General features: G+C 60.0%; 380 protein-coding genes and 34 pseudogenes (2 of these 414 running past the window's edge). 203 read left to right on the top strand and 211 right to left on the bottom strand.

Annotation, left to right across the window (positions count from 1 at the left end):
• The 6 genes from ABVK50_RS33085 to ABVK50_RS33060 form a co-directional block, all read left to right on the top strand.
• Positions 1–1,995 carry the 3' portion of an ATP-dependent helicase gene (locus tag ABVK50_RS33085; RefSeq protein WP_353646920.1) on the top strand. 84 nt of this gene lie to the left of the window's left edge, so the window shows 1,995 of its 2,079 coding nt (coding positions 85–2,079); the start codon falls outside the window, past its left edge; its stop codon occupies positions 1,993–1,995.
• Between the two features lie 28 nt (positions 1,996–2,023).
• Positions 2,024–2,737, top strand: coding sequence for a DUF2161 family putative PD-(D/E)XK-type phosphodiesterase (locus ABVK50_RS33080; protein ID WP_353646518.1), 714 nt, complete (start codon positions 2,024–2,026; stop codon positions 2,735–2,737).
• Entirely contained in the window at positions 2,662–3,162 is a 501-nt protein-coding gene (locus ABVK50_RS33075) for a KTSC domain-containing protein (RefSeq protein WP_353646517.1), read from the top strand. The genes ABVK50_RS33080 and ABVK50_RS33075 overlap by 76 nt, the downstream gene beginning before the upstream one ends.
• 494 nt (positions 3,163–3,656) lie before the next feature.
• Positions 3,657–4,085 carry a MerR family transcriptional regulator gene (locus ABVK50_RS33070; protein WP_353646516.1) on the top strand — a complete coding sequence of 143 codons (429 nt, stop codon included), beginning with the start codon at positions 3,657–3,659 and terminating at the stop codon, positions 4,083–4,085.
• A complete protein-coding gene (locus ABVK50_RS33065; protein ID WP_353646515.1) occupies positions 4,021–4,440 on the top strand; it encodes a carboxymuconolactone decarboxylase family protein in 420 nt (139 codons plus the stop codon). The genes ABVK50_RS33070 and ABVK50_RS33065 overlap by 65 nt, the downstream gene beginning before the upstream one ends.
• Complete coding sequence (locus tag ABVK50_RS33060) at positions 4,437–5,267, top strand: NHL repeat-containing protein (protein ID WP_353646514.1); 831 nt, start codon at positions 4,437–4,439, stop codon at positions 5,265–5,267. Before ABVK50_RS33065 ends, ABVK50_RS33060 begins: the two co-directional genes overlap by 4 nt.
• 366 nt (positions 5,268–5,633) lie before the next feature.
• Here ABVK50_RS33060 and ABVK50_RS33055 read toward each other — a convergent pair whose 3' ends face one another.
• The 5 genes and pseudogenes from ABVK50_RS33055 to ftsH all read right to left on the bottom strand — a co-directional run bounded on the left by ABVK50_RS33055 (position 5,634) and on the right by ftsH (position 11,430).
• Complete coding sequence (locus tag ABVK50_RS33055; RefSeq protein WP_353646513.1) at positions 5,634–6,239, bottom strand: recombinase family protein; 606 nt, start codon at positions 6,237–6,239, stop codon at positions 5,634–5,636.
• A gap of 237 nt (positions 6,240–6,476) precedes the next feature.
• Entirely contained in the window at positions 6,477–7,625 is a 1,149-nt protein-coding gene (locus tag ABVK50_RS33050; protein WP_353646512.1) for a metallophosphoesterase, read from the bottom strand.
• A gap of 82 nt (positions 7,626–7,707) precedes the next feature.
• Positions 7,708–8,094, bottom strand: a complete 387-nt coding sequence (locus ABVK50_RS33045) for a DUF1232 domain-containing protein (protein WP_353646511.1) — start codon at positions 8,092–8,094, stop codon at positions 7,708–7,710.
• Between the two features lie 206 nt (positions 8,095–8,300).
• Positions 8,301–9,481, bottom strand: a pseudogene (locus ABVK50_RS33040) (Nramp family divalent metal transporter).
• A gap of 95 nt (positions 9,482–9,576) precedes the next feature.
• Complete coding sequence (ftsH, locus tag ABVK50_RS33035) at positions 9,577–11,430, bottom strand: ATP-dependent zinc metalloprotease FtsH (RefSeq protein ID WP_353646510.1); 1,854 nt, start codon at positions 11,428–11,430, stop codon at positions 9,577–9,579.
• Positions 11,431–11,771: 341 nt separating this feature from the next.
• Here ftsH and ABVK50_RS33030 point away from each other — a divergent pair, with 341 nt between their 5' ends.
• Positions 11,772–13,586 carry a YfdX family protein gene (locus tag ABVK50_RS33030; protein ID WP_353646509.1) on the top strand — a complete coding sequence of 605 codons (1,815 nt, stop codon included), beginning with the start codon at positions 11,772–11,774 and terminating at the stop codon, positions 13,584–13,586.
• Between the two features lie 445 nt (positions 13,587–14,031).
• Here ABVK50_RS33030 and ABVK50_RS33025 read toward each other — a convergent pair whose 3' ends face one another.
• A complete protein-coding gene (locus ABVK50_RS33025; RefSeq protein WP_353646508.1) occupies positions 14,032–15,918 on the bottom strand; it encodes a KUP/HAK/KT family potassium transporter in 1,887 nt (628 codons plus the stop codon).
• Positions 15,919–15,976: 58 nt separating this feature from the next.
• Positions 15,977–17,272, bottom strand: a complete 1,296-nt coding sequence (locus tag ABVK50_RS33020; protein ID WP_353646507.1) for an MFS transporter — start codon at positions 17,270–17,272, stop codon at positions 15,977–15,979.
• Between the two features lie 340 nt (positions 17,273–17,612).
• On the opposite strand from ABVK50_RS33020, the gene ABVK50_RS33015 reads away from it, so the two are divergent.
• The 4 genes from ABVK50_RS33015 to mprF all read left to right on the top strand — a co-directional run bounded on the left by ABVK50_RS33015 (position 17,613) and on the right by mprF (position 23,316).
• Positions 17,613–19,007 carry a sigma-54 dependent transcriptional regulator gene (locus ABVK50_RS33015; protein WP_353646506.1) on the top strand — a complete coding sequence of 465 codons (1,395 nt, stop codon included), beginning with the start codon at positions 17,613–17,615 and terminating at the stop codon, positions 19,005–19,007.
• 212 nt (positions 19,008–19,219) lie between these two features.
• Complete coding sequence (locus ABVK50_RS33010) at positions 19,220–19,738, top strand: hypothetical protein (RefSeq protein ID WP_353646505.1); 519 nt, start codon at positions 19,220–19,222, stop codon at positions 19,736–19,738.
• Positions 19,739–19,878: 140 nt separating this feature from the next.
• On the top strand, positions 19,879–20,631 hold the full coding sequence (locus tag ABVK50_RS33005) for a carbonic anhydrase (RefSeq protein WP_353646504.1): 753 nt from the start codon (positions 19,879–19,881) through the stop codon (positions 20,629–20,631).
• 78 nt (positions 20,632–20,709) lie between these two features.
• Positions 20,710–23,316: a bifunctional lysylphosphatidylglycerol flippase/synthetase MprF gene (gene mprF / locus ABVK50_RS33000; RefSeq protein WP_353646503.1), complete on the top strand. Its 2,607-nt coding sequence runs from the start codon at positions 20,710–20,712 to the stop codon at positions 23,314–23,316.
• Between the two features lie 409 nt (positions 23,317–23,725).
• On the opposite strand, the gene ABVK50_RS32995 is transcribed toward mprF, so the two are convergent.
• A complete protein-coding gene (locus tag ABVK50_RS32995) occupies positions 23,726–24,064 on the bottom strand; it encodes a DUF2380 domain-containing protein (RefSeq protein ID WP_353646919.1) in 339 nt (112 codons plus the stop codon).
• On the opposite strand from ABVK50_RS32995, the pseudogene ABVK50_RS32990 reads away from it, so the two are divergent.
• Both ABVK50_RS32990 and ABVK50_RS32985 read left to right on the top strand, forming a co-directional pair.
• Positions 24,056–24,352, top strand: a pseudogene (locus ABVK50_RS32990) (transposase); the annotation flags it as partial. The gene ABVK50_RS32995 and the pseudogene ABVK50_RS32990 sit on opposite strands and share 9 nt — an antisense overlap.
• 1,276 nt (positions 24,353–25,628) lie before the next feature.
• Positions 25,629–26,066 (top strand): MucR family transcriptional regulator, encoded by a 438-nt coding sequence (locus ABVK50_RS32985; RefSeq protein ID WP_353646502.1) that lies wholly within the window; start codon positions 25,629–25,631, stop codon positions 26,064–26,066.
• A gap of 455 nt (positions 26,067–26,521) precedes the next feature.
• On the opposite strand, the gene ABVK50_RS32980 is transcribed toward ABVK50_RS32985, so the two are convergent.
• The 3 genes from ABVK50_RS32980 to ABVK50_RS32970 all read right to left on the bottom strand — a co-directional run bounded on the left by ABVK50_RS32980 (position 26,522) and on the right by ABVK50_RS32970 (position 28,046).
• Complete coding sequence (locus ABVK50_RS32980; protein ID WP_353646501.1) at positions 26,522–26,866, bottom strand: hypothetical protein; 345 nt, start codon at positions 26,864–26,866, stop codon at positions 26,522–26,524.
• A 547-nt stretch (positions 26,867–27,413) separates the two neighbouring features.
• Positions 27,414–27,593 carry a hypothetical protein gene (locus ABVK50_RS32975; RefSeq protein ID WP_353646500.1) on the bottom strand — a complete coding sequence of 60 codons (180 nt, stop codon included), beginning with the start codon at positions 27,591–27,593 and terminating at the stop codon, positions 27,414–27,416.
• Positions 27,594–27,683: 90 nt separating this feature from the next.
• Entirely contained in the window at positions 27,684–28,046 is a 363-nt protein-coding gene (locus ABVK50_RS32970) for a hypothetical protein (protein ID WP_353646499.1), read from the bottom strand.
• Between the two features lie 158 nt (positions 28,047–28,204).
• Here ABVK50_RS32970 and ABVK50_RS32965 point away from each other — a divergent pair, with 158 nt between their 5' ends.
• The 4 genes from ABVK50_RS32965 to dinB are packed head-to-tail and all read left to right on the top strand — an operon-like array spanning position 28,205 to position 34,908.
• Positions 28,205–28,960, top strand: a complete 756-nt coding sequence (locus ABVK50_RS32965; protein WP_353646498.1) for an ImuA family protein — start codon at positions 28,205–28,207, stop codon at positions 28,958–28,960.
• On the top strand, positions 28,875–30,398 hold the full coding sequence (locus ABVK50_RS32960; RefSeq protein ID WP_353646497.1) for a DNA polymerase Y family protein: 1,524 nt from the start codon (positions 28,875–28,877) through the stop codon (positions 30,396–30,398). The genes ABVK50_RS32965 and ABVK50_RS32960 overlap by 86 nt, the downstream gene beginning before the upstream one ends.
• Positions 30,398–33,655, top strand: a complete 3,258-nt coding sequence (locus tag ABVK50_RS32955) for an error-prone DNA polymerase (RefSeq protein ID WP_353646917.1) — start codon at positions 30,398–30,400, stop codon at positions 33,653–33,655. Before ABVK50_RS32960 ends, ABVK50_RS32955 begins: the two co-directional genes overlap by 1 nt.
• A 5-nt stretch (positions 33,656–33,660) precedes the next feature.
• Positions 33,661–34,908, top strand: a complete 1,248-nt coding sequence (dinB, locus tag ABVK50_RS32950) for a DNA polymerase IV (protein ID WP_353646496.1) — start codon at positions 33,661–33,663, stop codon at positions 34,906–34,908.
• Positions 34,909–35,893: 985 nt separating this feature from the next.
• Here dinB and ABVK50_RS32945 read toward each other — a convergent pair.
• Positions 35,894–36,145, bottom strand: coding sequence for a hypothetical protein (locus tag ABVK50_RS32945; RefSeq protein ID WP_353646495.1), 252 nt, complete (start codon positions 36,143–36,145; stop codon positions 35,894–35,896).
• Positions 36,146–36,463: 318 nt separating this feature from the next.
• Between ABVK50_RS32945 and ABVK50_RS32940 the strand changes: the two are divergent.
• Positions 36,464–36,589, top strand: a pseudogene (locus ABVK50_RS32940) (transposase); the annotation flags it as partial.
• Between the two features lie 444 nt (positions 36,590–37,033).
• Here ABVK50_RS32940 and ABVK50_RS32935 read toward each other — a convergent pair.
• A complete protein-coding gene (locus tag ABVK50_RS32935; protein ID WP_353646494.1) occupies positions 37,034–37,477 on the bottom strand; it encodes a hypothetical protein in 444 nt (147 codons plus the stop codon).
• A gap of 162 nt (positions 37,478–37,639) precedes the next feature.
• Between ABVK50_RS32935 and ABVK50_RS32930 the strand changes: the two genes are divergently transcribed.
• Positions 37,640–37,975: a hypothetical protein gene (locus ABVK50_RS32930; protein WP_353646493.1), complete on the top strand. Its 336-nt coding sequence runs from the start codon at positions 37,640–37,642 to the stop codon at positions 37,973–37,975.
• A gap of 625 nt (positions 37,976–38,600) precedes the next feature.
• Here the strand turns inward: ABVK50_RS32930 and ABVK50_RS32925 are convergent.
• Both ABVK50_RS32925 and ABVK50_RS32920 read right to left on the bottom strand, forming a co-directional pair.
• Positions 38,601–39,194: an SOS response-associated peptidase family protein gene (locus ABVK50_RS32925; protein WP_353646916.1), complete on the bottom strand. Its 594-nt coding sequence runs from the start codon at positions 39,192–39,194 to the stop codon at positions 38,601–38,603.
• Positions 39,195–39,433: 239 nt separating this feature from the next.
• Positions 39,434–41,815 carry a transketolase gene (locus ABVK50_RS32920; protein ID WP_353646492.1) on the bottom strand — a complete coding sequence of 794 codons (2,382 nt, stop codon included), beginning with the start codon at positions 41,813–41,815 and terminating at the stop codon, positions 39,434–39,436.
• Between the two features lie 117 nt (positions 41,816–41,932).
• Between ABVK50_RS32920 and ABVK50_RS32915 the strand changes: the two genes are divergently transcribed.
• The 4 genes and pseudogenes from ABVK50_RS32915 to ABVK50_RS32900 all read left to right on the top strand — a co-directional run bounded on the left by ABVK50_RS32915 (position 41,933) and on the right by ABVK50_RS32900 (position 45,799).
• Positions 41,933–42,403 carry an Lrp/AsnC family transcriptional regulator gene (locus ABVK50_RS32915; protein WP_353646915.1) on the top strand — a complete coding sequence of 157 codons (471 nt, stop codon included), beginning with the start codon at positions 41,933–41,935 and terminating at the stop codon, positions 42,401–42,403.
• Positions 42,404–42,503: 100 nt separating this feature from the next.
• A pseudogene (locus ABVK50_RS32910) lies at positions 42,504–42,691 on the top strand (transposase); the annotation flags it as partial.
• A 487-nt stretch (positions 42,692–43,178) separates the two neighbouring features.
• Entirely contained in the window at positions 43,179–43,370 is a 192-nt protein-coding gene (locus tag ABVK50_RS32905; protein ID WP_353646491.1) for a hypothetical protein, read from the top strand.
• Between the two features lie 779 nt (positions 43,371–44,149).
• Complete coding sequence (locus tag ABVK50_RS32900) at positions 44,150–45,799, top strand: IS1634 family transposase (RefSeq protein WP_353641105.1); 1,650 nt, start codon at positions 44,150–44,152, stop codon at positions 45,797–45,799.
• A gap of 1,004 nt (positions 45,800–46,803) precedes the next feature.
• On the opposite strand, the gene ABVK50_RS32895 is transcribed toward ABVK50_RS32900, so the two are convergent.
• Positions 46,804–47,244 (bottom strand): MucR family transcriptional regulator, encoded by a 441-nt coding sequence (locus ABVK50_RS32895; RefSeq protein WP_353646914.1) that lies wholly within the window; start codon positions 47,242–47,244, stop codon positions 46,804–46,806.
• An 832-nt stretch (positions 47,245–48,076) separates the two neighbouring features.
• Between ABVK50_RS32895 and ABVK50_RS32890 the strand changes: the two genes are divergently transcribed.
• The 3 genes from ABVK50_RS32890 (at position 48,077) to ABVK50_RS32880 (ending at position 52,176) form a co-directional block, all read left to right on the top strand.
• Positions 48,077–48,556: a hypothetical protein gene (locus tag ABVK50_RS32890; RefSeq protein ID WP_353646490.1), complete on the top strand. Its 480-nt coding sequence runs from the start codon at positions 48,077–48,079 to the stop codon at positions 48,554–48,556.
• A gap of 561 nt (positions 48,557–49,117) precedes the next feature.
• Positions 49,118–49,948: a LuxR C-terminal-related transcriptional regulator gene (locus ABVK50_RS32885; RefSeq protein WP_353646489.1), complete on the top strand. Its 831-nt coding sequence runs from the start codon at positions 49,118–49,120 to the stop codon at positions 49,946–49,948.
• A gap of 1,571 nt (positions 49,949–51,519) precedes the next feature.
• Positions 51,520–52,176: a redoxin domain-containing protein gene (locus ABVK50_RS32880; RefSeq protein ID WP_353646488.1), complete on the top strand. Its 657-nt coding sequence runs from the start codon at positions 51,520–51,522 to the stop codon at positions 52,174–52,176.
• Between the two features lie 462 nt (positions 52,177–52,638).
• Here ABVK50_RS32880 and ABVK50_RS32875 read toward each other — a convergent pair whose 3' ends face one another.
• The 4 genes from ABVK50_RS32875 to ABVK50_RS32860 form a co-directional block, all read right to left on the bottom strand.
• Positions 52,639–53,970, bottom strand: a complete 1,332-nt coding sequence (locus tag ABVK50_RS32875) for a polysaccharide biosynthesis/export family protein (RefSeq protein ID WP_353646487.1) — start codon at positions 53,968–53,970, stop codon at positions 52,639–52,641.
• The gene (locus ABVK50_RS32870; protein ID WP_353646486.1) at positions 53,967–54,206 is read right to left on the bottom strand and encodes a hypothetical protein; all 240 of its coding nucleotides are present in this window, start codon (positions 54,204–54,206) and stop codon (positions 53,967–53,969) included. Before ABVK50_RS32870 ends, ABVK50_RS32875 begins: the two co-directional genes overlap by 4 nt.
• Before the next feature lie 251 nt (positions 54,207–54,457).
• On the bottom strand, positions 54,458–55,249 hold the full coding sequence (locus tag ABVK50_RS32865; protein ID WP_353646485.1) for a GGDEF domain-containing protein: 792 nt from the start codon (positions 55,247–55,249) through the stop codon (positions 54,458–54,460).
• A gap of 883 nt (positions 55,250–56,132) precedes the next feature.
• Positions 56,133–56,279, bottom strand: a complete 147-nt coding sequence (locus ABVK50_RS32860; RefSeq protein WP_353646484.1) for a hypothetical protein — start codon at positions 56,277–56,279, stop codon at positions 56,133–56,135.
• Between the two features lie 1,272 nt (positions 56,280–57,551).
• On the opposite strand from ABVK50_RS32860, the pseudogene ABVK50_RS32855 reads away from it, so the two are divergent.
• A pseudogene (locus tag ABVK50_RS32855) lies at positions 57,552–58,397 on the top strand (integrase core domain-containing protein).
• Between the two features lie 160 nt (positions 58,398–58,557).
• Positions 58,558–60,060: an oligosaccharide flippase family protein gene (locus ABVK50_RS32850; RefSeq protein WP_353646483.1), complete on the top strand. Its 1,503-nt coding sequence runs from the start codon at positions 58,558–58,560 to the stop codon at positions 60,058–60,060.
• Positions 60,061–60,077: 17 nt separating this feature from the next.
• On the opposite strand, the gene ABVK50_RS32845 is transcribed toward ABVK50_RS32850, so the two are convergent.
• The 9 genes from ABVK50_RS32845 to ABVK50_RS32805 form a co-directional block, all read right to left on the bottom strand.
• A complete protein-coding gene (locus tag ABVK50_RS32845) occupies positions 60,078–60,515 on the bottom strand; it encodes a hypothetical protein (RefSeq protein WP_353646482.1) in 438 nt (145 codons plus the stop codon).
• 1 nt (position 60,516) lies between these two features.
• Positions 60,517–61,965 carry a GMC family oxidoreductase gene (locus tag ABVK50_RS32840; RefSeq protein WP_353646481.1) on the bottom strand — a complete coding sequence of 483 codons (1,449 nt, stop codon included), beginning with the start codon at positions 61,963–61,965 and terminating at the stop codon, positions 60,517–60,519.
• Between the two features lie 9 nt (positions 61,966–61,974).
• Complete coding sequence (locus ABVK50_RS32835) at positions 61,975–62,919, bottom strand: glycosyltransferase family 2 protein (RefSeq protein ID WP_353647074.1); 945 nt, start codon at positions 62,917–62,919, stop codon at positions 61,975–61,977.
• Between the two features lie 128 nt (positions 62,920–63,047).
• Complete coding sequence (locus tag ABVK50_RS32830; RefSeq protein WP_353646479.1) at positions 63,048–64,385, bottom strand: Gfo/Idh/MocA family oxidoreductase; 1,338 nt, start codon at positions 64,383–64,385, stop codon at positions 63,048–63,050.
• A gap of 47 nt (positions 64,386–64,432) precedes the next feature.
• Positions 64,433–64,966 (bottom strand): dTDP-4-dehydrorhamnose 3,5-epimerase, encoded by a 534-nt coding sequence (gene rfbC / locus ABVK50_RS32825; protein ID WP_353646478.1) that lies wholly within the window; start codon positions 64,964–64,966, stop codon positions 64,433–64,435.
• A gap of 16 nt (positions 64,967–64,982) precedes the next feature.
• A complete protein-coding gene (locus ABVK50_RS32820; protein WP_353647073.1) occupies positions 64,983–65,870 on the bottom strand; it encodes a GHMP kinase in 888 nt (295 codons plus the stop codon).
• A gap of 223 nt (positions 65,871–66,093) precedes the next feature.
• Positions 66,094–67,149 (bottom strand): SDR family oxidoreductase, encoded by a 1,056-nt coding sequence (locus ABVK50_RS32815; RefSeq protein WP_353646476.1) that lies wholly within the window; start codon positions 67,147–67,149, stop codon positions 66,094–66,096.
• Positions 67,146–68,420, bottom strand: a complete 1,275-nt coding sequence (locus tag ABVK50_RS32810; protein ID WP_353646475.1) for an HAD-IIIA family hydrolase — start codon at positions 68,418–68,420, stop codon at positions 67,146–67,148. The genes ABVK50_RS32815 and ABVK50_RS32810 overlap by 4 nt, the downstream gene beginning before the upstream one ends.
• Complete coding sequence (locus tag ABVK50_RS32805; RefSeq protein WP_353646474.1) at positions 68,417–69,025, bottom strand: SIS domain-containing protein; 609 nt, start codon at positions 69,023–69,025, stop codon at positions 68,417–68,419. The genes ABVK50_RS32810 and ABVK50_RS32805 overlap by 4 nt, the downstream gene beginning before the upstream one ends.
• A gap of 579 nt (positions 69,026–69,604) precedes the next feature.
• On the opposite strand from ABVK50_RS32805, the gene ABVK50_RS32800 reads away from it, so the two are divergent.
• Positions 69,605–69,913 (top strand): polysaccharide biosynthesis/export family protein, encoded by a 309-nt coding sequence (locus ABVK50_RS32800; protein WP_353646473.1) that lies wholly within the window; start codon positions 69,605–69,607, stop codon positions 69,911–69,913.
• On the opposite strand, the gene ABVK50_RS32795 is transcribed toward ABVK50_RS32800, so the two are convergent.
• The 6 genes and pseudogenes from ABVK50_RS32795 to ABVK50_RS32770 all read right to left on the bottom strand — a co-directional run.
• Positions 69,855–70,310, bottom strand: a complete 456-nt coding sequence (locus ABVK50_RS32795) for a hypothetical protein (protein WP_353646941.1) — start codon at positions 70,308–70,310, stop codon at positions 69,855–69,857. The genes ABVK50_RS32800 and ABVK50_RS32795 overlap by 59 nt on opposite strands.
• 1,214 nt (positions 70,311–71,524) lie before the next feature.
• Positions 71,525–73,519, bottom strand: coding sequence for a GGDEF and EAL domain-containing protein (locus tag ABVK50_RS32790; RefSeq protein ID WP_353646472.1), 1,995 nt, complete (start codon positions 73,517–73,519; stop codon positions 71,525–71,527).
• A gap of 310 nt (positions 73,520–73,829) precedes the next feature.
• Positions 73,830–74,870 carry a class I SAM-dependent methyltransferase gene (locus ABVK50_RS32785; protein WP_353646471.1) on the bottom strand — a complete coding sequence of 347 codons (1,041 nt, stop codon included), beginning with the start codon at positions 74,868–74,870 and terminating at the stop codon, positions 73,830–73,832.
• Positions 74,871–75,063: 193 nt separating this feature from the next.
• Positions 75,064–75,909: pseudogene (locus ABVK50_RS32780) on the bottom strand (integrase core domain-containing protein).
• A gap of 68 nt (positions 75,910–75,977) precedes the next feature.
• Positions 75,978–77,882, bottom strand: a complete 1,905-nt coding sequence (locus ABVK50_RS32775) for a glycoside hydrolase family 140 protein (RefSeq protein ID WP_353646470.1) — start codon at positions 77,880–77,882, stop codon at positions 75,978–75,980.
• Between the two features lie 586 nt (positions 77,883–78,468).
• Positions 78,469–78,688 (bottom strand): annotated as a pseudogene (locus ABVK50_RS32770) (DUF892 family protein); the annotation flags it as partial.
• A gap of 368 nt (positions 78,689–79,056) precedes the next feature.
• Here ABVK50_RS32770 and ABVK50_RS32765 point away from each other — a divergent pair.
• Both ABVK50_RS32765 and ABVK50_RS32760 read left to right on the top strand, forming a co-directional pair.
• A complete protein-coding gene (locus tag ABVK50_RS32765; RefSeq protein WP_353646469.1) occupies positions 79,057–79,629 on the top strand; it encodes a hypothetical protein in 573 nt (190 codons plus the stop codon).
• A 17-nt stretch (positions 79,630–79,646) separates the two neighbouring features.
• Positions 79,647–80,390, top strand: coding sequence for a methyltransferase domain-containing protein (locus ABVK50_RS32760; RefSeq protein ID WP_353646468.1), 744 nt, complete (start codon positions 79,647–79,649; stop codon positions 80,388–80,390).
• A gap of 276 nt (positions 80,391–80,666) precedes the next feature.
• On the opposite strand, the gene ABVK50_RS32755 is transcribed toward ABVK50_RS32760, so the two are convergent.
• Positions 80,667–81,452 (bottom strand): phosphatidylcholine/phosphatidylserine synthase, encoded by a 786-nt coding sequence (locus tag ABVK50_RS32755; protein ID WP_353646467.1) that lies wholly within the window; start codon positions 81,450–81,452, stop codon positions 80,667–80,669.
• A 258-nt stretch (positions 81,453–81,710) separates the two neighbouring features.
• Positions 81,711–83,453, bottom strand: coding sequence for a sulfatase-like hydrolase/transferase (locus ABVK50_RS32750; RefSeq protein WP_353646466.1), 1,743 nt, complete (start codon positions 83,451–83,453; stop codon positions 81,711–81,713).
• Between the two features lie 666 nt (positions 83,454–84,119).
• Between ABVK50_RS32750 and ABVK50_RS32745 the strand changes: the two genes are divergently transcribed.
• The 4 genes from ABVK50_RS32745 (at position 84,120) to ABVK50_RS32730 (ending at position 90,162) form a co-directional block, all read left to right on the top strand.
• Positions 84,120–85,097 (top strand): TIM barrel protein, encoded by a 978-nt coding sequence (locus ABVK50_RS32745; RefSeq protein ID WP_353646465.1) that lies wholly within the window; start codon positions 84,120–84,122, stop codon positions 85,095–85,097.
• A 425-nt stretch (positions 85,098–85,522) separates the two neighbouring features.
• Positions 85,523–86,662 carry a glycosyltransferase gene (locus tag ABVK50_RS32740; protein WP_353646464.1) on the top strand — a complete coding sequence of 380 codons (1,140 nt, stop codon included), beginning with the start codon at positions 85,523–85,525 and terminating at the stop codon, positions 86,660–86,662.
• A 343-nt stretch (positions 86,663–87,005) separates the two neighbouring features.
• Positions 87,006–88,454, top strand: coding sequence for a DUF4214 domain-containing protein (locus ABVK50_RS32735; protein ID WP_353646463.1), 1,449 nt, complete (start codon positions 87,006–87,008; stop codon positions 88,452–88,454).
• Between the two features lie 220 nt (positions 88,455–88,674).
• The gene (locus ABVK50_RS32730) at positions 88,675–90,162 is read left to right on the top strand and encodes a hypothetical protein (RefSeq protein ID WP_353646462.1); all 1,488 of its coding nucleotides are present in this window, start codon (positions 88,675–88,677) and stop codon (positions 90,160–90,162) included.
• Positions 90,163–90,198: 36 nt separating this feature from the next.
• Here the strand turns inward: ABVK50_RS32730 and ABVK50_RS32725 are convergent, their stop codons facing one another.
• Together ABVK50_RS32725 and ABVK50_RS32720 are read right to left on the bottom strand one after the other, a co-directional pair.
• Positions 90,199–90,555 carry a VanZ family protein gene (locus ABVK50_RS32725; protein ID WP_353646461.1) on the bottom strand — a complete coding sequence of 119 codons (357 nt, stop codon included), beginning with the start codon at positions 90,553–90,555 and terminating at the stop codon, positions 90,199–90,201.
• A gap of 370 nt (positions 90,556–90,925) precedes the next feature.
• On the bottom strand, positions 90,926–91,135 hold the full coding sequence (locus ABVK50_RS32720) for a hypothetical protein (protein ID WP_353646460.1): 210 nt from the start codon (positions 91,133–91,135) through the stop codon (positions 90,926–90,928).
• An 866-nt stretch (positions 91,136–92,001) separates the two neighbouring features.
• Here ABVK50_RS32720 and ABVK50_RS32715 point away from each other — a divergent pair.
• The 3 genes from ABVK50_RS32715 (at position 92,002) to ABVK50_RS32705 (ending at position 95,689) form a co-directional block, all read left to right on the top strand.
• Complete coding sequence (locus tag ABVK50_RS32715) at positions 92,002–93,402, top strand: TolC family outer membrane protein (protein ID WP_353646459.1); 1,401 nt, start codon at positions 92,002–92,004, stop codon at positions 93,400–93,402.
• A 99-nt stretch (positions 93,403–93,501) separates the two neighbouring features.
• Positions 93,502–93,717, top strand: coding sequence for a hypothetical protein (locus ABVK50_RS32710; RefSeq protein ID WP_353646458.1), 216 nt, complete (start codon positions 93,502–93,504; stop codon positions 93,715–93,717).
• A 64-nt stretch (positions 93,718–93,781) separates the two neighbouring features.
• On the top strand, positions 93,782–95,689 hold the full coding sequence (locus ABVK50_RS32705; RefSeq protein ID WP_353646457.1) for an EAL domain-containing protein: 1,908 nt from the start codon (positions 93,782–93,784) through the stop codon (positions 95,687–95,689).
• Positions 95,690–96,137: 448 nt separating this feature from the next.
• Here the strand turns inward: ABVK50_RS32705 and ABVK50_RS32700 are convergent, their stop codons facing one another.
• A complete protein-coding gene (locus tag ABVK50_RS32700) occupies positions 96,138–96,776 on the bottom strand; it encodes a 5'-3' exonuclease H3TH domain-containing protein (RefSeq protein WP_353646913.1) in 639 nt (212 codons plus the stop codon).
• Between the two features lie 388 nt (positions 96,777–97,164).
• Between ABVK50_RS32700 and ABVK50_RS32695 the strand changes: the two genes are divergently transcribed.
• On the top strand, positions 97,165–97,806 hold the full coding sequence (locus ABVK50_RS32695) for a hypothetical protein (RefSeq protein ID WP_353647072.1): 642 nt from the start codon (positions 97,165–97,167) through the stop codon (positions 97,804–97,806).
• An 83-nt stretch (positions 97,807–97,889) separates the two neighbouring features.
• On the opposite strand, the gene ABVK50_RS32690 is transcribed toward ABVK50_RS32695, so the two are convergent.
• From ABVK50_RS32690 to ABVK50_RS32675, 4 genes are all read right to left on the bottom strand, one after another.
• A complete protein-coding gene (locus tag ABVK50_RS32690) occupies positions 97,890–99,020 on the bottom strand; it encodes a porin (protein WP_353646455.1) in 1,131 nt (376 codons plus the stop codon).
• Positions 99,021–99,940: 920 nt separating this feature from the next.
• A complete protein-coding gene (locus ABVK50_RS32685; protein ID WP_353646454.1) occupies positions 99,941–100,969 on the bottom strand; it encodes a LysM peptidoglycan-binding domain-containing protein in 1,029 nt (342 codons plus the stop codon).
• 476 nt (positions 100,970–101,445) lie between these two features.
• Positions 101,446–101,928 (bottom strand): hypothetical protein, encoded by a 483-nt coding sequence (locus tag ABVK50_RS32680; protein WP_353646453.1) that lies wholly within the window; start codon positions 101,926–101,928, stop codon positions 101,446–101,448.
• 7 nt (positions 101,929–101,935) lie between these two features.
• Complete coding sequence (locus ABVK50_RS32675; RefSeq protein WP_353646452.1) at positions 101,936–102,724, bottom strand: LuxR C-terminal-related transcriptional regulator; 789 nt, start codon at positions 102,722–102,724, stop codon at positions 101,936–101,938.
• A 782-nt stretch (positions 102,725–103,506) separates the two neighbouring features.
• Here ABVK50_RS32675 and ABVK50_RS32670 point away from each other — a divergent pair.
• From ABVK50_RS32670 to ABVK50_RS32655, 4 genes are all read left to right on the top strand, one after another.
• On the top strand, positions 103,507–105,369 hold the full coding sequence (locus ABVK50_RS32670) for a hypothetical protein (RefSeq protein WP_353646451.1): 1,863 nt from the start codon (positions 103,507–103,509) through the stop codon (positions 105,367–105,369).
• Positions 105,370–105,503: 134 nt separating this feature from the next.
• On the top strand, positions 105,504–107,495 hold the full coding sequence (locus tag ABVK50_RS32665; protein ID WP_353647071.1) for a type I secretion protein: 1,992 nt from the start codon (positions 105,504–105,506) through the stop codon (positions 107,493–107,495).
• 132 nt (positions 107,496–107,627) lie between these two features.
• Positions 107,628–110,231, top strand: a complete 2,604-nt coding sequence (locus tag ABVK50_RS32660; protein ID WP_353646912.1) for a type I secretion system permease/ATPase — start codon at positions 107,628–107,630, stop codon at positions 110,229–110,231.
• Between the two features lie 17 nt (positions 110,232–110,248).
• Entirely contained in the window at positions 110,249–111,586 is a 1,338-nt protein-coding gene (locus tag ABVK50_RS32655) for an HlyD family type I secretion periplasmic adaptor subunit (RefSeq protein ID WP_353646449.1), read from the top strand.
• Between the two features lie 476 nt (positions 111,587–112,062).
• Here the strand turns inward: ABVK50_RS32655 and ABVK50_RS32650 are convergent.
• Both ABVK50_RS32650 and ABVK50_RS32645 read right to left on the bottom strand, forming a co-directional pair.
• Positions 112,063–112,244 (bottom strand): annotated as a pseudogene (locus ABVK50_RS32650) (IS21 family transposase); the annotation flags it as partial.
• A 291-nt stretch (positions 112,245–112,535) separates the two neighbouring features.
• A complete protein-coding gene (locus ABVK50_RS32645) occupies positions 112,536–113,810 on the bottom strand; it encodes a polysaccharide biosynthesis/export family protein (protein ID WP_353646448.1) in 1,275 nt (424 codons plus the stop codon).
• Between the two features lie 239 nt (positions 113,811–114,049).
• On the opposite strand from ABVK50_RS32645, the pseudogene ABVK50_RS32640 reads away from it, so the two are divergent.
• Both ABVK50_RS32640 and ABVK50_RS32635 read left to right on the top strand, forming a co-directional pair.
• Positions 114,050–114,210, top strand: a pseudogene (locus ABVK50_RS32640) (transposase); the annotation flags it as partial.
• A gap of 513 nt (positions 114,211–114,723) precedes the next feature.
• On the top strand, positions 114,724–116,604 hold the full coding sequence (locus ABVK50_RS32635) for a P-loop NTPase (RefSeq protein ID WP_353646447.1): 1,881 nt from the start codon (positions 114,724–114,726) through the stop codon (positions 116,602–116,604).
• A 139-nt stretch (positions 116,605–116,743) separates the two neighbouring features.
• On the opposite strand, the gene ABVK50_RS32630 is transcribed toward ABVK50_RS32635, so the two are convergent.
• The 3 genes from ABVK50_RS32630 to ABVK50_RS32620 all read right to left on the bottom strand — a co-directional run bounded on the left by ABVK50_RS32630 (position 116,744) and on the right by ABVK50_RS32620 (position 118,991).
• Entirely contained in the window at positions 116,744–117,265 is a 522-nt protein-coding gene (locus tag ABVK50_RS32630; RefSeq protein WP_353646911.1) for an IS5 family transposase, read from the bottom strand.
• On the bottom strand, positions 117,199–117,495 hold the full coding sequence (locus ABVK50_RS32625; RefSeq protein ID WP_353646446.1) for a transposase: 297 nt from the start codon (positions 117,493–117,495) through the stop codon (positions 117,199–117,201). Before ABVK50_RS32625 ends, ABVK50_RS32630 begins: the two co-directional genes overlap by 67 nt.
• 209 nt (positions 117,496–117,704) lie before the next feature.
• On the bottom strand, positions 117,705–118,991 hold the full coding sequence (locus tag ABVK50_RS32620) for an exopolysaccharide biosynthesis polyprenyl glycosylphosphotransferase (RefSeq protein ID WP_353646445.1): 1,287 nt from the start codon (positions 118,989–118,991) through the stop codon (positions 117,705–117,707).
• A 478-nt stretch (positions 118,992–119,469) separates the two neighbouring features.
• On the opposite strand from ABVK50_RS32620, the gene ABVK50_RS32615 reads away from it, so the two are divergent.
• Positions 119,470–120,213, top strand: a complete 744-nt coding sequence (locus ABVK50_RS32615; protein WP_353646444.1) for a Crp/Fnr family transcriptional regulator — start codon at positions 119,470–119,472, stop codon at positions 120,211–120,213.
• A gap of 643 nt (positions 120,214–120,856) precedes the next feature.
• Here ABVK50_RS32615 and cysQ read toward each other — a convergent pair.
• Genes cysQ through cysD form a run of 3 tightly spaced genes read right to left on the bottom strand, consistent with a single transcriptional unit; the run spans position 120,857 to position 124,501 of the window.
• Positions 120,857–121,708, bottom strand: coding sequence for a 3'(2'),5'-bisphosphate nucleotidase CysQ (gene cysQ, locus ABVK50_RS32610; protein ID WP_353646443.1), 852 nt, complete (start codon positions 121,706–121,708; stop codon positions 120,857–120,859).
• A complete protein-coding gene (cysN, locus tag ABVK50_RS32605; RefSeq protein WP_353646442.1) occupies positions 121,656–123,593 on the bottom strand; it encodes a sulfate adenylyltransferase subunit CysN in 1,938 nt (645 codons plus the stop codon). The genes cysQ and cysN overlap by 53 nt, the downstream gene beginning before the upstream one ends.
• A gap of 2 nt (positions 123,594–123,595) precedes the next feature.
• Positions 123,596–124,501, bottom strand: a complete 906-nt coding sequence (cysD, locus tag ABVK50_RS32600) for a sulfate adenylyltransferase subunit CysD (RefSeq protein ID WP_353646441.1) — start codon at positions 124,499–124,501, stop codon at positions 123,596–123,598.
• A 287-nt stretch (positions 124,502–124,788) separates the two neighbouring features.
• Here cysD and ABVK50_RS32595 point away from each other — a divergent pair, with 287 nt between their 5' ends.
• Positions 124,789–125,763, top strand: coding sequence for a UDP-glucuronic acid decarboxylase family protein (locus ABVK50_RS32595; protein WP_353646440.1), 975 nt, complete (start codon positions 124,789–124,791; stop codon positions 125,761–125,763).
• Positions 125,760–126,734, top strand: coding sequence for a UDP-glucose 4-epimerase GalE (galE, locus tag ABVK50_RS32590; protein ID WP_353646439.1), 975 nt, complete (start codon positions 125,760–125,762; stop codon positions 126,732–126,734). The genes ABVK50_RS32595 and galE overlap by 4 nt, the downstream gene beginning before the upstream one ends.
• Positions 126,735–126,858: 124 nt before the next feature.
• On the opposite strand, the pseudogene ABVK50_RS32585 reads toward galE, so the two are convergent.
• The 7 genes and pseudogenes from ABVK50_RS32585 to ABVK50_RS32555 form a co-directional block, all read right to left on the bottom strand.
• Positions 126,859–127,825 (bottom strand): annotated as a pseudogene (locus ABVK50_RS32585) (IS481 family transposase); the annotation flags it as partial.
• A gap of 875 nt (positions 127,826–128,700) precedes the next feature.
• Entirely contained in the window at positions 128,701–129,699 is a 999-nt protein-coding gene (locus ABVK50_RS32580; protein WP_353646438.1) for a glycosyltransferase family A protein, read from the bottom strand.
• 544 nt (positions 129,700–130,243) lie between these two features.
• Complete coding sequence (locus ABVK50_RS32575; protein ID WP_353646437.1) at positions 130,244–131,347, bottom strand: glycosyltransferase; 1,104 nt, start codon at positions 131,345–131,347, stop codon at positions 130,244–130,246.
• 34 nt (positions 131,348–131,381) lie between these two features.
• A complete protein-coding gene (locus ABVK50_RS32570; RefSeq protein ID WP_353646436.1) occupies positions 131,382–132,365 on the bottom strand; it encodes a glycosyltransferase family 2 protein in 984 nt (327 codons plus the stop codon).
• On the bottom strand, positions 132,362–133,642 hold the full coding sequence (locus ABVK50_RS32565) for an O-antigen ligase family protein (protein ID WP_353646435.1): 1,281 nt from the start codon (positions 133,640–133,642) through the stop codon (positions 132,362–132,364). Before ABVK50_RS32565 ends, ABVK50_RS32570 begins: the two co-directional genes overlap by 4 nt.
• A 240-nt stretch (positions 133,643–133,882) precedes the next feature.
• Positions 133,883–134,563 carry a methyltransferase domain-containing protein gene (locus ABVK50_RS32560; RefSeq protein ID WP_353646434.1) on the bottom strand — a complete coding sequence of 227 codons (681 nt, stop codon included), beginning with the start codon at positions 134,561–134,563 and terminating at the stop codon, positions 133,883–133,885.
• Between the two features lie 106 nt (positions 134,564–134,669).
• A complete protein-coding gene (locus ABVK50_RS32555; RefSeq protein WP_353646433.1) occupies positions 134,670–136,730 on the bottom strand; it encodes a hypothetical protein in 2,061 nt (686 codons plus the stop codon).
• A gap of 685 nt (positions 136,731–137,415) precedes the next feature.
• Here ABVK50_RS32555 and ABVK50_RS32550 point away from each other — a divergent pair.
• From ABVK50_RS32550 to ABVK50_RS32540, 3 genes are all read left to right on the top strand, one after another.
• Complete coding sequence (locus tag ABVK50_RS32550) at positions 137,416–138,207, top strand: hypothetical protein (protein WP_353646432.1); 792 nt, start codon at positions 137,416–137,418, stop codon at positions 138,205–138,207.
• A 66-nt stretch (positions 138,208–138,273) separates the two neighbouring features.
• Entirely contained in the window at positions 138,274–138,954 is a 681-nt protein-coding gene (locus ABVK50_RS32545) for a hypothetical protein (RefSeq protein WP_353646431.1), read from the top strand.
• Positions 138,955–139,017: 63 nt separating this feature from the next.
• Complete coding sequence (locus tag ABVK50_RS32540; protein ID WP_353646430.1) at positions 139,018–139,827, top strand: sulfotransferase family 2 domain-containing protein; 810 nt, start codon at positions 139,018–139,020, stop codon at positions 139,825–139,827.
• 606 nt (positions 139,828–140,433) lie between these two features.
• Here ABVK50_RS32540 and ABVK50_RS32535 read toward each other — a convergent pair.
• From ABVK50_RS32535 to ABVK50_RS32520, 4 genes are all read right to left on the bottom strand, one after another.
• Positions 140,434–141,714 (bottom strand): polysaccharide pyruvyl transferase family protein, encoded by a 1,281-nt coding sequence (locus tag ABVK50_RS32535; protein WP_353646910.1) that lies wholly within the window; start codon positions 141,712–141,714, stop codon positions 140,434–140,436.
• Entirely contained in the window at positions 141,711–143,237 is a 1,527-nt protein-coding gene (locus ABVK50_RS32530) for a lipopolysaccharide biosynthesis protein (protein WP_353646429.1), read from the bottom strand. Before ABVK50_RS32530 ends, ABVK50_RS32535 begins: the two co-directional genes overlap by 4 nt.
• 304 nt (positions 143,238–143,541) lie before the next feature.
• On the bottom strand, positions 143,542–144,885 hold the full coding sequence (locus ABVK50_RS32525) for a glycosyltransferase (protein ID WP_353646428.1): 1,344 nt from the start codon (positions 144,883–144,885) through the stop codon (positions 143,542–143,544).
• Between the two features lie 44 nt (positions 144,886–144,929).
• Entirely contained in the window at positions 144,930–146,117 is a 1,188-nt protein-coding gene (locus ABVK50_RS32520) for a glycosyltransferase (RefSeq protein ID WP_353646909.1), read from the bottom strand.
• Between ABVK50_RS32520 and ABVK50_RS32515 the strand changes: the two genes are divergently transcribed.
• The 5 genes from ABVK50_RS32515 (at position 146,022) to ABVK50_RS32495 (ending at position 151,693) form a co-directional block, all read left to right on the top strand.
• A complete protein-coding gene (locus ABVK50_RS32515) occupies positions 146,022–146,282 on the top strand; it encodes a hypothetical protein (protein WP_353646940.1) in 261 nt (86 codons plus the stop codon). The genes ABVK50_RS32520 and ABVK50_RS32515 overlap by 96 nt on opposite strands.
• A 429-nt stretch (positions 146,283–146,711) precedes the next feature.
• Positions 146,712–147,668 carry a glycosyltransferase family 2 protein gene (locus ABVK50_RS32510; RefSeq protein WP_353646427.1) on the top strand — a complete coding sequence of 319 codons (957 nt, stop codon included), beginning with the start codon at positions 146,712–146,714 and terminating at the stop codon, positions 147,666–147,668.
• Between the two features lie 37 nt (positions 147,669–147,705).
• Positions 147,706–148,614: a glycosyltransferase gene (locus ABVK50_RS32505; RefSeq protein WP_353646426.1), complete on the top strand. Its 909-nt coding sequence runs from the start codon at positions 147,706–147,708 to the stop codon at positions 148,612–148,614.
• 191 nt (positions 148,615–148,805) lie between these two features.
• The gene (locus ABVK50_RS32500; RefSeq protein ID WP_353646425.1) at positions 148,806–149,918 is read left to right on the top strand and encodes a glycosyltransferase family 2 protein; all 1,113 of its coding nucleotides are present in this window, start codon (positions 148,806–148,808) and stop codon (positions 149,916–149,918) included.
• Positions 149,915–151,693, top strand: coding sequence for an ABC transporter ATP-binding protein (locus tag ABVK50_RS32495; RefSeq protein ID WP_353646424.1), 1,779 nt, complete (start codon positions 149,915–149,917; stop codon positions 151,691–151,693). The genes ABVK50_RS32500 and ABVK50_RS32495 overlap by 4 nt, the downstream gene beginning before the upstream one ends.
• 261 nt (positions 151,694–151,954) lie before the next feature.
• Here ABVK50_RS32495 and ABVK50_RS32490 read toward each other — a convergent pair whose 3' ends face one another.
• From ABVK50_RS32490 to ABVK50_RS32480, 3 genes are all read right to left on the bottom strand, one after another.
• Positions 151,955–152,830, bottom strand: coding sequence for a polysaccharide deacetylase family protein (locus ABVK50_RS32490; protein ID WP_353646423.1), 876 nt, complete (start codon positions 152,828–152,830; stop codon positions 151,955–151,957).
• A gap of 92 nt (positions 152,831–152,922) precedes the next feature.
• Positions 152,923–154,497 carry a glycosyltransferase gene (locus ABVK50_RS32485; protein ID WP_353646422.1) on the bottom strand — a complete coding sequence of 525 codons (1,575 nt, stop codon included), beginning with the start codon at positions 154,495–154,497 and terminating at the stop codon, positions 152,923–152,925.
• The gene (locus tag ABVK50_RS32480) at positions 154,494–154,778 is read right to left on the bottom strand and encodes a hypothetical protein (RefSeq protein ID WP_353646421.1); all 285 of its coding nucleotides are present in this window, start codon (positions 154,776–154,778) and stop codon (positions 154,494–154,496) included. Before ABVK50_RS32480 ends, ABVK50_RS32485 begins: the two co-directional genes overlap by 4 nt.
• 159 nt (positions 154,779–154,937) lie before the next feature.
• On the opposite strand from ABVK50_RS32480, the gene istA reads away from it, so the two are divergent.
• On the top strand, positions 154,938–156,224 hold the full coding sequence (istA, locus tag ABVK50_RS32475) for an IS21 family transposase (RefSeq protein WP_353646420.1): 1,287 nt from the start codon (positions 154,938–154,940) through the stop codon (positions 156,222–156,224).
• Complete coding sequence (istB, locus tag ABVK50_RS32470; protein WP_353646419.1) at positions 156,224–157,024, top strand: IS21-like element helper ATPase IstB; 801 nt, start codon at positions 156,224–156,226, stop codon at positions 157,022–157,024. Before istA ends, istB begins: the two co-directional genes overlap by 1 nt.
• 292 nt (positions 157,025–157,316) lie before the next feature.
• Here istB and ABVK50_RS32465 read toward each other — a convergent pair whose 3' ends face one another.
• Positions 157,317–157,469, bottom strand: a complete 153-nt coding sequence (locus tag ABVK50_RS32465) for a helix-turn-helix domain-containing protein (RefSeq protein WP_353646418.1) — start codon at positions 157,467–157,469, stop codon at positions 157,317–157,319.
• A gap of 326 nt (positions 157,470–157,795) precedes the next feature.
• Here ABVK50_RS32465 and ABVK50_RS32460 point away from each other — a divergent pair, with 326 nt between their 5' ends.
• The 3 genes from ABVK50_RS32460 (at position 157,796) to ABVK50_RS32450 (ending at position 160,453) form a co-directional block, all read left to right on the top strand.
• Complete coding sequence (locus ABVK50_RS32460; RefSeq protein ID WP_353646417.1) at positions 157,796–157,969, top strand: hypothetical protein; 174 nt, start codon at positions 157,796–157,798, stop codon at positions 157,967–157,969.
• Positions 157,936–158,319, top strand: a complete 384-nt coding sequence (locus ABVK50_RS32455) for a hypothetical protein (RefSeq protein ID WP_353646416.1) — start codon at positions 157,936–157,938, stop codon at positions 158,317–158,319. Before ABVK50_RS32460 ends, ABVK50_RS32455 begins: the two co-directional genes overlap by 34 nt.
• An 802-nt stretch (positions 158,320–159,121) precedes the next feature.
• Positions 159,122–160,453 (top strand): UDP-glucose/GDP-mannose dehydrogenase family protein, encoded by a 1,332-nt coding sequence (locus tag ABVK50_RS32450; RefSeq protein ID WP_353646415.1) that lies wholly within the window; start codon positions 159,122–159,124, stop codon positions 160,451–160,453.
• Positions 160,454–160,919: 466 nt separating this feature from the next.
• Here ABVK50_RS32450 and tagH (ABVK50_RS32445) read toward each other — a convergent pair whose 3' ends face one another.
• Positions 160,920–162,023, bottom strand: a complete 1,104-nt coding sequence (tagH, locus tag ABVK50_RS32445) for a type VI secretion system-associated FHA domain protein TagH (RefSeq protein WP_353647070.1) — start codon at positions 162,021–162,023, stop codon at positions 160,920–160,922.
• 242 nt (positions 162,024–162,265) lie between these two features.
• Here tagH (ABVK50_RS32445) and ABVK50_RS32440 point away from each other — a divergent pair, with 242 nt between their 5' ends.
• On the top strand, positions 162,266–162,787 hold the full coding sequence (locus ABVK50_RS32440; RefSeq protein ID WP_353646413.1) for an OmpA family protein: 522 nt from the start codon (positions 162,266–162,268) through the stop codon (positions 162,785–162,787).
• 63 nt (positions 162,788–162,850) lie between these two features.
• On the opposite strand, the gene ABVK50_RS32435 is transcribed toward ABVK50_RS32440, so the two are convergent.
• Complete coding sequence (locus ABVK50_RS32435; protein WP_353646412.1) at positions 162,851–165,163, bottom strand: M23 family metallopeptidase; 2,313 nt, start codon at positions 165,161–165,163, stop codon at positions 162,851–162,853.
• A complete protein-coding gene (locus ABVK50_RS32430) occupies positions 165,160–165,612 on the bottom strand; it encodes a DUF1036 domain-containing protein (protein ID WP_353646908.1) in 453 nt (150 codons plus the stop codon). The genes ABVK50_RS32435 and ABVK50_RS32430 overlap by 4 nt, the downstream gene beginning before the upstream one ends.
• A gap of 221 nt (positions 165,613–165,833) precedes the next feature.
• Between ABVK50_RS32430 and ABVK50_RS32425 the strand changes: the two genes are divergently transcribed.
• Genes ABVK50_RS32425 through ABVK50_RS32405 form a run of 5 tightly spaced genes read left to right on the top strand, consistent with a single transcriptional unit; the run spans position 165,834 to position 169,392 of the window.
• Positions 165,834–166,262 (top strand): hypothetical protein, encoded by a 429-nt coding sequence (locus tag ABVK50_RS32425; RefSeq protein WP_353646411.1) that lies wholly within the window; start codon positions 165,834–165,836, stop codon positions 166,260–166,262.
• Positions 166,263–166,272: 10 nt separating this feature from the next.
• Positions 166,273–166,971, top strand: coding sequence for a MotA/TolQ/ExbB proton channel family protein (locus tag ABVK50_RS32420; RefSeq protein ID WP_353646410.1), 699 nt, complete (start codon positions 166,273–166,275; stop codon positions 166,969–166,971).
• 17 nt (positions 166,972–166,988) lie between these two features.
• On the top strand, positions 166,989–167,417 hold the full coding sequence (locus ABVK50_RS32415) for a biopolymer transporter ExbD (protein WP_353646409.1): 429 nt from the start codon (positions 166,989–166,991) through the stop codon (positions 167,415–167,417).
• On the top strand, positions 167,414–167,833 hold the full coding sequence (locus ABVK50_RS32410; RefSeq protein ID WP_353646408.1) for a biopolymer transporter ExbD: 420 nt from the start codon (positions 167,414–167,416) through the stop codon (positions 167,831–167,833). The genes ABVK50_RS32415 and ABVK50_RS32410 overlap by 4 nt, the downstream gene beginning before the upstream one ends.
• Positions 167,830–169,392, top strand: a complete 1,563-nt coding sequence (locus ABVK50_RS32405; protein WP_353646407.1) for a hypothetical protein — start codon at positions 167,830–167,832, stop codon at positions 169,390–169,392. The genes ABVK50_RS32410 and ABVK50_RS32405 overlap by 4 nt, the downstream gene beginning before the upstream one ends.
• Positions 169,393–169,474: 82 nt before the next feature.
• On the opposite strand, the gene ABVK50_RS32400 is transcribed toward ABVK50_RS32405, so the two are convergent.
• The 5 genes from ABVK50_RS32400 to ABVK50_RS32380 all read right to left on the bottom strand — a co-directional run bounded on the left by ABVK50_RS32400 (position 169,475) and on the right by ABVK50_RS32380 (position 179,173).
• Positions 169,475–171,631 (bottom strand): protein kinase, encoded by a 2,157-nt coding sequence (locus ABVK50_RS32400; protein WP_353646406.1) that lies wholly within the window; start codon positions 171,629–171,631, stop codon positions 169,475–169,477.
• Positions 171,632–171,638: 7 nt separating this feature from the next.
• Positions 171,639–172,406, bottom strand: coding sequence for a PP2C family serine/threonine-protein phosphatase (locus ABVK50_RS32395; protein WP_353646405.1), 768 nt, complete (start codon positions 172,404–172,406; stop codon positions 171,639–171,641).
• Positions 172,407–172,479: 73 nt separating this feature from the next.
• Positions 172,480–175,923, bottom strand: a complete 3,444-nt coding sequence (gene tssM, locus ABVK50_RS32390; protein ID WP_353646404.1) for a type VI secretion system membrane subunit TssM — start codon at positions 175,921–175,923, stop codon at positions 172,480–172,482.
• A gap of 40 nt (positions 175,924–175,963) precedes the next feature.
• Positions 175,964–177,220, bottom strand: a complete 1,257-nt coding sequence (tssL, locus tag ABVK50_RS32385; protein WP_353646403.1) for a type VI secretion system protein TssL, long form — start codon at positions 177,218–177,220, stop codon at positions 175,964–175,966.
• 516 nt (positions 177,221–177,736) lie between these two features.
• Positions 177,737–179,173 carry a caspase family protein gene (locus ABVK50_RS32380; protein ID WP_353646907.1) on the bottom strand — a complete coding sequence of 479 codons (1,437 nt, stop codon included), beginning with the start codon at positions 179,171–179,173 and terminating at the stop codon, positions 177,737–177,739.
• A gap of 536 nt (positions 179,174–179,709) precedes the next feature.
• Between ABVK50_RS32380 and ABVK50_RS32375 the strand changes: the two genes are divergently transcribed.
• The 4 genes from ABVK50_RS32375 (at position 179,710) to ABVK50_RS32360 (ending at position 186,156) form a co-directional block, all read left to right on the top strand.
• Entirely contained in the window at positions 179,710–182,910 is a 3,201-nt protein-coding gene (locus ABVK50_RS32375; RefSeq protein ID WP_353647069.1) for an autotransporter outer membrane beta-barrel domain-containing protein, read from the top strand.
• A 140-nt stretch (positions 182,911–183,050) separates the two neighbouring features.
• On the top strand, positions 183,051–185,381 hold the full coding sequence (locus tag ABVK50_RS32370) for a type VI secretion system tip protein VgrG (RefSeq protein ID WP_353646401.1): 2,331 nt from the start codon (positions 183,051–183,053) through the stop codon (positions 185,379–185,381).
• A gap of 8 nt (positions 185,382–185,389) precedes the next feature.
• Complete coding sequence (locus ABVK50_RS32365; protein WP_353646400.1) at positions 185,390–185,815, top strand: DUF6484 domain-containing protein; 426 nt, start codon at positions 185,390–185,392, stop codon at positions 185,813–185,815.
• On the top strand, positions 185,812–186,156 hold the full coding sequence (locus tag ABVK50_RS32360) for a hypothetical protein (protein ID WP_353646399.1): 345 nt from the start codon (positions 185,812–185,814) through the stop codon (positions 186,154–186,156). The genes ABVK50_RS32365 and ABVK50_RS32360 overlap by 4 nt, the downstream gene beginning before the upstream one ends.
• A 9-nt stretch (positions 186,157–186,165) precedes the next feature.
• On the opposite strand, the gene ABVK50_RS32355 is transcribed toward ABVK50_RS32360, so the two are convergent.
• Genes ABVK50_RS32355 through tssA form a run of 17 tightly spaced genes read right to left on the bottom strand, consistent with a single transcriptional unit; the run spans position 186,166 to position 206,168 of the window.
• A complete protein-coding gene (locus ABVK50_RS32355; protein WP_353646398.1) occupies positions 186,166–187,071 on the bottom strand; it encodes a hypothetical protein in 906 nt (301 codons plus the stop codon).
• A 14-nt stretch (positions 187,072–187,085) separates the two neighbouring features.
• On the bottom strand, positions 187,086–188,201 hold the full coding sequence (locus ABVK50_RS32350; RefSeq protein WP_353646397.1) for a DUF4150 domain-containing protein: 1,116 nt from the start codon (positions 188,199–188,201) through the stop codon (positions 187,086–187,088).
• A complete protein-coding gene (locus ABVK50_RS32345; RefSeq protein WP_353646396.1) occupies positions 188,198–189,211 on the bottom strand; it encodes a 3-oxoacyl-ACP synthase in 1,014 nt (337 codons plus the stop codon). The genes ABVK50_RS32350 and ABVK50_RS32345 overlap by 4 nt, the downstream gene beginning before the upstream one ends.
• Positions 189,208–190,317 carry a DUF2169 domain-containing protein gene (locus tag ABVK50_RS32340; protein WP_353646395.1) on the bottom strand — a complete coding sequence of 370 codons (1,110 nt, stop codon included), beginning with the start codon at positions 190,315–190,317 and terminating at the stop codon, positions 189,208–189,210. The genes ABVK50_RS32345 and ABVK50_RS32340 overlap by 4 nt, the downstream gene beginning before the upstream one ends.
• Positions 190,317–190,859, bottom strand: coding sequence for a type VI secretion system-associated protein TagF (gene tagF / locus ABVK50_RS32335; protein ID WP_353646394.1), 543 nt, complete (start codon positions 190,857–190,859; stop codon positions 190,317–190,319). Before tagF ends, ABVK50_RS32340 begins: the two co-directional genes overlap by 1 nt.
• The gene (gene tssM, locus ABVK50_RS32330) at positions 190,841–194,377 is read right to left on the bottom strand and encodes a type VI secretion system membrane subunit TssM (protein WP_353646393.1); all 3,537 of its coding nucleotides are present in this window, start codon (positions 194,375–194,377) and stop codon (positions 190,841–190,843) included. Before tssM (ABVK50_RS32330) ends, tagF begins: the two co-directional genes overlap by 19 nt.
• A 1-nt stretch (position 194,378) precedes the next feature.
• The gene (gene icmH, locus ABVK50_RS32325; RefSeq protein WP_353646392.1) at positions 194,379–195,707 is read right to left on the bottom strand and encodes a type IVB secretion system protein IcmH/DotU; all 1,329 of its coding nucleotides are present in this window, start codon (positions 195,705–195,707) and stop codon (positions 194,379–194,381) included.
• Positions 195,708–195,711: 4 nt separating this feature from the next.
• On the bottom strand, positions 195,712–197,046 hold the full coding sequence (tssK, locus tag ABVK50_RS32320; protein ID WP_353646391.1) for a type VI secretion system baseplate subunit TssK: 1,335 nt from the start codon (positions 197,044–197,046) through the stop codon (positions 195,712–195,714).
• A gap of 13 nt (positions 197,047–197,059) precedes the next feature.
• On the bottom strand, positions 197,060–197,518 hold the full coding sequence (gene tssJ / locus ABVK50_RS32315; protein ID WP_353646390.1) for a type VI secretion system lipoprotein TssJ: 459 nt from the start codon (positions 197,516–197,518) through the stop codon (positions 197,060–197,062).
• Between the two features lie 3 nt (positions 197,519–197,521).
• Entirely contained in the window at positions 197,522–198,805 is a 1,284-nt protein-coding gene (tagH, locus tag ABVK50_RS32310) for a type VI secretion system-associated FHA domain protein TagH (RefSeq protein ID WP_353646389.1), read from the bottom strand.
• Entirely contained in the window at positions 198,802–199,863 is a 1,062-nt protein-coding gene (tssG, locus tag ABVK50_RS32305; protein WP_353646388.1) for a type VI secretion system baseplate subunit TssG, read from the bottom strand. The genes tagH (ABVK50_RS32310) and tssG overlap by 4 nt, the downstream gene beginning before the upstream one ends.
• Entirely contained in the window at positions 199,827–201,701 is a 1,875-nt protein-coding gene (gene tssF / locus ABVK50_RS32300) for a type VI secretion system baseplate subunit TssF (protein WP_353646387.1), read from the bottom strand. The genes tssG and tssF overlap by 37 nt, the downstream gene beginning before the upstream one ends.
• A gap of 3 nt (positions 201,702–201,704) precedes the next feature.
• Positions 201,705–202,457: a type VI secretion system baseplate subunit TssE gene (tssE, locus tag ABVK50_RS32295; RefSeq protein WP_353646386.1), complete on the bottom strand. Its 753-nt coding sequence runs from the start codon at positions 202,455–202,457 to the stop codon at positions 201,705–201,707.
• Entirely contained in the window at positions 202,444–202,917 is a 474-nt protein-coding gene (gene tssD, locus ABVK50_RS32290) for a type VI secretion system tube protein TssD (RefSeq protein WP_353646385.1), read from the bottom strand. Before tssD ends, tssE begins: the two co-directional genes overlap by 14 nt.
• A 26-nt stretch (positions 202,918–202,943) precedes the next feature.
• Positions 202,944–204,446, bottom strand: coding sequence for a type VI secretion system contractile sheath large subunit (gene tssC, locus ABVK50_RS32285; protein ID WP_353646384.1), 1,503 nt, complete (start codon positions 204,444–204,446; stop codon positions 202,944–202,946).
• A gap of 3 nt (positions 204,447–204,449) precedes the next feature.
• Positions 204,450–204,992: a type VI secretion system contractile sheath small subunit gene (gene tssB / locus ABVK50_RS32280; RefSeq protein ID WP_353646383.1), complete on the bottom strand. Its 543-nt coding sequence runs from the start codon at positions 204,990–204,992 to the stop codon at positions 204,450–204,452.
• Between the two features lie 6 nt (positions 204,993–204,998).
• Entirely contained in the window at positions 204,999–206,168 is a 1,170-nt protein-coding gene (gene tssA / locus ABVK50_RS32275) for a type VI secretion system protein TssA (RefSeq protein ID WP_353646382.1), read from the bottom strand.
• Between the two features lie 296 nt (positions 206,169–206,464).
• Between tssA and tssH the strand changes: the two genes are divergently transcribed.
• The 3 genes from tssH to ABVK50_RS32260 all read left to right on the top strand — a co-directional run bounded on the left by tssH (position 206,465) and on the right by ABVK50_RS32260 (position 212,688).
• Complete coding sequence (gene tssH / locus ABVK50_RS32270) at positions 206,465–209,233, top strand: type VI secretion system ATPase TssH (RefSeq protein ID WP_353646906.1); 2,769 nt, start codon at positions 206,465–206,467, stop codon at positions 209,231–209,233.
• Between the two features lie 811 nt (positions 209,234–210,044).
• Positions 210,045–212,210 (top strand): caspase family protein, encoded by a 2,166-nt coding sequence (locus ABVK50_RS32265; RefSeq protein ID WP_353646381.1) that lies wholly within the window; start codon positions 210,045–210,047, stop codon positions 212,208–212,210.
• A gap of 40 nt (positions 212,211–212,250) precedes the next feature.
• A complete protein-coding gene (locus ABVK50_RS32260; RefSeq protein WP_353646380.1) occupies positions 212,251–212,688 on the top strand; it encodes a hypothetical protein in 438 nt (145 codons plus the stop codon).
• A 30-nt stretch (positions 212,689–212,718) separates the two neighbouring features.
• Here ABVK50_RS32260 and ABVK50_RS32255 read toward each other — a convergent pair whose 3' ends face one another.
• From ABVK50_RS32255 to ABVK50_RS32245, 3 genes are all read right to left on the bottom strand, one after another.
• On the bottom strand, positions 212,719–214,818 hold the full coding sequence (locus ABVK50_RS32255) for a glycosyltransferase (RefSeq protein WP_353646379.1): 2,100 nt from the start codon (positions 214,816–214,818) through the stop codon (positions 212,719–212,721).
• An 839-nt stretch (positions 214,819–215,657) separates the two neighbouring features.
• Positions 215,658–217,913, bottom strand: a complete 2,256-nt coding sequence (locus ABVK50_RS32250; RefSeq protein WP_353646378.1) for a mannose-1-phosphate guanylyltransferase/mannose-6-phosphate isomerase — start codon at positions 217,911–217,913, stop codon at positions 215,658–215,660.
• A gap of 20 nt (positions 217,914–217,933) precedes the next feature.
• Complete coding sequence (locus ABVK50_RS32245) at positions 217,934–219,454, bottom strand: phosphomannomutase/phosphoglucomutase (protein WP_353646377.1); 1,521 nt, start codon at positions 219,452–219,454, stop codon at positions 217,934–217,936.
• 258 nt (positions 219,455–219,712) lie between these two features.
• Here ABVK50_RS32245 and ABVK50_RS32240 point away from each other — a divergent pair, with 258 nt between their 5' ends.
• The 3 genes from ABVK50_RS32240 (at position 219,713) to ABVK50_RS32230 (ending at position 223,072) form a co-directional block, all read left to right on the top strand.
• Positions 219,713–220,141 carry a hypothetical protein gene (locus ABVK50_RS32240; protein ID WP_353646376.1) on the top strand — a complete coding sequence of 143 codons (429 nt, stop codon included), beginning with the start codon at positions 219,713–219,715 and terminating at the stop codon, positions 220,139–220,141.
• Between the two features lie 129 nt (positions 220,142–220,270).
• Positions 220,271–222,091 carry a GNVR domain-containing protein gene (locus ABVK50_RS32235; protein WP_353646375.1) on the top strand — a complete coding sequence of 607 codons (1,821 nt, stop codon included), beginning with the start codon at positions 220,271–220,273 and terminating at the stop codon, positions 222,089–222,091.
• Positions 222,092–222,238: 147 nt separating this feature from the next.
• Complete coding sequence (locus ABVK50_RS32230; protein ID WP_353646374.1) at positions 222,239–223,072, top strand: sugar transferase; 834 nt, start codon at positions 222,239–222,241, stop codon at positions 223,070–223,072.
• 10 nt (positions 223,073–223,082) lie between these two features.
• On the opposite strand, the gene ABVK50_RS32225 is transcribed toward ABVK50_RS32230, so the two are convergent.
• The 3 genes from ABVK50_RS32225 to ABVK50_RS32215 form a co-directional block, all read right to left on the bottom strand.
• A complete protein-coding gene (locus tag ABVK50_RS32225) occupies positions 223,083–223,328 on the bottom strand; it encodes a hypothetical protein (protein WP_353646373.1) in 246 nt (81 codons plus the stop codon).
• 185 nt (positions 223,329–223,513) lie between these two features.
• Positions 223,514–224,896, bottom strand: coding sequence for a polysaccharide biosynthesis/export family protein (locus ABVK50_RS32220; protein WP_353646372.1), 1,383 nt, complete (start codon positions 224,894–224,896; stop codon positions 223,514–223,516).
• Positions 224,897–224,908: 12 nt separating this feature from the next.
• A complete protein-coding gene (locus ABVK50_RS32215; protein WP_353646371.1) occupies positions 224,909–225,781 on the bottom strand; it encodes a glycosyltransferase in 873 nt (290 codons plus the stop codon).
• 281 nt (positions 225,782–226,062) lie between these two features.
• Between ABVK50_RS32215 and ABVK50_RS32210 the strand changes: the two genes are divergently transcribed.
• Positions 226,063–227,271, top strand: coding sequence for a glycosyltransferase (locus tag ABVK50_RS32210; protein WP_353646370.1), 1,209 nt, complete (start codon positions 226,063–226,065; stop codon positions 227,269–227,271).
• Here ABVK50_RS32210 and ABVK50_RS32205 read toward each other — a convergent pair.
• Positions 227,264–228,388, bottom strand: a complete 1,125-nt coding sequence (locus ABVK50_RS32205; protein WP_353646369.1) for a glycosyltransferase family 1 protein — start codon at positions 228,386–228,388, stop codon at positions 227,264–227,266. The two genes, ABVK50_RS32210 and ABVK50_RS32205, sit on opposite strands and share 8 nt — an antisense overlap.
• 337 nt (positions 228,389–228,725) lie before the next feature.
• Here ABVK50_RS32205 and ABVK50_RS32200 point away from each other — a divergent pair, with 337 nt between their 5' ends.
• On the top strand, positions 228,726–229,871 hold the full coding sequence (locus ABVK50_RS32200; protein WP_353646368.1) for a glycosyltransferase family 1 protein: 1,146 nt from the start codon (positions 228,726–228,728) through the stop codon (positions 229,869–229,871).
• Positions 229,872–229,976: 105 nt separating this feature from the next.
• On the opposite strand, the gene ABVK50_RS32195 is transcribed toward ABVK50_RS32200, so the two are convergent.
• The 11 genes and pseudogenes from ABVK50_RS32195 to ABVK50_RS32145 form a co-directional block, all read right to left on the bottom strand.
• Positions 229,977–230,414 (bottom strand): MarR family transcriptional regulator, encoded by a 438-nt coding sequence (locus ABVK50_RS32195; RefSeq protein ID WP_353646367.1) that lies wholly within the window; start codon positions 230,412–230,414, stop codon positions 229,977–229,979.
• A gap of 271 nt (positions 230,415–230,685) precedes the next feature.
• Positions 230,686–230,820: a hypothetical protein gene (locus ABVK50_RS32190; protein ID WP_353646366.1), complete on the bottom strand. Its 135-nt coding sequence runs from the start codon at positions 230,818–230,820 to the stop codon at positions 230,686–230,688.
• A gap of 774 nt (positions 230,821–231,594) precedes the next feature.
• A complete protein-coding gene (locus ABVK50_RS32185; protein WP_353646365.1) occupies positions 231,595–231,879 on the bottom strand; it encodes a hypothetical protein in 285 nt (94 codons plus the stop codon).
• A 294-nt stretch (positions 231,880–232,173) separates the two neighbouring features.
• Positions 232,174–232,462: pseudogene (locus tag ABVK50_RS32180) on the bottom strand (PIG-L family deacetylase); the annotation flags it as partial.
• 265 nt (positions 232,463–232,727) lie between these two features.
• Entirely contained in the window at positions 232,728–233,327 is a 600-nt protein-coding gene (locus tag ABVK50_RS32175) for a hypothetical protein (protein WP_353646364.1), read from the bottom strand.
• 48 nt (positions 233,328–233,375) lie between these two features.
• Positions 233,376–234,158: a response regulator transcription factor gene (locus tag ABVK50_RS32170; RefSeq protein WP_353646905.1), complete on the bottom strand. Its 783-nt coding sequence runs from the start codon at positions 234,156–234,158 to the stop codon at positions 233,376–233,378.
• Between the two features lie 300 nt (positions 234,159–234,458).
• On the bottom strand, positions 234,459–235,175 hold the full coding sequence (locus tag ABVK50_RS32165) for a Crp/Fnr family transcriptional regulator (RefSeq protein WP_353646363.1): 717 nt from the start codon (positions 235,173–235,175) through the stop codon (positions 234,459–234,461).
• Between the two features lie 703 nt (positions 235,176–235,878).
• Positions 235,879–236,118: a hypothetical protein gene (locus ABVK50_RS32160; protein ID WP_353646362.1), complete on the bottom strand. Its 240-nt coding sequence runs from the start codon at positions 236,116–236,118 to the stop codon at positions 235,879–235,881.
• Positions 236,119–236,327: 209 nt separating this feature from the next.
• A complete protein-coding gene (locus tag ABVK50_RS32155; RefSeq protein ID WP_353646361.1) occupies positions 236,328–236,546 on the bottom strand; it encodes a hypothetical protein in 219 nt (72 codons plus the stop codon).
• Between the two features lie 358 nt (positions 236,547–236,904).
• Positions 236,905–237,555 carry a hypothetical protein gene (locus ABVK50_RS32150; RefSeq protein WP_353646360.1) on the bottom strand — a complete coding sequence of 217 codons (651 nt, stop codon included), beginning with the start codon at positions 237,553–237,555 and terminating at the stop codon, positions 236,905–236,907.
• Positions 237,556–237,762: 207 nt separating this feature from the next.
• Complete coding sequence (locus ABVK50_RS32145) at positions 237,763–238,089, bottom strand: hypothetical protein (RefSeq protein ID WP_353646359.1); 327 nt, start codon at positions 238,087–238,089, stop codon at positions 237,763–237,765.
• Positions 238,090–238,571: 482 nt separating this feature from the next.
• On the opposite strand from ABVK50_RS32145, the gene ABVK50_RS32140 reads away from it, so the two are divergent.
• Complete coding sequence (locus ABVK50_RS32140; protein ID WP_353646904.1) at positions 238,572–239,126, top strand: transglutaminase-like cysteine peptidase; 555 nt, start codon at positions 238,572–238,574, stop codon at positions 239,124–239,126.
• Positions 239,127–239,889: 763 nt separating this feature from the next.
• Positions 239,890–241,002 carry an NAD(P)/FAD-dependent oxidoreductase gene (locus ABVK50_RS32135; protein ID WP_353646358.1) on the top strand — a complete coding sequence of 371 codons (1,113 nt, stop codon included), beginning with the start codon at positions 239,890–239,892 and terminating at the stop codon, positions 241,000–241,002.
• A gap of 700 nt (positions 241,003–241,702) precedes the next feature.
• Here the strand turns inward: ABVK50_RS32135 and ABVK50_RS32130 are convergent.
• Positions 241,703–242,651: pseudogene (locus ABVK50_RS32130) on the bottom strand (IS630 family transposase).
• A 1,052-nt stretch (positions 242,652–243,703) separates the two neighbouring features.
• On the opposite strand from ABVK50_RS32130, the gene ABVK50_RS32125 reads away from it, so the two are divergent.
• The 5 genes from ABVK50_RS32125 to ABVK50_RS32105 all read left to right on the top strand — a co-directional run bounded on the left by ABVK50_RS32125 (position 243,704) and on the right by ABVK50_RS32105 (position 249,887).
• On the top strand, positions 243,704–244,729 hold the full coding sequence (locus ABVK50_RS32125) for a class I SAM-dependent methyltransferase (RefSeq protein ID WP_353646357.1): 1,026 nt from the start codon (positions 243,704–243,706) through the stop codon (positions 244,727–244,729).
• Positions 244,730–244,827: 98 nt separating this feature from the next.
• Positions 244,828–246,975 (top strand): hypothetical protein, encoded by a 2,148-nt coding sequence (locus ABVK50_RS32120; RefSeq protein WP_353646356.1) that lies wholly within the window; start codon positions 244,828–244,830, stop codon positions 246,973–246,975.
• 373 nt (positions 246,976–247,348) lie between these two features.
• A complete protein-coding gene (locus tag ABVK50_RS32115) occupies positions 247,349–248,068 on the top strand; it encodes a hypothetical protein (protein ID WP_353646355.1) in 720 nt (239 codons plus the stop codon).
• Between the two features lie 9 nt (positions 248,069–248,077).
• Positions 248,078–249,151 (top strand): Gfo/Idh/MocA family oxidoreductase, encoded by a 1,074-nt coding sequence (locus ABVK50_RS32110; RefSeq protein ID WP_353646354.1) that lies wholly within the window; start codon positions 248,078–248,080, stop codon positions 249,149–249,151.
• Positions 249,152–249,527: 376 nt separating this feature from the next.
• On the top strand, positions 249,528–249,887 hold the full coding sequence (locus ABVK50_RS32105) for an FAD-dependent oxidoreductase (RefSeq protein ID WP_353646353.1): 360 nt from the start codon (positions 249,528–249,530) through the stop codon (positions 249,885–249,887).
• 36 nt (positions 249,888–249,923) lie between these two features.
• Here ABVK50_RS32105 and ABVK50_RS32100 read toward each other — a convergent pair.
• From ABVK50_RS32100 to ABVK50_RS32085, 4 genes and pseudogenes are all read right to left on the bottom strand, one after another.
• Positions 249,924–250,850, bottom strand: a pseudogene (locus ABVK50_RS32100) (IS630 family transposase).
• 235 nt (positions 250,851–251,085) lie between these two features.
• Positions 251,086–251,850 carry a hypothetical protein gene (locus ABVK50_RS32095; protein ID WP_353646352.1) on the bottom strand — a complete coding sequence of 255 codons (765 nt, stop codon included), beginning with the start codon at positions 251,848–251,850 and terminating at the stop codon, positions 251,086–251,088.
• A 531-nt stretch (positions 251,851–252,381) separates the two neighbouring features.
• A complete protein-coding gene (locus ABVK50_RS32090; RefSeq protein WP_353646351.1) occupies positions 252,382–253,611 on the bottom strand; it encodes an O-antigen ligase family protein in 1,230 nt (409 codons plus the stop codon).
• Between the two features lie 13 nt (positions 253,612–253,624).
• Positions 253,625–254,011 carry a hypothetical protein gene (locus tag ABVK50_RS32085; RefSeq protein WP_353646350.1) on the bottom strand — a complete coding sequence of 129 codons (387 nt, stop codon included), beginning with the start codon at positions 254,009–254,011 and terminating at the stop codon, positions 253,625–253,627.
• Positions 254,012–254,494: 483 nt separating this feature from the next.
• Here ABVK50_RS32085 and pseB point away from each other — a divergent pair, with 483 nt between their 5' ends.
• The 10 genes from pseB to ABVK50_RS32035 all read left to right on the top strand — a co-directional run bounded on the left by pseB (position 254,495) and on the right by ABVK50_RS32035 (position 267,142).
• Positions 254,495–255,493, top strand: a complete 999-nt coding sequence (gene pseB, locus ABVK50_RS32080; protein ID WP_353646349.1) for a UDP-N-acetylglucosamine 4,6-dehydratase (inverting) — start codon at positions 254,495–254,497, stop codon at positions 255,491–255,493.
• Positions 255,490–256,653, top strand: coding sequence for a UDP-4-amino-4,6-dideoxy-N-acetyl-beta-L-altrosamine transaminase (gene pseC, locus ABVK50_RS32075; RefSeq protein ID WP_353646348.1), 1,164 nt, complete (start codon positions 255,490–255,492; stop codon positions 256,651–256,653). Before pseB ends, pseC begins: the two co-directional genes overlap by 4 nt.
• A complete protein-coding gene (gene pseF / locus ABVK50_RS32070; protein ID WP_353646347.1) occupies positions 256,654–257,343 on the top strand; it encodes a pseudaminic acid cytidylyltransferase in 690 nt (229 codons plus the stop codon).
• Positions 257,343–258,905, top strand: coding sequence for a UDP-2,4-diacetamido-2,4,6-trideoxy-beta-L-altropyranose hydrolase (gene pseG / locus ABVK50_RS32065; RefSeq protein ID WP_353646346.1), 1,563 nt, complete (start codon positions 257,343–257,345; stop codon positions 258,903–258,905). The genes pseF and pseG overlap by 1 nt, the downstream gene beginning before the upstream one ends.
• 8 nt (positions 258,906–258,913) lie before the next feature.
• Positions 258,914–259,960 carry a pseudaminic acid synthase gene (pseI, locus tag ABVK50_RS32060; RefSeq protein ID WP_353646345.1) on the top strand — a complete coding sequence of 349 codons (1,047 nt, stop codon included), beginning with the start codon at positions 258,914–258,916 and terminating at the stop codon, positions 259,958–259,960.
• A gap of 349 nt (positions 259,961–260,309) precedes the next feature.
• Positions 260,310–261,095, top strand: coding sequence for an ABC transporter (locus tag ABVK50_RS32055; RefSeq protein ID WP_353646344.1), 786 nt, complete (start codon positions 260,310–260,312; stop codon positions 261,093–261,095).
• A 2-nt stretch (positions 261,096–261,097) separates the two neighbouring features.
• Positions 261,098–261,880, top strand: coding sequence for an ATP-binding cassette domain-containing protein (locus ABVK50_RS32050; RefSeq protein WP_353646343.1), 783 nt, complete (start codon positions 261,098–261,100; stop codon positions 261,878–261,880).
• Positions 261,792–262,802 (top strand): glycosyltransferase family A protein, encoded by a 1,011-nt coding sequence (locus ABVK50_RS32045; protein WP_353646342.1) that lies wholly within the window; start codon positions 261,792–261,794, stop codon positions 262,800–262,802. Before ABVK50_RS32050 ends, ABVK50_RS32045 begins: the two co-directional genes overlap by 89 nt.
• Before the next feature lie 39 nt (positions 262,803–262,841).
• The gene (locus ABVK50_RS32040; RefSeq protein WP_353646341.1) at positions 262,842–265,907 is read left to right on the top strand and encodes a hypothetical protein; all 3,066 of its coding nucleotides are present in this window, start codon (positions 262,842–262,844) and stop codon (positions 265,905–265,907) included.
• Between the two features lie 8 nt (positions 265,908–265,915).
• Positions 265,916–267,142, top strand: a complete 1,227-nt coding sequence (locus ABVK50_RS32035; protein ID WP_353646340.1) for a glycosyltransferase — start codon at positions 265,916–265,918, stop codon at positions 267,140–267,142.
• A 247-nt stretch (positions 267,143–267,389) separates the two neighbouring features.
• Here ABVK50_RS32035 and ABVK50_RS32030 read toward each other — a convergent pair whose 3' ends face one another.
• A complete protein-coding gene (locus tag ABVK50_RS32030) occupies positions 267,390–268,295 on the bottom strand; it encodes an NAD-dependent epimerase/dehydratase family protein (protein WP_353646903.1) in 906 nt (301 codons plus the stop codon).
• 403 nt (positions 268,296–268,698) lie between these two features.
• Between ABVK50_RS32030 and ABVK50_RS32025 the strand changes: the two are divergent.
• Together ABVK50_RS32025 and ABVK50_RS32020 are read left to right on the top strand one after the other, a co-directional pair.
• Positions 268,699–268,836, top strand: a pseudogene (locus tag ABVK50_RS32025) (IS5/IS1182 family transposase); the annotation flags it as partial.
• 145 nt (positions 268,837–268,981) lie between these two features.
• Positions 268,982–269,163: pseudogene (locus ABVK50_RS32020) on the top strand (IS110 family transposase); the annotation flags it as partial.
• A 116-nt stretch (positions 269,164–269,279) separates the two neighbouring features.
• Here the strand turns inward: ABVK50_RS32020 and ABVK50_RS32015 are convergent.
• Together ABVK50_RS32015 and ABVK50_RS32010 are read right to left on the bottom strand one after the other, a co-directional pair.
• Positions 269,280–270,206 (bottom strand): nucleotidyltransferase and HEPN domain-containing protein, encoded by a 927-nt coding sequence (locus ABVK50_RS32015; protein ID WP_353646339.1) that lies wholly within the window; start codon positions 270,204–270,206, stop codon positions 269,280–269,282.
• 253 nt (positions 270,207–270,459) lie between these two features.
• The gene (locus ABVK50_RS32010; RefSeq protein ID WP_353646338.1) at positions 270,460–270,618 is read right to left on the bottom strand and encodes a hypothetical protein; all 159 of its coding nucleotides are present in this window, start codon (positions 270,616–270,618) and stop codon (positions 270,460–270,462) included.
• 946 nt (positions 270,619–271,564) lie between these two features.
• On the opposite strand from ABVK50_RS32010, the gene ABVK50_RS32005 reads away from it, so the two are divergent.
• The 4 genes and pseudogenes from ABVK50_RS32005 to ABVK50_RS31990 all read left to right on the top strand — a co-directional run bounded on the left by ABVK50_RS32005 (position 271,565) and on the right by ABVK50_RS31990 (position 274,473).
• The gene (locus ABVK50_RS32005; protein ID WP_353646337.1) at positions 271,565–271,753 is read left to right on the top strand and encodes a hypothetical protein; all 189 of its coding nucleotides are present in this window, start codon (positions 271,565–271,567) and stop codon (positions 271,751–271,753) included.
• A gap of 157 nt (positions 271,754–271,910) precedes the next feature.
• Positions 271,911–272,138: a hypothetical protein gene (locus ABVK50_RS32000; RefSeq protein ID WP_353646336.1), complete on the top strand. Its 228-nt coding sequence runs from the start codon at positions 271,911–271,913 to the stop codon at positions 272,136–272,138.
• An 843-nt stretch (positions 272,139–272,981) separates the two neighbouring features.
• Positions 272,982–273,182, top strand: a complete 201-nt coding sequence (locus ABVK50_RS31995) for a hypothetical protein (protein WP_353647068.1) — start codon at positions 272,982–272,984, stop codon at positions 273,180–273,182.
• A 343-nt stretch (positions 273,183–273,525) separates the two neighbouring features.
• Positions 273,526–274,473 (top strand): annotated as a pseudogene (locus ABVK50_RS31990) (IS630 family transposase).
• Between the two features lie 225 nt (positions 274,474–274,698).
• Here ABVK50_RS31990 and ABVK50_RS31985 read toward each other — a convergent pair.
• Positions 274,699–274,839, bottom strand: a pseudogene (locus ABVK50_RS31985) (GMC oxidoreductase); the annotation flags it as partial.
• An 11-nt stretch (positions 274,840–274,850) separates the two neighbouring features.
• On the opposite strand from ABVK50_RS31985, the pseudogene ABVK50_RS31980 reads away from it, so the two are divergent.
• Positions 274,851–274,934 (top strand): annotated as a pseudogene (locus tag ABVK50_RS31980) (hypothetical protein); the annotation flags it as partial.
• 570 nt (positions 274,935–275,504) lie between these two features.
• Positions 275,505–277,082 carry a hypothetical protein gene (locus ABVK50_RS31975; protein ID WP_353646902.1) on the top strand — a complete coding sequence of 526 codons (1,578 nt, stop codon included), beginning with the start codon at positions 275,505–275,507 and terminating at the stop codon, positions 277,080–277,082.
• A gap of 118 nt (positions 277,083–277,200) precedes the next feature.
• On the opposite strand, the gene ABVK50_RS31970 is transcribed toward ABVK50_RS31975, so the two are convergent.
• Positions 277,201–278,805, bottom strand: a complete 1,605-nt coding sequence (locus tag ABVK50_RS31970) for a heme peroxidase family protein (RefSeq protein WP_353646334.1) — start codon at positions 278,803–278,805, stop codon at positions 277,201–277,203.
• Between the two features lie 1,384 nt (positions 278,806–280,189).
• Between ABVK50_RS31970 and ABVK50_RS31965 the strand changes: the two genes are divergently transcribed.
• The 10 genes and pseudogenes from ABVK50_RS31965 to ABVK50_RS31920 all read left to right on the top strand — a co-directional run bounded on the left by ABVK50_RS31965 (position 280,190) and on the right by ABVK50_RS31920 (position 290,027).
• Positions 280,190–280,846: a phytochelatin synthase family protein gene (locus tag ABVK50_RS31965; protein ID WP_353646333.1), complete on the top strand. Its 657-nt coding sequence runs from the start codon at positions 280,190–280,192 to the stop codon at positions 280,844–280,846.
• Between the two features lie 99 nt (positions 280,847–280,945).
• Positions 280,946–281,755 (top strand): methyltransferase domain-containing protein, encoded by an 810-nt coding sequence (locus ABVK50_RS31960; protein WP_353646332.1) that lies wholly within the window; start codon positions 280,946–280,948, stop codon positions 281,753–281,755.
• Between the two features lie 230 nt (positions 281,756–281,985).
• Positions 281,986–282,480 (top strand): annotated as a pseudogene (locus tag ABVK50_RS31955) (transglutaminase family protein); the annotation flags it as partial.
• Between the two features lie 384 nt (positions 282,481–282,864).
• Positions 282,865–283,173, top strand: coding sequence for a hypothetical protein (locus ABVK50_RS31950; protein ID WP_353646331.1), 309 nt, complete (start codon positions 282,865–282,867; stop codon positions 283,171–283,173).
• Between the two features lie 108 nt (positions 283,174–283,281).
• Complete coding sequence (locus tag ABVK50_RS31945; RefSeq protein WP_353646330.1) at positions 283,282–283,701, top strand: class I SAM-dependent methyltransferase; 420 nt, start codon at positions 283,282–283,284, stop codon at positions 283,699–283,701.
• Between the two features lie 90 nt (positions 283,702–283,791).
• Positions 283,792–284,058: a hypothetical protein gene (locus tag ABVK50_RS31940; RefSeq protein ID WP_353646329.1), complete on the top strand. Its 267-nt coding sequence runs from the start codon at positions 283,792–283,794 to the stop codon at positions 284,056–284,058.
• A 472-nt stretch (positions 284,059–284,530) separates the two neighbouring features.
• Positions 284,531–285,289, top strand: coding sequence for a DUF3365 domain-containing protein (locus ABVK50_RS31935; protein ID WP_353646328.1), 759 nt, complete (start codon positions 284,531–284,533; stop codon positions 285,287–285,289).
• Positions 285,286–288,048, top strand: coding sequence for a response regulator (locus ABVK50_RS31930; RefSeq protein WP_353646327.1), 2,763 nt, complete (start codon positions 285,286–285,288; stop codon positions 288,046–288,048). The genes ABVK50_RS31935 and ABVK50_RS31930 overlap by 4 nt, the downstream gene beginning before the upstream one ends.
• Positions 288,049–288,073: 25 nt before the next feature.
• Complete coding sequence (locus tag ABVK50_RS31925; RefSeq protein WP_353646326.1) at positions 288,074–288,445, top strand: response regulator; 372 nt, start codon at positions 288,074–288,076, stop codon at positions 288,443–288,445.
• A gap of 25 nt (positions 288,446–288,470) precedes the next feature.
• Entirely contained in the window at positions 288,471–290,027 is a 1,557-nt protein-coding gene (locus ABVK50_RS31920) for an adenylate/guanylate cyclase domain-containing protein (protein WP_353646325.1), read from the top strand.
• Positions 290,028–290,062: 35 nt separating this feature from the next.
• Here the strand turns inward: ABVK50_RS31920 and ABVK50_RS31915 are convergent.
• Positions 290,063–290,256 (bottom strand): annotated as a pseudogene (locus ABVK50_RS31915) (transposase); the annotation flags it as partial.
• A gap of 301 nt (positions 290,257–290,557) precedes the next feature.
• Here ABVK50_RS31915 and ABVK50_RS31910 point away from each other — a divergent pair.
• The 3 genes from ABVK50_RS31910 (at position 290,558) to ABVK50_RS31900 (ending at position 291,687) form a co-directional block, all read left to right on the top strand.
• The gene (locus ABVK50_RS31910) at positions 290,558–290,902 is read left to right on the top strand and encodes an adenylate/guanylate cyclase domain-containing protein (protein WP_353646324.1); all 345 of its coding nucleotides are present in this window, start codon (positions 290,558–290,560) and stop codon (positions 290,900–290,902) included.
• 286 nt (positions 290,903–291,188) lie between these two features.
• Positions 291,189–291,389 (top strand): hypothetical protein, encoded by a 201-nt coding sequence (locus ABVK50_RS31905; protein ID WP_353646323.1) that lies wholly within the window; start codon positions 291,189–291,191, stop codon positions 291,387–291,389.
• 187 nt (positions 291,390–291,576) lie between these two features.
• Complete coding sequence (locus ABVK50_RS31900) at positions 291,577–291,687, top strand: excalibur calcium-binding domain-containing protein (RefSeq protein ID WP_353646322.1); 111 nt, start codon at positions 291,577–291,579, stop codon at positions 291,685–291,687.
• A 1,113-nt stretch (positions 291,688–292,800) separates the two neighbouring features.
• Here the strand turns inward: ABVK50_RS31900 and ABVK50_RS31895 are convergent.
• From ABVK50_RS31895 to ABVK50_RS31875, 5 genes and pseudogenes are all read right to left on the bottom strand, one after another.
• The gene (locus tag ABVK50_RS31895; RefSeq protein WP_353646321.1) at positions 292,801–293,115 is read right to left on the bottom strand and encodes a hypothetical protein; all 315 of its coding nucleotides are present in this window, start codon (positions 293,113–293,115) and stop codon (positions 292,801–292,803) included.
• A 278-nt stretch (positions 293,116–293,393) separates the two neighbouring features.
• Positions 293,394–293,558, bottom strand: a pseudogene (locus tag ABVK50_RS31890) (transposase); the annotation flags it as partial.
• Between the two features lie 1,223 nt (positions 293,559–294,781).
• Positions 294,782–295,279 (bottom strand): RES family NAD+ phosphorylase, encoded by a 498-nt coding sequence (locus ABVK50_RS31885; RefSeq protein ID WP_353646901.1) that lies wholly within the window; start codon positions 295,277–295,279, stop codon positions 294,782–294,784.
• Between the two features lie 8 nt (positions 295,280–295,287).
• A pseudogene (locus ABVK50_RS31880) lies at positions 295,288–295,518 on the bottom strand (MbcA/ParS/Xre antitoxin family protein); the annotation flags it as partial.
• A 25-nt stretch (positions 295,519–295,543) separates the two neighbouring features.
• Entirely contained in the window at positions 295,544–295,750 is a 207-nt protein-coding gene (locus ABVK50_RS31875; protein ID WP_353646939.1) for a hypothetical protein, read from the bottom strand.
• Between the two features lie 549 nt (positions 295,751–296,299).
• Between ABVK50_RS31875 and ABVK50_RS31870 the strand changes: the two genes are divergently transcribed.
• Positions 296,300–296,749 carry a MucR family transcriptional regulator gene (locus tag ABVK50_RS31870; RefSeq protein WP_353646320.1) on the top strand — a complete coding sequence of 150 codons (450 nt, stop codon included), beginning with the start codon at positions 296,300–296,302 and terminating at the stop codon, positions 296,747–296,749.
• A 389-nt stretch (positions 296,750–297,138) separates the two neighbouring features.
• On the opposite strand, the pseudogene ABVK50_RS31865 reads toward ABVK50_RS31870, so the two are convergent.
• The 5 genes and pseudogenes from ABVK50_RS31865 to ABVK50_RS31845 all read right to left on the bottom strand — a co-directional run.
• Positions 297,139–297,810 (bottom strand): annotated as a pseudogene (locus ABVK50_RS31865) (OsmC family protein); the annotation flags it as partial.
• An 18-nt stretch (positions 297,811–297,828) separates the two neighbouring features.
• Positions 297,829–298,002, bottom strand: a complete 174-nt coding sequence (locus ABVK50_RS31860; protein ID WP_353646319.1) for a hypothetical protein — start codon at positions 298,000–298,002, stop codon at positions 297,829–297,831.
• A gap of 267 nt (positions 298,003–298,269) precedes the next feature.
• On the bottom strand, positions 298,270–298,455 hold the full coding sequence (locus tag ABVK50_RS31855; protein WP_353646318.1) for a DUF3606 domain-containing protein: 186 nt from the start codon (positions 298,453–298,455) through the stop codon (positions 298,270–298,272).
• Between the two features lie 95 nt (positions 298,456–298,550).
• A complete protein-coding gene (locus ABVK50_RS31850) occupies positions 298,551–298,757 on the bottom strand; it encodes a hypothetical protein (protein ID WP_353645113.1) in 207 nt (68 codons plus the stop codon).
• A 50-nt stretch (positions 298,758–298,807) separates the two neighbouring features.
• The gene (locus ABVK50_RS31845; RefSeq protein ID WP_353645114.1) at positions 298,808–299,137 is read right to left on the bottom strand and encodes a low affinity iron permease family protein; all 330 of its coding nucleotides are present in this window, start codon (positions 299,135–299,137) and stop codon (positions 298,808–298,810) included.
• Between the two features lie 1,771 nt (positions 299,138–300,908).
• On the opposite strand from ABVK50_RS31845, the gene ABVK50_RS31840 reads away from it, so the two are divergent.
• The 3 genes and pseudogenes from ABVK50_RS31840 to ABVK50_RS31830 all read left to right on the top strand — a co-directional run.
• Positions 300,909–301,394, top strand: coding sequence for a DUF982 domain-containing protein (locus tag ABVK50_RS31840; protein WP_353646317.1), 486 nt, complete (start codon positions 300,909–300,911; stop codon positions 301,392–301,394).
• Between the two features lie 197 nt (positions 301,395–301,591).
• Positions 301,592–301,843, top strand: coding sequence for a DUF2285 domain-containing protein (locus ABVK50_RS31835; RefSeq protein ID WP_353646316.1), 252 nt, complete (start codon positions 301,592–301,594; stop codon positions 301,841–301,843).
• 86 nt (positions 301,844–301,929) lie between these two features.
• Positions 301,930–302,382 (top strand): annotated as a pseudogene (locus tag ABVK50_RS31830) (YihY/virulence factor BrkB family protein); the annotation flags it as partial.
• Between the two features lie 438 nt (positions 302,383–302,820).
• On the opposite strand, the gene ABVK50_RS31825 reads toward ABVK50_RS31830, so the two are convergent.
• The 3 genes and pseudogenes from ABVK50_RS31825 to ABVK50_RS31815 all read right to left on the bottom strand — a co-directional run.
• Positions 302,821–303,252 (bottom strand): DUF202 domain-containing protein, encoded by a 432-nt coding sequence (locus ABVK50_RS31825; RefSeq protein WP_353646315.1) that lies wholly within the window; start codon positions 303,250–303,252, stop codon positions 302,821–302,823.
• Between the two features lies 1 nt (position 303,253).
• Positions 303,254–303,745, bottom strand: a complete 492-nt coding sequence (locus ABVK50_RS31820; protein WP_353646314.1) for a YetF domain-containing protein — start codon at positions 303,743–303,745, stop codon at positions 303,254–303,256.
• A gap of 608 nt (positions 303,746–304,353) precedes the next feature.
• Positions 304,354–304,737 (bottom strand): annotated as a pseudogene (locus ABVK50_RS31815) (alpha/beta fold hydrolase); the annotation flags it as partial.
• A gap of 27 nt (positions 304,738–304,764) precedes the next feature.
• Between ABVK50_RS31815 and ABVK50_RS31810 the strand changes: the two are divergent.
• Both ABVK50_RS31810 and ABVK50_RS31805 read left to right on the top strand, forming a co-directional pair.
• On the top strand, positions 304,765–305,082 hold the full coding sequence (locus tag ABVK50_RS31810) for a hypothetical protein (protein WP_353647067.1): 318 nt from the start codon (positions 304,765–304,767) through the stop codon (positions 305,080–305,082).
• Positions 305,083–305,286 carry a hypothetical protein gene (locus ABVK50_RS31805; protein WP_353646312.1) on the top strand — a complete coding sequence of 68 codons (204 nt, stop codon included), beginning with the start codon at positions 305,083–305,085 and terminating at the stop codon, positions 305,284–305,286. It begins immediately after the preceding gene.
• A gap of 131 nt (positions 305,287–305,417) precedes the next feature.
• Here the strand turns inward: ABVK50_RS31805 and ABVK50_RS31800 are convergent, their stop codons facing one another.
• Both ABVK50_RS31800 and ABVK50_RS31795 read right to left on the bottom strand, forming a co-directional pair.
• Positions 305,418–306,044: a LysE family translocator gene (locus tag ABVK50_RS31800; protein ID WP_353646311.1), complete on the bottom strand. Its 627-nt coding sequence runs from the start codon at positions 306,042–306,044 to the stop codon at positions 305,418–305,420.
• 801 nt (positions 306,045–306,845) lie between these two features.
• On the bottom strand, positions 306,846–307,043 hold the full coding sequence (locus tag ABVK50_RS31795; RefSeq protein WP_353646310.1) for a hypothetical protein: 198 nt from the start codon (positions 307,041–307,043) through the stop codon (positions 306,846–306,848).
• A 60-nt stretch (positions 307,044–307,103) separates the two neighbouring features.
• On the opposite strand from ABVK50_RS31795, the gene ABVK50_RS31790 reads away from it, so the two are divergent.
• Entirely contained in the window at positions 307,104–307,544 is a 441-nt protein-coding gene (locus ABVK50_RS31790) for a diacylglycerol kinase (RefSeq protein ID WP_353646309.1), read from the top strand.
• Positions 307,545–308,208: 664 nt separating this feature from the next.
• Here ABVK50_RS31790 and ABVK50_RS31785 read toward each other — a convergent pair.
• Together ABVK50_RS31785 and ABVK50_RS31780 are read right to left on the bottom strand one after the other, a co-directional pair.
• Positions 308,209–309,018 carry a transglutaminase family protein gene (locus ABVK50_RS31785; RefSeq protein ID WP_353646900.1) on the bottom strand — a complete coding sequence of 270 codons (810 nt, stop codon included), beginning with the start codon at positions 309,016–309,018 and terminating at the stop codon, positions 308,209–308,211.
• A 74-nt stretch (positions 309,019–309,092) separates the two neighbouring features.
• Positions 309,093–309,989 carry a transglutaminase family protein gene (locus ABVK50_RS31780; RefSeq protein ID WP_353646308.1) on the bottom strand — a complete coding sequence of 299 codons (897 nt, stop codon included), beginning with the start codon at positions 309,987–309,989 and terminating at the stop codon, positions 309,093–309,095.
• A gap of 36 nt (positions 309,990–310,025) precedes the next feature.
• Here ABVK50_RS31780 and ABVK50_RS31775 point away from each other — a divergent pair.
• Positions 310,026–310,367 (top strand): annotated as a pseudogene (locus ABVK50_RS31775) (hypothetical protein); the annotation flags it as partial.
• Positions 310,368–310,378: 11 nt separating this feature from the next.
• Here the strand turns inward: ABVK50_RS31775 and rpiB are convergent.
• The 7 genes and pseudogenes from rpiB to ABVK50_RS31740 all read right to left on the bottom strand — a co-directional run bounded on the left by rpiB (position 310,379) and on the right by ABVK50_RS31740 (position 316,403).
• Positions 310,379–310,825: a ribose 5-phosphate isomerase B gene (gene rpiB, locus ABVK50_RS31770; RefSeq protein WP_353646307.1), complete on the bottom strand. Its 447-nt coding sequence runs from the start codon at positions 310,823–310,825 to the stop codon at positions 310,379–310,381.
• A 30-nt stretch (positions 310,826–310,855) separates the two neighbouring features.
• Positions 310,856–312,130 carry a TRAP transporter large permease gene (locus ABVK50_RS31765; protein ID WP_353646306.1) on the bottom strand — a complete coding sequence of 425 codons (1,275 nt, stop codon included), beginning with the start codon at positions 312,128–312,130 and terminating at the stop codon, positions 310,856–310,858.
• 9 nt (positions 312,131–312,139) lie between these two features.
• A complete protein-coding gene (locus tag ABVK50_RS31760; protein ID WP_353646305.1) occupies positions 312,140–312,607 on the bottom strand; it encodes a TRAP transporter small permease in 468 nt (155 codons plus the stop codon).
• Between the two features lie 62 nt (positions 312,608–312,669).
• Positions 312,670–313,659: a TRAP transporter substrate-binding protein gene (locus ABVK50_RS31755; protein ID WP_353646304.1), complete on the bottom strand. Its 990-nt coding sequence runs from the start codon at positions 313,657–313,659 to the stop codon at positions 312,670–312,672.
• Entirely contained in the window at positions 313,656–314,435 is a 780-nt protein-coding gene (locus ABVK50_RS31750; protein WP_353646899.1) for a FadR/GntR family transcriptional regulator, read from the bottom strand. The genes ABVK50_RS31755 and ABVK50_RS31750 overlap by 4 nt, the downstream gene beginning before the upstream one ends.
• A 259-nt stretch (positions 314,436–314,694) precedes the next feature.
• Positions 314,695–315,520 (bottom strand): annotated as a pseudogene (locus tag ABVK50_RS31745) (phytanoyl-CoA dioxygenase family protein).
• A gap of 163 nt (positions 315,521–315,683) precedes the next feature.
• Positions 315,684–316,403, bottom strand: coding sequence for a GntR family transcriptional regulator (locus ABVK50_RS31740; RefSeq protein WP_353646303.1), 720 nt, complete (start codon positions 316,401–316,403; stop codon positions 315,684–315,686).
• A 170-nt stretch (positions 316,404–316,573) separates the two neighbouring features.
• Between ABVK50_RS31740 and ABVK50_RS31735 the strand changes: the two genes are divergently transcribed.
• From ABVK50_RS31735 to ABVK50_RS31720, 4 genes are read left to right on the top strand one after another with little or no spacing between them, the layout of a single operon-like run.
• Positions 316,574–317,602: a TRAP transporter substrate-binding protein gene (locus ABVK50_RS31735; RefSeq protein ID WP_353646302.1), complete on the top strand. Its 1,029-nt coding sequence runs from the start codon at positions 316,574–316,576 to the stop codon at positions 317,600–317,602.
• Positions 317,603–317,642: 40 nt separating this feature from the next.
• Positions 317,643–319,487, top strand: a complete 1,845-nt coding sequence (locus tag ABVK50_RS31730) for a TRAP transporter large permease subunit (RefSeq protein ID WP_353646301.1) — start codon at positions 317,643–317,645, stop codon at positions 319,485–319,487.
• 39 nt (positions 319,488–319,526) lie between these two features.
• On the top strand, positions 319,527–320,555 hold the full coding sequence (locus ABVK50_RS31725) for a Gfo/Idh/MocA family oxidoreductase (protein WP_353646300.1): 1,029 nt from the start codon (positions 319,527–319,529) through the stop codon (positions 320,553–320,555).
• On the top strand, positions 320,552–321,580 hold the full coding sequence (locus ABVK50_RS31720) for a Gfo/Idh/MocA family oxidoreductase (RefSeq protein ID WP_353646299.1): 1,029 nt from the start codon (positions 320,552–320,554) through the stop codon (positions 321,578–321,580). Before ABVK50_RS31725 ends, ABVK50_RS31720 begins: the two co-directional genes overlap by 4 nt.
• Before the next feature lie 319 nt (positions 321,581–321,899).
• Here the strand turns inward: ABVK50_RS31720 and ABVK50_RS31715 are convergent, their stop codons facing one another.
• The 8 genes from ABVK50_RS31715 to ABVK50_RS31680 form a co-directional block, all read right to left on the bottom strand.
• Positions 321,900–323,075: an adenylate/guanylate cyclase domain-containing protein gene (locus ABVK50_RS31715; protein WP_353646298.1), complete on the bottom strand. Its 1,176-nt coding sequence runs from the start codon at positions 323,073–323,075 to the stop codon at positions 321,900–321,902.
• A 627-nt stretch (positions 323,076–323,702) separates the two neighbouring features.
• Entirely contained in the window at positions 323,703–324,020 is a 318-nt protein-coding gene (locus tag ABVK50_RS31710; RefSeq protein ID WP_353646297.1) for an alpha/beta hydrolase, read from the bottom strand.
• Between the two features lie 595 nt (positions 324,021–324,615).
• Positions 324,616–324,840 carry a hypothetical protein gene (locus tag ABVK50_RS31705; protein ID WP_353646296.1) on the bottom strand — a complete coding sequence of 75 codons (225 nt, stop codon included), beginning with the start codon at positions 324,838–324,840 and terminating at the stop codon, positions 324,616–324,618.
• Between the two features lie 1,054 nt (positions 324,841–325,894).
• Positions 325,895–326,815 carry an ABC transporter permease gene (locus ABVK50_RS31700; RefSeq protein ID WP_353646295.1) on the bottom strand — a complete coding sequence of 307 codons (921 nt, stop codon included), beginning with the start codon at positions 326,813–326,815 and terminating at the stop codon, positions 325,895–325,897.
• On the bottom strand, positions 326,815–327,882 hold the full coding sequence (locus ABVK50_RS31695) for an ABC transporter permease (RefSeq protein ID WP_353646294.1): 1,068 nt from the start codon (positions 327,880–327,882) through the stop codon (positions 326,815–326,817). The genes ABVK50_RS31700 and ABVK50_RS31695 overlap by 1 nt, the downstream gene beginning before the upstream one ends.
• On the bottom strand, positions 327,866–329,413 hold the full coding sequence (locus tag ABVK50_RS31690; protein WP_353646887.1) for an ABC transporter ATP-binding protein: 1,548 nt from the start codon (positions 329,411–329,413) through the stop codon (positions 327,866–327,868). Before ABVK50_RS31690 ends, ABVK50_RS31695 begins: the two co-directional genes overlap by 17 nt.
• A 98-nt stretch (positions 329,414–329,511) precedes the next feature.
• Positions 329,512–330,606 (bottom strand): BMP family ABC transporter substrate-binding protein, encoded by a 1,095-nt coding sequence (locus ABVK50_RS31685; RefSeq protein ID WP_353646886.1) that lies wholly within the window; start codon positions 330,604–330,606, stop codon positions 329,512–329,514.
• A gap of 38 nt (positions 330,607–330,644) precedes the next feature.
• Complete coding sequence (locus ABVK50_RS31680; protein ID WP_353646885.1) at positions 330,645–331,436, bottom strand: GntR family transcriptional regulator; 792 nt, start codon at positions 331,434–331,436, stop codon at positions 330,645–330,647.
• Positions 331,437–331,685: 249 nt separating this feature from the next.
• Here ABVK50_RS31680 and ABVK50_RS31675 point away from each other — a divergent pair, with 249 nt between their 5' ends.
• From ABVK50_RS31675 to ABVK50_RS31660, 4 genes are read left to right on the top strand one after another with little or no spacing between them, the layout of a single operon-like run.
• Positions 331,686–332,546, top strand: coding sequence for an aromatic ring-hydroxylating dioxygenase subunit alpha (locus ABVK50_RS31675; RefSeq protein WP_353646898.1), 861 nt, complete (start codon positions 331,686–331,688; stop codon positions 332,544–332,546).
• Between the two features lie 18 nt (positions 332,547–332,564).
• Complete coding sequence (locus tag ABVK50_RS31670) at positions 332,565–333,470, top strand: aromatic ring-hydroxylating dioxygenase subunit alpha (RefSeq protein ID WP_353646884.1); 906 nt, start codon at positions 332,565–332,567, stop codon at positions 333,468–333,470.
• 23 nt (positions 333,471–333,493) lie between these two features.
• Entirely contained in the window at positions 333,494–335,260 is a 1,767-nt protein-coding gene (locus tag ABVK50_RS31665; RefSeq protein WP_353646883.1) for a Rieske 2Fe-2S domain-containing protein, read from the top strand.
• A gap of 8 nt (positions 335,261–335,268) precedes the next feature.
• A complete protein-coding gene (locus tag ABVK50_RS31660) occupies positions 335,269–335,952 on the top strand; it encodes a glutathione S-transferase (RefSeq protein ID WP_353646882.1) in 684 nt (227 codons plus the stop codon).
• A 79-nt stretch (positions 335,953–336,031) separates the two neighbouring features.
• On the opposite strand, the gene ABVK50_RS31655 is transcribed toward ABVK50_RS31660, so the two are convergent.
• Together ABVK50_RS31655 and ABVK50_RS31650 are read right to left on the bottom strand one after the other, a co-directional pair.
• A complete protein-coding gene (locus ABVK50_RS31655; RefSeq protein ID WP_353646881.1) occupies positions 336,032–337,429 on the bottom strand; it encodes a DUF2235 domain-containing protein in 1,398 nt (465 codons plus the stop codon).
• Positions 337,430–337,737: 308 nt separating this feature from the next.
• Entirely contained in the window at positions 337,738–337,908 is a 171-nt protein-coding gene (locus tag ABVK50_RS31650; RefSeq protein WP_353646880.1) for a hypothetical protein, read from the bottom strand.
• A 216-nt stretch (positions 337,909–338,124) separates the two neighbouring features.
• Here ABVK50_RS31650 and ABVK50_RS31645 point away from each other — a divergent pair, with 216 nt between their 5' ends.
• From ABVK50_RS31645 to ABVK50_RS31625, 5 genes are all read left to right on the top strand, one after another.
• A complete protein-coding gene (locus ABVK50_RS31645; protein WP_353647066.1) occupies positions 338,125–341,244 on the top strand; it encodes an adenylate/guanylate cyclase domain-containing protein in 3,120 nt (1,039 codons plus the stop codon).
• Positions 341,241–342,455 (top strand): YcaO-like family protein, encoded by a 1,215-nt coding sequence (locus ABVK50_RS31640; RefSeq protein ID WP_353646878.1) that lies wholly within the window; start codon positions 341,241–341,243, stop codon positions 342,453–342,455. Before ABVK50_RS31645 ends, ABVK50_RS31640 begins: the two co-directional genes overlap by 4 nt.
• Before the next feature lies 1 nt (position 342,456).
• The gene (locus ABVK50_RS31635) at positions 342,457–343,245 is read left to right on the top strand and encodes a TfuA-like protein (protein ID WP_353646877.1); all 789 of its coding nucleotides are present in this window, start codon (positions 342,457–342,459) and stop codon (positions 343,243–343,245) included.
• Between the two features lie 215 nt (positions 343,246–343,460).
• Positions 343,461–344,486 (top strand): hypothetical protein, encoded by a 1,026-nt coding sequence (locus ABVK50_RS31630; protein ID WP_353646876.1) that lies wholly within the window; start codon positions 343,461–343,463, stop codon positions 344,484–344,486.
• Between the two features lie 109 nt (positions 344,487–344,595).
• The gene (locus ABVK50_RS31625; protein WP_353646875.1) at positions 344,596–345,087 is read left to right on the top strand and encodes a hypothetical protein; all 492 of its coding nucleotides are present in this window, start codon (positions 344,596–344,598) and stop codon (positions 345,085–345,087) included.
• A gap of 31 nt (positions 345,088–345,118) precedes the next feature.
• Here ABVK50_RS31625 and ABVK50_RS31620 read toward each other — a convergent pair whose 3' ends face one another.
• On the bottom strand, positions 345,119–345,436 hold the full coding sequence (locus ABVK50_RS31620) for a hypothetical protein (protein WP_353646874.1): 318 nt from the start codon (positions 345,434–345,436) through the stop codon (positions 345,119–345,121).
• 383 nt (positions 345,437–345,819) lie between these two features.
• On the bottom strand, positions 345,820–345,996 hold the full coding sequence (locus ABVK50_RS31615; RefSeq protein WP_353646873.1) for a hypothetical protein: 177 nt from the start codon (positions 345,994–345,996) through the stop codon (positions 345,820–345,822).
• Between the two features lie 158 nt (positions 345,997–346,154).
• Between ABVK50_RS31615 and ABVK50_RS31610 the strand changes: the two genes are divergently transcribed.
• The 9 genes and pseudogenes from ABVK50_RS31610 (at position 346,155) to ABVK50_RS31570 (ending at position 355,114) form a co-directional block, all read left to right on the top strand.
• Positions 346,155–346,679, top strand: coding sequence for a hypothetical protein (locus tag ABVK50_RS31610; RefSeq protein ID WP_353646872.1), 525 nt, complete (start codon positions 346,155–346,157; stop codon positions 346,677–346,679).
• An 80-nt stretch (positions 346,680–346,759) separates the two neighbouring features.
• Positions 346,760–346,837, top strand: a pseudogene (locus tag ABVK50_RS31605) (RidA family protein); the annotation flags it as partial.
• 223 nt (positions 346,838–347,060) lie between these two features.
• Positions 347,061–347,975, top strand: a complete 915-nt coding sequence (locus ABVK50_RS31600; RefSeq protein ID WP_353646871.1) for a LysR substrate-binding domain-containing protein — start codon at positions 347,061–347,063, stop codon at positions 347,973–347,975.
• Between the two features lie 101 nt (positions 347,976–348,076).
• Positions 348,077–349,669 carry an FAD-dependent oxidoreductase gene (locus tag ABVK50_RS31595; protein WP_353646870.1) on the top strand — a complete coding sequence of 531 codons (1,593 nt, stop codon included), beginning with the start codon at positions 348,077–348,079 and terminating at the stop codon, positions 349,667–349,669.
• A complete protein-coding gene (locus ABVK50_RS31590) occupies positions 349,666–350,526 on the top strand; it encodes a transporter substrate-binding domain-containing protein (protein WP_353646869.1) in 861 nt (286 codons plus the stop codon). The genes ABVK50_RS31595 and ABVK50_RS31590 overlap by 4 nt, the downstream gene beginning before the upstream one ends.
• A gap of 47 nt (positions 350,527–350,573) precedes the next feature.
• The gene (locus tag ABVK50_RS31585) at positions 350,574–351,320 is read left to right on the top strand and encodes an amino acid ABC transporter permease (RefSeq protein ID WP_353646868.1); all 747 of its coding nucleotides are present in this window, start codon (positions 350,574–350,576) and stop codon (positions 351,318–351,320) included.
• Positions 351,317–352,156 carry an amino acid ABC transporter permease gene (locus ABVK50_RS31580; protein ID WP_353646867.1) on the top strand — a complete coding sequence of 280 codons (840 nt, stop codon included), beginning with the start codon at positions 351,317–351,319 and terminating at the stop codon, positions 352,154–352,156. Before ABVK50_RS31585 ends, ABVK50_RS31580 begins: the two co-directional genes overlap by 4 nt.
• A 46-nt stretch (positions 352,157–352,202) precedes the next feature.
• Complete coding sequence (locus ABVK50_RS31575) at positions 352,203–352,931, top strand: amino acid ABC transporter ATP-binding protein (RefSeq protein ID WP_353646866.1); 729 nt, start codon at positions 352,203–352,205, stop codon at positions 352,929–352,931.
• 137 nt (positions 352,932–353,068) lie between these two features.
• Positions 353,069–355,114, top strand: a complete 2,046-nt coding sequence (locus ABVK50_RS31570) for an NAD(P)-binding protein (protein ID WP_353646865.1) — start codon at positions 353,069–353,071, stop codon at positions 355,112–355,114.
• Between the two features lie 20 nt (positions 355,115–355,134).
• Here ABVK50_RS31570 and ABVK50_RS31565 read toward each other — a convergent pair whose 3' ends face one another.
• Positions 355,135–356,424 carry an FAD-binding oxidoreductase gene (locus ABVK50_RS31565; protein ID WP_353646864.1) on the bottom strand — a complete coding sequence of 430 codons (1,290 nt, stop codon included), beginning with the start codon at positions 356,422–356,424 and terminating at the stop codon, positions 355,135–355,137.
• 31 nt (positions 356,425–356,455) lie between these two features.
• Positions 356,456–357,154 carry an HAD-IA family hydrolase gene (locus ABVK50_RS31560; protein WP_353646863.1) on the bottom strand — a complete coding sequence of 233 codons (699 nt, stop codon included), beginning with the start codon at positions 357,152–357,154 and terminating at the stop codon, positions 356,456–356,458.
• 122 nt (positions 357,155–357,276) lie between these two features.
• On the opposite strand from ABVK50_RS31560, the gene ABVK50_RS31555 reads away from it, so the two are divergent.
• A complete protein-coding gene (locus ABVK50_RS31555) occupies positions 357,277–358,248 on the top strand; it encodes a LysR family transcriptional regulator (protein ID WP_353646862.1) in 972 nt (323 codons plus the stop codon).
• 433 nt (positions 358,249–358,681) lie between these two features.
• On the opposite strand, the gene ABVK50_RS31550 is transcribed toward ABVK50_RS31555, so the two are convergent.
• The 3 genes from ABVK50_RS31550 to ABVK50_RS31540 form a co-directional block, all read right to left on the bottom strand.
• Positions 358,682–359,383 (bottom strand): response regulator transcription factor, encoded by a 702-nt coding sequence (locus ABVK50_RS31550; RefSeq protein ID WP_353646861.1) that lies wholly within the window; start codon positions 359,381–359,383, stop codon positions 358,682–358,684.
• A gap of 107 nt (positions 359,384–359,490) precedes the next feature.
• The gene (locus tag ABVK50_RS31545; protein ID WP_353646860.1) at positions 359,491–360,660 is read right to left on the bottom strand and encodes an aminopeptidase P family protein; all 1,170 of its coding nucleotides are present in this window, start codon (positions 360,658–360,660) and stop codon (positions 359,491–359,493) included.
• A 43-nt stretch (positions 360,661–360,703) separates the two neighbouring features.
• On the bottom strand, positions 360,704–361,486 hold the full coding sequence (locus tag ABVK50_RS31540; RefSeq protein ID WP_353646859.1) for a GntR family transcriptional regulator: 783 nt from the start codon (positions 361,484–361,486) through the stop codon (positions 360,704–360,706).
• 197 nt (positions 361,487–361,683) lie between these two features.
• Here ABVK50_RS31540 and ehuB point away from each other — a divergent pair, with 197 nt between their 5' ends.
• The 6 genes from ehuB to ABVK50_RS31510 all read left to right on the top strand — a co-directional run bounded on the left by ehuB (position 361,684) and on the right by ABVK50_RS31510 (position 367,166).
• Entirely contained in the window at positions 361,684–362,577 is an 894-nt protein-coding gene (ehuB, locus tag ABVK50_RS31535; protein ID WP_353646858.1) for an ectoine/hydroxyectoine ABC transporter substrate-binding protein EhuB, read from the top strand.
• 240 nt (positions 362,578–362,817) lie between these two features.
• Positions 362,818–363,477, top strand: coding sequence for an amino acid ABC transporter permease (locus ABVK50_RS31530; protein ID WP_353646857.1), 660 nt, complete (start codon positions 362,818–362,820; stop codon positions 363,475–363,477).
• Positions 363,467–364,126, top strand: a complete 660-nt coding sequence (locus ABVK50_RS31525) for an ABC transporter permease subunit (RefSeq protein ID WP_353646856.1) — start codon at positions 363,467–363,469, stop codon at positions 364,124–364,126. Before ABVK50_RS31530 ends, ABVK50_RS31525 begins: the two co-directional genes overlap by 11 nt.
• 19 nt (positions 364,127–364,145) lie before the next feature.
• Entirely contained in the window at positions 364,146–364,943 is a 798-nt protein-coding gene (locus ABVK50_RS31520; protein WP_353646855.1) for an amino acid ABC transporter ATP-binding protein, read from the top strand.
• A gap of 17 nt (positions 364,944–364,960) precedes the next feature.
• Positions 364,961–365,995, top strand: coding sequence for a succinylglutamate desuccinylase/aspartoacylase family protein (locus ABVK50_RS31515; protein WP_353646854.1), 1,035 nt, complete (start codon positions 364,961–364,963; stop codon positions 365,993–365,995).
• Positions 365,988–367,166 carry a pyridoxal-phosphate dependent enzyme gene (locus ABVK50_RS31510; protein ID WP_353646853.1) on the top strand — a complete coding sequence of 393 codons (1,179 nt, stop codon included), beginning with the start codon at positions 365,988–365,990 and terminating at the stop codon, positions 367,164–367,166. The genes ABVK50_RS31515 and ABVK50_RS31510 overlap by 8 nt, the downstream gene beginning before the upstream one ends.
• A gap of 28 nt (positions 367,167–367,194) precedes the next feature.
• Here the strand turns inward: ABVK50_RS31510 and ABVK50_RS31505 are convergent, their stop codons facing one another.
• The 6 genes from ABVK50_RS31505 to ABVK50_RS31480 all read right to left on the bottom strand — a co-directional run bounded on the left by ABVK50_RS31505 (position 367,195) and on the right by ABVK50_RS31480 (position 372,389).
• Positions 367,195–368,535: an MmgE/PrpD family protein gene (locus tag ABVK50_RS31505; RefSeq protein WP_353646852.1), complete on the bottom strand. Its 1,341-nt coding sequence runs from the start codon at positions 368,533–368,535 to the stop codon at positions 367,195–367,197.
• Between the two features lie 79 nt (positions 368,536–368,614).
• Entirely contained in the window at positions 368,615–369,181 is a 567-nt protein-coding gene (locus ABVK50_RS31500) for a GNAT family N-acetyltransferase (RefSeq protein WP_353646851.1), read from the bottom strand.
• 29 nt (positions 369,182–369,210) lie between these two features.
• Positions 369,211–369,897 carry a hypothetical protein gene (locus tag ABVK50_RS31495; RefSeq protein WP_353646850.1) on the bottom strand — a complete coding sequence of 229 codons (687 nt, stop codon included), beginning with the start codon at positions 369,895–369,897 and terminating at the stop codon, positions 369,211–369,213.
• A gap of 171 nt (positions 369,898–370,068) precedes the next feature.
• Positions 370,069–370,413 (bottom strand): MFS transporter, encoded by a 345-nt coding sequence (locus ABVK50_RS31490; RefSeq protein ID WP_353646849.1) that lies wholly within the window; start codon positions 370,411–370,413, stop codon positions 370,069–370,071.
• A 258-nt stretch (positions 370,414–370,671) separates the two neighbouring features.
• On the bottom strand, positions 370,672–371,772 hold the full coding sequence (locus ABVK50_RS31485) for a cysteine synthase family protein (RefSeq protein ID WP_353646848.1): 1,101 nt from the start codon (positions 371,770–371,772) through the stop codon (positions 370,672–370,674).
• 23 nt (positions 371,773–371,795) lie between these two features.
• Positions 371,796–372,389, bottom strand: a complete 594-nt coding sequence (locus ABVK50_RS31480; RefSeq protein WP_353646847.1) for a hypothetical protein — start codon at positions 372,387–372,389, stop codon at positions 371,796–371,798.
• A gap of 751 nt (positions 372,390–373,140) precedes the next feature.
• Here ABVK50_RS31480 and ABVK50_RS31475 point away from each other — a divergent pair.
• On the top strand, positions 373,141–374,049 hold the full coding sequence (locus tag ABVK50_RS31475) for a nucleotidyltransferase and HEPN domain-containing protein (protein WP_353646846.1): 909 nt from the start codon (positions 373,141–373,143) through the stop codon (positions 374,047–374,049).
• Between the two features lie 312 nt (positions 374,050–374,361).
• Here ABVK50_RS31475 and ABVK50_RS31470 read toward each other — a convergent pair whose 3' ends face one another.
• Complete coding sequence (locus ABVK50_RS31470) at positions 374,362–375,384, bottom strand: IS110 family transposase (RefSeq protein ID WP_353646110.1); 1,023 nt, start codon at positions 375,382–375,384, stop codon at positions 374,362–374,364.
• Positions 375,385–375,977: 593 nt separating this feature from the next.
• Between ABVK50_RS31470 and ABVK50_RS31465 the strand changes: the two genes are divergently transcribed.
• Both ABVK50_RS31465 and ABVK50_RS31460 read left to right on the top strand, forming a co-directional pair.
• The gene (locus ABVK50_RS31465; RefSeq protein ID WP_353646845.1) at positions 375,978–376,655 is read left to right on the top strand and encodes a Type 1 glutamine amidotransferase-like domain-containing protein; all 678 of its coding nucleotides are present in this window, start codon (positions 375,978–375,980) and stop codon (positions 376,653–376,655) included.
• A gap of 230 nt (positions 376,656–376,885) precedes the next feature.
• A pseudogene (locus tag ABVK50_RS31460) lies at positions 376,886–377,005 on the top strand (segregation and condensation protein B); the annotation flags it as partial.
• A gap of 160 nt (positions 377,006–377,165) precedes the next feature.
• Here the strand turns inward: ABVK50_RS31460 and ABVK50_RS31455 are convergent.
• The 5 genes from ABVK50_RS31455 to ABVK50_RS31435 form a co-directional block, all read right to left on the bottom strand.
• Positions 377,166–378,452: an adenylate/guanylate cyclase domain-containing protein gene (locus ABVK50_RS31455; RefSeq protein WP_353646844.1), complete on the bottom strand. Its 1,287-nt coding sequence runs from the start codon at positions 378,450–378,452 to the stop codon at positions 377,166–377,168.
• A gap of 231 nt (positions 378,453–378,683) precedes the next feature.
• Entirely contained in the window at positions 378,684–379,472 is a 789-nt protein-coding gene (locus tag ABVK50_RS31450; protein WP_353646843.1) for a phytanoyl-CoA dioxygenase family protein, read from the bottom strand.
• A 152-nt stretch (positions 379,473–379,624) separates the two neighbouring features.
• A complete protein-coding gene (locus tag ABVK50_RS31445) occupies positions 379,625–380,035 on the bottom strand; it encodes a VOC family protein (protein ID WP_353646842.1) in 411 nt (136 codons plus the stop codon).
• Positions 380,036–380,178: 143 nt separating this feature from the next.
• Positions 380,179–381,402, bottom strand: a complete 1,224-nt coding sequence (locus ABVK50_RS31440) for an FAD-dependent oxidoreductase (protein WP_353646841.1) — start codon at positions 381,400–381,402, stop codon at positions 380,179–380,181.
• A 145-nt stretch (positions 381,403–381,547) separates the two neighbouring features.
• Positions 381,548–382,003 carry a hypothetical protein gene (locus tag ABVK50_RS31435; RefSeq protein ID WP_353646840.1) on the bottom strand — a complete coding sequence of 152 codons (456 nt, stop codon included), beginning with the start codon at positions 382,001–382,003 and terminating at the stop codon, positions 381,548–381,550.
• Between the two features lie 244 nt (positions 382,004–382,247).
• Between ABVK50_RS31435 and ABVK50_RS31430 the strand changes: the two genes are divergently transcribed.
• The gene (locus ABVK50_RS31430; protein ID WP_353646839.1) at positions 382,248–383,234 is read left to right on the top strand and encodes a GlxA family transcriptional regulator; all 987 of its coding nucleotides are present in this window, start codon (positions 382,248–382,250) and stop codon (positions 383,232–383,234) included.
• A gap of 17 nt (positions 383,235–383,251) precedes the next feature.
• Here ABVK50_RS31430 and ABVK50_RS31425 read toward each other — a convergent pair.
• The 4 genes and pseudogenes from ABVK50_RS31425 to ABVK50_RS31410 form a co-directional block, all read right to left on the bottom strand.
• A pseudogene (locus tag ABVK50_RS31425) lies at positions 383,252–383,398 on the bottom strand (DUF3363 domain-containing protein); the annotation flags it as partial.
• Positions 383,399–383,460: 62 nt separating this feature from the next.
• Positions 383,461–383,760 carry an ion transporter gene (locus ABVK50_RS31420; protein WP_353646838.1) on the bottom strand — a complete coding sequence of 100 codons (300 nt, stop codon included), beginning with the start codon at positions 383,758–383,760 and terminating at the stop codon, positions 383,461–383,463.
• A 240-nt stretch (positions 383,761–384,000) separates the two neighbouring features.
• Positions 384,001–384,402 carry an ester cyclase gene (locus ABVK50_RS31415; protein WP_353646837.1) on the bottom strand — a complete coding sequence of 134 codons (402 nt, stop codon included), beginning with the start codon at positions 384,400–384,402 and terminating at the stop codon, positions 384,001–384,003.
• Between the two features lie 284 nt (positions 384,403–384,686).
• On the bottom strand, positions 384,687–385,133 hold the full coding sequence (locus ABVK50_RS31410) for a VOC family protein (protein ID WP_353646836.1): 447 nt from the start codon (positions 385,131–385,133) through the stop codon (positions 384,687–384,689).
• 284 nt (positions 385,134–385,417) lie between these two features.
• Here ABVK50_RS31410 and ABVK50_RS31405 point away from each other — a divergent pair, with 284 nt between their 5' ends.
• The 5 genes from ABVK50_RS31405 (at position 385,418) to ABVK50_RS31385 (ending at position 388,478) form a co-directional block, all read left to right on the top strand.
• Positions 385,418–385,903, top strand: coding sequence for a MarR family winged helix-turn-helix transcriptional regulator (locus tag ABVK50_RS31405; RefSeq protein ID WP_353646834.1), 486 nt, complete (start codon positions 385,418–385,420; stop codon positions 385,901–385,903).
• A gap of 35 nt (positions 385,904–385,938) precedes the next feature.
• Entirely contained in the window at positions 385,939–386,760 is an 822-nt protein-coding gene (locus ABVK50_RS31400; protein WP_353647082.1) for an AraC family transcriptional regulator, read from the top strand.
• Between the two features lie 117 nt (positions 386,761–386,877).
• Positions 386,878–387,453, top strand: a complete 576-nt coding sequence (locus ABVK50_RS31395) for a dihydrofolate reductase family protein (protein WP_353646832.1) — start codon at positions 386,878–386,880, stop codon at positions 387,451–387,453.
• Positions 387,454–387,705: 252 nt separating this feature from the next.
• On the top strand, positions 387,706–387,936 hold the full coding sequence (locus ABVK50_RS31390; RefSeq protein ID WP_353646831.1) for a hypothetical protein: 231 nt from the start codon (positions 387,706–387,708) through the stop codon (positions 387,934–387,936).
• A gap of 56 nt (positions 387,937–387,992) precedes the next feature.
• Entirely contained in the window at positions 387,993–388,478 is a 486-nt protein-coding gene (locus tag ABVK50_RS31385) for a hypothetical protein (RefSeq protein ID WP_353646830.1), read from the top strand.
• Positions 388,479–388,708: 230 nt separating this feature from the next.
• Here the strand turns inward: ABVK50_RS31385 and ABVK50_RS31380 are convergent, their stop codons facing one another.
• From ABVK50_RS31380 to ABVK50_RS31340, 9 genes are all read right to left on the bottom strand, one after another.
• Positions 388,709–389,794, bottom strand: a complete 1,086-nt coding sequence (locus ABVK50_RS31380) for an ABC transporter ATP-binding protein (protein WP_353646829.1) — start codon at positions 389,792–389,794, stop codon at positions 388,709–388,711.
• Complete coding sequence (locus ABVK50_RS31375) at positions 389,791–390,582, bottom strand: ABC transporter permease (protein ID WP_353646828.1); 792 nt, start codon at positions 390,580–390,582, stop codon at positions 389,791–389,793. Before ABVK50_RS31375 ends, ABVK50_RS31380 begins: the two co-directional genes overlap by 4 nt.
• On the bottom strand, positions 390,579–391,565 hold the full coding sequence (locus ABVK50_RS31370; protein ID WP_353646827.1) for an ABC transporter permease: 987 nt from the start codon (positions 391,563–391,565) through the stop codon (positions 390,579–390,581). The genes ABVK50_RS31375 and ABVK50_RS31370 overlap by 4 nt, the downstream gene beginning before the upstream one ends.
• Before the next feature lie 129 nt (positions 391,566–391,694).
• Positions 391,695–392,804: an extracellular solute-binding protein gene (locus ABVK50_RS31365; protein ID WP_353646826.1), complete on the bottom strand. Its 1,110-nt coding sequence runs from the start codon at positions 392,802–392,804 to the stop codon at positions 391,695–391,697.
• Positions 392,805–392,828: 24 nt separating this feature from the next.
• Positions 392,829–393,968 carry an NAD/NADP octopine/nopaline dehydrogenase family protein gene (locus ABVK50_RS31360; RefSeq protein ID WP_353646825.1) on the bottom strand — a complete coding sequence of 380 codons (1,140 nt, stop codon included), beginning with the start codon at positions 393,966–393,968 and terminating at the stop codon, positions 392,829–392,831.
• Complete coding sequence (locus ABVK50_RS31355) at positions 393,969–394,571, bottom strand: peroxidase-related enzyme (protein WP_353646824.1); 603 nt, start codon at positions 394,569–394,571, stop codon at positions 393,969–393,971. It abuts the gene before it with no gap.
• The gene (locus tag ABVK50_RS31350) at positions 394,568–395,041 is read right to left on the bottom strand and encodes a hypothetical protein (protein ID WP_353646823.1); all 474 of its coding nucleotides are present in this window, start codon (positions 395,039–395,041) and stop codon (positions 394,568–394,570) included. The genes ABVK50_RS31355 and ABVK50_RS31350 overlap by 4 nt, the downstream gene beginning before the upstream one ends.
• A 34-nt stretch (positions 395,042–395,075) precedes the next feature.
• Positions 395,076–396,572 (bottom strand): NAD(P)/FAD-dependent oxidoreductase, encoded by a 1,497-nt coding sequence (locus tag ABVK50_RS31345; protein ID WP_353646822.1) that lies wholly within the window; start codon positions 396,570–396,572, stop codon positions 395,076–395,078.
• Positions 396,572–397,546: a LysR family transcriptional regulator gene (locus ABVK50_RS31340; protein ID WP_353646821.1), complete on the bottom strand. Its 975-nt coding sequence runs from the start codon at positions 397,544–397,546 to the stop codon at positions 396,572–396,574. The genes ABVK50_RS31345 and ABVK50_RS31340 overlap by 1 nt, the downstream gene beginning before the upstream one ends.
• A gap of 121 nt (positions 397,547–397,667) precedes the next feature.
• On the opposite strand from ABVK50_RS31340, the pseudogene ABVK50_RS31335 reads away from it, so the two are divergent.
• The 3 genes and pseudogenes from ABVK50_RS31335 (at position 397,668) to ABVK50_RS31325 (ending at position 400,545) form a co-directional block, all read left to right on the top strand.
• Positions 397,668–397,957, top strand: a pseudogene (locus ABVK50_RS31335) (metal/formaldehyde-sensitive transcriptional repressor).
• Complete coding sequence (gene dmeF / locus ABVK50_RS31330; RefSeq protein WP_353646820.1) at positions 397,954–398,904, top strand: CDF family Co(II)/Ni(II) efflux transporter DmeF; 951 nt, start codon at positions 397,954–397,956, stop codon at positions 398,902–398,904. The pseudogene ABVK50_RS31335 and the gene dmeF overlap by 4 nt, the downstream one beginning before the upstream one ends.
• A 219-nt stretch (positions 398,905–399,123) precedes the next feature.
• Positions 399,124–400,545, top strand: a complete 1,422-nt coding sequence (locus tag ABVK50_RS31325) for an amidase family protein (RefSeq protein ID WP_353646819.1) — start codon at positions 399,124–399,126, stop codon at positions 400,543–400,545.
• Between the two features lie 670 nt (positions 400,546–401,215).
• On the opposite strand, the gene ABVK50_RS31320 is transcribed toward ABVK50_RS31325, so the two are convergent.
• Both ABVK50_RS31320 and ABVK50_RS31315 read right to left on the bottom strand, forming a co-directional pair.
• Positions 401,216–402,598 carry an adenylate/guanylate cyclase domain-containing protein gene (locus ABVK50_RS31320; RefSeq protein ID WP_353646818.1) on the bottom strand — a complete coding sequence of 461 codons (1,383 nt, stop codon included), beginning with the start codon at positions 402,596–402,598 and terminating at the stop codon, positions 401,216–401,218.
• A 100-nt stretch (positions 402,599–402,698) separates the two neighbouring features.
• On the bottom strand, positions 402,699–403,121 hold the full coding sequence (locus ABVK50_RS31315) for a hypothetical protein (RefSeq protein WP_353646817.1): 423 nt from the start codon (positions 403,119–403,121) through the stop codon (positions 402,699–402,701).
• 446 nt (positions 403,122–403,567) lie between these two features.
• On the opposite strand from ABVK50_RS31315, the gene ABVK50_RS31310 reads away from it, so the two are divergent.
• From ABVK50_RS31310 to ABVK50_RS31295, 4 genes are all read left to right on the top strand, one after another.
• The gene (locus ABVK50_RS31310) at positions 403,568–403,837 is read left to right on the top strand and encodes a hypothetical protein (protein ID WP_353646816.1); all 270 of its coding nucleotides are present in this window, start codon (positions 403,568–403,570) and stop codon (positions 403,835–403,837) included.
• An 82-nt stretch (positions 403,838–403,919) separates the two neighbouring features.
• Positions 403,920–404,660: an SDR family oxidoreductase gene (locus tag ABVK50_RS31305; protein WP_353646815.1), complete on the top strand. Its 741-nt coding sequence runs from the start codon at positions 403,920–403,922 to the stop codon at positions 404,658–404,660.
• A 585-nt stretch (positions 404,661–405,245) separates the two neighbouring features.
• Entirely contained in the window at positions 405,246–408,926 is a 3,681-nt protein-coding gene (locus ABVK50_RS31300) for a PAS-domain containing protein (protein WP_353646814.1), read from the top strand.
• Positions 408,927–408,984: 58 nt separating this feature from the next.
• Positions 408,985–409,707, top strand: coding sequence for a response regulator transcription factor (locus tag ABVK50_RS31295; protein ID WP_353646813.1), 723 nt, complete (start codon positions 408,985–408,987; stop codon positions 409,705–409,707).
• A 272-nt stretch (positions 409,708–409,979) separates the two neighbouring features.
• On the opposite strand, the gene ABVK50_RS31290 is transcribed toward ABVK50_RS31295, so the two are convergent.
• Positions 409,980–411,686, bottom strand: coding sequence for a tetratricopeptide repeat protein (locus ABVK50_RS31290; protein WP_353646812.1), 1,707 nt, complete (start codon positions 411,684–411,686; stop codon positions 409,980–409,982).
• Between the two features lie 4 nt (positions 411,687–411,690).
• Positions 411,691–411,858 carry a DUF1127 domain-containing protein gene (locus ABVK50_RS31285; protein WP_353646897.1) on the bottom strand — a complete coding sequence of 56 codons (168 nt, stop codon included), beginning with the start codon at positions 411,856–411,858 and terminating at the stop codon, positions 411,691–411,693.
• Positions 411,859–412,335: 477 nt separating this feature from the next.
• Here ABVK50_RS31285 and ABVK50_RS31280 point away from each other — a divergent pair, with 477 nt between their 5' ends.
• The 5 genes and pseudogenes from ABVK50_RS31280 to ABVK50_RS31260 all read left to right on the top strand — a co-directional run.
• Complete coding sequence (locus ABVK50_RS31280) at positions 412,336–413,712, top strand: FAD-binding protein (protein WP_353646811.1); 1,377 nt, start codon at positions 412,336–412,338, stop codon at positions 413,710–413,712.
• A 232-nt stretch (positions 413,713–413,944) separates the two neighbouring features.
• A complete protein-coding gene (locus ABVK50_RS31275; RefSeq protein ID WP_353646810.1) occupies positions 413,945–414,775 on the top strand; it encodes an alpha/beta hydrolase in 831 nt (276 codons plus the stop codon).
• 34 nt (positions 414,776–414,809) lie between these two features.
• Positions 414,810–415,076, top strand: a complete 267-nt coding sequence (locus ABVK50_RS31270) for a hypothetical protein (RefSeq protein ID WP_353646809.1) — start codon at positions 414,810–414,812, stop codon at positions 415,074–415,076.
• A 217-nt stretch (positions 415,077–415,293) separates the two neighbouring features.
• Complete coding sequence (locus ABVK50_RS31265; protein WP_353646808.1) at positions 415,294–417,024, top strand: hypothetical protein; 1,731 nt, start codon at positions 415,294–415,296, stop codon at positions 417,022–417,024.
• Positions 417,025–417,264: 240 nt separating this feature from the next.
• Positions 417,265–417,482 (top strand): annotated as a pseudogene (locus tag ABVK50_RS31260) (IS91 family transposase); the annotation flags it as partial.
• Between the two features lie 23 nt (positions 417,483–417,505).
• Here ABVK50_RS31260 and ABVK50_RS31255 read toward each other — a convergent pair.
• Both ABVK50_RS31255 and ABVK50_RS31250 read right to left on the bottom strand, forming a co-directional pair.
• Entirely contained in the window at positions 417,506–419,119 is a 1,614-nt protein-coding gene (locus ABVK50_RS31255; RefSeq protein WP_353646807.1) for an NAD(P)/FAD-dependent oxidoreductase, read from the bottom strand.
• Between the two features lie 60 nt (positions 419,120–419,179).
• On the bottom strand, positions 419,180–419,650 hold the full coding sequence (locus ABVK50_RS31250) for a cupin domain-containing protein (RefSeq protein WP_353646806.1): 471 nt from the start codon (positions 419,648–419,650) through the stop codon (positions 419,180–419,182).
• A gap of 136 nt (positions 419,651–419,786) precedes the next feature.
• Between ABVK50_RS31250 and ABVK50_RS31245 the strand changes: the two genes are divergently transcribed.
• From ABVK50_RS31245 to ABVK50_RS31235, 3 genes and pseudogenes are all read left to right on the top strand, one after another.
• Positions 419,787–420,356: a TetR family transcriptional regulator gene (locus tag ABVK50_RS31245; RefSeq protein ID WP_353646805.1), complete on the top strand. Its 570-nt coding sequence runs from the start codon at positions 419,787–419,789 to the stop codon at positions 420,354–420,356.
• 475 nt (positions 420,357–420,831) lie between these two features.
• Positions 420,832–420,924: pseudogene (locus tag ABVK50_RS31240) on the top strand (DNA-3-methyladenine glycosylase I); the annotation flags it as partial.
• A 489-nt stretch (positions 420,925–421,413) separates the two neighbouring features.
• Entirely contained in the window at positions 421,414–422,274 is an 861-nt protein-coding gene (locus ABVK50_RS31235) for an alpha/beta hydrolase (RefSeq protein WP_353646804.1), read from the top strand.
• Positions 422,275–422,643: 369 nt separating this feature from the next.
• On the opposite strand, the gene ABVK50_RS31230 is transcribed toward ABVK50_RS31235, so the two are convergent.
• A complete protein-coding gene (locus ABVK50_RS31230) occupies positions 422,644–423,831 on the bottom strand; it encodes an MFS transporter (RefSeq protein ID WP_353646803.1) in 1,188 nt (395 codons plus the stop codon).
• A 39-nt stretch (positions 423,832–423,870) separates the two neighbouring features.
• Here ABVK50_RS31230 and ABVK50_RS31225 point away from each other — a divergent pair, with 39 nt between their 5' ends.
• A complete protein-coding gene (locus ABVK50_RS31225; protein WP_353646802.1) occupies positions 423,871–424,074 on the top strand; it encodes a hypothetical protein in 204 nt (67 codons plus the stop codon).
• Here the strand turns inward: ABVK50_RS31225 and ABVK50_RS31220 are convergent.
• From ABVK50_RS31220 to ABVK50_RS31200, 5 genes are read right to left on the bottom strand one after another with little or no spacing between them, the layout of a single operon-like run.
• On the bottom strand, positions 424,064–425,347 hold the full coding sequence (locus tag ABVK50_RS31220; protein WP_353646801.1) for a TRAP transporter large permease: 1,284 nt from the start codon (positions 425,345–425,347) through the stop codon (positions 424,064–424,066). The genes ABVK50_RS31225 and ABVK50_RS31220 overlap by 11 nt on opposite strands.
• Positions 425,348–425,355: 8 nt before the next feature.
• Positions 425,356–425,847, bottom strand: a complete 492-nt coding sequence (locus ABVK50_RS31215) for a TRAP transporter small permease subunit (protein WP_353646800.1) — start codon at positions 425,845–425,847, stop codon at positions 425,356–425,358.
• A 60-nt stretch (positions 425,848–425,907) separates the two neighbouring features.
• A complete protein-coding gene (locus ABVK50_RS31210) occupies positions 425,908–426,885 on the bottom strand; it encodes a C4-dicarboxylate TRAP transporter substrate-binding protein (RefSeq protein ID WP_353646896.1) in 978 nt (325 codons plus the stop codon).
• A 5-nt stretch (positions 426,886–426,890) separates the two neighbouring features.
• The gene (locus tag ABVK50_RS31205; protein ID WP_353646799.1) at positions 426,891–427,982 is read right to left on the bottom strand and encodes an Ldh family oxidoreductase; all 1,092 of its coding nucleotides are present in this window, start codon (positions 427,980–427,982) and stop codon (positions 426,891–426,893) included.
• Positions 427,983–428,026: 44 nt separating this feature from the next.
• Positions 428,027–428,770: an SDR family oxidoreductase gene (locus ABVK50_RS31200; protein WP_353646798.1), complete on the bottom strand. Its 744-nt coding sequence runs from the start codon at positions 428,768–428,770 to the stop codon at positions 428,027–428,029.
• Between the two features lie 166 nt (positions 428,771–428,936).
• Here ABVK50_RS31200 and ABVK50_RS31195 point away from each other — a divergent pair, with 166 nt between their 5' ends.
• The 5 genes from ABVK50_RS31195 (at position 428,937) to ABVK50_RS31175 (ending at position 434,084) form a co-directional block, all read left to right on the top strand.
• A complete protein-coding gene (locus tag ABVK50_RS31195; RefSeq protein ID WP_353646797.1) occupies positions 428,937–430,022 on the top strand; it encodes a GntR family transcriptional regulator in 1,086 nt (361 codons plus the stop codon).
• Between the two features lie 640 nt (positions 430,023–430,662).
• Complete coding sequence (locus ABVK50_RS31190) at positions 430,663–430,899, top strand: hypothetical protein (protein ID WP_353646796.1); 237 nt, start codon at positions 430,663–430,665, stop codon at positions 430,897–430,899.
• An 879-nt stretch (positions 430,900–431,778) separates the two neighbouring features.
• Positions 431,779–432,474, top strand: coding sequence for a LuxR family transcriptional regulator (locus ABVK50_RS31185; RefSeq protein ID WP_353646795.1), 696 nt, complete (start codon positions 431,779–431,781; stop codon positions 432,472–432,474).
• A 110-nt stretch (positions 432,475–432,584) separates the two neighbouring features.
• Positions 432,585–433,316, top strand: a complete 732-nt coding sequence (locus ABVK50_RS31180; protein ID WP_353646895.1) for an acyl-homoserine-lactone synthase — start codon at positions 432,585–432,587, stop codon at positions 433,314–433,316.
• Between the two features lie 9 nt (positions 433,317–433,325).
• Positions 433,326–434,084, top strand: a complete 759-nt coding sequence (locus tag ABVK50_RS31175; protein WP_353646794.1) for a response regulator transcription factor — start codon at positions 433,326–433,328, stop codon at positions 434,082–434,084.
• 496 nt (positions 434,085–434,580) lie between these two features.
• On the opposite strand, the gene ABVK50_RS31170 is transcribed toward ABVK50_RS31175, so the two are convergent.
• From ABVK50_RS31170 to ABVK50_RS31155, 4 genes are all read right to left on the bottom strand, one after another.
• Complete coding sequence (locus tag ABVK50_RS31170) at positions 434,581–434,994, bottom strand: hypothetical protein (RefSeq protein WP_353646793.1); 414 nt, start codon at positions 434,992–434,994, stop codon at positions 434,581–434,583.
• Positions 434,995–435,504: 510 nt separating this feature from the next.
• A complete protein-coding gene (locus ABVK50_RS31165) occupies positions 435,505–436,206 on the bottom strand; it encodes a thermonuclease family protein (RefSeq protein WP_353646792.1) in 702 nt (233 codons plus the stop codon).
• Positions 436,203–436,733 carry a thermonuclease family protein gene (locus tag ABVK50_RS31160; RefSeq protein ID WP_353646791.1) on the bottom strand — a complete coding sequence of 177 codons (531 nt, stop codon included), beginning with the start codon at positions 436,731–436,733 and terminating at the stop codon, positions 436,203–436,205. Before ABVK50_RS31160 ends, ABVK50_RS31165 begins: the two co-directional genes overlap by 4 nt.
• Entirely contained in the window at positions 436,730–437,332 is a 603-nt protein-coding gene (locus ABVK50_RS31155; protein WP_353646790.1) for a hypothetical protein, read from the bottom strand. The genes ABVK50_RS31160 and ABVK50_RS31155 overlap by 4 nt, the downstream gene beginning before the upstream one ends.
• Positions 437,333–437,476: 144 nt before the next feature.
• Here ABVK50_RS31155 and ABVK50_RS31150 point away from each other — a divergent pair, with 144 nt between their 5' ends.
• Genes ABVK50_RS31150 through ABVK50_RS31090 form a run of 13 tightly spaced genes read left to right on the top strand, consistent with a single transcriptional unit; the run spans position 437,477 to position 450,412 of the window.
• Positions 437,477–438,382 carry a lytic transglycosylase domain-containing protein gene (locus ABVK50_RS31150; protein ID WP_353646789.1) on the top strand — a complete coding sequence of 302 codons (906 nt, stop codon included), beginning with the start codon at positions 437,477–437,479 and terminating at the stop codon, positions 438,380–438,382.
• A 12-nt stretch (positions 438,383–438,394) separates the two neighbouring features.
• A complete protein-coding gene (locus tag ABVK50_RS31145; RefSeq protein WP_353646788.1) occupies positions 438,395–438,730 on the top strand; it encodes a TrbC/VirB2 family protein in 336 nt (111 codons plus the stop codon).
• 3 nt (positions 438,731–438,733) lie between these two features.
• Positions 438,734–439,033 carry a VirB3 family type IV secretion system protein gene (locus ABVK50_RS31140; protein ID WP_353646787.1) on the top strand — a complete coding sequence of 100 codons (300 nt, stop codon included), beginning with the start codon at positions 438,734–438,736 and terminating at the stop codon, positions 439,031–439,033.
• A 2-nt stretch (positions 439,034–439,035) separates the two neighbouring features.
• On the top strand, positions 439,036–441,450 hold the full coding sequence (locus ABVK50_RS31135) for a VirB4 family type IV secretion system protein (RefSeq protein WP_353646786.1): 2,415 nt from the start codon (positions 439,036–439,038) through the stop codon (positions 441,448–441,450).
• Positions 441,447–442,511 (top strand): lytic transglycosylase domain-containing protein, encoded by a 1,065-nt coding sequence (locus ABVK50_RS31130; protein ID WP_353646785.1) that lies wholly within the window; start codon positions 441,447–441,449, stop codon positions 442,509–442,511. The genes ABVK50_RS31135 and ABVK50_RS31130 overlap by 4 nt, the downstream gene beginning before the upstream one ends.
• An 11-nt stretch (positions 442,512–442,522) precedes the next feature.
• A complete protein-coding gene (locus ABVK50_RS31125; RefSeq protein ID WP_353646784.1) occupies positions 442,523–443,221 on the top strand; it encodes a type IV secretion system protein in 699 nt (232 codons plus the stop codon).
• Between the two features lie 29 nt (positions 443,222–443,250).
• Complete coding sequence (locus tag ABVK50_RS31120) at positions 443,251–443,442, top strand: hypothetical protein (RefSeq protein WP_353646783.1); 192 nt, start codon at positions 443,251–443,253, stop codon at positions 443,440–443,442.
• A gap of 9 nt (positions 443,443–443,451) precedes the next feature.
• On the top strand, positions 443,452–444,459 hold the full coding sequence (locus tag ABVK50_RS31115) for a type IV secretion system protein (RefSeq protein WP_353646782.1): 1,008 nt from the start codon (positions 443,452–443,454) through the stop codon (positions 444,457–444,459).
• A 45-nt stretch (positions 444,460–444,504) separates the two neighbouring features.
• Complete coding sequence (locus ABVK50_RS31110) at positions 444,505–445,200, top strand: type IV secretion system protein (RefSeq protein WP_353646781.1); 696 nt, start codon at positions 444,505–444,507, stop codon at positions 445,198–445,200.
• Positions 445,197–446,012: a TrbG/VirB9 family P-type conjugative transfer protein gene (locus tag ABVK50_RS31105; RefSeq protein ID WP_353646780.1), complete on the top strand. Its 816-nt coding sequence runs from the start codon at positions 445,197–445,199 to the stop codon at positions 446,010–446,012. The genes ABVK50_RS31110 and ABVK50_RS31105 overlap by 4 nt, the downstream gene beginning before the upstream one ends.
• The gene (gene virB10, locus ABVK50_RS31100) at positions 446,012–447,235 is read left to right on the top strand and encodes a type IV secretion system protein VirB10 (protein ID WP_353646779.1); all 1,224 of its coding nucleotides are present in this window, start codon (positions 446,012–446,014) and stop codon (positions 447,233–447,235) included. The genes ABVK50_RS31105 and virB10 overlap by 1 nt, the downstream gene beginning before the upstream one ends.
• Positions 447,216–448,247, top strand: a complete 1,032-nt coding sequence (gene virB11, locus ABVK50_RS31095; protein ID WP_353646778.1) for a P-type DNA transfer ATPase VirB11 — start codon at positions 447,216–447,218, stop codon at positions 448,245–448,247. The genes virB10 and virB11 overlap by 20 nt, the downstream gene beginning before the upstream one ends.
• Positions 448,244–450,412 carry a type IV secretory system conjugative DNA transfer family protein gene (locus ABVK50_RS31090; RefSeq protein WP_353646777.1) on the top strand — a complete coding sequence of 723 codons (2,169 nt, stop codon included), beginning with the start codon at positions 448,244–448,246 and terminating at the stop codon, positions 450,410–450,412. Before virB11 ends, ABVK50_RS31090 begins: the two co-directional genes overlap by 4 nt.
• A 293-nt stretch (positions 450,413–450,705) precedes the next feature.
• Here ABVK50_RS31090 and ABVK50_RS31085 read toward each other — a convergent pair whose 3' ends face one another.
• From ABVK50_RS31085 to ABVK50_RS31070, 4 genes and pseudogenes are all read right to left on the bottom strand, one after another.
• Positions 450,706–451,122 carry a curlin gene (locus ABVK50_RS31085; RefSeq protein ID WP_353646776.1) on the bottom strand — a complete coding sequence of 139 codons (417 nt, stop codon included), beginning with the start codon at positions 451,120–451,122 and terminating at the stop codon, positions 450,706–450,708.
• Between the two features lie 294 nt (positions 451,123–451,416).
• On the bottom strand, positions 451,417–451,815 hold the full coding sequence (gene csgH / locus ABVK50_RS31080) for a curli-like amyloid fiber formation chaperone CsgH (protein WP_353646775.1): 399 nt from the start codon (positions 451,813–451,815) through the stop codon (positions 451,417–451,419).
• Positions 451,816–451,887: 72 nt separating this feature from the next.
• A complete protein-coding gene (locus ABVK50_RS31075) occupies positions 451,888–452,322 on the bottom strand; it encodes a curlin (protein WP_353646774.1) in 435 nt (144 codons plus the stop codon).
• Between the two features lie 880 nt (positions 452,323–453,202).
• Positions 453,203–454,106 (bottom strand): annotated as a pseudogene (locus ABVK50_RS31070) (ISNCY family transposase); the annotation flags it as partial.
• Positions 454,107–454,464: 358 nt separating this feature from the next.
• Between ABVK50_RS31070 and ABVK50_RS31065 the strand changes: the two are divergent.
• Together ABVK50_RS31065 and ABVK50_RS31060 are read left to right on the top strand one after the other, a co-directional pair.
• Positions 454,465–454,941, top strand: coding sequence for an antitoxin Xre/MbcA/ParS toxin-binding domain-containing protein (locus tag ABVK50_RS31065; protein WP_353646773.1), 477 nt, complete (start codon positions 454,465–454,467; stop codon positions 454,939–454,941).
• Entirely contained in the window at positions 454,941–455,450 is a 510-nt protein-coding gene (locus tag ABVK50_RS31060; RefSeq protein ID WP_353646772.1) for an RES domain-containing protein, read from the top strand. The genes ABVK50_RS31065 and ABVK50_RS31060 overlap by 1 nt, the downstream gene beginning before the upstream one ends.
• A gap of 189 nt (positions 455,451–455,639) precedes the next feature.
• Here the strand turns inward: ABVK50_RS31060 and ABVK50_RS31055 are convergent, their stop codons facing one another.
• Complete coding sequence (locus ABVK50_RS31055) at positions 455,640–457,973, bottom strand: hypothetical protein (protein WP_353646771.1); 2,334 nt, start codon at positions 457,971–457,973, stop codon at positions 455,640–455,642.
• On the bottom strand, positions 457,973–458,326 hold the full coding sequence (locus ABVK50_RS31050) for a plasmid mobilization relaxosome protein MobC (RefSeq protein WP_353646770.1): 354 nt from the start codon (positions 458,324–458,326) through the stop codon (positions 457,973–457,975). Before ABVK50_RS31050 ends, ABVK50_RS31055 begins: the two co-directional genes overlap by 1 nt.
• A gap of 314 nt (positions 458,327–458,640) precedes the next feature.
• On the opposite strand from ABVK50_RS31050, the gene ABVK50_RS31045 reads away from it, so the two are divergent.
• The 4 genes from ABVK50_RS31045 (at position 458,641) to ABVK50_RS31030 (ending at position 460,880) form a co-directional block, all read left to right on the top strand.
• Entirely contained in the window at positions 458,641–459,342 is a 702-nt protein-coding gene (locus ABVK50_RS31045) for a ParA family protein (protein WP_353646769.1), read from the top strand.
• Entirely contained in the window at positions 459,339–459,695 is a 357-nt protein-coding gene (locus ABVK50_RS31040) for a hypothetical protein (protein ID WP_353646768.1), read from the top strand. The genes ABVK50_RS31045 and ABVK50_RS31040 overlap by 4 nt, the downstream gene beginning before the upstream one ends.
• A 172-nt stretch (positions 459,696–459,867) precedes the next feature.
• Positions 459,868–460,371: a helix-turn-helix transcriptional regulator gene (locus ABVK50_RS31035; protein ID WP_353646767.1), complete on the top strand. Its 504-nt coding sequence runs from the start codon at positions 459,868–459,870 to the stop codon at positions 460,369–460,371.
• A 257-nt stretch (positions 460,372–460,628) separates the two neighbouring features.
• Positions 460,629–460,880: a WGR domain-containing protein gene (locus ABVK50_RS31030; RefSeq protein ID WP_353647081.1), complete on the top strand. Its 252-nt coding sequence runs from the start codon at positions 460,629–460,631 to the stop codon at positions 460,878–460,880.
• Here the strand turns inward: ABVK50_RS31030 and ABVK50_RS31025 are convergent.
• Complete coding sequence (locus tag ABVK50_RS31025) at positions 460,852–461,280, bottom strand: hypothetical protein (RefSeq protein ID WP_353646765.1); 429 nt, start codon at positions 461,278–461,280, stop codon at positions 460,852–460,854. The two genes, ABVK50_RS31030 and ABVK50_RS31025, sit on opposite strands and share 29 nt — an antisense overlap.
• A 54-nt stretch (positions 461,281–461,334) precedes the next feature.
• Positions 461,335–461,373 carry the 3' portion of a DUF1398 family protein gene (locus tag ABVK50_RS31020; protein WP_353646764.1) on the bottom strand. 438 nt of this gene lie beyond the right edge of the window, so 39 of the gene's 477 nt are visible here — the last part of the coding sequence; its start codon lies off the right edge, out of view — the gene reads right to left on this strand; its stop codon occupies positions 461,335–461,337.

Raw genomic sequence — 461,373 nt, 5'->3', positions numbered from 1 at the left:
GGCGGCGGCGCCATCGCCGGGCCTCTGCTGATCATTGCCGGCGCCGGATCAGGCAAGACCAACACGCTTGCGCATCGTGTTGCGCATCTCATCGTCAATGGCGCCGATCCGCGGCGCATTCTGCTGATGACCTTTTCGCGGCGCGCTGCGGCGGAGATGACGCGCAGGGTGGAGAGGATCGCCGCCGAGGTGCTGGGCGACAAGGCGTTGATTGTCTCCGACGGACTGAACTGGGCTGGCACGTTCCATGCGATCGGCGCGAGATTGCTGAGAGACTATGCGCCGGATATCGGCCTGGATCCGGCCTTCACGATCCACGACCGGGAGGATTCGGCCGACCTGATGAACCTCGTTCGGCACGAGCTTGGCCTCTCCAGGACAGAAAGCCGCTTCCCGGCCAAGGGCACGTGCCTTGCCATCTATTCGCGCGTGGTGAATTCGCAGGAGCCGCTGGACGAGGTCCTGCGCAGGAGCTTTCCCTGGTGCCGGAACTGGACCGCGGAGCTGAAGCAGCTGTTTGCCGGCTATGTCGAGGCCAAGCAGGCCGAAAGCGTGCTGGATTTCGATGACCTCCTGCTCTACTGGGCCGAGATGGCCAAGGAGGGGGCAATCGCGGAGCATCTCGGCGCGCACTTCGATCACATCCTGGTCGATGAGTACCAGGATACGAACCGGCTTCAGGCATCGATCCTACTTGCCCTCAAGCCGGATGGCGCCGGTCTGACCGTAGTTGGCGATGATGCCCAATCGATCTATTCGTTCAGGGCCGCGGAGGTCCGCAACATCCTGGAATTCCCGCGCCAGTTTGCCCGTCCGGCAGAAGTTGTGACGCTTGACCAGAATTATCGGTCGACCGACGCGATCCTTGCGGCGGCGAACGCTGTCATCGGCGAGGCCGCCGAGCGCTTCACCAAGAATCTGTGGACCGAGCGCAGGTCGGCGGAAAAGCCAAGGGTCGTCACGGTGCGAGACGAAGCCGATCAGGCAAATTTTGTCTGTGAGACGGTGCTGGCCGAGCGGGAAGCTGGAACCGCACTCAAGGCGCAGGCGGTTCTGTTCCGGGCGTCGCATCACAGCGGTCCGGTTGAAGTCGAGCTTGCCAGGCGAAACATCCCGTTCGTGAAATTCGGCGGCCTCAAATTCCTGGATTCTGCGCACGTCAAGGACATGCTGGCTGTGCTCCGTTTCGCGGAAAATCCGCGTGATCGCGTGGCCGGCTTTCGCGTTCTCCAGCTTTTGCCGGGCGTGGGACCATCAACGGCTGGCAACATCATCGAAACCTTGGGGCAGTCGCTGGATGCCGTGATCGGTCTCTCGGCCGCCCGCATCCCGCAACGAGCCGAAGCGGACTGGCCGGATTTCGTCGAGCTTTTCACCGGTTTGCGGACAGGATCATCCTGGCCTGCCGAACTTGAGCGCGTTCGCCTGTGGTATGAGCCGCATCTCCAGCGCATTCATGAGGACGCGACAGCGCGTCGTGCGGACCTCCTGCAGCTCGAGCAGATCGCTGCGGGCTATCCTTCGCGCGAACGCTTCCTGACCGATCTCACGCTCGATCCACCCGACGCGACGAGCGACCAGGCCGGTCCCCCGCATCTCGACGAGGATTATCTGATCCTCTCGACCATCCATTCGGCGAAGGGCCAGGAATGGAAAAGCGTGTTCGTCCTGAATGCGGTGGATGGGTGCATTCCCATCGACCTCGCGACTGGCGAGGAGGCTGATATAGAAGAGGAGCGCCGGCTTCTTTACGTGGCAATGACTAGGGCAAAGGACAGCCTGCATCTCATCACGCCGCAGCGCTTCTATACACATGGCCAGGCATCGCGTGGCGATCGCCACGTCTATGCGTCGCGCACCCGCTTCATCCCCACTTCGATCCTGCCGAGTTTCCAGCAGGTGGCGTGGACGGATCGCCGCGAAAGCAGGCCCGGAGCGGCAAGACCTGACATCCGTGTCGATCTCGGGGCCCGGATGCGCAGTCGCTGGAAGTAGAGGGACCGAAGATGCCATCGACTGACCCATGTTTGAGACTTCGCTCTACGCACCGGTGAAACAATTTCTCGAACGCCTCGGTTTTACCGTGAAGGGGGAAATCGGCGGATGCGATCTGTTGGCGGTGAGCGGAGACTCCCCGCCCGTTGTGGTCGTGTGCGAACTCAAGCTTCAGTTCAATCTGGAACTCGTGCTGCAGGGCGTCGACCGAATGGCCGCCGCCGATGAAGTCTGGTTGGTGGCAAGGATGTCGGCTCGCGGAAAAGGCCGAGAGAGTGATGTCCGGTTTCGAAATCTGTGCCGCCGCCTCGGAATAGGCCTGCTCGGCGTCACTGCGTCTGACGATGTGGAGGTATTGCTCAGCCCGGCTGCTCCTTTGCCGCGTCGCGATCCTAAACGGCGTTCCCGGCTGGTCGACGAGCATAAGCGCCGCCAGGGGGATCCGGTCGCCGGCGGCGGCTCGCGAAACCCGATCATGACGGCCTATCGGCAGGAGGCCTTGGCGTGCGCGGCAGCTCTGGCCGATGGCCCGAGGCGGCCACGAGACCTGCGGCCTGATCTGCCGAATGCCTACAAGATCCCGCGCCGGAACGTCTATGGTTGGTTCGTCAGCATCGAGCGCGGCGTTTACCAGCTCACTCCGGCAGGCCATCAGGCGCTGCTCAGATGGCCGCCGTCGTTGCAAGTCGAGAAGCAAGGAGAGGCGCCCGAGGCACATGCGGCATCTTCCGTCGAGGCCTGACCAGCCCCGACCTCCATTTGCAGAAGCGCGATGGCTCAAGAGGCCGTCGCCCGGGAACTTCGGTGGGCAGCGAGGGTTGGTGTGTGAAGCCCTTCGCGAACTATGACATGCCCTCGACTTCAATACGCAAGGCTGAATATGACCCGGTTACGCGGACGCTGGCGGTCTGGTTCGTCGCCAGCGGCAAGCGATACTATTACGTGAATGTGCCGCCAGAAATTTACACTGCCTTCCGGCAATCCTTCGCAAGGGGCAAGTATTCAACAAGGAGATCAGAAACAGGTTTCCGTACCGCGAGGCGAGGAAAGCACAGTTCCCTGGCGAAAGCAGCGCTGGTTAGCGGGAGGGCAGGCACTGCCAACTGCATCAGCGACGACCAGAGTGGAAGCAGCTTGGCTCCACCAATCACACCCTTACCTACCTGACTTTCAATGTTCTTTTATGACAAGCCGTTCTCTTTCCCACTGGAGCGCACCTATAGCTCCGCTGAAGGTCCGCTTCTGGAATTCGCCAACTTTGACCTGCCGGTCTGGTTACGGCCCGGTCTTTCGTCCGGCGAGCACTGAACGAACGGCAGGTTCCGGCGGCGGAAGCGGCCCGAACGGCAAAGATGGGGTCGATTCCTGCCGGGCTACTTGGAATGATCGCTTCTTCGGCGCGAAATGACCGGGAGGGGTGTGGAGAGCGGTCTGGCCGGTTTTATGCCGGGTGAAGGAAAGCTGACACAAGGCGCTGTTCTTAGATGTCGCAAAAGTCTCGCGCGACTTCGATTTTTTGCGCTGACTTCTGCGACAGGGTGCCCCGAAATCAGCGCTTCCGAGTTTTGTCGCGAATCTTAGGATTTCCGCGGCACCACCTCTTGACTTAGAGTGCACTCTAACTTGTAGCTTTCCGTGCGTCGTGACGAAAGAAGGCGTTCATGAAGATTGGCGAACTGGCGAAGCGTTCGGGACTGTCGGCCCATACTATCCGTTACTATGAGCGGATCGGGCTGCTTCCCCATGCCGACAGGGACCGATCGGGCCAACGTGACTACGACGCATCAATCCTGATCTGGATAGAATTTCTCGACCGTCTGAAAACGACCGCCATGCCTATCCGGGAAATGCTGCAATACGCGGCCTTGCGGGAGCGCGGCGTCGGCACGGAAGCGGAGCGCAGCGCGTTGCTCGAACAGCATCGCGAGCGTGTCCGCGCGCAGGTGGCCGAACTGCAAGCCTGCCTTCTCGTCCTCGACACCAAGATTGCCGGATATGCCGGCAAGGATCAGAGGATGAAAGACTATGACGCACCAATCCCCCAACGTCGGCGAAAGCCGGCTGGAGCGCGGCAAGCGAGCGCTCGCTGAAATCGACGGCGAAGCCGGCAACAATGTCATTGCCGCTCTGGCGGATATCGCCCCCGACTTCGCGCGCTACGTGTTCGAATTTCCATTTGGCGACATTTACAGCCGTCCTGGCCTCGATCTGCGCGCCCGCGAAATCGCCACCATCGCGGCTCTAACCGCGATGGGAACCGCAACCCCGCAACTAAAGGTCCATATAGAGGCGGGCCTGAATGTCGGACTGACGAAGGACGAAATCACTGAAATCGTCATGCAAATGGCGATCTATGCGGGCTTTCCTGCGGCACTCAACGGGCTGTTTGCGGCGAAGGAAGTATTCGCCGCCCGGTTTCCCGTCCAGCAGGGGGAAGCGGCATGATGAACCTTCTTCGCTCCTTGACTGCTGCCGGCGCTCTCGCAATCGTCGCGATTTCCGGCTCCCCGATTGCAGCTCCGACTGCCGCAAACGCAAACCCGGCCACGCCTGAAAAGCTCTGGGACGGCTTCAGCTCGCCGGTCGGCATGGCCTTCGACGCTGCGGGGAACCTATTCGTGGCGGAATGGGGCGCCGGCCGCGTCTCACGCATCGACCCTGCCGGGAATCGCACCACCTTCGCGGACGTGCTTTCCGGTCCTTCCGGCCTGACGATCGGCCCCGATGGCACGATCTACGTTGCATCCTATTCGCGCGATGAGGTCTATCGTTTCACGCCGGCAGGAGAACGCAGCGTGCATGTGAGCGGCCTTGCGACGCCCGCCGGGCTTAGTTTCGACAGGTCAGGCCGGCTGCTGATCGCCAACCGCCGCACCAACCAGATCCTCACCGTGACCGGGAATGGCGATCTGGAACCCGTCATCGACGGCTTGCAAACGCCGGTCGGGGTGGTCCAGACGCCAGACAATGGCTATGTCGTGTCCAACATCGGCGGCGGGGTTACGATCCTGCGCCCGGATGACACGCGCATCGACGCCGGCGAGGCGTTCGGCACGCCCGGCCCTGGCGTAGCAATGACGAAAGACGGCCGCGTGTTCGTGGTAGATTATGGCGGAACGACCGTGCGGGAAATTCTGCCGAATGGACAATCCCGTGCCGTCGCGGACGGGCTGCGAAGCCCGGTCGGCTTGGTAATCGCTCCTGACGGGGCCTCTTTGCTCACCGCCGCTTGGGGCGATGGAACGATCTATCGGATTCCGATCTCAAACTAGGTTGGGTGGTCGCAAGAAATTCCCAAAACGTGCGACAATTCTGCGCCTTTTCTACGATAAGTGTGATCCATGCTGCCACCAGCCGCCCGCAACGCCTGCTTTCAGAGCGGTCGCTCCGAGTGATCAACGACCGCAACGGGGCCGTCAGCTGAACGGCGGCCTGCCCAATTCCTCGGCCAGAACCGGACGGGCAGCAAACGGCCCCGAACGCGTCATCCGGTGGTCCATTCAGCAACGACGGTTCATGGCGTTCCTTGCTCGTTCGAGGACCTTCGCGATCGGGTCGCTCCCCACCCTTGGCGGCCATATTCTCCCGAGTGATCGGTAGATCTTCGGCCCATGGCGGAAGAGCCAACCCTCCCGTGCTTATTCCTCGCGAACCGGTGAACCCATCATGTTGGCCGCTTTCGCTTTCATCCGTGCCTGTGGGAAGTAGTCGTAGAAGGTCACACGGCTGATGCCCAACCGACGCGCGATTTCTGCCACCGAGATGTCACCGGCAGCCAGCATCGCCCTGGCGGCTTTTTTGTCATCCTCGGTGAGCTTGGGCTTGCGGCCACCTTTCCGGCCGCGCGCCAGAGCGGCCTTGGGGCCTTCCATGGTGCGCTCTCGATTGAGGTCCAGGAAATACTCGGCCATGGCACCGTGGATCTGCAAAAAGAAGCGCCCTTGGGCGCTCTCGCTGTCCAGCTCCTCGGTCAGGCTTTGGAACTTGATGCCATCGGCGCGCAGCTTATCGATCGTGCGCATCATTTCCACCCAGGAACGGCCTAGGCGGTCGAGCTTCCAAACGACCAGGATATCCTCTGGCCTGAGATAAGCGAGGGCCGCTTCCAGCTCTGGACGCTTGCTTCCCGCCTTGCCGGACTTCCTTTCTTCGAAAATCTTCTTACAGCCGGCGCGCTTGAGCGCGTCCCGTTGCATGTCGAGATTCTGATCGGCGGTAGAGACCCGGGCGTATCCAATCTTCATGTAAGGATATTTCTCGGGTACCGTTTTCCTGGCAATAGATTTGCTAACATATTTTCCTTACATGTTTGCCGCTCTCCGGGGCCTCGATGGGAGAGGCCTAACAATGTGTAAGGAAAACGGTCAATTGTCGCGTATGGGGCCTGTTGCGCAATTTGATTGCGCGGCGTTTTCGCAGAGCCTGTTTGCTGCGCGGCCCGCGTTGAGTTTTTCAAGGGGCTGTCACCGCACCGCGGCGCCTCAGCTACCTGAGCGGCTATTGAAGGCGTTGGTAAACTTGACCTCGCCATCGCCGCCAACTGCTTCGGCGAATGCGACGTCCAAATAGTCGTCCGCGACATGCACCACGGCGAAGCCGCCCATGAACGCGGCTTTGGGCTTAAACAGATCCAATGTGCCGCGTCGATAGATCATGGCCGTCTCATGCTGATGGCCGTGGAAAATGCCTATGACATTGTATTGCGCGATAACCGAATAGAGTGCTTGGCGCTCTGCATCGCTCCACCAATGCGGCGGGCCGGACCCATCCTCGTCAAAAGTCCGCCTGACCGGATCCCATCGTTCCGTCGAGAATTGGTCCCAGCCGTAATGCTGGAACAGCACGACTGGCCTGCGGTCGGCAGCGTAGGTGGCGAGGTCGTTCTTGAGCCAGGGCAGGCCGCTGAGTGCGCCTTTCGTGGTGTCACCCGCGAAGCGGTGCGCCTGGATCAGATGGAGTCCGCCCCAGTCCCACGAGTAACTGTCGGACGCAACGTCGTAATTTGACACCGGCACCGGCGGCTTGAAAAATACCGTCGGGCGGTGATTGAGTTCGACATAGTCCCGCAGTTCTCGTCGATACCAGTCGACCTGAGGTTTTGGGCCGTCTTGATCCAGGTCGTGGTTGCCAAGACCGGTGTAAACCGGAAAATGGATACGGTCGGGACCGACACCCTGCTGGTAGCGCTGGCTGAACTGGCGAAGCTGCGAGCCCTCGCCGGGTATCGCGACCTGACCGCCGCCGTCGTCGGTCATGTCGCCCCCGATGATCACGCCGAGCGGCTCGGCGATCTTGCGCCCCGCACCCATAAGCCGCGTCGCGGCCCCGTCAAGTTGCTCCGGCCAACTCTCCTTTGAAATGCGATTGATCGCCGCAATGTGGCGAAGGAGGTTTGCGTCCGTCTTGCCCTCATTCGCGCAATTAGGGCTCAGGCCGCTGGCCATGCGGCAAGCGTGCACGTCGGCGGCAAAGACGAATGTTGCGTCGGTTCGGGGCCGTTGTGATTCATGTGATGCACCCTGACCCCAGGAGACTTGCGGGAACATGGCCGCCGCTCCAAGGCCGCCAAGCAATTGCGTCACTACCGCACGTCTGGATGGAGGGGAATGTCCGCCGCCGCGTTCGTTCATCGTTTTCCCTCCTATGTATGCATTCAATTGCAGGGGTTGGAGCAAAGCGACGTGATTTTGGGTAGTGGGTCAATTTGAAATTTCAGCCCGCCCGATTAGGCCAGAATAGCAAAACCAGCCATGCCGCGACGGACAACCAGATTGCGAGGATCACGGCCAAGCCGCTGACGCTTTTCGGGCGGTCTTCGCGGCGGATAGCATCTTGTCGAAATTCATCCATCAGCGGTGCGGGAATGAGATTTACCACCAGCAGGATGCCGAGCGGAAGCATGATCACTTCATCCAAGTAGCCAAGCACCGGTATGAAGTCGGGTATCAGGTCAATTGGACTGAGCGCATAGGCGGCAACCGCGCCAGCCGCCAGTTTCGCATACCAGGGCACGCGCGGATCACGCGCGGCTATCCAAAGCGCCACCACGTCCCGTTTAACGCTTCGCGCCCACGCCTTGATAGACGCAAGAACGGTCACGCCGCCGACCGCTTGGTGTAAGGCTCACGCTTCATTGGCGTTTTCGCCTCCTTCGCTTCTGGAGTGCTTGTCGGTCACGGTCTAAACATGGCATGCGAAAAAAAGCCTATTGTGATCGGGCTGAGATTTCAAACTGACCAATTACCGATTTTTGCGACACCTTGTCGGACTGGGCTGCGGCGGATCAGCCGTGCAATCAGTTCTGGTCATAAGATGGTCGCCAGCAGAACGATGTTCATGGCGACGATGACAACAACGACGACCCACCCGAGAAGGATGGTTGCTCGTCGGTTCACCAGATCGCCCATGATAGACGGCCGGCTCGTGAAAAGGACAAGCGGTATCAGCGCCAATGCGATGCCGAAGCTGAGGATCACCTGGCTCAGCACGAGAACCCGCGTCACGTCGAAGCCAAGCAGGATGACTACGAAGGATGGAGCCATGGTAACCGCGCGTCGGACGAAGAGAGGAATCCGGAAGCCGACGAAACCTTGCATCACTTCCTGGCCGGCAAGCGTGCCAACAACGGTCGAGGCCAACCCAGCGACGATCAACGAAAGACCGAAAATGTGCGCCGCGAATGGGCCGAGCAGCGGCTCCAGCGTCTTGTAGGCGGTCTCGATCTCCACGATGTTGGAGTGGGCGGGATGGAAGACCGTCGCGGCCATTGCGAGCATGGCGAGATTGACGAAACTTGCGACTGTCATGGCAATGCCGATGTCCCAGCGACTCCACCACCAGAGGCTGCGGCGTGAGGTGGCGGTGAAGCTCCGCGCATCCGAGCGGCTCAACGCGGAGTGCAGGTAGATCACGTGTGGCATCACCGTGGCGCCCAAGATGCCAGCTGCCAGGTAGATGCTTTTTTCCCCTGCCAGTTCCGGGACGACCGCGCCCCTGATGATCGCCATAGGCGCGGGATGGCTCAGGATCAGTTCGAGAACGTAGACTGCGGCAACCATCGCCAGCATGGAGCCGATCACCAGTTCGAGCGGCTTCAGCCCCGCAGCTCGATCGAGAGAATGGCCCAGCTGATGATTCCCGTCAGAATGGCTCCCTGGAGGAGGGTGACGCCGAACAGCAACTCGAAGCCGAGCGCGGCTCCCACGAATTCGGCGAGATCGGTAGCGACAGCGAGAATCTCTGCCTGGATCCAGTAGGCCCAGTTGGCCCAGGGTGGCAGGTGCGCATGCAATACCTCCGCAAGACTCGATCCCGTGGCCAAACCGAGCTTGGACGATAACAGCTGGACGAGCACGGCGATCAGATTGGCCCAGACGATGACCCAGAGCAGCATGTCGCCATGTTCGGCGCCGGCCTGGATGTTCGTGGCGTAGTTGCCGGGATCGATGTAGCCGATGGCGGCAACGAAGGCCGCGCCAAGAAACAGCCGCCTTGGGGAGGCGCTGCGTGCGCGTCGCGGCGAGCCGGATGCCGCCGCCGCTCCGGAAGGGCCAACGGTAAGCTGCCGTTCGCCTGCGCCAATCATGCGGCGGCCGCCTTCGGGTCTTGGGCTACTTCGGCCGGCGGCGTCCTGCCGGCGATCGGCGGGAAATCCGCAGCGGTTATGGTTTCTTGTTCGAGCAGCAAGGCTGCGCCGCGATCGAGATCGGACCGTCGTTCGACAAGGATCGCTTCGGCCTGCTCGAACGCACGATCGACAAGCTGGCGCACGGCAAGGTCGATCTCGCGCGCGGTCGCCTCCGAATAGTCCTTCCGCTTCGCGACCTCAAGTCCTTGGCCGAGGAAGGCGGGCCGATCCTCCTCGTAGACCACCTGGCCGATGTGGTCGGCCATGCCGAACCGGGTCACCATGCGTCGGGCGATATCCGTCACCTTGCCGAGGTCGTCCGCGGCCCCGGTGGATATCTCGCCGAACACGAGGTGCTCGGCTGCGCGCCCGCCCATCAGCACCGCCATGCGGTCCTGGAGATGCCGGGTCGTCTGCAGGAAGCGGTCCTCGGTCGGCCGCTGAATCGTGTAGCCGAGCGCGCCGACGCCGCGCGGGATGATCGACACCTTGTGGACAGGGTCCATGCCGGGCAGGGTGGCAGCGACGAGTGCATGACCCATCTCGTGGAAGGCGACCATCCGGCGTTCGTGCTGGTTGAGCAGACGGCTCTTTTTCTCGAGTCCGGCCACGATGCGCTCGATGGCGCTGGTGAAATCGGATATCGATACCTCGGCTGCCCCGCGCCGGGTTGCGAGCAGGGCCGCCTCGTTGACGAGGTTGGCAAGGTCGGCGCCGGTGAAGCCGGGGGTAAGCGCGGCAATCTGGTCAAGCTTCGTGTCTTTGGCCAGGCTGCGGATCTTCTGGATATGGACCTCGAGGATCGCGCGCCGGCCGGGCCGGTCGGGCCGGTCCACCAGCACGTGGCGGTCGAAGCGGCCGGCGCGCAGGAGCGCTGGATCGAGCACCTCGGGGCGGTTGGTCGCGCCCAGGAGGACGATACCCTCCGAGGGGTCGAAGCCGTCGAGTTCGGTCAGGAGCTGGTTGAGGGTCTGCTCTTTCTCGTCAAAGCCTCCGGACATGCCCCCCGGTGCGCGGGCGCGACCGAGGGCGTCAAGCTCGTCGATGAAAATAATGCACGGCTTGGCCTTGCGTGCTTGTTCGAACAGATCGCGCACGCGCGCCGCCCCGACGCCGACGAACATCTCGACAAACTCCGAACCCGAAATCGAGAAGAACGGCACGCCCGCCTCGCCGGCCACCGCGCGTGCGAGCAGCGTCTTGCCGGTGCCGGGTGGACCTACCAGGAGAATGCCTTTCGGGACATGCGCGCCGAGCCGGCCATAAGTGGCGGGATCACGCAGGAAGGCGACGATCTCCTTGAGTTCGTCCTTCGCCTCCTCGACGCCGGCGACATCGGCGAAGCTGACCTTCGTGTCGCGCTCCACATAGACCTTGGCTTTGGATTTGCCGACCGTCATCAATCCACCGATCCCCTGCTTCTCGGCAAAGCGGCGGACGTAGAAAGCCCAAAGTGCAAAGAAGAAGACTACGGGAAGGCCCCATGAGAGAAGGTCGCCCAAGAACGAGTTTTGCACCGTGCCAGCGAACTTCACACCATGTTTCGTGAGTTCGTTGGCGATCGCCGGATCGACCCGATTGGTGGTGAAGTACTGGCGACCGTCCTGCAGCGGCTGCTTGAGTTGGCCGGCGAGTTGCTGGTCACTCACCTCGACATCGGCGATCTTACCGTCGCTCAGATACTGCTGGAATTCCGAATAGGGCATCGGTTCGACAGTCTTCCAGCTCGCATACCAGCCCTGAAACAGGAACAGCAGGCTGAGGGCGATTGCGAGGTACCAGAAATTGATCTGATGCTTCTTGTCCATGTTGCTTCTCTTGGCTCGGCGTCTGCTTGAAGGCGTCCTGCGTTTCAGTTGGCCAGCCAGTCGAGTTCACCGTCCGGCAACCTGCGTGTCGGATGTCCTGGAGCAAGTCCGATGCCATGATGCAAAGGGTTGAGACGAAAGCGTTTCGGGTACGCCTCGACTTGCGTCCGGTGGATTTGCACTTGGAGCACGGTGGATTTGAACCAACGGTACGCCGATCTTCGATCGCGGTTCGACTATGCCTTTGAGAGATCACGGTTTTTCCTTTGGCGTGTGGCTTGCTCCTTCTGCATTCGGGTCCGCATGGGATCCGTCATCAGCCGCAATCGAGGAGAAGTACAATGCAACGTAATACGCTGAAGTCAGCCGCAGCCTCTTCATCCGTTTTCGCTCTGGCTGTCCTAATGGGCACGACGGCATTGGTCGGTCCGGCAGCGGCAGCGCCCTTTCGAGAAAATACGGCCGCGGTTGCGGATTCGCCCAACCAACCGGGGGGTCAAGCCGCCGTTTCGTTAGCGGCCGCGCAAGCCTTGCGCCATATCACCTCGGCAAGGCGACACGTCGAAGACAGGAACTTCGCCGCGGCCGACCAGGAGCTCGGCAAGGCTCTTGGCCTGCTGGACCTGGTCCAATCTTCGCTTCCCTCAGTAGCTGTGAAGGATCAAATCCGGGTTGCGAGGAGGCACCTGGAATATGAGAGCACCGAGGAGGTCATGCCCGATCTTGTGCCGATCTACAGCAGTCTAGAGCGGCTGGTCAGCGACGTGGCGGTCGAGGAGGCGCGACAGCACATCGATCGGGCCAAGGCAAATCTCGAAAAGAACGATAAGAACGGCGCTATGGCCGAATTCTTGGCGGCCGGCGAGACCCTTGTCTACAAGGAGGTGGATCTTCCGCTGGGCGCCACCCGACGCCTCGTTACCGAAGCGCGGCAGGAGCTTCAGCGCAAGGATATCCTCGCAGTCGATGCCGCGCTGAAGGCAGCGGAGGACGATGTTGTCTACCTTTCCGCCGTGGCGCATGAGCCGCTGGCTCAAGCGCATCAATCGCTGTGGCAGGCCGCGCAGAAATATGCGGCCGGCGCCTTCGATGCAGCGAAGGCCGAGCTTGATACGGCGATCGGCGATCTCGATCAACTGACCCAGGACGCAGACGAAGAGACACGTAGGGCCGCACAAGCAATGCTGACGAAGGCCCGGTCCCTGAGAACAGATATCGAGGCGAACGTGGAGGACGTGCCCTCGCGGCTGGACGAGCTTTGGAAGAGGGCTAAGGCCGTTTCGGAGCGGAGCGCGGAATATATCGCAGCGGGATTGCAGCGCGCCGGCACGAAATCCGATCTGAAAGCGGATCTGATCGAGGCCAAATTGCATCTCTCCTATGCCGAGATCGCCCGGTTCACGACGCACGATGTCGATCAGGCCGCGGAGGAACTGGGATTATCGTTAAACTACATGGATCAAGCGGTTGATCGCGTGTCGAAAACTGAGGCCGCCGCAATCCTGGCGATACACAACAGTGTCGAAGATCTGGCCACAGAACCCGCTTCCGACCAGCAACAATCCCGGTTTGTCGAACTCGAGGGCGAGATCAGCCGCATGATAGAGGCACGGGCAGACACGAAGGACGACACCGTCAGTGGCGGCGTCGCCGCCTTGACGGCGGGTGACTATGACGCAGCGCTGAAGATCCTCACGCCGCTGGCCGAAGATAACAATCCGCAGGCCGCCTTCTGGCTGGGCGACATGTATGAGTACGGCCTGGGCGTGCCGAAGAAGATAGACACGGCTCTGAAGTGGTACCGCAAGTCTGCTGAAGCAGGCTGGACTGCCGCGGAATTCCAGCTGGGCGAAATCTACTTCAACGGAACTGAGACGCTGCAGGATTTCGCGAAAGCGCACAAATGGCTTGAGCAGGCTGCTCATGGCGGCAATTCCAAGGCGCAGCAGGATCTTGGACAGCTCTACGCCCATGGCTGGGGCGTCGAGAAGGATCCGATCTGGGCCTATGTTTGGTACGAAATCGCCGCCAGGGAAGGCAATTACGAGGCGCAACGTTTGCGCGACGAATTGATCAAGACCATGGGCAACGGAGATATCACCGAGGCGCAGAAGCTGACGGCGCAGATCGCTCCCGATGTGCTCGGCCAAGGCTAGCCACACCGAGGCCCCCGCGATCAAGACGAGCAGTGCGAAACCCAGCGCCAGGAGCAACGCCGGATGCAACCGGGCCGGGAATGGCGGTCTCTGCATCACGACCGAAACGCCTGCTTGTTTGCTCCAGCCATGTACTCAACGTTTCTTTCGCCCGCGCGATCGCAGACCTGCCGAGGCAGGGGCACATGAGAAAGAGGTGGCTCCAACATGCGATGCCCGAGAGCAAAATGTTTCATCGGATAGCTCCATTGCCTGTTCCACGAGACGCGGCTCGTTTGCGTCGACACCACGGCACTGCCTGAGCGCTGCTGATTGCGAGGAACAAGTCGCTATAAAAACCAAGACTATCAACCGTAGGCGCTCAGCTCCACTCGATCCCTTGCACAAGAAGCGTCGGCCCGAGAAGTGCAGAGAAAGACATGCCGCGCGGTGCGACGCTGGTTCGTCATGTCGCTTCCTTCAGGACAAGACTGCGCCCAATGATGATGGTGCGGCTCTGCGGCAAAGCGAAGCGATCAGCGTCGCGTTCGCAATTTCGGGCCAGAAACGCTGAGATGTGGGTAAGCACGTCGCGAAAGCTGCGCACGCGCTCGGTAGGAATCATTCGCTCCATTCCGACAAGGTAAATTGCATCCTCAGCGTCGATCCCCGCATCGTGCAGGACAGGCCCCAGCATGGCCGGCAGCCGGACGTCCTGCATATATCCTACGCGGAAGGAGACCTGGGTCAGTTTCCTGCCGATACGGGAGCAAGTGGTCCGCTCGGCGGACGGTACGCGGGGCCGTTGCGAGACCTCCACCGTCACGATCACCACCGACGCGAATCTCACCCCTACCAGGTCGCGGAGGAGGATGAGCGCCAAGGGCGCCATGCCCTCCGAACGGGCCAGGAAAATCGCCGTCTTGCCCACGACACGTGTCGCGGCTGGCCCGGCCACGAAAGCAGACAGCGGCATCGCATACCGCCCCTGCCGTGCGGCAAGCTGGTCGAGACCGCGGCGCCAACTCAACATGACCAATAGGACGAAAGCAGCGATACCGAGCGGGAGCCAGCCGCGATCGGCAACCTTTGAGAGGTTCGCCGCGAGCAGCCCGAGATCAATGGCCAGAAGCAATATCGCCAGGCCGCCGAGCCACCTAGGTGCCCAGTCGCTGAAGCGATCGAGCCCGGAAACAAAGAGCACCGCAGTCGCCACCATAGTGATCGATACGGCAATGCCGTAGGCCGATGCCAGGCTTGCGGAGGAACCGAAGACGACGGCCACCGAGACGGTGAGGACCATGAGAAGCGCGTTGGTCTCACCGATATAAACGTCCCGCTCGTTCCGGCGCGAAGTGTGCCGCACGCGCATGGGCGGAAGGTAGCCAAGCTGGATCGCCTGTTTCGTCAGGCTGAAGGCGCCCGTGATGATGGCCTGCGAGGCGATGATAGTGGCCAGCGTGGCCAAGATGAGCATCGGGATGCCGAAGGCTGTGGGCACAAGCGCGAAGAACGGGTTTTCGAGGGCTTGCGGCATCGTCAGCAGCAACGCCCCTTGTCCGAAATAGTTGAGCAGCAAGGCGGGCAGCACAACACAGAACCAGGCGCGCTGGATCACCGGTCTGCCTAACTGGCCGAGATCAGCATAAAGCGCCTCGGCGCCGGTGACGGCCAGGAAAACGGCGCCGAGGATTACAAGTGCCGACCGCGGCTCCGCAACGAGCAGTTGGAGACCGGGGCGCGGGTCGACCGCCGCAAGGATGCGCGGCTCGTGCGCAATGCCGAGGAGTCCCAGCAGGCCGATGGCCAGGAACCATACCAGCATCACGGGTCCAAGGAAGCGGGCGATCGACTCGGTGCCGATGCGTTGCACGAGAAAAAGCGCGACGAGGATGAAAGCTGCGATCGGCATCGCCAGCTTGCTCAGAGACGGTATGAAAACCTGCAGACCCTCGACGGCGGACAGCACCGAGATTGCCGGGGTCAGAACGCCGTCGCCGAGCAGAGTTGCTGCTCCAAGCAGACCAAGAAAAAGCATGAGCCGTCCCGTGTGGGTGTCCCGGCGTGGTTTCAGCAAGGTGACAAGGGCCAGGATGCCGCCCTCTCCATCGTGATCCGCACGAAGGAGGATCAGGACATATTTAAGCGTCACCACGATGGTCAGACACCAGAAAAGCAACGATAGAGCGCCGAGTACCTCCGCTTGGCCGGCTCCACCACCAGCTTGCGCTGCCGCGACACCCTGGCGCAATGCGTAAAGCGGGCTTGTGCCGATGTCGCCGAAGACGACCCCGAGCGCTGCTAGCTCGGCGCCGCCTCGGACGCGGGGTGATGTGAGCGGGACTTCGACCATAGCTCTACTTGTCCATCCTGCGACCGCGGAAGCACCGCGATCACGCCGATGGCTCCAGCTACCGGATCTTCAGATGGGTGGCGTCGTCAGGCGGCGACATCACTGACCGCAGGGGGTTCGAGGGCGTGATTTCGCCCTGCTTCCCGAATGCGATCCCCTTCGCCTCGACGCCAAAGCCGGACAAAAGCGCGACGCAGACGGCGACAACCCCGACGACGAGGGCGAGCGCGAAAGCATAGTCGTTGCCGAAATGCTCCGCGAGTCCGGCCTGCATGGTGGCATTGGCGGCCGCGATCAGGTTGCCAAGCTGGTAGGCCAGGCCGGGAAAGGTGCCGCGCAGTTCGTCCGGCGAAAGCTCGTTGAGATGAGCGGGAATGATTCCCCAGGCGCCCTGGACAGCGAACTGCATCAGAAATGCGCCGCATGCCAGCGGCACGGGGCCGGATGAATAGACCCATAGAGGGATGATGGGCAGGGCCAGCAGGGCCGCGATCACGATGCCGCGCCGCCGCCCGATCCGTTCGGACAGCATGCCGAAGGTTATGCCGCCCAGGATCGCGCCGATATTGTAGATGACGGCGATGGCTCCGACGGTGGTCGTCGAAAGCTTCTGCTGCACTTCCAGGAAGGTCGGATAAAGATCCTGTGTGCCATGACTGAAGAAGTTGAAGGCCGTCATCAGCAGGACTGCATAGACGAACAGGCCGGCATGCCGCTTCAGCGTTGACCAAATCTTGACGCGCTGCATCCTGTGCTGGCGCTCGACGAAGACAGGGGACTCCTCCACCTTCGAGCGGATGTAGAAGACGACAAGCGCGGGCAGGGCGCCCAGCATGAACATACCGCGCCAGCCGACCAGCGGGAAGAGCAGGAAGAAGACGAGCGAGGCGATGAGATACCCCGCCGGGTATCCGGCCTGCAGCAATCCGGAGACCAGGCCGCGCATCTTCGGCGGAATGGTTTCCATGGTGAGCGAGGCGCCGACGCCCCACTCGCCGCCCATGGCGATGCCGTAGATCGCGCGAAGAACGATCAGAGCCGTCAGCGACGGCGCAAAGCCCGACGCGAATTCGAGGGCCGAGTAAAGCAGGATGTTGACCATTAGGGTCGGTCGCCGCCCAAACCGGTCCGCGAAGTAGCCGAAGAAGAGCGCGCCTACGGGCCGCATCGCGAGCGTCAGCGTGATCGCGAGAGTGACACTCGCGATATCCGTCCCGAACTCGTCGGCGACATATTTCAGTACGAAGACGAGAATGAAGAAGTCCAAGGCGTCGAGCGTCCAGCCGAGGAAGCTGGCGACGACGGCGTTGCGCTGCTGGGATGTCAGCGAGCGCAGGTCTGACAGGGCTGACATTGTTGGCTCTCCTCGTTTCCTGACGGTTTGATGAGGAGAGCGAGCCCGAATTCCTTCCTGCTCGCCGGTCCTCCACGCAGTTACGGAGGCTCCCATTCAAGAAACAGGCCAGAAGGGCGGCCTTCGTCCGGGGCCTGCTCATCCAAAATTGAGCGTTGCAAACAACCTCTTAACTGCGCTACCGCCAACAAGAGGGTACAGGCGGCGCGTGCGGGCTATCGCCGCGCTGTGTCGGCAGATCAACCATTGTGGTGGACTTCAACCACTGCTCCATCGATATAACTCTTGACTAAGCTAACCGGCGGTGCGGCCGCCGCTCTTGAATGGAGCAACCGATCGAATGGGTGAGGAACTGCTGATCATCGAGGACGACACCATGTTCGGGATCGACCTCAAGCGGCATTTCGAGCGGGGAGGACGCACGATAAGGCTTGTTCGCAGCCTGCGCGAGGCCGAGCCCTTCGTCTATGGCACGGGCTATGAGGGGCTCGTCGTGCTTTCCGATCTGCACCTGCCGGATGGCAATGCGCTTGATCTTCTGGAGCGCGCACGCGAGGAGGGCGACAAGCGCGAATGGATTTTTCTTACCGGTCTTGGCGAGGCACCCGACGCCGAACGGGCCAAGCAGCTCGGGGCGTTCGACTTTCTGGCCAAGCCGATGGATCGCGATCGGCTCGACCGTATCGTCGGCGCTGCATTTCGCGGCGCCCGCGCCCAGCGGAGGATTGCGGACGAAACATTCCAGCAGCGAGGCCGCTATAGCCCGGCCGCCTTCATCGGCCGCAGCGAGGCGGCCGCTCGGATGCGCGATACGCTCGCTCGTCTGTGTCAAGCGCCACTGAGCGGCATTGTGATCGTGGGGGAGACCGGCACCGGCAAGGGCCTCGCGGCGCGCATCCTGCATCACAGCGGCAGGCGCGCCGGCGGACCGCTCATTGAGGTGAACTGCGCGGCGCTGCCGCGCGAGCTCCTTGAATCGGAGCTTTTCGGACACGAGGCCGGCGCTTTCACGGGAGCCAAAGGCAGCCATCGCGGCCTGATGGAGCAGGCAAGCGACGGCACGCTGTTGCTTGACGAGATCGGCGAGCTGCATCTCGATCTGCAGGCGAAGCTTCTCAAGGCGCTCGAAGACAAGGCCATCCGCCGGCTCGGCGGCGAGCGGATGATTCCCGTCGACGTGCAGATCATCGCGGCCACCAACCGCAATCTCCGTGAACTCGTGGCCGAAAAGGCGTTCAGAGAGGATCTCTATCATCGTCTCGGCGTCTTCCAACTCGAACTGCCCCCATTGCGTGCCCGCAAGGAAGATCTGGACGAGTTGATCGAGGAATTGATCCGTGAGTTCAACGCCGTCTCCGGCAAACGGGTGCGGCGCATCCCCGAATCGGCGCGCAAGCTGCTCGCCGCCTATGACTGGCCCGGCAATGTGCGTGAACTGCGCAACGTCATGGAGCGTTCCGTGCTCCTGTCTACAGGCGAGGATTTGCCGACCGAATGGCTGCAGATCAGGCCAGGCGATACCGTTGCCCCGGTGGAGTCCGGGGACTTCGTTCGACTGCCGCTGGACGGCTCCATTAACTTCGACGCCATGGAAAAGCTGATCATCGAGGCGGCCCTGCAGCAAGACCACTATAATGTGATGGCGACTGCACGGCGGCTCGGAATGACGCGCGAAACGCTGCGCTACCGCATGGCGCGGCATGGGCTGCAGAGGAGGAACGCCCCGCAGCAATAGTGATCCGGGGCTAACGGATACGGCTGAGTTCGCCACCACCACCGGTGCATATCCCCCATTTCGGATTCGCAAATGCGCCGGCATGGGATGAAAGTCCTGTTGTTTTTCAGCGCGGTAGCTGTCTGGCCCGTGTCTTGCTCGGGTTCGGGTGAGCAGTTCGTGGCGGGTGGCCGTGCGAACTGACGAAGCAGAGCAGAGAAGGAGAACAAGCCATGTCAAACGACAATGCCGTCATCGCCGTCTTCAACAGCCATGAGAGGGCGGAAGAGATCGTCAAGGACCTTCAGCGATCGGGCTTCGACATGAAGAAGCTTTCGATCGTCGGCAAGGGATATCACAGCGAGGAGCAACCCGTCGGCTTTTACACGACTGGCGAGCGCGTGAAGTTCTGGGGTGGCACGGGCGCTCTTTGGGGCGGTCTGTGGGGCCTGCTCATAAGTGCGGCTTTCTTTTGGGTGCCCGGGATCGGCCCGCTGGCGGTCGGCGGCCCGCTTGTGGCTGCTCTGGTCGGCGCTCTCGAGGGCGCGGTGGTGGTCGGAGGCCTCTCGGCCCTGGGCGCCGCGCTCTACAGCCTCGGTGTGCCGAAGGAAAGCATCATCCAATACGAGATGGCCGTTAAGGCCGACAAATTCCTCGTCATCGCGCACGGAGACGCCGCGGAAGTCGAGCGTGCCCGTAGCATCATGGAGCGGCTCAACGCTACGTCGGCGGAAGTCTTGAAGGCCGCGTAAAAAAGGCCCTCCGCGGCCAGGCCCCCACAATCCTCCCCTGTGGGGCCTGGCCGATTGCCGGTCGCGGCATTGCCGGCCGCCGGCATCGTTCCGACCGAAAATGGAAAAAACATGGGTTCGCATCAAGGAGCGAAAGCAATATGCATCGACGTAACCTGATCAAAGGGTTCATTGCATTGGGCGCATGCCCGATCTGCGCTGAGGCCGCGCGGGCGGCAAGCGTCCATTGGGGCTATGAAGGCCGCGAAGGGCCAGAGCATTGGGCCGATCTGGACCCGAATAATTTCGTTTGTTCGAGCGGCACCCGGCAGTCGCCGATCGACATCGCCGGCGCCGTTAGGGCAGATATTCCGCGCTTAGCAATCGGCTGGCACAAGAGCCGTGGTACGATCATGAACAACGGCCATACGATCCAGATCAACATGCCGGAAGGCAGCACACTGCGGCTTGGCGACCGCGTCTACGAACTGCTGCAGTTCCACTTCCATGCGCCGAGCGAGCACCATGTGGATGGCAGGACATTTCCAATGGAAGCGCATTTTGTGCACGCGGACGCTCGAACCGATGAGCTCGGCGTGCTCGGCGTGTTCCTGACACCCGGTAGGGCCAATGCAAACTTCGCCGGCCTTGCCGCCGCTTTCCCCGCGCAAACAGGGGAGGAGGTGTCGGTCGACGATGTCGATCCCAACGGACTCCTGCCGGCGTCGCCCGGCTACTGGACTTATAAGGGATCCCTAACGACACCGCCCTGCTCAGAGGGCGTCGACTGGATGGTGGCAATGGAGCCGGTCGAGGTGGATCAGGCAGATATCGAGCGCTTCACAGCACTTTATCCGATGAATGCCCGCCCGGTCCGTTCGCCCAACCGACGCTTCATCCTGGGCTTGAACTAAAGCGTCGCGCAGGCGCGGTCACGCCGCGCCTGCGCGTTGCCACAGCTTTCATCGCTTCGCATCTTCGGGAACTGTTCCATGAGCGAACGCATCAAACTGGAAAGCCCGTCAGGCCCTGACGTTCGGTTGCTCGTACGGTTCATGGAGCCCCGCGTGCTTGGGCCGATCATCGGGGCTGCAGTGGTGTTCACGGCCGCCCTGGTTGTCCATCGCATTTCGGGCGAGATACACCTGAACGACATCCGAAGAGCGGTGTCGGCGACCACATGGCCGTCCACAATTCGGGCGCTCGGCTTCACCGTCGTTAGCTTCGTGGCGATGGGGCTCTACGATGTGCTTGCGGTCCGCAAGATTGCGCCGGACCGTGTTCCCGTCCGTCTCGCCGCCTTCGCAGGCTTGGTCGGCTATGCGATATCGAACGCCATCGGCTTTCATGTTCTGGTTGGCGGCCCGGTGCGCTACCGCATCTACGCGGCCTCGGGACTTGATGCGGCCGATGTCGGACGGATCATCGGGAGTTCCGCTCTCACCTTCTCGCTGGGTCTTGCCGCGGTAGTGGGCGCTGCCCTCGTGGCCGATCCTGTAGGCTTGCCTTTCCTCGACAGGGTCTCGCCCACGGCCGACCGCGCCGTCGGCGCGGCATTGCTCCTCGGCCTTTCGACCGTCATCTTTTGGCTCTCAACAGGCGTGCGCGAGTTTTCTATCCTGGGCTGGCGATTTCCGTTCCCCGGCGGCTGGAGCGCTTCAGTGCAGATACTGGTCGGGGCGGTGGACATTGCCGCCGCCGCTGCTGCGCTTTATGTCTTGCTGCCCGCCGATGTCACGCCGGGGTTTGCCGTCTTTGCCCTGCTGTTCGTGATCGCTATTGTCGCGGGCACGGCCAGTCATTCGCCGGGAGGGCTCGGCGTTCTCGAGGCCACCATGCTTATAGGGCTCGGTGCGGGTACCCGGGCCGACGTCATCGCCGCTCTCATCGTTTTCAGGGTGATTTACTATCTGTTGCCGCTTGGGCTGGCTGGAACCGCGCTTCTGGTTTTCGAGACCTACCGTTCGCGCGACGCAGTCGCCGCCGCATCGGGCCGGACGCTCGCAATGACCCGCAAGATCATTGCTCCGCTTACCGCTTTCCTGGTCTTCCTGGGCGGCACGGTCCTGCTGCTCTCCGGCGACCTACCGGCCGAAGGCGACCGCATGAGCGTCCTGCGCGACGTTCTTCCGCTCCCGTTCGCGGAAGCCTCTCACATGCTGGCCAGCGTGACAGGCCTGCTGCTCATCGTGCTCGCACGCGGTCTTTACCGGCGCATTGCCCTCGCCAGAACCGCGGCAATCCTGCTCCTGCTATCAGGGGCGGTGTTCTCGCTGGCGAAGGGCCTCGACTGGGAAGAAGCCGGCGTCCTGGTCATCATCGCAACGGTGCTCGCCTTCTATCGGAACGTCTTTTATCGAAAGGGCGATTGGCGCTCCTTCAGGCCGACGCCGACGTGGCTGGCGCTTGTTGCGATCACGCTGATCTCACTCAACTTTGTTGGGCTTCTGGCGTACCGGCATGTCGAATTCAGCAGGACGCTTTGGTGGGATTTCGCCTGGCATGGCGATGCCCCCCGTTTCCTGCGCGCCACGCTTGCCCTTGCCATTTTTGCAGGCGTAGGCGCCGCCGACGCTTTGATAAACCGTCCGGTGCAGCGCCGCATCGGCCAAGTGCGCATTCCCGACGTGGTGCGGAAACTTCTCGAGCAATGCCCGTCGACCCAGGCCAATGTCGCGCTCCTCCGCGACAAGAGGTTTCTCATCTCTGACGACGAGCAGGCATTCCTGATGTATGGCGTTTCGGGTCGAAGCTGGATCACGATGGGCGATCCCGTCGGCGATACCGAAGCTGGACGGGAGCTTGTTTGGCGTTTTGCCGAACAGGTGGACAAGGCAGGGGCGAGGGCGGCCTTCTACGGCGTTGGACCCGATATGCTGACAACCTACCTCGATCTCGGCCTCGCGATCTTGAAGATCGGTGAGGTCGCCCGCGTCGATCTTGCCGATTTCACGCTGGACGGACCGTCCCGGCAGAACTTTCGCTATGCCGACCGCAGGGCAAGTCGCGAAGGCCTGGAGTTCGCGATCATCCCCAAACAAGACGTGCGCCCCGCACTCCCACAGATGAAAAGTGTCTCCGACGCTTGGCTTACGACCAAGGTGGGCAAGGAAAAGGGGTTCTCTCTCGGCCGTTTCGACGAGGATTATCTCTGCGAATTCGACTGCGCCGTGATGCGCAAGGAGGGCGAGATCGTCGCTTTCGCCAATGTGTGGCGTGGCGCCGGCCTTCACGAACTCTCGGTCGACCTGATGCGCTATCGCCCCGGTGTTTCGAAAGTCATGATGGACGCCCTGTTCGCCCGCTTGCTGATCTATGGCAAGGAGGCAGGGTACCGCTGGTTCAACCTCGGTGCGGCGCCGCTGGCCGGCCTTGCCGAGCACCCTCTCGCCTCGACCTGGAACCATCTTGGAACCTTCATCTACCGGCGCGGCGACGAGATCTACAATTTCGAGGGCTTGCGGGCTTTCAAGGAGAAATTCGGTCCCGTCTGGACGCCGCAATACCTTGCCTGCCCGGGCGGGCTGGCAATGCCCCACATCCTGGTGGACGTGGCCAACCTGATTTCCGGCGGTCCGATAAGGATGCTGAAACGATGAGGCCCGATTTGATTGCTTTGCGGTTTCCGAGCTCGCCTCTGTCGCGCAATCGGTCGATGCGCAACCCGACCGCAGCGAACGCTGCGAAGCCCGCGGCTGCGCCATCCGACCAGGCGACGAGCTGCAACGCCACCGCCAGGACGATCGGCAGAGCGACATAGATGTACCGCGTGGCGCGACACTTCTTCGAGCGCAAGCTCGGGTGCCAGTGCGATGAGCAGCGGCTTCTCGGCGCGATACATGCCGGGAAGCGTCTTGTCGATCATGAACGGAAACTCTTCGCTCCCGAGATAGAAGTCGTTCAGCGCTAGCGTCTTTTGGAACATGGTGTCGTTGGGCACTACGGAGAGCGTCAGCACCGCCTGGCTGCGGCTGCTGTCAGGTTTGCCTCCTCACGCAGTGGCCCGGACTATTTCGCACCCGTCTTCACCATCTCACGCCCGATATAGCGACCTGTGCGGCTCCAAGACTCGTCCGTGTCGCCGCGAAAGGTGATCCAGCGCGTGAACAAAAGCTTTGCCGTATCGGCATCCACAACCTTAACCTTCGCCCACAGGACCAGCGAACTCGTCTTCTGAACAGCGCCGAAAATCACATAGCCGTAACCCCCGCGGGCGGTCCCCAGGGCTTCGTCCCCGTTGCAGGATGCATCGTCGCAAGCGAGAGCACCGAATTCAAACCTCCCGCTGTCCTCAAGCTGTTTCGTGAGCGCGGAAACAAGTTCCTCGAGGCGACGCCGATGCCGCAGGGCGCCATGCTGCTCGCCGACAAGGGCTATGATGCAAACGCCTTGCGCAATGCCGTCACCGAGCGAAAGGCATGGGCCAACATCCCGCCTAAGGCCAACCGCAAGGATCCGATCTGCTTCAGCCCCTTCCTCTACAAGGCGCGCAACCTCGTCGAGCGCTTCTTCAACAAGGCCAAGCAGTTCCGTCGCATAGCAACTCGATACGACAAGCTGGCTGAGAACTACCTTGCCGCCCTCAAACTCGTCGCAATCCGCATCTGGCTACGCGGTAATGAGTCTACGGCCTAGTGTCGTTTGCTCGGGGCTTGAGAGGCTTCGGTCAGTTGCCTGTATGGGCACATGGTTCCTTGTTCAGGGCGCGCCTAGCAACAAACGCTCGATACGGTCGTCTCCGCTCTTTGAGCCCGTAATGCTCCCCTCACCAAACTTCGTGGCCCTCGCGAGCGCCCTCACCAGCAATGCCGCTGCGGGGCGGCACGGCGAAGATCTCTCCTTCATGGAAATCGCGATAAAACCGCTCCAGAAATCAGAAAGGGATCGGGTCGATCGAGTGAGTTGAAGCGAAATCCACTTCGAACACACTGTGCCCAGTGCTCCTCCCCCCGTATGCCTTCGCTGGCTCTGCCTTTAGGGAAACGTTAAGCATGTCACAGCATCTTATTCCGAGCGGCAAGTTTGATCCGCCGCCCGGAAATGTAACTGGAGTACCGGGCTTAGTATTGGCCTAGCTAGGAGAGCCCGGCAGGAACCCCGCCCTCTTGCCGGGCTTTCTCGTAACTGGTTGGCTCGACTCACGAAAGGAAATACCACAAGGCTAGCCCCGCCAGCACACCGACAGCGTGTCCATTGGCGAAGCGCTTTGTGGCACCACGACAAGGATCGCAAGATGATAGTGATGTCAGAATTGGCAGCAAAGCCCATTCCGGCAGCTCACTACTGTCCCACCGCCATCAAATAGGCGACGAACGCCGAAGTCGACATGCCGCATAACGGGTATGAAGAAAGCCCGCCGCGATATCGGGGGCATCAGCGGCGGGCTTCTTCCCAAGGACGCGGCGAAGGAGGGGACATTGGAAGTGGCCACAATAGCCAGTCGGCCGCGTAGGCTCCATCCGCAAAAAGGCCCACTGCTACGGGCGCGTATTAGCAATTTGAACTGCTTGCCGTTCCAGCTCCGTCCCAAGATTGAGATGAGGGGGCTAATCGGGCGGGGACCAGTTCATGTGGATTCAGCTTACCGACTGCCATTGGCAGGCAGTCTCCTTGAACCCAACGTCAGTTGATTATGAGCCTAGCCGCTTAAGAGGCTCAAGGTTTCAGCGGGCCGTCGATGAGCGCATTTCGGGTCGTGACACCAGACCGTTGCGGTCGTGCCGTCGCTCAGCCAGTCCTTCGGATTGGTGTAATGCAGCTCGTCCCGTCGCCCTTGATCTCCTTAAGTACGAATTTGGCAACGCATGCCTACGGTGGTGGTCAAAGCTGGCGAGGGAAAATTTCTTCGGATAAAGTCGGACCCACATTTAGGCTGGGGTGCAGCCCAAAAAGCAGCCTCAGATGATGATTGATGGCCGTTACCCGCCGGGCGCCCGTAGAACTTACAACTGACATCGTTTCGGCTTATGTATCGAACAATCCTGTTCCGGCCGCGGCGCTCCCCGATCTCATTGCTATTGTAGCGACGTCACTTGCCGATCTCATCAGTGCGGAAACTCCCGACGAGGTTGAAAAGCAGAAGCCCGCTGTGCCGATCAAGAAGTCGGTGACGCCTGATTACATCATCTCGTTAGAGGACGGCCGGAAGTTCAAATCACTCAAGCGCCACCTAATGGCCAACTATGGCATGACGCCCGACGAATACCGCGCGAAATGGAATTTGCCGAGCGACTATCCGATGGTGGCGCCGAATTACGCAACTGCCCGATCCACCCTGGCCAAGAAATTGGGCTTGGGGCGAAGGACGGGCAAAAGGCCGAAGAGCCGCGGCCGCAAAGAATCTGAATAGGACAATGAGCCGCCACCCAACGATGTGTGGACGCTTCACTCGTTACCTGCCCTGGTCCGAAGTCGTGCTTCGTCACGGATACGGGCACCGCACTGTGCAGTTTTCGCGACGATCGGAAAGGGTCGAGAGGAGCGCTTGCACGAATAGGCACCTGAGGATCCGCTATCATACTGACCCCTCATTCGGAACGACGTAATACGCGTTCAAATCACTTGCAGTATGATTTTGTGTCTCGGCGTGATTTCGCCCTTTCCCGCAAATGACCCCTATCAGGTGGACAAGCCGACAACCTTCTTGCGGTAGAGGTAGCTCTATCGGCGGCCCCTTCCAAAAGGGCCCTCGATCCGGGCCGTTGCTGTCGTCTATAGCAGAAAATGGCCCGCGCGCTGGTAAGGCACCTGGGACCACGGCTGCAAGCGCGCCCTGCTTGGCAGGGCCCGGCTTCCTCCGGTCACTTAGGCTTGGTCGTTGTCGGCCTTTCCGTCGAACTCGGCCTGATAGCTGAGCTCAAGCTTGGCGAGGAATGGAAGCGAGAAGGCGACGGAGATCTTCAGCTGGCCCTTGTGGGACAGTTTGGCGATTTGCCGGTTGATGTACAAAGGCGGCGGCCGGTCTTCTGGCAGAAGGTTACGAGCGTTTTCATGAGGTAGATCCTCCAAAGTGGTTGTGTGCAGTCGCGAAGCTCGAATATGGCTGGAAATGCCAAGTGCACCGCACAGCGGTCGCAACGCAGCGATGCGGAGAGGAGAACCCTTTAGGGTTGCGCGCCCGGGCAGGGGCTGCCGTATCGTGCGCAGCATGGATTGCGTACTGCCACTTTGGATTTGCCGGAAAACGCGGCCTTCGTAGCCCGGCCGCCTTTCAGTTCCTGGCCCGTTCGATGCGGGCCTGGAGCGGCCCGGCTGTGAAAAGCGGGGAAAAGGCGCTATATTCGGTTCCGGAGTAGGGACGAGCCTTTCGGCTCGCCCCCTTTTCCGAGAGCCAGAATTGGACTCGGATACTCGCTAGCCAGGTGGTCCGAGTCCTGTCACGTCTAGGGTGATGCTAAGTGGTAGGAACCATATGCAATCACCTCCGGTTCGAGAGCGAGGCCGTCGCCTCGGTCGGTACGATATTTGAAAAGCGGCATTGTCCGTTCGTTGCTGAGTACGGCCCGCTCGGTCTGGAACGTGCAGCCGTCCCAATCCTCCCACGCCTCCCAGCCTTGCGCGTCCGTAGCAGACGCGCACCTTGACCGTGTTGGCGGGCAGTTCCCCGATAATCGAGACGGTGAAGCTCCGCCAAGCTGCGACGGCGTGTCGTATACGGTGACATGGCGGCGGACAGGGCGCCCGAAAGGCGTCGCACTCATGCGGCACCTTCGGCGCTGATCGCCTTCATCACCCGTTTGGCGGCCCATCTCCCGGCCTCGTTCAAGTGTCGCTGCCACGCGCCTTGCGAGGGCGACCAGCGGAAGCCATTGGCCTTGAGCGCCCGCCGCGTCGCCTCGTCGAGCTTGCCGGGAAAAATCATCTGAATGCGCGCCATGTCCGCATTTCTCCTTGATCTCGACGGCTCCGGCCTGTGTCTCGACCTCTTGGCTTTGCGTTCCGTGCTGATGCATCCGAGTCAGGGATTTCAGCCGTCCTTGTAGGCGGCGGATTCTGCACGGTTGCCCGCCGTGTCGAATCCGCGTTTCCATTGCCAGGCGGCCAGCACGACGCTGCGCGCCGCCACATCTACCGAAAGGCCAGTCCGGGGGACGATCGCCGCAACCATGTCTGCGTCGTCGGCGCCGTCCTTCTCCATGGGCCGGATAATGGAGTTCGCGGCCTTCATCTTGTCGATCGACAAGGCCAGGTCCTCAATCTTCGCCATGGTCCGTTGCAACGCTGAAGGATCGCCCGAGCGGATCGGCTCGTCGCCGTGGGGAAAGGCTTTCCGCTTCACCCCTTTCTTAGGTTCGCCGGACGCGGCGAAAGGCCGGTTCAGCATCAGCACCCGATGTCGCCAGGAGGGTTCCGACCCTACCCCGCTTGAATACAGCCGTCCCCTCCCGTTGGGCGCTGGGTAAGGTTGCAATGTTGCACCGTATTGACTCCTGCTTCCGTCATGAACAAAAAGGGAACATTAGGGCAAGCTGATGAGTTTCCATTGCGATGCGATCTGCCGCGAACATGTCTGTCGAGCAGCTCCAGGAGCGGATTAGCGTCCTGGGGGGCGGGAAGGGCCGAAGCCGCGCGGTGCTTGCCTTCGGAGTGCCGGAACTCGACAGCCGCCTTCCGCAAGGCGGACTGGCGCTCGGGGCTCTGCATGAGGTCGCAGGTGGTGGAAATGACGCTGTTGATGGCGCGGCCGCGGCACTCTTCGCAGCGGGAATTGCCGCGCGCGCGACGGGCAAGGTGCTGTGGTGTGTTACCCGACCCGACCTGTTCGCGCCGGCGATCGAACAGGCCGGCCTTGCCCCGGGAAGGGTAATCTATGTTGAAGCCGGCGACGAAAAAGCTGTTCTCGCCTGTTTCGAAGAGGGGCTTCGTGGGGGTTTTGGCGCTGTCGTTGCCGAGATTGCCCGGCTTTCAATGACGGCCTCACGGCGGCTTCAGCTTGCGGCCGAAAGCTCGGGCGCCATCGGCATCGCCATTCGCCGCTGGCGACGTCAGACGGAGGCAACCGATTTCGGCCAGCCAACCGCCTCCGAGACACGCTGGCGCGTCTCGGTCCTGCCGTCGACGCCCTTGCCGGTGCAGGGCGTCGGACGGGCCCGCTGGCATGTCGAGCTGATCCGATGCCGAGCCGGAGAGAGCGCTGATTTCACAGTGGAGGCATGTGATGCCAAGGGTCGTATCGCTCTTCCTTCCGATGTGGCCGACAGACCGCTTCAGAAGGAAATCGGGCGACGCCGCGCCTCGGCCTGAGACGCCGCTCGTCCTAATCGGCCGTAACGGTCGTCGCCGCGTCGTACTCGCCGCCGACGCGGCAGCGAACGCGGCCGGCTTGCGTATTGGTATGCCGGCGAGCAAGGCGCAGGCGATTGTTCCGGGCCTGATCGTGCATGATGCGGAGCCTGAGGCGGATGTCGACTCGCTCGGACGGTTGGCGCTGTGGGCACGTCGCCGCTATGCGCCGGTCGTAGCCACGGATCCACCGAATGGCATCGTGATCGACACGACCGGCGCCGATCATCTGCATGGCGGCGAGAGGGCAATGCTAACGGAAATAGTGCAGCGGCTTGCAGCATCCCGCATTATGGCTCGGGCGGCGGTCGCCGACAGCTGGGGAGCTGCCCATGCGCTGGCGCGCTTCGGCGGGGGGACGACCATGGTCGTTTCATCCGGCGAGACTGCGCAGGCAATCCTGCCTTTGCCGATCGCGGCGCTTCGCCTGCCCGCAGCAACGCTAGAGGGCCTGAGGCGGCTCGGATTCGAGGCAATCGCCGACCTCGCCGGCACGCCGCGCGCAGCGCTCGCCTTGCGTTTCGGGCCGGAGCCCGGCCGCCGCCTCGACCAGGCATTTGGGCGCGTGAGAGAGCCCATCGAGCCGATCCAGCCGGACGAGATCATCGATGTGCGTCGCAGTTTTGCAGAACCGATCGGCGCGCCGGAGACGATCGCCCGCTACGCGGGCAAGCTGGTGGCCGAACTTTGCACCGAACTTGAGACGCGAGGGCAGGGCGCGCGACGGCTGGATCTTCTTTGCTTCCGTGTCGACAACCGCCTCGAGGCGGTCCGTGTCGGCACAGCAATGCCGGTGCGCGATGTAAAGCGCCTGACCCGTCTACTCACCGATAGAATCGAGACCATCGATCCCGGTTTTGGCATCGAGCTGATGCGGCTTGCCGCGACCGTCGCCGAGCCGCTACGGGCGAAACAGACAATTTCCTCGCTTGCCGAGGCGCCGGAACCTGACGTCTCGGATGTGATCGACATCCTCGCCAACCGTGTCGGCGAGGACCGGCTCTATCGCTTCGCCCCGGTGCAGAGCGACGTTCCCGAACGCTCGGTTCAACGCATTGCGCCGATGGCGCCGGATACCGGCGAGGGCTGGCCCGGCCATTGGCCTCGACCGTCGCGGCTGCTGCCGCGGCCCGAGCCGATCGAGACGGTCGCGCTTCTCCCCGACCATCCGCCCGTGACTTTCACCTGGCGTGGCGTTCGGCGCCGCGTGAAACGGGCTGACGGACCGGAACGCGTTTTCGGGGAATGGTGGAAGCGCGACGCCGAACTCGCGGCGGTGAGGGATTACTTCCAGGTCGAGGACGAGAACGGCGAGCGTTACTGGGTCTACCGCGCCGGCGATGGTGAAGATGCGGCGACCGGTTCGCATCAATGGTTCATGCACGGAATCTTCGGATGATGGCCGAAACCCGATATGCCGAGTTGCAGGTAACCTCGCATTTCTCGTTCCTGCGTGGAGCATCGTCATGCGAGGAACTGTTTGCGCAAGCGGCGCTGCTCGGCATTGAAGCGCTGGCTGTCGTCGATCGCAATACACTTGCCGGCATCGTGCGCGCCCATGAGGCGGCCAAGACGACCGGCGTCCGGCTGATCGTCGGCTGCCGTCTTGATCTCGCCGACGGCATGTCGATCCTGGTCTATCCGAGCGACCGTCCGGCCTATTCGCGTCTCTGCCGGCTGCTGTCGCTCGGCAAGGGCAGGGCCGGCAAGGCGAAATGCCATCTCGAATGGGATGATGTCGTCGCCTATGGCGAGGGACTGATCGCGGTCCTCGTGCCGGACCAAGCCGACGATCTTTGCGCCGTTCGTCTGCGGCGGCTGCGCGACGCCTTCGCCGATCGAGCCTATATGGCGCTCACCTTGCGCCGACGCCCCAATGACCAGCTCCGGCCTTACGAGCTGGCAAACCTGGGGGCCAAGATGCGTGTGCCCAGCGTCGTCACCAATGATGTGCTGTTCCACGAGCCGGCGCACCGCATGATGCAGGATGTCGTCACCTGCATTCGTCATAACGTCACCATCGACGACGCCGGCTTCCGGCGCGAACGGCATGCGGATCGCTATCTCAAGCCAGCCGCGGAAATGGAGCGGCTGTTCAGCCGCTATCCCTATGCCCTTGCGCGAACCATCGAAATCGCCGACCGCTGCCGGTTTTCGCTCGACGAACTGGCCTATCAATATCCCGAGGAAAAGACGATGCCGGGTCTCACAGCGCAGCAGGCGCTGGAAAAGCTCACCTGGGAAGGCGCTGCCCGCCGCTATCCCGAGGGCGTGCCCGACAAGGTGGTCAAAATCCTGAAACACGAGCTGCGGCTGATCGAGACGCTCGAATACGCGCCATACTTCTTGACGGTCAATTCGATCGTTCGTTTTGCCCGCAGCCAGGACATTCTTTGCCAGGGCCGCGGCTCGGCCGCCAATTCAGCTGTCTGTTATGTGCTGGGCATTACCTCGATTGATCCCGAACGCAACAACCTTCTGTTTGAGAGGTTCATTTCTCAAGAGCGGCGCGAGCCGCCGGACATCGACGTCGATTTCGAACACGAACGGCGCGAGATCGTCATGCAGTGGGTCTATGAAACCTACGGCCGCGACCATGCTGCGCTGTGTTCCACAGTCATTCGGTATCGCACCAAAGGCGCGGTTCGTGATGTCGGCAAGGCGCTCGGCCTACCCGAGGACATGACAAGACTTCTGTCCTCGCAAGTCTGGGGCCATGGCGAGGCGGTCGATGAGCAGCGCGCCCGCGAGCTCAACCTCAATCTCGGCGACCGGCGGCTGCGCCTGACCCTTGAGCTGGCGGCGCAACTTGCCGGCACACCGCGGCATCTCTCTCAGCATCCGGGCGGCTTTGTGCTGACTCACGATCGCCTCGACGATCTCGTGCCGATCGAGCCGGCGGCGATGAAGGATCGCCAGGTCGTGGAATGGGATAAGGACGATATCGACGCTCTCAAATTCATGAAGGTGGATGTCCTGGCCCTGGGCATGCTCACCTGCATGAAACGGTCATTCGATCTCCTGTCCGAGCACAAGGGCATCGCTCTCGACCTGGCGACGATCCCGGCCGAGGATCCGCGCACCTACGCGATGATCAGGAAGGCCGACACGCTCGGCGTCTTCCAGATCGAATCCCGTGCGCAGATGTCGATGCTGCCGCGTATCAAGCCGCGAACTTTCTACGACCTGGTCATCGAGGTCGCGATCGTCCGGCCGGGCCCTATTCAGGGCGACATGGTCCATCCCTATCTTCGCCGGCGCGACGGAAAGGAGGAGGTGACGTTTCCGACACCCGAGCTCGAGCGCGTGCTCGGCAAGACGCTCGGCGTGCCGCTGTTTCAAGAGCAGGCGATGCAGGTTTCCATGGTTTGCGCCGGTTTTTCCGCGGGCGAAGCCGATCAGCTGCGGCGCGCCATGGCCACCTTCAAGCATACCGGCGGTGTCTCAAAGTTCCGCGACAAGCTGATCAACGGCATGATCGCCAACGGCTACACCCCGGAGTTTGCCGAAAAGACCTTCTCCCAACTCGAAGGGTTCGGCAGCTACGGCTTCCCCGAAAGCCATGCCGCCTCCTTCGCCCTGATCGCTTACGCCTCGTCCTGGATAAAATGCTGGCACCCGGACGTCTTCTGCGCGGCGCTGTTGAATTCGCAGCCGATGGGCTTTTATCTGCCGGCCCAGATCGTGCGTGATGCACGCGATCATGGCGTCGAGGTGCGCCCGGCCTGCATCAATGCCAGTCGCTGGGATTGCACGTTGGAGCCCACCGATGCTGAAGATCGTTTCGCTGTCCGGATCGGCCTGCGTATGGTGAAAGGTCTCGCCAATGATGACGCGGCCGCGATCGTCGCAGCGCGGGCCGACGAGCCCTTCACCTCGGTCGACGATCTCTGGCGCCGCGCCGGTGTGCCGGCGGCTTCGCTTGTCCAGCTTGCCGAGGCCGATTCCTTTTTGCCGGATCTGAACCTTGCCCGCCGCGATGCGCTCTGGGCGATCAAGGCGCTGCGCGACGAACCACTGCCCCTGTTTGCGGCCGCTGCTTCCCGTGAAGAGAAGACCGTCGCGGAGATCACAGAGCCTGTCATCACTCTCAGGCCGATGACGGCCGGCCGCGAGGTCGTCGAGGATTATGGCCATGTCGGGCTGACCTTGCGCAGCCATCCGGTGTCGTTTCTGCGGGCCGATCTTCACCGGCGCCGCATCGTGACCTGCCAGGAGGCCATGCAGGCGCGAGACAAACGATGGCTTGAGGCCGCCGGCCTGGTGCTGGTCCGGCAACGGCCGGGCTCGGCCAAAGGCGTCATGTTCCTGACCATGGAGGATGAGACGGGCGCCGCAAACGTTGTCATCTGGGTCAAGGTATTCGAGAAATTCCGGCGGGTGCTTCTTTCGTCCGCCATGCTCGGCGTGCGCGGCCGCGTCCAGCGGGAAGGGGAGGTGGTGCATCTCGTCGCGCATCAGCTGACCGACCTTTCGGCCGAGCTGGCGAGCGTCGGGAATCGCGAGACGCCGTTTCCTTTGCCACATGGGCGCGGCGATGAGACGCGTCATGGCGGATCGGGGATCGACCCCCGCGGCATGCCGAAAGCGCGCGATATCGTCGATCCCTACGAGCACATCGACCGCATCAAGGTCAAGACGCGGGATTTCCGGTAGCAGGGATGGATACCACTGCCACAATTCTCCACGCGGATCTCGACGCATTCTACGCGTCGGTAGAGCAACTGCTTAACCCGTCGCTGCGCGGCAAGCCGATCGCCGTCGGCGGCGGTGTCGTGCTTGCGGCGTCCTACGAGGCAAAGGCCTTCGGCGTTCGCGGCGGCATGCCGGGACGGCGGGCGCGCGAGCTCTGTCCCCACCTGATTTTCGTCGGCGGCAACTTCAAGGATTATCAGCGGCTCGGCGACGCCGCTATCCGGGTGCTTGGCGATTTTACCCCCTTGGTTGAACGTATTTCGATCGACGAGGCCTTCGCCGATGTCGCAGGCTGCACGCATCTGTTCGGCTCGCCAGCCGAGATCGCGACTGCCGTCCGCTGGCGGGTGCAGGAGGAACTCGGTCTTCCAATCTCCGTCGGCGTCGCCCGCACCAAGCATCTGGCGAAAATCGCATCCCAGGTCGCCAAACCGGACGGCTTGGTCGTGGTCGATCCCGAACGCGAGCTCGAATTCCTCCACGATCTGCCTGTCCAACTGATGTGGGGCGTCGGCCCGGTGACCAAAGCGAAACTGACCGAAGAGGGCATTCTCACCATCGGCCAGTTGGCAAACACATCGGGACGCTCGCTCGAGCGGCTTATTGGCCCGGCCGCCGGCGAGAAGCTCACGGCCCTTGCCTGGAATCGAGACCCCCGCCAACTCCGAACCCACAATCGTGCGCGCTCCGCCGGCGCACAGTTGGCACTGGGAAGAAAACCGGCTGTCGAACGTGTCATCAAACCAACGCTGCTGCACCTTGCCGATAGAGTCGGCACACGCCTGCGCGCAAAGTCGCTTGCCGGCAGCACGATCACAGTGCGCGTGCGGTTCGCCGACCTGCGCGCCGTCACGCGATCCGTGACGCTCGATGTGCCGATTTCGGCCACGGTGATGCTGGCTGAGATCGGCGAGGAGCTGGTTCGCGCCGCGCTTACCGATCACCCGGAGGAGCGAACGATCACGCTGCTAGCGATCTCGGTCTCACATCTCAGGTCGGAGCCCGAAATCCAGCTCGATCTCCCGCTCGGCCTTCCGGATGAACGGCGCAGACCTGGCGCCGGCGGAGGCATCGCCCGCTGGACCGCCGATCGCGCTGTCGACGCCATTCGCGAGCGTTTCGGATGGGCGGCCGTGGGCTACGGCTCCGCTGCTTTGGAGATCACCCGGTCGGTTCCCGACGTGTTCAGGGAGCTTGTTGAGAAGGATTTATGACCGTGATCCGTCTCCGACCGGCGACCACATTTCACATCGTCACCTACCGGAATAGAAGGTTTCCCGCTGGCGAGGGAGAGGACGACCGCGCCAGGAAGTGCGTTTCTAAAGCTGGCGCAGTCTTTCGGAGCAAGCGCCTACGCTGCCTCACGCGACTACCTTTTGCACGTTGAACCTCTACGCGAACACTCCTGCCGCGGAATCGTAAAAATGATCTAGCGCGCAACGTTTGGCGGTCCTGCATGCCGAAGCACTCTTGGCGATCCGTCACGCCGTTCGTATAGCCTGCCATCACATCGCGAGCGATCATCTCGCCGTCCTTTGGGTCAAGTCTCTCGGTTGAGAAGTGTAAGGCCTCCCGCACGACCGCACCAAGGAATGACAGTTCCACGGGCGTGCAAACGCCGGCAGAAGGCGTGCAAACGCTCTTTGTCCATGTAAAATCCTCCCGCCGCCGCGAACGCGGGCCCTGTGCGGGGTAGCATCGGGCCCGATCACCTTCCCGACGGACTTCTATGGGAAGTGAGTTCAGGCAGTGGCGGAAGTTGCGTCGGCACCAAGTAGGACCGCGGTCCAGTATCTCGATTGCAGAACCAAACTTCTAAAAGGGCAACCCTTCACGATGTGCCCCTAAGCCGTGGACGGCGTTTTATTGCGAGCGGTCGGGATTTAAGGCCGGCGAACGATGATGAGCAGCTGCGGCTAACCGCCGCCGCCAGCTTTCAGAACCAGAAGTGGCCGATAGCAAGTCCTGAAATTAACAACAACAGAGGAAGGAGCAGGTCCATCGATATACCATAGCGTAACGCGCCTTGCTTTTCAGCAGGACGGTCAAACTCAAAGTTCTGTCTCGATAGCTTTGTCATGGGGGCACCGGACCTACAAGCAACTGCCGTAGGATCACATGCTGCGTTTAATGCTTTCCGCTGTGAATCCGTAAAACATTAGCGAATTGCACATACCACCACGAAGCCGGTTAAGGCGACTACCTCGGCAGGGTATATCGGATGGTGAGAGAGGCGCCCTTGCCCTTCGGTGGCTGACTTATTGTCCTGTCGCTGGCTCGCATCTCGGCATACATCACACTGCAGCAGACTGGCATGTGATGACGAGTGCTTGGATAGCCGCCGACAGTTCGGTGCATTTCACCAGAGTTGATGTCGATTGATGCCGCGCCCTGCGCCTCGGCGACCTTCAGTCGTTTCTGTAGCTCTGCCTTGAAGATGACAGTTTTCATTTGAACCCCCTCTTGATCGAAGGGTTCTTTTGAAGAGGATATTGTCCACCGCGTCTATGTTAGAAATGCGCGCCGCTTACGATTGTAGTAACCGTTGTTGCGAAGGAGCAACGTTTTTAACCTACTGGTAGGCGGTAGGGGGCCGGAACGATCAACTAACGCTTGTGCAAGATTAATGAATCAGCCGCTTGCCCGCCTTGTGGACGCGGTCACCGTCGCCGATGAGGTTGCCCCGCTTCCTCAACGACCAGGCGGAACACCAGGCTGGCATCCTCGGCTAGGGCCTTATATCTTCCAAGGCGGCCAGCCGCCCTCGGCTATGGCGAGAAGAACCCGCTGCGCACGGCTCAGCGCAGCGGCTACCGCGACAGAGACTGGGAGACGCGGGCCGGCACCGTCGAGCTGCGCATCCCCAAGCTCAGGAGGGGCTCCTACTTCCCGAGCTGCCGGGCCTTTAGGCAGAACGAATGTAGTGGCGCTCCCAGAGAGCCGCCATTCAAAATGACAAATCGGGGATCACCGTATGAATCCAGACAGAATCGAATCGGACGGTTACGGAGTGGGCTTCGCTCGATCAGTTCGGCAAACAAAGAGGCCGCCTAGCGGGGCGCTAGGCGGCTCAACCGCTATCTCCGGGGTGGGGTATTGGGTTAGATAACGGATAACGAAATGTATCAGATTGAAACACCTTAGGCGACGGCCAACAGGTTGTAATTGGATCTACCTAGCGAGGAATACGCACTTCTCTCGCATCTCACGAATCGCCGCTGGAGTCATGAATAGTTTCTTGCCGATTTACTCGTACTGGAGCTTGCGAGGCGCAACAAAAGCGACCTAACCCCTCGGGTCTAGCCGCAACCCAAGCCCGCCTACGTTCGCCTTGCGGGCTTAGTTATTTACCGCCTCGTCGCCGAGTGTCGCAGAAAACCCTTGGAAATCAATCGGGAGCGCCTGGCGGGCCCCGCAGATCAGGCGGTGATGCACACCGCCCGCGCTGCCGAGGGCATCAGCTTCCCGCCGCGTCGCCTTAATAGCCACCGCCCCCTTGTCGCCACTCATGCCGCCACTGTTCCCGTTCGATGTGGAAGCGGCTGGCGGTGCGGGTGGAGACTCGCCGCGTGGTGCTGTCATGCAGGCATTCAAAGCAATACCGAAAGCAGGATGAGCAGGCGCATACCGATAACCTTTCACATTGCCCTCGATAAACGTCTTAGCCGCAGTCAATATTCCATGAGTTTGATCACAGATTGCGCCCGCCACGGTTCGCCCTGGCGGGGTTTTCCTAGTCGGACTCACGTTTGATGTTTGCGAGCCTTCCAAGCGTGATTTCATCAACGCCGTGCCTTGTGGCAATCTGCCCGGTGAGGGAGGAATCCAATGTCGATCCATCTCACCGAAATCATTCTCGCCGCCTCAATCCTGGGCTTCGCGGTCGCTTACTCAATATTGTGAGCCGCCGCAGATCGGGCCGCACCGATTTGAAGGCAATGACAAATGACCGCTATTCGCGGGTCCGTGATTGCATCAATTCTCGTCGCCGCAGGCGGCTTGTTCATTGACACGGCGCGCGGTCACCAAGCCATGCCGACAGATGCGCAACCGTCTGGATGGGCCTATCCGCCCTCGTGCTGCGGCGGCGATGATTGTCAGGCTGTTCCGGATAAGGCAATCGGCGAAGGGCCGCGCGGTTACATCATCCGCGCCACTGGCGAAGTGATTGGCTATGCCGATACGCGCATCAAGGTTAGTCCGGACGGCGTGACGCATTGGTGCGCAGGTGCCCACACCAAACGAACGATTTGTTTGTTCATTCCGCCCAAAGGTTTTTGAGGCGACCCTTTTTGCCCCTCCCGCGCTCGACGCTTGCCGCGTCCATGTCGCACGGATTTTGCCGATGGTCGCAGGAAGCCCGTGGAAATCCATGAGAGGGCGCGCGCCCGTTTTCGCGCAATTGGAAGTGGAAGCGCCTGCCTTAGGATTCTCGCAAACATTGCGCATCATCGGCGGGGCTCCAAACTGGCAGACGAATCCTCGGAAATGTGGCTGCGTGCGAGATCAAGCAGGATTGGTTGCTTGGGGCCCAACGAATTCTTGACTGCCTCAGTGAAATCGGTGTTTCGGCCTGTCAACATTTCTCGAGGTGGAAAAGTGGGGAACAAAAAAATTGTTGTTGTAATTCCACTTGTTACATTTGGAAGGTGGCGGAGGACGAGGCAGACAGCATCGCGGCGCGCTTGGCGGCTGGGGAAACCGCTACCGGCGTTGTTTTGCGATAAGTGCCGTCCAGAGACGAGTGAGCGGTAATTAAACGTCTGGAGGGCTACCGGGTGGAGGCGGTCAAGACGGCTGGCGGCTGATGATCCGTGGTGTCATCATTGAAGGACGGGCAGCGGCCGACTCGTCCAATTCTGCGGCGCCCCCACTGCCAACAATCTCGGCGTTTTCAGCCATGCCGTCAGTCGCTCCCCTTGCGTATGGTTTCAACTTCAAGCGAACCTGGCGGAAGCGGTTTGAGCAATTCGGACTCGGGTTTTGTCAAATAAATCCAGGACGCCCAATCCTTCGGCCAAAGCACTACGACCTGCCGGTTATGGTAGGGCTCGACATCAGATCCCGGTTCGGTGGTGAGCATCGTAAAAGCCGGCGGTTGATTACCCTGGCCGCCGCGCCAGAGGCCGGCTATGGCCATAAATGGCGCGTTGACAAGCGTGAACCGGTGCTTCGCCTTCGGATATTTATTGCCGGTGAATTCGAAAAACGCGCTAGCCGGTATGAGGCAGCGATTGCTGCTTCCGAAGCTTCGTCCCTCCGATCGGAAGTTGAACACCGGTCCACCCCTGTGGCCTGACGGTGGGAAACTGAAATTCATCGAGGCCAGCTCGATGCTATTGCCAACAGCGCACATGACCGGCGCCATGTCGTTGATCCGGACGTTATCGCTTTGCGGAAGGTCGAGTTCGGACTGCTGCGTGGGTATGCCAAGTTCGAGCGCCTGCATCATCATGCAGTATTCCGCCCACTTCACATGCTGTTCGTACGCGTTGCACATTCCGATCAATGTAGCTCGCAACTCGCGTGAGGACGAGGGTGAGAGTTACGATCCTACGTCATACCGACTCCATGTAGTTCGGCTTCATGAGATGATCCTCCGACTGCAAAGAAATCAACGTCTTTGGTGCCGATCGGCGCTGGAACCTCAGTCCGCTTCACAACGGCCGTTTCTCTCTGTCCATCGGTCGCCAACTCTCGGCAGCGGGTTAAGTCCCAGCAGGAATCTGTTGCCAGAGTTCACGAGTATCTGACGGGGCGGCCAGGCGCTATCGCGGCGGCCGCGGCGACGATTCCCCGAGTGTCGATTTCAAAATGCCGGTAGAGATCTGCGATCGTGCCCGTTTGCCCGAAGCGGTCGACGCCGAGCGATCTTGTCTTGTGACCCGACACTGAACCGAGCCAGCCGAGCGCTGCGGGGTGGCCGTCGATGACGGTGACCAGGCCCGCGGCGGCGGGAGCGGCCGCAAGAAGCCGCTCGACGTGGCTCACCGCGTGATGAAAACCCGCCTGTCGAGCCTGCCCAGCGGCCGTCCACCCCGCATAGAGACGGTCGGCCGATGTGACTGCAAGCAACGCCGTATCCGGACGGTCCTCAGCAAGAAGGCCGACTGCTTCGATCGCTTCTGGGGCGACTACGCCAGTATAAGCGATAACAACCTGCGTGTTATGAGCAGGAGGTCGCATCCAGTAGCCGCCGTCGATAACCGCGCTCAGCATCTCCTCGTCGAGCGAGCGCCGCGGCTGTGCTATCGCCCTAGTCGAAAGACGCAAGTAGACAGCGCCTCCGGTTTCCTTGCCGGGCCAAGCCTCGTTGCCTGCTGGGTCCCTGCTTGAGCGCTGAATATATTCGAAGGCGAAGCGGGTGATTGCGGCGAGTTCATCGACGAACGCCGGCTCGTAGCTTGCAAGCCCGTCTTTGGCCATACCGATCAGCGGGGTCGCAATGGACTGGTGAGCGCCTCCCTCGGGCGCGAGCGATACGCCTGACGGCGTGGCAGCGAGAATGAAGCGGGCGTCCTGGTAGCAAGCGTAGTTGAGGGCGTCGAGGCCACGTTCGATGAACGGGTCATAAAGGGTCCCAACCGGCAAAAGGCGCTCGCCGAATATTTCATGCGAGAGTCCGAGCGCGGAAAGCAGCGTGAAAAGATTCATTTCGGCAATGCCGAGCTCGAAATGCTGTCCGCGGCTAGACCAACTCCAGTTGTAGGTGGAGGCGATACGTTCGGTTTTGAACAGGTCCGCCGAGGCTTCCCGCGAGAACAGTCCCCGCCGATTCACCCAGGCGCCAAGATTTGTGGAAACCGTCACATCCGGTGAAGCGGTGACAATGCGACTGGCGAAGTCCGACTCCGATTTGGCAATCTCGTGTAGGATCAGTCCGAAGCCCTGCTGGGTGGACATTGTCGGCTGTGTTGTAATCGATAGGCTTTCGGGAACCGCCACCCTTTTTGCTTCAAGGCGCCGTGGGCCTCCTTGAATGAACGGGGCGGCCGCAAGAACGGTTTGCAATTTTGCTTGCGGAACGCCCAGTCCTTCAAAGCGCTCCCATTCACGACCTTCGCCGATATTCATCTTCTTGCGCAAGAGTTCGATCTGGCCGCCCGTCATCAGTCCGGCATGGTTGTCCTTGTGTCCGGCGAGCGGCAGTCCGTAGCCCTTGATGGTGTAGGCGATGAAACACGTCGGCCGGTCATGTTTTCGTGCCGCATTGAATGCCGAAATGAGGGTCGGCAGGTCATGGCCACCCAAGTTCGTCATCAACCTGGCGAGGCTTGCATCATCGTGCTGATCGAGCAGTTGTGAAATCGGTGCCTGATCGCCGAAATCATCGACTAGTCGTTTTCGCCATGCGGCCGCGCCTTGGAATGTCAGCGCTGAAAAGAGCTGGTTGGGGCATCCGTCTATCCATTCCCGCAGTTGTTCTCCGCCGGGCTGTCCGAAAACCTTCTGCTGGAGCGATCCGTGTTTGAGGATGACGACGTCCCATCCAAAATTGCGGAAAATTGCGTCAAAGCGCGCCCAAAGTCCTTCGCGAACGACGGCGTCGAGGCTTTGGCGATTGTAGTCGACGATCCACCAGGTGTTTCTGAGGCCGTGCTTCCAGCCCTCCAGAAGGGCTTCGAAGATGTTTCCTTCGTCCATCTCGGCATCGCCTGCAAGAGCGATCATCCGGCCCTGGCCGCGGGCGGTTCCCCATGCTTTGGCGCCGACGTAGTCCTGAACCAGGGACGCGAACAGCGTCTGAGCGACGCCAAGCCCCACGGAACCTGTCGAGAAGTCTACATCGTCGCCGTCCTTGGTCCGCGATGGATAGGACTGGGCGCCGCCGAATCCCCGGAAATTGCGCAGCTTTTCGAGGTCCTGGTTGCCGAAGAGATACTGGATGGCATGGAATACCGGACTTGCGTGCGGCTTGACGGCTACTCGGTCTTCTGGCCGCAGCACCGAGAAATAGAGCGCCGTCATGATGGTGGCGAGCGAAGCGGATGACGCTTGATGGCCGCCCACCTTCAAATCAGATGTCTCGCGCAGATGATTGGCGTTGTGAATCATCCACGTTGCCAGCCAAAGCACCTTCTTTTCGAGCGCTGCAAGCGCCTCCAGCCTTCCATGGTCCATTTCGTCACCTCCGCCCGCAACATAGAGGTAGAGACAAACGGCGTGTGACCAATCCAAGCTTGAACCCGCTGCAATCTTGGTGAAGATTGCCTTCAACCCAGCACGCAATAGGGATTTCTGCCAATGCGCAACATCGACGCGATCGATCGAAAAATCATCGGTGCGCTGCAGGAGGACGGCAAGATGACGGTTCAGGAGGTTTCCGAGCGGGTAGGGCTTTCTCAATCTCCCTGCGCGAGGCGCATCCGTATCCTGGAAGAAGCAGGAATCATCAAAGGCTACGCGGCGATCGTCGATCAAAAAAAGGTCGGTCTGCCGATCAGCGCCTTCGCATCGATAAAGCTCGAGCGTCAAACAGAGGACAATCTCGAGCGATTTACCCAGGCCGTGGCGAGATGGCCAGAGGTTGCGGATTGCTATCTCATGACTGGCCAGCGCGACTACCTGCTGCGGATCGTCGTGCGAGATCTCGAGGCATATGAAGATTTCCTGAAGGATAAGCTTACCCGTCTGGAAGGCGTGGCCTCGATCGAGACAAGTTTCGCACTTGGCCAGATCAAGCGATCCGAGAAGTTCCCACTCGGATAAGTTCGCTCGCATGAGCTGGCGCTAGCATTTCGATAGATGATTGGCTGAGAGAGGGTACGACGGCAACGATCTGGCGCCACGACCCGAACTGCGGTCGTCGCGGAAGGTGGATTTCCGCGAGGCGATCGATGCGGTGCGCTACCTCGTCCGGTCGGGCGTCGGCTGGCGGATGCTGCCTATCCACTTCGGCCCTGATAGACGGTCTACGGCTGGTTGCGGGGGTTGGCGCCCCGCTTCTTGTTCCAGACGATCCACGACATGTTGCTGGTGGCGGACCGTGGCCGAAGCAACTCAGGATGGGCCGGACGAGGTGTGGCCGGAAATGCTGCACGAGGTGTCGCCCTCGATTGGCGAAATCCTGGCCGACCTGATGCACGTGCGCGTCGTGCGTCGGATTGACGGAAGCATACGCTCACTTCGATCGAATTTGATCCGTCCACCACGGCTCCCACAATTTCCGTTCCGGCGAACAGCCGCATCACTGTCGGCGGTCGCATCCAGAAGCGCGCGTTCGTGGCTCATGCCGAGCTTCTGGCGGGCGCTCGCGAACTGTTGTCGTTCCGATGTCGGGAGTTCACATTACCGATGACGTAGTGGCATCCATAGTCACGAGCACGGCGCTGTTCGTCGCTGATTGCTACGTCTCGAGCGACAACAACGCCGCCATCGAAATTCAGAATAACACCGGCTCCACCGTGGCGGCCGGCAATGTGGATGTTACGACTTTCACCCGCGCCGGCTGGCTATTCCGTCGCATAAGAAGAGTGAGAACGACATGACGAATTCAACGACTGCTCAAGCTATTGCCGTTGGTGAAGTCATCCGGCTGTTGAAGCTCGGCCCGGATGAGTTGCCCGATCGGGTGCGGCAGGCGGAGGAAAGCGACCGCATCAAGGTCCATAACGATAGTGTCACTCTGCGCGGCCTCGCAGGCGACCAGAACTTGAAGCCAGAGATTTTCTGGTGATGGACAGCGGACAGCTTGCGAGCGTGTCGCGGGGTGTTTGGGATATGCTGCCCAAGGGGTAGATGGCGGGGGCATGGGCGGCTCGGGGTCTACAAGACCGTCGAGCGAACAGTTCTTCCTGTGACGTGGTTCCCTGAACCGGCTTTCGCGCCCGGCGAACCTATTGCATAGGTCTTGATGAGAAAAAGGCCGGCGTCCGTGTAAGGGACTGGAGGAGTTAGGCGGGCGCCGGCTTTAAACCATAACGGGGGATATGGTGAGATCGGAGTATACGGCCCGCCAGTCGCTCATTGCACCTTGTCCAATCGGAGAGGGTCACTCCTTCGGAGGGGCGCTGGCCTCGCTGGCCGGCCTGCACTGACGGTGAGATATGTATCCAAGGAAAAGTTGCTGGACGTGAAGCTAAAGACAATTTTCGGCCCGGTAATTAGCTTTTCTCTCAAGGGCTGAGGGCACAGACCTCCCTCAGTTCGACTGAGGCCCGACCGTTACGTCCCTTCCGGTCGGGCCTTCTTGTGTTCAGGACTAAATCACTCGGGGTGAACCGGCGGGCCGGATATCGCCAAGGAAGCCCGCCGATCCAAGCTGGCAACGCCCTATAAGAGGGGACCCTTAAGCCCGACTTGAACAGTTGCCGGCAGATTCCGGCGCATTTTCTGCGTTATCTCGTTGTTTTTGTTGAGGTGGAGCTAGGCGCGGTTTTTAGGCGTAATGCTAAATAATGTCCTGCTTTGAAGCGCGGAGCTTGACGAATCACCGTTTTTGGTAATGCTGATTGCATGTTCGTGCGCGAGAAGAACATCCGCGGCTACACCTACCTCTACCTCGTCGAGAGCGTGCGCGAGGAAGGGCGGATGAAGCAGCGGATCATCCGCAATCTCGGGCGCAAGGAGGCGGTCCTGGCCTCGGGTGATCTCGATCGGCTCGCCTCTTCAGTTGGCCGCTACGCTGAGCGGGCCATGGTCTTGCAGGCCATCGAGCAAAGTTCGACAAGCCTGCACACCCGCCGCATTGGCGCACCGCTGCTGTTCGGCCGGTTGTGGGAGGACACCGGTTGCCGGGCGGTCATCGAAGGGCTGCTGACGGAGCGGAAGTTCGAGTTTGCCGTCGAACGGGCCGTGTTTGCTGCCGTGCTTCACCGCATCATGGCCTCCGGCTCCGACAGGGCCTGCGAGAAGTGGCTCGTCGACTACGACATCCCCGGCGCCGACGATCTTGCCTTGCATCACTTCTACCGGGCCATGGCCTGGCTCGGCGAGGAACTGCCCGAGGCGCGCCAAGCCAATGCGACGCCATTCTCGCCGCGCACTGTGAAGGACGAGATCGAGGAAGCGCTGTTCGCCAGGCGCAAGGATCTCTTCACCGACCTCAGTGTCGTGTTTATGGATACCACCTCGCTCTCCTTCGAAGGCGCCGGCGGCGCCACGCTCGGCGCCCATGGCCATTCCAAGGACCATCGGCCCGATCTCAACCAGATGATCGTCGGCGTGGTGATCGACGGCGAGGGCCGACCCGTCTGCTCGGAGATGTGGCCGGGCAACACCGCCGATGTCAGCGTGCTGATCCCGGTCATCGACCGGCTGCGTCATCGTTTCGGCATCGGCCGGGTCTGCGTCGTCGCCGACCGCGGCATGATTTCCGCTGCCACGATGGCCGCGCTCGAGGAGCGCGGGCTGGAATACGTGCTCGGCGTGCGCGAGAGGACGGACGTCCTGGTGCGCCGTGTCGTGCTCGAGGACGACAAGCGCTTCACGCCTTTGCTGATCGAACGCGCCACCGGCGAGACGCAGCTCTTCGTCAAGGAGGTGACCGTCGAAGGACGGCGCTACATTGTCGCCCGCAATGAAGCCGAGGCGGACAAGGACCGTGCCGATCGTGCCGCGATCGTCGAGGGCCTCGACCGCCAGCTGAAGAAGGGCGACAAGGCGCTTGTCGGCAACTCGGCCTACCGCCGCTATCTGCGCAGCACGAGCCCCGGCGCTTTCGAGATCGATGCCGGCAAGATCGCTGACGAGGCAAGGTATGACGGCATCTTCGTGCTGCGCACCAATGCCAGGATCACGCCGCTGCAGGCCGTCCTGCGATATCGCGACCTCCTCCAGGTGGAGGAGCTGTTCCGCACAGCAAAGGCGCTGATGCGCACCCGGCCGATCTATCATTCCTCCGACGAGGCCATCCGCGGCCATGTGTTCTGTTCGTTTATCGCCCTCGTATTGCGCAAGGAATTGCACAAGCGCTGCGAAGCGGCCGCCATCAAGCCCGAATGGGCCGACGTCCTGCGGGAACTCGACCGCCTACAGACCGGCGTCATCGAGAAGGACGGCAAGGTGATCACCGTTCGCACGCCGGCAACTGGATCTATCGGCAACGTCTTCCGCGCGGCCGGCGTCGCCTTGCCGCCGAACGTGGCCGAAGCACAGGCTGCCTGAGCCGGCTTCGGAACCCTCCCTCGAGCGCTTCGTAGTGCTAACAACCCTGCGCACGCCCTCAACACATTGAAACACCAGCGCTTTCCAATTCGCGGTGTTTAAGTTGGGTTAAGCGTTACCGCTGGCAATGAAACGGTGAAGGGCAACCGCTTGTTCCTGCGGTCAACGCGATTAGTGTTCGGTACTGCGAACGCCCGCACAAACCCACCTGTCCAGCTTCGCAAAAATCCCGGCGTCGCATAGAGGGGTGTGGCGCGCGACGCCGGGGCAGCCCTCCACGGAGGGAGGGACAAACCGTATATTACCACAAGCTAATAAGCGCTACACGGGATATTCGCTGTTTAGGCTGCTTTGTCACGAGGGGCGGCGTTTTGCGTGCACCGCCTCTGCCTTATCGATTTCCGTTAGCGACTTTGCCGAGGCCTGAGGCGATCGTCTAGCGCAACCGGACACCTCGGCCCGCCCTCAGCGCATTGTCCGCCAAAAAGGAATAAGCTTTCCGGGCCGCTTCTTCTCTTAGATACTGAATTAATTCTCGTATGCCGATTTGCATGTATTACTAAAGTAAATATGCACCACCGGTATGGGTAAGGTTGGTTATAAATTCTTCGGATACCTCTTTACAATCCGCAGACTCATGCAAAAGTGTCTCGCGTTTTGATTTATAAACGCCGGAGGGGGCAATAACAAGATTGAGGTACTTACGGATACGCGGTCAGCGGCCAACAAGGGGGTGTCGCGCAGCGAGCCCAAGGCACCAATCGCAGCATGGTACAATGCCGAAGGCATCTGGTGCGTCTGCCGGCAACGGGCCGGCAAGGTCTGGATAGAGCAATATCAGGTGGTCATTTACGAATGAGGCCCAGCAGTCGCTTCTTTACGATGCCAATGAAGGAAGGGCCCGACCGGCAGGGCGGGGGACGAAATAGGCCGGTCGGGCGGGCCTCTACAGGCCAATAATTCTTCATTGGCTAAGAAAGCGGCGTAGTTGAGGCGTAGGCCCGCTATGAAGCCTTCGTCCGCCCGCGCTTCTTGGGCTTCTCGGCCGGCTTCCGGCCAAGGCCCAGTTCCTTCGCCATGGCCGAGCGGATGGCGGCATAGTTCGGCGCGACCATGGGATAGTCGCTCGGCAGGTTCCATTTGGCCCGGTATTCGTCAGGCGTCATGCCATAGCTGGCCTGAAGGTGGCGCTTCAGCGACTTGAACTTCCGCCCGTCTTCTAGCGAGATGATGTAATCAGGTCTCACCGACTTTTTGATCGGCACAGCGGGCTTCTGCGGTTCAACAGTCTCTGCTGCATGAGCAGCGCCATTGACCTGGCCAAGTGCTGCATAGACGTCGGCGATCAGTTTAGGCAATTCGCCAACTGGAATTGGATTGTTGCTCACGTACGCGGCCACGACGTCGGCAGTTAGCTCGATTTGCAGTTCGTTCTTATCGGTCATTGGATTTCCCCTCTCAATTCGCGGGGTGTACTTAGCCGCGTTGTGAAGGGAGCGCAATTGGGCCGGCGTGGAGTAATCAAGCTCCGAAGCGCCGCCCGCCAGCATTCAAGGAAAGCCCGGCTTCGGCCGGGCATTTCACGCGCAAAAAAGACCCGTCCGGCGTTGGGGCTGGGGAGCTGGGGACGCCGGACGAGTCGATGCGGGCACACAAGTTCCGCCGCGAGGCGGAAAGTGGCACGGCTTCACGAGTCGGGCAACTGCTTGCCCGATCCGCGCTGGACTGGCGTGATGCCGGTCCGGACAATACATCGATGCTGCCCGAAATTGCGGATGGCGTTCATCAAAAACAGGGAAGGGGCATGCCGCAAATAATCCAGCCGCGCGGGCTTAGGCGCCCGACCGCGGCCGCGCATCTTGGTATCTCTCCGTCGCTTTTGACCGCGAGCGGGCGGCGGGAAACATTCCAGCTCCCAAGATCATGTTCGGCGTGGCACCGTATGACCGCCGCGATTTAGATTCTTTGTTCGACGGCAAAGTCGCAGTGGTCGGAATACGAGCCGACAACGACAACGCTTCAGACTGGTGGGACCGCGAATGCGCCACAGAAAACCGAAGTACATAAATGAATACCTGGACCGGCATGGCAGAGCGCGCATCTATCTGAGGCGCCCCGGCTCGCCGCAGGTTGCATTGCCGACGCCGCTCTATTCGCCCGAGTTCTGGACGGCTTACACGCCGCCATGCAGGACACCCCTGTCAAGGCCAGCCGCATGCCCCCGGTTCGGTCGCTGCGGCGGTGCATGGCTACTAGGGCAGCATCGAGTTCAAGTCGTTGGCAGGAACGACACAGGCCGTTTACCGCGGCGTGCTCGACCGCTTTATAGCGACCAAGTATGGATCTGGGCCGATTGCGGGAATGCAGGCGAAGCATGTCAACACCATTATTGATGAGATGGCGTCCACCCCCACCGCCGCTTCGAACTTCCACAAGCGGCTCTGTGCGGTCAGGGACTATGCCGTTTCGGCTGGAATGCGCGCTGACAACTCGGTCGCCACATCGAAGCGCGTCAACCATTCATCGGACGGACACCGGACATGGACCGAGGAAGACATCGCCGCTTTCCGCAAGCATTGGAAAGTCGGGACGCCGCAGCGGCTCGCAATGGAAATCTTGTTGCACACCGGCCTCCGCCGGTCCGATGCGGCGCAACTCGGCTGGCGGCATGCCGTCGGCGGTGCCTTTGTCATCACGGCACAGAAACAGGCGCGCCGCTTCACATTCCAATTACAGCCGAGCTTGACCGATTCTTGAAAAGCTGCCCGGTCGAATATCTGGCGGACGTGTACTGCTGCCTGGATGGATGGCGGCTTATCGCCGCGTGCAGCGCCGCCGCGCGAATTGCTGTCGCTTCTGCCGAATGACCCGCCTTCGCCGACATTGCGGTGCGACAGACCAAAGAGAATCGCACCAAGATTGAATACCCCCGGTTGTAATCCGAGCTGAGATCGGTATTCTTTCCCCACTGCCGGGTTTCTTTGGACATGAGGACGAGGCGCGGATGGGCGCTGGGTGGGAGATGGTCGCAGCTTTCACACCCGGAGACCGGATTTGAGGCACGTCGCAGTCGAAGACAAGCTGATCGACGCGATCTACGCCACCATATTTGGCGAGGGATCCTGGCAGGATTTTCTCGATCGTCTGAGCCTCAACCTGCCTGACGGCAAGTCCGCATTGTTCTATCACGACATTACGAAGGGCAAGGGTGCTTGGGACCTTACCAGAGGTATGGACCACTCCCTCGTTGCCCAATACGGAAATTATTATTGCAGTCTGAACCCCTGGATGCCGGCTGCGGCGGTCAGGAAAGTTGGGGTGGGGGTCGTAGCCGAGCAGATGTATAGGCGCGACAAGCTGGTAAAGACGGAGTTTTACAACGACTTCCTTAAGAAGGTTGGCGGCGAGTCTGCCGTCGGTGTGACCATTGTAAGGGAGGAAGGACGCTCGTTCCTCCTGTCCACGCTGACCTCTTCGACCGATCCCGAAGCCAACCGGCCCGCAGCAGAGGTCCTGACAAAGCTGGCTCCCCACCTGCGACGGGCTTTCCGGCATTTCAGGGGGACCACGGGCGCAAAGTCCATTTCCGACATCGGCGCCACCTTGTTTGACGCCGTCAATATCGGGATGGCTGTCATCGGTGACCGAGGCTTGGTCAAATCGGTGTCTACAGAGGCGATGAGGGTCGTCGATGCCGGGAAGTGCGCCAGGATCAACATGCTTGGCAAACTCAAATTCTGCACCGAAGAAGCAGACGACATCCTTACCCAGATGCTTGACAGGTCCTATGAGGGACCAAGGTCGGTAAGCTGCGTCGTCGACACGGTAAAGCTGACCTTCATCCAAGTCATGAAAGACCGCTTGTCTTTCTACTTCGAGGGTCCGACGATCGTCGTCCTGATGGAACGGGGCGCAGGGCGTCAGAACGGCGGCTTCGACATTGTGCATTTCTCGAATGTTCACAAACTGACAGCTGCCGAAACCAGGGCCTTCGCCGGGATCATGGCTGGCAAGAACGTCGACGAGATCGCACGCGAGGCCGATCTTTCCAGGGAGACAATCAGGTCGCAGCTGAAGGGCCTCTACGCGAAAACCGGGACCGGCGGACAGATCGACCTCCTCCGTATGGTCGGCAAAATCATCCACTGAACGCAGCCCGCTTGGTTTCACCCTCGCGGGTGAAGATCGCTTTTTGAACTTGTGCGACAAGGCGTACGATGACGCTGTGCGTCAACGGGTTCGGCTTTCCTAACTATAGCCGAGGCTCGGCGGGGACGTTCAATAGCCCCAGCGTCCCCGCCTTTTTCTCCTGTCCTTCGTCGAACCCAATTGCTGACCTTGTGTCCGGATGGCGCACTCGACGCGGCACCTCCCCACCGACTGCCAGGCATCCAAGATGTTTCCGGCGGCAAACTCCGCTTTCCGAAAGGGTCGAAGTTAAAAACTGCAAGCCGCCTCGCAGTTGCCAAAGCGAATGCTCGCTTCCTAGGAGATCAGGGTGTCAGGGAGACTGGAGGCATCGCCGACTATGATGGTCAGGGTTTCGCATTGAGATTGCGCGAAGCCCATGCGGCCAGCTTGTCTTCGTCGTCGTTAGGAGGGCGGAACAAGCGTGCCTATTAGAGCGTGGCCCAGACGGCGGAATGCTCTGCTATTCAGGTGTGGTGAGCGTCTGGCTGGGGTGCAGCAAATCTGTCGCGGGCGGGCCTACGAGGAACGACAACTCGCGCGCCAAGTCTGATGACGGTAAGCAGCAGCAAACCTGGCCAGACGAGGCCGGATATGATCCACCCCAGGAACCCGGCAAACAGGGTCCATACCATATGCGCGCGCGCGTTCCAGCTTATGGCCTGTGTTCCACCTTTGAGCAGGCCTCCGCTTCCTGCCGCACCAACTTGATGATCATCTCCAACAGCAGGACGCAGGCCTCGACTGGCCACAGTTCCGCTGCACCGACGTGGTCATCGCATAGCTCGATTGGTCCCTGCAACCAAGACCGAGGGGTGCTACCAGATTACGCGCTAGGTTCTGGTGGCGGTTGCTACCAGATGGTGCATTTTTATGGTTGCGGCGCCATGGCGAGGGCCGCCTGAAGCAGACTGAATGGAACCGCTAGCCGGAATCAACTGGCCCTTGGCGGTTCCCATCTGTGTGCCAGCATCCGCATCTCGTTGCGCAACGTCTCTTCGATGTCGGATCGAGTGGCGTCCGCCTCCGGGTGATCTCTCAGCAGTTGGTCAGTCTTCGCCTTAAGATCCAGCGACGAATTTCGCCGTTGAGCGTCTGAAACGGTGTCTGCTATTTCCATGGCCAATGGAAGCTTTGACATCAGGTTCTCCTTCGGAGCAGCCGCCCTGTCGTTACTTTAGACGGTCGAAAAATTGGGGCGATGTCATGGAACGCTGAGATCGCGGCGAATTGCAGGCGTTTTGGAAGATCGCGTGCTATTTTAATGAAGAGCAAAACGGCAATTGCCGATGCTGAGGGGCTGTTCAGCCTGGCCGGAGGGTGGCGGCGTGAGAAGCAACCTTGAGATCGTGTTTTTGTGACCGGTAATCAGGTAAAATTCGCTCGCATGGTCCCTTTATACCTTCCGTGGGGTGGATCGTGCGGGGCTGGCGCTTTTGGGGCCACTGAAAAGCGCCAGCCGCCCGATTTGGGTATTCGCCGATCGGCGCTGCTGGATGTTGGTGCTTTGCTGCTTAGGAGGAGTCATTCCCGTGAACATCACCCAGATTTCCCACCCTGTTTCGCCAGGCAAGCCCGCTCCGGATTTTGTTCTACCCGCAGTGGACGGAAGCGGGACGGTATCTTTGGCCGACTATCGGGGAAGGACCCCATTCTTTCTTGCACTGTTCATTGGCCTGTGGTGTCCGTTCTGCCGCCGCGCAATCGCCCAAATCGCCGCATCGGAGCCTGCGCTTAAGTCTGCAGGAGTTGAAACGCTCGGAGTTGTGGCTACACCGCCCGATAACGCCCAGCTTTATTTCAAATATCGGCCCACACGCCTGCGTCTGGCGGCGGATCCCGAACTCTCGACGCATCAAGCATATGGCGTTCCAAAACCCACACTGACGCCGGAGTTCCTGAGGGCGTTGGAAACCACCCTGATCAACCCAGACGGGGTTTTGGCAGAACCGCTGCCGATCTCGCAGGCGGCCGAGGCCGTCGGGAGGCTAGACGGTTACAAGGAGAACGAGACGGACCAAGCCGATATGGAGCGACAGTGGCCGCAGCTCAAGGGCCAATTTTTGATCGATCGGGACGGCGTCGTCCGCTGGGCCAATATCGAGTGCGCGGCGGAGGGGCTAGCCGGAGTAGGCAAATTTCCTTCCGCCACTGATATCCTGGCCGCAGCGCGGACGCTGTCTAACTGAACCGGAAGGACTTCATGGCTTGAATGACCGTCCGCTACCACGCTGCCCAGACGGTCCAGCCAGCCAGCTCGTTCCAGTAGGATATTGGATTTAAGTGGAGTTGGGCGGGAAGCGCTCCTTCAGGTCGCGGGATCGCGGTCAGGGGAACATGTCCGGCCTAGCGCCTTAGTCGGTCTCGCGGCGAACGGCCGCGATCGCAATCATCGGTGCGACAAGCGCGGGATCGGGCGCGCTTCAGGGCCGGGCGGCGATCGGCCGCAGCGTCGCCGCCGGTTCACGCAACACTTTGCGATCACGCACGATGCCGCGCGATGCCGAGCGCCTGCGCGACGATCGGACGAATGTTTGAGGCATCCGGCCCCGGCATGAAACTGGCGGTCAGCATGGCGGCTCACCCGGTTCTGGACGGAACGGACGCGCCAACGCTACGAGTACATGGCGAACCGTTGTGCATCCTGTTTCTCAGCCCTCCGGCTGCGTCATCTGCTTTTGCTGAGGTTGGTCTACGATTGGGGTTTTCATATCCGCTTCGGCAAAGGTGACTCGGACAATATCTCCCCGTTCCAGCTTCGTAACTTCGTCGACAAGGCGGGAGGTGTATTCGCCATTCACCAGTCGTATGAGACGGTATTGAGGAGCACGGCCCAAGGCATTCTGAACGGCATTGCGAGCGGTATCAAATTGAGCAAATTTGGCCTTCGCCGAGGCAAGTGCTATTTCGTTTTGATAATATGCCAGTTCGACATCGCGCAACTTCTCAACATTCGCTTCGTCAATGCGGGTCTCCGTTTCGGCGAGAGCCTGATCGACCGCAATCCGGTTTTGCCTGGCGCGGAACAGTGCGGTTCGGAACTCGAGCGCTTCGCGTCGCGTCACCGCGAGCTGGCGCTGGGCATCTCGTCGTGCAGAATGCGCCGCTAGTCCTCTTTCCGCGAGACCTTCCTGAACGCTGAGCTGTTCTTCCAGAAGACGCACCTCCTCGTCGTGCAGCACGATGCTCTTTTCAATCGAGGATATCTCTTGATCGTAGCCTTCTCTCTGAGCGTCATAGGTGCGCCGCCGTGATTCTCTCGCGCGCTGACGCACGGCAAAAATAGCAGATTCGGCTGACATGATACTTGCTGCGTCTACAGGCGACGCGTCTACAGGCGACGCCTCCACGGGCGCGCCGGCGCCGAAATCGGAGCCTTCGATTTCAGCCAGAAGGCGTGCCTTCTGCACCCTGAGCGAATAGTTGTTCAACTCGAGCGAAGACAGCTCCTGCATCAGCGAGAGTCTGGCGCTTTCAGATGCTTCCGTTTGCAAAATGCCCCCCGCTTGAAGGACCAGTTGAAAAACCGTCATGTCCGGCTGGAATTGGAACGGCCCTGTTCTCACCACGTCCCCCACCAGGAACACCGGCGCGAATTCGGCGACCGATACTGTAGGAGAGCTTATTCGCACCTGTGTCGACAGCGAGTTTTGCAACAGCTCCGCAATCTTGACAGGGCTCAACCCGGCCACGGTCAGCTTTCCGAGCAATGGATAATAAATTGACCCGTCCGGTTCGACGCGGAAACGACCGGACAGCACCGTCGAAGTATTCTCGTCCCCATAGATAACGACCTGAAGCTCATCGCCTGCTTCGACCGGATATGCCCGGGCCTCCACCGCAGAAGCGAGGTCAATCTGTGATGTGGCGAGGCTGGCGACTACAACCGTTGCGACTAGACGCCGGTACGATACAGCACAAAAGCGGCTCCATCTGGTTCGCGACATTTTCCTCCCAATAGGACGTTCGCGATGTATGATCATTCGAACTGCCCGATCACTTTTGCGATTATGCTGCCGCCGCCCTGGTCGAAGGCGGCGCGGAGGCTCTGCAGGGCTGCCGCGTCATCCATGGTATCAACCCAACTGCCGACGATTCCCAAGAGGTCGTCAGGCGCGTTGAGAATTTCGAGGACTGTATAGAGTTCCCGCATGGCGGCGACCCGGACTGAATGTCTGTCCCGGCCGGTTTCTGGTACAATGATCTCTGCTTCCGCCATCGAATTCTCAGCCGGCTAGGTAGGTTGCACGTCGCCTCCGTAGGAGCGAGTGGGCGCAGCCTCCCAAAGCGCTGCCAGTACATCCGTGGTCAACGCCCGAGAGACCATATGATTGTAATCGGCTCGCTCACGACTGGCAGCTTGTGCAAACGGATGGCGTCTACCTCTTCTGGTTCGGATATTCCGTTGCCGCCGCCACAGAAGGATGAATTCATGGGCCTGCTTGCACGCTCGCTGCGCTGACGGACAATTCAGTGGAGCGCAGGCCGGGACGGCGAAGGGCCGCGCCGCAATTGCGTGTATTCGATACGGTTGCGTCCTCCTTTTTTGGCAACCTGCATTTGTTCGCCGGCCGCCCGAAGCAGATCGTCCAGTTCAATCTCTGCCTCGAATAAAACAACCCCCACACTGACGCTGAGCGGCCAATCCGAGCCGCCCGCCTCGAAACGCACTTCGGCTGCGGAATGTCGTATTCGTTCCGCGACTTTCTCGGCATCCTCTCGGCTGGCGCCAGGCAGAAAGACTGCAAATTCGTCGCCTCCGATGCGGCCGACCAAATCGCCCTTTCTCACCGAAGCGCGAATTAACCCGGCAAGGACTCGCAGCGCCTGATCCCCCGCGCGATGCCCAATGCGCTCGTTCAGCCGGCTCAAATGGTCGACGTCCACTACAAGAAGTGATCCGGATTGCCGTCCCGATCTCGAACCCGTCAGGGTGGGGTAGGCGTCGACCATAGCCGAGAAAAGCGGTCCGTTAAGGCATGAGGTGAGGCTATCTTGGGCGCGTTCTTGCGCGTATTGCTGCTTGAGCGCCGAAAGCTCGATTGTCTTCAACACAAGCAGAAAAAGCAGCGGTGTGCTGATTGCGAGTGGAAGAACGAACGCGATCAGCAAGGTCTGCTGAAATGTGGCGGCATCTTCACCGCCGAACAGCAGGAATTGCAGGAAAAGGGAGACAGCCAGGCAACCGATAGTGCCGGCTGCCGTCAACAGCAGAGCTCGAACCCATTTACGCTCCGCCAGTTCATTCAGCCTGATCTGCACTCGCCTCTCCAGCTCCCGCTGACCCGGCAGCTATCGTACAAATCTGAATGTTAAGTTTCCCCAGTGGGTTGCATTTTTGTTAAGGGCGAGAGGTCTCCAGTGCAGCGGCCGTCAATCGTGCACATATCTCTGCCAATGGGGCGCAGATCACGGCCGTCAGCCGCATGGCGCAGGCGCTTTCACAACTTGTCCACCATGAACCAGTTCAACTCCATTGCCCCGCAACTTCGGGCTGCGATGATCCCCAGCACCAATTCATCCCGATCTGTTAAGCCTACATAGCTCCTGAGACGATCCCAATGATAGGTGGCGCTGGTCCGCCAGACGGGCTGGACTTGAAATATTGTCCCCTGGTACACGAAGAAGAGTAGCTCGTTGCTCCGCACGATTTTCGATAAGACATCGCGATTCTAGCCCATTGGAGAGACATTCGCGATCAGTATGACGCACCCGGCTTTGTGGACGGAAAGCAATGGAGGGTCTCGATCCTGAAGAAACCCGGCCACCTCAAAGCCAATCTCGGCAAGCGCAATCCCTGCCTGGCTTTCCCAACTGGGCCTCGGTGATGTCATTTTTACGGGTAAATCCGGTCGCGACCTTGACGGCAAGCGTAAGCACAAGGGCGGTGGCTAGACAGATTTCGACTAGAGTCACTTTACGCATCGCGTGCTGCCCGAGTTCCCCACCATCCCGATCATGGCAGCCGAGCTTAGGCCACCGGCCAGGACGGTGCCTGCGGGTCTATGGACAAGGTCGAAATGGGCGCGGAACATGCCCGTGACGCTCATGCGGGCGATGTTGATCGCCACAACCGCGGATACAGCCAAAAAACAGTACCGCAGTCTGATCTTTTCGGATCGATTCGGGATTTCTGCAGCCAACACTAAGTCAGGAACTCAAGCGAGATGTTGGCGATTGACGAGCACGCCGGCGCGATCCAGTAGTAGCCCCAGCCGTCGCCGAATGCGATGGAATTGCCGAAGCGTGGTGCGCCGGTAACCTGGGCGACCAAGCCGGCGTTGAGACGCAAAAAGACATCACCAAAAAGAGACAGTGCGAGTCTATTCCAAAACTTTGGCACCGTCAGTGCAAGCAGGATGACTCCCCCGCCTGTGCAGCGACCCAGGTGCGGAACTGGCCACAACGTGAATTGCCAAGATGGTTAGCCCGATCCAGCTGAGCGGAGCGGCCGGTATCAGGAGTAGCAGACACACGGCCAAGGCCACGCTTGTGTCGCGCAGGGAGAGGTCTCGGGCCCGGAGGCGCCCACAAGAAGGCGGTCGCGCATGCGATTGCTGCCCAGACGATGACGCTGATGCCAAATGTCCCGAGTACCGCGCCACTCGCACCTTCAAGCATCGCGGCTAGAACGCGATGGGCCGATCCGTTGAGGAATCCAATTACGGCTAATCCGGCAAAGGCCACATTCCAGGTCCGGTTCAAGGCGATCTTCGGATCGAGCCCCCAGTGACGGTATAACGACACTCGAACCGTCCGCACAACCCGGAGATTTCGCGCCGGGAAAGCTCACATCAATCGCACCGGCGGCGATCTATAGATGAGAGCCGCCGGCGCCAAAGATCCCCAGCCACGAGAGACCAGCACCCGCGATCGGCGCGGGCGTCTATACGCTGCCATCCCGGTCGGGGTTCTTCGGAATAACGCCCAAAGCTTTTGAAGCCAAGACCGAAATCGCGACTGCTCCGATTAGAGTGCAAACATTATTCCTATTCGACATTGCCTCTGCTCTCGATTCCACAACCTGGGCAATTCAGGAGCCGGAGTGTGCAACCAGCTCTCTGATAGATCGTTGTCCGCCCTCCAAAAGGATTAGGCCGGGTCGGCGTCGAAATCCCCGCAATTTCGGGCGGGCCGCTCATAGATCGAGCGTGTCACCTTGCGCGCCGGCGAGTTCGCACAGCAACGAAGGCTTCAGCGCGCATAGGCGTTGCGGGCCAGCTTGCTGGCGCGGCAGCGCATCATGCTGTCCTCGTCGACGCGAGGCGCTGCCTGAACTTCCTTCCGCCCCGGCAGCGGTAGTCTCCATGTAGCAATCAACCCCGATGTTCCACTGGAATTGGTGGCTAGGAGCTCACTCCTGCCTCAACTCCGCAAGCACCGTTTGGGCGAGCCTCACGGCCACATTGCGAGAGACAGTCGTAAAACCTGCCGCGTAGACGAAGGCAGCGGCTCCCGGGCGACCAGCCTGCCGCCCCTATGCCATTCCACCTCTCACAGAGGTGGTGCCGGTTCTTGAGACAGGAGCATAAGGTGGATCGCCCGATGAAAAGGACGATCCAGCATGAAGACACGCAGACGGTTCACGGCCGAGTTCAAGGCCAAGGTCGCGCTTGAGGCGATCCGCGGCGAGCGGACGATTTCGGAGCTGGCCACGAAGCACCAGCTTCACCCCAACCAGATCACGCAGTGGAAACGGCAGGCCATCGAGAACCTGGCCAAGGCTTTCGACGACAAGGCGGCGGATGCGCAGGTCGGCCGGGAAGCCGAGGTGACGAAGCTGCATGCCAAGATCGGCCAACTCGTCGTCGAGCGGGATTTTTTGGCCAAAGCCTTCGATCGCTGAGCCTGGATCGGAGGAGAACGATGATTGATCCCGATCACAACCGGCTCTCGATCCGCCGCCAGTGCGAACTGGTCTCGATCTCGCGGGCGTCGTTCTATCGACAGCCGGCGGGTGAGACGCCCGAGAACCTCGAACTGATGCGTGTCATCGACGAAGCGTTCATGGAGACGCCGTGGTATGGCTCGCGCCAGATGGCGCGGCATCTGCGTCGCAGCTCTCGAAGACGCGATCGCCCGCTATGGCAAGCCCGACATCTTCAATACCGATCAGGGCTCGCAGTTCACCAGCTTCGCCTTCACGACGACACTGAAGGACGCCGGTATCGGCATCTCCATGGACGGGCGCGGCCGCTGGATGGACAATGTCTTCATCGAGCGACTGTGGCGCAGCCTCAAATACGAGTGCGTCTTCCTCAATGCCTTCGAGACGGGAAGCGAAGCCCGCAATGGCATAGGTTCCTGGATCGACTATTACAACCGGCGACGCCCACACTCGACCTTCGGCGGCAGGACACCCGACGAGGTCTATGCTACGGCGCAAATGACGGAGCGATTGGCGGCATAGAAACGAACCAGATCCACCTTAGCCAAGCCGCCAAACGGTCTCACCAGGCGGGTCCACCTCTATACCGCAAAGGTAGGAATATGAATCTTAGTGTCACCCGACATTATAGGCAGTCGGGGCCTAATCCGCCCGCGGGTTTCAGTTTGGTGAGGACATCCACGTGCACAAGGGGGAAAGCGCCAGCCGATCCGGCTTGGTCGCTAAGGCAAGCATCTGGGTTGTCGCGGGCAAGCTGACCGCCCGCGCAATCGACCTTTGCTCGCTTTTGATCCTTGCGCATCTGCTTTCCCCGTCGGAATTCGGGCTCATTGCCTTGGCGATGGCGACTATTTTGATCGTTGAAGTCGTGGTTGAACTCCCCCTCGCGCAGGCGATGGTGCGAATTCCTGATCTCACTGAGCCTATCCTTGCTACCGCCTTCACGCTCGGGCTGCTGCGGGGAATTCTCCTGGCACTGCTGTTGGGTCTGCTTGCCTTACCCTTATCGCTCTTCTACCAAGAGCCACGCCTTTTGGTCCTGGTATGGGCGCTTACGTCTGCTCCTATCCTGCGCGGCCTGGTCAGCCCGTGGATGGTCGTGTTCGTAAGAAGATTTGACTTTCGCCGAGAGTTCGCGCTGGACGTAATCGGAAAGAGTTCCGCGCTCATTGTGGCGACCGCAATCGCTCTTAAGACGGGGAGCTACTGGGCGATCGCCGGCGGCATTATCACCACTCCGTTTGTCGCCGTGGTGATGTCCTACGTGTTTGCACCGATGCGGCCTCGGCTGACGCTATCGCAATGGCCCGTATTTTCCGACATGGTCAGCTGGAACACCGCTTCCCAGCTGGTCTCGGCTGTCAATTGGCAGATGGACAAGTTGCTATTGGGCCGGCTCATCGATCTGCCGTCCTTCGGGCGCTACTCTGTCGCCGATAACCTCGCTGGTATCCCCCAACAGGCGCTTGTGCAGCCGCTTACTCGCCCTTTGATGGCCGGTTTTGCGACCATCAACTCTCCTGCAGAGTATGCACCGGCATATTGCAAGGCAATGAATGCCCTCGTTGCGACGACAGCGCCGATCCTCGTTTGCGTGGCTATGCTTTCCGATCCACTCGTTCGGCTGGTCCTGGGCGAAAGATGGATCGGAGCCGCCGTCATGCTGCAATGGCTTGCGTCGTCCTATCTTCTTTCCGTACCGACCGAGGCTCTGCCCCCGCTCGCTATGGCAATAAACAGGACACGTTTTGTTGCTGTTCGAATGATCGCAGAGCTCGTTGTCAAGCTCCCCGCCCTGATCATTGGGCTGGCTTTGTTCGGCCTCACCGGTGCTCTCGCGGCGCGCTGTATCGCAACTGCCGCCGTGCTGATCTCGGTTGGGTTCATCGCCAGATCTCTGATCGGAGTCTCGCTTAAGCAGCAAGGCCTGGCGCTATGGCGACCAGCGGTCTCCTGCGCAGCCATGGCCGTATTCCTACATTTCGTCGCGCCATTCGTCATCAGTCAGCAATCGACGTGGTTCTTGATGCTTGCTACCGCTGCCGCGGGATTGGCCGCCGTCGGCGTATACGGGGTGGCGCTCCTCGTCTTGTGGATCGCAAGTAACCGTCCAGCTGGCATCGAGGCTGTCGTCATGCACAACGCATCACGACTGTTCACCTTCATGCGATCTAGGACGGCGTGAGCCGTCAGGGCGAGAGATCACGCTTCGGCCGGCGGCTCAAGATTTGCGAATGGATTGGCGCACGCCGTGCCTGGCGGCCGGCTCGAATAAACGATTTTTACGGCGTGGGGATCTGAGGCATGGAAGAAATTCGAGTCCGTCAGATACATCGTGAGGGCCCTGCGGGCGGCGAGCTCAAACCGTTCACTCATGTCCCCCATGGTCTCGACGCCGAACGTTCGCCACGCAACCGAGACGGCACGCCTTTCCTTCCACGACCACCGGCCAAGGAATTCATCGATGCACACCAGCGCCGTCTCTTCGTCGATCGCCACACCGGGGAGCGCGCGCTTAAAGTAAGCGAGCAGGGCCTGCTTGTGATCAGCCAAAGCGAGCCAGCCTGCACCAGTCGCTCCCATAACGGCGACGGCTCCACCTCCGATCAACACTTCGCGCCGCGATAGGTTGAACTTCATGTCAGCCTCCGATGAGCTCTGCGGCGCGCAGCGACAGTGCGGCCGCTGTCAGGCTGGGGTTCGCCGTCCCGCAACTGGGCCATACACTCGTTCCAAGGACCAGCAGGTTGCGCACATCGTGATGAACGAGGCTGCCATCCACGATCGAGGCAGCCGGATCGTCGCCCATCCGACAGGTCCCTTGGATATGAAAGCCGGTCGGCAGATCCGGGCGGCGAATGATGCGCTCCACGGGCAGCGGCGCCAGGAGCTTCGACAAGTTCGCAGTCACGTGATCCACCCCGTTCTGGCAATAGGAAGAGCGGGCGGGATGGCTCACGACGGGCAGCTCCCCGCCGTTGTTCGTGACCTGATTCGTGTCGAGCGGCAGGTCCTCGACGAATATTTCGATCGGAAGCGTCTGCCGCCATCTGCCCCATTCGGTCCGTAAGCCGTCACGGTAATAGTGATTGATGAAGAAAACGAGAGCCGCTCCGCCTTGCCGCCGATGCTCGCCGTCCACCATGAGCGTGTTGAGTCCCGAGGTGGGAATGCCTCCGTCAAAATGATCGACACCGTCGAGCAGGATTTCGAACTGCAGCACATGCTTCTCGTGCAAGTATTTCCCGAGTGCGGGATGGACCATGCCGCTTCGCATCAGGATGAATGGCGTATGGATCGCGTTGCACCCGATTGCTACGAGGTCTCCCTTCGCCACCGCCTCGCGCCCGTCGACCGAGTAACGCAGGCCCTTCGCAACACCGCCCTCGAGGTCGACGGCGAGGACGCGGGCGTTCGGCAGGACGTGGACGTTCGGCGAGTCCACGTGCTCACCGAATTTATTGAGCGCGGTAAACTTGGCATCGACGGGGCAGAGGTTGCACTGGACGCTGTCACAGCAGGGGCCGCGGTCTCCGACCGCCGTCCTCAGGCGAGCCGTCGGTACGGCAAAGTGATGGTCGGGCATCGCCGACTTCATGATCTTGTCGACGCTCGATAGATTGTGCGCCGGCTGAGGATAGGGGGCTGAGCGAGGATAGCGAGTGCCCAGGTCATTCGGCCCGGCCACCAGCATTGTCTGCTCCGCAGCAACGTAGTAGGGCTCGAGGTCATCATAGCTGATTGGCCAATCCTCGCCGACGCCATACTTCGTCTTAAGACGAAAGTCATTGGGCGACAGGCGCGGCGTGTTGGCCCACCAGCAGTTCGTTCCGCCGCCGAAGCCCAATGTGAAGAACCAAGGCTTTTCCTTCGGGTCCTGCACAAACGTCTGGCCCGCATCGGTGCCGCTGTTGCGCTGGTTCTCGATCTGCCAGTCGCGATCATGAAAACCGCCCCATTCAATCAAGAGCACACGCGCCCGCGGAAATCGCCGGCGAAAGCCATGCAGAAAAAACATTGAGCCGAAGCCGGTCCCGCCAATGACGAGGTCGTAATGGTCTTCTACGGATTCGGGTCTAATGACCGGCATAAGGGCGCCTCATGAAGCCTCATTGCTGGAGGAGGTCGCCCGGTGCCAGAGGGCGCCGAACCGGCGTTCCCTCGCTTCCAGGACGACTTGGCCGATGCGCCGAATGCCGTCACCTCGACGCAAGACATAGCCGAGCGGAGGGATGAGAAGCATGCTTGCGCGTCGGGTCACGGCCATGCGCGCCAGTTCCCAACCGCCCCTGTAGCTGCTGCGCATGAGATGGGCCAGCGCGGCCCAGTAAGCGCGCTCGGCGAGTGCTCTTTGCACCTGCGCGCGGAGATGCGAGACATCCCTGCCTTGGGCGATTTCCTTCTCGAAGAACGTCTCGAAGGACAGCTCCACAGCTTCGAGCTCGGGCGCGAGCCGCTCGCGTGTGTGAGCCGAAGCATTATTCGGGTGCACGCGCACAAAGCCTTGGACCGCGCTCGTGTACGCGACATCCCCCAGGCGAGCCAGCCGCAGCCACATTTCCAGATCAGGGGCGAACGATAGTCGGTCGTCATAATGGCCGGCTGCTTTTTGAGCACTGGTTCGGACGACGACGCTGCAGCACGCTACCGTGTTGTGTGCGGTTCTACATCTTTGTGCGATGAAACTTTCCCCCGTTTCGATCCGCCATTTCGCCGCAACAGCGGCAGTCCGGATTTCCTCACCGCATTTCACGGTCTCTCCACAGGTCATCGCAACGTTCGGATCGCGGTCAAGGCACTCCGTCGCCCGTTTCAGTGCGCCGGGCGCGGACATATCGTCGGCATGCAGGATGATCAGGTAGTCCGCGGAAGCCCAGTCGATCCCTTCATTGAAGGATGCGTGAAGCCCCTTGTTCACTTTGCGCGCGACGATCTCGATACGAGGGTCCTCTGCCGCAAGCGATCGTGCGATTTCGACGCTGTCGTCGCTCGATGCATTGTCGATGATGAGAAGGCGCATGTTCTCGACGGTCTGCGCCTGCACGCTCCGCACGCATTCCCGCAAGTATCGCCCATAATTGTAGTTCGGTATGACAACGTCGATCGAACTCACGGCGGATCGTCCTTTGTGCCTCTGGTCAGAGCGCTTGCTGGTCCCGATACCCTATGTTGTCAGGCCACCGCCTTTTCGGCGCCCGGCGATTCGGCCACGGCCGAGCCGAAGAAATGGATATCTTGCTCATAGCGCAATTGGTCACAAAGCCGGCCGCGCGGGAGTTCGACGTCGTCATAGGTGAGCACTGCATCTTTGGCGACGTCGCGCTTCAACCGACAGCCCTCGGCCAAGCCCAACGGCAGCAGGCGCTCGAGTCGGGTCGTGTCGGTGTTTTCGGCGAGCCCGTAAGTCATGTAATGACCGATCCCGTCGATGACGGCGCCTGATTTGAGGTCCGTTTTGGCGGCCGCCACGACTTCTACCCTGGGCTCGCCGAGGGGAGCAATGGCGGCATCCTTGAACAGGGCCGCCCGCGCGACCGTATTCGGCACCTCGAAGTGGCAGAGATGATAGGGCCAGTAGAAGCAATAAAGCGGCCCTTTTCCTAGTTTGTACAGTTCCAGGTAGTGCCGCTCGACGCCGTCTCCTGTCGTGCCCAGCACAAAAATCCCGGGATTGGGCATCGCGCCGACGACGTAGTCGACGATCCCAAGCCCGTTCATCATGTCGTCGAGGGGGAACCAGTCGACAGCCCCCTGGATCGGCGTGCCCGCCTCTACCGTCGGACCATGCATACCCCGTTTGGCAACGCGCATGCCTGTCGCATTGGCGACGATCGCGTTTTCGAATGAAATCTTGGAGCCGTCCGCGAAGGAGGTGACCATAGGCGCCTTCATGCCCCAACGCTTGGCAAACCCTTCCTGGGTCGTCGGGTTGCGATAGGGATCGTGCAGGCCCTTAATGTTTCCGCATAGAACTGGGCGTATACCGAGGCCCTTGACCCAACGGTACAGGTTCATGATCACGCCCGGCTGGTCGCCCTCCACGTTGGTGATGACGACGCCGGCCCGATCGCTGTAGACCTTCAGGATGGGCCCGATGGTGCCATCAAGTTCGGCATTCATCATGACCACGTGTTTACCGTGCCCGACTGCGCGCATCACGACGTGGGCGGCAAACTCGATCGCGCCAGTGGCCTCTACGACGACGTCTATACATCCGGCTTCGCAGATATGCATCGGATCGGCTGTGACCGCGCAGCCGCCGCGGCCGACAATATCCTCCAGCGCGGCGACACTGGAGGCTTCGGTAACGTCTTCCCGGCCCGCCGCTTCGTAAGCGTCCCTTGCGCGTTCCACGTGCCTGTTGGAGATGGCCACGAGTTCCATGCCGGGAACGTATCGAAGCATTTGCAATGCTATGCCTCGGGCCATGAAACCGGCTCCGACAATTCCCACGCGGATCGGACGGCCCTCTGCCTGAAGCCTTTCCAACTCCTTGTCTACAATGAACATTTAGTGCCCCTAGGTTCAGTCGATGCCATCGGTGAGGTTTTGGCTGATTATTCAAGGAAGTCCGGCCAACTCCGGTCTTTTTCAGAGATCACCGCCGGCGCAGGCACCGGCCACTTGACTGCGAAGGTCGGATCATCCCAGCGCACGCCGCGTTCGGCTGCCGGTGTGTAGAACTGGGACACGAGGTAGGTGGCCTCGGTTTCATCTTCCATCGTGAGAAACGCGTTAGCGCAGCCCTTTGGTATCACCAGCATCCGCCCGTTTGCCGCTGAAAGTTCCACAGTGAGATACCGCTTGTAGGCGGGCGATTCGGGCCGCAGATCGATCAGAACATCGAAGATGCTTCCTCGGATGCACCGGAGGAGCTTGTCCTCGCCAAATGGAGCAAGCTGGTAGTGGAAGCCTCGCAGCGTGTGTTTACGAAGGTTGTAGGAGATATTCATCTGCACAATCTGGTGTGGAAATCCCTGCTCGGCGAATTCGCGCGCGCACCAACCCCGTGCGAAGAAGCCCCGGTCATCCTCGAATTTTTGCAGGTCCACCAGCGCCGCGCCGGGAATATCGGTCGTCGTGAAGAGCATCGCAGGTGCACCCACGCTAGACTTGGACGGAGTGCAGCAAGTGCGAACCGTGCACTTCGTAGCCGATAGGCACATAGGCTAGATGCGAAAGTGCACGCTTCACTCTCTCCCGTCGTTCCGGCTTGACTGCGAACATCAAAAATCCACCGCCGCCGGCGCCGCATAGCTTGCCGCCCTCCGCCCCCGCCTGCATGGCAAGGTCGTAATGGCGGTTGATTTCCTCATTACTTACACGGGACGCCAACCGCCGTTTCAGTTCCCACCCGCTGTGGAGAATGGCGCCGAAACGTTCAATATCGATGACGGCTTCCGAAAAGACCTCCTGAAGCAGGAAGGCGTCGTCGCGCATGCGCCGCAGCGTATCGAGATTGCTTGACGTTTTCGCCTTCTGCTCGACCAGCACGGAACTCGCGGGCCGCTGATGCGATGTCCAAAACATCATCAGCTTGTCGAACAGATGCTCGACGGCTCCGTTGCGCACGCGCTGCGGCTCGACCGTCACGGCACCTCCCGGCTGGAAGCGGAACAGGTTAAGGCCACCAAACGCGGCGGCATACTGGTCCTGCTTGCCGATGGGTTCCTTCAGGATGTCCATCTCGATGTAACAGGCCTCGTCGGCCAGCTGACCAGGTGTGACACGCTCCCCTCGAAAAGCGTGCAAGGCATTGAGTAGCCCGACGGTGAACGAGCTCGAGCCGCCCATACCTGTGGAAGCCGGCATATCGCCTACAGTAGAAATGTAAATCGGCGGTTCGATCTCCATGAAACGCAGGCACTCACGTGCGATATTGTTCTGGATTTCGTCTATCGTGGTTACCTGCTCCGTTTGGGAGTAATTCAGGCGGATGGGTTCGTTGAAGATCTCGCTGTGGCGCTTCACCGTCACGTAGATATACTTGTCCACAGCGGCGCTGAACACCGCACCACAGTCGAGGTTGAAGAAATCCGGAAGGTCGGTGCCGCCTCCTGCAAAACTGACACGGAGGGGGTACGGGTCATGACGAGTGACGGCAAACGCCGTTCCTTTCGACCCATGATGGCCGGACTGGCCAGTTCCGTATCACGGTCGGGCCTTGTTGGAGCGTCGAGGAGCTGTTCCATGTTGTTTACCCTGCCATGCTTACGGATCAAGCCACGTGTCGCTGTTCGATTTGCCAACGCAGGCCGTTGTCGAGTGCGCCCGTCTCGAGGAGATGATTGAGCCACCGCAGACGCGTGAAGCGCTTGTCTGTGAAGTTCTCGTGCGTCAACGCTATCGAGCAGAAGGTATCGTAGAGTTCTTGCGCTCCCTTTTGTGCCGTCCACTGGAACTCAAAATTGGGAAAAGTTCGGGAGAACTTGCTGAAATCGGCCCGGTACGTCCGCTGGTCAGCGCCGGGCTGCGGCATCATCAAAAGTTGCGCGCCGGGCACTGTCTCCGCAGCGATCTCTGCTATCTCGCGAACTCGAAGGTTGAGGCTGTCAACACCCATGTTGAATGCCTCATTGTGCACGTCCACGAGCGGCGCCTCCAGCATCAACCTGAAATATCGAGCAACGTCCTGGACGTGGACCACGGGGCGCCAGGGTGTGCCGTCGCTGTGAACTTCAACGCGCCCAGTGGTGAAGGCGCTCCCCATGAAGGTGTTCAAAACGGTGTCGAAGCGCATGCGCGGCGAAAACCCGTAGACGGTCCCGTTGCGGCAGTAGACCGGCGAAAATCGGTCGTCGGCCAGTGCGCGAAGCGCTTCTTCGGCGACAACCTTCGACCTGGCGTACTCAGTCTGTGGGGCGAGTGGAGCGGTTTCGTCGACGACTGCTGCTTCCGACATCCCGTACATGATGCAGGATGAGGAGAACAGAAACCGCCGCACGCCGGCCGCCTTGGCCATCTCCGCCAGGCGAAGCGTGCCTTCAGCATTGATCTCTCTCGTCCAATTCGGGTTCAGATTGCCAATTGGGTCGTTAGACAAGGCGGCCAGATGAATTACGGCTTCGAAGCCTGCGAGGTCCGACGGTTCTAACGCGCGTAGGTCGTTGGAAATCTCGGGCACACTGGTGGTGTGCGTTCCAAGGGTGCACGCCCTGAAGTATCCCGTATCCAGCCCGACAACGTCGTAGCCCGCGCATCGCAGCACAGGTACCATCACGGAACCGAGGTAACCATTGTGCCCGGTGACGAGAATGCGTGCTGATTCAGTCATGTCTGCCGATGCCCTTGTTTTAGGAGTTGACGGGTAAGGTCGAGAAGCGAGCACTGATCGCTCACGTACGCGTAGAGGCAGTCGGCTGCGTCGGCCGCCTGGTGATCACGTTCATCATCACCAATGAAGAGTGTGCGTGTCAGATCGAGATCGAAGTCCCGCTGCGCCTCATACAGCATCCCCGGTTTGGGTTTTCGGCAGGCGCATCCGTCGTCCCATCCATGCGGGCAATGATAGATGGCTGTGATCTTGCCGCCGGCGGCGCCCGCTTCGGCGCACATACGCTGATGAATGGATTCGAGGTCCGCCGCGGTCACTGCACCGCGCGCGATTCCCGCTTGATTCGAGATCACGATCACGCGGTAGCCGGCCTTGTTCAGCATGGCCAAGGCTTCCTTTGCACCTTCGAGCCATTCCCATTGGTCCCACGAACACACATATTGCGCCCGCGGCGGCTTGCGGTTCAGAACCCCGTCCCGATCCACCAGGATCGTCTTCTCGCGTTTCATGAAGCGTTCGGTCGCGGGAAGACGTTGTATCGAGCCCACGCTGTAGTAGCGGTGCTCGCTGACATAGGCTGCCAGCCGGCGTTGCATGGTTAGCGGTGTATATATAGCCTCCTCAAACAGAGTCTCGCTGTCCGGCAGGAGTTCAAGCGCAAGATCGGTCAAGATGGCGTAGCTGATTTCGACCCCCTCAAGCCCAGGTGTAGTGCGTAGCCGGTCGAAAACGGCGACATTGTCATTGGCATCGAGGATCACGTTGCCGCGAGAGTAGCGATCCTTGTTGGCGTAGACAGTTATCATTCCCGGCTTGCCGGCCGCGCGGAACCGCTGCCAAAGGCGGTGCATCCGCATCGGCCAGTAATTATCGCAATAGAGCAGCAGGAAGCACGGCTCAATGAGATGGCGCGCATTTGAAACCCGGCTGCTGGTAAGATCGTCGGGTCCGGTAACTGCATACTCGATCTTGATGCCGAACCTGCTTCCTTCGCCGAAGTGGTTCATAACCACATCGGGCAGATAGCCGAGAAGCAGCAGAACCTTTTCAAAGCCCTCCTGCCGCAGCTGCTCGATCTGGTATTCCAGAAAGGGTCGGCCGAGCACGGGTACCATCGGTTTAGGGCGGTCAAGAGTGACGGGCCGCATGCGCGTGCCGCGTCCCCCGGCCAAAATAACCGCCTGGCGCGGCCGGCGATACGTCCGCCCTTCGATAACGGCCAACGGCAGTTCTTCCGCCGCGGGCGCAGACGGCGCCAGCCGTATGTTCATTGGCTGTGCTCCGGTCGATCGGCCACGAGGCATCGGGTGATGGCATGGCAGATTGCGGAGTGGACATCCTCGACCAGCTCGTACGCGCCCTTTTCCGACCGAACCCATACCGGCTGGTCGACGAGTTCTTTCAGGACGCCGCCGTCAAAGCCGAGCAGCCCGATGCTGGCGACCTTCCGGTCTCGGGCGAGGTCGACTGCCCGCACAAGATTGAGGGAGTTCCCGCTGGCCGAGATCACGATCAGCAGGTCGCCCGGCTTGGCGAAATTCTCCATCTGCCCGGCAAAGATGCGCTCATAGCCCTCGTCATTGCCCAGCGCAGTCAACCAGGAAACGTTATCGGTCAGGCTCATTACACGGATCGGGTGCCTGCCGGAACGTTTGGTGGCTTTGCCAAGATCATTGACCCAGTGAGACGCGGTTGCAGCGCTGCCGCCATTGCCGGCGATGAAGATTGTGGCGCCCGCGTCGCGGGCCCCACGCAGCATCTGCGTGGCCTGCTGGACGGCGTCGGTGTCGACCCGCGCCAGTGCCGCGCCGACGGCCGCGAGATACTCCTTTGTAAGCTCCTTGGGGAGCACGTAGGCCATATTACCCGCAAGCATTGCGATACCTCAGCCAGATTTCATTTCTCTCGTTGGTGAGATTCCAGGTCCCACGCGACAGAGGTGAAGACCGCCGTGCGCGATCCAAACCCGAATTCAACAGAACGAGCAGATTTCCTTCATCAACAGTTTCATGCGAGGCCAAGCGAAAATAGATGACCATGTGGATAAGTAGCCGATGCCGGCAGGTGGGCCTCCTACCGAAAACTAGTCGCCATTGCCCCTTGGGCTTACCCCAAAGCAGTATGCCCATCGGCCGTTGACCCGACTTGCGGCAACGGCTCAATCCGGTAACGTCGCGGCAAACTTTGTGCCCAGCCCTTGTTCAGAATCGTATATCCATGGCGTTCGCAGGCTGCGCGACAACCTTCTTGCTGTCACGTACCCGCCTGATGGGTCCGGATCGAGCCGAGTACATCCTGAAATTTAACGGCTGACAGCTCCAAAGGACTGTCACTCGCAAATTGCTGATAGAGTGGTTTATCAAGGCCTCGCTCTGGCCGCCGGGGTCCCGGTGGCATCATCCGCCGGGGAATATCTGCTCGGACGCAAGAGAAGCTGCGCCTCAAATATTTACGAGTGGCGGGTTTCCGCGACGTCAACTTCGAATGGACAGCGCTCAACCAGGAGTTCATTGTCGGTGCGGAAGGTTCGCTCTCCCAGCCATTCGTCGGTGACTTCCGGGCGACGGGGGTGACGTCTCAGGACCTTGCAAGACAAATCGGCAACCGCTTGATGGAACAGATGGGCCTCCGACGGCAGCCGGACGTCATCGTGGAGATCTTGCAGTTCCCCTACATTGCGGAGTGCCGCGCTGGTCCCAATTGCGTCATAGACGTCCTCTTTCGAGCAAGCAGGTGGCTACCTCACGTCGACGGCGGATGTTAAGCCTTGCCATTGTTTCATTCCAGAGCGAGGCTGCTTCGGGGGTGTCCTCGTTCCAGGCCCGCACAATGACAGCGCCCCCCAATTTGGTCGCCTCCCGCCTTCCGCCAAGCGCTCTGTAATGGTTGACGAAATCGTAGGGATCAAAGCCGCCTATGAGGACACACGCCCTATTGGCGTGGATTTCTTCGATCGGCCGATAGGCTGCTGAGTTTCTAATTGCCCGGGCCTTGGAGATGATAGCCCGCATCCTGGCAAGTTCGAGCGGGATCGGCTGCCTTGCAGACGCCAGTTGGTAAAGTTCGGTATCGAGGTCTTTTTGGGTCCGCCAGAGCTTGTAGCCGTCGGTGTGGCGGCTGTTGGCAATCCTTTGCGCTATCCGGTCAACCTCAACTGTCATGACGAGGTCCTGAGAACCTTCGAAGCACGAGCCCGCACCTATATCAGCACATCATAATATGCCTTTGATCAAGGTGTAAAAGAATGCTTATTTCGGGAAGCGCGTGCGCTGGTGGCCGGCCCTGGGCCAGGCCTATAGTGAAGCTCCGGCCGGTAGCGTGGCGCGATGAACTCCCGGAGCGCTGATGCGAGCTTTTGTCAAGGGAGTCAAGAGATCCACGACTATTCCCTTTGCCAGCTTGGATCCAAGGGGCCTTAACGTTACAGACGGCTTATGAGATGATAACCATGCCAATTCGTCTGTGAGATTTCGCACATTTGAAGATATTGGCGAAAATCAACCCCCGGTGCCGGCCCTCCCAAGGTGAGTGTAAAGCCAGGCGAAGTACACTTGATTAACAAGAGACCTACGGTCGTGACAGCCCATTCGGCCTTTCTGTCGAGATGCGTGATGCGGTCCTTGCCACGCCGGCCAAGCGATGGGATGAACGGTGCCCTCGGCACAACGGGCTGATCATCGCTCACGGTGATCGTGGTCGCGATGTCTTCTTCCTGCTGCAAGGGCGCCGCGCGTCACATTGTGTCGCCGGACGGCAGAGAGATTGCGTATCACGACATCGCAGCCGGGTAACATTTTTGCTGAATTTGCCGGCATCGACGGAAAGGCTCGCTCGGCCAGCGTCGTAGCGCTTGCCGCAACGCGCGGCGCGACGCCCCTGGGCAACGTTCCGGGACATCTTGATCACCGTCCGACTTTTCGCCTGGCTGCTTCTCGAGCATTCGTCGGCTGGACTACGGCGCATGGCCGGCAAGGTCTACGAATTCAGCACTCTGGTGGCGAGCAAACGGCTGATCGTTGAACTTCTGCACCGGGTGGAGGACATCGCGCGAGGTTCTCGTAAGCCCGGCCGCGACGCGCTCCGAGCTGGCGGCGACGATCACACGCACAGAGAGGCGGTCTCGCGCCAAATGAGCGCTTGGCCAAGAGGAAAAGCGCGGCAGCAGACTTATGCTACACGACCTTGCGGCGCTCCAAAGCGCTCGTAGACAAGAAAGAATAATCGGGGACACCCGGCCGAAAGAAATGGTCCTCCTCGATGTCGGCTGAATCCGGATGGTCTCATAACCCGCCCGAGTTGTTCAACCTATTGAAAGGCTCCACAGCTCGCAAGTTGTGACGGTCTTCATCCTGGCCAACTGCACTCGGCGCCGCTATCACGCTAATTTCAGGACAGCAATTTTGCTTTTATGAATGGCCGGTTTCGTCCGGAAACTCCCGGCGGAAGCAGGGCGACCGACATAAAAACCTTGGACTTTGTCTATGCCGAATTCTCGCATAAGCGCCATCTGCTCGCCGGTTTCCACGCCTTCGACCAAGATTTTGTGGCCGCGATTTCGGACCAGGGCAATAATGTCCTGGAGCATCGCCTTGCCCCGGGCGGAGCCACAATCGTGAAGAAAAGAGCGGTCGATCTTCACCGTATCGAAATCGATTAGACGAAGCCATGAAAGACCCGCGAAGCCCGTTCCGAAGTCGTCAAGCCAAATCCTGATCCCTAGTAGCTTTAGGTCGCTGATGCAGCGAAGAATGTCCGAATGCATCTCCATCTCGAGACCTTCGGTGATTTCGAAGGCCAGCCTGCTGCCGGCTACGCCAGTCTCGCCCAAGATGGCCGCAACGGACGTTGCAAAGCCGGGTGTCTTAAGCTGAATTGGAGAGACGTTGACGCTGACGACACCGACGTGGTCGTCTGCCAAGAGCTCACCGCACACGGTCCTTATCGCCCAGCGCCCGAGTTCCAGGATCGCGCCAGTTCGTTCCGCGACGGGGATGAATAGGCTGGGCGGCACCGATGTGCCGTCCAGCATTCTGAGGCGCATCAGAGCCTCGACAGCTTCGACTTGGTCCGACGCGACATTCTGGATAGGCTGATAAACCAGTGAAACGAGATGCTGGCCAATCGCGATCTTCAGCAAAGCCGCAATATTCTCACTCTCGTCGCTGCTCTGGGGATCGTCCGGATCGAACAGCCGAGCACAATTTCGACCACCTGCTTTTGCTAGATAAAGCGCGCGATCAGCCTCGTGGATGATCTTCTCCAGCTTGGCTCCAGTCTGCGTTCTGGTGAATGCGGCGCCAACGCTCACTGTCACAATCGAGATACCGTCTCTCCGCTGCTCGTGGGTAAGTGCGAGGTTCTCCACCGTGCGGCGAATGGCTTCCGCAAACTCCGCCACCTGTTCTCTTTTTTCCATGCGAGCCAGGACAATGAATTCCTCACCGCCGTAGCGGCCGATTGAGCCGTTATACTGCTTAATCATGTCGCCAAGGGCATTGGCGACAAGGATCAGGCAACGGTCGCCTTCTTGATGGCCGTAACAGTCATTGAACTTTTTGAAGAAATCCACGTCGATGAGGATCGCCACGAAACTTTTGCCGGACCTTTGCCAGTCACTCCAGAAATCCCGCAGCTTCTCGTCAATGGCGCGCCGATTCTGCAGACCTGTGAGCGGATCGGTTCTCGACAGACTCAACAAGGCCTGCCCACGCTCAGTGGCCTCCTTGTGCTGGATTTTGGCTTCGAGGGCATTCAGGAAGACGTTGTAGCGCTCCTCGTTCAACCTCCAGTTCACGTAGGAGGTAAACGTGAAACACGAAACGTAAAATGTCCCAAGGGCGATTTGGTAAGACCCGTTCGCCGGAAACAAATACAAAGCGACGAAGAAAGCGGCGAGGATTATACCAGATGATATGACCGAAAGGAGAAACTGGAATCGAAAGAACAGATTTGCGCCCATCATGAAAATGGAACCGAAAATCATGAAGTAGGAGAAGTTCTGGACGTAGTCTGTCATAATTGCCGGAACCAACCAGACCACGTAGCCTGAGACCAGTGCGGCCGCGCAGGTAAGATCGAGCCATTCCGTTTTGAAACCCATGCGAAACTGGATTTCGAGGGTGGTGAGCGCGATTGCGCTGACCGCAAAGCGCGCGGCGATCGTGTAAGCCGCGACATCCGGAATCAGCACTACATCGATGATGGAAAACAGCAGATAGACCGCTACCGCGAGCCAAAGCCCCTGCCGGGCAGCCTTTCTGCGGGCGCCCTCGCCCTCTTTTAGATAGAGCGTGCGCAGTTCTCCCGAGAGTGGCTCTTGCCGTCCCTGAAGGACATCTTCCGTTACCAGATCGGCCAACGTTTGGGTCATGCACTGATCCTGGCGTTGCCCCCGGCTGAATGGGAATTCGACGCCCCGTTTCACTGATGGCGCTGGCGTTCGGCATCACGTGCGCCAGGCCCGCAAAAAACGAGTATATAAGGATGCTCTTACGGAATATTGCGCGAGACAGACGGCTTTTTCTTAAAATTGGCGATTAACTGCTAAAGCGCACCGTTCCGGCCCAATTGCTCATTGCTCGATATCATCCAAAAAATCGCGCCCCCCTTCCAAGAAAACTAAAACGTGACGTACGCTTAAGCGTTGGTCATCCGCTGCAAATTCTTAACTGCCCGCCGTCTTAAGAAGCTCGCTTTAGGACCTTGCCGTAAACGATATTTCGGTTCGATCCATAAAATACTTGGGCTTCCACGCCGTTCATATCGACTGCGGCTTTGATGATGTCCCACATATCGTCAGCCGAACGCAGGATGAGCGGCCAATCCATGAACGTCTCCATGTAGCCATCAGTCGTAATCTCATCGCTGAAATTGGCAAAGAGGAATTCGCCACCAGGCTTGACCAGTTCCATGGCTCTCTGAAGCAGCCGGATTCCGATGGCACGCGGCAGGTAGTCGTAAAGACCCGACGCGTAGACGAGATCAAATGTGCCAAGGGTATAGGCGCGGCGAAGAATGCCCCGCACGGAGCCGTCAACAGCCTCCACTGCGGTGCCGGCCAGATCTCGATTCACAATGCCGACGCTAACCGGATCCTGGTCCAGGCCGACCCAGCGCTTCAATTTCCCAGTAGCGAGGGCCTCGGAGAGCTCTGCTTCGCGTAGGTGACCGCACGCAATCGCAAGCACCTCCGCATTCTCTAGCCGGCGGGCTGTTTCGTCCACGGTCCTGGCCAGAATGTTCCGTCGCTCCCGTCCGGCTGCAGAGCTGGCAGCCTCGCTGGTATAGCCGTAGATCTCCCGGCCAAGCGGGGATGACGAAGCCACCAACTCGTCGGCACTGCTGTGCTTGTAGTAAATGTCCAAAAGCCTTGCGTCGCCCGAATACCCGCGCGGCTTTTCGAAAGACCAGCGCGTGAACGGATCTTCCATCAAATAGTCCGCGACAGGATGTTTCTGGGCTGATGGAATGAGGCGCTGCCAGACCGCGGGAGCAGTCTGCCTCCGAAGCTCGTGGAGTCGGCCCGCCAAACGGTCGACTATCGACGCTGCCGGATCCTTCCTCACAAAAGCTTGGTGAGCGAGTTGCAGTACAAGTGCGAGTTGTCCCGTCCGCTCCTTAAGCTCGTCGGCGTCGATGCTGTCGCTCGATGCTGCGCTATGCCTCCTAACCAAACCAGACGTTATCAGGCTGTGCTCGTCGAGCTTCACGTTTCGCGCCATGCGGCATCCCCTTCGCTCCACACGCCAATAACTATAGGCACACCACATGCCATCCCAAAGACTTTCATAAAAGTTTAGTTAATTGGTTTGCGTTCTGTCCTGCCGTCACCGCCCTCTTTGCCCTGGTTGGTGAGAGGTGGACCCGCCTGGTGAGACCGTTTGGCGGCTTGGCTAAGGTGGATCTGGTTCGTTTCTATGCCGCCAATCGCTCCGTCATTTGCGCCGTAGCATAGACCTCGTCGGGTGTCCTGCCGCCGAAGGTCGAGTGTGGGCGTCGCCGGTTGTAATAGTCGATCCAGGAACCTATGCCATTGCGGGCTTCGCTTCCCGTCTCGAAGGCATTGAGGAAGACGCACTCGTATTTGAGGCTGCGCCACAGTCGCTCGATGAAGACATTGTCCATCCAGCGGCCGCGCCCGTCCATGGAGATGCCGATACCGGCGTCCTTCAGTGTCGTCGTGAAGGCGAAGCTGGTGAACTGCGAGCCCTGATCGGTATTGAAGATGTCGGGCTTGCCATAGCGGGCGATCGCGTCTTCGAGAGCTGCGACGCAGATGCCGCGCCATCTGGCGCGAGCCATACCACGGCGTCTCCATGAACGCTTCGTCGATGACACGCATCAGTTCGAGGTTCTCGGGCGTCTCACCCGCCGGCTGTCGATAGAACGACGCCCGCGAGATCGAGACCAGTTCGCACTGGCGGCGGATCGAGAGCCGGTTGTGATCGGGATCAATCATCGTTCTCCTCCGATCCAGGCTCAGCGATCGAAGGCTTTGGCCAAAAAATCCCGCTCGACGACGAGTTGGCCGATCTTGGCATGCAGCTTCGTCACCTCGGCTTCCCGGCCGACCTGCGCATCCGCCGCCTTGTCGTCGAAAGCCTTGGCCAGGTTCTCGATGGCCTGCCGTTTCCACTGCGTGATCTGGTTGGGGTGAAGCTGGTGCTTCGTGGCCAGCTCCGAAATCGTCCGCTCGCCGCGGATCGCCTCAAGCGCGACCTTGGCCTTGAACTCGGCCGTGAACCGTCTGCGTGTCTTCATGCTGGATCGTCCTTTTCATCGGGCGATCCACCTTATGCTCCTGTCTCAAGAACCGGCACCACCTCTTATCACCTAACCGCCCTTCCAGCTTTGCAGGGTTGAGGCGCCTCCCAAATTCGTCGCCATCTGCATTGGGCAGGGCGTTTTTGTTCTTGACGGAAATCGGCAGATTTGAATGGAACAGGGTAGCCGAAGCGCTTTTTTTGCAGTCTGGAGATCGCGATAATCAACACCGACGGTACGCACATGTCTGTCTCCCGTGCAGACGCGTCCGCGACGGGGATTTCAAGTCTGAGACCGACGACCCCGTCAAAATTCATCCGACGCACTCGCGGTCGTGCGAGCGGCCCCGCGATGGTCGTTGACCGATATCTGCTTGTCATTCGCTCTTGGCTGTCTCGCGCTGGGATTTTCGGCGGCGTGTACAACCGCTGTAACCACATTCGCAGGGTGTTCTGTGTCTCGCCTCGTTTCTTAGGGGCGAGCGCCACTCCAGGCGCCGGAAAGTCCATGTCTTTGCTGTCCAGCACCAGCACCCAGTCGTTTCCTCGTTTCGGATCCCCCGGTGGATCGAACTGCTGCACGTCGCTGTTTGGGAACTCACCAATTCGGTTCGCAGCACCGGTCCTCGGATTGAACCACCAAGCCACCAAGGTGCTGCCCGCAATCCTCCCCAGATCGACTCTGAACGTCTTCCCAGTTGCAGCATAGATGAATGCATACCCCTCTCCGCGTGTGGCACGAATATGATCGCCGCCCGAATACGCATTCTCGACGATCGACTGGTCTGGGACACTGCTGAGCATCGGCCGGGAAAGCATAAGGTCACGCAGGTGCTTCATGTGCCAGGCTCCCGGCAGGTCCATCGCGTGGTACCAGTAGTAACGGACGGGGTCAGAAGGTTCCCTGCCTGGCTCGTACATTTGCCAGACGCCACGGTTCCCGTAGGTATACCCGTGACCGCCTGCGAACAGCCCCCAATACGCAGCTTGGCGGACGTCATAGTCGTCGTACCAGCCTTTCTGGGGCTCGTCCCAATGGTCGTATGGCAGCTGATCCTCGTAGGCACTTTCAGCGTCCATGGTGGGCTTCACTGGGATCCGATTGTAGTCTGCAGTTATTAGTTTGTGCCGGGGAAGGTCATAGGTCTCATGGCCGGACTGAAGCATGTTGAAGTCGAGCCATGGCTCGTCGTGAAACCACTGTGAGGAGCTAAGCCCCGTGCGGGGGTGAAAGGTCATGAGATGAGGACGGCTCTCGGTTTCTTTGATGCCAGCTGCCAACTCGCGGAATGTTTCAGCCTCGACGGCGTGAATGGCGTACTCGCCTCGGAGAAGCCGCCGGATGCTCCTCATGATGTCGAGGCCCCGCTCGTAGACGGTCCGCTCCGGACTGCTAATGCTGGTGTCACCTCCGAGTACCCAGATGATATTGCGCCGCCCCCCGTAACGCTCACCTAGGAAGCGCCCATAGACCCGGGCGTTCGACCTGTTCACCAAACCGGCACGATAGTGATCCCACCAGGCGGGAAGCAATGCGACAAACATGCCTTTGGATTCTGCCAAACTCACGAGGTAATCCACGTGGTCCCAATAATCGTACTGGGTCGCGTCATTTGGATCGGAACCCGGAGTTGCAGCTGGACGGGTCACGTCCTTGTCGATGAACGGGAGATCCCCGTAGGGATTGGGAACGCCCAGGGGATCTTTGTAATGGATTGCATCAAGAATCCCGGTGACCGGCCCGGAGATGACCGTAAACCCCTGCTGGCGCCGCTTCTCGAGTAGCCGCTCGGCGTCCTCCCGTCTGGCGCGGTGAAAAAAATTCCAGTTTGTGTCGCTCAGGTAGAAAAACGGTGTGCCGTCAGCGTGAACTAGATACCGCTTATTGCCCGACACCCTGAGCTCGCTATGGGTGTAATCCAACACAGGACCGCCACGCGGCGTCTCCTGTGCTGCCGCGGTCAGTGTCAACAGTGAGGCACTAAGCACGGCTGCACCAAATGTTCTACTCGGCATCGGTCGCTTGCCCCGATTAGACACATCTGTGAAGGATTGAGCCCAATTGCGCTGTTGCTTCCGATAGGAGACCCTAGGCGTGCCCCACGGGCAAGCTCGTCCTTTGAGGTAGGGCGAGCACACAGGCGTGAGTCGGTGACCGGGCTCAGGAAGCGGCGAAACCGGCTTGGTTGGATGGCCGTTGCAAAACTGCGATCAATCTGAATACCCCTTTGATACCAACCGCGCCAAGAATCGCCGCACCTGCTTCCCGCATGGCTTCCTCGACGGCCCGCCCGGCTTCCGTGATCTTGGCCTTATCTGGCTGCGCGGAAACGCGCCTGCCGCTCCGCTGTAGTCATTGCAATTTCTGAAATCCCCTTCTGGTATGCCGTGCGCGTTTGTCTAGCACCTTCGGAGGCTAAGCCATACGATCTCCAGCCGCCGCGACCGGTCCTCGAGCCGCTTCAGGGCGCCGGCGAGCAGGGCACGGGCAAACTGGGAGGAGTTCGTTTGCAATGTATGAAGGACGGTCCCGGGACCGTCCTTCCGCCCAAGGCGGTTATGCGGCTTGTTGCAATGCGCGTTCGTTCACACCGGCCTCTCCAAGAGCGGAGAGCGCTTCGTCTGTTGCCGTTTCTTCCCTCGAGCGTGGCGTTCAAAAGTTCCACCGCTTCGGGTTTTCGGAGCTGTTCCGCCCACGCGATGAGGGTGCCGTAATGGGCGATCTCGTAATGTTTGACCGCCTGCGCCGCTGCCACCAGGCCAGCGTCCAGGGCCGGGACGCGCCCTTAGGTGGAGCGCCCATGCTTCAATACGGGCATTGGCGCGCTCGCCGTGAGCCAAAAGGCGTAGACGCCTACCAGCCATTCTCCATTTTCGTCGGTTTTCTCCCAGCCCGGCTTCATCTACTGTCGGCACCAACGAAAATCCAGAATGATCGAACTTGGCGCGGGTTCTTCGAACGGAAGTGAATGCGCCGTCATCAATCGGCAGGGACTGCCGCATTGAACGCAGCCCTTCGAAAGATTGTGTTCAGACCCCTCTCTCAAAAACGCAGGGGAATGTTGATGCACCAGCATGTTCTGTCGGCCTTGCCGAAGGCTCGCCGTCCTATGTGGTTCGGGTCAGAGAGTGGCTACGGCCAGTGATGCTCGCGGCGCTCGCGTACCCCGTCATCGGTATCGTCCTCGGTAACCAGTGGAGCGAGGCTGCCCCGCTGGTGCAGGCCATCGCCGTCGCGTCACTTTTCACCTTCAGCTTGGTCGCAATGGGGTCGATCTGGGACATGTTCATGCGCTCCTTGATCGTCATCCTCGTTTCTGTACCCGTAATTACAGCCTCCCTATTCCTCGGCGGCCTACAGGACGCCGCCCCCAGCACTCTGCTCATCGTTCCGTTCCAGGCGCTGGTGACGTTAGCGTTGCGTCGCAGGCGTCTTGGTAGGAAATGGTCCGAACTGACGGCCGCGGTCCGGCGAAGCGGCCGCGTCGCCGCATCGTCGCCGTCCGGTCTTCTTGCCGTCGCGCCGGCCGCCCGGTTCACCTTCGAGCGCTCGCTGGGGCAGGCGGCCGATGCGGGCCTCGGCGCGGCGTCCGGCCAGCTGGCTGGCCTTTTGGCGACCTGCCCTCCGCTGGGTGATGAGGTTGCCAGGATCACCTCAGCGCTCAATCCGTCAATAGCTCCACGCGTCAGAATGGCTACTGGCGTGCCCGAGCACTGAGGCCGAGGAAGCTTGCGATGGCCGACGCCGATTTCAACACTTACCGCAGCTGGAAATCCTGGAGCCAGGACAACTTCTACTGCCTTCCGGAGGAAGACCGTGTGTATTTCACAAAAGAACTGGAATGCTGCGGAATTGACAACACCAAGCGCCTATCAGTGTTCGAGATCGGCTTCGGAAACGCAAATTTCGCGAAGTATTGCCATGAGTGCGGCTTTGTATACGCGGGGAACGAACTCGACACAGAATTGGTCAGGCGCGCGCGCAGCTCGAAAATTGAAGCCTTCAGTTCCGGCGAGGGGATTAGCAAAGTTGCAGGCGGCCGCCGGTTCGATCTCGTCGTGGCATTCGATGTGTTCGAGCACATCGAAGCGGACGAGCTGATTGAGATGCTGAAGGACGCCAGAAAGACCCTCTCGGAGGGAGGGCGGATCGTCGCGCGCTTTCCCAGCGGGGACAGCCCGTTCTCCGCGCCGATTTTCAATGGCGACATGACGCACCGGACCCTGATAGGCCTCGGAAAGCTGGACCAAATTTGCAGGAGTTCTGGCCTGAGGATAGTCCGCATGCATGCCCAATCGGTCACGGTGCTCGGCCTTGGGATCGCCAACGCAATCAGAAAAATCCCGATAGTCGCGGGAAGACGTCTTACGGCAGCCATTCTGACCAAACTGTATTTTGGCAAGCAAAAACTTGTCCTTGACCCCAATATGGTGGCGGTGCTGGAATCGAATTCGACTCGCGTGGAGTCGCGGAGTTAGGGTACGGCTTGGCCGGATCTCCACCCGTTGTCCCGGATGCTTTGCGGAGGTTGCAGGAAGCTTGTCGTTGTCACCCGACTGCAGGATGGAAAGAACAGGTCGAGCGGTACTTGCCCATCTAGCTAGGAAGGCGAAGACGGCCACCGGACGAGGTCATCGTCTCGGCGCTTGCCCCTTCCGAGCTGGCTGCGCAGGATCAGTCGGTCAATGGCGAACTGGCTAAGGAAGCCCCAGCGAAACCTCTGCGTGACTAATCGCCGACGCCCCCTCCCGGTTTCAGATCCAACGCTTCCGCGCATCGACCGGAACACCGTCATGGATCCTTTGATCGTGCCGGAAACTAATCCAGCTGATCGGGATGGAGGACAGGTACAGAACAGTGAAGATCACCAGGAGCTCGCGCGGATAAAGGACTACGATCGCCAACAGCACGGCGACTGTTCCGAAAAGGCCAGCCATCACCGATCTGGACGACCCGATGGCCCACTTCTTCCCCGAGAAGGTCGGGACCTTTGACACCATCAACAGTGCAATCAGCAGGGTGTAGAGGCCGATCCATTGCGCGGAGCTTGGTGGCGGCATCGCCACGGAAACCGGCAACAAGACCGCCAGGGCCGCGCTGGGTGTAGGCATGCCGGTAAAATAGGCCTTCCGCCAAGTCGCCTCTCGGGGTCCCGACTGTGCATTGAAGCGAGCAAGACGCGTGGCCGAGCCAAGGGCGAATGCCATCAGGCACAAGCTTGTCGGCCCCGTCATCGCATCCTCGGTCCAGAAGAACAGAAGCACGATCGGCGCTAGGCCGAAACTGAGGAAGTCGGCCAGGCTGTCGAACTCTGCTCCAAACCGTGACGCGACGCGAAGCAACCGGGCGAGTCTGCCGTCGAGGCCGTCGAGGACGGCCGCCACTACGATCGCGGCCAGCGCATAATCGAATTCCTTCTCGATCGAAAAACGAATCGAGATGAGGCCCGAGCAGAGCGCCAACGCCGTGATCGCGTTAGGCAACAGCTGAGCAGTTCGGGATGAACTTTTCTGCCCATCCACACGGTGCCAATCGACCATTGATGCCTCTCGCCCGAGAATAACCCTTTGCCACACGTTCCCGATAGACAGCCTGCCCGCTGGCTTTGAGACCGACAGCTTATCAGAGGACATCAGGCCCACGCGGTCAATTTAGCAAGTGGGCTACGGTATCGGCGAAGAGAGGTAGGGCCTTTGTCAATTCCGGGTATCTGTGGAGCATAGCCCGAGCAGCCTTGAAGGACCGAAAGGAACGAGCGCACCCCTCGCGCCTCTGACCGAGGCTCGGGGTCCGCGCTTTCAGTGCAGGATAGTACCGTTGCAGGGAACGCTGCCCTTACAGAAGCTGAGGGATGTTCCCGTGTGCGCGCTATAGAAGTCGTCCAGCGAGCGATACCTCTTCTGCAGCATTGGGTCGACCACGTGCCATGTCGGCCGTATCGAGAACAATCCGAGGATGTCATCGGATACGAATTGAGGCTTCCAGGAAAGGTCTCGAAGCAGCGAGCCTTCGTACCGCTTTGCGATGTCAGATGGCTTATACCCCATCAGCTCGAGCAGCGTTGGCGCAATCGCGAAATGGGTAGCGTGGCCAGGGTATCGTGCGGCAACCGCCTCGAAGCGGCGTTGAAGGCTGGCGTCCCCAGACGCGACCATCAATGGAACGATGGCCTCGTTCGGATCGACATTCGGGGAGGTGGTGCAATGCGTCAGCCGACCAGGGCTGAAGTTCTGTCCGTGATCCGACGTGTAGATCACGGTCGCGTCGCTCCAGGCCGCCTCGCGGATCAGGCGAGACATCGTCCGGTCGGTCGACCAGCGCACTGCCTTCGCATATGTCTGGAGTTCCGCGGCGAAGCTGTCCGCATCTGCTTCGACGGCCTCTGTCTCGTCGGGCAGCAGCCCTTCCGGCGATCCGTCGCTGTATGGGAAATGAGCGCCATTTTTGTTTGCATAGATGAAAACGCGATCCCCGGCGCTCATCTCCTCGAGCACGATTCGGACGAGTTCGTCGTCTAGGGCGTACGACGCAAATGTGCTGTCGATTTTGTAGAATCGATCGATCAATATCGCTTCGGCGGGGCTCATGTAGTTTTGAAGCTTGCCATAGACGCCGATGAAGCTGGGCTGCGCGTCGATATATACGGTGCGAAAACCGGCCTTCTTTGCGTATTGCCAACCCGTCGGGCTCGTGTGGACAGAGCGGACGAGGTCGCGGCGATCGGCCATAAACCGAAGCATCGCGTTCGACAGGTGGGAGCAATTGCCGCTGGATACTGCCGGACTGAAGTCGATCCAATGCTCCCGCAGGTTGGCCAGCTCCGGAGTGACCGAATTTCCAGGCTCAAGGCTCACGAAATCTGAGCGAATGCTCTCGTCGACAACCACCACCACGGCGCGCGCGAGCGGTTTTCCGGGCGTCATCGAGACGGCATGTCGCTTCACGAACGAGCCGGTGTTGACCTTGTAAGCTGCGACCGCAGCCAGCGAGAGCGGGGCGAACTGTTTGGGCAGCGCTTGCGAGCCCTTGCCGTCCCTGACAACGACGACGCCTGCTATGAGGAGAACCGGCACCATGGGAAGCCAAGGCGACCAGTACCGAATCTTGCGTGCCACCCCTAACGAAACGACAGGGGGCATCGCAATTGCCACGATGCCCAACATGAAGACGGCGAGCGAGGACCAGACCGCATCCGAATAGAACTCCGACGCTCTTTGCACCTCATGGCGAGCTACCCAAAAATTCAGAACGTCGAAGATGAAGAATTCCGAACCTTGCACCCGATAGTAGCCATAGGCTACCGCACCCGAAATCGCCAACGGGGCGGCCCAGACAAGTCGAACGACCATGCTGGGCTGGAAGGCAGCAGCCAACACGGCGGTCAGCGAAACGACCCAAATCAAGCTGAAGACTGTAAAGGTTAGCAGACGCTGTTCGAGCAACAGCACCCGCAGGCGTTCCTCCAAACCGCCATTGGTGAGGATGATCAATGTGAGCAGCAGCCCACATTTCAGGATAAGAAGAGTGCGGCTCTTCACCATTAATGCCTCCCAGGGTCTTCCCCTGGGCAAAGACCTAGGCCCCGAGCCATTCAACCGCTGGCTTTTTCTGGAAAATCTACGAGCTTTCACCCCCAGGCGAAGGTCATCAATTCTATTGCCGACTTCGCATTCATAAAGTCATCACAATGGGCTGTTATTCAACTAAAGGAGTGCATGCTCGCTAACTCGGCTAAACTATTGAGGGATGGGGAGCCACGCTCGTAGAACCAGATTCTCATGAGTACGCGCCCTGGAACGCGCCCTCAGAGATTCAAGCTGTAATGCACGAGGCAACCTCGCAGCCAATCCGCGTCAAAAAAATATCTCACCGTTGGACGCGGCGATCAGCGTTTTGGTGTCAACGCCCGCAATAAGGGCACCTTGCGGTTACCTGGCCCGCGACCGACGCACCGTGGGCGTAGGCAGGTTTAATGGACCGTGCCAAGCGAAGTATCGCTACCCATCCCAATGAATGACAGGGCTGGCGAAAAGGGGAACTCGCGCGTGCGGCGCAATCCTGTGAGGTTGCCGATCGCCGTGAATACGGCCAGTCCAAGTCCACACCAATTCCGCTCACCAAAGGGACTTACTGTGCCCTCTGAGGGGCGGAAAAAGCAAATCAACCCTGAAGCAGCGTTACCACAAATGGCTCACCTCAGACCTACGATGACAGTTGATCGACGCTTCATCCTGCGAGGTGCGCTTGGGACAATCGGAGCGGCAGTGTCTGGCTGTACGAACGACACAGCGGAGCATTTCTCTGAAGGGTCCTCCTCCTATTCCAGTGCTCCCGAAGCTGCGGGAAAGCTCAGCCCCAGCGCGTTCAAGATGAAATTCGCACCTCACTTCGGCATGTTCGCCAATCTTGCAGGGCCGGACTACATCGACCAAATAACGTTCGCGGCCGACGAGGGATTTCGCGCTTGGGAGGACAACATACTTCACTGGCGATCGGAAGCCCAACAAGATAAGATTGCTGAAGCGTTGCACCGGAACACGATGGAACTCGGGGTCTTCATAGCGTCGGACCTGACGCTCAAGCCATCCCTTTACTTGACCGCAGGAGATCCAGAGGCGCTGGAGTACTTCCTGAGCTCTATAAAGGAAACATTGCCGGTGGCCCGTCGCTTCGATTCTAAATGGGTTACGATCTTGCTTGGGGATCGCCACCCATCCCTGCCGCACCAGTATCAGATGGCGAACATCATCGACGCGCTGCGGCGCGCCGCTGACATCGTGGAGCCCGAAGGGCTGACAATGGCGATCGAGCCCGTGAATTCATTAGTGCAGCGCCCGACGATTTTTCTCAGCAGTGTACGCGACGCTTTTCTGCTATGCCGGGCAGTAAATCGGCCCTCGTGCAAGATCTTGTTCGACATCTACCATCATCAGATAATGGACGGGAACATCTTGGGAGACATCGACCATACTTGGGAAGAAATTACTTATTTCCAGGTCGCCGACTATCCTGGGCGGAACGAGCCGACAACGGGCGAGATCAATTACGTTAATGTGTTCCAGCACCTTCACGAGAAGGGCTACCGCGGAATTATCGGCATGGAGCACGGCGTCAACGGCACAGGCCCAGAGGGCGAGCGCGCCATGATCAATGCCTATCGCCACTGCGACAGCTTTCTGCGGTAAACAACAGAAGCCTTGCACGCACTCACCCGTGCGGCGGGAGCCAGCCCGGACCGCCCCTCAGTCTCCGGCTCGAAGCACCGGCGCAGATTTGATCGGTCGACGGCGGTGCGGCCAGGTCGGGCGAACCCGCATCCAGTCATGGTCTGCCTTTCGGGAACAACCCACAGGAGTTGGGACCTGTTTGCCGAGCGCAGTGCGCGTTCGCGACGATAGACACTCCGGCATCGTACGTATGGCCCATTTGGGCCATCCGGCCTGAAACCGCCTACTCCCAAGTGCGAAGTTTTCCATCGACCCCGGCGTGCTACCTTCCAGCGGTCGCATCTCGGATCGGAGACATGGACAGCTCAAGCATCAAAGCCGAAGGGGCGGAATCTCTGCGAACCGAGAACGGGCGCGCAGCCCCATTTCCGCATGAACACAGGTTGGAAGACGCCGAGGCCGTGGCCCGTACCGGGGCGGCGTCCGCTTTGCTGATCGACAACTCGCTCTCGATATTGAATAGAACCGGGGCCTACCATATCGCCAAGGATCTTTGCCGCGAGTTCGTGCCGAAACACGCGCGAGCCCGATACTGGCGGCTGGGATCCATTGCCCCAGAAGGTCTCGCCCGCAAGGTGGTGGCCCGGTTGATGATGCTTGAAATCAGCTGGTTCAGGGACAGCAGGTTCTGCCTGATCAACGACAAAGCAGGCGAAGGCGGCGTCCGGCTTTTTCTCGATCCGCTCTATGTCCTGAGGTCTGAGCTCGCAGAAAAAGACATCGTCCTTTGCCACGATGTCGGCCCCTTGACGCACAGCGCCCTCTACGACCCCAGGACCACAGAGAGCTATCGCATCGCCTACGAGAAAATCCGCCGGCAGAAGCCGGGCGTCGTTTTCGTCAGCGACTGGTCGAAGGGCAACTTCACATCGCTGTTTGGATCGGACTTTCGGTTCCTGGAGACAATTCCGCTCTATGTTCGCACCGAACTGTTCGACGGCCCATCGGAGCCAGTCCCGGCCGTAGACGGCCGGTTTTTCCTGACGGTGGGCGCGTTCGAAACGCGCAAGAATCAGATCGCCGCTCTTGAAGCCTATCGGAAGGGCGGGTTCCATGCGCAGGGAGTGAAATATGTCCTGTGCGGCCCGCGAGGCGACGGCCACGAACAGATCATGGAGTTCGTCAAAGCGGTGCCGGGTGTTGTGATGCCCGGCTATGTACCGGACAGGCAGCTGCGCTGGCTTTACGCGAATGCCGAGGCATTCATCTTGCCAAGCCTTCTGGAGGGGTTCGGCATGCCCGCTTTGGAGGCGGCCTATATGGGACTGCTGCCGATCGTGTCCGAAGACAGCGCGTTGGTCGAGGCGGTGGGCGGCATCTGCGCGCAGGTCCCGCCAAAAAACCCTGAGGCGATCAGCTCGGCGATGCGGCGCGTGCTGCTCCGGAATCTGGAAGAAAAAGCGGAGACCGGACGCGTGCTGCAGGAGGTGGCCTCGGGCGCCACCAAAGAGCGGTTCCTGCTTCGGTGGAGGGATTTGCTTCTGATTCCTCCGGAAGTCCCTATTCCTATTGCCTATCCATGACCCGGACACTGCCGCTGATGTAGGCCATACGAGGTTTGCCGGGCGCAGTCGGAAGCGCTTGCGGACTTACGGGAGACCTCCAAATGGCCGTTCGGGAAGGATCGACCCGTCAGTCCTTCCTCCAAAAGGGGAGCCCAATGCGGTTGGCTATCCCCAATCGGCGAAGTTCCATGTCGATCCTATGGGAGCTAGCTTTTGAAATCCGTCGCTCGCAGCCGCGCCGTAATAGGCTAGGGAGATAATCCTTCGAAAGCGGTGGCAAAACCGGTGCTCCCCAGGATGGGCGGGTTGTTGGTGTTGGCTCGGCCCATATTATCCCTCGCAAACAGCAAAAGGGGTCCATATGTCCATTCGCTTGACAATCGGAGCAGCGTGTCTCCTGGCCACCACCGCCACCGCTTGTGCCGACATCCTCTGGGGTGTCAACGGCCATCCGATCGCCTCCTATCCCGGTGTCCCGATCGAGTGGCAGCTCGATTACATTGAGGATCTCGGGATGAAGTCCTATCGCGTCGACGTTCCCGATGCGGACGCAGACACGATTGAATTGCTATCCACCCTTGTCAGAGGAGGCAAGGAGCGCGGCATCGAAATCTTGCCCGTCATCGTGGGCGGCTTCGACCTGGATAAGGCCAGCGCCGAGGTCCTGTACCGCAAGGCGCACGAACTGGCCGTTGAGCTCGGCTCCCGTTTCAAGGATGACATCCGCGTCTGGGAGCTGGGAAACGAGATGGAGAACTACGCCCTCATCAAGCCCTGCGAGACGCGCGACGACGGAACTCAGTACCCCTGCGAGTGGGGGATCGCGGGCGGGCCATCTCCGTTGGACTATTATGGCCCCCGCTGGGCCAAGGTGAGCGCGGTCCTGAAGGGGCTGTCGGACGGGATGACGGGGGTGGACCCCACGATCCGAAAGGCGATGGGGACGGCGGGGTGGGGACACACGGGCGCATTCGAACGCATGCAGCAGGACGGCATTGAGTGGGACATTTCCGTCTGGCATATGTACGGCGGAGATCCCGAGCCTGCCTTCGAGAAACTCGCGAGTTACGGAAAGCCAATTTGGGTCACAGAGTTCAACAATCCATACGGCAGCCAGCGGGGCGAAAGCCAGCAGGCCGAAGGACTGGTGCATACCATGAAGCGGCTGCTTGAATTGCAGGACGCGTACAAGGTGGAGGCCGCCCACATCTACGAACTATTGGACGAAAGCTATTGGGCACCCGACTTCGAAGCCTACATGGGACTGGTCAGACTTGTCGGCTCCGTCGAACGCGGCTGGACCGCGGGAGGACCCAAACCCGCCTACTTCGCCGCAAAAGACTTGATCCGCGGGCCGCAGCCGCCTGCGGTCCCACGGCGGGATTGCGATCTCGCGGACGGCGACACGTACGGGACCCTCGCGGCGCGGCAGGCGGCTTTCGCCCATTGCCTGATACTGGGCCGCAAGGCGGGCGCGGAAGAAATCGATCAATGGTCCGCGAACTTGGAAAACGGCTCAGTCAACGTTCCCAACATGATGCTCGACCTTATGCGTTCCCGGGAATTCATGAAACGATACTCTCCGATTGGTCTGAGCGACCGCGACTATGTGAATTTCCTGTATCGCCTATTGGCGGACCGCGATGGGGACGGGTACGGACTTGACACATACGCCAGCCAGCTGCGGGACGGGACGATGACACGGGAGGCGATCGCCTTCGGGATGATAACGTCGAGCGAATTCAACTCAAAACATTCCGTGCATCTCGCTGCGGACCCCGCGGCAACCGGCACAGTTGCGGCCGATTAATTCATCGGCAGATGGGGGAGGGGCCTACTTACGGCTAATAAGTAATGGGGCACTGTGCCTACGCCCCAAAATACCGTCCTACGCCCAATGGCTTTCTTGCCGTCCGAATGCGGATTTCGGATAAGCAGTAGTAAGAAAGGCAAGTGCCGGAAAATGCGCGCCTGCGAGTCCGTTATGTCGGCGGAAACACGGACTTTGGAGGAAACGTGAACCAGCTGCCATGCAGATTTCGTTCGTCGGCCTCTTAGTTTGTGTGGGCATACTTGTGGCGGGGCACTACGCCCGCGCCACGCTGATCGTCGGACTCCTTGCCTCGTGGGCGTTCGGCTCGACGGCGCTGATGACGCTGAGCTCGCTCGGAGGTTCGTCTCCGCTGATCTACACCTCCTTCGCAGCCCTGCTCGTGATGGCAGTCGCCGCTAGGCGGCGTATTTGGCGTGACCTCGGTGAGGTGTTCGGCAACGTCCGTCCGGTATGGGTGCTCTGCGGTCTGATGCTCTATGCCCTTGCCGGCTCGTGGCTCTTCCCGCGTCTCTTCGCGGACCAGACAAGCGTCTTCGTCCAATCGCCGACGCGCGCGGGCGTCGTCGAAGCCTCGCTTGGGCCGGTCTCGGGAAACATCACGCAGACCGGATATTTCATCTTGGGTGGCCTGACGTGCATCGCCCTTAGCGTGCTGCTCCTACACAAGGACCGCATAGACCAGGTCAGGCGCGGATTCTTCGTGTGGTGCTGCCTCCAGGCCGGGATGGGGGGGCTCGATCTCGCGGGCAAGCTCGCGGGGCTGGGGGATGTCCTCCTGCCGATCAGGACGGCCAGTTACTCGATGCTCACGGAAGTAAATGAAGGCGGCTTCTGGCGCATTGCCGGAGCCTATTCCGAAGCGTCGGCCTTCGGCGGCTATTCGCTCGCCTGCCTTTCGTTCTGCTACGTCTACTGGCGGAAGACGAAATCGCGGCTCGCCTTCTGGCTGTCGGCGGCCCTGCTCATCCTCACGGTCTTGTCAACGTCGTCCACGGCCTACGTCGCATTAACCGTACTCGGTATTCCTGTTGCCTTTTCGGTCATGCGGTCGCTGCTCTCTGGACGTCTCGGGACTGCCGATATGGCCATTATCGCTATCTTGGCTGCCGGGCTCCTCGCAGCACTGACAATCAGCCTCTATGACCAAGGTTTTTTCGACCCCTTTATCGGCATGATCGACGCCATGGTCATCAACAAAGCCAATTCCACTTCCGGACAGGAGCGCGCCTACTGGAACTTAAAGAGCCTCCAGGCCTTCGTCGACACGAGCAGCCTGGGCATCGGCTTCGGCAGCTCCCGCGCGTCGAGCTGGCCGATCGCCGTGATTTCGCAACTTGGTCTGGTCGGCAGTCTAATGATGGCTACGCTGCTGGCGGTGGTGGCCCGCGGAATGGGGCGGCTGAAGCCGTATGTCGACCGCGAGACGAATGCTGTAGTGTCGAGCGTGCAGGCATCTGCCCTGGCCGGCGTCGTCGCGGCTTCGTTTGCTAGCGGTACCGCCGACCCGGGGATGATTTTCTTTATCGCTCTCGCTGTCATCTCTGCAAGCAGGGTTCGCGCCCGCCGGAACAGGCGTGGCGCCATGGTCGAGCTGCACCGCACCTGGTCCATGTTCGGGCCGGGAACTCACGATTCGGCTTTGGCACAACAACCGATGCGTCTCTCCGGATCGGTCAGCCGTTAGCGGCCCGCGCGGCAGAACGGCCGCTCGCCGAGGCCATCAAAGAAGGCCGCGATTGATGACTAATCGCCCGGCAAAGGCTCCGATGGCGCTTCCGGATGCCTTGAGCAGTGCGTCCAGCAGCGTTGCATGGCGATCCGGCGTTAGCAGCTGCAATGTTTCGATGGCAAAGGCTCCGACTGTCAGCACGCAAAGAACGAGCATCCAATTCCGGAAATACCCGACGCCGAATAGGAAACCGAGCGCAAGAAACGCAATGGCCCGCTCAACGCCCGGTGCGAGACCGGAGAGCGGGCGGAATACCATCGGCAATACTGATGCCGCCACGATCGCGCCGAGTAGCAGCCATCCTGCTGTCCGGCATTGTGTCCGTATCTTCCGCGCAAGTTGGCTCAAATTCCCCATCCTTCGGGCCAGTGGAGGGATAACAGGATTCAGGGACTGGGATTTAGTCGATCCCGTGGCCGCTTCAGTCGACCTACAACCTTGATGAAGTACAGCGCAAAACCGGTCCGGCCGGGGTCCGTGAGCACGCGATGACGGAGCCCCTCTTCGCATAGCGGTGTGGAGATGCGCGACAAGACCTCGCCGACGGGGACGACTGCGACATCCATCGTCTGTCTCCAGTTCGGCCAAAATATGCTCCCCCGAAACGCGCCTGGTTGTCTCAACGCCGCGCCATGAAATCCCGCTGGGTTCGTCCCAAAAGGGGCGATCGAGCGCCTTGCGCCCGCAACGGCCGGAAAACGAGGCGTGATGGACACCGCTAAGCCGCGTCGACCCAATTGCAACCGTGCTGGACAGCACACGGAATGACAGATTGGGCTTGATGTGGTGGTTTATCGGCGATGCGCGCCGAGACATTATGCAACAGATGACGAATATCTTCGGGGGCGACCCCGTCCCGAGCCATGACAAGTCTGACAATCGGATCCACTAAAAGATCTTCCAGTGACAACTCGCGCTGGAGCGTCATCCAAGCCTCCTCATTCAGATGAATTCTTGCCTCATACTATCAGTTCGTAACAAGAAGATGTCGAGGTGGAACTTGTTTTGTTACGGTTACGGCTGAAGCGCATGGGCATCACTGGAACAAGGGCCACCGCGGATTTGGCTTACGCGTAAGGAGACGCGACGCAAACATTTAGCTCAGAATGGGGCTGACGTTGAAATCGCAAGGGGGATTTTGACGTAGCTCGGGCTCCTGAAAGCGGCGGGATGTTCTCGCTGGGATCTAGGCGCCGGAAGCTGGATAGCTCCTGTCCGAGTTGAACTGGAGCATCACGACCAAGCCCTATGCCCGAGAACGCTATTTCGAAACCGAGGCCGCTTGATGAAGGAGGCTCGGAAGGGGCGGCATCGCCCGAAGGCTGGCGGGGCTGAGGCGCGTCTCGACCTCGCGTGTGACACCGTTTATCCAAAGGAGAACTCGGACAGGCGGCGCGCAGATTTATCATGCTGGGCCGTGGATTTTGCTCGCTTTGCGACGGCGACGCATCGGTCCATGACGTCATCGAATATTTCGGCCTCCTCGAGGATCAGCCCTTCTTCCACCATTAGTACATAGTTCTCGGCCAGGGCCTCAGATGGTCTGTCGCCGTGGCCAAATGCCTACGTCAGACGGCTTGATTGACTTCTTAACCTTCCTCAAGCAAATTGCTAAACGCGTAATGATTGCTGATTCGGGGGGCGTTGCTAATCGGTGCTTTATCTTAGTCGTCACCTGCAGTGTAGATGCGTGTCATCCGTCCTGGCGGACTCCACTCGGCTGGCATCAGGAAGCGATTCACACCCGGCCTGTCCACGACCTTGCCGCCCTCGGTCGCGCAAGGGGCTCTGAGAGTGGCACCTGTACGCCAGGGTATTCTTGCCGCGATCTTCTTTTCAACGACGGCGCTTTTTCCACTGACCGCATCCGCCGAAACAATCTTCGGCGCGCTCACCAAGGCATACCAGCTCAATTCGGAGCTGAATTCGGCCCGCGCCGGCGTGCGGGTGACCGATGAAGGCGTGGCGATAGCCAAGTCCGGCTACCGGCCGACGATAAACGGCGTGGCGAGCATCGACTATTCCTCGCAAATGGGCACCAGGCTCACCACCGGATCGTTCGGCGTCCAGATCAACCAGATGCTGTTCGACGGATTCCAGACCAAGAACAATGTCGCGGCCGCCGAATCGCGGGTGTTCGCCTCCAATGAAAGCCTGCGCAACACCGAGCAGAACATCCTGTTCAACGCGGCCAGCGCCTATATGGACGTGATTCGCGACCGGCAGGTGGCGGTGCTGCTGGAGCGCAATCTTGAGTTCCTGTCGGAGCAGGCGCGCGCCGCCCGCTCGCGCTTCGAAGTCGGAGAAGGCACCCGCACCGACGTGGCCCAGGCCGACGCCAGCCGTTCGGCCGCCGTCGCGCGGGTCGCTGCGGCGCGGGCGCAGGCGCAGTCGAGCGCCGCAATCTACCGCCAGATCGTCGGTGAGGAGCCGGGCCGGCTGGAGGCGGCGGCGCCGCTCGCCAAGCTCCTCCCGAACAGTCTCGACCAGGCGATCGGCATCGCCTCGAGCCGGCATCCCGCCATTATGGCGACGGAGCATCTGGTCGACGCGGCCGGCTTTACGGTGAAGTCGGCCGAGGGCCAGTTGCTGCCGCAGGTTTCGGCCAGCGCAAGCGTCGCGCGGAGTTTCACCGAACGGCATGCGGTGGGTCAGGGACTGCCCGGTGTTGGTGGTGGCGGTCCTACCGTCACCGAAGAATCCGGAAACAGCGCCAGCATCGGCGCGACACTGATAGTGCCGATCTACCAGGGCGGCAGGACATCGGCGCAGGTGCGTCAGTCCAAGGAATCGCTCGGCCAGGCGCGCATTGAGGTCGACGTGCAGCGCGATCAGGTGCGCGCCGCGGTCACGTCGGCCTGGACGCAATACTTCGCCGCGCAGCAAACGCTCGCCGCCACGCGCGAAGCCGTAACGGCGGCGCAACTCGCGCTCAGCGGCGTCATCGAAGAGCGAAATGTCGGACAGCGCACCACGCTTGACGTGCTCGACGCGCAGGCCGATGTCATCGACGCCCAGATTGCCGTCGCTAATTCGCAGCGCGACCTGGTGGTGGCGAGCTATGCCATTCTGTCGGGCGCGGGCGACCTTTCCATCCGCCGGCTCGGGCTCAATGTTGCCGAATACAAACCCGAAGAGCATTACAAGGCCGTCAAGGACAAGTGGTTCGGCCTGAGAACGCCGGACGGCCGCTAAGCCTTTCTTTGAGAGCACTTACCGCGGGTTCGCTGGGCTGGCGCGCACCCCGATTTGACCGAACAGGCAGCATAGCCGATTAGGCACAGGCGTACGCCTATGATCATGACGATGACTTCCGATACGTTCTCCCATACGCCGCGTGTTGAAGTGATCACCTCGGTGCAGCGCCAGCGGCTGTCGGGCGGGCTGCCGGTGCTGCCTGTCAGTGCCGGAGAATTCGGGCATTCCACGACCATTTCCCGTTACCAAGCCACGGCATTGATTTCCTTGGCCGAGCGCGACCAGAAGTCTGACACTCCGCTGAATAGTTAACCCGTCCTTCAGTGGGATCGCATAGGCTTCCTTGCGAAGAGGCATGGGAACGAGCTGACTGTCTATGGCCGTTAAGGAAGAAGACGCTCTGGAGGCCAGTATTCGTCAGGATCAGCTTTCTGATCTGCGCGCTGGTCTCTTAGTGTCTATGCCCATAAGTTTTGTCCTATCAGGCCTAATATTGACGGTGCAGGTCCTTTCTGGCGGCGGCTTTGCCGCCGTGATCTGGTTTTTGGTTGTCAATGCCGTAAACGCCGCCCGCCTTGCACTAGCCCGCTATCAGCTAAAACTTAGGGAGCACGAGGACGATCGCACAGGGGTTTTGCAGCGGCTTCACTGGTTTGGCACCCTTGCTCTTCTGTCAGGGATTGTGTGGTCCTTTCTTGCTGTCCTCACGGCTGGATACACGACCCCTCAAGCACCGCTGCATCTAATCATTCTGGCGGGTATTTCAGCTGGCGCGGTTACATACGGCAGTTCATATGCCGCGGCAGCGACCAACTTCATCACACCCCCGCTCCTGGTCACCGCGGCGTGCCTCTCGGCGAAGGGCAACTTTGAAGATTACGTTCTGGCTTTTGCCGTTCTGCTTTTCATGGGCGGCTTAATTCGAAGTTCGCTTGTAGGGCAAGCCCGCTTCCGCGAAACTAGCCGCCTGCGACATGAGGCGGAGCGGCTTGCGGCGGAAATGGAGCGCAATTCCAGGGAAGACCCCCTGACGGGCCTTCTGAACAGACGGGGCCTCGAACACGCGATCGATCAGCTTGAGAACACAGACGGTCCCTTCGTGGCAATGCTGATTGATTTGGACGGCTTCAAATCAGTCAACGATACCTACGGTCACAGGACCGGCGATCAACTGCTCGCCATGATCGCCCGCCGGATAAAGGAGGAAGCGCCGGCATGCTCAACGCTTGCCCGCATCGGCGGCGATGAGTTCGTGCTGTTTTTTCCCTCGCTCGGGGATTTGCGTGCTCCCAACAACCTCGCATCCGATATCATAGCCAAAGTTGCCAGCCCTTATCCTAAGGTCGCGTCCGTCCGGATCGGTTCATCGATAGGAATATACCTGGCTGAGAGGCCGGGACTGACGGAAATGTTGCTGCGGGCGGACGTAGCCCTTTACACGGCTAAGCGTCGCGGCAGGAACGAATTTTGCTTGTTCGATGCTGAACTTGACAGGGAACTACAGCGCCGCCAGTCCATCGAACGCGACCTTCATTCAGCGATAGAGACAAGAAGCTTGGGCCCATGCTTCCAGTCAATCGTGAGACTCGACACCGAGGTCTTGGTCGGTTTTGAAGCCTTGCTAAGGGGGTGCCATCCGATTCATGGTGCCATCCCTCCACCCGAAATCATCACAGCCGCACGCGAAACCGGAATGCTTCAGTTGCTAACTCAAACGGTATTCGCCGACTGTTGCGCACTGATGGAGGGTTTGGTGAAAGCTGACCGTCGTGATGTTCGTGTGGCGATGAACGTCTCACCGCGCGAACTGGAAGCCGGCGATATCGACGACATGGTTCTGAACGGTCTGGCGGCAAAAGACCTCCCTGCAACGATGTTCGAAATCGAGATCACCGAAGAATCCCCCGTCGACCCGGATAGAGTGGATGAAAAGCTCGGACGCCTTTCACATGCCGGCATTTCCATCGCGCTTGACGACTTCGGGACGGGCTTTTCTACGTTGGCATCGCTCAAGGACGGTCGGATAAGCAAGGTGAAAATAGACCAGGGCTTCATTCGTGGCCTAGCCAAGTCCCCGGAGGACCTGCTGCTTGTCAAAGCGGTGATTGATCTTGGTGGGACGCTTGGAATCGAGGTTATGGCCGAGGGTGTCGAAACAGAGGCAGATCGGCAGGCTCTGCAAAAGCTTGGCTGCAAAACCGCTCAGGGCTTCCTGTTCTCCAAGGCGGTGCCTCTGAGCCAAGCGCTTGACTTGGCCTTAAACGAGCCCGCGAAGACGTTGTGACCGCACCCGCCATAGCTCACTGCAGACGCAAAGCATTGCACCGCCTGGTGACCAACATCCCGCCTGCAATTGGCTGGTGACGAGGGCGAATGGGTTCGGTCGCCGATGCCCGCGTTCTGCTCCGGCTTGGCTTTCGTGATTGGGCGGACTTCACGCTCCTTCGCAGCAGGTTTTCAGTACCTGGGACCAGCAGCAGTTCGAGGCGCCAGCAGCAGATAAGGCTGCTGCTGTGTCAGGTGCCTGATGCCGCCATCCGCGCCAGTCGCCCGGCCACGTCATTCAGCTCCCATTCCCTCGCAAGCGCCGCGGCGACGCTCCAGGTCGGTGGGCGATCGGTGATCCGTGGGAGTGGCGCAGTCGGATCCATCGTGGCTATGCGGCGGTATAGCCGCAGCTCTTCTGCCTGTTTCGGGAAGCGGCGGTTGGCGATCATCTATTCGAGGTTTGTTTAACGTGGCAAAAGTCTTGCTGCGGTCTGGGCTCCTATGCCGCGGGCGCCCGGGATCTTGTCGGAGGGGTCCCCGCGAAGCGCAATGAAATCGGGAACCTGGTGGGGTTCGACTCCATAGCGCTCCCGCACCTCCGAAGGTCCGATCCGGGCGATCTCACCTGCTTTCACAGGGAAGAGGATCGTGGTGAGCTCCGATGCGAGCTGAAAAGTGTCCCGATCGCCGCTCGCAACCAGAGTTGTCCAGCCTCGCTTTTCTCCAGCGGCCACCGCGGCAGCAAGAAAGTCATCGGCCTCGTATCCGGCGGCCTTGCCGACCGCGAAACCACACGCGTGAACGAATACCGGCAGCACGTCGAGCTGTTCCAGAAGCTCGTCGTCAAAATGGCGCCCGCCCTGATACGCAGGGAATTCCAGGATGCGCCAATTCGGCGCCTCAAGAGTGTCCCACCCCACAACGACTGACCTCGGCCGTTCAGCCTCATAGAACCGTAGAAGGTAACTGGCGAAGCCCACGATGGCGCCGGCGCCCTTGCCCCCAGCCCGCCGAATTGTCTTCGGCAGCCCGTGGTAGGCGCGATGGGCGAAAGAGTCGCCGTCGATGACGAGGAGCGGCCGGTCGGTCTTATTGCTCTCCATCGAGTGCAATTCGCACAGGCGTACGCAAAGTGCCAGCTCAGAGGCGCTGACTCTTCAGCCATCTTGCGAATGACATCGGTGGGCGATTTCTGGACGTTGATTTTCGCTCCGATGCGAAAACTTGCCGGGCCGTAATAACCTCCCGATCAACCAGGGCGGTGTCTGACCGGTCCACACACATTGGGAAAGTGGATGCCATCGGACCGCTCGGAGATTTCAGCGCGTCGGTGGATGGCGCAACGTTCATTGGATAGAATGCCGCTGACCGACTGGCTGGGATATCCTCGATGGTTCGCGAGACTCAGCCGCTGACTTTGCTAGCGCCTATATCTGAGGGAGATCGATCCAAATGGGAGACCGGACGGAGCCAACGCTTACGACGGAAAATTTGGCAAGCTTCGTGGCAACCGCTGTTGAGAGCGCGTTGGTCGAGTATGACCCCGGCCTTAGAAAACCAGCGATCGAGTCTGTTGGGCTTGTTGCTGGCATCGTCGCGGCTGCGGTGTCCCAGCTAGCTTTGGATCAGCAGATCCACCTGGCGACTCGGGCCACTGAAATTGAAAGCGCGGTCGCTGAGCTAGTGACGCGATTGACCGCAGACCTACCCGTCCGGTCCCATAAAAGAGCCGCCGCATCGCCGACAGCCAAGCTGTCGCCTGTCCGCAGGAGCGGGATAGATGAGTTATCTGGCCAGGTTACCACGAATTGGGCCGGCCCTGTTGCGGGCCCGACATTTCTTGAGCGGACCTTCGGCATATCACGGTCCTCACTCAATCGCTGGCAGCGTCGAAACTATGTCGTGTCGCTCCGCAGCGGCGGACGCAAGCATGTCTTCCCGCTAGCCCAATTCGTCGACGGACGTCCAGCGGCCGGTATTGTCGACGTGCTCAGTCAATTTTCAAATCAGCGCGCTGCGTGGCTTTGGCTCATCCGCCCCAATAGCGAACTCAATGGGCAAATTCCGATAGAATTGTTGAAGCAAGATCGTCGCGACGCGGTAATCGAGGCCGCGCGGGCACAGAACGACTGACACCTCAGTTCAAACCATCTTTGAAAAGCAAAAACCCGGCGGTTGTGCCCGCCGGGTTTTCTCAGATCGACTGAATAAGCCGATTAGAACGTGCGCTGGAAGCGGAGGAAGCCGCCGATCTCGTCGTCGTCATCGTCAACGATGTCGTCGTCGAAGTTGTCGACATAGACGATTTCAGGCGTGATCACGAGGCCCGGAACGAGCTCGTAGTTCACGTTCGCCACGGCAGCGAAGTTCTCCAGCTCGTCATAGGACAACTGTACGTTGATCTTGGCCTTTTCCGAAACGGTGAAGGTACCACCGCCCCAGACAGCCCACTCGCCGCCCCAATTGCCGTAGTAGTTGAACAGCTCATCAGCCGACTCGTCGTCTGTGGACGAATAACCGGCCATGATGAAGAGCGAGAGCTGTTCGGTCGCGTTCACGTCCAAGCGAACCTTGGCGGCCCACTCTTCGAACACAGCGTCATAACCGGCAACAGCCGAAACGCCGCCCCAGCCCTGCGTCCAGGCCACGCCGCCGACCACGTGCGGGACGTAATCGTCGAGTGCATATGTATCGTCGCCTTCTTCGAGTGCAATCGCGGCCGAGAAGCCGTTACCGCCGGTGAAGGTGTAGGCGATCTGGTGGGTGCCGAAGGGGCCGTAGCCGATCAGATCGTCCTGGATCACGCCGCCGGCATAGCCGGTGAAGGTCGAGAACAGCGAGTCGGTCTTGCCGATGCGGAAGCCGCCGAGCTCGATATAGGCGTGCTCGATGCCGAGTTCGTCTGCGGTGTCAGTGGTGACGCCGTCGAAGTCGCCGTCGCCATCGACGTCGACACCTACCTCGTTCGTGTCGTACTGGAAGTTGATCGCAGCGTAGACGCGAAGCGTGCCGAGCTCGGTTTCCGAGCGAGCGTCGGTGCGCAGCTGGAAGCGGGCGCGCTTGTAGTAGGTGTCGTTGAATTCAATGTCACCATCTTCAAATTCGCTCTTGTCGATTGCATCCTGGATGCCGAGGGCGCCGATGCCGATGTCGTAACGCATGTAGCCGCCGATGCGCAGGCAGGTCTCGGTGCCGGGGATGTAGAAGAAGCCCGTGCCGTACACGTCGCAGACGCGCACATATTCCATGGGCTCCGGTTCGGCGATCACGACCGCATCGGCCGCGCGTGCGCCGGAAACTGCGACGAGAGCCGCAGCTGAGCCGAGAAGAAGGCTCTTGATGTTCATTTTCTGACCTCCGTCAATATTATCAAATGGGATGGGCTTTAGAAAGGAACGTCCCCGCCCAGCCCGGCTTCGAAAAAGCTGCGATGAATCGCCCCTCTCTCTGACGTGACATTACGCATCGGCTTTCGGCGCACAATCGGAATTAGGCAGAGAAAAGGCTTCGGTCCGCCTCTTGTGGCCGCCGTGTGGCAAATATGGCACAAAGCCGACAACTGCATAAACTTCTCATTAACAAAAAGGATCAGATCCCGATCTGGAATCCCAACAACAACGTGGTAAGGTCGATCATCGACCTCCAGTCGATATGCGGCTCCGTTTTGTTCCCATTCCCTGGGGTCGATGCGGGGCCGCAACTGCAATTGGCCGATGTCAGCCCAGATTTGCAGCCTATTTAATCGCAATCCGCGACGCAGCGGGAATTCTGTGGTCGTAAAGATGGATCTGCATAAACGGCTACTCCAGATTGGTTTCTCGTGAAGAGGCGCCCGGGGGCGTTCATGACACTGCCAGTGCGGCGACAGCGCAGCTGAGCCGGATGATGGGAGTGTCTGTCCGCTGTCCTTAGCGAAAGTCGGCCAATGGGATGGACCGGCCGCTTCCGCGGCGGGTTCTGAAAGAACCGTGCCGACAAAGAAAAATGAAGCAGCCCCTGCAGCCCAACCGGTGAGCGAAGCACCGACCCTGATTGTGATCGGACATCGGCAAAGATGTCTTCCACGTGGTTGGCTTTTGCAGACGGAAAGATCGGCTTCCGCCGGAAGATCAAGCGTTATGGCGCTGACCGACACGTCAAGGACATTGCGGCGGTGCTCAAGGGCGGCGATGGCTGCGTGAGGGCCGAAGACTTGAACGCGCGATGGGCACGAATACAGCTGAACATGGGACAGCGAGCTCGACGTCGAGGCCGGACCGCCCGATTTTCATTCCACGGCGGTTGTCGTGGCAACCGCTTCCATATCGGCAGGATCGCCCTCGCGCGTCCTTTCGGGCACTCGGAAAACCTGCCCAGGCCAGATGCGGTCAGGATCCTCGATCTGGTTCTGGTTGGCGAGATAGATCGTCGAGAAGCGCACACCCTGGCCGTACACGCGGCGCGAGATCCGCCATAGCGTGTCGCCGCGTCTGATGATGACAGCCCCGTATCCATTCGCGGCTTGGGTCCGGGTCGTTTCGGTCGCGCGCGCTGTGCTGGTTGCCTGGGCGCTTGAAATTGCGGAGGCCGCAGTGCCGATGGCGTCACCGCCTTCATTTGTGAAGGGAACGGCAACCCGGGCAAGAACTTCAGCCCCGTCCTCCCCAACCGTGTCGACCCGTATTGTATGGTCACCCAATGCCAGGTCGCGTTCCGTCTCTATCAGGAAACGTCCGGCTGGCGAAGCGACTGCTTCACCAATTACAATGTTGTCGGCGTAAGCAAGAACTCTGCGGCCGGGATCGGCTGCTCCAGCAACGAAGAGGCTGCTCCCCTCGATTTCGACCGCTTCTACCGAGAGTGACGCCCCGCGGTCGGAGGCCGAGGAAGCCGCAGTTGCTGGGCCGCGCGCCAAAGTCAGCGCGCCCGGATCACTTGATGTTGAATCAGGCACTGCGATGAGCCGGGTCGCTTCGCCTGCCATCTCGACAAGCACCAGCACCTGCCCATCCTCCGTTTCTGGAATCGATATGATGGCGGCCTGCCGCGACAGTTGAATTTTGTCAGCAAGGATCTGACGAAGCAGGATCTGGTAATCGCCGGGCTCGAGCGGTTCGTCGATGACGATGGCAAAATCTCCGTTCGATCGAGCCGTAGTAGCGCCAATATTCCTCATTTCTGTGCCGGCCTCCACCCTGGCGTTCGGCGCTGCCCTTCCGGCGATCACAATCGAACCGTCGCCTTGTACGCTAACCAGGTCAAATGTGGGCAACGTTCGCTCAGCGCCGGACGCGTTCGCTGGCTGGTCCTCGACCATGCCATTTTGTCCCGGCAGCCGGGCAGCCTTTGCGTCCGCGCCTGACGACGCGGGCTCTGGCAGCAACGCTGCTGAAAGCACTTTTTCGAACGGGATGAATACTTCCGAAACATAGGCTGTTGCGGCGGCTGCGGTACAGCCGGCGGCAAGAAACAGCAGCGCTTTGAGCGGATTGATGGCCATTTGCTTCGCCTCGATCCGGGAGCCACGCTCTCCCACAAGCATCGACAATCAAAGCACTGACAGCCTCGGGTTGTTATCCCCTCGAATGGCTGTATCGCCGGCGTCAAAAGGTGTAGTTGGTGGATGCATTGATTTGGCTGCTCGCGCCCCCTCTTGGCCGGCGTCTGATGCATTCTGGGCACGGCATTGCGACGCGTATGCGTCCAATTTGCCAACCGAGAGAAAAGTCGCGAGGGCCAACGGCATTCAGCGCCATTGGTTGCGGAGGCGAGACCGACCTACACGTGCAAAAATCAGCACGGATAGGAGTATTGCCTCACCAGCCTCCAGATGGTCTCATTTATCTCCTTGATATCGCCGATATAGCTTTTGATTTTTTCGATTTCCGCGTCGTCGAGGTCTTCCATCTTGCCGTATCTGATTTCGTCCTTTGCATCAAATACCCTCATCAGTTGCGTTTTTGCCGAAGAGCCGGACTCGTCGAAGGAATAAATACAATGGCTGTATTTGTTTCTCAGCTTTGCTTTCCGGGTCAGTTGCTCGGTCACCGCGAGTATCGCGTGCCGGCGATCCGGCGGTGTCTTCTGGAGTTTGGTAAGCCGTTCGACAAGCTCGATGCGTGCGCGCGTCGTGTTCAGCGTCAGGAAAATGACGATCGCGGTTTCCTTGTCGACTTCGGCGAGCCCGGCGATGAGATAGATCAACAGGCTTTCCGTATTGGTCCAGGTGTAGTTGAGCTGGCCCAGAACGAGCAATATTTCCTGGAAGCGAGGCATGGTATGCTCACTGACCGACATGGGTGGCCAAGCTGCTGTTGCGCGTACCGGCCTCTGCCGCCCGAGCCAGGAAGATTGCGGCCGCCGCGGTCCGGTTCTGAGCGCCGAGCTTTTTTATAATGTTGTGGATGTGCACTTTCACAGTGTGCTCGGAAAGGCTGAACTTTGCCGCAATCATTTTATTCTGGAACCCGTGGGACACCATCTCCAGAACCTGATGCTCACGTTCCGTGAGATAGTCCAAGCTGCGAGAGTGGGGAGCCACGATCGGGCCGGTTTCATTGCTCTCGCTTGAATGGGATTGCACGGCCACATCCTTGTTCGGCTCCGACTGGTGCTTGTGGTGCATGAAGGAAATCGGAAAATACTCTCCCCCACGCAGTAATAGTCGTACAACTGAAAGCCACAGATCCAATCTCAGGTTCATCGGCAATGCGCTGCGGACGGTGCGCGACGACTTGATATCCTCAAATGTACTTCCTTGATCAGTGTGGTCGCCATACATGACTGCCGTGATCGAAGAGGGGTGGTGCCTGGCGATCGCGTCGGCAAAGATATCCACCTCCCCGAGGAACTCAGGTTCTATCAAGATAAGAGAGACGGGGTGCTCGAATTTCACGCATGCCGCCTCGACGTTTTCCACTTGTTCAATCAAAATCCAGGGAAACTCGCGTTCCAGAGCGTGAAGAAGACATTCCGAAACGCTTCCCGGAACGGCGACAAGGACCAGGATCCTCTTGAACGGCGCGACGGTGCTGCCTGCAAGTCGAACGCTGGTATTCATGGCCTCGACCATTGTCACATTCTCAAAATGCGCGGCTTCCCCTAGCAAGGGGCGGGCTACTGATGGCATGTTCGTAATCAAAACAGATTATATACCCGCTTGCCGGGATACGAAGTAGCTCGAAAGGGTTACACCAGGCCTGTGGTTCCTCCATTCGGATAAGCAATTCCAAGTTGCGCCCCTGGATTGTTTGTCGAGATATGGCTTGCCTTTCGGTGGCACCTATTTGGCGCGAGCGGCCGAAACACAATCGCGGCGCGGTAGCCTGGACTGCTGTTTGGGCGTGAAATCCGGTGGCGCCTCGAGGCGTCGCCGCAACCGGCCTCTGCAACCGGACGGCGACCTTTTGCTTACCGGCCGGCGGATTGCTTCCTCGCATAGCCCGAAAGGCAAGTGCTCCCGCAGCCGAAAGCCGTAACGTCACCAGCAAGAGCGGGGCCCAAAGGACTTAGAACAAGTAGCTCGAATTGGCAGCTATTCTTTTAGGGCGGTGAGGCACACAGTTTTGGCCTTGGGCGCGGGCTGAGCTGCTCCGGGGGATAGCGGTACTGCTTACACCGCGTGTGGCTCAGACGGAGGCGTTCGGCGCCGTGTGTCAATGTGTGGAATGGGACCGCACGCCTCCGTTCGCGCTCAAAGTTGGGATCCGGCTGCCTCAGGTACCGGGACCCAACGGCATAACCAGGATCGAACTAACATAGCAGTCAATCTCAACTGTCCGTTGGCAGCTCGAAAAACCTCCGTAACAGATGAATGGTGGTTAGCTGGCTGCGGCGTCAACCGAGGAAACGAAAATGCCTAATAAGAATAACGGTACTCAGCAGCTCGGCGTTCAGCTGTTCGGGGATGACCAGTACAATATTGCGTTTGACGACATCATTTATGATCCGGGCGATCAGAGCCAAAACCAGGATCAGGGTCAGGGTCAGGGTCAGGGCCAAGGACAGGGTCAGGGCCAAGGACAGGGTCAGGGCCAAGGACAGGGACAGGGACAGGGTCAGGACCAGGGTCAGGACCAGGGCCAGGGCCAGAACCAGCACCAGAAAAGCGAGTCGTATAACGACAACGCGAATGGAAACGCCAATGGCAATGGCAACCTGAACCTCAACGGCAACGGCAATCTGAACCTGAATGGCAACGCAAATTCCAACGCCAATTCCAACACCAACACCAACACGTCCACGACGACTGTAGACGTGAGTGTGGGCCTGAACTTGGAAGGCTGGCAGCCATCTGACGACGATTTCGCCGACATCGACATTTCCGACAATTCGTCAGTCGGCAATCTGTTCGTCAATCGTGACGGTGAGATCCACTACAATCCCGGCGATGACATCAGCTTTGATGACATCCTGAACGGCGCCCTGAATGGAGCCGGAAACGACAGCGCGTTCATCCAGAATCAGGTCGCCGACCTCGAGGACAACGACAAGGTCGAAAACGCCTATGTCCAAAACAACGCCAACTTCAATCAGAATGGCAATGCCAATGGCGGCCAAGCCCATTCTGACAAGGGCATTAACGCAGGCGGCGGCGGCGGCGGCGGCGGCGGCTACGCCAAGGCAAACGGCGGCGACGGCGCAGCCGGCGGCTACGCCACAGGCGGCGCAGCCGCAGCTACTGGCGGGACCGGCGGCGCGGCCACCAGCGTAGCGCTCGGGATCTCTGCCGGCGGGACGTCGGCGGGCGGCGCGGGCACTGGCGGCGCCGGCACTGGCGGCGCGGGCACTGGCGGCAACGGCGGCACCGGCGGTGCCGGAACCGGTACCGGCGTCGGGCTCGGCGCTCTTGGCGTTGGCGTTGGCGTCGGTGGTGACGGCGGAACGACCGGAGCTGGCGGCAACGGCGGCAACGGCGGCAATGGCGGCGCTGGCGGCTCGGCCAATGCCAATACCAACGACAGCGGCGGCGGCGGCGGTAGCGGCGGCGAAGGCGATGCAGAGGGCGGCGATGCCGGCGCGATCGCGGCTGCAGTTGCCGTTCCGATCATCCCGATCCTGTCGCTCACCGGTGCTGTGGCGGTTGCCGGCGCAGCCGGTGGCGATGGCGGAACGGGCACCGGCGGCGCTGGCGGCGCCGACGATGGCGACCAGACCAGCACGGCCACTGGCGGCGCAGGCGGCGCTGGCGGCGCCGGCGGCGCTGGCGGATCGAGCGGCTCGGCTGACGGCGGCCTCGGCGCCGGTCTCGGTCTCGCTGAAGGCACGGGCATTGGGCTCGGCCTTGGCGTAGGCGGCGACGCCAACGGCGGAGCCGGCACGGGCGGCGCAGGCACGGGCGGCGCAGGCACTGGCGGCGCGTCCTCGGCTGACGGCGGCGACGTTAGCGACACTATTGCCGCAGCAATCGGCGGCGATGGTGGCGATGCGGGCGCGATCGGCGGCTTCGCCTTCGGCGGTGACGGCGGCAATGGCGGCAATGGCGGCATTGCGACGACTGGTTTCGGCGGCGCCGGCGGCGGTGGCGGACAGTGGGGGTCCGGAAACGGCGATGACGGCATCGTCAACGGCATCTCGGAAGCCCATGCCGAAGCTGCGATCGACCTGACCGCCTTCAACCAGAGCATCGTGATGGGCGCCAACCTGCAGGGCAACACGATCGACATGACCGTGGTGGGTGGCAATCTCACCAGCACCTTCACGGGCGAAGACGTCTAAGCACAGTTCTCCGCTTCCGCGGAGTTCATCAGGATCTGCGCGGGGACCCATCCCCGCGCAGATTTCCGAAGGGGCCAAAAAGCTGACCAGGCCTGGGCAGGTCTGAAGCCAAGAAGGAGGCGATCCCCGTGCTTATGGATAAGATCACCGAAACCATTGCCCATTTCATCGGACTATTTGGAATTGCCATTGAGGAAGCGCGTTTGCGCAAGGACTATAACGAGTTTCAGGCGCAGCGCGCTTTGGAGAGCGAGCAGCCTGATCTCATCAACGTCACGGTCGAGGGCCGCGCTCCCTACGATCTGAATGGCATGGATCCGGGCCTGCTCTATCAGCCGCTCGTGCCCGGTCTGGTCAAGGAGACACCATGGTCCCACGTGGACTATAGGCCTCCCCAGATTCCTGAATCGACGGCGGCATTTTCCGGCAATCCGGCTGCACTTGTTCCGGCAACGGGCTTTCCCGGTGGCGCCTCATCAGCCCACCCTGGACTGCAGACCCAGCCGCCGGGCTCGATCGCCGTTCGCATCAATCAGGAGGTCAGGCTTTCGGACAACGACTATGTAGGCGCAGGCGGACATGGATTGAAATTCAGTCCGACCGCCGACCACGGCGCCGAGATGGGGGCCCTTCTGCAAGCTGCGGCGCGGCATGCGCCATTCGCCAACCTTGATGCGCCGGGCTCTATCGAGGAGATCGAAGACTTCCTCCTCGAAGCCGGGCCGGCCCTGACGACCTTCGCGCAAGGGTATAGCGAGGCCGATGACGGCGCTTTCGTTGTGTCGCAGGAGGTGATCGAAGGTTCCTTCGTCAACGGAGCGCCTGCAACGGAACTGCCCAAGCTGACAGATCACCTTCCCGAAAAGGAAGAAGCAAAGGCGAATGAGCCCGATCCCGTCGATTCGGTGAGTGGAACCGGAACCGTGGAAACGGAAGCGTCCGTCGATCTGGTGGCTGGCTCCAACACGATGGTCAATTCCGCGGTCCTTACCAACAACTGGCTGGGCGGTGGTGTCATGGCGGCCGTCGGGGACTGTGTGGAGATCAACGCAATCGTGCAGGTCAATGCCTGGAGCGATAGTGACGCCATCGGCTTGTGTGTGAGCGGCTGGAAATTCGATCCTGCCGAAGCAACCAAAGCATTCAACATTGCGGCGTTCGCGCGGGTTGATCCCGCTGCGGGAAAAGAGGCGCCAGGGGACGCATCAGCTGATTTCCCCAAGCATTGGGCCGTCACCAAGATAGACGGCGACTTGATCTCGATGAACTGGATCGAACAGTTCAGTTTCGTGACCGACAACGACACTCACGTCCTGTCCTCTTCAGGCGTCACCACCATGGTAACGACCGGCGGCAACACGACGCTCAACGACGTGTCGCTCGCAGAGCTGGGGTTTTATTACGACCTTATCATCGTTGGCGGCAACATTTACGACGCCAACTTCATCCATCAGATGAACGTGCTTCTCGACAATGACCTGGTCGGCGGTGTCAAAGGTTTCGGAACGACGGGTGAGGCATCGCTGTCGACCGGCGGGAACCTGCTTTGGAATCAGGCCGAGATCGTCACTGTCGGCGGCACGGGTGGGTTCGAAGCCTTACCGGCGCATTACAAGAAAGCGGCGGAAAATTTCGAGGCCGGCCGCAATGACCTGCCTGGTGATGTTCTGCACGATTCAGCCTTTGAAGGTCTGGCGGGTGTCAGGGTCCTCTATGTCTCGGGAAACATGTTCGATCTGCAATTCGTAAAGCAGACGAACATCCTGGGCGATTCCGACCAGGTCGCGATGGCGCTCAACGGCATTGACGACAGCTTCCCCGATGCCGACTGGACCATATCGACCGGCTCCAACGCGTTGATCAATGTCGCGCAAATTGTCGACGTCGATTTGACCGGAAAGACTTATGTCGGGGGCAACCACTACTCCGACGACATCCTGATCCAGGCGGAATTCGTCTCCCCAAATCCGGATCTGGGCGGCAAGGATCCCGATGTTCTGGTCAATGAGGCGATCGCCTTCCTTGATGACGACATAGCGGGTCCCAGCGACAACCATACTGCCTCAGTGCTTCAACCCGGTCACGATGCTTCGCACCCGGATCTCATGCAGACGATGCTGGCGTAAGCGCAAAACCAGCGAGGGAAAATAGATATGAAGATTGATCCCGCTAGCGCCTGGCGACCTTTCGTTGATCAAAGCGGTGAGTGCGGCTTCACCAGATTGGGAGAAATAGATCCGGTGAGCGCGCTTGCGCAGATGCTTTACGAACAAGACAAAGCCGTCGACCGCGCCGCAGCCGAACTGGAAAAAGTAATCAGGCAGCTGCACGAAGACGCCGGCGCCGGTTCTGGCGACCCGACGTCCTCCGCGGGCGAAGCGTCGCCCGAGGTGAAGGGTGACGGGGATGGCCACTCCAGCAACCCCTGGCTGGAGCAGCCGATCGTCTCCGAGGCGACCCCCGAGTTGGCTCCTCAAGGCAAAAATCCCGGCGAACTGGAGAATCCTGAAACCGAGAACGCACAGACGGGGGAAGAGGCAGGAACGATCGAGCCTGCTGGAGTGGGGCAGGCCGAGCCATTTGAACGCGCTGAGGAGCTGTTGGAAGCCGCTTTGCAAGCGATCGAAGCTAGCATTGCTGAAGCCGTCTGGAGCGAAGCCGCCAAAGTAGACGGCGCGGTGGAGCAAGCGCAGTCGCCGGCGAGGGAGCACTTGCGTCTCGAAGGCCAGGCGCTTGAACAACAGGTGGCTGTCGAGGCGTCCGCCCGACCCGGCATGGTGACGTCGGGCGAAATCAGTGAGGCGGCGACCGGCGAGGCGACAGCGCCGGACGCGCTGGCTTCAGTGACGGCGCCGGCGCTGCCACTGGCCGAGATGGCGAGCCTGCCGCCCACCCAACCATCCCTGCCTGGCGAAAGGGCGCAACCTGCCGCTTCTGCCCCGGTCACCGATCGCGTGGAGCCTCGCCAGCCGCAAGCTCCGGAAGCGAAAACCGCCCCCGCCGCGCAAGGCACATTGACGATCGAGGGCGATCGCGAGCCGATCAAGGTGGAAAACCGCCCACCCGATGGTGGCGGTGTGAACAACGCGAACAATGGTGGTGGCGGAGGAGGTGGAAGCGGCGGACACTTCCACCGGCGGCTAGGCCCGATCAACTTCGCCCAGAACCTCCAGGCGGGACTTCGCGCGGTCAAGTCGAACCTGCTCGTGGTGATGATCTTCACCGTCGCCTCCAATATCCTGGTTCTGGCGATCCCTATCTATCTCTTCCAGATTTCCGACCGCGTGCTGACCAGCCGATCGCTCGACACGTTGATCATGCTTACTGTCGTGATCGTAGGGGCGGTCCTGCTCCAGGCGATGCTCGACGCCATTCGCCGATTTATTCTTATGCGAACGGCCGTCGAGGTCGCCGCCCAGCTTGGCACCCCGATCCTGAGCGCGGCGGCTCGAGCCGCGCTTCACAGCAACGGCCGCGAATACCAGACTCTCGGCGATCTTCAGCAGCTTCGTTCGTTCCTGGTTTCCGGGACATTGCTGTCGGTTCTCGACGCGCCAATGGCGCCGTTTTTCATCCTGGCGGTGTTTCTAGTGCATCCGCATCTGGGCTTCATTGTTGTCGGCTCGGCGCTCGCCCTGCTGGTGATCGCCAGGATCAACCAGGCAGCGACGGCCGCCCCCTTCGGCGAGGCCAATGTCCATCAAAGCAAGGCGAACCTTCACCTTGATTCAATGTCGCGCAACTCGCAAATCATCAATGCGCTGGCAATGATTCCGGAGGCTGTGAAGATTTGGGGCAGGGATACCGCCGGCTCGCTCAAGTCACAGGTCGTCGCCCAGGATCGCAACATCCTATCGGCCGCCACCTCGAAGGCCGCACGGCTTTTGACCCAGGTGGCCATGCTGGGCTGGGGCGCTTATCTGGCAATCGAAGGCGAAATCACCGGCGGCATGGTGATTGCCGCCTCGATCATCGCCGGCCGCGCGCTTGCTCCCATCGAAGGTGCGATTGAAGGATGGAACCAGGTCGTGCAGTCACGGGCCGCTTACGGGCGGATCGCGACGCTGCTTCAGTCCTCGCCGCTCAATTTCGAACGCCTGAACCTGCCGCGCCCGGAAGGCAGGCTCGATGTCGAGCGATTGCTGTTTGTGCCGCAGGGGACCAAGCGGGTGGTGCTGAACGGGATCACCTTCTCGCTCTCGCCCGGCGATTCCTTAGCGGTCATCGGCAATTCGGGCGCGGGCAAGACGACGCTGGGAAAGATGCTCGTCGGCTCGATCCTGCCGACCTCGGGAAACGTGCGGCTCGACCTGATGGACCTGCGCAACTGGGATCAGCGGCAGTTCGGCGAAAACATAGGTTACCTCCCCCAGGACGTGCAGCTGTTCCCGGCAACCATCAAGGCCAATATTGCGCGGATGCGCGATGACGCGAGCGACGCCGACATTTACCAGGCGGCGATGCTTGCCGATGTCCATGAGATGATCGCCACGTTCCCGCAAGGTTATGAAACTTTCGTTGCGGCCGATGGCGCTCCCCTGTCAGGCGGCCAGAAGCAGCGCATCGCGCTTGCCCGCGCATTCTTCGGCAATCCGCGGATGGTCATTCTAGACGAGCCGAACTCCAATCTGGACAGCGCCGGCGACGCCGCGCTCGCCCGCGCCCTGGCTCACGCCAAGCGCGAAAAAATAACCGTCATTACGATTACCCAGAGACCCGCGCTCTTGCGGAGCGTCGACAAGATCCTCCTGCTTACCAATGGAACCGTATCCATGTTCGGCCAACGTCAGGAGGTCCTGCAGGCGCTGGCGGCGCGGGGCATGGCGCCGCCCGGGGCCAGTGGCCCCCTGTCCATGCAATGAAACCGAACGGGTGAAAGATGAGCGCAGTCGCCACACATCATGATGCCGAATGGTATGCGGAGGTCCCCCGCTCCATCCTGAAGCAAACGGTTGCCGGACTTGTCCTGCTCGGGCTGAGTTTCGGCGGGTTCGGGGTGTGGGCCATGACGGCTCCGCTGGCCGCGGCGGTGATAACCCAAGGCAGCTTCGTGGCGACCGGCCAGAACAAGATCGTGCAGCATCTAGAAGGCGGCCTGATCACGGAGCTGCTGGTCAGCGAGGGCGACTATGTGGAGCTCAACCAACCTCTGGTCAAGCTTGACGAGACCGCGGCGCGGGTCAACGAACGCCAGTTCTTCCTGCGCCGCGTCCGGCTGGAGGGCATCGTCGCGCGTTTGTCCGCGGAAGCGGCGGGCCTGACCGACATCACGTTTCCCGAAATTATCCTCAACAACCGGAACGACGACGACGTGGCCGCGATAATGGCCAGCCAGGAACTCAATTTCCAGGCGTCGCGGAGCAAGCTCGAACGTGAAATCGGACTGCTGACGCAAAACGTCAAGGCGCTCGAGTTCCGGGCGAGCGGCTATCAGCATGAATTGGAGTCCATGGGACGCCAGCTCGCCTTTCTTCAGGAAGAATACGAAGGAAAGAAAATCCTTCAGGAAAAGGGGCTTCTGCGCAAGACGGAAATCAAGGCCATACAGCGGGCCATGGCCGATGCGGAGGGGCAGATGGGTAAGCTCACTGCGGAAGTGTCCGAAACCGGCGCCCAGATCGACAAACACCACGAGCAAATCGAGCAGACCGTCGCCGCCTACAAGCAAGCCGCGCTCGACGAATTGCAAAGCGTGGAGGCCGAACTCGACAGCGTCAGGCAACAGTCGCGGGAGGCGGAAAACGTGCTTGGTAGAACCACTCTTCACGCCCCGGTTTCGGGCACCGTCGTGCGTATGTATTACCATACCTCTGGCGGCGTGATCGAAAGCGGAAAGAGCATTATGGAAATACTCCCCGCCGATGTGCCGCTCATCATCGAGACGCAGGTTCCGCGGAACGAGATCGACACTGTTAGGATCGGGCAAAAAGCCACAGTCCGGCTGACAGCGCTCAATATGCGCACGACACCGGTGCTGGATGGCGAAGTCTACTACGTTTCCGCGGACGCTCTGCCTGATCCCACTGGCGATGCGAAGCGGGAAGTCTATCTCGCCCGCGTCAATCTTCCGGTCAGCGAATTGTCCCGGGTGCCCGGATTTGCGCCGACGCCAGGCATGCCGGTCGAAATCATGATCCAGACCGCGGAACGCACCTTCTTCTCCTATCTCGCCAAGCCGATCACAGACAGCATGTCGCGCGCTTTCCTTGAGCAGTAGCGTGGCCCAGCCTGGGCTGGGCGTTTTCGACAGTATCGAAATCGAGGCGTCGCAAAGGCTCTCGCTGACAAAAAGCTCACGCCAACGCTTTTGGCGTAGAGGATCTTGCGATCGCCGCTAGCCACTTCCGGAGCAAAAACGGATTGAAGCTCCCACGTGCAGCGCAGGAATGGCGGAATGGCTGACGGCCAGGAATTTGAACCATTTCAGACTAGGTCCCCCTGCTAAAGGTACTCACAATCTGCAGTGCGCCCGCGCACGTTGCGACCGCTTGGTCGCGCTGCCTATCATTTCTTCTCAGAAGGGGCGTGCTCGCCGACCATCTTGCGCAAACCTGCTCCGCGAGGGAATAGCTGCCGACCTTCAGTCCGTTCCGGCGAAGCCAGTCACGCACAACTTGCGCCAGCAAACTCACTGCTTGAACAACCAGCTACGCTGAGGCGGGCGAACGTGGCGTCAGATGTGCTTGCCGCGGATGGCTGCCAAAGGCGACGTCGCGCATCTTGGACGTTCTTCTCGACCTGGCCTGCCGCCGGATTGAAGAACTCGGCTTCGAAGAGATCGTGCTTGGCCAGAATCGCGCATTGACCTGCCGCTCCTTGCCGCGGCCGACCTTGGCGACGGCGGTGCGCACATTGTCATAGATGCCTCGCCGCGGTTGCTGCTGATGCTAACGATCGTCTTTCCAGGTCCGCGCAAAGGCTGCCACCCGCAAAACCCGACTCCCGGACGAACTATATTGCGCGCATTTATTTCTTGTCACTGATCATCGGCCAGCACCGCCTCAGCTTCGAGCACATCACGTTTTGGGACGTTGCCTGTAGATTTTGAATTCCCTGGTGCATAGTGCAAAGGGGGCATGCAAGGGCTACACGGCCCAATGTCAGACTATCAGTTGGCGGCGCGGTACGAAGGGGCGCTTAGCCGCGCTGGCCAAAGTGGCATTAGCTTAGTTAGCCGCCGCTGTTCCCGATGGGACCTGCAGCTTGACGGTGACAGTATCCCCTGGAGCGAGCAGCATATCTTCGGTAGCCGCGGTCGTCGTCGTTTTTCCACTACTGGAACGGGTCACGCTGATCGCAAGCTGACGCCCCTGTTGAGTCAGAAGATCGCTTCGCAACAATCCAACATAAGAGATTTGTTTCGTCAGCCCATCCATTTCAGCCTGCATTTGGGATAATGCTGCGGTTTCGGTCTGTAGTTCGGCCAGCAAATCAATTCGCGATTGGTCCCCCAGTTTCTCAAGATCTCGCTGGAGTGTTCCTTGTTCGCGTTCAAGTTGAGCAATCGCGGAACTAGTTTGCAGGGCGCGCGTAGCCGACAGCAGCACAGCGCGTTGGGCAGCGTTCAACGTTGTTATCTGAACCAGCCCTTTGTCGAAGAGGCCCTTCACACGAGCGACTTCTTTATCATCTGCATCGGCGCCTTTCTGATCAGTCTTCTGTTGCTCGAGCAGATATTCCATGCGTTTGGCTGCCTTAGCTATCGCGAGCTCGATAGAAGCCCGTTCCTTCCCTTGATCCAAATTCAGAGCGTCGAGGCGGTTCTGTTCTTGCTGCAGTGCTTCCGTGCGGCGAGGGATGAGCGCAGGATCAGTCTCCTCCGCCGCCGTGAATTCCTTGTCCCCACTGAGTTGCGCCCGGATGCGAGCAACTTTGATTTCACTTTCTTGGTACTTAGCTCGCAGAACATTCAAGCGACCGTTAAGGTCCGCTAAAACTAATTCTGGATTAGTTACCGTACCGATTTGATAGCCGCCGGCGGACGCCACAGCCTGTCGGATGGTCATCCCTGGCCTGAAGGTCAGGGACCCCGGCGAGGCAATGTCTCCGTCAACGTAGATGGGTCGGTATTCTTCGATGTCGACGACAATCTGATCAGGGTAGAAGCCAGCCCAGTTTTCACTGACGCCGTCGCTGGACCGCTGCGGGAGAGCTTTCGGTTTCAGACCGTCAATTACCTGCTTGCGAACGTCTCCTATTGTTTTTTGGAGAACGTTTAGAGGCCCGAGAACTGGCAGCACGACAATGCCGCTCTGGTCGACGACAGCTCGCTTCTGCATGTCCGGGTTGCCTATGACAGAAAAGCCGATCACGTCGCCAGGTTGCAAGCGGTACTCGTGGGCACCAAGTCCCTCAGCTAGCGCAAAGCCACTCCACAAGCAGATATATGCGGAGAAAATGCAACTGCTAGTCCGCTTTCGACTCATGGATTGATTCAGCATTCCCGATTCCCCCACGATGCTTAAGTCTGAAGCCGATAAAAACCTTCCTTTGAGGCAAATTTGCGCCGCGATGCGATAGCAACATAGCCGACGATTGGGCGTGCTCTGCACCGTGGTGTACCTGAATGGGCTCGCTGCTTCTTCCGCCTTGGGCCGGAAGAAGCAGTGTGCGATGGGTGGCAGTCAACATCCTCGAAGAGTTCGTTCCGGCCTCGTCGCGTCGCTGGCGTCGATGGTGGGCGCTACAGGCGTTGCGTGGTGTCGATCTGAACGCAGCGACCTTCGTCACCGGATCGGTGACGTCCCGCGGCTCGAGAACCAGCCTCAGTTCATAGGTTATCTCGCCCTCGTTCCCGGTGAGCATTCGACCTGCGATACAGTCCGGCGCGGGGGGATCACCGCTTAACCCGCTACCGCGGGCGGACCTGAGATGGCTGGCTCATGGCGATGCACTAGACGGGGGGAAACGCCTGGCTCGCAAGCTCAAGCCGTTGGGGCCCTGGAGGGCTGACGGTTCATGCAAGCGCCGCGGACCAATCAGCACGAGTGGGCCGCCGCCGTCCTGCGTGGGCACTGCGGCTATCATGGCCGGCCCACAAAAGGCGGCGGCACGGGCTCGCCGGAGCTCGAGGCCTTGCCGGCACGCATCCGCCTATCCACTCCACACATCACGCGTACATCGGGGTTAGGCGGAGAATATGACAGTGGTTACTCGCGGGAAGAGCGAGGTGCAGGAAGCCGCCCGTCCGGATCTGTGGGGGCGATGGCCGGGCATGAGCCGCAAAAGAGCCCATGCACTCCGCTCGCTGCCCCGGCGTCGATTCTGAATTTCCAGAGGTTTTAATTTAATAACGTGATATGGTGATTTTGCCACTACCTGTGCGTGGCCAGTCTCATTCCACGGGGTCTGAATATGCTCCGCAAAGCTGATAACTGGCATCCGGATTCTACCGTCATAATCGGTGAGCCTCAGTCGGAAACGATTGATTTCGAAACACTACTCGCAGCGGCACGCCGGCAGCTGAGGTTTGTCTTTACCTGCGCAATGGGAGGACTTTTGCTGGGGCTCGCCTATCTTCAGGCCGAGGTGCCCTTATACCGGTCAACTACGAGAATTCTGATCGACAAGAACCAGCCACCCGTCGTGATGCAGCTAATGGAGAACGGCACGTCCACGCAGCTCAACCCGATGATGGTAAGCCAGGTTGAACTGTTGCGCTCTGACCGCATCGGGCTAAAGGTCGTCGATAGCCTGGGTCTCGCCGCCGATCAGTCCTTCCTGTCCGCACCCTATTCATTGCTCGTTGGTCTCAAAAGATCGGTCATTGAGCTCGTGCAATCATCGATCAGCAGTTCCGAAGAAACCGCACCGTCGGTCAAATCGGCTGGGCCGGGTGGACCCGATCGTCGACGGCAGGCATTCGGCATTCTCGCTGAGAATCTCGTGGTAAACCGGGTAGGAGATTCTTACATCCTGCAGATCGATTTTTGGTCCCCCAACCCCGAGATGGCGCAAAAAATTGCCGGCAAGTATGCCGACATTTACCTTTCTGACCAGCTCGTAGCCAAAAATGAGGCGATCACCCGAGCCCGCAGTGCGCTGATGGAAGAGCTCGAAGACGTTCGCAAGCGATCGGTCGAAGCCGAACTTGCAGTTCACAAATTCCGCTCAGACAATGCGTTGACCAACGTCAGACTGGTTACTACCCTGCGCCAACTCGAACTTGACGCTTCCTCTCTCAAGTCACAATACCAGCAGCTTTTGGAGCACTACCAAGCGACCCTGCAGAACCAGTCGCTCGCGTTGACGGAGGCGCGGGTTATCTCGCAGGCACCACTCCCCGGTACACCGAGCTTCCCAAGCAACAGCCTCACCTTGGCAATTTGCGTGGCGCTCGGCGGTTTGGTTGGTACGGGCTTGGCCGGAGTTCGAGAGTACCGGGAGCGCTTTTTCCGTACAAGCAGCCAAGTGCGCAACGAACTTGGATTAGAGACACTTGGCATGATCCCATTGCTCGAGGGGAAACCGGTTCGCCGAGAGAAGCGAGATGGCACGGCCGGAAACCCATCATTCATTGAGGTGGCGAACAGTGCCTACAACTGGGTTGAGCAAAATCGGCGCTCCGAATTCGCCGAGGCGATGCGAACCGTGAAAGTCGCCGTTGATGTCGAGCTGCAGGGCAAGACCACGAAGACGATCGGCGTCGTCTCGTGCCTCCCGGGGGAAGGGAAATCGCTGGTCTCCTCCAATTTGGCGATAATGCTTGCAATGCAGCGCCACACGACAATGTTGATCGATGCGGATATACACAATCCGGGCCTATCACCTATGTTGGCCAGCGGCTGGGAACGCGGCTTTGCTGAGATGTTGGCTGGAGACTTTAATCCTGGCGATTTGCTGGTCCATCAGTCATTGCCTCTGGTCTTCCTGCCTGGTGCGAACCGCAACCAACAAACGTTGCCAAGGCCGGTGCAGTCTATCGAAAGTACGGCCGAGTTTCTGTTCGATGTAGGTGCGAAGTTCAACTACGTTGTTGTTGATTTGCCTCCTATAGCTCCCGTCGCAGACGCGAGATCGCTTGCCCAGCACCTTGACGCCGTTGTTCTGGTTATCGAGTGGGGCAGCACCGCTCGCCAATTCGTACGCGAAAGCGTCGACAACAATTTGTTTCTGAGAGACAAATGTATCGGCGTCTTGCTTAACAAGGTCGATATGAAAAAAATCAAGCGATACCAAAAATTCGGAAGTGCCGAATTCTACAGTAGCCGCTATAGCCAATATTATCAGGGCTAGACGGTTGTCTTGTCTTATGACTTTTCTGCCGGTTGTGGGCATTAGGAGATGCCCGATCCGTGTGGCCATCCCGGATCGGGCGGAAGGAGTTGGATCGAAGTTGTCTCGGTCGTGGAGGACCGTCGATTAGGGCCAAGACTCATAACCAGTAGCTGACGGTTGCGGCGATGCAGACGGCGGCGAGGAAGTTCCGGGCGAGCCGATCGTAGCGGGTTGCGATGCGGCGGAAGTCCTTGATGCGACAGAACATGCGCTCAAACGCATTGCGGTCTCTGTAGAGGAAGGGCGAGAAGCAGTTCTTCCATTTCCGGTTCGCCTTGGGCGGGATATTGGCGAACGCGCCGCGTCCGCGAACCTGCTCCCGGATGGCATTGCTGTCATAGCCTTTGTCGGCATGCAGGATTGGCGCCGCCGGCATCTGCTCGATCAGCAGCGCCCCGGCAGTGCAGTCGGCGACCTGGCCGCCGGTCAGGAGAAGGCAACCGGCCGGCACAATCCATCCGTCAGAGCATGGATTTTGGTGGTCCGCCTCTCGAACGACCGATGGCCTGATTTTGCTCCCCCCTTTGCCGCCGGCCGCACAGCGATGCGCCCTTACCGCCGATGAGCCGATGAGAAGCTCGGCCGGAGGCCCGCCTGCGTTGGCGAGAGCATGGAAAATGGCGCTCCAACGCCCTTGGCCGACCAGCGCTGGAACCGGTTGTAGAGGGTCTTGCGCGGTCCACAGACCGACGGAGCGTCGACCCAGCGTCCGCCGCTCTTCACCACATGGATGATGCCGCTGATCACGCGGCGATCCTCGACGCGCGGCTTGCCTCGGGTGTCGGTCGGCAGATGCGGTTCAAGCAGCCCAAACTGCTCATCGCTGAGCCAGAAATAGTCGCGATTCATGACGGGTCCCCCTCAGAGACCCTGAATCACAATCCCGCCGTCAGAGGAACCCCTTTTATGGGTCCGGAGCCTAGTGTGATCACCCCCTTCTTTTCCACCAGACCTGGACGGAAAAGGCGCGTGGAGATAGCAGCTCGAAGGTGTAACAGCCTGGCCGGGATGACTCACTGGCGTTCCGGTGTGCGCCGCCGGCCCTGAGCTGCTGAACATCAATAGGCATTACGATCCGAAAACAGCAGTAAAGCACTTTTCCAAATTATTTTAAGATCGAGACGCATGCTCCAGGACTTTATGTACCAGAGGTCATGCTCAACGCGTTTTTCCATCCTCCAGAGCTCCTTGGTTTCCCCTCGAAAGCCATTAATCTGAGCCCAGCCTGTTAAACCGGGTTTTACATGACAGCGATAAGCATAGCTAGCAATGAGTAGACTATAGGTGTCGTCATGAGCGACAGCGTGAGGCCGCGGCCCAACGAGGGACATCTCCCCCCGAAGCACATTGAATAACTGCGGCAGCTCGTCGATGTTTGCTCGGCGCAAGATTCGGCCAAGCCGGGTAACCCGCGCGTCACCACGCTGAACCTGGCGAATCTCCGTACCGTTCTCCTGCACGGTCATCGATCGGAACTTGTAGATATTGAACGGCTTACCACCAAATCCCCGCCGCGTCTGCCGGAACAGCACAGGGCGACCGTTCTCGAGTGCTATGGCAACTGCGACCAGGGCCATCAACGGAAACAGGAACAGCAGTAGCAGTGATGCAAGAGCAATATCGAATAGCCGCTTGAGCAGGCGTTCGGCAGGCCTCAAAGGCGCGCGCTGGACTTCGAAGGCTTGCTGCCAGCCAGTGCGCAGCGGGGAACCGGCCAGAATCTTATCAATGTAGGCATCGGCGAAAAGATAGATCGGCAGCGGGAGGCGGGACATTTCCTCCAAGATGCGTTCGATCAACTTCCGCTCGTCCCAAGAGCAAAAGAGATAAACTGCCCCATACGGGCTTCTGCGGAACGCGGCCTGAGCAGCTTTGACGGCGGCATGCGCCGATCGTGCTGCGAGCGTGCCATCACGGTTCTCGATGTTGGAAACGCCGCATACCGCGATGCCCTGTTGCCGGAGCTTGCCGATTATCCCCTGTTCCATTCCAGGAACGCCAGAGTAAAACAGATAAACTGTGCGCAAGACGAGCTTCTCAGCTGCCAGGAGCCGTTTCAGCACACGCGTTAGAACCGCGTGGCCAGGCAGCAGAGTTAGGAATCCGACCGCAAACGCCAGCGTCAAGGAGCCGCGCGAGAACGTCGACGAAGTCTTCGTGAGAAAGACGAGCCAGAGAATTGAAAAGAAGACAAACAGCCATCCGGTCAAGAGGGTTTTGAGCCCGAGGTGATCGTTCAGGATGCCGCTAACTGTGTAGGCGCCCTTGGCAGCCATGAATGCGACAAGCAATAGGCCGGCGGTAACACTTAGATAGATCGTCTCCCAAATATTTGGCGGACTCACTCCGAGGAGCCTATGATAGACCTCACTTGACGTAAGAATTATTGTCTGCCCGAGGAGGAAATCAGCAGTAGCGAGAAACACGCAAACTGCTCCCAAAGGAAGCCGTAACGGTTCTGCGCTCTGCTTCCAGACCGCATGCGACGCCTCGGTGGGTGCATGCCTCATAAAAATGAATCCCGACTTGTACCCCATCTCCTTCCTCGAGTCATGGAACACGACGTTCCATAAGGAGGGGGGGTTATCCCAACGGCTTACTTCCAATCGTTCAGATTTGATTTAGATTTAAACGTCTCAGGGACATGTCGGCTGTTACCACGGGCACACTGGAGTGATTATTTCGTGGTATCCTGATGTGCTAATACATTCATGCCTCAGCGCGATTGCGTGAGACGGGACCGGAAACGGACCCGTTCAAAGAGGCAGTCAAGGCAACGCTTTTAGGGACCGGGGCGCTTTACCCTATCAAGGGGACAGTACCATGGCAGATAGTGATGTTGACGTCCGTGTAAAGCAGCTTCAAAAAATATCCTTCTTTCGGCATTTTGGGCAAGATGTTCTGAATGAATTGGCGAAAGTAGCCATCCAACGAAGGATTGCAAAGAACAGAAGCTTAATTCACCTTGGCGACAGATCGCTTTATATTTACTGCTTACTTCGCGGCAAAGTTCGTCTTAGTGTTCCCCTCTCAGATGGTCGAGAGTTTATCTTTGCGGATCTTGGTCCTGGCGACACTTTCGACGTCGCTAGATTGTTCACCGCGCGACGCAGTATCATGAACGCTGCTTCAGTTGCGGAGAGCGACGTGTTGCAGATCAAAGTAGCGTTCCTGACTAGCGTCTTCGACAAACACCCCGATCTCGCACTAAAGGCGATCCCGTTCTTGTGCCAAGCCATGCACGACGCGCAAGAGCGAGTGATCCATAGTGCGGCCAGTGCGCTCTCCATTCGATTGGCGAGCACACTCTTGAGATTGACTGAGAGACGGCACAGCACGGCTACCGTAGATAGAGCTCTGAGCATCCACGTTTCCCAGACCGACCTAGCGGCAATGGTCCCGGCGTCTCGAGCGAAAGTGAATCGCTGCCTGAGAGAATGGGAACGGCGGTATCTGACCCAATACGACCACGGCTCGTTGAAGATCCTCAATCACGACGCGTTAAAGTCTGTTGCTCTTGGCGAGATTGCCTTTGATCGTTCAACGACGCATATCCCGCGTGCCTGAATAGTTTGCGCACGCCTGAGGTTGTCTCAGCCAGTCGTCCCATTCGCGGCGCAGCCGATCGGTGGACTTGGCCCCGCCAAGTTTCTGCGTTCGCCGGGATCCGCCACAAGATCACGTTGGCCAGATCCGCGCTGAGCTCCACGCCGATCCGGCAGGGCCGCACGACTGAGGGCGATACGGTACCTGTTCGACCGAACCCGGGACGAGAACAATCCCTCAAAACACTCCGATGCTCTGCTCGGAGGGTGCGCCGGCGCACGAAACGACCTTCGCCACCATCATGGGCCTGGCCGGTCTAGAGATCTGGCCCAAGAGCCGATTGAGCAGCACAATGATCATTGGCCCCATTCTTGCAATGTGTTACATTGTTTGTCATGGCAGAAGCGACGATCATACCGTTCCACGAAGCCGTCGAGGGGGCCATCCGGCGCGAGTTCGAGCTGGCAAAGGCCCGATTCGGAAATGACTGGCAGTTGCTGTGCATAGAGGAAAACTGGGGCGACACGCTGGATGACCGGCATACGCTGAGAATGCTTCGATCCTTGAACCGGAACGGATCCTGCTACAGCAGGATGTTTTGCCGGAGAGATTAGCGTCAGTTCTGTTCTGCTGGAAACGCATGGATGCTCAGTCAGCGTAAACGCTAATCGGCCGTAGCCGGTGACGTGTCTGCTATGAACCAGGGATTTGCGAAATCCTTCTCGTCGCGTTGACCGCGTTTGCCATAGCGAAGCAGCCGGCCGTCAATGAGTGTGGTTCGCCCGCCAGCCGCTCGGAGCACGGCATCACCGGCCGCGGTATCCCATTCCATGGTGCGGCCGAAACGCGGATACAGATCGGCCTCTCCGCTCGCCAGCAGGCAGAATTTCAACGACGAGCCCACCGATATGATCTCCGGACCCTCGAACCTGGCGATGAATTCGTCGGTCTCGGGCGTGCGGTGGGACCGGCTTGCGACGATCGTCAGCGGCTTGGTCGCGTTGCGAGCCGATATCTTGCGGCGGGCCGCCGGCAAAAAATCCGGCGAAATTGAAACTTCGGTCGCTTCGCCGGGACGGCCGGAGTACAACACACCCCTTGCCGGAGCATAGACCACGCCGATTTCCGGAACGCCGCGGCGCACGAGCGCGATGTTGACGGTGAAATCGCTGTTGCGGTTGATGAATTCCTTCGTCCCGTCGAGCGGGTCGATCAGCAGGATTGCATCGCCTTCCAGCACCGGCACCACACCGGCGGCGATTTCCTCTTCCGCCACGCAGGCGATGCCGGCCAGCGTCTCGCGCAGCCCTTCAAGGATCACCCGCTCGGCGGCGCGGTCCGCCTCGGTCACCGGCGAGGCGTCAGCTTTCGTCTCAAAGACGATTGCGGCATCGAAAATCGCCATGATGGCGCGACCAGCCGAAAGCGCCAAGCCTTCGAAAAGGGCCAGGACTGCCGCGTCGTCAGATGGATCCACCTTCGTCGTCAACAGGTCGTTGGACAATATTGCGGTCATGGAGCCATCTTTCGAGCGCATCTACCATCTCTTCCGGCGTTTTGCCGATCGTTTCTAGTCGCACGTCGGCATTTTCCGGCCGTTCGTAAGGCGAATCCAGGCCGGTGAAGTTCTTTATCTCGCCGCTGAGCGCTTTCGCATAGAGCCCTTTCGGGTCGCGTGCGGCGCATTCCTCGAACGGCGTGTCGACGAACACCTCGACGAACTCGCCCTCGGCCACGATCTCGCGCGCCATGCGGCGCTCGGCGCGGAACGGCGAGATGAAGGAGACGAGCACGATCAGGCCGGCATCGACCATCAGGCGCGCCACTTCGGCGACGCGGCGGATGTTTTCGACGCGGTCTTCGTCGGTGAAGCCGAGATCGCGGTTAAGACCGTGGCGGACATTATCGCCGTCGAGAATGTAGGTGTGGCGACCGCTCGCATGCAGCTTCTTCTCGAGCAGATTGGCGATGGTCGACTTGCCCGAGCCCGAAAGCCCGGTGAACCAGAGAACCGCCGGCTTCTGGTGCTTTATATCCGCACGGGCCGATTTGGCGACGTCGAGCGCCTGCCAATGCACATTCGATGCGCGGCGCAGCGGGTGCAGGATCATGCCGGCCCCGACGGTCGCATTGGTGATGCGATCGATCAGGATGAACGCGCCGGTGGTGCGGTTTTCGGCGAAGCTGTCGAAGGCGATCGGCGACTGCGTCGAGATGTTGACGACGCCGACCTCGTTCATCGCCAGCGATTTCGCCGCTTCCCGCGCGAAGTCATTGACATTGAGGCGGTATTTCAATTCCGAAATGGTCGCGCTCGCCTGGTCGGTCTCGGTGCGCAATATGTAGGAGCGGCCGGGCAAAAGCGCCTGCTCGTCGAACCAGACGAGGTTGGCTGCGAACTGGTCGGCGACCTGCGGCCGTGCTTCGGGCGCAACCAGAAGATTGCCGCGCGAGACCTCGACCTCGTCCTCCAGGACGATGGTGACCGCCTGCCCCTCCACCGCCCGTTCGAGATCGCCGTCCTGTGCAACGATGCGCTTGATGCGCGACTTCTTGCCGGATTTTGCAACGACGATCTCTTCGCCCGCTCCGATGGAGCCCGACGCGACCGTTCCCGCAAAACCGCGGAAATCGAGATTCGGCCGGTTTACATACTGCACGGGAAACCGGAACGGCTGTTCGCTCGCGGGATCGACCACCACCGTTTCGAGATGGTCGATCAAGGTCGGGCCGCCATACCAGCCGGTCTTTTCCGAGCGCCGCGAGACGTTGTCGCCGAAGCGGGCCGACATCGGGATCGGCACGATCGACGAGAAGCCGAGATCCTTGGCGAATTCCGTGTAGTCGGCGACGATCCTGGCGAACACGTCGCGGTCGAAGCCGACCAGATCGATCTTATTGACCGCAAGCACCACGTGGCGGATGCCGAGCAGCGAGGCGATGATCGAATGGCGGCGGGTCTGGCGCAGCACACCCTGCCTGGCGTCGACCAGCACGATGGCGAGATCGGCGGTCGAGGCGCCCGTCGCCATGTTGCGCGTATATTGTTCATGGCCGGGCGTGTCGGCCACGATGAATTTGCGCTTGGGCGTGGCGAAGAAACGGTAGGCGACGTCGATGGTGATGCCCTGCTCGCGCTCGGCCTCCAGCCCATCCACCAGCAACGCGAAATCAATGTCGTCGCCGGTCGTGCCGTGCTTCTTGGAATCGCGCTCCAGCGTGGCCAGCTGGTCCTCGAATATCTGCTTGGTGTCGGACAGCAGCCGGCCGATCAGCGTCGACTTGCCGTCGTCGACCGAACCGCAGGTCAGGAAGCGCAGCAGCGACTTCTGTTCCTGGTCGGCGAGAAATCCATCGATATCGACGACCCCAGCGGCCGTTGTCGACGACGTACGGCGCATTCTCAGAAATATCCTTCGCGCTTCTTCTTTTCCATCGAGCCGGCCTCGTCCCGGTCGATCAGCCGGCCCTGGCGTTCCGAGGTTCGGGCAATCAGCATCTCATTGACGATGCCTTCGAGATCGTCGGCGTCGGAATCGATCGCCCCGGTCAGCGGATAGCAGCCGAGCGTCCTGAAACGGACCAGGCGGTTCTCGATGACTTCGCCGGGCCTAAGCTTCATGCGCTCGTCATCGCGCATGATCAGCATGCCGTCGCGGTTCACCACCGGCCGCTTTTTGGCGAAATAAAGCGGCACGATCGGGATGTCCTCGCGCAAGATGTATTGCCAAATGTCGAGCTCGGTCCAGTTGGACAGCGGGAAGACGCGGATCGATTCACCCGGCGAAATCCGGGTGTTGTAGATCTTCCACATTTCCGGGCGCTGGTTCTTGGGGTCCCAGACGTGCTGCGCATTGCGGAACGAGAAGATGCGCTCTTTCGCGCGCGACTTTTCCTCGTCGCGGCGGGCGCCGCCAAAGGCCGCGTCGAAACCGTATTTGTCGAGCGCCTGGCGCAGGCCCACCGTCTTCATGACATGAGTGTGGGTGTTGGAGCCGTGATCGAACGGATTGATGCCGTCGCGCACGCCGTCCTCGTTGACGTGCACAAGAAGGTCGAAGCCCAGCTTCTTGGCCATCTGATCGCGAAACTCGATCATCTCGCGGAATTTCCAGGTCGTGTCGACGTGCAAGAACGGAAATGGCGGCTTGGCCGGATAAAATGCCTTCATCGCCAGATGCAGCAGCACCGACGAATCCTTGCCAACCGAATAGAGCATCACCGGCTTGGCAAACGCCGCCGCCACCTCGCGAAAAATATGGATGGCCTCGAACTCTAGGCGTTGCAGATGCGTCAAAGGGACATTCATGTCGGCACTTTCTGAACCAGCCTTTTGACGGGGCGTAAAACACCGCCCCTGCAGAACTATATCCATGATTTGACCGCTTCAAGGCGGGTTGCATCTGGCGCTCGCGCGGCGCGCTGAATGAGCCGGGGTCTTTCCCCGATATTTCCTCAGCGCAACACTGGGCGGTTGGCGGTGACGTTATCGACAACAATTTGTTGTCGGTAACGTAAAGTGAAAGCAGGCCCTAGTAAATCACCCTGAACTCAGGCTATCTTATTTGGCTCGGCCAAATGGCTCGGAGACTCCAAATGCAGCAGGTAAAACGAATCCTGGTGACTGGGGGTGCAGGTTTCCTTGGATCGTTCTTGTGTGAGCGGCTGCTTGGCGACGGTCATGAGGTGGCATGCCTCGACAATTTCTTCACCGGAAGTCGAAGGAACGTGGCGCATCTGCTCGACAACAGATTCTTCGAGATCATTCGCCACGACGTGACGTTTCCGCTCTACGTAGAAGTCGATGAAATTTACAACCTTGCCTGCCCGGCAAGCCCCGTTCACTATCAGTTCGATCCGGTCCAGACGACCAAGACCAGTGTCCATGGGGCGATCAACATGCTCGGCTTGGCCAAGCGAGTTCGCGGGAAGATCCTTCAGGCGTCCACTTCCGAAGTTTATGGCGACCCTGAAGTTCATCCGCAGACCGAGGACTATTGGGGCAGGGTAAATCCGATAGGGCCCCGTTCCTGTTACGACGAAGGCAAGCGCTGTGCAGAAACCCTGTTCTTCGACCATTGGCGACAGCACAGGCTGCGGATCAAGGTAGCGCGCATCTTCAACACGTACGGTCCGAGGATGCGTCCGGACGACGGCCGCGTCATTTCCAACTTCATCGTGCAGGCACTGCAAAACGAGCCGATAACGGTGTATGGCACCGGCCACCAAACCCGTTCATTTTGCTACGTCGACGATCTCATCGACGGTCTGGTTCGCCTGATGCAAACGGCTGACGATGTTACCGGTCCGATCAATCTCGGCAATCCGGTCGAATTCACGATGCTGGAACTCGCCAATCTTGTGATCGAACTTACCGGAAGCCGCTCCAAGATCAGGTTTTTGCCCTTGCCCGTCGACGACCCAAGGCAGCGACAGCCTGATATCGGGTGTGCTTTGCGCGAGCTCAACTGGAAGCCAAGAACCGTATTGCGCGATGGTCTTGCCAAGACCATCGCCTATTTCGACGACTTGGTTTCAGCGGGGCATGTCCGGCCCGCCGCTGCCGAATGAAGACAGTCTTGGTCACGGGCGGGGCCGGCTATGTAGGGTCCCACTGTTGCAAGGCGTTCGCCGAATCCGGTTGGTCGGTCATTGCGTATGACAACCTCTCGCGTGGCTGGCGCGATGCGGTCAAATGGGGACCGATCGTCGAGGGCGACATTTCCGACGCCGCCGCCGTGGCGGCAGCGCTACACCAGTATCGGCCGGATGTGGTGGCGCATTTCGCCGCCTATGCCTATGTTGGTGAGTCCGTCGAGCACCCGGAACTCTATTACCGAAACAACAGCTTTGGGTCGTTGGTTTTGCTTGAGGAAATGCTCAAGGTCGGCGTCGACAAGCTTATCTTTTCGAGCACCTGCGCATCTTACGGTGTTCCAATCCGGTCTCCAATTGACGAAACGCATCCGCAATCGCCGATCAATCCCTACGGGTGGTCGAAATTCATCATAGAACGGATGGTGGACGACCTCTCGGTTGCCCATGGCCTCAACGCGGTCGTGCTTCGGTATTTCAACGCGGCTGGATGCGATCCCGACGGCGAGATCGGGGAGCGGCATGAACCGGAAACACATGTCATTCCGCTGGCTATCGAGGCGGCAGTCAAGCCGGGCCGGATTTTTACCATCAACGGTGCGGACCTCGATACCCGCGATGGAACCGCTGAGCGGGACTACATCCACGTCACCGATCTCGCACGTGCCCACGTTCTGGCGGCGGAGAAGCTTCTCCGCGACGCGGGAGTCCACGTCTACAATCTCGGCACCGGAACCGGGACTACGGTGAAGGAACTGGTCGATGCGGTGAGCCGAGTTTCGGGAACGCGCCTATCGGTGGTTTATGGTCCGCGCAGAGCAGGTGACCCGCCGGCGCTTGTGGCCGCGGCCGGCAAGGCTGAGCAGGAGCTGGGCTGGGTTTCGAACCAATCCGGAATCGACAGGATCGTCGAAACGGCGCTGGCCTGGTACTGTAGCCGGCTATGACCGGCATTTCGCGGAAGTGGCCTACGGCACGACAAATCGAGAGCGCGGCAGCCACTGCCGCGAGTGACAAGTTTTCCTCTATCCGCTTTCGCACCGCCTGACCTAGATGTTTAGTCCCGGCATTATGGGTTGGATCAGATGTGAAGCGACTGGGCTGTTGCGTCCAGATTTTGCAGACGTATTCGTAGGGGGTAAGGCCCTTTAGGGTCTTCGGTCTCCGGCCGAAATTGTATGCTGAGACGAAGTCGGCGAGATGCTGGCGGAGTTGGTCATGGGTTTCGTAGTAGAAGCGCCTGACCGTCGCGTCTTTGATCGTTCGGTTCATGCGTTCGACCTGGCCATTGGTCCAGGGGTGTTTTGGCTTGGTCGTCCGGTGATCGATATCAGCCCTTGCACATGCGTGCTCGAAGGCGTGCGCCCAGATGATCTCTCCCGCGGCCATGGCTTCCTTGATCAACGGGACGGCCGAGCCCCCGGCGCCAGGTGTCGTGAATTGGATGCCGTTGTCGGTGAGCACTGTGTGGACCTTGTAGGGGACTGCCTCGAGAAGGTGACGCAGAAAGTCGGCCGAGATCGCTGTCGTGGCTCTCTCGTGCAATTCGACGAAGGCGAACTTCGATGTTCGGTCGATGGCGACGAACATGTGGAGCTTGCCCTGCTCGGTCCGGACCTCGGCGATATCGATGTGGAAGTAGCCGATCGGATAGGCCTTGAACTTCTTCTTCGCCGGCTTGTCGCCCTCGACGTCCGGAAGCCGGCCGATGCCGTGACGCTGTAGGCAGCGATGAAGCGACGAGCGCGTCAGATGCGGGATCGTCGGCTGCAGCGCATAGAGGCAATCGTCGAGCGGCAGCAGCGTATAGCGCCGGAAAGCGACGATGACAGCCTCCTCCTCAGGAGAGAGCACAGTCGACCTCGGTTCTCTGGGACCTGTCGGAAGATCGGCGACCGAGGCTCGCTTGCGCCTTGGCGACTGTCTTCTGATTGATACCGTAGCGTTTGGCGAGCGCCCTCAAGCTCTCTTGACTATGTTGTATCGCTCGACGGATCGCCTCTGTCGTCGTGGCGCTCCTGTGAAGAACTTGGCCCATAGCGCATCCTTTGATTCGGACGACAAGAATGCGCCATCAAAGCCTGGGATCAAACATCTAGACGTCGCGACAGATGCAGGTGGACCTCGCCCAATGTGGCTGGTGCTTGCCCAATTCGGGATCGAGATCGAGATCGACGGTGACGATAGCTGCGTTCGGGTAAAGAATACCCGCCAATCTAGTGCGATCACGGGCCAATTTTCCAAAATCCGCCCAGTTCCATCGATTCCTGTGGGAGCAACGCGATGAATGGCTCGCATCTTTTGACGGCAAAACAGACCGTCGGTCAGGCCGTTGGGAAAAGGGTTTCGGGAAAGAAACTGACCAAGCGGCGACTTGCGGAGGAACGATCGTATTTGCCCGCGAGGCCATAGATTCTACCCATAATTGCGTGTTGCAGTAATTCGCGGACAGCGGTTCCGCTAAATCCCGGATAGTTTTTCGGGAGCGGATTTGGCGGTCGGTTCTCGGCTGCGCCGTTCTAGCAGTTTGGCCTCTCACGATGACATTGAGCCGGGCCATGCTGAGACGGAAGCAAGCGAGACGATTCCGCAACGCTGAACCGAAAGTCTGGACCGCGCAGCCTGCCGGCCGCGCGCGCGAGGGGCTTTAGTTGATAGAAGAACCACCAGCGAACCATGGCGCGTTGTCCTGCGCGGAGCTCTTCGTCACTCCGACGACTTTTCATAAACAGGATGAGCCCGGCGCCCTTCCAGAACCGCCGCAGCCAACCCGAGCCCACGACCGTTGGTCCGCCCCATGCCGGTGCAGCTGCCGGGCGGAACAGCCGCCGCAATCCGCCGAAGAGGCGCGCGCTCATCTTAACCAGAAAATCTCTTCATAAAGAGGCGGAAACTCGGCGTTTCGTTTCCGTTTTACTCGAACTTTGATCCAGCGAAAATCTCTCCATAAAGAGGCCGGACCTCCTCGTTTCGCATCCGTTTTACTCGAACTTTGATCCAGCGAGGAACCAACCCACGGCAGTAGACGTCGACCGTGTGAGGCAGACGCGAAATCGCCGTGCGCGGATCCAGGAAGAAGAGCTTCTTCGACAGGTACCAGGCTGCGGAAGGCCGCCCGCCAACCAAAGCTCTCACGGCAAGCGTATTGATCATGTCAAGCAGATGGGCATCGAGATCGCTTCCGAATTGCGGATATTTTTCGCGAAACTCGGCAAGGACAATTTCATACGAACGAAACATCTGCATGACATTGCTCGACATGCTCCCGATCGTCCTTCGGTAACCCACAAGGTGTTGGGGCACGACACGAAACTCGTAATTCTCCGCTATTCTGAGGCACAATAGGAAGTCCTCGCAGCCTTCTGCGTCCCTGGCCCTCAAGGACGGATCGAATTGTCCCGCCCGCTCGAATGCGGAGTGACGCACAAGCATCGAACTTCCGTTACCGACAAAATTGTTTCTGCACATGCGTTGGAGCACGCGACCTTCGGCATCGGGCTGGTTGAATGAAAATATCCGACCGTCCTCATCGATATCCGCAAACCAGCAATATGCCAGGCCTGCTAACGAGCCACCTTCCTTCAGGACACGCAGTTGCAGCGCGATTTTGGAGGAGGCCCAAAGATCATCCGCGTCAACAAACGCCAGAAACGCTGCGTCGGTGGAAGCGGCACCGCTGTTGCGGGCATGCGCAACACCCGCGTTTGACTGCCTGAGAAGGCGTATACGCCGATCTTGCTCGGCGTAGGCGGCCACGATTGATACGGACCGGTCCGTCGACCCATCATCCACCACAATAATGTCCAGTGCCTGATGGCTCTGCCGACAGATGCTGGTCAGCGTCGCACCAATGGTTCGCTCGGCATTGAACATCGGCACCACGACGCCTACCGTGACTTTGTCCTGGGTCATTGGAGCCCTCGTTTTCTCCGAGCTGGAAAAACAAGTGATGCAATCATGAAAAACGTACTGCTCCTCAACGATCGGGGCTGAGGCAGATCAGGTCGGTCCTTCCTGTGGGCCGGGCCTGACGAGGTGACGGATTGCGCTCGCGACGAAACACCGTCGAATCCGAAAAGCAGGTACAAGGATCAGTCGCATTTCATACTGTGCTCCATGGCAATCCGAAGGTCAATCCGCAGCCGGAGAGCTATTGGGGAAGCGTGAATCCATCGGCCCAGAATCCTGCTACGACGAAGGAAAATCCGCCCGCCTGGATCTGTGAGGGCAAAAGCCGAATAGCTGAGCTACTCGACCACCATCGCTATAACGCGATAGGCGATGTTGCGATGTTGCCGCTGGTAGCAGGAACAGACCGGCTGTCATTCTGCGCGGACTCAAGCGCGTTCAGCTGCCCAGAACGGCATTTTTGGGTGCAGGCAGTTTCCTTCGAGACGCCGAGCTGTCAGAATTAAGATCGGCCCGGCGATCTTGGTCGCCAGCCCCTTGCCGATCCTTACATTCCGCCCCCCAACACCACTGTCGCGCGGGCACGCAGAGCATCCTGCGAATAGGCCTGGAGCATGTCCTGTCGTGCCTGTCTTCCGATCTTCTTGCGGAGCGTTTCATCGGCCGCGAGCGCTAATGCTTGCGTCACCACCATCTCCGCGGAGGGCACAGTAAGCTTCAGCATGTTCTCCCCATCCTTGCCGTAATCCCGGATACCGCCGATGTCGGTCGCGATCACCGGAAGGCCGGCAAGCATCGCCTCCGCGACGACGATGCAGAACCCTTCCGTATCGGACAGATTGATGAACATGTCACGATCACAAGCCAACTCGAACCAGCGTGCGACATATCCATGGAAATGCACGCGATCTCGAATGCCGAGCTCATCCGCCTTGCGAGAAAGGGCCTGCCGTTCCGGCCCCTCGCCATAAAGATCGAGGCTTGCCGAAACACCCCGGTCTTGGAGCATTCGGATGGCCTCAATCAGGCGGTCAAAATTCTTTCGCGCCATAAGGCGTCCGGCTCCAGCAAGGCGCAAGGGTGTGTTGAGCGAGTAATCGCGCTTATGGGAGGAAGCCTCATCGGCAAGAAACAGAGGCACCACATACGACTGGCGCCTGCGGGGCAGGAAGTATGCTTGCGTCTCCCGCAGCGTATTTTCGCAATCAGCCCAGATTTCGTCGACACGCCAGGACAGTGCCTTGAGCACAGGGCCATAAACGCCTTCGGCACGCCGGGAGCGGTAACGGGCGATGTGCTCGAATGAAACGCAGCGAAGCCGAGGAGCGAACATCGCAGCGAATCGTCCTAGGAGATTGGCCTGCTTGAGCGACAACGCAACCATATCCGGCCGCCACTCCCGGATAAGGCGCAACATCACAAAGAACGTGCTCACGAAGGTGCGCAAGGAAGGCTCTTCGCGCTGCGACGTCAGAATAAGATTGTGCTCTCCGATGTTTGCGGCGATTTCATCGGCAAGAGCTCCGCGACCACGGCAACAGGCGAGAATCTTCAGCTCATGCCCGCTGAAAAATCCTGCTTGCAGCAACGTCAGCAGCCCGTGCTCGGCACCACCGGGATCGAAGCCGTTGATGAAGTAAAGAATTCGCATGTGATACGGAAGCGTTCCCGATGACCTTGTGCCTCTAGCGTTGAGCGCCCCGATATTCGTCAATGCCGCTCCCTTTGCGCAGGGCGCGGTAGAACAACAGCTTGGCTGCGCGGCGCACCTGCGGCTCCACGCCCCTCGGCAGGACGCAAAGAAGGATGTAAACATAGACGCGCCAGGACAATGGATCGTGCCGCATTGCGCGAACTAGAAGGCGCGCTCCGCGTTGCTTTTCGCCTTGAGCCACGCAATCATTGCCGGCTTTCGCGTAAAAACGCGCGTTGCGCCGGCGCGCGAGGTGCGCAAGCTCCGGCCATCGCATGACGCATTCTCGCGTGACGCGTTCGGCTGTCGGCAGAAGCGCGTCGAGTCTGCGGGTTGCGTTCGAGCCATGGCGCCGTTTGTAGACGAGTGCTCCGGCAACATGTTGAAATGTCCAGCGCTCGGCTATGCGCAAACAAAACTCTGTATCCTCTCCAACCCTGAACGTCTCGTTGAATAATCCGACATTTTCGACAATCTCCCGCCGCATAATAATGTTGGAAGGAACAATCGGCCCATCACGCAGAAAATATGTCGGCAACGTGTCGCTTTGGTCCGCGTGATAGCGGCGTACCGGGACGTGTTGTGCATCGGAAAGATCCGGAGCAGAAAAATCGACAAAATCACCATAGACAAGGCCCGCCTTGCAGCCATTGCCGAAGACGGCCAATTGACGCTCAAGCTTGTCCTCGGCCCAGAAGTCATCACCGTCAAGGATTGCAATAAAATCGCCAGTAGAATGTCTGATGGCAAGGTTCCTCGCCGATGGAAGGCCGATACCGGCCGCCGTCAGGACATGTATGCGCGGCTCCCTGCGAGCCAGCGCGGCGATGACTTCCGCCGAGCCGTCGGTCGAGGCGTCATTCACAATGATGATCTCTTTGATGCGGCTCGACGCGGTCTGATTGATCACGCTTTCCACCGCCTGCACAATGAAGCGTTCCTCATTGTGGCATGTCAGGATAACCGAAACACTCATCTCGTGCTTCCTTGCAAAGGACGCCCGAGCAATCGAGAATGCCTCATAGTTTTGGGGTGGCTCCTCCGCGCCCTGTGCAATGATAGCCAAAGCCCGTGCCGCGTCAATTCCGGCAGGAGCGAGACAACGATCAGCGTGACGAAAGCTCGTGTGCCGGAGGCTTCTGTTCCAACGTAAAAGGCGCAGGGAATAAGGAGCACGAGGGGCAGAAGCCGTGCCTGGGCCGCTCCGATCAATCCGTGGAAAAGTGCCCAGCTTAGAGCGCGGCTTAACCGAAACCATGCGGCGAGCCAAATGAAAATATAGAGGCTGAGCCCAATGATGCCGTTCTCGGTGAGGATGCGTTGAAACTCGCCATGTATCCCCAGCCGCAGCTCTTCAGGAAGATTGCTGAACTCCGTATCGATAATATTCTTGAACTGGTTCGTGCCGATACCTACCAGAGGATGCTCCGCAAAAAGCTTCCTCGACAGGTCGAAGGCAAAGGCGCGCTGAACATTGCTCGGCGTGTCGCCCTGAGCATACTCGCCTGTTACCAGCAGGTGGTTATACTGCCCCATGCTCGCAGGATTTAGCAGCGTCTGCAGCTGGCGCGCGAGATACGGATTGTCCACGACGCTCGATAAGGCAAGCAGTGCGAGCAATCCTGCGCCTACGGCCGGCACGGTCGTGGCGAGTCGACCGCGCATGAGAAGGGCGGCCGTCAGGAAGATATAGATCAAGAGTGCCTTGCGCTCTCCCGAAAGCAGAAGCAGGGGAAACAAGCCAGACCAGGCAAGCCAAAGGATACGGCGCTCCGTCCTTCCGGCAAAGACGAGCAGGCCCGCAAGCATAACCGGCAAGAAAGTAAAGACCAACTTCGGATCGACCAATTGTTTCCATCCAACCCAATCGCCATTGGCCAGATGCCAGGCGATGATATAAACTAGGATCAGCCCCATGCCGAAGAACAGGACGCGGGCCGCCTTTGCGATACTTATACGTCCGGCTTCCTGTGCCAAAGCAAAGGCGAGCGCTGTTACGGCCGAGATTTGCAGCAGCTCGCGCAGGCCGTTCTGCGCGCCATTCGAAAAGGCCGATGCCACATGCCAGCAGAAGAACGGCAGGAGCAGCAAGAAGCCCGCGGGAAGCGACACATGCCGCCAGCGTCCCGTCAGGAAGCCGGCAATCATCACGAGCAGCGTGAGCATCTCGAAGGGACGCAGTAGGACAAGTTCCGTCTTGAGCCTTATCGGCACAAACAAGCTCAGGATCGCGAATGTCAGAAGGTAACGCATGAGCGCCCCGCACGACGTTACTTTCCTCTAGCACGTTGCCGGGATTGAGCATAGGTACCGTACCCGGCAGGAAGCGTTACGAGGAGAGCCTTGCCCAGATTGTGATGGTTGCATGTCCGGCGCTGACATCAAGGGGAAATCGGCCGCTGCAGGACTCAACGGGCAGAAGGCCTTTGAAATCAGCAAGGGACAACGTCCGTGGCGGTTGTTCAATCTCACCTCAGATGCGATCGCTCGTACTCATCGCCGGAAGCACATAAAAGCCTGAGAGTTTAGGACCGGGCTCAAGCCCGGAAATGGAGAATATCCGATCGAGATCGGGGCGAAGCGGCGGGCGAGCCTCTGGCGTAGTACCCTGTAGTCAAACCCCTTGTGATCGAGATAGGCGCCGGACTTGCTCCGTGGGACCTGTTGCCAGAGAATCGCCGCACGGAATAGCTCCCAGGCGCTGTATCGCCATCGCGACTTGTTTATGAAAACGGCGTTGGGGTACTTGAGCAGGAGAATAGGCCCAACCATGATGGGCACGGAGATGATCAGAACTCCGCCAGCCCGAAGAGAGCGCTCACAGAACGAGATGAACTCCTCTAATACGTGGTCGTCGACATGCTCGAGGGTTTCAAAGGCCAGCACCGCGTCTAGTACCTCATCAGGTATCTCTCCCAGGCTCCCTACCGGCGTGAACGATGGGGCTGTTGGCGTCACATAGGGATCATAGCCGTAAAGCGGTCCTGACCAGCCCCTGCCGGCCAGCGTGTTAAGAAAGTCGCCCGTGTTGGATCCGAAGTCGAGGATAGCGCTGCTGGGAGAGAGATGTTGCTTCACAAGTCGGATACCCCTTTCATGCCGGCTTCTCTGCGCAAGCCGTGCAGCCGGGTTGGGGCTATTCACCGTCAAGCGGTCATAGACGGACGGACTCATATGTTTCTCCCGGGCCGAAAAGGAACTAAGAGGAGACCCTGCCGCCTGTCCTTTTTGCTCGGGCAGATGATGCCATATTTAAGCCGCGAAAGCTCATTTTGCACGATTACCTCTCTACGACGTCCGCTTCGGCGGTCCAGGCTTCCGGCTGATCAAGCAAAGAGAGCGCACGCACTTGGCACCGGATCCTGTGCCCAGCATCCCTTGCATTGATCTTGTATGTTGCAGCAGTCTCGCCGACAATGGGAACTCCGTCACGATACCAAAAGTACTCCAGATGCGAGGCTGGCACATTCGGCTGTACGCTCAGCGTGCTTCCGATTGAGGCAGAGCTGGAAAGCTCTGGCAATCGCGCGAAGCCCGCAGGCACCTCCGCAAGATCCGACTCCTTCTGGCGGACCCGAATATAGTCTATGGCCATGTCGTAAGTTTCGGATGGATCCGGCAAGACTCCGCCCTTGCCGGATCGAAAGCCCAAATCGACCATGATGTATTTTTGCGCGGCAAGCTCCGGCGTCGTCGGGCAACGCGCCACTTCATAGCCATCAATCACGAAGTAGGTGAAATTATCTTCGATCTGGGCGTACCACGTATGAAACTCGCCGTCATATATGTCTATCGCGTTGGGAAAGCCGTTTGATTGGTTGATCGGGTAGCCGGCGATCTTCCTGCGCACGTCAGCGGCGGCGATTTGGGGATCCACATAGGCAAGCGCCGGCTTATGTACGTGCTGGCTGATATTGATCCACGTTCCGTCCTCCGCCCCGTATTCCCAAAAGTCAGTTTCCAGACGATTCCGCGTCCGCCAAAACAGGTGCTCCTTGCCATAGGCCCAGAAGGCAGGAAAGAAGCCCGGGCGCGGCGCGGAAAGCTTCGGGAACTTGGCGCGGATCTCGAATATTCCTTTTCCCCACCACCGACCTTGGCCGTTGTTGTTGACCGAAGAAAACGCTCCGGTCTTCCAAACCTTGTTGTGGACGAGACGGAGCGACAGCGTGTGGCTCTCGGCATCGTGAATGTATGAAGACGGCGTCCCGGAAATCCGCTGTGCCTTCGCATCCCCGCCGATATTGGTGAGGTGCGTCGGCGCGAACCAGCCGCTGCTCTGTGCGCCTGTCAGATCGTCGACAATGGTGTTGGTCTCGAAATCGTCGAAGAACACCGTCGTATAGCCGCTGATATTGGGCGCCGCCTGACCTCGATGGGCTTGGTTCGTCCTTGTATCAACCGCCGCCCAACTTGCCCAGCCCTGCGAATCGAAGGCATACCGCGCGGGATTGTCGCTGGCATCCACCGCCAAAGGCGGGCTCTTTTTATAGGGATGATTGTCGGGCAGGTCGGCTTGCCGGCCGGCGCGCCACATGGCCCAACCCACGAGCTTCTCGATCTGCGCATCATTGAGTTCGCTTTGCCCAATGATGACGCAATCGATCGCGACATCGACCCTCATCGGCTTGTTCACATCGCCCATGAAGCTCTGCGATTTCATCAGGTTGGGTTTCAATGCATGAATCGCTTGGCCGGCCGTTCTAACCCCATTCACCACGGCCTGCGTCACCATCCCGCGGCGGTACCCGACCATGACATTCCAGTCCCCAAAATCCGTCGAGCACCTCCCTTCCTCGCTCTTAGTTTTGCCGTCATTGAGTTGCGAGACGAACATGGCGGACGAGGGCCTGAAAGAGATACGCGGCTGGCGATGCACCGAGCCACCCTCCGTGCCGTTGACGCAAAGAACGGAAACGTTATCCGCACCGGTGTTGTTCACAGAATCGCACCGCGCGATCACGAGCCACCACCGGTGGAGATAGGGGGCATCCTTATCGACAGGCCAGGTCAACGCCTGTTTCGTACCCTTCTTGAAGAGGACGCCGCCGTCATTCGGAAGCTTTATTGGGCGCAGGGAGGGCTCGGCTTGAACCGCAGCCACCGGCTTCACGCCGCCGGATTGCCACGAGGAGATTTCGCCTTCGCCCAGATCCTCCTGATACCAAGATTTGACAATCATTTCCGCTAACAGACCAGGATGCCAGGAGTGAGCTTCCGGGAGCGAGCCTTGCGCCGGGCCGGCGGCCCGAGCATCCCGTCCTGAGCGACCGGAGGCCGTCAGCAAAAGGGCGGCGCATGCGGCCCGTGCCAAATCCCGGCGAGAAATGCGGTTGGTCATTATCGAGTGCCCTGCTTATCTCACGTGGCGCGATAATCGCTGGCTCGAGCTAAGGCTGCACAAGGAGGCCCCTTACGGATTTTTAACTCCTCCTCGCAAAAGCAATTCTCCCGCGAGAACGGTCAAGCTCAAGGGGGATAACATCACATTTTAGTTTGGCTTTTCAATGACGCCCCGCGGCGCGCGGAAGGGCAGCAGAATCCTTGGAAACGAGTGGTCCGCGAGCATCTAGTACTAAAGAGCCGTCATCCTCATTCGTTTGGTCGAGGGCGCTCGAACATACTAGTCAAGATGATGCTGCCTCTTGATCGGAAGGAGCGCGCCGGAACCAATTTGGGTGAGGTTCGTCTCCCGCGAGTTCAATGTGATGAGCCCAGTCCGTCCTAGTACCTACTGTCAAAAAAGCTGATCGGATTTCCCAGGCGTTTGGTTCAGCGATTTTTGATTCAGGTACGAGTAGTGCTTGCGGTGCTGTCTGCCAGGCGGCGATGTAGCCGGCGTGCTCCGGACTTTACGACGCGAGGGTGAGGAAATACTATGGCCCAATACGCTCAGTCAGTCCTATAGCGGGCTGAACCGTGAATCCTTGGACCCGAGAATGGATCGAGCCATTGTCATAAACTCCTTTGGCCGCGGTGGGTCGAATATTCTGGCGAACATGATCGGCTCTTCGCCCGGCGTCGTCATGACCGTCGATGAGTTTTGGCAATTCTACTACAACGGCTCGAATATTCCTCCAAAGGTCTATCGCCGTCTGGGAGTCCGCGCGGGCAAGCTGGCGTCGAGGTCAGTGTTCTGCGCGAAGCGATTTCAGAAGCGCCTGGAAAGAAGCATCCAAGTGTCGATCGCCGCTGACTACCAGCTGTGGAAGGAAAGGCGGCTCGATCTCGCGCTCGCGCGCCACGTCCTCTTCAAGGCGACCGAGTACGACATCTTCCTGAACTCTGAGATCGAGAAGCAGTTCGAAGAGACGATCTTCATCGGGCTGGTGAGGAACGGCTACGGCCTTTGCGATTCTTGGAAGCGCCGAGGGGTCCCGGCCAGGATGGCGGGACGGGTCTACAGCCACATTGCCGGCAAGATGCTTGCCGAACAGGCTGCCAGAAACAACTACCTGCTTGTCAGGTTCGAGGATATGGTTGCCAATCCTCTCCGCTTTTTGGATCACCTGTACGGGCGACTGGCGCTGCCGCGGCCGCGGGAGGGCGCCTATATTCACAACCCAAAGGGCTATGGGCCAGGCCAGGAGGCCGCCGCATCTGCAAGTCGCACCATGCGCATAGTGGACAAAAGCTATTGGACGTCACTCCTGGCCAAGAACATCAACGCTGCTGCGATCGAGCGACTGACGAGCGAGGACCTGAAGGACTTCAACAGGTACGCCTCCGGCGTTATGGAGACCATGTACGAGGTTCGGTGGAGCAGCCTGACCCCTGAACTCGCAGAGGGTGGGGCGACCGAACGAGGCGAACGGTGATAACGATGCGAGCCTTTGGCGACCGGCCCTCGCACACTGCAACTAGCGTATGGGGAATGCTCGCCGATGCGTCCGAATGAAGCCAAGCACGTTCAGACGCTTCTGGGTTCGCTTCCGAGCGAAGCAATGAATCCCTGCCTGAATATCGGCTCCTCAACCGCCCACTTCCGGACGGTGGAACAGCCCCACGTCGACCTGCACGTGTTTCGGCCGCTTCGCGAGCGCGGGGTACGCATCCTCAATATTGACATGAAGGAAGACGAAGGAGTCGACTTGGTTGGAGATGTGCTGGATCTGGCTTTCCAGGAGCAACTGAGGGCGCTCCATCCCAGGCTCGTCATGTGCAGCAACCTACTCGAGCATCTGATTGATCCGGGCGCATTTGCCGATGCCTGCGCCAGGATCGTGGAGCCTGAGGGTTTCCTGCTGGTCACCGGTCCGTACAGCTATCCCTATCACCTTGACCCCATTGATACGCTCTACCGGCCAGCCCCCGATGAAATCCGTCGCCTGTTTCCTGATTTCACCTGCCTGCAAGAGGCCGTCGTTTCGGACAGCACCTATCTGGACGATCTTCGGAACCAGAATACATCACGAGAGTTGATCCGGCTGCTAACACGGCATGTTCTAAGTTTTCCGTATCTTCTTCTTGCTGACTTTGAGCGTTTCAAGGCTCGCTATCATAGATACTTCTGGCTTTTTCGACCCTATTCGTCGACCGTGGTGCTACTCCGGCGACCAGTTTAAGGTTGATCAGTAGGTAATTGGATTATCTCCTAGAAGGCTCTTCGATCTAAAGGACAACGGTCCATGTTCAATAAACAACGCGCTGAACCTGGGATGACTATATCCGCAAAGTACTCTCACGAGAATCCCCTACGGAAGAGCGTTTATCTCACGCGCAATTCAGATCCCTGGCGAACCAGAGCGCAACTCGCTTACATTGCAGCAAGACGAGTATTGTTTTCACTACAGAACCGACCTTCGCCCACTCTCGAAACAGACGTACTCACTTCTCTTCGCCATGAGGCAATCATCGTAACAATCCCCAAATCCGGCAGCAGATCGCTTTTGGCAGCGTTTCTCGACCGTTGGTCCGACCAGGAAGGCGTGTGGTCTGAGACAACTTCACTCCAGGCTCTCTTGCGGAAGGACCTGAACAGAAGAGAATATCGGGTACTGGCAGTCGTTCGAAATCCCTGGGACCGGGTCTACAGCTGCTATCGGGATAAGATTGTACGACTGGACCGGGGACGTCGCCGGGCGCACTTAATCGCACGTTACGAAGGCCTGCGTCCATTCATGCCTTTCGATGCCTTTGTTAGCTGGCTCGGCTCCGAAGAGGGAACGGATGAACGCGCCGACCGCCATTGGGCTTCTCAGAGTGCTTTCTTGCGCGTAGAAAACGAGTACAGATGTGACCACGTCTTCAAACTTGAGCAGATTTCAGACGAGGTCGATCGACTGCGTGACATCCTCGGTGAACCAGATTTCCAGATCCCGCGAACGAACATATTCGGGAACACTCTTGCTCGTCACGACGTGTACAATAGCTACACGCGGGCAATAGTCGAGAAGCGATACGCGGAAGACATAGACCGCTTCAGATATGCCTTCTAACTTGGCTTTTCCTGTAACACAGGATTGGAAAAGACCCGCAACGCTTTAGACAGAACGCTAGATCGTGTGGACAAATGGGATTGAGCGAAGCCGCTGACGCGGATCTGGTGCGCTGGTTTTGCGGGTGAGGCTTCCGTTTTGGAGGATTGCGCTGTTGAAGTGTTGATGCGCAATCTCGAAAACAGGAGAATGAGATGGCCGACTTGAGCGCGCATAATCGCGTAATCGAGGACATGACGATCCGCAATATGTCGCCGGCGGTCACGCAGCGATCCTACGTGCATGCGGTGGCGAAGTTTCCCGCCACTTTGCCCGCTCTCCGGACCGCCGGACCGGCCCGGTTTGGAGGAAGTTCGCCCCCTTCGGGTGCATCTTGTCATCGCGGCTGGAGGTCGTTGAGACCGGGCGGCGGTGCGGCGGTCGCCAGTGGTCGATTGAAGAGGAGCTGCAGATCGCTAACTGCCTGGGCTACCGAGAACTCGAGCAACAAGCTCTCGGCTGACACCAGGTCCGATGAACTTCAAGTCGCGGGCGCCATGGGTCAAAAGACCGCTTACTTCGGTCTCCTCGCGATGGGCGCCCGCCAACAGGTGTCCACGCGCCAACTTATGCTAGCGTAAACAATGGTGCGTACGCCACTTCTATCCTTCTCAGCTGTTCCGAAATTGCGTTTGTACCAGCCGACGAAATAAAAGATCGCTCCTCGGATAGACACAGTCCTAGCTTGGCAAGCACCCGATCCGACCAACCAGCCTGCTGCAATCTTTCAGTTTCGAGCGGATAATCCAATTGGCGAAAGATCGCTGAAAGTTTGAACACCGACGGCTCGATGCTAACGACCGGCACACCCTCGCAAAGCGCCAGAATCGAAGCATGCAGGCGGCTGCTGATGACGGCATCGCATTGTCGGTATATGGACCGAAGCTGCTGATATCGAGGCTGATAGTCGATGACCGCGGACTTATCAATCATTCGATTCAAGCGTCTGGCGAAAGCCAAATCGCGATGGATTGCATTCGATACAAGAACGACCGGGCGACCGGTCTTATTCAGGCCTTCTGCCAGACGCGCCCATTCATCAACGCCCTGCATAGCCCCCAAGCCATTCACTGCAAGCCCGATCGCCCTGCGGGGAATGGCGCTTGCAGTCTCCGGCACCGATATCTGTGAGGCCAGAAATACCATGTCAGGTGCCTCATGGATGATCGATTTGCGCACGCCAAGTTTTATAGCAACCTCAGCCGATCTTGCGTCGCGCACGCTCAAATAGCACAGATTCTTGTATACGTGAGCAATCAAGGTGCCGAGAGCTTTATTTCCGATCTCAAGGCTGTGGTTGATTGCGACGGTCTTCCTTCCGCTTAACTGAGCGATGCGAAGCAACAGAAGCAACCGCATCACTTGATGGGGATCACCGGTCGGGCAAATTTCCCCTGCGGGATTCCAAACGACTAAATCAGAGGTACAACAAGCTGTTACAGCTGTTACAGGAACGGATCTCTCGATTAATCCCAAGGCAGCCAATTTCCTACGCATGGCCAGCTTACGCTTGACTCTTCGTAAGGGACCACGAAGCTCTTTTCCCGTCTCGTCAAGCTTGACCAAATTCAACTCAGCTTTCGCTGGCAGAGGCGCGTCCTCTCTGCGAAAGCGCAATGTCAGCGCGTGAGCTAGCGCATCGAATTCTTTGATCGAACCTCCGCCGATGCCCCTCAAATCAAATTGTTCGAAAAAGCGTGGGTAACGATCAATAGCTCGAACATCCGCGGCAGGAAAACGGGATAAGGCGTACCGGATGAACTCTGTAGAGAGTGCCTCATTACCCGCATTTTGGGTGTGAAGACGCGTTATGAGGAGAACACGAGGTCTCATATTGGTCCCGATCACATAGAGCAACTAGCCAACCGGCGAAAGGCAAACTTTAGCGACGGCAGCGTTCGATGTCCTTCTGCATCCAATCGCCCCAACACTCTCTCTGGCACGAAGTAGAGTAGCGCGAGTACAGAGCTCACAACAGCAAGAGCGCCAAGTGCGACAATAACGATGCTCGACTGGCCAACAAGCATAGCCCTTGTGCCTATGCCGATTGCAACAACCACCAAGGCAAGCGACATTGGTATAACGTGAGCCCTAAAAATAGCGCCGATGCTCATTTCAATAACTCTGGAGACAAGTCGGACGGTCATCACAAAAGCAGAGCCGAAAGCCAGCGGCACCACCGTGCAAACGGTGGCGAGGCCATGATCGTAGGTCGTCAGAATGCCGAGGGCGAGTATGGCAACGACAGCACAGTGAATCTTGATGACGCGATAGGGCTGCCCCAGCGCCTGAAGGACTGCGTAGCTAAGTTTGTTACCAAGCCGAAAATATAGGCTGGTGGCAAGAAGGGCAAAGGGTAAGACTGCCTCGTCCCATTTCGGACCAAGAATGATGTCGACAAGCTCTTGCGCGAAAACGATAGAAAACGCACTGGTCGGCATGGTTGCCATCGCCGTTAGAGATAGGCCCTTCAAGAATCCGCTGCGCAGGCGCTCTCGGTCAGTCTGAAGCTGAGCCATCGCAGGAAATGCAACAATACGGGCGATGTTGTTGAAGAGGTTCCCTGCATTATCGCTAAGGAAAGCTGCGCGCGTGAAAAGACCGAGCGCCTCGGCGCCCATGAGCCGTGCGATAAGAAACTTGGCGGTATTATTCACCAGGTACCCGAAGGGCCGCGTAAGCGAGAACCCAAGGCTCATCGGCCACAATTCGCGAAACGCTCGAGCCGAAAAGCCGGGCAGCACGAGAAGCTTGCGAGCAGCAAATCCGAAGGCAAGGGCACCAATAGACACTTCTGCAATCTGCATGGCGACGAGCGACCAATAGCCGAATCCGGCGAATGCCATGGGTACAGCAACGACGCAAACCGCTACGGAGAAGCTGAAAAGCAGGCAGAGAGAGACCGCCCTGAACCCCATGTTGCGCGCAAGGAGCGCCTCGCAGATCAAGTTGAAGGCGCCCAGCGGAGTCGCGAATGCGAGCAGCCTCACGACATCGGTTAGAGCTTCGATACGCATCAATGTTGCGACAAAGGGCGCTGCGAGCCACAAGGCGGCACCGATCACGCACGACAAAGCAAGAGAGACACCGAGCGCAGTTGCTATGTGATCTCGCTCGACGACCTTGCGCTGGATCAGCGCCGGGGCCAAGCCCAAACCACAGAGCATCGCAGCAAGCTCGACGGCGATGAATGCGCCGCCGACGACGCCGTAATCACGCGGCGAAAGCAGCCGCGCCAATATCGCAACGGATATGAATTTCAGCCCCAGGAGCAGGATTGAGGTTAAGCCTGACCAAGCAACGCCCTTCAGCATGCGCTCTGTCAGTTTGCGCGGTCCATTTGTCGAGTTATTGTCCTCAGTGCTTACCATGCACGATGCGCCTTTTGGGTCACCGGTGGCGTCCCCGCGGCGTTCGCGGATTCAGCCATGAACATAATCCTGTCGGCGCCAATTTATGACCGCGCCAGCCCAGCTTTATGAAGGTTGTCGCCGATACGTCCCCCTTTCCGTGCGAAGAGACTCTGCTTGACTGCATTACTGGCGGAGCCGCTTCGACCAGCTCGCCCGGCAAAATTCATGCGACGCGCCGCACTAGGACGGAGTACACCGCCCATTCTGCTTTTTACTGGAGGAGCCTCTGTGCATTAGAACCTCGCTTGGCAAAAGCGGCATTTTACCGGACGAATCTCCTCGTTGTACCAAGCATGTCGCTCTCAGAAGTCACCTGCTGCCGCATAAGTGTGCGGTATAGCTCCATCTGCCGCAGGGCGACGCTTTCCATGCTGAATCGCGCAGCGACAGTTTGTACTGCGTGGCGCGCCATCTCATCGCGCTCGGCTTCCGATAAGTTGAGCGCGCGAAGAAACAGTCCGCAATACTCCGCATGCGAGCGAGCCAAAAAGCCGCTGCGCTCGTGCTCTACAATGTCGGATGCACCGCTTACATCGGTGATGATCGGGACCACCCCGCAGCTCATGGCCTCAAGCAGGGCGTTTGACATGCCTTCCGACGCCGAGGTGGAAAGATAGAAATCAGCCCGCCACAGAAAGGGAAACACATCTTCGACCGCGCCGGCGAAAGTGACCCTGCCGGAAAGGCCCAACCGGATCGCCTGTTCCTCGAGAGTGACACGGCAATGACCATCGCCCACTATGGTGAGATGCGCCTTTGCCTCGGCGGGAAGTGCCGCGAACGCATCGATCATGTGCTCAAGGCACTTTTCCGGATCGAGGCGGCCAAGGCAGATAAAGCGTCGGCTGCCATCGGCGCTCGGCTCGCGGCGCGGCTTGCGGGGCAGATCGATCCCATTCGGAATCAAATGAATGCGATCGGCGTCAATGCCATGTCTCTTCAGATCTCCGGCGATTTGGCAGCTATTGGCGATGAAGGCCGTGACGTGACGTTTAATTAGGACCGACGCCCAGCGACCGATGATTTTCTTCTCGCGCACAACGTCGAGATCAAAATACCGTCCGCCCCGGCCCAATTTTGCGAGAACCGGTTTGCGCAGGAGGGCTCCTGCCAATGCCGCCGGAACGGCGTGAAGTCGCGCATGTATAATATGCACGACATCGAATTCGTCGCGACGGCGCAGCATCCAGATCACAACCTGGACGCACCACGACAGGAACGACAGCATATGCCGCCCGCCTAAATTCGGTGCCGCGCGCAAACGAAGGCGCTGGATCGGCACCCCGTCCATGGCGGACCGTTTCGGCGTCGAGTGCGACAGTCTGGGCGCCATAATGGTTACGGAAACGCCCCTTTCAACCAGCACCCGAGCAAATCGCCGCGTCTGTTGCTCGGCGCCGCCATATGACTCAGGAAAATAGGTTGCAAGCACGAGGAGAATTCGAATGCTGGGAAGAGCTTCGGCCCGCGGGGTCTTCATCGGATGAGCAGACGTAATTTCTGTTATAATCATATCAATCCGCCGAATAGCGTCCGTGGAGCCAATGGCGGCCACTAAGATTACAACCCCGTCCCATGTGCAAAAAAAAATCGGCAGAGCAGGCACCGAAAACCTTCCCGATCACTGTCAAGCGCATAGGTCACACCCGTTCATCGCGGAAGCGCCATATTTCGGACAGCAGGCCTTGTTGACACTCCCTTGCTTGCCCGATGTCGGTCAAGAGCCTCGCGATAAATGGCATCGATCCGCTTGCCCATCAGCCTGGCGTCCCAGTTCGAAAGATCCGTCGCCGCGGCACCTTGCGCGAGGAATGCCAGTCTTGCACGATCCTCTAGGAGGGCGGCAATGGCGTCAGCCATGGCTGCCAAATCGTTGGCGGGTGTAATCACACCGTTGATGTCAGGGCGGAGCACTTCGTGAAGACCTGGCAGATCGCAAACGACACAAGGCTTGCCGCCGGCGAGATATTGCATGACCACACGGGGCAATCCCTCCCGCATGGAACAGAGCAGGCAAAGGTCCGCGAGTGCGATCAGCCGCTCGGGGTCATCCCGATAACCGGTAAAGACCACTTGGCGCTCGAGCCCAAGCCGCTTAGCCCGCGATTCGACGACCGAGTGAAGCGGCCCGTCGCCCGCCAGCACAAGCACCGCGTCGGGTAAGCGGTCGGCGAGTTTCTTGAAAACCTCCAGAAATTCCATGTGTCGCTTGCGTGGCTCGAAAGCCGCGATCATCAAGAGCACAGGCGGGCGCTGCGCGTCCGGTGTCAAGCGTAGCAAATCGCGCCAATCGTCGGGCGGGCAGGCGTTGCGAAAACGATCAAGTTCGAATCCGGAATGGACGACATAATGTTTGTCTGGGAGTCCCACTCCTGCGCTCAAGCATAAGTCACGGATGCCCTCGCTCACACTGATGAACGCACTGGTGACTGGTGCTGCCAGCTTTTCCAAGGCGAGATAGGCAAAACGCTCGGCGACACCGACATTGACAAACGGCACGATATGCACGCCATGAACGATCGCTGGAACTCCCGCCGCCCATGCCGCGAAACGCCCGAGAATGCCTGCCTTGCTGGTGTGCGTATGTACGATGTCGGCATGCCAGGCGCGGAATCTCCGGGTAAGCGTCAACAATGCCTTCACGTCGGAGACAGGTGAAATAGATCGGGTCAAGCCCGGGACGGTAACGAGTTCCACCCGCGGGTCCACTTTAGCTACAATTTCCGGGTGGACGGCCTCGCCATGCAGCAGGACAACATCATGTCCTCTTTGCGCGGCCCAATTGCAGGAATGGACGGTATTCTCATCAGCACCGCCATTGATGAGACGGGTAATCACATGAGCGATACGCAGTCGATGCCCCCGGTCAATCTTGCCTTCCGCATCGTTTGCTTTCATATCGCCGCGCCGATCGCGCCGAATCCATCCAATGGCTGCGTTCCCACGCGCAGCCGCGCTTTCGGTCTTATCCGTCCCGATATCGGCGCTACTGCATTGGGGTGACATGCCACACCTCGGTGGGTGCCGTATGGAGACGAACCCCTAAACCTTTGCCCTTTGGTCGCGGCACGTGCCGTCCATAGGAGGGGTTATCCCAACGGCTTCCAGTCGATCAGATTTGATTCAGATTTAAGCGTCTCGGAGACATGTCGCTGTTACCCCGGGCACAGCGGAGCGATTATTCTGTGATATTCTTATGTGTTGATACTTCTGCGTTTGCGCGGATCGGACTGGGTCCAAAGAACAAGTCAAGGCAACGCTTAAGGCACCCCGGACGCCGCTTGGATGGGCGGTCGAGCTCCGCCTGGGCAAAATAAGGGGAAGCCTTGCGCAGGATCTCATTGGCATGCCGCAAATCGCGGTTCTCCCGCTCAAGCCATACTACCCCGCATCGGGGCATCGGACCCTCCCCAGAATTGAGGCACTTCAGAAATGTCGAGCATAACGCCACTTGCCAAACGGGAACGGACGTACTTGGTGGCATCGCATCGTCCCCTGGTTTCGATCATAACCCCGTTTCTAAACGCAGGTTCCTTCTTACAGGAGGCAGTCGAGAGCGTGTTGGATCAAACTTACACAAATTGGGAGTTAGCGCTTATTGACGACGGTTCTACAGATGAGAGCACAGACGTTGCCAAACGTTACGCGGAGCAGTCGTCGGGCAAAATTCGATACTTAACGCATTTCGGGCATCGAAATCTGGGGGCGAGTTCATCGCGCAATCTAGGGCGCAAACATTCGTCGGGCGAGTACATTGCATACTTGGATGCCGATGACGTTTGGCTTCCAGATCGACTGGAGCAACAGTTATCAATTTTTGAAATGATACCAGAAGCCGGTATGGTGGTTGGGTCCACGGTATATTGGCATCGGTGGACGGGTCGCGCTGAAGACAAACACAAAGATAAGTTTGTGCTCGTCGGTGCACCTCAGAACAGCTTGGCGCGGCCTCCTGCTTTGCTCTCAGCGTTGTACCCTTTGGGCGAAGGCGCGTCGCCGTCGATGAATTCTGTGCTGGTGAGATCGGATGTTGTCGACCGAATTGGGGGTTGGAACGATGAATTCAAACGGGTATTCACAGACCAAGTGTTCCTGGCGAAGGTATACACCTCGACGCCTGTTTACGTTTCCAGCGCCTGCTGCGACTATTACCGACAGAGGACTACGTCGAGCAGCCAAATCGTACACCAAGAAGGTGAGTTTCATAAGTACCGGCACCAGTTTCTCGTTTGGTTGGAAGGTCATATGATATCTGTTGGGATGGAGCAATCAAACGAGTGGAGAAAACTTCAGCGCGCACTCTGGCGGTATCGGCACCCAGTAATGAGTCGAGTCGCGAGAAGGTTGGCCCGAGCGTACATTAGTCTGACGAGCTCGAGCGCGCCGTGAATACGAGGTGCGTCCAGCGATAGAGAGGAAGCTTACCGTGGGCGAGCGGGATCCACTCGTTAGTATCGTAATCACATGCTTCAACCACGGCACCTTTTTGCAAGATGCCTTTCACAGTGCGCGACGGCAAACCTATCGAAATACCGAGATACTGGTGGTTGATGATGGGTCGACTGACAACTCGCTTGAGGTGGCGAACAAGTTAGAACATGCCATTGTTCTTCACCAGAGGAACACCGGATTGCCGTCAGCGCGCAACGCCGGGTTGCTTAAGTCGACTGGTGCCTACGTGACGTTTTTAGACGCCGATGATATTCTGTTGCCCAATGCAGTCGAGCTGGGCGTGGCGGCACTCATCACGCGGGCTGGATACGCGTTTGTATGTGGTGGGCACCGTGGGGTGTCGCTGGATAGAGTTGCCCTGTGGGAGCGGTCACCCGCATACGAAGGCGATCCTTATAAAGAATTTCTTAGAGGCAACTTTATCGCGATGCACGGTACAGTACTCTACGATCGCTCTATCCTGGTTCGGGAGGGAGGTTTCGATCCGCGATTGGAAGCCTGCGAAGATTATGACGTTTACCTGCGCCTTGCTCGAAAGTACCCGATCGAAGTGTACAGCGAAATAGTTGCCGAGTACCGCCAGCACGACTATAACATGTCACGTAATTACCAGAAGATGCTGCGGAGCGCATTGTTGGTTTTAAGGCGCCAAAAGATACACACCTGCAGCGACCGATCATATAAAGCAGCTTATAGAGACGGCATAGGCTTTTGGAAAAGATTGTACGGCAGGCAAATGATCAAGGCAGCTGTGCGGGATCTAAACAGAAGCGGGAAATTCAAGAGCGCAATTCTGAGCCTTGCGTGGGCTGGCCAGCATGCGCCGGCTGCTTACATCGATCTGATAGCATCATCGCTAGGTTATCCCCGGGGCCCCCATTGACGTGCTGAGCAGGTGGCGTCAGGTGCCGCGGCTCTCGCGGGCGACGGATTTGGCAGGTCAGAGCTGGTAAACCAATACCAAGGCAGGGAAGCAGGTGAATTGTAGAGTGGTTTTGGATTTGAAGTTCCTGAACGCTGGGTCACCAAAATGGCAGCAAACTATCCACCACCAGATTCAGGTGCGGTTTATCCATGGCCAATCTGAGTGATGAATCCGCCACGCTAGTATCCGTGGTGATACCGGTCCATAATGGCTGTGGGTTCGTAGAAAACGCTGTTCGATGCGCAGCGGAGCAGACATGGCCCTCAATTGAGATCATCGTGGTTGATGATGGGTCGACGGACGCCACCGCCAGCGTCGTGCGTGAGTGTGCTGCTCGCGACAAGCGAGTGCGATTGATACATCAGGCGAATGGAGGCGTCGCTGTCGCCCGGAATGCGGGGATCGCGTCTGCGCAAGGCGATTACGTTGCTTTCCTCGACGCGGATGACCTCTGGCACCGTGAAAAGATTTCTAAGCAGATGGAGGTCATGCAGCGCGGGGGCGCCGACACTGGTATAGTCTACTGCAGGTACCGAGAGGTCGATTCCGAAGGAGCGATTATAAAAAGCCCTCACTTCCCACCCTATGAGGGGTACGTTTACCCATTGCTCGTTTTGTTCAATTTCATGGGCGGGGGCAGCGCGGTATTGGTAAGGCGGAAATGTCTGCTGGAGATAGGAGGATTTGATCCCAGTCTTCGGGCCAGGGGAGCACAAGGGGCAGAGGACACAAGGGCGTTTCTCGCCATCTCGGAACGATATGCGGTACGAATAGCCGATTCCTATCTCATGGGGTACCGCCTCTCGGATGGCAATATGTCTAGCAATATCTTCAAAATGTTTAAATCGCGGCAGATTGTCCTGCGCGAAGTGCGCAATCGGCACCCCGAACTCCCGGCCTTTCTCTTCCGCTGGGCGGCGGGCGAGAACGCTAGCTGGCTAGCGGAGCGGTCGCTGCGTGAAGGGAAGTTTCCTCAAGGCCTGGCGCTTCTAGCGAGAACGATATTGATCGATCCTCCATCCGCATTAAATTTGAGAATAGCGCGATCGTTGACGCGAGGGATCTTGCGCCGACTGAAAGATTGGTTCGGCTGGACGTCTTCAGATCACCCCGTCAAAAGCGAGAGACAGCATATCCGCCATTTTCATGAAATATCGCCGGAGGAGGGATTGCAGACTGAACCGCGTATTCCGGATAGGCACGACCGACGCCGGGCGGTAGCCGCACGATTGGCCGTTGCTGGCGTGGTACCGACATCGTGAACCGCGCCTACCTATATTTCCTAAGAGCCTTTCTGAGACCACACCTGTGGGCATTCCCAACACTGGTCATGCTCGGCGTAGCTTCTGCTGCAGTTGAGGGCATTGGGGTTGCGATACTTGTTCCCCTTATATCCTACTTGTTTCGATCGCCCGATGTGGCTGTAGTATTCCCCTTACTTGGTCGCGCTAACGATATCTGGCCGACCGCTAATCACACAACCGTTCTACTATCATTTCTATTTGGAATATTGCTCCTGTTTGCAAGCAAGGCTGTTATCCAATACTTATATTCCTTTGTTGCGTTAATTATCAGCAAAAAGATTGTTTTAGATCTGCGTGCGTCACTATTTGATAGATTGCTTCGCGCCGATTATCAGTTTGTAAGCAGTAGTAGTTCTGGCCGAATGTTCAACATCGTTCAGGGAGAGACGTGGCTCGCAGGTGAGTTTGTTGTTGCAGTGGCGAAAGGAATAGTTAGTCTGTTCTCCATTACGGCATTCTGCGTAATTCTTTTTCTTCTGTCTCCGCGACTGACTGTGGTCTCCCTAGCCGGTTTAACGCTAATTGGTGTTGTTACTATCGTTCTTACTAGGAGAGTGAGGCGTCGAGCCGCTGTCGCAAAAGAAACCAGCGCAGAGCTCTCATCGAGGCTGATCGAATCGTTGGAGGCTCTAAAGGTAATTAGACTATTTTCTCGAGAGAAGCGGGAGTATAGAAGTTTTGTTAATATAGCAGCGCGTGATCGTGTGGCGTCAGTTGACGTGGAAAAAGCTGCCGCGATAATAGGCCCGATTACGGAAGTTCTTTTTGCGCCGCTCCTTTTGGTTATCGTAGCTTATTCCTGGAGCATGGGTATCCCCGCGGGCACGCTAGTGGCCTTTCTCGTCCTTCTGTACCGACTGCAGCCTCACGTTCGAATGCTGAATCATGTGCGAGTCGAATTGTCCAGAGCTTTGCCGACGCTGGATCATATCAGGGACGTGCTTCAAAAGCCGGAGGAACCAAGCGGATCACGGGCATTCAATGGGCTGGCCAGGAGCATTCGATTTGAGAACGTGAGCTTCACCTACGTGGGTAGCGACACGGCAGCTATTTGTGACGCAAGTTTTGAAATAGTGAAGGACCGTCTGACTGCATTCGTCGGCTCTTCTGGATCTGGGAAAAGTACTGTGGCAGCTCTGTTGTGCCGATTTTTTGACCCCACCCGGGGTACGATGTCGGTCGATGAGGTAGATGTTCGTTCCATTAGGTTAACAGACTGGAGAGAGCGGATCGCATTTGCCGGGCAGGACGCTGAACTTCTTGGGGACACTATTTTAGACGTGATAAGCTATGGAGCAGAAGATTGGGATCGCGACAGCGTGCAAGATGCCGCGCGGGCGGCGCAGGTTCACGAGTTTGTTGCCCACCTTCCGGATGGACTTGATACTCCAGTCCGTAGGCGAGGTCACCGTTTTTCAGTAGGTCAGCGACAGAGAATCGCTATTGCCCGAGCATTGAGAAAAAACTCAGAAATCTTGATCCTGGATGAGGCGACAAGCGCCTTAGACGCTGCTTTGCAAACAGCTATAGAGGCTAGCATAAACGAGCTAAGGGGAAAAAGGACGATCGTTGTTATCGCACACCGCCTCAGCACGATACAGTCTGCCGATCACGTTATTGTTCTGCATCAGGGCCGAGTTATTGAACAGGGGTCTCCTAGAGAATTGCTCAGCGACAAAGACAGCTCGTTCTACCACATGTGGAAGTTGGAGCATGCCGGCGCTTCGCGCTAACAGGTATTGGGAGTTCTTACGTCGTTGCGGCTGACACCTACAGAAATAGTACCTGGAAGAGCTAATGATTAAGGAGCCGACTTAGGGCGCCATTGCCACAGGACGGTGCAGTACCCGTGAGGCAATCAGGAAATGGTCGGCGACGATGAGCTTCCAATCCGTCAGTATCTACGCCATTACGCGCTGTCGATCGCCTCGCCGAGCAAATCTTCACCCTCGAGCACCACGATGGTGGCCGATACGAGCGACGGGACGGCAGCATCAGCCATGGGTCAGCACTTCCCCTTGGAAATTCGCCTCGTCCCAATCGGCAGCGAGCAGCCGGGGAATGGCCAGCGGATCGTCGCCGCGCCGGGCCGCGCGACTTACGGTGGTGCAGGCGTGAGTGAAGCCGGCCGCCCGGACCGCCGCGGTCGAGGCGACATCATGGTCCCCGAACGGATAGGCAAAGCCCGTCACGGCCCGCCCCGTCATCGCTTCGCAGTCGCGTCGGCTCGCGACTACCTCACGCTCAATATCGCCGGTGGACAGCAGAGGCATGCTAGGATGGCTCACCGTGTGGGCACCTATCTCGATTAGCTCCGCGGACGAGAGCGTTGCGAGCTCATCCGGCGACATGGCGAGGTCGCCCTCGCGCCACTCGCGCTCGGCTCCGGCCCATTCCGCAAGCCGATCGAGCGCCTCTTGTCGGGCCTCAGCCCCCGCCGGTTTAAGGAGCGCATGCAACCGCCCATGCAGAGTATCGCGATCCGGCGTTCCCCGACCATCGGCGAGCCGGAACGTGTGCACAGTTCCGGCTAGAGGTAGCGTGAGTGCGTCGGGCAGGGAAGGCGTCTCGTACACGATACGGGACAGCTGATCCCACCAGAACCCCACCCGGCTGCCGATCGCCCCGGTGGTGACGAAGACCGTGGCCGGGCACTGCTCGGCCTCGAGGATCGGAAGAGCGTTGCGGAAGACGTCGCCGTAGCCGTCATCAAATGTCAGTGCGGCGGCTCGGGCGGGAAGCCGACCCGCAGTCAGCTCCCGGGCGAGCCAGGACAGTGGCACCACCCGCCTGCGACGGCGGAGCAGGGCGATCTGCCGGGCGAAGTTGCGTGGCGTGACCGCCAGCTGCCAAGGGTCTACGGCAAGCATGTCGACACGGTGGTACAATAGTACGATCGGTCGCTCGGACCCGATGATTTGCCGGCCTGCACGCGACAGCCTCCGAAGCACCGGCCGAAGGCTCATACGGGGCTCCCGGCCTTGACGGCTCGACCCGCCACGATCACCGGGCAATGCGGATCATGGACTTCGAAATCGGACGGTCGCAACTCGTGCTCGGCCAAGCCGTACAGGAAAGCGGTCGCGACTTTCACGTTGCCGTAGGCCGTGACCGCCTGGCAATCAGGGCCAAATGCTTCCTGCAAGAGACGTTGAAGTCCGTTCGGGGATATCGACCAGAACCAGTCGGCGCCCCATTCGCCACGATCGATAGGGCTTGCCCAGGGGACCGTGACCAGAAGCACGCCGCCTGGTTTCAGGACCCGGTGGAGCGTTGCAACCGCCGACCGCAGGTCGAACAGGAGGTGCAGCGTTTGCGTCAGGACGAAGCAGTCGAACGCGTCCGAGGGCAGCCCCGCCCCGTCCGTCAGGTCGCCTACGAATGTGGTGGTCGGATGGCCAGGATACCTGTTCAGTACGTTGCTGACCTCAACACGGTCGCCGCCGAAGCGCATAGTGTATTGGTTGTCGCCGATTTCCAGGACGCGACCGCCGATGTCGGCCGAGTGTTTCGCAAGGAACTGCTCGACGTAATGGCGGTCGACCGGCTTGCCGCGGTCATAGCCGAAGCTCCGGCTGATCGGGGTGGTCCGATCGAGACTGCCGAACCGGACCCGCGCGGCATTGAGGTATGGACGTATCCTGCTCTTTACGGCCGAGACGGTTCGGGACGCCACCGCATCCGGCGACAGCGCCACCATGCGCGCCGTCCGCACCGCCGCAGGCCCGATCTCGGACATGTTCCGTAATGCGTGCCGCATCTGCACGAGTTGCTTGCCGCTATAATCGCTCTTCCAGTCCGCGACACCCTTTCTATAGGCGGCAAGCCAATCCGGACGGCTCGCGGCTGCATCCTTGTGACGGCCCAGCACCGCGAGCACCCGCTCCAGCATATAGGGCAGGTCGTTCGAAATGTTGGTGCCGTGGCGGCGATACTCCGCCAGAGATTCCCTCGTGGCCGCGACGGGGTGGCCGCGGGACGACAGCCGGAGGAAGACGTCGTAGTCCTCGGCTGTCTGCAGAGACGGGTCGAACCCGCCTGCGGCCTGCAACCATTCGCGCCGATAGAGAACGGTCCCGTGCATCCCGATAAGGTTGCCGGCCAGGAAGTCAGCATAGGCGTCCTGACTTGGCAGACGTACGGGAACCGTACTTGTGGGGGCGCCCTGTTCATTGATGTAATCGTAGGCCCCATAGACCAGCGCGCATTCGGGATGCCGCTGGAACTGGCCTAGGTTCAATTCGATCATGCGCGGGCGGAGCCGATCATCGGCGTCGAGGAAAGCGATGTAACGGCCGCTCGCTGCGGCCAGTCCGGTATTGCGTGCCGCCGCCAGCCCGCCGTTTTCCTGCCGGATTAGCCGGGTGCCTGGGTATTGAGCCACCACGGCTGCAGGATCGTCCGCCGATCCGTCATCGACGACGATGATCTCGTCCGCGTGAACAGTCTGCGCCAGTGCGCTTTCAATCGCCTCCCCCAGGAAGTTCACGCGATTGCACGTGGTGATGACGATGGTCGTCTCGTTGCAATCGGTCATCCGTGGCTCGTCTCTTGGGAACCAAGGCGCGCCGCGGCCATGGGATATCCGGCGAATTCCAGCCAGGAGACCGAATGTCGGCAGGCGGTCTCAAGCGAGACGACCGGCGCGTAGCCGAGATGGCTAGCCACCTTGTCGTAGGGCAGCTTCACGCTGCAGGTGTGCAGGTCCACCTTGGGATTGGTTGGCGCAGTGTTGCGCGAAGACGCCGTCGATGACAACTGCGCCGTTCGCTGGGTCCCTCTCACCAGCATCGTCTCTGGGTCGCGGTCAGAAGCCATCAACGTCGATCACCGCTTGAGCAAAGGCCTGTGGCGCTTCTTGCGGCAAATTATGACCAATATTGCCTGCGATCAACCGGTATCGGTGTCGGGCGAAGTGAGAAATTGACCCCCGCACGAAACGAAGAACTGACCCCTCTCTTTTGAGAGGAAGGATAGATGACAGTTGAAGTTTCGTCGAAGCTTGCATTGTCGGGAACAATGCGGGTCGAGGAGATGCGGTCGGGGGAAGAGGTTGCAGCGATGGTTCGACTGCATGAAGTTGGTTGGGGAGCGAAACGGATCGCGCAGGAGTTTGGATGCGCGCGCAATACCGTTCGTCGTTACCTTCGTGAAGGCGGGGTGATCGCGTATCGCCAACCCGTCCGCCGAACGGCATTTGACGGTTTGGACGATTGGCTTCGGGAGCGGTTTTTCCGCCACGACGGCAACGCGGACGTCATCCGCCAGGAGTTGAAGAGCGAGCATGGGATTGTAATCGGGCTTCGCTCGGTAGAGCTGAGGGTGAAGTGCTGGCGACGGGAATTGAAGGCGCAGAAGCGGGCGACGGTCCGCTTTGAGACGGCGCCCGGCCATCAGATGCAGATCGACTTCGGCGACACGAAGGTGTGGATCGGCGGCGAGCGTGTGCGGATCCATGTGTTTGTCGCCACGCTTGGCTATTCCCGCCGGATGCATATCCGCGCCTCACTTCGAGAGCGCCAAACCGACTGGTTTGAGGGGATGGAAGGCGCATTCCTGCGGTTCGGCGGCGTCCCGGCGGAAGTCTTGATCGACAATGCGAAGGCGCTGGTCGAACACCACGACGCGGTGACGCGCGAGGTGAGGTTCAACACGCGGCTGCATGCCTTCGCCCGGTACTGGGGCTTTACGCCGCGGGCCTGTGCTCCCTACCGGGCCCGCACGAAAGGGAAAGACGAACGCGGGGTCGGCTACGTCAAGAAGAACGCAATCGCCGGACGCCGGTTCGAGAGCTGGGCGGCGTTCGAGACGCATCTGGACCGGTGGACACGCGAGGTCGCCGACCAGCGTGAACACGGCACCACCGGCGTTGCGCCGGTGGAACGCTTTGGCGATGAAGCTCGTGCGCTTCGCCCCTTGGCTGGCCGTGCCCCGTTTGGTCAGTTGAGGGATCTGGTCCGCAAGGTTCAGGCCGACTGCGCGATCGATCTCGACACGAACAGTTACTCCGTCCCCTGGCGACTAATCGGAGAGAGCGTCCAGGTCGTGGTTCTGGCCGGCCGCGTGATCATTCGTCATGCGGGCCAGGTCGTCGCAGACCATGCCTTTTGCCGGGGGCGCCGACAACGGATCGTGGACCGCGCTCATTTTGTCGGTGTAGCCGGCTTTGAAGGGCCGGTGCGTGCAGTTCCCATTGAGGTCGCTCCAGCCGCCTTGCTGCGACCGCTCGCTGAATACGAGGCGGTCGTCGGAGGGGGCTGGTGATGACGACCGTTGATCATGACATGCTCATCGCAACGCTCGATCGGCTGAAGCTGACGGCGATCCGCGACCAGCTCGACACGTTGCTGGATGAGGCTGCCCGCTCGAAGATGAACTTACGCGAAGCCCTCGGCTTCCTGGTGTCGCGCGAGATCGCCCGCCGTGACGAGCGGCGCATCTCCATGTCGAGCAAACTTGCTCAGTTCCCGTTCGTGCGCGAACTGGACGGCTTCGACTACGAGGCGCAGCCCTCGCTGGATCAGGAGCAGATCAGGGAACTGGCAACCTGCCGTTGGATCGCCCACGGCGACACGGTCCTGTTCCTTGGGCCGCCCGGAACAGGCAAGACCCATTTGGCTGTCAGCTTGGGCCGCGAGGCGATCCGCCAGAATTACAACGTGCAGTTCGTCACGGCGGCGACGCTGGTGGCGATGCTGGCCAAGGCGCACGCCGACGGCTTACTCGACAAACACTTGACGACTTTGTCGCGGCCGAAGCTGCTGATCATCGACGAGCTGGGCTATCTGCCCTTCGAGGCCAATGCCGCCCACCTGTTCTTCCAGCTGGTGTCGCGACGCTACGAGAAGGGATCGATTCTGATCACTTCCAATCGCTCCGTGGGAGAATGGGGAAGCGTTTTTGGAGACGCCGTCGTCGCCACGGCCATCCTGGATCGTCTGCTTCATCACTCGACGGTGATCACCATCCGGGGCGACAGCTACCGGCTCCGCGAAAAGCGCCGGTCTGGCCTTCTGCAGAAGGTCGGACCGGCGCTCGAAACCAACGAAACAGCAAACCAGTGAAGGGGGTCAGTTCTTCACTTCGCCAAAGGGGTCAAATCCTCGCTTCGCTTGACAATCGGGGAGTTTCAGGCTGAGTGTGGTTGTGCTGTCGATCTGACGGCTCAGTGCCAGGATGCGGTTCTTGGAACGCATGGAACATCGACGCCTCTTCAATGTGCTTGCCAAGCACCTGCGCCAGGGATGCTATCCGGAGGCGAGCCTCGATGTGGCGCCCGTCGAACCGGTAGAGATTTGGCGTGCGTTTGTTCGGTCGGATGACGTGAAGCCAACCCTTCTCGACGAGGTCTGCGATTCAGGCGCGCACGATGCGCACCTTCGTTCCGGTCTGATCTGCCAGGCGTTCCTGAGAGGGGAAAATCGCTCCGCCCTCGCTGTTGGCATGCTGGACCAGCCGGTAGGCGACGCGGAACTCAGCAGCCTTGACCGAGGATCCATTGAAATGCAATCGAGGATTTCGAGCTTAGCGCTGGTGAACGCTTTTTTTGGTGATCCGTGTCTGCTCTCCGCGCCGGCAGGGGCAATGGCTCCCTCGCTCGGATCAGACGGCTTTCCTGGATCGCCTGGCACACCTCGACAGTCGTCAGGCCGAACATCTCCCGCATGGCCGGCACGAGAGGCTTCGGGCGCTCGCGTGGCGGTACCGAGGTGAGATAGCGGGTCGCCTCGTCGACGGCCGCGCTGTGCTCATGGGAGCTGCCTGTGGTGCTACCAACGGGAGGCTCTTCAGCCATTGCGGCCGCCTCCCGTCGTTCGGACAGGATCGCTTAACCCATGCGCGCGGTTTACCGCTTCCCGCACTGGCTCGAGCTTGTGGATGGCATCGTTCAGGGTGTTCGTGATGGCATCGAGCAACGTGTCGTCAAGCGCCGCGGATGCAACGCCATCCCCGCGCAGCGCAGCAAATCCAGGCCGTGGTCCATCTGGTCGATGGCAGTGATTTTTTGATGTTTCGATTGACAGGGTGCTCATGCTGCACCACCTTTGCGGGTTCCGTTCTGATGTCAGTCCGCAAGCGCAGGTGGACCAATGCGAAGGGCGAGGAGAAAATCGCCTGGGTGGCCGATTATATCGACGGCAAAGGCATCCGATGGCTGAAGACCTTCGCGAACAAGAAGGACGCCGACGGCTTCGCTGCCACTGCGCATGTTCAGGGCCGCCTGGGGACACACGTCGCCGGCAGCGCCAGGCCACAGGCGCAGTCGCAGGCAAGCTTTGGATCGCGAGTGCCGAAGCAGCCGGGCTCGAGCGTACAACGATCGACAGTTACCGCTCACACCTCAATTTGCACGTCGTGACGTTCATCGGCCGCGTGAAGCCGTCGGCCCTCAACATTCCGGCCGTCCGCGCTTTCGAGGACCAGTTGCGCGAAGCCGGCCGGTCGGCAGCAATATTGCGGAAGGTGATGGTGTGCCTCGGCTCGATGCTTGCCGATGCGCAGGACAGGGGCCTTTCAGCTCGCAACGTCGTGCGCAACATTCGCGGCCGTCGCAAGGGGGAGAGGCGGCAGGAGAAGCGCCAGAAAGGCCGTGTCAAGGTCGCCGTAGGCATCCACCCGCGAGGAGGCGAAGGCGCCTGTAGGAGCTCTGGAAGGCCGCTGCCGGCTCTATTGCTGACGGCAATCGTCACAGGACATCGGGCCTCCGAATTGCGGGGGGCGACGTCGACCTCGATGGCCGAGAGATCCACGTCCATTGGCGTGCGGATCGGTTCAACTCGATCGGCAAGCCTAAGTAGATATCAGGCGAGAGGTCGACGTGAGGCAAGCCGGACCTTGCGGCGAAATATCCCGGACTGCACGCCCTCCGCCATTTCTCTTCTTCGTGGTGCATAAACCGGCAGACAGACGAGGGCCTCGGGCTGCCTACGAAAGTCGTCCGGGAACGGCTTGGGTATGGCAGCATCGTGATGACGATGGACGTTTACGGGCACCTATCCCGATCGAGGATATCATCATCATCATCATCATCAAGACCGCACTGCCCCGGCAGCATCTGATTCAACCTTCGGACGCCTTCACACGTCGGTCTTCGGCAAGCAGATTTGAGCGGATCGGATTCAAGAGTGATCGATGATTCCTTTGCATAGGAAACAACTGAGATGAATGTGACGGTTTTTGGAATTGGCTATGTCGGTCTCGTGCAGGCGGCGGTGCTGGCTGAGGTTGGGCATAATGTGTTGTGCGTCGACATTGACGTCGGGAAGGTGGAGCGGCTGGACCAGGGGCTCATCCCGATTTACGAGCCAAGTCTTGAAAGTCTTGTCAGGGAAAATCATGCGGCGGGCCGCCTCGCGTTCACGACGGTTGCTGCGGCAGCCGTGAAGCATGGCCAAATTCTAATGAGTGCCGTCGGCACGCCGCCCGGCGAGGACGGATCGGCCGATCTCAAATACGTGCTCGCCGTTGCAGAGGTTATCGGACGCGAAATGGACGAGCCGAAGATCGTCGTCAGCAAGTCGACCGTGCCGGTGGGCACGTGCGACAGGATAAGGTCCAGGATCGCGGAGAGGCTCGAGGCGAGAGGGCGCGAAGACCTTGTGTTCGACGTCGTCTCCAATCCGGAGTTCCTCAAGGAAGGCTCCGCGGTGGCGGACTGCATGAGGCCCGACCGAATTATTGTTGGGACCAGCAGCCAGGAAACCGAAAAGATGATGCGGGAGCTCTACGCCCCGTTCAGCCGAAACCACGAGAAAATGATTGTTATGGATGTACGCAGCGCCGAATTTACGAAATATGCGGCCAACTGCATGCTTGCGACCAAAATCAGCTTCATGAACGAGATGTCCAGTCTGGCCGAGCAGCTCGGCGCCGACATCGAGGAAGTCCGCAAGGGCATCGGCAGCGATCCGCGCATCGGCTACGACTTCATCTATCCGGGATTGGGCTATGGCGGTTCATGCTTTCCAAAGGACGTTCGCGCCCTGATCAAGACTGCGGAAGCCATCAGTTTCGACGCCAAGATGCTGAAGGCGGTGGAGGAGCGCAATAACGAGCAGAAATCAGTCCTCTTCGACAAGGTGCACCGCTATTTCAAAGGCAATCTCAAGGCGAAGGTATTCGCGCTCTGGGGCCTAGCCTTCAAACCGAACACCGACGATATGCGTGAAGCCCCATCCCGTGTCCTGATGGAGGCGCTGTGGCAGGCCGGAGCGACCGTGCATGCCTTCGATCCCGAGGCGATGCAGGAATGTCAGAGCATTTACGGCCAGCGCAACGACCTACTTCTTTGCGGAACCAAGGAAGCGGCGCTGCGGGGCGCGGATGCTCTGCTTATCGCGACCGAATGGAACAGCTTTCGCGCGCCATCCTTTGATTTGGTGAGGGATGCATTGACGACGCCGGTCATCTTCGACGGGCGAAACCTCTATGACCCAAAGGTCGTCGCCCGCCATGGACTCGAATATCACAGCATTGGCAGAAGGGCGGTGTAGGGCCATGCACGAGGGCGGCAGCGCGGAACCGGCTTTGGGGCGGACCGAAATGTCGGCATCACGGCAATATCCGAAGGCCAGATCATCCCGATTCCGAGCAGGACGCCGAACAACGGAATCGAAGTAATTGCATAAGTGACTGAAAAACATGGACAATTTTTTCAAAACGGGCGTTGGGGCCAGAGGCGGAATCGAGTGTGCAACCTATGTAACTGTTCCCGAACGCATTTTTTCGTTGGCCAGGGGCCGACGATACCAACAAAGATACCAACAACATTTTCCTGTGGATTGGTGCGATTCCAAAATACTTATGCGTGAAGAATCTATGCGCAGTGTGCAGGATGAGGGTACTAGTACCACAGCGCTGCGCAAGTCAGGCGCCCGACGCGCATCGCGATCATCTTCTTGTGCATCTGCTCCCATACAGCATACTTGTTTCGCCTCGACGACGATACTCCGGGCGCACCTAGCTCTTGCTGGTGGCTTCGTCGTAGGCATCTGCAAAATGTGCCAGAAACGGGTCCAGCATGCCGTTCTCGCCTGCATTCTGCTCCTCCCATCGCTCGACGAAAAGGTCCCAGGCCCGCGCCTTTTTCGGGACGAAGGGCGATCCCTTCACCGCCAACTCTATGGTTTCGGGGGCAAGTTGGTCGAGCAGCTTCGCCAGCGCCTTCTGCATAGCCGCGTATGTCGCCTGTTCGTGCGTCTGGAGATCTTTAAATGCTTCTTCAAGGCTGCGCCGCGCGTTGAGATAGCCAACCCGCTTGCGAGTGAACATCGACTCGATCGCTTCGGCGCTCGCTGGCACGTGTTTCAGGGGGTTGTTGTCGGTCGAGCCGATGACAGTCCGGCTCGAACTTTTGATTATCGCCTTGGCTGAAGCGCGCGACCTCAGCATTTGGCTAAGGTTCTCGACGGTCAGTTTCACAAATTCGCCGAGCTCGTAGGCAAGTTCTGTCTGGTCACGCGACGCGAACAGATCCGAAGGAACGCCTGCGCCCGCGCAAAATGCTTCGAGAAACGATCCAGGCTGGAGGGCAGGTTGGGTCCCGCTCACCGGCATCGACCGCTGGGAGACTTCATTCACTCCTCCCGCCTTGGCGGCAGTGCTCGCGCTAATCGCACCGGGCCGGTCGAACGCTGGTGCTGTTGGCTCCCCCTGCACAGTGGGCGGTATCTGGAGACCTCCGTCATCGCCAGCGATCATGACGTCGATGACATACGGCCCAATTTGCAAACGATCGCCATTGTTAAGCCGGTGCACGCCCCGCATCCGTTCAGTTGATCCGTTCACGAACACTCCGTTGGTTGAACGGTCATACAGCCAGTAGGCCCCGCTTTCGAATCGAACTTCGCAGTGCCGGCTTGAGATTTGACGTGAAGGGTCCTGCAGGGTCCAGTCGAGATTGGGATCTCGTCCGACCTGGAACGAGCGGTTCGCCGTCTGGAAGAACGCCGGCGCCCCGCTCGGCAGAAGATCGACATTGACGATAGTCAGAGTGATTGTCATCGCGCTTTCTCCGAAACGCTTCTGTTCCTGCTCCTGGCCGAATGCCGAAGGTGCGTTCATCCTCGCTGGACGGGTCTGCTTCAGCGGTCCAATCATCCGTCTCAGCAGCATGGGGCCAAGCCGAGCTACGGGCAAGTGCGCCGGAAACGCAGCATACCTCGTCAACTTTTAAGAACATGAACCGTGCCGAACCCCCAACGGTTTTGCAGGCAGCCCTAAACTGGTTGACAGTAGGCGGGGACGAATTTACTTTGGATGAGTTACTTTTCTTGTACGCACTGAGCTCAAACTGGAGATAACCAATGCGGGCTACTTCGGCATTGGCGCTGGTCGCAGCACTAATTTCAGCAGACGCGTACGCTCAACCTGTGCAGTCTTCGGAAGATATTGTGAAGTTTTTCGCAACCGCAGTCGATCTGGGCGCGTCCCGCGGCATCTGCGTTGGCACGGAGGAGGAGTGCGCGAGCAAGGCGGACAAGCCGGTCCGCACCGGCCTGGACATGTTGATCAATTTTGATCTCGACTCTGCGGATCTGACGCCCGAGGCGCGTGAGAAGCTGGGGGAATTTGCCACGGCGCTCAAGGACAATCGGCTGAAGTCCCATAGTTTCATCGTTGAGGGCTATACGGATGCATCGGGGCCCGAACACTATAATATTGGACTTTCGCAGCGGCGCGCGCAGGCAGTCAGCGCTTTTCTCTTGTCTAACGGCATCGAGCCGTCTCGCATGAGTGCGACCGGCAAGGGCGAACGCAATCCGCGCGTCAGCGATCCCTATGACCCCGTCAACAGACGGGTCGAGATGCGGATCAACCTGCAATAGCAGATTCACTGCACCGTCGGGCATTGTACTTGTTTGAATTCCGCGTCAACTTGGTTGGCTCCGCTACAGAGCTTGCTGCTCCGGCTTCATGAGTTCGGCGATCGCGGCTTTATACTTTTCGAACTCCGGCGACACCTGAGTGATTTGCGTAGTTACAATAACCGGCTGCGCGACGGGTCTTCGTCCACGGCTGGTCATCTTTCTCTCGGCCCAACTCAGCACATAGCCCACATCCTTGCCGGTCAGGAATGGATTGGCGCGTATCACGCCTGCCCCGAGAGCATCGATCAGTGCCATGCTGCTGGGGGACGCCAACACCTTGTGCGCGCCTTCCATGCCAAGAAAATGGCAGAGATAAAGACGCCCGGCGGTTATCTTGTGCCCGCGCGCACGCAGATAGGCCTCACCTTCACGCGCGAGATTGCTCACCATCTCCCGCGAGATGGTCACATCGAAGCGTAGGGCCAGCTGCTCGGCGCGTGACAGCGAGCGCGCCAGATCCGGCCGGTAGGTGTTCATCATCCTGATCCAGGTGGAGTCGATGAACTGACCAAGCCCTGTGGCCGAGGATAGGGGGTTCTTGGCTCGGGCATTGCCACCACTTTCGACTTGAATGATGCGGTCGGTGAGGATTTCGACGGCCGAACCATCCGACACCGAAACGGATGCGAGGGTCGGGGATGCCAAGGGATCGATCGCCTCGCCACCCAGGTAAAGCTCGAAATGCAGATGCGGACCGGTCGACAGGCCGGTGGTTCCGACGTAGCCGATTACATCGCCAGCCTTTACCACAGCGCCGCTTTCCCGTTCGAAACGCTGCAGATGTGCGTATCTCGTCTCGCGGCCGCCTTCGTGAGCGACCCGCACGAGCTTGCCGTAGCCGCCGCCATCCCCCTGGAACACGATCTCGCCGTCATAGGCCGCTACGATCGGTGTGCCGACTGGGGCTGCCCAGTCGACTCCCTTGTGGATCCGCACGGTTTTTAGGATCGGGTGCTTTCGCGGCCCAAAGGTGGAGGTCATGACACCGTTGACGGGCGTCGCCATGCCGTTTGTTACGGTCAGGGAATGGACCCTTTCGTCGCCCGATACGCAGGCGTGCTCTCCATCGCTCTGCTCATAGACGTAACATTCGAGCGGCTTTTCGCCGCCGAGCACGCCGACGTAGAGAACGCGGCCTCCCGCACCGCCTTCACCACGTGCCGCGCCGCCATAGATCAGCACCAGGCGGTCGCTATGCGTCGCGAAGGTGTTCAGATCCTGGCCGCGCGACAGATACATGATCGCCTCGCCGATCACGGCGGTGGGAACGTTGTTGCGCGCAGCGGTCGAGTAAATGGCATCCAAAAGGCGGTACTGACGTTTCAAGCCGACGTCCTTCGGCTCGCCTGAATAGTTGAACAAATCATCGCGTACCCAGGGGTCGACGCTGGAGACGAACTCTCCGGCCGCATTACGCGCGAGCGTTCCCAGAAAAGTGTCGCCGGCATAGATCGAGACCTGCATCAGCGAGAACACCGTGACGTCGCGCTTTGCACGGAATCCACGCAGCGCCACGACATCGCCAGGTTGCAACCCGTCGCGGGCGAACACTGCCTTGAGGGCTTGTCCGGCCAGCTTCGCGTCATTGGAAGAAAAACCCTCTTCGAGAGCGATGCTGTCGAGGCTGCGGCTCACCAGCACCTTGATGAAAAAATCCCTGGTCGCTTCGACCCGCTCCGGTTCAGGAGTGACGTTCGCCACGGTCGTGTTGTTCTCGATTTCGGTTTTCTGGAAATGAGGTAGCTCAGCTTTGCCAGCACTGATCGTCTCGTCCCACCCGGCCGCCTCCGAGCCGGGACCATCCGGCCCGGACGCCAGGGGGTCGACCAAACCTTCAAGATCCGCCGCGCCCGTCGCGGGCATCGCCGAAACCGTCCGCTGCGCCTGGAAGAACGCAAAGTCCTCCTGCGTTGAGGGGATGGTTGTCATGAAACGCTCGCTGGAACTCAGCATTGCATCCGAGAGCAACTGAATCTCGGGCGAGACTCCGAACTGGTCCAGCGCTGCTGGCCGAGCGAGGGTGCTTACCCGGTTGGCGCTGGCACTCTCCTTCGAGAGGCTGATCCACATGGGATCGCCGGGAAGATCCACGATGGCTGGAACGTATACGGGCGCTTCGGCTGGAAGATCCCCGGCATCCTCGGCAAACCTGAGATCCTCGTCATAGTCCTCGCCGAAGTACCAATGGTCGGCTGTGTAATAGAGGGCGGCTGCCAGGGCGAGCGTGACCAGCATACCGAGCACGACGAATGCCTTGCGCAGCCGGGCGCGTGCCCGCCTTTCTGCGAGGGCCTGCTTCTTGAGGCGGAAACTCGCGTCGATGCTGTGTGTCATGGACCGCGCCCGGAGAGGAACAGGGTCCATCGGGCCTGCTCACGCGTGTCCACTTCATAGAAGGCGGCGGCGATGTGTCCGCGTTGCCAGCACTCGCCGATTCCACGGATGGTGAAGCGCCGCCGCTCGACGCACATGTCGGTCGAACCGCTGAGGATCGGATGCCCGAACACGTCGGTAGCGTAGACATAGATGTACCGGTTGCCAAGTTCCTCGCGAATGACGTTGACGCACTGATTGGCGCCGACCGTCCACCACCCTTCGGTCTGGAACGCGCTTTCGATCTGCTGTCCTACGGCCAGATTGACGACGTCCAGCGTCTGATTGCAGACCGTGAATTCGGCTCTTGCAGCCGTTGGCGCGAAGATGGCGAGAACCAGAGCGATAGCTCCGGCGGTCGAGCCTCCTTGGTAGCCCAACCAGGCAGGCAACCATCGCGACGGTTCCATCATTGCGAAGCCCTTGCTGCAGGCAGAATCCCGCCCGCAATAGACGAACGTATTATTAATGAGCATCGCCAATAAGCAAAGCCTTGATGAAGTAGAACAATCATCGCAAACTGCCCGACGGTGGTTCTGGCGTGCGTGAACATTCTTGCCATGCTGCCAAAATCGTCGAGCAGACCAGAGCTTGCGTTTCTGCAAGCGCGGCGTTGCGAGGAGATGCACATATGGCCTTTCGCAACTTGCTATGCGGCATGATGGCAGCGTCGAGCCTTTGCACGACGCCGGCTAGTGCGGTTGCTCAGGAAAAGGCGCTTTCTATTGAGCTCAACGAAGCGGTTGATCTGAAGGGCGGGTGCAGGCTTTCTTTCGTCGCCCTGAATGTAACCGGGGTGCTCCTCGACAAGGCGTCCTTCGACGTCTTCACCTTTGATGGGCAAGGCAAGGTCGCAGAGGCGCTGGTGTTCGAATTCGGCCGACTTCCGGCTGGCAAGACCAAAGTCGTTCAATTCGACCTCGCAGACCAGGCCTGCAACGCGATCTCGCGGCTCCTGATCAACGATGTCACCGAATGTGTGGCTGATGGCAAAAATGCCACGATCTGCATTGACGCCTTGAAAACGACGACGCGTACCTCGATTAACTTTGGGCTGTAGCGGGGCCGCCATGATTGACGTTCTGATCAGTCAATTGGGTTCAGCCGGCGGGCCGGTCCTTATCGCGCTGTTTGCGGTCTCAATCGCGGCAACAGCTGTTGCTATTTTCAAGGTCGTCCAGTTTGCCCGCATCGGCGTCGGCCGCTCGCGCGCCGCGCGGAGCGCGATTTTGATATGGTCGTCGGGAGACCGGGCTCGCGCGCTGAACGAGGCCAAGAAGGAGACGTCGCCCACCTCTGCAACCGTCTCAAGTGCGATACAGTCCCTGCTGCTCCATCCCGGGGACCGGCAACGGGCGCAAGAAATCGCCGGACACACAGCGCTTGACCAAATCGCAGCAATGACCCGCTACCTTCGTATCCTGGAATCGGTGGTTCAGGCCGCGCCTATGATGGGACTGCTCGGCACGGTCATCGGGATGATCTCGGCCTTCGGTGAATTGTCGAGGAGCGCAGGTGCGGTCGATCCCTCAGCGCTGGCGACCGGCATCTGGGCGGCATTGCTGACTACGGCGGCCGGCTTGGGGATCGCAATTCCCTTCTACTTTGTCTGGGTGTGGCTCGAAGCGCGCGTGGAGAACGAGCGCGCCACGATGGAAACGGCCATCGGTGCGGTACTATTCGACGAGCAGGGGTCACTTACCTGCGAGGGCGGCACGGCGGGAAGCCAGTTTGATCTCAGCGCCGCCACGCAGCCTGATGCGGCCTGATCGCCGGGGATTCGACGTTGGGCCAAGCCCTGAAACATAGGCAAGCCGGAAAGATCCGCCCGACGTTTGTGCTGACATCCCTGATCGATGTCATGTTCTTGCTGCTGATGTTTTTCATGCTGTCGTCGCAGATGGCGCCATACTCCCTGCTTCCAATGGGAAATCTTGCCGGCCTCTCCGACGAAAGGCCCTCGACCGGCGCAGTGACGCCCTATGTTCTTGCGATCCGCGTCTCCCGAGGCTTCGTAACTATCGGTGGTCAACGGATTGCTGCCGACGATGTGACTTCACAAGTCGCAGGGCTGGTCTCGCATGGGGTTCAAAGTTTCCTGGTAATCTGCACCGGTCGGGCGACAGTTCAGGATATCGTTGCCACGCTTGAGGCTCTCAAAGTGGCTGAGGCGGACAATGTGGCACTGGTGAACGCCAGTGGGAGCGCCCGGTGAACTATATTCCTTCCCGCCCGAAGCGGCGGCGGCCCGACTTCTCGCTGGCTGTCATCAATATCGTATTTCTTCTCCTGCTGTTTTATCTGGCAACCGGACGCCTGATAACCCAAGGCGAACTGATGACCGACGTGCCTCTGACGCAGCACTTGCCGCTGGATCATCTCCCCCGGCCTCTGCTGCTTGTGACCGCGGACGGGTCGCTATTTCTCGATGGTGCCCCTGTGTCGATGGACGCGTTGCCCGGTGCAGCCAGGAAAGCTGCGGACAATAGCCAGTTCCTCAATATTCTCGCCGAACGCACGGTGCAGGCGGACAAGTTTGTGGACATCCTTGCGCGCATCAACACCGCCAATGTTCCCGTCCGTATCGTGACACTGCATGCGCAGGGCCGAAGCGCTGGGAAAGCCCCGTGAGGCAGAGATCGGAAATAGCTCTCTGGGGCATCGCTATTTGCGCTTCGCTGGCGATCCATGCCGCCCTTGTCGCATCCCTGATGGCGATCCCACAAACCGATAGCAAACCGGCAGCAAAGACCCTTATTACGGTTCAGTCGACGCCGCGCTCATTGGCGAAAAAAGCATCTGTTATGCCGAAATCCTGGCAGACGGCATCCTCGCGAAAGGCGGCTCCGACAGCGGAGAAGAAGCCGCTCAAGGCTGTCCAAGCGACGCCCGAGCACGTCGAGGATACCGGCCGGGTGCGCAAACAACTCACAGCAGTTGCGGTCAGCGCCGTCGCGCAGCAAGCGCCGCCCACTGCTGGCCGCGTGCAGCCCGAGGCACAAAGCCACGCGAAGCGTGTGCCGACCCAAGCACAACGATTGGCCGCGGTGGCAGCAACTGACGCGGCCAGGCCAGCACCGCCGAGTTTTCGCGCGGCACCTGCATCCAGGCGCCGGGCTGCCGCTCAAACCGTCCAGCCGTCCCAGCCAGCGCGCGCCGTATCGGCAGCGTCGCCAGAGCGCGCTTCTGATCCTCGGCAGCTGCCAATCGCCCAACAGCGGCAGCACGTCGTCGCCGAGCCCTCCGCGCCAAGCGTGCCTGCGTTGCGTCCAAACAGCACCGCGAATGCGGTCCGGCCGCAGTCCCCACCTCCTGCTGTGCGCGCGCAGCCGCAGGCAATTGCGTCAGCCCAGGTCGTACAGCGCCATCCGGTAGCAACGGCGCCCCGGGCAAGTCGTGCGAGACTGCGCAGGCATCAGAACCGGGCGCATGTGAATGCAGCCGGTCGCCAAATCGCCGTCAAATCCGCTCCTCGCATCAAGCTCGACGCGGCCACGCCTACCGATCCTGAGCAGACCGTTGCGCTTCTCCGGCCTAGCCCTCCAGACCCCCTTCCGCCCACGGAAACGCCGAGGCAGAGCTACGCCAAGCTGCTGGATTTTCTGTCTTCCGAGCCCCGTCAGTGCTTCCTGGCTCTGGCTTCAGCGCGTGGCAATGTGATCGAGGTGAACGGATATGCCGCCACTGTTGAGCGGACCGTTGAACTTGGTCGCCGCATCAGTCAATTGATCGAGACGCCCGCCGCAGTTCGTGGTCATCTCGTCGCCGATGCGCAGTGTGCAGCGCTTACCTTCGCCAGTGATCTCGCTGCTTATCCTGAACAGCCTCTCCCCGTACAAACTGCCAGGCCGGAAGTCAGGAGCGGTGAGATGCTAACGGGCCGTATCCACAATTTCCGCCGTAGGTGGCTCTACCTGATCATCATCGATGACGATGGCAAGGTACAGGAATTGCAGGATCTCATGCCCGAGGCCGGAAATACAGTATCATTCCGGGCTCCACTCACCCTGACCGACGGCCCGGTAGGGACTGTCCAACTGCTTCTTGCGATCGCCAGCGATCATCCGTTGCTCACTTTTGCAGTCCATGAGGGCACGCAGGCACAGCCGTATTTCGAACAGTTGCGCAAGGAAATACTGAAGCAGGGCAACCAGGTGGATTTCGGGGTCGCATCGTTCATCGTCCGCTGACCTGAGCAGCAAGGCCAAGCCGAGCTGCCGTGAGGCTGCGTGGGCCAGAACGCGGGAAGCGGCCGGGAGCGTGCCGGTTTTGTTAACCGCCGAGCCGGAAATATTTGGCGGTGGCTCCGCTTACAAGCTTCCTGGCCTGAATTTCAGAAAGAATGCCTGGAAACACCTCGGCGGCCGGTCTCGGCTTGGAGATTTCGGCGGCGTCGATGCCGTCCGGGGAGGTAACCGCGACAATAACCTGCGGAACAGCCTGGCCCGCAGCGGCGTCTGTCGCGCTGAGACCGATTGGGATGCTGAACGAGGCCTTGTTAGGCGCCCCGATCAAGCGGCTGTCGAGATTGAACACCATGCCCCTGTGATCGATCAGCAAGAGGTTCGAACTGCGGCCCTCCGGCATTTCCAGTTCCCCGCTGACCGCAGAACCGCTCGGCACCGACGTCCGGTCGAGAGTAAGTTGAGGCGCCTCGGCAGCACCGCCGAGGCCACGCATGAAATCCGTAATGACGCATTGCGCCGGCTCGATGAGCCGCACACCTATCTCAGGTTCGAAGCCGAACTTCGCCTGAAAGTCGGTGAGCATTTCCATGAAAGGCTCAACAGTGGTTCCGAACCCCTCGATCTCGATCGCAGTGTCGGCGGCCGAAGTCGCGATGGCATAGAAACAGTCGCCGCCAGGATAGTTGCGAAGCCACGAAATCCGTTCTGCGACGCCATCTAGCGCCTCGGCAGCGGGAGCCTGCCTGGCCGGATCCAGGACTGCAACATCCTCATCCGGACCTGGAACCTCCTCCTCTGGGACTGCAGCTTTCTGCTCAGCTGGCTGTTCGACAATCTCTTTTTCTGTCTGCAGCTGCTCTGGCGGCGGAGGGCCAGTATCGGCGGACGGTTTGTCTGCTGCTTCTCGTCCACTGACGGGAGCTTGGGCAGAATCGGCTTGCGACAGCACGTCCGTCTCCTCAGGCGCCTCGGCGACAGGCGGTTCTGCTGGAGCAGGATCAGAAATGTCAGGGGGCGGAGTCGGGTCGAAAAGGCCACCGAAATAGCCACCGGCTCCGGCAATTAGGGCGATAGCGGCCAGTCCGGCAATAATCAGGACACGAGTGGACTTCGAACGCGTGCGATCGATGGGTGCACCATTCGCCGTGGCTGGCGGCGGCTGGCCGCGGAGCGCTGGCGGTGCGTGCGGCACGAAATTTCTCGGGCTTGCTCTCGCCGGGTCCCAAGGTTCTGGGCTCCCGGCCGACCTTGATTGCGGTGACGGCGAAGGCATGCCCGGCAGCCGGCTTTCGATCGATGGCTGGTGAGAGACGGGTATTTGATGCAGTTGCCTCGTGTCCGCCTCGCCGCCCCACAGGGCCGGACTGGGAGTTTGGCTCCCGCTAAGGCCGATCCGCGCAATCTCGACGATCTCCGCCATACTGGCTGGCCGGTTTTTCGGGTCCGGTTGCAGCATGGAAACCAGAAGCGGTCGCAATGACTCATCGATCCCAGAGAGGTCCGGCAGCATGCGGCGCTTGTCGACCACTTCCGATTGCGACCCGGCCATGTCGATAGGTGCTCCCCGGAGCGCCGCCGCAAGCACCAATCCAAGACTGTATATGTCGGACTGCTCGCTGACTTCGCCGCCATAAAGGCCCAACTGCTCGGGCGAAACGTAATTGTATTTTCCGGCGAAGCGTCCCCCGATCAGGGTTCCGTCTCCGATCTTGGCCGACCGGGCGATGCCGAAGTCGATGATCTTGGCGCGCTCGACGCGCCCGCTCGGCAAGATGATGTTGTCCGGCGAGAGGTCGCGATGGAAAGTATTGGCTCCGTGAACCGCGCTCAGTCCGTCGGCAAGGCGCAGGCACAGCCTGCGAACTTGTTCGGTCGGCATCGGCCCCCGCCGGATCACATCGTGGAGACTCTCGCCGTTTACGAATTCCATGGCCAGGTAGGGTCGGCCAATGCCCGGGTCGATTGTGAAGACGTGGTAACGCACCACAGCATCGTGCGACAGGTGGTTGAGAACGGAGGCTTCCTTGCGAAACAGAGACAGAATGGTCTGGTCGCGGGAAAATTCGGGCAGCACGATCTTGATCGCAACCAGGTCGCCGGTTTGAATGTTGTGGCCGCGATACACTTCTCCCATGCCGCCCGACGCGAGGTGCTCGTCGAGTTCGTAAATCCCGCTGAGTTGGGTGCCAATTGTCACCCGGCCCGCTTCGGGCAGGAATCTGGTCTTGTCGTCGGAACTCATAGTGCTGTCACGATCCGTTGCCGGCAGCGCGGGTGGAAGGTGCCTGTTCAGCTCCTGTGAAGCGCACCACCACAATGGTCACATTATCCGTGCCGCCCCGCGAAAGCACGGTATCCAGGAGATGTCCGCAGGCATCCTCGGGTGCCGCCGATGTCACCGCAGCCTCGATTTCCGCATCTGCTACATGCGAGGTCAATCCATCCGTGCCAAGCACAAAAATGTCGCCCGGCAATGTTTCGCCCTGTTGGAAATCGATGACGATCTCCTCGGTGACGCCGACGGCGCGCGTGATGACGTTGCGCCGCGGCCAGGTTCGTGCTTCCGCCGGACTTAGGACGCCTCGATCAAGGAGTTCTTGAACCTCGGTGTGATCGCGCGAAAGCTGGGTTATCGCCCCTTCGCGCACCAGATAGACGCGGCTGTCGCCCGACCACAGGCAGGCGAAGCGGCCCTCCATTGCCAAAAGGGCGGCGATGGTGGAGCCGATCGTCGCGCCGCGCGCTTGCGACAGCTTGCGGATTTCGTCATGGGCGCGGCTCAACCGATCTTCAAACCGCGCGCGCAGATCCGGCGCAGAGCTTGCCACCCCAATCGTAGCGAGGTGCTCGACGATGCTGGACGAGGCGACCTCGCCGGCAGCGTGTCCACCCATGCCGTCGGCGACCAGCCAAAGCCCGCTCTGTGGCTCGATCAGGAACCTGTCTTCATTGACGAGGCGTACGCAGCCCTTGTGACTGACGCCGTAGCTTTCGATTTGGAGGGCGACCTCGCTCAACTTGCTTCCAAGCCTCTCCCGTTCAGCCAAGAACAGATTTCGCAATCTGCCACAGCTTCGGGCGGGGAGTAAGTCATAAGCCGTCCGGGCAGGTGAATTCCCGAAGAGATTCGAGAAGAAAGGGGTTTTGCCTTGCGCCGACCTCAATAGTATAAGCGACATCACGCCCGCCTATGACAAAACGCGCCTGCAGTTTGTCGCCGTCGCGGCTGATCGTACCAGTGTCGAGCAGGCGCATCAGCGCCCAGGGCCCTTTGAACTCTACCTCGAAGTCGCGGCCTGGGATTTCTGGCGATAGGCTGAGATTGACCGCGTTCGAATGGCCTTCCTCCGGCCAGTTGAAGCTCGCCGGCGCACTGCCGCCCTGGTAGCTCTGCACGATATGTCCATTGATGTTGAGCAAGGCCATGTCGGCGTCGCTGTGCAGCGAGAACGGCGTGAAGGTGAGGGCGATCGCCGGAAAAGCCTCTCCTTGCGGAAAGAAAGCATCGCGGATCGCTGCCGCATGCTGGAAGGATCTCAGCGTCGACATGGACAGGTTGCGGCCGAGGCGGCTGTCCTCTCTCCACTGCCAGTCGGGGTTGCCGATGTCGGCGAGCGGCGCCAGGTGCTGGGCGAAAAAGCGGTCGAACTCGCCGTTCGGCGCGAACAGCCTCGAAAAATCGGGAATAGATATGTCGCGGGGGCTTGTGCGCGTGAACGGATAGGTGTCGGTTACGACCTCCTGGCAAGGCCCGGTGACCGCCTCGGCAAGCGCATTGCTCAACTGCGTTAGCGAGCTCCTTGCCACATCGCCCTCGAGATCGTCCGCCACCGCACTGATCATTCTGGCCAGTTGCTTTGGCAGGCGCGAGGCGTTTGCTCTCAAATTCAGAACCTGGAGCTGCAGGTTGGCGGTCGCGCGCTCTGCTTGAGCCGGGCTGTTGGCCACCAGCACCAAGCTCTGGTAGATTTCATAGAAATTCTGGACGAGAGCATCGATGGGCCGCCGCCCGCTACCGCCTTCGACCAGCCTCCGGAATGGCAGAAACTGGATTTCGATACCGGCCCCTGGCGCCTGCGACATGGTTTTGGCGAATGCGCCACCCGCGCGCGCTTGAGACTTGCCCTGCGAAATATCGAGGCCTATGCGCGCCAGGCCTTCAATCATGGCAGTGCGCTTTTTGGCCGTTTCGTCAGATTCGGCCGCGCCTTCGTCTACTCGTGTCACGCCGGTCTCCCGGGAAATGGCTTCGACGAGCAGCCGGATCGGCGATGTCACCGAGGATGCCGCCGCCAGCGAGACGTATTGCGGGCTGTCCTCGGCCATCGGCTTCAGCTTCAAATCGTCCAGCATGTCGGCCCATGCTGCGATAAAATCCTTGCTATAGCGATCGAGCAGCAGCGGGCCGAGCCGTTTCAACTGTTGCTCGACGCCGACCTGCTCGCCGCCGGCCCCCATTACCCATTGATCCTCGACCACCCGTGTGGCAACCGCCGCAAGCTGCGGCAGGAGAAAGTCGTTAAAGCCGGAATAGGTGTAGATGCCCGGCACCTTCAGAGCCGCCAGCCCGCGACCGTCCACTGTCTCCAAGACCTGTGCAGCTTGCGGACCTGCGTTGGCGACAAGCGAAAAGTCTTGAAGCTGCGCCGAATGGATGGCGGACTTGATCTGAACCCAGGCGAACTCCTGCACGTCCATTCGCGACAATGATCTTTGCGCTGCCTCGATCAGAGGGCGATCGATCAGGAAGGAATACTCCTGGCCATCGTCAAGCTCGAGCATGGCGCGCAGATGCGTCTCGAGTTCCTCCCGGCCTTCACGGTTGGCTGAGCCTGGATACCGGTTCTGCTCCCAATCGCGCTTGAACCAGGCGATGACCAGTTCGTCGTCGACCCGCGGTGCTTGGCCGCCAAGCATGAGGTATATTTTGAGCGGCTCGTAAAGCATCCCCGGATCGCCAATGCTGGCTTGTATTGTCTGCTCGGTCTGCAATATGAGGCGTGAACGCAATAGCCGTTCAGCCGCCTGCCGGTAGGCAGTTTCGGCAGCCGAAAGAAGCTTGCCGCGCTGGCTGAGGCCGAACGTTTCCTCGATCGGCGTGGGCATTTCGCGAGTTGCGTAACCGGCCGGAGCGTCACGCAGCATGGCCAGCACACCGACAATGTTCTCAAGGTCCACGTCGCTGACCGCGGCATTCCTGAGTTGCTCCTCCGCCCCGACCGTTTCGGCCACGGTTGTGGTGGCTTCGATCAGCGACCGGTTTTTGCTGAAGCTGACGGCCCATGCGCCCAGCAACGCGGCGCTCACCAGCGCCACCGCGGCCAGGCTGGCAAAGCGCAGAAAGGCTGCGTGACGCCCGCCAGCAGTCCGCAAATGCCGGCTGGAATCAGCTGGAATGATTTTTCCCAGGAGGTCGCGAAGGAAATAGCCGCATTCGCCGTGTGGCCCATACTTCGCCCTGTCGTGAAGTGCGGAGGAAAAGAAGAACCCGCGCAGATTTGCAACCGGCTGATCCTTCCCGGAAGTCAGCATGTTCAGCAACTCAACCACTTGTTGTTTCAACGCCGCGAACTGCTGGGGAAAATCGAAAATGGCCACGCGCGCGGCAGTATCGGGCTCCTCGTGCAGCCGGTCCGTCACCTCTTCCGAAAGGCGCGCGGCCAGCGCGTCGAATTCGACCTGCGCCTGCGTGCTGGTGGCGCCGTTCAGATCGTGCGGAGCGAAGGTGGCGCCCCAGACTTTGGTCTTTCGTGCCGTATCGAAGGCACCAAAGAACTCCCAAAAACCCGGGATGAAGTCGGCCTTGGTGAAAAGAACGTAGACTGGGAGCGCGACTTGGAGTTCCTCGCGCATCTCCAGTAGCCGCTTGCGCAGCGCGGCGGCCTGCTCGCCCCGCTGGGGCTGGCCGAGCGTCAGCATGTCGCCGACGCTGAATACAAGGATAATGCCATCAACCGCCCGGCGGCCGCGACTTTTTTTGAGCCAGGACAGCAGGGCCAGCCAGTTGTTGCGGTCGACAGCCGACCCGTTCTGCATGGCCAGAGGGCCAGCGGTGTCGACGAACATCGCCTCGCCGGCCAAAAACAATTCACAATCGCGGGTCGGGGCCACAGCAACGGGTGCGTTGAGCGGGAGTTCGCTGCCATGGGCGATGGCAGTGGATTTTCCGGACCCAGCTGGGCCGATCACAACGTACCAGGGCAGGTCGATGATGCCGCTGCGTCTGCCGCTGGACCGTTCCAGCCGCTTGAGCGCATCGGACATTCGCTTTGAAAGGCCTTCGGGGTCGATGCCTTTGCGCTCTTTTCCGGCGGCGGCCGTGAGGCTCCGCTTGCCGCCAGCAAACCCACGCGTGAGGCGAAACGCAAAATAGGCCGCTGCCAAAAGGAGAAGGGCGACGATCACCATGCGGGCCAGGCCGGATTGCAGAGGCCGCGCGTCGCCGAAGCCGATTTGCGGGCCTGCGATCCATACAGCGGCGGCGATACAGATCAGAACGGGGACGGCGACAACCGCAAGCAGCCAGGATTTCATGAACGCGCCAGAACGCTTGGTGATTCGAGAGCGCCATGCCTCACGGCGTTTTCTCCACCGGAAGCATCAATTCCACGCGCCGGTTCTGTGCCCGGCCTTCCGGCGTCGAATTGTCGGCGATGGGCTCGCCATCGCCCCTGCCTTCGACGCTCAGGCGTGAAGAGTCTCCGATCGTGGCGGCGATCATCTTCTGTACGGCCGTGGCGCGGGCAACGGAGAGGTCGAGGTTCGACTTGAACCTGCTTGAACTGCGCGGCTTCACATTGTCGGTGTGCCCGACGATTGTGACAGGTCCCGGTTCCTGCCGCAACGCTGCAGTGATGCGTTCTGCAACGGGCCTGAACTCCGGTTTGAGGTCGGCCATCCCGGGTTCGAACAGAAGCTGATTGTTGATCTCAACGACGATGAAATCGTTTTTTACGTGCACCGCTACTCCTTTGCTCGCGAGGTGGGCTCCAAGCGCAGCACGAACCCGTTTGATCTGCGTGAGGCTCGGCAGTTCGTCGGGGACCGCGGCCGGTGACGGGGCGGCGGTGCGTTGGATCGCTATGGGCGTGGAAGGGTTCAGCGCCAGCATTGTTTCGGCCGCCGCATCGGCCTCGTTTTCAATCATGATCCGCAAGATGAGGTAAATACCGGCAAGCAGCACGATTACCCCCGTCAGGATCGCCCAAAGCGGCAATCGGTTCGAACTGCCCTTTGGGGATGCGGAGATCGCGCGAGGGGCAATCTCGTCGTCCGCGCGCGGCTTGAGGTAGCGCAGCGTTTCGTAGACATCGGTCCGCACGCGGGCAAGGCCGCTTTCGCCTGCCGGTATTCCACGATATTGACCTTTGAAACCGAGGCTCAGGCAGACCTGCATCAATTCCAGCAGGTTGTAGTGCGGAGCCGGGTTCGCGAGGATCTTGTTCAGCGCCTCAAAAAAACCCACGCCCGAGGTTCGCGCTTCGAAAAATCGCGCCAGCATGCCGCTCTCCGTCCAGGCTTTCCTGTCGCAGCCAGGCAGGCTCTGGGCGATATCGTCCACTGTTTCGCAAAGCACGTAAGTTGCGATCCTGGACTCGTCGGAAGGACTGCCCGCGTGCGCCAACCTGCGCTCGAATTCCGAGACGGCTTCGGCGGCATGGTCGATCAATGGTGACGCCTGAGCTTCGACGGAAACGAGGCGAAGGCGGCCAAGCAGAAGCAGAAGCGGGGCCGCGGCGGCGATGAGTGGGTTTCTGCTTGGATACTGAGCGCCAGCGCGTGCGTCCAGAATCGCTTCGAGGTTCGTCTTTTGCGATTGGCTGTTCGGCATCGGCGGCCCTGCGCCCGGTTGCACGATGACCGTCGGCTCAGCGTTGTCTTGTGTCCCTGCACCCCTCGAATACGCCGGGCCTGTCGAAATAACTGTGGCCTCGGATGTACCTTCCCCTATTTCGGGCGAGCGGGATGCAATGATGGTCGGCTGGGAAATCGCTGCCGAATGCTCCGAGGGGGCAACAAACGGCACTGACCGATTGGCAGGCTCCCGTTCCTGCTTCGGTCCAGCGGGACGGATCACCGTACTGTCCTTCGACGCGAAGGGATCATCCTTGCTGGTCACGGCCGCTCATCCACAGAGCTGAAATCGCGGTGGCCTTTGCTCCGCCGTAGCATGCTGCCGCGCATAGGCAGGCAACGCCGCATCCGTTTCTTCGACATCGTTGGGCAGAAGCCTCCTGTCCAAACAGCTTTGCTTGCCGAGAAAGATATCTATCCTTCATGGTACTGCAAAGATTGGTGAATTGGAACTGAAGGCATGACCCGGGTGCGAGACCAAGATAAACGCGGCCTAGAAGATCCCTCCTATGCCGATGCCGCTGCTGATGTCCGGTGGGGGCGCTGCCGGGGCGCGGGCTGGGGCCGCCGAGGCCCTGCTCTTACGGTTGCGCTTCAGTCCGGGGGTTGCCTTACGACCATCGTCCGACGCCACATTGGTTTGCCGGGGCTTCTTGACGACCACCGGCTGCTTGCAAATACGGCCGGAACGCAAGAATAGATCCCCCAGCAATTCGACCGTGGGCTCAGCCGTCGCCGCAACCTGTTTGGTGTTGACGTAAAAATTATTGAGGGCGCGTACTGAACCTTTGCCCCAGTCTCCATCCACCGCCATGCGGTAACACCCCAGCCGGCGCAGTTCTGTCTGAACGCTGCGCGCAAGTTCCGCAGTCTGCGCCTCGACGCCGTCCTTTGTCGAAGCGCCCACAATCAGCGTGCCAAGATCCGAGACCACGCTTCGCCGTGCGCCTTCAATGCTGCGCGATGCGTCGAGGCTCGCAACCTGTATGCCAGGCGCCCCGGGAAGTTCGGCGACGGTCTGAACAGCGGACGGAGAGACCGAGCGGAGCGCTTGCCCGACGATGAGCACTGCAGTCTGCAAGTCGTTTGACGCCAGTTCGATTTGGAGCTTTTCCTTTGCCACCGGATCGGAAAGGATTCGAGAAAGACTGGCGCTCAGTTGCGCCGGGTCGATTACCTGCTGCTCCGTGAAATAGAACTGTTCGCGCAAGTTCGACTGATCCCAGGGGACTTGCCTTCCGAGCGTAAGGGCTTCGGTTTCGTTGCGAACGCGGATCATCATGTCGGAAACACTGAGGCCGGGGATTTCGATGTTCTTGAGCAGAGCGGTCGTGAACGGACTGTTTTCACCGGCGCCGTCCACGGTGGCGTTTCCCGGTTGGGTAGCAAAGGCAATGAACGTGTTTTCGCCGACCTCTACTTGGGCGAGACCGTCATTGCCGCCCTCTTGGCCCATCGGGTTGTTGCGGCAGGCGTCAAGGAAAACGAATGTCTGACGGTCGCGGCTTGCGAAGCGCGCGACAACATCGTTCAACTTGATGGCGCGTTCTGTCAGCTTGTCGACGCTATCGGGATCGGGCGTGTCGACCGGAAGCAGATAATTCTCTCCCTTGATCTGAATCCCGTGACCCGCATAGAAGATCAGTACCGCGCTCGCCGCCGGCAGCTTCCTCTCCGCTTCGACCAGGAGACGGTTGAACGCCTCCGACTTCACATTGGTCGTGGTCAGGACATCGAAGTTCAGCCTCTTCAAGGTCTCCGAAAGCCTGGTCGCATCGTTTACGGCATTTGGCAGATGCTCGAGCCGCTTGCTCTCATAGGCCGAATTGCCCACCACAATAGCAAGCCGCCTCGGCAGATCGGATGGTTGAGCGCCCAGCGCGGTCGCGCCGGCGCAAACTGCCGAAACTGACAGCAACACAGCCGACATGATTGTCCGGAGAATAATTGCAAAGATCGACATGACTGCGCCCGTTCTGCAATCCGGCCAAAGTGACGTACAACCTCTATCCAGGCGTCGCGACCGCTGGGTCGCTCCCGGCCAAAAGAACCTGCCAAAACCTTCCTCTTTTTATAGCAACAACTAGTGCAAAGCTAGGGCATAGATCATTACCATCGCGGCCTGACCCTGCCGCGAGATAACAATGAAACCTGCAGCAGTTCTTGGTGTCGGACATTAACCGCTGGATTCATTGGGCAATCTTCTCCCTCTAATGCTTGAAACCTCGATCACATGAATATTGTCGGCGAAAGACGTTGCTTCTGGTCATCAATGAAATCGTCCGCCCTGTGTGGTATTATTGCAATTGCGCTTGCCGTGCATCCAGTGTCATAGTCCAGCATCCTTGTGCCGACGTCCAGTTCTTGCGCAAGATCGCTGACGGCGTCGAAAAACGATGCGGGGGCATGTTCATGGTCGGACCGGAACTACCCGGCAGGAGGGCTTGCGCTTCACCAAGCAAATTGTTGCGGTTGAAGCCGAGGCGGCTGAGCAATCTCGCCGGCGCTTCGGGTCTGGCCATCGCGGCCGCCGTCGTGTTTACGCCCTCCCAGACGCTGGCCTGCACAGCGACACCGGTTCTCGTCGGAGGGATTGTCCAGAACGTCATCGTAGACTGCAATTCAGAGGATACGGCCGAAGCTTTCGCTACGAGTTTTGACGCCAGCCTCGACGATGGATCCGAATCCGGTATTTCTGTCGAATATGATGGCAATGGCGCCGACGCCATAAACATATCGGGCGGGGAGATCGTCCAGGGTGAAAGCGCCGGAGAATCTGTCAACCCGCCAGCTATCGCAGGTGCGACCGAAGCGGATTACCTCGACGAACGGGGCAATGTGATCGAGACACTGGGCGGCGAGGACGTCTTCACCATGAACGGTGGTGTGATTGGTGCTGTCGAGGCGCCGGTCTCGGTATTTCTCGGAACAGGCAATGACCGCTTCTCGATCGACGGCGGCACCATCTACGGTTCCGTTTTTGGTGAGGAGGGCAACGATACTTTCGATGTTGGCGGGATGGGCACGATTGACGAGTCGATCTATGGCGGTGCGGGCAACGACATTGTCACGCTCTCGGAAGATGGAGCCGTCATTGGCTCGACCGCTGAGCCCGATGCCATTGGACTTGAGGGCGGCGCCGACCGCTTCACCATGACGGGTGGAACTGTCGGTGCTGCAGTCAGCGGCGGCGATGGCGACGATACACTGAGCGTGGCCGGCGGCACGATCTCGGGCTTCCTCGCGGGTAACTCGGGTGACGACATCATAGGGATTTCCGGCGGCACCATCACAGGTTTCGTGCTTGGAGAAGACGGCATCGATACCATCACGGTAGAAGGTGGCACACTGACGGCTGGTGCCAGGGGTGGCCTGGGCAATGATGTCTTCAATTTCTCCGGGGGAACTGCCGCCGCAATTTTTGGCGACGGCGACGATGATACCGTCACCATCAGCGGCGGGGATATCGGCCGTATCAGCGGCGGCGATGGGAACGACGCGGTGACGCTTTCGGACACAGGGTCGGTCCGAAATGAGGTATTGCTCGACGAGGACGAGGACCAGGGCGACGATCGGTTCACGATGACTGGCGGCTCGGTCGCCGCAAGCGTGTTCGGTGCCGCCGGCGAGGATGCTTTCCGTGTCAGCAGCGGTACGGTGGGTTTGGATCTGGACGCCGGCGCCGGCAACGATGTTTTCGACGTCACCGGCGGCACTGTCGAGGGCGGGCTGCTCGGCGGGGGAGACGACGATCAGATTGCGGTCAGCGGGGGCGGTGTTGGCCTTGTAGGCGGCGGCGGCGGAAACGACGCGGTCACGATTTCAGGCACGGCGTCGATCCAAGGCGATGTCACGCTCGACGCTGGCGACGACAGCTTCGCCATGACAGGCGGGACGATTGGCGGCGATGTGACGGGAGGCGAGGGCACCGACACTGTCACAATCCTGGATGGAACGATCGACGGCGGCATCAATGCAGAGACAGTCAACCTCCGTGGCGGGTCAATCGGCGGCGATATTGGCGGCCTTTCCGGCAACACTCTAACGATCGAAGATCTTGCGCCCTTGGACTTGCGAGACGGCGTGATATTCAGCGGCGTAGGCGCGGCAGGCACGATCAGCGGGGTCGATCTCGCCGGCGGTGGCGAAAGCCAGAATTTCACCGGCTTCTCCTCGCTTGCTTTGGGGGCATCGACGCTGCGCTTCATCGGCGGCACGCAAGTGATCGACGCCCTCACATTGCGGGACGCATCGACGCTGTTTTCCACCGGCGCCACGAGGCTCGGCTCCCAGGACGGCGGATTCGGAAACATGTCAGTGATCGGTTCCACCCTCACCATGATCGACGGCGATCCGACCGATACGCTCACGCTCGGCGGACTGACGCTGGACCGCGCGACAATCGGAATTGATGTCGACCAAGTCGGTTCGCGAGCCGACCGCATCGCGGCAAACGGCGCCGCCACCGCCATAGGCAACAACATCATCCTGGTGAACCTGGTCGGTCCCCCCGAACTGGTGCAAACGACGCAGATTCCGATCCTGACCGCAGCCGGCGCACCGATCGGCGGCATGTTCGACGTCGCTGGCATAACCGGAACGCCTGCCGCCCTGTTCAACTACCAAGTCGTGGAAGGTCCAGGCGGATTATTCCTGCTCGCCACACCGAACGACGAGGTGGTGGGGGCGGTGGCCGCAGTCGATGCGGCCGCAGCCGCACAGACAGTCGATACGTTTCTCGACGCGGTGTTTGATATCACGGGAGACGCAGCCGAATACGGGCTTGGTTTGGCGGGCGGCGCACCGGTGGCCGCAGCGCCGACCTTCGGCATCTTTGCCTCGGGCCAGTTCGCACAGGTGGACCACCACGGCTTCACCATTTCGAGCGGAGCGGCGAACATCGCCGGACCTTCCTTCAGCAGCGAGGATTTCTCGGCCGCTCTCAGCCTCGACTTCAATGCAGCCAAGCATTTTGGCTTCGACGCTGAATATGGACTGAATATCGGTGTTTTCGGTGGCTACACGTCGACGGATGTGGGCCTCAATCCCTTTGGCGGCTTCGACTTCACTGGCGAGGCGCAAAACGAAAGTGGCATGGCGGGAGCCTACGCCCTGTTCCGGCGGGAAGTGAACTACGTCCTGGTGTCAGGCACGGCGCTGTTCGGAAGCACGGATGTCCAGAATGGTATTCTCGGTGGCGCGGCCGGCGAATACGATACGGTCGGCTATGCGGTTACGGCGTCGGCTGGCCGCATCTTTGCGCTTTCCGACCGGCTGCGGTTCGATCTGCGCGGCGGGATTCTCGGCGTAAGTTTCACCGGCGATTCCTACACCGACAATCTGGGCGTCGCACATGGTGAAACGGAGGTTTCGTTTGGTGCGATGAAATTCGAACCTGGAGTGTACGGCGATTTTCAGTGGCAGAACGGGATGGTGTTCAGTCCTTATCTTCGAGGTGAACTACAGCAGCGCTTCGCCTACGAGAACACGGCTATCGCCGATGGCAGGAGCTTCGATTTCGATGATTCCGATTTTTCCGCCGCTGTTTCTGCAGGGTTCAACCTGAAAGTAATGCAATCCGCGACAGTCAGCGCGGAAGTGCGAGGCAAGGCTTCTTCCGACAGCACGACGCTGGCCGGCAAGGTCGGTCTGAAAGTCGCGTTTTGAGAATTCTATCGTTCATTTTTGCGGAAATCCGGCAGTTGCATGCGGTACCGCACATTCGCTGGCGCACACAGATGCTATTTTGCAGCAAGACCCTGTGCTAGGATCGATTGGGGATCAGTACATGATGAGGCGCGACGCGTATGGCAAGTAATCGTGCCGCAATCGTCAAGACACCGGTCGGTCCTACGACACTGACCTTCACTCATCTCCTGGGCCGTGATGAAATCAGCCGCTGCTTTGCCTTCACGGTAGGTTTCGTAAGCACCGATCCGGATATCAACCCGCTCAAAATGCTCGGCGGAACGGTCTCGATCGAAGGCGAGTCAGCAGACCCGAAACGCTGGTTCAGCGGCCTCATCTCGGAGTTCCGTCTGACCCGCATCGAAGATAGGCTCGCATATTACGAAGCAGTCGTCCGACCCTGGTTATGGTTCCTTGGAAATACGACCGACTGCCGCATTTTTCAGGCCATGAGCGTCATTGAAATTGTGGAGGAGATTTTTTCAAAGCACGGCTCGCCCAAGATGGAAAAGAGGCTGCAAGGATCCTACCAACCCCGGGAATACTGCGTGCAGTATGACGAGACCGATCTGGATTTTGTGCAACGCTTGCTCGAACATGAAGGCATCATGTATTTCTTCGAGTATGCCGACGGGGAGCACACGCTGATCCTGGTTGACGCGATGAGCAAGCTCAAGCCGGCGCCAGGCTATGGAACGGTGCCGTATCACTTCGAGGGGCAGGGCGCGCGGCGTGACGTCGAATACATCACCGATTGGGTGCCGGGAAGTTCCGTGAGGCCTGGAGCCTATGCTCACACCGACTATGACTTCAAGAAGCCAGGCGCAGACCTGAAGGCGCAATCGGTCCAGACGCTCAGTCACAAGCTGGATTCCGGCGAGAATTATCGCCAACCCGGCGCGCATCTGGATGTCGGCCGCGGCGACAAGATTGCTGCGATCAGGCGCGAGGAAATTCAGGCTCCGCACCAGCGCATTGCAGCTGCGGGGACGGTTCGTGGCCTGTTTTCGGGGTGTACCTTCAAGCTGGAGGGCTTCCCGCGCGAGGACCAGAACCAGGAATATCTGGTGCTCAGCGCCGAATACAAACTGTTCGATCCGGGATATCGAAGCGGCGTCGAGACAGAGGGAGAGAACTTCCAGGTGGTTTTGGGTGTGGCGCCGACCACTTTGCCCTATCGTCCACCGCGGATTACGCCAAGACCGATCATGCGCGGGCCGCAAACTGCTACGGTTGTCGGGCCGTCCGGAGAGGAGATTTTCACCGACGAATATGCGCGGGTGAAAGTCCAGTTCCACTGGGATCGTAAAGGCAAGAAGGACCAGAACAGTTCCTGCTTTGTGCGCGTATCGCAAAGCTGGGCCGGCAGCGGCTGGGGCTTCATCCAGATACCGCGCATTGGCCAGGAGGTAATCGTTGACTTCATCGAGGGCGATCCAGACTTGCCGATCATCACCGGACGAGTCTACAACGCAGCGCAGATGCCGCCCTACGGACTGCCGGGCAGCGCCACGCAATCCGGCTGGAAGTCGAACTCCTCGCTCGGCGGCGGCGGCTATAACGAGCTGATGTTCGAGGACAAGGCCGGCTCCGAACTGGTCAACTTCCAGGCGCAGAAGGACCACAACCTTCTGATCAAGAACGACCGGACCAAGCTCGTCCAGCACGACCAGTCCGACCGCATCGACCACGACGCCAAGCACTCGGTCGGCCACAACCTCGACGAGGACGTCGGCAACAACAAGACCGTCAAGGTCGGCGTCGACCAGACGACGAACATCGGCTCGAACGACGCCGAAACGGTGGGCAAGAACCGCTCGCTGACGGTGGGATCGAGTGAGACGATCAGCATCGGCTCGAGTTCGACAGAGACGATCGGCATGAATCACACCCAGACGGTGGCGCTGCTTCAAACAATCACGGTGGGCGCGGCGCGCATCGACTCCGTCGGCGCGGCGGAGCAACGCAGCGTAGGCGGACTCCAATCGAATGATATCGGCGCGACTCGGTCCGTCAGTGTCGGCTTGAGCCAAAGTCACAGCGTCGGCACCAGCGACAGTTGGGAGGTAGGCGCAGGACAAAGTATCGAGATTGGTGCCGACCAAGGCATCAAGGTTGGGGGAGATCAAGCTTCTCAGATTGCTGGCGGTAGGGTCGCTAAGGTCGGAAAAGATGCCGCAACTGATATTGGCGGTGCCTATGCGCTGAACATTGCGAAGGCAAGCGGCGTAACCGTCGGCGAGGACAGTTCTCAGAAAGTCGGGAAGAATCTGCTTATAGATGCTGGCGATCAAATTACTATCAAGTGCGGCAGGTCTTCAATTATAATGAAGAAAGACGGTTCCGTGGAGATCAGCGGCAAGGACATCACTGTTAAGGCGAGTGGCAAAATCAACGCCAAGGCGTCCAGCGACATAGTGATGAAGGGGTCAGCGATTAAGCAAAACTGAGAGATGTTATGATCGACAATTTATCACGAATCGACGGTGTGGTAATCGGGGTCCTTATTGGGTTTGGCGAAAATGGGCCGCTTGTGGTCTACGCCGGAAATCCAAGTCCGATGGCCCAGACGGCGCGAAGTCTTTCTGCTTTGACTTTAACGATGGTCGGCACCGAAGTGGCGCTTTTGTTCGAAGAAGGTGACCCGGAAAGACCATTGATCATCGGCCCCGTTGTCGATCCTCATGTATCGAATGCGGCGCCGATGGTCTCTCGCGATGGCGAGACTGTGCGCATCGCCGCCGACAAACGCATAGAACTGCGCTGCGGCAAGGCGGTTATAATCATGGAGAGCGATGGGAGGATTGTAGTCAGGGGAACCCACCTTACTAGCCACGCCAGCGCGACGAACCGAATTCGCGGCGGAACAGTGAATCTTAATTGATGGCGGCGCCTGCGCTATATGAAATTGTGCGCCAGCATGCGGAGATGGCAGCATTCTTGTGGTCTTTGTACGATTACAATCTGCTGCATCCCGGCGAGAACCCCGAAATGGACGAGGAACGCATGTCGCGCGTTGTCGATCGGCTGGAAGCACATCTCGATGGCCTGCGAGTCGCAGGCAAAGATGGATTGAAGATTGCAGTTGAGATGTACGTACAGTTTCCTGAGCGGGGCGAACTCTTTGTCGTTAGGATGCTGAATTATGCATCGGACACCAGGATAAAGGAATTGAATCTAGACAAGGTCAGATCTTATCTTGATAGACACGTTCAAGACGCATAGGCGTCGCCATTACCCGTTGGATGGAATCTTGAGCCGGCGCCAGTTACGACCGTCGAAGCAAAGTATTGAATCCTGCCCGAAAGACCAAAGCTCTGTGGTTGACGCGCTGAGTTTGTAAGTGCCAGGCATAAAACCCATATCAAAATCAACTTGTTGAATGCTCTCGCGCTTAGTGTTGTATTCAAAGATCCCATCGAAGCTCGATAGAAACAGCTTGCCCTGGAATTTATCGACATCCCAGAACGTGACGTTGGTTCCAGTGTCCGCAATGCTCCAGGACCCGCTTGAACCGACAGCCAACAGGCCTCTGTCACCGCAGACCAAGAATTCTCCTCTACGGACTTCGACCAAATTTTCGAAACTGCAGTTAGTTGGAATCTCCACCTTTGTCCATTCCCCGCCGCCAAACTCAGCGATCATGCCAAACAGGCCGACCGTGACGAGCATCTCGTCTCGCGACCGTCCAGCAATACCCCTAAGGTGCGGTGAGATTGAGCTGACCTTTGGGGTGTAGAGTCCATCGTCGAATGGCTGCCAATGCCCGTGGGTGCGTCGGTAGATCTGACCATTGAGGCCGCACGCGAATTGCTCATCTGCATTTGCGTGCAAACTGATCAATTTGGAGGCGCCCGATCGGCCCATCGGTTCCGGCGTACCAAGCTCGGGAAACACTGGCAAAACGACCCCCGATTTTGCCAGCCCTATAACGGTTCCTGTTCCATCAGGAACCTGAACCACTGAGATGATGTTCTCGGGCACGTCGATGTAGCTCACGACATCGTCAGCCACATGCAAAATACGCGTCGTGCGATCAATCGTATCCTTGAGTCCCCAAACAGCAGATATGACCACCGCGCCACCTCCGGTTAGCGCAGCTCCGTCCAGATACGTCACCGGAAGGTCTGATGGGGTCATCGTCCGATATGTCGTCACGGTACTATGCCCATTGGTGTGCCGGGCGCAGGCTGTGTGGCGGGGTTCCGGGAATTCTCGATGCCCGACCGAAGGCGTGTCTCTGGGGGAATGCCCATGTTCCCATAATGATCAGTGATCTGCTTCTTGATGTCTTCCGGATCGCAACCGTGCATCCTACAGCATAGGTCTGCCGCCACATCCGCGCTTTGGTCAAGTGTTATCGTGTTCTCCGGGGTATTACCCGCACCAATTGCACCGACGATGTTGTCGTACTGCTCGTGGAACCGACCGTGTTCGCCCAAAGTCATATCGTAGGGCGACGCTCCGGCCCAGCCAGGAAACATCGACGCAGTGCGGCCCGTGTTTTGGCGAGTCGCATTCATAAACGCCTGGTTCTGCCGACGGTCACCCATTCCGCTGACGCGCATCTGCGATCCCCCCGCAGTGCGATTCGGATCAAGCCCCAAACCCTCGATCTCTGAGTCAGGAATAGTAGAAGTCTTCACCATGCCCTGCAGACAAATGCAAAGTCCGCTGGCATGGGTCAAATTCTGGCAACCGTTGTAATATGGCGCACCGTCGCCAGGCGGCTTGAACTGAGCGTCACCAATCAAGTGGTGTGGGGTTTCGCCTTCGGGACAATCGTTCGGATTGTATGTGGTTAGCTGGCACTTGTTATGCGGCGGCGGCGGCGGTGGCCCGGGAGTACCGACGATCACCATGGTAGGTGTGTCGCCCGTATTGCTTGCATGATTGCTGGTGGCCATGTCACCCAACCGCGCGACGCCCTTGCTCTCGACTTTCACGTCCGCCGACCAGGCTTGGGCGTAAATTTTCCCCCGGTTTTGTGAAGTGATCAGCCCCTTCTTGGCTGCCGCTCCGGCCTCATCGCCGGTGCATTTCTTGTAGTGGCTGCTATTTTCCTGGCTGATCGGCTTGTTCCCGATCTTAACACTTCCGCTACCTGAGGTGAGATCGGAATCGACCCCAAAATCAGGATATGGGACGGGTACACCCGGGGGCGTTGCAGGATTTTCGGGCGGGGTGAAGCATGTGTCGGGAAATGCGGCAATGACCTTGCATCCTTGGGCTTCCGCCGAAATTTCTCGCCCGTTTGCGAAGACCGTCATTTTGCCTCCACCACGGCAGCGCCGCATGCGCCATCGTCGCCCGATGCCTCGATCAAGATTGGCCCCGATGGCGCATAATTGCGCTGTATCGCCGACATCGCCCAGCCCAGCATGACTGGGACAGCGGCCGCCCCGATGTTCCCCAAGCTCCCGCCCAGTGCCCAGATGGGCTGCACCTTCGAGCGCTCCCGCTGTGTGCGCAGCATGGCTAGGGCACACTGCTGGAACCAATAGGTTTCGCCGACGAGGTCTCCCATCTTGAGAGCCACATCTGAATGGAGACATCCTGCCCCGGCAAACGCTTCCCTATAGGCCGTTGTCATCCCTTCTGCTCGGAAGGGGAGATCCATCTCATTATAGATGCGGGCTTGTTCCCGTGCGAGGCCTAGACCCCTGAGGTGCGCAATTCCGCCACCGGCGGCGCAGAGAATCGCGGCAGCAGCTTCGCCCGGGATGAAGCCATTCGAGTTCTGTGTTGTAAGCAATCGCTGCCGAGCGAGATAATGGCTGATGCTCTGCGAGGTTAGATAGCTATCCACCCCTACAATCATCACAAAGGAAGTGGCGCGGGAGGCGAGCAGACGGCGGGCTGAGTCGAGAGCGACGTGTCCGGACGGGCGGCCATGGGCGACGACACGGGATCGGGTGGGGCAAGCGACCTCGGCTATTTGCTCGATTTGAGTGAGTAGGTGTTCGCTGTCAGGCGCGAGGCGCCCGGGGCGGTTCTCCTCGGCGAGGCAGAGGATGAGAGCGGTCTGGCCACGAGCCTCAGGTACCGCTTCGAACGCTTCAATGATGGCTGCGGCGGCCATGTGAGCAAGGCGCTTTGCGCCCATCCAGTTGCGCGGGAGCGGGACCGGCGCGCCGATCAACCAGTCGCCGCCGGGTCCGACAAATCGCGTCTCCTGAAATCCGTCGAGCCCTGCCCGCATCGCTGCGCAACTTGAGGGCGCATCAAGCCCGACAGCCGTAACCATGCCCGCCGAAATCATGTCGAGGCTGGGTTTCATGCGGCTTCGGCCCCCTCGTTGTCGCGCAGAGGCAAGTCGAACCCACGCAGGTAACGCTTACCTGTGAGCTTGGCCCGTAGCATGCCGCGCGTTGGCGGGCCGATCCAGCACTCGCTGAAATCCAGGATTGTTCGTTGCAGCCGTTGCGACACGCGCCATACCAGCGAGAAGTTTCGGTTCTCCGGGTCGAACAGGATCGTGTCGGCTAGCACCGGCGCATCAAAGGACCTCGCCCGTCCCCTGAAAAGTGTCATCGGCAGCGCTGTGTCCGGCAGACGAAAACTCTCGCGGCCCTGCGGTGTCAAATTAACCAACTGCACTTCTTCACCGCCGCGAGGCGGATCGATCTGCTGGTCAGGCGCAGCCATTTGAAAGTATCGCTCATCAAAATCGGACGGCAGGAACGGAAAGACATTATCTATCCAGTTTTGATCGTAGGTGCCGCCATATTCGATGCGGCCGGGCCAGCCGCGCCCAATCGGCCCAAAACTCATCGGCTTGTAGTCGCCGAAGGGCGCACGGATCTCCTCACCAATCGCTTGCGTATTTGGAAGGCGCAGGCCGGGAATGAAGCGCTGGTTCTTCGTACGCGACCAACCAGTGCCAACCGGATTGTGCTTGAAGCTCGCTGGAAGCTTGTCTTCGGGGTCGAGTTTGTCGACGCCGCCCCAGGCATTGTCGTAGCTGATCGGCATCTTGATGAAGGGCTGCGGCGTTGTGGCTGTGAACAGGGGGCCTATGGGGCGCCATTCGCGGTAACCCACAACCTCGAAGGTTTTCGACCAGCTGCCCACCTTGATGCCGACCGTGACTCGCTCGACCGGCCGCCCGTTGGGCGCATAGGCGCATCCATTCGCGATCACGTCGCAGCGTGGCTTGCGGAAGGCGAAATCGGTTTCCCAAAGCGTTGCCGAATAACCCGGCTCGCCGGTCTGTGTGTCCGCGTAAATCAACGCCGCTTGTTCAGCGGATTTGCGCACCGGACCTCCAGGCGTGTCGGGAAAATCGAAGGTGCCCTTGACAACCACGAGGATGTATTCGTGGCCAGCCTTGTCCATGCCCATCGTGAACTCGTGGGGGTACCCCATCTGGTTCCAGATTTGCATCAGCCAACCTCCGCCCACGCAGCTAGCAGCCGCTCCAGAACCGCTTGCGGCGCATCAGGATCGATGTCGAAAATGTCGGAACGCGCGGTCCACATCACCATGCCGTCGACGAAGTCCTCGCCTGCCTGGGCTGTTGGAGCGGGTAGGTGGACCAGCGCGGCTTCGAGTTCGTCGGGCGTGAGTTCGCCGAGCTGGGCGCCGACGCCGGCATCCTCGATTTCGGCAAACCAGGCATCGGCGCGTGCCATCGCCATCGAGGCCGCGGGGAGCGGTGTGACGATACTCAAGGGAAAACGCCTGCCGGCCTTGTCGGTGCTCTGTAGGATTATGCCGGTCGCCGGCCCGAAACAGCCAGGACCGGCAAGAAAGCGCAATGCCAGGGGCCAAGGCCAGAACTGGGCGCCGACCAACGGGGCAAGGTGTTGCGCCAACCATCGATCCCACCGGCGGACAAAGTCGCGCGGTAGCCCTCGACCGACAAAATCCCCCGCGGCCGGCACCTTGCCATAGAACCCTGGCACGCTCAGATCTTCTCGGGGCATGTAAATCTCGCGAACATCTTGAGGTTGTAAGGGTTCTCGACGCTTGAGGCGCGCAACTCGAAATCCGCATGGTAGTTGCGCGCGCCCAAGCGCAGCTTGTAAACCTCCGGCAGGTCCCCATTGGTGAACTGGCCGCCGCGCAGCATGCGCAGCCAGGCCCAACTGCCTGTCTCGCTCACGATGACCTCGGGCGAGCCGTCAACCGGCTGGAAGGCAAGCGTGATCACTCCGGTGCCGTCCTTGCCGGGCCAGGTCATCGGCTGGGGGCGAGTGGCATTGTTGAAATAGACTAGGTTCTGTCCGTCGAGGTTGAGCGTTATCCGCGCCACGCTTGGAGACAGGTCCTTCGGCTCGAGCGTAAAGCTCATCGTCGGGCCGCTGCCGCCGGCGAACAGGTCGTCGCGGATGAGGCGCGCCTGTTCGAAAGCCGCAAGCACAGTCGGATCCAACCCGAAATCGGCCCGCCATTTCCATGGCTTGGATGCAGTGTCGACATAGCTGATCAAATGGTCGTTGATGAAGCTGTCGATCATGCCCCCCGGGCCGAAGAGGCGCTGGAAGTCGCGAATGTTGACATCGATGGCGCTGTTTGGATCGAACGGATAGCGGTTGGCGAGCGCGGCCTGGCAGAATGGCAGGATGTCGGCGCGCCAGATCGCATTGAGCTGCGAGGTGACGGCCCGCTCCGTCAGCCCGGTGGCGTCGCCTGCAAGGCCGCCAAGCCAGTCGTCGATAGGATCGGGCAGCGCCTGGGCCGTCGCCGCCACCGCTCCGATCAATTCGCCAAGCCCGCCCTGCCGCTTGATCGCGTCCTGCGGGTCCGGGCTGGCCGACAAGGTCTGCAGAACATTCGACAATGCGGTGAGCGCGGCCACCGTCGCGTCCAGCGATGGTGGCTGCCCGTCCACTTCGGCGATAGCGCCCTTGAGGGGCTTGAAATGGTCGGCGACAAGCGAACCGGTCAGGTCGACCTCGGCCGTTGCGCCGGTCCGGGGAAGGAGTTTGATGCCTTTCTTGGCCAGCTTCCCGATCTTGCCGAACTTCGAAAGCACCTTGGACGCTGCCTTGGGCGGCCCCTTGTCATCTGCGGCTTCCTCGTCCGCGCGGGTGAGCTCGGTCTCGCGCACGACCGCGGTAACCAGGCGCTTCAGCGCGGAATCGGCACTGGAAAGGTCCTTCAAATTCTCGCTGGCAGTGGCGAGATTCGTGAGCGGCGCGAGCCTGACGTCACGCAGGAAGCCGTCCCACTTGGCGATGAAATCCTCGTAATACAGCTTGAGGATGTCGGCTGAAAGCGCAGGAATGGAGGTCTCCGCATTTTCAGAGCAGCCGCCGGCGAAGACCGTCCGGTCGAGTGCGGCCTGGGCCGCGACCTCGTCCAAGCGGTCGAGCACAACATCCTGGAACCCTGAATAGGTGAAGGCGCCCGGTATACCTATGCGCAAGGTCTTGCCGGAACGCCGGGTGAGGACCTTAGATCCGTTGGGGCCCGCGAAATTCGCGGGAACCCATTCCTTCAGTTCCGCGACGGCGGGATCGGCGAGCAAGGCCTTATATGCGCGCACAGGCAGAGAGATCGAGCAGATGCTTTTCAGGGCCTGGCCGATCAATGCTTCGTCGGGTGCGACATAGCTTTCCTCGACCGCCATGCGCGCAATCGCCGCCACCTGATGGTCAGCGGCTTCCTGGCTCGGAAATGGCTGTGTTGGTGCGAATTCAGGAAGCTCGTTCAGCCACCACTGCTGGACGAATTCCGGATCCATCTGCGACAGACCCGTCATCATCCGGTAGGTCTTGAGCGCGCCGAGCAGATATTCGGGATCGCGAATTTGCCGCCACATGGTGGCTTCGAGCAGCGCCACCATGCGCGGCTCGAGTATGTTGCGGAGGGTATTTTCGTATGCGTCGGTCTGCGCACGTACCAACTCGGCCCGAGCCGACGGGCCAAGCAGGTTGCGCACCCCGCCGGGCGGCTCGGTGCGGGCGCTCGCCACCTGGTCGACCGCCGCCAGGGCGATGTCGATATCGAGCGGATCGACCGGCGCATTGCTCTCGGCGATCGGCGTCAATGGCGCCCGCAGCGCTTCGAACTGGGCCGCCTGCGCGGCCACCGCGGACCGGTTGTCGAGGTAGGAGAGCGTGCTCAGCAGCCCCAGCAGCAATACAGCTGCGGTAGCTGCCGCAGCGGCGCCGCGCCAGATCCAGAGACGGCGGCGCTGAGCAAGCGGATCGAATGTGCCGAGACCGGCTTCACGGAAGACGACATCGGTGAGCAGGTTTTTAAGAAAGAAGCTGCGCTTGTCGATCCGGCGCGCCGGCCTGGCGTGTTGCTGCGGCAAGCCGAAGGAAGAGGCGAGGGCGGCCGTCAGCCGATCGATCGGGGCGCCTTCCTGGGTCGCCGAGGTCAGATAAATGCCACGCAGCCAGGGGCTTTCCTCGTAGCGGCTCTCGCCGAATATAGCCTCGAACAAGGTCTGGATCGGCTGCGACAGGCTCTCGACCTGACCGGGAAAGCGGAAGATCTCGGCGCGCGCGGCAAGCGTCTCCTCACGCTCGAGCAGCGGCACCAATCGCTTTTCGAGCTCGGCCGCAAGCGTAGAGACTTCGCCGGCCACAACGCCGGCATCCGGTTGCGCGTCGGTGGCGAAGGTCGTGCCCCAGACCTGCTCCCGGGCAGCCGTCGACAGTCCATCGAAGAACGGCTCGAACCCCTTGATCAGGTCGGCCTTGGTCAGCATCAGATAGACCGGAAGGCGAATTTCCAGCCGCTCCCGCAATTCCAGAAGGCGTTTGCGGATTTTGCGCCCGTGCGTGCGGATGGCCTCGTCACCTTCCGACAGAGCGTCGATCGAAAGCGCGACGATAACGCCGTTGAGGGCCCGTCGCCCGCGATGCTTCTTCAACAGGTCAAGAAAGCCTAGCCATTCCGCCGCGTCGACGTCCGGCTGGCTTTCCTGCTGGACATAACGGCCGGCCGTGTCGATCAGCACCGCATGCTCGGAGAAAAACCAGTCGCAGTTGCGGGTGCCGCCAACCCCCTGCAGATCGTCGGTGAGGTCGACGGGAAAGTTCAGCCCTGCCTGCCGAAGCGCGGTGGTCTTGCCCGTGGCGGGCGGGCCGACGATCACATACCAGGGCATTTCGCGCAGGAACTTGCGACCACCGAGCTTTCGGCGCTTCAGTTCGCCCATCACCTCCTGGAACTTGGCGCCCACCGCCGCCACGCTTTCCTCGCCAGGGCTGGGCGCCGCTTTCTCCACTGGAGCCGCGATCTCGGCGACAAACATGCGGTTGGCAAGGATCGCGCGGCGCTGCACGACGATCAGCCGGATCAGCCAGAGGACGACCAGCGCTGCGATGACTATGATGCGCGCAATCTCCGAAGAGAGCGGCGCATAGTTTCCTACGCTGACGAGTGGGCCGAAGAACCAGATGATGGCCGACAGCAGGATCAGGCCAATTAACGTCCACAGCCAGCGCGACGTCAGGACGGACCAGATGAAGCGCAGAATAAACATCTCAGAGCCTCTTTTCGACCAGCACTTCGACGCGGCGGTTCAAGGCACGTCCCTCGCGGGTGCTGTCATCGGCCACCGGATCGGTAGCGGCCCGGCCCTCGGCGCGCACGCGATCGCGCGGCACGCCGTTCTGGACCAGAATGTCCGCAATCGTCGCCGCGCGCGCCTCCGACAGCCGCTGGTTGGTCGAAAGCGGGTTGGTCCGCTGCAGCGGGATGCTGTCGGTATGGCCGATCACCGTGATGTTGCCGATTAGTTCCTCGTTTTCCAGGATGACCTTGGCGATAGATGCGATTAGCGGTTCAAAGCCTTCGGTCAGTTTGTCGCGCGAAGACTGGAACACTTCAGGGTTCGTATCCTGGATGACGAGCCTCGCCAGCGAGACACTTTCGCGTCCCTTCAGGGCCTCCAAGGTTGCGGCAGGGGCAGCGGCCCTGAATTCGGGCAGCAGCTCGAATTCGACCGGCGTGACCGGCTGCGGCGACTGCGGCTCGGCCGGCTGGGCGCGCTCGACCTCCGCCCGATCGAGCGGTGGAATGGCCCGGACCAGCGTGGCGAGTTCGGTTGCCTGGCTGCTCAGCTGGATCGAAAACCCGACATGGATCGCCAGGGCCAGAACAGCCGCCATCAAACCCATCACCCAAATCGGCAAGGTGAAGCGCTGCGGCTCGTCGGATGCATCCACTCCCTTCCAATGCGGCGACAGCGGCGCGTCTTCGGCGTCGGCGTTACGTAGAAAGCGTGCGGCGGCGGCGCGAACCGCGTTGAGCGAGCGGTCCCCCGACCGGCCGGGCACGCGATACTTGCCGCGGAAGCCAAGCGCCAGGCAATAATACTGAAGCTCCAGCAGATCGCGATCCCGGTTTGGATGCCGCTCCAGTTCCTCAAGGCGGGCAAAAAACTGGGCGCCGGCGTCGACATCGCCTTGCATCATCACGACCAGTGGCTGACGTGGCCAGGCGCTGGCGCCCCCCCAGGGAGTATTGAGCGCGAGGTCGTCGAGCAAGGCTCCTACAACCCAGGCGGCCATGTCTGCCCTTGCCAGCGATGCGCCGGTGGCGACCACGGCGTCGCGCGCCCGGATGAGTTCCTCAAGCAGCCGGGTACGCAATGCTTCCGGGTTATCAGGCGCAAGCGCGCTTTCGAGTTCCGGCGCAAATTCCAGCAGGGGAGCGAAGGCGTTGATAAGCGGATTTGGATGTGTCCGCGTGCGTTTCAACGCCGCCCTCGGCGGCAATGGCGGAACCTCCCGCCGCATCGGTGCGCCGACCAGGCGGATGCGTGTCCGTTCGCGATCCTCCGACATGCCGAAAGGATCGTCCCTGCTCATCGCGTCACCTATTTACCGAATAGCAGTCAACCTGCGGCTCGCTGGGAAGCACGCCGGAAACTCCGATGACGAAGCCAGGCGCGTCGAGCAGCGAGGCCCAGTGCTCACTCTTCTGATCGAGTTCAAGGCACAGCCGGTCGCCGTCATAGGGAATTTCGCGTGGCTGGGAGTGCAAAGGCTTCAGCGGAATTCCAGGCAGCCGCGATTTCCACAGCCCCTCAAACTCACCGGCCGATCCTACTGTCGCCTGGTTGACGAATATCTTGCGCAGCGCATCGTCCGAAAGGTCCGAGCCGATACGAACCACAATGCGGCTCTGTAGCAGAAGCTTCGGATTGTCGATCCGCACCTTCCAGACATTGGTGGAGTGCTGCATGACCGGCAGGGCACGCGACTTGGGCTCGACGTATCGCAGGCTGAGGATCAGCGAACGCAAGGTATCGGCCAGCATCGCGAAAGCAGGGCCGGGCGCCATATGATTGTATATGGGCAGTTCACTGAGCCGCCGCGAACTGGAGCCATAAGTCGCCATTGATCCGGCCAACCCTGCAAGTTCTTTGTAGAGTTCGGCCGGGTGATAGACGTCTTGCTCCAATATGTGGGCAAGACGCGGCCGGGCCGCGTTGGCCAGGTTGAGCATCAACAGATCCTCGACGCTGCGTCCTGGACCGCCCAGCACCAGCTTGACATGCGCTTCGGCGATCCGGTCAAGCCCGGTGATCACCTCCTGCAGGAGCTGCGCGTACCAGGGTACCGAGCCGGTCGCGAGGGATGGCGGAAGGAAGGTTTCCTCAAGCGCCACGCCGCCATCGGCGCGCAGTCCCTTTATGTCTGCAATCGGCAGCGCGGTGTACCCGCTGAGCGTCTTGCCAGGCGCAAGCAGCAAGGCCTGTGGCCTCGCAATCTCGATCTCCTCGGGATCGGCCCCGCCTTGGATCGCGTCGCGTACCGCCTGGATGCGGCCTCGATACCGCGCCCCGGTCGGTTCGGCATGGGCGGGGTCGAAACTGACGCCGCCAGGCGGCTCAAGCGGCAATGCCAGCTGTACGAAACCTTCGCCCATCGCGCTGGTAATGGCCAGCGGCAATGGCGCGTCCATCAATTCTGGTATCGCAAACGGTGTGCCGTCGGGAAAGATGCCGCGCGCCGACGTTATCGAAACCTGGCCTGCCTCGAGCAGAGCTGGATCCAGCGTTAGCGATCGGAACCCGAAGGTGTGCAATTGTCCTGCCTGCAGAGCGCCGCGCACGGTGGCTTCCAGGAAGCGATCCTGTTGCTGGAAGTGCTGGGTCCGAAGGAACATTCCCTCGGACCACAGCACCCTGTTGGCGTCGCTCATCGGAACGTTTCCTTCATCCGCGCCCAAGCGATATGCCGCCGCCGGCAAGCGTGACGTTGACGATCGTGCTCGTTCCGGCCGGGATGGCCGTTGACGTACGCCAGGTGCGCCCGCCGGGCTCACGAACCAGCGCCACCACGCCAAGTGAGGTGGCTTCGGGTTCGAAGCCGATCGTCTTGCTGGCGCTGCCGCCGGGTGCAACAGTGACCTGGTCGATGCCGACAAGATCGCCGCCCAATACGCCGGCCGGCCCGGACTGCAGGGCGAAATAATCGGCCGAATTGAGTGCGCCCGTTCCCTTAAGCCGCAGCAACTGAACTGTGACAGGACGGTCGCCACCGCCCGGACCCGGGTTCATGCCTTCCTGACCGCGCAGGTTGACGGTGACCGTCGTCGGCTTCGGCGAGCTCTGGCAACTGGCCAGAAGGCCAGCCGCTCCCAGTGTGATGATGAAACCGCGCCTGTGGATCATGCTTTATTCCCCTTCATAGGCGTTGCGGAAATCAGCGCCGATCTCGCCCATGAAGCGGGATTCCGCGCTGAGGGCTAGTTCGCGATGGCGCTTCTGGTAGAGCTCCCAAAGCTTGGCGCTGCGTCCCCCCGCCAAAAGGGTTTCCATGGCGGAGCTGGATTTCAGCTCCTCTTCGACCAAGGCCGGATCGAAACGGTCGATCATCTTGCGAAGGGCACCTTGCACGCCTCTCCATGCACGGACATGATGCTGGGCAAGGTCCCGGACCGCGTCCGCAATAGCCGGCTCGCTGGCGAGGAAGCCCGGGCTGCGGTCCGCAAGCATGGTGCCAAGAACGTCGTCCACTGTCGGCAGAAATTTAAGCGGATTGACGTCCGATGCCCCTACCACCGTCTGCGCAACGCGGGCATTGCCTTTCTCGTCTGCGCGTTTGCGCAGAAGCTGCATCAGGCCCTCCATCATCATGCGGTATTCGCGGCCGAACCTCTCCATTTCGGCAATTAAGTCTCGACTCGGGTATTCCGCTGAGTCAAGGCCCATTCCGCGCAGGAAGGCGGCCCGCAGCGCGGCATCGGAGGCAGGTGCGGGCGCCTTCGCAGCATCCTCGGGCGTTTGCGCTCGGCGGGGCTCGGCTTGCGGCGCCCGCGCGGCATCGGTCCAGCCGCCCGACGAGGCTATGCTGTCACGGGCGCCTCCATTGAACCTGGCGGCGTGAGGTGAGGGCGGCGTCGCCACCGGATCGAGGCTGAACGGGTCGTCGAAAGCTGGCGAATTGTGCCGGGCCGCTTCGCGTTCGGCGGCGGCAAACGCGCCGGGCTCGGGATGGTCGAATGGATCGGGAAGGTCGGCCGGCCGCGGCGCCTTGGGCTCATCGTCAACCTTCAGCGAGAAGAAATCGTCGCCCCCCAGATTGACGGGTCCTGGCGAAGCGGGCTGCGGCGGAGTCTGGAAAGCCGCCGGCGCCGCCGCCTCTGCCTGGAGGTCAACCCATACAACATATTCGCCGAGCCTCAGCCGCATGCCGTTGCGCAGCCTGGCCGAATTGCCTGCTCCCAGCGGCTCGGCCGAGCCGTCTATGAACAGGCCGCTGCTGGAGGTGTCAGTGACGAAATAGCCGTCCTCGTCTGCGGTGATCGTGCAATGGGCGCGTGACACGAACATGTCGGGATCCTGGATCTGCCAGTCCGCCTCAGGACTGCGCCCGATCACCAGTTTGCCCGTGTCCAGCCGGGTCTCTCGTACCAGCTGGTTCCGTGGTCCTTGCTCGAGCGTGAGAAGCAAACTCATGCCGCTGCTCCCGCCATTTCCGGCCGCCATCCCACAATCGTGCGCAGGCGCATGTCTTCAGCATCGCCCCTTTCGACGGGCGGCGCAAGCCAGGCTGTCCGCGCAAGCTGAGCGGTCCCGATCCGGGCCGCAGGCACTTCCTCACGCGCAAGCACGATTCGCAAATCGATATCGAGCAACTCTCCCATCAGATCCCGTATGGACTTTTTCAACACCGCCAGCCGCTCCCCGCCGGGCAGGAACGCCCTGAAATCCTCGTAGCGCAGAGGGCCGATGCGAAGTTCGACCCGGCTTTGGCGGCTGAAACTTCTTGGCCCGACCGTCGCGCTGCGGCCGAGCGCAGCATGAACCTTGCCCAGCCGAGTTTGCAGCGCCGCAGGTATCGTCATCCATGCGGCGACAAACTCCTTGAGCTCGACAGGCACTTTGAAGGCCTCTGCAACAAACAGGGTCAGGCGTTCGGGTCCATCCACCTGACTGGCCAGCGCTGCTGCCTGACGAAGCTTGACCGCATCGATATCAGAGTGCGCGGTATTGTGTGTCCCTGGAAGCCCAATACCCGCCATTGCCTCGAGCATGGCGCGAACACGGCCGCCCACCGCCCGTTCGACCTGCACTCCTGGATGTGCGTCCGCCCAGGCGCGATAGAACAGGGTGATCATGCGGTGTTGGAGAATGTTGACGAAGTCGATGAAGGTGGTGTCGCTGGTCTGCTGTGCGTCGGCGCCGGCAAACCAGCGCTGCGACAAGCGATCGAGCACCCAGCGGGTCATGTGCAGGGGCAGGGGACCTTCCGGTCCCATCAATCCGAGATTGGCCACGGTCACCCGTGCGGGACGATTGCCGGCGGCTTCGCGGAATTCGACCACGTCCTGTATGGCAAATCCAAGGCGCACGTGTTGCCCAAGTCGCGCCGGTTCGCGTTCCGGCCGGCCGGAATGGCCAAACAGATCGCTTCCACGCTCAAGCTGGCGAAGGAGCTCGAAAAAGTCGAACGTTTCGGAAAGGGGTCCGGGCCTGTTTATATCAGGTGGCGATTGCCGGGCGTCATCGGCCATGGCACATCCTCCTGGCTCTGGAGCAGCCGCGTGCGGGTCCGAACGAAGCCGTTTATCCCAGCGTGGCGGGCAAACAGCCGGGCAAGCAAGGCGGAAAGCAGCAGCGAACTTTGTCCGGCGAGCACAGATTGGTCGACATGCAACGTGACCTCGATACCCCGGCCGAAACACATGGGCCCTTCGATCGCCAGCCGTTCGATTACCGGACGCGCATCAATGCGAGCGATCGCGCGAACGTGGCGGGCGACCCCCGGGTCTCCCCGGTCGGCGTAAAGGTCGAGGAGCGCATGAAGCGGCTCAACTCCCTTTCCTTCCTTGGCAAGGCTGAGGAAATTGAGCGAAAGCTGCGCCACAAGGCGCCATGCCAGGTCGTCCGCCCGCGATTCGCCTTCCGCGCCAGCGGGCAAGCTCGCCGGGATGGCTGGCTGTGGTGTCCTCAACGCGCCCAGGAGCCTGGTTGAGTCGATCGGATCGCCGCTTTCGGGCGACAAAGTTGGCGTATCGTCGAGAATTGGCAGATCACGGTTCGTGCAAAGCGCCACGATGTCGACGCGCTTGAGCGGGCGGTTCGCGGTGGAGTCGGCTGGACGCGAGACGGCAAGAAAAACGTCATCCCCCGCATATGAAGTGCGCGTCATGCCCTGACGACGTTCATCCTCGGTCGCGCGGCGAGGGCGACGTTCCGTCGAGTAGACCCAGCCGGAGCCGCGGTTTTGTCCCAGACTGAAGAGCGCCGGTATCACCGCGTCCGCTCCCTCAGCGTCGGCGTCCTCGGCACGCAGAACTCGGTAGATCTCGAAGTCGCGCGGCCGGGTTCGGTCAGCATAAAGCGCCTGCCGGGTCTTGCGGGGATCGAGTTCGACGACGTCACACTCACGTTCGAAGAGATTGATGATGGGCGTGGCAAACAGTTCGAAATCCGCTACGGTTACGTCCGAAAGCTCGGGTACCGGGCGCCGGAACAGAAAGATGATTTCCAAACCGGCATCGCATTGGCGCACGACCGGCTGCAGCCCGCGAAGCCGCGCGTAGTAGAAGCGGTCAGGCATGATGAAATATTCCCGCAGAAGACGATAGCCTTCGAATGTCTGGCGGGTGCGCGGCATCAGCGCCTCGTCATCGCTGATGCCCGCCATCTCTGGTGGCGGCAAGGCCATCAATCGGTTGGCTTTGCCTTCCGCCCGTGCGCCCAGCGCCGAGCAGGAGCCGAAAACCGCGTCGAAAAGAACCGGCGCCTTCGTGCGTCCGGCAAAATATAAGTCGAGCCGGTCAATCGCCAATTCGCCAAGCTTGCCTTTGCCGTTTCGGGCGAGCGTAAGTCGAAGCGCCGCTTCGCCACCAACACCGTTGACCGGAGTTATGCCAGCGGCGGCGAGGGCGCTGCGGTCCTGGAAATAGCTGACCGAGGCCACCTCTATCGGCCAAAGCGTCACCTCCTGGGCCGTGGTGAACGTACAGCGCGTCGACAAGCCAGGCTTCAGGCTGGACACGAGGCGCGTGTTGCGTGGCACGACATGCCCGCCGATCATCGTCTGGACCTGCTGACCGGGTTTCAGCACCGCCAATGCGGTTGCCGGCGTCGGTGCGACAAGATCGGGATAGAGGACATCAAGCACGCTGCGCGAAAAACGCGAGCGCTCCGCGTCCACCTTCAGGCGCGTACGCGCCGCAAGAAATGCGACACCGTCAAGCAGGCGCTCGACATACGGGTCCGGGCAGGGGACCGTATCGAGCGAGAGATTGCGGGCCACTGCCGGATGCATCTCCGCAAATTCTGACGCGAGCGCGCGGATGTGGGTCAGTTCCTCCTCATAATACTCCAGGAAGACCCGGTCCATTTCTCAGGAGTCCTTAAAATCGGTCCGCGCCAGGCCGTTGTCGAGGTTGATCAAAGTGCGCAGTCGCAACCGTTCGGGCGTGGGTGTCATGATCAACACTGCGTCGATTTCAATCTTCAAACCCATGCTTTTGTCACCGAGGGTCACTGTGACTTTCGTCGCGCTCTCCTTGAGACGGGGCTCGAAACTGGCGAGTACGGACCGGATTTCGCGGGCCAGGGCATCGCGGTCGAAATCACGGGAGGAACGGCCGGAGAACGAAGGCACGCCGTAATTGACCACGCTTCGGCGCACTTCGGGGAAGTCCTCCAGCGATGGCGGGCTGCCGGCGGCGTGTTCGGCTTCGAGGTCGGAAAGAAGCGGGCTGGCTTCGAAGCGCTCGGTATTGAAAAGCGCCTCGATATCGCGTCGAACCGCTTCGCGCAGCACCGGGGCGGAGACCACCACGCTACGGCTTTCAAGCTCAGCGCGGTGCCGGTTCTGAAACGCCAGACGATGCAATCTCCGCTTCTGGTCGGGTGTTATGTCAGCATCGGAATCGATGAGCTGCGTGCGTTCCATAAAAACGTCGACACGCTCAGCGCCCAGTTCTTCCTGCAGCGTCCGCCTTAGCCCCTCGATCTCCGAGGTCAAGCCTGGCAGGTCGTTTACGAGACGGTCCCAAAGAGAGGGCTGGACCGCCTCGCGTTTAGCCCGCGGACCGCCATTGGTCCTTTCGGCGCTGGCGCGCCGTATCCGGGCTTCACTTGCCGACATGAACATCCATTTCGATTTCGTGCTCATCATCGTAGTTGAAGATGATCGTCTTGTAGGCGAAGCTTACACGGTCTTCGAGGACATCGGGCTCGTCCGGGCTCGGCCTCATCTCGTATTTCACCACCGACGCATCCTTCAACGTGACGACAAGATAGTCGCTCGTCTCGCCTTCAATCGTGCGCCGTGCGGAGAACTTAACCTCATCCATAAGTGTGTTGTCGAAGAGCGCCTTCTTCAGATAGGGGGAGGACATGTCATAGTGCTTGGTAAACTCCGCCATGCCCAAGGCCACCCGGCCGCGACGGGAAAGAGAGTTCGCATCGTGTGGAGCCACCATGGTGTATTCTACGCCATAGACCTCTATCTCTTCGTCATGGCCATCGCGGACGCTCGGTCCCTTAATGTCAGGGACTTTCAAAAAACCATCTATTTTCGTTCTTGGTTCGACTGCTGCTGGCATTGTCGCTCTCCATTGCGTTCAACAGATCAAGACTTCACAGACGGCAACTCCGATACCAGTCGGAGCGACGCGTTTATTCCTTCCAGTTGGTAGTGCGGACGTAAATAGAAGCGTGCGTTATAGTAGCCTGGTCTGCCCTCGACACTGTCGACCTGAACCTCAGCAGCAGCAAGCGGACGCTTTGCTCGCGCCTTGTCGTCGGCGAAAGCGGGGTTGGCCAGAACGTAGCGGTTGATCCACTCCGTCAGCCAAACCTGCATGTCGGAGCGCTCTTTGAACGAGCCGATCTTGTCGCGTGCGATCGCCTTCAGGTAATGCGCGAACCGCGAAACTGGGAAGAGGTAGGGCAGGTTTGCGCTCAGACGTTCGTTCGCCTGGGCATCCGGATCGACCAGCCGTCCCGCGCGCGTTTCGTCGTCCTGGAGGGAATGCGCGCCGATGAAAGCGGCAAGGTCGGTGTTCTTCCGGTGCAGTATGGGCATCAGACCCAATTTGGCCAGTTCCGCTTCGCGGCGGTCGTCGATCGCCACCTCGGTCGGACATTTCATAGCCACCGATCCGTCGTCCGTGGGGAAGCTATGCACCGGCAGGTTGATGACCGTGCCGCCGTTCTCGACTCCGCGGATCTGTGTGCCCCAGCCATAGAGTTTATGGCTGCGGTTTATGTTTACGCCCATCGGGAAGGCAGCATTCATCCAGACATATTTGTTGTGGTCGCCGTGGACTTCTTCTTCGAAGGCGAAGCCTTTGACCGGAACGGTGTCCGCGCCATACGGCAACCGGGCCAGAACGCGAGGCATGGTCAGCCCGATGTAGCGCGCGTCTTCGCTCTCGCGCAGCGACTGCCACGAGGCATAGGCCGGGTTCGAGACGATTTGCTGCAGGTCTTGCGGGTTCGGAAGTTCCTGCCAGCTATCCATACGGAAAAGGCGAGGCGATGCAGCGGCGATGAACGGCGTGTGCGCGGAAGCGCAGATGCCCGACAGGTTGCGCAAAAGGCCCACATCGCGCGGATGATTGGAGAACTCGTAGGCGCCGATCAGGCAACCGAACGGCTCACCGCCGAACATCGAATATTCGTCCGTATAGACCTTCTTGAAGACAGGGCTCTGGTCCCACATTTGACCTTCATAGTCTTCAAGCGTGTCGGCCAGTTGCTCCTTGGAGATGTTGAGCACCCGTATCTTCAACTTCTGATCGGTCTCGGTGTTGTTCACCAGATACCACAGGCCTCGCCATGTGCCCTCCATCTCGCGCACCTCTGGCGAGTGCAGGATCTCATTGATCTGCGTTGTCAGCATCTTGTCGATTCCCGCGATGAGCGACTTGATCGACTTGATTGCGTTCGAGGAAATCGTCGTTGTCTCGGACCGCGACTGCGCCGCAAGCGCGAGGTTGCGAACCAACTGCTGAAGCTTTTCGCTGTCGTCCTTCTTGACCTTGAAGTCCTTCTCGAGAAGTTCGCCAAATTCGCCGAGGTCGACAGCCTCGGCCTCGGCCATGGTTGCGATCTTTTGCTGTTCGGCCATTGTTTATTCCTCGACCTTCTTGTCGCCTTCGGTCAGCGCCTGGTTCGCGATCTGACCAAGAAGCGGCTCGTTGTTTAGCAGTTGGGCAATTCGCTTTTCGGCGTCTACGCGTCCATCCATGAACCCGAGCAGTTCTTCGAGCTGGCGACGCATTTTGAGAATCTCGGCCAATTGCGGGACCTGTTCGGCGATCTTGTCCGGGGCGAAATCACCCATTTTGGAGAAGGTAAGATCCAGCACGAGTTCCTCTTCGCGCTCGGCGCCGTCTGCCTGCGGCAGGGTATTCTTGACGCGAGCTTTGACACGCGGCCCCAGCGCTTCCATGAACTTGGAAAACCTGTTGGCGTCGACGTCGACGTAGGAACGGTCCAGCACCGATTTCTGTGCTTCCTTGGTCTGCGACGCGCCCGAAAGGTCGGCCATCACGCCCATGACAAAGGGAAGTTCTATGGTCGTGGGGCTGCCATAGGTTTCGACATCATAGGCAATCTGTACGCGGGGGGCGCGATTTCGCTCGATGACCTTTGCTTTGCTTTCCGCTGCCATGATTTTTTACCTTTCGTCCTTCTGAGCCGTTTTCTTGGTGTCGGGGACCCCAGCCAGAAGCCGGAACTCCTTGAGCCCCGACGGCGCGAGATCTTCCATGAGTTCAACGAAGTCCATGTGCACCATCCGGCGAACACGGCGGGCAAGGTGTGGAATCGGGCTCGAGGGCTCGGTGCGGTCGTAGAATGCGACGACAAGGTCGAGGCATTTCACCACATCTTCGCGCGAGGAAATCCGATCGGGGAGACTCATACTCGATCCTCCGGAGCCAGCGCTGGCTGCAACGACGAAATCATGACCGTTCCCGACGGGTGCGTCAGTCGCCGAGGCTGCCTCGAACGATTTGGGCGTGCCGTTGAGCGGACTGCCCATAGGCTCCCGCTCAAGCGCCACCAGCAAGCGCTCCAGAAATCTCTTCAGGTCCGGAATGGTGGCGCTGCCGCCTTCAAGACGGGACGCCAGCGCCGTCTCGACTGATTCCAGCGATGCGGCGCAGGAGCGCACATCGGCAATGAGAGCCGTCATTGTCTCATTGGCCTGATCCGCCGCCGCAGCACAGCCACTTCGGACGCGGGCCAGCAGCTGCTCGTGGGCGCTGGCCAGCGCGGCCTTTTCGGCGGCGTTCAGTCCGGAAGCGGCCTCCTGCAGCATGACACGCTCGTCGAGCGCGGCCTGCTCCAGATCGCGGCCACTGATCGGCCCCACCCCGCGTGGAGCGAAAAAAACCATTTTCCGCATATCCGCCAGCAGGCCTTCCTGGCCGTTTTGGAGATCAAGCAGCGCGTTGATCCGGCGCAGCGCGGCTTCGCGTGGCGTCGCGCCGGCGCGTAGCGCCGGGTGCATCGTGTCCCAATAGGCGCCGAAGGTTCGCGCGATCAGATTCAGCCCGTCCGTCAGCCCGGCCAGGCCATGCTCATTGGCCAGGGCGCGCGTAACAATGATCAGGAGGCGAAGATCGCGCCCATGCGAACGCAATTCCTCAGCCTTGCTGAGGACGGCTGGCCAGTCGACCGGAATGTCCACCTGCGAGGAAGGCTTGTTGCGCTCGTCGTGGACGACTTTGATCTGTGGCTTTGTGAGGCGCTCCAGCTCATGAAAGCGGGGATCATTGCGCAAATCTTCCCCAGACGGATTCTCACCGTCTAATGGATTCAGCCAGAGTGCGAGATCAATCACACAACCCCCCGGCGTACAGCTTCGCGGCCACACGCGGCCTGATATTTACCACATGGAATATCTTTATCACAACTTTGGCAGCGATGGTAAGGCATGTGTTTCGATCTTGTCGACCACGTTTTTACGATTGTTGTCGCCAGATGCCTGGCCCGGTTGCTGGCTCATGTATGTGACGCGTTTCACTAAAGCGGCGATTTTGTCCGTTTTCCGCTCCCCCACTTTGTAAGTTGCTTGTTGTGTGGCAGGTTATGCATGGGTAATCCCACCACAGGAGCAGTCCGATGGGACCAAGCAGCATGCAGCAGCGCAGGTCGTCGCAGAGCTTCAAACGCAAGGAACTGGTAGCCAAGCTCAACCCCGTCTGTCTGCGCGCCTTCAAGGCGGCTGCCGACGCGGCGAAATTCCGCGGCAATCCCTATGTCGAACTTGTGCATTGGATCGAGCAGTTGGCGCTCTCCGATCGCTCAGATTTCCAATTAATACTTTCTGACGCTGGTGTGGACGCCGGTCGGCTTGCGGCGGACATGGCCCGGGCGGTCGACAAACTGCCCTACGGCGCTACGTCGATTGAAGAATTCTCAGATCACATATTTCATGCGATCCAGGAGGCCTGGAGCCTGGCAACGCTGCAGTTCGGTGTCGAGGAGGTTCGCAGCGCGCATGTGCTTCTGGGCTGCCTGAAGGTTTCGGTGCTCGAGGGGCTTATCTCCAAGATAAGTCCGGAATTCGACAAGGTCGATGCGGACGGTGTCTTATCCCGGATCGACGAGGTGCTCGAGGGCTCGATCGAGGCTGGCGGCAAGATCGGGGCGGCGCCCGATACCGAAGCCGTGCGCCGGATGCCGGGAGGCGAGTCGGCGCTGGCGAAATATGCGACCGATCTGACGCAGCGGGCGCGCGACGGCAAGATTGATCCCGTCGTGGGCCGCGATCCCGAAATAAGGCAGATCATCGACATATTGATGCGCAGGCGGCAAAACAACCCAATTCTGACGGGCGAGGCCGGCGTCGGCAAGACTGCGGTGGTCGAGGGCTTCGCGCTGCGCATTGCCGAGGGCGACGTGCCGCCAATCCTCCAGAACGTCAGCGTGCGCATGCTCGATGTCGGGCTGATGCAGGCTGGTGCGAGCGTGAAAGGCGAGTTCGAAAAGCGGCTGAAGGCTGTCATCGATGAAGTTCAGTCGTCCGACAGCCCTGTCATACTCTTTATCGACGAGGCCCATACGCTGATCGGCGCAGGCGGTGCCGCAGGAACAGGCGACGCAGCCAATCTCCTGAAGCCGGCGCTGGCGCGGGGCGAACTGCGCACGATTGCGGCGACCACCTGGACCGAATACAAGCAGCATATCGAAAAGGACCCCGCGCTTACCCGCCGCTTCCAGGTGGTCAAGGTCGAGGAGCCGACCGAGACCGCCGCTGTGCTTATGTTGCGCGGTGTGGCTGGTGTTCTGGAGCGGCATCACCAGGTCCAGATACTCGATGAGGCCATCGAAGCTGCCGTCGCATTGTCGCATCGCTACATCCCGGCGCGGCAGTTGCCGGACAAGGCCGTGAGCCTGCTCGACACCGCCTGCGCCCGTGTGGCGATCTCGCAGCATGCGACGCCGGCAGAGGTTGAGGATATACGTCGCCGGCGCCAGGCGCTGGAGGTCGAGAAGGGCATCATTGGCCGCGAGGCGGCGATCGGCATCGAGGTGGCCGAGCGTCGCGCGCGTGTCGATGCGGGGCTGGCAGAGACGGAGAGCGCGCTTGCTGCCTCCCAGGAACGCTGGGATCGTGAAAAGGCCTTGGTCGCACAAATTCTCGACCTGCGCGCCCGACTTCGGGGCGATGGCATGCCATTGGATACGGCAGCGCAAACCGAGGAGGCGTCTGCTGAGGCCGTGCAAACCGAGACGTCGGGAATGGCGGGCGTGGCCGGCAGCACTGAAGTGACGGATGCTGCGCCGGCCGATCCTGCAGGTGCAGCGCCTGATCCGGCGGCCGACCTTGCGACGTTGCGAGAACTCATGGCCGAACTTGCCAAGGCGCAAGGGGAGACGCCACTTATCCTGCCATCCGTCGACCGCAACGCGGTGGCGGCGGTGGTGCAGGACTGGACAGGCATTCCGACCGGAAGGATGCTGTCCAGCCAGACCGAAAAGGCGCTGCGCCTGGCCAGTGTGCTTTCTGAGCGCGTCGTTGGTCAGGACCATGCCATGGAAATGATCGCCAAGCGCGTGCAAACCAGCCGCGCCGGGCTGGGCGCGCCCGAAAAGCCGGTGGGGGTGTTTTTGCTTTGCGGCCCCTCGGGTGTGGGCAAGACCGAGACCGCCCTGGCGCTGGCCGATACGCTCTATGGCGGGGAGCAAAACCTCATCTCGATCAACATGTCGGAGTTCCAGGAGGCCCATACCGTGTCGACGCTGAAGGGCGCGCCGCCCGGCTATGTCGGATACGGCAAGGGCGGCATTCTCACCGAGGCGGTTCGCCGAAAGCCCTATTCGGTGATCCTGCTCGACGAAGTCGAGAAGGCGCACCCGGACGTGCATGAGATATTCTTTCAAGTCTTCGACAAGGGGATGATGGACGACAGCGAGGGCCGCAGGATCGATTTCAAGAACACTCTGATACTGCTTACGTCAAATGTCGGTTCGGAGGTCATTATGGATCGGACCGAAAGCGGCCGAACGCGGGCAGGGCTCGACGAGCTGGATGCCGCACTGCGCGGGCCGCTCTTGAAAGTATTCCCGGCTGCTTTTCTCGGCCGTGTGGTGACCATTCCCTATTATCCCCTGTCGGACTCCATGATCGAGGCGATCACCCGCCACCAGTTCGCAAAGATTGCGCGCCGCCTTCGGGCAAGTCACGATGCCGAGCTGGTGATCGCAGACGGCGTGATGGATCTGGTCAAGAACCGTTGCACCGAGATCGAATCGGGTGGTCGGATGATCGACGCGATTATGACCAATACGCTTTTGCCGGCCTTGAGCCAGGGCGTATTGAACCGATCAATCGAGGGACAGCCGATGAGGCGCGTCACGGTCGGCGCCTCTGACGACGGCTTCACCTATTCGTTCGAATGATCAGGCACTCGATTGTGAAACGCATTTCTGACAAGCCGCTTTATCTGGTGGCGGATTAGGAAGACTGTAATTTGGGGGGGAAGGTGAGATTGCCCAGGTCGTCGGACTGCTTCGCCAGGGACAGCGGCGATGTCAGAGCTGAACATGATTGGTTACTGGCGCAAGCGGACGCTTTCTCTTGCGCCGGTCTGCTTTTGGTCCTGTCACCTCTGCCGGCTTGGCGGCCGAAGTCGGCCGCCGCGCGGCGTTTGTCATCGGCAATTCCGCCTACGAAAAACTGGCGAAGCTACCCAATATCATCAAACGATGCGTCGCGGATGGGCGAAGTCCTTCGCCATTCCAATTTTGAGGTTACGGTCGAAGGAAGCGCCGACCAGCATGAATTCAGGCGTTTCGCGAGAGCGCCGATCGCGGCGACGCGTGGAGCGTCTTTCATGCGGCCGAGATGATGAGCGCGGAGGGGTCGCTGATGCGAGCCGTGGGAAAATATCCACCTCTAACCGTTTGCGCTCCACCTGGAAGGCGGAACGCCGTCAGAACGGGGGTTGCGAAAGATTGGCCGGCAGCGATCCCGCGGAACTCAATAGAGAAATCCAGAAGGCCCTGATACGGCTCGGGGCCGAGGGCATCGAGGCGGGCGGGGTGCTGGGGGTCGAAAACGCGAAATGCCGCGCGGGCAATTCTCGGTGGGAACGTCCCGGAAGCGGAGGGCGACTACCGAGGCACAGAAGCCGATTGGAATCGGTGGCTGTTTGGATTATCCTGAAGTTTACTTCACGGTGGAACAGAAGTTTACTTCGCGGCGGAACAAATGGGTACTAAGGGCGACCTCCTCAACCAGCTCGACGTTCCCGTGAACAGATTTCTCTTTTTTTTGCTTACGCTTTTGGCGGCGTTCGCCCTGCTCTCTACGAGTAACGCTCAAGCCGAAAGACGTGCGGCGATCGTCGTCGGCAATGGCGGTTATAGCTTCGCTCCTCTGACAAATCCTCGAAATGACGCGAAGCTCATCGCCAATAGCCTGACCGAGCTCGATTTCGACGTTCTGCTTTTCTACGATGTAAAAAAGGCAGCCGTTAAGGATTTGAAGGAAGCGATCCGCGCGCATCTTGTCGGCGCGGAGATGGCCGTCTTTTACTATGCGGGCCATGCCCTGCAGTTCGATCGTCAGAACCTGCTGCTGCCTGTCGACACAACCACCTCCTCAGCAAAGGAGATCGTTGCCGATGCGATACGTCTTAACGATCTCATCGATATTGTGAAGGACGACCCAGTCGGCGTGAAACTCTTTATCCTCGACGCCTGTCGCGACAACCCGGTGGCAAAAGCCAAAGGCCTAGATGAAGGTCTCGCCTATACCGAAGCCGGAAGCGGTCAAGTTCTCATCGCGTTTGCCACGAGCGCCGGAGAGGTTGCCTATGATGGCACCGGGATAAACAGTCCGTATTCCTCCGCGCTGGCCAACGCGTTGCAGACGCCCAATCTGGACATCTATGATACGTTCCGCACAGTACGCGGCGACGTCCGCCAGGCAACGGGTGGATTTCAGATTCCCTGGATCACCGGCTCGATCGAAACGAAGTTCGTGTTCAGGAAAGGCGGCACGGGGGGCGACGTCGCTGGGTCGGAACAGCCGGCAGAGGCAGGAAACGGTCTAACGATCGATGAAGTGCTGTGGTCATTCATCAAGGACAGTCCGAATCCGGAAGATTTCGGCCGTTTTGCAAAGGTCTTTCCGAAAAGCCGGTTCGCCAAGGAGGCGACCGAAAAGAGCCAGGTTCAAATGGCAGCGCTTTCCGAGCGCGGTGTCTTTGTCAGCGGACCCCTGAAATCCACTCCGATTGCCACCGACATTCTTGTGGTCGGGGAAAGCAGGGCCGCGAGCGAGGAATTCGTTTTCCAGCAGGCCGGCGAACGCGCCGTCAGCGAGACGTTTCGCGTGTGGCCATCGGAGCTGCCTGACACCCAGCGGGGCATGAAAGCGCTGGTCACTGACTGTGACCTCTACGCCGCCGATCCCAACGACCCGCAGCGTTCCGTCCCTGGGGTCACCAATGGACTCGTTAACGTTCGCGACGCGCTGCGGGCTTGCGGCTTTGATCTCGCTGCCGACATCAACAATCCGCGCCTGCAATTCCAGTTCGGTCGCGTTCTCGAAATTGCCGGACGTTTCGATTGGGCCGAGCATTATTATGAACTGGCGGGCAAGCAGCAGTACAGCGCTGCACTTGTGAACCTCGGTTACATGGCGCGCGTCGGCATGGGCCGGGAGGTCGATTTCAATCGCGCGTTCGACTTTTACATGCAGGCTGCCGCCCTTGGTAACCTCAGGGCACGCACGAATATTGGCACCGCCTATGTGCGTGGTCAGGGCGTACCGGAGCTGCCCGAGGAAGGCATCCTGTGGTACAAGCTCGCCGCTTCCAGCGGGTGGGCGAATGCAATGGCGGCGCTCGGCGATGCCTACAGCAAGGGCATCGGCGTTCAAAAAGACATGGTTGAGGCTGCGAAGCTCTACACTGCCGCGGCAGATATGGGCCAGATCGACGCCATGAGCAATCTCGGGCGCGCCTATATCGCCGGCTCGGGGGTGGAGAAGGACGTCAAGCGCGGCCTCGAATTGCTGCTGAGGGCTACCGACATGGGAAACCAGTATGCGCCGCGATTTGCAGGCCAGCTCTTCCTCAAGGGCGGTGGCGGGGTAGGCCGCGATGCGAAGCGTGCGCTCCGCCTGTTCGAACTTTCCGCGCGGCGCGGCTTCGAAGACAGCTACCTCGATCTTGCCAACGGCTACCGGGACGGCTCCTTTGGCAAGGCCGACTTGCCGCAGGCTTATTTCAACGCCACCCTTGCGGAACGTTTCAAGGTCAACAAGGCCGGGAAACTAAAGGAGCAGATAGGCCAAAAGCTGAAGCCTGACGTCCGCCGGAAAATTGAAGCCGATGCGGAACTGTTTATAGAGCAGAACGGCAGATGAGTTTTGTACGTCCTCTTGGTAGAGGCGAGCATTGCGTCGCGTGATCGATAGCCTCAAGGCGCGGTTTATCGGTGTTTCGTCCGCCCCCATAGCCGACAGCGTCGTGGACGACCCCGCAGCACAGCTTGTTTACGTTCTGGCGGATCCGGTAGACGAGGCCAAACCAAGGAGCCTCATCAGCTACCTCGGGGAACCGCCGGAAAGCATCGGCGAAATCCTGAACTCGGTCGCAGTTGCTTGCCGGCTTCGTGACGAATATCCGGTCGTGGTCATGTCGGAGCTCAGGCCCGATCTGATCGCAGTCAACGTCGTCCCCATAGAGTTTATACCTACCCGTCGTCATTTGCCCTTCGCAGCAAGCGAATATGAGCGCTACATTCGTCGTCGCTGGTCGCTTATTCTGATGAAGTGGAACTTCTCGAAGCAGATCGAACTTGGGAAGAGTTTCGATGATTTCGTCATCGATCAGCTTAGATAACCATAGGGCTCACCCGAAGCGGCGGACTAGCTACGTTCTCGCCAGTGACTCGTGAAGCGGGCGGTTAGCTCTAACCGAGAAGACGAGCTGTTCGATAGCACGTGCCGCTTCAACCGCCCCATTGACGAAGTCCAGCCGTGCCGACCGGCGGCGCATTTCCTGACGAAAGTCGTTTGACATAGCTGTGTCGACAACCGTCTTTACCCTTGAGAGCTCCGAAGCGCGAATTCGCAAGCCAAGGCCTGTCGCATGCGCATAGGTCGCTCTGAGGTGCTGGTCATCCATCTCAGGCGACTCGTTGGGGACAAAGATAGCCGGTATCCCGCCATAGACGCACTCGTGAAAGGAATTGTAGCTGGCGTTCGTGATCATTAGGTCGACCGCACCGAGATACTCGGAGACCGGATACACACGTCGGCGTATGACACCGGGAAGCTCGGAAACCGGGGGACGGGACAGCGGATTGTCGATCTGAACAAGCTGAACGTGCCGGTCGAGGAGTTCCTTCGTCAGGAGTTCCGGCAAGGTCTCGTAATCGAAATTGCGTTGCGAACCGAGCTGGATGGCCGCTGTGAACTTTTCCGGGTCCATGCCAAGCCGCTTGGCGGCATCGCTTCTGGAGAGAAAACAGCCAGGCTCCTTGAGAAGGATCGGGCCGACGACCGTGATGGGACCTGGCATGGATCGGGTCGGGCCGTAGTCTTCATCATGCGCGAGTTCGCCGGGCTCTATGATCATGTCGAAACAGGACTGAAGCTCGCTTTTTAAACTGTGATCGGTACGCCACATGGCGCGACGTACCCAAATCCACGCGATGTCCGGCCGCACGCCAGCGACATCGACGAGACCGGGAAACGGGTAGGTACCGTCGAATACAACCGCGGCAATGTCAAAGGATTCGATCGCGACGAGCAGTTCCTGTGAATACACTTGGTTCCAACTGTTGTCGGTCACACCGATCTTTACAGGCCAGGGTATATAGTCGGTTGCGTGCCCCCGTTGGCTGATCAGCGACGACCCCGCCGAACGAGTGATGAAGATCGGCTCGATATCCGGTGACATCCGCTCGGCAATGGCCATCAGGCGGGTGATGTGGCCGAGGCCTATCCCGTTAGTCGCTACAAAAAGCACGCGCCGCGATACGCCTATCCGGCACGGGCTCGCGGAGCGTCGACTGGTCTGCAGCCCACCGTGGCTTGCATGTTTCCGGCTTGCCCGCGACGATTTTGCGGCTTTCAACGCCGGGATCGGAGGCAGTTCGAGCGCCTCGTAGAGCACAGCCATGCGTTTTGGATAGATTGCCAGCGAGAATTTGGCCTCGACCAGCTTTCGCGCCGCAGCAGATTGCTTGAGATACGCATCGGGTGAGGATAGCAGACAGTCGATGACCGTTTCGACACCGTTGGCCTCCGTATAGACCGCGCCATCCCCATACAGCGCCTCGTATGAGGGGTCCAGTATCGTCACGACGCCACTCGCCATCGCCTCGGCGATACCGATGCCGAACGCCTCAACCCATAGTCGGCTGTGAAAGTAGACGTAGAAATCGAGGCTTTTGAGGAATTCAGCAGTACCATCCTCGGAAAACGGCAGAAGCTGCCAGTTCGAGCCGAGCCATGGCTGAATTTCAGAGGGAACGCCCCCAAGCGCCTTCACCGTCAGGTGACGCTTGTCGGGATAAGCGGCGAGTAGTTCCTCGCGGCTGTCCGGCCATTTGAGGCGCGCCGGCCGCGAGTGCCGGCCAAGTATGGCCGACCCCTGGGGAGGCGGCCGTATGCGGCAGCTCCACTCCGAGATGTCAATCATATTGAAGAGATCGCGCGGCAGAAGCTTCGGCTTCCAGCCGACCAGAATTTCGAACTGAGCCCGGACCTTGGGACCTACGGGTGCGAATGTCACCGGCGCTCCGAACAAGCGTTCAAGATTGCGCTCGACGGCGCCAAGATCGTATTGCGGAATCCAGGCGCCATCGAATAGCGGATGTTGGACGACGCAGACAACGTGACGAGGCCGGATTCTAACCGGTCGATCCGGCATCCGTTCAAACACCTGAGGATGGTTTGCAAAAAGGACGTCGCACGTCACGGCATCATCGCCTGTCAACCAAGGGATATCGAGTTCCTCGATCACCCGGGCAGTGCGCGATTGGAAGGGTCCAATCAATGGATCGCTTCTGCCTATGAAGGGAAGGAATGCAGTACACAGCCCAAAATGCCGAGCGGCCTTCAGTTCGGCTCGCAGTGCGGAGGAAGTCCCGCCATGATATCTCGGATTAGCGGCGTGAACTATGTGGAAATGCATCGATCAGATCTATGAATCTTTTACACGCCTTCCGCTAATTATCCTGCAAAGAGGCGAATTAAGCAAACTTAATAGGCTCTGCTTCTGCTGCGGGTCGTATTCGTGGACCTTGGAACGTTGCGCACGATTGTCGGTTTCTTGGTAACGGCGGTGCTGAGTTTTTTGGTAGCCATCGGAACATAGCAGCTACGCGGGTAGTCGTTTATGAACCTGCGATAAGACTTGTCGGTATTGACCCTCTGCGCCGAACGCCATGCCATGGCTTCGGCCCCTGTGGGTACCTTGTTGTAGCAGCTTGCGGCATTGGTCGGTGCTAGGCCGGAACCTTGGAAGGGCACGCATGCCGCAAGCAGAAACGATCCAAGAATGGAAAGGCGTCTCAACATCATCGACCCCCTATCCTCATATTTCCATGTAAGCTGTTCGTAGCCCTGGAGTCAATCAGTTCTGCAGTCTTGGCGAAACTGTGCGTCGAGTTAATTTTGGGAAAGAAGTATTCTTCCACTTCTGTAAGATCACGCGATAAAGCAATACTAGGATATCGACCTTATGCCAACCTGCGGTTGCTGGGTCGAGGGTAGACCTTGGCTGCCCTGTCGGATTGCTCAGGCGGTGGCTGTCTGTTGGTGATACAATCGCCAGCCTCCGGTGCGCCCACACGTGCTCGTCTAAGCATGAGCGACGGCCGCCTGACCCTCCGTGGCGTCGAGGTACTGCGTAAGAGCGCAGACGAGATGATAAAAGATGCTGGCGGGAACGTCGCTGGCCTGTGACCGGCCGCGTTCGTCGATCTGGTCGATCCACAGGCCGAGCGGCGCCGGGTCGATATGCCAGCGGAACAATCGGCCGACACGCGCCTCGATTTCCGGCTTGAGGTCGGGACCGCCGCCCGCGCCATCCAGCGCGATGGCCGCCTTGATCGCCTCGCTTTGCGGCCAGCTGCGCGACACCCGGTCGAGTGGCAAGCCCTGCCGCGACACCGCGCCATAGGCAAGACCCGTCGCCCGATTGAGTCCGTTGGCGATCGCCGAGGCGTAGAGCTTGCGCGCATAGGCGGTGAGGTCCTTCTGCCCGCTCTTGTTTGCGAAATCGACGAGCAGTGAAGCCCACTCGAAATGATGCCCTGGCTCGGTCCAGGCTCCCTGGTCTCCGGTTGCTGGCCGCCAGTCGTCGTCGAAATATTCGCCTAGCGTCCAGCTCTCGGCGTCGAAGAAATGGCTGCGGAAGAGATCGATGATGCGCGCGGCGCGGCGCAGGTGCGCCCGGTCGCCAGTCGCCGTATGCCAGGCGAGAAACGCTTCCAAGAGGTGCATATGCGGATTGGATCGCCGCAGCCCCACACCCGCCGAGGTTTCGAGAAATCCGGTCATGCGTTGGTCCTCGAGATGCGCGTCGAGAAAGGCGAAGGTTTCTTCGCCGAGCCGCAGCGCGTCGGGGTTGCCGCATCTATGGGCGTGGGCGAGCGCCAGAAGCACGCATGCGTGATCGTAGGCGTCCTCGGCGGCATCCGCGACGCTGCCGTCGACGTTGAGGGCGCGCACCCAGCCGCCGCGGTCGGTGCGGCCTTTGCCGGCCATGAAATCCAGTCCATGGGCGATCAGCCGGTCAGCCGGTCCGTCCCAGCCATGGGCCTTGGCTACCGCAAACGCATAGATCTGACGCGCCATGGTGCGCATACGCTTCGGTTTCATCAGCGGCGCCGCATCGAAGCCCAGCCTCTCAAAGAAGCCGCCATGCGCCTCGTCGATACCAGCGGTCGACCAGAGCGGCAGCGTCTCCTCGAAAAGCCAATGGCGGACGCGCTGCCGCCAGGCCCCGCTAACCAGCACCCGGTCGTGCGCCGGGGTGAATTTGGTTTCGAGCCGGCCGCTCCTTTCGAGCTGTTCAACGACTTTTTTGACGTTCTGGCTGTGGCTGACAGGTGCCACGAAGGTGGCGTCGACCGTCGCCACGATGGCGATGTCCTTGAGGCCGATGGCCGAAAGCAGCCGCCCCTGACTGCGGATATAGGAGTTTTCGCAATCGATCGCGACGACATCGCCGACGATGACGTTGCCGGCCTTGTCGGATGGGCTGACGTCAAGCAGCGACTGCCATGAACCCAGATCGCTCCAGCGAAATTCCGCCGGCACCATCGCAATCTCCTTGGCCCGCTCCATGACGGCGTAGTCGATCGATATTGAGGGGATCGCGGCGTACAGGTCGGGCGGCATGTAGCGGCCGGTCAGGTCGCTCCTTGCAGCTTTCCAGGCTGCTTCGGCTCCTTGCCAGACATCTGGCTGGAATTTGCAAAAGGCGTTGCGCATTGCGCTGGCGCGAAACAGGAAGATGCCGGTGTTCCAATAGAAATTTCCGGCTTCGATATAACCTTTGGCCGTCGCCAGATCCGGCTTCTCGACGAAGCGCGAGACATCGAGCACGCCGTCTTTCTTGCCTGAGACTTCAATATAGCCGTAGCCGGTTTCGGGCTGGACCGGCGTGATGCCGAAAACCACCAGGCGGCCGGCCTCCGCGGCGGGAACGCCGCGCGAAACCGTTTCCCAGAATTGGCGGTCAGTCGAAATCTCGTGGTCGGAAGGGACGACGAGGACGATAGCGTCGCCATATGCCGTGATCGTCTGCAGCGTCGCGATCGCCACCGCCGCCGCCGTATTGCGCCCGAGGGGTTCGAAGATAGCGCCGCCGCCGGCCAGGTCGATGCCGGCTACGTCGGAGCGCACACGCTCGGCATGCCGCTCCGACGCAATCAGATAGATTGGGGTCTGGCCTTCCGACCGCGCCTTGAGACGGCGCAGGGTCTTGACCAACATCGAACCGTCGCCTGAGAAGTCGTGGAACTGCTTCGGATTGTCCTCGCGCGAAAGCGGCCATAGCCGCGAGCCGACGCCACCGCTCATAACGAAACTGACGATGCGTTCTGTCATGCCCCTGCTGCCGGTTTGCGTTAGAATGTCTGGTTGTAGGCGCCGACCTCGCTGCTGCGGCGCAACACGGCATCGACCGCTTCGAACATTTCCCGGCGTCTTGCCGCCGAAATCGGGCTCTCGACGACGACGACGATTTCCGGCTTGTTGGACGAGGCCCTGACCAGGCCCCAAGTTCCATCCGCCGCCACCGCGCGCACTCCGTTCACCTTAATGAGGTCTGCGATTGGCTGCCCGGCGAAACTTTCGCCGCGCTCCGCCATGGCTTGGAAATCCGCGACCACGCGCTCCACGACGCCATATTTAACCTCGTCGCCGCAATGAGCCGACATTGTCGGCGTGCCGAAGGTCACCGGCAGCTCGCGGTGAAGATCCGCCATTGTCTTGTGCGGATTGCGGTCGAGCATCTGGCAGACGGCGATCGCCGTTACCAATCCGTCGTCATAGCCGCGGCCGATCGGTGGATTGAAAAAGAAATGTCCCGATTTTTCGAAGCCGGCGATGGCGCCGAGTTCGGCCACGCGCCGCTTGATGTGGGAATGTCCGGTTTTCCAGTAGTCTGTGATTGCGTCATTCGCTTTGAGAGCCTCGTCGGTCGCAAAAAGGCCCGTCGACTTCACGTCGACGACGAAGGTGGATCCTGGATGCAGCAACGAAATGTCCCGCGCCAGCATAACGCCAACCTTGTCGGCGAAAATTTCATTGCCTTCATTGTCGACGACGCCGCAGCGGTCGCCGTCGCCGTCAAAGCCAAGCCCGACATCGGCGCCAGCCTCCAGCACCTTGTCGCGGATCGCGTGCAGCATCTTCATGTCTTCGGGATTGGGATTGTAGCGCGGAAATCTGTGGTCGAGTTCCACGTCCAGCGGGATGACTTCGCAGCCGATCCGCTCAAGCGCCTGGGGAGCGAAGGCTCCGGCAGTGCCGTTGCCGCAGGCGGCCACCACCTTCAGCCTGCGGCCGATGGTTTTGCCGCCAGTCAGATCCTCGATATAGGTTTCGCGAAACCCCGGTATGAATTTGTAGGCGCCGGCGCTGTTGAGGTCGAAGTCGCCGTTGAGGACAATCTCCTTCAGTCTGCTCATCTCCTCCGGCCCGAAAGTAAGCGGCCGCTGCGCTCCCATTTTGACGCCGGTCCAGCCATTTTCATTGTGCGAGGCGGTAATCATCGCCACCGACTGCGCGTCCAGTGCGAACTGCGCGAAATAGGCCATGGGCGACAGCGCCAAACCTATGTCCTTGACGCGCGCGCCCGCCGCCATCAGACCCGAGACCAACGCCAGTTTGATCGCCATCGAATAGCTTCTGAAGTCATGCCCGGTGACGATCTCCGGACCGGCTCCCATGCGCAGGATCAATGTGCCGAGCCCCATGCCCAGCGCTTGCACACCGATAAGGTTCAATTCTGGATCTGTTGCTGAATCGGGATGCCCGAACCACCAGCGCGCATCGTACTCGCGGAACCCGGTCGGCTTGACGAGGGCGCTGGTTTCAAAGGCGAAGGTGTTGGGCTTGGCTTCGCCAACGAGCGTCGGTGTCACGGGCTTTAGAGGCTCCACATTGCGTTATCCAGTCCTACCACGCCTCTGTCGCCGGACAACATCATGATTTCGGCTGCATCGCCCTGCTTCGGGAGCACGCCTCTACGCCTCTTAATCACATCGGAGCAAGCCGGCCCATAGCCAAAGGGATGGCTCGTCGATGGCTGCGGCTCCTGTATTCTGCGGTTTGCGCCGCGCGTGGTGCGAATCAGGACTGCCTCGAAAGGCGTTTTTGATGTTTACCAGCCTAGCCGGACAATGTCGCTGATCACTGCAATAGGCCATTTATTTCGTCGGGAAGCGGAGAACGCTCAATTCGAGCGCTTGGATCACCTGCTAGTCAAGCTGGGCCGCGATCTTGACCGTGAATTGGAAGCGCTTGCGGGTGCGAATGAAAGAATAGCCGCCTGTGCGGCTTTTGCTTTCGAGGCCCTCGAAAATGGCGAGGATCAGGAGCAGATATCGGCGCGGCTCGATGCGCTGACAGAGGCGATGGAACACCGTCGCGAGCGATTTGCATTGGCGAAGCTGAAGCGCAAATTTGTAAACAGAACCAGAAGGGAATTGGCGCGGCTGCGCCAGCGCGACGATCGGGCGGATCGAGCAAGAAACAAGCGATCAGAGACGCTTGCGGGCGCAAGCCCATACGCCGTTTGGCGGCGTTTACCTCACGACGCACAGGCGTAAAGTTTGGCAGCTGGGAGACAGGGCCTTGCCAAAGATGCGCAGTTTTGCCGATCGCCAGGAGCAGATTGTCCGGCCCCCGAGGGGGAGCTGCAGGCTAAGTTGCGTGCAAGAGCCGAGCGCGGAGGAATGATGGACCGTGTGCTCGACAGCCAATGGTCGCCTGCCGGCGACCAGCAAAACTCCGCCGTTCAGGAGTTTATCGGGCTTTCCGACATCACGGAGTTTCTGAGGCGTTATTTGCGCTTAATCGCGGGGTGTGTCGCCGTCGCGCTAGGGCTGGCCTGGTTCTACAACGCCACCACCTATCGGGTCTTCACAGCAACGACGCAGATCCTGATTGAGCCGAAACTGCCTTACCTCCTGCAGCAGCAGGCGGCTGAGGTGAACCTGTCGCTCGATACGGCGCAGGTGGAAAGCCAGATCGCCGTGATGAAGTCGGAAAAGATCGCGGCGATGGTCATCGACCAGCTCGATCTCGTCAACGACCCGAGCTTCAACCGACCTCATACACCCACGATCGGCGATCGGTTTCGCAAATTGGAGGCGATCGTTTTCGAGACGCTCGGGCTGGATGGGGCGTGGGTTTCTGGGATCGGAGCTCTTGTGCCCGAAAGCGCATCGTCCACGCCCCCAACACCATTGAGTGAATTCGAACGCAAGCGGCGCACAATGGAGATTTTCCGGAAGGGTCTCGACGTGTGGCGGGTCGGGGTGTCGTACGCGATTAATATATCATTTTTTTCGCTCGATCCTGAGGCCGCCGCAAAGATTGCAAACGCCACCTCCGAGGCCTTCGTTCGTGAACAGATCGAGACCAAGGCCGAGGCTGCCAAGCAGGGCGGCGCCTGGCTTGAAAAGCGTCTGCAGGAGCTGCGCGCCCAGATGAACGCAGCAACCCAGGAAGCGCAGGAATTCCGCTCGAGGCACGACTACAGTGTTAGCGCGCGCGATGATTTGCCACCCGAGGGCGAGGAACAAGCGCCCACGCTGGAGGAACTGGAAGTGACGGCCGACACCTACAGCAAGATGTATGAGAGCTTCCTGAATGCCTACACCAATTCCGTCAGCCAGCAGTCCTATCCGGTCGCCGACGCGCGCGTGATCACGGCGGCGGCGCCCCCGCTCTACCCGAGCGCGCCGCGGCCGAAGCTCGTGCTTGCGTTCGGCGCGCTCGCAGGCATCATGGCAGGTATCGGATTGGCGTTCCTGCGCCACACATTCGACTGGACCGTAAGATCGCCGCGACAGATACGCGAACAGCTGGGCCTCGATTGCATCGGCGAGCTGCCGCCGACCGGCAGGAGGCAATTGCCGCGCCGCCCCGACGAGGTGGCAAGCGCGCCGCAGTCGCGCTTCAGCCACGCGATGAGACGAGTCAAGACCGCCATCAGCCTTTCCGACACTGTCCATCCGATAAGGTGCCTGGGCGTTACCGCCGCCACGCCTGGCGATATGAAAAGCGCATTTGCGAGCAATCTGGCGACGCTTTACGCGGCGTCGGGCCTGCGCACGCTGGTCATCGACGCTGACCTCCACTGCCCTGAACTGACGGCGCGATTGCTCGGCCGGGAAAGCTTCGACGAGCATCGTCCAAAATGCATGGACCCCATCAGCGTCAACATTATCACCGCGCCTGGGCGCACGTTCGACATCTTGCCAGTCTGGGTGGTGAAAGCAAAGAACCTTCTGGCCCCACGCACACTGCAAGCGCTTCTTGCCGATCTCCACGCCTATGACATCGTCATTGTCGATCTTCCGACCCTGGCCAATGGTTCCGACGGCCTGGCCGCCGGGTCCGCGCTGGACGGCGTCGTCATGGCGGCCGAGTGGGGCAGGACCCACATCGATACGCTTCGCGAACTCGCCAGCACCGTCAAGGCAAGCAGGACCACAATCCTCGGCGTGCTGCTCACCAATGTCCGCGCCGCGCCGGCCAAGCGCCGCGCCTAGGCGGCTTCGGCAATGCGGGTAGAGGGCTAATGCCTTGGGATTAGGGCGTAGGCTTGCAATGGTAGCGCTACAACCTTTGCCCTTCTTGCCGACTAGAGGCATAGCTTGGGATGGTGTGCGTAAAGGCGCAACGTGGACAGCAATGCCATGACCATGGATGCTTTTGACAATCGGCCCCGGCATCTCGTTTCATGGCTCGGTGCGCCGTCCCCCGTGGCTATGCAGCACCAGAGCCCCCCCTCCTTGGACGGATCCATGCCCTTGCATCAAGGATTTTCGACCGTTTCCCAGATGGCCATGGCCGAGGTCGCCTCGGACCCTGATAGACCGTCGCCAGCCGGAAACGCGGGAGCGTACTTGCAACGACCCCTTGGTGGTTGGTCCAAGCGGGTGGCCGATGTGCTCATCGCCGCCACCGCTTTGGTCCTTGCCGCTCCCGTGATGCTTTTGGTGGCGCTCCTGATCAAAATGACGCTCGGCCGACCGACGGTGTTTTCCCACACGCGCGTGGGCTTGGGCGGAAAGCCGTTCAACTGCTACAAATTCCGTTCCATGGTCGCTAATTCCGCAGAAGTGCTGAACCAGCACCTGGCCAAGAACCCGGATGCCGCCAGGGAATGGGAGGAATTCAGGAAGCTCAGGAATGATCCTCGCGTAACGCCGCTTGGGCAGATGCTCAGGAAATCGAGCCTGGACGAGCTGCCGCAACTGTTCAATGTGCTTCGCGGCGAGATGAGCTGCGTTGGACCACGACCGATTGTCCAGGACGAGCTCGGTCGCTACGGATCTCATGTGGGCGAGTACCTTCAAGCCAGGCCCGGCCTGACCGGACTGTGGCAGGTGTCGGGACGCAGCAGCACCGACTATGCCGAGCGCGTATCGCTCGATAGCCACTATGTGCGCAACTGGTCGCTGTGGTTGGACCTTGTCATCATGTTGCGAACGGTGATTGCGGTCATGCGTTTCGACCGAGCCTCATAGTTCGGGCCGGTCACCTCCCGTTTTCGGCATGGCGGCGCCAGGCGATCGCCAGCCAGACCCCGATGACGTATCCGGACTGAAGCGCAAGCACCAAAATCACCAGGGAAGAGAAGGCCACGGAGGGGGACAGGCCCAAGCCGTTCCAGGCCAGGATCGCCAGGACCATCACCGTGGTCACGGCGATGAGGGCTGGCGCCTTATAGCGCAGGCCCAACAGGACTCCTGTGGCCGCCACGGCCAATACGCTCATCAGCACTGGACTCTCCAGACGTCCCACGGACGCCCCCTACAATCCCCTCGCGACTACTAGAGGGATTCGCATGAGAATTTAACTGGAAATCGTGCGCGGCGACGATCTGTCAACAGGCGCCGCGTGGAAAATGGGATGGAGAGGCGCGCTTGTACGCGGAAAGGCGCGTTTGGCGAACTGAGAGGGCCTGGTCAGTTGGTGCCCGCAGCGTCCAGCGCCGCGGCCGGGCTGGTCACGGGCCGCGTCAAATCAGGCGCAGCTGGGTGAGCGGCGGAAATGGCGGACTGCGGCAACGGAATTTCGATCTTGACGGAGTCGCCCGGTTCGATCGGGGTTGTTTCGTCGGCAATGAATTCGGTCGGCCCGGTTCCTGTGGTGCGAACGATCTTGTAGACGGGCTGGACCCTTTCCGAGCGGGTCCTCATGGCCAGCAGTGCCGGGGCAGTGATCTCCGACTCGTGGAGCAACTGCACGGCCGTATCGGCCCTCCTGGTGATCTCGTTCAGCTGCGTTTGCGTTTCGCGCAGCGTTTCAGCCACCTCATTGGCCCGCCGGTTGCGAAGATCGACTATCGCAATGTCGGTTCTGCTGATCTCCTGGCGCGCGCGCAGGAGCGAGGTTTGCGCCGTCAGCCTGTCGCTCTGGATCTGGGCAAGGGTGCGTTCCAGCGCCAGCTCCCTTGGCGCGGCGGCGAGGCCCTTTTGGACCAGCGAGGAAACGCCGGACAATTCCTGCTGGATCAGTGCGACCTGCTTGTCATGAAAGGTAAGCTGGGTTTCCAGCGACGCCAATTCCTTCTCGAGAAATTCCCTCAATTCGCTGAGCGAACGCAGCTGCGTTCTCAGCCCGTCGGTGCGGGCATCGAAGATCATACGTTCCTGTTGCATCAACAGTGCGACCGAGCCTTCGGTGCTGCGTTGCGTCAGCGCGGCGGGAAAGCTGATCTGCTTGCTGTCTGCAAGCTCTGCCTCCAATCTGGCCTTGCGGGCCAGAAGGCTGATGTGGGTGAGTTCAAGAAGACCAACGTCGCCGCGCGCCGCAATCACTTCGCGCTCCAGCCGGGAAATGTTTTCCTCGCGGGTCCGCAGCCCACCCGCTATGCCGATCGCCTGCAGGACCGTCAGGCCTGGCCGGTAGGGGAATTCGCCAGGTTGTGTGACGTGGCCGACTATGTAGAAGGGCCTGAACTGAACGATCTCGACGGCAACGTCGGGTCTGCGTCCGAGACCCATCTGCTGCATCAGGCGGTCAGAAATCGCGCCGGCGAGCTCGCTGGTGGCGGTTCCTTGCGCCTCGACCTGGCCGGCGAAGGGAAGGAAGAGCGTCCCGTCCGCGCCAACGACGAATTCGTCATTCAGCGCGGTCCATTCAAAGATCACGTCGCGCGATGGCCGCCACTCGTAGATCTTGAGCCGAACCTTGTCTTGTGGGCCTAGAAGATATTCGCCCGCGGGCAGCGGTTGCGGGTGCGCCGCCACTACGATAGAAACGGCACTGGCGAGGGCAAGCCGCTTTAGCACTGAGAAACGAAACTGGGTGGGACGTGCGGCTATTGCAGATAATTTCGGAATCATCACATGCACCCGCTAGATCTTGAGGATGTATTCGGGCTCGATGCGCCCGCTGAGCACGTGCGCTATGGCCAGTAGATTGCCGCGCAGCCGGCCGCGGCGATCGACATATGTTTCGGGCCAGAGGCTGCGGGCCAGGTTGGCGATGACGTTGCGGCCCATCAGGGGCAGCGCGAAGCTCGCCGGGACGGATCCCTTCAGAACGAGGTAGATCGGATTGGCGACCTGCGAATAGCCGAACCGCTTGCCGCTGACGCGCCCGGCCTTAAGACCCAGATGGACGCCTCTTATGGCATTGACGCAGACCACGCGCCCGCGCGACCGCAACTGGCTCGTGAAGTCGATATCCTCCTGCCAACCATACAGCACAAGGCGTTCGTCGAAGCGCAGATCTCCGACGAGACGGGCGCGGATTGACATGTTGCAGCCGTACGCCCCGACATGGTCGACCACTGGCGCCCTGACGGGCTTGTCCTCGTGTGAGGCGCCGAGCGCAGCGGCCGCATCGTCCCAGGTCAGACCGGCGTTGCTGGCTCCATCCCTGACCACCCGTCCCATGATCACCGCCCAGCCATGATGGTCGGTAAAGGACCTTTCGACCAGCTCGAGATAGTCGTCGGCAGGCACAAAGTCGTCGTCGAAGAAGGTGATGATGTCGAAGCGGCCGAGCGCCGGCGCCATCGCGGCGTTCCGTTGCACCGCAAGACCGCGGCTGCCAAGGGCAAGCGAGACGGGAAAGGGTGAGGTTTCGGGTATATCGACGTGCGACGAGTCCGGCGCCGACACGATGACTTCATCCGGCAGCCTGGACTGGCGCGCCAGATGCGCGAGCAGGCGCAGCACCTGCCGGGGGCGGCCGAGTGTCGGAATTATCAATGCGAGCTTCATGCTGGCTCCGTCCTGCAGCAAGGAGCCTAGCCCTGCGCGCCGCGCCGGACAGCCTGCAAAAAAGGAGGCAGGGGGCGTTGCCCATCGCCCTTGGCACCGGCTTTGGGAGTAACCGCTGCCTCGCGCGGGCGTAGCGGCACAGCCTTAGGGATGAGCCCTTTGCGCAGGTGCGGCCGCTCCTAGCCGATCGGACAGCTTGTTGGTCCATGGGCCCGATCCGAAACTGGCGCAAGTGCTTGGGGCGTCAAGGGACCCGACCAGGCGCGACGAGGACATTCGCCATGCGCCATGAACGGATCGACGCCAGACCGACGATTTTTTCGACCAAATTGCCGGAAATTGCGGCCGGCCGCGAGGCGGCGATCGCAGTTGTGCATGACTGGTGCCCGACCTTTCGGGGCGGCGAACGCGTGCTCGCGCAAATCTGCAAGCAGTTCCCGAAGGCGGAAATCTTCACGCTTTTCGACTTCCTGCCCGCCGAGATAAAGGAGCAGTATTTCAAAGATGTGGAATTCCATGCGTCTGCGGCCAACCGGATCCCGATGGTGCAGAAATTCTACCGGTCGCTTTTTTTCTTCTGCCCCTTCCTGATCGAACAGTTCGACGTGACGGGCTATGACGCGGTCATCTCGTCCTCGGCCGCCTTCTCGCGCGGCGTGATCACCAGGCCGGATCAGCCACATCTTTGTTATGTGCACAGTCCTGTCCGCTACGCCTGGGACGAGCAGTTTTCCTATCTTCAACAGGGGAGACTGGGCTTTGGCCCGAAGGGAATGCTTTATCGGTACATGCTGCATCGCCTGAGGACGTGGGACACCAGGACCGCTCACGGTCCGGACCTGATGCTGGCGAACTCGAATTATGTCCGCTCCCGTATTCAGCACATTTACGGGCGCGACGCCCGCGTCGTTTACCCGCCGGTCGCCTTGGACGAGTTGCCGTGCGTGGAGGACAAGGACGACTATTATGTTTCTGCGTCCTTCCTCGCGCCTTACAAGCGCACCGATCTTGTCATCCAGGCATTCAACGAAATGCCGTCGCGGCGGCTGATCGTCGTTGGCGAAGGCCAGCAATCAGCCAATCTGCGGGCGCTGGCCGGACCGAACGTCACCTTTTCGGGTTTCCTGCCCCGCAAGGAGTATGTGGACATGCTGGCGCGGGCAAAGGCGATGGTCTTTGCAGGCTGCGAGGATTTCGGCATAGCGCTGGCTGAGGCGCAAGCGTGCGGGACGCCGCTGATCGCATTTGGCCGCGGCGGCGCGGCAGATATCGTGCAGCGCCTGGGATCGTCTGCCAGCCCCACGGGGGTGCTGTTTAAGGCGCAAACGGTCGATCACATCAAGGAGGCGGTGGACCGTTTCGAGGAAAGCGGCGAGATGATAACACCCCGCGCCTGCGCCCAGAACGCGAGGCGGTTTTCCGAGGAGAATTTTGATCGGGCGATCCTGGAGTCCTTCGAGGAAGTCCAGGCCCTCCACGCCGTCACGTGAGTTCCAATTCCAGTCCAGCTTGGACGTGAACGCCATCCGCGATGGCCATCGCCTCCAGATAGCGCGAGGCGGTGCGCCTCCAGCTGAACCTGGAAGCTATTGCCCGGCCTTTTCCGATCATCTGCAAGCGCAGGCCGGGCGAGGCGCGCAGCCGCATGAAGCTGTCGAACCATGCATCGGCATTATCGGGCGGGGCGAAGAGCGCCGCGCAGCCGCAGATTTCGGGCAGGCTCGCGCGGTCGGAAACGACAACCGGGCAGCCAATCGCCATCGCCTCCAGCGCGGGCAGACCAAAACCTTCGGTCAGGGAAGGAAAGGCAAGGCACATCGAATCCTTCAGCAGAGCCGCCAGCTGGTGGTCTGGAATGCGTCCGAGCCAATGGACGTTTGTCGCTTCGGCTCGCGATTGGCCGGACCTGAAAACGCGCGGATCCGACATGCCAACGATGGCGATCCTCAGTCCTGCGCGGCCGAGGCGATCGGCCATGTCCAATATGAACCCCGCATTCTTGTGAGGCGCTACGCTGCCGATCATCACGATGGTGTCGCGCGACGCCGCCAGCCGCGTCTCGGCCGAGTGCTCGGGCTTCCACCGCAACGCATGCTCATGACCGTTCGGGGCCAGGAAAAGCTTGCCTGCCGGGGCGATTGCGTGGCGGATGATCTCCTCCAGAGAATAGGCCGATACCGTGGAGACGCTCCAGGCCGCGTGTCCAAGAGCAGGCAGCAGCACGCGATAGAGGGCGCGAAACGCCAGGGAGTAGCTCTGCGGGGCGTTCCAAACGTTGGCGTCATGGATGCATAGGATCTGCTTGCTCGCGGCGACCGGCCCGGTGTTGCACAGGCTGAGCAGGCCGATTCCCTTGGAACTGGCGGCAAGCGCCGCCTGTTCCCAGACGTGGCCGTGGAGGCCGCCGACCTGCCGGATTTCGATGGCTTTAAGCTCAAGGCTTTCAGCTCCAGGCGGGACCAACAGTTCCACCTCCAGGCCGCGCGCGAGCGGCGTCTGCTCGGCGATCCAGGAATCGAGCGCCCGCACGATTTCGCCCGCATAGCGCTGGACGCCGGTCGTCGGCTGAGAAAGAAACCGCCCGTTGATCGCCCAGCGCCGTGGCATGACCGCCCCTCGAGGTTAATGCGTGATTTGCACAAAGCTCAGTGTGAATGCGAAAGCCTTGATGGTCATCACGGCCATTCGGTCAGGACTGGCCGTGCGCATCATCCGGCACGGCGAGAAAGGGTAGGGTGCTACCTCAAACGTCTGAAGGTCGCGCATTGGACGCTGATGCTAATCTTTGTCGGGAGCTTAGAGCTGACGGAAAGCAGAAAGCATGGACGAGGTCGGGCCAGAGAGAGGGGCGGCAAAACCGGTAGCCATCAATGGGTTCGCGCCCGTTCTTTTGGCGCACCCGCTCCAGACAGCTTTGTTGGACGGTCCTGAGGTAACCCAAAATATGCCCGAGCGGGCGCCGGTCCTCCCCGCAGCCCGGGAACGGCGATGGACCCTCAATGGCGACTTCGTCGGGCTGCGGCCGACGGGGGTCGCGCGCTACGCCAGTGAGGTGACCTTGGCGCTGGATGCGCTGGTGGCGCAAGGCCACCCTCTGGCCCGTGATTTGCGCCTCGACGTCGTCGCTCCTCGCCATCTCCCAGAGACGCTTCGCCTCAAGGCCCTGCCGGTTCGCGTCGTCCCCGAATTCCGCCGGCCGAGACTTCCCCAATTCTGGGTCCAGGCCCAATTGCCGCGGCACGTCCCAGGGGGGCTGGTCAGCTTCTGCAATCTTGCCCCCGTGTTGCTCAGGCGGCAAATAGCCTGCATTCACGACATGCACACGAGGCTGATGCCCGAAAGCTATACAAGAGGCTTTCGCTGGGCGCATCGCTTGATCCTTCCGTTGCTCGGCAGCCGCGCCGCCCGCATCACGACGGTCTCGGAATTGTCGCGCGGGCATCTCGTCGAGTTCGGGGTCGCAACTGCCGGGAAGATCGTCGTCACCTACAACGGCAGCGATCACGCCTTGAGATGGGATGCGATGAGATCAAAGATTTCAGTCGATTCCGCGCGGCCCTATGTGCTTTGTCTTGGGCGTCGCGACCAGGCATATAAAAACGTCGGTCTTTTGGTGCGGCTGGCCTCGTTGCTCGGGGAGATGGGACTTGATCTTTGGATGCCGGGGGATGTCGACGAGGCGACCGTGAGGCGGTATGCGCCGTCGAAACCGGACAACCTTGTGCTTCCAGGCCGCATCAGCGATGACGACTTTAAAAAGGCGCTCATGGGCGCCGTTTGCTTTCTGTTTCCGTCTCGGATCGAAGGTTTTGGCCTTCCCGCAATCGAGGCAATGGCTTGTGGTTGCCCGGTTGTGGCTTCAACGTCGCCCTGCCTTCCCGAAGTCTGCGGGGATGCAGCCCTTTACGCCGATCCGGACGATCTCTACGCATGGGCCGAGATCGTCCGGCTTATCACCGTCAACAAAGACCTGCGAAACCGGTTGGTGCAAAGCGGGCGTGCGCGAGCGGCGAATTACTCGTGGCGCGCGATCGCCGAGACATATCTTGAGCTGATGATGGAGGTCGATCTGGAGCTGTCCGCGGGCTAGTCCGGTCAACGAGCGCACCAACGCCGTACAATCTGCAGAACATGGTTCGGTTTGGATAAAGACGCCGACCAGCGATCGCACGAGCTGGAAACCACTGACGGCTGGTCAAGCCGCCGCGCCAAGGTTGCGGGCGACTTCCCGCAGCACGCGCATGGTCGTCACCAGGTCCTTTTCATCAACGTCGTAGAGCACCCGTTCGCGAACCGCGGTTGCGAACTCGCGAATGGCCACGGCCTCTTCACGAGCCTGGTCGGTCAGATAGATTGCCTTGGCCCGCCGGTTTCCTTCCACGGTGCGACGGGTGACAAAGCCTTTCTTGACCAGCGCATCGATCAATATACCGATTGACGCCTGTTCAATCTCCAGGGCCTCGGTGAGTTGCGCCTGGGTCAATCCATCTTGCTTGGCCAGACGCATGAGCAATCGGGCGTGTGCGAGTGTTAGGCCGCAGGCTTTCGCGCGTTCCTCGAAAAGCGAGCGAAGCTTACGATCTACCTTGACAAGATCTTCGACGAATGTGGCTTTAGATGAAAAAAGTGCCATAATTCAGCCATATATGCTTGCACCGCGTGTATAGCACGGTGGCAAGGCGTTTACGGTTGCATCCAGGTCGTTTGGCGCCCTGAGTTGCGTTGTCCTGGCAGATGATCGCGGCTGGCCGAAGCTAATCTGCGTCATTGGACTGGCAGCGTCGCGACGAGTGCAGGCCGCGCCGCTGATGCATGAGGAACCGGGTCGGTCCGCCTCCGTGTCGCTTCGCACCGGAGGTAACCGCCATTCGCGCATTCGTGCATCAAGGTCATGACGCGCCCATCTACCGCACGACCGCCAGACGGTCGCCGAATCTAAGCATCTTGTCGGCGGCCGAAAAGACAAAGATATCGCCTTTGTAGAGCCTGCGACGCAGTTCCTCGTCATCCAGTTTCGAGTTAATGAACAGAGCCGACATGATCTTCTCCCCAGGCAGGAAGCTCGAAAGGCGCGGCGTCCGAACGCCGCAGGCTCGCGAGGCTGTTTAAAAATTACGTGAGCGACAGCCGCAGCGACAGTGCGACATTTGGAGTAACCCAGTTTCGTGAAGGTTCATTCGCCTTAGGTACTTTGACATTTCGGCGAAGAGTTCCGCGCAAGCGAGGCGACCTGGGAAAACAATGGCTGCGATTGTGTCGTCCCGCAGGTTCGAAAAAGCAGACAGAGCAGGAGTGGAGATCGGACGGACCTCAGGAGAATGGCGCTCGTCTGCTCAAGGATTCCACAAATCCAACCGATCTAAGAAACTGAGATTCGAAAACTCTGCCTAAAAAGGCGCCAAAGCACGGGGAACCGAGGAACATGTTTTCGGCTGAACGCGCTATTGCTGCCGTCCAGCGACCTGTGCGGCTTCAGAAGCCTCCTGCCGCACCTATCCTTTGACAATGCGGGAGCCGTTGTGAAAAGCGGATCTCCGTGGAAGCGCTGCAAAATCAAAACGCAAAACCGCCGTTCCGGATTGGAAAACTGCAGCGGAGCAGTATCAACCGTGCGCCCACCTGAGGGCAGGTGAGTGTCGGAAGGTCAGTGCCCAAGGGCTGATCGCCTTCCGGCCGTCGGCGAGATACTGGCGCAAGGAACTGGCGGACGATTGGCAGAGGCCGCGTTCGGCAAATCACCTGCAACATTCCATTGCTGCAATTCGCAGCCGGAGCCGTCATCGCGAACAAAGGTCGGCGTTTGATTTGCGGTCCTACCTGTCCACCGTCGAGCGCGCCGTCGGGAGGTCCCCGTCTTGTCCAATCCAGGCTACCGCCTCCTCAAGGGAGTTAAAGTTCCTGTGTTGCCCGCTCAGCGGGCCAAAACCCGTCTCGAGAAACCACTTCCCTTTCGTGGCGTATGTTTCCTCATCGATTTGAGTAAGCACCGCTACGAGCAGGTTCGATTTCAAGACGAGAACCCCAGCTTCGCCGCCTTCCACAGTCGCGACGCGGATATCGGTGAGTGAAAAGTCATGGCCTAGCGTCACATCGTCCATTATCAAGCCCGTCCAAAATCGGTTGCAAAGCACCAATTGGCAAAAGTGAATGGCATTCAGAATCCGGAAAATTTGATGCACGAGAGCAGTAACGAAAACTTGATACCCGGATCATTCCGACAGATCAACATCCTGCCTTAGCTATTCAGGACGTACAGGCTACACAGTGGATCTTTTTGCCGTCGAAAATGTTTTATTTTCATGGGTTACGGTATATATCTCATCATTCGGTTGAGCTTCTCCCGCAGCTGCGAAAGGGCCGCCACCTGTTGTGTCTGCTTTCATCCGGCTAAGGAAAGCCGGGCCTTTTCTGAGCACGAACGCCTCGGCGTGCGGTTCGGGCGCGCGGCACTTCATTTCGCGCAGTCTGGCAAGGCCCCGGAAGGTCTCGCGGTCGAACCAGTCCTTGAAGCGCTGCGTACCGAAATGTATGTGAAGGAGGTCGAGTATGTCGGCGGTGAGCGGAACGTAGGCATTTGCTTGGCGAGGGCCGCCATCCTATTTTGGGATTTCGTATTTCCAGCACCCAATCGTCGCGAAAGACCTTCCAGGTCAGTAGATTGACCTCGCGGCGATCTGGGTGAGTGACCACATCGGGATCGACCCGCGCCCTCGAGTTTACACATTCAGGCCTGCAATTCGCGCTCCAAATAAGTTCAACGCCGCCTCGCTCAAAGGACTTATGTCGATCCATGACTAAGACTGGCCCTGCGTGGTCGACCTACGGCGGGGTCGGTTCGTCGTGCGCCGGATAGGGTTTTGGCCACCTGGTCCGGTCAATTCAGTTCGGATTCCTGGAACGGTGGCGAGAGAGATTGCTGCAGTCATCCGGCCAGGCCTGACGGCTGTTATGCCGCTGGAGGCCGCCGACACGGCGGTATTTGGCTTTGCCCCGAAAAGTCGGTCCAGCAGGTGGGCCGGTGTTCAAGTGAGTTGACGATGAGCGGAATTGCCGGAACAACAACCTCGGCAGCCGGTCTTTCGTTCAGCTCAAGAAAAGTCCCGTTAGCGATACAAATATCCACAACCCTATTACCGGCGCCATGATGAAAGGCATGCGACTTGCATGGCCAGAACAGCCGGCGCGGCCAGCGCCGGTAATCGCCCTTGCTGGTCATGGGCGTGAGGCTCGCCGGGATGGGCGGGAAATTCTCCCCGGCGAGCCTTCGATCGCGGATCATGTTAAGCAGCCCATAGTCACCACGCAGGCGCGCCCTCGCAAGGCGTCGAAGCGTCGCCCGGCGCGAGCCGCCCATTATCGCAGCTCGCAGCCGATGCTGTGACAACACTTTGCCATCGAGGATACGCACCAGCCGCCCGCCCGATGCACATGGGCGGCCTGCAAGCGGGCCATCCTTATCTCTTCGTTGTGAACGCGAAAGCGTGACCACCGCAGACTCAACAGGCGCATTGACGAAGCGCTGCCCGGCGATCGTGCGCCCATTCATCCGCCGTCAAAAATCTCCCGACGGCGGATGCGAAATTGTTGTTGGCGATCAGGCCGCAGACGAAGAATTCACCTCCGGCGGGAAAAGATCGTTGATTTTGTAGGCGACTTCGGTCCGGTTCGTCGCTTTCAGCTTTTTCATGATGTTGCGGATGTGGACCTTAACCGTGCTTTCCCGCAGGTTCAGCTCATAGGCGATGATCTTGTTGGCTTTGCCCCGCCTTAGCGCCTGAGCCACTTCCGCCTGCCGGATTGTGAACATTCCGGTGAGCGGCGGCGCCTCGCGTCCGCTGGCATCGAGCAGGTGCCGCATGGCAAGGACACTGCTCGCCGGAACGAAAATACCTCCAGCTACTGCAAGGCCAATTGCTTCCACACAGACGTCGATCCCGACCGAAGTCGGGATGTAGCCGCGCGCGCCGCATTCCAGCGCCTTCAAAATCTGTCCCAGGTCGTCCGTATCGGCAAGGATGACAACCGGCACCGACCGGAACTCGGCGGCAATTCGCGAAATTTCGTCCGAGATGCCGGCATCGGTGACCTTACGGCCACCGAGATTGAAAAGGACCGCGCCCAAGGGCGCATGAGAGGCTTTCTTGGCGCGCCACTGCTCAACCGAGCTCATCGCGCTTACATCCATACCAAGGTTGTGATCGATCAGCGCCTTCGCGAGGCATTCCCGGTCCAGAGCCCGGCTGTCGATGATGAGTAGGGTCTCGGCCCATGCGCCGGGTCCAGGACCGACCGGCGAACCGGACCGTGTGAGGTTAGCACCGTCCCTTGCATGCCCCTGTTGTGAACTGGAGTCGTGTAGTCCTGTAATGGAAGTCATACAAATACCCACCCTTTCCACGCAGATCGCCACCAGGCGACCATCAAGAGCCCCTTACAAAAAAGCTTAGAGAGAAGTTGTATTCCCCACCCGTATGCGAGCGCTTTGGGCAACTTCCGCCCCAGCGGTAGTTTCTATTTGGCTCTTCGCTCCCGCAGGACGAGAACCAAGACTTAGAGTATGTAAAAACGGCGCATTTTCGTTAACATAGGTTAATTTTAAAAAAAAAGAAATTCCGCGGTCAGAAACGTACAGTTGTCTTACGCCAGCGGCAGCGAATGGGCTCCATCCATGGCGAAACTACATCAACCGGAGGTATTCCTTGTCGAAACCAGCAAGCGCCACAAGTTTTTTTCTGCTGAGCACCTCAACAAAGCCGGCTTTGAAAGAAACCATGTCCGATTTTCGCAACTCTCCGAGCGTCCGGTTTACGTGTACGGTCGTTAGACCGAGGATGTCTGCAAGTTCCTGCTGAGTGAGAGGGCATTCATACCGGTTGCCCGATGCGAGGCCATAGGCGGAGAGCCTCTCCTCGAGCTCGAGGAGAAAGTGAGCGGTCCGGCTCATGGCATTGCGCCGTCCGGCGTTCATCAGATGCTCCGTCAGGATCGAGTTCTGGCGCGCGATCGCGCGTGTCAGCATGTTGCCCAACGGGCGGTGAAGGAGCGTCGCACTGGCGAAGGCGCGCCTCGGCACCTCAAACATTGACACATCCGATATTGCCGACAGGGTGGAGATGTTGGGGCCGTCGACGGCTCTTACCCCTATCACGTCACCCCTGAGGGGCGTATCAATTATCTGGCGGTCGCCATTCTGCAGGCCGCGCTGCAGGCACGCCCAGCCCGATTGAACGATGAAGATCCTGTTGTCGACTTCACCCTGGCGGCTAATTACCGAATGCGCCTTATAGTCCTTTGCAACGATCTTCAAAAATGCGTAGGGCTCGCTTTCGTCCCGTGTCAAAGACGCGCCAATAGGATGCGCTTTTATGAATTGAAGCAGTGTTTGATCGTTCATGGAAAAGCTGTAATTCGTCCCACCTGAAGCACAACTTACGATAGATTATTTTGAAAAACCAGTTAACTCACCCCATGTTCCGAGTACTGCCTTTGACGGAGAGATCATACCATGAGCTTAGCTTAATTTTCAGGTTCTGGATATTTTGTCTCGCTCCTCATCCATTTTGGCAAACTATGACGCATTTCCCTTCTGCCGCGGGAGCGGATTCTACGTCCAAAAGTTCGTTGACGGGAGATTGGGGACAGGTCGATCATAACTGCGCGCGCGTGAAAATTGCTCATGCGGCCTGTCCGCACTTGAGGGGCAGGATAGGGGGGCCGTGCCCCCACCCGCCTAGCGGCTCCCCTATCGCGGTCGGCTCAGTTGTCGCCCAAAGGGACTCTCGAGCAACTCCTCCATAAGCTCTCCGACACTGTTCTTGAGCGTTGCGGCGCGGCGGGGCAAACAGCCAGGACGCTCTGGCGCGGCCGTCATTTCTTCTCTCATAAACCAGCTAATGGCCACGACGGTTCGATCATTCAAGTGGCAAAGGGAAAGTCACGGCGTTGCGGATCCGTCGATCGTGTCCGGCCCATGCCGAAGCAATGGGATCAGGCTCGAAACGCCGATCAGTCGCGAGGATCTTGGACCACACGCCAAGGCCGCCGTTTATCCCGACAGGCCAACGCCATGAGCGGACGCCAGGTCAGCCTGTTGTCTATCAAGCGTTGCCTTGCGGCGCAGCCTGGACCAACCATTTCTGGAAGAGATGCTCGGCCACACCTGGCTCAGCATCATCCTCAGCATCATCGTGGAAGGCAGCGATCAACCTGTTGGCCGCAATGCTTGCAATATGGGTTTCGGGCAGCTTCGCCTTCACCTGGCAAGCTCGCTCGTAAATTTCCAGCATTTTTCTGAATTCTTTTGGTCCAATGACGCTCAGCCCAATCAGACCAGACATGCAGGCACCCCCCTCAGAAAGTGCAGGAACACCTTAACACCGCCCAGTGTTGCGCCCACTTTGTCCTAGCACACGTTGAACCTAGCATAGGTTTTTGCAAATGGAAGCGGCGCCTTCCGTTGACCACAGGAACTTATCGTCGCAGATCGGCACTGTACTTTTGGTTGTCTGCCTGCGCGATCCACCTTCGTTCTGTCGAGAAATGCGCCTTATGGAGCTGATGCGGTGGTGACCCGCGTCAGGAGTTGTGCTTTGGCAAGCATCGTCAGTGACTCGTTGGTGAGCGGAACGGCTGATCCTGGCATTGTCCTCTTCATTGAGGGGTGATGACGGGCAGCATCTATGCCGAGTTTTTTTGCTGCGGTGATAAGGGCGGCCAAATCATCGGCGTTGTCTTCGCTCGAAATATCCAGGCGGTAGGACTTCACGCCAAGATCCTCGATGAGATCGAGCTCACTTCTATTCGCACGCCTGGATAGGCCGTTATCGGATGCCCGTTGATGCCCCAACGGAAGTCTGCGTCGGCAGCCACGGTGATTGCGGCGAGAACGCAAGCCACTGTGGTTGATACGCGGATTGACATGACAGCCGATCCTTTTTCGCCCATTCAAGCGGGCAATAGTTACGGCCTCCCACGGGCGGGGCAATTTGCCGATATTGTGAGCGGCGGCACCTGCGCCAGGGGCGACGGCATTCCGGCCGCATCGAATTGGGCTTTGAGGTATCGAGAACACTTGCAGCTGAACCGGAGGGACCCCGGACGTTAGATGTCGAGCTTCTGCATCATCACGGATGACTGCTGGCATAAGGGCGCTTATATTCGATGCCGTCGAAAATAACTGTTTCGGGGTCGGGCGCCGACATTTTCCGCTTTCTGTCGTCACTGCAAAGAAATGTGGGCCAGTCCACAACAAGGCACTCGATGTCAAAAAACCAGTTGCCGAGATAGCTGCCGGTCGACAGTTTGAACATGCTGGCCTCGACGCGTCGCACAGAATCGCCTGACGCAGCTATCCAGGTCCAGGGCTCGTTTCGGGGCGGCTCTGCACTCATCTCCAGCGTCGTGGCCGGCCCGGATACATCACTACGAGCCGCTGCGGCCTGATATCTTCTCATCGCCGCCACGTATTTGACAAGGATAGCCGGCCTGGCGGCGTAAAGGGCAGCCATGTTTGAAGAGCTCGCAGCACCGTGACCGATGCGCTGAACCTTCCCTGCCGCGACACGATCTTGGGCGCCCGCCCGAAGGATAGAACACAGGACGATAGCGGTTATCGTAACCATTGCGGTGGTCATGCAAACGAGCGCGCGCTGGCGTAATAGCTTTGGCACGAGAATTGCTCGTGTTGAAGTCCTTGGCATCATCTGGCGATTATGCCTGAAAATCGCATCAATGCGGAACTTGTCCCATCGGTGAACGCGAGACATCAGGACCATGCAGAGCTTGGCTCAGCGCTTCCCGTAGGCACAGTCACAATCCAGGGTGAATTCGCGGGTGCGCTCGCGCCATTTGGCGTCGCGTCCAAGTCCAAAGCGCAGGGCGCAATCCACCCGCCCATGGGATCTGACAGCCCAGTTGGGTCCTACGTCAACAGAAATGTGCCCTCCGATGCTTCGGGTGTGCGCCGCGATGGCGCGCGTCCGCTAACTAAAACCCGCTGCCGCTGCCGCTCCCGCTTCCACTGCCGCTGCCACTGCCGCTCCCGCTTCCACTGCCGCTTCCACTGCCGCTGCCGCTGCCACTGCCGCTCCCGCTTCCACTGCCGCTGCCGCTGCCGCTCCCGCTCCCGCTTCCACTGCCGCTGCCGCTCCCGCTTCCACTGCCGCTGCCACTGCCGCCGCCGCTTCCGCCGCCGCTGCCGCCGCCGCCGCCGTTGCCGCCGCCGCCGCCGTTGCCGCCGCCACCGTTACCGCCGCCACCGTTGCCGCCGCCACCGTTACCGCCGCCACCGTTACCGCGGCCGCCGCCATTACTGCCCGATCTTCCGTCTCCTCGTTCCTTGCTGGTGACACTGCCGATCAGGGAGGTGGTCAGTGGGGGGCATTGTCCCAATTGGGCAGGCGTCAGAATCGCCTTCCGATTCAGCGCTATACAACAACGTTGGTAGTTGTCTTCAGTTAGCCTCTTGCATTCCCCCGCCGAGAGAACGGGACGAACACTGGATTGTCCTATGGCGGGCTCAGAGAGGCTGCTTGCCACAACGGCGCCTAGTGCAATCCCAAAGGAATATTTGCCAAATTTCCAGAGGACGTGACGCATAACAGTTACTCCAACTAGTAAGGAACTTTTTGCATCGTCTGCTAAGAGCCCTCGCTCGGAAAATTAATAATTCGTTTACCAACCTAAAGAAAACTGCCTAAGCGCATTGCAAAAATAAACCTTTGGAAACCGCCGATCCGGCCCATTTGCGGCCACAATCCCATTGGACTGAGGAGCCATGCTTCGTTTGATTATGGTCCCTTCATTCCTGATAATACTTTCGGCGTGCAATCAGACCGCATCGGTTGGCACGGCCATGCAAGTCTCGGGCTATGCGTTCCCACCTCCAGCTTTCGACGCATTCTGCGGGAGGGAGCCGAGGCTCTGCCGCACTGAAAACGGCAATAATGTCATGGAATTGACTGCCGCCCGCGAGGAGGAGCTGGAGGCAGTCAATGGATCCGTCAACCGGCGAATCAAAGAGCGGAGTGACTTGCAAACATCGGGCAATGCGGACTACTGGCAATTGCCTTCCACTCAGGGAGACTGCGAAGATTTCGCAATTCTGAAGAAGAGCGAGCTATTGAAGCGTGGGTGGCCAGCCTCAGTTTTACTCCTGACGGTCGCGCGCCTTGGGGACGAGGGGCACACGGTGCTAACCGTGCGAACGTCCAAGGGCGACAAGGTCCTTGACAACAGAACCAATGCGGTTCGCAATTGGTCGAACACGCCATATAGGTATTTCGCGCGTCAGTCTCAATTCGCCGCTCACAAATGGGTTCGCATCGAACAACCGCGATCCTTGTGATCGCTGCCACAAATACCGTTCCCATCTATCAGCGCCGGTCGCGACGCGATTTCATAACATCGTTTGCGCGCTGAAGCTCGGCCGGCCGACCATTTCTCTGGGATGTGCCAGAAAAAATGACGTGTTGATGGAGGAAATGGGCTTGGGGCGCCATGTGTCAGCATGTGGAACGGTTTGACGTCGGTACCGTGCTCGATCCGTTCGCCAGCGTCGTTCGGTCGCGCGAGGATTACCATCGGAGGATTGTTGACCGGGCGAGAACAGTTCGAGGAGACCTCGACCGCCAGGACGCCTGCTGACGCTGATCTGAATTCGAGAAACGTTCGTGCAGTCCAGCTCCATTGGAGCAGCCATGACAACCGAAAACCAACTGCGCCGGAAGGCCGTGTGCCTGATGGTGAATATGGCGCGTGACTGCGACCAGGAAGGCGAACTTCTCCCGCGGGGGCGGGTGAGCAGTAGGTACGAGCAGAGCGGACGTGTAGCGGCAGAATTTGCCTCACGCAGACATGACCAATTGAACGCAGACCATGGCAATTACACAATGCCAGCGGCGGTGAAAAAATAGCGAGGTCGGCGATTTTCAGGAAAATGGGAACGAGTCTATAATGGCGCTACGGCGAGCAAGGCGCAAGGTCTGAAGGCACGTTCTCCAACGCTCGGCGATGCCGAGATGACCCGCTTCGTCAAACTCTGCCTGGCGCGTCAGCGGTTCGGGTGAGACAACAGGTTGGACGCGTGCTGGAGCAGGACCAGACTGCGCATGGATGAAGTCGAGTGCGTTGTGATCGGCGCAGGGATTGTAGGTCTGGCCATCGCGCGCTCACTCGCGCTGTCTGGCCGTGAGGTGCTTGTCGTCGAAAAGGAAAGGACGATCGGCGCCCACACATCATCTCGCAACAGTGAAGTCATTCACGCCGGCATATATTATCCGCAGCACAGCCTGATGGCGCGCCTTTGTGTGGAGGGTCGGATGGCCCTCTACGATTATTGTGACGCGCGGGACGTTCCCTACAGCCGCTGCGGCAAGCTCATCGTCGCGACGGACGCTGCCGACGCGTTGAAACTGCAGGAAATAGCACAGCGCGCAGCACGCAACGGTGTCGACGACCTGTCGTTACTCTCGGGCGGAGAGGCCATCGCGTTGGAGCCACAGCTGTCGTGCACTGCCGCGCTTCTGTCGCCGTCGACAGGCATCGTTGACAGCCACACCTTGATGCTGGCTTTCCAGGCTGACGCCGAAGCCGCTGGCGCCATGATCGCGTTCGGCTGCCCATTCGTTGGTGCAATCAGTGACGGCTCTGATCTCGTCCTGTCGCTTGGCGGCGCCGAACCCACCTCCATCCGCGCCCGACACCTCGTCAACTCAGCGGGCTTGTTCGCACCCGAGGTCGCGCGCACGATCGAGGGAATTGCACCCGATCGCATACCGACAGCTTATTTTGCGCGCGGCGTCTATTTCGTACTCAGTGGTCGCTGCCCGTTTTCAAGGCTCGTCTACCCGGTACCGGTGGCCGGTGGGCTAGGCATTCATCTCACCATCGATCTTGGAGGCCAGGCGCGCTTCGGTCCGGACGTCGAGTGGATCAATTCCATCGACTATTATCTTGACGAAACCCGTTTGCCGCGCTTTGCCGAGGCTGTCCGACGCTACTGGCCGGGTCTCGAGGAAGCGCGGCTGCTCCCGGGGTACACTGGAATTCGCCCGAAAATCGTGCCACCTGGAGCGCCCGGACAGGATTTTGCCGTTGAAGACAGCGAGGTTCACGGCATTGCGGGCTTGATCAATTTGTTCGGTATTGAATCTCCCGGCCTGACGGCGTCACTGGCGTTGGCGGATCATGTTCGGCAACTGGTAGAGACGCATACCCGTTGATAAACGACGCCGGAGAGAATGTCACGGTTGCCGGCCCGCAGCCCCGGCCAGTCGACAACTGGAATGCTGGATCGGCGATTAAACGGAATCACCTTTATCTCGATACGTCGTGGCGGAGGCGACGATCTTTCCCGACCTCGATGAGGAATGGCCTGGCATCGCGCACCGCCAGGCCGGCATCGCCGCGAAACACGCAACCGGAGCTGACGTCACCCGATTGTGCTTGAGCCCGACCGGATGGACCAATCGGTCGATGGAATTGCAGAGCAAATGGCTGCCGCCCGCGGCCGCTACAGGGTTTGTACTAAAGAACGAAAATCGCTGCGTCTGCAAATGGGCGGTACTCGTTCGGAGTCATACCGTACCCACCCCGATCACTGTCAGCGCGCCGCCGTGCTCGCGCCCGTCAAGGCCACGTCGCTGCGCGATGGCTTCAGTCACCCTTGACCGGCCACTGCGCGCGGGTGGCAGAGCCGGAACCCAGGTCCGGGACGAGGAGATGGTCGTCAGCGGTCGAACACGGAGATGAAACATGATCGCAGAGGAAGCGTGACAAGGATCACCCCATAACGTTCCACCTGCCGGTGGAAAAGGGCGTCCTTCGCGGGACGTGAATGAGGTGGGTTCGCGAGCTGTACGCTTTGTAAGGCGGAGCAAAGGGCAGCCAAGCGCCTGCGTGACTGACTAGAGCAGATTCGACTTATTCCGGGTCATAGCCGGCGGCCTCGAAATAGTGTCGGCATTCCTCGGCGCTGAACGCGGAGAGACAGCCGGCGACGACCAACCAGAGTTCGTCGATGGTTCTGGCTGCAGCCTTTCTCAGGAGGGCTTTGAGCTTTGAGAAGGCCATCTCGATCGGGTTGAAGTCGGGCGAGTATGGCGGCAGGAACAGGAGCCGCGCTCCGGCCTTCTCGATCACCTCGCGCACGCCGCTGATCTTGTGGGCCGGCAGGTTATCCATGACCACGATGTCGCCGGGGCTAAGCTCGGGCGCGAGAACCTGCTCCGCATAGGCGAGGAAGGCTGGGCCGTTCATCGGACCGTCGAGCAGCATCGGCGCGGCCATGCCGTCGAGCCGCAGGCCGGGGCGGTGAAGGTCGTCGTCTTCCAGTGCCCGTGAGGCACGGCCGCCAGGCAGCGCTCGCCGCATGGCGCACGGCCTCGCAACCGGGCCATCTTCGTGGATGCCGCGGTCTCGTCGATGAAGATCAGCTTCTCGGGGTCGAGATCGAGTTGACCATCGAACCAGGCCCTGCGGCGGCGCAGGACGTCGGGACGCTGCTGTTCGGCGGCGTGCGCCGTCTTTTTTTGAACGTGATGCCGCGCCGGTCGAGTAACAGCCAGACGGTGGACGGCGCTACCCGTACGCCCCGCTCGGCTGCAAGGCGTTCACCGATCTCGGCAAGTGTGATGTCCGGCGTCTCCTCGATCAGGCCGAGAACGAAGGCCTCATGCGCGTCGAGCTTCGAACGCGACGGCTGGCCTTGCTTGCGCGCCTCCATCTCGCCGGTCTCGCGATAGCGGCGATACCAGCTTCCCGCCGTCGAAATCCCGATCCGGAAGCGACGCGCAGCCTCCCGCGTCGATAAGCCATCCTCAATGGCCGCAATCACCCGCCCGCGCAGGTCCGCGCTCAGGCTCCTTGTCATCCTCACCCCCTCGCAAATCACTAGGAGCAGTGAATCAGACGAAACTTACCGCGTGAATCCCAAAACCGACTCTGCGTTCTTCGAAGATGCTCTAGCCTCCAGCAGGAACGCCGGAAGCCTCGAGGGCGGCGTTCACGGTCGCTAGCGTTGCCGGGCCGATCAGCCCATCCCATCATCTCTTTCCGCCGAAGGGCAGATTGACGTTCCGGACGATGTGTGGTTGTTCCGCCTCTTTATCGGGAGCATCAATATGCTGAGAGCTACTGTTAGTTCTCGCATGCTCGTCAGCTTGTACGGTCCGGCCACTCTATAGCGATGGACCTGCAATCATTGGCGGCGACGCAGGCGGCGTGGTCCAGGAGATGGCCTCCATCGCCGTCTCAGAGCCGCAAACACGCGTTGGCCAAGAAGTTCGGAACCACCTAATCTTTATGTTTGGGCGTGGCCAGGGCGAGCCGCCTAAACCCCGATACTCCCTGACTCTAATTGTGGCTGCGACAGTGATGGGGTTGCTAGAGTAAGACCGACGACCGGTGAAGATAGACCATCAGCCGGCAGCTTACGATTGGTAGGAACTTACACGCTCACCGACGTAACCACCGGGGCGAAGGTGGCTGAGGGGCACCGCGAAATTTCCTCGTCTTTCGACAGGCCACGTCAAGAGTTTGCATCGATGCGAGCCGAACGAGACGCCGAAAACCGCGCCGCGCGCGAACTCGCTGAATTGATTCGGCTAGATATTGCAGCGAAGATTACGCCCGAGGCTAGCTGAAGTCAGCGCAACGAGGACGGTCATGGCAAGGTCGTCCTTTCAGCGTTGAATTTTCACAAAGCTTGTGCGAGAGGATTGACGGGCGCGGCGAAAGCCGGTTCAGGGAACCACGTCACGGAAGAACTGTTCGCTCGACGGTCTTGTAAACCCCGAGCCGCCCAGCTTGCCCCTCCCGTTCCGCCCGAAAGAGCAGATTGAGCTTCCGGATAATGTGTGGTTGTTCGCAACTACTGTCAGAGCGATGGTAGCATCGAGGGCAGGATTCTGGGAAGGTCCCGTGATGGAAGATTGGATTGCGCTAGCAATAAGGTCGTCGAAAGAGATGGCGGCGGCGTCACCTGTCGAAAGGGGTGGCGCAGACGCTGAATTCGTTAAGCGCAGCTATGAGGAGCATTGGGGCAGAAGGATCGAGGGCATCCGCAAAAAGATCGCTGCTGGTGAGACAGTCGCGCACATCCTCGCGAATATTCGCAGCCAGCCCCATCTCGTCCAAGCCAACCGAGTTGCTGAGGCGATCACTAAGAACCTCCTAGCCGACTTCAACGAGACCACGTCCGCTGGCAAACCTACGTCACGCCTAGGAGCCTGCGGCAGTCGCTTCGTCGCGCAGCCAAATTTCGACCCAATGAGTGCTATTTACCAGCATGCGTTGAGTGCTGACGTCATAGTGGAACTCGGCGCAGGTCCGGGCTGGAACCTGTTCAATCTTTCAACCTATTTGGGTAAAGCCATCCAGAGAAAGCGGCTGTTTGGCTTGGAATTTTCTGACGCTGGGCTAGAAATCATCAAGATTCTTGCCGAGCACGAGAACCTGCCAATCGAAGCGCACTTCTTCGACTACAGAAATCCTGACCTGTCCATGCTTCCCGAAACAGGACGCTTGTTGATTTTCTCGCATCACTCGCTCGAGCAAGTCGAGGAAATATCGCCATTGCTTCACCAGAAGATTGCCACACGGCCAGAGCCGACAAAGCTTATCCACTGTGAGCCAATCGGCTGGCAACGATTCCCCGAGCTCTACAAGGCCCGCGTTCGTCAGAACGATGATCTCTTCAAAGCGATGGTGGTTCGGCGCTTCGACGATCTACATGCGCCCCATGCCGTTGCGATGTGCGCCGCCATCAACTCCTGGCGCGCGAAGTACAACCGAAACGCCATGGATTGTGTCAATAAGCATGTGAATGCCAAGCGATTCGTCGTGCGAGAGGCAATCTACGACTTCACTCATGTTTACAACTCAAACCCAGTTAATCCTTCGACCTACTTGGAGATCGATGTCATTTCGCCGGGCGCGGCTGTTCCCTAATGGGACCTCCTAGGTGGGCGCAGCGAAAACAGGGGAGTGACTCGTCAACTGGTACGCGCTAAGTGGGCGACCGCCGAGGCCAACTAGAGAGTGAATCGATGCGCGCGATTGTCAGGAAGATCGTTCCTTACAATGTAAGACAAGCTCTGTGGAGGGTAAGAAACAACAGACCGCTTTTTGACGGCAAGCCAGTGCTGCCCCGCCAGGAAGAGGTTCCTGTCGATTACAAGCTACCGGTTAAAGCCACCAAACCCGATATCGAGGTCGTAAACCGGCCTAAAGCCTTTGCAAATCTCCGTCGCACTTTGTCGCTCAAACAGGTAGACGAAGCCACGGTGAAAGGCGTTTCGGAGTTGGCATCGGACACTCTCGTCACTTGGGCAACGCTGGAATATAGGCGTGGCAATCTGCGCCATGCGGTAGAGCTCGCGGCCATGATCCCACGGAACGCCGATATCAATCCGCACCTTCTGCAAGCCTGTTGGGACAGTTTGCGCGACATCGGTCGCTACGACCTCGCATTCAAAGGCTTTGCAACCAAAGCGGCTTATATTGGTGAAAACGCTAGTCTTCGCGCCCGACGCGGGCACACGCTTTTCGCAGGCAAGGGGTATGAGCTATTTTCCAACTACATAGAACGCTACGGCCAAGTCGACCCCAAGGGTTACGTCGTTCTATTTGACTTAAACCATCGCATCACGTCTGGCCTCATGGTTCCGATAAGCGTGGAACTGTTGCGGCAGGGGTATGATGTGTGCTCGGTCATACCGTCCACCATGCCGCTCTCCCGGCGCCCTGAATTGCAGGGCATTTCTGGTGCGATCAGGACAAATGGCAGCTCCCTCTCGGATGAGCCGTGGTCGTCTGATGAACTGCATAACCAGTGGACTATCGATTGGGAGAACGAAATCGTCTCCTGCTCCGGGATTAATTATTACACGTTTTTCGCGGAGCGCATCAGCAAGCAGCAGGGCGTCTATCGCGGGAAACTGGACACAACCCAGGCAGTCAGTTTGTTCCACTCGATGCTTCGTCGGAGCGACCTTGCACTGGTCATATGCGAACGATTGGTGACTCTAGCTTCGAAGACTGGAAAACCAATTCGTCTGGTCACGATGGACACGCACTTTGCGCCTTGGGGTGTCGTGCGCCGCTGGTGCGAGCATATTGGAAAGCGGCACAACATCCACCTGGTGGGATTGTCTGTTGCCTATGAAAACTACTTCTCCAATCTCTCAACTCTTGAGGCCCGCACCATCTCCGTCGAGGACATGACGGCGAGGCCAGATGTGAGGCATCCTCTGCTTGCCGGCCGATACCGCTTGGATCAGTTCATTGCCAGCGATCCGGAAGCCACGACAAGACGAGAAATGGTATTGGAGTGGATTAACCTGAACCGAAGCGGGACCAGCGGCACCGACGACCTCGAGCGGCAGACCGTCCTCGGAGCCATCGCTGCTGCCAAGGCGGAAGGACGCAAGGTGTTCTGCGTTTTCGGCAAGGTTCTCATCGACTTCGCGGCTCCTGATGATCGGGGAAATGTTTTCCGGGACTTTCCCTCTTGGGCCAAGGGCCTGGTGAACCTGGCGGAGGAGTCAAACTCGCTGCTGATTATCAAGCCGCACCCTCACGAACTGCGTTCCGAAATCGTTCAAGGCGGCAGCCAGAAACTGCGCGATCTACTCCCCGAGTCGCTGCCGAATAACGTCATCTTCTTGGGGCACTCGTCGTTCAATTCGTCGGAGCTTGCTGATTACGTAGATGCCTGCTTCCTTTGGAATGGCACGGCGTATGCGGAATATCAGGTGCTGGGTTGCCCGGCCTTTGCGGAAAGCGAGTGGGCCGAGAAGGACTACCCGATAGATGCTCCGTTGCTCCGCAAACTGGATGACTACAAGAGCCTTTTCAATGGAACGTTCCCGCTGGCGATCCCGGCCAATACGGTTGGGCGGGCCACCGCGTATATGCAGTTCATGAAGTCCGAATTCGTCACGATCCCCTTTGGCTATGTTCGCCGCGCGGCAACCAACAAACCGATCGGCCCGAACATGTTCTACGAAAATCAGTTGCTTGACCTGGAGCAGAACGGCGATCCCAACGTGACAAAGGCCGCTAGCCGCTTCTTCGAATTTGACTTGGCTACCACGCCGGTCGTTAATTTGCCTACCCGATCGCTGAACCTCGAACGACCGCGCGATGCAAAGCGAAAGGCGCGGCGCACTCGATCTGCCGCGGCCGCATCATAGAAGTTTGAGCCCAATCGGCAGAAAACAGCTTCCATGAAGTCCGTACTGCAGGGCAAGGCGACCCTGCCACGGGGGTAATCTAAATCGGCCAGCACAAGGGGGGCCAATCATGGACGTACGCGTTGCGAAGCTTACGGGACCTCGTGATCTCGTGTGGGAACGAGAGACCGTGGGCCTCAATTCGTCGGATCCTCAGTCCATCCTCTGCCGAACGACGTTTTCGGCCATATCCCCCGGAACGGAGGTTGCCGCCTATGTAGGGGCGGATCCTCTTCGCCCAGGAAAGGTCTATCCAAGGCTTGTCGGCTATTGCAATGTCGCGGAGGTTCTAGAGGTTGGGGCGGAGGTAACCGCCTATCGTCCCGGAGACTTGGTGGTCACCCATGAGTCGCATAGAGAAGCTTTTGTCTGCCACCAACGCGCAGTGCTGGCGACCCTAGATCCAGCGTTCGATCCCGCTTTGGTGAGCGTGAGCTATCTGTTTCATCTCGGTTACGCCGCTCTGCTCAAATCTCAGTTCCGGCCAGGACATAGTGTCGGCGTAATCGGGCTTGGCCCAATCGGTCTTGCTACTCTTGGAATGGCGTCGTCTGGCGGGGGCGCTGCATATGCATTTTCCAACCAGACAAACATAGCCGATAGGGCACGCCAAGCTGGCGCAATCGAGGTGCTTTCAAAAGACAATCATTCTGCGGTGCCCGCACTCGACATAGTGGTGACGACAAGCAACACTTGGCCGGACTGGCAGCTGGCCTTAAGCGCCGCGAGGCCAGGCGGCACAATTGCCGTGCTCGGGTTTCCAGGACGAGGACAGCCTGCGCCGGATTTCAACCCGCTTGCGTCGCAGTTCTTGTACGACAAGCAGCTCACTGTGATGGCCTGCGGAATGCTGCCCAACATCGATGTCTCGCCAACCGACGTGCGCTTCACGGTCAAGCGCAACATGCAATGGCTGGTCGACCAAGTTGGACGGGCGCGGCTACCTGCGCAACATCTGGTTTCGGAAATCGCCGCTGCCGATAAGCTGGGCGACCTGTATGAGCGCCTGGCAAACCGTGAGCCGGGGCTTGTGACCGCAGTACTGAAATGGTGAGGGTTCGGGATGAATAGCTTGCGGGTCGCACTGGTCGGATGTGGCCGGATGGGCGCGTCCACGACGGAACGGACACGGTCGATGCTTCCACCGGCGTGGCTTCCGCTCAGCCATGCCGAGGCCATTGCCGAGCACCCCGGCCTTCAACTTGTCTCTGTTTGTGACGGTGATGGGGACCGAGCCATGGCGGTCGGCGAGCGCCTCGGCATCCCGCCCGCCGCGTGCATGACAGACGCGGTGAAAATGCTGGCTTCGGTCCAACCGGATATACTAGCCGTTGCGACAAGGACACCGGGCCGGCTCGAGATCATCCGCGCGGCCGTCAAACACGGCGTTCGTGGTATTCATTCTGAAAAGCCTCTGGCTCAGCATCTCGCTGAGGGCGAGTCTTTGATGGCTGAAATCGCGGAAACGGGTATTTACTTCACCTACGGAACGTTGCGGCGTTTCATGGCGCCATACAGGGTGGCGAAGATGATGGTCGATCGCGGCGACATTGGCGAAGTTCGCGAAATCAATATAGCCCATAATTATCGTGAGCTGTTGATGTGGTCGCACCCGCACAGCGTAGATTTGCTGCTGTTCTTTGGCGGGCGCGAAATCGAGACGGTGAATGCTGTCTGCGACTTCGGAAGTGCGACGGCAACCGAAAAATTAATCGACTGCGACCCCAAAGTAGAGTTCGCCCACGTTGTCTTTGCCAATGGCACTCGTGGGCTGATCTCCAGTTCGACCGGAATGTCTGTCACCATCTCTGGGACCGAGGGTGCAATCAGAGTGGTTTCAAATGGCGAACGAGTCGAGCTTCACCGGAAGGTTTCGCCCGAAAGCGTATATTTCAGCGACGTTGTTCCTGTACCGGTCCAAGTCGAGCGCAGCGGTACGAGCCAAGCATTTCTCGAATTGTACAATGCGATTGTTGAGGGAACTCCGCCAACGATCTCGCCTGAAGAGGTGGCGCTCAATCAGCGTGTTTTGTGGGCAATTGCCTCGTCTGGCTTACAGCAAGGAAAAGCTGTCAGGCTGAACGATATTAACAGCCAGATGGTGATCACCGGCAGGTTCGGTGAGCTTTACGCCTAAAACAGACCGTCGTGCCTGGGCGCATATGCGAAAAAGACCCCGCAGCAGAAGCTACGGGGTCAGTATGGGAGTGCCGAGGAACCCCCCTGCCAGGATTCACTCTCTCAAGGCAAGCTTCGTCCGGCTGGCATTGGGTTCAATTATAAAGCGATCCATCCGCTCATGCAGCGTCGACACGCTGCCCTGGATGAATGGATGAAGTCGATTGCGTTGTAATCGGTGCCGGGATTGTAGGTCTGGCCATCGCGCTCCATCGCGCTGTCTGGGCGTGAGGTGCTTATGGTCGAAAGGAAAGGGCGATCGGCGCCCATACAGTCGTCCCTCACAGTGAAGTCATTCGAGCCGGCCAGCCATATATTATCCGCAGCGCAGCCTAATGGCGCCCTTTTGTGTGGAGGGTCGGGAAGGCGTCTATGATTATTACGACGCGCGGGGCGTTCCCTACAGCCGCTGCGGCAAGCTTATCGTCGCGACGGACGCTGCCGAGGCGTTGAAACTGAAGGAAATCGCGCGGCGCACAGCACGCAACCGCGTCGACGACCTGTCGTTGCTCTCGGGCGTGGATGGCGTCGCGTTGGAGCCACAACAGTCATGCACGGCCGCGCTTCTGTCGCCGTCGACAGACACCGTTTACTGCCACGCGTTGACACTGGCTATCCAGGCTGACGCCGAAGCCGCGGGCGCCATCGTCCGGGCGAATCCTCTTGACAGTCCCGCTACGCCTTTCCGAGTTTGAAACAAGAAACCCGCCGCAAGCTAGAGCAGATTCGACTTAATCCGGGTCATAGCCTGCTGCCTCGAAATAGTGTCGGCATTCCTGGGCGGTGAACGCTGCGAGGCAATCGGCGACAACGGACCAGAGTTCGTCGACGGTTCTGGCAGCGGCCTTTCTGAGCAGGCATCTCGATCGGGTTGAAGTCCGGCGAGTATGGCGGCAGGAACAGGAGCCGCGCCCCGACCTTCTCGATGGCCTCGCGCACGCCGCTGATCCTGTGGGCCGGCAAATTATCCATGATCACGATATCGTCGGGGCGAAGCTCGGGCGCGAGAACTTGCTCGGCGTAGGCCAGGAACGCCGGACCGTTCATCGGGCCGTCGAGCAGCATCGGCGCGGCCATGCCGTCGAGCCGCAGACCGGCGGTGAACGTGGTTGTCTTCCAATGGCCGTGTGGAACGGCCGCCCGGCATCGCTCGCCACATGGCGCCCTGCCACGTAACCGGGCCATTTTCGTGGACGCCGCGGTCTCATCGATGAAGATCAGTCTTTCGGGGTCGAGGTCGAGCTGACCGTCGAACCAGGCAATGCGGCGGCGCAGGACATCGGGGCGCTGCTGCTCTGAGGCGTGCGCCGTCTTTTTTTGAACGTGATGCCGCGCCGGTCGAGGAACAGCCAAACCGTCGAGGGTGCCGCACGCACGCCGAGTTCGGCGGCAAGGCGCTCCCCGATCTCGGCAAGCGTGATGTCCGGCGCATCCTCGATCAGGGCGAGAATGAAAGCCTCATGCGTATCGAGCTTCGAGCGCGACGGCTGGCCTTGCTTGCGTGCTTGCATCTCGCCGGTCTCGCGATAGCGGCGATGCCAGGCCCCCGCCGTCGAGATCCCGATCCGGAAGCGCCGCGCCGCCTCCCGCGTCGAAACCCCGTCTTCAATCGCAGCAATCACCCGACCGCGAAGGTCGCCGCTAAGGCTCCTCGTCATCACAACCTCCTGCAAATCACCAAGAGCAGTGAATCAGACAAACCCGACCGCGTGAATCCCAAAACCGACTCTGCGTTCTTCGAAGATGCTCTAGGGAGCAACGGTGGGCTTCTCCGCTCCAAGGGTGGCGTCGACAGGGGACCCCTTGGGAACCCAGCAGTTGCCAAGCTGAGAGCTTTGTTCCAACTCAACTGTCGCGGCGACGAAGTCGTGTCCGCCTGAGTGGCAGTCTCGATCACCATTTTGCGCCGGCTTCATTCCAGATACCGAAATGAGAGCAGCCGAGCACGTCGCGCGCCCGAACCGGGTCAACCAGGTCCGGTCTGGCGTACTGCACCGTGGCACATAGCGGCCAGTTAAAAAGGATCTTGTAGCCGGTGGCATCCGCCCGGAGTACCACCGCGGAGCTTTTTGGCAGCGTTTTTGGCATTTCCCGGGCCAGCTCAGGCATTACGCTTTTCAGGCCAATCATCTTGGCCCCGGCGACGGCGCTCAAGCCGTCGGCATCGTCCCGTTGGCGGCTTGTAACTTCCTCGCGAATTCTATCCAAAAACCCGACTGCGATTTCGACCTGCGGGAGGTTTTTCTTGTTGGCCAGTTGGAGCGCCAACGTTTCCCCTTCTGATAACAAAAAGACGCTGAGGGTCCCCACTACGCCGATTCCAATTCCGAGAAACATGCCCACCAAAAACCGTCGCCAAGCTGCCGATGCCTCGGGCCCAGCGTCTCCGAGTGGACCATTAGATAGGTGGGTGGAATTCGGGATCGCTTTGTCTGCTAGGGGCTCGGCTTCTCGCCGGTGCGCGGCGATCATTTCCTCAAGCGCTGCGGTCAATTGCACCACGGCTTCGGGGGCAAACAAATCCCTATGCTTATCGAGGAAACGTTCGTTCGCCTTGCGGATCTTGTCGTATGACTTCTCTCTACTGTCGGACTCCGTATCTTCAATGGAAGATACAGCGCGGCGGAGAGTTTCAGTGTATTTCTGGCTATCTAACATTTTCGGACAAAGGTTGAGGCGGAGAGCCGCTCTCCGGGGCAGGCTCGGCGCTACCTCTGTAGCCTAGCTCTCCTCCAAAAAAAAGCTTGGTGGATATGGGAGAGTCTAGGCAGCGGTAAGAAGCCGTCCGGTTCGGCAGGTGTTGAAGCCTGAACTGTAAGTGTCCGTTCCAAAAAGGGTTGAGCGATTTCAGCAGGTTATGATTCCGTCGGATTTGCGAGATTCGATGGAGATCACAATGGACTGGCTTTGGCGGGACCTCACACCTATACCTGAGTCAACTCGTCCACACGGCCTAGTCCTATGATTGCTAGGCCTGAGGGCGGCCCATCATCCAATATGCAACGGTAGGGTTAAGCCCGCTGGCCCAGCAATCATAGGGACTAGCTGATCCCACTGACGGGGTCAAAAACCTGCCGGACTGTTACCGCCCTCAGGCCGTGGTACGAGCCTCGCGGCGAAAGTGTTCACGGCAACGAGGAGCGGCAAAGGCCTTTGCCATGCATGCGATCAAGAGCATCTATTCAGTTCTTACCCTGACTGGGCGCTAGGCCCAAAAACAAAAAACAGGCCGGTCAATATTCCGACGATGAACATCGAGTCGGACAGGTCATGGCCGATCATATTGTTCAGCAGGCCGCTCAGGAAAAAGCTCATCATGATGCCCCCCGTCATGGCCAGGCCATAGTCTCCCATCTCGTCGCGGTTCTTGCGCCAGGCCAGAATCACCGGGCCGAGAAGCATCATCGCGACGATCAGGGCGCCGGGAATGCCATCGCGTACGGCATAGTTGAGAAAAACATTGTGGAAATGCGAATATGAGAGAGGCGTTCCCGAGATCGCCTTGGTGCGCTCGATCATCAGTTCTGCGCTGTGACCCGGCCCGTGACCGAAGAACGGCGCTTCCGTGACGAGTTGCCAACCCGCTTTCCAGACGGTCAATCGCTTGCCGAGCGATCCCGAATAATCGCCCTCTTCCACTATTTGCCCATAGTCTTCGATCAGCAACTCGACACGGTCGCGGACGAAGGGCGTGGCAAACAGCCCGAAGGCCAACAGTGCGACCGAAAACACCGCTATGGACGGCAGCAGGTAGCGCCGCGCTATGTGATCGCGATAGAACCAGATGCAGATCGCCGGAACGATGACGAGTCCGGCCCACAGGCCGCGTGTCCCTGATAGGATGATGCTGCCGACTGAGGCGAGTGCGGCCAGCGCGAACAGCACACGCCATCGGCCATGCGCGCGCTGGCTGGCCAGGAAAGTGATCGTGAGGGTCATGAAATTTGCAAGTGCGAAGGGATAGGCGTTGCCTGCGCCGCCTTCAGCCCGCAAGCCAAATCCGAAGCTCTCAACCGAGGCAATGGCGAATGCCACATAGGCGCCGCCCATTGCAGCAAGTTCGACCGCGTCGCGAACGCCTGAGCGTTCCGAAACCGAAAGGCGGGAGTAGATCGGCAGGAAGGCCAGATAGAGCGTGTTTTGACCGATTTCGTACAGGGTCACGACGCCATTGTATGAAATCGCTCCGGCGAGGGCTTCAATTGCGAAAAAACCCGCAAAGATCAGCGCTACTATCCGAGCTTCGCGAACCCGCGACAGGGGAAAATCCCTTCTCAGGAGGCGGACGATCGCCCAGATGAACGCACCGCCGACCATGAAGCTGACGGCGCTGCCGATTACCGCCCCCCAGCCGGTGACGATCCCCATATAGAGGCGGTTCATCCTGTCCAGGGTCAGGCCGAAAATTGGTTGGGGCACTATGATTTCGACCTCATGACTTAGACTTTTGAAAATCTCTTGCCGCATCGGCCAGGCCGGGCCGGGGATCTTCCGTCTGCCGCCATCCATCGTCTGCCAGCGCCGAAGAATCACAAATCTGCTCGGCAAACAGGCCCTGCCAGTCTTCGCCGCGCCCGGCAAGCCTTGCAGCCTCCTTGAGCAGACCGGCTGGAACGGGCAGCAGACGCGCGGGCCTGTCCAGCCCTGCGCGGAAGGCGGTGAATATCTCGTCTGTGCTCACCGGATAGCGGTCGCTCGCCAGATAGATCTGCCGGATTTGCGCCATGCGGAGCAGGTCGACCGCCGCCGCGGCCAGTGCCTCCACCGAGAGCAAGGACCGACGGTTGCGAAGGGGGAGAGCGTAGGGGGTATCGGCCAAGCGAAGCATCCTTGAGAGATTTCCCTTCATGCCTGCCCCATAGACCGGCGGCAGGCGAAGGATCGAAAGCCTGGAGGCGTTCGGAAAGTGCGTCAGCGCGGCCAGTTCCGCGGCCCGCTTGGACCGTCCATCACCCTGGCAGGTGTTTGCGGCGTCAATATGCCGGCGTCCCGCCCACCCGCAGCAGATCCCAGTCTTGCGGACTTACCGCGATTCAACTACCAGTTTTCGCCTCGTGGAACATCTGAGTCGCCGCCTCTCGGTGCTGTCGGCGGGCGCCTTGATGACCTTACGTGGCGGTCCGACTGGCCGAAGGTTACTGCAAGCAGCAACCTAGTTTTTGGATTGAAGCACGCGAGACATGGGGCACGCGTTCTCACAGGGCCCTGATCCTCGACCCGATCTTGCAGGAATGATGCAAGCACCCTAAAAGCCTCACACCTGACAGCTCGAATTGGCAACAAAAAAGTGAATGGCGGTACTATGCTGACTGGACAATCGATTCTCATCACTGGCGGCACCGGATCCTTCGGACATACCTTTCTGCCGATGACTCTGGAGCGTTACGACCCGCGAAGGATCATCGTCTATTCTCGCGATGAGATGAAGCAATGGGAAATGGCTAAGAAGTATCAAGGCGACAACCGGGTCCGTTTCTTTATCGGTGATGTCCGAGATCGCGAGCGCCTCTACCGCGCGCTCGATGGCGTCGATTACGTTGTGCACGCGGCCGCAACGAAAATTGTTCCCACGGCGGAATACAATCCCTTTGAATGCATCAAGACCAACATCAATGGCGCGATGAACGTTATTGACGCGTGCATCGACAAGGGAGTGAAGCGGGTTGTGGCCCTCTCCACGGACAAGGCAAGTAGCCCGATCAATCTCTACGGCGCTACCAAGCTCGCCTCGGACAAGCTCTTCGTGGCTGGCAATTCTTATGTTGGAGGGCATGGAACTCGTTTCGCGGTAGTTCGGTATGGAAATGTAATGGGATCGCGCGGGTCAGTTATTCCGTTCTTCCTTTCAGTCAGGGAAAAGGGAGTCCTGCCCCTCACTGACCAACGAATGACCCGCTTTATGATTACCCTGGAACAAGGGGTTGAACTTGTCTGGCACGCATTCGACGACATGGAAGGCGGCGAGATCTATGTGAAGAAAATTCCTTCTATGAAAGTGGTGGACCTCGCTCGAGCCGTGGCTCCCGAGGCGAAACATGATTTCGTGGGGATCCGACCGGGTGAGAAGCTGCACGAGCAGATGGTCGGTGAGGAGGACTCTTTCTATACGTACGAATATCCCGACCACTATAAGATTTTGCCTGCAATCAATAATTGGGGCTCCAGTGTAGAGCGAATCAAGGGTGGGGTAAAAGTTACAGAGGGTTTCAGCTATACAAGTGACAACAACAAAGAATGGATGAGTGTCGAAACACTCCAGGAGTGGGTCATTAACAATCGCGCGAAGATCGGCAACATATGACTAAAATTCCGTATGGTCGGCAAGACATCAATGAAGCAGACGTAAACGCGGTTGTGGAGGTCCTGCGGTCGGATTTTCTGACACAGGGTCCAGTTGTGCCTCGCTTCGAAGAGGCTGTCGCTGAGTATTCTGGTGTAGAGCATGCGATCGCAATGAACAGCGCAACATCAGCGCTGCATATCGCCTGCCTGGCGCTTGGGTTGGGGCCCGATGATTGGCTTTGGACAAGTCCCATTACCTTTGTGGCGTCGGCCAATTGCGCTCTCTATTGTGGGGCCAAGGTCGACTTTGTTGACATCGACAAGAATACATACAACATATCATCCCAAGCTCTGGAGAGAAAGCTCGTTCAGGCTGAGCGCGACGGACGGCTCCCCAAGATCGTCGTGGCCGTTCATCTTTGCGGACAACCGTGTGACCTTGCTGCCATTCACACCCTTGGAACGCGGTACGGGTTTTCGATCATTGAGGACGCCTCTCACGCAATAGGTGGCCGTTATCAGAATAGGCCGATCGGTGATTGTCGCTACAGTGACGTGACTGTCTTCAGTTTTCATCCTGTGAAAATCATTACCTCTGGGGAAGGCGGTATGGCGGTTACCAATGATGCCCGGCTTGCAAGCCGCATGTCCCTGCTGCGCAGCCACGGCATTACGCGCGAGCCGGCTCTGATGACCCACGAGCCTGATGGCCCTTGGTACTACCAGCAGGTGGATCTCGGGTATAACTATAGAATGACGGAACTGCAGGGTGCACTTGGATTGAGTCAAATGGCCCGTGTGGATGCCTATGTGGCGCGCCGACACGAGTTGGCCCGCCGCTATGACCAAACGCTCAAGGGGCTCCCGGTTACCATACCCTGGCAGCATCCCGACGGATATTCGGGCTTGCACCTTTATGTCATTCGATTGCAACTTGATGCGATCAAGGGCAGTCATAAGGATGTTTTCAAGTCTATGCAGTCCCAAGGCATAGGGGTGAACCTTCACTACATCCCGATTCACATGCAACCCTATTATCAGCGTATGGGCTTTAATCCCGGGGACTATCCAGAAGCCGAGGCCTACTATTTCGAAGCGATGACCATCCCGATGTATCCTGCGATGAGTTATGATCAACAGGATTCGGTGATCAGCGCGCTGGAAAAGGCTCTCGCGTAAATGAGATTGGCGGTCATTCCAGCGCGCGGTGGTAGCAAGCGCATACCGCGCAAGAACATCCGCCCCTTCTGTGGCAGGCCAATGATTGCCTGGTCTATCGAGGCGGCACTGCAAAGTGGCTGCTTTCAGCAAGTTATTGTCTCCACTGATGACGATGAAGTCGCGGATGTCGCGCGTGCGTGGGGCGCTGGAGTCCCTTTCAAACGCCCTGCAAACCTCGCTGACGACCATACCGCCACACTGCCTGTGATTGCCCATGCGATCGAATGGTATCAGCATCACGGCGACACACCGACCCACATCTGCTGCGTTTATGCGACTGCTCCCTTTGTGCAATCAGAGGACTTAAGGACAGGGCTCTCGCTGCTCGAACGGGAGGGTTGTGATTATGCTTTTCCGGTCACCAGCTACGCTTTTCCAGTCCAACGGGCGATACGGATCACCCCGGGCGGCCGAGTGGAGATGTTCAATCCAGAACATTTCAATACGCGGTCGCAGGATTTGGAAGAGGCTTATCATGATGCCGGTCAATTCTATTGGGGGCTTGCCGAAGCTTGGCTTAGGAAAAGGCCGATCTTCTCATCTGTAGCAACGCCCCTCGTTCTGCCGCGGTATCGAGTGCAGGATATCGATACCGTGGAAGACTGGCAGAGGGCTGAGCTGATGTTTGAGGCGATACGAGCGAAGTAATGGCAGGTTCCACTCCGCGAATTGTCATTCGTGTTGACGCGTCCACAACCATCGGTACGGGCCATGTGATGCGATGTGTGACGCTGGCGGAACGCCTGAAACAGGAAGACGCGGATGTGCGGTTTGTTTGCCGGGAGTTGGATGGCCATTTATGCGGACTAATCGAAGATCGGGGATTTTCCTTAGAGCGTCTACCAGTGCCTGCATCAAAGGTAACTCACGTTGACGGTCCGGCGCACGCGGCGTGGCTTGGCGTCTCCTGGGAAGATGATGCGGCGCAGACTTTAGCTTCCATCAGCCATCTCGCGCCGCCTCATTGGATTGTGGTCGATCACTATGCGCTTGATGCAAGGTGGGAACAGCACTTCCGCAAAAAAGGCATAAAGATCATGGCTATCGATGATCTTGCCGACAGACTACACGACTGCGACATTCTGCTTGATCAAAACCTCGTTGCACACCAGAGCGAGCGATATTTTGGAAAGACGCCGGAGCGCTGTACTCTGTTGCTCGGACCTGGCTATGCGCTACTGGACTCTGAGTATGCTCGTTTGCGCCCTCGCGCGTCACCCCGGGAAGGCCAGCCACGCCGTGTGCTCGTATCCTTCGGCGGAATCGATAAATATTTCTTGACCGAAAAAACGGTGAATGCCCTTGTCGCGCTCGAGGGACGGGCTGTCGAAGCAGACATCGTACTTTCCTCGACGTCGCCACAGTTCCAGCAGATCGAAAGCAAAATAGAGGGCGTTCCGAACCTGCGGCTTCACGATCGGTTGACAAGCCTAGCTCATCTGATGCTGGGGGCCGATTTGGCAATCGGCGCGAGTGGAACAACGAACTGGGAACGGCTCTGCCTCGGTCTCCCTACTCTCGTCGTCACTGTTGCCGAAAACCAACGTCCGACCGCCGACGAGCTTTCCCGGCGCGGGCTCGTCCATTGGCTTGGGGACGCGGATACGGTGGATCAAAACCGTATACAAAGCGCATTGGAGGGGATTCTGGACGCTGGACTCGGCGTGACCTGGTCGGAAAAATGTCTTGAGATCGTAGACGGCCGCGGTGCGGCGCGAGTTTGTGCGGTATTGCTCGCCGAAGCCGGGATGAGTTTGTCGGTCCGGCACGCCGAATTGCGAGATGAATCCATGCTGCTGGACTGGGCAAACGACCGCGCAACGCGCGAAAACGCATTCAACCCCAAGCCTATAACACCGCAAGAACATCGGGCATGGTTTCGCGCCCGCCTTCGTCAGCCCGATTATTGTGTGCTGTATATCATAGAAACCATATCGGGCATCCCCATGGGCCAAGTTCGCTTCGATCGACGCAGCGACGAATGGGAAATCAGCTACTGCGTAGCCCCGCTTTTCCGCGGCAGGAGGGTCGGTCAAAGCATGCTCGAAGACGCGATCCGGCACTTGCAGAAATGCCACGGAAACGTCTCCCTTTTTGGCCAGGTTAAGCTGGCGAACGCGCCTTCGCGACGAATTTTTGAGTCATTGAACTTCTCGACTCGCGTCAGCGGCCCGGACCGCATTATCTACGAACGCTGCTACAGCAAGTGAAGGATTCCATGTTCATAGGAAATCGTGAAATTGGGCAAAATGCCCCTCCGTTCATCATTGCCGAGATGTCTGGCAACCACAATCAGTCGCTTGATAGAGCGCTCGAAATCGTCGACGCCGCCGCTACCACTGGCGCACACGCGATCAAGCTGCAGACATATACGGCAGACACCATAACGCTTAATGTGCGCGGCGGAGATTTCGACATTTCCGACGAGAAAAGCATTTGGAAGGGGCGAAATCTTCATGATCTGTACAAGGAAGCGCATACCCCTTGGGAGTGGCACGCTCCGATTATGCGGCGTGCAAAGGAACATGGAATGCTGTGTTTCAGCAGCCCATTCGATGAAACCGCCGTCGATTTCCTGGAGAGTCTTGATGTCCCCGCATTTAAGATCGCTTCCTTCGAGAACATCCACCTGCCATTGATCCGCAAAGTCGCGGCCACTGGGAAACCGATTATCCTCTCTACCGGGATGGCGAGCATCGCCGAACTTGACGAGGCCGTTCGTACTGCGCGCGAAGCAGGATGCCGCGATATCATACTGCTCAAATGCACGAGCACCTACCCGGCAACACCCGAAAACACCAATGTTCTCACCATTCCTCACATGCGTGAATTGTTCCGATGCGACATCGGACTTTCTGACCACACCATGGGTGTCGGCGTTGCAGTCGCAGCGGTTGCACATGGTGCGACCGTGGTGGAAAAACATTTCACCCTGCGCCGCGCTGACGGCGGCGTCGACAGCACCTTCTCGCTTGAGCCGGAAGAAATGAAGGCACTGGTTGCGGAAACAGAGCGGGCTTGGCAGTCGCTCGGGAATGTCGTGTACGGCGCCACTGAAGCTGAGAAGAAGTCGCTCGCTTTCCGCCGATCGATATATGTTGCCGAAGATGTCGCAGCAGGACAGCCGCTTACCCGAGAAAATCTTCGGATCGTGCGACCAGGACATGGCCTTGCTCCTAAGCACTACGAGATGCTGCTTGGGCGACGTGCGAGCCGAGATCTGAAGGCCGGAACCCCGGCGAGTTGGGATTTTGTGATGTCCTAACACTTGCAGTGTTTTTGCCGATGGCGTTCGCAGTGGGCTCGCAAAACTGGAAATCTACGCTGCGAAACCGATCCCTGGCTGGCGGGCCCCTATCGGGTGCGGTTCGGTTAGCCTACGATACAGCACGTCCGGATCGGCCGCACGGTTTGCTTCTGGCACCCAGTCTGCGGTCGAGATGAAATTCGGGATCAGACTTAATGTGCCGTCAAAAAGTCATCGTCACCGTGTCCCGTCAGTCCGTGGGTAAGCTGATGCTTCAGTTGCGGCATGACTGGATCCATTTACGTTGTTGCAGTTAACCATCTTCAGGGATAAGCGATCTGCAAATCCCATCAACCTGGCGAACCTAATGGAACTTTGGAACAGAATCCGGCCTTATTTGTCCAGTTTGGTCCGCTTTTTCCATATTAGCTACATCGAGGCAAAGTCTGAGCACAGCGGAACCCGCCTGGGGATTCTGTGGGCGCCCCTTTCATCCCTGATTTTTTCAGCCTTGTTGGCGTTGGTATTCCGCCATTCTGCCACGATGAGTGTCTCAGAATATTTTATTTATGTGTTCACTGGATATGTCCTGTGGAATTTTATCTCAGATTCCATCACAGGCAGCACGGACGTGATCCAAGGTCAGCTCGATTTTGCCGTTCACAACAATCTCTCGCTGATTGGTTTGTTCGGCAAACTTTTGGTGGATCGGCTTTTCGAATACTCAATGAACGTGGCCATTTTAATAGTGCTAATCTTGCTCCTTCGACCAACAACCATTAGCTTCGGACTGACGCTCTTCTTACCATTCGCTGCGATAATCACCCTGACATCCCTCGGGACTGCCTACCTTGTTAATATTACCACGGTCCTATACCCGGACTTGAAGACGGCTGTCAAAGTCGGTGCACGCTTCATGTTTTTTGCCTCTCCTGTGTTCTGGCATGCTGACGAAGTCGCGAGCGGGACGCGGGCCTTTCTCGTCCAGTATAATCCTGTTTCATACTACCTGTCGCTCGCACGCCAAGTGTTTGGGGTTGAACCGTTAGAGCCCAGCGCCTGGGCCATGGCCGTGCTTGTTTCGACGGCAATTTGCGCCACGGGCTTTCTTGCCTATCGCCAGTCACAGAGTTTCGTTAGGAACTTCAAATAGCGATGGCGAAGATTGCGATCGAGAACGCCAGCGTCAGCTATTTTCTCCGAAAGCGAGGGGATGTCGCCAAAACCACGGAGCGTGGCGTCGTTGGAGCCGAAGTCATTGTTGGCCGGCGTTATCTCGAAATTGCGGCGCTCAAGAACATTTCGCTGCACCTCAAGGATGGCGATCGCGTCGGACTCGTCGGTATGAACGGTTCTGGCAAGACAACGCTGCTAAAGTTATGCGCCGGCGCTCTTGGAATCCAATCGGGCCGTGTGACCATCGAAGGAAGGGTGAGCCCACAGTTCGCGCTTGGCTCGGGACTGAAGCCCAAACTCTCCGGACGGCAAAACACGGAGCTCAAATGCCTATATATGGGCGTACCTCAGAGTTCCGTTGGACGGCACGTGGAGGATGTGAAAACACTCTCTGGGTTGGGTGGTTATTTCGAATTGCCAATCCACAGTTACTCCGCAGGCATGCGATCGCGGCTGGTGATGAGCCTGCTGCGGCTTGTCCGCGGTGAGATCCTGATCATGGATGAATGGATCAACGCTGTCGATCCATCGCTCAGTGCAGCCATCGGCGGACTGCAAACGCAACTCATCGAGAAGGCGAAGATTCTTCTTCTAGCAAGCCATTCCCAACGAGTTCTTGAAGAATGGGTTGATCGTCTCATCTGGCTGGACTACGGGGAAATTCGCGCAGACGGTGAGCTACAAAAGGTTTATCGGGAATACCGGAAATGGTTTCAAACGCGCAGCGCTTCCAAAGCTGCCGACCAGTCCACCCGCATTTGAACAGATGGCCTCCCAGAACTCTTCGTTTGGATCGACCTTTTCGGGATGTGAGGGCCACAGACGCTTCTCGGTGATTGTCCCTGTCTATGATCACTGGGAACTGGTGCGTAACCTGCTCACCTGTCTGCAGCTGCAAACGTTTCCGGCCAACTGCTTCGAGATTATTCTCGTCGATAATGGTTCCTCATGCATCGTGCTGCCTCCCAATTTGCCAATTAATGCAAGGGTGCTGTACTGCTCGGCTCCGGGTTCCTATGCTGCTCGCAATTTTGCAGCCGAACACGCGGCAGGAGAGTGGCTCGCCTTTATCGATGCCGATTGCCTGCCCACGCCGGAGTGGCTGGAAAGACTGGATGAAGCTGCCCGCAGTCTAGCCGCTGCCGACGCTTTATTGGCCGGTGCGGTCGACGTTACTCAGGCATCAGAGAAACCCAATTCTTATGAGATCTATGATATGGTCAGAGGCATCCCCCAGGAACGGTACGTAACCCGCGGATATGGCGCCACTGCCAATCTTGCAGTAGCAACTGAGCACTTTCACCAGCTGGGAGGCTTCGATGCAAGTCGCTTTTCCGGAGGAGATGCAGAGTTTTGCAGGCGCGCGGGTTCCATGGGGTGGCCGATCAAATATGTCTCTCAAGCTCGTGTTAACCACCCTGCACGGGCATCCTGGCACGAGATCGCAACAAAGGCACGTCGAGTGAAAGGCGGCCAGTTGACCGCGGGGGCTCCAGCACGTCGCTTTCTGTGGGGTTTCGCGACACTTATGCCTCCTTTGCGCAGTGCTTGGCACCTCCTGAAAAACAGCAAACACACACTGACCTACCGGTTGATTGCGATTCGCGTTCTGCATCTAATATGGATCGTAGAACTGCGCGAACTTTTTCGCTTGCTACGTGGTCATCAAACTGAACGCCGTTGATCTGGTGCTGGCGTGATCGATCCCGGAAGAGATACCCTCATGGCAGACGTCGCGAAAGTGCTGGAAATCCATCGCGAAGGGCTGCAACGCGTTTGCAAGGTGATCGAAGGACACGGGACTTATGACGATCTCATGGACCATCGGATCACCGACCACGACAAACTGTTTTTTGGTAAGGACGTCGATCCTTACCAGAAAAGCAAACGTGCAGCCGCTCAATTCGAGAAAAAATTCAAAAGCCGCTCCTACAAAATAATATTGCCAGAATTCCATGGCTTCACCTGTGACGGGAACACCATTAATAATATTCGTGAGTTCGAATTCTTCGAACGGATATGCTCATCGAAGGGCATAACGGTTCTCAAAAATAATTATTCTGGCAACACTCGAATTTCTATACGAGATTTCAGCAGGGTACAGAGGGACGCTGCGGAAGCGATCGTATCTGACGTGACCAGTTTTTACCTTGGCTGCCCAGCAATAACTGCGAGTCTGGTTCACCAGCAGATAATGTACAGCCGTTCATTCTTCAGCTTCTTACTCTCTTTCTCTCGAACAGGAGTTGTTAAACCGGCGGCATTAGTGCTTGCAAACGACCATTCTCCGGTGCGCGTTGCGCTCTCGATGATCATGAAGGGGTTGGGTGTGCCGCGAATATACCTCCAGCATGCCGAGGTGACGATGAACTTTCCTCCGCTGGATTTCGAGTACTCAGTACTCCGCAACCAAAAATCTCGCGACACCTATGAAGCCATTGGCTCAGTCGCTGGACGCGTTTTTGTCATCCCCCGCTATCCAGAACCTTTTGCGCGGGAAAGGCTTGTAAGACCGCGGGGGCGAGCGGTGACAGTTGTCATTTATCCAACTTCGCGAATCGTCGTTGCGGAATTGCAACGGCTACTCATTAAGTTGGGGAGCAACTCTGCCGTCGCAAAAATCCTGATCAAAGAACATCCAGGAGCGGCAAGGCAGCTAGGTCACCAGATTCAAATTGCAGGCGTGGAAATTGTCCAAACTGTCCCGGAAGAGGATCACATAGCGATAGTTGGAAATTCTTCGGTCGCGATTGAACTTCTACACCGTGGAGTGCCCGTCTATCAGAACTTCGACTTTGATCCAGTGGGCCGCGATTACTATGGTTTCGTGCGCAGCGGATTGACCTTTGAGGTCAAGCTGGCAGAGCTGTCGTCGCCATTTTGGCGTCCTTACGACGCAGATGATCGGTGGCTGAATGCCTTCGTGGAGTGGGATGCGTCGGCTAATGCCAACTATCTAGACGACCAGGCACAATTCGTAGAGGAAATGGCCCGCTTGGCGGCAAACTCTCGGACAGACATGCCGCCCAAACGTCGACGTTCCATGAAGGGGCGTTTCCGGGCGCGTCTGAAAGGTAGTGCAAAGAGAGGAGTGATCCGGCTCGTCAACGCCAATAAAAAGCTGTCGTCGCGCGCTGCCAACTTTTTATTGTCCCGTACCAGCCGCGCTGCGAACTCTATTTCGATAACTACCGATCGGCTGGGCAGGTTTCTGTTGGCCAATACTGATATCGAAATTAGCACTCCGATCTGGAGAACTCCCAGCCGAACCACGCCCCAGACAACCGGCCGCGCGAGGGAAATCCCTTTTGAAGAGTTCGTGGAATATACCCTAACGCACCTGTCAACTCCCGCTGACTGGCTGCGGATGAACGAGCAGGCGGACGCATTTAGCCCGAGGGATCTGATCGCAGCGTTGGAAGCAATGTTCCAGAGTCGTCGCCCGGCGCTCAACGCAATTTTCGAGGGCTTTCGCAGTTGGCCATCGGGCTCGCCAGTGGGCACGTGGGTTTACCTCAAGAGGACCGAGTGGGGAAACTTTGTGGTAGATCCAGCTGAACTAGAAGCGATGTCTGATTTTGTATACGGCTACGAAGACGACTACACCACAAGGTTTCTTCTTGAGCAGTCGCTTCTGACGACGATCTTACGTTCCGGCACAAATGATCAATTGGATCGGTTTTGGCTCAATGCTTCTTCCGTGAAAAAAGACACGCTGCCGACAAATAGAAGAATCGAAGTGCTTCGCAGATTGAGAGGAATTCCTGGACGCGAGGCCGAGGCACAGCACATGTTGGAAGAGTTTGCGCGGCAAGCTAGCGATTTTGAGTTGCTCAAGTTCAGCAATACCGAGTACCTCGACGGACGGCCAGTTGAGGGCTGGGATCATCGTCATGCGGAACATCGGTTCCTGCAGGTTGCGCCCCGCACTCTTTCCCGCGAGTTCGAAGCACACTTAAAGCCTACCTACGACGCGCTTCGCTCTCGAATGGAACTGATGAACCTTCGCATCCGTCCTTCCGAGGCAGAGTATTTCTGGAGGCTTGCCAACCGTGCCCTTGACGAAAAAACGCCATTTTCCATGATTCGTCTGAGTGATGGGGAAGGTTACCTTTTCCCAGACAGGCGTCATTTCCTTCAAGCGGACGTGGCTAACCGCGAGCGACATTGGTGGGGTACGGAGCTCCCCACGGAGCTAAGATCCGAAATAATTAGCGAGGCCAGGCAGGCGATCGCCGAAGCGGATGTCGTAGGTGTTCCCGCGATATATCGTTTCATCCGTGACCATAGCGAGAGCAGCCGGTCGCTGATGCAATCACTGCAGGGACGAGGCCTGATTGAGGTATTAGCCGGCGTCGTCGGGGTGGTATCACCTTCTGCGCTGATTACAGAAGACAAAGTCAACGTAGCCCTCTTTTCGGACCCCGCGACACTGCTTCCGCTGGTTGAAGCAGCTCACAAAGTAGTTATCGTGAGCAGTGTCGTCCCGGAGAATCTTCCATCCACCTTTAACAGCGCGAGAAAATTAGAGACTATCACCATCCCAACACATCACAAAACCATGCTAAATGAGAGTTACAGCAAAGGTTCACAGGCTTTGCCATTCCTTTATCGATCAATTTTGAACAATATTGATCAAACTGTGGTACCTGGGGATCTCGTTCTGGTTGCTGGGGGGATAATAGGAAAGATATTCATTGGCCGTGCCCGCGCTATGGGTGCAGTTGCGCTGGATCTGGGGCACGTTGTGGATGATTGGATCCATCCTGCACTCCCGTCCATACGGTAGTTTTGGTCATGAGAGTCTGGCTCGTTCGAGATCTCGAACCAATCCCAACGGATCATGGGAACCCGAGGCTTTTACGCGCCGGCATGCTCGCGACAACTCTTGCGTCGCTTGGTCACGAAACCACATGGTTCACGTCAAGCTTCAATCACTACTCCAGGCAGCATCGGGAAACGGGCGTCATTTCACCACAAGAGAATTTGATGATCGAGGTCCTGAAGGCGCCGGGCTACAGCCGCAATGTCGGTGCGAGGCGCCTCGTTCACAACTATCGCTTCGCCCGCCAATTTTTGGAAGTTGCCAGGGCAAGTAAACAATTGCCCAATGTTATCATTGCGGATTTGCCGACGACGGATGCGGCTTCAGCGGCGGTCCGATTCGGTCTTGAAGCGGAAATCCCCACAGTCCTTACGATACGCGATTTGTGGCCAGATTTTTTTTCGGATTTTATGCCCCGCCCCTTGGGAACACTGGCTCGCTTCGCATCGTGGCCTCTTAACAATCAGACTAAATTTGCCTGTCGGCATGCCACGTCCTTAATTGGGATTTCGGAAGGGTATTTGAAATGGGGGCAAGAAAAGGGTAATCGAAAGTCGATTGCCTATGATCGGATCTCGTACCTCGGTTATCTTCGTCCGCCTCCAATAGCTTTACACGAGTTTACCGAAGCGCTGCGAATACTAAATATCCCCCTATCCGGACATGTGATTTCATTCGTCGGATCTTGGGGAGCGACGTACGATCTCTCGCTCGTACTCCAGGCTGCGCGTCTACTTCGCGATCGTAAGGATATAACATTCGCACTTGCGGGTGATCCATCGACGCGGCCAGACCTGAAGCGGGCCTTTCAGAAGCTTCCCAACGTTCGACTGTTGGGGTGGATTGACAAGAATCAGGTGGCGGCTCTGCTTAGTCGTTCAGACATTGGCCTCTTACCCTACACTTCAAATGCGCCTCAGGGCCTGCCGAACAAGATATTTGAGTATATGGCCTACGGGGCGTTTCAGATTTCCACGCTGTCTGGGGAAGCGAAGGACCTTCTGCAACAGACCGGTACAGGCCTTTCGATTCCATCAGCGTCATCCGCCGAGTTTGCCCAAGCCATCGAAACAGTCGTTGATGATGCCAATATCCTGAAGAAACGGGATCAGCGCGCGGCGGTTTTTGAAGCTCGCTTTGATGCCCGAAGGATCTACAGGGAACTAGTAGACCACATTGTCCGCGTGGGGCAAAAATAAATAAGTAAATGCGCCCGCCGGAAGAGAAAAAACTCAAGAGCTGACCGACCAAGACAAAATGAGTACGCGTCCGACGAGGGGACGAGGGCCCGCCTTGCCGGGCAACAGATTGAGGCCTCGCTCTACTGACCCCATCATGCGGCGGCCCAGCGTCGACCGCGAAGAGAAGCGAGTGACCCGCGAGGCGACATGATCCGGAAAATATCAGGAGGAGCTTGACCTCAACGACCCCAATCAGAGAGGCCTGCTAGGTCCTGAGCTCCAGCTGGATGTTCTCCAAAGTGTGCGTAGCCGGTTGCCAGTTTAGCTTTGCCGCAATCTTTGAACTATCGATTTCGAGCGATGAGAGCAGTCCTTCTGCCATTGACGTGTAACCCAAGGCTCGGAGCGCCCGCGCGAGGAAGGTTGGTGGGAAAGAAAACAAGCGTGGTTTTCGTCCCTTCGCACGCGCAATGGCTGCGATTATCTCTGCCGTAGACACTGCTTCCTTCTCGGCCACGACGAAGGTCTCGTTCGCAGCCAAGGGATGAACAGCGCATGTCACGAGCGCGTCTGACAAACTGGAGCGTGAGATGATGTTTCTTCGGTTGCGGACAGACCCGAACGGTAACGGAAGACCAGAGGTCGCGAGACGCTCAAGCTTGCCAAAATTTCCTTTGGCGCCTCGCCCATAGACCAGCGGTGGTCTGACGATCACCAATTCGAGTTCCAGATCACCGCAGAGCTTGGCAAGTGCGAGTTCGGCTTCGTACTTCGATGTGGTGTAGGAATTGTTAGGCGTGGGGGGAGATGCTTCTGTCAAGGGTTCAGCTTTGGTGGTCTGCCCTAAAACGCCGATCGAGCTAACGAAGACAACGCGTTTTACTCCAGCTTTAGCCGCCTGCCTGACCAATCGGATTGAACCGTCCACATTGGTGCGCCTGAAATCCTCGATTGGAGGAACCGGGGAAGTCTGATGGGCCAATCCGGCCAGATGGATCACAGAAGTTGCTCCTACGAGAGCGGCTGACCAATCCGTGTTTGCGTCCATTTCTCCAATCATGATGCAGCCTTCTCTTGGGCTCCGGCTAACGGCTCGATGCGGCAGACCGCGCTGCCTCAGGGCTTCACGTACGCCAAGGCCGATAAACCCACTACCGCCTGTAACAACCATCATTAGCCATCAGCCTAATTCGTATATCGTCACTTCCCTCGTGGAAGCACGTTAAGGGTCCAAGCTGGAGAGTCCATCATAGATGCAACTGGTCCTGACCGAAACCGTGCATTCACGGTCCCGCCGCGCGTCAGATTTTTGGGATTCCGCTCAAGCTTAACACTCAGATGGCGCGTGCCCGTTTGCACCAGCTACTTAGCCAGAAAAATTCATGGGGGTTGGCGGATGTGGTGCAAGCCGTTGAAATGACGTAGGATTTGGTTACTTACGCCGATCCGCGCCATTCCCGGAGACCACACCCGCCATGAATGATCGTACGCTGCCGCTGAGCGATTTGTCATCCGTCGGTGGGAACCGTGATCGCCCGTTTCGACGGCGGCATGCTCTCTTCTAATGTGCGGGGGTCGTGGAGCGCACATTCGCTTGGCTCGGCAGATGCCGCAGACTGGCCAAGGACTTCGAACGAACCATCGCATCCGCCGGAGCCTGGGTCTTCATCGCCCACATCCACCTGCTCACCCGTCGCCTCGCAAGTCATTGAAATAGCATCAGCCTTTTTGATTCAGATGGGGTATTCGGCTAGCGCCCCATCTTCGACAGCGATGCAGGGAGGTGCTGCGCTTCGAGCTGATGATAGAACGTGGTCTGTGAGCCACAGCCACAAGCATCAGGAAAGGAAGCGCAGCATGAAGTACTATATCGGCTTCGATGTTTCGGTGAAAGAGACCGCCGTTTGCCTGGTCGAAGACACTGGCAGGATCTGCCGGGAAGTGAAGGTGGTCAGCCACTCGGACGATCTCCTCGCCGTCTGACGGATCCCGCCTTGAACATTGAACGGGTCGGCCTCGTGGCCGGGCCCTTATCGAAGAGAAGCGAGGCTGCGGAAGACGCCAAAACTCCAGACACATTGGACGCTCGAAAGCGCTTGACCTCAACACGCCTAATAGAGAAGGCCCGCAAGGGCTTCAAAGCATTCTTTTTGATTCAGACTCTAAGCGCGGGCTCCTTTAGCCGCGCCAAGTGTTCCAAACAGATATTCTCAACCACTCTATGAAGTTCCGCGGTTCGCTCGCCCAACCAGACAAGCGCTTCCGCACTGATCGCGTAGTGCTTCGAGTAGCGTGCTTTCACATAAGCTTCATTTAACGTGTTGAACCAGGCGCGATGGCGTTGCTGCTCGCGCGGCCATGCCTCCGCAAGACGCCTGTCCTGGTCCTCAGCAAGGGCCCTCAGAAAAGTCAACTTGTGCGATGGCGGGCTATAGTTGGTGAGTACGAGGAGTAGGGTCGCGTAGGCATGCTCGATGCCTTGGTGGAGCGTGAACGCTGCATCCTTCCTCCATTCGGCTTCTGTATCTGATTTGGCAAGCTGAAAGGAGAAGGTCTCCAGCCAGCGTTTGGCACCTGGAAGCCTGCTCTGGAAGTTCTCCTTGGCCGTCTGATAGGTCTCTTGCGGCGTAAGCGGCTTGGGTTTGGCGAGCGGTTCGTCGTCGAGTTCGTAAAGAACGATGCCTTCGCGGCGAATGTCGGTGAAGAAATATTGCCCCTGCCGGAGCGCCGTGTTCACGAAGCGGCGGCTGTGCACGATGAAGCTTGTCGGCGTCTTTACAGCGCGGTTGCGCACAAGGCTATCCTTTGCCTTGTACCAGTAGTCGAAATCGGCCAGCTTGTTGTTGTTGACGATCACCAGCAGATCGAAATCGCTGCGGTAGCCCTTCATCGTATGCGGCTCATCCACCCAATCGCCGCGGGCGTAGGAGCCGAACAAAATGATCTTCAGGATGCGCCCGCTCTTCTTCCACTCGGTGCTGCTCAGCGCCAGGGCGTCCTCTAATTCGGCGTGCAGGATCTCGACGACACGGGCCAGTTCCTCCTGCTTGTGCTCCGGTAAATGATCGATGCTAGTCTTCATCCGGCCCTATGATTGATGCTGAGGGGATCCGCAGGCCACCCTTATAGCAGGCTCCAGCTCTGCGGGAAGGCTGCCCACTAGCCGCCAGCTCGCGGATGCGCAGGGAAACACCCCGGCAACCGGTTCGTTACGGCAACGAAATACTACTATCGCATCGATACAAAAGCTTTATGTGCAGCAGTACCTTCAGCACCGATTTCTTTGCAGGTATCGTTGACAGCCTCGGATCGGACGAAGCCCTTCACCGGCAGCCTCAAAACTCGTCGTTGCGGATCTTCTCTTCGAACATCTCACCAAAGCTGTCGGTCGGCCGCTTTGGGCGGAACATCTGTTCAAACGGATCATAGGTGTCAACCGGCGGTTTCGCCGGTCGCTGCTCGTCGGCCTTACGCTCGCGATCACGCTGGGTCATGTAACCTCCTACTCCCCCACTGCAGCAGACGCCCGGGGGTGCTGTCCTGTCAAATCACCTTGAATGGCGCACTTAAACTTGGCGTGTCCCGAAAGAAAGGAAAAAACGCCGACGCACCGCCTTCATTAGGGAGAGGGATGGTTCATTGGCCAGGTCGACCCATATGGCATTTTGGCAGGGCATCAGGCATAAGGCCGCGAGCACCGATTGTAATTTGGCCAATCGTGGCTGGCGCCGATCACGAGGCAGGAACTTCGGAGAACAAGCTGATGCTCCGCCAGCCTGGTTAAGAACTTGCTAATGATCTGCCGGTCCACAACATCCGAGGTGGACCGGGCCTCGGCGGTAACGGCCACAGAAATCCACAACGTCTTTTCGCGGGCGTTCAACACATTTCATCCGATTGGGTCTTGGGCGTATACCTAATCCGCCAAGACTTGTGAAAGTGCCAGCTTAAGAAATCAGCAGGGACTGCCACTGTTATCTGGCGAAGTGTTAGAATTCGTAAATGTGCCTCTGGTAATCTCGCGCGTTGCCCCTGCCACCTCCAGATTCGGCGGCCATTTTCTTGATGATTATTCGGCAAATTGGCTCCTGGCGCCCGATCAATGAGAACATAATCCGACCTGCTGGTATCCGGTCGTAAAATTCCTGCAAACCAGCCGTTAGCCGCTCCGCCTTCAATCAAGCGTTACACGACGCGCCGCCGCGATAGCCTTTCACCCGGTTCTTTCAACAAGCCAGAATTAATGTGTTGATGGCCGTCCAACTGCGTGCTTTTGCTTCCTGGTGGTCAAGTTTGGATCGGGGCTGCAGATGGAGCAAGGCTGACCCTCGAAGGCGCTTAACGCTTGGCGGTAATCGTGAAGGTTTCGGCGCGACAGCCGGCATTTGCAGGCCAAGGCGTCACGCAACTCGGTGGAGAGAGGATGAGATGGAACTCAGCTTGGCGCGGTTCGCCGTGGCGACTGGCATTGGAATTGCCGTTGGAGCCGTGCTGGGCGCAGGATTTGGCGCTTGGATGTTGAACGATTTGCCGTTCGGGATCGGCATAGGGATGGTCTTTGGCGCCGGCACCGGCGCACTTGTCAGTATTGCCGCGGACGCTTGCCGCCAGCATCCGCGTGGCGTCTGAATGTGGTCGCCCGCGAGTTGTCCGACGAAAGTTGAAGCAATTGCCGATAGCTCGCTAAAGCCAATTGTGTTATTATTCATTCGTGCCCTGAGCAGGATCGACCATTTTCGGCAGTGAAGCTGATCAGACCGAGAGATAGCTTACCGAGGATGCCGGCATGCTCATAACACATGGAATATCGAACCACCGAATATTGGGTGCGGACGAGCTGGCCTTTTTGTGTCAAGCGTTCGACGCTGCATGTCTGGTCAATGGTGATCCATCGGCAGATGCAGAGGTGATGGCCAAGGCGATCATCGTCACCTACGAACGAGGCGTCACGAACGAGAAAGAACTGGTGGAGGGAGCAATCCTCTCTGCCTCTGCTCGTCGTGTCGACATGTAGCGTCAGTTGCGACGATCCCATCGATGAGACATGCCGCAATTGGCAACCGTCATCATTGAGAACGGGTCGGAGCCGTTGGCGCAGCGTGAGCTCTCCAACTGAACGCCAGCCTTGCTCGGTAATCAAGATACTATAGGTGCTGTCGACGAGCGCGCATTCAAGCTCGTCCGGTTTGGCCGCACGCATGTGGCATTGCCGCTCGGAACGCCAACATCATTAAGCGTTGATCCGAGGATCGGGCCCGTCCGTTGCGATCCACATGGGTTTTTCGGACAGTGCGAGGGCGTATCCGGCCGCGAATGGAATTCACCAGGTCAACTTCGCAATCGGGCGGCTCGGGTGGCCTGCATCGCTGTCATGCGGCAACTCCGGTTCCATCGGACCCGTAGCAGTCACCCACAAATCGGCCGTAGCGATCCCGTTCGATGAAGTCGTAGTTCTCTACCGCGAGATAGCGCCGCCACGGCCAGAACCGCATCGCTGAGAAGCTCTGCCTTTCCGAAATTTTGACCCATGGCTGAGGCAAATCCCATCGTCCTCAGCTGTCGCTGGGGCGCAGCAGTTCACGTACGTCCCCGTAGGATTGCAGCATTGTATTGGCCTTCGCTAGGTCGCTTACCTGCGTCATGACCGGTGATGAGGCCCTCTGAGGCGGCCAAATCTCGCCACAACCCGCGGGCATGGAGCGGCATGCGATGCACCCCACTCACTGCCGCTCTCGCCGTCCTGGCTCTAATTGCGGGATGCGCTACGCCGCCGAGCCGCATTCAAGCGAAGCCGATCACTGACAATCGCTTCGTGAATCTCGATTGCCCGCTGCTGATATCTGAGCGTGATCGGCGAATGGTTATACGCGACCTCCTTGAGGACGCTCAGAGTGAACGCTTCCGCGCCGACGTCATCAGCGGCGCCTTGACCGGGCTCACGCAATCCATGGTTTTCTCGCCGAAGGCTCGCGAGGCGAGAATCGCTGAGGTGAAGGGTGAGATCGACGCGCTGAATGATGAGATCGTGGCGAAAGAATGCATCAAGCGGATTGGTTGATCCTCCCGCGTCCTCCATGGAAGCCAATGGTTGACGGGGGTTTTGCTCAAGCTCGCGAGGCGAGCCCCGCCGTTAAAATCGCGGGCAATGCAACCATACTTGTCGAACATCTACCCTGTTCTCTCGTGCAGCTTTCGCGGCGCCACAGCCGCACAATGCCGATGGGATTACACAGAACAGAATGCCTTCATTTCGGATGCTGCCCAGTTGCGCTAAGCCCCATATCTTGGCGATCACGATCGCGAAGTCTAGAGCATCTTCGAAGAACGCAGAGTCGGTTTTGGGATTCACGCGGTAAGTTTCGTCTGATTCACTGCTCCTAGTGATTTGCGAGGGGGTGAGGATGACAAGGAGCCTGAGCGCGGACCTGCGCGGGCGGGTGATTGCGGCCATTGAGGATGGCTTATCGACGCGGGAGGCTGCGCGTCGCTTCCGGATCGGGATTTCGACGGCGGGAAGCTGGTATCGCCGCTATCGCGAGACCGGCGAGATGGAGGCGCGCAAGCAAGGCCAGCCGTCGCGTTCGAAGCTCGACGCGCATGAGGCCTTCGTTCTCGGCCTGATCGAGGAGACGCCGGACATCACACTTGCCGAGATCGGTGAACGCCTTGCAGCCGAGCGGGGCGTACGGGTAGCGCCGTCCACCGTCTGGCTGTTACTCGACCGGCGCGGCATCACGTTCAAAAAAAGACGGCGCACGCCGCCGAACAGCAGCGTCCCGACGTCCTGCGCCGCCGCAGGGCCTGGTTCGATGGTCAACTCGATCTCGACCCCGAGAAGCTGATCTTCATCGACGAGACCGCGGCATCCACGAAGATGGCCCGGTTGCGAGGCCGTGCGCCATGCGGCGAGCGCTGCCTGGCGGCCGTGCCTCACGGGCACTGGAAGACGACGACCTTCACCGCCCCGGCCTGCGGCTCGACGGCATGGCCGCGCCGATGCTGCTCGACGGTCCGATGAACGGCCCAGCCTTCCTCGCCTATGCGGAGCAGGTTCTCGCGCCCGAGCTTAGCCCCGGCGACATCGTGGTCATGGATAACCTGCCGGCCCACAAGATCAGCGGCGTGCGCGAGGTGATCGAGAAGGCCGGAGCGCGGCTCCTGTCCTGCCGCCATACTCGCCCGACTTCAACCCGATCGAGATGGCCTTCTCAAAGCTCAAAGCCCTCCTGAGAAAGGCTGCAGCCAGAACCATCGACGAACTCTGGTTGGTCGTCGCCGACTGTCTCTCCGCGTTCAGCGCCGAGGAATGCCGACACTATTTCGAGGCCGCCGGCTATGACCCGGAATAAGTCGAATCTGCTCTAAATGCAGCGCCCCGGATGCAGCGATCGCATGAAATTCAACGCGGGTCGGGCCTCGTACCTGTCAACAGGAAGCGCGGATTGAGATTCCGGGAGTCACGGAGCCTTTTGTCGGTGCGAGCCGCACCGCAGCAGCGAGGCGCAGAATTTCTTGCGATCGGGAAACGTTTCCAGGTCTGTCCCAGGCACGAAATCGGAATGGCGCAGGTAACGCTATAGCAGCTTGCCCAGAATATCACCCAGCCGCAATGCGAGCGCCACTGCCGGGAGCGTGGGATTGGCCTGCCCGGCGCGGGGGAACACCGAGCTGCCGGCAATGAGGTTAACCGTGCCGTGGACCCGGCAGTCGCGATCGGCACTTATGGATGAGGCGGGCCGGCGCTTCGATCGTGCTGCCGCAGTCCGTTTTCTGCGCTGGCGAGCGCTGCGCGATCATGCGTGACGGCAGAATGCTCGATTTCGACGAACACCACCTCAGCCTCGATGGCGCGCGGACCGTCGGCGCCGAGGCCGCTATGCGGCTTGGGCTACGAACAGCGCTTCCTTTCTGGCGGCTTGCCTCCGGAGGACAGGATTGCCGCACTGAAGCACGCCAATTTTCGTCCTCGGCGCCGAGATCCCAGCTCCGACAACAAGCACCCGTACGTGATGTCTCGAAGAAAAAATACGCTGAAATTCGTTGCAACAAGCAACGCCAAGTCGCTTTATCGCCAGAAGCGCAATCTTGGCGCACATCCTCCAGAGTTGATTTGCCAACCGAGTTTTTCGGGCGGATAGTTTGGTGCTGCAATCTGGGGCGAGATTTGCCGTCAACAGGATATTTATGTGGAGGGCTTCCCATGAGGATGCATCAGCTCCTGCAGAACGCAGGTTTGCCGTCGCTCGTCTTGGTGGCATTGGGCGCCGGTGCGGCTGCCGCCAATTTCGGTGCACCTGCACCCGAAATTCCAGTGGAAATTTCATCAGCGCCTCACTGTCGCGTCGCGAACATTCCGACACAGGTCCAGTCACCGGAAGCGATGAAGGCGTATGAAGAAGCAGAGCCTCCGCTGTGGTCCGGTCTCGGCACGCTTACTTACCCGATTACGACCAAGAGCAAGGAGGCGCAGAGCTATTTCGACCAGGGCCTTCGCATGGCCGCCAACTTCAATCACGCGGAAGCCGGACGTGCGTTTCGCAAGGCGCAACGCCTCGATCCCGATTGCGCCATGTGCTTCGTCGGCGAGGCGCTGGTCCTGGGACCGAACATCAATGTGCCGATGGATCCGGCGGCAAACGCCCCGGCCGTGGCCGCGGTCAAGAAGGCGCAAAGCCTTGCCTCCGGCGCAAGCGAGAAGGAAAGGGAGCTTATAGACGCGGTCGCGGCACGCTATTCGGAAGACCCGGTGGCGGAGCGGCCAGCGCTTGACCAAGCTTTCGCGGAAGCAATGGCCGCCCTGTCCGACAAGTATCCCGACGACCTCGACCTGGCGGTGCTCGCCGCCGAGGCAGGCATGGACACCCAGCCTTGGGATTACTGGGAGCCGGGCGGTAAAGAACCCAAGGGGCGGACAGCCGATGTCCAGAAACGCCTCGAAGGCGTTCTTGCGAAGTCGCCCGATCATCCCTGGGCGATCCACCTCTACATCCATCTTGTGGAAGCTTCAGATCGGCCGGAGCGTGCCGAACCCTATGCCGACAGGCTCGCGGCCCTGATGCCCGGGGCCGGGCATATCGTCCACATGCCCAGCCACATCTACTATCGCATTGGCCGCTACGTCGACTCGCTCGAGGTCAACAGGATGGCGTCAAAGGTCGATGAAACCTACATCTCGCAAACGGGCGCGATGGGCGTCTACCCGATCGGCTACTACTCCCACAATGTCCACTTTGCCCTGGTATCGGCGCAACTGCTCGGCGACAAGCAGACTGTCCTTGATGAAGCCGACAAGCTCGACAAATGGCTGACCAATGAGGTTGCGGCCGCCATACCGATCGCGCAGCCGGTCAAGGCAGCGCCGTATTTCGCCTGGGCACAATACGGCGAGCCCGACATGATCCTGGCGTTGCCGGAGCCTCCCGGCGCGCCGCCGTACGTCAAAGCCATGTGGCACTATGCCAGAGGGGTCTCTTTGGCGGCCAACAAGGACACCGCTGGTGCTGGCAGGGAGGCGGAGGCCATCCAGCGCATCGAGCAGGAGACGGACTGGTCGACGCTCGATGCCTGGGGCGTACCGGTCCGGCCTGTTCTCGAAGTGGCTCAAGGCGTGGTTCTTGCCCGCATCGCCCAGGCCGAAGGCAAGAACGACGCCGCGATCGAGCAATGGCGCAAGGCGGCCGAGGTCGAGGACACCATCCCATACATGGAGCCGCCCTTCTGGTACTACCCGGTCCGACAATCGCTCGGCGCAGCGCTTCTCAAGAGCGGGAAACCGGAAGAAGCCGAGAAGGAGTTCAACGCAGCGTTGGAACACGCCCGAGGGAGCGCCTGGGCGCTATACGGTCTGCAGCAGGCCGCCAAGGCCAAGGGAGACACAGCCGCAGAGGGCAGGGCTGCCGAGCAGCTCAAAAAGGCATGGCTGGGTGACCCCGCCTCGCTGGACCTGGAGCGCCTGTAGGGGCTGCGGACGGCAGAGTTGCGGGGGGTATTTGCGGACGTCTCACGCGGGACCGGGTGACATGAAGCCCGGAAATGGCTGCGGCGCACCACCCTCCGCGCCGCAGCCACCGGCCGCCTCAGTCTCCGATCGGATTGATGTCGTTCACGAATCTGAGCATGTCGGCCATCTTGAAGTCGTCGGGCGTCGCCGAAGGCAGCGTCGGCTTCCAGTTCTTTTCCCTCCAGAGGAAAGAGCTCTGGTCGCCATGGACCAAGCCCACGAAGACCTCCGAGACTATGATCGAACCCACGGGACCGAGCCTCAGCCCATTTTGCCTGACCTTGGCTTCCTTGAGGATGTAATACCAGAGCGGCGTTTTCGTATGCAGGCTTTGGGATTTCGCCGCCTGTCCGTCCGTCGACCCGTCGCTGTCGGATGCAATCTCGTCCGGGGTCAGCGGGTTCTTGATCTTCATGTGCTCGGCGACAGCCTGGCCGGATGGCAGGCCAAGTCTGACACCACGTTGGAGGTTGCGCAAAGCAAGATTGCCTGCGCCGCCAGGAAGGTCGTGCAGGACAGGTGCCAATTGCGGATCGATCTTCCGTGTCTTGGTCATTTCTACCGGAGCGCCGCCGCTGTCTCCCAGTTGATAGAACCGCCGCCAGTCGATGATCCAGTTGCTGGGCAGGGCCGAAACCGGAATTGGTCCTGTCGGCGGGTTTGGTGCGAGATCGCCGATTATCGATCCCGAGAGGCCGCTGAAGTCGAACAGCCGCTGGAAAGCGGCAAGCGTGAACACCTTGTTGTGGGGATACTCCTCGCGGACCATGCTGTGGCCCAAGCGGTAGGCTGCGGCCGAAAACTCGACCGGCATGTAAGGCACCTTCTTGAAGCGGTAGAACTTGCGGCCGCTGTGGAGGATTTTGGCGACCGTTCCTGGCTCCGTCAGGCGCTCGACCCAGTCGTGCAACACGATCCACTGGTAATGCCATGTGACGATCCTGCGGGCCTCCTTGAAGATGTCGGCCGGCGGGTTCGGGGCGGCCGACAGCATGTCGCAGACCGCGTTGTGGAATTTCAGGAATGCCAGATGCGTCTGGGCCACTAGCAGGTTTTCGTCATTGCGGTGGTCGCCAATGAGGGCAAAGCCTTCGGGGCTGCGCGGCAGGTCGTTGCGGAAATCGCCCGTGACGCCGCCGAAGTCGACCGTGATGTTCTTGCCGATCAGCATCTTGGGCCCGTGCTTGTTTCCCGCAGCCGGGTTTCGCGCATAAAGATGCGGGCTGCCGTCTGGGCCAAGGCCGTAGACGCAATCGAGATCGACGCTCGGGGTGCGGAAGTTTTCGATGCCGAGCGGGTCTTTTTCCTTGTCGCCAAGCGAAGTGAGATCCAGCGTGATGTCATGATCGACGAACTGGCCGAAGTATGTGAAACCCGCCGGGATTTCGCTGTTGCCCGTCCCGCTGGCCGGATCCGGGTCCTTCATCGCCGTCGCAAGAACCTCGAGCTTGGCGTCAGGAACGTTGAGGGGAGCGAGTGCGGGAAACATGCGGCCGAACATACCTGGGTCTTTGTGGCCCGAGAGGGCGTCGAGCAGCGCCCGGGTAGCATGGCGTCCGGCAACGCCGTGGCCCGGCGTCGTCTTTATCGCATTCGACTTGGCTGCAGGCGTCGCTTCGATGTTAGCAACCTTCGCTGCAAATGCCGCCGCACCGGAAGTTGATTTGGGTTTCAAGGACATGTCGAAACTCCTAAACGCGCATCGAAGCTTGCGCCCGACACGCTGGAAGCCCCCCGGCCCCTTGATAATCACAAGCTATGTTCTGCGAACGCGGCAGAACCCACCGACGTGTCAGTCACTATTACTAAGATCAGGCATGATGACAGAACATGCAGCTATGCAACTAATATTAATCTATTTGATGCTGCCTGACAATCGCAAATCACCGGGCAGTTAATGTGTAATGCCTCTATCAGATTTTCTTTAAATTATTGGCGATTCCATGGAGTCGCCAGAAAAAGGAAAACAACGCTGCTAGGCCCCGTGTGCCAGACCGCCACTGAAGACGAAAGAAAGCCCGCGGGTCCAATCGAGACGGAGGCCGATTGCAATGGCCGCGTGTCTGCCTACGATCGCAACGACTTTGGCGGCAGGTTAGCGTAGTTCCGTGGAGAGTTCTCCTGTCCGCGCACCAAGTGGCTGATTGCCGAGACGTTGGAGGCTTCGACACAGGTGGGGAGAACGTGGTTCCCGATCCATTTCTTTTTTTCCTGAAGCTCCATCAGGAACCGACCGCATTTGACGCAGTAATGGGTCTCGGAATCGATTTCATGCGAGAAATACTGATAGGACATTCACGTCTTGCTTTCCTTGTGCCAGACGTTCTCCCGCGCCCGGCCTCTCCATGGTTTGCAAACGTGACGTAATGGGTTCCGTTCCCTCACAACAGGAGCGGGAACAGCGACATACTGTCCTTGGAGGTTTCGATTGTGCCTGCCCTGCGCCTTTCAACGGAGGAGTTCGGGAAGCAAAGACACGTTGCACAGCTAGACAACGGCCGCGGCAGCGACCGATCTAAGAGCCGTAGATACCGCACCCACGATACAAAGACAGGTGCACTATAGGAAAGCCTGCCTATTAACTTGTATGAAGTTGGGTCCTCTTGGCACAGCCGCTTCCATCTCCCGGGCCTGCTGCAGCCGGCGCGACGGCGAAGAGGGCGATCAGAACAGCGACGAGAATGCGCATGGTCAGAACTCCTGCTTTTCAGACTGCCTTGACTGTAGCGCGCAACTGCCGCGAGACGAGGGTAGGAACTTCAACATTTTGTGAGCATCCTGTTCCGCCGAAGAACGCAGCGGCTCCTTTGTGAGCCGATCGGCACTTTTCAGCTGCTGCCCAGGGAAGGTGAGGTTTGGATCACCAGCGGGCACAGCCGATCAGGCCACAGAGGCGGACATTTCGACGTCGCCTGATCTCATCAACTGGTAATTCGGAAAAGTCACAAATCCCGGCAACGACTTAGCCGGATGTTGCCAACGTTCAACTCCGGCGCGGCCGATGCCATTGAAGCAGAACCTCTGCTGCAGTATTGTATGAGCATCCTGTGCTTTGGGCCCGCGCAATGATCCGTCATCGCGTATTCGGTGTGATCGGCGGCCTCGGCCTGCTCGCCGTTGTCGCGCTGAATGCCGGCGGGCCTTCCAATGTCCCCGAGGAGGCGATTCAATCCTCGGTTATCCGCATACCTGAGTTGATCGATCGCGCGTGGCAGCTTCCCGTGGCAACAACCTTCAAGCCGAACGTCTCCTGGCAGTCGAACGGCTCGCGCTGCGGCCCAGCGAGCCTTGCCAATGCCTTTCGATCAATCGGCGAGGAGGAGATTACGGAGGGTGAGGTCCTGGACGGGACCGGATTGTGTTCGACGGGCTTTTGCATCATGGGTCTCACGCTGGACGAGCTCGCCGAAGTGGCCCGAGGACATACGCACCGTAATGTGTCCGTTGTGCGCGACATGACGGCTGACGAGTTCCGGGAGCACATGAAACGTGCCAACCATCCCGGCAGCCGATACATCGTAAATTTCAGCCGGGAGAGGATTTTTGGCGCAGGGGTTGGCCACCATTCTCCAATCGGTGGCTATCTGGAAGACGAGGATCTTGTGTTCGTTCTGGACGTAAACGAGGACTTCGGGCCTTGGCTCATTGAAGCCGATCGTTTGTATTCAGCTGTGGACACAATCGACGGGGACAAGAAGCGCGGGCTGCTGCTCATTAAATAGATCGCACGGCAGCGGTTCCGAATGGCGAGCGTATCCGCGGGAAGCGCTCGCGAGCGTGGGACGTAGATCGGGGTTGGTATCTCATTCGGGAGTCAGACTATGACCCTTCCCAGTTACGCAATGAACCAGGCAACATTCCCGCAGATGTACGAGCGGTGGCTTGTACACCCTCTCTTTCGGCCATGGGCCGAGCTCACTCTTGAGGAAGTGGGCCTGTCTCCAGGCGATCGTGTTCTCGACATCGCTTGCGGAACCGGAATAGTTGCACGTCTCGCAAGCGAGCACGTCAATGAAGCCGGGGATGTCGTCGGCGTTGACATCAGTCCTGACATGCTTGCAGTCGCGCGCAAGGTGGCACCGGGCATCGACTGGCGCGAGGGCAACGCAAGCACACTCCCTATCCAGCCTGGAGAGCAGTTCGACGTTGTTGTCTGCCAACAGGGACTGCAGTTCTTTCCTGACAAGCCAGCGGCCACAGCGCAGTTCCGGCGGGCGCTGCGGAAGGGCGGCAGGCTGGCAGTGGGTACGTGGCGATCGGACGAGGAGATCCCGTTTTTTCGGGAGCTGCGTTACGTGGCCGAGCGTCATCTGGGCCCGATCGCGGACCAGCGATATAGCTTTGGCGACGCAGCTCCGCTCGAGGCGCTACTTCGCGATGCGGGCTTCGACGAAGTCCAGTCGAAGACGGTATCCCGCACCATACGCCTTGAAGAAGGCGAACCCTTCCTGCGACTGAATACGATGGCGCTGGTCGGCATGAGTGCGACCGGCAAGCAAATGGACGATCAAGAACGCAATGTCGCGATTGAAGACATCATGAGCGAGAGCGCGGCTGTCCTGGCGCGGTATACGACAGGATGTGAACTCGCGTTTGAACTCAGCACGAATCTGGCGACGGCCAGAGGCTGAGGGGCTCGTTCCATCATGTAGGACAAAATGGGTGTAAAGTAGGCCGCGTTGGGCGGGAAACGCTGCTTCAGATCGCGGCTCACGCGTCACGGGAACGTTCCGGCCGAGCGACCTAGTCGTTCCCGAACAGCTCAAGGCTGCTGGGCACCTGTTTGGGAACGCATCCTGACAGGATGGCGCGGACGACGTCCACCCAGGCGAGGACGGTGGTCGGGTCATATGATTTGCTTATGCCGGATGAGGTGCTCGTCTTCCTGCTCGGCAGCCGCTATTGCGACACCGATCGTCTCGGCGATTTCGGGCAAACTTTGCCAACACGCGATTTCGTCCACAATCACATCGCGTTCAACTACCAGAATGCCGATCCTTTAAGGACGGCGCACGGCGGATATACCGACAAGACCGGTGTGTGCCGCGATTTCGCGCACCTCGCAATCACACTGTGCCGTTGCATGAACATTCCAGCCCGCTACTGCACGGGCTACCTCGGAGACATCGGGTTGCCGCCGGTGCCGGACCCGATGGATTTCAGCGCCTGGTTCGAAGTCTATCTCGGCGGACATTGGTTCACCTTCGATGCCCGCCACAATAAACCTCGGATTGGAAGGATATTGATGGCGACGGGCCGCGACGCGACCGATGCGCTTTCCACGAGCTTTGGTGCATCGAGGCTGGCCCGGTTCGAGGTAATCGCTGAAGAGATCGCACCCGGCGTTTACAGGTAACGCGGCCTCGACGGCGGCGCTCGGACGGCCTAGCCCGTGTCGCCGCATTTCCGTTTCCACTCCTTCCGCCCGTTTCAGCCATTGCCTCCGCGCTGGCGGCACGGTGTGACTGAGGCCAACGCGTGACGTGAAGACGCCTGCGCCGAATTGCACGACCGGCAAAGACGTGGTTGATTAATTTTTGATTAGCCTTCGTGGCCGATGATGTCCAACCAGGCTTGAGGGTGCAAGAATAACGTCAACCGGTCTATTGATTTCATGAAACACCGGATCCTCGCCGCGTGTCTTCTGCTTGTTTGTGAAGTTACTGGAGCGCGCGCTGAGTCATTCCTGTGCGTTGGTCAACTCGCCACCGGATTTGATTGGCTAAATGGGCGATGGGCGGTGAGCCGGCCCGATCTCACGGACAAAATTTTCGTACTGCAGCCATCCGGCTCGCCCGACGAGTATACCGTCAACCAGATCGGGGAGCAGACGCCCAGCCACTACTGTCCTCTGCAACGAAGATCCGATTCTACCCTTTTGCTTATCTGCGGCGGTCTGGCGAACGGATTCACCTTCTCGTCGAAGACCCTTCGGTTTCAGGAAAACTACGGCATCGGCTACACGAATGCGGGCGACAGTCGCGCCAATACCCCTCATCTCGTGATCGGCAAATGCACCAGGCTCGAGCTGCGCGGCGTCATCCAGTAGGGAGCCGCCCGCCAGGCCACCGCAGCCAGCGTGTTATCCCCAGGTGCGGGGATCATTCGGCTGCCTACGCGGCCGACACGTAAGAAGTCGCCAAATCGGCGATTCCGGTTGGGTGCCCTCATTGTCGCCCAAATTACCGCACGCATGGAATATGCTGGCGTCGATGTGGTTCAACGAGGCGAAGGCCTTGAATGCGTTCCGCACCGGCAACGGCGTCGCTGGGGCGAGCATGACGGGCGGTTCGCCTGCGGCTCGGCGGCTTTCTGCCGCAATGGCTACCGCGCCAGCCTGGTGCCGCAATGGTTGCTGGCGCTGGAAGGCGTCATTGGGCGGCTCGAGGCGGGCATAGGAGTCGCCGATGTCGGCTGCGGGCATGGCCATTCGGCGGCGCTCACGGCCCAGGCGTTTCCGAACTCGCGCTTCCACGGCTTCGACCCGCATGCCGCCTCACTTGACGAGGCGAGGCGGAATGCGGCGGCGGCGGGGCGTCTCCGACCGGATCGACTTCGCGAGTGCGAGGGCCGATGACTATCCGAACGGACAGTACGGCCTGATCTGCTTCTTCGACATTCTCGACGATCTCGGCGAACCAGTCGTCGCCGCTCGCATGCGGCCGAGGTGCTGGCGCCTGGCGGCACGGTGCTGCTCGTGGAGTCTTTCGCTCACGACCACGTCAAGGACAATCTCTCGCCGGTGGCGCAACTCTACTACTCGGCGTCGATCATGATCTGCTGCGCGCACGCCATTTCCGAGGGCGGCAACTTGGTGCTCGAGGCGCAGGCGGGACAGGCGCGCCTGGCCGAGGTGTGCCGCAAGGCGGACTTCACGCATTTCCGCCGAGCCGCGGAAACCCCATTCAACCTCATCTTCGAAGTGCGGCGCTGAGCGCCGCATTCCGTCGGTCGACCATGAAAGAAAGACCAATGAGAAAGACCTTTGCAATGACGGTGCTGGCCGCAGCCGCGGCGATGCGCAATAGGCGCCGGACGCGCCGCGACGCCCTGATGATGCGGCAGCTCTCGGATGCGCAGCTCAAGGATATCGGCCTGACGCCATCGACATCATCTGGCGCATCGATAATGCCGGGGCCGGACCGTTCGATCGTTAAACGGCGGTCCGTGACCGACCAAGACCAATTCTCCAGATACCGCCCGCCCCATCTTCGCGGCGGGAAGGGCGCTCGAAGACAGGCCAGGAGCAAAGATTCTGACGCTGCTGAACGCCGCCGGCTCGCCTGATGTTGCGTTCACTCGGCCAGGGAACAGACTATATCCAAGCTATGCCCGGAGATGACTCCTTCCATTGTTCTTCCTGTGTTATGCTTCCGGCTTGCGCTTCCTCCCCGAGGTAAAGAAAAATGGAGACACGTACAGCTCTGGCGCGAAAATTTATTTTCGCAGTGTTATCAGGTTGCATGATCCTCTCGTCTTCGGTGGCGGCTCAAGAGGCCGCCGATGTAGCGACCGGTACGCGGCTGGCGGAATTGCTCAGGGCAGCCCGGAGCGTTCTTTCGAATTATCAGTCGCTCATCAATGATCCAGCCGTGGGAGACAAGAACCTCGATGGCGAGCGTTTCACGGCGGAGGCGATTGCCCTCTATGCCAAGCGCACCGGCCGTGAATTGATCTCCGACGACCTGGCGGAGCGCGACCGCAAGCTGCTCCAGGCACAGGTCGAGGCAATGCGTGAGGTCGTCGACGAGCAGCAGGACGACATAAACCGCCCCGGCATCGGGTTTAAGGGTTTTGTCCCAGCCGTTTTCGCGCGCCTGATGAACGAGAAATTCGCCGCCAAAGTTGGAAACGAGGCGTTGGTCCGCGTAACCGCGCCGGAGGTCCTGGTGCGGAACCGCAAGTCGCTTCCCGATGCTTGGGAGGCACGGGTTATCGAGGACGTCTTCTCCGATCCGAAGAGGCCGAAGGGGAATATCTATACGGAAGCGACAACGGTGAACGGCCGCCCTGCTTTCCGGATGCTGCTGCCAGAATATTATACGGAGTCCTGTCTTTCCTGTCACGGCGCACCGAAGGGCGAAATCGACGTCACCGGCTATCCGAAAGAGGGGGGCAAAGCGGGCGATCTGGGCGGTGCGATCAGCATCGTCTTGTTCAAATGAGCGCGCTAGGGCAGCAGCTGCGGTCGATCGAGCCTGTTCCGACACCGGCCAAGAGGCCCGCCAGCCGGCTCGGCAATCTGCCGATCTCTGCCCGCGTGGCTGCGCTGACCGCGGCCGGCCTCATCAGCCTTGTTCTGTCTTCCGCTTTTCTCACCCAGGCGCTCTATCGCAGCGCCGAACGCATGGACGACACTAGGGAGCTGTTCGACCGCGCAGCATCAGCGGCCGCAGCGCATGTCGCCTTCGGAGATCTGCGATACTGGCTGACCGATCTCTCCGTCAGCCTGCTGATGAATTCACAGCGCAACGCCGAGCAGGCCCGCGAACGCCTGCAGGTCCAGCTGGAGCGCCTTGCGAAGCACTCGCCCGACGCGGTCGAGGAAATCCGCACGCAAATCGACGCCTATGTCGAAACGGCGCTGCAGGCAACGGACAGCTATACCCAAGACAATCGCATTGTCGGCAACACTTTGCTGGCAAAGGCACGCACCCACAGCGGCAAAGTCGATGCGGATATCAACAGGCTAGTCGAGCAGGTAAAGGCCGATGCGGAGGCCGCCCGAAACGTGGTCGTAGCGCAAACGCAAAAGACGGCCGCAGCCGCTGCCATCCTGGTGGGTATCGTAGTCCTGATCGGCTCGCTTCTCACGCTTCTCGTCCTGCGCTCGATCGTCGGTCCGCTCCGGCGTCTCAATCGCGTCATCGGAGAACTCACGGATGGACATTATGATGTCGAGATACCCCAGGAGGGCGGGGACGAATTCGGAGCAATGGCGAGAACGCTTTCGCTTTTCCGGCAAAACGCGGTCGAAAGGAAAAGGCTCGAAGACGAGGCAGAGCGGCAGAGGCGGACGATCGCTGCGGCGCTCGAGGCAATTTCCGATGGGTTCGTCCTCTATGATCCGGATGACAAAATCCTGATTGCCAACAGCAAATACTGCGAAATCTTCACCAGCCACAAGCCGAACGCGCTACGGGGCAAGAGCTTCCGCGAAATCCTGGAGCAGGATCTGGCAAGAGGGCAAGTAGATCTCGAAGGCAAGACGCCGGAAGAATGGATCGGGGCCCGTCTGCGCGTTCACAGGGACCCTGCGGGCCACGTTGACGAAAAGCGGTTTGGCGACAAATGGGTCCGCATCAGCAAGCGCAAGATCCCCGACGGCGGAACGGTCGCTGTCTACACAGACATCACCGAACTCAAGGAGAGGCAAGTCGATCTCGAGCGGGCCAAGAGCAACGCCGAATCGGCAAGCGAGGCCAAAAGTCGGTTCCTCGCCTCCATGAGTCACGAATTGCGCACGCCACTGAACGCGATCATCGGCTATAGCGAGATGCTGATAGAGGAGGCACGCGACCACAAGGACGACGAGGAACTCGTCCAGGACCTTGAAAAAATAGCGTCTGCCGGCCGGCATCTCCTGTCGCTCATCAACGACATCCTCGACCTGTCAAAGATCGAGGCGAACAAGATGGAGATATTCCTCGAAACCTTCGACGTCGTCGAGTTGCTCAATGACGTGAAGGCCACTGTAACACCGCTGATGGCGAAGAACCGGAACGAGTTCGTACAGGACCTCCAGCGCGATCTTGGGGAGATGCACTCCGACCAGACCAAGCTGCGCCAGAATCTATTCAACCTGCTCAGCAACGCGGCCAAATTCACCCATGGCGGCCGGGTAACTCTTGCGGTTCGGCGTGAGGGGCGAGCCGACGGCGATTGGCTAGTGTTTAAGGTTTCCGATACCGGCATCGGCATGACGCCGGAACAGCAGGGACGACTCTTCAATGCCTTCACGCAGGCCGATGCTTCCACCACCCGGAACTACGGCGGCACGGGACTGGGCTTGAGCATCACCCGCAGCTTCAGCCGCATGATAGGCGGTGTGGTCACCGTCGAAAGCCAAGTCGGAAAAGGCTCAGTTTTCACGATGAAAGTGCCGGCGCAATGCAGGCGAGAGACCGAAGACCCTAGGACGGCCGAGCCGTCGCCGATCGTTCAGCCGGGTCGCACCGTACTCATCATCGACGACGAACCGGCTGCCCGGAACCTGATTGCAAAAGCCCTCGCGGAAGCGGGACTTGCGTCAATGGAGGCAGCAAGCGGAGCGGAAGGAATAGCCGCTGCTCGGGAGCATCGGCCCGCCGCAATTATTCTCGACATCATCATGCCGCATCAGGACGGCTGGTCGGTGCTGCGCACGTTGAAGAGTGATCCGGAACTATGCACGATTCCTGTGATCCTGGCGACGATCCTAGCGGATCGTGAACTTGGCCTATCGCTCGGCGCCGTCGAATATCTGACAAAACCCATCGACACCGACAAGCTTATCCGGACGATAGAGGCTTGCGGGGGCGGCAACCGCGACGTGCTGGTCATCGATGACGATCGGGCTTCCCGTGAGTTCCTCCGGCGCATTCTCGTGAAGAGGGATTGGACCGTCCACGAGGCAGGTGACGGCATCCGCGGTCTCGAACTGATGAAGCGGCTTCTGCCGCGCCTGGTCCTGCTCGACATTCTGATGCCGGAAATGGACGGATTCCAAACGCTCCATGAGATGCAGAGTATTCCGGAGCTGCAGAACATTCCGGTCGTGGTGGTCACTTCGAAGGACCTCTCGGCAAACGAGCTGAGATGGCTGCGCGACCGGGCGGTCGCTGTCGTAAACAAGGGCGCAAACAGCAGGTCCCAACTGGTCGAAGCCCTCGAGCGCCAGATAGCATCACGTGAAACCGCCGGTACGACCGTCACTGACGTTTGAGGGGCATGGCCGAAGGAAACCGAAAATGACAAGAATCCTTCTGGTGGAAGACAATGAAATGAACCGCGACATGCTTTTGCGACGGTTGTCTCGTCGCGGCTTTGAGGTACTAACTGCGGAAAATGGAAAAGCCGGCGTCGAGCTTGCCGCTTCGGAAAATCCGGATCTGATCCTTATGGACATGAGCCTGCCGGTAATGGATGGCTGGGAGGCGACGCGACGGATCAAGGCCAACCCGGATACGTCAAGGATTCCCATAATCGCGCTCACTGCGCACGCAATGGCGAGCGATCGGGACATGGCGCTCGAGGCCGGCTGCAATGACTATGACAGCAAGCCGGTCGACCTGCCGCAGCTTGTCCGGAAAATCGAGCGGCTGCTTACGACACCTCATTAAGCGGCGTTTGTAAACGTTTGTAAAAATGATTGCCGGGAACGAATTCCAGCGCCACGCCATCGCCGCCCATGTGACGCAGCGGCTGGCCGGTCCGGCGCGGGCGATCCTGGGTTTTCAGGAATTGCTACTCGAGCAGGCGCGGGATCTCGGTTTGACCAATCTGGAGACCGACCTGGAGCGGATCGGCGTCGCCGCAAGGCAACTGAACGGCCTCATCGATCGCCTGATCGACGGCAAGGTTGGTTTCCCGGACGTGAGGGAAGTCGAGGCGGAGGCTCGGCTCCGCCACGATCTGCGCACGCCGCTCAATGCCATCATTGGCTATTCGGAGATGCTCCTCGAAGATGCTGGAGATTTGCACCAGCTGAAGGAGGATCTTCGTGTGATGCTTGCGGCGGCGGCCGAGCTTTTGAAGCAGGTTGACGCCATCGCCGGTCTCTCGCGCGGGGAAGCGATCGAGACGCTTCAGCCAAGGGATCGAACCGAAATCGACGCGGCGGAACTTGAACGGCTCCTGTTCAAGGCCGAGCGTGATGCGTGGTCCGATCAGGGCGGCAGGATTCTCGTCGTCGACGACGTCGCCAGCAATCGTGATCTTCTCTCCCGCCGCCTGCGGCGTGACGGCCATCGCGTCGTCACCGCCGATTCCGGCCTATCCGCGCTCGCGAGACTGACCGAAGACGAGTTCGATCTCATTCTGCTCGATATATTGATGCCGGACATGAACGGCATCGAGATTCTCTCGCGGCTGAAGGCGGAGAACCGATGGCGGCACGTCCCGGTGATCATGATATCGGGCTTGAGCGAAGTCGCGGCGGTGGCCCGGTGCATCGAGGCTGGAGCCGATGACTATCTAACGAAACCCTTCAATCCGATTCTGCTGCGCGCGCGCATTAACTCCACCCTCGAGAGGAAGCGCTGGCTTGATCGCGAGCACCGCTATCTCCAACAGATCGAAGCGGAGAAGCGGCGTGCCGATACGCTTATTCACGCGATCCTTCCCGACCAGATCGTTGCCCGATTGCAGGGCGGCGAGGAGATCATCGCCGACCGCTTCGAAGAGGTTTCCATTCTGTTTGCAGATATCGTCGGCTTCTCGCCTATTGCGGCAAGGCTGCCGCCGTCCGATCTAGTCAGGCGGCTGGACCGAACGTTCAGCAAGTTTGATCTCCTGACACAGGAGCATCGTGTGGAGAAGATCAAGACGATTGGAGATGCCTATATGGCCGCCTGCGGGATTCCGGAGCCTTCAGCAGATCACGCCGACAGGATCGTGGCTCTGGGCAAGTCCATGCTGGAATCATTGCGGGATTTGGCCTCCGACAACGACCGATTTCGGATCCGCATCGGGATTCATTCGGGGCCAGTCGTCGCCGGGCTGATCGGCCGGCATCGTTTCGTCTACGACGTGTGGGGAGAAACCGTGAATATTGCGAGCCGCCTCGAATCTCAGGGAGTTGCCGATCGCATGCAGATTTCGGAGGCAACCAAGCGCGCCCTTCACGGTCATTGGACGCTCGAGCCGCGTTGCGCGTTGGATCTGCGGGGCATCGGCACGGTTGAGACCTATCTTGTTCGATAGAGCGGGCGCACATTCCCAAGCCGTTTCCGTTCGCTGGCACGCGTCTCCCAGTCCCCTACCTCGACAACCGTTGCGCTGGGCCGTCCGTAGCGGGGTTCTTCTCTCCATTGGCGGCGCCGATTGCGCCACCCACCTTCATCTCCATCAACTGCTCGGCGGCAAAGCCGATTATCTCGCGCAAAAGATCCGCATCAGAGGTGTTCTCCATGAGCGCGCGCAGGTTCATCATGGCACCATTTGCGGCTTTGCGTTCGCAGGCGAGGTAGACGTGCTTCAGCACGTCGACTGGAAGCGGGGGATTGGGTGGTGGTTCTCTGCCGTACGGCGTGACTTTGGGACCGACTTGGTTGCATCAAAAACCAGACATTGGCCGACACGGAGAGCTGTGGGCGCCACCGACTTATGGTGATCGGTCAGGTCGGCACCCTGCGGGACCGCATCGGCACACTGGACTTTGGCCGCGCACTCCCACAAGGTCTAACAGGTCAGCCACAGCGGCGATCGATCCGCTCCGAAGGATTGGAGCGCCCATGGAACGTAAGCTAACGACCATTCTTGTCGCCGACGTGGTCGGCTTCAGCCGGCTCGCCGGGCGAAATGAGACGAAGTCCATAGCCGATCTCAAGGCCCACGGAGACGATCTTATCGATCCGAATATCGCGGAGCACGCTGGGCACATAGCCAAGACGACCGGCGATGGAGTGTTGGTCGAGTTCACGAGCATGGTAGCAGCGGTGGAATGCGCCGTTGCGATACAGTGCGGTATGGTCAATCGCAACCGCGACGTTCCCGAGAATGAACGGATCGAATTCCGCATCGGCACCAATCGGATGAGGTTGTCGTCGAAAGCCACGACATTTTCGGCGATGGTGTAAACATAGCGTCGCGGCCGGAAGGCATCGCCGAGCCGGGAATGATTTGTTTTTCAGGCGCTGTTTTCAGGGAGGTGAGAAGCCGCGTCAATTTCCATTTCGAGAACCTCGGAGCGCGAGCGCTCAAAACATTGCCGACGCGGTTCATGCACATCGTATCGTCCCTCCCGGTAGCCTGCGGGGGCCGCAACCCGCCGCCTGGACCGGCGAGGTCCTGCCAATTCCAAAGAAACCCTCGGTCGCCATTCGGCCGTTTGCCAATCTGAGAGGCGAACCGGAGCACAGCTACTTGGCGGACGGCCTTCAGCTCGACATCCAGGCAGCCCTCATCCATGCTTCGGGACTGTTCCTGATTGGCGCGGGCACGGCCAAGAGATATTGCGACGCGGATCTGCCAGCCGAGCAGGCGGGACGCGAAATGGCGTTCGTTATGTCCTCCAAGGGGCGGCGCAACGGACGGGCCAGCGCATCCGCGTCACGCTGGAACTGACCGATGTCGCGGCGCATGCGGCCGAGGCCGGTGCGCTACAGCCGAAAGCAGTTCGCAAGGGATGTCGCCTTGGCCATCGCCATTCTTGTGATGCTTGCGGTGGTCTTGTACGCGCCGCCGTCCAAGGTTCGGATTAACTCACCCTTTGACGCGCTCCAGCACTTAGCGTCGGCAGCTGAGCTGCACCATGGCACGGGCCGTGGGTGTTGCGCCCGCTCGTCGAGGTCAGCCAAGCTATTGGCCATCGCACGATGCTGACTGGGATGGAGTTACCTGTGAGCCTTGGAATGGGCGGTAGGCTGATCTTCTCGGCTTTCGGCATGTGGCCCACCCGCGTGGCCCCATTGACAGTTTTTTTTGGAATCTTTGATTTTTCGAAATCAAACCGGCGTACCGTGCAGACGTGTTTTAGGGGGGCCGTGGCGAATGAACACGTCACATATGGAGCGGCGCGCCCAACGGCGGGCCGCTGTCGAGGAAAATCGACTGCGCAAACGAATATCGCGCTGGGCGCGTTTGGCGCGCGTTCGGCGCCGGATCAAACGCTGGTCCGTAGCGTCGGCGATTTGGCTTTTCATCGGGGCAGCGATCTATCTGGGCGCGGGAATATTCGCGGTGGACTCGCCGACTACACCGCCGAGCACCGTCTACACCTCGAAAGCGCCCAAAGGTGCCCAACCGCCCGGGCGGCGCGTTCGATCGCCCAAGGTGACTCTTTCACCATCAGCCAAGGATCTTCGTTCCGAAATCCCTAACCTCACTGACTAGATATTGTGTGCAGCCGACAACAAGAGCGCATGCTCTTGCGTTTTAAGGTGAAAACGCCCAGACTCTGACTAGATTCTGCGCTTCGGTTCCAAGTTAGAGCTCGGGGTTACGCGGCAAGCTCCCGGCCTAGCCGGTTATGCTGATCTGCCGCGAGAGGGACCAACCGGCAGCAGCACAGCCACGCTGATCAGCATCTCGGTGCTGCAGCAAGGAGGGAGGCTTAATAGGCCCGCCTCGACGCTCTCAGGCAGCAGGACACGCTCTCAAACCCACGGCCACGTCTCGCGAGAGATGCGCGGCTTTCGAATTTCAGAAACTCCTAAAATTTGCAATGAGTAAGCGTTCTGTCGCCGCGCCCAGCGAACCTTTTCGCATAGGTCGTGATGACAAAAAGGCCGGCGTCCTTGTGGGATCTCGGGGGAGAGAGGCAGATGCCGGCCTGTGACCATATGGGGATATGGCAATAATAGAGTATACGGCGGTAAGGCGCTCATTGCACCTTGGCCGAAAGGATAGGCTTATTCCTTCGGAGGGACGCTGGCAGGGCGCTTTATGCCTGGATGCAGGTACGCCGGGGTTTCATCCACGGCGCTTTGTCGCCTGTGATGGCCTGATTGCTACGAACGTCGCCTGGTCTGATGTTTCAAGTTCCATCAAAGGCTACGTAGAAGCCTCGCTTTATGGCAGCCTCTGCAATTGAGCTCTTAAGAGAGGCCTCCGCCAGTTCGACGTGCAGGTGACGTTCGCCGAGAAGATGGACGACGGAGGCGACAGAAATCGGGCTGGTCCCATCCTGCTCATCAAGATACTCCAGGATGGTTTCGCGGACTTCCGGGGGCAATCGATGGAAATAGCTTGCGCTTCCCATGATCGTGTCTCCAAAGGACCTAGAGGACAGCATGTCATGCATGGCCAGGATGTCGAGGAGGTTCAGCTTTTCTGATTTCCAGATTGTCACTGAACTACTTAAAATTGTGCAAGGACAGTCCCCCTCACGTCCGATAAGCTATATGCGGGGCGACTTTGTCCCCGCACTAGGCCCCGGTCCTTGCACGCTGGGGGCCGGCTTGATGTTCGAGGCCCCCTCAGGCCGGATGCATCAGGGAACCATCGGCCCTAATTGGAATTGATTAAGCTGGTGTCCCGGTCGCAGGCGATCGATCTACTCCGGGACGGGTAGAGAGCCGAAGCGCCTGTCCTCGTAGGCGTTTCGGCTCTCCCAATTTTCGGCGAGAACTGCTTCAGGAAACCGGTCTCGTCGATCACCAGCACCGCGTCCGGGTCGGCCAGCGTCTCCAAGGCATAGCCGCGCACGATGTCGCGCAGCGCATCCGCATACCAGCGGCCGCGGCCCAGGATGGCCTGTTGGCGCCACGGACCGGGGTCCCCGGCCGCCTCGGCTGGCCAGGCCTTCGAAGCTCATGCCGCGTTCCCTTTGGACGGCACCGGAGACGTTCAGTTGCATGACGGGCTTTGAGGCATCCACACAACGGCTGCCCATCCCTCATTCTGTAGCGTTGGAATCCGGGTTAGGCAGATTCTGCTTTCGCTCCTCAGCTTCCGCGGCTGCCTCGGCGAACCTCATCAATGGAAACGCGCATCTTTTTGGCAAGATTGCTGCTGGCTTCCTCGGATAAGTCCGTAAGGCTTTCAGCGGGGCTGTCCTTATCAGGATCATCTTGCATGACTTAGCGAACGTCCCTGGCCTTTGCGGGTTTCCCCCGCGGCCTGTCGCCCTTTGCCGATTAGAAAAAAGTTCACGAACTTTGGAACCAAATCGATTTGCGTGCCATTCCACGCAATGAACACTGGTCAAAAGCGACCGCCATGGCCAATGCCAGTCTCCTATTGCGCGCCATCCAACTCGCGGAAAGCGGGGAGCATTTGGGTTGCCCGACGATTGAAAGCGCCTTGGTTGCCGAAGGCTTTCACGATGCGAGAGAGCTTTTCAGGGACGACCACCTGCGCGCGGGTCTCCGAGCCATCTGCAGGCGGCACTGGTGTCGGAGTGCCAAGGCAGCAGACAATGACAACTCAGTCGTGTCGCACGTTCATTTGAACGATACTGGCGAGGCACACACCTCCAACCCACAACATGGCCGAACCTAGCGTCAGAGAATTGCCACCAAGCTTGAATCGGCGAATCGGCTCATCCGTTGGAAACCGACCTTTCCGCCTGGCCCGCGGACGATCCACGCCGTAAGCCATAGTCCCTGCGCCGTGAACCCGTTACCTTTGGGCGGCGCGGTGAGGTTCAGAACAAGAGCCAAATTGTCATGCGGCCCACGCCCGTTCGGGTCGTGCCGCCGATAGCGTTCCATCATTCTAATGCTTCACCGGTCAAGCCTTGCGAAAGCCTCTTCGGGTGCTCCCGAGATCACGTTTAGATGGAATGGTCATCTGGTAAATGAATAGACATAGCGCCCTCCGCACGGCGAGGGATCGTGGGCTCAGACGGATGCCACTCCGGAAAATTACCGTCAATCACCATGCGTGCCAATCCATAGACAAAAGAGCACCGCTGGCAGCTAGCTGTGTTAGGTGCTCGAGCGGTCGCATAAGATGCTTATGTCGGATCCAGCGTTCCCTCCCGGAACGTGATGCTGCTGCGAAGCGCGCCGGACCTACTTCGACAAACGGTTTTCGTCGACAATCAGCGTGAGACGAGATGGGCGAGCGGCGCCCCATTTCCAAAGGACGAGATTGAGGTCGCCCCCGGCCGCGCCTAGTGCAAAACTCCTGACGAGCAGCGCATTGTAGCCAGCGGCGATCAACCGCCGGGCGAAGATCTGGGTTCTGGCTTCTCCATCCGCCTTCATCTGGTCGCGCCATGTGGCGTCCGCGAGCACGACCGCATCCATCCCTTGCGCTGCGAGCGCCGTTTCGTCCCGGCAGTCAAAGACGTGCTCGATCTCCGCGTCATAGGAGACGAGCGTAGTTGGCTGCAGATTGCCGGCTCGGTTGGCTTCCCTGAGCGCTGTCATCACTGATAGCGATGCGTAGAGCGCGGATACGCCTTTTGGATTGAACCGTCCGCCATAAAGTTCGGCGCCGCGGCCCGACAGCGGCTCTCGCGCGTAGATCGGATTGAGCGCCCGATAAAGCTTGCCTTGGCAACGAATCGGCACGATTAGGCGTGAATGCCAGCGTCAACCGCATCGATATAGTCGAGCACCTCGTCAGCACGGCCGCTGCGCACCAGTTGCATCGCGGTTTGGCCGGAGAAGCCGGACAGTGGTTCGGACCGGTACCAAGCATAAGCCATCAGCGCGGAGCCAAAACGCGGCTCGACCTTGTTGACGATCTCGACCATCTCGCGCAGGCGTCGCTGCGTTTTGTCCGACCCGATGCGATCTTTGCGGATACCAGTTTGGAGGTGGCCATTTCTAACGCAACGGCGCCCCCCAACCGGCTTTCGGCCGCGCTTCTGAGAGCGATGCGACATCCACGCCCTCGGCCTCGGGTGCATAAATCTCCAGGACAATCTCGCCGGGTCGTTCGTCGGCATAGGTCCCTTGCAACGCGGGGAACTGGCTGCGGAACCAGTTCAGGTTATCCGCATGGAGCGCTTCCAGATCCGCCCGCGTGTGCATCTGGCCCGCTATGAAGTCGATCGTGAACGGCTCTCTGCAAAGGATGGCTTGGGAACCGCCAAAAGTTGAGGCTCGCACACGGCTGCGCCTGGGCCTCGAGCGGTGAATATAGTCGATAGCGAAGCGATCCGGGCGACACGCTCCAGCGCTGTGGCGGACATGTCGTCTTCATCGGTGGCGGTCCGCCAGTATGGACGCCTATGCGCGCTTCGTCAGCCACTGGGATGTTGCGCGGCTACCCTATGATGGACCGGCGGACCGCTGGTTCAATCCAAGTAGGCTCACCGAGAGGGGTGGCATTACCGGGGTTCAGGGCAGCCGATGAGCCTTCTGTCCCATCGAGCCAACATGTTCATCTTTAGTGCGAAAGATCAGATTTCCCATCCCGAGTTGGGCAAACCGAGCGCCCCTGGAGTCAGTGGCTCGGTGTCGATGGGGAACGCGTCAACTAGACCACCACGTTACGTAGCGCTTCGGTTAGGGTTGCATCCCTCCCGACAAGTAATATCTACACGCTGGGCGAGCTCAACCATATGAGGAAAAATTTCGATGAACGACAATCTCAATGATAACACCGACACCATCGAATTGACCGCCGATGTGATCTCAGCCTACGTCTCAAACAATCCGGTCCCTGTTTCGGAATTGCCTTCTCTGATCGCTCAGGTCCATCAATCTTTGGTTGGGCTTTCGAATGGTTCGGCTACGGAACCAACCGAAAAGCTTGCGCCCGCCGTTCCCATCAAGAAATCGGTGACCGCAGATTACATCGTCTGCCTCGATGACGGGAAGAAGTTCAAATCCCTGAAACGGCATTTGAAGACGACGTTTGGGATGACGCCTGACGAATACAGGGCGAAGTGGAACCTGCCTGCCGACTATCCGATGGTGGCACCTAACTACGCGGCTGCACGTTCAGAACTCGCCAAAAAAATGGGGCTCGGCCGCAAGCCGAAGGCAGCGGAACCTGTAAAGCGGGCCCGCAACAAAGCCGCCTAATCACAAAGAAGAAGAGGCGGGCGATGAGCCCGCCTTTCTGTTGTCTGACTGACCCTCCCGCTAGCCCAGCAGCCATCTTCCGGCTTGAGCGATCGCACCATCCGCGTGACGACCGGATCGCAGGCGACTTTTCAATCCCTGCCGTAATCCATGCTGCCTTGCCCCGGAAAGCGGTTATTCGGTCAGCGTCGCAGGAAGGACGTCTTCGGATCAACTTGCGTCGTATGGCGTGAGACAACGGGCGGAACTTTGCCGTTTACGCCGCCGGTCGGAACGGGGCGTTCGTGTCCAGTTCACGATGTTCGCGAACTAAGCAGGCGTTGCCAGGTTTCTTATCGTTCCAGCCCTTGGTCGGACTGGTTGGCGACAGACAATGGGTGTCTAATCGCTTAAGTTTCCAATCGGACGACGGTCGTTATCCTCGCCACGGCCTCGAATGTGCGATGAACCCGGCATTTGTCGGCAATTTCGGCGATCTTGCCGTGAAGCTCCTCGGAGACATCACCGTTGACAAAAATTACGCGCTCGAAACAGTCAACCTTCGCGCCATCGCTACATGCCGATTGGATGCACTCCTGACAGTCCTTGGCATGCATTTTCGCATGCGAGATGTCGACGCTGATGCGCCCGAGCGTCAAGTTTTTGTGCTCGGCATAAAGGCGCAGCGTCATCGAGGTACAGGCGCCAAGCGCGATCGGTAGGAAATCATAAGGTGAGGGTCCAGTGTCGAGCCCGCCCACGCTTTCCGGTTCATCGGCGAAAAGCCGGTGCTTGCCCGCCTGGGCCGCATTCTGAAGCTTGCCTTCGCCCGTCGGTGGCCCGAATATGCTCAATCGCCGCCGCCATGCCCTGTGATACGTCGGCTGCAAGATAGCGCGTCAGCCCCACCGAAACCACCCGCGCCGCAAAGGCCGCATCCTCAGGGTCTGTGAGTAGATGGTCGGCCTTGTCCAGCGAAACGAAGCTTTTGGATGCTTGGCCGCGCGGAAAATTTCAGTGGCGTTCTCGATTCCCACTGTCTGGTACAGGGGTGCATGGAGGATGAGGAGCGGCTTCTTCAGGGCTCCCGCGCAACCAGATCAGGACGGCAATTCGGCTAATGTGTTCTCGATCGCGGCGATGTTGAGTTCAAGATCAGCCACACGTTGAATCGTGCTGAGGCTTGGCAGCGTTGCCGATTCCGCAGCAGCGAAAAGCAGTCTCTGCTGTTCGTCTTTGAGCCGCTTCATGAGTGCCGTCAATTGTTTGCGCATATAGATCCCCATTTGTCCGCGGGTTGCCTATATGTCACCGTCGCGCCGGTTGTCCATCGCGACCACGACATGCGCAATGAGCGGCCCCCGGCAGCTGGAGGGCGACAGCAGTAGTCAGTCCGGCGGACGCACGAGGCTAAGGCCCGTGAGGTCGATGGCAGGAAGTGGCAAGCGGTATTCGGAAAGGCCGAATAGCTGGACATTGAACTCCCTATGCCACCGCCCAAATCGGGGTGGGAAGCGAGCGGGCCGCCGGGCTGGCACCTATTAAGTTCGCTTCTTCAGCTTGAGGGCCGCCTTGTTGGCATCATCCCGCATGGTGTGCTTGTCGAGTATCTTGTGGGCCCCCTCCAGCGTGATGTCGTGCTTTCTGCGGAAATGATGACCTCGTACCTGGTTCGAAGCTACCCGATCACGATCCTGCTTGCCGCGTTTCGATTTGTTGTCTGCCATGACGGGCCTCCCTGTTGGCGGCCCAATCAGCGCGAATCATGCCGATCCCGTCAATCAAACTCGCTCTCTCTGCTGAGCGGCATGAATTCTGCTGATCAGTTCGCCCTGCCGCCTTTGGATTCCACCATATCGAGAAACTGCTGCAGGTTCTCAACCATTGCTTTCGCACCGTCGTCATTGATAGCAAACTCGAAGGTCAATTCGCCGGTCTGAAGAGTGAGCAAAGCAACCATGGTCCGGCCATCTTCCGACATCGCCGCATCGAGCGCGAAGCCGGTAACCGGCATAGGTGTGTCAGCCATGATGGTGCCCTTTCCGCCTCGCCGAAGGTATCGCCTTTTGAGGCAGCAGATCAATCACCCTCGCGCGCCGCAGCTCGGTGACGTTCGATGTCTTCAGGCTCTTCTTCGTCAATCTGGGCGAGATCATTTCGAGCTGTGCTGAGCGCCGCGAGCAGTTCGTCCAGCTTGGCTTGGGTCGCTAGGCCGTCCCGATACTCCGCGCGCTGTATGAACAGGGTCATCATCCAGACCATCAGCGTGGCAATCCCGTGCATATCCAGGCTGTCGGGCTGGAACAACAGCCATGCAGCGGCATAGAGCAAGACCGTGACGAAGGCCCAAGGTCGAGACCCTACTGTTCCAAGGGTGGTGAGGGTTTGTTGTATCGTCCGAATAGCCATGCCCTGAAACGGCGGAAAGCAGAGACAGGTTCCACGGGCTGACGGGCCACCCGCTCGGGACGATCCAAGGGCTGGCGTGGAATGCGGGCGAATAAAGCATTCATGACAGGGAAATTACGAGTTCAGCCGCTCCCAGTTGTAATTATCCCGCGCCTGGTACCCGCACTGACGGCATCTCGCATAGAGCCCGGTCCTGATCACGTCCTCCGTCTTCAATCAATGGTCCTGCTGGCCTCGGCGTGCCGTGGCACTCCACAGTCGCCTTTGCAAAGAATCCGCACACGGCGGAGAGGCTGCACGTTTCGCGCATATTCAGGAATCGCCGTTTTAGAAATGCTCGCCGGGCCTAAAACCACGCGGCAGAGACTTGGGTAAAGGGTTTATGAAGTCCCTCAGCCGGGCGGGATATTGCACCGAGCGGGCCAAATCATCGGCTGACTGACAAAGGGCGAGCGATGCTTGCCTGAACAGAACCAGAATAGCCGTCGTTGTGGCACCGGTCGGCACAAGAAATGCCCGCCGCGAAGGGGCATAAGCGGCGGGCTTTTTTCCAAGGTTGTGGCGTAGGAGGGGACCTTGGAGCGGCTAAAACTCCCGACTGCCGCGGCGGTTCCGTCCGCCTAAGGGCGTACTACTACTCCTTTTGATCTACCGCGCGGATTAGCGGTGCCGACTGGAGCTGCCGGCCATCGGATTGGACCCGGGATCATGGGTGTGCGGCTGCCGCGTCCATACCGATCTCCTTGCTGCCGCACTTGGAGCATTTGAGCTTCGGCACCAAGTCGTTGTGCATGACCTAATGATCCGGCCCAAGCCGATCGTGCAGCTTCAACAGGTCGATCGCCGGTTGTCGTGGCAGCGCGAATAGTGGCAGTACGCGTGCAGCTTATGCCGGCCGTTCGATTAGTTCCTGAACGGTTGTGAAGCCGCTCACCCCATGCGCCATCTGCTGGACTGGCTGCGGGCTTGCCGTGCTCTCTTCCGATGATCTTCTCGACGGCGCGGAATACCGCGTTGGCTGAGGCATCGAGCGTATGGCTGAATTGGATTGGTCCTTCAGCGGGCTCAATGAGGGTTATCGAGCATGTGCCGGCACTCCAGCAGGACGGCGCGCCTTCCGGAGCAAGGGCCGCACAGGCGTGCATTTCTTCACTGCGGCCAGATGGTTTCCAATGTCAGGACAACCTTCAACACTAGGCCGCCGTCTTCATCGCGGACATTGATCGCAAGATGCCGCCGATCACCACCAGTGACGAAGGCACTCGGGACCATGGAGGCTAGCGCCTCCAGGGCTTCCTCTCGTGCTGAAGTCACTCCCGCGAGTTCCGTACCTTCATTGTCGGGAATGACATGTCCGTTGGTCTCGAGATCACAATAAAAGCGCCGCATCCGCCCGAAACGAGGGCTCGTCCAGATTGTTCCCCCTCACGGTCCATCGCGAGGCGGGTGTGTCATTATCGCCAAGTGTTCCACCCAAACACAAAGGGCCCGCCGCCCCTTTCGAAAGCAGCGGGCCAGTCGCGCAGTACCGGGAGACGGCGCCTTGGCCGAGCGCACCCCACTTGTCGGGTATCCGCCGGTCGCGCTGGGCTGGCCAGCCGCTCAAAGCTCGCGAAGCGGAGCGCTTTTTCAGTCGGCACATGACCTCACTGCTGAGCGCCCGGGCCTATCCTTGGGGTCGTCGCGACCGCATCTCGTTTGCAAGCAAATGTTTCAGCTTTGAAACGAAAAGGCTTTTTCGCTGAAATCGTCCTGAAACATCGGTGGCGCATTGATCCGCCGCCACCGTGCGGAAGGTTCCATGTCGGTGAGTATTCGAGCGAGATTTGCCATGGCAATATTCGAAGAAATCGGACGCTTCGGCGCGGCGCTCGGGAAAGCGCCCCGCAACAGCCAAGCGATCCGCGAGATGAATTCGCTGACGCCGGAACTGCAGAAGATGAAGCTGGCCGACGACATGCCTTTTGGCCAGGCGGTTGCGGTATATGGACATCGAGCCGGTGATGTCTTTAATATCGGCAGCGCGCGCGAGGCCTTGGATTGGATGCTCTACGAATGGCCGGACGGCAGGATTCACAGCCTCAAGGCTCGGGCGGCTCGGCAGGCCTGCGTCGTGGCTTTGGACGGCGGCGATGCCGAGACTGCTCGCCTGGCGTTCCGCTTGGCCGTTGAGGAAGCGGGTAACTTCGTCGGCGACGTCGATCGCGTCTACAAGGCGGGCTCAATAGCCGCCAAACCCTTAGCCCTTTCAGAGTAGCCCTAGACGCAAGAAACCCGCCGCGAGCTTGGGGGAAGCAACGGCGGGTTTCTCAGCTTCAAGGGTGGTTGGAGAGCCCCTTGGAAACTCCACAACTGACCAGGCGAAAGATTTGTTCCTGTTTAAAACCGAAAAGTCCGCTAACGCCTCATCGTTCCCATTCGCTATTGTGGCACTCAAACAAGCACGGATTCGTCATGAAGCTGGAAACTATAGAAAAAGTCCCTTGGGCGGACGACCTCACGGGCTACGACAAAGAGCATTTCACGATCTACATGAGACTCCTGGACGCATCCGCCGACAACGCCAACGAAGAGGAAATGGCTCGTCTGATCCTCGGCATCGATCCGGCATGCGAACCAGCGCGCGCCCGAAATGCGGTTCGAAGCCACCTCAACCGGGCGAACTGGCTTGTCACGACAGGGTACAAGGAACTGTTCGCCGGCTGACAAACCGCTGCAACTTCCTCAGACAAGATGGCCTGAAAACGTAAAAAGCCCGCCCGCTACCCCTTTCAGAGTAGCGCCAGACGCGGGTAGTGCCGGCCGTGCTCGCGTTCCTGAACCTCGGCCGGTGGGCGGAGACTCTCGTCAACGTGCTGCGCTGGCCAGTCCTGCTAGTCGTTATCGCCACAGCGATTTCGCTAATCTACCGCTTTGGTCCAAGCCGTGAGCGCCCACAATGGCGGTGGCTCACTTGGGGCTCCGGAATTGCAACGGTGGTTTGGGTAGCCTCGTCGATGGCGTTCTCCTTCTACCTGGAGAACTTCGCCAACTACAACGCGACCTACGGTACCCTTGGCGCACTAATCGGCTTCATGGTCTGGGTCTGGATTTCCGTCATGATCCTGCTCTTTGGAGCCGAACTCAACGCCGAGCTGGAACACCAGACCGCAAAGGACACCACGACCGGAGAGCCGCAGCCGCTCGGATCGCGTGGTGCGAGGATGGCCGACACGATCGGCAGGTCATCGACCGAGAAGCCGTGACTCATGTCAGCGATGAACTCCCAGAGGCGAGCACGTTGCCGGCTGGATCGGGTGTGACAAAGCTCTTGTCCTCAGCCATACGCCGCGTCGCGAGGTAGGAGGTTAACGCCGGGCTCAAGGTGATCCCGCCATGCCCGCAAAAGAGGAGCAGTTGCGCGCTCGGACTGGCAGAACAGCTCAGAGTTGCTGGTCTAGCAATGCCCAGCTGTTCCGCCGGCGGGCTTCTCTGGCCCGAAAATGTGAACGAACCGGCGTTGCACCATGCCCGTCGGTACCCCGGAGTGGCCAGCTCGTTAATCCGGGCTGGGAGAACCTGTTCGTTGTCCTCCGGCCGAAGACGCGGCACCCGGTTCTTGTTCGATAAACGACCACCTCGCTCATCATTGGAATGGCACTTCTGCTGCGACTTTCCAAGCGGCGAGATGCTCTGCATCATGCTCAAATAGAGCATATCCCAGTACCCATGGAAGCCGCCAGCCGTCCCCAACGACCTAAAGCAGCCAACAGCGCCAGCAGAAGCGTTAGAGCGCCCGCGGTGGCTGAGATTGTAATGAGAAGTAGCCTACGGCGACTCGGTGGAGAAGCGACGTGAGAATCGAGCCGCTTCAACACCTTCCATGCCGACAATAGGGCGGACCAGAAGACAACCATTGCCAGTCCGACGAAGACACTGGCGCCGAGCTTAGCGAACCATGTGGGATCGGTCGAACGGAATAGCGCTTGGAAGCCGAGCGCAACGGCGAGCGAGGCAAGTCCCGTCCTCATCCAGCTGGCAAAGGTTCGTTCGTTTGCAAGCATGGTGCGATCTTCGGCCCAGGCGGTGCGATCCTGTGCCATCTCCGTTCGATCGTTGCTGGATGCCATCGTCATGTCAGTCGCTGGCCTTCTTCAGCCCGACGCTGATGGAGCCATCGGTTTCCAGTATGGCGTAGTCGACAGACGCTACGTCAGCGGCGCCGGAAGCGCGAATGGCGCTCAGCGCTTCGTCTTCCGTTACGCGCTCTTGCCTCATTGTGGCAGTGCAAAAACTGCCGTCTCTTGCGAGAAGCGCAGGTTCGGAGCGCACGAGCTTTGCAAACCTGCCGGAGCGCACCGATAGGAACGCGACGAAGAGCTGCAAGAGGATCAGGAGGGCGAAAGCGATCGCTCCCTCGGCGAGCGCGACAGATTCCTGAAGAAGCGTCGCCGACAAGGTCGATCCTAAGGCAATGGTTACAACGAGGTCGAAGGCATTTAGCTTCGCCAACGTCCTTTTCCCCGAGAGGCGGAGGAAGAGCACAAGGGCTGCATAGGCCATGCAGCCCACAATGATGGTGCGGACGATGCCTTCCCAGTCCTGGAAGAACATGGCGCTCCAATCCATGTCGGATGCTCTCTTCCTTGAGCCCACGCTTATCTGTTGGTCGACAACGTCTGAGGACAGTATGCAGTTTCACTGACGAAACACTTCGCCGCTCACGGTCGCGGTCGGTCAGAAGGCAACAGGAGTGGCTGGTGATCGTACCTCGGCCTGCACGTCGACTGCATCGCTGCTACAGAATTTTGGCTGGCTGACTGCATAAGCGTGCGCGAGGCGCGGCTCACCGATACCTGTCGTACCAATGCCGCGACCGCTGTTCCGATTGGCCAATAGCCAAGCCGAGAAGCAAACCAACGAGCCCGCCCAGGAGGAAAACGGAACTGACGACACCAGGGTTCTCTTTGATAGGCGTGACAACAGCGTGGGCACCGCGGGAAGCGGCTGCGACCAAATCGTCTTTGCGCTCGGCCAACACCGCCCGCAAGTTAGCTATTTCGCGCCTAAGCCCATCGTCGCCATTGGTATCTGGATTATTGGCCATCGCTGCTGCACTCCAATGTTGGATTACACCACGCCCAACGAAAGGCGGCCGCAAGGGTTCCGACCGGTCTAGCAGGCTTCCTTCTGATTGGGTTGGCGAAGTCAAGGTTTGCCTGTTTCCCGACGACGTAGAATGCCGCGTGCTCATTCTTGCTGAGGCCTGCCGGCGCTAGCCCCCGCCGGCGAGCGCAGCGGCCACGTCTGGTGGGATTGTTGCCGGCAAGTTGATATGGATGCCGAGCAACCCCTTCGGCGCCTGACGTCCCATCGCGCTGGAGATAGGCGCGCCCCAGTCGCCTCCCTGGGCCACATAGTGGGTGTAGCCGAGGCGGGTCATGAGTTCGGCCAGGCGCGAGCGATGCGGTCGGGATTCCAACCCGTGCCCTTTGGCTTGCTTGAAAAGCACCGTAGCCCGGCATCGTCGGCAGAACCAAGTCGAAAGCATCCTCAGGGTTCCCCCCATGCGCTGTCGGATCCGTGAGCGGTTCGACGGTGTTGAGCAGCTCGAACAGGGAAAGCTGAGGCCCGATGAGGCAGACCTTTTGCCCGAGCAGATCATGGCCGCCCTTGGTGAAAGCAGCCATGGCTACCTCATCGATGTGGCGGAAGCGCTTGCCGTTTATCTGCCGAAGCCATCGCTGGAGCGATGGGATCAGTTGCTACTTGCGCTGCAGAATGGATCCGGGAACCCGCAGAAGGCCAAGAAGCGTCGATCGTATGATTGCGATGCCTCGCAATTGTGTGACGTTCGGCAGGTCATCGCCAGAGCCCGCAACGATCTGGACGGTCTGATCGCGCTTGAGGAGAGAAATGCGCATGGCCGAAAAACGGGATTCTGGTCATTGGCGAAGAACGTCTGATTGAATGCGAACGTCTCCACCTTTACTATTGCAGCGGGTCGCGACATGGCAGGAGGCGATTATTTGCGGCTGCGCAACAGTAACTTCGTCGGCTGCTATGTTGCCTGCGAGCAGCCAATGTCGAGCGTTCGCCTTCGTGCGCAAGCAGAAGACCTGCTGGCTCAAGAATTTCGTTGGACCGCTGTCAGCCAAGGCAGGCGTTGACCTCGCAATCCGCTGAGATCGCCGATGGCGCTTGGTACCCGGCGCAGACTACCGCAAAGGTGGTTCTTTGCCGCCCACCACGTCCACTTGGTCGAGCAGGATGCGGGCACGCCCCGCCGGCGAAGGTCCGCTTATCGCTCTTGGAAGGCCAGGCGCAGCCCGAGCGCACAGTAAATGCCACCGACAATCTTGCTCTGCCATTTCAGCACAATCGGGTGGCGCCGCAGGAAGTTACCAAGACCGCCCGCCACAACTGAATAGACGATTGTGCTGAAGAAACCGATCAACGCGAACACAACTCCGAGAACCGTGAGCTGTGCGACGACATAGCCATTATCGGGTACGACAAACTGCGGCAGAAATGCCAAGAAGAAGAGTGCAGTCTTTGGATTTAGGACTTCGGCGAGGATCGCTTGTCGAAACGCCTGCGGTGCCGTGATCGGGACCCGGCCCTGCCCAAGATCGACCGGTGCTTTCTCGAGAATCGCTTTGAACCCAAGGTAAACCAGATAGGCAGCGCCGAGGTATTTCACTGTGCTAAACAAGGTCGCGGAGGTCGCTACAATCGCCGAGATGCCGACGACAGCCATGATAGTGTGAATGATGTCTCCGGCCGTGATGCCCGCACCGGTGGCAATGCCAACCTTCGTACCAGAGGTAGTTGCGCGTGCAACAGTAAGCAGCGTCGCGGGACCGGGGATGAAGACAAACCCCAAGACGATCAGCGAGTAGGTAATCAATGCAGCTTGGTCGATCACTCTGGAATCCCTCCAACTTCGGCAACTTCGGTAACTTCGGTAACTTCAGCAATCCACATTCAGTTTTTAAAGACAAGCCTGAAGACCGGGCGTTCGGTGCATGCAGACGAATGCCCGAGCCTAGTCGCGGCCGCGAGTTGAACCGAAAAAACGGCCTTGCGCTTTTGGTTCGACAGCGTTGCGAATGAGCGCTGCAGCGATGAAGCTGTACAAACTTGCACACAGGGAGCCCCGACCCTCATGTCCGATCTTCAAGTATTACTTGCACGCTTGCCCGCCATGAAACGGCGCTTCGAGACGGCATGTGACTCGTACGAGGATCTGACTGCACGCGCCGCCTCCAGGGTGGCGTGGACGCAATGGTCGGCCAAGCCGCTTCACTCGCGATAACAATCACTAGTCGAACAACAATCTCGCCGTGCATTTTGAGCTTTGGATGCGCATTGATAACCGAGCTAACGCTTTTGAGCATCCCTAAATCTCGCGTTGGACCAGTGTCACGTCGGCAGTGTGGTTGTAGCGGGACATTGAGGTACCGAAGTTCCGCAAATGTGACGACGACTTACAGCTTAGTCGTCGGCGATGTCGGCTTCCGAGCAACCGCAAAACTGACCTCTACGGCCGACATTAGGCGCGTAGCCGACCGGCAGTTCTGGAAGCCGGGAGCAGTTTCAGCAAGTAAGTGAATCAAGTCGAAGAACTAGCCGCAAATTCGCGTCGGGTGGCGCAATGGCAACAGAACCGGGGCAATCCCGGAGGAACTGGCGCGCCACTAACGGGGCGTTGCCTAGTTGGCGGGCATCACCCGCCAGGAAGATCCGGAGGGTCAGGTGTCGGATCCGGGTCGGGTTCAAACGACGGGCCTGGACCAAGCGGCACCGGATTATCGGGCGCCTCATCGTGCGCCTCAGGCTCATGGTCCTGTTCTTTTTTTGGCCCAGGCTTTTTGCGATCAGACATCAAAAAATCTCCCTTCGGCAGGAACTCATTGTCGAGCATGGTTGTTCCGAAAAAGCGGCGTAGGTCATAAGAACGCCGGCCGCCGATTTCGGAGCACGGATGCAAGAGACCGTCGTAAAAGTGATCTGCGCCATCGGCCAGTCGGGACAGATGGGCCTCAAAGGGCATTTGCCTTGGGAGGGTGATCGATCACCGGAGTACAAGGCTGACGTCGCCCGGTTCTTCGAAATCACAAGAGGCCACGTGCTGGCCGCAGGGCCCAAAACTATCTCCAGCGTTCCAGCGTTCGCGCGATCGGATCGCGACCTCTTCGTTTTGCGCTCAAGCATGGGCCCGGAGGAGCTGTTCAAGCGCTTTGCAGGCCGCATCGTCTTTATTGGCGGCGGTCCGTCTGTCTGGGATGTTTATGCGCCGTATGTCAGCCATTGGGATATCACGCGGTTGCCTTACGACGGTCCCGCCGACCGCTGGTTCGACCCTCAATGGCTTACACCCAAGTCCTCGAAGCGCTCTGAAACGGTGGAGCAGGTCCAGCGTTAGCCGGCCATGGCAACGGAGGTGCTGCCGCTGGGAGGCTCGGCAAACCGACTGCTTTCGGGCAAAGGCAAAGTTTGCCCGAACATCTGAAATTGGAGGCGCCAACCCGCCATACCGCCGTAAGCCCGGACCGTGGCTGCGGCGGTACCGCCGGGTCGCAGGGGGCACGCCGCATCTCCCTCACCGCTCGATTGCATCCGACACATGGAGCGCCAAGAGGGAATAGACGCCGTCAAACACATCGACTCCATAGCCCGGGATATTTTCCGATTTTGTCGGCAAGGGTCCGAAGGCCGAACTGGTGATCTGCACCATTTGGGACGAGGCCGGCGAGACAGCGGTCGCCGGATGCTCCGGTTGGAATCCCGACCAAGTGCCCAATTCCCGCGGTCGCGCCGCGGCAATCCTTCTGTTTCGCGCGTCCGAAGAAGAGCGCACACAAGGGCTGTTCGACCGAAGCCGGGATTCTCAAGGAGACACCGGACGACCGTCATCTCACTGGTCCGCATAACGAACATTGGTCAAATGGCGCTCTTTGCGCAAATGGCCGGTGCGTCTTCGGCTGAGAGCCCGCGCCAAGGGACCCATTATTCGGAAGCGGGCCTATTTGCCGATGAAGTCGGGCGTTCGCGCGAGTCGCTGGACGCCCACGGGGCCGCTCTACCCGTCAATGTGCGATCTCTTCAGTAGTTACCTCGAATCGGGCCAGCCTCGATGCACCAAAGCTCGTGGAAAGCGCGACATCGGTCGCGTCGCGGCCCGTCGCCATCAATATCCTTCCAATGCGAGGTTTGTTGTGGCGGGCATCGAAGGTGAACCAATGTCCGCCGAGATAGACTTCGAACCAGGCGCTGAAATCCATCGGGTCCGGCACCGGCGGCACCCCGATGTCTCCGAGGTAGCCCGTGCAGTAGCGGGCTGGAATGTTCATGCAACGGCACAGTGTGATTGCGAGGTGCGCGAAATCGCGGCACACACCGGTCTTGTCGGTATATCCGCCGTGCGCCGTCCTTAAAGGATCGGCATTCTGGTAGTTGAACGCGATGTGATTGTGGACGAAATCACAGATTGCCTGCACGCGAAGCCATCCCGGTGGCGTGTTGGCAAAGTTTGCCCAAGCGAAATCGCCGAGACGATCGGTGTCGCAATAGCGGCTGCCGAGCAGGAACACGAGCACCTCATCCGGCAGGTCCTTGATGTCGTGTTGGACCGCATCTAAGGCGACAACATCGGGCTTGCCGCTGTCATAGATTTCGAAGGCGGTCGAAATCGTGGTCAAGCCCGCTGGCGCCTCGATGCGTGTGCAGGCGTTTTCGAATCCATCAATATAGCGGCGCGGTTCAATCGGGCGATCGAAGCTTATGATCTGTTCCGTTAGCAAATCGATGCGTCGCGATGGATGAATTTCGAGGACAAGCAACATCGGCGTCGCTGCCGGGCATTCGAAGGTCAGATGGTAGCCAGCTCGGATCCGCATCGACACTCCAGGTGGTGCTCGAATTGACAAAGCATTAGCAAACTCCGGCATGCGTGAAACGTTCCGATGTCGGATCATGCCGACGAAGTCACCCCGTCGGCGGCTTCAGTTGTCACGTTGACTTGAACCGTCATTCCAAGAGCGTCGGAAGCGCGGCCGGAATAGCTGCCGTGGAGCGGGATTGCCTGATGTGGCTCACGAGCCACGGCCACCCTGATTAGGTCCCGGTTGCCGACGATCCCGTTTGTGGGATCGAACTCGACCCAGCCAGCGCCAGGAAGATAGATTTGGCACCATGCATGCGTGGACCCGCCGCCCAGCGTTGTGGTGCTGTCGCGGCTCGGAACATAAATGTAGCCGGTCACGAACCGCGCCGCCAACCCGAGTGATCGAACCGTTTCCATCATGAACAGCGCAAAGTCTCGACATGTCCCCCGCCGCTGATGAAGCGTGATCAGGGGCGGCTGGGTTCCGGCCTCGATCCGACGCGAATACACAAAGCTCTCGTGAATCGCGTAGCAAAGCGTCATCAGCAGCTTGCCGGTCTGTGTGCGACCGCCCGCGCTGACAAACTGCCGTGCCCACTTTCCAACTTCGTCGTGCTCATCGGGGTAGTGGCGTTCAATTGTGCGGGCCAGGTCAGCCAACTCGTCCGGGTCGTAAGCGAACGGATATTCGAGAGCCGCAGGATCCATGCGAAAGTCAGGTGTATCCGAAGTATGGTCGAGACGAATACGTGCGTCGAAAATCAGTTCTTTCGCGGGTTGAGAGAACCTGACGACCGCAACGCAATTGCCGAAGACGTCGTGGATCCAGCGCACCTCGCTCGGCTCCGGATCGATCAGCAAGGCGGAATCGAGCAACCGCTGATCATAGCTGTCCCGGGGCCTGAACATCAGCCGATGCTCGCCGAACTTCACCCGTCTGGCGTAGCGGTAGACAGTCGTATGCTTGACAGAGAAAATCGGCATCAAGAACACCTATGAACCACCACTCGCACCGGGCCAACAATGATCGCCTATTCAGACCACATCGCGGCGGAGCATCTTCAGGTGCACACGTTCGATCCACAGGCCATGTCGCTGAAGCTTCGCAACAGGTTCGCTGTTCATCGGCCCGGCTAATGGCAATGGACCCCCCTATACTAGCGGCTTGCGGGTCGGCTCATATTTGAAGGTCCGCGCGCGTCAGAGGCTTGGTCGTGGCGGGTCGAAGTCCACCGGCCTGCTATCCGCCAGAACGCGAGTGAGGGCCTCGAGGACCATCGCTGCTGCGCCGCGCTGCGCCTGCAATTGTCCTGCGAGCGCAGGGTCGTAGCGCACCTTGATTGGCACAGACACTCGCCCTAGCACTGGCGACACTAGTCCTCAGCGTCCATTTCGTGCAGTTTCGCCACGCGACGGCGGAAGTCCTCATCGGTCGAGAATTCGGCTTCCAAATATGCAGTGATGAGATCCTTTGCGAGCCAAGGCCCGACTATCTGCGCGCCGATACACATAATGTTGACGTCGTCGTGCTCCACAGACTGATGGGCGGAATGGACATCGTGGCAAACCGCGGCCCGGATGCCTTTCATCTTGTTGGCCGCGATCGATGCTCCGACGCCCGTGCCACATACCATCAATCCGCGGTCAGCCCTTTGCTCGGTTATTGTCGCCGCCACCTTGCGGGCGACATCGGGGAAGTCCACGGGGTTCGGATCATAGGAGCCTACATCGATCACTTCATGCCCGAGAGACCGGACGTGATCGACTACCGTAGATTTCAGGCCAAAACCGGCGTGATCGGATCCGACGACTAGTCGCATTGCAGAACTCCTTGATTGAACGGTCAGGCTTTAGCGGATCATCCGCGGAAGCCATAGCGTGAGATCTTCCACGAAGGTGAGGATGGCCAGTGTTCCCAATAGCGGCACGTAAAAAGGAAGCAGCGCCTTGACCAGCGAGCGCAGCGACACTTGCGCGATGCTCGAGACGAGGAACAGCGAGAGACCCATGGGCGGTGTGAGCAGGCCTATCATGAGATTGAAGATGGTGACGATTCCCAGATGCACCGGATCAACACCGGCAGCAACGAGGGGCGGCGCGATGATCGGAACGAGCAGCAGCGTTGCGGTGGTGCTGTCCAGGAACATGCCGGCGATAAAATAGATCAGGTTGGCGATTATCAGAAGCATCAAGGGGTCGCTGGACCAGCTTAAAACGGTGGCGGCGAATGCCTGTGGCACCTGCTCGACTGCGAGGATCCAGCCGAACAGAGCAGCCGCCGCCACGATGATCAGGATAGCGCTTGAGCTGCGCACCGTAAGTACGGCGGAGTTCCACAGATGCATGAGCGTCAGTTCGCGATAGATCACGGCGCTGATCACCACGACATATCCTGCCGTAACCGCTGCCGCTTCCGTCGGCGTGAAGGCGCCGGCCATCATGCCGCCTACCATCAACACCGGTGCGATTATCGCCGGCAGCGCCGGCGCGATGTCCCGGATGATCTCGCCCGGCGTCGGCCAGCGCTCGGCGCGTGGATGCTTGTGGAAGATGGCCACCACCAGCACGGTCAGCATCAGCAAAGCTGTGCACATCAGCGCAGGCATGATGCCCGCGATCAGCAGCTGCACGATCGAGACGCTGGTCACCGAGCCGTAGACGATGAGTGGAATGCTGGGCGGAAAGATCGGCCCGATCGTCGCAGAAGAGGCGGTTACGGCGCCCGCGAAGGATGGGGGAAAGCCGCGCTTCTTCATCGCGTCGATCTCGATGCGCCCAAGGCCGCCTATATCGGCCAGAGCCGCGCCGGACATGCCTGAGAAGACCAGGCTACCGAAGACATTCACCTGCGCCAGTCCACCCGGCATGCGGCCGACCAGCGTATAGGCGAAGCGGAAGATGCGGTCGGTGATGCCGCTTAGGTTCATCAAATTGCCGACGAAGATGAACAGCGGCACGGCAACAAGCGGAAAACTGTCCAGCGCATAGGTGATGCGCTGCGTCAGCAGGCCATAGGGCAAGCCCTCAATGAGAACATAGGCGATCGACGGAAGCAGGATCGCATAGACCACCGGGAAGCCGAGCAGGAAAAGAGCCATGAAGGCGGCTACGACGAGAAAACCCATGAGCCGACCTTAAACGGAGATGTTGGTGTCTGCCTGCGGCGGCTTGCGCAGGTGCACCAGGTGGACAACCGCCGCTCCGGCAAAGCCGAATAGCGTCGCGGAAAGGAAGATCCAGAACGGGATACCCAGCGTCGGCGTGGTGTTGTTCAGGTTCTTGAAAATATTCGCCCAGGTGACATAGGCGAGGAACAGCGTCACGCCTACTGCGGAAATCGAAATGGCCAAGTTGATGACGTTTCGCAGCCTCGTCGGAAGCGAGCTCTTAATCTCGCCCATTACGATATTCTCGCCTGTCTCGACCACCAGCGGGTAGCCGACGAAGATCAGGCAGATCAGCAGGAAGCGAGTCAGTTCCTCGGCGCCGACGAAAGGCAGGCCGAAGACGCCGCGCATGACCACCTGTGCTATCGGCACCAGCACAATGCCAGCCAGTAGCAACACAGTTGCGGCTGACAGAACCCTAACTGGAATGCGCATGGACCGTTCTGCCTCCCTAAGTTGCGGACAGATGCGGGCCCGGCTGACGGGCCCTCATCAATCTACTTGATTGCCTCGATCTGCTCGATCAGCGGCGCAAAGGCAGGAAAGTCGGTAGAAATCTGCGCGCTCACGCCCTTGCGGAATGCCGCCAGGTCAAGGCCGTCGGCCTCGGTGATAAATGTCATGCCGCGGCCTTTAAGATCGGCGATCAGCTGATCCTCAGATTCCGTCGCCCATTGCAGCGATTCCTTGGCCTTGTCGTCGAGCACCTTGGCGATAGCGGAGCGGTCTTCTTCAGAAAGGCTTTGCCAGACCTCCTCGTTGATGAAGACGGCCAGGACCGCATGCATGTGGCCGGTGAGGGACAGGTGTGACTGCACCTCATTCAAATTGTTAGCAGCGATCATTGTAAGCGGGTTTTCCTGTCCCACCACGACGCCCGTCATCAGGGCCGTCGGCAATTCAGAGACCTCGACAGGCGTAGGAATTGCCCCGAAGCCCTTGACCATCGATACCCAAAGCTCCAGCGGCACGGCGCGGAAGGGCTTACCGTTCAGGTCGGCGGGCGTTTTGACAGGGAAGTTGCTGGAGATGTGGCGTGCGCCGCGATAGATACGGCCGATGACACGGACACCGCCCTCCGCGACGAGTTTTTCGTTGATCTCTTTCAAGGCTGCCGAGCTGTTCGGATCGGTGGCGGCAAGGGCATGGGCGCCGTCGCGATAGACGAACGGCGCGTTGAAAACGGCCACTTCAGGAACGATGCGGGCCAGTGAGGCGAAGTCATGGTGGCCTAGAGAAATCGAGCCCATGCGCACGCCGTCGACCAACTCGGCGACGCCGCCGAGTTGGCTCGCCGGGAATACCTGGACGCTGACGCGACCATCGGTTGCCGCCTTGATCGCGTCTGCCGCTTCGGTGGCATATCGCGTCTGGATATCGCCTTCGGATCCGACATGCGCGTAGCGCAATTCCTGCGATGTCGCGGCCGATAGCGAGAAGGCAAGCGCCGCCACGCCGGCCAAGGTGGATACAAGTAGATGTCTCATTGGTTCGTTTCTCCCGTTTGTTGATTGCTTGTGGTTTCGGCCTTTAGCTGCCGGTATTCGGCAATAAGGCTCTTGCGGCGATATTCATCGCCGATGGTGAAATGTTCACGCAGGCGCTTTTCCGCCTCATCGGGCTTGCGGTCGACAATGGACAGGAACACCTCGCGATGTGCGTCGACGAGATAGTTGCGGATGCCCGGCGCGGTGATGCGTCGACGCTGGACGTGCGATTGCATGAGCAAGGGGCTGATGGCGCGGTAAAGGGTCAGGAGCGCCGCGCTGCGGCTGGCTTTGACAATGCCGAGGTGGAATTCATAATCCGCCTTGCCGCCAAGAACCGGGTCGTCGAGCGTCTCCATCAAGGATGTAAAGCTGGCTGCTATGCGATTGAGGTCAGCCTCGCTCGCTTGTTCGCAGGCCAGCCGGATAGCCTGGCACTCGATCGCAATGCGGGCCTGGATCACGTCGTCCAGCACATCAGGCTGCTGGGCCATGCAGAAGGTCAGGAAATCGCCGAGGGTCGCAATATCCGGATTGCGAACATAGGCGCCGCTGCCATGACGTATCTCGAGAAAACCCAGCATTGCGAGCGATCGCAGTGCCTCGCGCAGGATTGGGCGGCTGATGCCCAGTGACAGAGCGAGCTCGCGTTCAGCGGGAAGGCGTTCGCCCGACTTCAGATCGCCCGCCAAAAGCCTCTCCCGCAGGGCCGCAAAGACCCGTTGTGCCCCGTTAGCGGGGTCTCGGGGTTCCTCCTGATCCAAGCCAGCTCTCATATGCTCTCCAGTGGTAAGACCAATTAAGCACGCGAGAAGAACACGAGTCAATCGATAGGAAATCAGAATATGAATTGCCTCCCTTGAGTGGTATGACCACTGAGGGTGATAGGCCACTACAAAGCCGTCGAGATCACAGAGCGCGAACTGACCTGCCGGCGGGCGCTAGAGCGAAGGCAATAGTCGAGGCCGCTTACGGGCTGCACCACATGCCTGCCTCGTCGCCGACCAGATGGAACGTGAGAAGGGTTTCTGTGGGCTATTCCGATCCCATCACAAGACCTTCAATGTCGTGCTTCTGAGTTACGGGCACGAGTTCGTCGACGACGCGGCAGACGAGATGGTCGCGCATCTGCGCCGGGCAGCTCGTCGTGGTACATCTTCGTCACCATCATGTCGTGCAGCGCTGCGTGGCCGGCGCCCGGGGCATCGACCCCTAATACGAGGACCGGCCGTGCGACCGGGGAGGGGTGTGCGGTGCCGCGGTGCACCGCGAGCGCCGATCGGCATGAGATGTCACCCATCTGCGGGTATTTTCGCACTCCCTTCTCGGCGAATTGCGGCCAGATCTCCTGCGGCGGGAACATCTCATGTTTCCATTCCCGCCCGTCCACATATTGCGTTCCGGGAGAAATTTCGAACGGACCCATGTCAGGCGTTAGGTCGACACTGGTCAAATTGAAGGCGAGGGAGGTGATCCGGCGGTCCTGATATGTGTCGGCCGGCGACGGGAAATCGCGGTGCCAAGGCTGGTTCTTCGCTCACTGGAACGGTGTGTCAAAGCCGATCTCGACGATCTGGTAGTCCGGGCCGAGCGTCGCCTCGCACATTGCCACGACCCAAGGATGAGTGGTGAGTTCGACAAACCCGCCGAACTGCTCTGGATGGATCTCGAAATACCTGCGGCGCGGCCCGCGGCCGACTGCTCCGGCTGGCCGCTGGATCGCGTCCCAGAACGCGGTCATCATGTCCTCTCGCATGGCCTCGGCCCAGTTGAGCGAAAAGGCGCCCTTGAGCCCGACAATGCCGTCGCGCAGCAGGGTTTCGAAATCGTCAGCGACGTCGACTTTATCCTGCCCCTGCATGTTCAAATCCTCGATCGCACTGATGTAGCAGGCCGACAAGGCGGCGCCGAGAGGTTGTCGGCGGCGGGTAGCAGTTGCGGCAGCTGCCGGCCATCGGGTTTCGGATCGGAGGTTTCACCAAGCATGCGTCCGCGAGTGGCGGGCCGCCCTTTTTATGTGGCGGTCAGTCTTGCGGAACGAGGCCGATCGTATGCGCCGGCAATTCGGTATCGGAAAAAAGGTCTGGATGAGCCTCCGCAATCTGCGGCAGCGCGACGAGGATCTCGCGCAGGTGGCGCCGCATCGCATCCTCCGCGCCTTCGGGATCGTTCGTGGCGAGCTTATCCACGATCGCTTCGTGCTGGCGGATAAGGAGCGGCAATGGCGACGCGGCGGGCAGGCTGAGGAAGCGAACACGGTCGGTCTGCACCCGCGCGCTCTCCACGATCCGCCATGCGTAGTCGCAGTCGATGATGTCGGCGATGGCACGGTGGAAGGCTTCGTCGTGGTCGTTGAAGACGCGGTAATCGTTTCCGGCGGCGGCGGCGCGCTGACGGTCGATCAGGTCGCGCAGGATGTCGATGTGCATGGGGCCGGCAAGGCGGCTGGCATTGCGGGTGATATCGCACTCAATCGCCTCCCGCACGAAGCGCGCATTCGCGAGCTCGCGAACGGAAATTTTCATTACGTAGGTGCCGCGGCTCGGTCTGATCTCGACGAGGCCCGCCTCGGAAAGCTTGATGAAAGCCTCGCGCACCGGCTGGCGGCTGACGCCGAAACGGGCCGCGACGTCTTTCTCCGATAGCGCCTCGCCGGGCCTGAGCTTTAACTCCGCGATGCCTTGGCGAAGCGCGGCTACAAGTTGCGGCGCGATCGGCTCCCTAACCTTCAGCGGCAGGTCCATCGACAATTCCGTCCTTCTCATCGATTGCGCTTGTATAGATGGTGGGACGCAACTGGTCCTACCAAAGTCTCTTGTCATCGCTGGTTCGGCCTGTATCCTACCGGTATGGTGCCATACCGCAAGGAGGAAGGCGGTAGCCTGCACTCAAATCCCAACAGGAGGAGGAACCAATGAAATTCCCTAAAATTCCCATCACGCGCCGCAGCTTTCTGGCGGTTGGTCCCGCCGCGCTCGCTGCGCCCGCTTTCATCCGCAGCTCGTTCGCGCAGGAGGAGAAGTTCGTCTGCAAAATCGCCCATACCGAGGGTATCGGCACGCCGATCACCAACGCCTTCGACGCATGGGCAAAAGTCCTGAACGAGAAGAGCGGCGGCCGCATCGACGCACAGCACTTTCCGGCAGCGCAGCTCGGCGGTCTCGCCGAGGCGCTAGAGGGCAGCCGCATCGGCACCATCCAGGTGACCACCGCCGGCCCCGACTCTGAGGAGGCCATCGCCCCCGAGATCGCGGCCTTTGGCGGGGCTCCCGGCTTCATCTACAAGAACGAGGAGCATGTCGACAGAGTCCTGCAGGGCGAGCTCGGCCAGAAGTGCTCCGACATCGCCCGCGCCAAGACCGGCGTGGAATTCGTCGCCTACGGCGAAACCGGCTTCCGCCACATCCTCGCCAAACGCCCGGTCGCATCGCTGGCCGACCTCAATGGTCTCAAAATCCGTGTGCCGCAGCTGCGCGTCTGGGTCGACTTTTGGACGCTGCTCGGAGCGGCGCCCACCCCGCTGCCGTACTCGGAGCAGTATTCGGCGCTTTCGAGCGGCATTATCGACGCGATCGATTCGGACGTGTTCTCGATCGTAGGCTTCAAGTTCCACGAGCAGGCCAAGAACCTGACGCTCACCGGTCACTGGTTCCTGCCGAAGGCGGTGCGCGTGAACGCCGCCTGGCTCGACAGCCTGCCGCAGGACCTGCAGGACCTCGTGCGCACCTCGGCCAAGGAAGCCTTCGCCGAGCAGCGCCGGGTGAACCGGGCAATGGCTGCCGACACGCTCGAAAAGCTTAGGGGACTCGGCATCCAGGTGCAGGCGCTTCCGAAGGAAGAGCTCGCCAAGATGGAAGAGCAGACCTCCAAGCTGTTCAACGAATTCGGGTCCAAGAGCCCCGAGACTGCCGAGATGATAATGGCCATTCGGGCTCTTGGCTGAGGCCGTAGCTATGGGAGTCACAGAGACGGACGCCGCATCCGTGGCTACGGCGTCCGACAGCGCGCCGGCAGGCTTGGCGCGCATCATCGACCGTATCCTCGAAGCGGCCTGCATCGCCCTGATGCTGGCTGCCGTCGGCGTCGCCTGCCTTCAGGTGGTACTGCGCTACGGCTTCCATTCAGGCCTGCCCTGGCCAGAGGAGTTTGCAACCTGGGTTTTCGCGTGGGCGGTATTCCTTGGCATGGCGGTTGCCACGGGCAGGGACGCCCACATTTCAATCGACGTGCTGCTGCGCCTGCTGAATCCACGACATCGGGCCACGCTTGAGATGTTCAACCGCACGGTGATGGCGGCGGCGAGCATCATGCTGGTCATCCACGGCTGGGACTATGTCAGCCGCGCGATCTCGGCCTCGCCGGCCCTGCAGTGGCCGATGAAGTATTTCTTTGCCGCAGCGCCCGTGGGCGGTTTGCTCAATCTTTTCTTTCTCGCTTGGCCAAAAGCCGGCAGGACGGTTCTGCAGGGGCTGGCGGTCCTGGCGGGCGGAGTCGCGATCTACTTCGCCGTGCGCTACGGCGCCTCATCGTTCTACGGCCAGAGCGGAAGCGCGATCGTGCTGGTGATCGTCGGTATCGTCGGAATCGTGCTTGGAGTACCGGTGGCCTTCGCGCTGGCATTCGGAGCCTTTGCCGCCTTCGCTCCTTTCAGCCAGATTCTGCTTGTCACCATCTCGCAGAACATGGTGGCGTCGCTGAACTCCTTCACCCTGCTCGCCATCCCGTTCTTCATCCTGGCGGCGGCCGTCATGAATGCCGGCGGCATCACCCCGCGTCTTGTCGATCTGGCGATGCAGCTTGTCGGCCATATGCGCGGCGGGCTGGGACAGGCTAACGTCGTTACCAATACGATGCTCGCGGGCATTTCGGGCTCGTCGACGGCGGACGCCTCAACCATAGCGAAACTGATGGTGCCGGAGATGGCTCAGCGCGGTTACAGCCGCGCCTTCAGCGCCGCGCTGACTGCGGCTTCGGCGACGCTCGCCAACCTGATCCCGCCAAGCCTCGGCCTGATCATCTATGCCGCCCTTGCCTCGGTGTCGGTGGGCGCGCTCTTCGTGGCGACGATCATGCCCGGCCTGCTCGTGGCCGCCGCGCTTATGCTGATGGTCTATTTCATGTCGCGCAGGCGAGGTTATGGCGGCGACATCCCCAAGGCGACGCTGCGCCAGCGCATGTCGTCTCTGGGACTGGCTATTCCTGCACTGATCCTGCCTGCGATCATTGTCGGCGGAGTGCGGTTCGGTGCCTTCACAGCGACGGAGGCCGGCGCGATCGCGTTCGTCTACGCGCTGCTGTGCGGCTTTTTTCTCTATCGCAAGCTGACGCCGTCGAACCTGTTGGCAGCAATCCGCGAATCCGTGCTGGACACGATCGTGATCGCCATCATCATCGCGGCGGCAGCGCCGTTCGCATGGGTGCTGGCGTTCGAGCAGGTGCCGCAGAAGATCGCCCAGGAGCTGGGGCTGCTGGTGGCGCATCCGCCACTGCTGCTGCTGGCGGTGATCGTGTTCCTTATGATCGTCGGGCTCTTCATGGAGATGATAGCCTCCCTGGTCATCCTGGTGCCGATTCTAGTGCCTCTCGTTGTGGCCGCCGGCATGGACCCGATTCACTTCGGGGTGGTCATCGTCATCAGCCTCGTCATCGGTGCGCTGACGCCGCCGCTCGGCGTGTTGGTGTTCACCACCGCGCGCGTGGGCAAGGCAAACCAGACGGAGACATTCCGGGCGGTGGTTCCGTTCGTGCTCGCGCTGATCGCCGTGCTGCTGCTGGTAAGCTATGTTCCGGCGCTGACGCTCGTGCCGGTATCCTGGTTCGGCCCTTAAGGCCCGGACCATCAAAAGCGTGACCCGAAGGACAGCAACATGACAAAGACGCGCATCGCGATCATTGGCCTCGGCATGGCCGTCACGCCCCACGCCAAAGGTCTGCTGGATCTCTCCGGCGAGGTGGAGGTCGTTCACGCCTTCAGCCCCAGTGAAGGCAGGCGCGAGGCTTTCGGCGAGAAGTTCCCGTTCCCGCTCTGCGACAGCCTCGACACGATACTCAACGACGACAGCGTGGAGGCGGTGGCGGTGTTTTCGCCGGCCAACACGCATCGCAACATCGGGCTCGCCTGCGCCGCCGCAGGCAAGCACGTGCTGATGGAGAAGCCCATCGACATCACCACCGCGCGCGCGGTGAGTCTTGTGGAGGGCTGCCGCAAGGCCGGCGTCAAGCTCGGCATCGTTCTGCAACACCGCTTCCGGCCGGCCGGGCTGGAGCTGCGCCAAATCCTGCGCGACGGGGAACTGGGCGCGATCGTCGGCTGCTCGACCGTGATCCGACTGTGGCGGCCGCAGAGCTACTACGACGAGCCGGGCCGCGGCTCCTTCGCGCGCGACGGCGGCGGCGTGCTGATCTCGCAGGGCATCCATACGCTCGATCTGATGCTCTCTCTGGCGGGCCAGATCACGGAAGTGACCGGCTTTGCCACCACGACGCCCGTGCATCGCATGGAGACGGAGGACATGGTGTGCGCAGCCGCGCGCTTCGCCAACGGGGCGTTCGGGACGATCGACGCCACCACGGCAGCCTATCCGGGCTTCCTGGAGGAGATCGTGATGACCTGCGAAAAGGGCACGGCGGCGCTGCGCGGTACCGAATTGCTCGTCCAGTTCCATGACGGCCGCAAGATCACGATCGAGCCGGACCGCTCCGCCGGCGGTACGGGCTCCGACCCGATGGCCTTCCCCCACGACTACCACCGCGCCGTCATGGCCGATTTCGTCGAAGCCATCCGCACCGGGCGAGAGCCGCAGGTGACCGGCGAGGAAGCGCTGAAGGTGCACCACCTGATCGACGCGTTGATCGAGACCGGGCGCGCCGGCAAACCGGTGACGGTCGCGCGATGAGCGGTAAGCTGCGCTTCGCGGCGGTGGGGCTCGACCACCGCCACATTTACCATCTGGTGGGCGAGAATATCGCGGCCGGCGCGGCATGCGTTGGCTATTGCCCGCAGACCAGCGACCCACGCGTGCTGGAAGGTTTCCGCGAACGCTTCCCCACCCTGCGTTCGATGGACCGCGAACGGTTAATTGACGACCCCTCAATCGACTTCATCGTTTCGGCCGCCATTCCACGCGACCGGCCCGCCATCGCGATCAAGGCGATGCGGGCGGGCAAGGACGTGATGGTGGACAAGCCGGGCGCGGTGACGAGCGAGCAGGTCGCGCAGATCGAGCGCGTAGCCGGCGAGACCGGCAGCATCTTCTCCATCTGCTTCTCCGAACGCTTCGTGGTGCGCGCCTGCGAGGCGGCCGCAAGGCTGGTAGCTGCGGGCGAAATCGGCCGCGTGGTGCAGACGACAGGGCTCGGCCCGCACAGGCTGAACCGCACGATCCGGCCGGACTGGTTCTTCGACCCCGCCACCCATGGCGGCATACTCACCGATATCGCCTCGCACCAGATTGACCAGTTCCTGTTCTTCACACGATCGTCCGACGCAGAGATCGTGGCGGCGTCGACCGCCAACCATGCGCTGCCGGACGTGCCTGCCTTCGAGGATTTCGGCGAGATCCTGCTCAGGGGGAAGGGCGCCAGCGGCTTCATCCGCGTCGACTGGTTCACCTCGGACAGCCTGCCGACATGGGGCGACGGGCGGCTCTTCCTGCTCGGCACCGAGGGCTACATCGAGCTGAGAAAATATGTCGATATCGACGGACGGCCGGGGACGGACCATCTGTTCATCTCGAACCGAGAAAGCACCCGCCACATCGACGCCTCGGCCGAGCCACTGAGCTATTTCACGCGCTTCCAGGACGACGTGCGCGAACGCACGTCTACTGCCATGCCGGCAGAGCACGCGTTGACGGTCACGCGACTGGCCATTGAAGCACAAGCAAAGGCTACGACACTCCGACACGCCTTGGAGAACTGATCGGCGCGTGTCAGTTGTTGGCGGATATTTTCGATTTAGTCGGATCAGGATTGGCGATGATGCTGGGCTTGGCGATCCCCGCCAGATTTGCCCCAGACGTCTGCGAGTGCACGCTTGTTCGTCGCATGCCACAGCAAGGTGACGCTGGAAAGCAAGGAGTCTTGAACCTCACCGATTTCCAGGTGGTGGATGAGGCCGAGCTCAAGCCACCTGCTGATGCGATTTCCTGGATCCGAGAATCCGGCGCTGGCGCTGACCAACTGTCGCCTTGCATTCGTCCCAAGCGGGAATGCGCTGGCCTATCAAGCCCGCTGACCTATCAGGCCAGCGTGAACAGTTCGCGTTCGTGCGACAGTCCCCGCAGTGCCTGGCGGCCGAGGCAACGCACCTTGCGCCCGCAGGCCGCCGCGAAGCCTTGGGAGAAGACCAGCGGCACGCCGAGCTCGCCGCACAGTGCTTCCATGCGGCTCGCCTCGTTGACGGCCGGGCCGATCACGGTGAAGTCGAGGCGGCTGCCGGACCCGATGTTGCCGTAGAAGACTTCGCCGAGATGGAGACCGATGTCGAGGTCGAGCCGTGTTTCGCCGGCATGGCGTTCATTCACCGCGCAGTTGCGTGACAGGGCTTCCTGCGCGGCGGCCACCGCGGCGGCGCAAGCCCCTTCGGGCGAGCCGCCGGGAGCAATGTGAAACACCGCAAGCAGCCCGTCGCCCATGAATTTCAGCACCTCGCCGCCGCACTCAGCCACCGGTTCGGCCATGGCGTCGAAATGTTCGTCGAGCCTGGCAATCAGTTTTTCGGCGGGCATCGTATCGGCCAGGCTGGTGAAACCGCGCAAATCGGCAAACAGCAAGGCGGCGTAGATCGTGTCGCCCAAGCCGCGGCGTATTTCTCCGTTGAGGATACGCCTCCCGGCGGACAGGCCGACATAGGTGTCGAGCATATCGGCGGCAAGGTCGAGCAGGGCAATGCGGTAGGCGGCGAGGCCGATCAGCGGGCTGAGCCTGCCCAGCATCGCGAGCTCGCCGTCGGTGAAACCGCCCGGGCGGTCGGTGGTAAAGGAAAGCACCAGGCCCGGCATGCTCGGGGCTTCCTCGTTCTGGAATGCGAGAAGAGCGGCGAAATGGTCGGTCGCGCCGGCTTTCTTGAAACCGGCCAGAATGGCGAACCCGCCATCGCCATCCGGCTCCTCCAGCCTCCAGCGCCGCATTTCCTGTCCTTCCTTTTGCATCAGACCGAACGGGCTCTCGCCGAAGGCGGTCGGGCTTTGCTCATGACTGATGGTCTCCAGCGCGGCAGCGGTATCTGGTCTCCACGCACAGTTCACGACGCGAAACAATGGATTGACCGTCGGCAGCGCCAGGTAGCAGCGCCAAAGAGGCACGCCCCGTTCGACGAGCTGCCGCGCAACCCCGTCCAGCAGCGCAGGCAGGCTCGACCCTTGCAGGCCCTGCATCGCGATCCATTGGACGAGGTCGTCTTCGGAAGATGTCATGTTCCTCTTTCCCGATTCCCAATGCATATCGCTCGAAGTGTTGTCGGTTTCGGGACAACGACATGCATCATACCATCGCTTGATTGTGAACCGGCTCCATAGCATCCCCATCCACAAGTGAGATTTTCAACGACTTATCGTGCCAATCGGCACCCACGCCGGTAGACATCCGTGATTTCCATCGGAACCGGGAGAGGTAGTTTCGGTCGGGAATGGACGTTCGCTGGCCACCGCAAAGGTCCACCGCGACCCGTCATCCAACGAAGAATTTGCTCAGAACCGGAGCAAGAGCCTCGGGGATCCACGTCGTGGTCTGATTTTCCAGGACTTCGTATGATCCATTCGGCAGCGCTTCCACAACGGTGTTCGCAGTCTTATGCCACCAATCCAGGCTCGCGCCGCCCACGACGACGAGCACGGCACATCGATCAAGGTTAGCCGCTTGATTGGAACAGGCGCGCCGTTCAAATCTTCCATTACCAAGGAATCGTATGCCAGCGAGGGAGCTAGCGCTTGCGCGGACTCGAACTGGGGCGACTGGCGAATCTCTTCGACGGGCCGGGCAGGCCAGCTCTTTTCATGAAGAGGACAAGCACATCAGCACGCATGCCATTCGTCAGCAGGGCGTTAAGGGTTTTTCGCGTGATCGGACAACGGTCCTGCGGTCAAAGGTGCATCGAACGGCGGTTCGTAAAGAGCCAGCTTCGTGATCGGGAGCCCTCTGGCAGCTGCCTTAATAGCGAGGGCACAGCCGGACGACATTCCGTAAACCATGGCCGAGCCACCAGCGACGTCGATCAACGCTTCCAAATCCTCGACCTCGCGGTCAACGGCGTAGGGTTGTGTGTCACCACTCTCGCCGCGCCCCCTTCGATCATAAGTGTAGACGGCACACCTCTTTGAGAGGATGAAATGATTGTGTGAACCTGCTGTCGATTTTGACATTGGCGAAGCCCTTCATAGCCTCCCTTGGGATCGGGTACCCTCAAAGGACGTGGCAGCAGCTACCGACCTGATAAGGAACGAACATTTTTCTGCCGGGAGCACCTGTTCCGAGCATGCCGGTGTTGGCGCAGCTGACGGCCCCATGCGACTCCTCCCAAGCGGTCATAGATGCGCCCGCCACGGTCCCCCCTTGGCGCTCCTTTTTTGGGAACTCCCTCTGCAATGTTTGTTTCGGTCGCGCAGGATCGCTCATGATGGCCCCTCCCGGTCCATGGCGATAATCTGCACGCGGGGGTCACCATATCCCGCACTAGGCCCGCTACTTGCGACCGCGCGTGGGGCGGGCTTTGCTCGTTTGATTTCAGACAGAAGTACAAAAAATCGGCGGAACTGGACGGGGGACGTTGCAGTCCGCCGATTCTGCTGCCGCCCCTGCGGCTTTCGATTCACGGGCGAATATCAGCACACGCTAAACTTGTGACCGGGTCCGCTTGTTCCAGCCCGGCCAGCTCGTTGACCACGCGCTTGTCTGAAGTCATGGGTGAGGTGGGCCGTTCGTCGCTCATGAACCCGAGGCGCTAAGACGTTGGGCTTCCTACGGCCGCGGCTTGCCGAGCTTGTCGAATATCTCCAACTGGCGGGCACCGCTCTTTCTGATGTCGATCAATTCAGCGACCATGAGAGCGATTCCCACGCACATCACCCCCATTCCGAATGAAACGGCGCCGAGTATTTGATGAACATCGGATTTAGCCTCGATGTAAACAGCTATGCCACCGATCACTTGAAGAATGCCAAAGACTCCGACGAGCCAATGCATAAAACGCCTCCCCGATTCTCTGTTTAACAACTATGCACGGCTGGCGGCGGGCGTCTACTTGGTTTGAGCCGGAACAACTTGCAAGTTGGCAGTTTTGAGCCCCAAGGTTCCCTTTGCACCCTTGGAAAAGAAGCCCGCCGTTGCTCCCCTTCAGTTGCTCCCGGCGGGTTTCTTGCGTTCGGCCCAGCTGATCGCGATATAAGTTCCGCCTTCACCTAAATGGGATGCCAAGTTTCATTCCGGCGGTAGCGGCTGTCGAAGGCAGTCAGGCTCCGACCACATTTGGCATGGAGAAACGGGTTCGACCGAAACTCCCGAGTGCTTAACGAGCTCGGCGAATGCAACTGCAAAGGTTGATAGAATTGTGAGGAGCACGATCAGGCGTACAGTCATTGTACCCATTGTTTGACGACGTGCCCGCTGAGGCTCCCCGCCGCAGGGTGGAGGATCCGATTGTGACTGATGCTGATCAGCTAAAGCGATTAAAGTTTAATAGATGGTTTACCGGGGTGTGTTGTGAGGCGCAGGCTGCTCGGGACAGGAAAACTGCATGGCAATGTTGCGGCCAAGTCCGGTCAATATGAGCAGCCAAAGCGCGGCGGCAGCGATCCAGAGAGCGACCGTGCGGGCAATTCATGCGGCTTCGCTAACGCGAGCCGACGAGCTTGATCAGCGACGCGATCAGGCCGAATACGGTTAGCCCCAGCAGGAAGCATTGACGAGTGGCAAGCGCCGTGCCTGGGGGGCATTGCCTATGGGCAGCAAGCTGCCTGCCCACGTACGGCCCAACACGACATCTGGAGATTAGCTCGGTGAGAACAGCTTCTGGCGCTACTTGCTCATTGCGGTAGCTGGCTCCAACAACAAAGTTCCACTCGCTGCGGACCCCTATCGATCAGTTCGCGAATATGACCGGCTTGGGTAATTAGCGCCAATTCCCGGCTGAACAAGCATCTTGTTCAAGTGCACGGATGACTTGGGGCGACATTTTCGTTTTGCCCAAAGGCGTCACAAACATTTTTGTGTTCAACCGTTTGCTGCCGCTTGAAGTAGTTCATGTAGCTGGGCGGAACGGCTTGGCGAGCGATGCGGGAAAATGAAGCGCCAGCATCTGGCGATTCTGCGAGATGATTACCAGCACGATGATCGTCGCCAGATAGGGCAGGGCCGATAAGAGCTCCGAGGGAACCCCAAGTCCCAGCGCTTGGCCGTGCAATTGCAAAATGGTCATACCGCCGAACAGCCATGCGCCGAGTAGCACCCGTAGCGGTCGCCATGTGGCGAAGACCACAAGCGCAAGCGCGATCCAGCCTTTGCCGGCGGTCATGTTCTCGACCCAGAGCGGTGTATAAGCGACCGAAAGGTAGGCGCCTGCGAGGCCGGCCATCAAGCCCCCGAACAACACCGCCATGTAGCGGATTTTTATCACGGGATAGCCGATCGCATGTGCGGTCTGCGGCGACTCGCCTATAGTGCGCAGGATAAGGCCGGACTTTGTCCTGTAGAGAAACCAAGTGATGAGGAGGAGCATCAAAAGCGCCAGATAGACCATCGGATCGAAGCGTAAGAGCATCGGCCCGATCAACGGGATCTCGGACAGGAGCGGCATGTGGATGCGGTGCAGCGCTTCGATGGGCGCGCTGCCGAAGCCCCGCCCGAGAAAGGCCGATACGCCGGAGCCGAAGATCGCCAACGCCAGGCCGGCAGCATACTGGTTGGTCAGGAAGGTGAGCGCCAAAACGCCGAACAGCAGTGAGGTAACGGCTCCGGCCAGCGCGCCGGCGGCGATGGCGAGCGGCATGGAATATCCGGCGACGACTGCGCCAAAGGCGAAGGCTGCGCCCATCAGCATCATACCCTCGATGCCGAGATTGAGAACGCCCGACTTTTCCACAACGAGCTCGCCAAGGGCCGCAAAGACAAGCGGCGTCGCGGCAATGATCGTGCCGGTGAATATGGCGACGAACAAGTCCATCAGGCTTTCTCCCGAACCCGGCGCAGGCGATAGAAAATGAAAAAGTCGGCAGCGAGCAGGAAGAACAGCAGGACGCCCTGGAAGATGCGCGTCAGCGCCGAGGGCAGACCGAGTGTCATCTGGACGCCTTCGCCGCCGAGAAACAACAACGACATCAAAAGTCCGCCGAGCACGATGCCGAATGCGTTCAGTCGTCCGACAAAGGCGACGATAATCGCGGCAAAGCCGTAACCCGGCGAAATCTGCGGCGACAGCTGGCCTAGCGGGCCGGCAGCCTCCGCCATGCCGGCGATGCCGGCCGCAGCACCTCCCGCCAGCAGCCCGATCCAGACCGCCGCCGATTCGCGGAACCCAGCATAGCGCGCGGCCAGAGGGGCGGCGCCGCTGACTGACATCTTGTAGCCGAGGAAGCTGCGGTCGGTGAACAGCCACATGGCGACAACCGCCACCATCGTGATGAAGATGGACGGGTTGAGCCGGTAGGAATAATCGAACGGCTCCAGCATCGCCGCGACCGGCAGGAGTGCGGTTTGCGGGTAGTTGAAGCCCGCGGGATCGCGCCACGGCCCATGCACCAGCCAGGAGAGGAACAGGGTCGCGATATAGGTCAGCATCAGCGTGACCAGGATCTCGTTGGTGTTCATGCGGGCACGCAGAAAGGCCGGGATCGCGGCCCACGCCATGCCGGCGCCCATGCCGGCAAGAAACATCAGTGGCAAAAGCAGCATACTTTCCGGATTTGGCCAGAACAGGCCGACGCCGCTCGCCGCGACCGCGCCGATGATCAATTGGCCCTCGGCGCCGATGTTCCAGACATTGGCGCGAAAACCAACAGCCAGACCGCAAGCGATGAGGATCAACGGCGAGGCCTTTAGCAGCCATTCCGACAGCCCGTGCAGCGAATTGAGCGGTGCGATGAAGAAGGCATGCAGCGTCGCGACCGGGTCGTGTCCGAGCATTGCAAAGAAGATCGACCCGAAGAGCAGCGTGAGCACCGTGGCGACGACCGGCGCGCCCACCCGCATTAAGCTGGATGGCTCGGGCCGCTGTTCAATCTTGAAACGCAAATTCACCGTCCCCGCTCGCGACGGCGCCGTTGCCGGCGTTCAGCCCGGTCATCAGCAGGCCGATCTCCTCGCGATCCGTCGCCGCTCGCGCCAGCGGGGTGGAAACCCGCCCCTTGCAGATGACCAGAAGCCGGTCGCAGATTTCGAACAGTTCATCGAGTTCCTCAGAAACGACCAGCACGGCCGCGCCTGCCCGGCTCAAGTCGACAAGCGTCTGGCGGATGAAGGCTGAAGCCCCGACGTCGACGCCCCAAGTGGGCTGGGCCACGAGGAGAAGCTTTGGCTGCAGCGCGATTTCGCGCCCAACGATAAATTTTTGCAGATTGCCGCCCGACAGGCTCTGCGCCGTCGATTGCGGGCCGTTGGACTTGACCTTGAACTTGTCGATGACGCCCTTGGCGAAAGCCCCGGCTCTCTGCCGATCGACCAGTCCGTTGCGGACAGTGCCGAAGCGGTGGGCGGTCAGCACTGCGTTCTCCCACAAAGTGTGCGGCGGCACGGCGCCGCGCCCGAGCCGTTCTTCCGGGACGAATGCAACGCCGAGCTTGCGGCGCTCATCCGACCCGAGACGGCCGGCTGCGGTTCCACAGATTTTGATGGCGTCGCTGCGATCGTGCGTTCGTTCGCCGCTGAGGAGTGCGATGAGTTCCGCCTGGCCATTTCCGGAAACGCCGGCCAGCCCGACGATTTCCCCGCCATGCACATTGAAGGAAACATCCTTGAGATCGACGCCGAAATGATTTCTCGCGGCCGATGAAAGGCCGCGGACTTCCAACACCGGCTTTTCGCTCGGTCTCGGCGGGCTGACATGCATCTCAGGCAGCCTCGAGCCGACCATCATACGGGCAAGCTCCAGCGAGGTCGTCTCTTTCGGCCGCGCTGTGCCAGTCACCCTGCCGTTGCGCAGCACTGTGGCGGAATCGCAGAGCTGCTGCACCTCGTCGAGTTTGTGGCTGATGTAAAGGATGCTGCATCCTTCCCTAGCCAGTTGCCGAAGGGTTTCGAAAAGCTTCACCACCGCCTGCGGCGTGAGAACCGAAGTCGGCTCGTCGAGGATCAGCAGTTTCGGCGCTTGCAGCATACAGCGGACGATCTCTACACGCTGTCGTTCGCCGACGGAAAGATCATGCACGCGACGGTGCGGATCGATCGGCATCCCGTAGCGGTGGGACAGTTCCCTGATCTGGGCGGCAAGCGAATTCAGATGAAAATTGTTGCTGACGCAAAGTGCGATGTTCTCCACCACCGACACAGACTCGAACAAGGCAAAGTGCTGGTAAACCATTTCGATGCCGAGCGCTCGCGAAACCGCCGGATTGTGCGCCTCGATCAGATTGCCGTCGCAATAGATCTCGCCGGAATCGGCCTGTGCGGCGCCGTAGATGATCTTCATCAGCGTCGATTTGCCGGCGCCGTTTTCGCCGAGGACGGCATGGATTTCGCCGGGCTGGATCGACATAGAGATGTCGTCATTGGCGACGACGCCGGGATAGCGCTTGGAAATATTGCGCAGTTCTAGACGCGGGATCATGTCGTGTCCTGCCGTGGCGTGAAGCGAGATTGGACGAGGCTCGGCCTGTCGCGGCTGAACGCATTCCGTTCAGCCGCGACAGAGACCCCGTTGGGCGATCAGCCGAGCTTGCCAATCATCCCGTTGACGAACCAATTCATTCCACGAATGTCGTCGTCGGAAAGCACCGATCCGGCCGCGGCCTTGACGTTGCCGTCCTGGTCCTTCAGCTCGCCGGCATAAGGATGGAGTTTGCCGCTCCCGATATCGGCCTCGAGCTGCTTCAGCTTGGCCTGGATATCGGCCGGAATCGCCTCATTGTAGGGCGCCATCTTCACAACGCCCGCTGCCAGTCCATCCCAGTGCGCTTCAGGCTTCCAGGTACCCTCCGCCACGCCGCGTGCGGCGCGCAGGTAGTTGCTGGTCCAGTCGAGAACGAAAGCTGTCAGCTGCTTGCCCGAACCGAACTTCGCCATGTCGCTGGCATAGCCGATAGACCAGGCTCCCTTTTGGCCCGCAACCTGAACGCCGGTCGCCGTGTCCGTCATCGAGCAGATGACGTCGCAACCCTGCGAGATCAGCGTATTGGCGGCTTCCTTCTCCTTGCCCGGATCGAACCAGGAATTGAGGAAGATCGCGTTGCAGGTGGCGGCGGGGTTGACGCTTTGGGCCCCGAGCAGCAGCGCATTGGCTGGGCCGACAATGTCGGGGATGGGGAAGCCGCCGATGAAGCCGATCTTGCCGTTCTTCGACATGTACCCGCCGGCAGCGCCCGCGACGAAGGTGCCCTCATAGTATTTCGCCTCGAAGGTGCCGAGATTGGCGAGGTGGACGATGCCCGAACAATGCTCGAACGCCACTTCGGGAAACCGCGGCGCCACTTTCTGCATCGGCGTTCCGTGCGAAAAGCTGGTGCCGAAAACCAGCTTATTGCCGCTGGCGGCGAGCTCACGGAAAATTCGCTCGGCGTCCTGCGGCATGAAGATGTTGTCGATTACGGTGAGCTCGACCTTGTCGCCGAACTCGGCCTTGATCGCATCGACGCCGAGGCTGTGCTGCTTGGTCCAGCCGATTTCGGCCACCGGCGACACATAGACGACGCCGATCTTCAGCGCCTCCTGCGCTCGCGCGATGCTGCTTAAGCCTCCAGTGCCGAGTGCGACGCCCAAGGCTCCGCCATATTTCAGGAATTCGCGTCTTGACGTATTGTCCATTGTGATGGCCCTCTGTTGGTTTGTTGCTGCCCGGCTTGTTATTGCTGGATCTGTTTTGGCGAGTGGGTATGGCGACCTGCTGCCGCATGGCCATCTCCACTCGATTTTCGCGTTTTTTTTTGCCCAGCCACCTTGGCCGCGACGTTGCCCTTGTCTTCGAGATAGGGCGCCAATGCTTCGCGCGGCGTCAGCTCCGGAAACACCTGCCGGTCCATGATGTAGCCACGCACCACCCTGCGATGGTGCGTGTCGATCAGTTCCATCGCCTGCTTCAGCCGGCCTCTTTCCAGGAGGTCGATGACCCGGGAATGGTCGTCCAGAAGATTGCAATAGTCGAAATCGGCGGTGATCAGCGAGCGCAGCAGCGTCGTGCGCCGCACGAGCTGGGCATGAATCTCCTGCATCACCTTGTTGCGGCTCAACCGGACGAAGACCGTGTGGAATTCCTGGCCAAGAACATCGGCGAGCGCGTCGTTGCCGGCCGCCACGGCCTGGCGCTGGCGTTCGACATGCTGGCGCAGTTCCGCCCAGCCGGCGGGGCCGAGGCGGTCGCTCAACTGAGCTGCGACGCCCTGCTCGACCAGGGTCAGCGCATCGTAGATTTCCAGTGCTTCCTGCATGCTCGGCCGGGCCACGAAAGCACCGCGATTGCGCTCGATCTGGGCGAGACCGTCATCGGCGAGTCTTATCAGCGCCTGGCGTATGACAATGCGGCTGACATCGAAAATCTCGGCGAGTTCGCGTTCTCCCAGCTTGCAGCCCGGTACCAGCCGGTGATCGATGACAGCGCGTGTCAGCGTGTCGGCAATGGCCTGGGAGCGATTGCTCATGCCGCCGACCTCCGCGGCGCCGGAGGCAGCACTTCGTGGCTATTGAGCAGGGGCGTGGTCTGCACTGCCGCATGTTCCAGATGGATAGAATGTTCTGCATATGGGAATGCAATGTCACTAGCCTGTCAATCAAAAAACTCATTTTGCCTTTCAAAAATCAATTGATTGGTATCCAATCTTGTGTTTCCAATAGCGACGGTACCGAGCTAGGTTCATGGTGAAGAGCTAGCTGGGAAGGATGCGATGCCGATGCCAACTCGCTGCAGTGACCGCGTGCTCCTGAACGACTGGCATGTTGTCGCCGACGGCTCGGCGCTGCCGGCAAACGCCTCGTTCTCGACCTGCCTGCTCGGAGTGGATCTTTCGATAGACACGCGAAATAGCGGCGAAATCCAGATCATCCGAACCGACACCGGCGTGCGTGTTGACGGCGCTCAGCGCTATGGCTTCGTCTGGGCATGCCTGGGCAATCGGGAGCGCGACATCGTCTACATTCCGGAAGCCGACGAACCCGACCGCCATCTGGTCAGCGGCGGCTCGATCGCGGTGAAGGTGTCGGGATTGCGGGGGGTCGAGAATTTTCTCGACATGGGGCATTTCCCGTTCATCCACACCGGCTGGCTCGGCGAAGAGCCGCATACGGAAGTGGTTCCGTACAAGGTCGAGATCACAGACAAGGACGAAATTCTAGCGACCGAATGCAAATTTTATCAGCCCATTGCTTCGCCGACGGCCAGGGAAGGTATGATCGTCGACTACATCTACAAGGTAATCCGGCCCTATACGGTGGCGCTCTACAAGAGCAATCCGCTGCAAAAGGATCGCCTCGACGTGATCACGCTGTTCGTGCAGCCGGTCGACGAGGAGAATTGCGTCGCCCATCCCTACCTTTGCTACCTCAAGGACGGCATGGATGCCGCGACGGTGCGCAGCTTCATGCAACTGATTTTTGCGCAGGACAAGCCGATCCTGGAAAACCAGGTGCCGAAGCGGTTGCCGCTTGATCCGCGCGCCGAAACGCCGATCCGCGCCGATGCGGTGTCGGTCTATTATCGCCGCTGGCTGCGCGACCGGGCGGTGACCTACGGCGCCATTCCGGCCCAAGTTTGAGAGCCGAAGGGAAGGATGATGAACACGACCAAATGTACGGATCCGGTGATCCTCAATCTATGGCACCCGATCGGTGCGATTGACGAGATGCCAGTCGGCATCGTCGTTGAGACTGTACTGCTCGAGGAGCGCGTCAGCCTTGCCAAGAGTGCGGACGATACCGTCGCGATCTGGCGTTCGCGGTCGCCATTGCGGGCGGGCGACAAGGTCGACATCGCCTCGATAAGCGACCGCCTGCCCGCCAAAATTGCCTATGGTTATGCCTGGACCTCGCTCGGTTCGCCGCTGCAAGACATTTTTCCGATTCCCGAATATGCCGAGGCCGACCGGCGCAAGCTCAATGCGGCTACCATTGGTGTCAATGTTTCGGCGCCCCGGGCCATCGAGAATTTTCTCGACATGGGCCATTTTCCCTATGTTCACACCGACATCCTCGGCGTCGAGCCGCACACCGAGGTCAAGGAATACGATGTCGAGATTTCGGTCGATCGCGACGAGATCCTCGCCACGCGCTGCCGCTTTTTCCAGCCGATGGCCTCGACCGCTTCCGATGGCGGCGCCGATGTCGACTATGTCTATCGCGTGCCCCACCCTTATTGTTCGGTGCTTTACAAATCGAGCCCTGTCGACGAGACGCGACGCGATGTGATCGCGGTGTTCTTGCAGCCGGTCGACCAGGAGCATGTGCGCGCCCACATGATGCTTTGCGTGCTCGATGAGGACAATGAAGACAGGGTGATCAAGCGCTTCCAGCAGACGATCTTCGGCCAGGACAAGCCGATCCTGGAAAACCAGGTACCGAAGCGTTTGCCGCTCGATCCACGCGCCGAAACGCCGATCCGCGCCGATAAATCGGCGATCGCCTACCGCCGTTGGCTGAGCCAGAAGGGCGTGACTTACGGCGTCATTCCGGCCGCGGCCTGACGAACGTTCTGGGAGAACCTTGCATGCTGGAACAAGCCCGAAACCGATGGCATCCGATCGCGTCGGGCTCCGACCTGCCGCACCGCCATGTCTTTCATGGCCAGTTGATGGGCCGGGAATTCGCCGTCTGGCGTGCAGATGATGGTTTCGTCAATGTCTGGGAAAACCGCTGTCTGCATCGCGGCGTCAGGCTTTCCATCGGCATCAATGACGGCCGCGAACTGAAATGTCAGTATCATGGCTGGCGTTACGCGAACCGGACGGCCGGCTGCACCTATATTCCGGCGCATCCGGCCGACGCGCCGGCCCGTACCATCACCAACCGCACCTTTCCCGCGGTGGAGCGTTACGGCCTGGTCTGGTCGGCGGAAGAACCGATAGGGGAGTTACCCGAAGTGGCGGGTCTTGCAGAAGGCGATCTCCTGGTCCTGCGCGCCATCCCGGTCAACGCGCCTGCCGACCTGGTCATCGAGCGTTTGAAATCCTACCGCTTCCAGCCGAGCGGCAAATTTGATGGAGCTGATGCGAATGCGTCGGTCGAGGCGGCGCGGGAGTTTTCCATTGCGCTGCGCTCCCGCGACGGCGATTCTGAAACGCTCGCCGTGTTCTTCGTCCAGCCGGTCGATTCCAACCGTTCCGTCATTCGCGGTGTCCTCGATCGCGACGTGCAGGGCGCGGGGCGCATCGCCGTCCTGCGTCATCACAATGAGCGGCTTTCGACCTTGCGCGATCTGGCCGAGCGTGAAGCGGCGGCAGCACCAGCGCCCGCACCGATCGAACCTGTCTATCAAAAAGTGGCGCCTGAACTCGCAGAACTCCCCGAGCTGAGTGCGTCTGGCCGCAAGGCGGCGCTACGCGTCACGGTGTCGAAGAAGTGGCCGGCGGCCGATGGTATCGCAGGCTTCGAGCTTCGCCCGATCAAGGGCATGTTGCCGACTTTCCAGCCAGGCGCCCATATCGACGTGCACATGCCCAATGGCGAGATTCGGCAATATTCGATCATCAACGGGCCGGGCGAAACCGATCGGTTCGTTATCGGCGTCAAGCTCGAGCGGGGTTCCAAGGGTGGCTCGAAATGCATGCATGAGACCATAAGCGAGGGGGACGTGCTGGCGATCTCCGAGCCGCGCAACAATTTTCCGCTACGCCGCGATGCAGTGAAGACGCTGTTCGTCGCCGGCGGCATCGGCATCACGCCGCTGCTGGCCATGGCGCAGGCGCTGAAGAATCAGGACCTTGCCTATGAACTGCATTACTTCGCGCAGAATGAAGCGCAGCTGGCCTTCCCCGACCGCCTGGAGCCTCTCGGGGATGCATTGAAGCTGCATCTCGGCCTCTCTCCGGATGAAACAGGCGTTGCGCTGCGCAAGTTGCTGTCGTCCTACAGGCGCGACATACACCTCTATATGTGCGGTCCCGGTCCGATGCTGGAAACCGCGCGCGCCATCGCGGCCGAACAGGGCTGGCCCGAAACGGCGGTGCATTTCGAGTATTTCAAGAACACCAATCTGATCGACGACAGTTCGAGTTTCGAAGTGGCCCTGGCGCGGTCCTGCGTGACGCTGAAGGTACCGGCAGGAAAGACAATCCTTAAAGTGATGCGCGAGGCCGGCATCGACATGCCATCATCCTGCGAGCAGGGCGCCTGCGGCACCTGTGTGGCGACTGTCATCGAGGGCGAGCCGGACCACCAGGACGTTTATCTAAGCCCGTCAGAGCGGGCGTCGGGAACCAAGATCATGACCTGCGTCTCCCGCGCCAAGTCGGCCCGGCTCGTGCTCGACCTGTGAGGGCGGAAATGATCACGCTTTACGACTACGAATTGTCCGGCAATTGCTACAAATTGCGGCTGCTGATGAGTTTTCTCGGCATCGACTACAGGACCGTACCGGTCGACTTCTATCCGGGCCGCGAGCACAAGTCGGAGTGGTTCCTGAAGCTCAACCCGCTCGGCCAGCTTCCGGTGCTGGAGGATGATGGGCTCCTGCTCCGCGACGCCCAGGCGATCCTCGTCTATCTCGCTGCAAAATACGATCCATCCAACACCTGGTACCCGCGCGACCATCCGGCTTTGCTCGGCGAGATCAGCCAGTGGTTGGCTTTTGCTGACGGCATCACCGGTACAGCATCAGCGGCCCGCCTGCATGACGGACTTTTCTACGATTTCGACATCGACGCTGCGCGGGCCGGCGCGCACCGGCTGTTTCGCGTACTCGACGAGCATCTGTGGTTCGGTGAACAGGAGGGCCGCGACTGGATCTGCTCGGCAAATCATCCGACCATCGCCGACATTGCCTGCTTCCCTTACATCATCCTGTCAGAAGAAGGCGGTATCTCGCGCCAGGATTATCCGGCGATCCGCCGTTGGTGTGATCGCTTCAAGCGCATCAAGGGATTCATCGTGATGTCGGGCGTCTTCCCGGCCGGGCCAGCAATTGCGGCTAATGGTGCAATTGCCACTTCATTCGATGCGAAGTTATGACCCATTTTGCGGACGCTAAGATCATCAAACTGTTGCCTCAAAGACGACGCTCGCTTGAGCGAAGTGCATCGCAGCCGTTTTAGGCATCTGAGGTGCCGGAAGTTTTGTAATGATGCTTCACCAACTCGTGGTCGCGCAACGCCTCGGGGCGATAAGGCTTAAGCACGTTGTACTGCAGCACCTCGGGCAGTTCGAAGCGATCGATAACGGATTGGTGCAACTCGGCATCGGGGCGGACTTTGCGGACAAGAGTTCGGGTGTGCCTGTAGACACCACGCCTTTTCTCGTCATGCTGCGGGCCGGCAGCATCTGGAAATAGGGTCAGCCACGTTTGGTCATAGACCAGGCCGACGGCTACCGCGGCGTCCAGTGTCCATTTGAGCGCCGTGTCCGAAAGGCGTGAATCGTTTTCGGGATAGCTGCCACCGACGTCGGAATGGTTCCCGGCAAACCAGAACTGTTCGAATTTCCTGACCCCGTTTTCATCGACCCCTTCGTCGCCTATCCATCCAACCCGCTTGAATTCGGCACGGTTCTCGTCGATCGAGATCGCATGTCGGGCATAGGGCACTCGCGACGACAGCTTGAAGTCATGAAATCTCATCCGGAATTCGGTCCAGTGCCTAGTCTGGCGCGCGCTGTAGCCCGGCAAAGGACCGGGGGCCTTAAGGTGTTCGCCTGTGTACCATATCGCGGCGAGGGCAGTGGCAAGGCTGCCCAGCACTCCTGCCCACCAAAGGAACGGGAAAGCAAAGAATGACAGTATCCAAGAAACAGCCACGAGCGTGACAGCCAGCAAGGCCATGAGCATACCGAGCGCCTGGGGATTGGCCAGCGAAGCAACCGTGTCGAACACCCCGATGAAATAGGGAACGGTATTCGATATGTCGCCGTCGCCCGATCCGTATTTGTCTCTGAATTGCGCGGCCAACAGGTCACGCTGTTCCAAGCGCATCAGTTGCTCGGGAGTGGCTTTCTCCCGGTATCTTGAGCTGGTGAACTGGTAGACATCCTTTACCGCCTCCCTTGCGATACGGATGGTCGAGATTTCGTCGCGCAGGAGCGGCGTGTCGTCTGGCATGCGGGTCGGCACGCCGCAATAGGTGAGTACCCCGCCCAGCGCCCTGACAGTATACGCCCCACGGCTGAACCCGAACAGGAATATCCTGTCCCCTGGCCTCCACATCCTTATGATGGCTGCGTAGCACTGGATCATGTTCAAGGTCAGACCGAGTCCGGTTGCCTGGCTGACAAGGTTGTGGAGACGGCGGAACAGCCTGAGAACGATGTTGCCTTCGATGGGTTCGGTGCCGATGCCGGGGTCATAAAAGGCAAGTTGTTCGGCGGGATTGACCGAATACTCGGGGCCGCATCGGGTGGCCCGGTAGAGCTTGTAGATGTTGCTCCGGTTCTCGTCGAAAAAGATTCCGCCACGCTGTCCCGTCCCGTCCGCGAAAACGATAATGTTTCTTGGCATCGCATCCTCGTCGAGCAGCCCGCGTCCGCTTAGCGTTTTCCTTCAGACGTCGCGCATCGGAACGTCCCACGCTGCCATATTTAGTCTTGTAATTGTAGAGATGTCGCTTCCGGGTGCCGCCTGCGTTGGATATCTGCCGTCTTCATCCCGGCTTCGCGCTTCTGCAGATGCCGCGATCTGGAAGTCAGCTCTGGCCGCATGATTGAAACGAAACAGCCTCCCGGGAGCGGTCGAATTCTCTGCCGGACCTTAATGCATGTCTAAACTGTACAACCCCGCGTCCGCTGGTCTGTGAGATTTGCCACACACTAGCCCGCCGATGGGCGAACGTCCGCCTTCGAGACGGACGACGAATGGGTGGAAATGGCGCGCCGCTTGCTTAGCAACACCCCGAAGCCGACCAGATGGACGACGTCCTTGCCGATGCCGATGCCGACCACCGTCGGTGCTGGCGTTGTGCACTGTGGATCGGGCTGCATAGGTTGCTTCTCCTTCTCTTCGCGGGCGTCAGTCCTTGCAGACTAACCCGCTGGGGGAAGCAGCCGGTCCATCCCATTGGAAGACGTTCCTCGCTCGAGTTTGCGGCCCTAGCGGGCACTTGACCTCAGGGCCGTTCCAAGTCAACGCGGACGTGCTTTTGTCGTCCCAAATCGCCAATTCCTAGGGCTCGCGGTAGACGTTGAGTTTGGATAAGATTGTATTGCGACTATCGTGGTGGTGTTAAGATTTTTGCGGGCTGTGCGATGTCTACTGAGGGAGGACGAGTACGAACCGGCGCCCTTTCGGGAGAACGCAGGCAGGTCACCGCGCTCTTCTACGACATTGTTGGCTCGACCGCTTGGCTGCACCAGCTCGATCCCGAAGAATTCGGCGACATGCAACGGACGCTCCACAACGAGACGACCGCACTGATTAGAAAGAATGATGGTTACCTTGAGTGGCTTCAGGGCGATGGAGGCTGCGCCTTCTTTGGGTTTCCCCAGCCGAGCGAGGATGCCGCCGAATGTGCGGTAGCGTCGGCCCTTGAGATAGTCGAGCGATGCGAGTGGCTGGCACAACATTTCGGATCCAGCTTAAAAATAAGGGTCGGCGTCGCCACCGGCCTGGTAGTGGTCGCCGACGCTTCGAACACAAAACTTCCCCGCCAGACCGAGGTCATCGGCATCGCCCCGGCGCTCGCTGCCCGCATTCAGTCCGAAGCCGCGCCGAACAGCGTCGCGGTGGCGGATGCGACCTATCGGCTGACCCGCGGAGCGTTTGAGTTTGAGGAGATCGGGTTTCGGGAGCTGAAGGGTTTTGGCGAGCCGGTTGCGTTGTGGCGACCGATAGCCCGACGGCAGCGAACCGACCGCTTTTCGGCTTATCGGCGCGCGTCGGCGCCTTTGGTCGGTCGCGACGAGGAGCTTGAGCTGTGCCAACGACGCTGGACCCGAGCCATAGACGGCAACGGCCAGCTCGTTTTCCTACATGGCGACGCAGGCATCGGGAAATCGCGGCTAGTCACGGAGCTTCGTGGTGATCTCGCCAAGCAAGGTGTGGACACCCTCGTATTTCAATGCCAACCCCGCGGCAATACTGAACCGCTGCATCCCTTTCTGGAACCGATCAGGCAGGCGGTCGCGGAAGCGGCAAAGGATGACGATCCAGATCGGGACGCCGCTATTCGTTTTCTGCGTTCGCTCGGCTCCGACGTTGGCGAGTTGAACGCCGAGATCGTTGCGTTCCTATTGACCGGCAAAGCGCGAGGACTGTCAGGCGAAACCTGGCAGGTCGATCTCTCGGACGAAGAAATTCGCGAGCGCGCGGTCGAGGCCATGCTGGCTGTGCTGACTTCCTCCTCCGCCTCAGGACCCGTCTTCATGGTGATTGAGGATCTGCACTGGGCTGATACCCTCACAAAGGCGTTAGTCGCCATGCTGCCTGGGTGGATCGAGTCGAAACCCGTTCTCGCCATTGCAACGTCGCGAGAGGTCATTGACCCCGAGCTTCTGGGCGACCCGAACGTGCTCGCCATGGCGTTGTCCGGACTTACTGCTCAAGCGACCTCGGAACTGATCGAGCGAATTTGGGAGATGACACCTCCCGATGGGCTTGCTGCGTTTGTCTACGACAAGAGCGACGGCGTACCGCTCTTTGCAGAACAGCTTGCGCTGCTGCTGAGGGAGCGCGCAAACGTGAGCGTCCAAGATCGAGCCGGATGGGAAGCGCCGCTTCGCGAGGGTCGCATTCTAAATCTGCAGGACCTTATCGCGGCCCGTCTCGCAGGCCTGGGACAGTTGAAGCGCGTGGCGCAGATTGCGAGCGTTCTGGGGCGGGAGTTCGGACGGAAGCTTCTGGTCGCCCTGCTGGAGCCTGAGCCGCTCCCTGCACCTCTGGACGAGGTGATCGAGACGCTTATTCAGGCCGGAATCCTTCGTCGGATTTCCACGGGCGCGACAATCCGATTTCGTCATGTCCTCATTCAGGAGGCTGCGTACGACAGTCTCCTCAAATCTGAACGGCGGGAGATCCACGGACGCATCGTTCGCCTCATTCAGTCGGGGTCAGTTTCGTCGCTCCCGGACGAAATCATGGCGTGGCATTTCGAGCAGGCTGGCCAGCCACTCGAGGCGGCGCGCCACGCAATCCAGGCCGCGGAGGCATGCAGTATCCGTTCGGCCATGCATGAGGCGGATCGCCTGTTGGATTTCGCAGAGAAGCAGCTCACCCAGGTTCGCAAAAGCGGCGACGCGAACGATCTACTGCTTCGCCTCCTTGCTGTTCGCGGACCGGTCGCTGCTGGCCAGTTCGGGAGGGGGAGCCAGCAAGCGCGCTCGATTTACGAACGGGGGGTCTCGCTCTGCGCGGAACGCGAAGATGAGGATCGCGCCAAGTGGTTTCCGCTCTACTGGGGCTGGTGGTTCACTGCTCCCGATTACGAGACGCAGCGCGTGAGATCGGACATCCTCGTGCGCGACCTCAAGGACTCGGCCGATCCGGAGGTCCGGCTGCAATCGCTCCATTGCGCGTGGGCGACGAACGAAGATGCCGGGTTACACTCGCATTGCCTGAAGTGCGTCGAGGACGGACTCAAGCTTTACGACGAGAACCGTGCACGATTCAGCCGCGGTCGCTACGGGGGCCACGACGCGAAGGTCTGCGCTCTGGGCGAACGGGCCTTCTCTCTCTGGTTCATGGGCGACGACGCGGGATCGTCGGAAAGCATTGATGCGGCGAAGCAGTGGGCCGAGCACATCAACCATTTGAACAGCGTACTTCATGCGCTGGAGTTCGAGATTGAGCTGAACCATTATCGGAATGATTATGGGGGCGTTATCGCGGTGGCGGACAGGATCGGCGAACTCGCGCTAGGGGCGCCAGGCGTGCTCGCCAAGGCGGCGCTCTTTCGCGCCTGGGCGCACGGCCTGAGCGGGGACCCAGCAGGTGGACTGATGGAATTCGAAGCCGGCCTGGCGCGCCAACAAGAGATCGCCACCCCAGAGGGGGTGCCGATCTATGAAGGCATGCGCGCGCAGCTCTTCGAGCGTGCTGGACAGATCGACGAAGCCTTGTCTATCCTGGACAACTCCATCGCTGCCTCGATCCGGAGCGGGCAAGTGTACTGGCTGGCGGAACTGCTGCGGCAGCGGGCACTTCTTCGCCGTGCCCGCCACGAGCCGGAAGGGGCTGTTGCGCTGGACCTCAGTCGTGCGCTCGAAGCCGCGACCGATCAGGGAGCCGTGGCGCTCGTTTCGCGGGTGCGCCTCGATCTGAAGCGGCTCGGTCTTCGAGCCCTGCCCCCAGACCGGCACGCCGACCGGCCCTCTGGCACATGAACGAGACGCATGTGGCTCCCGTCGCCGAGCTAGGCGAACGGCTCGAGCGCGAATTTGTCGCCTGCAGCAACTTCCGCGGCCGGGAGCCTGGAGCTACCGAGGCGCTCGTCCGGGCGCTCTTCTCCGCGCGGCGGCGCTTCGGAATAACGCGGATCGGATCGCTGGCCCGGCTCGATAGTGCCGGCGTCGTGGTCGCCCAAGTGGTGCGGCCGCTGTCGCTTTCCAACGCGGTGTCCCAAGGCAAGGGCGAGAACCTAATGGAAGCGGCCGCATCCGCCGTGATGGAAGCGCTCGAGTGCTGGGCGGCGGAAAGGATTTCCGCCGACCGCATCACGATCGCGAGCGCGCGGGAGCTGGGTGACGAGATACGCAACCTCTACGCCGGCTGCCGCGTTCATGGTTTCGACGCCGGCTGGGATCAGCTCAGGCTCGGCTGGACAAACGGCTACGACCTGATCTCGAAACGCGTGCTGCCGGTGCCCGTCGCCTTGGTCGATACAATCTACACGCTTCCCTCGCCGCACCCTGTCGCTTTTCCGCGCTCGACGCGGGGACTTGCCGCTGGTCCCACCTTGCTTGCCGCTATCATACATGCGGCACTCGAAGTCCTGGAACGGGCGAACATAGCAGGCGCACGACGATATCCGCGTTCCTATCCAGAAATTCGCATCGATCCGGCCAACGCCAGCGGACCGCTTTCGTCGAGGATAGTCGCCCGCCTCAGGGCCGCGAACCTTGCTGCCGGCATCTGGCTGGTCCCAGGCGATCACGGCCTGCCCGTCTTCCGATGCGAGGTTATCGAGACGCAGAGCCATCGCGAGATTGCGCCGATGCCGGGCGAAGGTTTTGCCTGCGATTTCACCCATGACCGCGCCCTGGCGAGAGCCCTTATGGAGGCGGCACAGGCGCGGGTGACCGCGATTGCGGGCGCCCGCGAGGACATAACGCGTGCGTCCTACCCGGAGCGCTACGACCGCGACGATCTCGATGCGCGGCGACGTGCATTCCTGTCCGCGAGCGAAACGCACGTGCTTACGGACGAGCGCGACGGGCCCGCCTCTGGGGCCGCCGCGCTCCGTTACGTGCTCGATGCTGTTAGGGATGCCGGAGGACAGGCGGCGCTGGTCGTACCTCTCTACGGCGGCAGGGATCCGGATATCGAGGTGGTGCGTCTCGTCGTCCCTCCGCTCAGGGACGTCACCGGAGTATAGGATGGCGAACGCCCCGATCGTCTTCATTGGTCCGACGCTGCCGCGTGCTGAAGCCGCAGCCATTCTCGACGCTACCTATCTGCCACCCGCTGAGCAGGGTTCGGTCGTACGTGCGGTGCAAACGTATCTGCCGAACGCGATCATCCTGATCGACGGCTCGTTCGGAAAAGTGCCGGCCGTGCGTCACAAGGAGATCCTGTGGGCGCTTGCAAAAGGCATCCCGATCTTCGGGGCGGCAAGCATGGGTGCCCTTCGGGCAGCCGAGCTTGCGGCGGTAGGGATGCAGGGCCACGGGTTCATCTATCGGTGGTACTCGCTGACGCTCCTCGCGGACGACGATGAGGTTGCAGTGGCGATGTGTCCCCCCGAGCTAGGGGCAGCGCCGCTGAGCGAAGCCCTCATCAACATCCGCCTCACCTTGCGCCGCGCGATGCGCGCCGGGATAGTGACGGCCGAGGAGAGGCACACGCTCGAAGCGCTGGCACGCGACACGCATTTCGTAGATCGCAGCTACCCCCGCCTGCTCGCCGATGCACGATCCACCTCATCTGGGCAATCAAATGTCGCTCTCGACCGCCTGGCCGACTGGCTCCCGTCGGGAGCGATCGACCGCAAGCGCGAGGACGCGGTGGGACTTTTGTCTAAACTCGCGCGTTATCCGGAGCTGCTTAGGACGCGCGCGGCCCCGTCCTTCCGGGTAACGGAGGCCTGGGCTTACGACCTCGACGCGGCAGCACTTTGGGGCGACGATATTGTTTCAATTCTTGCGGAAGACAGCAAAATGACTTAAGAATGACTTCAGCCGACCTTGGAACGGGAGGTGGGGGCGCCGGCATGAATGCTACCGGGCAATGGCAGTCTGGCGAGCGGACCGCGGTTTCGCAGCTGGGAACCCGCTTTCTCGTTTTCCCGCAGCCTCCTTTTATCCCAGGTTATGAGCGGCCGGAGACGATTTGGGTCTCCACTCCGCCTAACCGAATCGGCCCGGGGCCGGCCGACCATCGAATGTACGTGATCCGTCCGCTGGTCGAGAAGCAACCCTACCAGTTCCCCTACCTACCTCCCTATGCCGGCGTCCTGCGACCTCCAGCGGAAGCGGGTCCGGACGGCCACTTTGACAATATTCCAATCGGCACGCCGGAATTCGAGGCTGCGCATGCTTATGCCTGTGTCCGGCGCGTGCTCGACATCTGCGAGAGTTACCTCGGGCGCGAGATCCCCTGGTTTTTCGAACCGACCTACGACCGTCTTGAGATCGTGCCGCGACTCCGCTGGGATAACGCGCAGTCAGGCTACGGCTTTCTAGAGATGGGGGAAGACGAGGCGCGCGGCGAGCCGCAGCCGTTTGCGCTGAATTTTGACGCCCTCGCGCATGAGATCGGCCACCTGATCATCTTCGGCGTGATGCGGGTTCCGCGATTCGACCCGCCTCACGAGTATTTCGCCTACCACGAGGCCGTAGCCGACTTCATTGCGCTGATCAGCCTCCTGCATTTCGACAGAGCGCTCGACCTGCTTCTGCGAAGGACGCGCGGCAACCTGCTGATTGCCAACGAACTTGACCGCTTCGCCGAGCTTTCCGACGAAAAGCAGGTGCGGTTGTTCAGCCATTCGCTACGGATGAGCGACGTCAGCGTCGAGGTGCACGACCTCTCCAAACCCTTCGCAGGCGCGCTGTTCGACATCCTGGTCGAAGTCTATCAGGTGCTGCTTTTCGAGCGCGGGCTTTCCGATCTAGATCCGCGCGACTTCCGCGACCTCAGGAGCGAGCTTTCGGAAGAAGAACTGGAGGCGCAGCTTTCGGCTTCGCTTGGCGACAACGACAGCCGGCATTTTGTTCTGAAATCGGCGCTAGAAGAGGCGCGCGATCTCGTTGGCGAGATCCTGGTCCGCTCGTGGGTAGAGCTTGAGCCAGAAACCCTCGACTATCGCCGGGCTGCGGAGGCGATGATTGTGGCCGCCGAAAGCGGACGCGGTAGCCGCTTTGCCGGCAGCGTCATCGACAACTTCGCCTGGCGCGAAATCTTGTGAGGGAAAACGCGTGCCGGACGGCAAAACATCAAAAGCCTCGCAGCTACGGCCGCCGTTCGACGACGGTGAACCACGTCAGCCGCGAAGCGATCCAGGAGGGAGAAGCGCAATGTCGTATGAAGATATTCCTGCACCGCCGAATATTGATAATTTCCGAGCTGACCATATAACAGTTTATGGAGTGAAATTGAATGAGTACGAGGATGAGCCACTCCTCCCTTTGTCATCATTATCTAAACTCTGGTTAGCCATAAAAGTAGTAGACGACAAAGGAACTAAAGACAAAGAATTTATAACAATTGCAGTCGCTTACGGTTACGCTTTTGAGGGACACTGTTATCGTATGGACCGGCCAAAACTTCTCGTTTTTGAGCATGAGGATGACAAACCGGCGTCAGGATGCGGTTTTGGCGGAGACTATCGAATGTGGCGTATTCGCTCTAAGACTGAACTTCTTGAAATTGCCTTGAGCTTCGATCTGGCAGAAAAGCTAATTCTAGAAGCCAATTTGCCGGGCAATCGCGCTCCGAACACCTATGGAAACAACATGCAGCTTGCCCACCGAAGTGGTCGAATCGGTAAGAGCGGTGCCGGCTCTTAGTGTTAACTGACCCGCCGAGTTGGCGGGTTTCTCATCTTGATTCAGTCGCCGGAGATGTTTCCTCGACGTTACGGTCTTCGCAATAGTGAGGCGTGGTAACGCTCGGTTGGTCGTCCACCTCGATGCAGTCACCTTCCGCCACCCGCTGGCGCGTCAAATAAGGCTTGTAATCTTTTTTCCCGTCCGGCGAGACCTCTATAGTGATCTTACCTGGGCCAGTATTAGGCTTTACAGTCCAAGGGACGGAAGCATCAACATCCAACTCTTTGGCTGGCTCGTACCTCTCAGCAATATGATCCATTATGCGGATGTACTTCTTATTTTTCGTCGATTTCGTTCTGAACTCCATCTCAGCATCCTCCGGGCTTCTATCGCCACGACAGCGTCACAGGCAACGCTAGGATGGGACCACCGCCGCCAGTTGTAAAGCGTGCTTAGTCATAGACAAAACTGACTATCCGGCGCACAGGTATTCGCGCACGCTCGGCCGATTTGCTAACTGGCGTGAACTGCCGCTGCCAGCACCGTCACCGGCGCGGTGATCCGGTCGATTGCGGCCTCACAGCCAGTAACATTGTCATGGCGCGAGAGCTGACGCTGGAAATTTCTAGAGGAACGAAATGGAACCGCCTTCGCATTGTTTTTCGACTATACGGGCCGTCTGAAGAGTGACTGGCTGACAAGTGACGCCGGCGGACCGCTCCCTCGTCATTTTTGAAGCAGGAAGGATAGTCATGACGGAAGTGCCCGAAGCCGTGCGCGCGGCTTCTGCCCGTCGATCGCTCGTTCGACACGCTTGAAACGCCGGCGGTTCTCATCGACGCGGATATAGCCGGCGCCAATCTGCGCTGCCGGCAGGAGCACTGTGATCGCGCCGGTCTTGCCAATCTTCCGCACATCAAGACGCACCGCGGCGTCACCTGGGCACTACGGCAGCTCGAACTAGGCGCAAGCGGTGTCACCGTGCAGACGGTCGGCGAAGCCGAGACAATGGCCGGGCCGGCATCACCGACCTATTCCTGACCGCGAACACGCTCGGCGCTCGGAAGCTTGCGCGGCTGGCCGAGGTGGGAAAGCGCCGTCATCTCGCGGTCGTCGCTGACAGCAGGCATGTGGTGGATGCGGTCTCCGGCGTGGCAAAGGAGGCCGGTGCGCATATCCGCGTGCCGGTCGAGTGCGACACTGGCGGCGGGCGCTGCGGCAGCCCGGACATGTGGAAGGACGACAGCTTGACGCCGGTGACGGAATACCGTGCAGGCACCTATATCTACGACGACCGCGCGCTTCTCAGCTGCGGCGCCGCCAGCCTCGATCAATGCGCGATGACCGTTCTTGCCATGGTGGTCACTCGGCCGACGGCCGATCGCGCCATCGCCGATGCCGGCTCCAAGGCGCTCACTTCCGACCTCATGGGCCCTGCAGGATACGGGCAGGTGCTCGAACATCCCGATGCCGTCATCTATCGGCTCAACGCGGAACACGGGCTGATCAATGTCTCGCGCTACGCGACGTCACCGAAGATTGGCGACCGCGTCTACATCCTGCCCAACCACACCTGCGTCGTCTCGAACCTTTCGACCGGACGTTCGTGATCAGCGGCGGCAAACTGTCGGAGGCCTGCCGGTCGAGGCGCGCGGCAAGTCGAACTAAAGGAAGAAAATCATAACCAAACATTTTCGGCACGTCTCACGTCCCGCTCTCCCCTGCGGTGAGGACGGGCGGCTTCACCTACGTCTCGGGGCAGGTGCCATCCTCACAGTATATCGCGATGAGCCCGATCAACGCGTAGCTTAACAGCCCAATGCCACATCGTGCGGAGGAGCAGGGTGCGACCCATACACGCTCCAGCTCGTTCTGGAGGCAACTTTCATTTCAAAGCGATGACTTTCTGCGATTGTGTCAAACTATTAACCCTGACCATAGCGATACTATCAGTGCCTCTGTGAAACTCCGGCGAGACGGACGCGTGCACCTTGAAAAGTACCTTGAACCTTCTGCACTACGCAGCGTTTCGAGCCGTTATGCTGACCGGCACGGTGAGCGGTGCTGCGGAGCTTCTCGGACGCAGCCAGCCGGCAGTGAGTCGGCTAATCGACAAGCTGGAGTCCGAACTTGGCGTCTCACTGTTTGACCGACGCAAAGGGAAGGTCACGCCGACGTCTGTAGCGAACCTGCTGCTCGATGAAATCGAAAGGGCTTACGTCTCACTGCAAACGCTGAATAGCTTTGCTTCGCGGCTGGCAAGGGGCGAGGGTGGAGAGATCAGCATTGCGGTCATGCCGGCCTTGGGTATCACGTTCATACCCCATCTGCTGGCGGATTTTAGGAAGCAGTGGCCAAGGACCAAGGTCACCTTCAGCGTGCGCTTGTCCGCAAAGATTGAGGAATGGGCGGCTTCGCAGCAGATCGATTTCGGCTTAGCCGAGACGCCGTTCAAGCGGTCCGGTTTTCGCACAGAGATTTTCAGCGATGCGCCGTACATCGCAGCGGTGCCGCGCGATCATCCACTCGCCGATCGCAGCCGCCTGCGACCGGCGGATCTTCGCGAAGGACCGCTAATCTACTGGACGCCCTTTGTCTCCGCACGCCACCTTCTCGATCAGGCATTCCAGTCCAGCAGTGTCAAGATCGATGCGGCCTATGAAACCACTTTTTCAGCTTCGGCGTACGAAATGGTCAAACAGGGCATCGGCATAGCCATCATCGATCCCTATACGGCGATGGCGCAACTAGACGACAATGTAAGGCTGATTCCTTTTGCGCCGGCGATTCCATTCAACGTCGCCCTCCTGCGCCCAGAGATGCGCACGGCCAATCCTGCCGCGGACGCCTTGCTGGAGCTGATGGCGGAAAAGCGGGACCGGCTTCTGGCGCAGTTGCCACGGTAATATATGCATTTCGCGCATATCGATCGCCAATAATTCTATTTTGAACATTGTGGGTTCGTTGATTTATTGGCGCGATCGCTCCTCCAGGGAACGGGCCGCCAATGCCGCCGAAACTTACCGAGACGCAAGGCAGGGATTACGACGTGGTCGTGATCGGCGCCGGCATCAATGGGGCAAGTGCGGCGCGGGAATTGGCATCGGCGGGCTACAGCATCCTGCTTGTGGACAAGCAGGATTTTGCCTCAGGCGCTTCCAGCCGCTCCTCCCGCATCCTGCATTGCGGGCTTCGCTATTTCGAAACGCCCAATCCCGTGCGCACGTTCGCCTTTCACCCGCTGCGCCTTAGCGGGGCTGTGCACATGGCGCGTGCAGGCATGGAGGCCAGGGCGGAACTCGTGGCGCTGGCGCCGGAAAGATGCAAACCCTTCACCATGTGCTTTCCCGTCTATCCGGAAAGCCCGGTTCGGAATTGGCATCTAGATCTCGGTTTGCGTATCCTACGACGTCTCGGCCCGCTGGAGCCACCGCTTGCCTATCGCCGGCTGACGAGGGATTTCGAGGACCACCTGCCGTTCGCGAGCCATCTGCGCGACAGGGGGCGGCTCCAGTCAATCGCCACCTATCGCGAATACATCATGGACTGGCCGGATCGGCTGTGCGTGGACGCGGCCTTGGACGCAGAGGAGAACGGCGCGGAAATACGCCTTTTCTGCGAGGCCAAGATCGTGCGGAGGCAGGAGAGCGGCTGGCGCATCGAACTGAAGGACCACGACAGCGGCGAACCCGTTGAAATAGGTGCTGCCGTCGTGCTGAACATGACCGGGACCTGGATCGATGAGGTGAATGCCGGCGCCATGACCGGCGGAGCCGCCCCCCGGTTGATCCGCGGCACCAAGGGCGCGCATATCGCGGTACGGCTACCGGATTCCTATCGCGGTTACGGCATTACCACGATCAACCGCAGCGGCATGCCATTTTACTGTCTCCCGTCCCACGACGACTGTTTCTATTTCGGGCCGACCGAGACGCCCTTCGACGGCGATGCCGCCGATGTCGCGGCAACTGACGAAGATATCGATTTCCTGCTCGGGGAGGCCAATTACATCCTTCCGGGACTGGAACTGGCCCGGCGCCATGTCGAGTTCACCTGGGCCGGCGTGCGGCCGCTCACCTTCGATGTGCAACAGCCCATGGGCCGACGCACGCGCGAGATTCATGATCTCGCCGGCGCCGGGAAGCCGGGCATTTTCGCCATGACGGCTGGCCCGGTCATGACCCATGTGAGCGCCGGGCGCGAGATGCGAAAGGTTGTCGAGAAGTATCTGAGCCCGGCACGCAGCGCGACTGGAAGACAGATTTCGGCCATCCAAGGCCGCGGCGTGGGATTCGGTATTTCAAGGCCGCCTGTAGAGGGAAGGCGCGCCGCTTTCCGCAGAGCAGTGTCGGCGGAGCATGCGCGGGACCTGAAGGGAATTCTATATACCCGGACAGGCCTTGCTTGGCGCCGCCATCTGGATCGCGGGGAAGTCGAGGAGGCTGCAAGCTCCGTCGCCGATCTCGCCGGCTGGTCGCCGGAGCGGACCACCGGGGAAGTCGACAAATTCACCCGATACCAGAAGACGGTATTCCGTACCGCATCGGACCCGGTTCAATCAACAGAAACGACATCAACAATGGGAGATGTTCAAGCATGAAACGCAAATCCGCATTGAAAAGCATTGCCGCCCTTGCCGTCACTCTGGCCGCGGGCACGGTCCTTTCCGCCAATTGCGCGCAGGCAGCCGACTCGTATCTCAAACAAATCCTGGATCGAGGCGTTGTGCGTGTCGGTGTGCAGGGAGCTTTCAAGCCCTGGTCTTTCCCTGCGCCGGACGGTTCCATGCAGGGCATCGAGGTTGATCTCGCCCAATCGGTGGCCGACACGCTTGGCGTGGAGCTCGAGCCGGTGATCATCACTTCGGCCAATCGCATGCAGTTCCTGCAGCAGGGCAAGATCGATCTGATCATTGGCGGCATGTACGACACTGCCGAGCGGCGCAAGGTCGTCGGAATAATCGAACCCGCCTACTGGAGCTCCGGTCCGACGCTGCTTGCGAAGGAAGGCGTCGTCACTGATTGGAAAGACATCGCCGGCAAGCCAGTCTGCGGCAAGCAGGGCAATTACTACAACAAACAGGTTGAGACCCAATACGACGCAACCATTATTTCCTTCACTGGAAATACTGAGGCCAAGCAGGCGTTAAGGGACGGAAAATGCATCGCGTGGCTCTATGACGATGCGCCCATCATGGCCGATCTCGCATCAGGCGAATGGGAAGGCTACGAAATGGCCGTTCCCGTCCTATACGATAATCCGTGGGCTGCGGCAGTACCGCTGCCGGAAGTTGATAAAGCCTGGGGTGTGTTCATGTCGGGCATGGCGTATCGCTGGCAGGCTTCCGGGAAATTGGTCGAGCTCGAGAAAAAGTGGAAAGTGAAGCCGTCGGACTGGATCGCCGAGCAGCATGAAAAGGCGCAGTGGGATGCCAGTTACCTGCAAGGCAGCAACTGAGCCCATGCTACGTGGAATGTTGATCAATGACGGGTGCCGGAGCTGAAATGTTTCAGTTGATCGCGCCATTCTTCCAGGATCTCTACGAACGCACGGGCCTGAATTTCATCGTCTTCTACGACAGTTATGAATACGAGCGGTTCCTGTCCGGCGTCAGCGTATCGCTGCAACTGATATTCTGGTCGATCGCCGTTTCTGTGGTCATCGGTGTATTGGGGGCCTGGGCGCAGACCGCCCGGGCTCCCGTCCTGCGCGTACTGATGGACGCCTATATCCAGGCATTCCGCAACACGCCGCCCATGGTCCAGCTCCTGTTCTTCTATTTCGCCCTCGGCACCTTCACACCGCAGGTCGATATGGGAGGCTATTACCAGCCGCTGATCTCTTCGTTCATGTGGGCGGTCATTTCGCTCGGCATTTTCGGCGGCGCCTTCAATGTCGAGATCTTCCGCGCCGGCCTCGAGGCCGTGCCGGAATCGACGAAGGAAGCCGCCGAGAGCCTGTGCATGACCAAAGGGCAGACATACTTGTACGTCACGTTGCCGCTGGCATTCCGCATCAGCCTGCCGGCGCTCACCAACAACCTTGTCAGCTTGGCCAAGACGACCTCGCTTGCTTACGTCATCGCTGTCCCGGAGATGACCTCCACGTTGAACCAGGTCTGGTCTGCTAACGTGAACGTGCCGGAGATGATGCTGCTTTTGTTCCTCTTTTACGTGCTCGTCGTGTCGCTTCTGGCCACCGCGCTCCACTTCATCGAGCGCAGGCTTGCCTTGCCAGGATACGGCCAATGAGCGGCGAAGCTTTCCGCATAGATGCCCGTCGCCTCGGCGAAGGCAGCTTCTGCTCGCGAATCCATTGGCGACATGGCGTCTGGCTCGGCCTGGCCTTCTTCGGCTCGCTTGCCTTCGCCTATGCGCAATCGGAGCCCGAACGGCAGGTCCCTTCGGCCATCGGCACGCTGATCTTATGGCTGCCCTTCATCCTCAAGGGCTTCGGGCTCAATCTCCTGATGAGCTTCATCGCCATGGCCGCCGCGACCATTCTTGGAGTCGGATTGGGTCTGCTGCAGGTCAGCCGTTCGGCCCTATTGCGGGCGCCCGCGTGGTTCGTGACGCATCTGTTCCGCAACTCGCCATGGTTGGTGATCCTGTTCATGATCATGTTCCTGGTGCCGTTCGAGATGCGTCTGCCGGGCGGTGATACGGTCAGGATACCGGACTGGGTCAAAGCCACGTTCGCCTTCTCGCTGCCGGTGATGGCCAATATCAGCGAGATCCTGCGCGGCGCCATCAATTCCATCCCGAAGGGCCAGTGGGACTCCGCCGAGAGTCTGGCCTTTACGCGCGGCCAGACATTGCGCTGGATCATCCTGCCTCAATGCGTCAGACGCGCCATCCCGCCATGGATGAACTGGTATGCGCTGCTCGCGCTGGCGACTCCGATGGCCTCAATACTTGGCGTGCGGGAGGCGGTCGGCAATGCCCAGGCGGCCATGGAGGCGGCAGGCGCGCGCCCGGAACTCCTCATTCCGTTCTACCTTTTCCTGCTGTGCCTGTTCTTCGCCTACATCTACCCGATCGCAATCTGGACGCGGAAGCTCGAGCGAAAATATGTTGTTGCAAACTAATTCGATTGCTCGCAGAGCGAACCCGCAAACGAACTGGTCGCCGGACATGCCGATCATATCGCTGCGGGACGTGCACAAATCCTTCGGCGCCGTGGAGGTGCTCAAGGGGATCAGCTTCGATGTCCACAAAGGCGAAGTGATCTGCATCATCGGCCCGTCCGGCTCGGGCAAGTCGACGCTGATCCGCTGCATAAACGGCCTCAACAATATTCAGAAGGGCTCGATCAAGGTCGAAGGGCAGGAGGTGAACGACCCGAAGCTCGATCTGCTTGCCCTGCGCAAGAAGGTCGGCATCGTCTTCCAGCAATACAACCTCTTCCCGCACAAGTCGGCCCTCCAGAACGTCATGATGGCGCCAGTCCTGGTGTTGAAGGAGCCGAAAAGGGAAGTCGAGGAGCGGGCCCGCGCGCTGATCGCCAAGGTCCGTCTGCAGGGCAAGGAGGACGCCTATCCGGGAGAGCTGTCGGGCGGTCAGCAGCAGCGCGTCGCCATTGCGCGCAGCCTGGCAATGCGCCCCGACATCATGCTGTTCGACGAGGTGACGGCCGCGCTCGACCCCGAGACGGTGAAGGAGGTGCTGCTCACAATCCGGGAACTCGCAGCCGAGGGCATGACCTGCATCCTCGTCACCCACGAGATGGGCTTTGCCCGCGAAGTTGCGGACCATGTCTATTTCACCGATCGCGGCGTGATCGTCGAGCACGGTCCGCCGGATCAGTTCTTCACCAAAGCGAGTGACCCGAGAACAAGGCAGTTCCTGAGCCAGATTCTCTAGGATCGTAGGAGTTTCAGTCCGAAGCTTTCGAGCTATGGGCCCGGGAAAATGAACCAGACAGGCCGGTGACGGCGGCGTGCGGGCGAACCTATCCGCGCGATCCATCGTGCTTGGCCAAAATTCGGCAGGAGAAAGAAATGAACGGGCCGGAAGCCAGGACCATCACCAAGGATCCGCTGCTGCAGCCGCTGACCATCAAGAAGCTGACATTGCGCAACCGCATCATGAGCACCAGTCATGCCTGCGGTCTGGAAGTCGACGGAATGCCGGAGGAGGCTTACCAGCGCTATCATGAGGAGAAGGCGCGGGGAGGGCTGGCACTTTCAATGTTTGGCGGCTCTTCCAACGTCGACCGCGATTCGCCCAACATCTTTCGCCAGCTCAATGTCGGAACGGATGCGATCATCCCGCATCTCCAGCAGTTCAGCACGCGCATGCACGATCTCGGCGCTGCGTTGATGTGCCAGATCACACATCTGGGCCGCCGCGGCGATCCATATGCGGGCGACCGGCTTTCCACGATCGGTCCGTCGCCAGTGCGCGAGACCCTTCACCGCAGTATCCCGAAAGAGATGGACGAGCACGATATCGGCCGTGTCGTGAAGGCCTATGCGCAGGCTGCCCGGCGCTGCAAGGAAGGCGGGCTGGACGGGATCGAGACCTTGGCGGCCGGACATCTGATCGGCCAATTCCTGTCGCCGGTGACCAACCGCCGAACCGACCGCTTCGGGGGTTCGCTGGAAAACCGCCTGCGGTTCGGGCTCATCGTGCATGAAGCCATCCGAAAGGCAGTGGGGGACGACTTCCTCGTGGGAATGCGCTTCGTGGTGGATGAGGGCCCGGACGGCGGGTTGGGCTTTGAGGAAAGTGTCAAAGCGGCCCTGATGCTCAAGGAGGCGGGAGCGGTCGACTTCTTCAACGCCATTTACGGCACCATGGATACGACACGCGCACTTGCCGAGGAGAACATGCCCGGCATGGGCTCGCCGCTGGCGCCCTGGGTGAAGCCGGTCGGCACCTTTCGTCACGAAGTCGGACTGCCCGTGTTCCATGCCGCGCGCATTGCCGATGTCGCTTCGGCACGTTTCGCCGTAGTGGAAGGCATGTTGGACATGGCGGGCATGACACGCGCCCAGATCGCCGACCCTCACCTGGTGGAGAAGCTCGCCAGCGGGCGCGAGACTGAAATCCGGCCTTGCGTCGGCGCGACGCATTGCCAGTCGCCATATCGGCCCTCCTGCCTGCACAATGCGGCGACCGGCCGCGAACTGACGCTGCGCCATGTGATCGAGAAGGCGGACGGGTCGGCGCGCAAGGTGGTCATCGTCGGCGGCGGGCCAGCCGGCCTGGAGGCGGCGCGCATCAGCGCGGAGCGCGGCCATGCCGTTTCACTCCACGAAGCGGGCAGCGACCTTGGCGGACAGATCCGCATCGGCGCAACGGGTTCCTGGCGTCGCGATCTCATGGGCATCGTCGAGTGGCGCCAGGCCGAACTGCAGCGCCTCGGCGTATCGGTTCACACCAACAGCTACATGGAAAGCGCAGACATCGCCGCGCTCGAACCGGATGTCGTTATCCTCGCCACGGGCGGCCTGCCGCAGATCGATCTTCAGGAGGGAGCGGATCTGTGCCTCAGCACCTGGGACGTCCTGACCGGACAGGTTCCGCTACAGAGCGAAGTGCTGATCTATGACGGAACCGGCCGGCACCCCGGCCCGCTTGCCGCAGAGCACGCCCGGCAAGCGGATGCCGAGGTCATCTATGTCTCGATAGACGCACAACTGTCGGAGGAACTGACCTATGCTGAGCGCGTGCGGTGGAAAAAGCGGTTCCTGCAGATCGGCGTAAAACCGATCTTCGAGAGCCGCCTCTTTTCCGTCCAACGCAAGGCCAACCGGCTGCAAGCGCGCTTCTTGAACGAGATCTCGCGGGAGGTGACGAGCATCCTGGTGGACCAGGTCGTCATTGAGCAGGGCAGCATCCCTATGAACGAAATCTATTCCGAGCTTCGCGCCCAATCGGCGAATGACGGCGTCACAGATCTCGACGCCATGGTGAAAGCTGCGGCGCAACCGCGTCTGCGGGACAGCGGCTTTGAACTGCACCGCATAGGTGATGCGGTTTCGAGCCGGAATATCCACGCCGCGGTGCTGGATGCCTTACGGATATGCAGCGCGCTGTGACTATTCGTACTGAGGCGGTTTCAGCGGCCGATGCCGTCGAGAAACTGATACCAGCTGGCGATGGCGCGAACCGCCGGCTCGCGCAGGAAATAGAACGGGATAGGTTTCGGCCCAGTCCGTTCCATGAGGCCAAGATCTGGCTTGTCCCCCAGCATCAGGTCGACTATGCGACGGCCCATGAGGCTCGACATGGCAATGCCGGCTCCGTTGTAGCCCAGCGCAAAGCCGGTCTGCTCATCGAGCATGCCGACCTGCGGCAGGCTGTCCATGGTCATCGCCACGAGCCCGGACCAGCGATGGGTGATTATGCTGGTGGAAAGCTGCGGGAACATCTCCTTCAGCGCCTTTTCGAGTGCCTGGAACGCGGAAGTGGAATCTTCGCGGCCGAAAGCGCCGCGCCCGCCGAACAGCATCCGGTCGCCCACAGGGCGGAACCAGCGCATCATGCGCCGTGTCTCGCTATAGCTCCGGCCGTAGCGCATGAGAGTGGTCCGAAGGTCAGGGCCAAGCGGTTCGGTGGCGATCATGGCGCTGCGGAAGGGGATGACGGTTCCGCACACCGGCGACGTGGCGGGCGTGATGTCGGAATAGCCATTGGTGGCGATCAGTTCATGCCGGGCACTTACTTGACCCTGCACCGTCTTCAGCACGGTCTGGTCGCCGTCCCTGTTGCGCGCCAATACTGCCGAATGCTCGAAGATTTCGCCGCCGCCCGCGCGCACCGCGGCCGCAAGCCCGCGTGCATAGTTCAGCGGATGAATGACGCCGGCATGGTTGGAAAGCACGCCGCCGACGAAATCGGCCGATCCGGTTTCCTCCCGCACCTGGTCGGCGCCGAGTATGGTCAGGCTGGTGTCCGCGAACATGTCACGCGCCGTCTCCGCCTCGGCCACGAGCCTTTTCTGGGCAAGATCGTTGTGGGCGCAGCGCAGATTGCCGGTTCGGGCAAAGTCGGCATTCGCGATGCCCAATTCTTCTATACTCTGCTCGACGCAATCCATCGCCTCGTGACCAATGTCGTGCATGCACCGGGCTATTTCCAGACCGTGGCGCCTGGCAATGTCGCTTAGCGAGACACGGAATTTGGTAGAGACAACTCCACCGTTGCGGCCGGAAGCGCCCCAGCCTATCTCGGCCGCTTCCAGTATTACCGGGCGCAGGCCGCGTTCGATAGCGCGCAAAGCGGCGCAGAGGCCAGTATACCCGCCGCCGATGATGGCAATGTCGGCCTTGACGGCGTTGGAGAGCGCAAGCGGGGCCGGCGCGGGCGAGGCCGTCTCCCGCCACAGCGATCGAGGATGCGCCCGCATTGTCCCCATTCTTCCCTCGAATCCGGTCCGTCTATTCGCGCTCTACGGCGTCGGCGAGATCGCGAAGCGTGGCGAAATGGAAATCCGGCTTGGTCACTTCGCCTGGGTGCGGCGATCCCCCAAAACCTTCCTGGCCCATGCGGCGCTGGATCCAGCAGACGGAATAGCCGAGCGACCGCGCCACGCCGATATCGTGATACTGGCTCTGCGCCACATGCAGGATCTCGTTCTGCTTGAAACTGAAAGCGGATTGGCGACCGAGATTATAGGAGAAGAAGCGCGGATCCGGTTTCGGGAACTGCGCCTCGTCGACCGTGACCGAATCGTGGAATGGCTGGCCGAGCGTATGCGCGTAAGCCGTGAAGGCCACCCGATCGGCATTGGTCATGGCGACAAGGCGGAAGCGCCTGCGCAGCCGGTCGAGTGCGTCGAGGGAGTCTTCGAATGCGGGCCACTGCAGAACGGTGGCCTGAAACGCGTCGGCAGCCCCTTCAGTCGCGGTGAGACCGAGTTCATGCGCGACATGCAGATAGACATCGTGCATGACCTGGCTGGAGCGGCCGGGGAACTTCTCCCTGCCTGCCAGGTAGGGCGTAAAGATGTGATCGTCGGTGAGTTCCGCGGCCGTCGGCCCGCCTATGGATCGAAAAGCATCGAGAATTCCTGTCTCGAAATCGATGAGCGTTCCGACCACGTCGAATGTCAGGACCTTGAAGCGCTTGAAGGACATCCGGCCTACCTCTCTTCTGCCATGAAACCAGCTTCCGAACGGCGGAAATTTCCGATCATTGAACAGGAGCGAATAGGTCGCCGCAATTCCACAAATGGTAATCGGGTAGGTTACATATTGTAATGGCGCGGCTTCGCCACCTGCTTCCCTCGTTCAACGCGCTCGTCACCTTCGAAGCGGCAGTGCGCTGCGGCACCTTTGCCCGGGCCGCGCAGGAACTCTGCGTCACCGGCCCCGCCGTCAGCCGCACCATCGGGCGGCTCGAAGCGCATCTGGGGGTTGTCCTTTTCCACCGCACGAGCGCTGGCGCTGTGCTGACGGAGGAAGGAAGCGCACTTTTTTCCGGCATTTCGGCGAGCTTCGACGAAATCGAAAAGACGTTGCTGCGGGTGCAGCAGGCACGGCGCTCGGGCGTACAAACCGTCGTTCTGTCGGCCTCGTCTGCCTTCGCGACACATTGGTTCATGCCCAGGCTTGCCGATTTCCAGGAAAGGTTCCCAAAGGTCGATATCCGCTTCCAGCTCATAAGCGGACCGCTTGGCGGACCCGCCAATGGGGCCGATATCGCTATGCGCTTCGACTATGGCAGCGGTCCGCGGCATGTGGCCCGTGCAGTCATGCCGGAACTGCTGGTTCCGATACGCGCTCCCCACTTCCGCGGCGTGGAAGCGTCTGCCGGTGCATTCATGCCCGCCGTCGACCGGATAATCAATCTCAGCACCGCGGAGCCGGATTGGTCGGGTCTGTTTTCTGACGCTACGCCGGACCGAAAGCCGGGCGGGCTGCAGTTTTCAGACTATACGGTTGTGGTTCAGGCTGCCCTGCTTGGGCAGGGGGTTGCGCTCGGCTGGCTCAACGTCGTCTCGCATCTGCTGGCTCGCGGCGATCTTGTGCCGGTCGGCTCGGTGATGAGGACTGGCCGGACATGCGAACTGGTCACGACTTGCAACCCGGAAACGCCGGTTGTCGTCGAGATCTGCGATTGGATCGGCGCCGAATTCCATGCCGATCTGGAACGCATCAATATGCAATATCCGGACCTCGGATTCGGTGCGGTAAGTGACGGAACCGCCATCGCGGAGCAATGCCTGTAATCTGAACTGGAGACGTCTGATAAACTGACGCTCTGAAAGAGCTGCGACCGATCCGGGGCAATCGGCGGTGAAGGCATGCAAATAGGACTGTCCTCACGTATCGCATTCACTCCAAACGCAAAACATGACCCAGACGCGACAAACGTCGCCTGAGCGGTCTTCGAGGGAGCGCCGGTTTCCCGAGGTCTGCCGGTAGGGACGCGTCGCCGCCTCCACGCCAGCAACGAGCCTTGCGGCAGCCCCTGCAAAGCCTTTCCACGGGCAAAAGCCAGTTCTCGTTGACCGTGGAAAAATACAATTCGGACAATTTGTGCCGGCACTGTAATTGTTGTCGCCGTCGAGAAGGCGCAGCTGCGATGCGTGGATCATTCCGGGAACCTACTGCGTCGCGATAGCCGGCGGCCTGGTGGCGCGTGGTTCCCTGTGACGCCGATCAGGAGGTTTGGTCTTCGAGGGCGTACCCGGCGAGTCTGACGGTGCGGATGACGTCGTTGTGCGATGCCTCCTTGAGCGACTTTCGCAGCCGGCTGATATGGACGTCGACAGTGCGAGCTCCGACATATACGTTCCCCGGCCATGCAAATTCGATCAGCTCGTCGCGGCTGAGCACCTTCTCCGGGTTCTCCAGCATGTAGCGCAGCAGCTTGAACTCAATCGGCCCAAGCACAATTTCCCTGCCATTGCGGCGCACGCGGTGTGTGTCGAGCTGCATTTCAATGTCGCCGTAGCTCAGCAATCTGCCGAACTCAGTCGCAGGCCCAGGCGGCCGGTCCGCCACGAGCCTTGAGCGCAGGTAATCGAGCAGCTTGCCCGGCGCCATGGGCCTGACAAAGCACTCGTCGATGCCCGACTTCAATAACTCAATGTGCTGGCCCTCGGCGCCGGGCGCGATCAGGGCGACAACGGGGAGGGCACTGGTCCGCGGATCCTGCTTGAGCCGGGCGCATGCTTTCGCCACCGTATTGTCTGGCCGGCAGTCCAGTACCACGGCCTGGACTTGTGTTTCGGCCGCGAGCTCGAGCGTCTCCTCGACATTGCCGGTCAGCGTGCTGGCGAAGCCATCCACCTCTAAAATGTGGCTGAGGACCAGGTAGAACTCGGCATCCTGAGAGTAGATCACGATCAGCGGCTTCATCGGCGCAGCTCAACCTTTTGGCTGCAGGAGACGTGCGGGAATGGATCTCTTGAGCCCCACAAACACGTGCACGCCAGAATGCCAGAACCTCCATCAAGATAGCGGCATCAATTGATGACAGGCAGTTGCTCGGGGGACAGCTCGCTCAGAAACTCGACACCATTTTCTCGGATATAGATCACCTCCTCGAACTGAAAGACGGCGCCGTCGAGCTCGAGCTTGGGCTCAAGATGCAGGATCATGCCCGGTCTTATGATCTCGGGATTGTCCTTCGAGATAGATGGGGGTTCGGTGACATCGAGCCCTCCACCATGGCCAATTCGGGAGACGAGCCCGTACACCGGCGGCAAGCCCTCGTCGAGCCAAAGCTGTTCGAAGGCCCGGAACACATCGCCGCAGGTCATACCCGCCTTCACGCCGTCTGCGAGGGCAATCGTCAGTGCTCGGGTTCTTTCGTATGCATCGACCTCCCAGCGATCGGGTGGACCAGCGCGAGCGATGCGGTTCCTGTCCGCGGGATAGCCGCCATAAGTGGAGCGAAAATCTGTCCAGGCATATTGTCCCGTCTCCAGCGGCTGCAAGCGGGGCGGTCGACTATAATTGAACTCACCTCTGCAGAATGTCATCGCGATCGGATCAGCGCGCTCGGCGCCATTGATCATGATGCGAGCCTGGATCTGCTGACAAAGCTCAAACTCCGTAATTCCGAGACGCGCCTCGGAGATGGCGTCGTCAAACGCGGCATTGACGATCTCGAACGAGGTGCGCTTGAGGTTGGCCTCGAATGGCGACTTGATAATACGGGTCCGCCAAAGCAGTTCGACCGCGCTCTCCAGGCGCGTCGTTCCCCCTCGCGCCCTCAAGCCATCGACGATTTCCAACGAGCCGCGGCCACACATGTCCTGTCCGTAATCGATCGCCGCCGTCGCCCTGACGGCCGGATCACGAGCCGAAATTTCCTGGACGATCGTACGCGCGCCCTCGGCCAGATAGCCCTCGTAATAGGCAATCGAAAAGCTCCGGGCCTTCGATTCGAGGTTTCTCGTCTCGATCTTGTTGGCAACGACGAGGATGTCCTGATGATCAATCACCACGAACAACGGACGCGAGTGATAGCCCCAGGACAAGGTTCGGTAGTCTGTGAAATATTCTATGTTTTTCTGATCGGTCAGGACCAGGAAATCCACGCCGTCTCGCGCCATCTCGCGGCGAACCGCGGCAAGACGGTTGTTGCGTTCGCCCGTGGGCACGTCGGGTGATGGCGGTGCTGGAAGCATGGATTTTTCTTGCCCCTGTGAGTGGCCCGTCGGGCTGTATCGGTCAGGACTTTCTCGTCCGCGCGCGCGCCAAGGGGCCCCGGCCTTTTCCAGTGGGGACCTGTTCGACCGGCACGTCGAGTTCAACCGTACACGCCAGGCGATCGAACGGGGATTCGGCGACCCCGAACACCGAGAAGGATTTGTCGGTGGTACTCAGTCGGTAGAGGCGCCGAAGCGTCGGATATCCGTTCGGGATTGCGAAAGTCTGCTGCGCCTCGGCGGAGGCCGGCGCGGCATCGATCAGCAGTTTGGTTTTGGTGAACCGGGTCCCGTGATCGCGTAGCGCTTCGCTGATGAACTTTTCTCCGAATTCGTCGATTACCTCATCGTCCAGCGAACGGGGCAGGAAAGTGGTGTCGTACATGATCGGCGTGTCGTCCGTAGAAATCACCTTGCGAACACACAGCATCAGCCCATCTGGCGGTTCCAGCACTTCAAAGGCGGGATCGGCGATCTTTTCCCTGGTTACCGAGACGAGGCGAAGCGATGGCTTCAAGCCGAGCCGCTCGGCGTCTTCGAGTGAGGTGAACGAGAAATCGAGATCGCGGATGAATCTGCGCCGCTCACGCACAAAGGTCCCAAGCCCCGGTACAGAGCGCAATATCCCGGCGGGCTGCAGGTCGCGCAATGCCCGCTTGATCGTGATGGCGCTCACCCCGAATTCCTCGGCCAGAGCCGCAGCGGACGGCAGGGGTTCGCCTACATCATACTCCCCGGCGCTCACACGGCGCATGATTTCCTGCCGCACGGTCTGGTGAAGAGCGGTTGCGACCTGTCCCGACATTCGTGCCCCCTATGTTTGGTATACTAGGGATACCTACAACACCGCGGTTTGGATGTCCATCCCGGGAAAACGGCGGCGGGGGAGCAATGCCACCGGGACAATGGCTACACAAAAGCGAAACAGAAGCTTCATAAAAATTTGACATACCTGTTATACTTGGTCTACCTTATTGGTGAGCCCAAACGGAGGAGGGTAGCATGGCAGACGGATTCCGATTCTGGCGCAAGGCAAGGGCAGCTACAGCGCTCTGCGTAACGCTCCTCGCTTCGGCGGCAGTCACCGCTACGGCGATGGCTGAGACAGCACGCGAGAGGATTTTGCGGGAAGGCAGGATCGTGATCGGTATATCCAATGGCGCCCCGTGGGGCTTTCGCGACAAAAGCGGAGAGCCTGCCGGGTTTCACCCCGATCTGATCAAGGCGGCCTTTGAGAGCCTTGGCGTGCGGGAAGTGGAACTGGTGATCACCGAGTTCGGCGCGCTGATACCGGCGCTCACTACCGGGCGCTTCGACGCGATTGCAGCCGGACTCTACATAACCCCCGAGCGTTGCGAGCTCGTTGCCTTCAGCGATCCTGACCTAAAGCTTGCCGACGCAGCTCTCGTGCTTGAGGGCAATCCAAAAAGGATCCACAGCTACGCCGAAATCGCGGCGAACCCCGAGATCAAATTCGGCGCGGGTCGCGGCAGCACGACCGCGAAGAACGCGGCCGCCGCCGGCGTGCCCGACGAGCGAACGCTCTTGTTCCCGGACATCCAGGCAAATGTTTCGGCCCTGCTCACCGGCAGGATCGACGTAGCGGCATTTTCGGCGCCGACCGTCGCTCGCATTCTGTCTGACGAAAAGATCAGCGGCATCGAACGCGCATTGCCCTTCCAGGGCCTGATCGAGGAAAACGGCAAAGAGCGGTTCGGCTATTCGGCAATCGCATTTCGAAAAGAGGATGGTGACCTTCGCGATTTGTATAATTCCCGGCTCAAAGAACTTAAGGCCGATGGCACCGTGGCGAATATCATGACCAGGAACGGTTTCAGCGAACAAGAGACGGCGCCAGACCTCACATATGAGCAGGTTTGCGACGGAGAGGGCTGACCTGGCGCAAGGGATGGCGAACAAGCGTATGAGAGCGAGCGTTGCGAGAAGGCATCAGCAATCGTGCACTGAGCCCGCAACGCCGACGCGTTTGCCTCCATTCACGCGATGTGTGCTGATGCGGGATCCGGTCTTAAGAGAACTGCGAATTGATGACCCGGAAGATGATTTCGGCAGGCGACGGGATGAGACCAAACTGTTCCGCAGCGGTAGCTTCTCTTGGATCAGGGATGCGCGTCTGTGACCATTGTTGAGATCTTCCTCGGCATTTTCGAAGGGTTCCGCGTCACCGCGACCGTGACGGCGTTTGCGCTCCTGTTTGCGGTTCCTTTCGCGCTCATATTCGGCGTGGCGCAATACCTGACCAAAGGAGCAGTCCGCCTTATCGTCACCTCGATCATCGAGTTCTGGCGCAGTTCCGCAGTGATCATCCTGCTCTTCGTCTTCTACTATGCGCTGCCGGTCGTCGGCATCCAATTGCCGGCAATCACCGTAAGCGCAATCGTGTTGGGGCTGAACACGGGAGGCTATGGAAGCCAGGCTGTCCGAGCAGGACTTCAGTCTCTCGACAAGGGCCAGCTCGAAGCCGGCATGGCGCTCGGGCTGTCGCGCCGGCGCGTCCTCTACCTGATCGAGCTGCCACAGGCGCTGGTAAGAATGGCGCCCACCTTCATCAACCAGTTCATCCAGCTGGTCAAAGGCACCGCATTGGTCTCCCTGGTGACCCTGACTGACATGACGTTCCGCGCAAAAGAAATCGCCGAGCTCGAGTACAATCCGGTCGGCATCTACACATCGCTTCTGCTTGCGTATTTCGTGGTGTGCTACCCCATCACCGTGTTCGGTCGATGGGTCGAGCTGCGCATCGGCACTGGAAGGGAACTGACCAGTGAGCTTTGACCTAGCCTTTGCCGCCTCAACCGTCCCGCCGATCCTAAGCGTGATCGGAACGACCATCGGCGTTGCGCTCCTGAGCTGCGCCGGCGCTTCGGTCCTGGGCTTCAGTTTCGAGATCCTCCGCCGCGCAGGCGCCGCGCCCGGCTATGCCTTGCGCTTCGTGATCGACTTCATCCGGTCGACGCCTGTGCTGGCATGGCTCTATTTCCTTTATTTCGTCCTGCCGCATTACGGCGTCATTTTGCCTGCCCTGATGGTCGGGGTTCTGGGTCTGAGCATTTATTTCAGCGGATACCTCGCCGAGGTGTTCAAGGCCGGCATCGACGCCATTCCCAAGGGTCAATCCGAGGCGGCGAGGGCTTTGGGATTGAACCGGATCGACACCGTATTCTTTATCTTGGCGCCGCAGATGCTGCGAAACGTTGCAGCGCCTGTCGGGAACTATTTCGTCTCGATCCTGAAGGCGACGCCGTATCTGGCCGTCATCGCCGTGCCGGAGATGCTTGGCAGTGCGTTCGACATCGCATCCGACACCTATCGCTATGCCGAATCTTTGACCGTGGTCGGCGTCGTGTTTCTTCTCCTGGCTTTGACGATCGCGCAAGCAGTCAAGCTGATCGAACGCAAGCTGCTCCAGCCGACAAGCCGTTGAACGGAAGGATTTCCATCCAATGACGCGAGCGGCACTCAGACCAGCAGAGAGAAGGCAAGGAAGCAGCATAGGCGAGCTTGCTGTCCCGGCGGCCGTGGAAGCGGTTGCGGTCGACAAGTGGTTTGGAAGCTTCCATGTCCTCAAGTCTATTGATCTGAGCGTCCCGCAAGGAGCGCGTATCGTGATTTGCGGTCCATCCGGATCGGGCAAATCCACTCTGATCAGGTGCATCAACGGGCTCGAGACGTTTCAGGGCGGCGCAATCCGGGTTTGCGGCGCCGATCTCGCCGGCGACCAGAACCGGATGCAGGACATCCGGCGCGATGTCGGAATGGTGTTTCAGCAATTCAACCTGTTTCCTCATCTGACGGTTCTGACCAACTGCACTCTGGCCTTAAGGCGCGTGCTTGGCAAATCGAGGGCCGAGGCTGCCGAAATCGCGCTGCATTACCTCGAACGGGTGAAGATACCCGAACAGGCCCACAAATATCCCGGTCAGCTTTCCGGGGGACAGCAGCAGCGCGTTGCGATCGCGCGGGCGCTGTGCATGAACCCCAAGATCATGCTCTTCGACGAGCCGACATCCGCCCTCGATCCCGAGATGATCAAGGAGGTTCTTGACGTGATGATCGACCTCGCCAGGGACGGCATGACCATGCTGAGTGTGACACACGAGATGGGCTTTGCGCGTGAGGTCGCCGACCAGGTGGTGTTCATGGATCAGGGAAGCATCGTGGAGATAGCTTCGCCTGCTGCGTTCTTCGCCGCGCCTCGCCAGCACCGGACACGGCTCTTCCTGGACAAGGTTCTTCATTGAAGCAAGGAACGTTGAGAATGGTCGGTGAAACGCGAATCTGGACACCGCTCGATTATGGGGCCGACGGGAAGCAGTCGGACTGCCTGAGGCTGCCTCATTCATCCGATCTGTCGGCATATGGTTGGATACCGATCCCGCTTGTCTGCATAAAGAATGGCAAGGGTCCAACCGCATTGCTGATAGCCGGCAACCATGGCGACGAATATGAGGGGCCGGTGGCCCTATCCAATCTGGCCCGCGAGATAGAGGTGAGCCACGTTTCGGGGCGGCTCATCATCCTTCCGGCGCTCAATTTTCCGGCGGTCGCCGCGGGTCGCCGCGTGTCGCCTCTGGACGAGGGCAATCTCAATCGGATGTTTCCCGGTGATGTAGCGGGGTCGCCGACCGAAATGATCGCCCATTATGTCTGCAACGTCTTGATCCCGATGGCGGATGTGGTTGTGGATCTCCACTCCGGGGGACGTTCCCTCCAATATATTCCAAGCACCCTGGTTCGTCCCGGCCGAACCCGCGAGGAACATGAGAAGCTCCTTGGACTGATGCGGCTTTTCGCAGCGCCGATCAGCTTCGTGAGCGATGGAACGGGCGGCGGCGGCCTCACAACGCTGGCCGCGGCCGCGCAGGAGCGGGGCGCGCTTGCGCTGACGACGGAACTTGGCGGTGGCGCCACCCTTTCCGGGAAGGGCTTGTCGCTCGCCGAGGCAGGCCTGAAGCGGCTCTTAAAGGAGTTGGGCATTCTGCCTGATATCGCCGTGGAACCCGCTTCGCCGACACGGTTCATGACCGTCCGGGGCCATAGCGCGTTCGTCTATTCCCAGGACAGGGGCGTCTTCGAGCCGGCCGCGAACATTGGGGACGAGGTGGTGAGCGGGCAACTCGCGGGACGCATCCACTTTCCGGATCTGCCAACCCGCCAACCCGAAACGCTGTTCTTCGAATCCTCCGGCCTTGTTGCGTGCCGCAGATTTCCTTCGCTCAGCGAACGCGGCGATTGCCTCTTCAAGCTGATGGCCGATATCGATGTCGGCACTGGCCCCGCCTTGCATGCTTAGATCAGCCGGGAAGCTCAATCCGCGTGTGACCGGCATGCGCTGCCTTCGTTGCGCGACCCTGCATCCGGTCGCGGACTATTTCGAAGGTTGTCCGGTCTGCTTCAAGCTGAACATGCCGGCGAGCCTTGCAATGGAATACCGGGAATTCCCTAACCGTGTCGAGTGCGTTGGAGATTGGCAGGTCTATCTGGATCATCCAGCCCTGGGAGAGGGCAACACGCCTCTGGCGCCGCTGGACAGGTTGGCGGAAGAGATCGGGATCCGCGGCCTTTGTCTCAAGAACGAGGGCGCCAACCCGACCGGCTCGCATAAGGACCGTATGAGCAGGCTTGTCGTCCAGCGTGCCCTTGAGATTGGCGCTTCGACGGTTGCTGCGGCCTCCAGTGGGAATGCCGGCGTCTCCCTGGCGGCCTACGCGGCACATGTTGGGCTGACATGCGTGATCATCACCACGCCTGACATGAACCCGAATTGGCGGCGCGCAATCGAAATGCATGGAGCGACACTGCTTGCCGCCACAACTCCCGAGCAGCGCTGGGACGTGCTCGCGCGTGGCGTGCGGGCCGGGGACTGGTATCCCGCCACAAATTTCGTGGTTCCGGCGGTGGGCAGCAATCCTTTCGGGGTGGATGGCTACAGGTCGATTGCTTTCGAGCTTTTCCTGCAGCTTCAGGCAGATCCACCTACCGACATCTTCGTGCCTACGTCGAGGGCTGACCTTTTGTGGGGGATCGGGCGCGGCTACTGCGATTTGCAGGTCGCCGGCTTCGTGAAGAGGCGACCTCGTGTGCATGCTGTCGAGCCCTTCGCCCGGATTTCCAGGGTGTTTGCGGGTGAGGATTATCGCGCGAACTTCCCCGGCAGCACGGCGATGACGTCTATCGGCGGCGCCACCGTGACCTACCAGGCACTCAACGCTCTGAAATCATGCAGGGGCAGGGCGGTGGTCGCAGACGACGAAACTGCCCGTGTGGATCAGAAGCGCCTTGCGCAGAGTGGGTTTTACCTTGAACTTTCGAGTGCGGCGGCGCTGACCGGTCTCAGAAGGCTCGTCTCCCAAGGCGTGGTGAGGCGGGATGCCTCTGTCGTGCTCATCGGCACCTCAAGCGGCTTTTGCGAATACGAAGAGTTCTCGAAGCCGATTACCCGCGCAGATCGGGAAGCCGACTGACCTCGTGAATCGGCTGTCTGCGCTTCCATCACGCCACTGACTCGATCGGCCGGGCTGCAAGGCAGGCGAAGAGCGGTGCGCTTTTCCCCTGCTTGAGGAGCGCCACCGATTCAATGAGTCTATCGAGCTCGGCCTGCGAAAGGAGGCCACGGCCAAGGTCGTGGAGCTTGTCCGCGACGGCGGCCTGGTCCATCGGATTATTGGCATCGCCGAGCGGCCGAGGCACGTCGGCGACGACCTCCCGGCCGTCAATGATCATGGTAACCCGCGCTGGCGTCCTGCCCGGAAACGCATTGGCAAATTCCTGCGGGTATCGGGTTTCCACTTTTGCAGCCAGATCGAGGACTTCGGCGTCGGCCAGCGAGTGAGGGCGCAACGGCCGGAAGGCTTTCGCCCCTCTGAGCGCTGCCAGTGCTGCCGCAAAGGGGACGGAGAATTGCCCGCCCTCGAGCGACTTTGGCGCAATCTCGTTGGGGAGTTTGCGTGCTTCTGGAAAGATATCGACGACTATCCGGTCGATGGGTTTCCCTTGATCTTGGCGGGCGACGAGCATCAGCACGGCATCGATGACCGGATGTGTATAGCGACAAGCGGCATATGGCTTGAGGTAGGTTTCGCTGATCAGCCAGCGGCTGCCGAGATCGGCGGTGATGGCCAAAACGTCATAGGCGCGGTTCCGGTCCAGCATGTCGATCGAGCCGCTCATCCCATAGCCGGCCCGCCCGACCGCGAACAAGGCCGTTACCGTCGACCAGGGGCTGCTGCCCTTGACGGAACTTGCCTGGCAGTCGCCTTGCGGCAGGTTTCGGGGCGCTTCGGCTCCGGCGATTGCGATGGCATGTGCGACCTGATTGGGCCGCATGCGGCGCAGCCAACCAATGGCGGCAGCCACTCCGAAGCCTGTCCATTGGCCGCTTGCGAAGCTCATCGTGTCGGTGAAGCGACGGGCGGCGGCAATTCGCAACGCAACGTCGTAGCCGAGTGCGGTGGCGGCAAGCACGTCGCAGCCATCGCTGCCGAGCTTCGCTGCTTCCTGCACGACGGCTGGGATAATGGCGGCGCCGGGGTGACCTGCGGCGAGGCAGTGTCCATCGTCAATGTCGAGTGAGCTTGCCGCCGCGCAATTGGCAAACAGGGCGCCGAGCGGATGCAGCTTCGATTGCGTGAACCAGGCGGGCGCCGCGCCGGCTCCGAACAAGAGCTTCGCGGCTTCAAGTGAGAGCCTGGCGTTATCGGTTGGAATCCCGCCAATGAGAGACGCTAGCGTGTCGAGAATGGCGCGCTCGGTCTTCTCGACTGCGATACCGGACAGGTGCTCGTATCGCGCATTGCAGACGAATTCGGCGAGTTGCTCGGCAACGAAGCTCATCAGTTCCTCCGCTTGGTTGGATACCTAGTATACCTAGGCTCCCAGTTTGGAAAGATGCGGAGTGGAAAATGTGACATCGTCAACCGCTGTTGCGGCTGATGATGTAGCTGAGAATGTTCTGTTGGCCGATGGGACCGCGATAGGTTGCTCCAGTGTCGATGAAGCCACAATTGAGATAAACCGCCTTCGCGACCAGGTTGCGCGTGTTCACGGCGAGCATCAGTTGCGTCACGTCGGGGCGGTTCTGTCGGACCCAGGCAGCCGCCAACGCCGTTCCGGCCCGACCGTAGCCCCTGCCTTGACGGGCGCGGCCAATACGGAAGCTGTGCAGGGTGACTACGTCCTGTGGCGCCCAGGCTGGCACTGCTTTTTTCTCACGTAGAATGAAGAAACCGACCGTCTCGTCCCGGACGACGATTGCGAAGGGATGCTCCAGGTCTGGGTGCAGGCTGTCCTGCAGTTCGTCGAAGATCGGATCCACCGAGCCGGCAAACTGTTCCTGTTCAGGGTCAAGCAGTAGCCGTGCGATGGCGGCCCGATCGGAGCCAGCGACGGGGCACAGCTGGATGTCTTCCGCGCGAGCCCTGCTCGCAGACAGCTGAGACAACTGCTTCGCGTTCTGACCAAATTCTAATTGTGGTTTCATGTGCTAGATCAGTTTGTTCAATAATCACATTAGGGAAGGCTCGACCCCGATCGGGACCGCGACAATCGTTTCTGCTCAGCCGTTGCCGAGGTCCATTGCGCCCACACAATCGCGCCGCTTCCGCACGCAAACAGACCGGCCAGGCCAAGATAGATGAGTCGGATCCGGACATCCGGGATGAGGCTCGGGAGCAGGTAGATACTGATGGCTGTTAACCCGACCGCGGCATCGATATTGCTTCGGACCCGGCCAACCATCTGGTTGACCACGACCTTCAGCACCATCACATCGCTGCCGGCGCGGATCATCATGAACGACAGGCCGATCAGACCCTGCCAGAGCACAGCCTCGCTTATGGTCTGAGCCGTGGAGAAGCCGCCAGTGGCGGCAGCCAGAAAAGCGGTTCCCGCCGCGATCAGAACCCTCTCTCTCACGGCATTGGAAAAGCAGGCGAGGGCGACGCTTCCGATCAGCCCTCCACCTGAATACATGGCGGCGACCCAGCCGTAGAGATCGGATGAAAGTTTCAATTCAAAACGGGCAAAGCCGGCGAGAAGGGCATTGGAAGCGTGCGCGGACGCATAGGCCAGCAACAGGGCAAATGCCGCAAGCGCTAGAGGTGGCTTCCTGAAGATTTCCAGAATGCCTTTGAACAGGCCCTGCATATGGCGGTTGTCCATCGCCGGACAGGTGCGGTCTTTTTCGAGGCGCAGCAACGCCGAGAGCGCGGCAGCCGCGAACGACAAGGCGGCGCAGGTGATAAGGCTGCCGGTCACGCCGGAAAGCGCAAGGCAAAGCCCGCCAAGTGCAGCGCCGATAATGTTTCCGACCTGGGTGGAAAAGATGCCGGAAGAAACCGTCCGCATCAGCGCCGGTCCGCCGGCCAGCTAAATCAAGGCCTGACTGCTGGGATAGGAAAGCAGCGAGCCGACAGACACCAGGCACGCCGTGCCGTAGAGGAACGTGATCGGCGTGCGTTCAGGCGAATAAGCAAATGCGATCAGGGCAAGAAGTACTAGGCCTGCGCCGTGAACGATCTCGCCGATGACGAACAGCGTGCGGCGGCGGAAGCGATCGACAACCGGCCCGAGGAAGGGGCCGACGGTAAAAGCCAGCAGCTGCCAGCAGATCAGGACCTTGCCGACCGATGCGATTTCTCCGGTAATCTGAAGCGCAAACCACGAGATCAGTACAATGAACATGCTGCGCGCGCACTGCATGGCGAAAAGCATCGCGTAGATCAGGTAGACCGACTGCCTGAAGCAGCGCGCTTCCCGGTGCTGATGCATTGGGCGCTCGCGGTGAAAACACATAGTTACGTCCAGTTCATCGCGTGCGGGATCGCCGGGCCGGGCCGCTCCCGCTTCGGAAATCAGTTTCTCTCGCTATCGGCCAGTGCCAACGAGCATCACTGGGTCGTCTGGTCCGATCGACTCCGCGCTTGTCCCGCTCGCCTACCGCAAATCGGATGAGAAGCGGGTTTGCCGCCGTCACGCCGCCGAGGCTTCATCCGCGAGCGTGCACGCCGGGCTGGCTCCAGCCACGCTGGCGCCGCTCGTTGTGCTGGGCTGCGCAAGGACGTCCTCGAGCGTGCGGCGATCCCATGAAAAGCGCGACCATCCCGTCATGGGATGGGTTGGTGTGGTGACCGTTACTGGGGTTTCGCGCACGGGTGCGGTCCAATCCGGCACCGTACCGAGCCATTCCTCGTTATAGACCGTCTCGATATATCTGTGCCCTTCGTCGGGAAATATCGCCACGGCCGTCTGGCCGGGATTGTTGCGCGACCACCATTCGGCAACCCGGTAGGCAGCGCCGCTGGTCGGTGCCATGAACAGACCATGGTTGCGATGGAGCTCATGCGTTGCATGGAACGCCTCTGCCGGTGTCAGCCAGTGGACCTCATCGAACTGGCAGTGGTCGACGTTGGTTGGAAGGATATTGCCGCCGAGCCCGCTGAGATTGAGCCTGCCGCTCGGCTGGCCGAACAGGACGCTATTGGGCGTATCGACGCCGATTGCGTGCAGTTCGGGAAACAGGACCCGCAGGTAGCGGCACGTTCCACTCATTGAACCGCCGGAGCCGACAGGGCCTACCAGACAGTCCAGCTTTCCTATCCTGTCGATCAGCTGCTCGGCGATCTTGGCGTAGGAGAGCGGATTGTCTGGATTATAGTATTGCGAGGGCCAGTAGCTGTCTGGAATGTCGCGCAAATAGGTCTCCAGGCGATCAAGCCGCGCCTGCTGGAAACCTCCCGAGGCGGCAATCCTGCCGACGATCTCGACTTCGGCGCCAAGCTCGATGAGGCGACGGTGAAGATGGCGGTCAAGCGCCCAGTCGCTGACGAGGATCAGCCGGTATCCAAACTGTGCGGCCAGCATCGCCAGGGCAAGGCCGAAGGTCCCGGACGAGGATTCGCAAATCGTCGCCCCTGGTTTCAGGTGACCCTGTTCGGCGGCGCGCTCCAGCATAAAGCGAGCAGGCAGGAGCTTCATCAGGAAGAAGCTGACGCCGAACAGATTTGGCCTGAGTGGTACGATGCGTGGGTTTTCGAAATCTTCCAGCTTGCGCATCAGTGTACGAGTCGGCATTGTTCCCTCCCGGCGCGTAAGTCTCAATGGCGAAAGATCGTCGGTTCGAAATCGATCCTTGTCAGGTCGCTTGCCGCGCGTTGGATGTTCTCGGGCGTTTTTTGGTCCATAGCGTCGAACATCAGCCCCACGACCGTTCCGCTGTGAGCAACCTGTGTACCGATGGCTCCGAAGCGGGCGCCGATCGTTTCGATCTCCTTCAGGCGCGGCTTCGGCAGGAAGCGCTCGTTGATGCGCGCACTCGCCGTTGCGACCCTGCCCAGCAGCCGGACATCCGAGTTCCTGATCGCTGTTCGAAGGAGACTACGGAGCGGGCGGAAGGTTTCGATTTCCGGCCGGTCATAGCGCGCTGGCTCGAATTCCAGCGTATTGACCGTCACGTAAGGTGTTGTGTCGATGCTGATGATGTCGATTGCCGGCAGCGGCTTGCAAAAGGCTTCCATAACCACGCCATCGCGGTGGGCAAACAGCACCGCCTGCTGCTTGAATAACGTAGAATCGCACGCGGTTTCCGCAGAAACCGCAATTTGCATGATCTTGTCGGAAGCCGCTTCGATTCCGAGACAATCCAGAACCGCCAGGACACTCGCCAGGACATCGGCCGTGGAGGAACCCATCCCGCGGCCAACGGGATGTTGCTGTCAATGATCAGATTGCCGCCGGTCCGGGGTCGCGCAAATAGGTCCAGGGTCAACTCGGCCGCCCGCCTCGCCTTTTCGCAGGAAGCTGGCGCGACGCTCACCTTCTCGCTGTCGTTCGGCCTGAAAGTGGCTTTGGACTTCAGGTGACGGCACGGCAGCGAGACCAGCGCGCGCCGCAGCTGCGCATTCTCGTCTTCGAACACGCCTTGAACCAGTTCGCCGTGATGCCCGATGGCTTCGGCGTATCGCGCAGCGGTGAGCATGGACACTCCTCCTGCCTGGCGGGAATTGCAATTTGGCTTCTACTTCTAAAGTTCGGTGACGGACACTTTCGCAGGCAGGGTGCAAACCGGCAACTGATGAAGCAAGAATTTTATGTTATGTTTCAGTTATGTAATCGGCAAAGTTGACGCATTTGTTCAACGTTAAAGCCGCGAGCGTAACAATTACGCAGCACGTAGCACAGAAGCTAGCGGCCCTAAAAGCATCCGCCAAGCCAAGGCTGCGCACGCCGGACAGGGGATGCCCGCCACACGCGGGCACCCACAGCTCCGCGATATGAAGGTTTTGCACCGATGCGACAGCAAATGTGTCGTGACCGTAACCAACCGGTTGCCGAAGTGCTTCCCTGCGCATCGGGCGGCTAGGCGCAGGCAGCCTTCCCGGAGAGCTGGAGCCTGCTATAAGGGTGGCCTGCGGATCCCCTCAGCATCAATCATAGGGCCGGATGAAGACTAGCATCGATCATTTACCGGAGCACAAGCAGGAGGAACTGGCCCGTGTCGTCGAGATCCTGCACGCCGAATTAGAGGACGCCCTGGCGCTGAGCAGCACCGAGTGGAAGAAGAGCGGGCGCATCCTGAAGATCATCCTGTTCGGCTCCTACGCCCGCGGCGATTGGGTGGATGAGCCGCATACGATGAAGGGCTACCGCAGCGATTTCGATCTGCTGGTGATCGTCAACAACAACAAGCTGGCCGATTTCGACTATTGGTACAAGGCAAAGGACAGCCTTGTGCGCAACCGCGCTGTAAAGACGCCGACAAGCTTCATCGTACACAGCCGCCGCTTCGTAAACACGGCGCTCCGGCAGGGGCAATATTTCTTCACCGACATTCGCCGCGAGGGCATCGTTCTTTACGAACTCGACGACGAACCGCTGGCCGAACCCAAGCCGCTTACGCCGAAAGAGACATATCAGACGGCCAAAGAGCATTTCAGCGATCGCTTCCCTGGTGCCAGGGGATTCCTCGACACCTCTCTATACGTGTTGAAAACAGATCGGAAAAAGGAAGCGGCTTTTCACCTCCACCAAGCCATCGAACATGCCTACGCGACACTGCTTCTGGTGCTCACCAACTATAGCCCGCCATCCCACAAGCTGACGTTCCTGCGGGGACTTGCTGAGGACCAGGACAGGCGTCTTGCAGAGGCATGGCCCCGCGAGCAGCAACGCCATCGCGCCTGGTTCAACACGTTAAATGAAGCTTATGTGAAAGCACGCTACTCGAAGCATTACGTGATCAGCGAGGAAGCGCTGGTTTGGCTTGGCGAGCGGACTTCGGAACTACACCAAATCGTGGAGCAGGCTTGCCTGGAACAACTCGCGCGGCTGAAAGACCGCGCCTGCGTCTAGGATTTGGGAGTCGAGCCTATCTCGAGATGTCGGGTTGGGGGGCCGTGTATGGACGGCTCTCCGTTGGCAAGGGTTTATTTGAGCATTTTGCAGTTGCTGGTTGGTGCGGCCATGTATCCGACCTGTAAGTGCGGCTTTTCACGCGCCGCTGGCCATAATGCCATTCGCGCGGCTCAGGTCCCGATCGTAAGCTCGCACTCGAGGTGCACGGCCCCAGTGGGTTTTCCTGATCCGGCGGTTTCAACCGGCTTTGTGCATCAGCTCCTGTCCGCCCTTTCCAACCTCGTCGGCGATCGCGCGCCTTGTGTCGTTCTACGCGATGATCGGCTCCTTGTAGCGCTCGCCGTTCGTCATCAGTGCCCAGACCATCCGCGCGGTCTTGTTGGCGAGCGCGACCGCCGCCACCTTGGTTGTTCGCCGTGCCATCAGCTGCACGAGCCAGGGTCGCCTCGTGCCGTGCCGCTCGGCATAGCGGATGACCGCCATCGCTCCGACCACGAGCAGCTGGCGCAGGTAGCGATTGCCGGCTTTGGAGATGCTGCCGAGCTTCTCCTTGCCCCCGCTTGAGTTCTGCTTGGGAACGAGCCCGATCCAGGCCGAGAGGCATCGCCCCGACTTGAATGCGAGCGGATCGGCGACGGTCGCGACAAACGCACTCGCCAACAGCGGGCCCACCCCTGGTATCTCCATCAACCTGCGACCCAGCTCGGTCTCTCGCGCACTCGCCCGCACCCTGCGATCGTTTTCAAGGATCTGCGCCTTCACGACCGTGAGCTGCGCCTCGAGCATTCGCAGGCAGAGCCTTGCGTCAGCCGGTATCCTCGTGTCGTTATCATCGTTGATGACCACGAGCAGTTGCTCAATTCCGTTACGCCCGATCGGCGCTACGATCCCGAACTCGGACAGATGGGCCCGTAAGGCGTTCGATATCTGCGTGCGCTGGCGGTTGAGCATCAACCGAACCCGGTGCAACATCATCACACTCTGCTGGTCGGGCGTCTTCACCGGCACGAAGCGCATGGTCGGCCTGGTCACCGCCTCGCAGATGGCCTCGGCATCGGCCGCATCGTTCTTCTGTCGCTTCAAATAGGGCTTCACGTACTGTGCCGGCAGCAGTCGCACATCATGACCTCGTGCGGTCAGCTCTCTCGCCCAATAGTGCGAGGAACTGCAGGCTTCGATCCCGACCAGACATCGCGGCAGTTTCTCGAAGAACCCCAGCACGCGCCCGCGGGTCAGCTTCCTTCGAATGACAACCTGGCCCACGGCATCTACGCCGTGGACTTGAAACAAGGACTTCGCGATATCCAGACCAATCGTCGTAACGTTGTCCATCTCAGCTCTCCTTCAGCTCTGGCCCAGCGACTATAGCCGCAAGGCGGAGGAGAGCCGTCCACCGCATCATGAGCGGACTGGCAGTTTTTGGGGCGACATCAGCGGAAAGCAGCCGTTCCGTAAACGACACCTTTTGCGGAAATTCAAATTAAGACGCCGCTGGACGGTGGATCACTTTCGCCATGGGGCGGGGTATCTCTGCCGCCTGACGCTCACCCGAGTAGGAATGATCCAGCTTATGCAGCCTGGTCGTCGGGATCGTCCGATTGCAGAACCGCCGTCAATAGCTCGCGGTCTTCTATTCCACACTGGAAGAGGATCATGATCCTTTTAGCGACCTGTTCGCCTTGCGACGAATTTCGAGCGATCCCCAATACCTGACAGGCCTCGCTGAAAACAGCCTCCAGCACCTCGAACTCGTCCGGAGAAACTACGCCCCTGACACTCGACAACGGCATAACGCCTACTCCCCTAGCCACTTTGATTATACTCTGAAACGGGCCGGAATCCAAACGATACGGCAAGCCGACGGTGGACCGGTGACGGGGCGGCCTATCATTGCCACCTGACATTCAATCGAGAACCATCCGATCATGATCAATGCAGTTCTCTACAGTGATCAAGTTATCCCGTCGAACGAGAAGGTCGACGTTCGCCTAATGGAAATGATGAAGGGTCGCGGCCCTCGCATTGCATATATGCCGTCAAGTCCAGATCATCCTGACTTCAGGTTCTATATAGAGAGGCAAACCTACTATGCCCGACGAGGCTTAACCCTCGACGTCTTCTACGACCTGGATCGGGAGCACAGCGATGCCGAAACGGACGCCCTGCTGGCATGCGATGCGATCCATCTGTCAGGTGGAAATACCGCCGCCTTTCTTACTCGCCTACGGCGCAGCGGCATGCAGAAGACGTTGCGGGACTGGGCAAACAAAGGGGGGCTTCTGATCGGCACAAATGCCGGCGCTATCTTAATGACCCCGACGATCGCGGCGGATGCGCTGTTCAGCGGCGGGCGTCCTGAAGACGTTGAAGACGGAGCGGCACTCGATCTCGTGCCGTTCGAGTTCTTTCCTCATGTTCAGTCAAAGCCAAGCTACCTGCCGGACCTGCTTGCCTATAGCATGCACAATTCCCGGCCCATTATCGCTTGCCAAGACGGAGATGGGATTGTTATCACGGAGGGTGTCGCGGAATGCATTGGCGATCTTCTTTGGCTCTCACAGGGATCGATTGATCACCTAGCAGGGCACAGATTCCAGTGCTGACGGAACCTGATGTGAAGGGCGGCTAACCACCACGGCTCGTCGTTTGTGGCCATCGCGGTTTGGCCGGAAGCAAATGGTTTTGGGGCCCGGATCGCCCAGAAGCTGACATTGCGATTCCGAGCTCAACTCGAACAATACGCCTGTCACTTCCTTTTCTTCTTGGGTGCCGACTGCCCCAGCGGTGGTGTCAAAGTGGCGTTGATCGGCCACCCCTGAACATTAAAGGGGCCACACTGCGCGACCTACCGGATTTCGAGGCTCTCGAGCATGCCGGGTTACTCTCGAAGGAGACGCTGCTGGCGGGAGACATTGCCATCGTTTCAGAGAGCGTGGAGACACGGGAGGAATAGCTCCGCGACGAATAAACGTGGTCGGATTAGGCCCTGTGCTCGCAGGTCTGCCCGATCTTATCCAGCCACGTTGTCCGAAACGTGTATACAAACTTCGGACAGTTTCTTAGTAACCTTGAGAGGGAAATCTCCTAAACGAGTTGATCTGAAGTTCCGGAATTCATGCTTGTCCACTTTCCTCCGAGTAGCCTCGCCCCTGCCGTCGCCGTGGACGAGGCGAAGAGCCTTCCAAGCTCAGGCCGGGATCAAGGGTAAAGAGCTCCTGTGCGCGTCCGACGCCACGCAACGCGAACCGGCCGACTGAAACGAGCTTTTCCCGCTCCTCGCCGAGGAGCAGCTCGGCGAATTCCGATGAGCAAAGCACATTGCGACCGGCCGATTCGCACATGGAGCTGATCCGGCTGACCTCATTCACCGGCTGGCCGACAACGGTGAAGTCGAGACGGTCCGGAGTGCCGATATTGCCGTAGAAGACCCTGCCGGCATGCAGGCCCAAGTGAATGTCGGCGACAGGAAGGCCAGCGTTTTCGCGGCGTTTGGCAAGCCGCAGCAGCCGTGTACGCATGTCGCGTTCTGCCTCCACCGCGGCGCGACAGGAATATTCGGGCCGCGAACTGGTGAAAATGGCCAGCACTCCATCTCCAATCAGTTTCAGCACATCGCCGCCGGCGCCCTTCACTGCGCCGATGACCGCTTCTGCGTAATCATTTATCAACGGCACGAGTTGATCGTTTTGAACTGACTCGGAAAGATTCGTGTAGCCGGTAATGTCGGAGAACCAGAGTACGGCGTTGATCCTCTTCACTGAGCCGTGGCGGATGCCGCCGCTCAGCACCTGGCGGCCGGGCCCCTGGCCAAGATATGCCTCCACCAGCGTCTTGGTGAGCCTTGTCTGCGCAGCCGAGCGAACCGCCAACCCTAGACGCGGAGTAAGCCGGGACAGAACAGCGACCTCCTCATCCGAGAATCCGCCCGGGCGCGCTGTGGTCCAGCGGGCGTAGAAGGCGTCGACGTCCTCGACCCTCATCGCATGCCGGATACGATAGACGATCGCAAGATAGTCCGTCTGGCCGGCATCGCGCAGTTCCTCGATCGCCGGAAAGCCGCGCGTTTCGCCTGCTTCGAGCCGGCAACGTAGGGTCAATTCACGCCGCCGCAACATCTGCAGAAACGGGCTGCGCTTCCACAACTCCGCCCCCTTGCCCTCACGGCTCGACGGGTATTCTTCTACGCGGAAGCTGATCGATTCGTCCTCGTCCCAGAAGAAGGCGCGCGCCTCGTGCATCGGGTGCAGCGTGTCGATCATCACGAATGCCTTGCCGAGTGGCAGCCCTGCTTCGACGCAACGCTCGCAGAAGGCCTGTACAAGTGATTCCTCGCTGCGGATGCCAAGCAGCCCAGCCTCCGCGAGCCAGGTGGCAATGTCATCGCAATCCCTAATTTTCATTGCCGACGATAGCTTCCTGTTTCACCGCCAAAACGGCGTGACGATGTTTCATATCACATGCGTCAGCGACGGAGCCAAGCACGTCACTCGATGGCAAGGGGAGGGACCGCGACCAGCGTCGACGAACAGACGTCTGGGATGGCCGAGGACGATCGTCTGGCTGATTAGTTTGCCGGGATCTATGCAGTCTTGGCAAGCAAACCGGCACCGAGTGGTCCCGGTCTTGTCTAATCAGGACGTTAGCGCACATGCCTGACGAATGGCGATCTGAACGGGTGATGGGGGTAGCGCCGGCTCAAATTCACCTTTCGGTAGCAGTGGCGGCTGTGCCATGAAGCGTGGTCGGGTCCCTCGGTGAGGCTGCGCGGCATGAACGAGGAATGGGTGGCACAGATAGACGGTGCCTGCGGCTCCGCTCGCCAGTTCAACATCGCAGTCTTCCGTCGAGGCGTAGCCCTTGGCGGACAGCTGTCGGAGCGTCGCGCCGGCTTCGCCGTAAGGTAGCAGCTCGCGTGCAATGGTCGCATGGGAGCCCTTTCGAATCCTCGTGGGCGCGTCATCACGACCAACATCTGAGAGCAGGAACAGCATCAGCAGTGCCCGTCCGCTGCTTTTCACATTCGCCCGCCACGCCATGAAATCCGGACTTTCGCCGAGACTCATATCCACATGCCAGCCATCATCGGCGGGTGTTGTCGACGAGGGAAAGCGGATCGGGAAGGTTCCGAGGCCTTTGGGCGCAAGCCAGCGACCCGCGCCAACCAATTGATCATAGGCCTTGTACAGCCGCGGCGTATTGGCCGCTTCAATAAAGGGAGGCGAAGACTTGGACGCAACGCGGATAACGGGTTGCGTCCAGAACTCGGGCTCGTCCGGCGAAAGACCGATGTCCGCCCACAGCTCGTCCCTGCACTGCCTTGCCAGGTCGCCGCTGAACGCATTCTCAACTTTGACGAAGCCGTCACTGATGAAGTTCTGGATCTGACTGGACGTCAGGTCGATGTTTTCGGTCTTGGGCATTGTTGCGCGCCGCCATTCTACTCTTCGGGTCGCAGGTACGAGCGGGGGGTTTAGAGCCTAATTCGTTGCGATCACCATTCGGTTGCGCTGCACCGCCGACCGGACCAGATGGGTGGCAGCGGGCGTGTTCCGAATGGCCTCACGCACCGTGGCTAAGCCGAGGGCGCGGCGCTGGAATCCATCCATACGGCTTCGAACACGTGTCCGTCCGGATCGGCAAATGCCCGATTGTATAGCCAGCCGAGATCCATGACTTCGCGCACATCGGCTTCCCCACCTGTCGCTGACGCGATCTCGGCGATGCCGTCAACCTCTTCGCGACTATCCCGGCTAAGCGCGAACAGCACCTGACAGGTCCGATGCGCGTCCGGAATCTCCTTGGAGGTGAAGGTGGAGAAGTATTCTCGCGTCAACAACTGAAAGGTGATTGTGTCAGACCACACCATGCTCGACGCCTGCTCGTCACTAAATTGCTCGTTCTTGGCGCAGCCGATTGCCTCGTAGAAGCGTGTCGATGCCGCAAGATCCGCGACCGGTAAATTCACGAAGATCATTCTTGCCATTTCTATTTCCCTTTCTTCAAAAGTTTGTTTGATCGAAAACGCGAAGGTCAAACTCCAGAGCGCTGAGGCTGCAAACCTGAATCGCAGTCCATCAGAATCAGCACCGCCGTTGGTGCCCGCCTACTATTCCAACACAGGCCACCTCACGCGACATCTTCGAATTCGGCTCTCGGGCGATCTATCCCGCGCGTCCGCGCGGCAAGGTCAATGCTTGAGTGGGCGAGCAACGATTCAGCCGATCCGTCAGTTGGCGGATAGATAACCTGGGTGTTGACCATTCGCTTCACGGCCTTGCCTTCGCCGCCGGTCTTGTCGACCCGTCGCTCCCAGCCTTGCGTAATCACCGCGCCAAAACGTCCGAGATCGAGGCAGGTGATATAGCGCAACTGCTCATAAGGCACCGTCGGCCGACCAAGCAGATCGCGCGCCGCATTCTCCCCGGCAACGCGTCCAAGCTGGCCGGCATGCTGGCAGGATTGCAGCGTCCGATGTCCGTCGCCCGTGTCGGCTGTCGCAGCGTCCCCGGCAACAAACACTTCGGGCGCGAAGGGCGCCCTCAAAGCGGCATCGACGAAGACTCGACCGAGCCTGTCACGTTCGCCGGGGACCTTGGCTGCGAAAGGCGAGGCTTCCATCCCGCTCGCCAACACGACTGCATCAACGGCGAGTACGCTGCCATCATCGAAGCTTACGCTCTCCGAAGTCATCGTCTGCACGTTTGCGCCGAGGCGGAGTTCGACGCCCGCTGCCGCCATCGCCACTCCGATCTCAGCTCTCGGCCCCGGCCCAAGCGCATGCCCGACGGTCCTGGAGCGGTCGATCAGCACGATCCGTAGGCGCTCTGCCGCGGCAGCCGCACCGTGCGCAACCAACCGATCGCGCAGTTCAAGCGTCAGTTCTATCCCTGTAAATCCTGCACCAATGACTGCGATGCTGGGTTCTGCGATGTCGCGGGCAATCTCGGCCAGACGCCGATCGAACGAGACCGCCTCGGCCTGCGTGTCAACCGAGAACGCAAGCTCAGCCCCGGGTACAGGAGGCCGGACCATTCGGCTGCCGCTAGCGACGATCAATCGGTCGTAAGAAAGACGTTTTCCGTCAGGCAAAACGACTTTCCTGGCGTCGGTATCGAGTTCGACCGCCTCGCCGCGCACATAAGTGACGCCGATCTTGTCGAACAGAGGCAGAAGGTCTACGCCGAGCGCCGCAGGGTTTGCCTCGTACAGACGCGGCCTAACCTCCAGCACGGGCCTGGGAGAGACCAAGCCGATGTTGGCCTGGAACCCAGCCACCCGGCGAGCCGCTACTCCCGCCCAGAATCCGGCGAAACCACTGCCGACTACTAATATCTTGGGCTTGTTCGGCATAACGATCTCCTCGTTCGTTCGAGTACCTGACCGACACGCGAGACGCTCCTCCTGTCTGCGAGCGATGTCCGGTTCTAAGCACCTTTTCGACACCATGACGATTTGGGCTGCCGGAACGTGACATGGTGTGAAGTAAGGTGCCGCCTCATGTACCTCGTAGGGTGACGATGACGATGGCGAGTCCGAGGACGCTGTCGAGCACGAAGCAGAACTCCGCCATCGAGCGCACCACAACTTTGTTCTTCACGTGGTGAAACACGTCCCAGCCGGCATGGGCGAAGAGCCCCGCCGCAACGAGTAGCGCGCCGATGAAGGGGCTGACGACGAGAGCGACGACGGCCGCTCCGCCAAAGGCCGTCATGGCTAATGCCTGCAACGGAAGGTCACCAATTGGGCGGCGAACGGCACGGGCGAGCCCGATCGCTGCAAACAGTGCTGCAGCCGCGAGCAATAGCCAGGTCGCTTCGACGGGAACGAGACCAAGCCTCACAAGCGTGATCACCACGACGGACAGAAAGAATACGGGCCACGAGACCCAGGGAAGGTCGAGCGCAGCGGCCGCTAAGTAGACAAGACCGGAGGCAGCTACGACTGCGGCCAAGTCTGTTCCGTGTTCGGCACCGCTAAAGAGGTCGATTGCAAGAAAGACCGCAAAAGCCAATCCAATCGATGAAGGCCACCACTGGATGGTACGCCAACCTGATACATGTCGTCTCGATGACTGGGGGGGTTCTGGCGAATATGTCATTCTTGCCTGACAGTGTCGTGGACTTTGGAACGATTCCGCCTCAGCCTAGCAGCGGGCATCCTTGTCAGAAATGACAAAACATTGCTAATTTCCGCCAATGTTGAAGCGCGTAGTTATAGTCGTCTACCCCGGCTTCGAGTTATTGGATGCCACTGGTCCAGCGTCCGTTTTTGCATCCGCCAATCTGGCACGAGAGGAGGATGGCGAGGCGCCGTACTACGCGCTGCAGGTTGGATCGCCATCGGGCGGCTTGGTAGCAAGCGGCAGTGGAGTGGCGATCGACACGCTGGCACTGCCGAAAATCGGCGGGCGGCTCGACACGGTTCTCGTCTCCGGAGCAGAGGCCACTGCGGTGAGGAAGGCGGCCAACGCGATGGAGCTCAAGCGCTGGCTCAGGCGGCGGGAAGCGACGGTGCGGAGGCTTGGTTCCGTATGTGCCGGCGCGTTCGTGCTCGCGGCGGCGGGACTTGCCGATCGCAAGCGGGTCGCCACTCACTGGAGCGCCTGTGAACCGCTAGCCCGGCTCTATCCAGCAGTTACCGTCGATCCTGACGCTCTCTACGTTGTGGACGGCAAAGTGTGGACGTCCGCCGGCGTGACCACGGGCATTGACATGGCGTTGGCTATGGTCACCGACGATCTCGGCCGGGCCATAGCCAGCCGGGTTGCGAAGCGTCTGGTCATCTATGCGCGCCGGCCAGGCAATCAGTCCCAATTCAGTCCGCTGCTTCGCGCCCAGGTCAAAGCAGATGGTGCTTTTGAGGAATTGATAGCATGGCTGCAGGTCAACCTCGACCAAGCGGTTGACGTGGCCGCTCTGGCGGCCAAGGTCGGGTTGTCGGAGCGCACTTTCCACCGCCGGTTTGTGGCGACTCTGGGCGAGACTCCTGCGCGCTTCGTTGAGAACGTCAGGCTCGACGCGGCGAGGCTGCTGCTTTCACAAGGCCTTACTCTCAAGGAAATCGCGAGTAGTGTGGGGCTTGCGCCTGCCCCACGTTTCACGAAGGTCTTTCAGCGACGCTTCGGGGTGACGCCGCGCCTCTATCGGGAAGCCCACCAAAACAAATCCGAAACCTCATCGTGACCTGAGCGGAGCATTCAGCCCTTATTGTAGGCGGCGGCCTGGAGTTCAAGGTCTTCGGGAATGCACCATTGGTCGGTGTCGATCCGCTCGACGACACGGGCGCGGCGTAGCGCCTCCAGCTTCCGGACATGGGCATCGACATAAACCTCGCAGTCGCGACCCGGAGCGGGAGAAATCAGCGCACCGCAAAATCATGCCACCGGCCAGATTGAGCGGTGCCTCGCGATTAAAGCGAACCCATACCGCTTGCCTTGCTTGGTGGAATAAGCGCGAAACCGACGACGAAGAAGTCAAAGATCCGCCATGGATCGCGGAAGAAATGCGTCCTATAGACGACCACCCGGATTGCGAGTTCGAACACGAAGACGCCGAGGAGCGCGCGGTCGATAGCCGTCGGAAGCGGACCAAAAGCGGCAACCGCGCGGGGCGAGGTTTCGAGGCCGAGCGTAACCGCGTTGATCAGGATCAGGACCATGATCGCGAGATCGAAGAGGCGCGATTCGAGGAACGATTTCGGGGCGGCCAACGCTTTTCTCTGTTAGTGCGTTCGAGGCTTCTGAACCCATGCGGCCGGCTCGGGAAGCTCTCGCTTTTTTAAGCTTTGATCAGCGTTTAGGGCAGCGGATCGGTGTTTCTCGTTGGACGTAAAATTCGATCCATTGGTGGCAACCCGCATTCCATGTTAACGCCATTTGCTTCCGATCATTTGAAGCGGCAACAACCAGCGAAAGGAGACAGACCTCTTTCCTTGGACCGCTGGGTGCGTTCAGATGTTGTCAGGAGTCACGATTTGGTCTGCAATCGCTGCCTTGTCAATTATCGACCAGACCCATGCAATCCTTCCATTGGCAAACTCGTAGAACACATTCTCGCAGAACTGGACGCGCTTACCGTTGACGGGCACGCCGAACAAGATTCCTGTCGGAGTGCAGTCGAAATGCAGACGGCTGGCGATGCGCGGTGGGTCAGAAAGCAAAAGCTCAATGTTGAAGTAAAGATCAGGGATAGCCCGAAAATCGCCTTCCAACATCTCCCGATAGCCCGCCAGCCCCACCCTCTTTCCGTTGTAGTAAACTTCATCGTCGATAAACTGTCCGAGGTTCACCCAGTCTTGGCGGTTCAGGCAGTCGACATAGTCACGATAGACATCGGACAGTTGGTAGACCATCTGCATATCTCCAGAGCGAGTTTACCCCGTGCTGTAAACAAATAGTGCAACGCGGAATCACGGAGGTCAGTTTTCACTCCCGTGACGCCGTCTGTCCGTTCGCGTGGGACTGCCGCAAGCCTATTTTTCGATTGCACCAACTTGGCCGAAACCCGCCCGACGTTGTTGGAACGAAGTTGCCAAAAGCAGCCGTTCCGTTGAAGACCTCGTAGCGCCCAAAGGACGCGCCGCGCGGCCGGCGCCCAGACATCCGGTTGCACTCTTCTATCGGCTTGGGCATGGGATCAGCCCTGCGACGCCCTCCAGTCAGCCGATGGTATGACGTTGACCATCCATGGGACCCCGAATCTGTCGATCAGAGAGCCGAAGCCGGGAGACCAGAAGGTCTCGCCGAAAGGCATGACAGCTTTGCCGCCTTCGGACAATTGATCGAACCAGCGTTGGGCTTCGGCCTTGTCCTCGGTATGGAGGGTAACGTCGAAGCCATTTTTGGGTTTGTCGATGTTGGGTGCCCATCCAGTGTCCATGTCCGCGCCCATCAGCGCCTGGTCCCCCACATCGAGCCAGCAGTGCATCAGCCAACTCTTGTACTTCTCATTGGTGATCGGCATGCCGGGAGGCGCATCGCCATAGGGCATGGCGGCGGTGATCTTTCCGCCCAGGACCTTGGCGTAGAACTCGAATGCCTCGCGGCACTTGCCCTGGAAGCTCAGGCTGGTCACGATCTTCATGGTCGTCTCCCTTTTGATTGGTGCTTCGGCGCGCGTCACGGGCGATTGAGCTGCCAGGACTGCACTCCGCCTGCTCGCCCTTCTGCCAGCGCGTGACATCGACAACCTCGCCGTCGTCGAACAGCGAGACATAGAAGTTCATCGCCCTTCGGCATGCCTGCCCTGGAACATGAGGAATGGCTGCACCGCGGGCATGATCCGCTTCCTTCTGCGTTAGATCCTTGGGAAGCAGCCGTCGATTGCCTTCCCTCATTTATGTTGATAGCAACGTAAGAAGTTCATGTATGTCAACCTTTCAGATGCACGCTCCTGCCAACCTTGCCTTCGAAACCACCCTCCTGGTACGTGACACCTGCCTGTGCCTGCATACGCAGAGGGCAGCGCGTGCGCTGGCACGTCGTTTCGATGTCGCATTAAAGCCCGCCGGCATAACCAGCGGGCAGTTCTCTCTCCTCATGTCGCTCAATCGGCCGAAACCACCGAACCTCGGCAGCGTGGCGGCGCTGCTGGCGATGGACAGGACGACCTTGACTGCCAATCTCAAGCCGCTGGAGCGTCGTGGCGTCGTCGAGACGGCGCCCGATCCGACGGACAGGCGAGCCCGACTGCTGCGGCTGACGCCGGCCGGCTCGGCGGTTCTGGCCGAGGCGGCGCCGATCTGGCGGCATCTCCATGCGGCGATCGAAACGGCGCTGTCCGACCCGGATCATCTGCGCTCCGAATTGAACCTCCTTTCGAGATCTGATAGTCAGGACGGTGTCGCCGGATAACACCAGGAAGGGGGCCGGAAACTGCCAGTCCCGCTATGGGGCTCGTTGCTGAATTTCCAGCCGACATTTGTGCGGCGTTGGCGATTTCCCAGCTGCGATTGTCGTCCTGGTGCTTCGTTGATCGTCCTATGCATATCGACAGGAATGTGACCAATTGCGGATCCGGCGAGATGCAGCGAGCGGAAAAGCTATTTCATATTGAAGAGCGGGCGGCGGATTCTCCCTTCGTCGACAAGATCTGGCGCGCGCGCAGTGTTTCCTCAAAGGCGTTCATCTCGGTCGCCGCAAGTCACTGGGAGATCGTGATCTGGCGGCAGGCGGAGAACACGAACGTCACGATCCGAGGACCAGAGACGAGGGCGACTGCAATGCCCATTCCCGTGGACGCGGAGTTCTTTGGGGTCCAGTTCAGGCTTGGCGCTTTCATGCCCGATCTTCCCGTCCCGATGCTCGTCGACCGCGACCTGACCGTTACTTCACGCATAGGAAACACGTTCCGCCTCGGCGGCTCGGTTTGGGAGATCCCCAACTACGAAAACGTCGAGGTCTTCCTCCGACAACTCGCGCGAAAAGGTCTGGTTACCTTCGATCCCATCGTCACAGAGGTCATGGAAGACAGCCCGGTGGACCTGTCCAAGCGCTCGATGGAACGCCGCATTCGACGGGCAACGGGTTTGACCCTTGGCGCGATCAAACAGATCGACCGGGCATATAAAGCGACGGTATTGCTGGATGCGGGCGCAACGATTTCAGACGTCGTCATCGAGGCAGGATATGCTGACCAGGCACACCTCACGCGATCCCTGAAGCGCCTAATGGGGCAGACGCCGGGCCGGATCTCGCAGGCAGTTCGTTGAGCCGCTGTCGCTTTCGTTCAATACAGCAAGTACGTCGTCGACTAAGTTTCGCTCTCCGATAGAGGTCCTTGAAGATCCTGTCGGAATAGCTCGGAAGTGCAATTTAAGGAGACCTGAATGCCGCGCAATCTGGTGGTGAGCGTCTACAGCTCTCTCGACGGTGTCGTGCAGGACCCTGTCGGGATGGAGAACTCCGGCCTTGGCAATTGGGTCGGCCCCTTCAGCCGCGGCCCCGAGGGCGATGAAATCATGCATGAAGAGCTTTGGGCGGCCGATATCGTGCTGCTCGGCCGCACCACCTATGAGGGTTTTGCCCCGGTCTGGCCCACGATCGACGATCCGGCGGGCTTTGCGCGCAAGCTCAATGCGATGCGCAAATACGTCGCCTCGAATACGCTAAAGGTAGCCACGTGGACGAATACATCGGTACTGTCCGGCGATGTGATCGGCGCAGTTCGCGATCTCAAAGCCGAGGGCGGCGGCGACATCGTCGTCTATGGCAGCGCAGGGCTCGTCCATACGCTGCTATCGCACGGCCTCGTCGACAAGGTGCACATGATGATCTATCCGACGGTCCTCGGGCGCGGCACCCGGCTGTTTCCGGCCGGCTACGCTTCGATCTTCGACCTCAAGGACCTCAAGCGGCTCGGCTCCGGAATCGTCCACGCTGAATACCTGCCGAAAACCGCCTGAATCCGCGATCGGCTGCGAGGCTGCCCGGCAGCCGCTGCCCGGATAGGGCTGAGGCGGCTTTGGGGAAGCCGCCGGTCAGCTAGTAGATTCGACTTGTCGGATAGACGCCGTTCAGCAAGGCGACCCAATGCAGCCGCTCCGCAACCTGCTGCTGACGCCCATTTTCATCAGGTGATCTCGTTCTGGTTTTAGCGGCCTCGTGCTAAACTGCGGCTGCAATATGCATCCGCATTGCTCCCCGAGGACGTAGCCATGGCACATTTCAGATTGGCAAATCCACTCAGTGTCGCTCTGCTTGTTTTGCTTGCTCCTATCGGTGGGCTTTGGGCACAGACAGTGCCATCAGAAGAGCATATTACCTTCTCCTCCTTGTCGTTGACCGACGAACAGTTCCTGAAAGGCAACTTGGCAAACGCAAAATTTGTAACGTTGGGGGCCAAACTGCAGTTGCCCTCAACCTCCCCGACCGCGTTCCCGCCGTGATTTTGCTTCATGGTTCAGATGTCCCGAGCAGCGCATTGCCTTGGCATTGGGCCCGAGTGCTCGACCGTATCGGTGTCGCAACACTGCGCATCGACAGCTATTCGGGTCGAGGCTTCGACGAAATCTTCACGGATCAAGGCAGAGTCGGCGAATTCAACAACATCGTTGATAGCTACCGTGCGCTCGAGCTGCTCGCGGCTGATCCTCGTATCGATCCGGCCCGTATCGCGATGATGGGCTTTTCGCGCGGCGGGATTGCCGCGCTCTATTCCAGCATGACACGCTTCGAAGAGGTTTATGGATCCGATAAGGCAAAGGTCGCCGCCCATCTGCCCTCCTATCCGCCTTGTAACTTCATGCTTGAGGGAGAGCTTAATGTCAGCACAGCACCGATCCGCGCCTTCCACGGCGAAGCCGATGTGTGGAACCCGGTGTCCTGCTGCCGCAACCATGCGCCGGGAGGGAATGTTGGTTGCCGAGACAAGTTCGTAAATATGCGTCGCGTCGAGATCACGGAACACGCTGCGCAGGCTCGGTCCTAACCTGACCGAGGATGAGATCGCGACACTGCGCCGCCAGCGGCTGACAGGCAAGAGCATCGCCGGGCAGACACGTGTGTCGCCGGCGACGGTGAGCCGAGTGCTCAAGGAAGGTCGGACGGCCACAAATGAAGTCGACGTCGAATTCAGACGCCAGAACTGACCGCGAAGTGTCGCGAGCTATTTAGAGTCTAGGAGCAGGCAGGTGAAAATACCAACTGGAATGAGTGATTTTACGCTTGGAGCACCGAAAGATGGCGGGCGTCCCAGCTCACCCAGAGGCGATCGTCCGGGATACGGGCCGCATCCTCAGGATCGAGATATGCCTTGAGCAGCGCGCCCTCGCCGCCAACGCGAATATCGACGGAAGTGCGGCTGCCCTTGAAGAGCCGGTTTACGATCCGGCCCTCGATCGCATTCTTGTCAGACGGCTTTTGCGGATGGCAGAGCACGTTCTCCAGACGCAGTGACGCCGTCACCTCGGAGCCATCGGCGGGCCGATGCCCGTGCGCGGCACCGCGAACATCGATGCCGTTCCAGTCGATCAGGACGGAGCCATTTTCCATGCCGCGCACGGTCCCGCCAATGAGGTTGGTATCGCCGATGAATTCGGCGACGAAGCGGCTCTGCGGGCGGAAATAGAGATCTTCGGGCGCGCCGTCCTGCTCGACCTTGCCGCTGTTCATGACGATGATCCGGTCGGACATGGTCAGAGCCTCCTCCTGGTCGTGGGTGACGAAGACGAAGGTCTTTCCGGTGCGCTTCTGGATGTCCTTGAGCTCGACCTGGACCTGCCCCCGGAGCTTGGCGTCGAGTGCGCCGAGCGGCTCGTCGAGCAGCAGTAGTTTCGGATCCGGCGCAAGCGCGCGCGCCAGAGCCACGCGCTGGCGCTGGCCGCCGGAAAGCTGATCCGGCGTGCGGTCGCGAAAACCTCCGAGCTGAAGAAAATCCAACAATTCCCGGGTGCGGGCATCAATGTCGGACTTGGTTTTGCCCTTGAGTTCCAGACCGAAGGCAATGTTCTGGCCGACGGTCATGTGCGGGAAGAGCGCGTAATCCTGGAACACCATGTTGACATTGCGCCGGTTCGGCGGCAGGCGGGTGACATCTGCGCCGTCGAGGATGACGCGGCCTTCGGTCGGCATCTCGAACCCGCCAAGCACGCGAAGCGTCGTCGTCTTGCCGCAGCCCGACGGGCCCAGGAACGTCACGAATTCACCGGCCTTGATTTTGAGATCCAGACGGTCGACCGCTGCCACATTGCCGAATTGCTTCGTCATATTGTCGATGTGGACGATGGTTTGCGCGTCGTTGCTCATACCGAGGTTCCCTTGTTCATCCGACGCATCGAGCGCTCCGCCCAGATACCCAGAATGGCCGTGATGACAAGCACGACCGTCGAAATGGCGTTGATTTCCGGCGACATGCCCGAGCGCAACTTGGCAAAGATCAGCACCGGAAGGGTCGGCTGATAGCTGCCGAGGAAGAAGGAGCGGACGAAATCATCGAAGCTCAGCAGCATGCAGAAGACGCCGGCCCCGATCAGCGCCGGCTTGAGATAGGGCAGCGTAACGCGCGAAAATGCGACGAACTGGTCGGCCCCGAGATCGCGGGCCGCTTCGATATGGCTTTGCGGCAGCGTGGCCAGTCTCGCCATCACCACGAGCGCGACGAAGGGCACGTTGTGGATGGTGTGACCGAGGATGATCGCCGCCATTCCGGTATCAAGCTGCAGGAACTGAATGTAGATTCGCAGCGAAATGGCAGAGATGATGCCTGGAATGACGGCCGGCATACAGGCCAGGGCAAAGACGATGAGCTTGCCGCGGAACTTGTGCGGGCCGAGGAATGCGGCGATCCATGTGCCGATAACCAGAGAAAGGCATGTCGTCGAAAGCGCTATCGCCATCGTATAGCCGAAGGCGCCCAGCACCTCGTCGCTGCGGAAGATTTCAGAGTACCAGTCGAGCGTCCAGCCGCGGATCGGAAAGCCGATGAACTTGGAATCCTTGAAGCCCATAGTGACCATCAGCACCAGCGGCACGAACAGATAGACGACGAACGCCCAGTAGATCACCGACATCAGGACGCGGGTGTTTCTGGTCATTGCATCAAACCCTTGCCGCTGCGGCCGATCAGCTTGAGAAAGAGCCCGGTGATGGCTAGCGCGCTGATCAGCATGATCGTGGAGAAGGCTGCGCCCGTCGGCCACTGGTCGCCGGCGACGTGGAAGAAGCCGGCAATAGTCTCGGCAAAGACGGTCGTGCTCGGCCCCCCAAGCAGCACCGGCGCAGCGTAGTAGCCGGTCGAAATCAAGAAGACCAGTGTGCAGCCGGAAGCGATGCCTTCCTTGGAGAGCGGCAGCGTGACCCTTCTGAAGCGCGTCCATGCCCCGGCTCCGAGGTCGGCCGCAGCCTCCAGATAGGTATTTGGGATTTTTTCCAGCGCAGAATAGAGCGGCAGCAGCATGTAGAGCGCCGTCAGATACACGATGCCGACGCCGAGCGAGAAGCTGGTATACATGAACGGGATCGGTCGCTCGATCAGTCCAAGCGACTTCAGGATGAGGTTCACCGCGCCATTGTTGCCGAGCAGGATCATGATCGCGTAGGTGCGCACGATTTCGCCGACCCAGAACGGGATCAGGAGCAGAAGCAGGAACAGCAATTGGCTGCTGCGCTTCACATGCTTGGCCAGGAAATAGGCGACCGGATAGGTGATGATCAGCGTCGCGACCGTGAATACGACGGAGTACGCCAGCGTCCGGAAATAGGGAACAATGAAGATGCGTTCGGCGAAGAAATTGTTCCAGTTGCGCAACGTAAGCTGCGGTTGGTAGCCAACTGTCGGCGGGTAGGAATCGAGAAAGCTGATCCTGACCATCTGCAGGATGGGGCCGATATTGGCGAATAGGATCCAGAAGATGGGAAGGCTTGCCAGAAGGAGGAATTGCCTGCGCTGGCTCTTGAACAGGAAGCCGGTGACGGAACCGTAGGCGCCGTTGGTCATCACGGCACCCCAGAAACTGCGTCGCATCGAACGCGGGACTGTATCTCGCCCGCCGGCGCGCTGCGTATCAGTCTGTGTCATCGTAAACATTCCCGTTCGCTACGGACCTTCGCTGCCGGAAGCCAACTTCAAGCGAGACCAGCCATGCACCTGCATGGCCGGCTGAAAGATTTCGACGGCCGGACGCCGGGCCTTGCCGACGAAATTCGATCAGGCGGCCTTGATCTCCTCGACCGCCGGGTCGACGAGCTTGTACTTCATGTCGTTCGCTTCAGCCCGGAAGAACTGAAGGCCCTTGAGCTCCTCCTCGGTGAAGGACGACGCCTTCTTCTCAAGATCGGAGAGATGCTGTTCGGCACCCTTGATCGTCGAGATGAAGCCCGATGTCCGGGTCATGTTGGCGCCGATTTCGGGCCGGGCCAGCAACGAGTCGAGCAGCGTATAGGCATTGTCGGCGTTCGGCGCGTTCGCCGGAATGTTGAAGGTGTAGACAAAGCCGTAGGAGCCTTCCTTCGGGATCGTCATGGCGACCGGCAGGCCGTCCATGATGAGCTTCGAGATCGGGCCGTTCCAGGCATGCGCCAAGACGACGTCCTGGTTGACGAACATCTGCTGGATCTCGGCGCCGGAATCGTAGAATTTGCGCACCATCGACTTGTTCGCGATCATGAAGTCGCGGGTTTCTTTGACGATCTCGGCGGCCTTTTCAGGATTGTCCATGTATTCGATCATGTTGCCGTCATAGCCCTTGTAGAGCATCATGACGGACATCATGTCCTGGATTATGTAGGCCGTCTGGCCCTCATACTTCTTGTCGAACATGACATCCCAGCTCTTGGCTTCCTCGGGCGTCACGATCTCGGTGTTGTATGCCAGGACCTCCGCGCCCGAGAGGATTGGCGCACCCCATTTCTGGTCCTTGATGATGGCCCAGTCGCTTTCCGAGAAGACCGGGTTGATGTTGCCCCAGTTCTTCAACCGGGCTGTATCCATCGGCGCAAGCAGGCCTGCATCGATGAATTGGAGGAAGCGATGGCCGGCAACTGTCACGATGTCGACCGTCGGGTTCGGCTGCTCGGCGGTCAGCAGGTTGAACTGTTTACCCTGGTCGTCCACCAGGCGTTCCTGGATCTGGATTCCGGTCTCCTTCTGGAACTCCTCCTTGAATTCCGGCGGCAGGAAGTTCGCATAGGTCCAGACATTCACGACACCTGCCGCGCGGGCCGGCGTGCCGCGAAAAATGGCAGGGGCGGCAAGCAAGGCGGCGCCGGCTGCGGTCGTCTTGATGAATGCGCGTCTGTTGGCGGTAATTCTTGTCATTTCCGTTTCTCCCATTGCATCGAATTATGTTTCCGCCGGTTGCCTGGCGGCAGCGGCGTATCCATCGCGCGACAGCATTTTCAGTTCGTCGAGCGACATCGAGTCCAGGTCGAGCGCGCCGAGAAGCTGGTTCTCGGAAAAGAAATCCCGCCCGTACAAAGCCGAAAAGATCTCGATTCCGGCCCTGTGCAGTTTGGCTGGCCTGCCGGTCAGCGCCCCGAGCTTAACAGTGGCGAGCAGCCCGTAGGGCACGTCCTCGGTCACGTAGCGCGAGTTCGCGGTGGCAGGGCCGAGTCCGCCGCGTCCTTCGCGGTGCATCTGCTGGTTCATGTTCGAGACATTGTCCACTGGCACATGAAAGGACAGGTGGAAGTGCTCGAAAATCGTCCGCACCGACAGCCCCAGCGCCTCGGAGATGGCCAGCCTCTCCCGGTCCAGAGCTTCGAGAAGCCGCCCGACGTTAGGGGTGACGTTGAGCCCTTGCCCCCAGCTTTCGCCGTGCTCCATCCGGGTCATGTTGCAGAGCGCGATGCCGAGATGGTTCTGGGGGTTGAGGTTGCTGAGCGCGATCGCCAGAAGACCTTCGCGCTCGACGAAGCGGTCGCCGAACAGGCTACGGCAGACTGCCAATCCTTCCGCGCCGCGCGAGGCCGGCACCGTGCAGATATCGACCTTGCTGCGCACGGTATTGACGCTGGCCTCGACCGGGCTCGGCCGGCGTCCGGTCGTGACTGTCGTGCCCCAGGCGACGATCGGAACTATGATGCCGCGCCTTGCCAACAACCTCGACAGGTAGAGCGCGCCGAACGAAGCGTGCGAACTGATCAGCACGGTCTGATCGGATCGGATATGCGGCGCGACCGCATCCATCACGCTCTTGTGGCCATAGGCCGGCAGAGCAATCATCAGGATGTCCGCGCGTTCGGCCAGGTCTTTGGCCGACGACGCGACGCCGGGCTGGAACGTGCCCTCGATCGCACCCTTGGCGACCAGCTTTTCTCCTGTGGCCAGCCGCTTCGTTCCCTCGCCGGAGGGAGACCACAGGATCGGCCCGTGGCCGGCGTTCGCGAGAAAAGCGGCGCCGCCGAAAGCGATGGCGCCCGCGCCAATGATGCCGACCGCCACACCCTTCTCGCTCACATCCATGTCGCTGCGGCTTGCCATCTATCGTCCGTCCCCGCTGTCTGGCCGATCCCTCGCTACCGGATCGCCGAGCGTGTGCATCAGCCGGTTCGCCCAGCCGAACAGCGACGCCGACAGGATCAGGTCGAGGATTTCCTCGTCCGAGAGTCCGGCATCGCGCAGTCTCTGCATGTCTTCGGGACCCGCTTCGCTCGGCGCGCGCGAGAGCCTGATCGCGAAATTCAGTATCGCCGCCTGGCGTTCCTCGAGATCGGCTTGCTCGCCATCGGCGAATATTTTCGCGATGACGGTCTCGTCCTTCGTCAACTGGTTGAAGCGGCTGGCATGGACGGCGGCGCAGTAGATGCACCGGTTGACGATCGAGGCGCCTACCGCCCCGAGTTCGCGCTCCGCGCGCGACAGCCCGCCGCGGCCGTACATGATCGCATTGAAGAGCGGCGAGCGTGCCTTCAGCGTTTCGACATCGTTGGCGAGCACCAGCACGTAGTCGGAAACCTTGGTGTTGGAGGGCGTCACCTGAAGCGCATCGAGCTGTTCGGGCGTTGCCTTGGCGAGCTCGATCGGCTTCACCCGCGGCCGCCATTCCGGGACTTGCGTGGTAAACGCGTGCAGCATCCCGCTCATCCCTCACCCCTCATCAACTTCAGGCCGGCGATCAGCCTGATCTGATAGGCAAGGAAGGCGTTGAGTTCGGCGAGGCGTACGATGTCGGCATCACCGATGCCCACCTGCTTCAGCGCCTCTATGTCTTCCGGCCCGGCGTCCTTCGGCGCCGTCGATGCCAGGTCGGTGTAGGCGATCAACGCGCCTATGCGGCCGCTGCCCTTGAAGGATGGGTCGGCGATGCGCTCCACATCCGCTGATGCGGAAGCTTCGCGCATGAGCGCGTCGTAGTGCGCGGCAAGACCGGGATCGGCGTTCAGCCTGGCGATGCGGCTTGCCAGCGCAGCCCGTTCGGCATGCGACAGGCCGCCGGGCTCCCTTGATTTGAGCGCGGCGTCATGCGTGGCCTGGGTCATGGCGACAATCTCGGCGCGAGCGGCCAACGCTTCATAGGCGGCTTCGCCGGGAAGCACCCCGGCCAGCCTGCTCACCACATCTTTTCCTGCAATCCCTGGCATCTTCCGTTCAGTTTCCTTTCCCTACCGCCCTTGGCGCGCCACCGCCGACCGTTTCCTCGATTTCCGACGCCGCCCATTCATCGCCCAAGAGCTCCGGCTTGTCGTAGTCGAGCATGCCCTGCCAGTGGATGGCGACGTCTTCCGCATAGAGCCTGGCCGCCAGCGACCGCGCGAGCCACTGCGCGCCTTCGCTGATGCCAGGGATGTCGCCGCTGACCTTGCCGAGGCTGGCGGTCGCTCCGTAGTTGAAGCAGTGGATGTGCCTGAGCCAGGGAGCCTTGCCCGGTGTCCTTTCCTGAAAGGCGAAATCCGAATCCAGATAGGGAAAATTCGCCAGCTCGCGGTTTCGCATGTCTTCCGGTGGCGTATAGCGGTCCTTCCACAGCAGGATCTCGCCGGCATAACCTGGCATTTCGGGGCGCGCGAGCGGATCGACGGTGAAGCCGGTGCCGAGAATGAGGAAATCGGTCGCAAGGCGGCTCCCGTCACGCATTTCGATCAAAAGTTCGCCGCCCGATCTCTCGACCCGTTCGATGGCCTTGCCGAAATGGAAATAGGCGTTGCTGTGGCGGCTGACGCGCAGCGTGGAGCCCCGCGGCGAGGGCGTCTGAGTAACGAAGGAATAGTGCATGAAGCGCCATCGCCATTCGTCCGGCAGTTCGGGGAAACCACTGATGAAGCCGAACGAACCGATACCCATCATCTTGTTGATGGTCGGCATTTCCTTGCGTCGGATAAGATGACGGACCTCCGCCGCGCCCGCATCGAGCGCCTCGGCCGAATTGTCGACGGCGGAGGCGCCGACCCCGACCACCACGACGCGTTTGCCCTTGAGCGTGCCGAAATCGATGTCTTCGGACGAATGCGCCCAGCACGATTTCGGCACGCCGGCGACGAAATAGGGAATGTTGGGGATGCCGGTTCCGTCCCGGCCGGTGGCCATGATCACCTTGCGGGCGAGGATCGACGCCTCCCTCGCGCCGCTGCCGGAAAGGGCGAGGCGCAAATAGTCCCCTTCGGGCAGGATCGAGTCGACCTGCACTTCATTCTCGACCGGAATGCCGAGCACCTTGCGGTACCACCGGAGATAATCCATCCACATCGGGCGGGGAATCTTGTCGAGCGCATTCCAGGCTGCTTCGCCGAACTGCGCGGTGAACCAGGCCCGGAAGGTCAGGGCTCCGATGCCGAAGGCGGGGCCGGCCAGTTGCTTCGGCGAGCGCAGAGTCTCCATACGGGCATAGGTGACCCAGGGTCCTTCCCGCCCGGCCGGGTTGCGGTCGAAGATACGCACATTGCGCATGCCGCCGCATTTGAGCGCGAAATAGGCGACCAGTCCGCACATGCCCCCGCCGACGATCACGATGTCGTGGATGTGTTCGCCGTTGACACTGCGGGGAGGCACCCACGCCTTGGCCGGCAGCTCCAGAAGGCTGAGATCGTGATGAAGCCGCTCGCGCAATGCGGCCAGACCGGCTGCTCCATCGATGGCGATGACGCTCATCAAGCCACTCCTGCCGGTTTGCGAGCGCCGCCGAAGATCGTGTCGGTCACCAGATCCGTCCTGCGCGGGTCGTGCTGAACCAGTCCGGGTATGGCCGGGACGGTCGTTTCGATGAACTGCTGGATGAAAGCCCGCGCGGTTTCCGGAAGCGGGCGCGACACCGCCGAAAAGACTCCCCACAAGAAGGGGATGTCGACGTCAAGCGGGCGGATTTCGACTCCCTTCAGCGGCACCCCATAGGCCGTCACCGGCTCTATGATGGCTACGCCTGCGCCGCAGGCGGTGAGTTGCAGGGCAACCATCGCGGCATTGGTGTCGATCACCTTCGACGCCTGGATGCCGTGCGCCTCCAGCGCCTGGTCGACACGGCGGCGAAGCCGGAAAGGATTGGCCATGGTGATCAGGCTCCGCCCCATAAGATCGGCGATGGAGACGACTTCCTTCCGGGCCAACGGATCGGATGTCGCAACCGCAGCCACGCATGGCGCCTGGGCAAGCACATGGGTCTCCAGTCCCGGCTGTTCGGCCGGCAGCGAGACAACGCAGAGATCGGCGGTGCGCGCCAGGACGGACTGAATGCCGGACTCCGCCGGCGCGCTGCGCAGGTGAAGCCGAGAGGGCAATGCCTGCTGCGACATGCGGGAAAGCGCCTTCGGCACGAAGCCGGCGGCGAAGGCGGGGATGGCGACGATCTCGATCGGCAGCGCTTCCTCGGCCGCGATGGCACTGGCGCGCTCGTGCAGCCGCCCGATCCCGGTGACGAGGCGCTCGGCCTCCGCGTGGAAGCGGATGCCGCGCTCGGTTGGGGTTATGCGCGGGCCGTTGCGGTGCAGCAGCTCGAAGCCGATGTCGCTTTCCAGCTCCTGGATCAATCGGCTCACCGCCGGCTGCGAGCGGTCTAGCAGGCGGGCTGCTGCAGTGATGCTGCCCGCGGACAAAACGGCAAGAAACGCTTCCAGCTGCTTTAGCTCCATCTTATAAGTCTAATCATGCAAATTTCGTATGAGCAACAGGGTATAATCCAAAATTAGCATGAATGCAGGAAAGATATTTCACTCGCAACAACTCTTTCTCGCCGACGCTCCCTGGTTCCAAATTGCAAATCGCCACACGGCGAGCCATACGATCAGGAACAAGGTGAAGCTGCTGGCCCGGGTTCGGCGTTTGAAGGGCCAGATGGAAGCGGTCGAGCGCGCGCTCGACCCGGGGCTTCCTGCGCCGAGGTGTTGAACCTCGTCGCCTCCATCCGCGGTGCGGTGAGCGGGCTTACCGCGGAACTGATCGAGGACCATGTGCGCGAGCATGTCGTGGAGGCAGCCGACGGGCGCGCGCGCAGGCAAGGCGCGGACGAACTGATCGAAGTCGTGAGGAGCTATCTGAAATGAGCTATTCCCCCAGCGCCGATCCGGCCGGCCATGACCATGTCTTTCTTGGCGACCGCCACGAGCGTAACGAACGCCGCACATGGCTGGTGATTGCGCTCACAACGACGATGATGGTCGCCGAGATCGTCGCGGGAACGCTGTTCGGCTCGATGGCCCTCGTCGCCGACGGCTGGCATATGGCCACCCACGCCGCCGCGATGCTGATCGCCGCACTTGCATATCTCTACGCCCGCAGGAACGCCCGCAACCCGCGCTTTACCTTTGGCACCGGCAAGATGGGCGACCTGGCGGGCTTCGCCAGCGCGATCGTGCTGGCGCTGATCGCCGTTCTTATCGGCTGGGAAAGCGTCTTGCGCTTCAGTGCGCCCGTTCCGATCGATTTCACGCAGGCGATCTGGGTGGCCGCGATTGGGCTCGCCGTCAATCTGGCGAGCGCCTGGCTGCTGCGGGACGATCATGATCATCATTCTCACGGCCAAGGTCATGCGCATGATCATCACGGCCACCATCATAACGATACAGTTAGAGACAACAATCTGCAGGCCGCCTACCTGCACGTTCTGGCCGACGCCTTGACCTCGGTGCTTGCGATCGTCGCGCTGCTCGCCGGCAGCGTCTATGGCTGGATCTGGCTCGACCCGGCCATGGGCATCGTCGGCGCGCTCATCATCGCCCGCTGGTCATGGGGTCTGATCCGCGACGCCGGCGGCGTTCTGCTCGATTACATTCCGCCGGGTGAGGATCTACCTAACGCGATCCGCGAAGTGGTCGAAACGGAAGGAGGCAGCATCACCGACCTGCATGTGTGGCAGCTTGGCCCCGGCCATCACGGCGCCATCGTCTCGCTCGTCGCGTCCGAGCCGAAGGCCCCCTCGCACTATCGCGAGAAGCTTGCGCAAATCGCTACCCTGTCACACGTTACCATAGAGGTTGAGGAAGAAGCATAGTTCCGGCAAATGGCAAGGTAGCGCCAGTTGACGCCAACAGCTTGTCCCGTCTGGGGCCGGATGCAGACCGGCAGCTTTCGGGACGAAATTGCCGACAAAGGGCCGTTCCGCTGACGACAGCATAGCGGCCATTCCTTCTCTTCAACGATGCTCCGGCTGGACGCCGTGCGGAACATCAGTACAGTGCTGTCTTGCTCCGCTCCGACAGAGGATTGGGTCATGGCCGGTGATGTGGGTCTGACGGACATGCCGGCCTGCGTGGTCGTCGATCTGCTGAATCGGGGCGAGGTGACGCCGCTCGACTGCCTAGATGCACTTGAAGCTCGCACGAAAGCCGTCGACGGTGCCGTCAACGCGCTTCCCATCCTCTGCTTCGACCGTGCCCGCGATCAAGCCCGCCGACTGATGCAACGGCCCTTAGGTAACCGCGGCCGTTTGGCGGGACTGCCGGTGCCCATTAAGGACTTGACGGATGTGGCCGGTGTGCGAACCACTTACGGCTCAACCATCTTCGCCGACCACGTTCCTGAGACATCTGACCTTCTTGTCGAGACGATAGAGGCTGAAGGCGGTGTCATTTACGCGAAGTCAAACACGCCGGAGTTTGGCGCGGGCGGCAACACCTTCAACGATGTCTACGGCAAGACACTGAATCCCTGGAACACGAAACTGTCCGCCGCCGGATCGTCGGGCGGAGCAGCGGCCGCCCTTGCGACCGGCACGGCTTGGGTGGCGCAGGGATCGGACCTTGGAGGCAGCTTGCGCAATCCCGCAAGCTTTTGCGGAGTGGTGGGATTGCGGACAAGTCCCGGGCGCGTAGCCAGCAGTCCTGGGGCCACGATTGATCGCCTGCTCAGCGTCAACGGGCCGATGGGTCGTTCGGTTGAAGACACGGCTCTTCTCCTCGACGCCATGACCGGCGAGAATGCTGCAGATCCCCTGTCGTTGCCGAGAACAGAAAGTTTCCTTGTTGCCGCGCGCTCCGGCTGGAGGCCGGCTCGCGTTGCTTTCTCTCCCGATCTCGGCATCACGCCGGTGGACCCGGAAGTGGCCTCGATCTGTCGCGCGGCGGCCGAGCGTTTTGGTGAGATAGGCGTTATCGTTGAGGAAGCGCATCCCGACCTCTCCGAGGCTCACGATACATTCCAGGTACTGCGGGGCATCGCCTTTGCCACAAGTTACACCGGGCTTCTCGAACGCCATCGAGACAAAATGAAGCCGGAAGTGGTCTGGAATATCGAAAAGGGCCTCAGCTATTCCATGGAAGACGTCGTCCGGGCGGAAAACAATCGCGCCTCGATCTTCCGCAGGATGAACGCTTTTTTCGACACTTATGATCTGCTTCTCTGTCCGGCCACGATCGTTGCCGCATATCCGGCGAGCGAACGGTACGTGAAGGAGTGTGGCGGCTACACCTTCTCGAATTATGTCGAGTGGCTGGCGATTGCGTACGCGATCACTCTGACGACTTCGCCGGCGATCAGCCTTCCCTGCGGGTTCACCAGCGATGGACGCCCAGTTGGACTTCAGATCGTTGGCCGCGCCCGTGCCGAAGGACGTGTCCTTGCTGGGGCGCGTGCACTTGAGCGTGTTCTGGACCTGCGCCCTCTCACGCCGATCGAGCCCCTCTCGCCCGACTGAAACTGATCTGAGCTATGTCGGCTCTCCACACCCGATGGAGCCTAATAAAGCTGTCCCAGTTGGGCCGAGAGCAGGCCGGCAGCTTCGGGCTGCGAATGTTGAAGAGCGGACATTCAGCTTGGGTGGGTATCGTCGTGACTTGACCTGAGCGGCCGTCGGTTCGTCGCCGGAGTAGGTCCCGCTTGCTCTGAAAAGCGGTCGTTGAGAACGGGACCCAAGGGAACCGGATGGGCAGTGCCCCATATGCTCGACCCCTGAAGGGATCAAGCCATGTGCAATGGTTCCTTGCGCTATCACCTCGACGATGGTGTGTCGTCCGGAGGAACGACCTTCACGACGAACGACGTGGGTTTCTCATTTGGCCCGAAAGGACTGGGCAACTTGTTCCTCACCGGCGGAAGGCTCTTGAGATAGGCCGCGATAGCAGCAGCATCCGAATCCGACAGATGCGAAAGCTGCCGATAAAGCGTGGCTGGAGCAAGAATCCTGCTGTCCAGCCGCCGACCAGTCCGCATGGCAAGTAGGATCTGGTCGCTGGTTCAGTTCCCGAGGCTGGTTCCTTGTCGGCGTAGGGGCGCTCCCGTCCCAAGCTGAACAGCCTGTCGCGCCTCTCGAGTTGGCAGACGGTCAGAGCGAAACGAATCCGCCGAAAAAACCGAACCGTTCCTTGTCAGTCGAGCCCGATCCACAGGTATCCGTCCTGTGTTCGGCAGGGGTATACCGTCAGCCTGGCGGGATTTTTCGAGATGTCACCGGTGTGTTCATAGCCCGGCGCAGTACCATCCTGCTGCAACTGCGCCCAGTTCCTGATTTCGCCCGAAAACAGGTCGAAACAGCTTTGATGCCAACGGCAGACGAGGACGTGATCACTGGTGATCGTGCTCTCCGTGTGTGGGAGATTGAGCGTCTTCACCTCGGCAGGTTTTCGACGTTCGTAGAACGGCAGATGAAGATGCGGGCAGGCGTTGTTGAAGGCGCAGTAGCTATCGGTTACCCGAACGACGACGATATCGTAATCCTCGAAATCGAGAATCCGTCGTTCGTGCGGCTGAAGCTCGTCCTCGGGAAATGCGCGGACCCACCTCCTGCCGGCATGATGGACGGTTTCGCGGGGCTGCCTGGCGTTCAGTTCAGCATCGCATTCGGGCTTGAGCCTGATGACTTCGAACAGGCTCGTACGTTCGCAGGTACCCCTTAGGCGTACCCTGACAAAATCGCCGACCTCCACTTTGTCGGCGATCTGGCCGTGAAGCGCCTCGGAAATCAGCAGTCGTGTCCCGGCATCCTTGTTCGCGGCTTCGATCCGGCTGGCCAGGTTCACGACGTCCCCGACCGCCGTGAGGCGTTGGTTTCCGGCGAAGCCCAATGTGCCGATGACGGCTTCGCCATAATGGAGACCGATACGAATATCGAAATCGATGCCGTACATAGAGGCAAAGAACGGCTTCAGGCGATCGACTGTGGCAACGGTTTGAATCGCCGCGTTGACGGCTCGAAGCGGAGCGTCCCGCTGATCGTCGATTCCGAAGATTGCCATCAGCCCGTCGCCGATGAAATTGTCGATGAAGCCGCCATTCCGCTCTATGATGTCGCCAACCTGGGCGAAGTAGCGATTGAGCAGATACATCACATCATAGGGCGAAAGCTGCTCGGACAGTTTCGTGAAATCGGCGATGTCGCTGAAGAAAACCGCAACCCGTTTCGACTCGCCGGAACGCGTCTCGGCAGAAGTGAGAAGCTGGCTGGTTATTATCAAGTCGGTTTCATCCAGCACCAGGCGTCGGACGCGAAGCTCGCCCTCCGGCCTGAGCTGACAGGCCAACCGGACCTCATCCGCGAGCCTCAGTCGTTCCGCCATCAAGCTCTCGTCTCGATTCCGGTTCGGGCAACTCTCCATGCCGTCCAGGACCCAGACGCGGCAGGTCGAACATTTCGCCCGGCCGCCGCAGGCATGGGCAAACGGCACACCCGACCTCAAAGCGGCCTCGAGCAAGGTCTCGCCGGCGGCAACCTCGAAGTTCGTCTGGTCAGGTAGAGCGGTTACTTTGATCATAGTCCAGAACACGGCTCCGGCCGCGTCACCTACGTTCGCACGAGACGGAATTGCTCCCGGCCGTTCCCGTGCGAGCGGTTGCCGCAGCGCTTCGTCACTCTCACGCGGTCATCAAATCGATCACCCTCATGATTGCGACCGCACTGCTCGTGTTCTGGGTGCCTTCGGTCGTATCTGCGTTGGCGCAGGTCCAAACATCGCCCTTCTTGACGGTGAACTTTTTCTCGTTCTGTACGACGGAAAGTTCTCCCTCGGTCAGGTGGCAGAGCATGTCGTTCTTCATCACGTTGTCCGGCGTCTTCGCCCCGGGTTGGATGACGACATCGCGCAGCTTTACCATTGCATATGCTGGTATGTTCGAGGCCCGCTCACCAAGCGCTACAACTCTGACGCCGGGTGCGATCTCATCGCCCTCATCGGGGCCGTAAGTCTGGGCGGCTGCTGGTGTCGCCCAAGCGATCAGGGGCGTTGCGGCCATTGTGAGACCGAGCGCGAGTGTGGATCTACGATTGACGGCTTCCATTATATCCTCCCTAGCCAAAATGTTCGGGGCGCGGCTGACGGCCGGATAGGGAGCCGACCGTCAGTCGACAGGTACCCTTTTGGATTGATCTGTCTGCGATCCCCCAAAAAAACCCCAGCAACCGATATTATCATGGCCGCAGGTCGCCAGAACACGATCTCAGGGTTGTTAAGCAAGCGCTGGAGTTCTTTCTCCAATGGCCTCGCGTGAATAAAGCGGCATCGTGACTACGGACGGCCACCATTATCACAAGAGCAGCGCCGGAAGCTCAGCTTCTGGCGCAACCTTCCTGTTTAACAACTGGAAGGTTTGACCCGTAGCGGTCACTGCGAGCCATCTCGATCAACGTCGCAATCCTGCCAAGACTTGCTGTTCTAAGCAGCGCTGTTTCCCGGCGACTGCCAATCATCGTCGACGATCAGGTCAGGACGCCGCGATCCGGTGATTTGTCTGCAAGCAGTATTCGACAAGCCTTCTCGGACGCTGGTGAAATCATTGTCGCCGTCACCGAAGCCCCTTTATCGGGGTCCGGAAACCGACCGCCCTTCTATCGCGTCAAGCTGTCGGTCGCGCCGCCAATCGGGTCGAACGGCCAGCCGCTGACGCTCGTTCCCGGCATGCCCGTCGAAGCCTTCATCGTGAAGGGTGAGGGCACCGTGCTCGCCTATCTGCTAAAGCCGATCAAGGATCAGATGCAGCGCATATTCCGCGAGTAGCTTTGTCACCATTTGAGACTTTTACTGGCGTGATAGCCTGGCCTAGACTGGCGATGGCACTCCGGAACGGAAAAGACGATCAATGAAGACGATCCTCATAACAGGCGCGAGCCGGGGCATCGGCCGTGCCACGGCATTGCTTGCCGGGCAGCGCGGCTGGGCAGTCGGCGTGAACTATGTTGCTGACCAGGACGGCGCGGAGGCGGTCGCCGCCGCGGTCGTGGATGCCGGGGGAACGGCAGTCGCGCTCCGGGGCGATGTTTCGATCGAAGCGGATGTGATTTCGATGTTTGAACAAGCCGAGGCACTCGGCCCGCTCGACGGTGTTGTCGTCAATGCCGGTATCGTAGCTCCCTCGCTCCCTTTGATGGAAATCAGCGCTGACCGTCTTCGCCGGATTTTTGATGTCAACGTTCTGGGAGCCTATCTCTGCGCCAGGGAAGGTGCGCGGCGGCTTGCGAAAAGCCGAGGCGGCCGCGACGGATCCATCGTACTGGTGTCCTCGGTGGCAGCCCGTCTTGGAGCGCCGTTCGACTATGTCGACTACGCCGGATCGAAGGCAGCGGTCGATACCTTGGCGATCGGCCTGGCCAAGGAACTAGGTCCGGATGGCGTTCGGGTGAATTCTATTCGTCCGGGTTTCATCGAAACGGAGATTCACGCAAGTGGCGGGCAACCGGATCGCGCGCGGCGACTGGGAGCCAACACGCCGCTTGGACGTGCCGGTGAACCGGAAGAAGTTGCCGAGGCGATAATTTGGCTGTTGAGCGACGCGGCGTCCTATGTCACTGGCGCAGTCCTGGACGTTTCAGGCGGACGGTGATTTCCTACCGTCACGTGGCTCTGCCTGGCCCGCCGCGGCCCAGATGAGGGTCGGCTGCTCAGGCCGAAAAACTCGCCGTATGGTCACTGTGTCGGATCGCGGCCCCAAGGGATCAACCTGCCGGGCCGTCATAGGCCCTATGTCCTTTCGATTCTCGAACCATAGACCCGCGAGAGAATTGCGCTTTGCGTAAGCCCGATATCTTTCAGGATGTGATCGTCCAGTCCGGCAAAGCTCGCAACAGTCGGGCGGCTTGGCCGAGTGCGGAACGGGTCGAATGCCATCCGCAATCTCGAGGCCAGCGTCTTGCCAGCGCTGTTCGAAAATCCAATGGTCAGAGCAGGCATTGCAGAGCTCCATTGTTGGAACAGTTCCAATCGGGGGCACTGCTAAATCTAGATCATTCGTGTTTCCGGCGTTTTTCTGAGACACTGGAGAGATGTTTCGTTTGTTCACGTCCGCCGGCGACGGCGCCTTGGGCCGAAACAGTTGAAACAAATTAGGCGGCAGCTGAACACATATTGAAACAATGAGAACCTAATATCCGCCCTCGGAGGACTACGCGCGCGTAAAGGGGAAACGAATATGCAGCCTAATCCCATCGCGTCCACGCAAACAGGCTATGCCCTTTTTGACGCCGACAATGTTCTCGTGGACGGCAATCCGGAGATATTTGGAGGCCCCCGGCTCCATCACGAAGCGATCGAGCGGCTGGATGCCGTCGTTGCGGAAGCCCTCACATGTCTCAGAAGTTTCGATGGCCGGCCGATCGAGCCTGGCGATGCATTCGCCGAACGCGCCGCGGCGCGCTGGAAACAAACCGATAAGACGCCGGTCGAAGCGGAAACGCTGGACGGACAGTGGAAACTGCTCACGGCACATCCCAGGCCGGACGGTGGCGTTGCCCTGGTCAGCGTCGACATCACCGACATGAAGCGAGCGCAGACCGCGCACCATGAAAACGCGGAGATATTCCGCTGCATCACCGACAGTCATCCGCTGCCCGTTTGGGTGGTGGACGAGGAAAGCGGGCAAATCTTCTATGAAAGCCTGGATGCGTCAAACCTGCTTGGCCGTAAATGGGCGCCGAACGAACCGCAATTCCTGACGGATCATTTTGTGAATCCGGGCGAATTCGATGAAATCGGTTCGCTGGCCAGCAAAAGTGAGCTTGTGCGGGATCACGAAATCCAGCTCAGAAGCACAGGCGGCTCGACCGCCTGGTGCTCGACAAACTGCCGTCGCGCTGTCTATCGCGGGCTCCCTGCGCTGGTCATCGGCGTATTGGACATCACCGAGCGGAAAAGGCGCGAGGACCTGTTCGGTTTCCTGATCAAGCATCACCCGTTGCCGGTATGGATGAACGACGCGAGTTCGGGGGAACTGATACACCAGAGCAATGCTGCCGAACGGCTGCTTGGATGGAACAAAAAAGCGCAGAGCGAGACGGTGCGGCTCGGCGACTACTTTGTCGACCCCGAGAAGCACCGAGAGATCAACCGGGAGCTCTTGCAAAACGGCGTCGTCGAAAATTGCGAGGCGCTGCTGAGAAGAGCCGACGGCCAGGAATTCTGGGCAATGGGCAACCTCAGGGTTGTCGATTTCCAGGGCCGGCGAGTGGTTTTGGCGGGCATCGCCGATGTTACAAAGCAAAGGCAACGCGACGGTGAAGTCGCGGTCGCGCGGGAGATGCTCGCAAATGCCGTTGAATCATTGTCGGAAGGATTCGCGCTTTATGACGAAGATCATCGGCTGGTCATGTGCAACAGCCTTTACCGCGAGCTGAACCACTCGGTGCGGGATCTCGTCGAGCCAGGCGTGGAGTGGGCCAAACTCCTCCGCGAATCTGCCAAGCGGGGCGTGTACCGCAACGCGATTGGACGGGAGGAGGAATGGCTTGAAGAGCGAATGCAGAACCGGATCGGGTTCCACTCGCATTTCGAAGTTCCGCTTACCGACGGCAAATGGCATTCGGTATCGATACATCCCACCGATCTTGGCGGATTCGTCGTTACTCGCGCCGACATCAGCGCGCGCAAGAAGGCCGAGGCTGTCGAGCGCGACGCCACGGCGCTGCTGCAAAGAGTGCTCGATGCCTGCCCTTCGCCGATACACATGACCACGATCGAAGGAGAAACGCTCTACCGCAACCCTGCCACCAAGGATCTCTACGGAGACCGCCCGCAAATCACCGACCACTATGTCGACCCCGAATACAGCAGAATATTGGTCCAGACCCTGATGGAGAGGGGAAGAATCGACGATTTTCGGGTCCAGCAGTACGACACCGGGAACAAGGTCTTCTGGGGTTCCGTTTCCGCTCGCTTGATCGAGTTCCAGGGACGGCAGGTGATCGTGTCCAACACGACGAACATCACCGACATGATCGCCGCCCAGGAAGAAACGCGCAAAGCCAACGAGCGGCTGATCGACGCGATCGAATCTCTGGCCGAAGGATTTGCCCTTTACGACAAGCACGATTGCCTGGTGCTGGCCAACAGCAGGTACAGACAGATGCATGCCATAAGCGCGGATGTACTCGTTCCCGGCGTGAACTGGTTCGAGTTCCTCCGCGTGACCGCGGAGCGCAACCAGTTTCCGGTCCCTCGAGACAAGATCGATGAATGGCTGGCCGAAAGGGCAAGGGATCGCCGCGAGTTCCGGCAGCAGGAGTTCCGTCACACGGACGGCGGCTGGTTCTTCGTCTCGAATTGTCCGACCCGTGAAGGCGGGTTCGTAGTCACCCGTGTCGACATCACAGAACGCAAGCGGGCCGAGGAGGCTGCCAAAGAAGCGGACGCGCTGGTCCGCAAGGTGCTCGAAGCTTGCCCGGTCAACATCCAGATGACCCGCGCGCATGACGGGAAGCTGCTCTACCGCAGCCCCGCCACCATTGAACTGCTGGGCGAAGTCGCCAGCGCCGTCGACTACTATGTCGATCCTTCGGAGCGGAAGCGATATGTCCAGCGGCTGCTCGCGAAGGGACTGGTCGACGATTTCGAAACCCAGCTCAAACGCAAGGATGGTGGAACCTGCTGGTGTTCGATTTCTTCCCGGCTGATCGATTTCCACGGCGAGAGGGTCATCGTTTCCCACACCTACGATCTTACCGACCGCATCGAAATGCAGCAGGAACTCGAGCGGCAGCGCGAGACGCTGCACCAGAACGAGAAATTGTCCGCGCTCGGAGGATTGCTGGCGGGCGTCGCGCACGAGTTGAACAACCCGCTCTCGGCGGTGCTGGGGCTGTCGCTGCTGTTGAAGGAAACAACAACCGACGTCAAGACGGCCGAACGCGCCGACAAGATAAGCAAGGCGGCCGAACGTTGCGCCAGGATCGTCAAGACTTTTCTGGCCATGGCCAGACAGCAGCCAACGCGGACCTCCAACGTTGCAATCGACGACATCATTTCCGAGGCGGTCGAGGTGGCGAGCTATTCGATCAGATCGTCGGACATCGGGCTTTCAGTTCATCTTGAACCTGGCCTGCCCCCGATCTGGGCGGACCCCGACCAGCTTGGTCAGGTGCTGATCAATCTGCTTGTCAACGCCGAGCAGGCGCTGCACGGCTGGGAAGGTCGAAGGACGATAACGATTTCGACGCGACTTCACCCGAGGACCGGCAACGTGGTCGTCAGCGTGGCCGATACCGGTCCGGGAATTCCCAAGGAAATACTTCCCCGCATTTTTGAACCGTTCTTCACGACGAAAGAGATTGGAGCCGGGACTGGGATCGGACTGTCCTTCTGCCACCGGATTGTTCAATCGCATGGAGGAACCATCGAGGTGGAGTCATCCGAAGGCGGCGGCTCGACCTTCATACTTTCGCTGCCTGCTTCGGAAAGGATCGACGAACACGCCGAAATCGTCGCTGACGAGCTTCCGAATTCGACGGGTGTTGCCTGTCTGGTAGTCGATGATGAAGAGGAAGTGGGTGACCTGATCGGCGAGGTGCTCAGGCGAGATGGTTTCCAGGTCACCATTGCCAGATCTGGCGAAGAGGCATTGCGGCAACTCGAGAATCGTACGTTCGCGCTGATTCTAAGCGACCTAAAAATGCCGAACATGGATGGACGCGGATTGTTCAACCGCATTGCCAATCTCCATCCAGCCGAACTCGACAGGCTGGCCTTCCTAACAGGGGACACAATCAGCCCGGACGCGCAGGTTTTCCTGCGCGCCACGAAACGGCCGTATCTTGAGAAGCCGATCAAACCAGCCGAGCTCCGGTCGTTTGTTTTCAAGATGGTCAACAACAATACTTGACAGCTCCGTTGATTTGCATGTCACTTCAGGGGAGGCTTTCCATTAGGCTATTTGCTCGGTGGTCGATACTTTGACGACGCGCGCGCACGTTGTTGTCTGTGATGACGAACCTGATATCCGTGACATGGTGGCGGAATATCTGGAGCGTCATGGTTATGCCGTGACACCAGCCAACGCGGGTCCTGCCCTGCGTGAACTCGTTGATAGTCAGCACGTCGACGTGGTCATATTGGATATCGGAATGCCGGGTGAGGATGGCCTCTCCCTGGCGCGATATCTACGCGAGCACTCAGACGTTGCCATTATCATGCTCACCGGCTCCGCGGAGATCGTCGACCGCGTGGTCGGACTGGAGGTCGGCGCCGACGACTATATTGCAAAGCCCGTGGACTTGCGGGAGCTGCTGGCGCGGGTGAAGGCCGTGCTGCGCAGGACGTCGGCTAACGAAAGAGCTGCGGAGAAGACGAGCAGCCCAAGCCGTCGCCACGTGCAGTTCGGCAAGTGCCGCTTCGACCCGGAGGCACACACATTATACGACGCCGAGGGGGTCGAAATAGCGATCACCGCGATGGAGTTCCGGCTTCTGAAGGTATTCAGCGAACACCGCGGACGAATACTCAACCGCGATCAACTGCTAGAACTAGCCCATGACCGCGGATGGGATCCCTTCGATCGGAGCATCGACATTCGCGTTTCGCGGCTGCGGAAGAAAATTGAGGTCGATCCCTCCAAGCCGGAGGTGATCAGGACGATCCGCGGCATGGGTTATCTCTACTCTTGAGCACGCCGCCGCTCGGTCGACGCAGCCGGCCAGCCTTCGCGACTTCCGTATCACGACTTTGTGGCTCCAGGGCGATGCAGTTGCTCAACCTTTCGATTTCCGGGATCCACGCTGCGTTGCTCTGCGCTTCTACAAAAAGGTCTGGGCGCTGCAAGGCAGGGGCGTGCAGGCCCAAGCATGTCTGCTCGATATGATCCGTGCCGCAGCCGCCGGGGTGGCGAGGCTGCGGCACGTTTCTGAGCCGAGGACAAGGCCGGCACGTTGAGTGCTGGTCAGAGCAGTTCGATGCCGAGAAAATCCGGCGCTCCCACCCAGGCGGCCTTGAAGCGCGCATCCATCTCTTCGGCGTCGGCTGCCCTGCCGGTCCTGCGGAAAACCTCGCGCAGGCCCCACAACGCCCAGGCGTTGTTTGGGGTCTGCTCCAGGACATGCTCGAAGGCCGCCACGGCCGCCTCATGCTCGCCCATGGCCATGTACACCGCCCCTAGGGTCTGTCGGACCGGATAATACCAGTAGGCCGGCTCCATATAGGCGAGGCCGTCCTCGATGGCGACCGCCGCCTCCAGCTTGCTCCGAGATTCCGTGAGATTGCCCTGGTGCTGGGCGATGCGGGCCTCGACGATCAGCGCGCCCAGTTCCAGGAGATCCGGCGCGGGAAGGCCTCCGGCCATCTCAACCGAAAAATCGGTTTCGGTGGCGAGTTTGCGGATCGCGGCGATCTCTGCGCCGGCCGCATCGTTCGCTCCCGTCGCGGCAAAGGCGATGCCGCGCGCGTATCGCCACGTCGCCTCGACATAGGGCAGAGCGTTCGCCGGCGCCGGCAGCGCGAGTATGACCTTGGGATCGCTGTACTGGGCGTGGGCAAAATAGCTGGCCGCCTTGATCGGCTGCAACCCTCCCACCTTGCTGGCCATGGCGTTGGAGACCAGCGAATCGAGCTTTTTGGTGGCCTCGGCGATTGCCTCGACGTCGCCCGCCATCTGTGCGGAGGTCATCAGGAAATGCAGGTTGTGCGGATAGTAGCCGTCGGTGTAGACGCCGGGCGTGGTCTCCGGCTGGACGCCGACGCGCTCGAAATAGGCCTCGTCCGCGGCCACCGCCTTGCGGTTGATCTCCAGGCTATCCACCCACCGCCCAACCTTGTGATAGATGTGCGAGGGCATGTGCACGATGTGGCCGGCGCCGGGCATGAGGGCGGCGAGGCGGTCGGCGAAGGGCTCGGCCGTCTCCGGCGCCATGGATGCCTCGACGGCATGGATATAGAGGTGAATCGCTCCGACATGATCCGGATTGCGCGCCAGCACCCGCTCCAGTGAGGCCACAAGCCTGATCGTGTCCGGCCTTGGCGTTGCTCCGCCGTCAAGCCAGTAATCCCAGGGCATCAGGTTCATCAGCGCGTCGGCGTAGAGCGTTGCGATCTCGTCGTCCTGCGGATTGCGTTCGACTACCTTCGCCATCGCCGCGGCATAGGACTGGTTAAGGGCGCTTTGGTCGGCCGAGGAGTCGGCGCTGTAGCGCTTGGCGAGAGCGTCGATGAGGTCCTTTTCGCGGCTTGAGACGTGTTCCGCGAGCCGGCGCGCTTTAGCGGCGGCTTCGGCGGCTTTCGCAGCCGCTTCCGGCCCCATGCCGGCATTGATGTTGGGCCCGAGGACGTAAGCCTCGCCCCAAAAACACATGGCGCAGGTCGGGTCCAGCTTCTGCGCCGTCTGAAAGGCGCGCTGCGCCTCGGCGTGGTTGAACGCCCATGCCCAGCGCAGGCCCTGATCGAAATAGGCCTGAGCCAGCGGGTTGGCCGTCGTGACCGGATAGGAGTGGCTGCCGAGGTTCTCAAACAGCGGGACGTCGGTCGCGGCCTTTTCAACCGCTGCCGCCGCCTCGGCTTGGCCGTGCGGAAGGCCCGAGTCATGGGCATTGGCCGCAGACGCCAGAACGGCGGCGAGGCTCGTGCAGGCCAAAAGGTGGAACAAGGAACGTTTCATGGTTTCAGCCCGCCTTGTCTTCATGGCCGGGTTTCAGGCCGCGGACCACCGCATCGATCTCCGACCGGCTGATCCCGATATCTTTGAGGAGAGCATCCTCCATTGCCGCGAGGGTCCGTTCCGCCAGGCGACGGGCCCGGTAGCTCCGGAAAGAGCGGTAAGCCGCTCGCATTCTTGGCGTTAGCGAAGACATTGCAGTACTCCATTGATTAAGGCTGCTTCGAACAAACGGTGCTGTTTGATTTAAGCCATCCTTGTTTCAGCCGTTTTTCCGCAACGCCGGCGAATTGTTTCGTTTGTTTCACAGCTGACACAGCCGGCTGAAGGATCGTCAGCTCTGTTCTGGATGCTCCTCCGCCTAGGTTTCCCGGCGTTTCAGTTCCCAGGGAGCGGTGTGCTCACAATGCGCCGGCCAGCCACAAACTGCCGCCTATCGTCCCCGTCGAGCGCGCCTCTGAAACAAACGAAACACTCCCACAGCACTAGCGAAAAACGTCTGAAATGAAAGCGGAGTATGACAAGAAGAGCCGCGCTGATGCGGCAGATTCAACCGGCGAAACGCGAATGTCCAGAGCCCATGGCGGACAATCTGGTCTTGGCCGAGGTGTCGACGCGTCTTGCTTCAAAAGCTGAGGGTGCAAAAATGCATATGTCAATTACTTCGAACGATCTCCCCGATCGACTCCGCGCAAGCCTCATTGACCGAAGTCATCCGGCCTATGAAGAGGCTCGCGCGCTCTACAACGCCATGATCGACAAGCGGCCGCGCTGGATCGTCCCTTGCGCCGAGGTCGCCGACGTCGTCGCGGCCGTCAATCATGCCCGAGAGAAGCATTTGCTTCTTGCCATTTGCGGCGGCGGCCACAACGGTCCGGGCTTCGGCAGTTGCGACGGCGGCATGGTCATCGACATGTCGCCGATGAAACGGATCGATATCGATCCCACAACGCGCAGGGTCCTCGTCGAAGCCGGTTGCACCCAAGGCGACGTCGACCGCGCCACGAGCGTTCATGGGCTGGCGGTGCCGGCCGGCCTCGTCTCGACCACGGGCATCGCCGGACTGACTCTGGGAGGCGGCACCGGCCATCTCACGCGCAAACACGGCCTCACCATCGACAATCTGCTTGCGGCCGAGATCGTGCTGGCCGACGGCAGCGTCGTGACGGCAAACGAGAAGGAACACCCGGAGCTATTCTGGGGGCTGCGCGGCGGCGGCGGCAACTTCGGCGTCGTGACGCGCTTCACATTTCGGGCGCATCCGGCGAAGGATGTCTATGCCGGGCCGATCTTCTACGACATTGCACATGCCGCAGAGATCATGCGCTGGTACCGCGCCTTCCTGCCCGGAGCGCCGCGGGAGCTTGGGATGTTCTTCGGCATCAAGACGGTGCCTTCCTGCGATCCGTTCCCTCGCGAAATCTGGGGAAGGCGCATCTGTGCGCTGGTCAGCTGCTACAACGGCGCGGAGGAGGACGGCATCCAGGCGATGCAGCCCGCGCGCGACACGCTTCCCAAGCCGCTGATGGACGGCATGATGCAGATGCCCTTCGTCGATCTGCAGGCGCTGTTCGATCCGCTGCTGCCGAAGGGCCTGCAGTGGTACTGGAAGGGAGATTATGTCGACGAGCTGTCCGATGCGGCCATCGCCGCTCATGCCGAGCACGGCTCGAAAAGCCCGAGCGAGCTGTCGCTGATGCATCTCTATCCCATCGACGGAGCGGCTCAGGAGGTCGCTCCGGACGCCACCGCCTGGAACGCGCGGCGCGCGCGGTGGTCAATGGTCATCGCCGGCATTGATCCCGACCCGAGGAAGGCGCCTGAGCTGAGGCGCTGGGCTAGCGAGTATTGGGCAGCGGTGCACAAGCACAACCCGCATGGCGGCGCATACATCAACTTTATGATGGATGATGAGGGCGAAGCGCGCGTGCGTGCCGCCTATGGCGCCAACTATGAGCGGCTCGTCGCGGTCAAGCGCAAATACGATCCGGCGAATCTCTTCCGGGTTAACCACAACATCCGGCCCTAAGCCGGAGCTGAACCTGTCCGCCCTTGGATCGCGCCGGGGCGGATAGACCTGTGGCACGCGAAAGCCCGCGTCCCGTGGGCTATCGTGGCTTCCGCCCGCTGCTGCCCAACGCCAACGTGCTCGGCGGCTGCTGCGGCACGGACCAAGGCACATCGAGCAGATCTGCATCAACTGCCTGGAAGCGGCCTGAAAGCATTCGGGCCGGGGCACACCACAGCCAAGGACAATAGTCATGAACGGAAATTTGAGATCATATACCGTCGCACTCGAGAACGGTCTTTCGGTCCCGTGCGTGGAGCACGGAGATCCCGCTGCAACGCCGCTGCTCCTCCTGCACGGCATCACCGATAGCTGGCGTTCATTCGAACCCGTGCTATCGAAGTTTCCGGCTTCGATCCGCGCCATCGCGTTCACGCAAAGGGGACACGGGGAGGCAGCTAAACCCGCTGGCGGCTTCGCGCCAACGGATTTTGCTTCTGATGCCGTGGGGCTTATGGATAGGCTTGGCATAAGCCGCGCGGTTATCGCTGGCCATTCGATGGGCAGCTTCATCGCCCAGCGGATCGCAATCGATCATCCCGAACGAGTCGCGGGACTGGTACTTATGGGCTCGTTTCCGTCCGGCGCGGACAACGCCGCCCTGGACGAGCTTTGGCGGGAGGGCGTTTCGCAACTTGAAGATCCGGTGGGAAGGGATTTAGCATTTGAATTCCAAAGCAGCACACTTGCGCAACCGATTCCGAGTGCGCTTCTTGAAACCTTTGTTGGCGAGAGCCTCAAGACTCCCGCTCATGTCTGGAAGAAAGCACTGCGTGGATTGATTGATAGCGACAATACTCCCGAGCTTGCACTGATCGAGGCGCGAACGCTCGTAGCGTGGGGTGCAAAAGATGCATTCTTTTCGCGCTCGGATCAGGATGTACTCCTCGCCGGGATCGGGTGTGCCGAGTTGTTGATCTATGACCGGGCCGGCCATGCATTCCATTGGGAGGAGCCCGCTCGCTTCGCCCATGATATCGCGACCTTCGTCGAGACTTGCACACTGTCCCGAACGGCCGCGTAACCGCGAACTGACGCCCGCCACTACAGGAACTCCAATGTCATACCGACTGACCGCCCTGCGCCCCGTGTCAGGATCCGCTCCGCCCAGGCGCGAGGAGGCGGGCGAGATCGCCCGCCTCCTCCTTATCTCTGCCAACGGGCTGGCAGCCAAATATCTAGAGCCAACTGTCGCGGAGGTCATGAAATGGCGCGAGCGTGAGCTCCAGATGGTCACCGGCAACGTCTGCTTCCAGGCGTTGCCGGCGCTGTTCTCTACGGCTGGAATGGGGCGCGTAGCGGTAGTTTCCGTCCCCCCAAGTTGAGCCGTTCAGAGATTCTACCGCTCAGATGTCCGCAACTGACCTCGAGTCGAGCATCTGATGGAGGCGCCAGAGTCCCCAAAGGCGGACGATCGACAGCTTTGAGGTGAGGGTGACGAGATTCGTCAACGGGCGGATCCCGAAAGACGGCACCGACCCGAGGCTTTATCATTTTTTGAGTACTGCGCGGTAAGGTCCGCGTATGTGGTTGAAGACCTACTTGATCATCACCGGCATCGGCGCGTTCGTGGCGCTGACAATGCCATGGCTGGTCATCATCGGCAGTTTCCTGATCATCCCGGGGCTCATCCTCGCGTTGATGCCAACGGCCTTCATGTATGGCGTCGCCTTCGCGCTTTTCCGCATGCTGCTCGGAAGTTTCGTTTCAGGGGTTCCTCTGACCGTCATCTCGGGCGCCGCGACGCTGGCACTGTTCTGGACCATCCCCCAGCCGGGCCTCACCTGGGCGAGGGGCATGCTGGCCAGCTTGAAGGAGCCGGACATTCAGGCGAGCGCACCGATTGCGCTCAAGGGGGACATTCTGCTCGTCCGCCCGTTCGAGGGCCGTTGCGATGCATTGTGCGCGGCCTTGCTCAAGACCCCGGGCATCACTTCGGTCCGCGTCCAGACCCCTCGCGGCCATTCCAATACCTATCGCATCGTGCCGGACTCGACACCCGGCAAACGAAGCACCCTCATCGGGCATGGCCTACTGGAAGTGCGGCGCTACGATGCCTCCGATCCGCTCGCCCCTCAGCGCGCGCTGGAAGCCGAATGGAACCTGATGATGTCAGAGGGCAAGGCGCTGCTGCAAAGCGACGACGCCCCCGAACCCGACTTCACCATTGTGATCGAGGACGGCCCTGCCGTGCCCGATGCCAAGCCCAAGCCCCGATGGGGACGGGTGGATTGGTCGCTCGAACCGTCCGCACCCCACCGCAAGGCGCTCACCATCACTGACGCCGGTGAACAGGTGCTGCTGCGGCAGTCGATCCTGTCGATCTTTGCCCCGGCGGCGCCGTTGCTGATCGGGACTTCGGGCGGAATCGAGAACTTCCGGTTCGGCTGGGCGCGTCGACGGCTCGGTGACGGAAGCATGTACGACGAGGTTCCGGTCAACCGGCTGCTACTCGATCACACCAGTGTTTCGCGCGGAGTGGATATGGAGGCGGCGAAAACGAGAACGCGCGAGGAGCTTGCCAGAGCGCTCGACGATCCGCGCAAGCCGGTGAGCGATCCCGCGTTCTTGCTCGCCAATCAGTGGATGGACTCGTTCCGCGCGAACGACCAGCCGCTCGGCGAGAGCGACCGGCGTCTGCTGGTTCGCATCTTGGAGGACCCGCGGGTGCGATCCTCAGACGGGCTGTGGGCGATCATCAAACAAGTCAATGGCGACTGTGCCGATCTGCGGCGGCTCGCCGCTCGCCGCTACCTCGCGGCCACCGACAAGAAGGAGGCGCGCCACTGGATCAATGCCCTGGCCGGCCTCCCTGAGGGCGCCTACGCCGATCCTCTGCCGGAAGAGCGCGCGATTCTCGCCGATCCGGCGGTCAGCCGCTTTGCCACCGGCCTGATCAAGCGCCAAGGCGACCGCGGCGTCGATGCCGTGCCCGATCTGTTGCGGCTGCTGCGCGAGTACTCCGTCTACGATCCGGGCAAGTATGGCTTCAGCGACCTGACCGCGGCTACCGATGCCGTGCGAAGCGGCTTTCGCCGCATTGGCCCTGCTGCCTCTTTCGCGCGGCCTGAGATCGAGCAGCTCCTGGCTTCGCCGGGTCTGGAGTACCGCTACAAGACGCTCGGCCAGGAAGAATGGGACACGCTGCTGGTCGTCCTCGGGAAGCCTGTCGAAACGCTTACCAAGCCGGAAAACCGAAGTGGTACCGACGCGAGGTACCGCGAGCGCGTCGCTCAACGGGCCGCCAGGCCTTACGATCCGCGTCGGGATTGATCGCCGAACGGAAAGAAGAGTCTTGGCGGCGGGGCTAAGTCCAGCGACAGGATGATGACGGACTGGCCCTTTCGAGGCGTCGCATGGTCTGAATGTCCGGATCGTATTCATTGTCGATCAACAGCTGCCATTCCGCTTTCCACCCAGATGGAGCCATATATAGCTGTTCCAGTTTGGGGCCGGGGAACGAACCGCTGCGCGGGAAGACGTCTGCGGTTGAGGTAGAGGGCACAGGCCCGGTTGCCGCGCGGCTTCCATCGCATCCGTCACTACGGCCTGCTTGCCGCTCCGCCCGCAAGGCCAGCCTCGCAATCGCCCGCGAACTGCTGAACGTCGCCGGGCCGCCCGCTGACGACACACCCAGCGAACCGGAGGACTTCCGGCTGCCGTGCGCCTGCTGCGGCGGACGCATCGAGGTGTTCGAACGCTGGAGGAAGCCGCGCGGACGCCTGTATTGAGGTGTTACTGAGTTCCGAAAGCATCATGCGAGTGCCTCAAGTTGCTTGTCCATCGTCGGCGGGAACCAATTCGTCTCGACACCGAGATCGGCAAGAACGATCTGCGCGGCGTTGTAGCCTGGAAGCCCTGTCACGTTTCCGCCGGGATGGGAGGCCGAACCGCACACGTAAAGGCCGTCGAGATGCGTGCGGTAATTGCCCGCTCCGGCGAAGGGCCGGCCATCGAAATATTGGCCGTTGGTGAAGGCGCCGCCGAGCGTGTCGCCTTCCCCCAAATTCGGCAACTCGCGCGCGGTATCGCGCGGGCTGCGGGTGAACCAGCGCTCGACATCGGTGGCCAGATTGGGAGCGTAGTGGATCCACTGGTCGAGCATCTGCCGCCCGACCTCGTCCTTGTACCGGTCCCAATTGTCCGGATTGCCATAGAGGTGATAAGGCACCTTCTGCCAAACGAAAGCCGTATGCTTTCCGGGTGGGGCCTGGGTCGGATCATGCCGCGTCAGGCAGGAGCCGTAGAGGATCGGCCCGGGGGGCATGATCCCGCGCTCGTGACACTCGAACATCGTCTGAAAGGTCTGAAGGTCGTCGATACCCATGATGACCATGAAGCAATCGTTGGCAGAAGGCACCTTGCGGGCAGCGAGATAGTCGGGCGGCGCCTTGAGCTTTAGGTGCAGCGACATCAAAGGGGCGACAAGATTGAACTTGAAGCCGCGCGCCTTCTCCTGCCACGCCTCCGGCACGACTTCCGGATCGAGGAACTCGAGGAAGGTCTGCGCGGGATTAAGCGACGAGGCGACGAATTTCCGGGCGCGGATTGTCCGGCCGTCCATCGTCTCGATGCCGGCCGCCCGTCCGTTCTCGACGACGATGCGCCTGATCTCGGTGTTGAGCATGATATCGCCGCCCGCTTCGCGAACGGCAGCAGCGATCGCCTTGGCAAGCCGCGCAGTCCCGCCCTTGGGCATCTGCGCCTTTGCGGGAGAGGCCAGAAGCATGGCGATGTGATGCCCGAAGCCCTTCACCCGCATATCCACTTCGCGCAGGCCGTTGAAGAAGATGAGACCGGCCTGCACGACGGGATGCTCGAACTCGCGCTGCACGAACTCGAGAGGCGATAATTGCGCCACCTCCAGTACCCTCTGGCCCGCCTTCGTCCTTGACAGCAGCGCGCGCCGCCGCTCAGCCGGCAACGGCGGCGAGGCCAGTTCGGGTCGGAGGATCTTCTGCACGATGGGAACGAACTCCTCGTACCACCGCCGCAGGGTGTCGGCATCATTCCTGCTGAACCGGGCGACAGATTCATAGGTCTTCTCGAAATCGGTCCACCACTGCAAGACGTCATGGTCCCTAGTCATGAGAGCGACGTTCATCTCGGGCTCGATCATGGTGAGTCCGTGCCGTTCAAGCTCGAGATCCCGGTACCAGGCAAGAGAGGTGACGGCCCGGCAGAAGACCGCGTGGGTGTTGTGCAGATAGCCCGGAAACTCGGGCTCCTCTTCGGTGGTCAGGCCGCCGCCGAAGAGCGGCCGTCGGTCGATCGACAGCACCTTCAACCCCGCCTTGCAGAGATAGGCCTGAGCGATCATGCCGTTGTGACCAGCCCCGAGAATAATGCCGTCGTAGGTCTCGTCCATGCTGATCCTCCCGGAGGCATCCCAACGATTCAGAAGGTTCGTGAATGCCATGAGAAACGATTAATCGAGTTGCGGACCGACGACCTCGAATCCGAACCTTTCCGCCAAGGCGGCCGCAACTGCTGGGTCATACTGAACGGTGGGAGCCTCGGCGAGGTCCTCTGCCGGGATGCCGCCTACCGCGAACATCTCCTCAAACCCGCCGGGCGTGACAATCACCAATGCCCGCGCGCCGCCGGGTTCAACCTTAAACGCGTGCGGAACGCCGCGTGGGCCCCAAACGACCGTTCCAGGACCAGCAACGAATTCCTCTTCGCCCTGGCGGAAGCGTATTCTGCCTTCGAGCACGAATATGGCCTCGTCTTCGCGGTGATGGACATGCAGCGGCGGACCAAAGCCCTCCGGGAAATGACCTTCCGTCAAGCCCAACGCGCCTGCCGTATCGGCGGCGCGAGCCTTGATGACCATCAGACTCCCCTGCCACCAGAAGCGGTCCTGGGTAGAAGCAGTCGCCGACGCCACACCGAGCATTTCTCTTTCCTCCCATACTAAAGCCGAGTTATAAGGTATCGAAATCCTGTTATGGGACTACAGTACCATAATGAACGCTCCAGTTCCATATGAATCAACCGGCCGGAAACTGCAAAAGGCGCGGACGCGCCGCGCCTTGATTGAAGCCACCCGTCAGTTGCTGGCCGGAGGAATCACGCCGACCGTTGAGCAGGCGGCCGAGGCAGCGGCCGTTTCCCGCACCACAGCCTACCGCTATTTTCCGAACCAGCGCTCGCTGCTGCTTGCTACGCATCCCGAGATCGATCTTGGAACGCTGCTCGGAGACAATCCTCCGACCGATCCCGAAACCAGAATCGACCTGGCGGTGAAGGCACTGGCGGAACTGACCGTGGAAACTGAACCCGAGTTGCGCACGATGCTGCGGCTTTCGCTCGATCCCGAGCTTGGTCCCCGTGAGCCTCTGCTGCTGAGGCAAGGACGTGCGGTCGGGTGGCTTTTGGATGCCATGGCGCCGCTAAGTGACCAAATCCCGCAGCCGGAGCTGAAACGCCTTGCTCTGGCGATCAGGGCCTCATGCGGAATAGAGGCGCTCGTATGGCTAACCGATATTGGCGGCCTGTCGCGTGAGGAGGCTGTCCGTCTAATGCGATGGTCGGCCCGTGCGCTTTTCCAAGCCGCGTTATCGGAGGCCTCTACGGCTGGACAGTCAGTTGCAGGCTCGTGAGGGTTTTTCGGGATCACTTGCCACTGGCGTTGGAAGCAATTACCGCAACAGGTAGACTGCGGCCGCGGCACGAACGTCCGCTCATGGAAAACGCCTCGAATGTCGACCTCTCGCGCAACCACGGCCTCCAGCGTAGTCGCCGGCGATGTCTGCTTGCAGGAGGCGGTAAAGCTGATCTCTACGGCAGGCATTTGGGCGCAAAGCGGAGACGGCGATCGGCAGGTTATAACCCTTCGAGGCTCTCCGGTCCCGTTCTGGCGGCTCGGAAGCGGATGTTCCCCTGCACTTAAGCTATTCTGATCCAAGCGGAAACTCGCATGCTCCGGGTCAGCTCACGGCTGTGGTCCGATGGAGAACGCCGACACCGCCGCATCCGGCAGCGATGATCACCAAAAGAAGCGCTTCACGTAGATCCGGAACGGCAACAAATAGGTGAAGGCAAATACCGCCTGCCTCCGAAGAGAGTTGTGGAAGGCGTAAGCGGGCCTGGACGTTCGTTTGCCCCACAACCGTCTTTGCGTTCATGCGGGCAATGGGTCTGGTCAACGATCACGCCACGGATTGCATCATACTCGCTGGCATGGCCGAAATCCCTGGTTCTTCTAGCCTCGTCTCGCCGAACTGTTGTGCCATCTTGACAAGCGCCACCTTCACCAGGGTGCGCGACTTGCGGACCAGCATTTGTTCCAGCCATGAACCCTACCCATGGCATTCAAATCAGCCAACTCTTCCTATGGAGCATTGGCCTGTGCGGCCTCGCCCATGCCGACGACGTCCCGCAGTTGGTTCCGGTCGAGATCGTTCCTGCTGTTGCGCCGCCTGCCGTTGAGGCTCCGGCATCATCGACGCCTCCCGCTCGGCTTCGCATCAGAAGCGGCATTATCGAGATCGAGCTTGGCGGCGGTGCGCCTCCGCATCGACCGCGGAGTCGACGCCGAAGCGCTACCGCGTCTTCTGGACACGCTTGGGCCTATTCCCGACGCCGCCGCCGAGTTGCAGCTGCCAGCACGTAGGGCATCGTGCTGGAACCAACGCCAGCCGGCGCTGTTGCTCATCGATGTTCGACGGATTCGTATTGCAAACGGTCGAGTTGGTGGACGCTACGCTGCGCGTGCGCCACGGGGGATCGGGCCCTCCTCTTCTCCTCCTTCACGGTCACCCCCGCACCCACGCCACCTGGCATCGGGTGGCGCCGCTGCTGGCAGAGCGCCACACCGTGATCTGTCCCGACCTGCGTGGCTTTGGCCAGTCCTCGATTCCTGCGGATACACCGGATCATTCGGGATCATCCAAACGCGCGAAGGCCCGCGACTGCGTGGAACTCATGGCACATTTCGGGTTTGAGCGGTTCGCGGTCGCCGGCCACGACCGAGGCAGCTATACGGCGTTCCGGCTTGCGATGGACCATCCGGCTGCCGTCTCAAACCTTGTCATTCTCGATGGCGTCCCGATTGTTGAGGCGCTCGAACGCTGCGACGCCCGCTTTGCCACTGAGTGGTGGCACTGGTTCTTCTTCGCCCAACCCGAAAAGCCGGAGCGTGCGATTATGGCGGATCCGATCGCTTGGTACGGTGGTTCTCCTCGCGCCATGGGAGAGGAGGCCTATGGCGATTATCGCGCGGCCATCACCAATCCTGCCGTCGTGCACGGCATGATCGAGGACTATCGCGCCGGTCTGGCGGTCGATCATCTGCATGACAAAGCCGACCGCGACGCAGGAAAATGCGTGGAATGCCCAACGCTGGTCCTCTGGTCACTGCGCGACGACCTCGAAAAACTCTATGGTGATGTGCTGTCGGTCTGGCGCCCGTGGACGACAGTGCTTGAAGGCCATGGCATCGACAGTGGCCATCACATGGCTGAGGAAGCGCCACAGCTCTTGGCGGACGCGATCGCAACATTCCTCGCGAGAACGTAGGTCGACGTTTCCGGCGTCGAGTCGGATCAACAGTAATAGAGCGGCCGTCTTATGACTTTCATCCAAGTCGCACCGTGGTCGTCATCCGCCGATACGGAAATCTCTAGGGCATTGCCTGCTGGAGCTCGGATCGTCTGGCTGTGCCTGCATCAGCGTGGCTGCACCTGCGCTGTCCAGCGCCAGCTGATCCGCTCGACTTCGAGGGTGAAGAGATTGTACTCATCAATGAGGGATATCGGCGGCCCGCGCTTGATATTGACAAGGCACTCCGTGGTCGGGGCTCTGCAGTGCATGCGTCAACAAAAGGCGGCGCTCATTCGGTCTGCCGATGATGGCTAGCGTTCGCCATTGATAACCTTCGGGTGAGGATCAGTTGTGGTCGTATTGGCAAGAGGATCCAGCGCCCCGGTCGGAGGCTGCGCTTCGCTTTGCCGCCAGGGACAGCGGCATCACAGCCGCCAGGATCAGCGCGACCGTACCGAGCGCAATTGTGATGCCAAAGTGCTCCGCCACAAAGCCGAGCATCGCCGGTCCGACGAAAAAGCCGGTGTAGCCCATCACGCTGACCGTGGCGACGGCGCTGCCGCGCTTGGCCGGCGCGGCCGCGCGACCCGCCATACCGATCGCTGACGGTGCGATGATCGAAATGCCCGCTGCGGCCACGAACAGCGCCGCCAGGGCGGGCATGATCGCGGAGCTCGTCGCAAAAATGGCGACCGCCACTGTCGCGACCAGCGCCGACGCTATGATAATGGCGTATTCGCCGATCCGCGCGGTGAGGAAATGGCCGCCGACCCGCCCCACGAACGACGCAAGGCCGATCGCTGCCGGCCCCAGCGCGTCAATTGTGGGGGCGGCCGCGAGGGAACGTTCCAGGTGCAGCGCGCTCCAGGATTGCAGCCCGTTTTCGGCGAGGAAGGCGGCGAACACGATCCCCCCGAAAAGTACCACCGGCAGGCTCAGAATGCGACCTGCCGGCACTTCTGGCTCCGGGTCGCGAAGCGGCGATGGCGGCCGGGTGACGGCACAGACCGCTTGCGCCAACATGATGGCCGCCACCGCGCCAAGGATGGCGGTCGGGCCGATCCCAATACTGCGGGCCAAGCCCGTCGAAAGCGCCGCGAAAAGATAGGCCGCCGAGAAGAGACCGTGCGCAAGATGCATGAAGCCCGCCTTCTCCCGGCTTTCGAGCTCGCTGACCCGTACATTCCCCATTATGTCCATAAAGCCGGAGGCCGCACCGACGACGAGAAGCGCGGCACCCAGCTCGATCGGATCATCAGCCAGCGTGGGGAGCATCGCGGCGATGCCAAACAAGGCGATGCTTGCCGGCAGCAGCCATGGCCCGAGCCTGCCGACCAGCTGGCCGCCGAGCATCATGGCGGGAATCGCGCCTACCGCGACGCAAAGCAGGGCAGAGCCGAGCGCTGCATCCGACGCGCCGGCGTCGAACTTCACGCGCGGGATCAGGGCGTGCCACGCGCCCCAGAAAACACCCATGGCAAGGAATGCCATGACCGGCGCGCGGATCGTGCGGAGATTGGCCACCAGGGACATGGCTCAGGACATCCATTGGGGAGAACTCGAAAGCGACCATTGGCGGTGATCGCACAAAGTTTCAGGAGGCGCACTTCAAACCTTCAAATCAGCGACTATAGCGCGCGCTCGTTCGTCTCGCTCGCGGCAGAAGCCGATTTTATCCGCATCACGGTCGTCGAGGCGCCCCACCTCACTGGCGGAAATATCCGTCGCAATCCGGTCAATCAAGACGATAGTTCAGGCGGGATGCTCAATGGTTGAAGACAAGATCGGGCACGAAGAGAACGATTGACGGCACGAAGACCAGAAGCAGCGATACGAAAGCGATCGCGGCGAACAGAGGCGCCGATTCACGGGTATACTCGCCGACCGGCACCTTCAGAATGGAGCAGACGGTATACATGGCGGCTCCGACGGGCGGGGTGAAGTTGCCGATCGTCGCAGCGACGACAAACACCACGCCGAAATGAACCGGATCGCCGCCAAAGTCGCGGATCAGCGGCAGGAAGATCGGCGTCAGCATGATAATGAGCACAGTCGCATCAATAAAGAAACCGCAGATCAGGATGAAGAATACGATCAGCATCATCACTCCGTTGAGGCTGTCGGTCACGCCAAGGATCGCATTGGAGACGACCTCCGGGATGCGCTCCAGCACGATGCCGTAGCTGAACACTGCCGACAGTGCGATGAGGAACATGACGGCGCCGATGTCGGAGAGAGTTCCCTCCAGCGCCTCGCGGGCAGGCTCCATCTTAAGCTTGCGATAGATGAAGAGGCCGATGAAGACGGCGTAGATCACGGCGAATGCTCCGATCTCCGATGGCGTGAAGACACCCATCCTCAGGCCGGCAAGCAGGATGACCGGAAAGAGCAGGGCCCAGATGCCGCCGGTCAACGCGCTGCCGATCTCCCGGGCCTTCGGGCGGGTCTCGCGCGCGGGAGGATAGCCGCGTCGTCTCGCGACAAGGGAGACGGTGGCCGCGAGTGCTGCCCAGAGGAGGAACGCCGGGACGAAACCGGCCGCGAACAGGCGTCCGATCGAAACCTGCCCGATCGTGCCATAGATGATGAAGCCGAGCCCCGGCGGGATGATCGGCGTAAGCACCGAACCAAACGAGAGAACTCCCGCGGCGAAGCCGCGTGAAATGCCGCGCCGGATCATTTCCGCGCCGAGTATCCGGCTCTGCATGGCCGCGTCGGCGATCGCCGAGCCGGAGACGCCGCCCATCAGCACCGCCAGCGCGAGCGACAGCTGGGCGAGGCCGCCTCTTAGGCGGCCGGCGATCACCGCAGCGAGGTTGAGCAGCTCTTCCGTGATGCCGGACTTGTTCATGAAATTGCCGGCCATGATGAAGAGTGGGATCGCCAGCAGCGCGAAGTTCTGCGTTTGCGAGACGGTTTGCTGGATGGGTATGGTGAAGGGCAGTTCCGGATGCTGGAGGAAGAACAGCGCTCCCGATATCCCGATCGCAAAGGCAACGGGCATGCCGATCAGGATCAGGACAACGAAGGCGACAGCGACGACCAGCATTGCGGCGCTCACATTACCGCAGCGGACAAGGGCGGCTGCCTGGCACGGAAATGGTCGAGAAGCTTGAGCAAGGTCGTGATGAGCAGCAGGGTCGCGCCGACCGGCAGACTCATCGTGATCCATGAATAGCTAATCGACGGAATGCCCTGGAAGCTGCGGGCCCGGCTGATCCAGGACAGCCAGGTGCCTGCATAGATGACGTACATCAGGAAGGCGCTGATCAGGAGGTGGTTGACGGTGACCAGCGCCTTTTGCACCGCGAGCGGGAGGTGCTGTATCAGGATGTCGATCGACATCAGGCCGTCACGCCGCCAGGCGATGTCGGCGCACAGGAAGCAGGCCCACGCAAAGAAGCAGGTGGCGAAGTCGATGGTCCAATTGAGTGGGTGGGCAAGCAGGCGCGCAATTCCGCCGCTGAAGATGAGCAAGACCATCATCATCAGCAGGATAGCGGCGGCGACGGCTTCGATCTTGCCGACGGCATTGTGAAATGTACGCATGCTGCCCGTTCCGGTTAGACATCAAGACGCGGACGGCCGTTGCGGGCCGTATGCATCGCTCTAACGCCCCATCTCCGCATCGAGCGCCTTCTTTGCATCGGTGATGCCTAGCGCTTCGTAGGCCTTCTCGCCTGCCTTGCGGAAGGCGTCGAGGTCGATGTCCGTGACGACTTCCATGCCCTTGCTCCGCAGATCGGCTTTGATCTGGTCATTGATCGTCGCGATCTTCTGGGAGGTTTCGCGGCCGGCCGTCCTGCATTCCTCGGTGAGTGCCGTCTGGTGCTCGGCCGGAAGGTTGTCGAACCACTGCGAGGAGACCACCTGAAAGTTGATAAGCAGGATATGGCCAGTTTCGTTTGCGTATTTCAGCACCTCGTAGAAACGACCGGCCGGAATGTTGGCATAGACGAGCTCGACGCCGTCGATCGCCTGCTGCTGGAGGGCGGGATACATGTCGCCGAAAGCCATCGCGACGGGCGCCGCGCCCAGCGCCCGAATCGACTCCTGCCAGATCGGTGCAGGCGGTGTTCGGATGCGCATGCCTGAAAGATCCTCTGGCGCGCGGACCGGCTTGTTCGTGAAGAAATGCCGTAATCCCTGCACCCAATCGAAGCAGACGACCTTGAGACCATGCTGCGTCGCCAGCTCCTCCTGCCACGTCTTGATCGTCGGAGAATCGGTGAGTTTCCACACTTCCTCCAGCGAATTCGCGAAGTAGGGACCGTTCATCACCGCGATGCCGGGAATGTAATTGCCGAGCCTGGCCGAATCCGTGTTCTGCCCGATATTGGCGCCTTGGCGAATCTGCTCGATGATGTCCTCCTCGACGCCGAGCTGCGCGCTATGGAAGACTTCGATCTTGAGCCCGCCGTTGGTGCGATCCTCCACGCGTTTCGCCCAATCCATGAAGCCTTCGTGATAAGGCTCCGTCGGCCCCAGGACATGGTTGAAGCGCAGTGTGTTCTCCTGCGCGACGGCCGGCGTGCTGCAGACGATGCCGAGGGCGAGCGCGGTGGTGAGGCCGTTCAAAGCTTTCATTCCTGTCATGTTCTCCTCCTTGTTGAATTATTGTCGTCCTTTCCGGCTGGCGCCCGACCCCTTAAAAATGGCAGCGCCAGGCCGTACCGATGCGCCAGCCGACGAAATGCCTCCTCGGTTTCGGGGTCGATGGGAATGCCGTCGCGCGCGCGGCGCTCCGCCTGCGCCCATTCGCGGTCGCCGGGCGCCATCACCTTCTCACCCGCGCGCGCGGGTGAGTTTCGCAGCATTTCGAGATAGCGATGCATGCCGTCGTCGAATCTCGCGCGGTCTACGAAGGCTTCGGGCCTCAGAGCCATCATGAATGCGCCGAGCTTGCGGGGTGTGGAGATGTCGAGGCCGCTCATTGGTAGCAGCTCGGCGCTGAGCTTCATGCCCGAAAGCACTGCGCTAAAAATTTCCGCTAGTCCGGCAAGGCCGGCGCCCTTGAAGCCGAATTCGCCGCCGAGCGGCGCCAGCATCTTCACACGTTCGGGATCGTCCGTGTCGAAACCGTCCGCCGCCGAAGCAATGCCGCCCGGCAGGCGCTGGCGAAGCGAAGCATAGAGTTTGACTCGGTTGTAGGGGATCGCGCTCGTCGCCAGGTCGAGGAGCCAGGGGCGATCTCCCGCGACCGGCACTGCGCAGGCAATCGGGTTGGTGCCGTGGAAACGGGCAGCGCCACCGTGCAACCGCACGAAACTGTCGGAGTTGCAGAATGCAAGGCCGATCAGGCCCGAATCTGCCGCTTCCATCGCGAAGGCGCCGGCGGCTCCGAAATGCGAGGAATTGCAGATAGAGACGGCGCCGACGCCGAACTTTCTGGCCAACCCGATTGCGTGTTCCATCCCGCGATAGGCGCCGAGCGCGCCGTGGCCGTCGTCGGCGTCGAGCGATGCGACGGCGCCGAACCCGTGCGAAATGCGCACTGACGGACGCGGGTTGACGCGCCCGCCTCCGATGACGCGCACGTAGTGGTCGAGCAGCCGCACGCCGTGGCTGTCCACGCCAAGCAGCGAGCCGTGCATCATTGCCTTCGTCGCCGCGTCCGCAGTCGGCTCGTCGGCGCCTGCGGCCAACAGCGCGGACCTGCAGAAGGCCTCGGTCGGGCCGCTCATTGCCCGAACGACTGCATCTTCCGTCAAGTTCGGCGCAGGGTGGCTCACAGCGTCTGGCCTCCGTCCACCGCCATGACGGTTCCCGTCGTAAAGGCTGACTCGTCGCTGGCGAGATAGATAGCCGCCGCCGCAATCTCCTCGGGTTTGCCAAGCCGGCCCATCGGCTGCCTCTCGATAAACAACCGCCGTGTTTTCTCAGGGTCAGCCGTCGCCCCGATACGCTCCTCCAGCGAGGGCGAGGCAGTGGTGCCTGGGCAAAGCGCATTGCAGCGCACCCCGCTCGTGATGAAGTCGCGCGCTACCGCCTTCGTCAGCCCGATGACTGCCGCCTTGCTGGCGCCGTATGCGGCCCGGTTCGCCACGCCGGTGATGCTGGAGGCAACGGACGCGACATTCACGATCGAGCCTGAACCGCGCTCCAGCATGTCGGGAAGCACAGCGCGGATCGTGTGAAACATCGAGGTGACGTTCTGATCGAAGCTCCTGGACCAGTCGTCCTGGTCCGTATCGAGTATCGTGCCGTTGTGGACCCATCCGGCGCAGTTGAAGAGGATGTCGATCCTGCCGGCATTTTCCGCCGCCTTTCTGACGGCCGCGGCATCCGTCACGTCCAGCGCGAGCGGGTGGATGCGGCCTGACAACCCCGGGAGGTCGTCCATCTTGGCGAACGTTCTGCTCGCCGCGACCACCAAGGCGCCTTCCTCCGCGAACGCAAGTGTGACGGCGCGGCCTATGCCCTGGCCTGCACCCGTCACGAACGCGCGTTTGCCCGCAAGGCGGCTCCCCATGGGCGTGCTCCTTCGCAGCTGGCGTCCTTGTCTATATTAGACGGTACTGTGTGTACACTAGACATCCTCTCAGCCGCTTGGCAAGTTTAAAGAACGTCGTCGATCACGTTGCGGTGCAGTCGGCCGCCGGCCATTGTCCTGAGGAGATTCGGCAAGGGAGCATTAAATGGTGAGAAGAGCCGCCGCTCGCGACAGCGAAACGGAACCCGTAGCCGGTTCGTCCCCGCGGCTTTACCAGCGCCTGTTCAGGATACTTGCCGGCCAGATCGACCACGGAACGCTGCCCGTCGGGGTGCCGCTGACGGAGACTTCGCTCGCCGCGCGTTTTGGGATCAGCCGGGCGCCGGTCCGGCGCGCCCTCACGGAACTCGTTGAGGCAGGGCTGGTCGAAAAGGCCACGCCTAGGGGATATGCGGTCAAGAGCGATCGCAAGGCAACAAGCACCGAATCCTGGCATGACGAAAAGGGCGAAACTGCGGATCGCAAACTGGTTTCGATGCCGAGCTGGGAGCGGATCTATGGCGACGTGGAAAGCGAGATCATCGCGCGGATATCATTTGCCTCCTGGCGCGTGAACGAGGCCGAACTCGCTCGCCACTACAGGGTGAGCCGGACCGTCGCCCGCGACGTGATCGGGCGCCTCCAGCAACGTGGCGTGGTGCAGAAGGACGACCGCTCACGCTGGTTCGCGCCGGGCCTGACGCCCGTTCACGTCGGAGAACTTTATGAGTTGCGCTGGCTGCTAGAGCCGGTCGCGCTGATCAAGGCCGCGCCGAACATTCCAAAACCCGTTCTTGAGGAAGTGCGAGACAATCTCCTCGAGGCAATCGCGCATGCTTCCAATGTGACCGGTACGACGCTCGACCACCGGGAGCACGACCTTCATGTTGTGTTGCTCGGCTACTGCGGCAACCCGACTCTGATGCAGGCGATCACGCTTCATCAGTCGCTACTGATCGCGCATCGGTTCCTCTACCGCTGGACCTCGCGGCTGTTCGAGACGGAGCCGTTTCTCCCCGAACATCTGCAAGTGCTCGACCGGCTGAAGGCGGGGCATGTCAAGGACGCGGCAAAGGCGCTTGAAAGCCACCTTAAGGATTCGCGGGAGCGTGCGATCGCCCGTATCGAAGTGATAGCCAGCGGCTCGCAGCCTGACCCGCTCAGCTATCTGGAGCGGGTTTCACTCTCCGGAACCGAAAGAGCTCACAATTCACAGGCGGTCGGCTGGAACGGTGGTCGCGGTCTTTTCTAGTCCGATCTTGCGCCGAAGGGTGGCGACTTCCCGTGAGCCGACGTTCCTCAGCCGACGTGCCTTCCCGACAGCTGACATCCAGCGGGACCGCAATTCCGGACCCAGAACGGTCGTTTCCATATGGACATGCCGCCCGTCGAACACGATCAGTCGTATCACGCTATTGTTGCGCTCGCGGAGTCGCCGTTCCGCTGTCTCCGCCATCCGATGACGATCCCTCGCGCAAAATTGGGAGCCTAGCGTTTCTCCTTCCTCCCTTGGGCTACGGAGGACGACTCGGCTGACTCCATTCCGTTTACCTAGTCTGCTGCGGCCCGCAGCTCTGGTCCGATGCGGCCTGGCAGAAGTCCTCGGCTTTAGCTTGAGAGCCCAACGAAATCATCACTCCGGATTTCTAGGGTCACGCGTTGCGAGATCGATTGTTTTCCAAGTAATGTTTTGCAAGTATTGATTTACGTGCAACTTGCGCGGCGGGACGTCTCCAATCCCGCCGACACAAAGCCGCTCGATGGCCAGGGACGACACGACAATATCCTGGGCGTAACGCCCACGGATCGTGGCTCACCTCTCGTGAGTTCCCAACGTCCGGCCTTGCGGTGCGCAGCCGCCCGCGCCGGACCTGACCGCGGGAGGTTTTAGCGTGGCAAAAATTCACTTCGACGCATTGTGCGCCGGTGACGCAGGCAATAGCAATCTAACGGTCTGGGAGCTGGCCGATCCCGAGGCTGCGGCCTTGGCCGCGCTTGATATTTATGGATCGAGCGCGGCGACTGCCGCCGCTTGGTGCGCATTGACAGCCCATTTCGACGGCCGCGAAGGCGATTATCGCTTCTGGTGCCGAGTGTTCTCGAAACTAGGCGACGGTGCTCCCCCTTGAAGACGGTCAGCGCTTGAGGATCTTGCTTAGGAACAGCCGCGCGCTCGTTGCACGGCTAGAGCACGCGACAAAGCCTGCTCTCGGTGGGCTGGGAGGCCAATTCAACCGCGGCGTCTACTCGGTTTTCACCGCACGTAACAGATGGCCTTCCGCCATAGTCATCTATCGCAACCTGTGACGTCGCCACCCCCGTCTAATCGGTCGATGTCACTTTCCAATCACGATCGCTGGACCTTGCACGTATGCCCCGGCGCATCCCACTGCCGCCAGCGCAGTGACATCACTCGCAACAGGCACACAAGGGTAATAACTGGAGTCGCACACTTGGGCGGGCACAAATGCACTCGCAAAACAGCGCAGCGACTATAACCGATCGACCATTCATATTCTCCTTTCACCTGCGCAGGTGATCGGGAGAGCCTGTCGGTTTCTTGCATTTGGCGCAAACGCCGTTCCCTACATGCTGATATTTTTCATCATGCGGCGGTCGCGCCCGTCCCGATACACTCGCATTAGTTGAGATTTAGAGTGCAGGAAGGTTGCCGGCCCCAACAACTTTCGTCCGGCAGAGCTGTGCACTGGGGAGGGACAACCGCCGGGTCCGGGCCGTCCGGAGACTGGATATGTGAAGCTTTTGTGTCGATCCGGCAAAAAATATGTCGTTTCCGTAACGAACCGTTTGCTAGGCCGTTTTTTCTGCACATCGCGGCCCGACGCTAGAGCCGGGACAGCCTTCCCGACGAGCCGAAGCCTGCTATAAGGTGACTAGGGAAATCCCCTTAGCGCATCTATCACGGGGCCGGATGAAGACCATCTCCAATCAATTGCCGGAGCACAAGCAGGAGCTGAATTCCTGTCTTTCGAAGGGGTAGATGGGGAATGTCTTCAGCGATTCTTGATACTCTTCGCACTGCCACCGATACGGCCACTGCCGTCGAGGTCGTTCGGAATGCATTCAATGTGCACGCCGTCTACCATCTTGCGAATACGCCGACCGGCAACGTCGATTCCCCATTCGTGCGAACCACATATCCGGCCGCCTGGGTTTCAAGGTATCTGCTGGGAAGTTACGTCAAAGTTGACCCGATTGTCAGAGCCGGATTGGAGCGCGTTCTTCCGTTTGACTGGTCCGAAGTGAGCGTGACCCCAGAAGCGCTGCCGATGATGCGGGACGCCGAGGAGCATGGTCTCGGCACTTCCGGTTATACTATTCCAGTGATTGACCGGCTCGGGCGCAGAGCGCTGTTTTCTGTCAACGCCACGTTCAGTGGGGAAGATTGGCGTGAATTCATCCAGGCCAACCAGGCCATGCTGATCGAGGTTGCACATGTTATTCACCAGATCGCGCTGAGAGAAATCTACGGCGACACCGAACCGCCGCGGCTCACCGCGCGCGAGCGCGAGGTTCTGACCTGGACAGCGCGCGGCAAGGACTACAAGGCCATCGCTCAGATTATCGGGATCTCGCACCACACCACGAAGGCCTATTTGAAGTCAGCGCGCTACAAACTTGATTGCACGAGCAATGCGCAGGCCGTCGCCAAGGCAACTTCGCTGCGGCTCATTTCCGATTAAGAACTACCCCCATATGGGCGTGCCTCTCTGGGCAAGCCCATATGGGGAAATATTCAGACTCCAGGTTCTGAGTCACCCTTTTGCGCATCACAGCGTCAAAAGGGGCTGCCATGATCATCGTAATACAGGCACATGAATATCGGCTGCAAAGCCATCTGCTCGACCAGATGTTCCGGCTTCGGAAGAAAGTCTTTTACGACAAGCTCGGCTGGGATGTTTCGGTTCGCGGGGAGTGGGAGCGCGATTCCTATGACGAGCTGGGACCGGCTTATCTGCTTTGGGTCGATCGCGAGGCTAGGGTGGTCTATGGCGCAATCCGGCTTCTGCCAACCACAGGCCCAACACTGCTTTACGATGTGTTTCGCCGGACATTTCCTGACCGTGTTGATCTCGTAGCTCCGGGCATTTGGGAAGGTACCCGGATGTGCGTTGATGAGGCGCTACTGCAACGCGATCATCCCGGCACCGAAGCGGGACATGCATTCTGCCTGCTGCTGTTGGCGCTGTGCGAAGTGGCCTTGGCGCACGGTATCCACACGATGGTGTCAAACTACGAACCGCATCTCAAACGCATCTATCAGAAAGCAGGGGCAGAGCTCGACGAGCTCGGCCGAGCAGATGGGTACGGGATGCGGCCCGTATGCTGCGGCGCTTTTGAGGTGTCGAAACGCATTCTCACGGCTATGCGGAAAAAACTTGGGGTTAAGGAGGCCCTTTACCAAGGCCCGGGCGGGGAAGTTCGCACGAAGGCGGTGCAGAACTGCCCCAGGGACCGAGCAAAGCACTGGCGCCGCGGTGCCGGGCGGCTCCTGGCGAGGGATGACCTGCTTGCCGAGGCTTAGGGCGATGCGGTGATAGACGACAGCAAAGGCGAGGGGCGGCACCGGGATGACACGCCGGCCAAGGTTAGACCATTGATCCTGATTGCGTCGCAAGATCTGGATTTTTATCTGATGCTCGACCACATTCTACGAGCGGACGACTTCCGCACGGCACTGATGGATGGCGCTGACGAGCGCGCCAGGTTCTCAGGCGAAAACATTTTCGCAATCATTCTGGATTGCCGCGCCGACTCTTCCTTTGCCGCAGATACATACCGGCAGTTGAAGGACGATGCTGCGATGCGGAATATCTTGTCTATCGCACTTTTAGGACCTGGAGCGGAACAGCAGCATGTGGAGCTCTTGAAGCTCGGTGTCGATGAGAGCTTTGTCCGGCCGATAGCGCCCGCAAGGCTGCTGCTTTCCCTGCGCGCGCGACGATCAGGAGTGCGGCCCGGCTATACCAGCCAAGAGGGCAGGAAGCCTCTGGTCTTGGGTGACCTCGAAATGAGCCTAGAAACCTATCGTGTGCACCGCGACGGCAAAGAGATTCATCTGGGACCGATCGAGTTCAGGCTGCTGCGCCATCTGATTAAGAATCCGGGCCGCGTTTTCAGTCGCAACGAACTCATTGCCTCGGCTTGGCCAAAGGGAGTGCATGTCAGCCCCCGCACGGTCGATATGCATATCAGTCGACTACGAAGCTCCCTGACGCGCGTGTCGAAGGGCGACTTGATCCGCACGGTGAGATCAGCTGGCTATTCGCTCGAGGAACCGGAATCCTGCTGAAATCCAACGGTGGTCCGTCACTGCGCTGGAAGATGGTGCGGAGCTTGGAGTCCAGTCAGAACAGTCGAAGCTCGCATGGGCTGTCGGCTCTCGAAACGGAGAGACATCATGTTGGATCGCGCCAAAGATGTGTCTGGCTCTACTGCCATGGCTCGTTGCATCGAGCGGCACCGGCGCTGGCGCGCGGTCGTCGCCGGCCTTGCACGGAACGAGGCTTCCTCCAGTAGCTGGACCGTCCGCAGCATGGCAGCGGGGCTGGGTCTTTGGGTTACTCGACCTCTGGAGAGATGGTCGCGGCGGCGCCTCATCCACCGGAAGCCCGCTGACGCTCGAGAGGCTGAACAGAAAGTCCTTTACCTGATGGCCGCGACTATCGCGCGGACCATGGAACTCAACCCCGATGAGACCGCCGCGCTCGGGGCAAGCGTCAAGGATTTCAGGACGGAGTTGAGGGACTTCCTGAGGGCGCATTGACCACAGAATTGCGCTGGAGCCTTCAGTATAGGATAGCCACCCATCCGTCTGGCGATTTCGAAAATCCGACCAGCCTTTCAGCAGGGTCTGCGGTAGGTCCCCACAAGACCCGGGACATACAGACAGCGCCGGGGCCGATGGTGTCCTCGTCGCACTGCCCCAGAGTGAGTTGCACGTCCGGAAACGTTTCGCCCTTGGCCTTTCGGAAAGCCGCCTGCGCTTCCTCAGCCGACGGTATCTCAATGCCGGATGCCTGGCACAGCGATGGATCGGTCGCGATGGCAGCCTTGATCTCCGCCAGTCTCGTTTCCGCGTTGGCGGCATCAGACGAGATCACCCGTTTGTCCCCTGTGGTGGCTATGACCGCTGCCGTCGCCAAAGCTCCAACGAGTGCTCCTACCACACCGACTACAATGCTTTCGGCCGATACTGCCATTTGGGATCACTTTCTAAGGTTGAACCAGTGACGGGTGGTGATCCCGTCCGCGTGTGTGATGTCGAAGTAGTAGGGATTTTTTCGCAGAGGGCGCGGCATCGAAACCGTTCGCTGGCAATCATCCCGGACACGGCCGCCGCACGTGGTTCTGGTCTGCGTGCAGAGATTGGGTTCGCCTCGTCCATTGTGATCGCTGTCACTGTGGCCGACACTCCAGCCCCCGGGACATTCGTCATAAGCTTCGTGGCCCGGTTTTCCGGTGCCCGCCTCGGGGCAGGTGGGCCAGGAAAAATTCCAATCTCCCATCGCCGAGATCAGCCGATACATGGGCGGGTGGCAGGCCGGTACCCCGCGCCACGACGGGTTCGAAGACGAGGCGCACAGAAGCACCTCGCAACCCCATTCGCTTGCATGAGCACGATCGATGGTGGAACACCACGTTGCGGCGAAAAGCACAGTCGCGATTGTGGTCAGCTTCGCAAGACACATCGAAGGTCTCCAACGGTGAGGCTATCGGTCCGTCCGCCGCGGACGCTTTCGGGCGTCTTCGAACGGCGGCGAAATCTCGCTCTCGCGCTCAGCAAGCAGGTTGAAATCCGCGATCGGCCGGCGCGCCAGCGTCCGGTCGATCGCCTTCGCGCGCCATTCGTCCATGTCGAGGACGTACGTTGCCCACATGCCATGCCGGGCGCTCATCGCGTAGCGCTGCCAATGTTGATACTCTGACGGGGCAGGGGAGGCGGGTTCGATACGGGCCCAGCCGACGCGCAGCATCTCGAGTGCAAGATCACGTCGGCCGGCGGTGCAGCGCCCGACAAGCTGGCTATCGCCGTCGCGGAATTGGACGGCGCATTTCACGGTGGCGCTGCCGGCGATCCGTTTGAGCCACGCTTTCGCCAAAGGACCGCAGGGTACCGGCTTGGGGATCATGGTCTCTCCGTACCGCCTTGGATCGTAGGACCATTGCGGCAACTCGCACGCATCGAGCGAGGCGAGCCGGACCATATGACCGGCATGGGGAAACCAGAGCGTCCGCCCATCGATGACCGAAACACGCCCGGAAACAGTCGAAGGGATGCCGGTATTTGCTTTTGACGTGCGGTAGGCGATAGCTTTTCCAGAGTCGGCCGCCATATCGGCCGAATGAGCCAAACCGGGCAGGGCGGTTGCGAGCAGGACTGCCAGGCCAGGTCGGATAACCGGCATCGTCATGGCGCAGTCCTCCTTTGGCCAGCAGACTGGCCAAGCAGGATCGCGGGATGCTGGACATCGTCGAACTGCCAAAGGCCGGCGCCCTTTTCCCGCGCGGTCTGTTCCACGACGGCATAGGCTGGGTGATACGGCAGACCATTTGCGTCGAGTGAGGCGAACGCGAAGCCGGATGAGATCATCAGACTGGCAAGGTCCAGCCTATCAGACCCGATAACCACGAAGCAGGAGACAAGGACCGTGTCGCGCGATCGTGCGATGCGCGCGCATCGGGGTTTCGCGTCAGCGACATAGGCGGCAAGAACGGCAAGCGAGGCTTCTCCACAGTCACGGCGGAAGCCGAACCTGTCGGTGTAAAACGTTCCGCGAAGACACGCCTGTACACCATAGAGCCGCAAGCGTGTGCCTCCGTCGATCCAGCTGTCGCCGCTTTCGAGCGTCACACCGGGTTGTAGGTCGAAATATCCTTCCGCGGCGCTCGCTGGTGCGGCGGCGATGGCCAGCAACGGAAGAAGGGCAAGGCGTCTCATTGCCCCGCGAACCTCGGATCGGCCCACATCCCGTAGCCAAGTCGGCCGATCTTTTCAGCCTCTTGCAGATCTGCGCGCGCGGGGGTCCCATCCGGCCGTTTCGCGATCCTGTGGCTGCCGACAGAGACCAGTTCCTCCTCGAACATATCGACGCTGTCGAGGGTGCCGGGATAATGGTAATAGCCGTAGCAGGTTGCGTCCTGGGCCTGCGCGTCGTTCTTGCTGACGAAGGCGCGGCAATAGATCACGCGGGGAGATTGAAGCAGCGTTTCGAGGTTTTGCCGGGCGTAATCGTTGCAGCTTCCCGCAAAGCCTTCCTTGCGATTGACCATGTTGCCCTTGCACGGCTCGATGCCGTAGAGGTGAAGCGTCAAACTGCTGTCGACCCGGAAATCGGTCGCCGAGATCGCGCGAAACCCCGAGGCGGATGCAAAGCCCTTCCGCTCCGTGATTTCTCCCTGGCCGTCATAATACTCGATGACAAGGACCGTCTTGCCCGGCGCTGCTAACGACCGGATGTAGGCCTCGTTTACGGGTTCTGCAGCCAGCGACGGCAGGCAGGCGCAAACCGCCAAAATATACCCGGCCGCACGTTTCATTCGCAGTCGCTCCAGCTTCTCACTTGCCGAGATTGGTCCGACTCGATTGCGATTGCAAGAAAAAATAACTACCTATTTGACATTGTTTTTTGACTCGCCTAACCATTTCGACGTCCGTGGTTACCAGGCTCTGGATGCGACCCTATGGCGACACAGCCCTTCATCCGATCGATCGCACCGCTGTTTGCGGCGACAATTCTGACGAGCATAGGCGCTATCGCACCAGGCGCCGCGCATTCGTCCGAACTGGCTGAACGCTCGGCTGCCAAAGCCTTTCTGCCTGTCAATGGCGACGCAAATCAGGGTGATGCCATCTCGGCCGATGCCGTCCACGAGGCGCGCTGGGCAAAACCTCAGCGCGACTATGCCCTCGCAGAATCTGGCCGGATTGTTCCTGCAGAGGACCAGGTCGGCAAAATCAACACAGAGCCGTCTCCAACGCCTGGCGGCGACGAGTGGCCGGCGCCTGGACAATACTATTCTGATAGTTTTTTTCTGGAGAGCGCTTCGCACGACTCTCCCGAATGCGGGCCATCACCGGCGACGCCCGAGGAAATCACACGTCTGATCTTAGAAGCCGCACAACGCCACAAGGTCGATGTGGGTCTCGCGCTGGCGATCGCCAGCGCGGAGAGCCGACTCGACCGGTTGCGCAATTCGCCCAAGGGTGCACGCGGGCCGATGCAGCTGACGCCCGAAACGGCCGAACGGTTTGGTGTGGCCGACATCTGCGACCCTGCGGCAAATGTTGATGGCGGCGTCCGGTACCTGCGTGAACTCATCGAGGAGTTCCGCAATCCGCTTCTTGTGGCTGCCGCATACAACGCCGGCGAAGGGCGTGTACGCGAACATGGCGGGATTCCACCGTTCAAGGAGACCGTCGGCTATGTGGCGAAGGTCGTCAATTTCCAGATTGGGATGGACGGAGCCAAGCCAATGGCTGGCGCGCGCGACGCCTTCGTCGACGACGAGCAGCCGGCTTCGAATGTCAGCGGAGTTATCACCTCACGTCAGCGCCGGCAGTGGGTCGGCGGGGTCATGCATTTCTAGCCGGAGACCAACATGAACAATCTTCCTTATTGCCTCGCCGCAAGACCCACATCGCTGGCAAGCGTGTTCGCCGCGGTCACGTTCATCTGCCTCGTGCTGGCAGAGCCGGCCTTCGCGCAGTCCTCGGGTCCGTTCGCGCCACTGGAGACGGCTGTGCAGATGATCGTGGATTTCATCACCGGGCCCTTCGGGCGGTTGCTCGCGATCATCGCCGTCATCGCGCTCGGCTTTCTAGCATTCGCGGGACGTCTCTCATGGTTCACCGCCGGCGCCGTGGTGCTTGGCATCGGTCTCGTCTTCGGCGCGCCGGCGATCGTCGACCAGATGATCGCAGCCGTAGGCCAATAAGCAATGGCTGAGTTCACCGACGAGACACCTCAGCTGACGCCGCTGGTGATCGGACTGACGCGGCCACCGATGATGTGGGGAATACCGCTGACCGCCTTCTACATCATCGTCGGCGTCACTTTGATCGCCTTCCTGGTCTCGACCAGCTTCTGGTCGGCGCTGATCGCTCCGCTGACCTACCTCGCTCTGTTCGCATTCTGCAGCCGCGACATCCGCATCCTCGACCTTGCCCAGATCGCCGGCCGCCGCACGCCGCGGACCCCGAACCGGGTGTTCTGGCGCACCAACTCCTACGGACCATGACCATGCTGAACGTCGTCATCGAAGAGCTGGGATTTGGCCGGGAGTGGCGGCGCGAACGGCCGATGTCGACCCACATTCCCTATCTGCGGCACGTCGCCGATACGGTGATCGGCCTCGAGAGCGGCGCGATCCTTTCGGTGATCAAGGTGGACGGCCTGTTTTTCCAGACCGAGGACGAGGCCGAGCTCAACATGCGCGCCGCCGTTCAGAACACCATGATCCGGGCGCTAGGTTCAAGCCGCTATTCGCTTTGGTCGACGATCATTCGCAAGGAAGTCACGCCCTCGATAGAGGGAAACTTCTCCGACGCTTTCTGCGACCTTTTGAACACGCGCTATATGGCGGCGCTTCATGAGAAGCGCATGTTCGCCAACGAACTTTATCTGACGATCGTCCGTTCCGGCATGCGCGGTGCGCTTGGGACCGCCGAGGCTTTCTCACGACTTCTCGATCGATCCTCCGGCGCCGAGGTTCGACAACAGCGTTTACAAGAACGAACCAACGAGCTCGAAGAGGTTGTCGGCAACATCACGCGTGAGCTCCAGAAGTACGGGGCGCGGCCGCTCGGGATCGTTCATCGCGAAGGCCAGCCCTATTCGGAGCCATGCTCGTTCCTCAACACAATCCTCACCTGCGGCATCTCGCGAGAGATGCGACTGCCGCGAATGGGTATCCGAAGCTATATCGGGACGTCGCGGCTGCATTTCTCGAAGAGGACGATGCAGGCGCAGGGTCCGACGGAAGCCGAGAACCGTTTCGGGGCTGTCCTGTCGATCAAGGAGTACCCGCCATTTTCGGGGCCGGGAATGCTCGACGGGCTCCTGCAGATGAACCACGAGTTCATCCTGACGCAATCCTTCACTCTTGCTGACAAACCGATCGCACAGGAGCGGATCTCGCGTTTGCAACGCCAGATCCGCGCATCCGATGAATCCGGCAGCACGGTGGAGACCGATATCGACTTCGCGCTGGACAGTCTGCTGAACCAGGAGGCGGTCTTCGGCTATCACCATTTCAGTCTGCTGTGCCTCTCGCGAGACCTGGCTGGCCTCGACAAGGCCGTCGCCGAACTCGGCTCATGCCTCACCGACATGAACATCAACTGGCTGCGCGAGGACCTCAACATGGAGGCATCCTTCTGGGCTCAGCTGCCGGGTAACCATTCCTACATCGCGCGTTCGTGCATGCTGTCCAGCGCCAATTTCTCCGGCTTCTCGTCGCTGCACAACTTTGCGACCGGGACAGCCACCGGCAACCATTGGGGGTTGCCGATCTCCATTCTCGAGACGACCTCCCAAACGCCGTACTGGTTCAACTTCCACCAGCGCGACATCGGTCACTTCCTGGTGACGGGGCCAACCGGCTCCGGAAAGACCGTGGCGCTCACATTCCTGCTCGCGCAGGCCTTCCGCATTACGCCCGAGCCTCGGGCGGTATTCTTCGACAAGGACCGCGGCGCCGAGATCTTCATTCGCGCTGTCGGCGGCGACTACGAGGTGCTCCAGCCGGGCATCGCCACAGGGTTCAACCCGCTGCAGCAGGAAAACAGCGCGGTCAACCGCGAGTTTCTGCACCGGCTGCTGAAAGCCATGCTCGATCCCGCCGATGGCACTGGCTTTTCCCAGGAGGAAGAGGATACGCTGGAGCGAGCGATCGGCCGCATCTGCCAGGAACCGGTCGAACAACGTACGCTTGCCAATCTGTCCGGCCTATTGATGGGCCGGACTAGATCCGACGCAAATGATCTGCAGTCACGCCTGCGCCCTTGGTTCGAGGGGGAGAGGGCTTGGCTCTTCAATGCGTCACAGGATGCGCTGTCGTTCTCGGGTCGTCGAATCTTCGGCTTCGACATGACCCATATCCTCGACAATCAGGACGTGCGCACGCCGGCCTTGATGTATCTTTACCACCGGCTCGATGAGCTTCTCACCGGCGAGCCGGTCATGATCTTCATGGATGAGGGCTGGAAGCTTCTCCAGGATCCTGTCTTCTCCAGCTACATCGTCGACAAGATGAAGACGATCCGAAAGCTGAACGGGATCGTCGGATTCGGCACCCAGTCGGCGGCGGACATTGCGCGAGCGCCGCAGTCGCACACGCTGATCGAACAATCCGCGACCAATCTGCACTTCCCCAATCCGCGCGCGGATGAGGAGAGTTACATCCGCCGCTTCGGCCTATCGGCCAAAGAATTCTCGTTTATCCGCAACACGCCGCCTGAGCGACGGACCTTCCTCATCAAGCACGTCAACGACTCCGTGATTGCCCGCCTTGATCTCTCCTCGATGCCGGACCTGGTGCGCGTCATGTCGGGGCGTAAGGAGACGGTCGAACTGTGCGCCGCGCTTCGTGCGCGCCTCGGCGACGATCCGGCGAAATGGCTGCCGGAGTTCTGCGGATGGGAGCGCTCAGTATGATCAAGCGTCTTTCCGTCATGCTTGCCTGTATTGCCTCGCCGGCATTGGCCGACATTCCGACCATCGACAGAACCGTGCTCGAGGAGCGCGAGGACCGCGACCGGAATACATCGGAAATCGAGGACATCGACAACGGTCGGTATGTCAGCAATCAGAGCGTCACATGCTCGATGTATCGGCCGGCCAGGAAGTCTGATCCCGTTGCCGCCGCCAATGCCAATCCCGCGATCGCCGGCCTGGTTCGTCGTATCGCGCGCGAGGAGGTGATCGCCGAGGACCAGTTTCTGGCTCTTGTCTATCAGGAAAGCCGCTTCAATCCTTGCGCCAAATCCCCTGCGGGCGCGCTGGGGCTTGCCCAGCTCATGCCCGGTACGGCATCGGATCTTGGCGTCAATCCACACAATATTGAGCAGAATTTGCGTGGTGGCGCGCGCTACTACAAACAGCAGCTTGGGCGCTACAAAGGTAATGTCTCGCTCGCACTCGCCGCCTACAATGCCGGGCACGGCAATGTGCAGAAATATGGCGGTATTCCACCCTTCCGGGAGACGCAAGGCTATGTCGCCAGTATAATCGGGAAGTGGCTTCCGGCGTTTGGCGGCTCCGACAAGTCGGCTATCCCGCTCAACTATGGCGGCGGTGGCGCCTATGAGAGCGCACGAACCAGCACAATGAATGCAATGGGCCTGACCGCGGCGGTCGGGGAGGGTTCTGGCGATGTTTTATCCTGGCTTCAGCAGCTCGGGCAGCTTGAGACCGGCACCATCCAGGACAGCTGGGACTACAACTCCGGGGCACGCAACGCGAACCTGGAATTCATCAATCGGCTGATCCTGCTCGGAACAGCGTTCGCCGACCTCACCAATTCCCGCAATGCGATGACCCTTGGCGACCTGTCGGGAACCAACCGCTCGACCCGTTACGAGGAGAATTCGGTCGACGACGATCGGCCGGTTGCCGGTTTCTGCGACGAGCGGAAGGGCCTGGTCTGGGACGATGTCGCGAAGGGTTGTCTCCTGCGCGTCGATGCGCAGGCGGAACTCCAGCTCAAGACACAGTGATGGAGGTCACGATGAAACGTTCGCTGTCAGTCCTTGTTATGCTGGGTACCGGCATAGCTCCAGTTTCGGCCGATATCCCAGTCATCGACAAAACCAACTATGCCGTCGCGCGCGACACGGCGGAAAAGACCGGCCGGATCCTCGACACCAATAAGGAGATCCTAACCACGGTCGAGGAGACGCTGAAGGCGGTGACCGGAGATCGCGGCAGCGATGCGGGATCGCTCAAGGATCTGGCGATCGGCAGTGGCTTCAGCGTCTCGTCGGTTCCATCCTTCGACCAAATTCTCAAGAGCGGCGTGGCGGATTTCGGGTCTCTGGATCCGAAAGCGGTGCAGGCGGCAACGCTGTTCATCAACGGGCTCCAGCTCGTCCGCTCGCTGTCCGGCAAGGAGGGCAGTTCGCTTGCCAGCGACAAATCCTATGAGGAGCTTTTGAAAACGGTTATGGGCGTATCAGCGCTGATCAACGGCTCCCAGCAGGCAGTCGAGACGCGGCGCTCAGCGCTCGAACGCGCCGGGCAGGGGATCGGCCAGGCCGGGGACATCAAGGGGTCGATCGACCAGAACACGCAGCTCCAGGTTCAAACGGGTCTAACGCTCAACGAGATGATCGGCGTGCTCAATGCCGGCGTGCAGTCGCTGCATGCGGAGAACCAGCGCAAACTCACCGACATGTCGAACACGCGAAAGGCGCTCCAGTTCGAATGATCGTTCCGCGATGTGGATCGAGGATTCTCATGCTTGCATTTGCCTTGTTGGCCGGCGGATGCGGCACACCGCGTGAGAAAACGGCGCCATGCAAGCGCCCGGCAAACCTCTTGAACTATGCCGATTCAAGGAGCGATTGCGGGCCGATGACACAGCTCAACGCAGACAGGGCGTCAGCACTGGCGGCAATCGAGGAACTGGCGGCTACTAAGCGAGAATAGGGTAGGGCGGTGGAAAATTTTATCGGCGAACTTCTCGATCGGATAGACGCATCGGGCCAGAACTTCTCCCAGCGCGCTTACGAAGCGCTCAGTCAGGACATCGAGCCGCTTCTTCGCCTGCTCTTCATCGTTTCCGTGCTCTTCTATGGTGTCCAGCTCTTTGTGGGAACGTCGCGCCTCAGCGTGGCCGAAGTCATCGGCAGGCTGGCCCGTGTCCTCGTTATCCTGATCATCGTCACCTCATGGGCGAACTTCAATTCGCTGTTCTATCAGTGGATCACCACGGTCCCCGAAGAGGCCGGCCGCGCCATTCTCGAGGCGTCCGCGACCGGCGTTACCGAACCGACCAACGGCCTTTCCCAGATATGGAAAACCGCGAACGTGGCCGCGGCCGCCTTCTCGGAGCAGGCCGGCTATCTGTCTGTCCTGCCGGCGTTGATCGGCATGATCATCATGGTCTTCGCCGGCCTCTTCGTGGCGATCGCGCTCGGCATCCTCGTGCTTGCCAAGGTCGTGCTTTGGGTGTTGCTCGGCACCGCGCCGGTCTTCATCTCCTGCTTCTTTTTCAATACAACCCGAAGCTATGCGATGGGGTGGCTCAACCAATCGCTTCTCTACGCGATTATTCCGCTGTTCGTTTATGTGATCGCAGCTTTCCTGATCGCTGCGATGGAGCCGGAGCTGACGAAGATCGACCGACTCTCGGGCGGCCGAGATCTGCGTCTCAGCGACTTCGCCGCCTTTATCATGCTCTGCCTCGCCGGCAGCTTTGTCCTGTTTCAGGTCCAGTCTCTTGCGCAAGGGATCGCGGGCGTGTTCGCCACCGCAATCGGACACGAATCCCGCAGGCATGCCTATCGCAGCGTTTATTTGAGCCGCGAGGCGGTCGGCCAGTCTGCCCAGCAGACGCAGGCGGCTGTGCAGCGGGTACAGGCGAGGCTTAGGTCCTCGCAGTCGCTGACGGGCGCAGCGATGCAGCGGGCGATCACGATGAATGGAACTGCGGAAAGACCTTAAGGGTCGCGAACATGATCAGCCGTCAACGGCATAGCAAGGAACCGAATGGCCGATAGCACCGAACCCACACTGCGTTCGTATTTCCAGCAGGGCGAGATTTGGGAACAGGAAATTATCAAGCGGGCGAAGCGCTCGGCGCGCGTGGCCTGGTTCTTCTCGATTGTTTTCGTAGGGATTGCCTTGCTTAGCCTGATCGCCCTCGTTCTCATGCTGCCGCTGAAGAGCTTCGAGCCCTATGTCGTGACGGTCGACCGGACCACCGGATATATCGAGGTGAAGTCGGGCCTGACACGGCCGGCCAAGCTGACGGAGCAGCAAGCCGTCACGCAGGCCAATGTCGTGCGCTACATTCGTGCGCGGGAAGGCTATGATCCCTATGCGATCGAGGAGAATTTCGGGATCGCGGCACTTCTGTCAACGGACCGAGCAGCGCGGGAACTTCAGGCGCTCTACAGCGCGGCCAATTCCCAGAACCCGGCGAAGATCTATGGCCAGCTGAAGCGAGTTCTGGTCGAGATCAAATCCGTGACCTTTCCCAATGCAAGCACGGCGATCGTCAGGTTCTCGACCAACGAACGCAGCGACACGGAATCGATCGTCCGCCATTGGATCTCGGTTGTCCGCTTCCGCTACACCGATACGCCAACCCGCAACGAGTGGCGCTTTGAAAACCCGCTTGGCTTCCAAGTCTATGCCTATCGCCGCGATCAGGAAACGGTCACGCCCGAGGAAGCGAGATGAGGGGCCGCTCGTTCGTGACCGCTGTTGCATTGATCGGCGCCGGCGCCGTCGGACCTGCACTTGCCGCGCAAACGCCGAAAGGTGGTTCGCTCGACCCACGCGTGACCAGCGTCACCTATCAGGAAAACAACGTCGTCCAGGTCTTTGCCACCTACGGCATTTCGACGATGATCATCTTCGACGAGGACGAAAAGTTCGAGACGATCTCGCTCGGCGACACCGAAAGCTGGCAGGTCGTGCCGGCAGAAAAAGGCAACCTTCTCTTCGTCAAGCCGATTGCCAAGGACGTGGCGACGAACATGAACGTCGTCACGGACAAGCGCATCTACTATCTCGAGCTGCATGACTTTGCGCCGGAGGCGGGCCGCAAGGTGTTCGGGATCCGTTTCCACTATCCAGAAAAGAACCTAAACGCGGCGCTGCGGCAGGAGGCGGAGCAGCGCGCCGCCTGGCCGAACATCTCCGGCATCGACAAGGCCAACGTCAACATTGACTACTCATTCTCGGGAGACGCGCGGCTAAAGCCCGATATGGTCTTCGACGATGGCAACAAGACCTTCTTTAAATTCGACCGCCGTGTGCCCGCGATTTTCGCGGTCAACTCCGACTTCTCCGAAACGCTCAGGAACTTCCGCAGGGAAGGGGAGTACATCGTGGTCGACGGCGCCGCGACACAGTTCACCCTCCGCGACGGCGACCAGTGGATCTGCATCTTCAATCTGAGGAAGCCGGATTTCGCAGCACCCGACCCTGCGATCCTTGGACCTGCCGAGAACGATCAAGCGACGCGGCGACGCAGGAGCGGCAACTGATGAAGCGCTCAGCCGAACTCGAAGCCCTCGGCCACAATGACGATCCGGTCATCGCCGACAGGTCCGTCCGTCGCAAACAGCTGGCCGGCGGAGCTGTTCTGATCCTGCTCGGCCTCGTGGCGGGCTATCTCGTTCTCGTGAGCAGAGAGCCGCCGGCTCCCGACATGCTTGACGGGGACGAGGAATTCACCACAACGACGTTCCGTCCACCATCCTTCGTGCACGATGGCGAGCCGGAGCCCGAGCCGCCCAGACCTGAGGTGGTCGCGATTCCTCCGCCTCCACCGCCGCCACCACCACCTGAAGAGGAGGTCGACACCACCGAATTCGACGTGCCACCTCCGCCGGCGTCTGACCAAACGCCGCCGCCGCCAGGCGCTGTCGAAGCGCCGGTAGAAGAGTTCCCATCACGGCTCCGTTCGAACATGGTCGTGCTCGACCACTCCGCGCCGACAGGGCCTGGTGGCCTCACCGGCGCGGATGGTGAGGGGCTGACTGTGGCCGGTGAAGATCGCAGCAGCAAATTTCTGGCAGCGGCAGCAAATGTTGCCGATCGCAGGGCCCAAGCGCGGAAAATCGAACGCATCGACGCGCTTGTCCCGGAAGGCACTCTGATACCCGGCATTCTGGAGACGGCTGTGGTCAGCGACCTCCCGGGACAGATGAGGGCGATCGTCTCGCAGGACGTTTATTCCTTCGATGGCCGCCGCGTGCTGATCCCCACAGGCACCCGGCTTGTCGGCGAATATCAGTCGGAGGTGACGCGTGGTCAGAAGCGGATCTTCGTCGTCTGGACGCGCATGCTGCGAGACGACGGCGTTTCCGTCCGGCTGAACTCGATCGGTGCAGACGGCCTTGGACGGGCGGGGCTGACCGGGCACGTCGACAACAGATTCCGTGAACGTTTTGGCGCCGCCATTTTGCTGTCGATCGTCGGGGGCAGCGCCAGCTATCTGACCGGATATGGCAGTCAGGCTGCTACCGGTAACAGTGACGATGCGCAGCGCGCGGAGGAGCTGGCTCGAGAAACCATCGCGAAAACCTTTTCCGATATGGCCAACCAAACCCTTGGAGAGTCTTTGCGGATTGCGCCCACTATCAGCGTGGGCCAGGGCGAGCGCATCTTCGTGTTCGTCCGTCAAGACCTCGACTTCTCCGCCCTGTACGAAGACCCCATCACCGAAACATTGAAGGAGATACGCCATGAACGCGGTCTCCACTGACCTTGCCTCGGACAGTCGACACTATTTCCTTTACCGGGCGCTGGCGCCGTTGAAGACGTTTCTTAACGATAGCGAGGTCGTCGAAATCTCGGTGAACCGCCCGGGACATGTTTATGTCGAGCGTCTTGGCGCAGCGCACATGGAGTTCCACGATATTCCCGAGCTCACGATGGCCGAGATCGTCAATATCGGCGAGCGCGTGGCCGCGAGCACCAACCAGTTCGTCAGTCCGGCCAACCCCATCCTCAGCGCGGCACTTCCATCCGGCGAACGCATTCAGGTGGTGCTTCCCCCAGCCGCACCCGACGGTGGCGCCCTCTCGATCCGCAAGCAGGTGGTGAGCGATTTCACGCTCGAGAATTATCGCGACAGTGGATCGCTCGATGAAGTGTCCGTTGCCGTCGGCGGGCTCAGCGAAACGGACTTGGAGTTGATGAACCGGCTTTCGGCCAAGGATATTTACGGCTTCATCCACATGGCCATCATCAACAGAGTCTCGATCCTTATCAGCGGCGGGACCTCCAGCGGCAAGACCACGTTCCTCAACGCATGCCTGAAATCGGTCGATCAGCATGAGCGCATCATCACATTGGAAGATACACGCGAGCTGTTCCCTCCACAGAAGAATGCAGTGCATCTCCTTGCTTCGCGAGGCGATCAGGGCACGGCAAACGTGACCATCCAGTCGCTGCTGGAAGCTTCGCTGCGGATGCGGCCGGACCGACTGCTCGTGGGCGAGGTGAGGGGATCGGAAGCCTCCACATTCCTGCGCGCGATCAACACTGGACATCCGGGCTCGATGTCTACCGTCCATGCCGACACGCCACTCGGCGCCTATGAGCAGCTGGCAATCATGGTCATGCAGTCCGGCTTGTCGGCGGCCTATCCGAAGGCCGACCTGATCTCATACATCAGACAAGTCATCCCAATCGTGATCCAGCTGCGTCGGGACGGGGGCCGGCGCGGGGTATCCGAAATCTTCTTCGCCCGCGAGCGGGTGGACGCACAATGAACGGGTCCCTGCGTGTTTTTTATATCGGCTTTTGCCTGAGCATTGCCCTTGTTGTCTGGCTGCTGGCCTACGGTCTCGCCCTTCAGCTGCTTTTTGGTGATGGAAGGATCCTTCAGGCAACAATCGCCACCAACCCCTTCGCCCCGTTCCGGCAGCTCATCGCCTATGGCGACAGCGGCGTTCTGCGTTCGATCGCGCTCGGTGCGCTTCTGCCCGCAGCTTTCGTTGCCGGCATCATCGGCTATGCCGGCTTGCGTCCAAGTTCGAGTCCGCTCGGAGATGCACGGTTCCAGACCGTGATGTCCCTGGGTCGTGATGGCTGGTTCCGCAGGAAAGGCAAGATTCTCGGCCGCTTCAAACGCCGGATCCTCCGCGTCGACGATGATCGGCATCATCTCATCATCGGGCCGACGCGGTCGGGGAAGGGCGCTTGCTACGTCGTCCCCAACGCTCTCACCCACGAAGGCTCGATGATCGTCACCGACCTCAAGGGCGAGATATTTCGGAGCACGGCAGGCTATCGCAAATCGAAGGGCAACCAAGTCTTCCTGTTTGCACCGGGATCGGAGAGGACGCACCGATACAATCCGCTCGACTTCATCCGACCGGATCGCGGCGATCGGACCACCGACATCCAGAACATCGCGGCGATCCTCGTCCCGGAAAACACCGAGTCTGAAAACTCGATCTGGCAGGCGACCGCGCAGCAGGTCATGGCCGGCGCGATCAGCTACATCAACGAGAGCGTTTATTATGATGGGCGGCGCAATCTCGGCGAGGTGACGGCATTCTTCAACAGCGGGGTCAATCTCCAGGCGCTGATGACCCTCATCAAGGATCGTGAGCCATATCTGTCGCGCTTCACCATGGAAAGCTTCAACGCCTATATCGCCCTGTCCGAGCGGGCGGCGGCATCCGCGCTGCTCGACATTCAGAAGGCGCTCCGGCCGTTCCGCAACGAGCGCGTGGTCGCCGCCACGTCGGTTACCGACATGGACCTTCGGGCGCTGAAGCGCCGGCCCATCTCGATCTACCTTGCGCCCAATGTCACCGACATCACGTTGCTGCGGCCTCTGCTTGCTCTCTTCGTGCAACAGACACTCGACACGCTATTGCTCGAGCCGACGGAACGGCCAGTGCCTGTGTATTTCTTGCTGGACGAGTTCCGGCAGCTCAAGAAGATGAACGAGATCATGACCAAGCTGCCCTACGTGGCCGGCTATAACATAAAAATGGCCTTTGTGATCCAGGACCTGAAGAACCTCGATGAGATCTATGGAGAGACGTCTCGCCATTCGCTGATGGGCAATTGCGGCTACCAGCTTGTGTTCGGCGCGAACGACCAGGTAACCGCGGAAGCTATCTCGAAAGGACTGGGCAAGCGGACCGTTCGCTACAAGACGGAATCCCGCACCATCGAGCTGATGGGGCTACATCGTCGTACGAAAGTCGAGCAATTGCGGGAACGGGATCTGATGATGCCGCAGGAAGTTCGCCAGATGCCTGCGGAAAAGATGGTCATTCTGGCCGAGGGTCAAAATCCGATCTTCGCCGACAAACTGCGCTTCTTTCGAACCGCACCGTTCCAGGCGATGGCGTGGTTCTCGCGAGCCAATATGCCGGAAGTGCCGGCGACGGAGTTCATGCCTCAACAGCCTGTACCGGCCACAGTCATGGACTATGCCCCTGTTGCCGCGTCGACAAGCCCGAATACCGACACGCCAAGGCCCCCTTTTCCGCGTTCTGCGCTTCCTGATCGACAGGAGAAAGGGAGGGCTCCTGATCGGAATGCTGTAAGGCTTGGAGCCGTCGAGCCAGATCCGATGGCCACCCTAGGGGAAAAGCCACCCGATCTTTGTGCTCATCGAGGGATACTCTCGGAAAACGCTGCACTCTCCCGTTCAGCCGCCCAGGACGGTGATACCCCTGCGGGCGAGAGAAGAAATGCGGGTACGACATCTGGCAGTTCCGACGCTATGACCACACGGCGGCCCTTGCTCAAGGATGATATCGATATGAGTTTCGACATCGCAGTGCGCCGTCTGAAGTCGTTGGTTGGCGGAAATGCGAGCCCTTCAAAAAAAGAGCATCCGTCGTCGCGGGATTGGTCAGCGATTTTCGACGCGACTGTCGCCGACGACGCGTCTGAGTTGGAGACACGTTAGCAACCGCCGCTCGGCGCGCCCGGCCCAGGTTCGCAGTTAACGCTCAAGCTTAGTTTTGCCGAACCACCGGCTCTCCATGGAAAAGCTGACGGGACGGCCGGGAGACCCCGAAACCGACTTCCACCATCAGGCGTGGCGAATGCGTCGCCACGGTTCCCATATGGAAACCGAATCGGCGCCGAAACCCATGCCGATTCACACTTGCAAAACGGCAGCGTGTCCGCTTCCGCCGAAGGAAAAGCCTGCTTTGAACTCAGCGTGCCGTAGGCATTGAAGACGTAAGCCGGGTAGCGCTACCAGCCGAATTGGAAGGTGGCTCCGGCCTGACCGTTGCCTCTCTGTCCGACATTTGCGGAGGTGTTCCTGCCGAACTGGAAAATTCCGTAGGAATTGCTGTTGCCGTTCTGCTGCAGCGTGGCCGAGTGGCCGCTGCCCTTCTGGCGGACTATTGCTTGATTGCCGTACCCGGTCTGGCCGATGCCGGCGGCATTATTGCGGCCATACTGGCGGATGTTGGCACCGTTCTTCAGGCCCTTGTAGAGTGAATAGAGCTGAAAACCAGTCTGCAAGGTCCGGGCGTCCTGGGTCCTGGTGGGCGTATAGCTCAGGGAAATGGAGCCTCCGGCGGCCGCCGGGCCGGGAAGGGCGGCCGAGCCGATGAGCATGGCGGCGAGACCCGCTATGAGAGAGTTGAAGAACCTGTTCGTCATCGAATTTCTCCTGGGTCGCTGGTGCGGCCGGCTTCAGAGCCGGTGACCTCATCCTGGCTCAGCGGCCCTGAACCGAAGCGGAACCCCGCATTCAGCGGGCGTTAATCGCGATCGAGCCCTTGAGACTGACCCGCGGCCGTCGCGGCCACCCCCCGGTCCTTCGGGCCATCCTGCCCCTCGATGGGGAGGTGCCGAGCGAAGCGAGGCGGAGGGGGTGAACTGAATCAGTGCCGGGAGTACAAAACAAAAAGGGCTCCGGTCGGCGGAGCCCTTTTGCCATGTGGAGGCGACTCGTCAGATCGCGCCGCCTACGCGATCGCTGCATTCGATCTTCTTACCGTTGACGGTAACCGTGAGGCTCGCGTCATAGCGGGCGCCGCGACTGCCCAGCATGACCGAACCGAGCGTTTCCGGGCTGGCGGGAGCGGCGGTGAACGCGCCGCCCTGATCGATGTTGGAACTGCCCGACGCACCGGAACTCTTCACGCGGAACCGATAAGAGCCGCTGACCGCCTTGTCGGCACGAACCACGCCTTCCAGGGTGGTCATGCCGCCGGATGTCTCGGCTCGTATCTCGCAGCGTACCGGCTCGGACTCCGAGCCAGCCTGGCCCGCGCCCGCGGCAATCGCAGCGGCACCGAGGCCGAGCAGGAGCGGCGCCGCGCGTGCCGGAAAACCCTTACTCTTGAACATAGTCTTTCTCCTTGTTGCCTGCGCCAGGAACGAGGGGACCCGTCTTGCTCCCCTCGGCTACCTGAACGAACCTCACGGGCAAGTCTGTACGAAGGCGGCCACGTTGCCGGAGCCGGCCTGCTTGACATTGGCGCTGCAGCCGTTGCCGACCTGTACGCCGGCCGTCACGTTGCGGTTGCCGTCCTGGGTCAGGATGGCGGTGTGGTTCGAGCCGAACTGGCCGACGCCGGCACTGTTCAGCCTACCCTTCTGGTAGACGTCGGCGAAATTCCTGCGGCCTTCCTGGCCGATCGCCACGAGATTGCGCCGACCCTTCTGATTGGCGACGGCTTCGTTGTACTTGCCGCTCTGATGGATGCTGATGCGGTTCCTGTAGCCGGCCTGGGCGCCGCCGCCGGAATTGGCGAAGCCGTACTGCTTGATGAACACGTCGTTGGCCATGGCCGGCACGGTGATGAAGCCGATGAGGGCGGCGAGGGCGCCTGTGATGAGGAACTTGCTCGACATTTCCGTCTCCTGGGTTGGCGGCCTATGCCGCGTGTTGACGGTTCACGTTCTAAGGGCCCGCTCCGGAACCCAGGCTGAACCGGACATTCAGCGGCCGTTCACCGGGCGAGTGAAGCGAAGCGGACATTGAGTTGCTATCGGAACTTGCCGGGCAATCAACCTCGCCGGCGAAGACTGCTCGAATTGATTTCGATATCTAGGGAGATCTCAAGCAGGCATTACTTGACCCCGCCTATTTCAGCTTCCTTTGTGATATGTGACCCATAGAAATATCTTGGTCGCATTTCACGCGGTGTGCCCGGCGAGCGCGCAGGAGCCGAGCCGTTATGCCTCGTAGAAATAGGCCTGGCAGAACGCTTTGAGGCCGGCGGCGCGGATGCGGACGTTTGCGACCTGGGCGAGATACCCGAATGCGAAGGAGAGATTGGCCGAGCCTTTGGGGTTCAAACAACCGGTAGCACGAGCCCTTACCAGCGGCTACTTCGACAGCTTGGGGCGGCGACATTGACGACCCGGTGCTGGCACAGCATTTGCCGAGGGAGGTTTTAAAAAAATAAGTCCGCCAGGGCGAACCGTGGCAGGCGAATCACAGGAGGAGACCTGATATTATCGGACAAGTGGCCAGCTTGATATCGACGTGCAGCGATTTTCGAGCGATGGAGATAGCTATGTCCAGGCGTAGGTACACGACTCGACACCTCCGGTTCCGCCGTGCGGTCAAGCTTTCGTGGAACCGCACTGACGCGGGCGAATAACGGCCAGATGGCCGTCACGAGATTCTTGTGGAAGGCGAGGCGTTCCGCATGATGAAGCGGACGGATATGATGTGCCGTATAGTAGTGGGTCACTGACGTAAGTTGCTTCCGGCCGCATGCTCGGCGAGCGGGCGATGCATGGCCTTCGGATTGCGCGGCTCCTTGCCAAAGCGGGCGTTGAAGTCCGCGATAAACTCGGGCGCATAGACGTTCGCCGCCGCGATCGTGTCGATGCCGCGCAGGCGCAGCTCCTTGACCAGCCGGTCCTGTAAAGTCTGATTGGCGCGCTCGACGCGGCCTTTGGCCTGGCTCGAATTGGCGCACAGGATCTCGATGTTGAGTTCCGCCAGAGCACGGCCGAACTGCGTCATGCCGCGGCCGGCCTTGGCGTCCTTCTTGGAAACGCGAAACACCGTGTGCTTGTCGGAATAAAACGCCACCGGACAGCCATGCGCCTTCAGATAGAGCTCGAGCGCCTCGAAGTAGCTGAAGGTGCTCTCCGACTTCACAAAGCGAAGCTGCTGAAGCGTGCTGGTCGCGTCGTCGATGAAGACGAGCAGGGTGCATGGATCGCCCCGCTCCTCGAACCAACGATGATCGCTGCCGTCGATCTGCACCAACTCGCCATATGACTCCCGACGTAATCTGGGCTAATGGAACGTCCTGCGCGGCTTTCGGGACAGCCAGATTCCGGCTTCCGCCATCCACTTGCGCAATGTCTCTCGCGATACGACCAAGCCACGGTTTGGCCGCCAGGGTTGGCCCGAAATCGAGATAGTGTTCCCGGATCAACTGAACCGCCAGTTCGCCGACGCCGGCGGCATATCGATGGTTCGATGGTCGTCCTCGAGCCTAGTGCCGAAGTGCTGCGGCGCCTTCGGCCCGGAACGCCTTCAGCAGACGCTGGACCTGACGCGTCTTCATATCCAGGACACGCGCGGCCGAGACAACGGTCATGCGCCGCTCCAAAACCTTCGACAGCACCTCGATACGCTGAAACTCGCGCTCGCTCATCAATATCAGTCCCAATCTGCTGCCTCCCGCCGTCATTGACGAACAGGGCGACATTCCTACTTTGCAGAATCAAGACATTTTAACTTTGCGCCAATAAGAGAAAGTCGCATAACATATCTTATGGAACTTACTAAGTAATTGAAATAGCAAGTTTATTTTGCGCAGCGTGTCAAGGAGCCGTACATTCACATTCCGGTCCGGGCTATCCACAGGCGCCTTACGCGGCCACCCCGGGCGATCTTGCTGAGAACGGTTTCGATGACGCGCGCCGGCCTCGGTTGGGGCCACCGTCAGCGGCATCTCACGTCTCAGACTTGAAACCTCGCGTCATCTGTCATATTTGGAAGCGACATATGGCGTAAGGAGACAACTTGTGGCAAGTGCATTGGGGAAGGCGCGTCCAGAAGGAAATGAATTGCACAAGGTGTCCGAATTGCTCGGCGGCGCCCGCATTTTATCACGGCGTCTGACCAGTCCACTGGACGCCCATGAACTGCTTCTGCGCGGTCTGCCTGCCTCGGCACTGGACCATCTCGTTGGGAGGCTCGTCTTTATCCAGAAGACCGATTCACTTGAGAAGGCCGTGGGCATGAGTGTGCGTACCTATCAACGCAGAAAGGATGCTCCTTCCAAGCCCCTTAGTCAGGAGCAAAGCGGGCGAACCTGGAAATTTGCGGAGATCCTGTCGAAAGCGACTGACGTTTTCGGGTCGCAGGCGGAAGCGGAGCAATGGCTGGAGCGCCCGGCAATCGGGCTGGACCAGCGTAGTCCCATCGACCTTCTGTCGACGCCGGCGGGCGTCGAGCTCGTAGAGGACTATCTCGAGCGGCTTGAGTTCGGCGTCTATTGATGACGCCGCTGCCGGCAGTGCTTGGCGGCTCCGAGTTGGTTGTCTGGCGGCTCGATCAGGCCAGCTACGCTGCCAATTGGGATAGTGGCGAAGGCGCATACAAAGTGGGCGGCCGATGGAACAGCAGGGGCGTCCGCGCGGTGTATTGTTCAATCGACCCCTCGACCGCGATTCTTGAAGTTGCGGTCCACAAAGGTTTTAGGGTGCTCGACACGGTCGCGCATGTAATAACAGCGGCAGCGATTGAGAATGTAACGGCCGTTCATGTCGTCGGCCCCGCTGCCGTTCCGAACCCGAACTGGTTGCGTCCGGGAATTCCGAGTGCTGGGCAACAGGCGTTCGGGGACGATCTCCTCCAGCGGCACAATTTTGTTGTGATTCCAAGCGCCGTCTCGCAGCACAGCTGGAACCTGATCTTCGACGCGAGCGTTACGAAGGGCGGCTATTCTATGAAGCTACAAGAGGCTTTCGCCCTCGACCCACGATTGCATCCGGCGCCAACCAAGTGACGGCACGTGTATCGAAAGCGGTGCAGAAGACTGGCTCCCGTTATTCCGTAAAGAGGCTGGTCGTGGCGGGGCATCCGTCTCGTGTACGTCACATATTTCCATCGCGCAAACTCCGCGTATGAAACCGCGCCGATCACGAAAGCCTGGATGGCGTCCGCGCGCTGTCTCAGCCTCGACGCTGATCGCCTCCTATCGTTCGCGTTCGTCGCGGCCGCGTTCCTGCCTTTCTTCGATCGCCTGTTCAATCTCACGCAGGTTTGGCGCATGCTGTTGTTCGCGATTCCGCTCGGCTTCGGGCCTATCCGGCATACCGCCAGCTGCGTTTTCATTCTGACCGCCGATGCGTAAACCCGTTGGGTCTGAGACCTGATGCTCGCGCTCCTGTGGGACAGCGCTCCCGTGCTCGCGGCGAGACAGCTCGACCCGCTCGATCGCGCGCTGCAGATCCTGATCCGTTCTGGCGACATCACGCATATATCGGTTGTCGTCATTGACGGCCAGCTCAGCCGCCCGAAGGACCTCACGCACGAGGCCCGCGCGATAGCTCGCCGCATAGGATCGCGGCAGCTCGCCGGCTTCGATCCTGTCGAGACCATCCCGATAGTGGCCGACCTGGACGAGCACCTCGTTCGCAGATTCCACCGCTTCAGCGCCGAAGCGCGCGACCGCCAAATCCCACTGCGCGTTGACGTCGTCGCGTCGCTCATTCCACCTGTCGTGCAATACTTGCCCTGGTTCGGCACCGATCTGCCGTTGCGATAATTCCAGGTACGCGCGGCGGATGTCGACGACCTCACGCGCCGCGGCAGCGACGTCGTCAAAATCGGCCCGATCTGATGCCTCGAGCGTTTGCTCGATAGAGGCAAGAACCGTTTCCACGCGCTTCTCATAGGCCTCGAACTCGGGACGAGTCATCTCTCGCATCTGGTCCACCATGCCTTCGATCAGCTCACTGAACAACGCCACATTGGCATTGTTTTTTGAGGCGTAAGCTACATCTGCCGCGATCATAAGGTCAATTTGGCTGTTCCGCGCGGCCGTTTCCAACCGATAGTTCTGCGCCGCCGCAAACGCGCTGACTCGCGCCTCAGTTTTCTCGCTAGCGAGTTCATTCCAGACACCCGCAGCCTTTGCCGCATACTCCTTGCTCCGATCCGAGCCAGCAAGGCTCAATTCGTTCGACCGCTTTGCTCGATACCGGGCGTGCGCGGCTTGTGTCGTACCCTCGTGCTTGGTTCTTCCGCGATAGCTGACGGGACGCACCTGATGGCGTGTGTAGGCCGGCGCACTGGCGAGTTCGCGGCGATCCGTCAATTCCATGTCGATCCCATGCTCACGCGCCCTCTTCGCTATCAAAGAACGCCATTCGCGAAACACTCGCGGACTGGTTTCGATCCGCGCGCCCATCTCCGAGCGCATTGTGACGATGGCGTGGGCGTGAATATGAGGTCGCTTGCCGCCCTCGGTGATCTCCTTTGGATCGAGCGCGGGATCGTGGATGGCGAAGATATAGCGGTGACCCACAAACTGATCGCCCAGGAAGTTCCGCACCGCTCCCTCGAACGCCGAGGCGCCGGTGCCGGCGCGAGCGGAGACAATCAGGTGCATCACGTCCCTGCCCTTTCGGCTGTGCAGTTCCTTGCGCCATTCCTTCTGCACGAGGTCGCCCGCCTGCTCGGCGCCTTCGATGCGCCGGCCGCTCTCGTCGCGAACCTCACCGCCTGCGCGTTCCACCAGTTCCCGGACGCGGGCAGTGCCCCATCCGACACCATTTCCGTAGCCATGGAACCGAAACCGTGCCTCAACGCCCTGACCAACACGGCTTTCGTCGTACCGCTGCTGGACGAATCCCGCAGCCTTCCTGTCGCCGGTGAGCCGCTCTCCACCGAGGTTGCGGAGAACAACGACGCCACTCACGTCGAGCTCGTCGTGGTTTCGCTCGTGGACGGTATAGACATACCGTCGATCCCGAAAGCCCGAACGGAGTACGTCGCGGATCTGCTCGTCCCTGTCCACAGCGCGCGCAATCGAGCCGCTCTCGATCGTGACATGGAATACACCGAGGTCCCGACTGGAGGCGCGGTTATCAAAAAGATGCTCCCACTCTGCCCGCTCCTTTGCGAGCGCCGCCTTGCCGACGACGCGTTCCCCGCGATCATTCTCAACAGCCAGTGCCCCGCCCCGCGAAGTGTAACTCATCATGTCGCCGGCCCTCGCGCCCCCGCCATAGGAAGCCAGCTTGACCATCGCCGGCTGACTACCATGCGCCAAGGCCGTGAAACGCGTTCGCATCGAGCGACCGGCGGCGGAACCGCCACGAGCCCAACCTCCCCGCCACCAATGACTGCGCCGCGGTCGCGCGCGACCAAGGCCGCCAAGGCGTTTATCCGGGAGCGCCGCCACCCCTCCCCTTCGCGGCTCGTCCCAGTCAATCTTCTCGACCTGCCTTAGCTGCATCTCGTGCAGGAGGGTCGCGCGGCGACGCTCCCATTCCCGTTCGAATGCGCCAGGCAGAAACTCCATCAGGCGCCCTTTCCGCGTCGCGCTGCTGCTGATCGTCTGGTCATGCTGGCCAGTTCGGCGGCGACTGTCGTCGCAATCACGTGAGCGTCCCTGACCGTGCCCACGAGATCCTCCTCGGCTGGAATCCGCCCCGTGTTGAAAGCGCGGGCGATCTGATTGAGGTTCCCGCCAACCACCCGCATGCCGTCCGCGAGGAGGCCAAGTACGGCGCGATCCCCGTCTCCAAGGAACGGGCGCACGCCGGCGCCTTCCGTGGAAAGCGATCGCACGAAGGCCGAGACAGTCATACCCGCAGCCCTAGCGGCAGCCTCCAGTGCGTCGAACTCGGAAGCCGAGAAGCGCACATGCGCCACTCGATCCTTCCTCCTCGACGCTGCAGAACCGGGTCCGGCCAACGGGATTCTCGCCCTGGATGAGGGTGATCGCGGCCGCAGGCCGCGGATCGAGGACTTGTTCCTCGATCGCCAAGAAAAATGTATCACATTTTTGCGTATCCTGCCAACCAATATAGCTGCAATTTTTTGCGACATCGTCGGCATTTCCATTTTTTCCACACCAATAGGATTGTATTTTTCCGTCTTCGTGTGTTTCTATACCCATGTGAATCCACGCCCAAACGGATGTGGAAACGTGTGTGAGTAGAAACACATTCGTGGAGATGAGGCCGATGACCATCGTGATCGCCGCAATCAACGGCAAGGGGGGCGCGGGTAAAACGACCGCGCTCATGAACATCGCCGGCGAATATGCCCTGCACGGCTGGCGCGTCGCCATGATCGACCTCGATGCGCGCAACAACCTGATGAAGTGGTGGACGGATTGCCACAGCAAGGATGCGCAGCCGGAAGGCATCGAGGTCTACAGCTATAAGACGGCGAGAGGGTTGGAGACATGGCTGCGGGACGGCGCCAGCAAGTTCGATTACGTGCTCATAGACACGCCGGGCGAAGACACGGCAATCGTCGATCCGGTGATCGCGTGGTCCGATCTGGTGGTCTCGCCGATCCAGCCGTCCAAGCGCGAGGTGCTCGGCGCGATCGACAGTTTCGAAAATGTTGTGCGTGTAAATGAAAGTGTCGGCCGGGCTTGCAGGCACGGGGTTGTGCGCACCCGCATCACGGTGACCGTGCGGCATACGGAGCTGTATCGGAAGATCAGGCCGATCATCGAGGACAGGGTCGGGACCTACCTGTTCCGCACCGAGGTGTTCGAGCGCAACATCTACAAGGACATCCACAATGGCGTCGGAACGCTGCAGATGCAGGAGGTGACGGAAGCAATCGCCAAGGCGCGACGGGAAACACAGGCGCTCGTGGCGGAGATCGACGAGTTGCTGGCCCCAGAGACGCAAGCAGGGTGGGCGGCATGAGCGGGAAGGAGATATTGTCCCTGGAAGAGTTCGCGACCGCTCCGCGCAAGCAGCGCGCTGAATTGGTTCGCGATGCGCCCAGAATTGAGGACAATCCCGGGGGCGAGCCGGCGATGCGTCCCGATCCGGCGAGGCCAAAACGTGGGAAGGAGAGGGAAACGACCACCGACGCAAGCAAGGCGTTGCGCCAGATGAAGCGGGCCCGCATGAAAGGCACGAGCTATTTCGTGAACGTCAAACTTGACCGCGAGACGAAGCGTCGCCTGAAACTCGCGTCTTTCAACCTGGAAACATCCATGCAGGCCATCATGGAAAAAGCCCTTCGGCAGTATCTTGATGACAAGGGCTATTGAGGATCGTCGCTCGGCATCAATCCACTCGATGCAAGTTGAATGTAAGGCTGAATCCCTGTTAGAGTTGCTACCGTTTTGGCTCTGATTTTTGGAACCCGGAGCCAATCGGGTGAGATTTTCGTGTCAGTTTGACCGGAATTTGAGGCAACAGGATAAGAGCCGAGCCAATAATATGGCCATCAAGAATGTACAGACCTACATCGACAGGCAAGGCCTCGTCGAAACGGAAGATTCCGAGGTTGGCAAACCGATCTATCGTAAGCCGGGTTTAGACGGCATCCGCAGCCTGTCGGAGATGGAAGAGGAGCTGAGCCGCTACCTGCGCGAGCGTCGCGACGCACAGAATCTGAATCGTGAGCAGGTCGGCATGATGGTCGGTATTCATGCCGAGATCCTCGCCCGTCATGAGCGAGCGGGCGCAAAGTTGCGGGCGACCCGGCTCATTCATCTTGCCGAACTGCTGGACTTCTCGCCTGTCGAGGCGATCCATGCGGCGGCCCCGCATCTCTTCGGTTCCAGCCAGCAGGAAGCCGACGTCAAGCTCAAGTTGATGCTGCGTATGCTTGATCTTCCCGCATCCACGGCCGAGCACTTGATGGTGCTGGTGGAAGACCTGTCACCCGATATCGCCTCGGTCGCTCCAGCGCGGCGCCGCGACCAGGGGCGCAGGCGCTGAAGGCAATCGATGCGCGAGGGCCGTAAACCGAGCGGGCGTGAGAAGACCACTTGTGGGCTGCGTGAGCGAAGCGAAATAGAGAACCGTCCGGCGGAGGCGGCTCACCCCAACCTCAACATATAAGCGCCGCGAATCGGTTGGGCCGGATCGATTCATCGAACTTGTTGGACGAAGCCGGGGCGAGACGCGAATGTTTCGTCATGCAACCTGACCCCTGTCCCGCGACACATCTCCGCCGCATTGATCCCGCTCGCAATATGGCGCGGTACTATAAACTGACGATTGCGCCGAGCCTGTTTGGCGACGCGGCGGTGGTGCGCGAATGGGGTCGGATAGGCAGGCCCGGCCGCATGCGCATCGATCTCTATGAGAAGGCGGAAGAGGCGGCTGCGGCGCGTGCGGCGATTGAGCGAGCCAAGACACGTCGCGGCTATCGGGATGTGGTTGATGGTGCGGCCCTCACACTGAGCCGCCCGGCTCCTACGTCGCGGCTTCCAGCAGCTCCTTGAGCTTTGCCAGCTCAATGTCGACCAGTTTGATCTGCTCGTCGAAGAAGGCGTCCGTGAAACCGGGCGGCTGAAAGAAGGTGATCATGAACTCGGCGCCCTCGCCGTTCGCGATTACCCGCGCTGGCACCGTCCAGTTCGTCTGCGGGTCGACGAAATCGTGGTCAAGAATGCCGTGGCGGGCGTCCGCCCGCATTCGGAGCCGAGCTGCCCCATGCGGAGTGACCATGTCCCACCAGTCGGGATCATTGGAACGGCTTGTGGATATGACGTTGACGACGGCCCAGCGCGGCCAGTTGCCGAGATCGGCCAGGAACTCGAAGGCGACCCGTGGGTCGCACGCAATTCGCACTGTCTTGGTGGCGGAACGGATGGTGGCGTGGGTCTTAGCGGCGTCGGACATAGTCGGAGTCCCTTCAAGTGTCGGTGGAGCGGCAAAAAACCAGGCGCAGGAAAGTCATGCGGCGAATAAGAGCGCGGGCACTCTCTCCAGCGC

Source organism: Mesorhizobium sp. WSM2240, from assembly GCF_040438645.1.
GTDB lineage: Bacteria > Pseudomonadota > Alphaproteobacteria > Rhizobiales > Rhizobiaceae > Allomesorhizobium.
The sequence above is the reverse complement of the archived record's forward strand: the minus strand, read 5'-3'. Positions and strand labels throughout refer to the sequence as shown.

Bases quoted from the DNA above. Each gene is read 5' to 3' on its own strand.
- ABVK50_RS33080 (WP_353646518.1), top strand. From the start codon at position 2,024: ATGTTTGAGACTTCGCTCTACGCACCGGTGAAACAATTTCTCGAACGC.
- ABVK50_RS33075 (WP_353646517.1), top strand. From the start codon at position 2,662: ATGGCCGCCGTCGTTGCAAGTCGAGAAGCAAGGAGAGGCGCCCGAGGC.
- ABVK50_RS33070 (WP_353646516.1), top strand. From the start codon at position 3,657: ATGAAGATTGGCGAACTGGCGAAGCGTTCGGGACTGTCGGCCCATACT.
- ABVK50_RS33065 (WP_353646515.1), top strand. From the start codon at position 4,021: ATGACGCACCAATCCCCCAACGTCGGCGAAAGCCGGCTGGAGCGCGGC.
- ABVK50_RS33060 (WP_353646514.1), top strand. From the start codon at position 4,437: ATGATGAACCTTCTTCGCTCCTTGACTGCTGCCGGCGCTCTCGCAATC.
- ABVK50_RS33055 (WP_353646513.1), bottom strand. From the start codon at position 6,239: ATGAAGATTGGATACGCCCGGGTCTCTACCGCCGATCAGAATCTCGAC.
- ABVK50_RS33050 (WP_353646512.1), bottom strand. From the start codon at position 7,625: ATGAACGAACGCGGCGGCGGACATTCCCCTCCATCCAGACGTGCGGTA.
- ftsH (WP_353646510.1), bottom strand. From the start codon at position 11,430: ATGGACAAGAAGCATCAGATCAATTTCTGGTACCTCGCAATCGCCCTC.
- ABVK50_RS33030 (WP_353646509.1), top strand. From the start codon at position 11,772: ATGCAACGTAATACGCTGAAGTCAGCCGCAGCCTCTTCATCCGTTTTC.
- ABVK50_RS33025 (WP_353646508.1), bottom strand. From the start codon at position 15,918: ATGGTCGAAGTCCCGCTCACATCACCCCGCGTCCGAGGCGGCGCCGAG.
- ABVK50_RS33020 (WP_353646507.1), bottom strand. From the start codon at position 17,272: ATGTCAGCCCTGTCAGACCTGCGCTCGCTGACATCCCAGCAGCGCAAC.
- ABVK50_RS33015 (WP_353646506.1), top strand. From the start codon at position 17,613: ATGGGTGAGGAACTGCTGATCATCGAGGACGACACCATGTTCGGGATC.
- ABVK50_RS33010 (WP_353646505.1), top strand. From the start codon at position 19,220: ATGTCAAACGACAATGCCGTCATCGCCGTCTTCAACAGCCATGAGAGG.
- ABVK50_RS33005 (WP_353646504.1), top strand. From the start codon at position 19,879: ATGCATCGACGTAACCTGATCAAAGGGTTCATTGCATTGGGCGCATGC.
- mprF (WP_353646503.1), top strand. From the start codon at position 20,710: ATGAGCGAACGCATCAAACTGGAAAGCCCGTCAGGCCCTGACGTTCGG.
- ABVK50_RS32985 (WP_353646502.1), top strand. From the start codon at position 25,629: ATGGCCGTTACCCGCCGGGCGCCCGTAGAACTTACAACTGACATCGTT.
- ABVK50_RS32980 (WP_353646501.1), bottom strand. From the start codon at position 26,866: ATGCTGCGCACGATACGGCAGCCCCTGCCCGGGCGCGCAACCCTAAAG.
- ABVK50_RS32975 (WP_353646500.1), bottom strand. From the start codon at position 27,593: ATGGCGCGCATTCAGATGATTTTTCCCGGCAAGCTCGACGAGGCGACG.
- ABVK50_RS32965 (WP_353646498.1), top strand. From the start codon at position 28,205: ATGCGATCTGCCGCGAACATGTCTGTCGAGCAGCTCCAGGAGCGGATT.
- ABVK50_RS32960 (WP_353646497.1), top strand. From the start codon at position 28,875: ATGCCAAGGGTCGTATCGCTCTTCCTTCCGATGTGGCCGACAGACCGC.
- ABVK50_RS32955 (WP_353646917.1), top strand. From the start codon at position 30,398: ATGGCCGAAACCCGATATGCCGAGTTGCAGGTAACCTCGCATTTCTCG.
- dinB (WP_353646496.1), top strand. From the start codon at position 33,661: ATGGATACCACTGCCACAATTCTCCACGCGGATCTCGACGCATTCTAC.
- ABVK50_RS32945 (WP_353646495.1), bottom strand. From the start codon at position 36,145: ATGAAAACTGTCATCTTCAAGGCAGAGCTACAGAAACGACTGAAGGTC.
- ABVK50_RS32935 (WP_353646494.1), bottom strand. From the start codon at position 37,477: ATGAAATCACGCTTGGAAGGCTCGCAAACATCAAACGTGAGTCCGACT.
- ABVK50_RS32930 (WP_353646493.1), top strand. From the start codon at position 37,640: ATGACCGCTATTCGCGGGTCCGTGATTGCATCAATTCTCGTCGCCGCA.
- ABVK50_RS32925 (WP_353646916.1), bottom strand. From the start codon at position 39,194: ATGTGCAACGCGTACGAACAGCATGTGAAGTGGGCGGAATACTGCATG.
- ABVK50_RS32920 (WP_353646492.1), bottom strand. From the start codon at position 41,815: ATGGACCATGGAAGGCTGGAGGCGCTTGCAGCGCTCGAAAAGAAGGTG.
- ABVK50_RS32905 (WP_353646491.1), top strand. From the start codon at position 43,179: ATGACGAATTCAACGACTGCTCAAGCTATTGCCGTTGGTGAAGTCATC.
- ABVK50_RS32900 (WP_353641105.1), top strand. From the start codon at position 44,150: ATGTTCGTGCGCGAGAAGAACATCCGCGGCTACACCTACCTCTACCTC.
- ABVK50_RS32895 (WP_353646914.1), bottom strand. From the start codon at position 47,244: ATGACCGATAAGAACGAACTGCAAATCGAGCTAACTGCCGACGTCGTG.
- ABVK50_RS32875 (WP_353646487.1), bottom strand. From the start codon at position 53,970: ATGATCATACATCGCGAACGTCCTATTGGGAGGAAAATGTCGCGAACC.
- ABVK50_RS32870 (WP_353646486.1), bottom strand. From the start codon at position 54,206: ATGGCGGAAGCAGAGATCATTGTACCAGAAACCGGCCGGGACAGACAT.
- ABVK50_RS32845 (WP_353646482.1), bottom strand. From the start codon at position 60,515: ATGAAGTTCAACCTATCGCGGCGCGAAGTGTTGATCGGAGGTGGAGCC.
- ABVK50_RS32840 (WP_353646481.1), bottom strand. From the start codon at position 61,965: ATGCCGGTCATTAGACCCGAATCCGTAGAAGACCATTACGACCTCGTC.
- ABVK50_RS32830 (WP_353646479.1), bottom strand. From the start codon at position 64,385: ATGTTCATTGTAGACAAGGAGTTGGAAAGGCTTCAGGCAGAGGGCCGT.
- rfbC (WP_353646478.1), bottom strand. From the start codon at position 64,966: ATGCTCTTCACGACGACCGATATTCCCGGCGCGGCGCTGGTGGACCTG.
- ABVK50_RS32815 (WP_353646476.1), bottom strand. From the start codon at position 67,149: ATGACTGAATCAGCACGCATTCTCGTCACCGGGCACAATGGTTACCTC.
- ABVK50_RS32810 (WP_353646475.1), bottom strand. From the start codon at position 68,420: ATGAACATACGGCTGGCGCCGTCTGCGCCCGCGGCGGAAGAACTGCCG.
- ABVK50_RS32805 (WP_353646474.1), bottom strand. From the start codon at position 69,025: ATGCTTGCGGGTAATATGGCCTACGTGCTCCCCAAGGAGCTTACAAAG.
- ABVK50_RS32795 (WP_353646941.1), bottom strand. From the start codon at position 70,310: ATGACAGTTGAGGTTGACCGGATAGCGCAAAGGATTGCCAACAGCCGC.
- ABVK50_RS32790 (WP_353646472.1), bottom strand. From the start codon at position 73,519: ATGACCCAAACGTTGGCCGATCTGGTAACGGAAGATGTCCTTCAGGGA.
- ABVK50_RS32785 (WP_353646471.1), bottom strand. From the start codon at position 74,870: ATGGCGCGAAACGTGAAGCTCGACGAGCACAGCCTGATAACGTCTGGT.
- ABVK50_RS32765 (WP_353646469.1), top strand. From the start codon at position 79,057: ATGCTCGCGGCGCTCGCGTACCCCGTCATCGGTATCGTCCTCGGTAAC.
- ABVK50_RS32760 (WP_353646468.1), top strand. From the start codon at position 79,647: ATGGCCGACGCCGATTTCAACACTTACCGCAGCTGGAAATCCTGGAGC.
- ABVK50_RS32755 (WP_353646467.1), bottom strand. From the start codon at position 81,452: ATGGTCGATTGGCACCGTGTGGATGGGCAGAAAAGTTCATCCCGAACT.
- ABVK50_RS32750 (WP_353646466.1), bottom strand. From the start codon at position 83,453: ATGGTGAAGAGCCGCACTCTTCTTATCCTGAAATGTGGGCTGCTGCTC.
- ABVK50_RS32745 (WP_353646465.1), top strand. From the start codon at position 84,120: ATGACAGTTGATCGACGCTTCATCCTGCGAGGTGCGCTTGGGACAATC.
- ABVK50_RS32735 (WP_353646463.1), top strand. From the start codon at position 87,006: ATGTCCATTCGCTTGACAATCGGAGCAGCGTGTCTCCTGGCCACCACC.
- ABVK50_RS32730 (WP_353646462.1), top strand. From the start codon at position 88,675: ATGCAGATTTCGTTCGTCGGCCTCTTAGTTTGTGTGGGCATACTTGTG.
- ABVK50_RS32720 (WP_353646460.1), bottom strand. From the start codon at position 91,135: ATGACGCTCCAGCGCGAGTTGTCACTGGAAGATCTTTTAGTGGATCCG.
- ABVK50_RS32710 (WP_353646458.1), top strand. From the start codon at position 93,502: ATGATCATGACGATGACTTCCGATACGTTCTCCCATACGCCGCGTGTT.
- ABVK50_RS32705 (WP_353646457.1), top strand. From the start codon at position 93,782: ATGGCCGTTAAGGAAGAAGACGCTCTGGAGGCCAGTATTCGTCAGGAT.
- ABVK50_RS32700 (WP_353646913.1), bottom strand. From the start codon at position 96,776: ATGGAGAGCAATAAGACCGACCGGCCGCTCCTCGTCATCGACGGCGAC.
- ABVK50_RS32690 (WP_353646455.1), bottom strand. From the start codon at position 99,020: ATGAACATCAAGAGCCTTCTTCTCGGCTCAGCTGCGGCTCTCGTCGCA.
- ABVK50_RS32685 (WP_353646454.1), bottom strand. From the start codon at position 100,969: ATGGTCGAGGACCAGCCAGCGAACGCGTCCGGCGCTGAGCGAACGTTG.
- ABVK50_RS32680 (WP_353646453.1), bottom strand. From the start codon at position 101,928: ATGCCTCGCTTCCAGGAAATATTGCTCGTTCTGGGCCAGCTCAACTAC.
- ABVK50_RS32675 (WP_353646452.1), bottom strand. From the start codon at position 102,724: ATGGTCGAGGCCATGAATACCAGCGTTCGACTTGCAGGCAGCACCGTC.
- ABVK50_RS32670 (WP_353646451.1), top strand. From the start codon at position 103,507: ATGCCTAATAAGAATAACGGTACTCAGCAGCTCGGCGTTCAGCTGTTC.
- ABVK50_RS32665 (WP_353647071.1), top strand. From the start codon at position 105,504: ATGGATAAGATCACCGAAACCATTGCCCATTTCATCGGACTATTTGGA.
- ABVK50_RS32660 (WP_353646912.1), top strand. From the start codon at position 107,628: ATGCTTTACGAACAAGACAAAGCCGTCGACCGCGCCGCAGCCGAACTG.
- ABVK50_RS32655 (WP_353646449.1), top strand. From the start codon at position 110,249: ATGAGCGCAGTCGCCACACATCATGATGCCGAATGGTATGCGGAGGTC.
- ABVK50_RS32645 (WP_353646448.1), bottom strand. From the start codon at position 113,810: ATGCTGAATCAATCCATGAGTCGAAAGCGGACTAGCAGTTGCATTTTC.
- ABVK50_RS32635 (WP_353646447.1), top strand. From the start codon at position 114,724: ATGCTCCGCAAAGCTGATAACTGGCATCCGGATTCTACCGTCATAATC.
- ABVK50_RS32625 (WP_353646446.1), bottom strand. From the start codon at position 117,495: ATGAATCGCGACTATTTCTGGCTCAGCGATGAGCAGTTTGGGCTGCTT.
- ABVK50_RS32615 (WP_353646444.1), top strand. From the start codon at position 119,470: ATGGCAGATAGTGATGTTGACGTCCGTGTAAAGCAGCTTCAAAAAATA.
- cysQ (WP_353646443.1), bottom strand. From the start codon at position 121,708: ATGACCGCAATATTGTCCAACGACCTGTTGACGACGAAGGTGGATCCA.
- cysN (WP_353646442.1), bottom strand. From the start codon at position 123,593: ATGCGCCGTACGTCGTCGACAACGGCCGCTGGGGTCGTCGATATCGAT.
- cysD (WP_353646441.1), bottom strand. From the start codon at position 124,501: ATGAATGTCCCTTTGACGCATCTGCAACGCCTAGAGTTCGAGGCCATC.
- ABVK50_RS32595 (WP_353646440.1), top strand. From the start codon at position 124,789: ATGCAGCAGGTAAAACGAATCCTGGTGACTGGGGGTGCAGGTTTCCTT.
- galE (WP_353646439.1), top strand. From the start codon at position 125,760: ATGAAGACAGTCTTGGTCACGGGCGGGGCCGGCTATGTAGGGTCCCAC.
- ABVK50_RS32580 (WP_353646438.1), bottom strand. From the start codon at position 129,699: ATGACCCAGGACAAAGTCACGGTAGGCGTCGTGGTGCCGATGTTCAAT.
- ABVK50_RS32575 (WP_353646437.1), bottom strand. From the start codon at position 131,347: ATGCGAATTCTTTACTTCATCAACGGCTTCGATCCCGGTGGTGCCGAG.
- ABVK50_RS32570 (WP_353646436.1), bottom strand. From the start codon at position 132,365: ATGAGTGTTTCGGTTATCCTGACATGCCACAATGAGGAACGCTTCATT.
- ABVK50_RS32565 (WP_353646435.1), bottom strand. From the start codon at position 133,642: ATGCGTTACCTTCTGACATTCGCGATCCTGAGCTTGTTTGTGCCGATA.
- ABVK50_RS32560 (WP_353646434.1), bottom strand. From the start codon at position 134,563: ATGAGTCCGTCCGTCTATGACCGCTTGACGGTGAATAGCCCCAACCCG.
- ABVK50_RS32555 (WP_353646433.1), bottom strand. From the start codon at position 136,730: ATGACCAACCGCATTTCTCGCCGGGATTTGGCACGGGCCGCATGCGCC.
- ABVK50_RS32550 (WP_353646432.1), top strand. From the start codon at position 137,416: ATGACCGTCGATGAGTTTTGGCAATTCTACTACAACGGCTCGAATATT.
- ABVK50_RS32545 (WP_353646431.1), top strand. From the start codon at position 138,274: ATGCGTCCGAATGAAGCCAAGCACGTTCAGACGCTTCTGGGTTCGCTT.
- ABVK50_RS32540 (WP_353646430.1), top strand. From the start codon at position 139,018: ATGTTCAATAAACAACGCGCTGAACCTGGGATGACTATATCCGCAAAG.
- ABVK50_RS32530 (WP_353646429.1), bottom strand. From the start codon at position 143,237: ATGGTAAGCACTGAGGACAATAACTCGACAAATGGACCGCGCAAACTG.
- ABVK50_RS32515 (WP_353646940.1), top strand. From the start codon at position 146,022: ATGCAGCAGGACAACATCATGTCCTCTTTGCGCGGCCCAATTGCAGGA.
- ABVK50_RS32510 (WP_353646427.1), top strand. From the start codon at position 146,712: ATGTCGAGCATAACGCCACTTGCCAAACGGGAACGGACGTACTTGGTG.
- ABVK50_RS32500 (WP_353646425.1), top strand. From the start codon at position 148,806: ATGGCCAATCTGAGTGATGAATCCGCCACGCTAGTATCCGTGGTGATA.
- ABVK50_RS32490 (WP_353646423.1), bottom strand. From the start codon at position 152,830: ATGCTTGCCGTAGACCCTTGGCAGCTGGCGGTCACGCCACGCAACTTC.
- ABVK50_RS32485 (WP_353646422.1), bottom strand. From the start codon at position 154,497: ATGACCGATTGCAACGAGACGACCATCGTCATCACCACGTGCAATCGC.
- ABVK50_RS32480 (WP_353646421.1), bottom strand. From the start codon at position 154,778: ATGGCTTCTGACCGCGACCCAGAGACGATGCTGGTGAGAGGGACCCAG.
- istA (WP_353646420.1), top strand. From the start codon at position 154,938: ATGACAGTTGAAGTTTCGTCGAAGCTTGCATTGTCGGGAACAATGCGG.
- istB (WP_353646419.1), top strand. From the start codon at position 156,224: ATGACGACCGTTGATCATGACATGCTCATCGCAACGCTCGATCGGCTG.
- ABVK50_RS32460 (WP_353646417.1), top strand. From the start codon at position 157,796: ATGCGCGCGGTTTACCGCTTCCCGCACTGGCTCGAGCTTGTGGATGGC.
- ABVK50_RS32450 (WP_353646415.1), top strand. From the start codon at position 159,122: ATGAATGTGACGGTTTTTGGAATTGGCTATGTCGGTCTCGTGCAGGCG.
- tagH (WP_353647070.1), bottom strand. From the start codon at position 162,023: ATGAACGCACCTTCGGCATTCGGCCAGGAGCAGGAACAGAAGCGTTTC.
- ABVK50_RS32440 (WP_353646413.1), top strand. From the start codon at position 162,266: ATGCGGGCTACTTCGGCATTGGCGCTGGTCGCAGCACTAATTTCAGCA.
- ABVK50_RS32435 (WP_353646412.1), bottom strand. From the start codon at position 165,163: ATGACACACAGCATCGACGCGAGTTTCCGCCTCAAGAAGCAGGCCCTC.
- ABVK50_RS32430 (WP_353646908.1), bottom strand. From the start codon at position 165,612: ATGGAACCGTCGCGATGGTTGCCTGCCTGGTTGGGCTACCAAGGAGGC.
- ABVK50_RS32425 (WP_353646411.1), top strand. From the start codon at position 165,834: ATGGCCTTTCGCAACTTGCTATGCGGCATGATGGCAGCGTCGAGCCTT.
- ABVK50_RS32420 (WP_353646410.1), top strand. From the start codon at position 166,273: ATGATTGACGTTCTGATCAGTCAATTGGGTTCAGCCGGCGGGCCGGTC.
- ABVK50_RS32400 (WP_353646406.1), bottom strand. From the start codon at position 171,631: ATGAGTTCCGACGACAAGACCAGATTCCTGCCCGAAGCGGGCCGGGTG.
- tssM (WP_353646404.1), bottom strand. From the start codon at position 175,923: ATGAAATCCTGGCTGCTTGCGGTTGTCGCCGTCCCCGTTCTGATCTGT.
- tssL (WP_353646403.1), bottom strand. From the start codon at position 177,220: ATGCCGAACAGCCAATCGCAAAAGACGAACCTCGAAGCGATTCTGGAC.
- ABVK50_RS32380 (WP_353646907.1), bottom strand. From the start codon at position 179,173: ATGTCGGCTGTGTTGCTGTCAGTTTCGGCAGTTTGCGCCGGCGCGACC.
- ABVK50_RS32370 (WP_353646401.1), top strand. From the start codon at position 183,051: ATGGCAAGTAATCGTGCCGCAATCGTCAAGACACCGGTCGGTCCTACG.
- ABVK50_RS32365 (WP_353646400.1), top strand. From the start codon at position 185,390: ATGATCGACAATTTATCACGAATCGACGGTGTGGTAATCGGGGTCCTT.
- ABVK50_RS32355 (WP_353646398.1), bottom strand. From the start codon at position 187,071: ATGACCCCATCAGACCTTCCGGTGACGTATCTGGACGGAGCTGCGCTA.
- ABVK50_RS32350 (WP_353646397.1), bottom strand. From the start codon at position 188,201: ATGACGGTCTTCGCAAACGGGCGAGAAATTTCGGCGGAAGCCCAAGGA.
- ABVK50_RS32345 (WP_353646396.1), bottom strand. From the start codon at position 189,211: ATGAAACCCAGCCTCGACATGATTTCGGCGGGCATGGTTACGGCTGTC.
- ABVK50_RS32340 (WP_353646395.1), bottom strand. From the start codon at position 190,317: ATGCAAATCTGGAACCAGATGGGGTACCCCCACGAGTTCACGATGGGC.
- tagF (WP_353646394.1), bottom strand. From the start codon at position 190,859: ATGCCCCGAGAAGATCTGAGCGTGCCAGGGTTCTATGGCAAGGTGCCG.
- tssM (WP_353646393.1), bottom strand. From the start codon at position 194,377: ATGTTTATTCTGCGCTTCATCTGGTCCGTCCTGACGTCGCGCTGGCTG.
- icmH (WP_353646392.1), bottom strand. From the start codon at position 195,707: ATGAGCAGGGACGATCCTTTCGGCATGTCGGAGGATCGCGAACGGACA.
- tssK (WP_353646391.1), bottom strand. From the start codon at position 197,046: ATGAGCGACGCCAACAGGGTGCTGTGGTCCGAGGGAATGTTCCTTCGG.
- tssJ (WP_353646390.1), bottom strand. From the start codon at position 197,518: ATGATCCACAGGCGCGGTTTCATCATCACACTGGGAGCGGCTGGCCTT.
- tagH (WP_353646389.1), bottom strand. From the start codon at position 198,805: ATGAGTTTGCTTCTCACGCTCGAGCAAGGACCACGGAACCAGCTGGTA.
- tssG (WP_353646388.1), bottom strand. From the start codon at position 199,863: ATGGCCGATGACGCCCGGCAATCGCCACCTGATATAAACAGGCCCGGA.
- tssF (WP_353646387.1), bottom strand. From the start codon at position 201,701: ATGGACCGGGTCTTCCTGGAGTATTATGAGGAGGAACTGACCCACATC.
- tssE (WP_353646386.1), bottom strand. From the start codon at position 202,457: ATGTCGGCAAGTGAAGCCCGGATACGGCGCGCCAGCGCCGAAAGGACC.
- tssD (WP_353646385.1), bottom strand. From the start codon at position 202,917: ATGCCAGCAGCAGTCGAACCAAGAACGAAAATAGATGGTTTTTTGAAA.
- tssC (WP_353646384.1), bottom strand. From the start codon at position 204,446: ATGGCCGAACAGCAAAAGATCGCAACCATGGCCGAGGCCGAGGCTGTC.
- tssB (WP_353646383.1), bottom strand. From the start codon at position 204,992: ATGGCAGCGGAAAGCAAAGCAAAGGTCATCGAGCGAAATCGCGCCCCC.
- tssH (WP_353646906.1), top strand. From the start codon at position 206,465: ATGCAGCAGCGCAGGTCGTCGCAGAGCTTCAAACGCAAGGAACTGGTA.
- ABVK50_RS32265 (WP_353646381.1), top strand. From the start codon at position 210,045: ATGGGTACTAAGGGCGACCTCCTCAACCAGCTCGACGTTCCCGTGAAC.
- ABVK50_RS32250 (WP_353646378.1), bottom strand. From the start codon at position 217,913: ATGACAGAACGCATCGTCAGTTTCGTTATGAGCGGTGGCGTCGGCTCG.
- ABVK50_RS32240 (WP_353646376.1), top strand. From the start codon at position 219,713: ATGTCGCTGATCACTGCAATAGGCCATTTATTTCGTCGGGAAGCGGAG.
- ABVK50_RS32235 (WP_353646375.1), top strand. From the start codon at position 220,271: ATGGACCGTGTGCTCGACAGCCAATGGTCGCCTGCCGGCGACCAGCAA.
- ABVK50_RS32230 (WP_353646374.1), top strand. From the start codon at position 222,239: ATGACCATGGATGCTTTTGACAATCGGCCCCGGCATCTCGTTTCATGG.
- ABVK50_RS32220 (WP_353646372.1), bottom strand. From the start codon at position 224,896: ATGATTCCGAAATTATCTGCAATAGCCGCACGTCCCACCCAGTTTCGT.
- ABVK50_RS32215 (WP_353646371.1), bottom strand. From the start codon at position 225,781: ATGAAGCTCGCATTGATAATTCCGACACTCGGCCGCCCCCGGCAGGTG.
- ABVK50_RS32210 (WP_353646370.1), top strand. From the start codon at position 226,063: ATGCGCCATGAACGGATCGACGCCAGACCGACGATTTTTTCGACCAAA.
- ABVK50_RS32205 (WP_353646369.1), bottom strand. From the start codon at position 228,388: ATGCCACGGCGCTGGGCGATCAACGGGCGGTTTCTTTCTCAGCCGACG.
- ABVK50_RS32200 (WP_353646368.1), top strand. From the start codon at position 228,726: ATGCCCGAGCGGGCGCCGGTCCTCCCCGCAGCCCGGGAACGGCGATGG.
- ABVK50_RS32195 (WP_353646367.1), bottom strand. From the start codon at position 230,414: ATGGCACTTTTTTCATCTAAAGCCACATTCGTCGAAGATCTTGTCAAG.
- ABVK50_RS32190 (WP_353646366.1), bottom strand. From the start codon at position 230,820: ATGTCGGCTCTGTTCATTAACTCGAAACTGGATGACGAGGAACTGCGT.
- ABVK50_RS32185 (WP_353646365.1), bottom strand. From the start codon at position 231,879: ATGGACGATGTGACGCTAGGCCATGACTTTTCACTCACCGATATCCGC.
- ABVK50_RS32175 (WP_353646364.1), bottom strand. From the start codon at position 233,327: ATGAATGGGCGCACGATCGCCGGGCAGCGCTTCGTCAATGCGCCTGTT.
- ABVK50_RS32170 (WP_353646905.1), bottom strand. From the start codon at position 234,158: ATGACTTCCATTACAGGACTACACGACTCCAGTTCACAACAGGGGCAT.
- ABVK50_RS32165 (WP_353646363.1), bottom strand. From the start codon at position 235,175: ATGAACGATCAAACACTGCTTCAATTCATAAAAGCGCATCCTATTGGC.
- ABVK50_RS32160 (WP_353646362.1), bottom strand. From the start codon at position 236,118: ATGTCTGGTCTGATTGGGCTGAGCGTCATTGGACCAAAAGAATTCAGA.
- ABVK50_RS32150 (WP_353646360.1), bottom strand. From the start codon at position 237,555: ATGGTCCTGATGTCTCGCGTTCACCGATGGGACAAGTTCCGCATTGAT.
- ABVK50_RS32145 (WP_353646359.1), bottom strand. From the start codon at position 238,089: ATGGCGGCGGCCGCGGTAACGGTGGCGGCGGTAACGGTGGCGGCGGCA.
- ABVK50_RS32140 (WP_353646904.1), top strand. From the start codon at position 238,572: ATGGTCCCTTCATTCCTGATAATACTTTCGGCGTGCAATCAGACCGCA.
- ABVK50_RS32135 (WP_353646358.1), top strand. From the start codon at position 239,890: ATGGATGAAGTCGAGTGCGTTGTGATCGGCGCAGGGATTGTAGGTCTG.
- ABVK50_RS32125 (WP_353646357.1), top strand. From the start codon at position 243,704: ATGGAAGATTGGATTGCGCTAGCAATAAGGTCGTCGAAAGAGATGGCG.
- ABVK50_RS32120 (WP_353646356.1), top strand. From the start codon at position 244,828: ATGCGCGCGATTGTCAGGAAGATCGTTCCTTACAATGTAAGACAAGCT.
- ABVK50_RS32110 (WP_353646354.1), top strand. From the start codon at position 248,078: ATGAATAGCTTGCGGGTCGCACTGGTCGGATGTGGCCGGATGGGCGCG.
- ABVK50_RS32105 (WP_353646353.1), top strand. From the start codon at position 249,528: ATGGCGCCCTTTTGTGTGGAGGGTCGGGAAGGCGTCTATGATTATTAC.
- ABVK50_RS32095 (WP_353646352.1), bottom strand. From the start codon at position 251,850: ATGTTAGATAGCCAGAAATACACTGAAACTCTCCGCCGCGCTGTATCT.
- pseB (WP_353646349.1), top strand. From the start codon at position 254,495: ATGCTGACTGGACAATCGATTCTCATCACTGGCGGCACCGGATCCTTC.
- pseC (WP_353646348.1), top strand. From the start codon at position 255,490: ATGACTAAAATTCCGTATGGTCGGCAAGACATCAATGAAGCAGACGTA.
- pseF (WP_353646347.1), top strand. From the start codon at position 256,654: ATGAGATTGGCGGTCATTCCAGCGCGCGGTGGTAGCAAGCGCATACCG.
- pseG (WP_353646346.1), top strand. From the start codon at position 257,343: ATGGCAGGTTCCACTCCGCGAATTGTCATTCGTGTTGACGCGTCCACA.
- pseI (WP_353646345.1), top strand. From the start codon at position 258,914: ATGTTCATAGGAAATCGTGAAATTGGGCAAAATGCCCCTCCGTTCATC.
- ABVK50_RS32055 (WP_353646344.1), top strand. From the start codon at position 260,310: ATGGAACTTTGGAACAGAATCCGGCCTTATTTGTCCAGTTTGGTCCGC.
- ABVK50_RS32050 (WP_353646343.1), top strand. From the start codon at position 261,098: ATGGCGAAGATTGCGATCGAGAACGCCAGCGTCAGCTATTTTCTCCGA.
- ABVK50_RS32040 (WP_353646341.1), top strand. From the start codon at position 262,842: ATGGCAGACGTCGCGAAAGTGCTGGAAATCCATCGCGAAGGGCTGCAA.
- ABVK50_RS32035 (WP_353646340.1), top strand. From the start codon at position 265,916: ATGAGAGTCTGGCTCGTTCGAGATCTCGAACCAATCCCAACGGATCAT.
- ABVK50_RS32030 (WP_353646903.1), bottom strand. From the start codon at position 268,295: ATGGTTGTTACAGGCGGTAGTGGGTTTATCGGCCTTGGCGTACGTGAA.
- ABVK50_RS32015 (WP_353646339.1), bottom strand. From the start codon at position 270,206: ATGAAGACTAGCATCGATCATTTACCGGAGCACAAGCAGGAGGAACTG.
- ABVK50_RS32010 (WP_353646338.1), bottom strand. From the start codon at position 270,618: ATGACCCAGCGTGATCGCGAGCGTAAGGCCGACGAGCAGCGACCGGCG.
- ABVK50_RS32000 (WP_353646336.1), top strand. From the start codon at position 271,911: ATGCTCATAACACATGGAATATCGAACCACCGAATATTGGGTGCGGAC.
- ABVK50_RS31995 (WP_353647068.1), top strand. From the start codon at position 272,982: ATGGTTATACGCGACCTCCTTGAGGACGCTCAGAGTGAACGCTTCCGC.
- ABVK50_RS31975 (WP_353646902.1), top strand. From the start codon at position 275,505: ATGAAGGCGTATGAAGAAGCAGAGCCTCCGCTGTGGTCCGGTCTCGGC.
- ABVK50_RS31970 (WP_353646334.1), bottom strand. From the start codon at position 278,805: ATGTCCTTGAAACCCAAATCAACTTCCGGTGCGGCGGCATTTGCAGCG.
- ABVK50_RS31965 (WP_353646333.1), top strand. From the start codon at position 280,190: ATGATCCGTCATCGCGTATTCGGTGTGATCGGCGGCCTCGGCCTGCTC.
- ABVK50_RS31960 (WP_353646332.1), top strand. From the start codon at position 280,946: ATGACCCTTCCCAGTTACGCAATGAACCAGGCAACATTCCCGCAGATG.
- ABVK50_RS31935 (WP_353646328.1), top strand. From the start codon at position 284,531: ATGGAGACACGTACAGCTCTGGCGCGAAAATTTATTTTCGCAGTGTTA.
- ABVK50_RS31930 (WP_353646327.1), top strand. From the start codon at position 285,286: ATGAGCGCGCTAGGGCAGCAGCTGCGGTCGATCGAGCCTGTTCCGACA.
- ABVK50_RS31925 (WP_353646326.1), top strand. From the start codon at position 288,074: ATGACAAGAATCCTTCTGGTGGAAGACAATGAAATGAACCGCGACATG.
- ABVK50_RS31920 (WP_353646325.1), top strand. From the start codon at position 288,471: ATGATTGCCGGGAACGAATTCCAGCGCCACGCCATCGCCGCCCATGTG.
- ABVK50_RS31910 (WP_353646324.1), top strand. From the start codon at position 290,558: ATGGAACGTAAGCTAACGACCATTCTTGTCGCCGACGTGGTCGGCTTC.
- ABVK50_RS31900 (WP_353646322.1), top strand. From the start codon at position 291,577: ATGGCACGGGCCGTGGGTGTTGCGCCCGCTCGTCGAGGTCAGCCAAGC.
- ABVK50_RS31875 (WP_353646939.1), bottom strand. From the start codon at position 295,750: ATGCACACGCGGGCGGATCTGGAAGCGCTCCATGCGGATAACCTGAAC.
- ABVK50_RS31870 (WP_353646320.1), top strand. From the start codon at position 296,300: ATGAACGACAATCTCAATGATAACACCGACACCATCGAATTGACCGCC.
- ABVK50_RS31860 (WP_353646319.1), bottom strand. From the start codon at position 298,002: ATGCGCAAACAATTGACGGCACTCATGAAGCGGCTCAAAGACGAACAG.
- ABVK50_RS31855 (WP_353646318.1), bottom strand. From the start codon at position 298,455: ATGGCAGACAACAAATCGAAACGCGGCAAGCAGGATCGTGATCGGGTA.
- ABVK50_RS31850 (WP_353645113.1), bottom strand. From the start codon at position 298,757: ATGGCTGACACACCTATGCCGGTTACCGGCTTCGCGCTCGATGCGGCG.
- ABVK50_RS31845 (WP_353645114.1), bottom strand. From the start codon at position 299,137: ATGGCTATTCGGACGATACAACAAACCCTCACCACCCTTGGAACAGTA.
- ABVK50_RS31835 (WP_353646316.1), top strand. From the start codon at position 301,592: ATGAAGCTGGAAACTATAGAAAAAGTCCCTTGGGCGGACGACCTCACG.
- ABVK50_RS31825 (WP_353646315.1), bottom strand. From the start codon at position 303,252: ATGACGATGGCATCCAGCAACGATCGAACGGAGATGGCACAGGATCGC.
- ABVK50_RS31820 (WP_353646314.1), bottom strand. From the start codon at position 303,745: ATGGATTGGAGCGCCATGTTCTTCCAGGACTGGGAAGGCATCGTCCGC.
- ABVK50_RS31795 (WP_353646310.1), bottom strand. From the start codon at position 307,043: ATGCTCGACAATGAGTTCCTGCCGAAGGGAGATTTTTTGATGTCTGAT.
- ABVK50_RS31790 (WP_353646309.1), top strand. From the start codon at position 307,104: ATGCAAGAGACCGTCGTAAAAGTGATCTGCGCCATCGGCCAGTCGGGA.
- ABVK50_RS31785 (WP_353646900.1), bottom strand. From the start codon at position 309,018: ATGCGGATCCGAGCTGGCTACCATCTGACCTTCGAATGCCCGGCAGCG.
- ABVK50_RS31780 (WP_353646308.1), bottom strand. From the start codon at position 309,989: ATGCCGATTTTCTCTGTCAAGCATACGACTGTCTACCGCTACGCCAGA.
- rpiB (WP_353646307.1), bottom strand. From the start codon at position 310,825: ATGCGACTAGTCGTCGGATCCGATCACGCCGGTTTTGGCCTGAAATCT.
- ABVK50_RS31765 (WP_353646306.1), bottom strand. From the start codon at position 312,130: ATGGGTTTTCTCGTCGTAGCCGCCTTCATGGCTCTTTTCCTGCTCGGC.
- ABVK50_RS31760 (WP_353646305.1), bottom strand. From the start codon at position 312,607: ATGCGCATTCCAGTTAGGGTTCTGTCAGCCGCAACTGTGTTGCTACTG.
- ABVK50_RS31755 (WP_353646304.1), bottom strand. From the start codon at position 313,659: ATGAGACATCTACTTGTATCCACCTTGGCCGGCGTGGCGGCGCTTGCC.
- ABVK50_RS31750 (WP_353646899.1), bottom strand. From the start codon at position 314,435: ATGAGAGCTGGCTTGGATCAGGAGGAACCCCGAGACCCCGCTAACGGG.
- ABVK50_RS31740 (WP_353646303.1), bottom strand. From the start codon at position 316,403: ATGGACCTGCCGCTGAAGGTTAGGGAGCCGATCGCGCCGCAACTTGTA.
- ABVK50_RS31735 (WP_353646302.1), top strand. From the start codon at position 316,574: ATGAAATTCCCTAAAATTCCCATCACGCGCCGCAGCTTTCTGGCGGTT.
- ABVK50_RS31725 (WP_353646300.1), top strand. From the start codon at position 319,527: ATGACAAAGACGCGCATCGCGATCATTGGCCTCGGCATGGCCGTCACG.
- ABVK50_RS31720 (WP_353646299.1), top strand. From the start codon at position 320,552: ATGAGCGGTAAGCTGCGCTTCGCGGCGGTGGGGCTCGACCACCGCCAC.
- ABVK50_RS31715 (WP_353646298.1), bottom strand. From the start codon at position 323,075: ATGACATCTTCCGAAGACGACCTCGTCCAATGGATCGCGATGCAGGGC.
- ABVK50_RS31710 (WP_353646297.1), bottom strand. From the start codon at position 324,020: ATGTCAAAATCGACAGCAGGTTCACACAATCATTTCATCCTCTCAAAG.
- ABVK50_RS31705 (WP_353646296.1), bottom strand. From the start codon at position 324,840: ATGCATTGGCTCGTCGGAGTCTTTGGCATTCTTCAAGTGATCGGTGGC.
- ABVK50_RS31700 (WP_353646295.1), bottom strand. From the start codon at position 326,815: ATGGACTTGTTCGTCGCCATATTCACCGGCACGATCATTGCCGCGACG.
- ABVK50_RS31690 (WP_353646887.1), bottom strand. From the start codon at position 329,413: ATGATCCCGCGTCTAGAACTGCGCAATATTTCCAAGCGCTATCCCGGC.
- ABVK50_RS31685 (WP_353646886.1), bottom strand. From the start codon at position 330,606: ATGGACAATACGTCAAGACGCGAATTCCTGAAATATGGCGGAGCCTTG.
- ABVK50_RS31680 (WP_353646885.1), bottom strand. From the start codon at position 331,436: ATGAGCAATCGCTCCCAGGCCATTGCCGACACGCTGACACGCGCTGTC.
- ABVK50_RS31675 (WP_353646898.1), top strand. From the start codon at position 331,686: ATGCCAACTCGCTGCAGTGACCGCGTGCTCCTGAACGACTGGCATGTT.
- ABVK50_RS31670 (WP_353646884.1), top strand. From the start codon at position 332,565: ATGAACACGACCAAATGTACGGATCCGGTGATCCTCAATCTATGGCAC.
- ABVK50_RS31665 (WP_353646883.1), top strand. From the start codon at position 333,494: ATGCTGGAACAAGCCCGAAACCGATGGCATCCGATCGCGTCGGGCTCC.
- ABVK50_RS31660 (WP_353646882.1), top strand. From the start codon at position 335,269: ATGATCACGCTTTACGACTACGAATTGTCCGGCAATTGCTACAAATTG.
- ABVK50_RS31655 (WP_353646881.1), bottom strand. From the start codon at position 337,429: ATGCCAAGAAACATTATCGTTTTCGCGGACGGGACGGGACAGCGTGGC.
- ABVK50_RS31650 (WP_353646880.1), bottom strand. From the start codon at position 337,908: ATGCAGCCCGATCCACAGTGCACAACGCCAGCACCGACGGTGGTCGGC.
- ABVK50_RS31640 (WP_353646878.1), top strand. From the start codon at position 341,241: ATGAACGAGACGCATGTGGCTCCCGTCGCCGAGCTAGGCGAACGGCTC.
- ABVK50_RS31635 (WP_353646877.1), top strand. From the start codon at position 342,457: ATGGCGAACGCCCCGATCGTCTTCATTGGTCCGACGCTGCCGCGTGCT.
- ABVK50_RS31630 (WP_353646876.1), top strand. From the start codon at position 343,461: ATGTACGTGATCCGTCCGCTGGTCGAGAAGCAACCCTACCAGTTCCCC.
- ABVK50_RS31625 (WP_353646875.1), top strand. From the start codon at position 344,596: ATGTCGTATGAAGATATTCCTGCACCGCCGAATATTGATAATTTCCGA.
- ABVK50_RS31620 (WP_353646874.1), bottom strand. From the start codon at position 345,436: ATGGAGTTCAGAACGAAATCGACGAAAAATAAGAAGTACATCCGCATA.
- ABVK50_RS31595 (WP_353646870.1), top strand. From the start codon at position 348,077: ATGCCGCCGAAACTTACCGAGACGCAAGGCAGGGATTACGACGTGGTC.
- ABVK50_RS31590 (WP_353646869.1), top strand. From the start codon at position 349,666: ATGAAACGCAAATCCGCATTGAAAAGCATTGCCGCCCTTGCCGTCACT.
- ABVK50_RS31585 (WP_353646868.1), top strand. From the start codon at position 350,574: ATGTTTCAGTTGATCGCGCCATTCTTCCAGGATCTCTACGAACGCACG.
- ABVK50_RS31580 (WP_353646867.1), top strand. From the start codon at position 351,317: ATGAGCGGCGAAGCTTTCCGCATAGATGCCCGTCGCCTCGGCGAAGGC.
- ABVK50_RS31575 (WP_353646866.1), top strand. From the start codon at position 352,203: ATGCCGATCATATCGCTGCGGGACGTGCACAAATCCTTCGGCGCCGTG.
- ABVK50_RS31570 (WP_353646865.1), top strand. From the start codon at position 353,069: ATGAACGGGCCGGAAGCCAGGACCATCACCAAGGATCCGCTGCTGCAG.
- ABVK50_RS31565 (WP_353646864.1), bottom strand. From the start codon at position 356,424: ATGCGGGCGCATCCTCGATCGCTGTGGCGGGAGACGGCCTCGCCCGCG.
- ABVK50_RS31560 (WP_353646863.1), bottom strand. From the start codon at position 357,154: ATGTCCTTCAAGCGCTTCAAGGTCCTGACATTCGACGTGGTCGGAACG.
- ABVK50_RS31555 (WP_353646862.1), top strand. From the start codon at position 357,277: ATGGCGCGGCTTCGCCACCTGCTTCCCTCGTTCAACGCGCTCGTCACC.
- ABVK50_RS31550 (WP_353646861.1), bottom strand. From the start codon at position 359,383: ATGAAGCCGCTGATCGTGATCTACTCTCAGGATGCCGAGTTCTACCTG.
- ABVK50_RS31545 (WP_353646860.1), bottom strand. From the start codon at position 360,660: ATGCTTCCAGCACCGCCATCACCCGACGTGCCCACGGGCGAACGCAAC.
- ABVK50_RS31540 (WP_353646859.1), bottom strand. From the start codon at position 361,486: ATGTCGGGACAGGTCGCAACCGCTCTTCACCAGACCGTGCGGCAGGAA.
- ehuB (WP_353646858.1), top strand. From the start codon at position 361,684: ATGGCAGACGGATTCCGATTCTGGCGCAAGGCAAGGGCAGCTACAGCG.
- ABVK50_RS31520 (WP_353646855.1), top strand. From the start codon at position 364,146: ATGACGCGAGCGGCACTCAGACCAGCAGAGAGAAGGCAAGGAAGCAGC.
- ABVK50_RS31515 (WP_353646854.1), top strand. From the start codon at position 364,961: ATGGTCGGTGAAACGCGAATCTGGACACCGCTCGATTATGGGGCCGAC.
- ABVK50_RS31510 (WP_353646853.1), top strand. From the start codon at position 365,988: ATGCTTAGATCAGCCGGGAAGCTCAATCCGCGTGTGACCGGCATGCGC.
- ABVK50_RS31505 (WP_353646852.1), bottom strand. From the start codon at position 368,535: ATGAGCTTCGTTGCCGAGCAACTCGCCGAATTCGTCTGCAATGCGCGA.
- ABVK50_RS31500 (WP_353646851.1), bottom strand. From the start codon at position 369,181: ATGAAACCACAATTAGAATTTGGTCAGAACGCGAAGCAGTTGTCTCAG.
- ABVK50_RS31490 (WP_353646849.1), bottom strand. From the start codon at position 370,413: ATGCTTTTCGCCATGCAGTGCGCGCGCAGCATGTTCATTGTACTGATC.
- ABVK50_RS31485 (WP_353646848.1), bottom strand. From the start codon at position 371,772: ATGCCGACTCGTACACTGATGCGCAAGCTGGAAGATTTCGAAAACCCA.
- ABVK50_RS31480 (WP_353646847.1), bottom strand. From the start codon at position 372,389: ATGGGTTCCTCCACGGCCGATGTCCTGGCGAGTGTCCTGGCGGTTCTG.
- ABVK50_RS31475 (WP_353646846.1), top strand. From the start codon at position 373,141: ATGAAGACTAGCATCGATCATTTACCGGAGCACAAGCAGGAGGAACTG.
- ABVK50_RS31470 (WP_353646110.1), bottom strand. From the start codon at position 375,384: ATGGACAACGTTACGACGATTGGTCTGGATATCGCGAAGTCCTTGTTT.
- ABVK50_RS31465 (WP_353646845.1), top strand. From the start codon at position 375,978: ATGATCAATGCAGTTCTCTACAGTGATCAAGTTATCCCGTCGAACGAG.
- ABVK50_RS31455 (WP_353646844.1), bottom strand. From the start codon at position 378,452: ATGAAAATTAGGGATTGCGATGACATTGCCACCTGGCTCGCGGAGGCT.
- ABVK50_RS31450 (WP_353646843.1), bottom strand. From the start codon at position 379,472: ATGCCCAAGACCGAAAACATCGACCTGACGTCCAGTCAGATCCAGAAC.
- ABVK50_RS31445 (WP_353646842.1), bottom strand. From the start codon at position 380,035: ATGGCAAGAATGATCTTCGTGAATTTACCGGTCGCGGATCTTGCGGCA.
- ABVK50_RS31440 (WP_353646841.1), bottom strand. From the start codon at position 381,402: ATGCCGAACAAGCCCAAGATATTAGTAGTCGGCAGTGGTTTCGCCGGA.
- ABVK50_RS31430 (WP_353646839.1), top strand. From the start codon at position 382,248: ATGTTGAAGCGCGTAGTTATAGTCGTCTACCCCGGCTTCGAGTTATTG.
- ABVK50_RS31415 (WP_353646837.1), bottom strand. From the start codon at position 384,402: ATGGTCTACCAACTGTCCGATGTCTATCGTGACTATGTCGACTGCCTG.
- ABVK50_RS31410 (WP_353646836.1), bottom strand. From the start codon at position 385,133: ATGAAGATCGTGACCAGCCTGAGCTTCCAGGGCAAGTGCCGCGAGGCA.
- ABVK50_RS31405 (WP_353646834.1), top strand. From the start codon at position 385,418: ATGTCAACCTTTCAGATGCACGCTCCTGCCAACCTTGCCTTCGAAACC.
- ABVK50_RS31400 (WP_353647082.1), top strand. From the start codon at position 385,939: ATGGGGCTCGTTGCTGAATTTCCAGCCGACATTTGTGCGGCGTTGGCG.
- ABVK50_RS31395 (WP_353646832.1), top strand. From the start codon at position 386,878: ATGCCGCGCAATCTGGTGGTGAGCGTCTACAGCTCTCTCGACGGTGTC.
- ABVK50_RS31390 (WP_353646831.1), top strand. From the start codon at position 387,706: ATGGCACATTTCAGATTGGCAAATCCACTCAGTGTCGCTCTGCTTGTT.
- ABVK50_RS31380 (WP_353646829.1), bottom strand. From the start codon at position 389,794: ATGAGCAACGACGCGCAAACCATCGTCCACATCGACAATATGACGAAG.
- ABVK50_RS31375 (WP_353646828.1), bottom strand. From the start codon at position 390,582: ATGACCAGAAACACCCGCGTCCTGATGTCGGTGATCTACTGGGCGTTC.
- ABVK50_RS31370 (WP_353646827.1), bottom strand. From the start codon at position 391,565: ATGACACAGACTGATACGCAGCGCGCCGGCGGGCGAGATACAGTCCCG.
- ABVK50_RS31365 (WP_353646826.1), bottom strand. From the start codon at position 392,804: ATGACAAGAATTACCGCCAACAGACGCGCATTCATCAAGACGACCGCA.
- ABVK50_RS31360 (WP_353646825.1), bottom strand. From the start codon at position 393,968: ATGGCAAGCCGCAGCGACATGGATGTGAGCGAGAAGGGTGTGGCGGTC.
- ABVK50_RS31355 (WP_353646824.1), bottom strand. From the start codon at position 394,571: ATGAGCGGGATGCTGCACGCGTTTACCACGCAAGTCCCGGAATGGCGG.
- ABVK50_RS31345 (WP_353646822.1), bottom strand. From the start codon at position 396,572: ATGAGCGTCATCGCCATCGATGGAGCAGCCGGTCTGGCCGCATTGCGC.
- ABVK50_RS31340 (WP_353646821.1), bottom strand. From the start codon at position 397,546: ATGGAGCTAAAGCAGCTGGAAGCGTTTCTTGCCGTTTTGTCCGCGGGC.
- dmeF (WP_353646820.1), top strand. From the start codon at position 397,954: ATGAGCTATTCCCCCAGCGCCGATCCGGCCGGCCATGACCATGTCTTT.
- ABVK50_RS31325 (WP_353646819.1), top strand. From the start codon at position 399,124: ATGGCCGGTGATGTGGGTCTGACGGACATGCCGGCCTGCGTGGTCGTC.
- ABVK50_RS31320 (WP_353646818.1), bottom strand. From the start codon at position 402,598: ATGATCAAAGTAACCGCTCTACCTGACCAGACGAACTTCGAGGTTGCC.
- ABVK50_RS31315 (WP_353646817.1), bottom strand. From the start codon at position 403,121: ATGGAAGCCGTCAATCGTAGATCCACACTCGCGCTCGGTCTCACAATG.
- ABVK50_RS31305 (WP_353646815.1), top strand. From the start codon at position 403,920: ATGAAGACGATCCTCATAACAGGCGCGAGCCGGGGCATCGGCCGTGCC.
- ABVK50_RS31300 (WP_353646814.1), top strand. From the start codon at position 405,246: ATGCAGCCTAATCCCATCGCGTCCACGCAAACAGGCTATGCCCTTTTT.
- ABVK50_RS31290 (WP_353646812.1), bottom strand. From the start codon at position 411,686: ATGAAACGTTCCTTGTTCCACCTTTTGGCCTGCACGAGCCTCGCCGCC.
- ABVK50_RS31285 (WP_353646897.1), bottom strand. From the start codon at position 411,858: ATGCGAGCGGCTTACCGCTCTTTCCGGAGCTACCGGGCCCGTCGCCTG.
- ABVK50_RS31280 (WP_353646811.1), top strand. From the start codon at position 412,336: ATGTCAATTACTTCGAACGATCTCCCCGATCGACTCCGCGCAAGCCTC.
- ABVK50_RS31275 (WP_353646810.1), top strand. From the start codon at position 413,945: ATGAACGGAAATTTGAGATCATATACCGTCGCACTCGAGAACGGTCTT.
- ABVK50_RS31270 (WP_353646809.1), top strand. From the start codon at position 414,810: ATGTCATACCGACTGACCGCCCTGCGCCCCGTGTCAGGATCCGCTCCG.
- ABVK50_RS31255 (WP_353646807.1), bottom strand. From the start codon at position 419,119: ATGGACGAGACCTACGACGGCATTATTCTCGGGGCTGGTCACAACGGC.
- ABVK50_RS31250 (WP_353646806.1), bottom strand. From the start codon at position 419,650: ATGCTCGGTGTGGCGTCGGCGACTGCTTCTACCCAGGACCGCTTCTGG.
- ABVK50_RS31235 (WP_353646804.1), top strand. From the start codon at position 421,414: ATGTTCGACGGATTCGTATTGCAAACGGTCGAGTTGGTGGACGCTACG.
- ABVK50_RS31230 (WP_353646803.1), bottom strand. From the start codon at position 423,831: ATGTCCCTGGTGGCCAATCTCCGCACGATCCGCGCGCCGGTCATGGCA.
- ABVK50_RS31220 (WP_353646801.1), bottom strand. From the start codon at position 425,347: ATGCTGGTCGTCGCTGTCGCCTTCGTTGTCCTGATCCTGATCGGCATG.
- ABVK50_RS31215 (WP_353646800.1), bottom strand. From the start codon at position 425,847: ATGCGTACATTTCACAATGCCGTCGGCAAGATCGAAGCCGTCGCCGCC.
- ABVK50_RS31210 (WP_353646896.1), bottom strand. From the start codon at position 426,885: ATGAAAGCTTTGAACGGCCTCACCACCGCGCTCGCCCTCGGCATCGTC.
- ABVK50_RS31205 (WP_353646799.1), bottom strand. From the start codon at position 427,982: ATGAGCGGCCCGACCGAGGCCTTCTGCAGGTCCGCGCTGTTGGCCGCA.
- ABVK50_RS31200 (WP_353646798.1), bottom strand. From the start codon at position 428,770: ATGGGGAGCCGCCTTGCGGGCAAACGCGCGTTCGTGACGGGTGCAGGC.
- ABVK50_RS31195 (WP_353646797.1), top strand. From the start codon at position 428,937: ATGGTGAGAAGAGCCGCCGCTCGCGACAGCGAAACGGAACCCGTAGCC.
- ABVK50_RS31185 (WP_353646795.1), top strand. From the start codon at position 431,779: ATGTCTTCAGCGATTCTTGATACTCTTCGCACTGCCACCGATACGGCC.
- ABVK50_RS31180 (WP_353646895.1), top strand. From the start codon at position 432,585: ATGATCATCGTAATACAGGCACATGAATATCGGCTGCAAAGCCATCTG.
- ABVK50_RS31170 (WP_353646793.1), bottom strand. From the start codon at position 434,994: ATGGCAGTATCGGCCGAAAGCATTGTAGTCGGTGTGGTAGGAGCACTC.
- ABVK50_RS31165 (WP_353646792.1), bottom strand. From the start codon at position 436,206: ATGACGATGCCGGTTATCCGACCTGGCCTGGCAGTCCTGCTCGCAACC.
- ABVK50_RS31160 (WP_353646791.1), bottom strand. From the start codon at position 436,733: ATGAGACGCCTTGCCCTTCTTCCGTTGCTGGCCATCGCCGCCGCACCA.
- ABVK50_RS31155 (WP_353646790.1), bottom strand. From the start codon at position 437,332: ATGAAACGTGCGGCCGGGTATATTTTGGCGGTTTGCGCCTGCCTGCCG.
- ABVK50_RS31150 (WP_353646789.1), top strand. From the start codon at position 437,477: ATGGCGACACAGCCCTTCATCCGATCGATCGCACCGCTGTTTGCGGCG.
- ABVK50_RS31145 (WP_353646788.1), top strand. From the start codon at position 438,395: ATGAACAATCTTCCTTATTGCCTCGCCGCAAGACCCACATCGCTGGCA.
- ABVK50_RS31140 (WP_353646787.1), top strand. From the start codon at position 438,734: ATGGCTGAGTTCACCGACGAGACACCTCAGCTGACGCCGCTGGTGATC.
- ABVK50_RS31135 (WP_353646786.1), top strand. From the start codon at position 439,036: ATGCTGAACGTCGTCATCGAAGAGCTGGGATTTGGCCGGGAGTGGCGG.
- ABVK50_RS31130 (WP_353646785.1), top strand. From the start codon at position 441,447: ATGATCAAGCGTCTTTCCGTCATGCTTGCCTGTATTGCCTCGCCGGCA.
- ABVK50_RS31125 (WP_353646784.1), top strand. From the start codon at position 442,523: ATGAAACGTTCGCTGTCAGTCCTTGTTATGCTGGGTACCGGCATAGCT.
- ABVK50_RS31120 (WP_353646783.1), top strand. From the start codon at position 443,251: ATGCTTGCATTTGCCTTGTTGGCCGGCGGATGCGGCACACCGCGTGAG.
- ABVK50_RS31110 (WP_353646781.1), top strand. From the start codon at position 444,505: ATGGCCGATAGCACCGAACCCACACTGCGTTCGTATTTCCAGCAGGGC.
- ABVK50_RS31105 (WP_353646780.1), top strand. From the start codon at position 445,197: ATGAGGGGCCGCTCGTTCGTGACCGCTGTTGCATTGATCGGCGCCGGC.
- virB10 (WP_353646779.1), top strand. From the start codon at position 446,012: ATGAAGCGCTCAGCCGAACTCGAAGCCCTCGGCCACAATGACGATCCG.
- virB11 (WP_353646778.1), top strand. From the start codon at position 447,216: ATGAACGCGGTCTCCACTGACCTTGCCTCGGACAGTCGACACTATTTC.
- ABVK50_RS31090 (WP_353646777.1), top strand. From the start codon at position 448,244: ATGAACGGGTCCCTGCGTGTTTTTTATATCGGCTTTTGCCTGAGCATT.
- ABVK50_RS31085 (WP_353646776.1), bottom strand. From the start codon at position 451,122: ATGACGAACAGGTTCTTCAACTCTCTCATAGCGGGTCTCGCCGCCATG.
- csgH (WP_353646775.1), bottom strand. From the start codon at position 451,815: ATGTTCAAGAGTAAGGGTTTTCCGGCACGCGCGGCGCCGCTCCTGCTC.
- ABVK50_RS31075 (WP_353646774.1), bottom strand. From the start codon at position 452,322: ATGTCGAGCAAGTTCCTCATCACAGGCGCCCTCGCCGCCCTCATCGGC.
- ABVK50_RS31060 (WP_353646772.1), top strand. From the start codon at position 454,941: ATGACGCCGCTGCCGGCAGTGCTTGGCGGCTCCGAGTTGGTTGTCTGG.
- ABVK50_RS31055 (WP_353646771.1), bottom strand. From the start codon at position 457,973: ATGGAGTTTCTGCCTGGCGCATTCGAACGGGAATGGGAGCGTCGCCGC.
- ABVK50_RS31045 (WP_353646769.1), top strand. From the start codon at position 458,641: ATGACCATCGTGATCGCCGCAATCAACGGCAAGGGGGGCGCGGGTAAA.
- ABVK50_RS31040 (WP_353646768.1), top strand. From the start codon at position 459,339: ATGAGCGGGAAGGAGATATTGTCCCTGGAAGAGTTCGCGACCGCTCCG.
- ABVK50_RS31035 (WP_353646767.1), top strand. From the start codon at position 459,868: ATGGCCATCAAGAATGTACAGACCTACATCGACAGGCAAGGCCTCGTC.
- ABVK50_RS31030 (WP_353647081.1), top strand. From the start codon at position 460,629: ATGGCGCGGTACTATAAACTGACGATTGCGCCGAGCCTGTTTGGCGAC.
- ABVK50_RS31025 (WP_353646765.1), bottom strand. From the start codon at position 461,280: ATGTCCGACGCCGCTAAGACCCACGCCACCATCCGTTCCGCCACCAAG.